This window comes from Providencia alcalifaciens (assembly GCF_020271745.1).
In the GTDB taxonomy this organism is placed as follows: Bacteria; Pseudomonadota; Gammaproteobacteria; order Enterobacterales; family Enterobacteriaceae; genus Providencia; species Providencia alcalifaciens_B.
Window position 1 is genome coordinate 2,247,647 of sequence record NZ_CP084296.1, and the last position, 461,373, is coordinate 2,709,019.

Below are 461,373 nucleotides of genomic sequence, written 5' to 3' on the forward strand. Positions count from 1 at the left end.
CCAGGACAGTGGGGTGATCATTTAGGTGTGGTTGATTTGGTGGTTAACAATGACAGCGGCGATTGGAAAGTGGTTGAAGCTCAAGCCCATGCCCGCCCTGTTTATGATAAAGCCAATAAAAAAGCACTGGTTGAGCGCGATGAATCACTTGTGAAAATCATCCAAGAGCAGCATCAAGGTACCCGTGATTTTGTGGGTAAACTGATTGGTAAAGCCTCTGAAAACATGTATAGCTACTTGGCATTAGTTCAAAGCGATCCAACGGTTCAGATTGTGAATGATGCTCAGATGGATTACACCCGTAACTTTATTCAAGGCGACCCAGACTTAGCTGACTTACCAGTATTAGCGGCAGCAGCACCATTCAAAGCCGGTGGACGTAAAAATGCGCCTTCTGAGTTTGTTGAAGTGGAGAAAGGGGATTTAACCTTCCGTAATGCGGCTGATTTATATCTCTATCCAAATACTTTAGTGGTAGTAAAAGCAACAGGTGCGGATGTGGTTGAATGGTTAGAGTGCTCTGCGGGTATGTTCAACCAAATCGATGCACAATCAACTAAGCCACAAAGTCTGATCAACTGGGATGGTTTTAGAACCTATAACTTTGACACCATTAGCGGTGTAAATTACCAGATTGACCTGACTCAGCCAGCTAAATATGACACCGATTGCCAAGTGGTCAATAAAGATGCAAATCGTATCAAAAATGTGACTTACCAAGGTAAACCAATCGATCCTAAAGCGGCATTCTTAATCGCGACCAATAACTATCGTGGTTACGGCGGTAAATTTGCAGGTACTGGTGACGCGCATATTGCGTTTGCTTCGCCAGATGAAAATCGCACAATTTTAGCGGCTTATATCGCTAAAGAGTCTAAAGAGAAAGGTGAAGTGGTTTCGAAGGCTGATAATAACTGGTCCTTCACGCCAATTAAAACCGATAAAAAACTCGATGTACGTTTTGAAACTTCTCCAAGTGAAAAAGCCGCTGAGTTTATTCAGCAACATGCTCAATATCCAATGAAAAAAGTGGGTACTGACGATATCGGTTTTGCTATTTACCAAGTTGATTTAACAGCTAAGTAATAACAGGAATAAGTCATAATAGTCATAACATATTGATAACCTAAAGCCTGTCACTTGTGTCAGGCTTTTTTTCATAAAAATGTATGTTTGATGATATTCATATGAAAAAAATAATTAGGGAAGATGCCATAGCGAAAATCAGCCGAGAGGTATAGAAAAATAGCTGACTGACAATGTGCCAGTAAAAGCGGATTAATACAGAAATAAATTTCGGGGAGTTTAAACTTGAGAGTAAATGGCAGCTCCCCGAAATATTATGTTTATTAGATCTTCAATTAACTTATTCATAAGTCACGTTTAGCATGGGTAATTTACTGTATTTATCATATTCGACTTTGACATATTCAGATTCAACTTTCTGACCATTTTGCAATGAACCTGAAGCGGTTACTGTTTTACCATTACGATAACAATCAATATTTACGTGAGTTTTTTTTGAAATATCTACTTCACACTGAGGTTCATAGATATAACCACCAAATGAAATTGTACCTCCTGAAGATGGGTTGATATTACTTGCAAAAGAACAACTCGAAATGAAGATTGTCACTACAGTAGTTAATAAAGATAAACGTTTCATAGTCCACCCCCTTAATAACACTGACCGCCATCCAATACTGCTTCTGTGCTCTTATTTTTAGTGTAGTTCAAATATCGATAATGCAAAAATAAAAGTTTAATTTATAGGTAAATACTATTACCCTGAGGATATAACATATTGATATCAATCAAATTAAGGTTATTTTTTTAGTTTCATATAAGTGATTAAAAATGCTGTTTTTTATAAAGTTTCGGTCAATATATAAAAATAAAATATTATATTTTGAATAAGTTTTGATTAAGTTTTGATTGATTTTGATTAACAACCCAGAGGTTGTTTTTTATTTTTAAAATTTCTGATAGTTGAGGGTTTTATCTTGATGGGGGTTTGATGAAATTTATATTTTTTATGTCAATAAAGACATAATGATTTAGATGGATAAATAAAATAAAGCCTCCGCAAACATTTGCAGAGGCTATGAAGATATAATGATCAGTGATGAATTATTTGAATACTTTGAAACGAACGTCGTCGTCCATAAAGTCTTTATCACCAGCAGGTTGTTCAATGGAACCAAATACCATTTGAGCACGTAAAATCCAATTTGCTGGGATATCCCACTCTTGTTGAACTTGATTATCAATTAATGGGTTGTAGTGCTGTAATGATGCGCCCACATTTTCCTGAGATAATGTTGTCCATACTGCCAGCTGCGCCATACCGCTCGCTTGTTCTGACCAGATAGGGAAATTATCCGCATAGAGTGGGAATTGTTCTTGTAAGCCAGTGACTACATTTTTATCTTCAAAGAAAAGAACGGTACCAGAACCGGCGATAAAGCTATTAATTTTTTGCTCAGTTCCCGCAAACGCTGCTTCTGGTACGATAGCGCGTAAAGCTTCTTTGGTAATATCCCACAGTTTTTTATGTTCTGCGCCAAATAACACCACAATACGTGAAGTTTGTGAGTTAAATGCTGATGGAGAGTGCTTAACAGCTTCTTTGATAAGTCCAGCCACTTTCTCTTCCGAGATTGGTAATGAATCGCCTAAGTTATAAATAGTGCGACGATTTTTAATCATTTCGATAAATGCGTTAGACATGTTTGTCCCCTTGCTTTTGTTTAGAGCACGGCAATTTATTGAACAACCTCAGAAGCCGTAACTTGTTTCGAAGTAAATTGTTTCGATGTGTATAACTATAAAGGTATCCCAACCAAATCATAGAAAAAAAATTTAACCTTAATGTTCAAATTTTTGCATGTTGTTATAAAAATATAATTAATTCATATGGTTGGGTTGGTTTTTAAGCCTATTGGGTCAACTAACACGATAGTGGCTTGGAAGTTCACTAAAGCCGAGTCCGTTAGTTTTTTTCACCGCAATTTGTACTGGAATTCGTTCTTTCATCGCTTCCACATGGCTAATCACACCAATGGTTTTTCCTGATGCATTTAGGCTCTCTAATGCATCTAGGGCAATATCTAAAGTTTCAGCGTCTAGCGTACCAAAACCTTCATCTAAAAAGAGTGATTCTAATTGCGTACGATGGCTCACCATGTCAGATAACGCAAGGGCTAGTGCGAGACTGACTAAGAAACTTTCACCCCCTGAGAGGGTCTTCGTATCGCGAATGCTATCTCCTTGCCAACCATCAATAACCTGTAATTCGAGGTTGGCTAAATGGCTACGCTGTAGCAAGTAACGACCGTGTAATTTATCGAGTTGTTGGTTAGCGAGCGAGACTAAACAGTCTAGGGTTAGCCCTTGAGCGTAGCGGCGAAATTTATCCCCTTCAGCGGAGCCGATTAAGGTATTGAGATAACTCCAATCATCGTAGCTTAATTGGCTCTGTTCAATTTTATTCAATAATTCACGTTGTTGGTGACGCTGTTGCTGATCACGCTCAAGCTGGTTAATGATTTGACCTTGTTGCTGGTTCAATATCTTGATTTGGCTTTCTAATTGTTCGAGAGCTTGCTGAATTTGCTCCACTGAAAACTCAGCGAATTCCGCTAAACGCTGTTGCTCATGATTTACCATAGCAGACAGGCTTTCTTGGTAGCGAGTTTCCGCTTCCAGCCGCTGTTGAGTCACTCGCTGTTTAAGCTGCTCCAGTTTAATTTTCTCTTCAGTAGGCAGTAAGGCATTAAGGAATTGCTCTTGAGTCTCGAAAGGGCTGCTGCTTAGTGCAGCAACAAACTGAGCGTGAGCGGCTAGCTGTCTTTGGCTCAGTTGCGTCAATTGGTAATTAAGTTCTTGGGCACTCCCATTGAGTGCGGCAATATTTTTATCTATTGCGCTAATTTGCTCTGAAAGCGTATCAACTTGATGCGTGTATTGAGCTTGTTTTTCTTGCATTTTTTGAATAAAAACAGCAACTGTTTGGCCTTCTAACAGATTCTGGCGTTGCGTGTTTTTTTGTTCAATTTGCTGATTTAATTGCTCTAATTGCTGCTGTTGAGCAGAAAGTTTCTGGGCTAGTTGCTGGGCATTAACTGTTTCTGCTGCAAGCGTTGCCGTATCAACTTCAATATTTTTGGTGAGTTGCAGGAAGGTTGCTTTTTGCGCTTCATAATATTGCCCGCGTTGCTCAATCTCTTGTAGCCAAGTGGTAAATTGCGCTTGGTTTGGCAGGGCGAGGTTAAATGGCGCCAGCGAGTCTGTAAGCTGCCGTGTTTGTTGTTCTAAGCGTTGTTGCAGAGATTGCTGCTCCGCTTGGTTTTCTTCTAATTGCTGGGACTGATGCTTAAGTTTCTCATCAAGGAGAGATAACTCAGAAAACAGCTGTTTGGCTTGGGTTTGCTGTTCATAATATTGATTTTTAGCCTCTTGGTGCTGATGCTCTAACTGTGCAAATTCGTTGATGACAGCTTGCTGAGCGGTAAGCTTTTCGTGCAATTCAACGATCAATTGTTCTACCGCTGACGCGGTTTTGGCTAGTTCAGGAGTACCTGCTTGCTCACATGCCTTTAGCCATTGATTGTTCAGGTTGTTGAACTGCTCTTGCAGTTGCTTTTGAGCCAATTCGTTATCTTGTTGGCGGCGTTTGTCTGCTTGCAATAAGGCTTGCTGCTCAGTGAGCTTTTGTTTTTCGGTCTCAATTTGAGTCATCAACGTAGCCAGTTGTTGCTGGGTCTCATTGGGCATAACGGCTTGATATGATGCTAAAGCGGGGTGCTCCAATGAGCCACAAAGAGGGCATGGAGTGCCTTCAATGAGCTGTTGGCGTTCATGTTCTAGGCTGACAATTTTTTGTTCTAGCTGAAGTTTTTGCTCTAAGATTTGTCGCTGAGGCTGGAGCTGAGTCACTCTATCTTGCGTAATGGCAACTTGTTGCACCAATTGGTTGATAGATTCATTTAGTTGGTTTTGTAACTGTGTTTGTGACTGTAATTGTTGCTGTTTTTCTTCATGTTGAGTCAGTAAAACTGGCAGTATTTTCGCATGCTGCAAACGCTCTTGTCGCTGTGAAATTGAGGCCTTAATTTCTTCGATATTGTACTTTTCTTTATATTCCTGAAACTGCTTTTCGAGCTGATTAAAGCGAGAATGCTGCTCTTCTAAATGGCTTTGAGCCTGTTGTGATTCTTTGGATTTTTGCTGCTGAACTTGCTGTAGGGTTTGCCATTCAAGGTTGATAGCTTGCTGCTTTTGCTGGTTTTGGGTTAGGCGTTCGGTAAGTTCATAAATAAATTTCCCTTGCTGTTGCCAGCTTCCTAGTTGCGCGACAATCTGGGCATCATGTTGATGTTCTTGTAGAAATAACTGGGTTGTATTCAACTCATTATTGGCATGAAGAATTTTCTGCTGAATGTTTTCTACAATCGATTTTTTCTGTAAATATTCGCCATTTAGCTGATTTAATTGCTGGTCCAATTGGACTTTTTGCTGGTTAAGTTGTGCGAGTAAATTGTCGAGTGGTCGCACTTCGTTATCGATCATTGTTGTGGTTTTTTGTACCCACTCTTTATATTGATTTTGTTCCGACTGAGCTTGAGTGTGCTGGGTGACTAATGGTAAGCGCTGCTTTTGAGCGTCTTCTAAAAGTAATGCGGTACGCTGCTGTTTTTGGGTCTGTTCATCGAGTTGAGTTTGCAAGCTTTGTACCGCTAACCAATCTGGGCGTAGAGCTTCTGCTGGCGCACTTTGTGCCAGCTTATGTAAGCTGGGTTCGGCGGCTTGATATTGCTGTAGAGCTTGCTGTTGTGCAATCTGTAATCGCTGGGTGTTTTGCAGCAATTGTTGATGTTGCTGGTGCCATGTTAGCGCGTGTTGATGGCGGTTTTTATTCTGGCTCAGTTGCTGTTCTTGCTCTGAATATTGTTGCTGTTTTTCAACAAGTTCTTGATGTTCAGCTTCAGTGAGCAAGTTAATGCTACTTGCTTGCGCCCGAAGAATATCGAGATCGGTTTTAGCTTGTTTATGTTGGTTAAAAATATACACCGAAATCTGGCTGTAAATTTCAGTGCCAGTGATCTCTTCCAGTAAATCGGCGCGTTCTTTTTCGGTGGCATTTAAAAAGGCGGCAAAATCCCCTTGAGAGAGCAAAATAGATTTAGTGAAACGCCCAAAATCGAGCCCGGTGATTTGCACAATTTTTTCACGAACTTCACTGATTTTTTCTGCGATGATCTGCCCATCAGCGACGGTTGCAAGCTCTGCTTTTGCATCTTGCAGGTTGCCATCGGGTTTATTATTTGCCCGGCGTTGACTCCAAAATGCGCGATAAGCGATGCCTTTAACTTCAAACTCCACTTCTGCTAAGCATTCGCCCGTGTGGCGGGTCATCAACTCATTTTTGCTTTTTGATATTGCGCCTAACCGTGGAGTTTGGTGATAAAGTGCAAGGCAGATAGCATCCAATAAAGTGGTTTTTCCCGCGCCAGTCGCGCCTGTGATGGCAAATAACCCATTACTGGCAAAAGGCTCCTCCGTGAAATCAATCTTCCATTCACCTTTTAAGGAGTTAATGTTTTTCAGGCGTAAGCTTAAGATTTTCACAGTTATTCTCCCTGCTCATTGCGCAAGTTGGCGTAGGATTGCTTGAACAGTTGCAATAAACGCTGCTCTAACGCTTTGTCTTCCAATGACTCTTCGGTAAGTCGTCGAGTAAAAACTTCTTCGGCAGTCAGTTCACTTAATGTTTCATTCTGCAAAGTGAGGTTTTGACCTGTTTGTGCCTGCCGAGCACGGCGTAGGCGAACAACTTCAACAGTGAGTTCTTGAGTGAGAGCCTCAATACGTTGCTGGATATCACCAAGATAGTCTTGAGTGGCGACTTCAATATCTAACCAAATTGGTTGCTCATTTTCTGGGACGGGTAAGTCCATTAATTGTTTTTGCAATTCTTTCAAAGAGCCTTTTAAGCTTAATAGCGGCTGGAAAACGGGAATTGGCAGTAAAGTAACATTGGCAAATTGGTGCTGATTAAATTCGACTAAGCAGACGCTTTTTTGTTGTTGTGATTCGTCAAAACTGAGGGCAATCGGAGAGCCGCTGTAGCGAATATGTGCTTGTCCACCAATCAGTTGAGGACGATGGATGTGTCCGAGTGCAATATAATCCGCAGGTGGGAATGCGCCAGAAGGAAAGGCGTCTAATGTGCCGATATAAATCTCACGCACGGAGTCTGTCAGTTCTGCACCGACGACAGTCAAATGCCCCGTGGCAATAATCGGGATATCTAAGCCCAGTTCAGTACGTTGCTCAACGGCTTTTTGGTAACAGCTTTGGTAGTGTTCATGAATGGCATTTTGTAGTGAAAGTTGTTTTTCTTCACTGCTTTGCCCTGCAATGCTGACTTGGATATCTCGTGGTCGCAAAAAGGGGATCGCGCACACCAATCCATTTGGATTCCCTTGCTTATCTTTTAATGTAATGACAGGGGATCCGCTGTTTGATGTGATGACGTGAGTATTTAGATAACGTAATAACGCGCTGGATTCATTCAAAACAGAGACGGAGTCATGGTTACCACTCAAGATAACTAATTGGCAGCCTGTTTTTTGCAAATCAACAATAAACTGGTTGTAGAGTTCACGCGCATAACTTGGTGGTGCGCCTGTATCAAAGATATCGCCAGCCACAATCAATGCATCCACTTGGTACTGTTTGACTTGCTCGATTAACCAACGCAAAAAGTGTTGGTGTTCAGCAGATCGATTTTTAGTAAAAAAATACTGACCTAAATGCCAGTCTGAAGTGTGGATGATGCGCATGAGCTAGCAGTTCCTATAATTATGACGCTTTTACTATATTAATATTCAGACGCTTTATACTAATATTCAAACCATTTGGTTTGCTGCATCACAGTATACCGTATAGAGACTAAGTGAAGGCAAAAGCATGACAAATTAAACAGTAAAAAAGAGAGAGTTGCGAAGCGCTTCGCAACGATAACCAGATGTGGCGTTAATATTTCACTTACATGACATTAAGCTGTTAATCTAATGATAGATCTTGATTGTGCGTTGAGATATTCATAATTCTGTCACAAAACTGACGCATAATGCGGTCACATTAAAAATCTCTTCTTATTTACAGGAACAATCATGGCAAGACGCATTCTAGTCGTTGAAGATGAAGCGCCCATCCGAGAAATGGTTTGTTTTGTATTGGAACAGAATGGTTTTCAGCCCACAGAGGCTGATGATTATGATTCTGCGATAGCGCAATTGGTTGATCCGCTACCTGATTTAGTGTTATTGGATTGGATGATCCCCGGCGGTTCCGGTATCCAAGTCATTAAACATATGAAGCGTGATAGTGCCACGCGTGATGTCCCCGTGATGATGCTAACCGCAAGGGGTGAAGAAGAAGATCGCGTGAAAGGATTAGAAGTGGGCGCGGATGATTATTTAATCAAACCGTTTTCACCAAAAGAATTGATAGCTCGAGTTAAAGCCATTTTACGACGTATCTCTCCAATGGCAACAGAAGACATTATTGAAATGAACGGGTTGGTTCTTGACCCTACCTCTCATCGCGTTACCAGCAAAGAAATTCCCATTGATATGGGGCCTACTGAATATAAATTACTCCACTTCTTCATGACCCATCCAGAGCGAGTCTATAGCCGCGAGCAGTTACTCAACTATGTTTGGGGCGCCAACGTGTATGTGGAAGACAGAACGGTGGATGTCCATATTCGTCGTTTAAGAAAAGCGTTAGAGCTAGATGGGCATGATAAGATGGTGCAAACGGTTCGTGGTACTGGCTACCGCTTCTCTGTTCGCTATTGAGAAACCATTAGGGAGAAACATGGGTGCTTGAACGCTTATCCTTAAAACAGCTGATTTGGGGGCTGTTTTTATTTATTTTACCCGCATTGATACTGTCTGTTTTTGTTGGGCATCTTCCATGGCTGCTAGTAATTTCGCTACTCGCGGCACTCATTTGGCACGGATATAACCTGATAAAACTCTCTGACTGGCTATGGTTGGACAGAAGTATGCTGCCGCCGGATGGCAAAGGGGGATGGGAGCCGATATTTTATGGTATCTATCAGATGCAGCAGCGTAACCGCAAGCGTCGCCGTGAACTAGGACAACTGATTAAGCGTTTTCGCAGTGGGGCTGAGTCTTTACCTGATGCTGTGGTAATAATGACTACCGAAGGCAATATTTTCTGGTGTAACCGCCACGCTCAACAGCTTCTTGGCTTTCGCTGGCCGGAGGATAACGGACAGCATATTTTTAACTTGTTACGTTACCCTGATTTTAGCCGTTATTTCACCGTAAAAAACTATGATCAAGCGCTAACTATTGAGCTTAACAGTGGTGAAATTGTTGAGTTTCGTATCTTGCCGTATGCGAGTGATCAACTCTTAATGGTGGCTCGAGATGTGACTGAGAAACGTCGTCTAGAAAAAGCACGTAGAGACTTTTTTGCTAACGTGAGCCATGAGTTACGTACGCCATTGACCGTTATCCAAGGTTATCTTGAAGTTATGGATGATCAAGAAGGTACTTCACCGATGAATAAAAAAGCCTTGTCGGTGATGCAGGAGCAGGCTCATCGAATGGATAACCTTGTGAAGCAATTACTGCAATTATCCCGTATTGAGGTTGCCCCTCAAATTAATCTTGATGAACAGATTAATATGCCGGTCGTTCTGAAGATGATTGAGCAAGAAGCGATTAGCTTAAGCCAAGGGCGGCACGAGTTTGAATTCAGTATTGATGAAAACCTTCGTGTTCATGGTAATGAAGAGCAGTTACGAAGCGCGGTTGCTAACTTAGTGTATAACGCCATAAACCACACGCCAGACGGTACGAAAATTAAGGTGAAATGGCAACGAACCAGTAATGGCGCGCAGTTTAGTGTGAGTGACAATGGCCCAGGAATTACAGCGGATCACCTTCCTCGCTTAACAGAGCGTTTTTATCGTGTAGATAAAGCGCGTTCTCGACAAGGTGGTGGTGGCACTGGGCTCGGCTTAGCGATTGTTAAGCATGCCGTTCAGCACCATAGTAGTCAGCTCTCAGTAACCAGTCAGGTTGGCAAGGGCAGTGAGTTTTCATTCACATTACCGCCAGTGTTTATTGTGTCAGACAAAAAACGAATACATTAAGCGATAAATAATCTAATAATCCAAGCCTTGTTAATAAAATCATTATGTTAGCAAGGTTTTTTATTTTGTTATTCATTCCGTATTCGCACTATTTCCAACACCTGCGCTATATTTTCAATTTTATCCTGCAATTTTCTTCATCTTATTCTGCCAAAATCTCCTCAGCGTGGTTAAAAAATGTTTTATTGATTATTTTTTAGCCTGAATATATACGGGATATTGCAATTTTACTGACAGTAATCACTAGTTCTTAAATTTAGTTTGGTGCATTGTTCTTGTTTTCGGGTTTGCTCTTGCCTTTTTTCCCTATAAAAGTTTTACTTGTCGCCAGTTATTGGCGATTTTTACTGTTTTTTGATGTTTAGTATTACAAAGCTAACCAAGACATGCATTTTGTATTGTTAATGCCATGTTAATCAGAATTCTATTTCGTCATATATGTTCCAATAGGTTACCAATTAAGTGATCTGTTTTTATTTCATAATTTACTAAAAATTAACATAATATGGCTCATCGTTTATCATCCAGAGATATCCTCGCCTTAGGTTTTATGACCTTTGCGCTGTTTGTTGGGGCTGGAAATATCATTTTCCCGCCAATGGTCGGTTTACAAGCCGGTGAACAAGTTTGGACTGCGGCACTTGGCTTCTTAGTCACTGGTGTCGGTCTTCCTGTTCTTACCGTCGTTGCATTGGCGAAAGTAGGGGGTGGTATTGAAGCACTCAGCACGCCAATTGGTAAAACTGCGGGTCTGCTACTCGCTATCGTTGCCTATTTATCAGTAGGGCCTCTTTTTGCGACCCCAAGAACGGCAACAGTTTCTTATAAAGTTGGTATTGCACCACTTCTGGGCGGCGAATCTGAAATATCGCTGCTGGTTTATAGCGCCATCTATTTTGTGCTAGTGATCGGTATTTCGTTATACCCAGGTAAATTGTTAGATAGCGTGGGGCATATTTTGGCGCCAGTCAAAATGTTGGCGCTGGCAATTTTAGGTGTTGCCGCTATTATGTGGCCTGCCGGACAACCGATTCTGGCCACCCCTGAATACCAAGATATGGCATTTTCCAATGGCTTTATTAATGGCTATTTAACAATGGATACATTAGGTGCCATGGTTTTTGGTATTGTCATTGTGAATGCGGCGCGTTCCCGCGGTATTGAAAACTCATCATTATTAACTCGCTATACCATGTGGGCAGGTTTAATTGCTGGGGTGTTATTAACACTGGTCTATTTATCGTTGTTTAAATTGGGCGAAAATAGCGGGTCATTGATTCCAAATCCAGCTGATGGCGCTGATATTCTTCATGAATATGTTCAATACACGTTCGGTAATTACGGTAGTTTCTTCTTAGCGGTGTTGATTTTTGTTGCCTGTATGGTGACAGCGGTAGGGCTAACCTGCGCATGTGCTGAGTTCTTCAGTCGCTATGTGCCAATTTCTTACCGTAAATTGGTATTGATTTTAGGTTTGTTCTCTATGGTGATTTCAAACCTAGGACTGAGTAAGCTGATTGCGTTCTCATTGCCGGTATTGGTTTCGATTTATCCACCTTGTATCGTTTTAATTTTAATGAGCTTTACGTTGAAATGGTGGCGTAACCCAACCATCGTGATTGCTCCAACGATGTTAACAAGCTTTGTGGTCGGTTTGATTGGAGCAGTGAAAGCATCTGATAACCTGAAGACTTATATCCCAGAGTGGATGACGTCTATTCCACTATATCAGCAAGATTTAGCGTGGTTATTACCATCGCTGGTTGTGTTAGTAGTTGCAGCGCTGTGTGACAGACTTATCGCGCCATCAAGTGAGCACCATAAACACGCTTGATCTACACAAATTAACTTAAATGAAAAGGCCGCATCAATTTGTTGTGGCCTTTTTTCTATCTAAAATTCAGAAAGACTCCATCGGTACCCTGTACTAATTTTTCTTTTAATTAGTACGGAGTACCAATATAATCAATGTGACTTTGAGAATGGAGGCTCTTATGAATTACTTAGAGTTTATGGAAACTACGGTTTTTAGTAAAAAACGTAAATTACTGATGGATGATACAGAGTTTCAATTATTCCAAACGTTCTTGTTAGAAAATTATGCATTAGGTGACACGATAAGCCATAGCGGCGGCTGTAGAAAGATTCGCTGGAACCGGACAGGTATGGGGAAAAGTAGTGGTTTAAGGATCATTTACTATGTTCGAGCAGTGAGTGGGCGGATATACCTACTTCTGATTTACCCTAAAAATGAGCAAGATGATTTGAGTGAGCAGCAAAAACTAATACTAAGAACTTTGAGTAAACAGTTCAGCTAATATTAAAACTGATGAGTTAAACCTCTACAAATGAGGAAAGATGATGGAAAAAACACTATTTAATGATCTGGTCAGTAGTATGGAGGAAATGATCGCTATTGAAAAAGGTGAGAAAATTCCTTCTTCTGAAAACATTCACCGACATGAATTACCGGATGTAAAAGCGATCCGCAAACAAGCTGGAATGAAACAGCAGGAATTCGCTGAGGCAATTGGACTTAGCGTAGATTTAGTTCGAAGCTGGGAACAAAAACGTAGAACACCTTCAGGTATTGCACTAAAAATGTTGTTTTTATTAGAAAAACAGCCCGGTATTATTAATTTTTTACGGACAATTCATATCTAGTTGATTAATTAAACCCCGTCAATGGACGGGGTCTGTTTATTATAAATTTTAATTCACACCCACTGCACTACCTGCCGGGCGACGAACATCGTTGGAGCCGTAAATAAAGCCTTCACGGACTTTGCCAGAAACAGCAGAGTCGTTGCCGGAAGATTTCGCACTCACACCCGCACCGTCAGGAATGCCGATCATAATTAGCTCAGCAGCGCCCCATGGGGTCTGCTCCACCATTTTATAACCCATCTTATCGAGTAGCGCTAAACTGTCTTTGGAGACGCCGCGTTGCTCATAATAAACCTCGTCAGGTAGCCATTGATGGTGAATGCGAGGGGCATTCACCGCTTCTTGTGGCGGCATACCGTGGTCAATAATATTTAATGCGGTTTGCAAGGTAATCGAAATAATCCTTGAGCCTCCCGGTGAGCCGAGTACTAAGAATACTTTGCCATCTTTAGTCACAATTGTCGGGCTCATTGATGATAGTGGGCGCTTACCGGGGGCGATAGAGTTTCTTTCTCCTTGCACTAACCCATATAGATTTTTCTCACCAACTTTGGTGGTGAAATCATCCATTTCGTCATTCAGGAAGAAACCTGTACCCGGTGGGATCACTACAGAGCCAAATCGACCATTAATGGTGTAAGTGGTTGAAACAGCATTGCCTTTGTCATCCACAACAGAATAGTGGGTGGTTTCCGGTTTTTCGTGTGGTCCCACTCCTGGTTGAACTTTAGTGGATGGCGTCGCTTTATTTGGCACAATCTCTTTGCGCAGGTCGGCGGCGTATTGTTTGCTGAGCAGTTTACCTGTCGGGTTATCTACAAATGCAGGGTCGCCTAAGAATGTATTGCGATCCATATAAGCGTGGCGCATCGCCTCTGTCAGCGTATGAATGTATTCAGCGGAGTTGAAGCCCATCTCTTTGAGGTCATAACCTTCTAAAATATTGAGGGTTTCACAGATAGTTACGCCGCCCGAACTTGGTGGTGGGGCAGAGATAAATTTGTAACCACGGTAGGTGCAGCTAACGGGAGTGGTATCTGAGATAGAGTAATCAGCAAAGTCTTGAGCTGTTAGGATCCCGCCATTTTTCTTCGATGCGACTTCTACGATTTTAGGAATATCCCCTTCATAGAATGCAATGGGACCTTTATTAGCGATATTTTCCAGTGTGTTTGCCAAATCGGTTTGTACAAGTAAGTCTCCCGGTTGGTAAGCACTTCCATCCGGTTTTAAAAAGATCCGAGCAACCTCAGGATCTTGTTTGAAGCGTTCGGTCGTGGTGTCGAGGACGTCGGTATCGCCACGGGTTAGAATAAAGCCTTCTCGAGCGAGTTTAATTGAGGGGGCCATCACTTGTTGACGGCTCATGGTTCCGTATTTTTCAAGGGCGTAATCTAAACCTTTTACTGTGCCCGGAACTCCTGAAGCAAGATATCCGTATAGGCTGGCATCTTTGATAAGTTTGCCGTCTTTATCTAAATACATATCGGCGCTGGCAGCTTTTGGGGCTGTTTCTCGAAAGTTAATAAAGATATCTTTGCCATCCGCAAGGTGCAGTGTCATAAAACCACCACCACCAATATTGCCACAGCAAGGGTTAACGACTGCTTGGGCGTAGCCAACGGCCACCGCTGCATCCACCGCATTTCCTCCGGCTTTTAAAATGTCAGCGCCAATTTGTGAAGCGAGGTGTTGAGAGGAGACAACCATCCCTTTTGTTGCTTCAACTGCGGGTTCGGAAGCTGCATAAAGTTGATGGGAAGCCAGCAAAGAAATTAGTAGTAAAGAAGGGCGCCATGCATTTTTTATCATTGGTATCTCCCGATTAAATGAGGAAGTAACGCGTAGATGTAATACAAATAAATAATTTGTTAAGTATTTGTATCATCCAGATATAACATGAATGGTTTGAGGGGTTGAATAACAAAAGTGAAAAAGTGTTAACGCGGTAGGAAAAAATTTTAGATAGGTATAGATACAAAAATGCCGGCATTAAGCCGGCACTTGAAAACTTAACAGGTCAAATTACAGACCAGTTGCGTTCTTAGTCAGGTAAGCAGCAACGCCTTTTGGAGATGCGTTCATGCCTTCTTTACCTTTTTCCCACTGAGCTGGGCAAACATCACCGTGCTCTTCGTGGAATTGCAGCGCGTCAACCATACGCAGCATTTCGTCGATGTTACGGCCTAATGGCAGGTCGTTAACCACTTGGTGACGAACAACACCGTTTTTGTCAACTAAGAAAGAACCACGCAGAGCAACGCCCGCTTCTGGGTGCTCGATGCCGTAAGCTTTCATGATGTCGCGTTTGATATCAGCAACCATCGGATATTTAACTTCACCGATACCGCCGTTATCAACAGGAGTTTTACGCCATGCGTTATGAACAAATTCTGAGTCGAAAGAAACACCAACGATCTCTACGCCGCGTTTTTTGAATTCTTCATAGCGATGGTCGAATGCAATCAGTTCTGAAGGGCAAACGAAAGTGAAGTCCATTGGCCAGAAGAAGATCACAGCTGGACGGCCGTTCAGATGTTTTTTCAGGTTGAAATTCTCAACGATTTCACCATTACCAAGAACAGCTGCAGCAGTAAAGTCAGGGGCTTGACGTGTAACCAGAACCATAATGTACTCCTATGAGTTTTTAAGGGTTTCTATCTCCGCAATCATAATGGGGCATGCGGATAAATATAACCTAAGGATAAGGTTTTATCCTTGGAGAATAAAGACATTAAAACCAATTAATATGATAGCTTTTACCTATCAATGGTATCAATTTTGAAGATTAATATCAATAAGATAGTTTTATTCCATTAAAGTGCAAGTTTTAATTTATTCGGATGCACGTAATGTGAACTCTTGGGCAAAAAGTTGCTGTTTTGCCGCTTCAATCATTTGTGGATAAAACTGAAAGAAAATATGTTCAAGCTCTAGATAATTAAGCAGAAAATCATCAAATGAGCCACTGAGAGCGGCGAGTTTTGGACGGCGCCTTGCCATGCCATTAAGTGACTTACCGATGTACTCTTTTTCTGCGTATCGTGTCAGCCATTGTTGAGACCAGAGATACTCATTTAACTCCTGAAATTTTTCAGGAGTATGACACAGATCGGGTTCAATGGTTTGCCTGGCAAAATGCACAAAATCAGAGAGTGAATGTGAGGGAACGAGACGCTCCCAATGCCGAGAAAGAAAATGATCCCAAACTAAATCTAGGGTGATAGGCGCCACTCGGCGGTATTCCTCGCGAAATAGATGGCGAGCTTGTTTCACCAACAGATGGGTATCTGTGATTCTATCTACGGCTCTGTGCATGCGGATCCCTGCAACAATTTCAGGAGAATAAGTCCCCGCAGGATTACCGCGTACATAGTCCGCCATCATGTTTCCCAATAGGGAGCTTTTGGCAAGATGGGCAAGATGAAGATGAGCAAGATAGTTCATGTTGGTACTATAAACGAAAAATGTCAGAAACGAAAAAATGAAAGAAAAAAGAGTGCTGACACATTCCGTGCGGTTTCAGAAAATATTTGCACAATATAGGTGTTTTTTTATACAAAATGGCGCTTATTTCTTGCGCCAAAGGCAGTGCAGCACTAGACTAGTCGCCTTATTTTTTTAGATTGATGCCAATACAATGCGTGTATCCGATTTTACTTTTGAATTACCAGAAGAACTTATTGCCCACTATCCTCAGGCTGAGCGTAGCTCATGTCGCTTACTTGGTCTTGATGGTGCCACGGGACAGCTCACGCATGGTGTGTTTACCGATATTCTTGAAAAATTGGAGCCAGGGGATTTACTGGTGTTTAACAACACTCGCGTGATCCCTGCTAGATTGTTCGGTCGTAAAGCTAGCGGCGGTAAAATTGAGGTTTTGATTGAGCGTATGCTCGATGAACATCGTGTTTTGGCTCATGTTAGAGCCTCTAAAGCACCGAAAGAAGGTGCAGCGCTGCTACTGGGTGAAGATGAAAGTGTGAATGCGACGATGGTCGCTCGTCACGGCGCATTGTTTGAGTTGCGCTTTGATGATGCACGCGATGTATTAAGCATTCTTAACCAAATTGGGCACATGCCATTACCTCCGTATATCGACCGTCCAGATGAAGAGTCAGATAAAGAGCTGTATCAAACCGTGTATAGCCAGCGTCCAGGCGCGGTTGCTGCACCCACAGCGGGTTTACACTTTGATGAGCCTTTATTAGAAGCATTACGCCAAAAAGGCGTTGAGATGGCATTTGTAACACTGCATGTAGGGGCGGGAACGTTCCAACCAGTGCGCGTTGATTCCATTGAAGACCATATTATGCACTCTGAATATGCAGAGGTTCCGCAAGAGGTGGTCGATGCAGTGCTGGCGTGTAAAGCGCGTGGAAATCGTGTGATTGCGGTGGGAACAACGTCTGTTCGTTCACTCGAAAGTGCGGCGAAAGCCACCGAAAATGCTTTAATTGCTCCATTTTTTGACGATACCCAGATATTTATTTATCCGGGTTATGAATATCAAGTGATTGATGCCTTAATCACTAACTTCCACTTACCAGAATCCACATTAATTATGCTGGTCTCTGCGTTTGCGGGATACCAAAACACCATGCAAGCCTATAAAGAAGCCGTTGAGCAAAAATACCGTTTCTTTAGTTATGGTGATGCCATGTTTATTACGCCAAATGCCAATGCTCGTTTTGAGCAAGTTGGCTCGGCAGAACAAGAATAAGTGGCGGCGTAGCTGCTCGCTTATACTCAGTAACCAATAGCACCAGACTGTTTTTCTGATGCTAGGAGATAAAACGTGAAATATGAATTACAGACAACCGACGGCAATGCGCGTCGTGGTCGCCTGATTTTTGAACGCGGTGTGGTAGAAACTCCGGCGTTCATGCCAGTAGGAACTTACGGCACGGTTAAGGGGATGACTCCTGAAGAAGTGAAAGAAACCGGTGCTCAAATTTTACTGGGTAACACCTTCCACTTATGGCTACGTCCGGGTCAAGAAATCATGAAATTACATGGTGACCTGCACGATTTTATGCAATGGCAAGGACCAATTCTGACGGACTCAGGCGGCTTTCAAGTCTTTAGTCTCGGCGCAATGCGTAAAATTAAAGAAGAAGGCGTTCATTTCCGTAATCCAATTAATGGTGAAAAAGTCTTCTTAAGCCCTGAAAAATCTATGGAAATTCAATACGATCTCGGTTCCGATATCGTGATGATTTTCGACGAATGTACACCGTACCCAGCAGATTGGGATTACGCAAAGACATCAATGGAAATGTCATTGCGTTGGGCTGCTCGTAGTCGTCAGCGCTTTGATGAATTGAACAATAAAAACGCACTGTTTGGGATTATCCAAGGCAGTGTTTACGAAGATTTACGCGATATCTCTGTGAAAGGGCTGGTGGAAATTGGCTTTGATGGTTACGCTGTAGGCGGCTTAGCAGTCGGCGAACCAAAAGAAGATATGCACCGTATTTTAGAGCATGTATGTCCACAAATTCCGGCAGAAAAACCACGTTACCTAATGGGCGTTGGTAAGCCGGAAGATTTAGTGGAAGGCGTACGTCGCGGTATCGATATGTTTGACTGCGTGATGCCAACGCGTAATGCACGTAATGGTCATCTATTTGTGACTAACGGCGTGGTGAAAATTCGTAATGCTAAGTATAAGTCTGATACATCAACTCTTGATGCGGATTGTGACTGTTATACTTGTCGCCACTATAGTCGAGCATATCTACACCATCTTGACCGTTGTAATGAAATTCTGGGTGCGCGCCTCAATACCATTCATAATTTACGTTACTATCAACGCTTAATGGCCGGTATTCGTGAAGCCATTGAAGCTGGAAATTTTGAACAGTTTGCCTCTGATTTTTATGAGAAGATTGGGAAACCTCAGCCTTCATTAAATAGAGAGTGAATTTAAGTGCGAAGTTAGCCCTTTCTGTGTAGCATATCGGGCTGTATCCTTTGTTCTTTGCGCTGTTTTTAAATTATTGGTATCAATAATTTGAATTATTTAGTGTAAATAATAGTTTTTATTTCTAGTTACAGAGCGGTTTGATGTATTTTATGTAACTAGAAGTAGTTAATATGTATGTTTGAAATTGCTTTCAATAACAATGAGGAAAGTTGAATGAGTTTTTTAATTTCTGAAGCTGCGGCATCTGCAGGCGCACCAGCACAAGGTAGCCCATATTCACTGATTATCATGCTGGTTGTTTTCGCACTGATTTTCTATTTCATGATCCTGCGTCCACAACAAAAACGTGCTAAAGACCACCGCAAGCTGATGGAATCCATTGCAAAAGGTGATGAAGTTTTAACCACTGGTGGTTTAATCGGTCGTGTGACTAAAGTGTCTGAAACAGGTTATGTTGTTCTTGAACTGAGTGAGAACACTGAAGTAACTATCAAACGTGATTTCGTTGCTGCTGTTCTACCTAAAGGCACAATGAAAGCAATCTAATTCTGAATTTTCCCGAAGGGAACTGCCGTGCTAAACCGTTATCCTTTATGGAAGTATCTGATGTTGATCACAGCGATCCTCATCGGTTTGCTGTATGCACTTCCAAACCTATATGGTGAGGATCCGGCTGTTCAGATCACTGGCGTGCGGGGAACCGCCGCCAATGAACAAACGCTGATCCAAGTCCAAAAAGCTTTAGAAACAGACAAAATTGAGAGTAAATCTGTTGCTCTCGAAAATGGGGCAATTTTAGCCCGTTTCAACAACTCTGACGTTCAGTTACGTGCTCGTGAAGTCATCATGAATGCACTGGGTGACCAGTATGTTGTTGCATTAAACCTTGCACCTGCTACACCAAAATGGCTTGAAGCTCTTGGTGGTGAACCGATGAAGCTGGGTCTGGATTTACGTGGTGGGGTTCACTTCCTGATGGAAGTTGATATGGACACTGCATTAGGTAAATTGCAGGAACAAAACATGGATGGTTTGCGTAATGACTTGCGCCAAGCTGGTATTGCGTACTCTTCTATTCGTAAAGGCAGTGATTACAGCGTCGAAGTTCGCTTCCGTAACGCTGACGATCGCAGTCTTGCTGAGAAAACACTGGCGCGTAAATACCCAGACTTAGTGTTTTCTGATGGCAGCGATAACACCATGATTGCTGTTATGACTGATGAGCGCTTACGTGAAGCGCGTAACTATGCCGTCTCTCAAAACATCACGATCATCCGTAACCGTGTTAACCAATTAGGTGTTGCTGAACCACTGGTTCAACGCCAAGGTGCGGACCGCATTGTTGTTGAATTACCAGGTATCCAAGATACTGCGCGTGCAAAAGAAATCTTAGGTGCAACTGCAACCTTAGAATTCCGCTTAGTAAATACTGGCGTAGATAGCGCAGCGGCAGAAAGTGGACGAATTCCAGGTGACTCAGAGCTTAAATCTGACCGTAATGGCGTGCCTTATGTTCTGTATAAGCGTGTTGTCTTAACAGGCGACCATATCACTGATTCTACATCTGAAACCGATGAAAATGGTTATCCTCAAGTGAGTATTAGCCTTGATAGTGCCGGTGGCTCAATCATGTCTGACTTTACTCGTGACAACCAAGACAAGCTGATGGCAACCCTGTTTGTTGAATACAAAGACAGCGGTAAAAAAGATGCAGCAGGTCGTGCGATTCTAGTTAAAGATGAAAAAGTGATTAACGCCGCGCGTATTCAAGCTCGTTTCGGTAGCAAATTCCGTATTACGGGAATTGATAACGCGAACGAAGCGCGTCAATTATCTTTACTGCTGCGTGCGGGTGCATTGATTGCGCCAATCCAAATTGTTGAAGAGCGAACTATCGGTCCAACATTGGGTATGCAAAACATTGAGCAAGGTCTGAAAGCATGTATTGCTGGCCTGTTAGCCTCTATCCTGTTTATGATTATTTACTATCGTAAATTTGGACTGATCGCGAGTAGCGCTCTGATGGCAAACTTGGTGATGATTGTTGGTGTTATGTCCCTATTACCGGGAGCAACATTAACCATGCCAGGTATTGCGGGTATTGTCTTAACCCTTGCAGTTGCTGTCGATGCTAACGTTCTGATAAACGAACGTATCAAAGAAGAACTACGCAATGGACGCTCTGTGCAACAAGCGATCCACGAAGGGTATAAAGGCGCCTTCTCAAGTATTACTGACGCAAACTTAACGACCTTAATCACCGCAATTATTCTGTATGCAGTGGGTACGGGTTCGATTAAAGGCTTTGCGATTACGACAGCGATTGGTGTCGCAACCTCTATGTTTACAGCTATTGTAGGTACACGTGCTATCGTGAACCTGCTATACGGTGGTAAACGTATTAACAAGCTGTCAATTTAAGGAGCACGTTGTGGCACAGGATTATACTGTTGAACAATTGAACTATGGTCGTAAAGTCTATGACTTTATGCGCTGGGACAACGTTGCCTTTAGTATTTCTATCGTTTTACTGATCGCTTCTTGCGTGATTATCGGTGTAAAAGGCTTTAACTGGGGACTTGATTTTACGGGCGGTACTGTCATTGAAATCAACCTTAGCCAGCCAGCTGATTTGGATAAAATTCGAGATAGCTTGTCTAACTCGAGCCATAAAGATCCATTAATCCAGAACTTTGGTAGCAGCCGTGACATCATGATCCGTTTACCGCCAGTTGAAGGCGTAGCGGGTCAAGAAGTCGGTAAAGAGATCATTACTATCATCAATGAAAACGTTGATGAGCAAGCAACAGTTAAGCGTATTGAATTCGTAGGACCAAGCGTAGGTGCTGAGTTAGCACAAACAGGGGCATTAGCGTTATTAACGGCGCTTATCTGTATCCTGATCTACGTTGGTTTCCGTTTTGAATGGCGTTTAGCGGCAGGTGCCGTATTGGCACTGGCTCACGACGTGGTAATCACCTTAGGTATTCTATCTCTATTCCATATTGAGATTGATATGACTATTGTGGCGTCATTGATGTCAGTTATCGGTTACTCCCTTAACGATAGTATCGTGGTATCTGACCGTATTCGTGAAAACTTCCGTAAGATCCGTCGCGGTACACCATACGAAATCATGAACGTCTCTTTGACCCAAACATTGAGCCGTACCATCATGACATCAGCAACAACGTTATTAGTGGTTCTGATGCTGTATTTATTTGGTGGAGCGATGTTAGAAGGTTTCTCACTGGTTATGTTAATCGGTGTGACAATTGGTACGGTTTCATCTATCTACGTAGCTTCTGCATTAGCACTGAAGATGGGGATGAAGCGTGAGCACTTAATTCAGGCGAAAGTCGAGAAAGAAGGCGCAGACCAAGATTCTTTATTACCATAACGAATATAGGCATTTGTGTCTTATAAACACCCTGAGGATAAATAATCCTCAGGGTGTTTTTCATTTCAGGTCTGAGTTACACTATCTACCCTATAAAATAGAATCAGGAATTCCTATGCATTGCCCATTTTGCTCAGCTGTAGATACGAAAGTGATTGACTCGCGTCTGGTTGGTGAAGGCTCACAAGTGCGCAGGCGCCGCCAGTGTTTGGTTTGCCATGAACGCTTCACCACTTTTGAAGTGGCGGAACTTGTTATGCCTCGGGTAATTAAAAGTGACGACATTCGCGAGCCTTTCGATGAAGAAAAGCTCAACAGAGGCATGTTGAAAGCCTTAGAAAAGCGCCCTGTCAGTTCTGATGCTATCGATCAAGCCATAATTTCTATTAAATCTCACCTACGAGCGACTGGCGAGCGTGAAGTTCCCTCTAAGTTGATTGGTAATTTGGTGATGGATGAACTCAAAAAACTCGATAAAGTGGCTTACATTCGCTTTGCCTCGGTCTATCGTAGTTTTGAAGATGTACGTGAATTTGGCGAAGAAATTGCCAAGTTACAGGATTAATACCAATGCTTGAACAAGACCGTATCTACATGGCCCGAGCCTTTGAGTTGGCAAAAAAAGGGCGTTTTACGACATCACCAAACCCGAATGTAGGCTGCGTGATTGTGCGCGAAGGTGAAATCGTTGGCGAAGGCTATCATCAAAAAGCGGGAGAGCCGCATGCAGAAGTCCATGCACTTCGAATGGCGGGTGATAAAGCCAAGGGCGCGACAGCTTACGTGACCCTTGAGCCTTGTAGCCATCATGGTCGCACCCCCCCTTGTGCAGAGGCATTAATTAATGCGGGGATCGCCCGTGTCGTCGCTGCAATGCAAGACCCTAACCCTCAAGTGGCTGGTCGCGGTTTATTTATGCTCTCTCAAGCTGGAATCGACACAGCCAGCAATATTCTGTTAGAAGAAGCTGAAGCTCTCAACCGTGGCTTTTTAAAGCGTATGCGTACCGCATTTCCTTATATTCAATTAAAACTTGCGGCATCATTAGATGGCAAAACCGCATTAGCGAATGGGGAAAGTAAGTGGATCACGAGCCCTGCGGCGCGTAAAGATGTTCAAGCACTGCGGGCTCAAGCCAGCGCTATTTTGAGTACCAGTAATACCGTGCTTGCGGATGATCCTGCTTTGACGGTGCGTTGGAATGAATTACCTGCGGATGTTCAAGCGCAATACCCAGAAGAAACATTACGCCAACCCATTCGTATCGTGTTAGACCGCCACAATCGCGTGAAACCCCAACATAAAGTGACGCAGTTAGAAGGTGAATGCTGGCTAATTCGCCCAACACCGGATATCACAGAAACATGGCAGGGGAATGTCGAACAACTCGCTATTCCTGCGGATGATAATGGCATCGATTTAGTGATTTTGATGATGCAATTAGCGAAACGTAATGTGAATAGTATCTGGGTAGAGGCGGGCGCTAAGCTTGCAGGTTCACTATTAAAGCTAGGTTTAGTCGACGAACTGATTGTCTATATTGCACCTAAATTACTTGGGGATACCGCTCGTGGATTAGTGAGTCTCCCTGAATTAAGCGCGTTATCAGATGCGCCTCAATTTGAATTTACTGACGTTGAAAAAGTCGGAAATGACCTTCGCGTCAGGTTACGCCCTGTATGGTAAATGTGTTTTTTTAGCGGTTTGCTGAAATTCACTCGTACGGTTACCTAAAGAATGTGATAAAATCCGCGCCCCGCGGGTTGTAATTAATATTTGAGGAAGATTATGAACGTAATCAAAGGTGTTGTTGCTGCGCCAAAAGCGCGTGTTGCTATCGCTATCGCTCGTTTTAACAACTTTATTAATGATAGCCTGCTGGACGGTGCTGTTGACGCGTTAGAGCGTATTGGCCAAGTTGCTCAAGATAACATCACCGTTGTTTGGGTACCAGGTGCTTATGAGTTACCACTGACTGTGAAAGCACTGGTTGAAACCAAAAAATATGATGCAGTTATCGCATTAGGTACTGTTATTCGTGGCGGTACTGCCCACTTTGAATTTGTTGCGGGTGAGTGCAGCTCAGGTCTGTCTCATGTTGCATTAAATAGCGAAGTTCCTGTGACTTTCGGTGTATTAACCACTGAAAATATCGAGCAAGCCATTGAGCGTGCAGGTACTAAAGCAGGTAACAAAGGTGCAGAAGCTGCACTGACCGCTCTCGAAATGATTAATGTGATTAAAGCTGTAAAAGGCAAATAATGCGCGCCATATCTCGGGCTCTATGAGTTCGGGGTATGTTGTGTAGTTTTTTTTATTTAAGGGGAATCTTGTGAAACCTGCTGCTCGTCGCCGCGCTCGTGAGTGTGCTGTACAGGCCATTTATTCATGGCAATTATCCGGTAATCCTATTGCCGACGTAGAATATGAGTTTATTGCTGAACAGGACATGTCTGACGTTGACGTAACCTATTTCCGTGAGCTGATTTCTGGTATTGCAAACAATGCTACAAAGCTGGATCAATTAATGTCACCTTACTTATCTCGTCAGTTAGAAGAGTTAGGCCAAGTTGAAAAAGCGATTTTACGTGTAGCAATGTATGAACTAAGCTATAGAGAAGATGTACCTTTCAAAGTTGCTATCAACGAAGGTATTGAATTAGCGAAAGTTTTTGGCGCTGAAGATAGCCATAAATTTGTCAACGGTGTGTTAGATAAAGCAGCGCCTGCGGTACGTCGTAAGAAATAAACATAATCAGGTTCCCTCCTGTAATACGTAAGTCATAATGGGTAGACTGGGTTCCGGTCTATCCTAGTACTTATGTCTGGCTTTTCAGTTTATGGTAAGCGAGACATAGCGAAAATGGAAAATCTACCATGTCATATGGCGAATTTGACCTCATCGCACGTTTTTTTAATCGCCAACCAGTAAACCGACGTGATGTTAATATCGGTATTGGCGATGATTGTGCGCTAATGACTATCCCTGAAAAACAGCAACTTGCTGTGAGTACCGACACCCTAGTTTCCGGTATTCATTTTCTACCCGATATCTCTCCCGCTGACCTTGCCTATAAATCCCTAGCTTCAAATTTAAGTGATCTTGCTGCGATGGGGGCCGATCCTGCTTGGGTTTCTCTCGCCATTACTTTACCAAGTGTAAATAGTGAGTGGCTGCAATCTTTTAGCGATATGTTGTTTGAACAACTGAATTACTACGGAATGCAGCTAATTGGGGGAGACACGACCCGTGGGCCAATGAGCTTAACCTATACCGTTCATGGTCTTGTACCGACTGGCAAAGCGTTATCTCGCTCTGGTGCACGTAATGGCGATTGGATTTACGTGACGGGCACTTTGGGAGATAGTGCTGCGGGGCTTGCGATACTGCAAAATCGGTTACATCCTGAAAGCCCTGAGCATAAACAGTGGCTGATTGAGCGCCATTTACGCCCACAACCGCGTATTTTGCAGGGGCAGGCATTACGTAATCTGGCTTCATCTGCGATTGATATCTCTGATGGGTTAGTTTCTGATCTCAATCATATATTAAAAGCGAGCGGTTGCGGGGCGCGGATCAATCTCGATGCCTTACCACAGTCTGATGCGTTGAAGCAGAATTGTTCTATTGAGCAAGCAAGGATTTGGTCGCTAAGTGGTGGGGAAGATTATGAGTTATGCTTTACGGTACCTGAAATGAATCGGGGTGCCTTAGAAGTCGCGCTTGCTCATACGGGGGCAGGTTTTACCTGTATTGGTCAAATTAAGCCCCAATCTGAAGGGATCAGTTATTTTTGTGATAACCAAGCTGTTGAGGTTGACCTCAAGGGCTTCGATCATTTTGTTTAGGGAGATGTCCATGGCGACAGCTCAAGAAAAAGCAGCAGCTAAAAAACGATTGAATATGCGTAATCCGTGGCACCTTCTAGCGACGGGTTTCGGAAGTGGTTTATCGCCAATTGTTCCCGGCACAATGGGCTCATTAGCCGCCATTCCATTTTGGTTGTTAATGGATAAACTCCCTGTTTGGAGCCTCTGGGTTATTATTGTCGTTGGATTTTGGTTTGGATGTTGGATATGCCAACGAACTTCCGATGATATGAGAATCCATGATCATGGCAGTATTGTTTGGGATGAGTTTATTGGCATGTGGATCACGTTAATGGCCATCCCTGTAGTGAACATCCCGTGGATTTTCACTGGTTTTTTGATTTTCCGTATTTTCGATATGTGGAAGCCTTGGCCAATCCGTATTTTTGATCGGCGAGTCAGTGGCGGGTTTGGCATTATGATTGATGACATTATTGCTGCCATATTTGCCTATGTGACCATTTGGCTATTAGTGCATTACCAAGTCATGCCTTTTTAATTTATTTTAGTCTCTCCTTTCTCGATAGAAAAAATATATTTTTCGATAAATAAAGTCCTAGTTAAATACTAGGACTTTATCCTTATCCTAAATTATTTTTTATTTTTAATTTCATTTAGTATGAATAAAGCTAAATTTATTTTTTTTGAAAAAAATAATATTTTATTATTTGTAAAAATTAATTTCATTGTAATTATCCTTTCATAATTATTTCTTATTTATTTATAAATGTAAAAAAATAAAGAATTAATATTAACTCGAAATTTGGGTGGTTATTTTATTTTGCTGTTTTGAGAAAAAATAGCTTAGTCAAATTCACGTATACGTGATGTTTGGTATACTTCCCTGATTATTTAATTGAGATGAATTCTCATTTTGTTGAATATGAAACTTGTAAATATGATTTATTTAGGTAATTTTTGTTGATTTGATGTAATGGAAGGTAGGGTAAAGTTAAAGTTTTCAATTAAATTTACTAACCATAGTAGTATTTTTAGGGTCTTATTATGAAATAACAATTTACAGATTGTTACTGATATGACTCTTAAGGTGCGTATACCGAGTAAGGATATTCAAGTAGTATGCTTGGAAAATAATAAGCAAGAATTAATTTTTATAAAGCGCACCTTAATCTATTTTTTTATTTTTCTTGTTATTTTTTAATAAAGTTATAATTGGTTTTATTTATATAAAAATATATTTATTTCAATTTTATATTGTCTATTAATAAGGATTTACTATGTTAATTAATAAAAAAAATTTGATCGTATTATCTATTGCTACTGGCTTAGGTTTTTCTGGTGTAGCAATGTCTGCAACTAACGCACAAGTGACTGTGACTGGTAATATTGCTGCTGCAACATGCGATTTAAGTGTCACGAATACCAATATCGATTTAGGAACGTTTATCTCTTCAGATATTCAAACGGTTGGAACTGTAGCGGGTAGTACTCATAATTTTGATATGAGTTTATCTAACTGTAGTAAAGATTTTGATGCAGAAGGCGGTACTAAATTCGTTCAAATGTATGCAAAAGGTACTGCTTTAGCAGCGAACACATCATTATTCAACAATATCGAGAAAGGTACTGTGGGTGTGGAAGTTAAAGCGGATGAACAACCGGTTAAGCCAAATTCAACCATTACGTTAAGCAGCATTGATTCACTGACCAAAGACGGTTCAGCAGTGATCCCAATGAGTGTTGCGTTGAACTCAACAGTCGCAACTCCAAATTCACAGCGCATCGAAGCACCGATTACTTTCTCAGTAAGCTACGAATAAGTTTGCCGTGAAATGGCAGGTTTCTGCCATTTCACTTTTTAACGCATCACGAGAAGGTAAAAAATGAAATTATTAACTTTACTCCGTACGCTTTCGGTTTTTGCAACACTGTTTTTTATTCAAATAGAAACGATTTCTGCAGCTGGAGTCGGTATCAATGCCACTCGAGTCATTTTCAACCAAGGAAATCAGTCAGTCCCTGTCACTCTGCGCAATAGTACAGAGAAGGAAGAATATTTGGTTCAGATTTATCTGACAAAAACCGCCAAAGATACGGTGCAAGACCAAACTTTAGATGTACTTCCTCCTATGTTCTATCTAGCTTCAAGCCAGCAGCGTGATGTTCGCTTAGTGGAAGGTGTTGGAGTATCTGTATTACCGAAAGATAGGGAATCTGTTTTTTATTTTCATGCTAGAGCCATTGCGGCAAGTGAAAAGAACGGCGCGCAGCAGAATGCAGCGATGAAAGGTGAAGTGAAAATTGCATTAGAGAGTGTGATTAAAGTTTTTTATCGCCCGAAAAACCTGACGTTAACAGTAGAACAAGCTCAAGGTAGCCTGACATTTGAAGAGACAGCGAGTGGAATCAAAGTGACTAATCCATCGCCCTATTACATCACATTGTCATCATTGAGTGTGGGGGGAAAAGCGGTAACGCTAAACCCTGAAATGAACAACACCATGATAGCGCCTTTTACCAGTGTGGATTACTCAACCTCAGTGAAAAAAGGCAAAAAAGTGTGGGCAGTCATCAATGATCTTGGGGGGCGAAGTGAGTATTCACAACCTTAAAATGGGTCAGTATAGATGGGCGCTTTTCGCTGGAATGCTTTCCATTGTGGCGATATCCGAAGTAAATGCAGCTAATACCTTAGAGTTGACCGCAGAAATCGACAATGCAGGAGAGTGCGATATTGCGGTTAGCCCTTCATTGATTGAATTCAAACGACGCCCTTCCGTGGGTGAATTTGTGGCGAATGATGCGGTAGATATCCAGCCATTAAATTTGTCGTATAAATGTACGGGTTATGAAACCAATGCTCGCCCTGAAATAAAAGTGACAGGGAATACGGCTACCGATACTAATTTGTTTTTAACCGCAGATCCAAAAGGCGCCAAAGGTGTTGGTTTTATGCTGAAAGATGGCACGGTGAAGGATCTTTCTGGTTATTACAATGCGGGTAAAACCGTGGTCAATGGTGATTCGGTGCTTCTATCCGCAGGGGCTAGAGATGGAGAAAAACCTTTTACGGTAGGTTTTATTCGCCAAGTCGGTAATAACACAGTCACAGCAGGTGCCGTGAAAGCCGCAATTTTATTTACTGTTGTGATGCCATAAATGAAGGTGATATGAACAGATATTCATATTTTCTCATGGCTTTATTGTTCGTTTATGTAGGGAAACTGTTTGCTGCCTCAAATTCGGTGAGCATTAACTTTGATGCGCATTTATATCAAAGAACGTGCGATGTTAACCTTTCCGAAAATGTGGTGGCTTATGGGAAAGTGAAACCACAAACCATTGTTGATAATGACTCTGGTATCAGTACTGCACTGAATCGTAATGTTATTTTAACCTTAGCAAACTGCTCCGGTCTGGGAACATTAAGTGGTAGTAAAGTCATTGTAACTGGTCCTAATCAAGTCATGAACGGGGAAACTTTATTTAAGGAAAGTGGTTCTTCAGGTGGTGTTGGTATTCGATTAAAAGCTGATGGGAAAAATAAAATCAGTGGAGATTCGGTTTGGGATTTATCCGCGACCAACAATCAAGGAAATCAAATTTCAGTGGTCACGGCGCTCTCATGTGGAAATTGCCAAAGTGTTCAAAAAATTCAATTAGGCACATTTAAAGCCACCATGATGTTTACCGTTTTAGCTTATTGAGCCGTTTATTGAGTGATGAGTCTATTAATAATAAAAATAACGGAATACGTTCAAAAATGTTTAAGAAAACAGGTGCATTACTTTTTATCTCCTATTTATTTGTGCTGTTAATTAGCATTAATGTTAATTCAGCACAAGCGGGATTGCGTCTAGAAAAAAGTCGTATTATTTGGAGCGATTCCGACACTCAGCAATCAGTGACATTAACCAATGACAGTGATGATATTTATTTAATTCAATCCGGTATATTTAATACGCCAACGGGCACTCAAGAATCGCCACTGTTTTCTGTTATTCCACCTTTATATCGTTTAGATGCGAATAAACAGCAAACCATGAAAGTTTTATTACAAAACTCTCCAGAATCATTGCCTCAAGATAGAGAGTCAGTTTTCTATTTTAGCGCGATTGCTATTCCAGGGATTTCTCCTGAATTAACGGAAAACACAGCGGTGCAATTATCTATCGGCACTCGCTTGGTTATTAAGCTATTTTATCGTCCCGTTAAATTTGTACAGTCACCAGATGCGGCCGTTGCTAATTTGCAATTCCACACATTGCCGAAAGGTTTATGTGTTACGAATCACTCGCCTTATTTTATTACGCTCAGCGAAATCAAATTGGGTAATCAAGTAGTTGCTCAGTTAGCAGGCACGATGGTGGCACCGTTTAGTCAGCAGATATTGGAGATTTCAGAATCCATTTCTGTACAAACTCCGATGCGTTGGCAAGCCATCAATGATTACGGTGGTGACACTGCACCTTACTCCGGTTCAGTGAAGGAGAATAAGGGATCGTTATGTCAGTGATGAAAGGGTTGTGTGGATTGGTTTTGATGATGACGCTAAGCCATACATTTGCTTCAAATATAAATGAAGGTTTTCATTTTTCACCTGAACGTTTGGTCTATTTAGAAAGTAATGCCAAAGGGATCTCTGCGGGTCTACAAAATGGCACCTCAAAAGCGGCATTGATTCAGGCACAAATTGTACCGACGGATCTTCAAACGGGCTTACCTTTGACGGAGCATCAAGGGGAAACCCATGAGGTTTTTTTGATTACGCCGCCATTACATAAATTAGATATCAATGAGCGTTTTAATTGGCGTATTCAGCGTGTTAATGATGGAAAACTTGCTACCGACAAAGAAACCGTTTTCTATGTTGCGCTGAAAGTGATCCCAGAATCTAATGCAAATAATAAGGCCTCATCACAATTTATTTTGGCGCCAACTATCTATTTAAAAATGTTGTATCGCCCTCAGCAAATTGAAGAATTGCGTTTAGATGCCCAAACCGCAAAGTTAGACATCACCGCGCAAGGCAGCAAAATTACGATTAACAATCCAACGCCACTCTCTATGACATTAGCCAGCCTGTCAGTGGGGAGTTATGACGTGCCAGTAGAGAAATTCACTCATGGAATCGCACCTTTTGGGCAACAAGTTATTTTTCTAGAAAAAAACGTATCAGGCACAATTAAATGGCGTGTGTTGAATGAATACAGCATACCGACAAAGGTTGAAGTGAGGGGGGGGGAATGGTAGCTAAAATGCGTGATGGCGCTTTTACCGTTTCCCCGATTGCGTTGGCGATTGCATGTTGTTTATCAATGGGAAATGTGGCGGCAGAACCTTATTTTGATCCAGCACTATTAAATCTACCGGAAGGATCTAGCGTAGATAGCATTGATTTATCTGCATTTACGCGCTCTGAATCGGTAACAGCGGGGCGTTATGTGGTTACGTTGAGAATCAATAAAGAAGATCAAGGGCAAAAAGAGATCTATTTTTCTGCAGATGCGGTGGGGAATATCGTGCCGGAAATTACGCCTGCGTTATTGGATGAATATGGGGTTAATATTGAGAGTATTCCAACATTAAGATCCTTACCAAAAGATGAACCGATCGCGTCTTTAGAGGCTGCTCTACCAGATTCTCAAGTTCAGTTTGATATATCCAAGTTGGATCTCAATATCAATATTCCTCAAGTTGCCATGCGTCATAAATCTCGTGGTGCGATAGAGCCGAGTTTATTGGATCAAGGGATCACCGCATTTTTGTTTAATTATCAAATCAATGGTAGTAAACAAAAGCACAGTAGCTCTAATGCAAGTGGTAAAACGACCAATGATTCATTGTATGCCAATATTAGCGGTGGTTTTAATTTAGCAGCATGGCGCTTGCGTTCAAACTTTCTGTATATGGAAAACAAATCCAAGAGCAATGGCTACAGTACCCGTCATCGGGAAAGTAAATTTTCGCGTACAACGGTTTCACGGGATATTCAACGCTTAGATTCTGAGTTAGTGCTCGGGGAAACCAGTACGCTCAGTGATGTTTTCGATAGCGTTCCATTTAAAGGTATCCGTTTGTTGTCGAATGAACAAATGCTGTCCAAAGGGGACCGTGGATTTGCCCCGGAAATTCGGGGTGTTGCAATATCTAACTCGCGGATCATCATCAGACAAAATGGCAACATAATTTATCAAACCTATGTGGCACCAGGGCCTTTTGTCATCAATGATATTTATCCAACGGGAACGGCTGGGGACTTAGAGGTTTCAGTTCAAGAAGAAGATGGAACAACCCGAGTATTCACTCAAGCATTCTCTTCATTGCCTGTCATGCAACGCGCTGGTGGATTTAAATATGAGGTTGCTGCGGGTAAATATGATGGGGGGATCACGGATGGCTCCAAAGAGCAGTCGTTTATTATGGGAACACTAATCTATGGTTTACCGAAGGCAATCACACTGTATACGGGATTACTTGGGGCAAATCATTATTGGAGCGGCATGGTTGGAACGGGGATTTCACTCGGTAGTTTTGGTGCACTTTCCATGGATATTACGCATGCACAAGCCTCTATTAATCATGAAAGCAAGCAAGGGCAATCTTTTCGTGTTCGCTATTCTAAAAACTTATCAGAAAGTGGCACATCGGTTGACTTAACCGCACTGCGCTACTCAACGAAAGAATATTACAGTTTTGCGGATTTCAACCAAGCGGGTTATCAGTTAAAAGAGAACGTTGCACCGTGGCTTAATGGTCGCCAGCGTAGCAGCTTACAAACCTATATTAACCAATCATTGGGCAAATGGGGTTCTATCTATTTACGTGGGATGCGCAGTGATTATTGGGGTAAATCTGACACAGTGACGACGCTGGGTGTGGGTTATAACGGTTTCTATCGTGGTATTAACTATGGCATTGATTACAGTATTAGCCGCACTGAAGGTAATGGAAATTGGCCTGAAAATAAGCAAGTTAGCGTGAATATGAGCATTCCATTCAGTATTTTTAGTGAGCACAAGAATATTGAAAATATGAATAGTACGTTCCAAGTAAGCCATGATAATTCAGGTCGTACTTACCAGCAGGTTGGTATTAATGGCCAGCTATTAGATAACAAACTCAGTTATCAGCTGACTGAAAGTGGCGATAATCGTGATCAAAAAATGGCAAGCTCAGTGAATGTGGGCTATCAAGGCAGTAAAGGGTATTACGGTGGTGGATATAGTTATGGCCATGAGAGCCAAATGATGTATGCCAATGCATCAGGTGGAATGGTTATCCATTCAGGTGGTATTTCTCTAAGCCAGTATTTAGGTAATTCGGCAGCAATCGTTTATGCACCGGATGCAGCGGGAACCAGGGTGAATAATGGCTCAACGGTTATCGATGCCAATGGTTACGGTATTATTCCGCATTTATCAGATTATACGCAAAATATTGCAAACTTGGATGTGAATACATTGCCTGAGAATGTTGAAAGTAAAGAGAATGCGCTGAACCTTTACCCAACTAAAGGGGCAATTGTGAGAGCTAACTTTAAAACCTTAAAAGGGTATCAAGCGATGGTTACCTTGCAGCAGCCTAATAATATTCCGATGGGTGCAATTGCATCGTTACATCAAGATGATAGTGCAGAAGAATCTGTTATTTCAGGCATTGTGAGTGATAACGGACGCGTTTATTTAAGTGGGTTACCAGAGTCAGGGCTGATAGTCATCAAGTGGGGAAAAAGTGGTTCAGAGCGCTGTGAAGTACCTTTTAATATGGATAAATCCACAGAAAATGCCTATTCATCATTGCGCCATTTAGCCTTGTCATGCCACTAATTGGGTAAATATTTTATGAAAATCGATGTAAAGAAAAAGACCTTAGTGGGATGGAAAAGCTTACTACTGAGCAGTTTGTTAGTTCTTATGGCGAGTTTACCCAGTTTTGCCAAAACAGTGACGGTTATGAATGGGCGTGGATTGATTGGTATTTATGGTGAATATAGTACTTCACTCGCTGGGATGACAAATGCACCATCATGGGGAGATACGGCCAATTTTTACTATGTTCAGTTTTATAATAACTTTAATGGGATCATAAATTACTGTGCTGAAGGTATGGGTTTAGTTACCAATATTGATGGCGTAAAAGGGGTGCCTATTGCGGGTGGTGAGATGATCATGGTACCGGAGTTTGTGTTTATTGATGAAAGAAAAAACTACTCAAATAATAGCTACTTAGATACCATCACTGGGCATTTTAATGGATGGGGATCAGGTACCAATGAACAACTAGGTACAGGGGATTGCCTCTGGTCTCCCAATCAAAGTACTCCAACACCAGTAATATACCATTCCGTGACAGCTACAGGGCGGATGTTGATTTACGGTACAGGTAATCAGCGCAGCGGAACCTATCGATTAACGGATGATATTGGGATTGTGCTCCAAAATCCTCGAAATGGAACGACGGTAAGGCAAATCGTCCCCAAAACAGAAAGTATTATCGTGACGGTTTCAGGACTAACTTGTACATTGAATACGCCATCGTATGTGAATTTTGGTTCTCACAGCGCGAGTAGCAAAAGTAATGAATTGCTTTCTACCATGCGAAACAACATGTCAGTACGTTGTGACCAATTGACCAATAACATCGCTGCGACGATTTCGCTGTCTGGTAATGTAAAGCCGCAATATTATGCGGGCAATAATCTGGAAGTAAACTTATTAAATAGCCAACAGAAATCTGGTGCGTATGTCAAAATGTACGTGATGGTCAATGGTAATAAAACACCGATTACCTTAGATCAACGTCCAATTGATTTAGCCAAAATTACCGCGCAGCAAACCAATATCAGTTTTAATAATGAACTAGTGTATGAGCTTTATTCTCGTGGTAATAATGTGGCGGGTAAGGTGAGTGGCAGTGCAGAATTGTCGATAATTATGCGTTGAAAATGGGGCAAATCAGTCAGTGAATTAAGGCGTTACTTTTGTGGTAACGCCTTAATTTTTATAATTACTTATTCTGGTAAGTATTGATGGCGTTCACGATCCCGGCAGCATCTAAACCAAGATCTGCTAATAACTCATCTTGGGTACCTTGAGGAATAAAGAAATCCGGTAGGCCCAAATTCAGAACTGGAAGGATTTTTTTCTCGCTCATCAGGAATTCATTCACACCACTGCCTGCGCCACCCATAATCGCATTTTCTTCCAGTGTCACGATCAGGTCGTGGGTACTTGCCATTTCTAAGATCAGCGCTTCATCTAATGGTTTTACAAAACGCATATCCACGACGGTAGCATTGATTTGTTCTGCGGCCTCTAAGGCACTGCTCAGTAATGTACCAAAGCTGAGGATTGTCACTTTTTCGCCTTGGCGGCGGACAATTCCTTTACCAATTTCAAGCGGCGCTAAAGGCATTAGCTCAGCACCAGTGCCTGCGCCACGAGGGTAGCGAACTGCGGTAGGGCCTTCTTGATAATGGTAGCCAGTATGCAGCATTTGTCGGCATTCATTTTCATCACTTGGTGTCATGATCACCATCGTTGGGATGCAACGTAAGAATGAAATATCGAATGATCCTTGGTGAGTTTGACCATCAGCTCCGACGATACCCGCACGGTCAATAGCAAACATTACAGGGAGTTTCTGGATAGCGACATCGTGGATCACTTGGTCGTAACCACGTTGTAAGAAAGTAGAGTAAATCGCTACGATTGGGTTATAACCCCCAATGGCAAGCCCTGCTGCGAAAGTGACAGCATGTTGCTCGGCAATTGCAACATCAAAATATTGGTCTGGATACTCTTTCGAAAAACGAACCATACCAGAACCTTCACGCATCGCGGGGGTGACGGCCATTAGTTTATCGTCGCCTTTCGCCTCTTCACACAGCCAATCTCCAAAGATTTTGGAGAATGTTGGCCGGGTATCTTTGCTTTTTGGTAACGTAAAAGTGGCTGGGTCAAACTTAGGTACGGCATGCCAGCTAATGGGGTCTTTCTCTGCTGGCTCATAGCCACGACCTTTTTTGGTCATAATGTGTAGGAATTGAGGACCTTTTAACTCGCGCATATTTTTTAACGTTTGGATCAGCGCAATCACATCGTGCCCATCAACAGGACCAATGTAGTTAAAGCCTAGCTCTTCAAACATGGTGCCAGGGACAACCATGCCTTTGATGTGTTCTTCGGTTTTCTTGAGTAACTCTTTGATTGGCGGGATATTCGAGAAAACTTTCTTTCCACCTTCACGCAGTGTGGTATACAGCTTGCCGGAAAGTAAATGGGCTAAATGGTTATTCAGTGCTCCAACGTTTTCTGAAATCGACATTTCATTGTCGTTGAGGATCACCAGCATATCGGGCGCAGCATCCCCAGCATGATTCATGGCTTCGAAAGCCATGCCCGCCGTAATGGCGCCATCACCGATGACACAAACCGTTTTACGGTTTTTATCTTCTTTCTCTGCGGCGATAGCCATACCTAAACCGGCACTAATGGAGGTTGAGGAATGACCAACACTAAGAATGTCGTACTCGCTTTCGGCACGCCATGGGAATGGATGTAACCCATTTTTTTGACGGATGGTGTCGATTCTGTCACGGCGTCCAGTCAAAATTTTGTGCGGGTACGCTTGGTGGCCTACATCCCAGACAAGATTATCAAATGGAGTTTTATAGACGTAATGCAGAGCTACCGTTAATTCAATGGTGCCCAACCCTGATGCAAAGTGACCGCTCGAGCGACTGACGCTATTTAGTAGAAACTGTCTCAGTTCATCACAAAGCTTTGGCAAGCTTTCTTTTGGCAGAAGGCGCAGTTCATCAGGCGTCTCTGCCAGTGCCAGCGTTGGATATTTCGCGGTATCTATACTCATTAGGTGCTCACTACTTAAATTAATTAGGGCGATGCCTGTTAACGTCGAGCGGTTGCTGACCGTGATTTTTTTTGCGTTGATCGTATTTTATAAGTCGTCACAACGGCTCTAAGTTACTCAGGTAATCAATGTTATAATTATCGGTCTTATCTATACCAAAAGGCAAAGCATATTGTCAGCTTTTGCGCTCAATAACAAAATTGGCTAAAGCTCTCAGCAGCTCTGTATTGTAACCTTGGGATTGCAATGATTCTAAAGCCGCGATCGCATCTTGATAGAGCTCTTTGGCTTTTTTGTGTGCAGCTTCAAGACCTAACAGTGATGGATAAGTGCTTTTTTCATGTTGTTCATCAGCACCTTGGCGTTTACCTGTCACTTCGCTGTCTCCGATGACGTCTAGAATATCGTCTTGAACTTGAAAGGCAAGCCCAATAGATTCAGCGTATTTATCTAAACTTGCTAATGCTTGGTGGCCTTTATTACCAGCAGCATAGGCGCCGAGACGAATAGCGGCTCGAATTAATGCCCCAGTTTTATGTTGGTGGATACGTTCGAGTGAAATCAGGTCAACGCGCTTGCCCTCAGCATCAAGATCTAATGCTTGCCCACCACACATACCCGCTAAACCACTGGCATAAGCCAGTTCTGCAATCATCGCAATGCGGTCTTTATCGGAAACATCAGGCATAGGAGCACTGGAGAGTAATTGGAATGCGAATGTTTGTAAGGCATCTCCGGCGAGTACGGCATTACCTTCACCAAACTTAATGTGGCAAGTTGGCTGCCCACGGCGCAGGTCATCGTCATCCATGGCAGGTAAATCATCATGGATCAGCGAATAAGCGTGAATGCATTCGACAGCGGCGGCTGGTGCATCTAAGTTATCCAGGCTAACGCCCAGCATTTCACCGACAGCATACGTTAAGAAAGGGCGTAAGCGTTTACCACCGAGTAAAGTACCGTATTTCATGGCTTGCGCTAATGGCAAATCAGCAAAAGGGAGCGCATCTAATGAGGTTAATAAGTATTGATTAACTCTATCGTGAGCTTGGCGTTGCTGGCGCACAAAGGTGTCTGGGTGTTGTTCGGACATAATTTATTCTGTATCAGGTGAGAAATCGTCGAGGGCTTTATTTTCGTCATCACTCAGCAAAATTTGTACACGTTGTTCTGCTTGCTGGAGGACTTTTTGACCTTGTTTAGCAATTTGGACGCCTCGCTCAAATTCATTTAAGGCATCTTCCAAAGGTAGCTCTCCGGATTCTAGGCGAGCGACAATTTGCTCAAGCTCTTGAAGGGAGTTTTCAAAACTAACAGTGGGAACTTGCTGAGATTTTTCTTTAGCCATAATCGTTAATCACTAATGTTAAATCACTTAAAAGTGGAGGAACTTTAATTATTGAGCAGACTAACTTAGTCTCGCAGCGGTTACAATTTATTATTGGTGTTTTTAGATTCAGTACGCAAGATAGTGCTATAATACGCTTCTTTATTGACAACTGGTAAAGTGCACGAGAGTCACTTTTTCGCAACGTCCGTTTGCCCCACTAACCAAGAACATGCCACGACTATGAAGTTTATTATTAAGTTATTCCCAGAAATCACTATCAAAAGCCAAACAGTTAGACTCCGTTTTATTAAAATTCTAACCAGTAATATCCGCAATGTATTGAAGAGTCTTGGCGAAGAGATCTCGGTTGTCCGTAATTGGGATAACATTGAAGTGCGTGTTAAAGGGGAATCAAAGCACGACGAAATTTGTGACATGCTGAGCCGCATTCCCGGTATCCACCATATTTTAGAAGTGGAAGAGAAGCCTTTCACCAGTTTACACCATATTTTTGAAATGACACTGGAAGCCTACGGGGCATCGGTTGAAAACAAAACGTTCTGTGTGCGTGTGAAGCGCCGTGGTAAACACGAATTTTCATCCATTGACGCAGAGCGTTATATCGGCGGCGGTTTGAATCAGCATATCGCCTCCGCAAAAGTGAAACTGAAAGACCCTGATACCACCGTGCATCTGGAAATTGAAGATGACAATTTGATCCTCGTGAAAGCGCGTATCGAAGGGATTGGCGGCTTCCCAATTGGTACACAAGAAGATGTACTGTCCCTGATTTCAGGTGGTTTTGACTCTGGGGTTTCCAGCTATATGTTAATGCGCCGTGGTTGCCGAGTGCATTACTGCTTCTTTAATCTTGGTGGCGCAGCCCATGAAATTGGCGTGAAGCAAATTGCTCACTATTTATGGAACCGTTTTGGCAGCTCCCATAAAGTGCGTTTTATTGCCGTTAACTTTGAGCCTGTTGTGGCTGAGATTTTAGAGAAAGTCGATGACGGTCAAATGGGTGTTGTATTAAAACGTATGATGGTACGTGCGGCTTCTAAAGTGGCAGAGCGTTATGGCGTTCAAGCTATCGTAACGGGTGAAGCACTTGGACAGGTATCTAGCCAAACACTGACTAACTTACGTTTAATTGATAATGCGTCAGACACCTTAGTGTTACGTCCGCTGATCTCTCACGATAAAGAACACATTATCAAATTAGCGCGACAAATTGGTACGGAAGATTTTGCGAAAACCATGCCGGAATATTGCGGTGTGATTTCGAAAAGCCCAACTGTGAAAGCGGTGAAAGCGCGTATTGAAGCGGAAGAAGAGAATTTTGATTTTGGTATTTTAGAGTCTGTGGTTGAGCAGGCGCAAAACATTGATATTCGCCAGATTGCGCAAGAAAGCCTCGAAAAAGTCCCTGAAGTTGAGATGGTTAGCCAGCTATCAGCGGATAATGAAGTTATCGTAGATATTCGCTCAATTGATGAGTTTGAAGATAAGCCATTGAAGGTGGAAGGAATTGAAATTAAGCATATTCCATTCTATAAGCTGAGTACGCAATTTGGGGATTTACCTAAAGAGAAAACGTACCTGCTGTATTGCGACCGTGGTGTGATGGGTCGTTTACAAGCCCTATATTTAAAAGAACAAGGCTTTGAGAATATTAAGGTTTATCGCCCGTAAGTTATCAGGTGATGTTGAATGAAAAAGCGAGCTCATTAGCTCGCTTTTTCAAAAGATCTTAAATATCAGGAAAGTTTATTTATTCATAATATTTAAGACACGTGAAAAACAGAAATTAAAGAAAATAGAAGTCAAAGCTTGTCGTTATTATTAATGGGTTGAGTTCCTAAAATCACAAAATTAGTCAGGCAAATTAACCAGCAAATCGCAAGAAATATCGCAGATTGTTTTTGCGCCGGTCAGGGTCATCGCCACTCGCATCTCTTTCTCAATAAGATCCAGCAGGTTTTCAACACCAACCTGCCCCTGTGCTGCCAGAGCATAAACAAACGCGCGTCCAAGTAGGACAGAATCAGCCCCCAGAGCAATCATCCGCACCACATCCAGTCCGTTACGGATACCGGAATCACTCAGAATAACGATATCCGATTTTACGGCATCAGCAATAGCCGGCAGGGCCCGGGCGGTGGATAAGACTCCGTCCAGTTGGCGTCCGCCGTGGTTTGAAACAATAATACCGTCTGCGCCAAACCGAACAGCGTCTTTTGCATCCTCCACATCCAAAATACCTTTAATGACCATCGGGCCATCCCAGAATTCACGGATCCATTCCAGATCTTTCCACGAAATGGACGGGTCGAAGTTGTCCCCCAACCAGCCGATATAATCTTCCAGTTTGATAGGCTTACCACGATAAGCTGAAATATTACCCAGATCATGCGGTTTCCCCTGCAGTCCGACATCCAATGCCCAGCGTGGATGCATTATGGCCTGTAATATCTGCCGCATAGCGGCATTCGGACCACTCATTCCGGAATGTGCATCACGGTAACGTGCTCCCGGTATTGGCATATCCACAGTAAATACCAGCGTTTTTACCCCGGCAGCTTTTGCTCGCTCCAGTACATTTTTCATAAAACCGCGATCACGCAGGACATAAAGCTGGAACCACATAGGGCGATCAATCGCCGAGGCGACCTCTTCGATAGGGCAGACTGAAACTGTGGAGAGAGTGAACGGAATACCTTTATTTGCCGCTGCTTTTGCCGCTTGCACCTCTCCACGTCGAGCATACATCCCAGTCAGGCCGACAGGTGCGAGAGCGATTGGCATTGCCAGTTTTTCACCGAATAATTCTGTTTCCAAATTAAGTGATGACATATCGCGCAGAACTCGCTGGCGTAGAGCAATATCTGCAAGATCAGTCGTATTGCGTTTTAAGGTATGCTCTGCATAAGCCCCTCCATCGATATAATGAAACAAAAAGGGGGGAAGCTTGGCTTTGGCTACCGACCGGTAATCCGTTGAAGCAGAAATAATCATCTTGAATATCTCTTTTGTACTCTGAATAATTCGACTTTTTATTGATTGTGAGTCTTTTTCTTTTTTAGTAATGAAATCAATAATGCGCAACCCACCGTAATCACTGAGAGGGTGACAATACCAGCAGTATTACTGTTTATTATTCTATCGGCTTCAACTCGAATAATGGGGGCAAGGAATGAACAAAATGCCCCCATCGTAGTACAAAAGCCAATACCTGCGGCTAATGCTCGGCCACTTAATAATTGAGGGGGGAATGTCCAAAAAATCGGCTGAACGGATAAAAAGCCAACCGCACTTAAACACAGGGCGAAAATAGCGAGTACAGGGCTTGCGAAAGCAGATATTGCAAGACCTAATGCAGCAAAAAGCATGCATATAATAGAGATTTCGATACGACGGTTTGGATAACGATCGGCGATTCGAGGAATAAAATAAACACCAAATGCTGAACATATCCAAGGAATAGCCGCAACTAAAGATTGTTTAAATCCTAGACTTTCTCCCATTAAAGAAGCGACTTGCGATGGTAGAAAAAAAATCAAGCCATATACAGATATTTGGATAGTTCCGTAAATTAATGCTAAGTGCCAGACCTTAAGGCTTTTTAATGCAGATAATACTGAGGTAGTTTCTGTTTTTTTACTTTCTTTCGCCAATTGTTCCATTAACGCTTTTTTCTCTTCATTTGTGAGAAAATGGGCTTTTTCAGGGGTATCATCAAGATGAAAATAAGCGAAAATACCAATAAAAATAGCCGGTAACCCTTCAATCACAAACATCCAGAACCAACCAGGACGACCTAGCCAACCATGTAATTCAAGGAGAGCACCTGATAGTGGCGATCCGAGTGTTAAGGCTAAAGGGACACTAAGAACAAAAACACCAATAACAGAAGCGCGGACATTATTAGGGAAATAGATCGAAGTTAATAATAACATTCCTGGATAAAAGCCGGCTTCACCCAGTCCGAGTAAAAAACGTAAAATGATAAATTGAGTTTCATTAGTCACAAAGCCAGTCATCATAGAGAGTAATCCCCAGATAACAGTCGTAATACTCAGCCATTTTTTTGCACCAATTTTGTTTAAAATTAAGTTGGCTGGAATAGCAAAAAGGGCATAAGAAGCGAAGAAAATACCCGCCCCAAAAGCAAATGCAGAGTCCGATAAGCCAATATCGACTTGCATAGAATCTTTAGCAAATCCAACATTTACTCGGTCAATAAATGCAAAAAAATACAGAATAAACATCAGAGGTATTAAATGATTCCTCGATTTTTTTATCGCAGAGTTTAAAACAGGATTGTTATTAGCTGCTAAAGTCGCCATAAGATTTTCCCCTGTTGGTAGGATGTTCTAGTTTCTATCGTCAGTTCGATTCGTATTTTTCAGACAGGACTAATCGCGTTTCTCTGTGCCTTCGCGAGCCAATTTTGAATTTTCAGCTCGCACAGACGAGCCTGTACCACCTTCACGCCGTGAAAACAGTGGTGCTGTAGCATGGTTTCAGACAAAAAACTGCCGAAACATCACCATTTTCTCGGTGATCTACGATAGCGTTGCCGATGGTACTGCCCGTTATGTGAATTCCCCCAGATGTGCAGTATCACTTGGTTCTCGTTTGACCACGGAATCGGTGCTGTTCTATTGAGGATGCATGCATCTCTATCGAATAACCGGGTGCGAGCGGAGGCATATAGGCCGCTCCTTTGATGTCACAAGGGTGAACAAAATGTTCATGCAAGTGATCGACATATTCGATTACTCTCCCTTCATGGGTTCCGGCAATACAGAGGTAGTCGATCATCGACAGATGCTGAACGTATTCGCACAGCCCGACACCACCAGCATGTGGGCACACTGGTAAGTTGTATTTAGCCGCCATCAGCATCACTGCGAGCACTTCATTGACCCCTCCAAGGCGGCAGGCGTCGATCTGCACTACGTCAATCGCTTCACGCATAATGAACTGCTTGAACATAATTCGGTTTTGGCACATTTCACCGGTGGCAACTTTGACTGGATGAATTTCCTCACGAATTCGGCGGTGACCTTCCACATCGTCCGGACTAGTGGGTTCTTCAATAAACCAAGGTTTAGCGAATGCTAAATGCTTAATCCAAGGAATTGCGTCGTTGACTTCCCATACTTGGTTGGCGTCGATCATGAGTTGGCGGTCGGGACCGATGACCTCTCGAGCGATACGCACACGGCGAATATCATCTTCCAAATCGTGTCCAACCTTCAGCTTCAGGTAAGAGAAACCAGCATCGACCGCTTCTTGGCACAGACGGCGCAGCTTATCATCTGGGTAACCCAACCAGCCGGCAGAGGTGGTATAGCAGGGATAGCCGTCCTGTAGCAGCTGTTCGAGACGCTGTTCCTTGCCTTGAGCTCGTTGTTTGAGCAGCGTGAGTGCTTCTTGCGGCGTAATGCAATCGGTGATGTAACGAAAATCAATACAGCGCACCAGTTCTTCAGGTGTCATCTCTGCCACCATCAGCCATACCGGCTTGCCTATGGCTTTGGCCCATAGGTCCCATACAGCATTGATCACCGCTCCGGTTGCTAAGTGGATAGCCCCTTTGTCTGGCCCGATCCAACGTAACTGGCTGTCACTGGTAAAGCGGCGCCAGAAGGCTCCCATATCGGCAGTAATTTCTTCAAGGGTGACGCCGACAATATGCTGCTCTAGCGCACGGATTGCCGCACAGCAAATCTCATTACCACGGCCAATGGTAAACGTCATTCCATGACCGCTGAGATCGGCATTATCGGTCTCCAATATTACATAGGCTGCGGAGTAGTCTGGATCTTGGTTCATTGCATCAGATCCATCCAATGTCAGTGACGTGGGGAAGCGAATATCTTCAACTCGCAGTGTGGTAATCGTTGTCATGGCAATCATCTCCATCAAGCTTGTACGGTTGTTTGGCGCTGTTCACCCAATCCTTCAATGCCTAGACTCATCTTCTGTCCGGCTTTGAGGTAAATTGGTGTAGGTTTCTGACCCATACCAACGCCTGGTGGTGTGCCAGTGGAGATGACATCACCCGATTGTAGGCTCATAAAACGGCTTAAGTAGCTGATAATTTTCGGTATGCGGAAGATCATTGTGTTGGTATTACCGTTCTGGTAGCGCTTTCCATCCACCTCCAGCCATAAACTTAGATTATGGGGATCGGCAATCTCGTCGGCGGTCACTAGCCAAGGACCAATGGGGCCAAAGGTGTCGCAGCCTTTGCCTTTGTCCCAAGTACCACCCCGTTCAATCTGGAACTCACGTTCCGAAATGTCGTTAATGACACAGTAGCCAGCGACGTGGAGCATCGCATCTTGCTCACTGATATAAGACCCACCCTGACCAATAACCACTCCCAGCTCAACTTCCCAATCTGTCTTGAGGGAATCGCGTGGGATGAGCACCTCATCGTTCGGTCCAACGACGGCACTGGTCCACTTGTTGAATACCACCGGTTCAGAGGGGATCTCCGCCCCAGTTTCTGCCGCATGATCAGCATAGTTCAGGCCAATACAGATAAACTTACCAATGTTTCCCACACATGCTCCTAGTCGCTGTTGACCCGTGACTCGCGGTAGTTGGTTAATATCCAGAGCTCGCAGTTTGTCGAGTGAAGGGGGGAGCAGCACTTCACCACTCAAATCTGTAATATGTTGTGAAAGGTCACGGATCTGACCGTCTGAATCCAATATCCCGGGACGTTCCTGACCGGGTACTCCATAACGTAAAAGTTTCATGTTGTCTCACTGTGGAAAAAGGGGGGGAAAAGCACTCAAAGCGGCGAGTATCAGTTACTCCAGCCGCCGTCAATAATTTGTACCGTGCCAGTGGTGTAGGAGCTGGCGTCGGAAGCTAGATACAGCGCTAATTGGGCGAGCTCGTCGGTAGTACCGATGCGGCCAATCGGTTGACGTGCAACAAATGCCTGATACACATCTTCTTCACTAAGCCCCTGTTCACGGGCTTGTTCAGCGATGCGCTGACGCAACGACGGTGATTCCACCGTGCCGGGGCAAATGGCGTTACAACGTATCCCTTGAGTGACATAATCCGCCGCGATTGAGCGTGTTAGCCCGATCACAGCTGCCTTGGTGGCACTATAGGCAAAGCGGTTCGGTACGCCTTTAACGCTGGAGGCGACCGAAGACATGTTGATAATCGAGCCATTTTTGCGAGCAAGCATGCCAGGTAAAAACGCGCGGATCATACGGAACATCGCCGTCACATTGATATCGAGGGCAAATGCCCACTGTTCCTCGCTGCACTCGAGGATAGAACCACTGTGTACCACGCCAGCACAGTTGAACAGCACGTCAATCGGACCGAGGCTTTTTGCCGCCATAGCGATAGCGGTGGGATCGGTTACGTTTAGTGTCATCGGCTGAATACCGGGTAACCCTTTCAATTGTTCGATGTTAATGTCGGTGGCTATGACCTCTGCACCAGCCTCGGCGAATAGTTTAGCGGTACTAAAGCCAATCCCTTGTCCGGCGGCGGTGATCAGTACGCGTTTGTTGGTTAAATTCATTTTCTCTCCACTATTTTGGTGGTCTAATGGTCAGGCCGCTCAGGGCGATTAAATATCAAAGCGTTAAGATGACAAAAAACACTTTGCGCGTTATGGTTGATGGTAATGTAAAAAGGCAGGCTTAAAATATCTTTTAATTAACATATTTTTTACATTGTATTGACGGTTTCTCAAGCAAATTGATCAATAAATGTGCACTCAATCACTTTTACTCGAATAGCCCAAGGTAACCTATGCCGATCACAAGACTGGAAAATCCTCGTATTTACAGACAGATAGCAGATCAGTTGAAACGACTTATTGATAACAGTGAATTTGCGCCTGGCAGCCGCTTGCCCTCCGAGAGGGAGTTGGCTCAACAATTACAGGTTAGCCGTGCTTCTGTACGAGAAGCGCTGATTGCGTTGGAAGTTATTGGCCTAGTGGATGTCAAAGTTGGTAAAGGAGTGATCGTCAGGGAGCAAACGAAGGCAATAGTGTCGCAGGAACAGGTGATGAAACAAGCTGGGGGCGAGCAATGGACGGAAATTGATGATGAACTGAATATCGCTCTGGATTTTAATACCGAGCTGCCACCATTCTCCTTGTTGCAAACTCGTTTGTTGATTGAACCAGAGACTGCCGCGCTGGCAGCGCGCCACGGTACAGCTCAGGAACTGAAGAGTATCCGCGAGGCATACGAACAAAATTGCCGAGATAATCTAGCGGGATCGACCTCCCACCCGGGAGACCGCTTATTCCATATCCGTATTGCTCAAGCCAGTGGCAACCCAACTTACGCGTTTATCATCGGTCACCTGTTAGGTCACCGCTACGGCAGTATGTTTCGTACGCTTCAGCGCCACTATACAACGGATGATATGCCACGCCGTTCCGAACAGGAACATCAGGATATTCTGGCTGCGATAGAAATGCGTGACGTGCGTGGCGCACGCAAGGCGATGAAAGCCCATTTGAACGAAGTGATCGCTATTTTTACCCGTGCACAGTAGGTTAATGGGCTCTTTCAGAGCTACGAAAAATTTTTTATCAAATGCTGTCGTTGGTGCATAGATGGCGGTTCTGTCGCCTATTGAGTATGAGTAAAATTTTTGAAGGAATTTTGAACATACTCAATGGGGGCAAATCACCGTTAGCCGTCTGAAGATTTTCTAAGTTATCAATGCCAATATTTATGACATCCACCCTCATTTTTCCGAGTCGGCTGTGGGTTTTTCAATAGCCAGTCGTGCTTTGAGCTACCAAAAAAATCGTTGAACAACAGCGTTATCCCGACAGCCTCTGACATCGTTCATACTGACTCGAAAACCATACCTGTCAGTAAGTAACGATAGTGATTACTTGTATATCGTGTTACCCAATCACGATGAAAAACCAAGGTTTTTTATTGGCTGGCGTGAGTATCATTCCATCACGATGGCCAAATACACCCAATGTTCACCTCCGTGTTTAATTGGCTAATTTTCCAAGTAATCATTTATTCCCGGAGGCAAGACGAGCTGTGAGGCGACATTGGCGGCGGTTTCTCGTCCTTGCAGTAATTCAATCAATTTTAGTGCAAAATCAAAGGCTGTCGCAGGACCTTGGCTAGTCAGTAAATTCACTCGCTCATCAAAATAGACGCGCTTATCGACCCATTTATGGGCTGGAATTTTATCCTGCATGCTTGGAAAACCGGTCATGTTTCCGAGAGGGAATAATTGGTGGTACTCCAAAACTAATGCAGGGGCGGCGCAAATGGCCGCTACAATTTTTCCATCTAAATGCATACGCCTGATTTTTTCAACGACCAGTGGGCTATCACGAAAAGCTTCTGCTCCTGCCAGCCCCCCGGGTAACACGATGGCGTCAAAAGGTTCGTCTGCAACGTGGATAATGGGTAGGTCAGCGACGAGTTTAATACCTCGAGATGCTGTTATCTCTAACACTCCGTCTTCCGTCACACTGGCTAATGTCACCTGTATTCCGGCACGAACCAGTAAATCGGCGGTAGTGACTGTTTCAATTTCTTCACTACCATTGGCGATGCATATCAGCACGGAGGTTGTCATAACTTTGTTCTCTATTTTTAATTAAGTGGTACAAACGGTCACTCTCAGGGGTGGCTAAGCCATGAGCTCGGGCTTTTTTGATTAAGAAGCCAGTGATGTAATCAATCTCAGTTCTGCGATGATGACGAACATCTTGCTGCATGGATGAATAGTTTTCTGATGTTTGATGAATAATGTCATAGACGCGTTCAGTCATTTCTTCTTTATCAGTATGCAATCCCTCGGCAACCATCACTTGGCAGCACTCATCTATGATCTGAGCAATCTGTTCTGGATAGTGAATGATTTGCCCATTGGTACAATTGTGTTCCGTGGAAAGCGGGTTTATCACGCAATTAATAACCATTTTTTGCCAAATGGTATTAAGGATTTGATTATGCCATGCCACATCCGGTAGAGCTTCATGCAGAATATTAGCGATAGGGTAATAGGCTTCTGCTTGAGGGTTGACTGCACCGATGTGAGTGATGCCGCTAGCAATATGAAAAACTTGGTTGTTATCTTGCCATGCCGCATGAGTTGTGACCCCGCTCAAAAATGGATGGTGCAATGTACCTAATTCTTCCAACGTGCCTAATCCGTTATGCAGTAAGAGAATAGGGCTAGTTTCAGGAATAATGGGCAGCAGGGGTAATAAGGCATCTGAAACTTGCCATGCTTTCAAACAGACGATCACTAATTCGCTTGTGTGTAAGTGCTGATGATTATTGCAAGGAATTAATTCGCGGAAAATTTTATCTTCAGGCCCATTAACATCAACGAATAAGTCGGATTGAGCAACTCGCAGCCATCCTTGAATATCGTGTCCTTGCGAAGTGAGGGCGGCTAGCCAAAGTTTACCAATAGCACCACAGCCAATCAGGGTTATTTTCATCAATTTTCCCTACTATCTGAGAGCGGTTGATTTGGATTAATAACTGTCATCATAGCGATTTTAATATGATATCCAAATAATTAGTTATGTTATACAAGTGAGCCAATCTGACAACATGGAGTGTCATGGGCAAATAAGCTATTATAAGCCGATTGATTATAGGAGAGCGTTAAAATGCCATCATTTGATATTGTATCTGAAGTTGAAATGAGTGAAGTCCGCAATGCGGTAGAAAATGCTCAGCGTGAACTTACTAGCCGTTGGGATTTTAAAAACATCACTGCAAGCTTTGAACTGAACGATAAGAATGAGTCTATCAAAGTGACCAGTGAATCCGATTTCCAAGTTTTACAGCTGCTTGATATTTTAAGAGAAAAAATGGCAAAACGGGGAATTGATGGCGCAGTACTGAATGTCCCTGAAGATATTGTACATAGTGGTAAAACTTACAGCGTGGAAGTGACTTTAAAACAAGGCATTGAAGCGAGCATGGCGAAGAAAGTCGTTAAGCTGATAAAAGACAGCAAGTTAAAGGTACAGGCGCAAATTCAAGGTGAACAAGTGCGTGTAACAGGTAAGGCGAGAGATGATTTACAAGCTGTTATGGCATTAGTCCGTGGCGGTAATTTAGGTCAACCATTCCAGTTTAATAACTTCCGCGACTAATTGATAAGCGTGTTTTAGTTATTGAAAATAGCCCGCGATGTTGCGGGCTATTTGTTATTTATAAGATTTACGTATGATTAAGCGTGAACAATGGCTTCAAGCTCTGCTCGACTAACCACTTTTTTATCAATCTTGATATAAATACTCATCTCTTCAGCAATCACAACCACATCAAGCACACCGTTTATGGCTTCTAACTGTTCCTGAAGCTTAGTGATGTTTTTAAAGCGATGCGGGAGAACCATACGAATACTGCTGACGTAAGGCGGTTGTTTCATGGTTAAGCTGATAACAAACCAGATAACACAAAGTAGTAATCCGCCGATAAATACGGTGCTGGCGCCTTCAAATTTATACAACCAACCTCCCAGAATTCCGCCTAATGCTACCCCTAGAAATTGACTGGTGGAGTAGACACCCATGGCTGTACCTTTGTATCCGGCAGGGGCTTCTTTACTGATCAGGGACGGCAAAATGGCTTCCATCACGTTAAATGCAATAAAGAACAGTTGGATCCCTAAGAAGATAATCCAAAGCTGATGACCTGATTGCCATAAAACAATTTCCGCCGCCGCTAAGAGTAAAATGCAGAACAGGAAAACCTGTTTCATTTTACGCTGTTTTTCTGCGTAAATAATAAAAGGAAGTACGCAAACAAAGGCAACTAACATGGTAACTAAGTAAGCTTTCCAGTGATCTTTTGCCAAGTAACCGGCATCAGCCATGATCAAGGGGAGGGCGACAAAGCTGGACATTAGCAGTGTATGTAGGCTTAAAATCCCTAGATTCAATTTGAGAAGTTGAGAGTTAAGCAAAACGGCTTTTAAATTGCTTTTAACAAAAGCAGATTCACGGTTTACAACATGGTGAGTGTTATTAGGTACCACAAAGAGAGTAACGAAAATAGCGCCAACGGCTAATAAAGTGATTCCCCAAAATAAACCGCTTAAACCAACGGCATGGGTCACAATCGGTCCTAAAACTAAGGCAATAGCAAACGTTATACCAAAGCTAATACCTAAAAATGCCATCGCTTTTGTACGATTTTGTTCGCGAGTCAAATCCGATAACAAAGCCATAACGGCAGCAGAGATAGCGCCAGCACCTTGTAAAGCTCGACCAATAATAATGCCCCAAATAGAATCGCTTAATGCGGCAATGGCACTGCCAACAATAAATATCAGCAATCCAAAAATAATCAGTGGCTTACGACCAATACGGTCAGACATTAAACCAAAAGGGATTTGAAAAATAGCTTGGCTAAGCCCATAAATACCAATAGCCAAACCAATCAAAAACTCGTTAGCACCCTGTAAGTGCATCCCATAACTGGTGAGGATCGGGAGCACCATAAACATGCCGAGCATGCGAAGGGAGAATACGGATCCTAGCCCCCAAGTGGCTCGGAGTTCTAGGTGGGTCATTTTATTATCGTTCATAAATACTCTTCATAAATACTCTTCATATTTCGAGCTGTAGCTGTGTTGGCCGCGCTCACTAACTCAGGTCACATACTAATGTATGCTCCCTGAGATTAGCTTCACTTGCCGCCTTGCTACAACACGAACTATTTTGAGTATTAACTTTCAATGAGCTTAAATTATTCTTTTTATTTCGGGTTGTAGCTATGCTGGTATTAATTTAAATTTAAATCAATGAGTTAAGTGAATTTGCTATATGACAATGTTGGTTTATTGATAGCAGGCGGCTATTTAACCATAAAAATCATCACAAAAATATTCGCAGACAAAGAAAAACGGCGGGAAGTTTGCACTCCCCGCCGTTTGAACGCATTTATTGTCAATGATGCAATAAATTATCGGACTAACGCTATAACAGTATCGCTTGTAACGGTTGGGTCAACTGACATCATCACACTTAGCGAGGTAATCGCTACGATGGAGAAGATGAACAGCTTACGAGCCCAAACTCGGTCGTCATTTTCGGTTTTGAAACCAGAAATTGCCATACCAAGCCACCATAAGCTAACCGCAGCGCCGACAACCAGATATTTATAGCCCGCGTATCCGCTAATCGCTAACATTAATGTTGCGACCATAAACGCAAGGATATACAAGAAGATATGCGTCTTAGCGACAGATATGCCCTTGATCACCGGTAACACAGGAATGTTCGCGGCTTTATAATCCTTAAAGCGGAAAATTGCGATGGCATATGAGTGCGGCATTTGCCACAAGCTGAATATTAACAGCAGGATTAAGGCTCCAGCGTCAAATTCATTTGTGACAGCACAGTAACCAATAACCGGTGGTGCTGCGCCAGATAGGCTGCCAATCAATGTGCCATATACTGACTTACGCTTCATGTACAGGCTGTATACGCCCACGTACACAATGAAACCAATAAGTGCAAGTAGCATTGCCAGTGCATTGGCTGCTACAAGTAGCAGCACCATACCAGCAATACCTAATGCAGCAGCGTAAATCAGGCTAACTTTCGGGTCAATCAGCCCTTTAACTAAAGGGCGATTCTTGGTTCTTTCCATGATACGGTCAATATCACGGTCGATGTAGTTGTTAAATACACAACCAGAGGCAACGACCAATGATACACCCAGCAAAGTCGCAATAAACAGCGGGTAATCAATTGACCCTTTAGAGGCCAGTAGAAAACCACCGATCACAGAAATCAAATTTCCGAATATAATTCCTGGTTTGGTCACTTGCAGGTATTGCTTAAACATATCGGCAACTCTTTAGTCGAGCATCATATTGATGTTCAGGTTGTACATAATCCACAGAGAGCCAATAACAACGATACCGACGATTAGCATAGTGAACAAGAATGCTACTAGGTTCCAGCGCTCATCTGATGATGTATTCATGTGCAAGAAACAGACTAAATGTACAAGGATTTGTACGACAGCCATTCCAACAACAGTTGCTAGAATAACACCTTGTGAAGCCGTTCCATTCATCACCATCCAGAAAGGGATTACCGTCAGGATAACTGACAGAATAAAGCCAATCAGGTATGTTTTAACGCTACCGTGGCTTGCTCCGGTATGAGCATCTTTTGCATGACTCATTTAAATTGCCCCCAGCAGATAAACAACGGTAAATACACAGATCCAAACCACATCTAAGAAGTGCCAGAATAAGCTCAGGCAGTTCAGACGCGTTTTGTTCACCTCAGTTAGACCACGGCGAGAAATTTGGATCATCATGATAATAATCCAAACTAAACCAGCAGTTACATGCAGACCGTGTGTTGCAACTAAAGCAAAGAAACCAGATAAAAAGCCACTGCGATCAGGACCGAAACCTTCAGCGATGAGTTCATGAAACTCATAAACTTCCATGATTACGAAGCCTAGACCTAATAGGAAAGTCGCAAACAACCATAGGTTGACTGATGCGATTTTACCTTTATGCATGGCAATCATTGCGAAACCATAGGTGATACTACTGACTAGTAGTAAGAAAGTTTCGCCTAATACGAACTTAAGACTGAAGATATCTTTACCTGCAGGGCCGCCAGCCGTTCCATCAGCAAGAACAACATAGGTAGCAAATAAACAAGCAAACAGAATTAAGTCGCTCATGATATACAGCCAGAAACCAAAGACTTTCGTTCCGCCTGCATCATGGTGCCCATGCTCAGCATGGGCTGTATTATGGTTAGTCATTGTATTAGTTGACATCGTTCACACCTGCCTTACGCAATTCTTCAAAGTGCTTATTCTCGATTTGCTCGATTTCAGCCACAGGTACGTAGTAATCAACATCTTCGTCGAAGCTTTTTGCAATCCAAGTCACGATCATTCCACCGAAACCAATAATTGCGAGCCACCAGATGTGCCAGATCATTGCGAAACCAAGAATCAAGCTAAATCCAGCGATAATAACGCCTGCGCCTGTATTTTTTGGCATATGAATTTCTTCATATGAAGTTGGTTTCTTGTAAGCGATACCTTTCTCTTTCATATCCCACCAAGCATCACGTGTTTGAACCGGTGGTTCAATAGCGAAGTTGTAGAATGGAGCCGGAGAAGAAGTTGACCACTCAAGTGTACGTCCACCCCATGGGTCACCGGTTAAATCACGGTTTTCATGACGATCACGGATACTGACAATAATTTGGATAACTTGGCAAGCAATACCCAGAGCAATCAGACCAGCACCACACGCAGCTGCCACTAACATACCGTGGTAAGCAGGGTCGATATTCTGGCTCAGACGACGGGTCATACCCATAAATCCAAGGATATATAACGGCATGAATGCTAAGAAGAAACCAATGATCCATAACCAGAAGGCACGAACACCCCATTTCTCATTTAGTGTGAAGCCGTAAGCTTTCGGGAACCAGTAAGTCATACCTGCGAAGCATCCGAATACCACACCACCGATAATAACGTTATGGAAGTGGGCAATCAGGAACAGGCTATTGTGCAGAACGAAGTTCGCACCTGGAACCGCTAACAGAACACCAGTCATACCACCAACAGAGAAAGTGATGATAAAACCGATAGTCCATAACATCGGTGATTTGAACTCGATACGACCTTGGTACATGGTGAACAGCCAGTTGAAAATCTTAACCCCTGTAGGGATTGCGATAATCATCGTAGCGATACCAAAGAAGGCGTTAACGTTCGCACCTGAACCCATCGTAAAGAAGTGGTGTAACCATACGATGAAGGACATAACGGTGATAACGATGGTTGCCCACACTAATGAGGTATAACCAAATAGACGCTTTTTCGAGAAGGTTGCTGCAATTTCTGAGAACACACCGAACACTGGCAGAACAAGGATATACACCTCAGGGTGACCCCAAGCCCAAATTAGGTTGATGTACATCATCATGTTGCCACCCATATCATTCGTGAAGAAATGGGTACCTAAATAACGGTCTAAAGTCAGCAGGGTGAGTGTTACAGTCAAGATTGGGAATGCTGCAACAATCAGAACGTTGGTACAAAGCGCAGTCCAGCTAAATACAGGCATTTTCATCATTGACATACCCGGCGCACGCATACGGATAATAGTCGCAATAAAGTTAACGCCAGTTAAGAGTGTCCCGATACCAGATATCTGGAGACTCCAAAGCCAGTAATCGACCCCAACCCCAGGGTTGTATTCCAAACCTGATAGTGGTGGATATGCTAACCAACCTGTTTGTGCGAATTCACCTACCCCTAATGAGATGTTGATTAATACAACACCCACTACGAAGAACCAGAAGCTCAGGGAGTTAAGGAATGGGAATGCAACGTCACGGGCACCAATTTGCAGAGGAACAACTAAGTTCATCAGACCAACAACAAATGGAGTTGCCATGAAGAAAATCATGATAACGCCGTGCGCTGTAAAGATCTGGTCATAGTGGTGAGGGTTTAAGAAACCTTCTTGACCCGCTGAAGCCAGCACTTGCTGACCACGCATCATGATAGCATCCGCGAATCCACGGAATAACATCACCATCGCAACGATGATGTACATAATACCAATTTTTTTATGGTCAACAGAGGTTAACCACTCTTTCCACAGCCATTTCCATTTTCCGAAATAGGAGATTGCACCGACTAAGCCAAGTCCACCGAGGACAATGGCAATCAGTGTAACAACGATAATCGGTTCATGAAGTGGAACTGCGTCCAGTGTTAATTTTCCAAACATGCCCTTATTCCTCAGCGCCTGCAGGAGCGTTATGGCTCATATGCATTGATTGACCTGTAGATTCTTGCGCTTGAGCAGTATTGCCCATCTGCATAGAATGATTTGCTTCATTATTAGTATCTACAGGAGCGTGACCTTTATGGTGCTCATGACCAAACTTCATAATGATGTCTTCATAAAGTTTAGGTTTCACGCTAGAGAAGTAGGTAACAGGAACGTTCATGCTAGGTTTAGCAACTTCGTCGAATGCCTGCATCGTATCCATAGTTTTAGGTGATGCTTTTACTTTCTGTACCCACTCATCGAAGCCTTGGCGATCTGCTGTTGCAATAGCATTGAACTTCATATCTGAGAACCCGTGACCGCTATAGCTGGCTGAGAAGCCTTTATAGGTACCTGGTTCGTTAGCGATTAAGTGAAGTTTTGTTTGCATGCCTGCCATCGCGTAGATCTGTCCACCTAAAGATGGGATGAAGAATGAGTTCATCACAGAATCAGACGTGATTTTGAAATTTACAGGAACACCAGTAGGGAATGCGATTTCATTGACTGTAGCAATACCTTGATCTGGATAGATAAAGATCCATTTCCAGTCAGCTGAAATAACTTGAATGGTAACAGGTTCCTGATCACTAACTAATGGCTGATACGGGTCCAGCTCATGAGTCGTCTTCCAAGTGATAGCACCCAGAATAATGATAATAATGATAGGAACTGTCCAGCAGACTAACTCAATTTTGTTAGAGTGAGCCCAGTTAGGACGATAAGTAGCTGACTTATTGGACTCACGATATTTTACAGCGAAGATAAACGCCATAAAAATAACAGGAATCACAACAAGGAGCATCAAGCCGATTGCAATAAGAATCAGCTCTTTTTGTTTTACGCCAACGGCGCCTTTAGGATCCATCAACACCATATCGCAACCACCTAATAATAAGGCTGCTGCAACAAGTGAGATTGCTCCAATGCTTTTTTTGTAGTTCATAAGTCTCATCCACGACCCCAAATGACAAGAATCTAATTGTCGTTTCATCAGTGCGGGCATTTTACGGTAAGGTTGTGCGAGTGTAAATGATTGTAAGGCAAAGAAACGGAAATGTTAGCTTTTTATGTTAATATGATCACATGTAAAGCTTTTGCTTCTAAAAGGTTAAAGTTGCTGCTAATTATAGGTATGTTTTGATAAAACAGTATGAATACTAAATTATCTTGGTAATTTTTCAAAGAAAAATATATACAAAATTGACAAAAAAATATGGAAACTGCTTGGATTGTTAAGAAAGTTAGTAGGGGAAATTACTGATTACATTGCCGATAAAGCCAAATTGATGACTTTACCGGCAAAATAATACAGAAAAATTGTTATATTTTTGAAACTAAAGGAAATATGTTAAAAAAATAAACAATATTTTCGTAGTTACTAGAAGTTATACTTTAATGTATAAATGATTGCATCTTGGTAGAAGTCATCACCTAATTTATTATCAGCATAACGATATTGAACACCCGCAGCTAAATGTGGCGTCGCGTTCCACCAGAAAGCTAATGCGCCGTTCACGCCATCACGACCACCGTTACCATAACGCTCATGACGTGCAAATTCCATTTCATGCCAGTTAGTGATCATGAAATCTTCTTGGAACATTTTGAAGTTGTAACCTGCAACCCAACCAACCACATAGCCGTTATTACCGGAATAATAGGTTTGGTCAACATAGTGCAAAGCCACGAAAGGTTTGAACCACAGATCACCAATCGAGGTGTTATAACCTATACCATACAGTGTGTTGACTTCATGGAAGTTGCCGCCATGTTTGTCACCTGGTAAAGACCAAGTACCATAAACGTGGCCGTATAAGTTGAATCCAGTATCTGCAATATAGACACGAGCTGTTGTTTTCAGCGTATAACGTTGGTTTTTGCCTGGATCTTCATGCTGTTTATTAAATGGGTTTTCAACATCAAAGAAACCATATAATTCACCCCAATTGAAATTAGCGCCACCTTCTAACTCGAAGTAAGCGAAATCTTCCTTATGGGTTGTATTTTTAGATTTATTTTCTGTATGACGGGACCAGTCGAGATAGTTCACGTTGATATCTGCGAAACCATTCTGATACCCAAGAAAATTTTCAGCATTTGCAGTTCCTGCCAATGATGCTAAAGCAGCAGCACAGAGTAGTGTTTTTTTCATAAGACATTATTTTCGTTTATGTATTAATAAAAATTAGTTGTTACGCAAATTTTTAGCTTGTCAACTAACCATCCTCAAACATGTGAGATATTAAGCTTTCATTTTGCAATTAAAAAATATCTTTCAGAGAATGAGTGATGCTGATCACGCTTTTGTCAATCTTTAAACGATATTTGCTAGAGAGATCTAATTTGCGGAAAAAGGAGTGATTCCCCAAATTAATTAGTTTAACTTGGGGCGTCGCGGGCTGGATAGAGAGAGAATCAATCAAAAATATCAGGAAGGTTTATGTTTTATGGTTTTGCGGACAGCGAGGAAGTCGAGGGTTCCACCGACAATAAGGCTGATGGTTCCAATGGCTATACCTATGTTAAATATGAGATTCTGATAAGAAGGGAGCGATAACCACAAGGAAATATGGGAAGTAAACAAGTAAACTTTCACCCCTGCAAATGATGTGATTAGTAAACTAATTAACCAAACCGCCAGTGTAAATACTGCTGCCATTAGTGCATAAACCGCAATTTTATATTCGCGAGGAAAAAACTCTCTGCGTTGAAACTCTCCCGTATCTTGGGTGTATAACAACGAAGTTCGGCAAGCGAGTAGTAATAAAACCCCCGGTACTGCAACGCCGATGGAGATTAAGTAGAACATTGGCCAGCCGTAGGTACTGACAAAAATACTTGCGACAGGACCGATATAAACACGACCGACAGCGGATAATGCTGAAAGCAAGGCAAATTGAGTCGCTGATAAAGACTTATTACATAAGGTCATTAATAAGGCGACAAATGCCGCGGTTCCCATTCCTGAAAAGATATTTTCGAGGAATATAATAGATCCCATGCTAATAATATTTGGTGGTGTTACTGCGAGGAACCAGTAGCCAATATTCGAGCCACCTTGGAGCACACCGAAGACGAATAATGCTTTAAATAGGCTCATATTTTTCATCAGATAACCCCCAAATAGGGCCCCGATGATTGTAGCCGCCATACCAACGGTTTTATTTACTGTACCCACTTCGCTTAAACTAAAGCCAAGAGCATTAAGTAAAAAGTTAGTATTTAGCGCCATAACGAAAGCATCACCCATTTTATAAAAGATGAGAAGCAACAAAATCAGCCATGCATTATTTCGGCTAAAAAATTCGGCAAGTGGCTCATAAATAGCATCTTTTAAAGACGTTGGTGGGGCGGTGTTTTCTTGAGGCTCTTTTGCGAATAAGGTAGCGAAGACCCCAATAAACATCAGACCAGCCATGACTAAGTAAAGCTGTTGCCACGTTAAGAATTTATCAGCAAGCCAAAGTGCTAATCCCCCAGAAACCAACATACTGATGCGATATCCCATGACAGATGTTGCTGCACCAATACCTCGCTCTTCTGCGCTTAGTAAATCTGTTTTATAGGCATCAAAGACAATATCTTGGGATGCGGAACAGAATGCTACAGTGACTGCTAACGCAGCTAACCACCAAAGATGTTCCGACGGGTTCATAAAACTCATGGCGGCAATGCTAATAACAAGCAAAATTTGCGTTGTTAATAACCACCCTCTGCGACGCCCTAAAAATGGGGGGGTATAACGATCCATCATAGGGGACCATAGAAATTTTAAAACGTAGGCTTGACCGACAAGAGAAAAGAAACCGATGGTTTTAATGTCAATTTTTTCAACGGTTAACCAAGCTTGTAATGTTCCCGCGGTTAATGCCAAGGGCAACCCTGAGACGAATCCCAGTAAAATTAAGGTAACATTATTGGGCAGTGTAAATTTGGGCAGTGTAAAACGTGGCATTATTCCCTCATCGCCTGATGCTGGTGTATTACGTTGCGCGAAGAATGGCGCAGTGGAAAGATAAAACAACCCAAGCTATTTGTATTAAAGAAATAACTTGGGTTAGTACTTGGGTTAGTAGGAGAAAGCAGGCTATTTTTTGCTAACCCCCTATGAACCAGAATGATACTAGTATGAAATCATTCTTGACGCGCGATTAATATCGTGAATTTTGTCTGATAAAATCGGCCAGTTCTTGGTCTTTCGCCATATCTGAAATTAAATCACTTAAAGCAAGGTTAATCGCCGCAGCTATTTTTTCATTGGTTGCGCCTAATGCACCTTGGGTATTGTAATTACGGCTATAACTCCGGCTTTTGGTTGAGCCATTTGGCGCGGTAGCATTCACGACAACGCTGGAATTAACCGTAATATTATGGCGTAAACTTCCTTCGCTCACTTGGGTGCTCAATTTGTTTAATTGAACCACTAAGTTGATATTGGCGGGAGAAGTCACCATGAAACCACGAGCGGCCATCTGCTTTTCTACTGCTTCTTGCATTAGATAACGGGGATCGCGAGAGGGATTGAGCACCTCTAAAGTACCATTTCGATTAATTTCAGCCAATGAGCGATTTGTACGGTTATCAACGCTACTTACACTAATTGAAGTCGCATTGAGCGTCGGGTTTTTGGCTGGTAATGCAATTTTAGGTTCGAGGGACAGCGTATTAGACGGCGCAGTACAGCCCGCTAATAGAAATAACGCAAAAAGTGGAAAACACAGTTTTCTTAACATAATTCTTCCCAGTTCATCTTTCCTAATTGAAAATGTTCCGTTATGGTTCGGGGTGCAACAACGCACACTATTAGACAACAGTTTGAGAAAAAAATTCGCATAATAAATGTGCAGTCGATGAACATTTTGCATTCTCAGACCATAGTTTCAACAATGTAGATGCTATTATCCGCTATTTCTATAATAAGAAGATAGTTGCCAGCAGAATGATTGAGTGATTTTTTTCAAATATGCTGTAGCGTTTTTTAATTAATTTAGGAGTCTTTATGGACGCCAATATGCCACAAACTATGCAGTCTCGCGTGAGTGAAAAGCTACAGTCTGCATTTGAACCTGAACACATGGAGGTGATTAATGAAAGTCATCAACATAATGTGTTACCTGGTTCAGAGAGCCATTTCAAAGTGGTTTTAGTCAGTGATAAATTTGAAAACAAACGTATGATTGGTCGTCACCGTGAAATCTATGCTATTTTGGCTGACGAGCTTGCAGGTGGGATCCATGCTTTAGCATTACACACTTATACGCCGAAAGAGTGGAATGAATTAGCGAGTACAGTGCTAAAATCACCTGCTTGTCGTGGTGTTGGTGGTGTGAATCGCTAATCAAACGCCTTGATGACATATGAATATCAATAGTATGTTTATAGAGGTGGCTGTAAGTGAGTGTTTTTCCCTCAATTTGAGAGAGGAAAATGAATTTTTAGTCAGAAAAGTCACAAATAAAGAGGAATGATCGCTTCTTTTATCGGCTTTTCTCGACTCAGGGCGCATGCATCGGTATAATGCTGCGTCTAATTTTCAGTAAGGTTTCGGGACGCTTCTGATATCAGGGATGACCGTTATGAAAGTAACGCCCCCGGTTCTGGAAGGGAGATTGCCATTATGATTTAATGGCATAACTCTGGAGTAGACCGATCACTAAGATTTATTTTGAGGTAAGAAGATGCAAGTTTCTGTTGAAACGACTCAAGGCCTTGGGCGTCGTGTAACAATCACCGTTCCTGCCACTGATATTGAAAAAGCGCTGAATAGCGAGCTGGTTAACGTTGCTAAGAAAGTCCGTGTTGATGGTTTCCGTAAAGGGAAAGTACCAATGCACATCGTTAAACAACGTTACGGTGCGTCTGTAATGCAAGACGTTCTGGGCGATGTTATGCAACGTAACTTTATCAATGCAATCATTGAACAAAAAATCAATCCAGCTGGCGCACCAAGCTACAAGCCAGAAATGTTCGAAGACGGTAAAGACTTCGTTTACGCGGTTGAGTTCGAAGTGTACCCAGAAATCGAATTAAAAGGTTTTGAAACTATCGAAGTTGAAAAACCAGCTGTAACTGTGAAAGACGAAGACCTCAACGACATGCTGGAAACTCTGCGTAAGCAACAAGCACAGTGGAAAGAAGTTGAAGATGCAGCGGCTGCGGATTCACGTATCACTATTAACTTCACAGGTTCTATCGACGGTGAAGAATTCGAAGGTGGTAAAGCTGAAGACTTCGCACTGGTTATGGGTGAAGGCCGTATGATCCCAGGCTTCGAAGAAGGCGTTGTTGGTCATAAAGCTGGTGAAGAATTCGATATCGAAGTTAACTTCCCAGAAGATTACCATGCAGAAAACCTGAAAGGTAAAGCGGCTAAATTCGCAATCGTTCTAAAGAAAGTTGAGCAGCGTGAACTGCCAGAATTTACTGAAGAGTTCGTTAAGCGTTTCGGTATTGCTGACGGTTCAGTAGACGGTCTGCGTGCAGAAGTTCGTAAAAACATGGAACGTGAGCTGAAAAATGCAGTTCGTAACCGTGTTAAAGCGCAAGTTCTGGAAGGTCTGGTTAACGCTAACGAAATCGAAGTCCCAGCAGCAGTTGTTGATGGTGAAATCGATGTTCTGCGTCGTCAAGCTGCACAGCGTTTTGGTGGCAACGAAAAACAAGCGATGGAATTACCACGTGAACTGTTCGAAGAACAAGCTAAACGTCGCGTAATTGTTGGTTTGCTGTTAGGCGAAGTTATCCGTACTAACGAGCTGAAAGCTGACGAAGATCGCGTTAAAGCGCTGATCGAAGACATGGCTTCTGCTTACGAAGATCCATCAGAAGTTATCGAATACTACAGCAAAAATGAAGAGCTGATGAACAGTGTTCGTAACTTAGCGTTAGAAGAGCAAGCTGTAGAAACTATTCTGGCAGCGGCTAAAGTAACTGAAAAAGAAACTAACTTTACTGAGCTGATGAACCAAGTTCAAGCTGGTTAATTTTTCTTTTTAGCAGTACAAAGTAAAACCCGTGGTGTTTCACTGCGGGTTTTTTGTCAATTAGCGTCGTAATATTTAGACTTTGTGCAAATCATCTTGAAAATTACATTTAAACCCTAATTATAATAAGAGTTATCAAGATATTGTTTGCTGGATGATAAGGGTATTTTTGTGTGGAGCGTGGTTTTCAACAGCATAAAACCGTGTAACGAGATAGACTTGTGTTAAACTCTTTAACAGAGCGTCTTGCCTATCGCAGTGTTTTCAACTGTATTCTGGCTTAATTCTTTAGCTGCTTTTTAACCAAAATTTAAAAAAGTGACTAAAATAATGAAGTAAGCGAAGAGCATAAGCAGGCAGACACAACTAACTTCGAAAGAGTGTTTTTTTAGAAATATTGTTTGTAGCACGATCCCTGCCCAAAATGGCGGACAGACAGCAAATTAGGCGCAAGCACCAGAAAGTTTTTAATAGGAGATTTCGATGTCACATTTTGGCGGTCAGGAGCAGTTAGCATCCCAAATGGCACTAGTGCCAATGGTTATCGAGCAAACCTCTCGAGGTGAGCGCTCATATGATATTTATTCACGTCTATTAAAAGAACGTATTATCTTCCTGACAGGTCAGGTGGAAGATCATATGGCGAACTTAATTGTCGCTCAAATGCTATTTCTTGAAGCAGAAAACCCAGAGAAAGATATTCAACTTTATATCAACTCACCTGGTGGAGTGATCACTGCAGGAATGTCAATCTATGACACCATGCAATTTATTAAACCTGATGTTAGCACTATCTGTATGGGGCAAGCGTGCTCAATGGGTGCGTTCTTATTAACCGCAGGTACAAAAGGTAAGCGTTTCTGCTTGCCAAACTCTCGTGTCATGATCCACCAACCATTAGGTGGCTATCAAGGACAAGCGACAGACATTGAAATTCACGCTCAAGAAATTTTGAAAGTGAAATCGCGTATGAATGAATTGATGGCTCAACATACAGGTAAAACCATCGAAGAAATTAGCCGCGACACAGAGCGTGACCGTTTCTTATCAGCAAATGAAGCCAAAGAATATGGTCTGGTTGATAATATTTATACCAGCCGTTAATTTGCGAATATTTTGATATAATTAATTTATATCCAAAAGGTTTTGAAAATTTCTTGCCTTGTTTTACTGCGGAAGTTAGATAAAACAAGGCATTATAAATATAAGTGAGGTCTACTGATGACAGATAAACGCAAAGAAGGGGCAGGTAAATTACTGTACTGTTCTTTCTGCGGAAAAAGTCAGCATGAAGTACGTAAGCTGATTGCCGGTCCGTCAGTCTATATTTGTGATGAATGCGTGGATTTATGCCTCGACATCATTCGTGAAGAGATAAAAGAACTTGCTCCGCATCGCGAGCGTAGTGAATTGCCAACTCCCCACGAAATCAGACAGCATCTTGACGACTACGTTATTGGTCAAGAAAAAGCGAAAAAAGTGTTAGCGGTTGCTGTTTATAACCACTACAAACGCCTACGCAATGGTGATAAAACCAGCGATGGTGTTGAATTAGGCAAAAGTAACATTCTGCTAATTGGCCCGACGGGTAGTGGTAAAACGTTATTAGCGGAAACGTTAGCTCGCTATTTAGATGTGCCATTCACTATGGCGGATGCGACCACATTAACTGAAGCGGGTTACGTGGGTGAAGACGTTGAAAATATCATCCAGAAGCTGCTACAAAAATGTGATTATGATGTTGAGAAAGCTCAACGTGGTATCGTCTATATCGATGAAATTGATAAAATTTCTCGTAAATCTGATAACCCATCCATCACCCGTGATGTATCAGGTGAGGGGGTGCAACAAGCATTACTGAAACTGATTGAAGGCACTGTAGCTGCGGTTCCGCCGCAAGGTGGTCGTAAGCATCCGCAACAAGAGTTCTTACAGGTTGATACCTCGAAAATTCTGTTTATCTGTGGTGGTGCATTTGCAGGGTTGGATAAGGTTATTGGCCAACGTCTGAATACTCGTTCAGGGATTGGCTTTGCTGCGCAAGTTAAAGGGGAATCTGAGAAGGCAACTGAAGGTGAATTACTCACTCAAGCGGAGCCTGAAGATCTCATTAAATTTGGTTTGATTCCTGAGTTTATCGGTCGTTTACCTGTGGTTGCCACATTGACTGAACTGAGTGAAGAAGCACTGATTCAGATCTTAAAAGAGCCGAAAAACGCATTGACTAAACAGTACCAAGCCCTGTTTAACCTCGAAGGTACTGAATTAGAGTTTCGTGAAGAGGCATTAACGGCGATAGCGAAAAAAGCGATGGCACGTAAAACAGGTGCTCGTGGCTTACGTTCAATCGTCGAAGCAGCTCTACTTAATACCATGTACGATCTACCTTCAATGAGTGATGTTGAAAAAGTAGTTGTAGATGAAAATGTGATTAATGAACAGTCAGAACCGCTGTTAATCTACAGCAAACCGGATGCCCAAGCTTCTGGCGATAATTAACTTCTCGTCTGTGTTCAATAAGTAATCAAACAAAATGAGGGGGAACCCTCATTTTGTTTTTTATGTTTAACTAACCATTGAATGCTAAAATCTTGTCCCCATATAGTTTATATTCTTAGTTGTGGTTTCCTTATTTTGAAAGAGCACTGTTTATATCGCAGTGTTTTACAAGAATTTTTTCTGTTATAAGCAGAAACCCTTAACTGGCGTGTGCTAAACGAAGAGAGAGCTTTATGAATCCAGAGCGTTCCGAACGCATTGAAATACCAGTATTGCCTCTGCGTGATGTAGTGGTGTACCCACATATGGTGATCCCACTGTTTGTTGGACGTGAAAAATCCATTCACAGTCTGGAAGCAGCAATGGATCATGATAAGCAAGTGATGCTGGTTGCGCAAAAAGAAGCCTCAACCGATGAGCCTGGGGTGAATGATTTATTTACTGTTGGGACAATTGCATCTGTGATCCAGATGCTGAAACTACCTGACGGTACCGTTAAAGTACTCGTTGAAGGACTACGTCGTGCCCGCATTACTAGCCTGACTGATAATGGCGAGTATTTCTTAGCACAAGCTGAATATTTAGCGAATGATAGTGCGAAAGAAGCTATCTACGATGACGAGTCAAAAGAGTCTAGCACTACGGAATTGGTTGACGAAAAAGAGCAAGAAGTTTTATATCGCACTATTGTTAGCCAGTTCGAAAGCTACATCAAACTGAACAAAAAAATTCCACCTGAAGTTTTGACTTCACTGCATGCTATTGAGCAAGACCAGCTAGATAAACTGGCTGATACGATTGCTTCACACATGCCGTTAAAACTGGCAGATAAGCAGCGCGTTTTAGAAATGGCAAACATTGCTGAGCGTGTTGAGTTCCTGATGGCAATGATGGAATCAGAAACTGAACTACTGCAAGTTGAAAAACGCATTCGCAACCGCGTGAAAAAACAGATGGAAAAAAGCCAGCGCGAGTACTATTTGAATGAGCAAATGAAAGCGATTCAAAAAGAACTTGGCGAAATGGATGATGCTCCAGATGAAAACGAATCGCTGAAACGCAAAATCGAAGAAGCGAAAATGCCAAAAGAGGCGCAAGAAAAAGCCGAAGCTGAATTGCAGAAGCTGAAAATGATGTCTCCAATGTCAGCGGAAGCGACTGTGGTTCGTAGCTACATTGATTGGATGGTTCAGGTTCCGTGGCATAAGCGCAGCAAAGTCAAAAAAGATTTAGTGAAAGCGCAAGAAGTGCTCGACACAGACCACTATGGTTTAGAGCGCGTTAAAGACCGTATCCTTGAATACCTCGCGGTTCAAAGCCGTGTCAGTAAAATCAAAGGGCCAATCTTATGCTTAGTTGGGCCTCCAGGGGTTGGTAAAACGTCACTGGGACAATCTATCGCGAAAGCAACAGGGCGTGAATATACCCGTATGGCTCTTGGTGGGGTTCGTGACGAAGCGGAAATTCGTGGTCACCGCCGTACTTATATTGGTTCAATGCCGGGTAAACTTATCCAGAAAATGGCGAAAGTTGGGGTTAAAAACCCACTGTTTTTACTGGATGAAATCGACAAAATGTCTTCAGATATGCGAGGGGACCCTGCATCAGCACTGTTAGAAGTGTTAGATCCAGAGCAAAACGTTGCATTCAACGACCATTATCTGGAAGTTGATTATGATCTGTCTGACGTAATGTTTGTGGCAACATCGAACTCGATGAATATTCCGGCTCCATTGTTAGACCGTATGGAAGTGATCCGTCTGTCTGGTTATACCGAAGACGAAAAACTGAATATTGCGAAGAGACATCTATTATCCAAGCAAATCGAGCGTAACGCCTTGAAAAAAGGTGAGTTATCTATCGATGATGGCGCAATTATGAGCATCATTCGTTACTACACTCGTGAAGCCGGCGTGCGTAGTTTAGAGCGTGAAATTTCTAAGCTGTGTCGTAAAGCGGTGAAAGCGCTGCTGATGGATAAAAAACTGAAGCATATTGAAATCACGGCAGATAATCTAAAAGACTACTTAGGTGTTCGTCGCTTTGATTATGGTCATGCGGATACGGAAAACCGTGTAGGGCAAGTCACTGGTTTAGCATGGACTGAAGTTGGTGGTGACTTACTTACCATCGAAACTGCCTGTGTACCGGGTAAAGGTAAGCTAACTTACACCGGTTCTCTGGGTGAAGTCATGCAAGAGTCAATTCAAACAGCATTGACTGTGGTACGTGCTCGTGCAGAAAAACTGGGTATTAACGGTGACTTCTATGAAAAACGTGATATCCACGTTCACGTACCAGAAGGCGCAACCCCGAAAGATGGCCCAAGTGCAGGTATCGCAATGTCAACGGCACTGGTTTCTTGCTTAACGGGCAACCCTGTCAAAGCGGATGTAGCGATGACCGGTGAAATTACATTACGTGGGTTAGTATTACCCATTGGCGGGCTGAAAGAAAAGTTACTGGCAGCTCATCGTGGTGGTATTAAAACGGTTCTTATCCCTGATGATAACAAACGTGATTTAGAAGAAATCCCTCAGAATGTGATTGCTGATTTGCAAATCCATCCTGTTAAGACAATTGAAGAAGTCCTCTCATTAGCATTAGTCAATCCTCCTTTTGGGGCTGAAGTGGTCCAAAAGAAAGCTAAAAGAGTGAGCTGAATCAAGAAGTTTGTATAAAATTAAGGCTGACAACTAATTTAGGGCTTGTCAGCCTTTTTTTTCGTCGCTACTTTAGCGAAGATTCTGATAATGGTTAGCGTGCTATCTGTTTTCTTGCCATTAATATTTAGGATTGATATAACGGCTGCATCGTTAATTAACTATACTTAGTAATGTTAACTATACTGTAGTTGGTTAATTAACCGATAAAGTCAAAACTAATATGGGGATGATAATAGTGAATAAGTCTCAACTGATTGAAAAAATCGCTGCAGAAGCAAATATTTCTAAAGCAGCAGCAGGTCGCGTAGTCGACGCTTTCGTTGCTTCTGTAACGAAGTCTCTGAGCAAAGGTGATGATGTTACTTTAGTTGGTTTTGGTACTTTTAATGTACGTCAACGCGCAGCACGTACAGGTCGTAACCCGCAGACAGGTAAAGAAATTAAAATTGCTGCGGCAAAAGTTCCTGCATTCCGTGCAGGTAAAGGTCTTAAAGACGCTGTTAACGGTTAATTGAGTTTAGTTTCGTCTTTCACGCATTTTTGCGAAAACTCAAACTGACGTAATGTCTTTAATCAGCTAATATATAAGCGCGCCATGGAAATGGTGCGCTTTTTTTTCTATCTGAGTTAAAATTAGCGTAATATTAAGAAATTCAACAAAGCAAAGCGGAGTTAAGCCTTTTTATGATGGAAGATCTACGCACGAAGGCGAACAGTCCTTTTATTAAAGTGTTGTTAGCTATTATTATCTTGTCATTCGTGCTGACAGGTGTTGCTGGCTATGTGATTGGTGGCTCAAATAATAATGCTGCTGAAGTCAATGGACAGCCAATAAGCAAGGAACAATTACAGCAAGCTTTCCAGCAAGAGCGCCAGTCATTACAAGATTACTTAGGAGATAAATTCTCTGAAGTTGCAAGTAATGACAACTACATGAAAGAGCTGCGTACCCAAGCTTTGAATAACTTAATCAATAATCAGTTGATTAATCAATACGCTAATGAGTTACAACTCTCTGCTAGCGACCAACAAATTGAGCAAGCTATTTTTGCTATGCAAATTTTCCAAACGAATGGGAATTTTGATAGTGAAAAATACCGCGAAATTTTAAAACGTTACAATATTAATGCAGATGATTTTGCGGCACAAATTCGCCAAGATTTAGTTCGCGCGCAATTAGGTAAATCGTTCACCGGAACAGAATTTGCACTGCCTTCAGAAGTAAAAGCGTATGCAGAACTGTTTATGCAAGAGCGTGAAGTCCGCACGGCAAGCTTGTCGTTAGCTGCGCTAGAAGCTAAACAAACTGTTTCTGAAGATGAATTAAAAGCGTATTACGCGGCAAATCAAAACAGCTTCATTTCACCTGAACAAGTTCAAGTAAGCTATGTAGAAATGGATGCGGCATCTATGCCAAAAGCATCCGTGACGGCTGAAGAAGTGAAAGCTTATTATGATGAAAATCTAAAGAATTTCACGAAAGCGGAACAAAAGCTGTATAGCATGATTCAAGTGGCATCAGAAAAAGATGCGCAAGCTATAGAAGCCGAGCTGAAAGGTGGTGCTGATTTCGCAACTTTAGCCACAGAAAAATCTACAGATAAATTCAGTGCAGGCAACAAAGGCGTGATTGGTTGGATGGAAGCAACTTCTACACCAAGCGAAATTATCAGTGCAAATTTAACCGAGAAGGGTCAAGTTTCAGCACCGATCAAAGTTCAAGATAATTATGTTTTATTCCGTTTAGATGACGTTAAGCCAGAAGCGATTAAGCCTTTTGATGATGTTAAATCGAGTCTTGAAACTAGCTTAATCCAAGATAAAAGCGTCAAACAATTTTACGATTTACAACAGAAAGTGAGTGAAGCTGCGACTAATGACAATGAATCATTAGCATCAGTAGAAAGCATTTCTGGCTTGAAAGTTGCAACTACTGGTTGGTTTGATCGTCAAAACCCACCAGCACAACTGAATTTCCCGAAAGTCATTAACGAAGTTTTCAGCGACCGTTTAGTCGATAAAAAAGGCGCAACAGGTATCAACTCTGACGTGATAAACGTTGAAGGGGATCGTGCATTTGTCCTGCGTGTGACAGATTATAAAGCGGAATCAACAGAGCCATTCGAAACAGTAAAAGCGGATATCGAAGCATTAGTTAAGCGTCAGAAAGCGTCTGCACAATTAAAAGCGAATGGTGAAAAATTACTGGCAGAGTTACAAGCAGGTAAAGGTGATGAAGCATTGAAAGCTGCAGACACTCAGTTTGGTGCTGTTCAAACAGTTTCATTCCTGGCACCTGCAACGGATGTGACTGACGTTGCGATGAAGATGACTCCGCCAACTGACGGTAAACCAACTTATGCAATCGCTTATGACCAAAAAGATAATTTGTTAATTGTTCAATTAGATAAAGTGACTTTAGGCCAGCCAACTGCTGATGAGCTGAGCCAGTTATCTAACGAATATCGTGGTGCAATGAGCTCAGCGGTGAATGAAGCATTAATGCTGAATTTACGCGCGAATGCAAAAATTGAAGTGCAAAGCTTAGAATAAGTTATTTGCATGGAATAATTGCGAAGCGCTTCGCAACTAAGATTGTAATATCTGTAATAAAAGGCCACCCATTGGGTGGCCTTTCGCATTGTATAAAGCGAAGAAAAGTTTTTGGAAAAATTCTCTGGCATTGTGATGTCTCAATACACATAGGAGAACAATGATGAAATGGAATAAAAGCATTAAACAAGGACTAGGGACAGCGTTAATGATGGCAATGTTATGCCCTTTATCTGCATTTGCAGCAGTCAAAAAAGCAGAAACTGAAAAACCAGTAGCAACGATAGTGCAGCCTCAAAATAGTGATGAAGTAAAAAATGTGGTGAGTTTAGCATCCCCAGACCAAGTGAATATTAATCAAGCCACTGCTGAGGAATTAGCGAGGAAACTCAATGGGATTGGTAAACAGAAAGCTCAGGCTATTGTGGAATATCGAGAAAAATACGGCACTTTTAATACCGTGGAAAATATCCTAGAAGTACAGGGAATTGGCCCTGCATTTTTAGAGAAAAATCGTAATAAACTCGTCCTATAAGTAAAAATAGCCCACTTTCAACGTGGGCTATTTTTTAGGAAATAGAAAGTGGCGTTATGAGATTAAAAACAAATTATGGGTAATACTTGTGCTATGAAATTTGATTTAACGCGCGAATATGAGAGCCAAGTCTGATTAGTGATATTTTTTAAGCAGCTCTTTCAAATATTTGTTATTTTTATGTTATCAAATAATTCAACTGGTCGGAGTAGTTATGGCGATACACATAAAAGTGCTCGGTTATCACATTGATGTCTTTCAGCATGTCAATAACGCTCGGTACTTAGAGTTTTATGAAGCGGATAGATGGGATTGGATGGGCAAAGATAATCTTATTGAATGGGCTATCCAGCATCGAATCGTTATGGCAGCGGTGAATATTAATGTTAACTATTTCCAAGCAGTCGGGTTGGGCGATGAGCTAACCGTTATTTCACGAATGGATAAAATTGGCGTGAAGAGTGCTGTTTGTTACCAACAAATTATTCGCCATCGTAATGGCATAGATGAAGTGGTATCTGATGCGTACGTCACGTTTGTCTTCATTGATGGTAAAGCCAATAAAGCCATGGTGATTGAGGATGAACTTCGCGAAAAAATTGAGTCACTGAAAAACAAAACAGATGCTTTTATCGAAGTATAGCCAACCAGGAAACACGAATCATGGCTGGCTTTTAGAATTACTTCATTGCATTGAGTTGTTTGAGTAATGAATCCATAACGGCATGTTTATTATTGAGGTAATAATTCAAGCCTTTACTGCGTAAATGGCATGCGGCGCATTCGGAACAGCCATCACCTGGAATACCATTGTAGCAAGTGAGAGTTTGAGTGCGGATAGTCTCAAGGTGCCCATAGTAGTCAGCAAGAGCCCATGTTTGTGCTTTGTCTAACCACATAAGTGGTGTTTCGAAGCGAATATCTTTTGCTAGGCCTAGGCTAACCGCATGATTGAGCGCTTTGACAAACTCATCACGGCAATCAGGGTAACCTGAAAAGTCGGTTTCACAGACACCGGTGATCACTGCTTCTGCTTGTACTTGGTATGCATAGATAGCGGCGAGTGTTAGGAATAGAATATTACGTCCGGGTACAAAAGTACTTGGTAACCCGCTGGCTTCGCTTTCTTCATAGTCAGGAACCGGAATGTTATCACGGGTTAAGCTACTAACCGCTAACTCATTGAGTAGGGTGACATCGAGAACTTTATGCGCTTTTGCCCCTAATTGTTGGCTAAGCTTTTGTGCAATATCGATTTCTAAGTGGTGGCGCTGACCATAATCAAAGGTGACACAATGAACCTCATCATAATGTTTGAGTGCTTGAATTAGGCAGGTTGTTGAGTCTTGTCCTCCGCTGAAGACAACAACAGCACGTTTCATGAGTCTCTCCTAAGATTAAATAATGAGGATATTAATTTAGCTCTATGTTAACGAGCCAAGAGGGGAATGAACAGTCTGTTTTTGTACCTCAGCCTCTAAATTAAGCAATTTATGCTATGTTTCGGTTATTTATGCAAATTTATTCTACAATACTAGCAATTCGTAACAGCTTTATTATTTCATCATGATAGAATTTTGCTGATAACAGGATTTGTTCAGGGGCTCAACATGCTGGATAAAATAGATAAAAAATTACTTGGCTTATTACAAAATGACAGCAGTTTATCATTAAACTCATTAGCAGAAGCCGTCAATTTAACCTCGACACCATGCTGGAAGCGACTCAAACGGTTAGAAGACGAAGGATATATTCGAGGACGAGTCACGCTATTAGATGGCGAAAAACTGGGATTGGGATTGACGGTGATTGTCATGATCAAAACCCAACAACATAATAGCGAATGGTATGCGCAATTTGTTTCATTTGTGGAAAAACTGCCGGAAGTTTTAGTGTTTTATCGCATGGCCGGTGAGTATGACTATCTGATGCAAGTCGAAGTTCATGATATGAAATCCTATGATCTATTTTATAAGAAATTGGTCAATGGCGTTCATGGTTTAATTGATGTAACCTCCAGTTTTGCAATGGAAAAAATTAAATATACAACCGTGTTGCCAATCCCTGACTAATCAACAAGTCATATATTAGCGGAAGAGCACAAAGTTTCTAATAATAAAGTAAGCAGTCTCTAACATCATTCAAGGCAGTAATACGTGCGATTATTTTCACAGTTACGTTGGTATTTTATAAGCGAATGGCGTCGCTATGTTGGCGCTATTTGTTTTCTTGTGGTCATTGCTATTTTACAAATTATCCCACCACGCTTTGTGGGTGTGATAGTGGATGGTATTAGTAAAGGATCGATGACTAATCAACAACTTGTGACGTACGTATTATCCATGCTCGGAATTGCTTTAACCGTTTATGGGTTACGCTATGTTTGGCGTTTATGGCTATTTGGCGCTTCCTACAAATTGGCCGTCCGGTTAAGACAACAAATTTATCAGCAGCTTAGCTTACAAAATCAGCCATTTTATTTGAAATATCGCACGGGAGACCTCATCGCTCGTACCACGAATGATGTGGATCGTGTGGTATTTGCCGCAGGCGAAGGCGTCTTAACTCTTGTTGACTCCTTAGTGATGGGATGTGCCGTCCTGATCATGATGAGTATCGAAATAAGTTGGCAGCTCACACTCCTGGCATTGATCCCTATGCCCATTATGGCACTAGTCATTAAACGTTATGGTGACCAGCTTCATCACCGCTTTAAACATGCTCAAGGTGCTTTCTCATCGTTAAATAACCATGCACAAGAGAGCCTAACCAGTATTAGAATGATCAAAGCATTTGGTCTTGAAGCCCATCAATCCAATCAATTTGAGCAAGTTGCTACTGAGGCTGGACGCAGGAATATGCATGTAGCGAAGATTGATGCTCGTTTTGACCCAACTATTTTTATGGCGATTGGAATGGCAAACTTATTAGCCATCGCGGGTGGAAGCTGGATGGTGTTGAATGACACATTAACCCTTGGAGAGCTCACCAGCTTTGTTATGTATTTAGGGCTGATGATCTGGCCGATGCTAGCCCTTGCATGGATGTTTAACATTGTTGAACGAGGAAGTGCAGCGTATAGCCGGATTTTAAGCTTATTAGACGAGCCATTAGCGATTAAAGATGGTAGCCAAAGTTTACTTGCGGAAAAAGGCGAGTTAAACGTCAATATCAGAACATTTTCGTATCCCGAAACTCAGCGCCATGCTTTGCATGATATCCAGTTCAACGTAAAACCAGGGAGCTTCCTTGGGTTATGTGGGCCAACGGGATCTGGGAAATCCACATTAATTACTGTGCTACAACGCCATTTTGATGTGAATGAAGGTGAGATTATTTATCAAAATAAATCACTGACAGATATTCGACTCGATGAGTGGCGGGCAAGGTTATCAATAGTGAATCAGTCTCCATTCCTATTTTCTGATTCGGTCGCAAACAATATCGCTCTTGGGCAGCCAAATGCAACAATGGAGCAAATAGAAGAAGCGGCTCGAGTTGCTTGTGTACATGAAGACATTTTACGTCTACCGGAAGGGTATCAAACCCAAGTGGGAGAGCGCGGTGTGATGCTCTCTGGTGGGCAAAAACAGCGAATTTCCATTGCACGGGCGATTTTACAAAATGCTGAAATTCTTGTTTTGGATGATGCGTTATCTGCAGTTGATGGGCAGACAGAGCACACCATATTGCAGAATTTGTCTCGTTGGAGACAGGGAAGAACGTTGATCATTAGCGCCCATCGTCTATCAGCTTTAGTGGATGCTGATAATATTCTTGTGCTATATCATGGTGGCATAGTTGCCAAAGGCACTCATAAAGTACTTTCCCAGCAATCTGGTTGGTACAGCGATATGTATCATTATCAGCAAATTGAAGCCGCTTTGGACGGTGATTTATGAGCCAGAGAAAGCCGCTTTGGCCTGCATTAAAACGCTTATTATCATACGGTAAACCTTACCGCGGTACCATGGGGGTGGCAATTGTTATGCTATGGTTGGCTGCTGCCGCAGAAGTTAGTGGGCCATTACTGATTAGCTACTTTATTGACAATATGGTGGCGAAAAAACAGATTATTATGCCACTGACGTTGTATATGGTGATTGGATTTATTGCGCTGCAAATCATTGCTGCGCTTCTTCACTACCATCAAAAAATTCTGTTTAATCAAGCCTCTGTTGGCGTGGTGCAAAATCTACGAACAGATGTGATGAATGCGGCTCTGCGCCAGCCATTAAGTGCTTTTGATAAGCAACCAGTTGGGCAAATTATTTCTCGTGTCACCAACGACACAGAAGTGATCAAAGATCTGTTTGTCATGGTTGTACCAACTATCTTTCGCAGTTTGGCATTAATTTGTGCCATGCTCGTCGCCATGTTTTCTTTAGAGTGGCGAATGGCATCCATTGCGGTGCTCATTTTCCCTGCGGTTTTGATCGTAATGCTGATTTATCAGCGGCTTAGTACACCAATTGTACGCCGTGTTCGGGCGTATTTGGCAGATATTAATAATGGTTTCAATGAAGTCATTAATGGTATGACGGTTATCCAGCAATTTTTACAGCAAGCCAGATTTGGCAAAAAAATGTTGGAAGCAAGTGAAGACCACTATCATTCCCGAATGAAAGCATTGAAGTTAGATGGGTTACTACTCAGGCCACTACTGAGTTTGTTCTCTGCCTGTGTGCTATGTGGGCTATTGTTACTATTTGGATTTGACGGTACCAGCACTGTTGGTGTCGGGGTTCTGTATGTTTTCATTAACTATTTAGGTCGTTTAAACGAGCCGTTAATCGAGCTGACATCTCAGCAGTCCATGTTGCAGCAAGCGGTTGTATCCGGTGAACGTGTTTTTGAGTTGATGGATAGTCCACAACAAGGCTATGGCGAAAATGTTGCGCCATTACAGGGCGGGGCAATTGAGATCAAACACCTCTCTTTTGCTTATCGAGATGATAAAAAAGTCCTTGATGATATTAATTTATCCGTTCCAGAACATCATTTCGTGGCACTCGTTGGGCACACAGGAAGTGGAAAAAGTACCATTGCAAACTTAGTCATGGGGTATTACCCATGGCAGGAAGGGGAAATTTTACTGGATGGACGGGATTTAAATTCACTTTCCCATCAAGTATTACGAAATGGTATTGCTATGGTTCAGCAGGATCCTGTGGTACTCGCTGCTTCATTCTTTGATAACGTGGCACTAGGACGCGATGTTTCTCAAGAAAAAGTGTGGGAAGTCCTTGAAACCGTACAATTAGCTCAGCATGTTCGTGAATTGCCAGATGGATTGGATTCATTGTTAGGTGAGCAAGGAAACACTTTATCCGTTGGGCAACGACAGTTATTGGCGATGGCGCGGGTGCTCGTCGTAACACCGAAAATTCTGATATTGGATGAAGCGACCGCGAATATAGACTCTGGCACTGAGCAGGCCATCCAAAAGGCGTTACGAGTTATTCGTCGAAACACTACGCTGGTGGTAATCGCTCATCGCTTATCAACGATTGTGGATGCTGATCAAGTTGTTGTTCTTCATAGAGGAATGATCGTTGAGCAAGGAAATCATGCTGAACTTCTCCAGCAGGAAGGACGCTATTACCAGATGTATCAATTACAACAAGTGGGCGAGTCATTGAATTCTCGTGATGAAGCCGTAGCGGAAGCATTATTAGATTAGTTAGTGCTTACTGACATATATGTTGAATTGACAAACGGATAAGGTTGCCCAGCAAGAAAAGCCTCACAATTAGGACCTCTATAAAGTTGAGGCTTTCTTACCTAAAAGTAAGTAATAACTTACTTTTTTTGGACTGATATAAATCAGGAAGTTATCGCGGTTTTCTCTTACGAATGACCCCTTCTTGTACCGTTGTTGCCACTAAATCCCCTTGCTGATTATAAATTTGCCCTTTCACAAAGCCACGCCCACCAGAAGCAGAAGGGCTTTCAATGGCATAAAGTAGCCATTCATCGAGGCGATAAGGGCGATGGAACCACATTGAATGGTCAATCGTTGCCACTTGTAAATCACGTTCCATGAACCCACGTCCATGAGGCTGTAATGCAGCAGGAAGGAAATTGTAATCCGATGCGTAGCCTAACAAGTAGTCATGCAACTCTGGTGTCTTGGGTAGCTCTCCTTTCGCCTTAAACCAAATATAGCGAAAGGGTTCTTGAGGTGCGCTATCAAACGGGCTATAGAATTGTATTGGGCGAAACTCGAAAGGATTAGGACGCAGTGCATATTTTTTGACAGCATCGGGGAGCTGGTCTGCGATGCGTTGAATAATTTCATCTTGTGAAATCAATTGCTCTGGTGCAGGGACATCGGGCATTAAATTTTGATGGTTAAATCCATCTTCTTGTTCTTGAAATGAGGCTGTCATGAAGAAGATCGGTTTACCATTTTGAATGGCGCTAATCCGACGTGTACTAAAGCTGCCGCCATCACGTAAAATTTCTACATCGTAGACAATCGGTTTTTGGCTGTCTCCTGGACGCAGAAAATAGCTATGAAATGAGGTTATGATGCGATCTTCTGGGGTGGTTTGTTTCGCTGCATACATGGCTTGTCCAACAACCTGCCCACCAAAAACTTGTGGCAAACCAAGATCTTCACTTTGTCCCCGAAAAATACCTTCTTCAATTTTTTCGAGTTTTATTAGGCTAATTAAGTTTTGTAATTCTGTGCTCATAGTTACCTTGAAGACGGTTAAAAAATATCAGATGCAGCTATTTTCCCATTAATTCACAAAAATAGGTAGGCAGTTTGTGTACGGATTAATTGACAGCCGTTTTTGGTTACAATTTGAAATATAATTTCATTATTTAATTTGTATTAGATATAATTTTCTAAGTTTAGATAAACTCTAATATATCAAGAATAATCATATTAAAATGTCTAATTAAATCAAAACATTACAGGTAATCATAATGACATTCTATCGCTACATGATTAGTTCGTTGATACTTATTTTCTTAGTAGGGTGTGAAGGGAACAACGCCAATCCCCCTGAAAAAAGGGTAAAAGGGAAAAGTAATCACGAAAATCAGCAGGTAGATATTGGTACGATCAGCGGAAATATCCTGATTGCTAAAAACAAAGGATTATCTGAAAACCTAGACATTACGGTCACCATGGTAGATAACTCATTTGTTGAGCTGCCAGCGCTGATATTATCTCAAAGGCACTATACTAACTTGAACAATCAAGTGACGCTCCCGTACCAGTTGACATACCACAAAAATGAAATAAGAAACCAAGCTAAAATCACGGTTAGTGCGACGTTACACGCCGATGGAAAATTAGTCTATATTACAGAATCGTCGACCGAAGTGATCAATAATGGCATGGTTGAAAATATTGATTTACTTCTGGTTCCTGCTAACTAGCGGTTGCTTCTTATTCATAAATATTAATTCCTGCCAATATTTTTTGTTCATACTAATCTGTATTAAATAGCCTTCAGATTTTTGTGTAATAAAACAGCACTTGATCGCCACTTTCTTGCTATTTAACTATCTATCAAGCATAATGCCCGTGCTTTGAAAGAAGCAATCAATGGGGGCTCTGTTGGTTCTCCCGCAACGCTAACTTGTTAACTAGGTCAGGTCCGGAAGGAAGCAGCCATAGCAGGGGTCGTGTGTGCCGGGATGTCGCTGGCAGGGCTCCCACCCAATATCAAGTTCCCTCTCAATCTTCATATCCTCATTTTCATCAATCAAATGCTCAGTAACAATAACTATTGTCTCTTGGCTATGCTTTCTTGTTATTATCGTGCTTGGCTTAATCTATTTTAATAATAAGAAATTGATTGCTATTCTTAATTGGTATTTACAATGGTTCAATTGATATTGAAATAGCTATTATCGCATGAAATGTTAAATTAATTGGGATTAGGGAAAGGTGAAAATAAAAGGATATAAAGAGGTTGTCAGTATTCGGTGAATACTAACTAAAATAAGTAAGGAATTTTCATTGAGCCGATAAAGTATTACCGGCTATAACCATTCACTATCTATGCGCGTAAATAAGTATTTATCTAACAAACTTCCAAACAGATGCTGGGATTTTATCGTAAAGTTTATTCATAGTGAGTTCGGCAAGACGATGATCTGCTGCAGAGTAAAATAACTCTAATTCATCATCAGATAACTCATACTTATTTTTTTCAATAACGCGCTCAAGTGTTTCAATAGTGGTGCATTTTCTTAAACGCATCAGATAATCGGATTTGGTCATAACGCCCTTTCTTTATGTGTCGATAACCTAAAATATACTATGGGATAGTGAAATTAAAGGTAAATGGTGATTCTATGTCTTACTTGTCAGGCATTTTAGATCATCATCGAGCACGGCGACAAGATTTTGATTCATACTTTCCCAGTCAATGATTTCGCTGAAAGTAATTACTGGGCTGCCAAATAAATTATATGTCTCGTCAAGATACTCTTCAACAAGAGAAATAACGAGATTTTCTTTTGGATACTTGATTTTGAATCGCCAGACAAAAGCTGCAATATGCTCAACGAGCTCATTGAGACTGATGCTTTGTGCCGAACTAAGATCATTTACCCAATGGGTGTTTGTTTTTAGTAAACTTGATATTGCGTCTCTATTCAAACTGTTACATAGATATTTTAATTCAGCTATATCATGTTTCTTGGGTGAGTATTCATCCATAATCACCTCCATGGGCGAATCTGACTTTTACTTTGCGTATTTTTGTATCAAAAATAATGCCATATCAACTAAATATAAGCATCTGTTTTCAATATAAAAAACATAGTTAGCATATTGATAAATATAAGATTATCACTAATTGAGAGAGTTTTTAGATTGTCACTAATATAAAAGTAATATTCAAATATAAACTGATTGCTCAGATTGCTTTCGCCACATCAATAATAATAGCACTTTTATTTCATAAGTCACCACCCAATAATGACTTTTTTAAGGTGGGAACCGTGAGGGGGGATTAGGAAAAATCGGGCTAATTATTTTTTCTATCACACTCTAATGAAGAATGTAAATGATATTGTGCGATTTCGGCTATTAAGTGTATTTAGATGTATGTTACCACTCAAATTGTGATCGAGACTAAGCCTAATTAAATAGCTTATTTCTAATCGTTGAATTTTATTTAATATAAAATCCCCTAAGGTTTAACCTTTATGAGGATTTTTGAAATATTTAATTTAAAGATATAAATTCAATGTAACACCTGGCTTTAAATCTGCCATTTTAACACCTGAGTTCCAACTCATCAGGTCGTTAAGTTTAATTCCATGGCGCTTAGCAATGCTGTAATAACTATCGCCTTTTCTGACTTTGTAGGTTCCACCTTTACGGTTATTGCTAGTGCTAGTCGGTGTCGTACCTGAAATTTTTAAAGTTTGTCCTGGAACGATATTAGCTTTCGCTGTTTTTAACCCATTTAGCTGTTGGATGTTCTTTGCCGTTGTATTGAATTTTTTAGCAATACTTGCGATAGATTCACCTTTGCGAACTTTATATCTAAAGGTTTTAGCTTGCTTTGAGTTCGCTTTTGCTGTCTGGATGTTACTGGCTGCGGCTTGAGCATAACGGTTTTGTGCTACGGCGTTACGAATATCATTTAATACGTCTTGATCCGTCAGTGAAACTTTTAGCTGCTCAGCTTTTGCAGTGGGCAACATAATATAATGCGGACCATTTGGCGACGTAACACCTCGGGTATAACCCGAATTATAGGTTTTAATGGATTCTTCCGTTAAACCTGTCAATTCAGCAGCTTGAGTCAATGTGATTTGTTGTCCCACATCAACTTGCGTTAACCCTCTACTCTTATTACTTTTCGGTAATCTGACTTGATAGCGTTCTGGTTGTCTTAAAACTTGGCTAAGCGCAAGGATCTTTGGAACATATTGTTTGGTTTCTTTCGGTAACTGAAGAGACCAAAAATCTGTTGGTAAGCCAGCAGCTTCATTCTTTTTAATCGCGTTTTGTACGCAACCTTCACCGCAGTTATAAGCAGCAAGTGTGAGCTCCCAATCGTGACCGAACATAATATTCAGATTTTCAAGGAGATCTAAAGCCGCTTTTGTGGATGTCACAACATCACGTCGCTCATCAACCCATTGTGTCTGTTTTAACCCATATGAGCGTGCAGTAATGGGAACGATTTGCCAAAGGCCCGCCGCTTGCGCAGGAGAAGTGGCTTTAGGATTATATGAACTTTCAATGACAGGAATTAAGGCTAATTCCATTGGTAAGCTACGATCATTGATTTCATCTACAATTAAGTACATGTAAGGCTCTGCTCTTACTGCCACATCATAGATAAAACTTTGTTTATTAGAGTAACTATTGGCCATTTCCCGAATTGTTGCGTTTTCGGGGATATCCATCTTCAGCTCACCACTAATATAACCCCAAAGGTCATGATCGACTTTAGAAACCTGTCTACTTGCTGCCTGGTTATGGGATGCAACAGAGTCAATTGAGTGGTTGGCTGAAGATTTTGGTTGCTTAACGGTGACTTTGGAAGTGCCTTGACAGCCCGCAAGCAAAACAATGGCGATGAGGGTCGCGATTATCTTCATTAGCTCAGTTTTTCTTTGTTTTTAATGTTTAAAAGTTGACCAGATAATACTGGCTTTAGCTGTTATTGACAATAATTATACATCAATATTCATCTTTTAATTGGCGTAATAATGTAAAAACTGCTCGTAATGATGGATTTGTCATATTAATGTTCAGTTTTTGTTGCAATTCAGGGTTATCGCACTGTAAAAAAATGTTGATGTTTTTCTCAGTTTTCAATGTACTAGGTACTGTTGCTTGCTGATTATTACGTAAAATTCTTACTTTTTCGGAATAATTTGTAATTGTCTCATTTTCAGGCCAAATATGATGAGCAAATTGTAAATTAGACTGCGTATATTCATGCGCACAGCAGATGAGAGTATCATCAGGAAGTGCTGCGATTTTTTGAATTGATTGATACATTTGCTCGGGAGTACCTTCGAAGATCCGTCCACAACCAGCTGAAAATAATGTATCACCACAAAATAGGTAAGGAGCTTGGTAAAAACCGATATGCCCAAGTGTATGGCCCGGGAGACCGATAACTTGAAAATTGAAGTCACCAATAGAGACGGAATCGCCATCACACACCAACTCTGTCGCACCTTTCACTAAGGTTTCTTGGGGACCAAATACGAGGAGTTTTGGATATTGAGCAATAATGTCTTTCACACCCTGAGTATGGTCGTTATGATGATGGGTGAGTAAAATTGCAACAGGGGTCAATTGGTTAGCCGTTAATATTGAGAGAACCGCCTCTGACTCAGCAGGGTCAACAATGATACATTGCTGGTTGTTTGCTAGTAGCCAAATGTAATTATCATTTAACGCTGGTACTCGAATTAACTCCATAATCAACCTCGATCCGATTTTTAAGGGGAATGTTATGAAACCTGCGCGTATTGAAGAAAAGATTCAAATGCCCGCCAGTTGGTCTGATATTCCTTTTGGTGAACACTATCGCCAAGCCTTGGAAGCCCAGTTAGCGCCTTGGTGGCAAAAAATTTTTGGTTTTCACCTGCTTAAATTAGGGCATTTGAGTACAGAAATCCACACTAAAGAGTGCATGATCCCTCATCAATTTACGCTAGGTGAAGATCCTCACGTATTTGATGTCGCGGCAAATCCGGAAGCTTTGCCTTTTGCGGATAAGACAATTGATGCTTGTTTAATGCCCCATTTGCTGGCCTATAGCCATGATCCGCATTGGATCTTGCGGGAAGTTGATCGGGTATTGCTCGATGATGGTTGGCTGATTTTATCGGGGTTTAACCCATTTAGCCTAGCAGGAATGGCCAAATTAGTGCCTATTTTGCGTAAGCAGCAGCCTTACTGTAGCCGCTTTTTCCCTTCTCTCCGGGTATTTGATTGGCTAGGGTTACTCAATTATGAGGTGCTATATCACCGAAATTGCCAAGTGCTTCCTTGGGCTTCATCGGAAAAACGGGTCAATAAACGTTGTGGTGGAATTGGTGTGATCAGCGTGATTGTTGCAAGAAAGCGGACATATCCATTAATGCCAACGCCCCTGAAATTTAAGCAGCCTAAGGTGAAAATTTCAACAGCGTTGGGTGCAACGAAAGAAATCAGTAAATCGAAGCAACTTCGTTAAATTTGAATCTGACTATTCTTGAGTAGGCTGGTAGCCTGTATCTTCTTTTGTTGGCGCATTGGCCGCGGCGCGAGCTAATTCATCACACTTTTCATTCTCCGCATGACCCGCATGACCTTTTACCCAGCGCCAATCGATGGTATGGCGCGTAATTGCTTGGTCGAGACGCTTCCAAAGATCCACATTGACCACTGGCGATTTATCCGCTTTTTTCCATTGGCGGCGTTTCCAATTGTGGATCCACTGAGTGATCCCTTGACGTACATATTGGCTATCGGTGGTCAGGATAATATCGCATGGTCGGGTAAGTGATTCTAAAGCAACGATTGCTGCGAGTAATTCCATACGATTATTGGTGGTGAGGAAAAAACCATCACTGAGTGTTTTCTCATGTTGCTGATAACGAAGTACGATACCGTATCCGCCGGGCCCTGGGTTGCCTAAACAAGACCCATCAGTGAAAATTTCTACCTGCTTTGTCATTTCTGTTACACTCTTCCTTATTCATCAACTTCTAGTTTGACACAAAAAAACATTATGAGCACGGCGATAACCCGACAAATTGTCCTCGATACTGAAACCACAGGTATGAACAAGCTTGGTGTTCATTATGAAGGGCACAATATCATTGAAATTGGTGCTGTAGAGGTGATTAATCGCCGCTTAACAGGACGCAATTTCCATGTGTACATCAAACCAGACCGTCTCGTTGACCCGGAAGCTTTCGAAGTCCACGGAATCAGTGATGAATTTTTGCAAGACAAACCAGTATTTGCTGATATAGCCGATGAGTTTATCGAATTTATTCGCGGTGCAGAACTCGTCATTCACAATGCGCCCTTCGATATCGGCTTTATGGACTACGAATTTCGTAAGCTTAACAGAGGAATTCCTCCAACTTCAGAATTCTGCACCATTACCGACAGCTTAGTATTAGCTCGCAAGATTTTCCCCGGTAAACGTAATAACTTAGATGCCTTATGTGATAGGTACCTTATCGATAACTCCAAGCGAACATTGCACGGAGCTTTACTCGATGCTGAGATCCTCTCTGACGTCTATTTAGCGATGACAGGGGGGCAAACCTCTCTTGCATTTTCAATGGACTCTGAATCCAGCAATACAGAGCAAGCCAATGAAATTCAACGTATTGAGCGCCCAGTCAGTGGATTAAAAATTATTTATGCTTCTGCAGAAGAAATTGCAGAGCATGAAGCCCGCTTAGATATCGTGGATAAAAAAGGGGGAAAGCCCTGTTTATGGCGGCAAACTGAGCAAGATGACGAAACGCTTCATTGAGGTCGACAATTTTGTAATCGGACAAGGCTAAAAACTGCTCAACTGTACGATTTTTCAAGAAAAAGAGTTGACTGTTATATCAAGTATTCGTAATATGCTTGGCGTTCCCAGTAGGGAACTTCGGAGCGGTAGTTCAGTTGGTTAGAATACCTGCCTGTCACGCAGGGGGTCGCGGGTTCGAGTCCCGTCCGTTCCGCCAATTTATTAAGCCCTGAGTCTTATGACTCGGGGCTTTTTTTTGCTTTAAAATCACCAACTACATGGTATTTCCTGCCTTTGGGTGCACATGCCTCGACTTGCACCCATTCTCACTCTTCCGAGGGCAGCTAGGTGGCTTATTACTGTCTATTCTGTTTACTGTACTCTTGCGATCATATTTATTTTCAAATGGTTTTTAGGAATGAGAATTAATCCTAAGAACGATAGATTGTTATTTTTTAATATTGAAATAGAAATTAGTAATGTATTTAAATTAATATTTATTTTTATTAACTAAGAATAATTCCTAGATAAATTAGGAATTATAAGAAAATATTCTTAGTTTTTATTCAAATTTGTTTTTTAAGCGAAATTATTAAAAATAATAGATGATATATATATCTAATTATGTGTTCTGACTATTTTGAAGGAGATTAAATGATAAGGGTGTTTAATTCGAATGCTATAAACCTATATTGTACACGCTGTGGGAGTATTCCATGATAATACGTTTTTTACTTGTATTAAGGTATTTTTGCCAGAATGTTAATAGATATTAATATGGTCTATAGACCCCTATTTTATAAAGGTTTTAACTCAGCTTTAAATCCTTTTCATTTATATATATATAGAATTTAAATTTTATTTTTATCAATTTTATGGTTTTTATTCTCACACACCATATGGGTTAGAAAAATAAATAATCTTTTAACATATCAATTTTATTAATAAAAACAATTCATTATGATTCAATTGGTAGAATAGCGACTAAAATTGATAGCATTTCTGCGGATTGGTAAAATCCAGAGGGGGGAAATTGACGCATATCAAATTTGAACGATATAATGCTGAAGTTTTCATCATGTAACAAAATGCTTCTGGTGCTCATTTTATGAGGTTGAATTGAAGCGAAAATAATTATGATTATTTTATTTTTAAGCTGGAAACTAAATGATTTCCAACTTTAGTATTTATTCAAATCACTTAAATATTTATTCTCTCTAATATTACATAGAGGGATTTTTCTTTGCATAAATTAAACACCATAGCGTTGAAAGGATTAATATGAAAAAGTTCACTGGCGTTGTAATGCTATTATGTATTGCAGCATTGACGGGTTGTGTTCGCAATGAAGGATTGCACGGATATAATAATGAAACATGGAAGAATAAGAATATTCTCAAAGAAAGCAAAGAAGTCGAAAGTAATAAAGCACTAGTTTCTTTCTATAGAATAGATAATCAAGTTGAAGGGAAAACAATTAATATATTTGTGAATAAACAGTACCTCACTTCATTAGAGCCTAATGCGACTAAACAAATTAAATTATGTTCAGGAAACAACAATTTTACTGCATATAAGACAGATGTTAGCGAGCGCTATAATACTAAGTTAAATGAAATCGATAATAAGCCACTAGAGCCTGGGAAATCTTATGCGTTCTTGGTCACTGAAAGCAATGGAACAGTATCATTAAAACCAATGACAGAAAAAGAAGTTAATGAATTTAAAGGAAATGTTAGTACTCAAGTTCATACTTTACCGCGCGTGGATGTAGCTCGAAGCTGCCAATAATTAATCCTATTTTAAACTAAATTTAATTCAATAAATAATTGTCCGATACGAGGCAATGGATAACTATGTCTATTAAAAAAATATCAATTAAAGTTAATAATAGCAAAGAGACGATTGAGCAATATTCTGTTACTGGTGGGGAAAACGGTGCAGGTAAATTAAAACAACCACTGCATATTAATGCACAAAAAGATGTAAACTATTTATTAATTGACGAGAGTACACAATTCGCACCAGAAAACATCGCGGTTAAGCGCGTTGATAAAAACCTTGTCATCGCATTTGAGGGCGGTGATGTAGAAAGCCCTGATTTAATTATTGAAAATTACTTTGCTGAGAATGGTGCCATTGGTTACCAAGAAGGCGATGCAAACCTCATTATTGGTCAATATGAAAATGGCCAATACTTCCCATATGTTCCTGAAAGTGCGGTAAAAGCAGATGCCATCAGCCAATTAGCGGACGGCCAAGCGGCTGGGCAAGCCATTGGTGGCGATGCATTACCACCATTGTGGGCATTTAACCCATGGTGGTTAGCTGCACTGGTTCCTCTTATCGGTATTCCGGCTGTTGCAATCAGTGGCGGCGGCGGTGGCGGCGGTCATTCTAAAGTTGTCGACCATGCACCTATTGCGGGTGATGATTCTGCACATGCAAAACATAATACGCCAGTTACGATCCATGTTACTGCGAACGACAGTGACGTTGATGGCGATTTAAATCCGAACTCTATCCGTATCGTCAAAGAAGGTTCTAAAGGAACCGTGACAATCGGTAAAGATGGAAACATTATTTACACCCCTAAAAAGGGTGAATATGGCGTAGATACCATCACTTACGTGGTAAAAGACCGCGCTGGCCACGAGTCGAATGTTGCGACCATCACCGTAAAAATTGATGCAGCACCAGAAGCGCAAGACGATTCTGCTGTGACCAAAGAATCTAAGCCTGTCACCATCGATATGGAAAACAACTACTCCGATAAAGACGGTGATGTTGACCATAACTCTTTAGCGATTAAAACCAATGGTGGCAAAGGTTTCGCGAAGTTTGTTAATGGCAAATTAGTGTACCAGCCGAATAAAGGCGAAGTGGGTACTGACACCATCACTTATACCGTGACAGATAAAAACGGTAACGTCTCTGAAGATGCGACAATCACCATCAACATCGATGCGCCGACGGTAGCAAACGACGATTCAGCCAAAGCCAACAAAGCCACGCCAGTTGAATTAGATGTTTTAGGTAATGATACCGATCTTGACGGTGATATTGACCCAACCACATTAGAAGTTGTGGGTGAACCAACCAAAGGCACCGTCAAAGTTGTTGATGGTAAGCTGGTGTACACCGCGAACCCAGATGCAACAGGCCAAGACACGATTACGTATTTAGTTAAAGATAAAAATGGCAACGTATCCAACAAAGCGACCGTGACCATTGATATCACTGAGCCGCCAGTCGCCAACGAAGATAAAGCCGATACTCGCCACAATACCCCAGTTGAAATTGATGTTACGGCGAACGACACCGATCTCGATGGCGATCTGGACAAAAACAGCGTGGTGATCACCCATCCGGGCACCAAAGGCACCGTGACCATCGGCGAAGATGGTAAGCTAATCTACACCCCGAATAAGGGTGAGCACGGCACGGACACCATCAAGTACACTATCAAAGACAAGAACGGCAACGTGTCGAATGAAGCGACCGTGACCATCACCATCGATGCACCGCCAGTAGCGGGCAATGATATTGCAGATACGCGTCATAATAAACCGGTGGAAATTGACATCACTGCGAACGACACCGATCTCGATGGCGATCTGGACAAAAACAACGTAGTGATCACCAATCCGGGCACCAAAGGTACCGTGACCATCGGCGAAGATGGCAAGCTGATCTACACTCCGAATAAGGGTGAGCACGGCACGGACACCATCAAGTACACTATCAAAGACAAGAACGGCAACGTTTCTGAAGAAGCGACGGTGACCGTCACCATCGATGCGCCGCCAGTAGCGGGCAATGATGTTGCAGATACGCGTCATAATAAACCGGTGGAAATTGATATCACTGCGAACGACACCGATCTCGATGGCGATCTGGACAAAAACAGCGTAGTGATCACCAATCCGGGTACCAAAGGCACCGTGACCATTGGTGAAGATGGCAAACTGACTTACATCCCGAATGAAGGGGCGCACGGCACGGATACCATTAAATACACCATTAAAGACAAGAACGGCAACGTTTCTGAAGAAGCGACGGTGACCGTCACCATCGATGCGCCGCCAATCGCCGAAAACGACAAAGGCAGCACCGTGCAAGGTAAGCCAGCGATTGTTGACTTGAGCGATAACATCAGCGATTTAGACGGTGACTACGATCTTTCCACCCTGAAAGTGGTCAGCAATGGCAAACAAGGTGTTGCGACTATTGATGCCGATGGCAAGCTGATCTACACCCCGAATGACGGCGCGCACGGCACGGACACCATCACGTACCAAGTATTTGATAAACAGGGTAATGTGTCGAACACGGCGACGGTAGTCATTACCATCGATGCGCCGCCAATCGCCGAAAACGACAAAGGCAGCACCGTGCAAGGTAAGCCAGCGATTGTTGACTTGAGCGATAACATCAGCGATTTAGACGGTGACTACGATCTTTCCACCCTGAAAGTGGTCAGCAATGGCAAACAAGGTGTTGCGACTATTGATGCCGATGGCAAGCTGATCTACACCCCGAATGACGGTGCGCACGGCACGGACACCATCACGTACCAAGTATTTGATAAACAGGGTAATGTGTCGAACACGGCGACGGTAGTCATTACCATCAAAGCGCCGCCAATCGCCGAAAACGACAAAGGCAGCACCGTGCAAGGTAAGCCAGCGATTGTTGACTTGAGCGATAACATCAGCGATTTAGACGGTGACTACGATCTTTCCACCCTGAAAGTGGTCAGCAATGGCAAACAAGGTGTTGCGACTATTGATGCCGATGGCAAGCTGATCTACACCCCGAATGACGGCGCGCACGGCACGGACACCATCACGTACCAAGTATTTGATAAACAGGGTAATGTGTCGAACACGGCGACGGTAGTCATTACCATCAAAGCGCCGCCAATCGCCGAAAACGACAAAGGCAGCACCGTGCAAGGTAAGCCAGCGATTGTTGACTTGAGCGATAACATCAGCGATTTAGACGGTGACTACGATCTTTCCACCCTGAAAGTGGTCAGCAATGGCAAACAAGGTGTTGCGACTATTGATGCCGATGGCAAGCTGATCTACACCCCGAATGACGGCGCGCACGGCACGGACACCATCACGTACCAAGTATTTGATAAACAGGGTAATGTGTCGAACACGGCGACGGTAGTCATTACCATCAAAGCGCCGCCAATCGCCGAAAACGACAAAGGCAGCACCGTGCAAGGTAAGCCAGCGATTGTTGACTTGAGCGATAACATCAGCGATTTAGACGGTGACTACGATCTTTCCACCCTGAAAGTGGTCAGCAATGGCAAACAAGGTGTTGCGACTATTGATGCCGATGGCAAGCTGATCTACACCCCGAATGACGGCGCGCACGGCACGGACACCATCACGTACCAAGTATTTGATAAACAGGGTAATGTGTCGAACACGGCGACGGTAGTCATTACCATCAAAGCGCCGCCAATCGCAGAAAACGACAAAGGCAGCACCGTGCAAGGTAAGCCAGCGATTGTTGACTTGAGCGATAACATCAGCGATTTAGACGGTGACTACGATCTTTCCACCCTGAAAGTGGTCAGCAATGGCAAACAAGGTGTTGCGACTATTGATGCCGATGGCAAGCTGATCTACACCCCGAATGACGGCGCGCACGGCACGGACACCATCACGTACCAAGTGTTTGATAAACAGGGTAATGTGTCGAACACGGCGACGGTGGTCATTACCATCGAAGCGCCGCCAATCGCCGAAAACGACAAAGGCAGCACCGTGCAAGGTAAGCCAGCGATTGTTGACTTGAGCGATAACATCAGCGATTTAGACGGTGACTACGATCTTTCCACCCTGAAAGTGGTCAGCAATGGCAAACAAGGTGTTGCGACTATTGATGCCGATGGCAAGCTGATCTACACCCCGAATGACGGCGCGCACGGTACGGACACCATCACGTACCAAGTCAAAGACAGTAACGGCAACGTCTCTAATATCGCTACCGTAACCATCGAAATCGACGCGGCGCCAGTAGCAACCAATGACAGCGGTATTACCTTAAAAGATACGCCAGTAACGGTAGATCTGCGTGATAACGTCAGTGACTTGGATAAGGATGCCGACCTGTCCACATTAGAAATCGTGTCTAATGGTAATAAAGGAAAGGCCACGATTGTGGACGGAAAACTGGTTTACACACCAAATTCGGGTGTGACAGGGACTGATACCATCACTTACCAAGTGTTTGATAAGAATGGTAACGTTTCAAATACAGCAACCGTCACTATCTCGATTAAAGAGAAAGGATCCGAAGCGGTTGATGTTTACGAAAAAGGTTTAAGAACGGATGGTACTGCGGGTGATTCTAAAATCCTTGTTGATGGAAAAGTCATTCTCGCAAACCCAAAAGATAAGCCAGTTGCTGAGCAAGATATTCAGATCACTAAACCAACAACGGAATTAACCTCCGGTGGTAAGCCTATCACTTGGGAAAGTACCGATAATGGTTTTGTAGGTAAAGACGCTGACGGTAAAGAAGTGATTACGTTGACAGCCAACAGCACAACCGATAATGGTCAAACGACGGTTGACTACAAAGTTAATCTCAAAGGTCTTGTCGATCACCCTGCAGGCAAAGACTCTCTGAATATTGAGTTTGGTGTCAAGAATGGCACCGATGAAGTGAAAACCCAAATCGTGGTGCATGATGATAAGCCAAGCGCTGCGGATGTGGAGTTGTCGGTAGAGCCGCCAGCAGAAAATACCTTCTATGCGAACGTCATTATTTCACTAGACTTCTCGACTAGTATGGATGCTGAGGATAGCGGTATAAAAGGTGACGATACTCGAACTGGAATTAAAACGCGATATGATGCGGCTTTAGATGCAATGCAGACGTTACTTGATAACTATGAAGAGCGCCTGAATAGTGCAGATAAAGGTGATGTGCGCATAAGTCTTAATGGATTTGCTGACAAGGCATCGGCTATTCATCCTGATTTTAAGTCTTCACATGATACGTCATATTGGTTCTCTATTGATGAAGCAAGAGAAATCATCGATGGAATGAAAAAGAAACAGTTTGAAGTATCTAAGAAGTTAGGGATCACGACTAACACTAACTATGATGATGCATTACAACAAATTGTAGATATATACCAAAATCCCAATAAGTTAGGTAAAGGTCCTATTACAGATCAAAATGTAGACAATACGTTTTTCTTTATTAGTGATGGAACTCCGAATATGGGTAATGAACCATATGGGGAAGGTATTAGTGCAAAATCTCCAGATAATTATAAACCAGGGGATTCTTACTCTGATATTGGTGAGGATAAATGGACTAAATTCTTAACTGAAAATGGGATTCGCTCTGTCGCGATTGGTATTGGTCCTGTCATGGTCGAAAAGGATCATAATGGTAAAACGGGAGAGGATTACTTAAAACCAGTCGCTTTTGATGGGAAAAAAGTTACAGATAATGATGGAAGTGACGTGATTGTATTAGAAGATATGAGCTCTTTAGGCAACATCCTGAGCAAATATGTTCCTAACGAAAACACCATCGAAAGTAGCTTCTCAAAAGCGAATGATGGCAAGGAAACCCTGAGCTTCGGCGCGGATGGCATGAAATCCATCAGCATTGAAGTCGATGGCCACACTTACAAATACGATCCTACAACTAAGGAAATAACGTCAGATAACCTTGATAAGAGCATGTGGGTTGATTTTGGTCAGGGTGAATTAGCCGTTAAAACCGATGCGGGCGGTTTACTCTCTATCTCTTTAGGTGAGAAAAACTTTGGTCACTTAACCTATCGTCCGGGGGCAACACGCCCAACAGGAATGGAAAAAGAGACCTTTACGCTGACGTTAACCGATAACGACGGAACCAGTGGTAAATCATCAATTTCAGTGGATATCAGTAAGTTAAAAGAGTCGGGCAATACGGGCTTAAACGATACTGATTTAACCGCCCTGAAACTGTTCTCACCAGAAAGTGCAATGGAGTTACATGGAGTAGATACCGATGTCAATGCAACATCAAGTCACTCTACTGGTTTCATGAATTCATCGTTAGATGCATTACAAGAAACTCAGAGCGCCATTATTTAAGGCTAATTATTGAGGGTTACCATGGGTAGCCCTCAATATTTTATTTTCGCCAACACCAGTTTTATTTACGTTGTGCCAACTTTATGAAATCTCTAATTAATAGCATTTTAGCGATATGCTTCGTGAAGATGCTTTCTCTTTCTGCTGTGGCAGATGTGGTTGAATTAAAAAACCTATTAAAAGATTCACTCGATAATGCCCCAGAAGTCCAAGAGGCTTATGCCAATTATCAAGCAGCGCAAAGTAATGTTAGTGCAGCGGAAGCTGGGCATTACCCTGTCGTCAGTTTAATGGGCACTCAGCCTCTTGCGCAGCAACATAAATACGAAAGTAACGCGATGGAATCGGGATTTCACCTCGGTACCAAAGCGACCATGAACATTTATGCTTGGGGCGGAATTGAAGCGGGTGTAGACCGTGAACAGTCCAAGCAAAGTTACTATGAAAACCAATATATTCTTTCTCAAGAAGATATCAGCGTGCGCATCAGCCAGCTTTATTTGCAGGTTTTACGTCACAAAGAAACCCTTGATGTGATTGATGAAAATCTCGTTCGCCATCACCAAATTGAAAAGCAACTGACCACGATTGTTCAGCATGACTCTGGTCGAATGAGTGAATTAACGCAAGTAAAAGCGCGCACTTTAAAAGTGGAAATGAGCCGCGCCGAAACAGAAAGAAACCTGAATTTAGCCCTGAGTCAATTATCGATTTTGACTCAGCGCCAGCTAACCGTTGACCAATTTGTTGACCCTTTCAGAGCAACGACCAGCGGTGCGATTTTAGCCAAATTTCAAGAAGATAATCTAGAAAATAACCCAAGCTATAAAGCCCAAGTGGCCGATGCCCAAAGCCTTGATGCTGACGTTAAAGTCGCCAGCGCCATGAGAAAGCCAGCATTGAATTTAGAAGTTAATGCGACGCCAGATAATAGCGAAGTTTTCTTACGTGTTTCTTGGAATATTTTCGACCAAGCAAGCTATTACAGCCAAGCGCAGAAAGAGTATGCCCTGTCCGCAGCCAATGAGCGTATTAAAAAGACATTCCGTGAAATCAAAGAGATGAGCCAATCTGCGGCGATCAATATGGCGCAAAGTGAAAAGCAAGGAAACATTGCCAAAGCCTATATTGCCGAGCAAAAAGTGGTGATCAGTAATTATGAAAAGCAATTCACCATCAACCGCCGCACGTTGATAGACCTGCTTGATGCGTATAACGAGCTGGCGAGCATTCAAACCAGCGCGGTTATCTTACAAAACGACTTCCGTGACGCGACACTCAATTACCTCAGTGTGCAGGCTAAAATGTCTGCATGGATGAACCAAGAATTGGCTTCCAGATAAATTATGAACATTATTAATAACCTATCTTTAGTTACCAAGCGTTTGGGTTATACCCTTTCACCGGAAATTTTATTAGCACAAACTAAACGCACAGAATCGAAATCTTTCGATTATGCGTCGCTGGTGAATGTGCTGAACTCCCATCAATTTGATAACCAGATCATTGAAATCGATCTGCATAAGATCCCGACGATTGCAGCGCCGTTTCTGGTGCTGTTGGCAAACAATGAATCGGTGGTGATCAGCAAAATTGAAGATAGCGAAAATGGACGCTATTTTGAGATCTTAACAGAAGAAGGCTTACGTCAAACATTAAGCGTGCAAGATCTGGCAGTGAACTACAGCGGCTACAGCTGGTTTATTAAACGTAATATTCGCTCAGAAACCCGTTCAGAAATTGATAAATACGAAACCAGTGGCTTCTGGAAAGTGATTTGGCGTTATAAAAAATATTACTACCAAGTGATCATTGCATCGTTTGTGATCAACTTATTAGCGTTAATCAGTTCCCTGTATGTGATGAACGTGTATGACCGCGTGATCCCAAATCAAGCTTACGAAACCTTATGGGTACTGACTATTGGTGTTGTGCTGGCAATTGGCTTTGAATTTCTGGCCAAAATGCTGCGATCTTACCTATTAGATATCGCAGGGAAAAAAGCAGACATCGTGATCAGTGCCATGCTATTCCACCGCGTGATGGGGATCCGCCTTGATAAACGCCCAGCGTCATCGGGATCGTATGCCAACAATTTACGTGACTTCGAATCCATTCGTGAGTTTATGACCAGCGCGAGTTTACTCGCTCTCGTCGATCTGCCGTTTATTTTGCTGTTTATCGGCGTGATCAGCATGATTGGTGGTTACCTAGCATTGGTGCCACTGACCATTATCCCGATTGTGGTGATCGCTGGCATTGTGATCCAAAAGCCACTGGCGAAAGGGATCAACGCCTCAATGAAAGAGACTTCTCAACGCCAAGGCTTAGCGGTGGAATCCATCGAAGGGATCGAAACCTTAAAGTTAAATAACGCGGTGAATTGGGCGCAACAACGTTGGGAAATACTCACAGAGAAAACGGCATTTTCATCCATTGCAGTGCGCAATCTAACTAACTTTATGGTCAACTTCAGTGCGGCGATGCAGCAGCTCAATACCGTGGGTTTAGTGTGTGTAGGGACTTACTTGATCCACGCAAACGATGTGAACTCGCGTATTACAATGGGGGCGCTGATCGCCAGCGTGATCTTATCCGGTCGTGCGCTAGCACCGCTTGGGCAAATTGCAGGGCTGGCAACACGTTTCCAATCAGCGCGTATGGCATTAGCTGGTGTGCGCAATATCTTTAGCCGTCCTATCGAACGCGAAGATCATAAAAAATACATTTCACCGACTGCAGTTCACGGGGCATTACGACTGGCGAATGTGACTTATCAATATAGTAAAGATGGGCAGCCTGCATTAAACAACATTAACTTAGAGATCAAAGCGGGGGAGAAAGTCGCGATCCTCGGAAAAATCGGTGGTGGGAAAAGTACATTACTGAAGCTACTGACAGGCTTGTATGAGCAACAGCAAGGGAATATCAGCTTAGATGACCTCGATATTCGCCAAATTGACCCGATTTTCCTCAGAAGCAAAGTCGGCATGCTGACGCAAAAGCCGCGTTTATTCTTCGGAACCCTGCGTGAAAACTTGGATTTAGCACGTCTTGATGGCTATTCCAGCGATGACGATTTAGTGCGCGCGCTCAAACGCTTCCAGCTTGATAAAATTATTCGTCAGCACCCTGCAGGGCTTGATATGCCCCTTGGTGAAGATGGTTTAGGGCTTTCAGGTGGACAAAAACAGATGGTGGCACTGGCACAGTTAACCTTGCATAACCCAAATGTGGTGTTACTGGATGAGCCAACCACGGGCATTGATGTGGATACCGAAAAATTGGTACTGGATGCGTTAGAAACGTGGACAAAAGATAAAACGCTGATTGTCGTCACTCACAAATTACCAATTTTACGTTTAGTTGACCGCATTATCGTGATGGATGAAGGCAAAATTTTAATTGATGGACCGAAGCAGAAAGTCTTAAAAGCGTTAGGACAAACGGAGCAAGCCACTGGCACAGTTACCACAGATAAACCCACTCCACAGCCTGCGCCACAAGTGCGAGTTGTTTCACAGGTTAGACACGTAATTAATAAAGAAGAAGGGGCGATTTAAAATGGAGAGTTATGGTAAAGCGCCAAAAGAGCATCGCACTTTTTCCAGTGACTTTTCTCATGATCTAGAATCCGTGATGAGAAAAGAGCGCAGTAACTTACTGTTTTTGCCTATTATCTTTCTGGCGTTGTTACTGACGATTTTTGTGGTCTGGGCCTATAACAGTCACTTAGAAGAGATCATTCGTGGGCAAGGAACCATCATTCCAAGTAGCCGTGAACAAGTGATCCAGAGTATTGACCCTGGCAATATCCAAGAAATGTATGTTAAAGAGGGCGATATTGTTGAAAAAGGGCAAATTTTGCTGAAGTTGGATGATGCGCGCAGTATGGCATTATTGCGTGAAAGCCAAGCGCGAGTGCAAAACCTTGAAGCTATTTCAGCGCGTTTGCAGGGAGAATCTCGCAACGAACTTCCTGATTTTTCAAAGATAGTTGATCAAGAATTAGTCGCGCGTGAAACCAACGCCTATAACGCGAAAAAAACGCAGCGTGACCAAGCTATTGCAGGCTTACGTCAAAGCAAAGGATTATTAGACAGAGAAATTGCTATCACCAAACCGCTGGCGAAAGAAGGGTTAGTCTCCAATGTGGAAATTCTGCGTATGGAAAGACAGTCCGTTGAATTAGCGACACAAATTAACGAACGCATAAATAACTACCTTGCGGAAGCAAACGCTGAATTGGTGAAAGTGGAATCGGAGCTGGATCAAGCAGAAGAGACAATGAGCATGCGTAAAGATCCAGTCACTCGCTCGGAGATCCGCGCACCCGTTCACGGCATCGTAAAAAACATTAAGATCAATACCATCGGTGGCGTGGTGAATACAGGGCAAGACATCCTTGAGATCATTCCCCTCGATGACAAATTGATGGTGGAAGCTTATATTCGTCCACAGGATGTGGCTTTCTTAAGACCGGGAATGCCAGTCGTGGTTAAAGTGACCGCCTATGATTACGCTATTTATGGTGGCCTAAATGGGGTTGTGAAATTAATCAGCCCAGACACCTTAAGCAATGATACTCGCCGCAGTGAGTTAAAGCTCAATCCCGATGAGACGTTCTACCGCATTCTTGTCGAAACGGATACCAATTACTTGTTAGACAAAAATAACCAGAAAATGGAAATTATACCGGGAATGGTGGCATCGGTAGATATCAAAACGGGTGAAAAAAGTGTGTTTGATTACCTAATTAAACCGATCACACGGATGAAACAGGCGATGACAGAGCGTTGATTAGCCTGTGGAATAACGCAGTGTGATAAATTATGTAATGAAGGGCGCGAATATAGGCGCCCTTGTTGTTTTGTGTGGGTTTTCCAACAAAAAATTTGCCAAATATCACTAATATTGAGGCTAATTACTCAAGAAGCATAAATCACCTTGATCCTAAGTGGTGAACTCAGGTTTAATAAGGTTAGGTAATTGCGCAAAGCGAAGAACTCAAAGGGATATTTTGCGCAATGGAAAGGATTCAGCTTGACGGTTGCGATAAAGATCCGCAGTCTGCTGTCATATTGTTTCAAATAATTGCTGTATGGATGAAATTGCGCTAGTTTCGTAGGGTCTCATCGCCAAACTTCAAGTTGTGGGTAGGTCTAATAAGCTTTTATGCACCTGCGGCTCGAATTATTGAGGCTAACTCTATAAACCGCAATAATTCCCTATTGCGTTGTGAATATTGGTTTAAGTACGTTCTATCCTACTTGGAGTATACTAATGACGACTCGTAAAACCCTTGCTAATGCTATCCGCTTTCTAAGTATGGATGCGGTTCAAAAAGCAAAATCAGGGCACCCTGGCGCACCAATGGGCATGGCTGACATTGCTGAAGTTCTTTGGCGCAACCATATGAATCATAACCCTGCAGATCCACATTGGGCTAACCGCGACCGCTTTGTACTGTCTAACGGTCACGGTTCCATGCTAATTTACAGCTTGCTGCACCTGACAGGTTATGACTTATCTATTGATGAGTTAAAGAACTTCCGTCAATTACATTCTAAAACCCCGGGTCACCCAGAATATGGTTATACGCCAGGCGTTGAAACCACCACGGGTCCTTTAGGCCAAGGTATTGCAAACGCAGTCGGTTTTGCGATTGCAGAACGTACTTTAGCGGCACAATTTAACCGCCCAGGTCATGACGTTGTCGACCACCACACCTATGTGTTCATGGGTGACGGTTGTATGATGGAAGGTATCTCCCACGAAGTGTGTTCATTAGCGGGTACCCTGAAATTAAATAAACTGGTCGCATTCTACGATGACAACGGCATCTCTATCGATGGTGAAGTTGAAGGCTGGTTTACTGATGATACCGCAGCGCGTTTCGAAGCATACGGCTGGCATGTTATCCGTGACATCGATGGTCACGATGCAGACCAAATCAACGCTGCAGTGAACGAAGCACACAAACAATCAGACAAACCAACGCTGATTATGTGCAAAACCGTTATCGGTTTTGGTTCACCAAATAAAGCAGGCACCGAAGCGGTTCACGGCGCACCTTTAGGTGATGCAGAAATCGCGGCAACTCGTGAAGCACTGGGCTGGAAATTCGGTCCATTCGAAATCCCAGCAGATATCTATCAAGCTTGGGATGCGCGCGAAGCGGGCAAAGAAAAACAGCATTCTTGGAATGAAAAATTTGCGGCATACGCAAAAGCACACCCAGAATTAGCGAAAGAATTCGAACGTCGTATGGCGGGTGAACTGCCAGCGAACTTTGATGCAGAAGCGAAAAAATTCGTTGAAAACCTGCAACAAAACCCAGCAAATATCGCAAGCCGTAAAGCATCTCAAAACGCGTTAGAAGCATTCGGTAAAGTATTACCAGAATTCATGGGCGGCTCTGCGGACTTAGCGCCAAGTAACTTAACCATGTGGTCTGGCTCCAAACCTCTGAATGAAGATAAAGCGGGTAACTACATCCATTACGGTGTTCGTGAATTCGGTATGTCCGCTATCATGAACGGTATCGCTCTGCACGGAGGTTTCGTTCCTTACGGCGCAACGTTCTTAATGTTCGTTGAATACGCGCGTAATGCAGTACGTATGGCAGCACTGATGAAAATTCGCAGCATCTTCGTTTACACTCATGACTCTATCGGTCTGGGTGAAGATGGTCCAACACACCAACCAGTAGAACAACTGGCAAGCCTGCGTGTGACACCAAACATGAGCACATGGCGTCCATGTGACCAAGTGGAATCTGCGGTTGCATGGAAATATGCAATTGAGCGTAAAGATGGCCCAAGCGCACTGATTTTCTCTCGTCAAAACCTGGAACAGCAACCTCGTACCGCTGAGCAATTAGCGAATATCGAGAAAGGGGCTTATATCCTGAAAGATTGCGCAGGCACGCCTGAGCTTATCTTTATTGCAACGGGTTCTGAAGTTGAATTAGCGGTGAAAGCGGCTGACCAACTGACTGCGGAAGGACGTAAAGTTCGCGTGGTTTCTATGCCTTCTACAGATGCATTCGACAAGCAAGATGCGGCTTACCGTGAAGCCGTTCTGCCTGCAAACGTAAGTGCTCGTGTGGCTATCGAAGCGGGTATCGCAGATTACTGGTTCAAATACACTGGTCTGAATGGTGCTATCATTGGTATGCACTCATTCGGTGAATCTGCACCAGCTGATGAGCTGTACAAAGAGTTCGGCATTACGGTTGAAAACGCGGTTAACGCGGCAAAATCTCTGCTGAAATAATTCATTTAATGCCTTGAGGTGTGTTCCGAATAAACGGTCGCACCTCTGAAAATAAAGTGAATTAACCTAATTTACGCCTCAATATCAAGTTTGGTATTGGGGCGTTGTTTTTTTGTGCACCGTTTCTTGTTTTTCTATTGCGTTCTCTAAATATATCCCTTAATCTAAAACCTAATAAGCTGAACCGTTTCAGTTTCATTTGGCATAATGTAAATAAATTTTAAAAATGTCGAGTGAAGCACACTTTTGATGTTTGACAGTTAAAATGAGCAGTAGAGTTGGTGGTAGTCAGTTATTCTTAGCAACCGTGTGATTTTGCTCAGATACAAGGTGTAGAATGGCAATCAGGGTAGCAATAAACGGCTTCGGTCGAATTGGTCGAAGTGTTCTCAGAGCGTTATATGAATCAGGTCGCCGGGCAGAAATTGTCGTCGTTGCGGTCAATGAATTAGCGGAACCAGAAGGTATCGCTCATTTGCTGAAGTATGATTCAAGTCACGGACGCTTTGCGTGGGATGTTCGCCTTAATGGCGACCAGCTACAAGTTGGAGATGACAGCATGCGTCTTTTCCATCAAGCGGATATCAGCAAGCTACCTTGGAAAGAGTTAGGTGTGGATGTGGTGTTAGATTGCACGGGGGTCTATGGCTCTCGCGAAGATGGAATAAAGCATCTGCAAGCTGGCGCGAAAAAAGTGCTCTTTTCCCATCCAGGAACCGATGATCTCGATGCGACCATTGTGTATGGCGTCAACCATAACAGCCTACAAATAAGCGATAACATTGTTTCCAATGCATCTTGTACCACCAACTGTATTATTCCAGTCATCAAAGTGTTGGATGATGCATTTGGTATCGAATCGGGCACAGTCACCACCATTCATGCATCCATGAATGACCAACCCGTGATTGATGCCTACCATAAAGATTTACGCAGAACGCGCGCAGCGAGCCAATCGATTATTCCTGTCGATACCAAATTGGCCGCGGGGATCACACGAATTTTTCCAAAATTCCAAGGTAGCTTTGAAGCGATTTCTGTACGCGTTCCAACCACCAATGTCACCGCCATTGACTTAAGCGTCACGGTGGATGCAGATGTTTGTGTTGATAAAGTCAACAAGCTATTACAGAGCGCCGCGCACGGGCATTTTCGTGGTATAGTAGACTATACTGAACTACCGTTAGTCTCGATGGATTTTAATCATGATCCGCACAGCGCGATTATTGATGGCACGCAAACACGAGTTAGCGGCAAAAATTTAATCAAAACCCTCGTTTGGTGTGATAACGAATGGGGGTTTGCTAACCGGATGCTAGATACAACCCTAGCGATGGCAGCAACAGGTTTAAACTAATTGGCGTCTGATAGACAGCGGGGCACAATAGATAAATACACTATTGACCACCTCGTACAGTCGCTAATGAAAACTTTATAGAGAATCAACAAGAGGATTCACCATGTCTGTAATTAAGATGACCGATTTGGACTTAGCGGGTAAACGCGTTTTCATTCGTTCGGACCTAAACGTTCCTGTTAAAGACGGTAAAGTTACTTCAGATGCACGTATCCGTGCTTCATTACCAACAATTGAATTAGCGCTGAAACAAGGTGCTAAAGTCATGGTTACTTCCCACCTCGGTCGTCCGACGGAAGGTGAGTACAACGAAGAGTTTTCACTGCAACCTGTTGTTGACTATCTGGCAGAAAAATTAGACAACCCAGTTCGTTTAGTTAAAGACTACCTGAACGGTGTTGATATCGCTGCTGGCGAATTAGTGGTTTTAGAAAACGTGCGCTTTAACAAAGGCGAGAAGAAAGACGACGAAACCCTGTCTAAACAGTATGCAGCACTGTGTGATGTCTACGTTATGGATGCATTCGGTACTGCTCACCGCGCTCAAGCGTCAACGCACGGTGTGGCTAAATTCTCGCCAGTTGCGTGTGCAGGCCCGCTGTTAAGTAATGAATTAGAAGCATTAGGCAAAGCGTTAGGTAATCCAGCGCGCCCAATGGTTGCTATCGTAGGCGGTTCTAAAGTTTCCACTAAACTGACTGTATTAGATTCTCTGTCTAAAATTGCTGACCAACTGATTGTGGGTGGTGGTATCGCGAATACTTTCATCGCAGCAGAAGGCAACAATGTGGGTCGTTCACTGTATGAAGCGGACTTGATCCCAGAAGCGAAAAAATTACTGGCTAACTGCCAAATCCCAGTGCCAACTGATGTTCGCGTGGCTACCGAGTTCTCAGAAACTGCTGAAGCAACACTGAAAGCAAGTAACGCTATCAAAGATGATGAGCAAATTCTGGACTTAGGCGATGAATCCGCAGAACGTCTTGCTGAAATTCTGAAAAATGCGAAAACCATTCTTTGGAACGGCCCTGTGGGCGTATTCGAATTCCCTAACTTCCGTAAGGGAACTGAAATCGTTGCTCGTGCTATCGCAGACAGCGACGCTTTCTCAATCGCTGGTGGTGGTGACACCCTAGCGGCGATCGATTTATTCGGTATCGCTGATAAGATTTCCTACATCTCTACCGGTGGCGGTGCTTTCCTTGAATTCGTTGAAGGTAAAAAGCTCCCAGCCGTTGTCATGCTAGAAGAACGTGCTAAAGCGTAATTAAATTGTTCATACACAACAGGCAGCGTAGGCTGCCTGTTCACCACAGGACCTTTTCACATGTCTAAAGTTTTTGATTTTGTTAAGCCTGGTGTTATCACCGGTGATGATGTACAGAAAGTTTTCGCGGTTGCCAAAGAAAATAACTTTGCATTGCCAGCTGTGAACTGTGTTGGTACTGATTCAATTAACGCTGTACTTGAAGCGGCAGCTAAAGTACGTGCTCCTGTTATTGTACAGTTCTCTAACGGTGGTGCTGCATTTATCGCGGGTAAAGGCCTGAAAGCAGAAGGGCAACAAGCGGCTATCTTAGGTGCTATTTCGGGTGCGTACCACGTACACCAAATGGCAGAGCATTACGGTGTGCCAGTGATTCTGCACACTGACCACTGTGCGAAGAAATTGCTGCCATGGATTGACGGTCTGTTAGATGCGGGTGAAAAACACTACGCGAAAACCGGTAAACCTCTGTTCTCTTCTCACATGATTGACCTGTCAGAAGAATCTCTGGAAGAAAACATTGCAATCTGTTCTAAATATTTAGAGCGCATGGCAAAAATTGACATGACTCTGGAAATCGAATTAGGTTGTACTGGTGGTGAAGAAGACGGTGTTGATAACACTGGCATGGACAGCTCAGAGCTGTACACCCAACCAGAAGACGTGGCTTACGCTTACGAAAAACTGAACGCTATCAGCCCTCGTTTCACTATCGCAGCTTCTTTTGGTAACGTACACGGTGTTTATAAGCCAGGTAACGTACAATTAACGCCAAAAATTTTGCGTAACTCCCAAGATTACGTATCTGAGAAATTTAACCTGCCACATAACAGCTTAGATTTCGTTTTCCACGGTGGTTCCGGTTCAAGCGCTGCTGAAATCAAAGAAGCGGTTAGCTACGGTGTTATTAAAATGAACATCGATACCGATACTCAGTGGGCAACATGGGATGGTATTTTACAGTATTACAAAGCGAAAGAAGGCTACCTGCAATCTCAGTTAGGTAACCCAGAAGGCGATGATAAGCCAAACAAAAAATACTACGATCCACGTGTGTGGTTGCGTAAAGCACAAGACTCAATGGTTGTTCGTTTAGAACAAGCATTTAAAGAACTGAACTGCGTAGACGTTCTGTAATTTACGAGTTTAGCTTGTGAATAAATCATCCCTCAGCAGGATAGCTTGCTGGGGGATTTTTTTATGCTTTCACGATGGTGTGTGCTCTCGCCTGTATTGATTGCGAGCGCCTTGCATTTCTTGTAACCTTCGCGTGCTTTGAACACTCTGAAATGCCCCATAAGGTAATCCAAATGACTGAACATAAATCTAAAGACCCGTTACATGGGGTTACGCTTGAAATGCAGGTAACAGAATTAGTTAACCATTATGGTTGGGCAAAATTAGGCAGCATGATTAAAATCAACTGCTTCAACAAAGATCCCAGTGTTAAATCAAGCTTAAAATTTCTACGAAGAACACCATGGGCACGGGCTGAAGTTGAAGCGCTGTATCTTGATATGCTAGAGGACGATTCAATGGATGATGCTAATTTGTCTGATGATCCGTGGGGCAATCACCGTATTTAATACCTCGACCAAAAGATACTCCCCGTCGCGCTATGATCTTTATCTATGGATCGTCACTACGAATGAAGAGTAAACCGCCATGCTTATTCGCCTAGCCACTTTGCAGGATATTGCCTCACTGATTGATATTGATACCTATGTCACGGTTGATCCTATTCGCGGGCAGCAAATTCAACATTGGGTTATAAATCAAAGCTGTTATCTTGCAGAAGAAGATGGCGAAGTGCTGGGGTATGGTGTATTAAATTACCATTTCTTTGGTTGCGGCTTTATTGAAATGGTAATGGTTGCAGAGCGGTTTCGCCACCGAGGTGTTGGTCTTGCATTGTTGAAGGCTTTACAGGAAATTTGCCATCACCCGAAATTATTTACATCGACAAATCAATCTAATTTGTTGATGCAAAAATTACTATTAAGAGTCGGTTTTATACCTAGCGGACAGATTGATAATCTTGATGACAATGACCCTGAAATCATTTTTTATCAAAATAAAAACGCTTAATATCAGTAAAATGAGAATGCCCTCTTAATATAGTAGAGGGCATGATTATGTTGCGATTAAATTAAGTTGTAGGTGGTACGTCATTACAGATTAATGGGCAGTGTCACCGAAGGATTTCTACGCTCCAAAAAGTAATTTAAATCACACTGAAGCACATTGGCAAAAATGCATAATCGGTGGATTGTAAAATTTTGAGTTCCACGCTCATAGCGAGAAATCTGTTGTTGGCTTAAGCCAGTTTTCTTACCAAGAATACTGGCGCTCCAGCCTAATAAGAGTCGGCGTTTACGAACTTTTGCACCAATATCGGTATTGGAGATTTGATTGTCGTAGAGAGTCATTATGCTGTCCTCGTTTATCTTTTAATTTTCTCATTATGCAAATGAGAAAATATTGGTGTGAAAGAAAGATTGACCATTAAACAAATTTAATCCAATAATAAAAACGCTGAGGCCAATAATGAAAGTGCTAAAGCTAAATAATAAAGACAAGTGCTTGTTAATATAAAAGCTGGATTGTTCTTTTAATGAAAATGATGCATCTGCAAATGATAGGAATAATATTATCATTCCCCAATGTAACACCGATTGTAAAAATGGGTGCTCTAGATTGCTATTAATAACCACAGGTGTTAATGCTAAAACCAAGGATATGGAATATCCGTTTCCATTCTTCTTATATTTAATGATTGACTGATAAATAACATATAACCCACCCGTTATTATTAGCGACATAAAAATAAGATTAATAAACCCACCAGTCATAATCCAACGCAATATTTCATTATAAACATGTGGTACAATATAATTTTCAGAACTTAAAAATGGGAGCTGGCTTTTCTCCATGCTCGCATTAAGTATTAACGGTTGTTCCCAAACTTCAGCTGACGGAGATATAAACAATGAAATTGAAAATCGTAACATTTGCTTAAGGTGAAAGCGGTTGATTATCTCACTGTCAATATACTTTGGGCATAGCTGAATAAGGTAAACGCCAATAAATACAGCAACGGCAATAATGAAATAACTAGCGCTCACCCTCACTTTATTTTTCTGATAAAACAAACAGATAAAAATAAATGCACACATTGCGAAACTCAATGTCGTCGTGATGGATTGAAGTACAATCAGTGTCACCGTGAACAAGAAAATACAGATACTTAATAGTGTTATGCGGCATTTTTCTTGAATGAGCGATGTGAGTTTAAATTGTGATAACACAAGGGTCATCAACGAAAACATGCAGCTCATCGCCATGTTAACCGACAAAATGGTAATTTGTTGTGTCAAACCATATGACCGCATATCGGTTGCAAAATAAAAAATAGTAGTTTCAAAAAAGTATTGATAAATAGTAAATAAGCACTGAATGACATTAATCGCGATAAAGCAATAAATACAGAAAGATTGAATTAACCACTTTTCTCGTATTTGCAATCCGACAATATACAGCATGACTCCAGTACTGACTCCAGACCAATACCAAAATATAATATTACGGCTCTCTTTTAGATAAAAAAGATTAATGCTTAATATCATTAAGGCTAAACAAAAACATAATGCCGGCGCTGTAATGAAAATTCGATTTTTTCTATAAAATACGGTAAATGCAATAATGGAAATAATTAATGCAATTGCTAACCAGCTAATAATATTTTGAGGCAGTGATTGCCTTAAGCTACCTAAATTATCAATATATATTATACTGGCGAGATTCCAAATAATAAAAATACTAATAAACACAGCACGAGAAAGCATAATCATAGTGTTTTACTGCATGTTAATTATAAAACAGCATGTTAATTATAAATAAGTCGCAATTAACCACGCATTGCCAGTGTATTTTCCGGGCTCAGCATCTTGTCCATAAATGTGGCTTTCGATTTCAATATTTTTCACTTTATCAATTGTGGTCATGATGGTTTTACCGCGTTCTTTACTCTCTGCATCGTACAGTAATAACTCAGAGTAAATCGTGTTAGTGCCCGATTTCATCGGCACACGCTTTTGCGGATCGTTATCCATAACATAATCTAAGGTGAACTTCACATTAACCCCTTGGCTTCTGTCACATTGGTAAGTCGCAGTGCGGGTTTGTTTACTATCAAACTCAATGGCGTTCAGTGTATTGTGGTTGATATTTAGATTATCAATATTGGCTTTACAGTTTGATGGGTAGTTAATCACCGACTGAGTTAAATCCAGTTTAACACTCGCTTTATCCGCTGGAACGAACACATCAGGTGTGCCCGGATATTGGAACATTCGGGTATAGCCTGCAATCATTGCTGGCGGAATAACAACTTTGCCATCTATCGGAATATCTTTCACATAAATACGGACTTCAAAAGGGAATTGAACAGTGAAGAACTCAGCGTTTAATGGCCCCATTTCTTCAGAAGAACATCCACGCCCAGAAATATTTTTCCAACCCTGAGTAATTCCATTATCTGAATACAGTGTGAAGTAAGTATTTGCATTAATTTTATAAGCGGTGAGCCCTTTAATGGTAAAGCCAGCTTCTGGCACATAAGAAAAGACGCGATGAAAGGCATAGTTCCACGACAGTCCATTTTGGTAGTTACCCTCTAAAAAATTCACTTTGCAATACACCATACCGTAAGGCTGTGATGAAGTTTCATCGATCACAATGCCCTCTTTATTTGGCGGAGCAACAGAATAGTATTTCTCGCCATTGCTTCCAATTGTCGGTGTACTCGCGATGACCGAGTTATTGGAGACAAGATTCATTTTATAGCCACCACCACTGGATGAGTAGCGAGTTAATCCATGGGAAACTTGGCTATAGAGAAACAGTGACATCAGCATGGTTACTAATGAAATTAGCGAAGTTTTAGTTGTTTTTTTCATTGTCGTTACCTAACTTTAAAGATAATCAATCATGACTGACAGTGCCGCACTAAACGGGCCGACTTTAAGTGTTTCAGGAACTTGATTCGTAACTAATTGTGACTGCAAGGTCAATGTGGCGGTATCACCACTCACTGATGGGAAGATAGGCTCCCATTTCAGTAGATTGATAGCGGTATTTCTATTGGCTTGGGAAAAACGGATCCCTAAGCCTTGGATTGTGGTGCTTAGTACGGTTTCGTTATTAATCGTGAGGGTCGAACCCTCTTTTGGGGACAAATAAACCCGTAAGTTTTTACGCAGATCGCATTGTTTAATTAGGATCCCAAAGTTGTATTTTTCTTCTGTTATGCGATCTAATGCGACATTTTGAAAATTCACATACAGCTCTTTATCGCCATTTTCATTGGTAATCACACAGGATGGACGCACTAATGTGGTTTCCAACGTAATTAAAATATCAGCCAGTGAAAAGCTGCTCATTAGCAGGCAAATTGCCCCTAAAAAACCGGATATTTTCATCTGCATTCTCCTACTGGTAGTCCAGATTGAAAGTGACTAAGGATGAGAAACTCCCTGTTTTGAGCCGTCCGTTAAAGGGTTTTTGCGCATATACCCCAAACTGCAGTGGGTTAATAGAGCCTTTTCCCGATTCCATGACGGTACTGATATCAATTGGGGTATTAAATTTTAAAGGTTGAGCATTCTTGCCATCAGTTAATGCGAGTAACACATTGGACTCGCCAGTCGTTTTCAAATAGGTGACGCCGTTATGGGTTTCAGTATCTTGAGTGTTTAGCGTAATTTTGATGGCTTTATTTAATGCCGCTGTTGAGCAATCGACGATATCCAACTGAAAAGGTTGAACATCAGAGCGCCCCAGATTTTCAAGTTCAGAAAAGCGCAGACCCGATAAGTAAACCGTTTTCTTCGTGTCATCGTCGGATAAGCGACAACCAATAGGCACTAGCGTCCCTTCGAAATAGACAGATAGACTATTTGCCAAGCTGTCGTAGCTGGTGAATAACAAGCTACTCATGCCAACCATAAGTGCGAATGTTTTAGTCATAAATCATCTCCAAACGGCGTGCTGAATTCTCGGCTGGAAGTAAAAAGGTCATATTTTTATTTGTCTGCGGCTTTGAAAAAACATATTGCTGACCCGCAAATTTCAACGTGAATGGCGCCCACGTTTGTTTATAAGTGCGGGTGGCACAATGGGCATAACTCACGGTAAATTGATAAACAGGCTCATTGACATGATTGACCGCTCTCGTCATTGTCACATTAGGCTGGCACGGCGTGATGAGAAAACGCGCATGAACATAAACAGTGCCTGTTGTTTCCAATAATGAGGGTTGCGATGGCGTTTCTGCCAATACAGGCATGGCGAACATGAGCGATAACCCAAAGTGATACAGTTTCATGTTGATATTCCTGTTTATCCGTTACGTCTAGGGTGTGACTGTGCACTGCGATGCTTGGCACTTAAACGCAAGTGAAGGTTTTCCACCATAATCATTGATATAAGTGAGATATGGCGTTGCGAACTTCGCTGACTTTAGGTTATGGGTTGATTTTGGTGGCACCATAACGGCATCAAAGTCACTCTGTTCAGACTGCTTTTGGCTGTTACCAATACCTATAACGGTCAGGTAAAAACTTGTTGGGTTATTCAGCTGATAACCATTGGCTGTCGGAGTTAATGTCACCTGTTTTGCCCACTCTTTTTTACTATCAGCCACAATCGCTTCTGGGCGATAAAACAGTTTTACACGGCTTTGTAGGGCGATTTGTAGAACACCTGCTTCTGTTGATTTTGGTGGAATTTCGCGCAAGTTATAGTAAAACAGAGACTCTCTATCCTGTGGTAATTTACTGATATCAGGAGCCGTACTTAAACGAACTAAGCTGGTGGATTTTGGCTCCATACGCTGAATCGGCGGTGTTGCGATAATCGGGCCTGCTTCCAGTTTTTTCTCTGACGCATCTTCTAACCATGACTGCGCTAAGTAAGGTAGTTCAGCGTTATCATTGCGAATAGTGATGTTAATAGACTGCTGATCACCATCAAAAATAATACGAGTACGATCAAGTGTAACTGCGGCGTAAGTGGCGCCCATTGCACCGATAGAGGTCAATAAGACACTGGTGCGAAGTAAATTAAAAAGATTTGATTTCATTTAAATTGTTTCCTAATGACAAATTAATACAGGGTAGCTTTCGGCACTGTTTTTAAACTCAGTGACTTGCGTGCTGCATTGCAATTTATTTCCCCAGTACAGGTTAAGCAGGTCATTTGGCATCACGCCGACAATCCATGTGATCCCTTGCTCACCTACAATGCCGAGCTCAATGTTATTTTTATTACGCACACTGGCACCAAACGGTGGATAAGTGCCGTCTGCCAGTTTTAAACGGGCAAAGGTTTTTTCCCCTTGAATAACATTCAGGCTGCGATAACCGATGGCTCCACGAGTTAGTGTGGCTTCGGTTACACTCTCTAACGCTTCGATATTGCTCGGTAATTTACTGGTATTAATTGATGCTGTTGTTTTGCGATAGCTACTCACGTTAGGGAGCACAGTTAAGCCAAAGCGGTTAGTTTTATAAACGCCACCGTTTAATGGCACGTTGCTTGCTCCCGGTGTTTCAACGACTAAGCGCGTTCCACCATAGGCTGCCTGATGCAGCGCAATTCCTTCTTTGACCAATGTGATCCCGCCGTTAATCGACCCACCAATGGTGTGGTACTCGTTAGGAACATAACTGGCATTGGCCGAGAGTGATGCCGTTGGGAAGTTCTGGCTCAAATAACCACTGAAACTAGTTTGTGAGTCCTGATCCTGCCCCGTTTGGTAACCCAAGTTCAGGTTATAACTACGCTGATCGCTGTAGCCGCTATAGCCCACGTTATGAGTTGAAGAGCGGCGTCCATTTTGGTCGCGTGTATAGCCTTCAGAGAAACTCATGCTGCTACCCATGGTGAGGGGTACAGTGACATACAGCGTAATGGCATCATCCTGATATCCCGCTCTTTTAGAACGTGTCGCAGATGCGGTTAAACTGATGTTTTTTAACCCTAAATAGGCAATATTGAAGGCGGTGTTGATATAGGCCCCAAATTGCTCTTCCGTTTGGCTATTCCAATACGTGTTGTACTGGTAATTTCCACCCAATGAGAACTCGTCAAAATATTTATTAATATTGACCTGATAGCTCTCTTTGTGTGCTTGGGTTTCAGTCCCCGTACGGCGTTCGTCCAACGTTTGTTGCAATGAACGATAGGTTTCATCCGAGAATCGATAGCCTGCGAAGGTAATGTCGGTTCGCGCCTCATCAAACGATTTCGAGTAACTTAAACGGTAACTGCGTCCTGTTAGGGTATCGTTCAGTAACTTTGCATGGGACTGTGTTATGTCAAATGACAAGCTCCCGAAGGTAAATAAATCACGTCCAAAACCGGCTGAAAATGCTTGGTAGTTTTTGGATAAAATCGACCCACCATAAATCGACCAAATATTATTAAGTCCATAAGAAAGTTCACCCGATGCGGTCATATCTCCTTCGAGGTGACGGCCATCGTAACGCGGTTTACCAACGGCAAACTTATAGCGAACTTGCCCTGGGCGCGTTAAATAAGGCAGCGCCGCAGTAGTAATGCTGAACTTTTGTTCTTCACCATTTTCTTCACGTACCGTGACATCTAAGGTTCCACGGATTGAGCTATCCAATGTTTGGATCTGGAATGGCCCTGCGGGAACTGTCGTCTCTAAAACAATTCGGTCATGGCTTTTGACGATGACTGTTGCGTTGGTTTGTGCAATCCCGATGATCTCAGGGGCATATCCCGTCAGTTTCGGCGGTAGCATATTTTCATCGGTCTCTAATGACAGACCCGTAAACTGCCAAGAATCAAAAATGGCGGAATAGAAATAGTTTTCCCCCAACGTTAGAACCGAGGCTATATTCGCTAATGAACGATAAGCGTATAAACGGCTGAATATGGCATCTCTATATTCATTGTTATAGTTACCCGATGATTTACGGTAGTTCGCTTGGTAATCCCCACGTAAACGCCACGCACCGAGGTTTAACCCTGTGGTTCCGTTTGCAGATAAATAGGATTCTTTCGTTCCGCTATCTCGGCGGCTAAATGAGCCCGTCAAGTTGTAGTCGAGTAAGAAACCGTTGACACCTTCTTCCCAGCGAGAAGGTGGTACCCAGCTAGGGTCGGTATATTCCAGATAACTTTGTGGGATTAAAATCGTCAGTGTTAACGTGGATAAATCCACGCTCATGGTACTGCCTTCAAGTGCTGACAAATCAATACACTGATCGTTATCGTGATATTTAATTAAGCGAATAGCTTCTGGTTTTAAGCCGAGTTGATCTGTAATGGTTGCCGGAACACAAACAACGCTAAATAATGAATCTTGAGCAGAAGTTGGCGCTCCCACAGTAATATCGCGGGCATTACCCAAACGTTCATTATTGACTTTAATCGTTAGATGATAATTTCCAGGCATAACAAATCCGGCCTGAGAAAACTGGCTAAAGTCAATATTCTGAGTATCTTTGGTATCAAGCATATCTGTATTAAATTCAACAGAAAAAGCGACAGTAGGAATACTGGATAAGCAAGATATAATAATTAACTGGTGAAAAATATTAAATTTAGCCATAGTGTTCTTATCATTTAAAATATTTATTAGTCGTAACTCACATTGAATTTAATCGTGGCAAAGTAATTTCCAGGTTCAATCTCATTATTAATGGTGTCAATTTCTGTTTCATATTTCAAAAAGCTGATTTTTGTTTTACTATCAAAGTAAATAGCACTATTTGAAATAGAATATGATTTATTCAAAGTGACTATATTGTTATTGGTGTCATAAATATAGACAATGACGCCATCCATGGGGCCTGATAGTTTTATTGCATTATTGTAGGGATCGCTATTGGCAAAGAATTTAATTTTTATGCCTTTTCTATTATCTTTGTCATACTCGCTAATGCAGTTGTTTAATTTAATGTTGAATGTTTTTCTATTATTATTTCTTGCTTCCTCTGTATCGATATTACTTTTAGATACGAGGTCATAATTAATATATTGATATTGGCTGTCTGTTTCTATTGAGCAGGGCGCAGCAACAATATATCCACGCATAACAGTTTCACCACGAATACCACCATCAACCGTATATTCCGCATTTGAAATAAAAGGAGCTAATAATAGCGTTGACCATAAGAAAGATAAATTTCGCATAATGAACCTTTTTATTGGGAGGGTTTCCCCTCCCATAAAAATTATTCGTAAGTGATTTTGAAGTCAGCGATAGAGTTGAATTCACCTTCAGTTACTGGAGTAGAAGCATCAACACGTTTTGCTAATGCAGTAAATTCCAGAACGTTTTCACCTTGTCTGTTACGAATTTGGTTCAGTACAGATTTAGCTTCATCAAATTTAAAATCTTTAATTTGAATACCAACGTTATTCGCAGTACCTGTTACGCCTAAGAATTCTTTATTAGTACCCACGTAGTTTTTACCACCGAAAGTGATTTTGATATCTTTAACTGCGATCCATTTACCTTCAGTATCCTTACTGAATTCGTCGAAGTTACACTCTTTTAATTTAATGGCGATATCTTTCTCTGCTGCATTACCTGCTTCTAAAGAAGCACGAGACAGTTGACCAAATGGAACTTCTTGTTTGGTGCTTTCAGATTCGATATTACATGGGGAGTTAACAACTTGACCGCTAAAATGTAATTCACCTGTGTTGCCGCTAGCTAAAACAGATGCAGACAGAGTAGAAGCTGCAAATAAAACAGCAACAGATAATTTATTTAATTTCATGTGATAGATCCTTAAAGATAAGTAATTTTTAGTCCCTAAAGTAAATGCAAATTGCCTAGTGCATCCATGCGTCGGCTTTTTGTGTAAGTCATTTCGACGAAAACAAGTTTATCCATCAGAGGGGTTTTTTGAAATAAAGTATTGATATTTTAATAAAGTAAAATATTTAATTCTTATATTAATATTTTTAACGTGGGTTTTAATGTTTTTATTTTGATGTGGTAATGCATGGGATTTTTAATCACTTTTGCTTTAAGGTAAATTAATAAGTAATTTTTAAAAAATAAAAAAAATAGAGCATCAAATGTCATAATTTGATGCTCTATTTTTGTCATGATGAAATGTTTGCTGATTGAAATTAAATTGTGCAAATAAAAAGAGGGGAGAAGTTCTCTTCAAAAATATAGTTTTTTTCACTCAAACGCTTTATGTTCACAAAATAAATTTGCCCTTCTTGTGGAATGCCCCGTATTTTTACTTTATTTTTAGCTTGGTCATTCGGGTCAATAACAACGCGTTCGACTTGTGAGAAAAAATGACCGCCTTGGTAAATATATTTCATATAAAACTTGCGAGCGATAACATAACTTTTACCATCATCGTTAATGGTTCCATTCATTAAAAAAGTATGATGTTCAGGGTCGTGCTCATTTGGAATAATACTCAGTAAGTAATAGCCTCTTAAGTCTGAGCGACTATCTGAAATGTTAATTTTTAATGTTGCTCGGCAGCTGGGGACAATGGCTGTGCTGTTTTTATAATAAACATAGCTACTAATGAAGACCAAGATGGTTGAAATAATCAGTAGCCAAAAAGCCCTGACAGATTTCTTATTTGACATAAAAATTCTCACAACTCACTGTTGTACTATCTTTGGGGGTGTTAGGACAATAAGATAAAAATAAAAAATTATCATAGAGATTTTTATCATTCGTGACGATCCCTACATTGTAATAAAATAATGTAGCCGGTTTTTTGCAATCAATATTTAATCGCGTTAACTGATTCTGCAAATCAGTAAAACTAATCGTCGTCATATCGGGTTTATGGTAGCTATTAATATAGCGTATACTGCACTGGTCAATGCGGCCAACCTCAGGATATTCTGTTCGCGTAGCAAAAAAATAGCTTTTAAAAAGATAAAGTAAGCAAAAAATGATAATCACAACTAAGGCTAGCTCAATAAAACGATTATTGAGAATGTAACTTTTTTTCTTTACTGTTTGTGCTTTTTCTTTTGGTGCATCTTCTATAATGAGTGCTTCCTGAGGTTCATTAAGTAATATTTCTTGAGGTTCTACTTGTTGGGCATCGTGATTTAATTCTGGTGATAACGACTGCAATTGTGCATTAAGCTTGATGCCTACTTTAGGTATAGTCGTAATTATTTCATCATCACAAAAAGAGGATAAATGGCGGCGTAAAACAGAAATACTACTGTTGAGGTTATTATCTGATGCCACTTGGTTGTGTTCATCCCACACTCGGTTTAATAATGTTTCACGATCTAAAACCTCACCATTATTTTGCACTAACACCAATAATAAGCGGTTCAGCGTGGTAGTCAGTTTAATTGCATCGTCGATATTATCGCGATATAACAACCCCTGATGGCTGTCATAAATAATATTATTAATAAGATATTTCATATTTTGTTTTATTTTATTTATTAGGATGTCATATAAGTATTTTTTCCAGTGTATACCTCTAATTTGGTCGGTGTCAATTAGACTAAAATTGCCTGATAATGAATTTGATTTAAGAAAGTTACATTAGATAGATATAATAAAAAAGCCCCTAAATGATGAATTTAGGGGCTTAGAATAACGTAATAAAAGGGAGGTTAAATTAGGCTGTGGGTTCTAGGATTTTGTGCATTACCGGATGAAACTTACGTTTAAAGTACACTAAGCCATGTCCATCATCGCTAACAACAATCTTTTTTATTTCAACCATATAGACTGAATGAGTACCAATATCTTGAACTTGGGTAATTTCACCCTCAAGGTTGGCAAGTGCATCTTTTAACAACGGCTGCTCTAAAATACCGCTATCCCATACATCCCAACCAAAGCGCTCATCCATCGTCGAGCCTTTCATACCCGCAAAGTGACAAGCTAAATCTTCTTGATCATGGTTGAGCACGTTAACACACAGGCGGCCATTCTTTTGAAAAACCGCATTCATAGCACTGTTGCGGTTAACGCATACCATCAAAGTCGGTGGCGTATCAGTCACAGAACAAACCGCAGTGGCAGTAATACCGCAACGGCCTTCTGGACCATCCGTGGTGACGATGTTAACAGCGGCACCGAGACTTGCCATCGCATCTCTGAAGCGTAAGCGATGTTCATTTTCTAAAGACATTTTGACCTCCTGCTGCCGATTACTTCAGCAGCGAATCTAACAGATTAATATCGTTGTTGTTGTGCAGGTGAGGGCGCTTCCAGCCGTGCTGATCATAGTCAGATAGGCAGCGGTCAACCATGTCAGTCATGGCTTTCATGTTGCCAGAACCGTATGCATGACGCAGACATTGCAGACGAATTTCGTCTTGGCTTCCCGCGTAGTTAATTTCATACAGCTCATGACGGCCACCGAATTCACTACCGATAGCATCCCACATTAATTTTAAAATTTTAATACGTTCAACGTGATCCATCCCATTTGAACCGCGAACATATTTCGCCAGATATTTATCAATTTCTGGGTTATTCATATCACGAACGCTAGACGGTAAATAAATTAAACCACTGGTGACGTTACTTTCAATGATATTTTTGATTTTGGTGTAGGCCATTGGTGCCATAACACGATAAGTTTGGATTGCTTGAGTGTCTGGCAGGAATGCGCCGCCCTCCCAAGCTTTTGCTTCTGAGCACATCGCGTCCGTTAATGACCAGAATAGGTTACGCCAAGCCACCACTTCACCAAGATCTGCTTGAACACCACGGAAATCAATAACACCCGTACATTCAAGGCTCTTTTGCAGAAGACCCGTAATGAAGTCCAGTTTGACCGCTAAACGTACACAAGCTTGTAATGGGAACAGGCGAGCAAAGCCACCTTGTACAGCCCAGTTACGAGCACGGTCGAAATCACGATAAATCAGCACGTTTTCCCATGGAATTAACACATGATCCATGACCAGAATGGCATCATTCTCATCAAAACGGCTAGATAAAGGATAATCAAATGGCGAGCCAGTTGCACCTGAAACTAATTCATAGGATGCGCGAGAAATTAACTTCACGCCGTCGGCATCCATCGGTGCGACAAACATCAATGCAAAATCAGGGTTATCACCCATCACTTGGGCAGAACCAAAACCAATAAAGTTGTAGTGCGTTAACGCAGAGTTAGTTGCAACAACTTTTGCACCGCTGACGATAATACCTGCATCAGTTTCTTTTTCTAGCTTTATATAAACATCTTTAACTTCATCGGCAGGCTTATGACGATCGATAGGTGGGTTAACAATTGCATGGTTGAAATATAAGCCACTTTCTTGAATACGCTTGTACCAGTTGCGCGCGTTATCGGCAAACTGACCGTAATATTCCGGATTAGCCCCTAAACAGCTGGCGAATGCCGCCTTATAGTCTGGAGTGCGTCCCATCCATCCGTAGCTTTGGCGTGACCAATCAGCGATGGCGTCGCGTTGCTGGCGTAAGTCATCTGCACTTTTTGCGAAGCGGAAGAATTTGTGTGTGTACCCGCCGTTGCCTGTATCTGTTCCCCAACAAAGCTGGTCATGAGTCGATTTATCATGAAGCGCATCATATAACTGTCCTATAGAAGCTGCTGAGTTACGAAAAGCAGGGTGCGTGGTGACATCTTTAACACGCTCACCATAGATATAAATCTCACGACCATCTTGCAAACTTTTTAGATATTCTTGGCTATTAAATGGGCGCTTAGCATCGGAACGAAAATCTTCTGGTTTCATGTCTACCTCGTTTTAGAACAAAGAGGGCTTGCGGGTTGTCGGCGTACAAAGGTTGCAAGCTTGAATAATGTTAATTTTATGTTTGTTTTGTGTTTGCTAATTGAATCGTTTTCTATGGGGTTTTAAAAGAGATTTTCCAAAGAAACGCTGGTACTTTTCGTTGGTTGGGTGGTTTTATGAAAGAAATGTGATCTTATCGATATTTTAATATTAATGCTATTTTATTTTTTATTAATAAATTCTTATTTATCATTAAATTACTTTTTATTAAAAACTTAATGATTTTTATTTTTTATTGTTTTTTATGGTTATTTTTTGAGCTTCATATTCACTTTTTGTTTTCTTCTAATAGTACAAGTTGCAACGTTAAAAATAAAAATGCAAGACATCAAAAATGTTTGCATTATGTAAAATAATTTAAGGGGAATACTAAAATTTTAACATCCACGATTTATTGGATATTTTGCTCGCGCCATTGGCTTGGAGAAGTACCTTCAGAGCGATTAAAAAAGCGGGCAAAATAGGCCGGATCTTTAAATCCAAGTTGATAGGCAATTTCAGAAACGGGGCTATCGCAAAATAGCAGCATGCGTTTGGCTTCCCGCAAAATCCTATCGAAAATGAGCTTCTTCGGTGGGCGGTTGGCAAATCGTCGGCACATATCTTTTAAGCGAGATTCAGTGACTCCGAGTTTATCTGCATAGTCAGGGACAGAGAGATGCTCGCGATAATGCATATCGATAAGCTGGTTAAAACGTTGGAATAATCGATGTTCACCACGAACGCCGCTAACATGGTGCTCGTCAAGGGGAACAGAGCGCAGTAAAAAGGTAAATAAGGCTTGTGCGAGTGAAGATAATACTTGGTCTCGACCAATATAGTTATTAGCAGATTCCCGCGCCATTAAATCCCAATAATGATTAAACGTTTCAATGTCTTGGGGTTTATCCGCGACAGATAAACAAATCGCCGGAATATCGACTCTGTCCAGATTGGCAGAATAAAGTGATTCCAACAGGGGCGAAATTAAATCTTGCCGCACAGTTAATACATGACCGTCAGTATCTTCTTGGGTAAAAAACGCATGGGCGACAGAAGGGGGCGTTAAAATAAATAGTGGTGCCTGCACAGAATAACGAGACTCATCCAGCTGGAGAGTAATATGCCCAGTGACTAAATAGTGTAATTGGAAATAGCCATCGTGACGATGAGCGGGCATGTCGCGGCCGAAGAAAGCGGCGAGTTTGCCGAAAGTTTGGTAGTGGACGTCGTCATTGCCCAGGACTTCATCATAATCCTTCCCAATATCTATGTTTGTAATGCCCGTCATATTTCGACCCGTAGCGTTGTTGGCTTCATGAGTCAACCCTAGTCACATACTCAAGTATGCTCCCCGAGATTCCCTCACTTGCCGCCTAGCTACAACTCGAATTGTTCTTCATTCTTCAAGCCGCAGCGTTGTTGGCTTCACAAGATAACCCTAGTCACATACTCGTGTATGCTCCTAGGGATTAGCTTGCTTGCCGCCTAGCTGCAACTTGAATTATTTTGAACAATATTTAGGGGGATATTAAATAAATTCAAATTTTCCAATCTGTTGCAGCATTCATTTTTTTAACTCTACCGTTTACGGTGTGGCTCTTGGTCTTGAGTTTTTCATTGGGATGGCGATGACCAGAAGGGCACCGACGACCAGCAAACCGGCTACAAAATAGAGACCGGAGTTGAAGCTACCGGTTTGATCTTTTAGCCAACCGATTAACAGTGGGCTGACCGCGGAGCCTATATTACCTGTTGCGTTGATTACGGCAATACCGATTGCGCGAGCGCGTAAACTGATAGACTGATCTGGCGTGGTCCAGAAAACTGCCATCGCAGTAAACGAACCGGTGGACGCCATAATGATCCCCAATAATTGGAGTATCGGCTGATGAGTCATCGCTGCGATGATCCAACCTGCCGCCGCAAACAAATACGGCAACGCCGTGTGCATCTTACGCTCTTGCAAGCGATCCGAACGGCGACTCCAATAAATCATCCCTAAAATCGTACAGAACTGAGGGATTGCAGTTAATAGCCCAATCATGGCGTTACTGCTGCCCTGATTAAAACTCTGCATGATTTGTGGCGTCCAAATATTAATAGCACTCAACGTATTAGTCAGACAAAAATACGCCACGGTATACATTAAGATCACAGGAGTGAAAATCTCTTTCCACAGGCTGCTATTTTGCAGTGCTGCCTGGCTTTTAGAACCGTGTGGCTGCACTAATTCTAACTGGTCTTTATCCATCATCTCTTGCAGGGTGTCTTTATCTTCCTGAGTCAGCCACTTCGCTTTCTTCGGTGAATCATCTAGATAGAACCACACTAAAATACCCAGCAGAACGGATGGGAAACCTTCCAGTAAGAACAACCACTGCCAGCCTTTCAGATTTAAAACACCATCCAGCCCCAAAATATAACCCGAAGCTAGAGAGCCAAATGCCATAGTCACTGGCATGGCAATCATAAATAGCGCGTTAGCACGTGCGCGGAAATAAGCTGGGAACCAGTAAGTTAAGTAAACTAACATTCCTGGTAAAAAGCCCGCTTCAGCAACACCCACTAGCATTCGTAAAATATATAAGCTGGTTGGCCCAGTCGCGAACATAGTCGCGGTGGAGGCAATCCCCCATAGCACCATGATAGTGGCAATCCAGCGGCGTGCGCCGACAATGCCAAGCATGATATTACTTGGAATACCGAAAATAATGTAGGTGGCGTAAAACAGGGTGGCAGCCAGACCAAACATAGTGGAAGTCAGGCCGATGTCTTTCCCCATTGTCAGCCCCGCAAAGCCGATATTAATCCGGTCTAAGAACGAGAAAACAAACAGAACGAACAGAAATACGATCAGTCGTTTAAAAAGCTTATTAATTACCCGCTGTTGCGGTTCGGTAAGATTCTTATGTTGCTCCGCAGGGTTGTTACTAGCAACATTCTGTGAATGACTCATTATAATGCCCTCTAATTACAATTTATTATAGGTACAAGGGTCTACTAGGCAGTCATTTGGGCTGCCTTGTTGTGGTTGCGATTTTATTGCTTACTATCTAGGTCGCTCATGAGCGTAGGGTAAAATTGAACGACCTAGAGGAGTTCAGATTGCTTTAGTACACGCTAGATGTGCTGTTATCCATATCGGAAACCGTTTTACCGAATTTCGCGGCAAGGGCTTCAGCGGTGCGCGCTAATAATGTGGTATCCACACCCACGGCGACAAACAGCGCGCCAAGCTTAATATAGTGTTCCGCGATATCTGGCGCTGCCATCAAAATTCCCGGCGCTAGACCTGCCGCACGAATTTGCTTAATGGCATCTTCGATGACGGCTTTGACTTCAGGGTGATTTGGATTGCCAGAAAAGCCCATATCCGCACTCAGATCCGCAGGACCGATAAAGACACCATCAACGCCTTCAACTTTGAGGATCTCAGGGAGGTTTTTGATAGCTTCGCGGGTTTCCACTTGGACAATCACGCACATTTCATCGTTAGCGCGTTTTAAATAATCAGGAATACGATTCCAGCGAGAGGCGCGCGCTAAGGCGCTACCGACACCGCGAATTCCCGCTGGTGGATAACGGGTGGAGCGAACGGCTTGTTCTGCTTGCTCGGCATTTTGCACCATTGGCAGTAACAGCGTTTGTGCGCCGATATCCAGCAATTGCTTGATAATCACTGGCTCATTCCACGCCGGACGAACTACCGGTTGTGATGGATAAGGGGCGATGGCTTGTAATTGCGCTAAGGTGGTTTGCACATTGTTTGGTGCATGTTCACCATCAATGAGCAGCCAATCAAATCCAGCACCAGCAACCAGCTCAGCGCTGTATGGGCTGCACAATCCTAGCCATAAACCAATTTGTGGTTTGCCTGTTTTCAGGGCTTTTTTGAATTTATTTTCTAACAGATCCACCGTGAACTCCTTATGCAAAGCGGCAGCTAATTGAGCCCATCACGCCGTAGTCAACGTGGAAAACATCCCCTTTACGAGCAGGAACTGGGCGAGTGAATGAACCACCAAGGATAATTTGTCCCGGTTGTAGCTCCACATTGTGTGGGGCTAATTTATTGGCTAACCATGCCACGCCATTGGCAGGGTGATTCAGAACCGCTGCCGCAACGCCAGACTCTTCAATGACGCCGTTACGATAAAGCAGAGCGCTTATCCAACGCAGGTCTAAATCGCGCGGTTTAATCGGACGTCCACCTAAGATCACCGCGCCGTTTGCCGCGTTATCTGAAATGGTATCGAACACTTTACGTGGACGGTTAGTTTCAGGGTCGAGATTGTGGCAACGGGCATCGATCAGCTCTAAAGCGGGGATCACATAGTCTGTGGCGTTATACACATCAAATAAGGTGCAGTTAGGGCCGCGCAGCGGTTTTGCTAACACGAATGCCAGTTCAACTTCGATACGCGGAACGATAAAGCGATCCGTTGGAATATCACAGCCATCATCAAAGAACATATCATCGAGCAGTGCGCCATAGTCAGGCTCATCAATCTGGGAACTGGCTTGCATCGCTTTGGATGTCAGACCGATTTTATGCCCTTTTAATACGCGCCCTTCCGCCAGTTTTAAGCCAACCCACTCTTTTTGAATGGCATAGGCATCTTCAATGGTCATCTCGGGGTGATCCAAAGAGATTTGACGGATTTGCTGGCGGCTTTTTTCCGCTTGGTTTAGGCGCTGAGCGACTTGCGAAATTATGTCTTTGTGTAGCATCAATTTTTCCTTTTTTATCTAAGCTCGTTATACTTCGAGCTATAACTGCGTTAGCTTCATTCGCTAACCCTAGTCACATACTCCTGTATGCTCCAAGGGATTAGCCTCATTTGCTGCCTTGTTCTAACTCGAATTATTTAGAGCTAAGATTTTAAAAGCGAAGACCGTTAGCTAATGTTTTTTTCTAATTAGAAAGCCCACCAAAGCAGAGATATTTCACTTCCAGATAATCTTCGATTCCGTAACGGGAGCCTTCACGACCAAGTCCTGACTGCTTAATACCACCAAACGGAGCCACTTCATTTGAAATAATGCCTTCGTTGATACCCACCATGCCGCTTTCTAATACTTCAGCTACACGGTAGATACGCCCGATATCCCGTGAATAGAAATAAGACGCCAGACCAAACTCAGTATCGTTGGCAAGGTCGATAGCTTCTTGTTCATCACGGAATTTAAATAATGGTGCTAATGGACCAAATGTTTCTTCTTTCGCGACTTTCATGGATTCAGTCACATTGACTAATACCGTCGGTTCGAAGAACAGACCACCAAGGCTGGCAGATTTGCCACCCGCTACGATGCTGGCGCCTTGAGCAACAGCATCTGCGATATGCTCAGACACTTTATCCACAGCAGCTTGGTTGATGAGTGGGCCTTGCTCTGAATCGGCTTGGGTCGCTGGACCAATTTTTAACGCACTCACGGCTTTCGCGAGGCGAGCCGCGAACTCATCGTAAACGCCTTCTTGAACTAAAATACGGTTTGCACACACGCAAGTTTGTCCGCTATTACGGAATTTAGCGGCTAAAGCCCCTTGAACCGCGGCGTCTAAATCGGCATCGTCAAATACGATAAACGGTGCATTACCGCCTAATTCCAATGACATTTTTTTCACGGTATCTGCGCACTGTTCCATCAGTAATTTACCCACGCGGGTAGAACCGGTGAAGGTCAGTTTGCGAACAATCGGGCTAGATGTCATGACCGCGCCAATCGCTTTGGCATCGGTACCTGGAACGATGTTGAATACGCCAGCAGGAATACCAGCTTCTTCACCTAATGCCGCTAATGCCAGCGCAGATAATGGGGTTTCAGCCGCAGGTTTTAATACCATGGTGCAACCCGCCGCGAGGGCAGGACCGACTTTGCGGGTGATCATCGCATTCGGGAAGTTCCAAGGAGTAATAGCGGCTACCACACCCACAGGCTGCTTGATGGTCACTAAGCGGCGACCTGGCAGTGGGGAGGGGATAGTTTCGCCGTAAGTACGTTTACCTTCTTCGGCAAACCACTCGATAAAGCTGGCGCCATAGGCAATTTCGCCCATGGATTCATTGATGGATTTACCTTGCTCAGTACTCAGGATCTGCGCGAGTTCTTGTTGGTTTTCCATCATTAAACGGAACCATTTGTTCAGAATTTGGCTACGTTCTTTAGCGCTTTTGGCACGCCATGCTGGCAATGCTTTTTCTGCGGCTTCAATAGCTTGTTGAGTTTCCGTGGCACCCACATTACTGACGCGAGCAATCACTTCTCCATTTGCTGGGTTAGTCACATCAAACTGGCTACTGTCTTGGGCATTTACCCATTGACCATTAATGTAAGCCTGCTGGCGGAATAATTTAGAATTGGTGTTTAAGCTCATTTTTCGTTGTTCTCCGAAGACACTGAATGAACGTGCGCGTGGACATTTTTAGCGGACAAGCGTTGGCTTGAAAAACTCAGTCCGGCACAAATCGCCATTACGAGTGCCATAGCAAATGGGGATTCATCTTGTAGTATGGACACTGCAACACTGGCAAGGGCTGCCAAGGCAAACTGAATTGAGATGGCGAGCGCACTGGCGCTGCCTGCGATTTTCCCGCGGTGTTGCAGTAACAGTGACAAACTGTTGGTGCCGATAGCATTAACCATCGATAGGAACAGAACCACTAGGATAACAATAATTGGTAGGCTTTGTTGATAGAAAATTAACAACAGAACACCAAAAATCAATTGGATACCGCTTTGCATGCCTAAAATGCGTGGCAGGCTATACACCTTGAGTAACCGGACGTTCAGCAGCAACATGGCAATCATGCCTAAAATATTGCAGCCAAACAGCAGCCCATAATACTGTTCAGAAACACCAAAATAATTGATATACACAAACGGTGAACCACTGATAAAGGCGAACATACCGGCAAAAGAGAATGCCATGGTGCCAATGATACTCAGTGCTTCTCGGTCTGTGAGCACCAACCGATAATTATGAAAGGCGACACCGACTAAATTGCGGGATTCACGCTGATGAGGCAAGGTTTCAGGTAGCAGTAAGAAAATGGCTAAAACAGAGCACAGCCCCACTACCGCGAGCACATAGAAAATCACTTGCCATTCAAAATGAATTAATAAAAACCCGCCCACTAGTGGTGCTAATAATGGGGCTATCATGGTGACTAATGTCATCAGTGATAGCACTTTAGGCAGTTCACTAGAAGGGTACACATCACGGGCAATGGCGCGCGCCATCACTATCGCTGCACCACTTCCAAACGCTTGCAACGCTCTAAAGGTAATTAAGGCTTCCGAGCTGGTGGCTTGGGCGCATAACAGGCTGGCGAGGGTGAAAATGACCAGCCCACTGAGCAACATTTTACGGCGCCCCAGCAGATCGCTTAGGGGACCATAAAACAGCATGCCGACGCAGAAACCCGCAAAAAATGCCCCGAGGGTGTACTGCATCTGTCCTTGAGTGGCATTCAGTGCCTGTGCCATTTGTGGCAAGGCTGGTAAGTACATATCAATCGATAGGGGACCGAACGCCACCAGTGAGCCCAGTAACGGGATCAACCAGCGCGGTATCGGTCTATTAGTAAATGAAATTGGCATATTGCCCCCTATCGATATCCATCAATGACAACTTAAACTTTCTATGACTTAAACAAGGCATGCACATTGTTCTGCTTGTAGTTCAGAACAGGATCGAGCTCTTCCATGGTGAAAGAGAGCGCCAAGTAACGCTTTGCCATTAAATCGGCAAAATGCACTTTGATCAGATCAAACAGCATTTCCCCCGTTTTTTGGCGATCTTCAAGGGAGCGACCCGCACCAATTTTTAAGGTCATATGCACAAACGCGTAATCGTGTTTGCCATCCGCCATTTGCCAAGTATCCAGCCAGATTGCGCGGCTACGAATACCCCCTAATGGGAAAATTCCTGTGCCAGCCAGCGCGCTGTTTACTTTAGCGAACAGCTCCGGTAGGGCGGCTTCTTCACGAATGTTATCTGTGCATTCAGCATAAAAATGAGGCATATCCGTTCCTTATGCGTTGGCCGCTTGTTTGTCAGTAATAAACTTTGGCAGTGGGAAAATCGCGTTGATTTGCCCAGTACCGGAACTGGCGAACAGGTCAGTTAATACTTCCACTTTCTCGTCATATTTATCCCAACCGAGTAGACCCAGTAACATCACGGTGTCATGCATGTGACCTTCGCCATAGCAGTAATCCGCGTATTCTGGCAGCATTTTGCAGAACTCAGCGAAACGACCTTCACGCCACAGTTTGACGACGCGTTTGTCCATTTGCTCATCGAATTCGCGGGTGTAGCTGTTCATACCGTCTTCTGCACGATGGTCATCGATAAAGCGATGAGATAAGGAGCCGCTTGCTAATACCGCCACGGTACCGTCATATTTTTCAATCGCAGTCAGTACGGCTTCGCCTAATTTGCGGCTAGTTTCAAAGCTGTGTGAGGTACAGAATGCTGAAATGGAGATCACTTTAAAGTGGCGATCGCTATTCATATAACGCATTGGAACCAGCGTTGCGTACTCCAAAGTTAGGCTTGGAATTTCATGGGCTTGAGCACGAACGCCGAGCTTGCGAGCTTCTTCTCCGATCATCTGGCCCAATACAGAGTTGCCGTCATACTCATATTCCATATCGCGGATGAAGTGTGGCAATTCATTACTGGTATAGATGCCTTTAAAGTGATCGGCACAATTAATGTGATACGCACTGTTAACTAACCAATGGGTATCAAAAACAATAATGGTGTCGACGCCGAGTTCACGGCAGCGACGACTGATTTCTTTGTGTCCATCAATGGCGGCTTGGCGACAACCGTGGTTTTTGCCCGGCAGTTCAGATAGGTACATTGATGGGACGTGTGTTATTTTTGCCGTTAGTGCCAACTTACCCATTTCCTTCCCCTTATTCGTCATACTTCACGTTGTAGCTGTGTTGGCTTTACTCTGTCACTCGGGTCACATACTTATGTATGCTCCCCGAGATGTCATCGTTTGCCGCCTTGCTACACCGCGAATTATTTAGAATAAGTAGCTGAATTAATTATCATTGATTCAAAATTACTTAAAATAAAAAATGGTGTAGCTTGCTACGGAGTAACTTTGCTTTTTACTATGTAACTTACACACCCCAGCGTGGGATGTTGTGGTCGCCGTAGGAGATACAAACGTTCTTCATTTCGGCGAAGACTTCGAAGCTATACTCGCCGCCTTCACGGCCCACGCCAGAGGCTTTTACGCCGCCGAATGGTTGACGTAAATCACGCACGTTTTGGGTGTTAACGAATACCATTCCTGCTTCGATATTACGGGAGAGACGTAGGATTTTGCTGACATCTTGCGTCCAAATATAGGAAGCCAGACCGTACTCCACATCGTTCGCCATACGCAGACCATCTTCTTCGGTCTTGAATGGAATTAAACAAGCGACGGGTCCGAAGATCTCTTCTTGAGCCACACGCATGCGGTTGTCCACATCCGCCAGAACTGTTGGACGTAGGAAATGGCCATTTTTCAGGTGAGCCGGCAGATCCGTTGGTTTGTCTGGACCGCCCGCTAACAGGGTTGCGCCTTCTTCCATACCAATGCGGATATAACCAGACACTTTATTCCAGTGTTGCTGGCTGATCAGAGCGCCCACTTGGGTTTTCGGATCCGTTGGGTCGCCGACGATCAGGCGATTTGCACGCTCAGCAAAGCGTTTTACAAATTCAGGGTAAATGCTTTCTTGGATGAAAATACGTGAACCCGCAGTACAACGCTCGCCATTGATAGAGAAAATGGTGAACAGCGCGGCATCCATTGCACGTTCAATGTCGGCATCTTCAAAAATCAGAACCGGAGATTTACCGCCTAATTCCATGGAATATTTTTTCAGACCCGCGTTTTGCATAATGGCGCGACCCGTTGCGGTGCCCCCTGTGAAGGAGACAGCGCGAACGTCATGGTGTTTTACCAGAGCGTCACCCGCGGTTGCACCATAACCTTGCACCACGTTCAGTACGCCCGCAGGAATTCCTGCTTCAAGGGCTAATTCACCTAAACGGTTTGCAGATAGCGGAGACAGTTCAGACATTTTCAGAACCGCGGTGTTACCCAGAGCTAAACACGGTGCTGTTTTCCATGTTGCGGTCATAAATGGCACGTTCCATGGCGAGATTAATCCGCACACACCCACTGGCTGGATCAGGGTGTAGTTCATCATTTTGTCGTCAACCGGATAGGTGCGACCGTTCATTTGCTGGCAAATTTCAGCAAAGAATTCAAAGTTGTGTGACGCGCGAGGGATCAGCACGTTTTTAGTTTGGTGGATAGGTAAACCGGTATCATTGGTTTCCATTTCAGCAATTTGAGGTACGTTTTCGTCGATCAGCTCACCTAAGCGGCGCATCAAGCGGGCGCGCTCTTTCATTGGGGTATTCGCCCACTTAGGGAAGGCTTCTTTTGCAGCCGCAACCGCTTGGTTGATCTCGTCTTGACCGCCTGATGCCACTTCCGCTAATACTTCACCCGTTGCTGGGTTAGTGGTTTCGAAATACTCTTTGCTTTCAACGTTTTTGCCGTTGATCCAATGGTTAATCTTAGTCATCACACTCGCTCCTCATACTCTTTTTCGCTGATAATGGTATTGATCAGCCTGCCCACACCTTCAACTTCAACGATCACTTCATCACCCGGAACCACATCAGACAGCCCTTTTGGCGTACCTGTTGCGATCATGTCCCCCGGTTGCAGTGTCATAAAGTCACTCAGGTAGGCAATTAAAAATGGGATATTAAAAATCAGATCCGCGGTGGTGCCTTTTTGACGCAATTCACCATTAACGTAGGTGTACAGTGCGAGGTTGTGTGGATCTTTAATATCTGCCTTGTCTACCATCCACGGGCCGATTGGCGTCAGCGTATCGCGGCTTTTTACGCGTAGGTTTGGACGGTAGTAATTCTCTAAATAGTCACGGATAGCATAGTCATTACACACGGTATAGCCGGCGACGTAATCCATGGCATCTTCTTGGGAAACTTTGTGAGCGGCTTTACCAATAATCACCACCAGCTCAGACTCATAGTGCATGTATTCAACATTGTCTGGGCGGACAGACACTTGGCGGTGGCCTGTTAAGCTGTTTTCTGCTTTGATAAAAATCAGTGGCTCTTCAGGTGGCTTAAATTCTAATTCAGTGGCGTGGTCGGCATAGTTCAGACCCAACGCGAATAAGGTACCTTGTGCAGGTGGTAGCCACTCAACATCTGCGCTATCACCAGAAATCACGTTGCCGTTTGGCAGCTTGATGGCTTCGTTGTCACCGACAGTGACGGAATATTCAGTGCCTTGATAACGAATTTTTGCGTGTTTCATGATTATTGTCCTCCTGCCGCAACAACGCTGTTCTTGAGGCTTGGGAAGCCAGTTGCTTGGATCTCAACCTGATCACCGGGTTTGATGGTGACGCGCTGATGAGGGGTGCCCAGTAAAATCACATCCCCTTGCTTTAGGGTTGCAAAGTCGCTCAGTGCAGCCACTAATTCGCTTGCGCTACGAACGAGATCCTTGGTTGACCATCTGTTAGCTTCTTGACCGTTAATCAGTGTCACGATCTCAACAGGTGAAGATAACGATGTTTTGACTAACTCGCCGATTGGGCAAAAAGTATCACGGCATTTTGCTTTAATCGCAGGGCGGTAGAAGGTGTCTTCTGGCAGGCTAACTTCATTCGCCAGTGCAAAGCCAGCAATGAATTCCAATGCATTTTGAGCGGTCACTTTGCGTGCATCTTTACCAATCACTAGCGCCAGTGTTGCGCCGCTTTGTACTTCTTCGCCAGCAGGATGCAGGATGTTATCCCCGGAATTAATGCGTGTATTACGCGGCTTAATAAACCACACAGGTGTTTTCGGTGGGGTTTTATAAGGGGCTTGCTGGAACGCCTCGAGCCAATGATCAAGCTGGCTTTGATGGTTGAGGGCAACGGCAAAAACAGTGCCTTTCATTGACAACTCCTTATTAAAAAAATCTATTCTGATTGATTATTAATATATTAATAAAGTATTATTTTGTAATAAGCAATAGCTTTATAGAAATGTTAATTTTAATTGTGATCTTATTAACATAATAACGAAGTGAATGTGTAACTTGCTGTATGTAATGGGTTTATTAAATTTTTAATTTTTAAAATTTCACAATATATTAACTTTAAATTTTTGATAAAATTTATTTACTCATTAATATTTTGGTGTTTTTCTTTGAGATTGTTAGTGCTGCATGCTACTCTTGCAGTTAAGATAATTGAGTGTGTTGCTGTTACCCCTATGATTTATTGCTAATCTTAAGTAGCGTTAAAAATGGTAACCAGCACGGAGGCTGACTAACCCCCTGCCGTGGGTGTTTAATAACTTTAAATAGCGTGGTGAGTTTTAAGCTTATGCATGAATCGTTGACAATTGCATTATTACAGGCGCGAGAGACCGCAATGGGCTTCTTTCGACCAATATTAAAGTCCTATAATTTGACCGAACAGCAATGGCGTATCATTCGCGTGCTAGCGGATAATCGCTCTATTGATTTTCATGAATTATCAGTACAAACCTGTATTTTGCGTCCAAGCTTAACGGGGATTTTGACTCGTATGGAACGCGAAGGGCTAATTTTCCGTTTAAAGCCATTGAATGACCAACGTAAACTGTATGTCTCACTGACCCCAACAGGGCAAGAGTTGTATGACAAGGCGCGTCAGGAAGTTGAAGAGGGTTATCAAAAGATTGAGCAGGCATTCTCCCAAGAGAAAATGCAGCAGCTGACGGCGTTATTGGAAGAGTTGATTGCGCTGGAAAGCCCAGATTACAGTAGTATTATGGATAGAAGCAAGATCGCATAAATACTCGTCATACTTTGAACCGCAGCGTTGTTGGTTGCGCTCAGCTACTCGGGTCATATACTTATATATGCTTCCCGAGATAGCTTCTCTTACCGCCTAAATACTCGTCATACTTTGAACCGCAGCGTTGTTGGCTGCGCTCAGCTACTCAGGTCACATACTTGTGTATGCTCCCCGAGATAGCTTCTCTTACCGCCTAGCTGCAATTCAAATTATTTAGAGTATTGCTTGTGGCATGCTTTGAACCGCAGCGTTGTTGGTTGCGCTCAGCTACTCGGGTCACATACTTGTGTATGCTTCCCGAGATAGCTTCGCTTGCCGCCTAACTGCAATTCAAATTATTTAGAGTATGCATTTGGGGCATATTTTTAGCGATTACTTGCCGAGCAAGTGCAAGAAGTGAATATGTTTTTCATATTGGTCGAGGATGTCATGAATGATTTGCTCTTTCGCCCAGCCCATCACGTCGTAATCCTGCCCACCTTCTTTTAAGTGGATTTCTGCGCGGTAGTATTTTTGCTCTTCACTACGCTCTTCATCATTGTCTGTGCCCATACCTGCTAGGGCAAAGGCCGGCTGAATATAGTAACGTAGACGAACTTCGTATAAAAAGTTCATATCTTCGCCTAAATCCACTTCAAACCCGATCCTATCGTCTTTATCTGTATGGATATGGCAAACCGTGCCTTGCTTGGAGAGTTCCTCAGAAACCATCTCCATGGATGGCTTCACGGACTCTTCCATAAAGCGTTTTACATGGGCACGTTTCGGGAAATAAACAATATTACGCAAGCGGCGCTGCCACGGAATCGGGTTACGGCTCGCAGTTGGGGCGATGGTAGCTAATTGCTGGCTATCGCGTTTATAGGCATCCACGCGTAATGCTTTGAATAACCCATAAATGGAGATAAGCAATACGATAGCAAATGGCAGAGCACTCGCGATGGTTAAGGTTTGCAGGGCTTGCAAGCCACCCGCCAACAGCATGGTGATAGCGACCACACCCATTAAGCCAGCCCAGAAAATACGTTGCCAGACAGGCGTATCGGAGTCACCACCCGAGGCGAGGGTATCGACCACCATGGCACCGGAATCTGCTGAGGTGACAAAGAACACCACCACCATTAGCATGGCGAAGAAAGATAATACCGTTGAGAACGGGAAGTAAGTTAGAAACTCAAATAGGGCGAGAGACACATCGGATTGCACGGTTTCTGCCAGTCGGGTTGCCCCTTGGTTTTTGATTAAATCAATGGCGGTATTACCAAAGAACGTCATCCACATCAGGGTAAAGCCCGCAGGGACAAACAGCACGCCAGTGACAAACTCACGAATGGTACGGCCGCGAGAGATGCGGGCGATAAACATCCCAACAAACGGTGACCATGATAACCACCAACCCCAATACAGCAGTGTCCAACCCCCTAACCAATCACTGGATTTGGGTTCGTAGGCATACAAGTTAAATGTTTTACTGACTATCTCTGAGAGATATCCCCCAGTATTTTCCACAAAGGATTTTAGCAATAAAACCGTGGGTCCTAAGATCACAATTAGCAGCAATAGGAGGAAGGCGAGACCGAGGTTCAACTCAGATAAAATTCGGATCCCTTTATCTAACCCTGAGACGACGGATAAGGTTGCGAGAGCGGTGAAGGCGATAATCAAACCGACTTGCACGGTCTCATTTACGGGTAAACCGAACAGGTGGTTCATTCCCGCGTTAACTTGCAGTACCCCAAAGCCTAGAGAGGTCGCGACACCAAACACGGTACCCACCACCGCAAACACATCTACAGCATGACCTAAAGGACCATAAATTCGGTCACCAATAATAGGGTATAGGGCTGAGCGTAGGGTGAGTGGTAAACCGTGGCGATAGCTGAAAAAGGCTAAAATCAAAGCGACAATGGCATAGATAGCCCAAGCGTGTAATCCCCAATGGAAGAATGTCAGGCGCATGGCTTCTTTGGCGGCTTCTACAGTTTGTGGATCCCCTACTGGTGGGTTGAGGTAGTGCATGACGGGCTCGGCAACGCCGAAGAACATCAAACCGATCCCCATTCCAGCAGAGAACAACATGGCAAACCAAGAGACATAGCTGAAATTGGGCTGTGCGTGATCAGGACCTAATTTTATCTGTCCATAACGCGAGAGTCCCAGATAAGTCACACTCAACAAAATGATGGCTACAGCGAGTATGTAGAACCAACTGGCGTTGTTAAATAAGTTCTTTTGAAGATGACTTAGATGAGATTCTGCCATTTCAGGCATTAAGGCGGCAAAACCGACGATAAGCAGAATAATGATAGCCGAACTGTAAAATACAGGAGGGCTGATTTTGGTACGTACTTTTTTGGTTTCAGTCACGTTTTGACTCATAACGACCTTCTTTACTTTTTATTTTATTTTTTGCATACCAATCTTAAGGGGGCATGCGGCGAGCTGTCCTTCTGAATAAAACAATAGGTTATTGCGAAAGGGTTTCCCTATAGGAACCAGAATAGAAAGAACAATAAAATGGATAAATTATGGGTGTTGATAACGATGATTTAAGACTGAATTATCAACAAAAATTGGTGAATGACGACCCCCTTTGAACCCTGTTATGAATAAAAAACGAAAAGGTATACTGCCACGGTAAACATCAATGATCAACCTAATGGGTAAAATGAAAATAAATAAATGGTGTAAATTTCATGTTATTTATCAATCTATTGTTTATTTATCTTACTGTATTTTGGCATTATTTATAGAAATAAAATCAAATGAACAAAAGAGATAATTATATTGCTAAAAATAGCCCGAAAGCGGGCTAAATAGCAAAATGAATTAATTTTAGTGTGCATAAAAAAAGCAGACAATATCTGCCTGCTTTGGTATGAAGAATGAGAGAAAATGCAATGATTTATTTCTTCTCATCATTCTGTGATTTTAACGCTTCAGTTTTGTTTTTAGCGTCAGTGGCAAGTTCGTCAGCTTTGTTGATGGCATCCGTTTTCATGTCTTGTGCTTTTTCTGAAAACTCACTGGATGCTTTGTCATACTGTTCTTTGAGCTTATCGGCGGAGTCGGATGCATTTTGTTTCAGCTCATCCGCTTTTTTCTCACCTTGGTCTGCTAACTCTTTGGCTTTGTCTGAGAGTTCAGATGTTTTGTCAGAGATATCGTTTTTCACATCTTGCGCGGTGGCTTTTGCACTATCAGATAACTCAGTGACTTTTTGCTCAGTCGCGTCTTTTAGCTGGGTGGCTTTTTCTTCGGCTTGCTGAACGGCGCTGTCTTTTTTTGATGAATCATCGCAACCAGCGACGAGGGTTAAAATGCCAGCAACAACAAGAGAAGAGATGATTTTCTGTTTCATTATTAATTCCTTAACAGGTCATGTTAGAAAAATACTAATTAAACGGTAAATTCATTTGGGGCTAAAATACCGACATAGAGAAATCAAAATGTAACACACGAAATGGCGAAAGATCCATGTGGTATCTGTAAAGATGCGTAGGAAACAGCGTATGAGGGAAGGAGCTTGTGTGGGAAGGAGAGAGAGCGCAAGTGAGTAAACACCCACTTGCGCTGATTGAGGATTATTTCTTTAAGTCGTCATACAGCATCATGGATGCTTTATTTTCTGGGTCACCAATCCAACGCGGTTGTGGTTGGTACTCATTGTTAATCAGACTTTTTTGTGGCTCAAATCCGGTGTAGTTCAGGCCTGCCAAATCAGACCATGTATAGATAAAATCCATATTGCTGTATGGGCGAGCGGTTTTATCTTTCAAGTCAAATTGATGAGTCTGTAACCATTCTGGTGACTGCCATACTAAGAATGGTACGTTGTACATTACTTTGCTTGGATTGCCTTCGCTACGGCCTAACATTTCATGCGGTGGTGTGTCGTAAACATCCTCACCGTGATCGGAGAAGAAAACTAAGAAGCCATTTTCTTTTGAAGAATCGAAATCTTTAATCAGCGAAGAGACCACATAGTCATTGTAATGCTGAGCATTATCATAAGCATTGTAGTCTTTTATTTGGTCACCCTTTAAGTTGGTTGGTACTGGGCTATTGCTATCGGTAAAGATGGCTTTATCTTCAGGATAACGGAACTCATAGCGCATATGGGTACCAAGCAGGTGCACCACAATAAATTTCTTCTCAGCAGGGTCAGCTAAGGCTTCTTTGAACGGTGAAAGCACCACGTCATCATAAATACGAGAACTTTGTGCCATGTCGTTGTTCAAATAATATTGCTTATCGGTTTGACGAGAGAACGCTGTTAACAGCGTATTTCGCTCAGTCATGGTTTGCTGATTGGTGATCCAGAAGGTTTTAAAACCTGCTTGCTTCATCATATTCATGATAGATGGGCGGGAATTAAACAGATCAGGCTCAGTTTCTGAAGCAAAGGTTAAAATTTGCTGTAATGCTTCGATGGTATAAGGGCGTGAAGTAATCACGTCATTAAAGACCGCCAAATTGTTTGGATACAGTGTTTTCAGTTGATCAAGCTCTGGCGTTGTTTGACGAGAATAGCCATACAAGCTCATTCTGTCGCGGCTGGTGGACTCACCAATCACCAACACAAACGTTCTTGGGGTATTGCCATTGGCATCGATAAAGTTTTCTAACGGTGGAATTTTGCTGTTATCGCGGATTAATTCTTCCATATTTGCCAGTTGGTTCTTATACAGGAAGTAACCACTTACAAACTGCCATGGTGCGGCATACGCTAATTTACTGTTAACGTAGGAAACAACGTTCTCAAAAGGACGCTGCTGTTTGATGGCTTTATTGTAGTAAGGCACACCAAATAGCACGATCAAAACTAGTGCAGACACAATCACGCGTCCAGTGACTGGCAACGTGACAGGTTTCAAACGTGTCCATAGGAAAATAGCACCGAGGGTGTAAGCCAAAATCACTGCAATTACTTTAAAACTCAGATATTGGCGTAAGAATTCCCCTGCTTCGTTGGTGTTGGTTTCGAACATCACAAACATCACGCTTTGGGATAATTGATGTCCATATACCACGAAATAAGCGAGAGCGACGACCGAGGATACCCATAAAACAATCCCGATTAAGCCAGCCACTAGTTTGATTTTTCGAGGGAAAAATAGTGCGGGAACTAGCCAAAGTGAGCTATAGAGTAAAGAATCTCTTAACCCGATGGTATTACTTTGCCCGGTAACAACCACATATAGCTGCAGTAAAGATGAAAAATACCAGAAAAATATTAACAGCCAGAACAAAGACATCCAGCTGAATTTTCCTGCTTTTATCGAATTAACCATAAATTTTTAGCTCTTAATTATTAGTTTAGTTAAGTAACAATCAAAACGTAGTCGAAAAATCGTTTTTTAGATAGAAAGTTACCGAGTAAGTTCAAATTATATTAATAATGTATTTATTGTAGATAAGGACTAATTTATTACATTGGTTATAAATGATTTTTAAATCATTTATAAACTTTTCCTTGGGGTGCTCATTTAATGATTAACTCATTAAGAAATGAGACTTTCCTTCATATTTTTCATTTATTGCATAAGCAATGGAATTGATATTATTCTTTGTTAATCTATTAGCTAGGAATACTGATGGCATTTACTTGATAGGGGATGCTTAATGCGAGGCATAAACGATGCTAGATAACGCCTTTGTGGCTTTTTTGAAATCCGCTTTAGCCGTGAGAATTTTGCTCTCCATTCTGATTATTGTTGATGGCGGACTCATTTTGAAGCCCGTCTTAAGCGCTTACACGGATTATATCGATTGGCGTCAAAGTGGATTTACCGAGTGGTTAAAATCTTTAGGGTTTATGAAACTGTTGGATATTCCCCGGTTCTTGCTGGGTATTTCGCTCATCTTTCTTTCGCTATTTATGATTAATGGCGCGCGCATCGCCTGGGTTTTCGCACTCTTATTATTGGCAATCATTGCCTTTGTTGACTTCAAAGTGGCAACGGAACATGTGCGACAAGGTTATTTCTCTTTTGGCTTGTTGGTCGCGTTAATACTCTTTTGGAAACTGTACCCTCGGCACAGTATCAGTAGCGCGGGGTTTGTGGCGCTCACTTGTATTATTTCATTATTGCTTTATTCCATTTTTGGAACGCTGTATATCGGTAACGAATTCTTACCGGTTGTGAAAGATGGCACCACGGCATTTTATTTTGCGCTGGTGTGTATGACGACCGTAGGATTTGGCGATATTGTTCCTGTCACCATGGATGCTCGAGTCTTTACGGTGACGGTGATTATTTTAGGGATCACCATTTTCACTACCTCTGTGGTGTATGTGGTGGGCGTATTAGCCAAAGGCACCAAAGAGATTGTTCGCAAGAGGTTTTCATATATGAAAAGTCATTATGTGGTGATTGGTAGTACACCGATGGCGGTCAACGTCTACCAAGCACTGAAAAAACGGGAGTTGCCTGTCGCCGTGATTTGCCAAGAAAGTCACCGCGGTCACTATCCCGAAAAAGATAATATCGTGACAGGCGACCCAACGGACTCTGCGTTATTGGCAGAAGCCAATGTGAAACAGGCAAAATGTGTGCTGATCATGACCGATAGCGATTCATTAAGCACCTTTGCCTTACTCGGTGTAAAAGCACAATCGGGCAGTAAAAGCGAAGCAAAAACCGTGGTGTTGGTTAACCAAGAGTCAAACATGGATAAAATTCGTTTGTTGAACCCAGATATGCTGTTTTCACTCTCTTCCCTTGGCTCGGAGGTTTTGATGCAAGTGCTTTGCGGTGAAACAATTTCTAATGACAGCATTAGTGATATGCTGCTGAACAAAATTACAAAAAGCTAGCAACCTCACGGATGTTAAAAGGAACTCAGCCCCATGTTAAGTGCGGATAAAATTACCTGCCATCGACAAAATAGAACGCTATTTCGGCAGCTCGATTTTTCGGTTTTGCCGAACCAAATTTTGCAGGTCGAAGGACCTAACGGGGCAGGGAAAACCACACTGTTACGCATGATGGCGGGGTTATTAAAGCCGGATGAAGGTGAAATTTTATGGCAGCAGCAATCCATTGAAAAACTTAAAGAAGAGTTTACTCGGCACTTGCTGTATCTGGGGCATAAACCAGCTGTAAAATCACTGCTAACCCCCTATGAAAATCTGAAATTTTATTACCAAATGCACCACCAAGAACCTGAAGGTGACAGAATCTGGTCTGCGCTTGAAGAGGTCTCCTTGATGGGGTATGAAGATATTCCTGTCGGACAGCTTTCAGCGGGGCAGCAGCGCCGCGTCAACCTTGCTCGCTTATGGCTAAGCGATGCGCCACTGTGGATTTTGGATGAACCATTCACAGCCATTGATGTGGCGGGTGTAAATCGTTTAACTGAACGTTTTCATCAACATGCAGAACAAGGTGGCATGATTTTATTTACATCGCACCAAGCGATGACAGGGCACTTTGGGACATTAAAACTGACAGGCGGGTACGAGTGATGTTTTGGCTATTAATAAAAAGAGAGCTCAAAATTGCCTTTCGCAGCTTCTCCGAATTGGTTAACCCACTGTGGTTTTTCTTAATCGTCATCACGCTTTTCCCATTGAGTATTGGGCCTGAGCCTCAACTATTGGCACGGATCTCTGTGGGGATTTTCTGGGTAGCCGCCATTTTATCGTCGCTATTATCGTTAGAGCGCTTATTTAAAGATGACTATCTGGATGGCTCGTTAGAGCAATTGTTGCTGGCACCACACCCTCTGTTTGTCACTGTTTTAGCTAAAGTGATTTCTCATTGGCTCGTGACAGGGTTGCCGCTGGTGCTGCTTTCCCCTGTTGCGGCGGTCATGTTATCCATTAATGGCGAGACATTATTGGTGCTGGCAGGCACGTTACTGCTAGGAACGCCAGTATTGAGCTTTATTGGTGCGATTGGGGCGGCGCTCACCGTATCATTAAAAAAAGGGGGCGTGCTGGTCAGTCTACTGGTACTACCGCTGTATATTCCGGTGTTAATTTATGCGACGGGTACTATGGAAGCGCACAGTTTTAATATGCCACTTGGCGGATATTTTGCGATCCTCGGCGCACTATTTGCGGCAAGCATAACCTTTTCTCCATTGGCGATTGCCGCTGCATTGAAGATCAACGTGAGTAACAGCTAGAGGAGATTTTTTCCAACTGAGCTGATACAGTCGGTGATGTGATGCTCAGTGCAAAAGGAAAAAACGTCATGCCCCCGGTTCCCCATATCAGTAGCGATAATTTTAGCCGGCTGTTATCTGACCCGATGCAGCCGAGCGGGCAATGGGCGTTAATCTATTTTTGTGCATCATGGTGCCAGCCTTGCAAAACCATGCAGCCTATCTATTTACAACTCACTGATTACTTTTCTGATGGCAATGTGAATTTTGGTGGCAGTATGAATTTTGGTGGCAACATAAATTTTGGAATAGTAGATATTGCCCAATCTCCGACAATAGCCCCTCAGTATGGAATTAAATCCGTGCCTTCCATTGCACTTTTCCACGATTCTCGTCTCGTGGATTTAATGGCCGGGGAATATCAACTTTCACCGCTAATTACCCAAATAGAAAATAGGCTGCTATGTTCACATTAATATTAGAAGGCTTGGTGATTGGCTGCCTATTAGGATTAACGGGCGCAGGTGGCGGTATTTTAGCGGTTCCTGCATTGATGACATCCCAAGGCTGGAGCGTCGCACTCGCCGCGCCAGTGGGATTATTGGCCATTACATTAGCGGCATTGGTTGGCGTTATTCAAGGGCTTATTCAGCAGAATATTCGTTATAAAGCGGCTATTTGGATTGCGTTAATTAGCATTCCTACCGCCAAATATGGTGTTTATTTAGCACACATTATTTCACCACAATGGCTGATTTTAGTATTTAGCCTTGTGATGCTAGTGGTTGCGTATCGTATTGTTTTTAATGGAGTAATTGAAGGTAATGATGCGCCGTGCAAAATAAATCAGCAAACAGGAAAATTTATTTGGAATGTCAAAACGGCATCTATATTAGGAGGAATTGGATTAATTGCCGGATTACTCACAGGTTTATTAGGCGTAGGTGGCGGGTTTATTATTGTTCCTGCGATGAAAAAGTTCACCAATTTACAGCTTAAAAGTATTATTGCTACCTCGCTGATGGTGATATTCCTTATTGGTAGTATTAGTATTTCAATCAATATATTGAATGGCTTTGAATATCCACTAGAGGTGAGTGCAACCTTTATTTTAGCCTGCGTTTTTGGATTGGTTGTTGGGCGGTTTTTGATTGGCTATATCCCTGTTAATATTGTTCAATCTATATTTTCATTGTTAGTTGTTTTTGTTTCATTTTATTTATTATATTCAATATTTGTTTTTATTAATAACAATGGTGTTCCTAGTTTATTAATACAATAAATTTATTTCTGTTTATTAATTATTAGTGAGTTTTTAGTTATTTCATTTTTAAAGAAATTTTTATATTTGGATTGAATCAAGTTAAGAATATTAGGCATAAGGTGCTATTGGTTTTATGTATAAGAAAGAAAACTGATTTATCTTCAATGATAAATAGGTATAATGGATTAATCGCAATTCTTATTCAGCAGCGACATCAACAGAATACGCTATACCCTACCAAATACAATAATCATTACAGGTTGACTAGCATAAATATGACTAAACAAGATAGTTCAACAACCATCATTGATATCGCCAAGCGCGCGAATGTGACGGATATTACGGTATCCCGAGCTTTTAATCACCCAGAATTGGTAAAAAAAGAGACGCGGGAAAAAATACTCGCTATCGCGCAAGAGCTAAATTATGTTCCCAATGTATTTGCACGGAATTTAAAGAATCAAAATAGCCGCATTATTGGGGTCGTCACGGACAGTACCTTTAACCCATTCTATGTGGTATTAATCCAGACGGTTTCCCGTTTAGCGAAAGAGAAAGGGTATCAGGTGATGATCTTTGATACCGATAGTGATGAAAAAGCCGAACAAACGGCCATTGAAACCTTAGTCAGCTATAAGGCTAGCGGTATTTTACTTTCGCCTGTTCGTGACGATAAAGACTATCAACCGAGTTATTTGTCACTGATTGATCAGCATAAAGTCCCACTGGTTTTTGTTGACCGTTCTATTTATGGTCAAGATTATCCAGGGTTGTTTTTGAAGAACTTTGAAATTGGGGCATTAACCGGTAAATATCTCAATCAGCAACGCAGTGAAAATACCTTAATTGTTTCAGGACCTGAACATTCTGAAATTAGTATTTCACGCTTAGCGGGTATTTATGACCAATTTACCAATCATAAAAATATTCATGTCCTATACAGCAGTTATATCTTTAATAAGAAAGATGAAGAATATTTAAGAGAAAAAATAAAAGAACTTTATACACCGAATATGTATATCGTGGGATTAAATGGAATTATTACTGCGGGGATGTACAAAATTATTTCTGAACTTGGATTATCTTGCCGCTATTTCTCGGTGGACTTACCTCCTTATGCTGATACTTATCATTTATCGATTTCAGGCGTTCACCATGACTCTGTTTATTTAGGTAAACGAACAGCAGAATTACTGTTTGCAGAGATAGAAGGTGGTTCCACTAAAGAAACGGGCTCCAAGCAAATTTTCGTCAATGGAAAACTAGTGACTTATGATTAAAAAAATAAGGATTTCATGATGAAATCCTTATTTGTTATTTTTCATAAAAGTGGGAAAATTAACGCTTCATTGAGCTAATTAAGGTTGCACCCCAGATAATTAAGCCTTTTACAATATATTGAACGTACGGTGAAATACCCAACAAGTTCAAGCCATTATTCAGGACGCCTAAAATCATTGCGCCGATCAACGTACCGATGATCATCCCGCGACCACCTGCGATAGATGCACCACCCAAAACCACCGCCGCAATGGCATCAAGCTCAAAACCTACACCGGCGTTAGGCTGACCGCTCATAACGCGAGAGGTAAAAATCAGCCCGGCAAATGCGGCAGTGAAACCACTGATAACGTACACCAACATTTTGTAGCGCTCAACGCGGATACCACTTAAACGCGCTGCTTCTTCGTTACCGCCAATGGCATAAATATAGCGACCGAATGGAATATGGTTAAGCACCACATAAAAAATCAGATACAGACCCAGCATTAATAGAATAGGTACCTGAATCCCCATCAATTCTTCACGTCCCCAAAAAGCAAACTCTTGAGGTAAGCCAGAAATAGGATAGCCACCGGTATAAATTAACGCTAAACCTTTCGCGATAATCATTGCGCCTAAAGTTACGATAATTGGTGGCATTTTACCGTAAGCAGTTAAAATTCCATTAATAAATCCAAATGCGATACCCGATAACAGACCCAGTGCAATGGCAACGGAAGGATCCATACCATAATATTTCATTAATCCAGCCATCAATGTACCGGATAGCGCCATAACCGCCCCAACGGAAAGATCGATACCTCCAGTTAAGATGGCGAATGTCATCCCGATAGCAATGATAGCGTTAATAGAAACTTGGCGGGCAATAGTGGATAAGTTATTTACTGTTAAAAAATGCTCATTAAAAATGGACATACAAGCAAATAAAATAATTAACCCAACGAGAGGTAAAAATGCCGGTATCTTAGTTAATTTGGCAAAATTAAATTTATTCTTCGCCAGTGGAATTGTACTTTGGTTAGACATAGTCATGATCCTATATAATATTGCCGGCCGCATGTAACATAATTTGGGTTGAGTTAATCTCGTCCCCACTTAATTCAGCAGCAACTTCACCATCTCGAAATACCAAAACACGATCGCTCACGCCAATAACTTCAGGTAGCTCTGAGGAGATCATAATAATTGAAATCCCTTTTTCGGTGAGTGAACGCATTAATTGATAAATTTCTGATTTTGCTCCGACGTCGATACCCCGTGTAGGCTCATCGAAAATAAGAATTTTGGCTTGTTTATTCAGCCAACGTGCAATCACCACTTTTTGCTGGTTTCCACCGCTAAGCGTTGAAACCGCTGTATCTGCTTCTGGTGTTTTAACTTTGACTTGCGTAATTAAATCAAGAGATAACAAATGTTCTTTTTTATTTTGAATTAAGAACAGTTTTTGAGCGTGGTTATTTAGCCAAATATTCTCTTTAACTGAGAATGGCAAAACCAAACCTTGGGTTTTACGGCTTTCAGGTAAAAGTCCAATGCCTAACTGGAGCGCTTGCGCCGCAGACTTCACTTTGACGTCTTTCCCCTCTAGAATCACTTTTTTCTTGTAGGCTTTATCTGCGCCTATCATGGCGAGAATATTTTCAGTGCGGCCAGAGCCGACCAAGCCTGCAAGACCAAGGATCTCGCCTTTTTTCAATTGAATGCGGTTGGTTGGGCTATAAGTAAACCGTTGAATTTGAGCGTCAAGAATGATCTCTTGCCCATCAAAATGACGTTTTGGCGGGTAGATATTTTCGACTTCACGACCCACCATCATTTCAATGATCACATCAAGGTCTGTATCATCCACCTTGCGGGAGCCAATATATTGGCCATCTCGCAATACGCTAATGGTGTCGCAAATTTCATAAATCTCTTCCAAGTGGTGAGAGATAAAGAACATACCGACGCCTTTCGCTTTCAGGTCTCGCATTACATCAAATAGGTGATTGGCTTCTTTGGGGGTTAATGTCGCCGTTGGCTCATCTAATACCAATATTTTGGCATCCAGAGAGAGCGCTTTGGCAATTTCCACAAATTGCTGTTCAGCAATACTTAAATGGCTAATGGGTTCGTCAATATCAATATTAACGCCCAACTCAGATAGGATTATCTGCGCTTTTTCACGCATGAGTTTTCTATCTAATAAGCCAAATTTATTTTTAATTTCCCGGTTTAAAAAGATATTTTCAAAAGCATTTAAATAAGGGATTAACGAAAACTCTTGGAAAATAATACCGACGCCCGCTTTAATGGCATCACGATAATTATGGAAGGTGTGCTCTTCGCCTTCGATAAGTATTTTCCCGCTATCTGGTTTATGAATTCCACACAGCACTTTCATTAGCGTTGATTTACCCGCACCATTTTCACCCAGCAGTGCGTGTACCTCTCCTTTTTCTAAAGAGAGATTAATATTATCTAGCGCCTTAACCCCAGGGAAAGTTTTACTGACATCTTTTAATGCTAACAATTGCATCATGTTGCTTCCCTTATTTTCTTTACCGCTTAAAAATGGGTAACAAAGCGAGTTGGAAAGATAAATGTTTTCCAATAAACATAGTGTCATTCATTTTTATTAAGAGTATTGCGCCAGGAAATAATTCGCAGGCGCAATACCGAGTTCGACTTATTTACTTATTACCAATGGAAATCTTTAGCATTGGTTTTGTCGATTAACTTAACATCCAGAGGAACTTCTTTAGGCACGTTAGCTCCCCAGTGTTTTGCTAAGCCCATGGCTAAACCAATACGTACTTGGTCACGTGGGAATTGTGCTGAGGTAGCGATAAACGGTGAGTTACCTTTGGCAATTTCAGCGACGGCTTCAGGGGAACCATCAACACTCACCAATTTAACATCACGACCCGTAGATTCGATTGCTGCTAAGGCACCTAAAGAACCTACATCGTTCACACTGAAGATACCATTCAAGCCAGGGTTAGCTTGCAGCATGTTTTCAGTGACGTTCATCGCAGTATCACGTTCTTGTTTGCCGTTTAATTTGGTCACAATCTTGATATTTGGATACTCTTTCATGGCGTCTTCAAAACCACGAACACGCTCAAGAATTGGCACGACAGGGATACCATCAAGGATAGCGACTTCGCCTTTGCCACCTAATGATTCACCTAAACGTTTACCCGCCATTAGACCCGCTTCGTAGTTTTTAGAACCAACAAATGAGTCGATTGGCCCGTTAGCTTGCGCATCGATTGCAATTACCACGACACCCGCTTTTTTCGCAGCTAATACAGCCGTTTCTGCACCCACGCTATCTGCTGGGTTAATCAGCAGGATATCGATTTTCTTCTGTAACATATCTTCGATGTCACTAGTCTGCTTTGAGACATCGTGAGCCGCATCAGCGATGTAAAGCTGAGCGCCCATTTCACCCGTCGCGCTTTCTAAAGCCTCTTTCATGGTCACGAAATATTCGTTATTCAGTTCTTGAAACGACATTCCGACGGAAACAGGTTTCGCTGTCGCGTTAAAAGCCATGCCCAGTGTTAAAACGCTTGCTGCAACAGCTAATTTTTTAAATTTACTCAACATAAGATGTTCTCCTAAAGAGCCTTTAGTGTTATAGGGTACTGTTAATTTTATGATTATTAATGACTTACTTTAACTATGCTGATATTACATTTTCACTTCATGCACGACACAATGATTGAATTACACAATCATTGCACGACAACAACCTACGGCTTGATAACGACCTTGATAGAGTCAGCTGATTTCGCCATAACAAACGCCTCTTCCCAATCATCGATTGAGTAGAAGTGGGTAACGATATCGTCAGCACATACTAATCCACGGCTAAATAGGTCAATGGCGACCTCGTAGCTGTATGGACCTAAGTGAGCACCTCTGATATCTAACTCTTTACGGTCACCGATAATTGACCAGTCTACGGTGGTTTCTTTACCGAAAACGCTGAATTCGACGAAGCGCCCCAGTTTACGGATCATTTCTAACCCCTGAGTCACACCGATTGGAGCGCCAGTCGCTTCGATATAGACATCGCAACCGTAACCTTCGGTCATCTCTTTAACCAGCTTGATGGCGTCTTCTTTCAGTGGGTTGATTACCACGTCAGCGCCAAATTTCTTCGCTAGTTCAAGGCGCTCATCGATAGCATCGATAACGACTAATTTTTTCGGGGTTTTGAGTTTCGCGACTTGGATCATGCACAGACCTAGTGGACCCGCACCTGCGATAACGACAACGTCATTTAAATCGATATCACCGCGGCGAACGGTATGGATAGCGCAGGCCATTGGCTCGATTAATGCGGCATCTTTTTCTGAAAGCTCATCAGGGATTTTGTGAATAATTGCACGCTCGGAGAAACGCATATATTCCGCCATTCCACCATCGGCAACTTCTTTTTGGAAGCCATAAATATCGTGAGTTTCACACATCCAATATTTGCCTGATTTACAGAAACGGCACTCCCAGCACGGCACGATTTGTTCCGCTAAAATACGATCACCCACTTTCAGGCCATACTTTTCACCAGAACCTTCGCCCAGCTCTGCAACACGCCCGTAAAATTCGTGTCCCGGTACGACAGGGGCTTTGATCCATGGGTTTTCACCCCAGAACATTTGAGCGCCATCATTGGCTTTGCAGTCACCTGCGCAGATACCGCATCCATCGACTTTGATGACCACTTCACGAAACCCTGGTGTTGGTCTTTTAATCGCTTCAAAACGGTAATCATGGGGGCCATGACATACAACAGCTTTCATTTTTTCAGGTAGGGTACTCATATTCTCATAACCTCATTCTGGATGTTGTCTATAATGTTGACGTCAACATTAAACGTCGCCTTTGTAAGTAAACCGTTATCTTTGTAACGCTTGATGGCTAAAAATAATAATCGTGTGAAAAAAGTGATGCTCTATTGTTATAAATAAATTGTTTGGTTTTTAATATGACGACGTCGTCATTTTTAAGAGATGCTAAATAAAAAAGTGATAATTGTGATTCAAATCCTATTTTTTATTTAAGAACTCTTTTGTTTGTGAGGTTTTTTTTGCCAGACAAAATGCAAACTATAGCGGGTACGATGATTTCCAAAAGAGTATAATTAGTTTCGTTATTTTCAGAAGTGAAGAATCTTTGAAAAAACATTTCAGCTAACATTTTAAAGTGAAACTTAAATTAATTTGCGTAATTAATGTGATCATGATCGATTTGGTATGGCGCATAAATCTCTATTAATCCTTTTCTTTGCTATTTTTCCGATTGAATAAAAAGTGTTATATCGATAACTTAAATTAAATATCTCAGTATTAATTATTTTTTTATTAAAAAGGCATAAAAATGGCAACGACAATGATTGTTCTAGTGGTTTTACTGCTTATTTTTGTGGGATGGGGAATTTCTATTTATAACCGTTTGGTGAGTACTCGAAATCAAGTTAGCAATCAATTTGCCAATATTGATGTGATTTTAAAACAGCGTGCTGATCAAATTCCCCAATTAGTGACGATAGTTGAGAAAGCTATGGAGCATGAAAAAGCGATATTTACCTCATTGAGTGATGCTCGCCAAAATTATTTTAGCGCTAAAAATGTGAATGAAAAAATTGCGGCATCGAATGAAATGGATCAGGCATTAAAAAGTCTCATCGCGGTTGCTGAAAACTACCCAACGCTAATATCGGGTGAGCAATTTACCCAATTACAAATCGCACTAAGCGAAGTGGAAGATAAAATTGCTCAGCGTCGCGAAGGTTTTAATGATGCAACAACGGAATACAATACAGCGATCCAAATGTTTCCAGATAGTATTTTTGCCAATATTTTTGGTTTTACTGCGTTGCCTTTATTGGAAATACCCGAGACTGAGAAAAAATATGATGGTATTCAATTCAAATCATAATCACCGTTAAAGGTATCATCTGTGAATATCTACTATTTTCTAGGCGCCGCATTAGGCGGCATTCTATTTTATATTGACAGCAAATATTCAAAAAAGCGCAAACTGAATTGGGGTGCGATTCCTTTTTTTGCGGTTCTATTTGGGGCATGGGTAACCATTTCACCGGAACCTGATGAGTATATAAAATATTTCTTTTATGCGGCATCCGTCGGGGCTGCATTTGCTGCTAGTCGAATTATTGTTGGAATAACCAGCAGTGCATATATTCGCTATCAGCGCTTGCAAAATGAAGGATCTTCAAAATTTACGGCCTTATTAAAGACGCTAGTGGGAACGGCATTAGCCATCTGTTTAGGCGTAGGCTTTTTTATTGATATTCGCATCTTTTTTGTGGCTTTTGTCTTAGTGTTTGTATTCAATTTTATTGAAAATACGCCTCAGAAACGTTTTCTAAAGTTTCAAAAGAACCTTGCAACATCAAAAATTCGCTCGATTGCGATGGGATTGGTGGAGGTTGAGGGCAAAATTACCTCCGGAACAGAAGTCAAAAGTCAGTTGGGTAATCGCAGTTGCTATGGTTCGTTCTATTACGAGTATTCTATTTCGAAAGATAAAGAGGGTAAAAAGAGTTATACCCTGCAAGATAGCAAAACCCAGTTACATGATTTCACCATTACAGATGATACGGGCTCAGTGAAAGTTATTTGTGAGCCTGACTATTTTGTCCACATCGGATTAATACCCCATCAGGATTTTGAGAGTGGTAACCGGCGCTATAAAGAGTATTTGCTAGAAAGCGGGAAGAGTTATTTATTGATTGGCTCAGCGGACAGTGAAAATGGCAAAATGGTGATCACCCGTAAAGCGCCGCACATGTTATTAGGTGTTTCGCCATCAGATTATGTGACTCGCTGGAATAAATCCGCACCTATGCGTAGGAATATCGGGGTGACGGCAATGATTGCAGCTATTCTGATTGCGCTAATATTAATGACACCAGTGAGTTATCGAGATGGATATTTAACGCTCTATTTTAACCAAATTTCGTTTTCTGACAGTGAATGATATGAATCAGATTATCTTTTGGATCTTTGTTGCCGTGGTAGGTACCATTTTGGTTCGTTATATTGTGGGGATCTACAATAATATTATTTTCTTGAAAAATAATTGCGAAAAAGCGTTTGCCAATATTGATGTGCTCCTAAAAAAGCAGGCAGATTTAATGCCTCAATTAACGGTTGTGGCAGAAGGGGCGATGGTCCATGAAAAACGTTTAATTAGCGAATTACTGCAAAGTCGTCAGCACTATTTATCTACGGAACAGCTTGATGTTAAAGTGGATTCTGCAAACCAATTTCGCTCACATTTAAAACCGATTTTTTTACTGGCAGAAAAATACCCTAAGCTGATTAGCCAGCCTGCACTATTAGCATTGCAAACGTCAGCAAAAGGGCTTGAAGATCAAATTGCGGATCGCCGAGAATTTTTTAATCAAACGGTCACGTTATACAATACGAATATTCGCCTTTTCCCTAATCTCATTTTTACTCTCTTATTCCGTTTTAAAGATATTCCCTTACTGTATGTTCAACAGGAGTCTACATCATGATCACAATTCCTTTTTCGTGGTTTGGTTTCACCGATTGGTTGGTGAATAAAGGGGAACCGGGATTGATTGTGATGTTTGCCACGTTTGGAATGATCCCAGCCTGTATAGTTTTCACGTTGGTGATGAGAATGGTTGGGATGAAGAAATTCATTGCCCCGGTGGCATTGGGGATGATTAGCTCGATGTTTATCAGCATGATGGTGCTTATACCACTATTATTAATCTTCCGCTTCGATAACATTCCAAAAGCGATGTTAGTTTGGATGGTCGTTCTGGGAAGCTGTATTGCCTTTTTCCTAACGAATATGCATTACATTGAGATTTGGTCATCAAGCCGAGAAGAGAAAAAGAAAAATAGTGTGACGGCGAGAAAGAAACAGAAAAAATAAAAGACGTTTTTTTACTATTTCTGACATTATATCTGACTGTTTTATGGCTTAGATCAAAAAACAAATTATTAAGCTATAAGACAATGGTTTCATAATTCACCAAATAAAAATGGAATACTAGGATAAAACACGATAGGTAAGTAGATCAAATCACATTTAGATTGTCTAAATATGATCAAAAAAAAGAATGGCTAGATAAAGATTCCATTATTACTCCTCATTAGAGTAACAAATTGGCTATGATTTTGGTATAACTTCACAAGTTTGTATAGTTTCTTTAGTTTATTGTTTATATGTGTGAATGATTTACTAGGTTATTTGTTTCTATTTTGTTGATTTATATTTAAATAAAATTATCTCTGTCTTTTTTTGTCAATTATCGATCTTTCATCCCTACTCCGTACGTGTGTAAAATTGTAATTTTTCACTAATCAGAACAAATAAAAAGTATATTTGATATAAAAAACTATATTTCCATTCTTTTTATGACCATTCTAGGTTTAAATATATTCAATTGGTAATCTTAAAGTGAGTAATTAAGTTTACTCATTTGTTTTTTATGGTGAAATATATTGAAATACTTTGTAATGAATCAAAGCTAAATAATTTCCTGTATTTTGGTTAATTTAAATTCTAAAAATATATGCTTATAATAGCTCCATCGAATTAATTAGTCTGATAGAGTTTATTAGCATTAAATCGATATTGAAAATAAATAAGCTCAGCTAAATACCTCAATTTTCCTCTTGGAATTTTAAACTTATAAAATTCCAAGAGGAATAATTTTGTTTTTTTTAATATTTTTATTTTATAGGATTTATTTCATGTATAAGAAAGCCATAATTGCATTATCTTTAATTACAGTGTCCGGAGCTACATTAGCTTCAGCTCCAGTTGCAAATTTAAAAGTAACAGGATCAATTACGCCACCAACCTGTACAATTAAAGGTCAAAATGAAGTTGACTTAGAATATGTATTTGATGTATCTCCAGGTATGTTCCCTGTATCAGGTAACTTATTACTAGATGCAAAAACAAATAGTATCGAAGTTGTTTGTGATGCCTCGACCTATTTAACATTCTCTTCAACAGATAACCGTGCGAGTTCTGTATTAGGCACGAGTGTATATAACTTTGGTTTAGGTCTATATGATACCGACCAAAAAGTTGGGTTCTATACCATCACCATGAAGAATCTGACAGTCAAAGCGGATTCTTCAAGCGCGGCTCAAGCTGTTGGTGCATCGAATGGAACATCATATTTATCATCATTAACTATTGATAAAACGAAAAAAATGGCTTGGGCAACAGCAGTTAGTACATTGAAAGCTGGGCAAATTTTCTCTGCTGATTTGGATGTAAGACCAACTCTGAGCTCTACGCTGAAAACAAGTTCAGGTGATGCAAAATTAGATGGCGATGCAACATTAACCTTTGCTTTCTCGCTCTAATTTTTTGATTGAAGTGAATAGATATAAATTTATATCTATATCTATTCACTATGGAATGGAACTATGATTAAAAAAATAACACTATTAATATTATCGATAATATTAATATCTCCAGCTGTATCTGCAAGTACAACAGCAAATGTAAAAGTATCAGGTGAAATTAAAATGCCAACCTGTTTAATTAATGGAAATGAACAGTCTGATTTTATTTTCGAACTGATAAATATATCTACAAATCAGTTGCATAAAACATCTTATATGACATTTAGCTCACCAAGGAAAAATAAATTAACTGTGACTTGTGATGCAGAAACATATTTAGCATATAGTGCAACTGACACGTATGAAAATACGCCATGGAATACATTGGATACTGCACGACGTTTTTCCATGGTACTTTCAGATGATACAGATAAATCTATTGGTGCAGTTATGTTTACTGTTTCTGATGTCACTATTGATTCTAAAGAGGCTGTAATTTCAACACGTGGCTACGGTGGGAATTATTCTAAATACCTACCGAAAAGCGTACTTAATAGTTTTTCTACTGAATACAGCTCTGATCTTAGTAACAAATTTACCTCTGGTCAGGTTTTTTCTGTGAGTTTTTCGACTGATACATTTTATATTGGCTCAACTGACGAATTAACAGACACTGGTATTGATTTAGCTTCTAGTGTTGATTATCAAGCCGAAGCTGTGCTGGCGTTTAACTTTGGTATTTAATTAAGCTTTAATTAGAAGTCATTTGGGGACGTATGCGTTTATTTATTATGCCAGTAGTTAAAGCGACATTGTTATTCACATACTGTAGTCTATTTTTTAGTGACATAGCCTATTCGTATACGTTTCAAAACAGAAATATTATTGAACAGATTGAGTCACCCCCTACGTGTGAAGTAATTATCCCTGATGGCGGGAAGTATCAATTTAATCAATTGCATGCTAGCCAGTTTAATGCAGTTAAAGCAACAGAAATACCCGAGATAACCAAAACATGGCAAGTATCATGTAATACGCCAATTCAATTGCTTGTTCAATTCTCGGATAACCGAAGTGATTCATCAAAGTTGGGAAGTGAAGATTACTTTGGATTAGGGAAAGTGAATAGCCAAGGGCGGTTAGGGAATTACCAATTGATACTTAACCAACCTAAAGTTGATGGTCAATCGGTTGGGATTGGTGCAGTGGAAGGTGTAGGGTCATTTCAGCGCATTCAAGGGGCTGCATTAAAAGGGAAAAAATACGGATGGTTTGCAAATGAAAACGTGTTATCCAGTGGAAAAACTTTTACCGTTAATATAGCCGTTAAGCCTATATTAAATAACCTTACAGAAACCAATGGTCCTATTATTGAGGCTGTGGAATTAGATGGTAGTGCAGATGTTATATTTTCCTTTGGAATATAGTTTTAATTCTTAGTAATTTATATTGGAAATAATAATAATGAATAAGGAAAATAAATTTTCTTATTGCCAGCTGTTTTTAATTTTTATCGTACTGCATGTAAATAATTCCGATGCGTCTGAATCAATAAAGGGTGGAGCAGGAGCATCAATTAATTTTGATATCGACTCTTTAAAATCATTAGGGTATGGGGCAGAGGTCGCTGAATTTTTTATGAAGGGTAATCAGTTTTTACCCGGAAATCATGATGTCACTATAAAATTAAATGGCAGTAATGAATATACTGCGAATATTGAAATCAATGAAAACGGTGAGCTTTGCCTGACTGAAGGGTTAATGAGTAAGCTGAGGTTAAAAAAAGTTAACTTAGCTGACGGATGTAATACATTCGAACAAATTTACCCTGACGCAAAAATTGTATTACATCCTAGCTCCTTCCAAATTGATATGGTAGTTGCCGAAGAAAATTTAGACCCAAAACTACAAGGCAATGAGTTAACTTACGGTGGGTTTGGTGTTGTTAGTAACTATCAATTATATGGTATGCATATTAACAGTAATTACAGCCAACGTTTCTATCAAGGAGAGTTTGAAACAGGTATTAACTGGCACAATTGGGTTTTACGAAATAACAGTAGCCTCTCTGCTGGAGGTTCAAAATCACAATATCAATTTAATGAAACTGTACTGTCAAAAAGCATCGAGCCTTTGCAGTCTTTATTAGATATTGGACAACTTAATACGCAAGGGGCATTTTTTGGGGGAACACCGCTTGATGGTGTGCAAATTTACTCAGATAGCTCTTTGCAAGGTTCGAATATTTTAGTTGTTCCGGTGACTGGGTTTGCAAGTACACCATCAACGGTTGAAGTTCAGCAAAATGGACGGCTGCTATACCGAACGATGGTACCAGCAGGACCTTTTGAGTTAAATCGTATTAATAATGTGGTGATTGGCTCGCCTTTGGACGTCACTGTTTTCCAAGATAACGGGGAAAAACAGCAGTTTCAGGTGGTGACAGCCAACCAGCAAACTGCGATTTCGCCCATGAGTTATCAATTTTCAGTGGGGCGTCATCGTAGCCAAAGTGATCTACGAATGGATAAACCCATTATTGGCAGTGCAGAAATAAGTCAGCAATATGGCATGTCAAATTATGGCGCAGGCGTACTTTATTCAAATCAATTTCAAGCGGTGAGTGGACGATTTAACTCTTACTTTGATTTCTCAACGCCGATTTCTACGGGGATAGGTGTTCAAAGTGCGAAAAATAATGAAAATCGCGGGGAGCAGATCGACTTCAATAGCAATATTGCATTTGAAAAAACGACATTCGGGGCATCTGTTTTATATCGCACGAATAAATTTCCAACTTTGGATAGCTCATTATTAAAAAAACAACCCGATCAGGATGAGCAAGAAAATACCAATGGATGGTTTAGTGGAGAACTGCAAACTACCTCCTCATTATATGCAAGTTGGGGTGATGTTACATGGGGGCGCTTTAGTACTAACGTAAACCATAATCATTTTTATGGCGATACATCTGATACCGTTTTTTATTCAGCGAGTTATGGTAGAAAAATTGCAGATGTGTTTTTGAATGTGAATTATCAAACCGGTGATGACCAAGATAGCCGAATTTTTGTTAATGCATCAATGCCATTAGGTAAGAAAAAGAATATCAGTATGCAAAGCCAGCACTACCAAGATAAAAACATGGTAATGGCGAATTACAACCAGCAAGTTAGTGATAATTTAAGGTATTCAGTTGGGGCTGGCCGTAATGACAAGGTTAATGTCGTTAATGGAAGTATTAATAATGCCAATGCGTATAGCAATATTTCGCTGAGTGGTTCGATGTCTCAGGAGAATACGCACTCAGTCATGGTCTCTGCATCAGGTGGAATGGCGTATTCTGATGGGTTATTTGCAACGTCATCCGTGCCTTTAGGAGATACCTTTGGCATCGTGTATGTACCGGGTGCACCGGGAATTAGAGTCAACACGATGGGCAGTGGCACGACAATAACGAATCATTTTGGTACGGCAGCTATTTCATCGTTACCAAAAAACCAAAAGTCTACAGTGCAGTTAAATACAGAGAAACTGCCCCTAAATGTTCGTTTGGATACGACTTCGTTTGATGTTGCGGCAGCGAGAGGCACTGTAATGACGAAGCGCATTCAGGCAACGACAATGCGGCAATTATTGTTGAGCATTAAAATGGCCAATGGCGATGACGTTCCATTTGGTGCCAGTGTGCTCAATAAAAAAGGTAATTATATGGGCGCCATCATGGGGGACGGTAATTTATTACTCAGTAATGAGCAAATTGGTGATGACATTATTTTACGCTCACTTAACTCTGATGATTGCATTATTAAATATAACGTACCGGAAGTCTTTTCCGCTGAATCAATTTATGAAGAGGCAGATGCTATCTGCCTATAATCTTAAGATTATTTGAATACAAGTTTGAGGTTTCAATGAAAAAATTAATTTATATCACATTTTTAAGTTTAATAGGCTTAATGAGTGTATCTGCAAAAGCAAGTTTCCAATTAGAAACGATGACCGTTATTTTAGATGCTGATGAAGAGCGTAAAGTATTTAGTGTAAAAAACACATCGAAAGAACCTATTTTATTATCAATAAAAGTCTCTGATTTAGAAGGGGCGAAACCTATGGCTAAAGATATTATGGTATCTCCACCAATTGTTAGAATTGAACCAAATGAAAGCCAGCAAATTAATTTTGTTTTAAAGAAAGGATTAGATTTAAAACAAGAAGAGATTTTACGTGTTTCTTTCCAAAGCATCGGTGCCGTTAAGCAAAACTCTGCAAAGATGCCTATTCGCCAAGATGTAGCCATGCTGATTACGCCTACAAATGGGGGATTAAGTAAAACACCTTGGAAAAATATTACCGTTAATCAAAAAAATAACCAACTGACGTTGACGAATACAGGGAATCAAGTTGTTCGTTTATCACCTTCAGTGACGACATTACCAAGTAATGAAGATTATACCATTGACCAATTTTATTTAAGACCGAATGAAAGCAAAACGATCAATGTGAAAAATACTGTACAGGAGTTAGTGATTTCACCATTAAGTCGTTACGGTTTTAAAAACCAAAACAATGACACCATCAAAGTAACACATAACGAATAATTTGTATCTATTAGCAGGGGGGAGATTAAATATTTAATTTTATCTTTCCCACACAGGAAAATATATAAAATATGAAAATTGTAGATGAAGAAAGTAAACCTGAAAATTATGTTTACTCTATAATAACTGGCAAAGAACTAAAACGAATTCGTAAAATAAAAGGTTTCTCAGGTTCCAAGGTCGCTAGCCAGTTAGGCATTTCACAGCAGCATTATTCGCGATATGAGTGTGGGAAATGCCGTATTTCTGTTGATACATTATTAAGTGTTCTCTTTATTTTGGATTTTGATTTCGAAGTTTTTTTTAGCGAATTAAGGTTCCAGTTGAAGAATGATTATCAGGATAAAATTCCGAGTGTGAATTTAAGTGATACTCACAAGGATATTGAAAGCTATTTTGAAAGGAAAAAGTAGGGTTACATCTAATAACTTCTCTTTATTTATTGTTTTCTATATTTATTTTAATTGAAAGTCTGACGTCGGTCAGGTTTTTATATTAATGAGTTGCTAATGGAATGCAAAACCAAGTTTACCGAATAGTCGAAATTATCTTGATACTGAATTTATCTCAAGGGATGTTTAAGATACTTAATGATGACATTTCAATTTAATATTGTAATGTTCATTATTGGCTGATTGATATTAATTTCACTGGTTTTTAGATGACTTTTTATTTATTTGTTTTCATTTTTTTTGAATGATTAAATAATGATGAAAGTGCTAAAAATATGATGAAGCATAATAGGTCACTCAAGGTAAATTAAAGGGCTCAAATATCGATAATTAAAGTATTATTATTTTTTTTGTTTAGTGAATGAAAGAATTTTTAATAATGACGTTATTGATAAATAAAATCCACCTGCTAGTTATGGAATAAAATAAAGGCATATAATATTTTTTATTTTTCGCTTCTAATTACTGTGAGGTTTTTTATGATGCGCCAGATTGAAATAGAGTATGCTTCCATAAAAAATAAGTTATTTAAATATTAACTAATACAATCCATTGGCTGAAAATTAATAATTAAAAGTAAGTATTGATAAATGATTTTTTAAAAAATCCCCACGATTAAATAATTTAGAGTGGGGATTTATTTTATTATGATACTTAATAATGAATGAGGTGCATTAATTGTTGTTGAGCTTTGGCGAGTCCAGCCTCATAACCTTCGGGTTTCATATCTAAACCTTCTGCATAGATAAACTGAACATCGTTAATACCCATTAACCCTAATACAGAGTTTAAATAAGGGGTAATTGCATCGGTTTCTTGCCCGTAATGAATACCGCCTCGAGCACTAAATACCAGCGCTTTGACATTTTCCACTAACCCCAGTGGGTAGGTTGCGGTATAGCGAAAAGTTTCTCTAGCACGAACCACTAAATCAAACCAATTTTTCAATTCAGTTGGTACATTGAGATTGTACATTGGCGCACCAAGGAGCAGTAAGTCACTCTCTTTAAGCTCTGCAAGAGCACTGTTATTTACCAACCAGTAAATTGATGATGGATGATATGCAAACAATTATGTTGGCGACAATAAAAGGGGCGGGAATTGCGTATTTACCACAGTGGCTGGTGCAAGAAAAAATAAACTCGGGGCGGCTTGTCGAGGTTTTATCTGATTATCAAAGTGTCCGTTACCCAATTTCTGTCGTGTGGGTTGCAACTTCCTTTTTACCACTAAAAATAAGAGTGGTTATCGATGCTATTCGTGAAAAATTAGCCTTAAGTCTAAGGTCAGAATAGTTTTTATTGAATACACCTTGCTCTTGGTGAGATTTTAATTCCATTATTTTAAATCAGTTATGAAATGTAATTTTTTAGAAATCATAACGATTCCGTCAAATAGCCTTTATCCGGTGGTAGCCTTAAGCAGTTTATAAAGGGACCACGGGTTCTTTCACACTTTTTCACGTTGTTGTTGTGAGACCAGTCACGTAAATCATCATCAGTGAACAATTTGTCATGATTAAATTTGAAATTAAAATTCATAAATAGTATTTTTTAATGAAATATAGTTTCATTTGGGGTGTGCCATGTCAGTAACCGAAAATACGCTTAGGGATTGTTTGAACAATGAACTTAATCAGGACACATTGCAGTTTTCTCGCTTAGAGACTTTATCCATGTTAACGGTAATTAATCAGGCAGATAGCACGGTAGCGACGGCATTACAGTCCGTATTGCCTGAACTCGCCAATGTGGTGGATGTGATTTCAGAGCAGTTAAAACAAGGAGGGCGGATCTTTTATGTGGGTGCTGGCACCAGCGGGCGACTGGCGGTATTAGACAGTGCAGAGTGCCCGCCAACATTTGGTACATCACCAGAAATGGTGCAATCGATTATTGCGGGCGGTCATTCAGCCATGCTGAAAGCCGTTGAAAATATTGAGGATTCAACGCAAGCTTCGGTGGAAGAGCTGCGAGCACGCGGCGCAACAGAGAAAGATGTGATTATCGGAATAGCGGCAAGCGGACGAACACCATTTACCGTAGCGGCGATTGAATATGGTAATCAAATCGGGGCATTAACCGTGGGGATAACCACCCGTGGGCGCGGTTTACTGAGTGATTTAGCGCAGTATGCCATTGCACCGGATGTAGGGGCGGAAGTGCTTTCTGGCTCCACGCGTATGAAAAGCGGGACTGCACAGAAAATGATTTTAGGCATGCTAAGCACCTGTGTCATGGGGCGTTTAGGACGAATTCATACCAATTTAATGGTCGATGTGATGGCGAGCAATATTAAATTACTGCGTCGTGCTGAACGCATTGTTGGGGAAGTGTGCGGGATTGATGTGGACACAGCGGCAGCACTATTGAAGCAGGTGGATTACCACCCGCGTCGCGCCATTTTGATGTATGAATTGAATATTTCCGCACAACAAGCGACAGAGATTGTTCAGCGTAACCCGAATACCAGTTTGGATTCGATGCTAAATAGTCACAGTGAATAGCGTAAAACATAACATAAACAGAGTCATAACGCAGTCGACACCGGGGAAATCCTATGGCTAATAAGATAGAACATCTGGACGTGCTCGCCAGAGAAATAGAAAAATACGCGGGCGGGTTTGAAAACGTGGGTACCTTAACTCACTGCATGACGCGTATCCGTCTGGTTTTAAAAGATAATAGTAAATTTGATGCGGATGCACTCAAACAAGTGGAAGGTGTGAAGGGTGTTATTTTTAATGGTGAACAACAGCAAGTGATTGTGGGCATGGGGACGGCGGCAAAAGTCTTCTCTGTGATGAATAAAAGAATGCAAAACAGCGGCGTAGCGAGTGATGAAAGTACCTCATCAGTACCAGAGAAAAAATCGTTCTCTATCCGCCGCATGCTCAATACGTTAGCCGCAATTTTCGTCCCAACCATTCCTGCGTTAATTGGTTGTGGTCTGATTATGGGGTTGATAAATATTGTGCGCTTAGTCGCGCCGGGCGTGGTTGAGCAGTTCCCGGAGCTGTTTAAATTATTAAAACTAATCGGCAGTGCCGTGTTTACTTATTTATCCATTATGATTGGGGTAAATACCGCGAAAGAGTTAGGCGCATCCACGTCGATTGGTGCGGTAATGGCGGGGCTTTTAGCGATGCCGGGATTAGCTGATATCACCTTATTTGGTGAAAAGCTCCAGCCGAATAGCGGTGGAATTTTCGCGGTGCTGATGGTGGTGGTGTTCTCCTCTAAATTTGAAGTGTGGTTTAGAAGCATCATCAAAGAGAGTTTGGATCTGATTGTGACGCCGTTTGTGACGATTTTAGTCTCTGCAATGGTGGCGCTTGTGGTCTTCCAACCAGCGGGCCATTATCTGAATCAAGTGTTGGCGCAAGGAGTTTCTGTAGCGCTACTGAGTAGTGGCGGTGGCGCGGTGGCAACGGGCGGTATCTTAGGTGGTAGCTTCTTGTTCTTATTGCTCACAGGTTTGCACCAAGGCTTGATCCCAATTCACGCGGAAATTCTACAAACTTTTGGTTTGAACTATTTATTCCCAATCTTAGCCATGGGCGGAATGGGGCAAGTGGGTTCATGTTTCTGGGTATTCCTAAAAACCAAAAACCAACGCTTAAAGAAAACCTTAGTGGGGGCATTACCCGTCGGCATCTTCGGCGTGGGTGAGCCATTATTGTTTGGGGTTTCATTACCATTGGGTAAACCGTTTATTGCAGGCTGTATCGGTGGTGCCGCGGGCGGTGCGCTGATGGCGTTCTTCCATGTGGGGATTATTATTCCATTTGGCACCGCAGGCTTATCCTTAATTCCGTTGGTGGGTGATGGGCAAATTCTGGATTTTCTGATTGCGGTAGCAGGTGCATGGATTGTCGGTTTCATTGCCAGTATGATAATAGGCTTCAACGATCCAGAAAAATAATAAGAAGGTGTAGCCATGTCAGCACTGACAGTAAAATTGGAAAGCTTATTGACGAGAGGCAAAGGCACAGAGCAGCGTATAGCGAGGTTTTTGCTGGAATATCGCGATAGCCTTGTGGCAATGAATGCCGCTGAATTGGCTCGTGAGGCTGGTGTGAGCAGTGCATCTGTTATTCGTTTTGCTAGGCAAATGGGCTACCGTGGCTATCCTGAATTCAAAGTCGATTATTTATCTGACGAGAAGCAACAAAAAGCGGAAAGTTTGTATGGCAACTTGAGTCGTAACGATGATACGGCTCAGATTATTGCTAAATCTGGGCAGTTATTTATTCGCGCGATTGAAAAATCCTTAGAACTGTTAGAGCCCTCCGCGGTTGACGCCGTCGCGCAAAAATTGGTTGAAGCCAAGCGCATTGTGCTATTTGGTATTGGCTCGTCAGCGATTGTGGCGAATGATATTTTTCATAAACTTATTCGCGTTAATAAATCGGCGTTATTTAGCCCTGATTTACATGTGCAACTGAGCTATTCGGCAAATTTAGGTGAAGGGGATCTCGCCATCGCCGTAACGGCAAGGGGCAATACGCCAGAAGTTAACCGAATGCTGCACTCAGCGCATGAAAATGGTTGCACGACGATTGCTTTAACGCGCTTTGGGCAAGATGACGCGGCGCGTCTCGCGGATTTAACGCTGCCATATTACTATGATGAACAACACTCTCAGTTGGGGGTGATCACCCCTCAAGTGTTGCAGATGGTGATATTCGATACGCTATTTTTCAAATATTTAACCCTTACCAATGAAGATGCTGACATCGCATTGCAAAAAGGTCGACAAGCCGTTACTCAGGCAGGATAAACTACCATGATTGTCACAGAGTTAGCCATCGGCGCACTGATTGGCTTGATAATAAGCACAACCGGTGTAGGCGGCGGTGTGATTGTTTTACCTATATTGACCTATTTTTTTGGGCTTAACGCCTTAGCCGCAGTGGCAACCGCTAACTTTCTCTCTATGTTGATGAAGGTCTCTTCGTCATACATGCATTTTCGATTAGGTAATATTCCTTTAAAAGGGGCGATGATTGTCTTGGCGATTATGTTGCCAAGTACGTTTTTATCCAGCCTGTTGGTGACGTGGATAGGCAGTATCCCTGCCTATGAAAAACAGGTGGAGTGGGGCATTAATGTTTTAGTCTCCGCCGCCATTATTTTTTCGTTGTATTTATTTATTCAACGGATGTTTTTTGCCAATCCGCGTAAAAAAATTGCTGTGAAAGAAAACCAATTGAAAGCGATGGTGATCCCTGCGGTGTTGGCGGGGATAGTATTAGGCGCAACTGGGGTTGGCGGTGGAGTAGTCGTTCTGCCGATGTTATTGCGTTATATGGATTTAAATATCAAGCAAGCCATTGGTACATCAATTGTGGTGACGACCGTGTTATCCGGCTCTTCGGCGCTGGCCTATGCGCAAGATGGTCATACGGATTTAAAACTGGCACTCATTTTATGTGCGGGGGCGCTGTTAGTGATGCCTCTGGCAAAATATTTGCTGGTTAAATTGTCTGAACGAACTTTCCAATATATTACATTATTGCTGATTTTATGCAGTGCGGTGATGATGACTTGGAAAGTGATTATGCCGTAAAGATAAAATAATTGTTTTCTTGCTTGCTTTTTTTCATCTATCTTAAGTTGATAGTTTAAATATAAACTTCTGGATGAGGTTTTACGCTGTATCAAAATTAGTTATAAATTAAGATAGTTTTCTATTTAATACATACCTAAAAAGAAACTCAAGTTTTGAAAAGACAAATATAATTGATTTTTTGTTTGTTTAATTGAAAATAATATTATCATTAATAAAATACTTAACTATAATAAATTCTTGTTCATTAAAAATAAATCTATTTTTGATTTTTATAGAGCGATTTTTATTGTTAGATTTTAATTTATGATGCTATCTTTTTTGTATGTGTAATAATTGATATTGTTTTTTAAATAATTGATATTGAAGTAGATGCTCTTATAAAGATAGAGTTTTTAATTGATTTAAAATTGCGATTTATATTTTTTGGAAATAGGCTTTTTATTTTCCATAAGTATTGAAATGCATCAATCTAAAATGATCCTATTATGAGATATCAATTAACATATGCGTATAGCCAATCAGCACAGTTTTATGGTGTTGAAACAAACTTAAGCCTAGAGCAATTTCAACAAGCTTGTGCTTATATTCAGTTAATTAGAGATAAGCTGCCTAGTTTTTCGTCTTCGGATGATTGTTTAGTTGAATGTGAAACTCTTTTTCTTCTTCAGATGTTTTATGGCTTTACGCCATTATATGAAAATAGAGAAATAGATGCGATTGTTGATGTTCATCATAACTGGGAATGTTATGTCATTGGTGGAAATTTGGCATCAATAAACCAATATGCAATATGTAATGCAAGCATTATTATGCTGGAATTTCTTCGCTATAAATTACAGGCAAAACTCAATACTTATACTAATGAGAGCGTAAAAGTTGATTTAGCTCGGTTAGATTACTTATTAAGTGGCCATTTTTTAAAAAGAGAATGGGCACTGAGAGATGTTTATGGAAATGATCTTACGGGTATGCAATTTTTAAGAAGTGATAAAGTTGAATTAATATCTAAAGAACCTGTAGAAGCTGAAATGTAGCCAGATGAATTTTTTAATTTACAGAAAGCAAAAAACCATCACTAGGTGGAGTGACCCCCAATAGTTGGACAACTAATTGCTGGGGGGCTTTTTATGTCAAAATACAATCCTGATGTAAAAATTATCATTGCATATAGATGCTTATCAGAGATTCTGAGTATTTACCCTGTTGAGGTAAGCTTTATCTCAAAGAGTTAAAATACGCTCTGCAATTAAAGACATCAGTTTCGATGTATCGACATCGGTAATGATTTTACAATTCATCGTTTCCGAGCCGTGATGAGTAGCATTAGATGTGGTAGCAAAACTATGACCAAATAATTTCTTGGATTCATATTCAATAGTCATTGAGCCATCAACACCTGAAAAAATTTCAGGTTGAATGAGGTAGGCTATAACGCAGGGGTCATGAAGAAAAGGATCAAATTCGGCATATCTTCGGCACATTTCTGCCACGTTCTGAGCAATAACACCCCCTTTTTCCAAAGCAGTGCACAAACCCACTCTTATATCAGCTTTACTCGTTACATCCAAACCAAGCATAGTAATATGTCGTGCGCTATCAAAAACAATATGAGCCGCATGGGGGTCTACATAAAAATTAAACTCAGCGGCTGGCGTTATATTTCCCTGTGTAAATGCAGCTCCCCCCATGACGACAATATCTTTTACATTATCAACTAATTTTGGTTCTTTAATGATAGCGATTGCAATATTAGTGAGAGAGGCTATTGCGCATAATGTTATTTCACCAGGATTTGACATGACAGAATCAATAATAAAGTCTACCGCATGACCAGAATCATTTTGATGCTCAGAATCCGGTAGAAGTACCCCAGCTAGCCCATCTGTACCATGAACATTAGTTTTATTTCCAGTTTTGCTCATTAATGGACGTTCACAGCCTTTTGCTAGAGGAATATCCAGCCTATTCGCTAATGTAAGTAGTTTTTTTGTATTATTGTGAACCTTTTCTAACTCTACATTCCCAGCGACTGTCGTTATCCCGATTAACTCGATTTCTGGTGATGCTATAGCGAGAAAAATAGCTACCGCATCATCAACGCCAGGATCACAATCTATTATTATTTTATGCATTTTTACTCCTTGGTTTATATTTTGTTAATTAAGGATTTAAAGGTATTAAGAATTAAAACTAAAATTCATATATTATTTAAATAATCTGGATTTAGAGCATGTGAAAGCTAAAGATAGAAGAAGTGTAACAATAACCATAAAGATGGTTTATTATTTATATTGCCAAAAAATATCTTTATTAGAATATTTAATTATGAATATCTGGGACTATGTCATCAAGAGTGGTTAGTCCAATTCTGATGATTAAAATAATAAGAGTACCAATGATTTTTTTTTAGAAAAATATTTTTATCGATAGGTTGTTCCGTTTTATGTGTCTTTTTTGAAAATTAAGAAAACATATAGTGAAAATAAAAATATGATATAAGTATCATGATGTTAATAGATCTTAATCTTGAAGAGTGGATTTAATTTCTCCTTATGAAATTAAAAATAAAAAATTATGATAAAGTTAATTTGGTTAAAATTGCGATTTTAATAAGTTATATCGGTTATCAAAAATTGAATTTTAGAATTAATTTTTCATTGTATAAATAATTCAAAGTTAGAACTATGGAAATATAATAATCTAAAAAATGCTATTTTGTTGATTATTTTTTAAAAGATAACCCTAGAAATGTGAATTTCATCGCATTTATAAACTATTTATCAAGTAGAATCGCTTTTTTCATGAAAAAACAAAATTTAAATCAAGCGGAATTAAATAGGATTATATTTTGTTTTCAATGAAAATTTCAATTAATCAGTTAGGTATTTTTCATACAAGCTAGAGTGTCGTTACGTATTTTCTAAGTTTTTACAAAGAATACTCTTTTTACATTCGCGTTCGTTTGTCGATGAATATAAATTATGCAGTAGCCTAATGAGCGTTATTTTATAATGACTGTGTTTACCATTTATTGGGAGGGTTTAGTTTTTAGTGAACGTTTAAGCTTACTTTTCCGAGGGGTTAAGTTCGGTAGGTACTACCGTGAAGCGATTATGCTGATGAGGGAAAGTGATATTCACTGATAAACCAATAAGTTAATGGTATAGAAAGCAAAGCCGTCGCTAGGGCGGGTTCTTTAAATTATGGTGCCCTGGCTCAAAATGAAACTCGCAGTATAGTTGATATATATATCTATAATTATCGAAAATCAAAAATAAAAGAGCCCTCGTTAGGGCCCCTAGATGTTTTGCTCGCCATATAGTTAGTGGCAGAGAAATTGATCCGAGAGTAACAGTATTTCATTCCCCATAGGGGCGGTGGTTGTTATAAGACCGCCCCATATTTCAGATCAAAGTAATGATGTGATATTTTATACGTCGGATGATATTAATGCATTACCAGTTACTGTGATTTGAACCCCAGCATCTTTTAGCAGGTTTCCAATCATGCATGATTTATCTGCACCCACTATCAGGGTTTGAGCACTAGATAACTGTTCTGGCGTAGCATCTTCAGATAGTGCAATATCAACCATATGTTTGATCTTCAGATTGGATTTCTGCGTACCTGCCAATTCTGAGCGCAACGAAATGCTCGTTGCCGGAATTTTGTTGCCCTGCAGCATGGCAGCAAGTGTCATTAAATAGCATGACGCTGCAGATGCCGCGAGCAGTTGCTTGGGATTTGTCATTTTACCTATACGCGCCTTATTTTATTGTCTTTTAAGTATCAAGGCATCATGTTGTAACTCCAGATTTTGATCCTGAGTCGAGACTCGTGCATAGCCAATCAACATGTTTTTTCTCCCGCCTCTAAAGTTCTGAGGCTGTCGAGCATGACTTCTGAGACACGCAGCACTTCTTTTTCAATCTGTGTTGTGAGCAGATCTGCATTTGTGAAATCGGGTAACTCGACAAGTATCGCCTCCAGAACGCAGTACTGAGGCATTTCGGTACGTTTTGCATTCCACGGACTGTTCTTTAATGTGTCCCAATACGCTTTCTGGAACGCTGCATTTTGCCCCATTAGCCACAATTCGAAGCGTAAGGCTTTATGGTTCAAAACAATGCCGTTAGGATGCCCCTCTAAAAGGCACCTCAACCGCTGGATTAGATTATTATGGGAGGCGTGGAAGTATAATCAAAAATATGCGTCGTAAGCCCCGTTACACAGAGGTTCAATAGCAGATTGCTGTCGGCCACTATACGGATATTAAAAACATGCTTATTTATTATTTGTAACAACCTCGTTTATACCCTCATTCTTCTCCAGCGGTAGGAAAATAAGTAATTTCCGTCAGGGTGAAAGTACAATTTAGCTTGACGTTGCTTTTCGTTCTATTCCAAGAGTGTCCCCATTTGAAAGGATACATACATTTACAGGTTGCTGTGTCAAATATGCAACTTTAAGTATATCATACATAAAGTTAATACCTTGTATGGCTGAGGGTTGTATATAATACCAGACTGAGCCTTTTCCACTTACCCTGTAATTTATATAACCTATATTGGTTGCATTATATTCAAGAACAGTTCTCTTTGCTAAATAAGTCCCTTTCTCTATTCTACAGATGTTTTCTAAATTGTTACCATTTGCATAACTAAAAAAAGGTATAAATAAAGCCAATAATAATTTTTTCATGTTAAAACCTCCGGTAAACTCAATTAATAGGAATTAAGGTTTCATATAAAATGCTCTTAATTAAAGTTTTGAATAATTTCTCCCGTTCTTTTCCTTTTATTACAATTTTATGAATCGCTGGGCAAATCGGCGATGTCAATGAAGCGTAACGCGGATTTATGCATCCGTCCGGAGAATAACTTGCGGGAACCAATGTATTAACCATTTCATTAAGATCCTCGACCCAAAGATTATTAATTTCCGCTATATAATTTATCTCAACATTCTCTGGATTATAAATAGATGCATCAAGGAAACCCAAGTTGGGATTACTTGGCTGTCGATCCCATGAAGGATTCGGAATAGTACCCAAACGAGTAAAGTTACGAAAAGTCCTAATGGAACCATCGGTATTAAATATTCCCTGCGCCGCGATCAGTGTAGCACTGACTACCCTGTTATTAGGAATGAAACCCCTTGCAGCCCACTCTCTTTGGTCTTCGTAACGGTCTCTTACATCAATCAAAAGCTGCGCTTCAATAAGATTTCGGTTGGGGTCACGGAATCCATTCATCCAGCTTGTACTAATAAGATGATTGAGCGATGCGGGAATTGAATAGAAGTTTTGTTCGGGCACTATCTGGTAAACCCAGTAAGGCTCGCTATACCCTGGATTTAAGGGGTCCTCTTCTGCATGAACAGAACCTAGCGCGGCAGCAATAAACTCGTTCTCAGAGGTTGATACATAACCTGAATTATTTCCACCGCGGTTTCCACCAATAAGATGTTGTATGATATTAAAGTTTGTCCCTCTTGATACAAAGCCATTAGCAAAAATATAATCAGGGTTTCGCATATCTCCTCTATAAACAAATGGAAGGTCTACAGCAAATGCATTCCCTATAGTTATAATAAAAATACTAAGTGTGTATATTATACATTTCATACAGCGACTCCTGTAATGACTTCATCACTCCGTCCGCAGCAAAACTATACCCGGTTTAGATTGCATGTATTCTATAAACAACGTGTTATACTGGATACACTAATCCGTTTAACGATTAAGAGCTTCATGATGTGCTGAATTGATAATGTGATAACGTTGTAATCATTAAATTACATGACGCAGAATTATGAACGCTTTTCTTTTGGGTCGCGTGAAAAACTACCCCTAACCATTTGGTTTTTTATCTTATTTTATATAAGGTTAAACTCACTAACTTGGAAATTATTAGGGGAACCAATGGCTTTGGGCTCATATATAATTTATATTCTAGAAATAAAAATAAATATCGTTGTAAATGTTAAAAATAATTATTAGTTTTTATGTGGTTATAGGTATTTAATTTTAATTAAAATAGCTTTTCATTAATAATAAATTCAATTTACCATGGCTGATTTATGTTATTATTGGTGAATGTATAAAATATAGATAATTGAAACTTAAAAATCAAACTTAAAAAATAAAAATAAATTTATGAGGGTTATACGCTGGAAGTGCCGAAATTCTCATTACCCTAATTTTAGCTCTATAACTCAAAAATCCAAATCAATAATTTAATTGCTATTTTGGAAGGTATAATGGCCATTCAGCAATATGGAGTTCTACACCGGAAACCTAGATATTTCCACTACTAGTAATGTAGGGGTTGCTATATAAACAACTGATTGATTTATTGATTGATTGATAGCCATTAAAACTGTAATGGTCAGCAAATTCTGTAAAAGATCTAATCGGTATTTTTAAGTTCATGATATTTTTGATGGTGTGTTAAATAACCAATCGTTGAATGGCATCAATAATAATTGTAAAACTGAATATAATGTTCAACTTCACAGATGGTCGTGTATTCAATATAGAGATCATCACAATAGGTAGTATTCACGCTCTATGAATGTACCGATGATTTTGTCATGCATTTCAGGTGACTTCGAGTAACCTAGCGTTTTACGGTTAAGTCGCTTTAAGCGATTTCTTAAGTTCAAATTCTCTCTTTCTATTCGTTTTCGTTGTGTATAATTTCTCCTATAATTTACCCTATATTATAGGTTAATCACTGGGTTGAATACATAATCCAAAATATCCACATTGAATTTATGACCAGAAACTAAAAAACACCCACGCTAATTTTTATTTTTCATAATTATTTATTTTAAATAATTATGACTATACTCATAGAGCAGTTATATTCTTTATATCCTAATGAAGGAGATTTAAAATGAAACGTTCAATTAAAAATCTTGCTCAGTTTGGTTGTGCCTTAGTGATATTGGTAGCGTTGCCTTCTTACGCTGCTAAATATTATTGTAATGGGGGCTATGGTGATGCTACCGATGCGGGTCTATGGGATTCTTTTTTTAATGCTAACAGCGAATCTGATGCTGCTAATCAAGCAAAAAAGAAATACATGGGAACCACGCCTGGCTCTTATGTCACCGTTCAGCAGTGTAAAAAAATAAGCGATTAATTTACTTGTATTTTTATACTCTGTTGCAAAGCTTGGTTATTATAAAATAAGTATCACTCAGAAAATACACAAAAATAGAGTTAAATTAAGCTTTGCAACAATTTTATTGGATATCTTTTCATATCTGTCCATCATAATTAATGATTCAAATAAAAAATAATGCCATTCCTCATTTATCTTTATTTAAAAACAATCGTTTGATTACTGAAAATAAACATAATGAATATATAAAAAATTAGAATGTGAATTTCCCTTATATTACCAGCAACATAGTTAAATTACGCCAAATAGGTGTTAAGTTTTATACAAAATGATTTGTTATATTCCGAAAAATATAATAATACTCATTATTCATTTATTGATTTAATTGTTCCAGAGCGAGAATCATTTTGATGATAATAAGAAAACTAATGACAATGTTATCACTAGGGCTTTCAATAATATCCTGCAGCTCTCAACAACCAACGTATCCTATCGTCATGACCGATAATACTAAAGAAAGAATTAATCAGATTATTGAGTCTGAAATAATTCCCAATCCATCACTCTCTCAAAGAGATTTAATTGGCCCGATCTCTGCAAAATTTTTAGGGACGCCTTATCTTGCGGATACGCTAATTGGTGGGCCAAAACAACAAGAATCTCTTGTCGTCAATTTTGAAGGGGTGGATTGTTTTACTTACCTTGATTATGTGCTTGCGTTGACTCAATCACAGGATGAGGCTTCTTTTTTAAATGCATTAGTCAAAGTGCGCTACAAAAATGCAGAGGTAAGTTATTATCATCGAAAACATTTCTTTACGGATTGGTTCGCAGAGTTACCCAAAAATGCAATTGATATCACATCCACACTCACACCAAATACCATCACACTAACCAAACAATTGAATCAAAAATCCGATGGCAGTGAATATATTAAAGGCTTGGGCGTAACGTCACGTAGCGTGACTTATATCCCAGGAAGTTTAATTACGCAACAAATCCTCAACAATTTACAGCAAGGCGATTTTATTGGGGTGTACTCGCCAATTGATGGGTTAGATGTTTCTCATACAGGATTAGTGATTAAAAAGAATGGGAACGTTTTTTATCGCAATGCTTCATCATTATCAAAAAATAACAAAGTCGTTGATACTCCCTTTATTGAGTACATGCAATCTAAACCCGGCATCATTGTGTTAAGAGCATTAAAGCAATAAAAAAGGAAATAGAGATGACCAATTGATTAATTCATTACATTTCTCCTTGTTGTTTATTTTTCATTTAATAAATTCGCAATTTGCCATTGTCCTATAACTGATACAAACAAAATGACAGGTTGCCCTGAGGCTTTGGGGATATCTTTTCTCCTGTCATTAACTGGTCTTTAAAAAGGAGATTTACTGTGAATATTAAACAGAAAGTAAAAAACATGACGTTGGAAGAGAAAATCGGGCAAAAAATCATGCTGGATTTTCGCTACTGGGGTAAGAACGGTAGCAGAAATCAGGATATGACCGTTCCCGATGAAGTCATTGGCAAGCTGATCACGGATAACCACGTGGGTGGCGTGATCCTGTTTGCCAATAACCTTAAAGATAAGCAGCAGATCAAAATGTTGACGGACTGGTATGCTGCAATGAAAACCCACGCTGGCATTCGCCTATTTATTGGCACGGATAACGAGGGCGGTAACGTTTTCCGGTTGCCGCGTGGCGACTATGTCTCCTTTCCCGGCAATATGGCACTCGCAGCGGCGATAGAAGGGGGCGCAGATAAACAGCTCGCCGTTGAGCAAGGCAAACTGATGGCCGAGGATATGCGTGTTTTGCATATCAATACCAACTTTGCACCAGTCGTGGATGTTAACACCAACCCGTTCAACCCGGTCATTAACGTTCGTGCATTCAGCGATGATAAAAACATCGTTTCCCGCTTGGCGGAAAAAATGGTGGTGGGGATGAAACAGCGAGGACTTATCACCGCTTATAAACACTTTCCCGGCCATGGTAGCACGTCCACCGATTCACATACCGGTTTGCCTCGCGTCGATCGCCCGCGAGAAGAGGCCTTTGCCATTGATATCGCGCCTTACAAGCAGGCTATTGATAACCAGGCGGCTCCGGATATGGTCATGACAGCCCATATTCAGTACCCGGCACTGGATAGCAGTCAGGTTATCACCCGTAATGGTGAAAAAATTACAGTACCTGCAACAATGTCGCGGGAAATTCAGACCAAAATCCTACGTGGTGATCTGGGTTATACTGGCGTGACGATTTCAGATGCGTTGGATATGGGGGCGATTGCGGACCATTTCAGCCAGGAAGGGGCTGTTGAAAACGTATTCTCCGCGGGTGTGGATATTGCCCTGATGCCTGTCAAAATTTCATCACCTTCTCATGCAAGTCTCCTGCCTGACCTTATCCGCTACATCGTGGAAATAGTTAAAAAAGGTCGCATCAGCGAAGCTGATATCGATGCATCGGTCGAACGTATTTTAAACCTCAAGAAACGGTATAACCTGCTGAGTGAAGGCGAAAAGCTCACCGTCGGGGCTTCGCTGTCAGGACATGAACTGGAAAAAGGTATCGCCGATCGTTCCATTACTGCGGTTATAAACAGGCAATCGCTGTTGCCTTTAAAGGACAAAACCCTGCGCTATTTTATCCTGACACCTTGGGGGGAGCAGGCCAATGGCATTGCGACCGTTATGGCTCTGGATGGGTACCAGAACGTCGTTGCCGCAAAGGAGACAGAGCTTAACGACGAGCAGGTCAGAGAGCATATTGTCGACTGTGACGTATTTTTGCTCGGGACACTGTCAAACAGTTTTACACCGGTTGAACAGGATAGCGTCGTTACCGACGGAACAAAAGACAATAATCCTTATCTTGGTTGGTTGAGATCTGCGGCCTGTCTGGGGAAAAAACGCGTTCACCTCTCACTGCGCGCACCATACGATATCGTTAGCTATGCTGGGTATGTAGACGCGGCTGTAGCCACCTATTCTTATTACGGATATGACAACGGTATCTGGCGTGGCCACTCGATGATATCTCTGGCGGAAGTGCTGACGGGAAAACTCACTCCGCAGGGAAAACTGCCAGTCAATATTTGGCATGATTATGATGTAAAGACAAATACGGGTACGGTAGCGTTCCCCCGAGGGTTTGGGTTGAGCTGGTAATTTGATAAGGGTAAGTAATTCATAGCGAAGGTTATTTCTGATACAGAAGTCGCCTGAAAGGGGTGACTCCAATTTTTAAATGGAGCTTAAAATCATGCAACACGTCCTATTTTTACCTTATTCAGTGATGATTAAGAAAGTGATGATGGCAGCTATTTTTGCGGTAGTGTTGTCAGGTTGTACAATACGTCCGGCTGAAACTGAAACGCGTGACGGTTATTTTGCCAGTTATGCTTTTAAGGCTAAAGGCCAGAATGAAAGGGTACGGTTTCTTGTCATGCACCATACTGCACTGGATGACAATCAATCACTGAAAACGCTGACCGAAGACTCGGTAAGCGCCCATTATCTGGTTCCCAAAAAGTTGGAGTCAAAGCAGGGTAAACCTGTTGTTCTGAAACTGGTTGACGAAAATAAGCGGGCGTGGCACGCCGGTGTCAGTAGTTGGAACGGTAGGGCCAACCTGAATGACACCTCCATCGGAATAGAAATCGTCAACCCGGGATATACTGATAATATGCTGGGGCAGCGTACTTGGTATCCCTACAATGAAAAACAAATTGCTGCCATTACTGTACTGGCAAAAGACATCATTTATCGCTACCAGATAACGCCTGATAACGTAATCGGACATAGTGATATAGCTTCTCTCCGGAAGCAGGACCCAGGAAAACTGTTCCCATGGGAACGCCTTGCTGCAATGGGTATAGGTGCTTGGCCAGACAGAGCAGCAGTAAATAAATACCTTGCCGACCGTTCCCCACATGCTCCAGCAGAAGTCGGTGCCATTCAGGCATTACTGAAACAATACGGGTATGACCATATCCCTCAGAATGGTATTCTGGATGAGAATACGCGGAAAACGCTCAGCGCGTTCCAGATGCACTTCCGGCCAGAAGATATCAGTGGTAATGCTGATGCAGAAACTGAAGCCATTGCTCGAGCACTGATCGAAAAATATCGCAGCACTCCGGCCCAGACGTAACCGAAAGGGAAAAGCCGGGGCTGATAGACACAAACAGATAATAGAGTGGAATACTTGTAAACTCGCTGGAAAATGGGGCAATAGCACCTGACGCTTACTTCCTTACAATGTTATTTTCAGTTATTGTGAGCCCGGTGGAATGGGTAAATGCGAGTTCATTATCACTTTATGTGAATCGATGCTGTTTTTCATTTGCAGTTAATGTGAGCCGAAATTTACGCTGATTGCAAGTCGGAGGGATTTTGATTACGAGCCGCTACAGCTATCGAGGAATTGGCTCTACCAGAAAGTATTAGTACTGTTGCAAATAAAATGGTGGGACTGAGTCTTTGGCTCCTCATTATATTACAAACCAAAATTTTTCTCTTTACCAGTGAATGGATATTTCATACGCCAGTAACGGGAGCCATTAGGTTTGATGAGAAGGTAAAGCCCACGCTCATCAGAGAGCTTATACTCTTTGTCTTTAGGGGGAGTAGTCGGTATCTGGCGGGCGCTAAGTGCCATAATGGGGACTAAATAACATTGAGAACGAAGAGCCACAAAAAAGCCCAACAGACATTTGATTTGGATTGATTTATGCTGAGATAGATGATTGATAACGCAAGGTAATTTAATGAATATAAGGGAATTTACTTAACTTGAAGGGACCACTAACTATAGAAGTAAAAGTGGTGCCGGACTCGGAATCGACTTTTCATTATAACTGGTTGTATTTAAATCTATTAATTGAATTTGATTTTATTTATACCCTCTTTTGTACCCTCGGTCCGTTTGGTGGGTTTTGTTGAGCACGGTTGGGGCGATAGAGCGCAGCAAATAGATTGGTTTTTTGCACAGATGACAGGTGTAATTATAACGTATTCGAATCCTTTTTAAGTATACATTTAATGGGGATCATGTTCATGTTAATTGTTTCTAGTATGAATCATGGTATTGCCAATTTGACATGTTTAATGATGTCTTATTGTGTCATTTTTGTTTAATTCCTCAATGCCTAATTCAGTTAAGAGCCAACGGTTTGATATGTGCCATTGAATACTAATCAAAGTGGAAGTAGGCTTAATTTATCCATCCAATATAGGATAAACTCAAAGTGATCAGTACTTATTCAATTCAATGTCACACACATGACACACGCATAAGGGCCATCTCTGTCTTGGCGACGTTCAACATAAACAGCTAACACGCCACGACAATCTGGCACCTCCTTACCAATATAATGCTCGCTATTACCAACCCATTTATACTTTCCCCTACAATAACGAGCAAGGCGAGAGCCTAAATGTTGCTGATGGATCTTCATTGCTGCGGATTTACGGATGATATTCATGGTTCACCTCATACTAAGCCATGCTCAGCGAAAGAGAAGATTTGCTGACCACCGATGATCAGATGGTCAAGTACTCGAACTTCAATTAGCTGCAATGCTTTTATTAATTGTTGCGTGATAGATTTATCCGCTTGGCTTGGCGTGATATCGCCTGACGGATGGTTGTGTGCAAAGATAACGGCAGCAGCATTAAAATGAAGTGCTCGTTTGACGACTTCACGAGGATAAACCTGTGTGCTGCTAATCGAGCCAGCAAACAGGGTTTCACTGCTTATCAACTGATTTTGTTGATTCAAGTAGAGCACAATAAACGCTTCACGCTCTAATGCTGACATTTTTAGCCGTAACCAATCCCTCACATTTTGCGTTGATGTAAAAGCAATACCCGGTTCACGCAGATACTTATCCAGTATGCTCAACGCACGTTTGATAGTACGTTGTTCATTAGGAAGCAGTGTTAAGGTATTCGTATAAGTATTGATACTCTCCATCGTTAATATCTCCATCATTACGAGGCTAGTTGAAGCATATTTTCAGCCATCACCCACAAGGCTCGGTTAAGCTTCACATCACCATCAATCCCATTCACTGAACGCGTGCGAGCGCGTTTACCTTTCGCATTTCTGCCTGATAATCCCCCTTTAATTAAATTTTCTTGCAAACGTTGGTACACCGTCCAAAGATCGTCCTTCTTATCTTCTACACGGCGTGGTTGTAATACTTGCGCTTCGGTCACAGGTTGATGCGCTTCACCATAACGATATGTGAGAGCAGATTGAGCAAAGATGTGTTGGGCTGGTGGCGGTAATAATAGGGATTGCATGGCATCACGTTGCTCATCCATGCGTTCAAATAGCCCTAACACTTCATAAGCCCCTTCAATCACTTTTTCCACCACATCGCCCTTGTGCGGTACACGCACCTCACCAAAGGTTTGTCCGCAAATTAAGCCATTCTGACAAACGAATCGGAACATCTCCGGTAACATCTGATAACTCGATGAGCCATCATGACTATTGAGTAAGATGATTTCAGGCACTAGGCTGCCCGTAATTTGGTCATGGCGTCTCAGCCGTAACAGATGCTTAGTATGATCACGACGGCTGTCATCTCGCACACGCGTTTGGCAAGCAAAGAACGGATAGAAGCCTTCTTTCTGTAAACTCTCCAGTAACGTAATGGTCGGGATATAGGTATATCGTTCACTGCGGGATCCGTGTTTGTTTTCACCAAAAACACTGGGTACAGTACGATACAGCTCTTCGGTAGTTAGCGGGCGGTCACGACGAATAGAGCAAGCATTGCCAAAACGGGAAGCTAAACGAGACATAGGGGTTCTCCTCAATAATTAAACTGATAAATAATTCGATAAATGGATTAAATGAAGATTGCTGGTGGGAGAAAGATAAAACCGTGACTGATAAATCAGTCTATAAGGCGAAAGATTTGTGCTTGCTCCGGATGCTGTATAGCGTAATCACGCAACAGGTAAAAATATTCCACCAGCACAGGGCTTTCGGTTTTAAATGACCAGATGCTATACACCAGTAAACAGACAGCAATACCGGCTGCTTCAGGGCTTAACTCAGCTTCATTTCCGTTATGCGGGTTAAACATATGCAGGGAGGTTTCGAGCATATCAGGCCAGATAAATGCGCCGCCATTAGACAGCATACTGAACTCCCAAAAAGCACCTTGATAGCGATTACAAAGCTTCGCCATCATGTTAAAGATATCGCCTTCAATACGTTGCCAGTCTGGCACAGTGCCAAAGTAAAAACGCCAGAAGGTATCACGACCACGAGGGTGAACAAGGTTAGTTTTGATAACGGCAGATGCTTGCTGTTGTAAGGTAAACATAATAAAACTCCAATTCAGTGTATTTTGTCGCAATAAACAAAAAGCCCTGCACCGTAAGGCGCAGGGCTAGTTCACTCATTAATCGCCATTAAGGCTTAGGTTTCATTGAAGTAATATATACCTGAGAAAAATTACAGATTAAATTTGTAAATCATCTGGGTTTTCCTGATATTTTTTGTATTGTTTATTGATAAGAGCTTCTAAAAAATTGTTTTGATTCATACGGTAATGCTTTGCCATTTCTTTTAATCGCTCTTTTTCACTGTTCCCAATGACGCTATTTATTGCGACTCTTCCATCTAGATTTTTACGAGTATGCCATTGTTTATATGAGTTTTTTAATTTTGTGATAAAATGTTTTCTTTCATATACTTGATCACCTGCATCCCATAGTCGGAGAGCAGATGTAACAGCAATTAATTTATCCGATTGAGAGCTTTGTGGGTAAAGTGATAAATAGTATAATAAGTCAGGTTGATTCAATCGATTCCATAGATTCATTCTTCTAGGCGCTAGCCCTAAGCTATCCTCTATGTTACGTTCATTTTTATATTTTTTAAAATAATCTAATAACCAGTTGATAGACGGCTCATCCATATTTTTTATAAATGAGAATGAGTTAAAATCATTACTTGCTTTAAGCCATAGCTCTTTTAATAAATCCAAAGTGCGTTGTTTTTCACCACCCTGTTTAAAAAAAACACCATCAAATAAGTTTAAAATAACCTTGTATCGTTCTTCGTGACTCATTGCTTGCTTACTTAAATTTAAAAAGTCAAACCAAGATGTATTTTTGTTCCTGTGCCTATCCAAATAGAAAGTATCAAATGGTGCATCTCTAAATATATCACTTTCTCTTGTTGTAATCACTCCCCAGCAATATGCACACGCATATTCATCATCTTTTATCCAAGAAAATCCTTCTAAAGAGAGAATATTTAAATTCCCAAGAGTAATAGCATTTTCTAAATCCTCTAAGTGAGGATCTAATTCATAAAGGATATTTCTAAGAGTACTGTTAATAGACTTATAGTCATCATTATTTGAATGGAAGTTATATATATCACCATGACGGTGACGATCATTAAACCAATCGATATTGGATAGATAATTGACATAAAAATTAGCTAAACGATTATCATTTGTTTTTAGCTTATCTAACCCTTCTTTAACAATATCATCTGATCTGCTCATAAAACGACCTCTACTATGTACCATTATTGTATCTATATTGACAGTTTTGAGGCATTTTTAATGTGACCGATGTATAAATAACGTCAGAAACAGATATAAAGTAGATAAAAAGTAAATATGAAGATAATAAAAGATAGTCACTCTTTTTCTAGCATTATCTAGTATTTGATCCTCCCCTTATGAACCTCTTAATCGGTATTAGCATAAAAAAGTATAGAGGATTATGATTAATATGAACTAGAATGACAGATCAATAATTGGATAGTATCTATATTAGTGATTAGCCTTTATTATCACTCATCATATCCACGGCAAAAAATGAACAATGTTGATACTACCTTAAAAAGATAGTTTTGTCTCTATTATTAGCAGATAACATGAATGAGATATGTTAATCTAACAATGCCTAGTTAACTCTCACTATGATCTCGAGAATACATAAAACGAAACCTTTAGGTTATTAATGTTATTATCAAGATATCCATTATCAAGATATCCATTATCATATCACTCTTACCTAACCTCAATATCTATGATTCATCATTACATCATTAATCAATAAACCACGCCGACTAAAAACAACATTAACCCTCCACCCCTCTGGGTTAAATAGAAAATATCCGAGTGGCGTGGTTATCCATTACCTAAAATAAAAACGACCATTTTCTTTTGTACGTTAGAAAATAATTTACAGTCTCCTGTTATCCGTTGAGTTAATTTCTACTTAACGGAGTTATTACCATGAGCTTTGCTATCCCTCAATTACAAAATTTACTCTATCAACAACAAACCAAACTCTTTGAACACTACTCGAAGATATTGATGATAAGAACGGATTTCCATTGGCGTGAAGACAGTGAGCGATACATTTACGAAGATGAACATCAATTTAGTCGGGATATGAGTATCCTGATGTTACGTCTCTCAAAATATCCCGGAGTAATAGGTTATGCTTGGGTATTGGAAGAAGCTCCTGATAGGGGCTTACATGCTCATGCTGTCATCTATGTGGATGGTCAACGACATCGTAAGAAATGGGACTTTAATCAGCGAATGGATATGCTCTGGGAAACCATTACGGAAGGCGAAGGTTATCTTTATCATTGTACCGACAATAAACAATATCGTGCAGATATCAGTAAACCGATCCACTTTGATGATAAACGGGGTAAAAGAGCGATGCGGTATGTCGTCAATTACTTGGCTAAATACGAACAAAAAGGCGTTAAACCTATCTACCATCTCTCGACTCCGCCTACGGAAAAGCGAATCGGTCGTCCTCGTAAGTCCTCTTCGTCTTAAATACGTCTATTCGCTTCACCAGAGCGTTTTTTATACCGTAGTCATCCCATCATAGCACTTAGCTGATTAAATCGCTCAGAATGGATCTGAGCGTGTTTATGTTAGTTCATTGCTGGTGCTAGTTGAAGCGGTTGATTCTGAGGGGAGGCGTTGGATCATCACATCTTGTCGATTGAGATATTCAACCAAAGGGTCGAAGCCTTTGTCATTAGAGATAATCACAAAATTGGCTTGTTTATCTTCAGTCGATAGCTTTCCAATAAAATAAGCGATATGAAAATCGAGGCTGTTACGACCTCCTTGATTCATTTTGATGTACTGAACTTTCTTCCCTAATGGCTGCAAAGACGCAGCCAATTCATAGCTAATACGACTCTGGTGGCTTCCTACGAAGATAATGAAGTGGGTTTTATCTGACTCGATATGTTGACTCAAAACTGGCTGAACATTCTCATAATCGACCAAGATATATGACTTTTTCGTTAAACTCTGCTCAACCATTATCTTCTCATCTTCTTTAGCACTGATGCTTCTGATGTGACTGATGACTATAACACATTCCAAATTACACTCAAGATAATCATGGTGTTATACCGATAGAGCCTAAAAGCTCTTTACGATTAACTCCAGCGATTGAACCTGAGTTGAGTGAGGACGACGAATAAAAAAATACAGCTCCGCGTTATTGTTTGAAGGATTCACACCGCATTTCATTAACCCTTTCGGATCCTTCTCCTTTTCACATTTAGGAGAAACAAACGATGACCAATACAACCAATTACCCCTTACTGAATGACCAGTTTGTTGATATGAAATTTATCACTCATCTGACAGGATTAACGGATAAGTGGTTTTATAAACTCATTCAAGACGGTGAGTTTCCCAAACCAATAAAGTTAGGACGTAGCTCACGTTGGTTAAAGAGTGAAGTCGAACACTGGCTGAATGAACGTATCACCGCTTCTAGAGGCTAAGTATTATTAATTTAGTCAGTTACAGCGATTTTTTACAACTCACTAGTGAAATATTATATGAACGTCAAAAGAAGACGATCTTTAGGGTACTAAGGAAGGTGCCGATTGATGGTTTTTTGTACAGTAACCATGAAAAGCATAACGAGATCTGCTATCATTAATAATGCCATAGGCGCCAGTCAGTGCGGGAATATTAAAAGACTTTGATGCTGATGTGAACAGTGCATAGGACTCACGGGAAATACTTGACCAAGGAATATGCGGGTCATTACCCCAACAAGTAGACGAACAGCCTGACATGAAAATAAATTACAGGCCGCGATTATCGATACGCTATACGCCGTCCGGTACACTTTGATGATTATGCTGGTCGTAAGGCAGGTGAACTATTTAGCCAAAGCCGAGCAGAAACCTTTTGACCCGATTTACCATATCTCCCGTCTACCTGATGTGAATGATAAGCCGATAGGTCGTCCTCGTTCCCGTCATCGTTAAGTCAGCCATAGGGAATGCTGTAGCAGCAAGGGGCTGTATGACGATCTCTATGGCCCTTATAGCCGTTTATTGTGGCGACACCGTGCAAGTTTAACCCTTGCCTTAATAAAACGCTCAGAATGGCGCTGAGCGCGTTATTCACACCCATTACTCCTCTTCAGCCGTCACTTTGCAGTTGCTGTAGACCGTAGCGTGGTCGGTGCCGACAACATAGGCAATGACAATTGGGCTGTTGTTACTGGGATCGACTTCCTGACGCAGATTAACCCGTCCATCCTCCGACGTATGGTAATACCCGATACCGTCATATTCCGCTTCGCCATAACGGGTTTCAGACCCATTATTACTGTCCTGCTCAAACACACAACACACCGGAGAGAAACAATGAACATTTACAATCTGAATGAACTGGAGCTCGGTATCGCTGAATTACCTGATGGCCGCCTGACAAATGCCTTTAAAGAGCAGGAGCGCTGGCAACCGGCACTACCCATTCCCTTTTACTGTCCACACTGTCACTTACCGGTGTATCTGGACCGCCGTAAACGGCATTTTTTCTTTGCACACCCCGTTGATAAGAAATACCTCGATTGTCCTGAGGTAAACGCGGCTATCAGTTATCTGACGCGACAATCTCAACAAGCTGAACAGTTCTCCGAGCTTCATCCCATAAAGCCCATCACGGAATGGTATTGCGTCTGGTGTCGACGGTTTTACACCAGCCAGCAGCGACCAGTCAGAAAGTGCTGTCCGAAGTGCAGAGAGGGGATTTACAGCATACCTGCTTCTCAGGTCACCGAAAACCACAGCTATTTTCATTACGCGCTGAATAATCAGGGTATTGAATCGTTGGTACGCACTCCATTGCTGCGGTTGACGAACCTCACTGAACCGAATGTTATCGATGAGGCGCAATAAAAAAATACAGCAGTCCGTTATTGTCTGAAGGACGACTGACACCACGCATTCCCCACCTCAGTCGCCTTCTCCTTTTCATACTCAGGAGACAAGACAATGACGATTCAAACAACCCCAACCACCAGCCTGCTGAATGACCAGTTTGTTGATATGAAATTTATCACTCAGTTTACCGGGCTTACGGATAAATGGTTCTACAAGCTCATACAGGACGGTGAGTTTCCCAAACCGATTAAACTGGGACGCAGCTCAAGATGGCTGAAAAGTGAAGTAGAACAGTGGTTACAAGCGCGCATTGATGAATCGAGAGGGGGCAACTCCGCCCTTGGATCCTAAGGCACTAGCGCGAGTCGCCGTGCATTTTCCATAGCATACCCACCCAATTACCCACCAACTCAATTTTAACCACACCTGGTGCGATTGAATGCGCTCTAGGCAAAGCGACGCCCTAAACATACGAACCTGGCTCGATACGCATGCAGGCACAGCTCAGTGGTCTTCTAAGTTTCAAGGTGGGTTGCCGAGTGTGGATCATGAATGTTGGGTACTCAGAACGTTTAGTTTAAATTTTACAGAAGGAGCACACCCATGCTTAAATTACATGAAGTCAAAATGTCGCTAGCCTTAACGCAGAACAATCGATTCGCTGGAGCCACCCAAGAACCGAGTTATTCACGAGAAAACTATTACTGTGCTCACTGCGGTGAGCCCGTCACACTGCACAAGACGCCAACGGAGTCATGGTTTACCCATTCTGATCCTCAGAGCGCAGAGCACTGTCCGCGGGTCATCAGTAAGATCAAGAACTTAGAAGACAAGGCACGACTGAGCACACAGGTTCGATCAGTTTCACCAATATTAAAGGTCACGAATTGGTTTTGCGTGCAGTGTCGTGAGTATTTTACAAACAATCAAAAATGTTGCCCGAAGTGCCATGAGGGGATTTGGTGTATTCCTGCCCAGAATGTAACAGAGGAACATCAGCCTAAAACAGAAAAATCGTTTCCATTATGACCTTTTAATGCTCATGGTGTTAGGTTAATCAATCACGCTTTCGCTAAATGTGACCACGGTACTGCCACCAAAATTAAGTGAACTATATCTAGCGTATTGTAAAACCTGACCTTAAAGGGGGGGGGGGCCCTCAGAAACACAGTGGCATAAAGTATGTGACACCTCAACAGAGATACTGCGGCAAGGATAATGAAATTCTCCGACAGCGTATGCAAGCCTATCGTCGCACTCAATTGAACCATCCAGGCAGATGGAGTCGGCAGACAAGAGACTGGAGTTATATCGATGAAGTATACTTGAACCCTGAAAAGTGCGCAGCGTAACCATTAACGTTGCCAAATTGTAAAAAAGACGACAACTTGCTTGAAAAACAGCGTTATTGGGTGATCTCCATTCATGAAAATACGCAGAATACCAGTTCTACCATGCTAGGTACCAGTTCGTACTATGCTGAAGAAGCTCGTTCATAGTTTCTCACAGATAGCAATATTAAGACGAACAAACTCATCCCACGAAAGAACATCAGCTAGTTTCGCTCGGTAATACTCTTCAACCCGGCAAACCAGCGGACGGGTTGTATAGATTGCGCACAGATGGGGCCCTTCAACGAAATGGTGGCAAACTCCATCCCCGCGATCAAGGAATGCAGTTTCAGTGCTAGCGCTCACCCTGCGGCAACACTTGCCGCAGGCATTGCACGGAAAAGGCGTGAGTAGTGGCTCACTCATGCAACATCACTCAATTGTAATAATAAACGCTGCGCTTCAAGTTGTGCGTCTCCTATGGACTGGTCTTGACTGCTAGCGATACGGGAAACTTATCCACGTTCTCAGAAGGTCTGTCTCATTCTGGATGGGAGCCTTACCACACTCACTCGCAAAGCGACGAATGGAGTTTTTACCCATTAAGGTATTGAGTCTGTCCTTAAAACCTGTGATACCTAAAGATGAATCGGGATTCTTCCACTGGGACATTGGGCGAGATGGTTGAGTCATTATTGAACTCCTTGCCGAGAAGTAAAGTTTGCACTGCATTGATATAATAGTTTGTTATGTGTTTGTATTCTAGTCACAATAATTTTTAAATTTGATATTAATAGCGTTTATTGGCTTGGTTTAGCTTCGCTTTGTGTGCATATTGCGTATTATTATTTGAATTTAGTGCGCGCTAGGTATGTTAAGAGTTTGGGCTCTTATGCTAATACTGGTATTGGGGGATTCAAAATAGATTTAAGGTGTTTAGGTGGATTTTTGCGCTTCTAAGGCTGCCAGTCATAGTGAATTTTCAACAGGATTTTATGATAAGATAATGTCATGATATTTTGTGTCCACAGGACCTCTCACGCCCTACTACTAATACCATGGTGATGGTGAGCGTTCTTTTGGATGTATACGAAGTTGTCCATTTGCCTAGTGTCATTCACTGATTCAAAATAACCATCATTTGATAGTGTCGTATATTCGTTTTTCGAGTCATGAAGCCTGCCAAGTGGCGGTTGTTCCAGCTTGTCCCTATCGAATGGTGTATGGCAAAGCCTACCCTGATAAGCTCACCGAAGAAGAGGATTTAAGCCTGAGTTTTCATATTGATGAACGCCTGTTACTCTTCTACACTATGCTGGAAGGTACACTGCTCAGTGAATGTGTGCATCTTAACCAGCACTCCTTTGCTAACAAGTTAATCAGTTTATTTCAGCAATTTAATGATCCGGAAATAACGCCGAAATTGGTCTGGTTATGTTGGTCTAATTTGCTGTTGGGGTCACCGTTAGACGATTGGAACCATACACTTAAGTTGAAATCCAAAGAGCAACTCGTGGAATGGGAGATTGATAGGCAAGCCGAAAATTGGGGATTAACAACTATCATGAATGAATATGTATTGTTCAGCCGATAAGCATGGTAAAGCAATTTGGAGAGCAACATGGACAATATCATTAATGTACTGCTATCTAAGGTATGCTGATGTTCTTTCTCATGATAAATCTCATATCTGATAACGCTATGCGCTCACTTCAGACTGTATTTGACCCTATATTTCCAGACACTTATGTAATTACCTTGCGGATGGCAATCAATCAGGCAAACTGATGTCACTGCTATATGTACAACCGTCCTCTGAGGCTTAAGTCATGCTGTTGTCGAGGGTGATGAATCCACTGAGATGCCCCTGAGTTGCGTAATACCCACCTTTTATCTATTATTGACAGGGGGCATAACTCTATATGTGAGTATTCATATTTATTTAAAATAAATAGATAAAAAATATTGTTGGATTGTCTCACTCTACCTATAATTAAAACCATTTATTTAAGATAAGTTACTTATATTGTTTATTGTTTGATGTGAAAGCGAGTTTTTCGTTGTCTTTAATGGTCTCAGAGGACGGATTTGCTTTCGAATAATTTACCGTTTTACCTTACGAGCCTTGGTTTACGGCTAAGGGCGGTAGCATATCAAAATATCAATAATGCTTTACTTTCTAAATTTGAATACAGCACCTTACTTCTGTGTTGTTTAGGAAAAAAGGGGCAGAATGCCAATTGCTTTTGCTTAAATGAAAGGATCATTGAATGAAAATTTACCTCCCATTATGAATGAAGGCGCATTGTTCTCTCCGCAATAATTTCAACAACAAGCTCAGTGGGAGGCATTTACAAATCAAGGTGTTTCCGGTTTATCTTCTCCTTTTACCTGGGGGAGTGGAAAAAGTTGAACTTGATGAATCACTTTTATCGTCAGGTCGCTTGCAAGTTCACCAATTACGGGCGTGGTTGTCAAATTAACTATGCCATTTCAATAATCACTAATTTAAGTGATATCAACTTTTTGGAGATCTAAGAGGCCAACATATATCAGCTGTTAACTGAAAATAATGAGAGATCAAAAGGGTGAGGAACTAAAGTGGGGGGGAGGGGATCACAGTAAGATTTATCTGTAAGTATATCTTATTTATAGATAGTTTAGTTAACAACTATCTCACTCGAGCTTATTTGTGTATAATAGCCAAAATTAGTTGAGTAAATTAAGAATTATCAGTGAACAGGTAGCTGTAAGCCCGGGGCGGTAGCGTGCCAAAATCATGAGATAACTTCTTTTAGCACTCTGTTTTTCACAATCAAAATACGACTTATTATTCCAAGATGAAAATATTAGTTACTGGTGGTGCAGGCTTTATTGGTTCTGCGGTTGTTCGTCATATTATTAATAATACCAATGACGCTATTATTAATGTCGATAAACTAACTTATGCAGGAAATTTAGAGTCGCTTAACTCTGTTTGTGAAAATAATCGCTATACATTTATCCAAGCAGATATTTGTGATGCAAAATTAATTACGGATATATTTAAGCAACATCAACCCGATGCCATAATGCACTTAGCAGCCGAATCACATGTTGACCGTTCTATTGATGGCCCAAGTGAGTTTATCCAAACCAATATCATTGGTACTTACACATTATTAGAAGCCGCGCGCCAATATTGGAATCAACTCCCAACAGATAAAAAAGCCGCCTTCCGCTTTCACCATATATCCACTGATGAAGTCTATGGCGACCTTGAATCAACAACGGATCTTTTCACTGAAACAACACCATATGCGCCAAGTAGCCCTTACTCTGCGTCAAAAGCGTCTAGTGATCATTTAGTCAGAGCGTGGCAACGTACCTATGGTTTACCAACCATCGTAACAAACTGCTCAAATAACTATGGTCCATTCCACTACCCTGAGAAACTGATCCCTCTAATCATCTTAAATGCATTAGAAGGAAAAGCTCTGCCTGTTTACGGTAACGGACAACAGATCAGAGATTGGTTATATGTAGAAGACCACGCACGAGCGCTCTATAAAATAGTTACTGAAGGTAAGATTGGTGAAACTTACAATATTGGTGGTCACAATGAAAAAGCCAACATTGATGTAGTGAAAACAATTTGCAGCATTCTTGAGGAGCTCGTACCAAATAAACCGAATAATATTGAGAATTATAGCGAGCTAATTACTTATGTGACTGATAGGCCAGGCCACGACTTACGTTATGCCATTGATGCTACAAAAATTAAAAATGAACTGAACTGGGTACCGGACGAAACATTTGAAACGGGTCTACGTAAAACGGTTGAATGGTATTTAAAGAACTCAGAATGGTGTGAATCAGTTCAAAATAATAAATATAATAGAGAAAGACTAGGGGCTTAAAAGTGAAAGGTATTATTTTAGCGGGTGGTTCTGGTACAAGGTTATATCCAATAACTATGGGAGTATCTAAACAGTTACTTCCTATTTACGATAAACCTATGATTTATTATCCGCTGTCAGTACTTATGTTAGCAGGGATCCGTGAAATACTTATTATTACAACACCTGAAGATCAAAGCAGCTTCGAACGTTTATTAGGTGACGGTTCTCAGTTTGGTATTTCATTACAATATGCAATACAACCAAAACCGGAAGGTTTGGCGCAAGCTTTTATTATCGGCGAAGAGTTTATTGGTTCGGATAGTGTGTGTTTGGTGTTAGGGGATAATATATTTTACGGGCAAGCATTTACACCAAAATTAAAAGAAGCTGCATCACGTCCCGAAGGCGCAACTGTTTTTGGCTATCAAGTCAAAGATCCTGAACGTTTTGGTGTTGTTGAATTTGATAAAAATAAAAAAGTACTCTCTATCGAGGAGAAACCTAAAAATCCTAAATCAACTTATGCAGTAACAGGATTATATTTTTATGATAATCACGTTGTTGAGCTCGCTAAACAAGTTAAACCTTCTAATCGAGGTGAGTTAGAAATTACAACCCTTAATGAAATGTATTTAAAGCGTAACTCATTGAATGTTGAAATGCTAGGTCGTGGTTTTGCTTGGTTAGATACTGGAACTTATGAAAGCCTACTTGCAGCGGCACAATTTGTAGAAACAATAGAAAAGAGGCAAGGCTACAAAGTTGCCTGCTTAGAAGAAATTGCATATAACAACAGTTGGATATCTAATCAAGATCTCATAGCAAGAGCTGAATTGATGGCTAAAAATAGCTATGGTGAATATTTATTATCACTCGTGAAATAATCTTGTGAATAATAATTTAAAACAAAAAGCAACTTCAGGACTTAAATGGAGCGCAATTGAGCGGCTTGCAACACAAGTCGTTCAATTAGCAGTAATGCTGGTTTTAGCCCGAATGTTAGGTCCCCAAGCATTTGGACTAATTGGAATGCTAGCAGTGTTCATTGCTGTCAGCCAAGTCTTTGTTGATAGTGGATTAAGTTCAGCTCTAATAAGAAAACTTGATCGTACAGAAGAAGATTACTCGACAGCATTCTATTTTAATATTGTTATCGCTTTAATTTGTTATGCGATACTATACTTTAGCGCGCCTTATATTGCCGACTTTTATAAACAACCAGAATTAACGTCATTAACGCGTGTATTATCATTGGTCGTAATAATTAATGCATTAGCTATTATACAACGTACTAAATTGTCCATAAATATGGACTTTAAAACCCAAGCAAAAGCATCATTAGCCGCAGTAATCATAAGTAGCTTAGTCGCATTTTCAATGGCATATTTTGGTTTTGGTGTATGGTCACTAGTAGGTCAAACATTAAGTTATGCTGCTTTTAATGCTCTTTTTTTGAATATATTACATCGTTGGCTGCCAATATTAAGTTTTAATACTGAATCATTCCGTCAATTATTTGATTTCGGCTCAAAACTGATGCTATCAGGGGTAATTGACAGTATTTATCAAAATATTTACCAAATAGTGATTGGTAAAAAATTTAACGTATTAGATGTTGGGTATTTTACGCAAGCAAACCAGTTAGTAAGAACACCTGCAATGACAATGACCTCTATTATTCAGCGTGTTACTTATCCTATGTTGAGTAGTATCCAAAATGATGAACAGCGATTGAATAATGCCTATCTGCTAACATTACGCTTATCAGCAGCCGTTATTTTCCCGTTACTTTTTGGATTTGCTGTTGTTGCTGACCCACTTATTCCTGAATTATTAGGTCATGAATGGCAACCAGCTGCTTTATTTGCCAGCATATTAGCAATTGGTTTACTCCTTTACCCTATCCATGCCATCAATTTAAATTATTTACAAGTTAAAGGTAGGTCTGATTTATTTTTAAAATTAGAAATTCTAAAGAAAATTATTACCACTATTATTCTTGTGATCACCATTCCTTATGGAATTAAAGTTATTTGTATTGGGATAGTTATTCAATCTTATCTCGCATTATTTATCAATACTTACTATAACGGAAAAATAGGCAAGCTATCAGGTTATATTCAGTTAAAAGCTTTATTCCCTATCTGGCTAATAGCACTAATAACATGTTCTGCTGCATTATTTATCACTAAACTAATCGCAATACCACATTGGTTTTCAATAGCATTAATTATTTTGATTGCCTGTGTTTTTTATATATTCAGCATACGTTTATTGCAAAAAGACTTATACCAATACCTTATCTTAAATATTTTGCCAAAGAAATTAATAAAAAAATCATGAATAATATCACTGTAACGTCTCCATTATTACCACCATTAGAAGAGTTAACTCCATATTTAGAAGATATCTGGTCAAGAAAGTGGCTAACCAATAATGGGCACTATCATCAATTACTCGAAAAAGAACTATGTGATTATCTCAAAGTTGATTATATCTCACTATTTTCAAATGGCACATTAGCTTTAATCACCGCATTACAATCTCTAGAGCTAAAAGGTGAGGTTATTACAACGCCTTATAGTTTTGTAGCAACCAGCCATGCTATTTTGCTAAATAATTTAAAACCCGTATTTGTTGATATCGACCCAAACACCTTTAACCTAGATCCTAAAAAAATCGAAGAAGCAATCACTGAGCATACATCAGCCATACTTCCAGTACATGTTTATGGTAATCCTTGTGATCATGATGCGATTCAAAAAATTGCAGACAAACATGGATTAAAAGTAATTTATGATGCTGCGCATGCCTTTGGTGTTACTAAAGATGGAATATCCGTTCTTAATTGGGGCGATCTTTCAATTCTCAGTTTTCATGCTACTAAGGCATATTCCACTATTGAAGGTGGTGCTATTATCTGTCATACCAAAGCAATGAAAGAAAAATTAGATAGGTTAAAAAACTTTGGTTATGAATCAGGAATTGAAATATCAATGCTAGGCTCAAATGCAAAAATGAATGAAGTGCAGGCCGCATTTGGATTAGCAACACTTAAGCATATTGATAATGCAATAAGCATAAGAAATAATATCGCTAAAATATATCGGGAAGAAATTAGCAAGATAAAAGGATTAACTTTTTTATCTCCATCTGAAGATGTTAAATTCAATGATTCTTATTTTCCTATTTTTGTTGATGAAAAAAAATTTGGTATGAGTAGAGATGAACTTTATTTTAAACTTAAAGAAAATAATATTTTATCTAGAAGGTATTTTTACCCGTTGATAACAGATTTTTCTTTTTATAAAAACCATCCAAATATCGTAAAATATGATTTAAAAACATCAAAACAAGTATCGGATAATGTTATTTGTTTGCCAATACATCATAATGTAGATAGAGATGATATAACAAAAATATTAAACTTACTAGTCAACAAATAATTTGCATAAAATGAATGTATCTAATGATATCAGTTTGCTTAATAAAGACAGTTTTATTGATTTTTTAAATAATGTTAACTCGGATTTCACCCCCTCTCTTGATAAAAAAATAAACTTTAGTGAATACTATTATAAAGTAATAAATAATGCCAAGGTGATATTTATCATTGAAAAAAAAACAATAATTTCTCTAATGGTATATTATGATAATTTAGATGAGGCCCAAATAACATTAGTTGCTGTAAGAAATTCATATAGAGGAAAAAGAATATCATATTTATTGTTCGAGTCCCTTTTTAAACTAATTAATAAACCCATAAATATCATTACATGGGATGATAATACCGTATCAAAAAGATTATACATGAAATTAGGGTTTATAATAAAAAATAGATATATTAACAAATATGGCATAAGTGAAGTTTTAATGGTGAAAAAATGAACATATTATTAACATCTGTTGGTAGGCGTACATACCTAGTTGATTATTTTAAAGATGCATTAATAGAATCACAGGGTAAAGTTTTCGCTGCAAATAGTACCTTTACTTATGCTATGACTCATGCTGATTCATACATAATAACACCTGAGATATATTCAAATAATTATATTGATTTTTTATTACAATATTGTAAAGAAAACAATATAAATGTCATTATCTCGTTATTTGATATTGATTTGCCTATATTGGCTAAAAATAAGCAAAAGTTTTTAGATATTGGTATAAATATTATCGTATCTTCTCCAAATGTCATTGATACATGTAATGACAAATGGAAAACATATCTTTTTTTAGTTGAAAAAAATATTCCAACCCCAAAAACTTTTTTATCATTATCAGAAGTACATAATGCTATTGAAAATAATACATTAGAGCTACCTTTAATAATCAAACCTCGTTGGGGAATGGGCTCAATTGGTATTTATAAAGCAGAAACAATAGATGAGCTAAATATTTTTTATAAAAAAGTAAAAAATGAAATTCAATCAACATATCTTAAGTATGAGTCAGCCTTAGATATTGAAAAATCAGTTCTTATACAGCAGTATATTTCTGGTAATGAATATGGTTTAGAAATTATTAATGATTTAAATAGTAATTATATCACCACATTTTGTAAGCAAAAAGTTGCTATGCGTTCTGGAGAAACAGATCAAGCTCTAACTATTAATAATCCAGCTCTTCATAAAATTGGTGAGTTCTTATCAAAAGAATTAGGCCATATTTCTATTTTAGATACTGATTGTTTAGAACAAAATGGTGAGTTCTATATATTAGAAATGAATGCTCGATTTGGAGGACAATATCCATTCTCTCATTTAGCGGGAGCAAATATTCCTAAGCAGATAATTGAGTGGATTTCGAATGGTCAAACTAAAAATGAGTATGTTACCATTAAAGAAAACGTTCTCTGCTGTAAAGATATCAAACCAACTATTATTAAAAATGAATATTAATCCTTTAAAAGCCCCCGGAAATGAAGCTTCAATCATGAAGCATTGGAAATATACAGATAAAGTATATGTTAGCTGTGTTTGCATTACATTTAATCAAGAAGGTTATATTAGAGATGCAATTAATGGAATGTTAGCACAGGTTACAGATTATAGGTTTGAAGTGATAATTCATGATGATGTTTCTAACGATAACACTCGAAAAATCCTTTTAGAGTATAAAAATAAGTACCCTAATATCATTAAGTTAGTTTTACAAACTGAAAATCAATATCAACAAGGAAAAAAGATAACTCCATTAGCTATAGCTCACGCTGATGGCGAATATATCGCTTTATGTGAAGGTGATGATTATTGGATTGATGAGTATAAACTTCAAAAACAAATCAAAGAATTAATTTCAAATCCTAACGTAAATCTTGTTATAACTCAGGCACTATCTTTATATCCAGATGAAACAACAAAAAAATTTTGTAATTTAGGAAGCACTAAAAGATATATTTCTTTTGCTGATTGCATACTTGGACCTAAAAAAGACTTTTATCCAACAGCAACCTTTTTCTTTAAAAGAAGTATTATTTTATCATTACCGGATTGGTTCTATACTATCGCGCCAGTTGGTGATTATTATATACAACTATTTGCTTCATATAATAATGGCTGTATATATCTACCTGACGTGACGTCAACATATCGTAGAGATTCTATTGGAAGTTGGAGCCAATCATTAAACTTCAATAAATTTATTTCTGATCGTAAAAATAGAATCAATTGTAATAAACTCATCTCCGAAGAATTACAGTTGAATAAACTAGAAAAATTAGCTTTAAATAGAAGCTTATTTATATATAAAAAAGACATTACCCTTTCTTATCTACGGCATAAAAAATATTTTATTTTCATCCTTAACATAATTATTAATTTCTTTAGTAGTCCCATTGATTATTCAAAAATCATGTTTATATCTTTAGTAAGGAAAATAGGGACATATATTCAATCTGGTGATTAACCTGTAATAGAGGGTAATTTACTTGAGAATGTTAATGGCTAAAGCCAATATAAAGTGTCTATTTTGTCAACAAACCCACACAGTGAAAAAAATAAATTAGGGAGTAGTAACCATCAACGTTATCATTGCCAAGATTGCCGCCGAATCTTTTAACTTGGTTATTAATATAGTACCTGCAAGCCGGCCCCAAAGATGAAATTATCGTTCCCGCGATGAATAACTCCAGTATTTGTGATACCGTTATAGTTCTTCTTATTAGTATTAATACTATTGTTTACACTTTAATACTCTTACCACAACAGGTGACGTCTTTACCTCTTTATAATTTGCATATTGTGTTGCTTTGCAAAGTCAATGAGCAATAGTCTTTTGTTCCTAACAAGAAGAAACAGTGTATTCATATTTATTCAAAATAAATAAAAAATATTGCTGGGTTGTCTCATTCTACCTATAATTGAAACCATTTATTTAAGATAAGTTGCTTAAAGAACAACTATTTCCCATATCTAGTACAACGAGGCAAGCAAATTCATTTATTTTTCAAAAAAATAATAAAGCCGCAATATCATTATGTTATAAATTTATGATGAAATTTCCATTGAAATCATCCAGCTATAAATTACTATTCAAAATGTTGATGAAAATATCGTTCCAAAATATATTAAACTATAGGATGTAATAGTGTGTCTTTATTAAGCTATATTTTCCGATTTTTAATTTTAACGCCATGTATATATTTTCTATATTACCCATTTAAATATAACCCTGACTATATAGCGTATTTTCATGATTACGAAAATAGTTCATTTTCATATGAGTTCTTATATGAATGGCTGTCTTATTTAATAAAGGTATTGTTTGATTTGAACTTTAATGATTATTGGCTGTTGTTGATGTTTTTTCAAATTGCTCTAATGGCTATCGTATATAATCGTTTTGTGTTATTATTACTTGCTTATCCAATGATAATTTCCTTAAGCCAATTTTTATATGGAACACAAGTAAGATATTCAATATCCATATTGTTTTTATTAATTTCAATCAGATTAATAAATAGAACTTTTAAGGCATTTCCTACTATTTTAATACCTATACTATTTCATTATGGCATGGCTATTCTTGCACTACTTTTTATTTTCACAAGGAAATTAAACTATCACTATTTAATTATTAATAAAGCAAAAGGATTCTTATTATTAATATCATCGATTATGCTAATAAATTTAGTAGTATTAAATATAGAAAGTATAATTCAATTTACCCGATTTAAATATTATATTGGCTCAGACTCCTATCTTGGAAACAAATCATGGTCTTCAATTCTATTTATATTCCTTTTTTTAGCATTATTACTTTATGGAATAAAAGTAAATGTTAGTTATAGAATACCTATAGTCAAATTATCTATTATTATTCTTGTTTTTTGTTTATCTACATCTTCAATTGCAATCTTATCTGGCCGAGTTTTACTTGTCTTCTTAGTTATTTCTCCCATATTGATATATGAATTATTTAGAATATCAAAATTGAATTTATATACTGCTCTACTGCTAATCTTATACATTATAACGAACATATCCTTTTATATTAAAAATGACTATTACTTTTATTAAATGAAACTATTACACTTATACCATAAAACATATAATGCCGGTGATGGTATTACTAATGTTGTATCTAATTTATCTAAATATCAGAATAAAATACCACATATAGAAAGTTTCCACCTTGCTTTTTCCTCTGATGATAAGTTAAAGCAAAAGGCTGAATTTAAAACAATTTCTTTTTTTAAATTACTCTTTCAGATAAAGTCTTACTCTCCAGATTTTATCTATGTGCACGGTATTTTTAAAATAAAATCACCTATTTTAATTACATCACTGAAACTGATGGGGTTCAAAATAATACTTGTCCCTCATTGTTCTTTAATGAAAAGAACTATACTTCATAAAAAAATAAAGAAGTCAATTTACCTTTCTATATTTAAAAAAATATCATTTCAACATGTTGACTTCATACAATACTTAAATAAAGAAGAAAAAAATGATTCTATTTTTATTTCTAATAAAATAAAAACATATATTTTACCTAATGGAGTGAGTGTGAATGCTCCCATAAAGCAAAAAAACTTTAAAGAAATAAAACCTTTCTATTTAGGTAGGTGTGATATTTACCACAAAGGATTGGATCTATTAATAAACAGTCTTAACATTTTTTATAAAAAAACACAAAGTAATATTTTATTTAATATCTACGGTGCTGATAAAAAACAAACTCTTGAATTAATAAATCTAAAGCCCAATAAAAACATTATAATTAGGCCACCTATATTTGGACTTAAAAAAGAAGAAGTTTTAGAAAGTAATAATATATTTATTATGACCTCTCGTTACGAAGGCCTGCCAGTATCAGTATTAGAAGCACTAGCGTATGGAAACATTTGCTTACTAACTGAAGGAACTAATATGGCGAAAATTATAAAAAAATATAACTGTGGCTTTGTTATAAAAAATATCAACGATATTTATTATACTTTCAACAAAATAAAAAATATGCCTGAGAACGAATTAATAGAAATGTCAACTAATGCAAAAAATTTAGTAAATGAAAGTTATAATTGGCAGTCAATTGCTAATTTATCTATAAAAAAAATAATTAGTTAATTTATATTCTATACTATTGAGGTAACTACTTTCAACGAAATTAAAACAACTATAGCATAATGCGACCCTAATTCTAAATGAAGTAAAAATTTAATATTTTTTATGAAAAAGATTAGTGTGTATTAACCTTTCCGGTATAAAAAATAGGTGGCAGATGGATCTATTATAATGGTTTCGCCAAAAATAAAAAATGCCTCCAAATACTGAGCAATGACGGCTCGGTATGAAAAATGAGCCAAAAAATCAAAAAAGACTATAATGACCTGCATGTTTTAGGTATAGAATATACTATGTCAAACTCAGAGTGTTAAAATCGGGTCACGTATCCAAAGGGTTGATGGCATTTCAAACGTAATACTCTCGCTCAATGAAAGTCCCAATGATCTTGTCATGCATGCCGGATGATTTTGAATACCCTAACGTCTTGCGATTAAGTCGTTTCAATCGGTTACGCAACGTCAGATTTTCACGCTCAATTCGCTGTGTATATAGCTTTCCTAAAATAGGTTTTTCGCTAGGGAGTGTCTCTTTGTACGCCCTGTAACCATCCGTACACCAAAAAGCGATACGGAACCCAGACAGCAGTTTTAACAATTTCCCCAGTGTTTTCTTGCTTCGGGAACCAAATACATGAGCGAATACCCGCATTATTCATGGCAAGCTCAACCACTTGCTCTTTGATGCCGGGCTGACAAGCGTTGTAGGTATAATCGAGTTGAAAAGTGCGGCAACAGGCCTGACAGCGATAACGGGGATGACCTCCATTGCCGGTGCCATGTTTTTTAACAGGGTCGGTTAATCCACAGAATCGGCATTTTACTGAAATGGTAGCCATACTAAGCCTCAACAGAAAAGCTCAGTTTACCCCATTATCAACTTATTGAATACTCGACCATTGTCTGGAATAAAATCCTTTTGGGATAGGTTCTTAATTTTATGATATTTTCAATAATTAATAGGATATAAATTTGGAAACCGCAGTTTTAATTCAAACCCATAATAATGCTAAATACATTTCCACTTTAGCTAAACGAAATCCCTCAGTCCGTTTTTATGTTCATGTTGATAATAAAACTCCATTGACCTATAAAGAAATAGAAAAAAACAATATTAGTAACTTGTATCTAATAAAAAATAGAGTAGATGTATATTGGGGAGGAAGTAGTCAGTTAATTGCAACTTTAAGATTAATGATGGAAGCTATAAAAGATAGCAATAATAAGTACTTTCATTTAATTAGTGGTGAATGTTTACCTCTTAAGTCTTTCGCTGATATAGAAGCAGAATGGAAATCAACTCCAGATATAAACTATATAGAGAGTCATAGGGATCCAACCTATGATTGGAGATTAAAGGCACTGTACTTTCATACTGATACTAAGTATTTAAGAACACCCTTGGGAAGAGTAATAACAAAAATGTTAAAATTTAGTACTATTTTTTTCACCACTTCAAAAATAGACAAAAATTATTATTTTGTAGGTTCTCAATGGTTTTCTGTTACACGGTCTACAATTAATAAATTCATTTCAATTTACACTTCAACATCTTTTTTTTCTCATTTTAAGTATACTACATGTGCCGATGAGCATGCATTTCAAATTTTAGTTAGAATGTATGGCATTGATAATATAGCAGATAATAATAAGAGGCTAATTATGTTTACTGATAAATCTAGCCCCATATATTTATCTGAAAAGATATTACAAAAAAATATTGAGGCATCAAACTTTTGGTTTGCTAGAAAAGTTAATGAAGATTTAGCCATAAGTTTCCTATTATAATAGTTAACACAAACTAACCTTATTAGATTATTTATTAAATTTATATTTACCACGTATAATTGGTATTGTCATTATGAATTTCTCCGTACTGCTTTCTATTTATAAAAATGAAAACTCTGATTTTTTAAACCAATCTTTACTCAGTATTATGGTTGAGCAAAGTTATATTCCTACCGAAGTTATTCTCGTTAAAGATGGTCCTTTAACACCTGAGTTAGATAATGAAATTATTTATTGGAAAAAAAAATTCCCTCATATTTTAAAGGTGATACCTTTAAAAGAAAATGTTGGTTTAGGCAATGCACTCAATGAAGGATTAAAACATTGTACTTATGATTGGGTTTTTCGTATGGATACAGATGATTACTGTGATCAAGAGCGCTTCCAAAAGCAAATAACGTTTATTCAATCTCATTCTGATATAGTGTTATTAGGTACATGTACCGAGGAGTTTGATATTTCCATGTCAAAGTCTATCGGTTTTAGAATAGTTCCTAGTTCACATCAAGAGATATGTAATTATATAAAGAGAAGAAATCCATTCAATCATATGACTGTTGCATTTAATAAAGAAATTATTCAACATGTTGGTGGTTACCAGCATCATTTATACATGGAAGATTATAACTTGTGGATTAGAGTTATTTCCGCTGGTTACAAAGTTGCTAACTTACAAGATTGCTTAGTTAGAGTAAGAGGTGGCGATTCTATGGTCAAACGACGCAAAGGTATAACTTATATAAAAAGTGAATTTCAACTAGCTAAATTGAAAATTGAAAAAAAAATTGATACTCCACTTAATTCATACTTAAACTTTACACTACGTAGTATCCCTAGATTATTACCGACTTCAATACTTTCAAAGATTTATAAAAAACTAAGAAAATAAAGGTTTATTATGTTAACTATCATCGGTGGATCCGGTTTTATTGGAACCCGTCTCTCCAATCAATTAAAATCTCAAAATATCGACTTTAAAATTGTTGATATCCAAAAAAGTGAAGCTCATCCTGAAAAATGGGAATTTGGTGATGTCACTAAACCAGAAACGCTTATCGAACCACTAAAAGGGGCTGACGTCATTATCAATTTATCTGCTCAACATAAAGATAATGTTCACCCTATTAGCCTTTATTATGAAGTAAACGTTGATGGAGCTAAAAATGTTTGTGATGTCGCTGAACAACTTGGTATTAAACATATAGTATTTACCTCTTCCGTAGCTGTTTATGGCTTTGTCGAAAAAGAAACTGGCGAAGATGGTGAGTATCATCCGTTTAATGATTATGGTAAATCAAAGTTAGAAGCCGAATATGTGTATGATGCTTGGCAGGCTAAATCAGCGAATCACACTCTTGTTACGATACGACCAACAGTGGTTTTTGGCGAAAATAACCGAGGTAATGTCTATAACCTATTCCGCCAAATTGCATCAGGTCGTTTTTTGATGATTGGTAGTGGTAACAACCAAAAATCGATGGCGTATGTTGAAAATGTTGCTGCATTTATCCATTTTGCAACTACCTTCACTGAAGGTAAGCACGTATTCAATTATATTGATAAACCTGACTTCACCATGAATGAGCTCACTACCGTTATCTGTAACGCATTAGATAAACCTAAATCAAATATTCGTATTCCTTATCCTATTGGGATCATGGGTGGATATTGTTTTGATATTTTATCTAAAATTACTGGTAAAGAATTTCCGGTAAGCAGCATCAGGGTGAAAAAATTTTGTGCTAGAACGCAGTTTAAATCAAATTATATTGCAGATACCTCTTTCAAGGCACCAGTGACACTTGAAAAAGGTATTGCTAATACTGTTCAATATGAATTTAAATAAATTAAATATTTTCTTTTATCATCATCTTGCTAAAGGGATCGCAAGTGTTTATGAAACGCCTTTCTATTGCTGCACTAATGCTTACAGCATTAACCGGCTGTACCGTTACTCCTGGTGTCTATATGTCCACATCAGGCAAAAATGTCGTCGACACTGGCGATCGTGATATCTCTAAATTTGTGGATATCTACCCGATTTCACCAAAACTGTTAGATGAGATGTACGTGGCTCCAGTGATCGCCAAGCCAAACCCGACACTTGAAAAGCAACTTTCAACTTATGAATATCGTGTGGGTGTGGGGGATGTGTTAACCATCACTGTGTGGGATCACCCTGAATTAACTATTCCAGCGGGTTCTTATCGTAGCGCTGCCGACGCAGGTAACTGGGTTCATTCCAATGGCACCATTTACTACCCTTATATCGGTAACGTGAAAGTTGTTGGTAAAACACTGTCGGAGATCCGTAATTTAGTCAGCAGTAAACTGGCTACCTATATTGAATCCCCACAAGTGGATGTCAGTATTGCGGCATTCCGCTCACAAAAAATGTATGTTTCTGGTGAGGTCGCAAAACCAGGTACATTGCCAATTACCAATATCCCTCTGACCGTTCTGGAAGCCTTTAATAACGCGGGCGGTCTCACCGAAAAAGCCGATTGGGACAATGTCGTACTCACCCGAAATGGTAAAGAAATTAAAATCTCACTGCAAGCATTAGTCCAGTATGGCGACCTAACCCAAAACCATCTGATGCTACCGGGTGATGCACTATATGTACCACGTAATGACGGGCAAAAAGTGTTTGTGATGGGTGAAGTGGGTCAACCAAATACCCTAACTATTGACCGTGCAGGTATGAGTATCACTGAAGCACTGAGTAAAGCCGGGGGTACCGATCAAACAACCGCTAATGCAACCGGTGTGTTTGTTATCCGTCCAATTAAAAACCAAACCTCTGGCGATAAAGAACTTGATGCGTTGCTACCGAAAAAAATGGCAGCGGTGTATCAGTTAGATTTATCGGATGCCACGGCAATGGTGATGGGTACAGAGTTTAAACTACAACCATACGATCTGGTCTATGTTACCGCCGCGCCTGTAGTACGTTGGAACCGTCTGATCACTCAATTACTACCAACCATCGCGACCTATAATCAGTTAACTGAAGGTACAAAACGTATTCACGACTGGTAATCGTCATGTTTAACAATATCCTAGTTGTTTGTATGGGTAATATTTGTCGCTCCCCCACAGGGGAGCGTTTATTACAGGCCCATTTTCCCAATAAAAAAGTACACTCTGCTGGCATTATTGCCAAAGACGATCGCCCCGCTTATGACAGTGCCATCCGTATCGCACAGCAACATGATCTCTGTTTAGACAATCATCAATCACGACGTTTAACCAGCGAATTATGTAAAGAAGCAGACTTAATCCTAGTGATGGAAAACGATCATATTGATAGGATCCATCAACAGTTTCCCGAAACTCGTGGCAAAGTCATGTTATTCGGGCAGTGGCTTAATAAAACCGAGATCCCAGATCCACATAAACGCAGTGATGAAATGTTCGAGCATGTTTATCAACTGATGGAAAAAGCCGTTATACAGTGGCAAGGGAAAATTTAATTTTACTATTTTAAAGGCTTAACGTTAATTGATTATGAACACGACAAAAACCAGCTCCGCTGCCTCGGACGAAATCGATCTGCTGGCGCTATTTAAGATACTCAAATCCAGCTACCTTAAAATCGGCTTTTTTACCCTCTTTTTTATTGTGATTGGTGCCGCTTATAGTTTTCTAGCGACACCAATCTATCAAGCCAATGCGACACTGCAATACGATAAAATGAGCCAAGTCTCATTGTTAGATCAAATGAGCGATGTGATGCCATTTGCTAATAGTAATAGTCAAGTGGATTCCGAAATCGAGGTCATTAAGTCTCGGATGGTGCTCGGTAAAACGGTTGCAGACCTTAATTTAGATACCCAAGTAGCACCCGCTGGTTTTTTCGATAGGCTTTGGGGAGACAAAGCTTCCGTCGCCATTTCCCTCTATTCTTTACCTGAACATCTTATTGGTGAGCCCGCTATTTTGACCTATTTAGGCGAAAACCGTTATACTCTTCATATTGATAACCAAACCGTTGAAGGCAAAGTGGGCGAACTCCTAAAACAAGATGAAATCAGCTTGCTGGTATCCTCAATCAATGCTGAAGTCGGACAAGAATTTACCTTAGTTAAAAATGCGCGTTATTCAACCATTGAAAACCTACTTAACACTTTAACTATTGCCGAAGTGGGTAAAGGAACCGGTATTATCAATATGGCCATTAAAAGCGCCGATAAAACCGAAAACGTGCAAATCTTAAACAGCATTATTCAAAATTACGTCGACCAAAATACCGAGCGTAAAAAAGAAGTCACAAATAACACCTTATTATTCTTAGATGAATATCTGCCTAAGATTAAAACCAAGCTGGATAACTATGAAAACCAGCTAAACACCTTCCGTAAAAAGAATGAATCTATCGACTTATCATTAGAAGCCAAATCCGCCCTTGATAGTGCTTTGCAAGTCGAAGAAAAGTTAAATGAACTCACTTTTAAAGAAGTTGAAATTCAGCAATTATATACACGTAACCACCCAGCTTACCAATCACTGCTTGATAAGCGCCAGCAGCTGTTACGTGAGAAAGAGAAAATCAGTAAAGCGATTCAAAAACTGCCGAATACTCAACAACAAATTGTTCGTTTAACCCGTGATGTAGAGTCTGAGCAAGCTATCTACAATCAATTAGTGGCAAAACAGCAGGAACTGAGTGTATTAAACTCAGGGATCACCGCTGATGTGCGTATTATTGACTCTGCTGAGTCTCAACCGAATGCCGTAGCACCTAAGAAAGCATTAATCTTAGTATTAGCTGCAATACTGGGCTTTATTGTGGGTTGTGCATATGTGATTGCTCGTGAGTTCTTTAATAATAAGATTAAAGGTACTGAGGATATCGATGCATTGGGTGTTAACGTCTATGCCACTATCCCGTTCTCTAATTATGAGAAAAAATTAATCGCAGCGGGGAATAAGCGCCCACTTGCATTAGAAAACCCAGCCGACACGGCAGTAGAGGCAATCCGTTCCCTACGTACCAGCGTTTACTTCTCGGTGATGAACCAAGGTAATAATCTGGTTATGGTCACCAGTGCTTCACCGGGTGTAGGTAAAAGCTTTATTACCTACAATATGGCGGTGGTGTTAGCAACTGCAGGCAAAAAAGTATTGTTAATCGATACTGACTTACGTAAAGGCCGTATCCATAAAGCCTTTGGATTAAGCAATAAATTAGGTCTATCCGATTATCTCTCACAATCAGATACTAGCCAGCCAAATATTCATAACAGTGTGATTGAAAACCTCGACGTGATTTGTCGCGGTAAGAATGTCACTCACTCTTCTGAATTGCTGATGAGCGAGCGCTTTAAACGTTTACTTGATACGGTGAAAGGTCAATACGATATCGTCGTGATTGATACTGCGCCAATACTGGCAATCACCGACTCAGCTATTATTGGTAAGTACGTTGGGACCTCATTGCTTATCGCCTATTATGGTGTGAACACGGTGAAAGATATTGAGCTATCGCTCAAACGCTTTAAGCAAAACGATATCGAAATTACGGGTGTGGTCTTAAATGGTATCGATGCCAAGTCAGACGATTATAATTATGTTTATGAGTACTAGGAAAGTACAATGAAAAACGCAAAAGTATTAGTCACTGGTGGTCTTGGCTACATTGGTAGCCATACCTGTGTACAGATGATCGAACAAGGCATGCAGCCAATTATTTTAGATAATCTCTGCAATGCTAATCCTGAAGTACTAAATCGCATTGAAACCATTACTGGCACTAAACCTATTTTCTACGTCGGTGATGTACGTGATAGCAAAATTTTAGATACCATTTTTGCTGAACATAAAATTGCATCGGTGATTCACTTTGCAGGGCTAAAAGCCGTGGGTGAATCCGTTCAAAAACCGATTGAGTACTATGACAATAATGTTAATGGTACTTTGGTTTTAATCACATCAATGCAAAAAGCGGGTGTAAAAAGCCTCATTTTTAGTTCTTCCGCGACGGTGTATGGTGATCCTGAAGAAGTACCGTTAACTGAAGAATCGAAAGTAGGTGGTACAACCAACCCATATGGTACTAGCAAATATATGGTTGAACGCATTCTTACCGATTTACATATTGCGCATGATGAATGGTCACTGACTTTATTACGTTATTTTAACCCTGTCGGAGCTCATACTTCAGGTTTAATGGGGGAAGACCCTCAAGGTATTCCAAATAATTTGACCCCTTATATTGCTCAAGTTGCTGTTGGTCGTCATAAAGAAGTGATGGTATTTGGCGCTGACTACCCAACACCAGATGGTACTGGTGTTCGTGATTATATCCATGTTATGGATTTAGCGAGTGGACACATTGCTGCCTTGAATGGTGTTAGTCAAAAAGCAGGGCTCCATATTTATAATTTAGGCACCGGTAAAGGCACTAGTGTATTAGAAATGATCGCTGCTTTCGAAAAGGCATCAAGCAAACAGATCCAATACAAAATAGTTGCTCGCCGCCCCGGTGATATTGCTGAGTGCTGGTCTAGCCCTAATAAAGCCTTTACTGATTTAGGCTGGCAAGCTCAGTACTCCGTGCAAGATATGGTGAACGATAGTTGGCGTTGGCAATCGCAAAACCCTAATGGCTATAAATAGATTTATTTTATTTAGGTTAACATATGAATATTGATATAGATTCCTTTGCCCTATATATTGGCGTTAAGGCGGAATATTTAGCTATGCTATATAGAACTACATGTGAATTAGAAGGGTTGCCTTTACCTAAAAGAAATAGGCACGGTAAGGTAAAAATGAGTGAGGTTTTAATTTTTAAACAACACGTTGAAGATAAAACAAAGAATATTAATGAGAATAAAACATTAAGTTAAATTATCACTAAAGCTCAAAGAGCTTTTTGTTTTAAAAGCTAGCGCTCGGTTGCTGGCGATCAAGTGTCTTGCCCAAAATGTAAAGGCGTCTACGCGATTGTAGAGGGCTCTACCACAATCAAATACAATGGAAAAAATCTTGCTCTAGCGGGAATGAAAACTCCCTGTGGCGTTGCTTTGATTGCATCACAGAGTTCAATTACAGGTAAATAATTTCATTTGTATTTAGATATAAATACTATGTGTTGTTATTCTGTTTCTAATAGTGTAATTGTCACCATAGTAAAATTAGCGCCTAGTTAATAGGTTGAATTAAATAAAAAATAATACCATAATAGCCTTCTTTACGGATATCCGTAAGGAAGGCTTGAAATAGAGTTTAGTTTTATTTGCGTTTTAGCCTATGGATGTCATTGGGATACCAATGCATCATTTATTCTCCCCTCTAAGGGAGGAAAGCGGCTTTACCCTTATTCTGTTGCCTTATCTACCCACACGTATGATAAACATATCCTCCACTGTGAAAAATTCCCCCTTGTTCAAGGCAAACATCACGTCCATAGCGTTCATAATCAAAGTAGTGTGATAAGTGACCAAGTTGTGCTAAATCATAACAACCACTTTCTTCAATCCAGTAATAACCTAAATCATATTCATTATTGACTCCCGCTAATTGCTGGAAAGAATCTAAATTATCCGCTAAATGAATTAAATCATGAATTGAACTCACTGAAGCTCCGATTTCAATTGCCGCCTGATAAAGGTCAATTTCATCAGGCGATAACATGGCTAATTGCGTGGCTAACTCGTTCAACTCATCTAAAAGACTGTATTCTGAAATGTAAGAAGAAAGGCCATCAATTGAAGATTCATAGTCCGTCAAGAAATACTCTTCATACTGAATACCATCAATGCCAATCCGCATTAAACAGTGTTCGATCTCTTTTGAGGTTGCCGGAAGCTCAAGCCACTCACCAACCAGTTCACCTTCGTTATATTTACCTAAATTCGTAATAAAAACAGAAATCATCCCCGATTTTAGGCATGGGGAAGCCGTCGCAGTTATACGCATATTCGTGTCCTATTATTGATGTATTGTGATCCAATTAATGGCGATATTTTGATAAAGGGAGCTATTTCCCTTTAGAAGATGATATTGATATAAAAAGCCAATCAGCTGAAAAACAGGCAACTCGCTTTAAAAATGATTAATGACGTTTTAGATCAGGATAATGAGCAGACTGACAGATCCGATAATGTGTTAAGTTTTCTATCATGATTTATTTTTGCGCGGGTTAAAACGAAAAAAGCCCCTGTCCAATAAACTAGGGTCAGTTCAGACTCACAGACTCCTAAGAGATGAAACCCCATCAGGGGTTTCCGTTAACTTATGGCTATCAATCAAACGTGTATTCACACTCGATACATTCATAACGATCAAATACCACGCCATCTAAAGCTGAACCACTCACAGCCCCAGCAGTAGCTCCAGCTACTAAACGTCCAAATAAAGCGCCTACCGCAGCACCAGCAATCGTCCCTACAACAGGAACAGCAGAGCCGATAGACGCTCCAGCTAGTGCGCCTGATACGCCACCAGCAACAGCTCCGGTCTTTTTCCCGATATGACGTTCACGAATGCGAGTTGAATCGCAGGCCGGGCAACGAATGTAATTTTCCATGATAATTTCCTTTTAGGTTGATTTACAAGCAAAAAAGCCCCTGTCCGTGAGGACAGAGGCTTTCAGTGATAAAGCTTCTTTATTGAATGAGATGTATTACGATAAATCGTGGTTAGTTATCATGCGTTTTGACGATGAAAATTCCCATGAACAATATTGCCACCATTTCTCAATGAATCGATATAGTCGGCATACCACTGCATCATTTCTCGTCTACCTTCTAAATATTGCGCATGGTTATAGGTTCCACGTATCGCATTTTTATTGCTATGCGCCATCTGTGTTTCAATACAAGCGCTGTTAAAGTCTTTTTCATGTAAGATCGTACTCATAGTCAAATCGTAGAAATAGATGCAATTTGTTGATTAATCTTGATTAACATTTTAATTTATAGTGCTTTTTAGACTGTTTGGGGGCTCTTGTCTATATCGAATACAGAGGCCCCCAAATAGGCCCCCAGATGAGAGAATTAAACTGTTTTTTATTTGATTTTTAACCGCCGGTATTAATCATTGGGTTATTCAATTTGGCAAAGTCGAATGGCGAAATAGTTTGTTCCCGATTAGCATCCAAATAATCAGCCCACCATTGCACCATTAATCGGCGTTGGTCTATATGTTCTGCCTTATGAATATAAGCAGCCCTCACTGAGTTACGTTCTTGGTGGCTCATTTGCCTTTCTACTGCATCTTTCGACCATAAACCTGATTCAACTAATGAACTACACGCCATCGTTCTAAAACCGTGTCCACAAATTTCAGTCTTCGTATCATAGCCCATGACGCGTAAGGCTTTATTGACTGTATTTTCACTCATGGGTTTAAAGGGATTATGAGCGCCCGTTAGGATCAATTCATGTTCACCCGTCCATGCCCAAATTTCTTTCAGTATAGTGATGGCTTGGTGGCTAAGGGGAACTAAATGCGGAGTGCGCATTTTAGCGCCTCTGTGTGAGAATTTAACGCCGGGTATAGGCTTTCGCTGAGCAGGAATCGTCCATAAGGCTTTATCGAAGTCAATTTCAGACCAACGCGCATAACGAAGTTCGCTTGACCTAATAAACACTAATAAATTTAACATCACGGCTAGGCGAGTGACGGGCTGCCCTTTATAAGCATCGATACGGGCAATGAGTTCAGGTAGACGGTCAAGATTAAGAGCTGGACGGTGTTGGCGTTGTACCGTCGTTACAGCCCCTGCGGTATCAATAGCAGGGTTATAGCCAATAATACCGGATTGCACCGCATAACGCATGACAGCAGAAATACGTTGCTGTAAACGCGCAGCGATCTCATAAATCTCTTTACTTTCTGCTGCACGGATAGGAATAAGCAAGTCAGGGGTTTTGAGGGTAGTGATATCGCGTAATCCAATATAAGGAAAGACATGCGACTCCAAACTCTTTAAAACCTTTTCACTGTGTGATTCAGACCATTTTTTATTGCTGGCATGCCATTGTCTTGCGATGGTTTCAAAAGAGAGATTAGCATCAGAAGCTGCTTTAGCCACACGTTTTTGTTCGCACGGGTCAATACCGTCAGCAATCAATTTTCTTGCTTCATCACGTTTTAAACGCGCCTCTGATAAAGAGACATCAGGGTATAAACCCAATGCTAAGGTTTTCTCTTTACCTAAGTGGCGATAGCGTAATCGCCAGTACTTAGAACCATTAGTGTGAACCAATAAGTGCAGACCTGCACCATCGGTTAATTTATAGGATTTCACATCGGGTTTAGCCGCCCGAATTTTAGCGTCAGTCAGTGCCATAGTGAGCTTCCTGAGAGATAAAGTGGGTACAAAATTCTATCGAACTAGTGTATACCCGCAATTATACCCGCACAATGGGGTTGATGTGGGTAGAATCGAGTAGAATTCAGTGGAGTTGAAACTTTGGGAGAGTGTTGATTTTAGCGGGCTTTACAAACAAAAACAGACGTCGGTTGACGTCTGTTGATAATAAGGTGGTGCCCGGACTCGGAATCGAACCAAGGACACGGGGATTTTCAATCCCCTGCTCTACCGACTGAGCTATCCGGGCAACGGAGCGTATTAAACCTGATTTAAGAGAGTGAGTCAAGGCGGTTTCTAAAAACTTTTGATTGAATGCGTTTTTTTTCAGCGTTTCAATTAATTTTTAAGCAAATCAATGCAAAAACTCACAAAAAGTGAAAAAAATGCCAGCAACCGAGATGGTCTGCTGGCATTTTTTTTTCACTATTTTAAGGATTTATTAGCGTAGATATTTTTTCTGCGCCTTATTCACTTTAATAAGATAGTTACGAGATTCCGCCGCAGGGTGCTTGGTGGAAAGCGTTTCGTAAACTTCGCCAGGCTCAAGTTTGTTAATACGCTGAGCTGCTTGTTTTTTATCGCTATGGAATACACGTAGTACGCTACCTGCGCCGCCGTTATAAGCGGTAATGACCGCATAGCGACGTGAAGTTGGGTTACTGATATCCCCCAAATAGCTATTTTGTAAGATAGCTAGGTATGCCGTACCTGTATCAATATTTTGCTCAGGGTCAAACAGATAACTACGGCTTGGTACCCCAGATTTACCTTGAGAGCGGAATACATCTTTACCGGCGGTATTTGGCATGATTTGCATCAAGCCTAGCGCATCAGAACGACTTACCGCGTATGGGTTGAAGCTCGATTCAATCTGCATGATGGCCAGTATTAATGATTCATCCACGCCGTATTTTGCGGAGGATTTCTTAATAAATGGCAGATATTTATGGGCACGTTTATCTAAGTGGTTTGGTACCAATTGCATGGTCACCGACCAAACAATATTCATACCGGACTGTCTGCGCTGCATTTTATTGCTGACCAGATAATCTGCAAATTTAGTGGCTCGCCACTCCCAGCGAATCGGTTCGCCCGTATTATCCATGACCTGACCAAACAGGAATGGTTCTTTACTGTAGGGAATGTCGTTAATATCAGAATAGAGGTCGATGGAATTCGGGTCATCGCCCATCAATAAAGTGGTGACAATCGCTTTTTTCAGGTGCTCTGATGGCTCTACAGCAGAGATGGTCTCAACTGTGATTGTCCCTGCATCAAAGTTAATGTGGCTACGGGTACGATACTCATCAGTATATTTCACATAATCTTTTGGCCCTGCAATGAGAACTTCTTTAATTCCCCATATATTTTCGATGTTATGAGCAAATTGCCCCATCAAAATATTAAAGCCATTGGTATCTTTGACGTAGTCAGGATTAAAGTCGGATTTCTGATTACTGGAACAAGAAATAATCAGGGGAACCAACAATGTGAGAGCAAATAATTTTTTCATACGATCCACAATATTAATGCAAGCTAGCTACTTATTTGGTCGTTTACTCTAAAACATTCAAGTTGCAGGAGGTGAGTAAACCGAGCCATGCAACTTGAGGTTCGATAGGTATAGACCTAAAAACTATTTTTCTGGGGTATAGCCATCAATTTGAATATCGTGACCTTCAAATAAGAATTTCACCATTTCTTGTTCCAGCATTTTGCGATCGTCTGGGTTCATGGTGTTTAATTTCTTTTCATTGATCAGCATGGTCTGTTTTGTCATCCATTGACTCCATGCTTCTTTCGAAATCTCATTAAAAATACGCTTTCCTAATTCACCTGGGTAAAGCTGGAAATCTTGCCCATCAGCGTCACGTTGTAAGAAAGTGCAAAAAATGGTTCTACTCATTTATTTTTTCCTCGAATATCAGGTAGTAAGGCAAGTTGTTTTAGTAAACTTTCAACCGGGGCAGCGAGCCCAACAGTTGCGCCTAGGTGTAAGTTATACCAGAGTCCGTTGTCTTCATCCATGGCAGAGTTAAATGCCTGAATATTAACTTTTACAGGGATAATATCTAAATGGAAATGGCTAAACGTGTGGCGAAAAGCAATTAATTGTTCAGGCGTGTCATGTTGTAGACCTGAATCAGCCAGCCATTGAGCCAGTTGCTCATGGCTCTCAAACTGTGGGAATGCGAATAAACCGCCCCAAATGCCAGATGGTGGGCGCTGTTCTAACCAGACATTATCTTGATGCTGAAGGATCAAAAACCATGCGCTTTTTTCCGGAATTTTCTGCTTAGGTTTTTTCCCCGGATATTCTTGCCAAGTGTGGTTAGCGTAAGCAACACAGCCAGTATTGAGTGGGCATAGCTCACATTTCGGTTTACTGCGAGTACACACCATTGCCCCAAGATCCATCATGGCTTGGTTAAAATATTCCACTTCCACTTTGGGCGTCACGTTGGTGCTAATTTCCCATAAGCGATTTTCGACCTCTTTTTTTCCCGGCCAACCCGCGACAGCATAGCAGCGAGCCAGCACGCGTTTTACGTTACCGTCCAAAATTGGGTAATGCTGCTTTTGAGAAAGGGAGAGAATGGCGCCTGCCGTTGAACGTCCCACCCCAGGAAGCGCATTTACTTCCTCAAATGTGGTAGGAAATTGACCATTATATTGGGTGGCAATCACCTGCGCTGCTTTATGCAGATTGCGAGCTCGCGCATAATAACCGAGTCCTGTCCACAAATGCAGAACCTCATCAAGGGGCGCATTCGCCAGTGCGGTCACATCCGCAAAGCGTTGGGTGAATTTTTCAAAATAGGGAATGACTGTGCTGACTTGGGTCTGCTGCAACATGACTTCAGAGAGCCAAACATGATAGGAGGATTTTTCCTGCTGCCATGGCAACGTTTTACGACCGTATTTGTGATACCACTTGAGCACTGCACTTGAGAATTGTTGAGCTTCCATTATTTATAATATTTTTATCGCGATTTCAGTGATGGAGAGGATTGCAACATAGACGGTGATAGCTGTAAACCGCTTCTTGTGTAAAGTTATCCAATTATCAACTGCAAGATCCTTGAAGTTTTGCTAAACTCCCTTTCCCACCATACTTAGATATTAATTAATTAGGTATGTTTGGTTTTTTTTATACTCTTGTTGGCACATTATCTAACTGGACAACGAATTTTTTAGAACTTTATTATGATCAATAACGTTATCTCCCCCGAATATAATGAAGAAGGGCGGGTTATGCGCCGTGTCCGTAGTTTTGTCCGCCGTCAAGGGCGTCTGACAAAACGTCAGGAAGAGGCATTAGAAAGCGAATGGGCAGAAATGGGGATCGATTTTGTCAATGAACCCTTTGATTTCGCAAAACTATTTAATAATTCAAATCCAGTCACTCTGGAAATTGGATTTGGAATGGGCACCTCATTAGTGACGATGGCAGCACAAAACCCAGATCAAAACTTTTTGGGTATTGAAGTGCATGCACCGGGCGTTGGGGCTTGTTTGGCATCAGCAAAAGAAGAAAACATCACCAACCTACGCGTGATGTGCCACGATGCCATTGAAGTTTTAGACTTCATGATCCCGAACGGTAGCTTAGCAATGGTTCAGTTATTCTTCCCTGACCCTTGGCATAAAGCGAAACACAATAAACGTCGTATTGTGCAGGTGCCTTTCGCAGAAAAAATTCGCAGTAAATTAATTGATGGTGGTGTATTCCACATGGCGACAGATTGGGAACCTTATGCAGAACATATGCTTGAGGTAATGACCAGCGTGGCTGGGTATGAAAACGTATCCACGTCAGGGGACTACGTTCCTCGTCCTGAATCAAGACCAGAAACAAAGTTTGAAAAGCGCGGCCAGCGGTTAGGGCACGGTGTATGGGATTTAATGTTTAAGAGGGTTTAATCATGGCTAAACAACAACGTAGTCGCCGTTTACGTAAAAAAATGCGTTTGGACGAGTTCCAAGAATTAGGTTTCATTGTTAAATGGAACTTTAAAGAAGGCACGCCAATCGAAGAAGTGGACAGCGTCGTTGACCAACTGATTGCTGAAGCTATCGAGCCAAACGGTCTAGCATTTGAAGCTAGCGGCTACATGAACTGGGAAGGAATTGTTTGCCTGCAAAAAATTGGTAAATGTACCGAAGAACACCGTCAAATCGTTGAAAACTGGCTAAATTCAAAAGGGATGAACGACGTTGTTGTTTCTGAACTGTTTGATGTTTGGTGGGAATAATAACTAGTTTGATTATTAATAAAGGCATCCAATCGGATGCCTTTATTTTCTAGAGTAATTCATTCTGGAGCAAAACACTTGAGTACCCAGTTTTCTGACCAATTACTGCATGATATTTTGGATCAAGTTCGCCCCCTGATAGGTCAAGGAAAGGTGGCAGACTACATACCGGCGCTTGGCGGTATTCCTTCTCATCATTTGGGGATAGCGGTTCATACCGTAAATGGCGACGTATTTACCGCTGGAGACGCACGAAAACGTTTTTCAGTTCAATCCATTTCTAAGGTTCTGAGTTTAACCTTGGCAATGACGCGCTACGAAGAGCAAGAAATTTGGAGTCGTGTTGGCAAAGAGCCATCAGGGCTGCCGTTCAACTCATTGATTCAAATCGAAATGGAAAAGGGCATTCCTCGTAATCCCTTTATCAATGCTGGTGCGATTGTGATTGCCGACATGCTGCAATCTCGTTTGAGCGCACCAAAACAGCGCATGCTGGAGTTTGTCCGAAAACTCGCTTGCGAACCCGACATTAGCTACGACATAAATGTCGCTCGCTCAGAATTGGAACATGCGAGCCGTAATGCAGCTATCGGATATTTAATGAAATCTTTTGGCAATTTTGATAATGATGTTTTAACGGTTTTAGAAACTTATTTTCATTATTGTTCTCTAAGTATGAATTGTGTCGAACTGGCTAGGTGTTTTACCTATTTAATGAATCAAGGTGAATCCCCTTGTTCGATAGACCCAATTATCACACCGCTACAATCTCGACAAATCAATGCGTTGATGATGACTTGTGGTATGTATGATGGTTCCGGTGAATTTGCATTTCGTATTGGAATGCCCGGTAAATCAGGCGTCGGTGGCGGTATTGTATGTGTGGTTCCTAACCAATTTACAGTTGCAGTGTGGTCACCGGAATTAGACCCAGCCGGAAACTCTTTGGTTGGTTGTGCCGCCTTAGAACTTTTATCGAAGCGAATTGGACGTTCTGTTTTCTAATTACCTCTCAACAAATATAGAGGTAATCGACGAGGAGATTTTATGTTACGCCGTACTTTAATTGCGTTTTCATTACTGGCCTGCGCCACTAGCCAAGCAGCGGATTATAACTGCGCAGTAACCCCTAAAGACGACATTTTTATGACGCCTGAACATGTTCAAGTGCTCGGTCGTAGCGGTGATTTAACCATTACACCAAACGGTGATGTAACCCTGAATGGTCAAAAAGTTGCGCTAACCTCTGAGCAGCAGCAACAAGCATTGCGTTATCAATCGGCTGTTCGTCAGGATTTGCCGTGGATAAAAAAAGAATCTGAAGAGAAATTAGCGGCATCGCGTAAATCCCTCGATAAAGTGGTGGTTAAGGTGATTGGTAGCGATAGCAACATTCGCAATCGCTTGACTAAACTTGAAAAAGATTTAAACGGCCAAATTAACCAAATCATTGAAACTCGTTCAAACGGCTACGCTTTCCACCATGAAGGTATCAATAAAGTGGAAACTTCAGGTCGTGAATTAGTCAATGAAAGCTTAGGTGGCATTTTACAAGACAGTATTAATGAAATGGGGCGCAAACAGTTACTTGCTGGTGGTGATACCAACAAAATGCTGCAAGGTATGCTAGGTAGCCTTGGTGGGTTACAGCAAGAAATTGAGAGTGAATGGAAAAACCAAGAAAATAGTTTTCAGCAGTTTGGTCAGCAAGTCTGTTCTAAAGTCACCTCATTAGAGCAGCAACGCATTAGCTTACTGAATTCAATTGACGGTAAATAATTCAGATAGTTTGCAAAGTCCTTAACGTTATCATCGGTAATGAAAGGCAGTAATAGGGAAACGTATTACTGCCTTTTGTATTAAAAAGTACCATCAAACTATGACGGTTATAGCATAAATAAAAACAATACTAATAATCATTATCATTTAATTGACTTATGAGTAACTCTCCTTAGAATGCTGCTTTGACTTAACGACTAAATGGGTGTTATTCATATGAAAAAGTTTATTCCCGCGGTACTGGTTTCCATCCTATCATTCTCCGCACCTTACGCACTGAGTGCTGAATCAGCTGCATTTACACCAAATGCAATCACTGCACAAGGTGCTGAAAAAGTCACAGTTAAACACCTTTCCGGCGAAACGGAAGTAGTGAAAAAACCACAGAAAGTGGTTCTGTTTGACTTCGGTATTTATGACTCAATGCAAAAACTTGGGTTAGGGGACAAGGTTGTCGCTCTGCCGACGGGGAATGCGCCAGCGTATGTGAAAGCGGGCATCCCTGCGACAGCCAAAAATGCAGGTAGCATGAAGGAGCCAAACTTAGCTGAGATCGCTGCATTGAAACCCGATTTAATCGTGATCACGGGTCGCCAAGGTAAATCTTATGACGCGTTATCAAAAATTGCTCCAACGCTGAATTTAGGCTCTGACAGCAAAAATTATATTGAGTCAGTAAAAGCCAACATTCGTTTAATTGGTGATTTATACGGTGACCAAAAAGCGGTGGATGAGCAACTGGCTCAGTTGGATAAAACCATTGCAGAAGCTCAGAAAAAAGCAGCTGCATCTAATAAAAAAGTGCTGGTCTTACTGCACAATGACGGCAAATTAATCCCAAATAACCAAGCGGTTGTTTACGATGTGGTAAAAGCACAACGTGCTGAATTACCTGTTCAAGCGGATGCTGATAAATCCAAACGCCGTGTGGTGGACACCAAAACTATCGCTCAAGCGAACCCTGATGTGATTTTGATTGTGGATCGCAGTGAAGCGATTGGCGCAGGTAAATTGGAAAAAACGGTATTTGAAGACCAAAACATCCAAGAAACCAAAGCGTATAAAGATGGCAAAATCACCTATTTGCAATCTGACTTGTGGTATCTCTCTGGTGGCGGTTTAGTCAGCCTCACCGAGCAAATCGATGCAGTCACCAAAGCACTGTAATCGGTAGATTATTATTTTCGTTTATTACCCTTGTTTATTACCTTTAGTAAAAGCAAAAGCCAGCATTAAGCTGGCTTTTTTATGGAGCAATAGAAATTACTCTTCCCCTAAAAATAGCTCCAGTAGGGAGTTTAAGAATAACTTTCCATGTTCGGTAATTTGCCATTCATCAGTGGTTTCTGAGATATAGCCTTTGGCTAAGGCTTCATCGATAGCGGGGCGAACCACAGACTCTGCCAGGCCAGTATAATCAGTAAATTCACGGCGAGGCATCGCTTCAAGTAACCGGAAACGGTTCATAAAATACTCGAATGGGCGGTCTTCGTTCTCGACATTATATTGATTATCAAGATAACGGCCTTCCATATAACCTCGTGGATGCTTGGTTTTTACGGTTCGTAAAATCTGTCCATTGGTTGAGGTGATTTTGCCGTGTGCGCCACAGCCGATACCCAGATAATCCCCAAACCGCCAATAGTTAAGGTTATGTTCGCACTGATAACCCGCTTTGGCATAGGCGGAGGTTTCATATTGCTGATAGCCTGCCGCTGTCAGTAATTTATGCCCTTCGGTGTAGATATCCCACAGGGTATCGTCATCCGGCAAACGCGGCGGGCGAGAACCAAACTGCGTATTCGGCTCAATGGTTAGCTGGTACCAAGAAAGATGCGGCGGAGCGAGTTCGATAGCTTGGCGTAAATCTGATAACCCTTCGTCGCGAGTTTGTGACGGTAAGCCGTGCATTAAATCCAAATTAAAACTGCGTAGATTTAAGCTGGTGGCTAGTTGCGCGGCACGCTTGGCTTCGTTGGGGCCATGAATACGTCCCAACATGATCAGTTTGTCGTCCCCGAAGCTTTGTACGCCGATGGAGATGCGGTTGATCCCCGCGGCTTGGTAGCCAGCAAAACGGTCAGCTTCCACGGTGCCGGGGTTAGCTTCCATAGTGACTTCCGCATCAGGGGCTAAATTGACTCGCTGACGAACGCCATCCATCAACATTTGCATGGATTCAGCGGTTAATAAGCTCGGAGTACCACCACCAATAAAGATGGTTTTAACCGGACGGGCGCCAATCAGCGCCGCATCCTTATCAAGATCGCTAAGCAAATGTTCAACATACTCAGTTTGGGGAATTTCTCCTTTAAGAGTATGTGAGTTGAAATCACAATACGGGCACTTTTGTACACACCAAGGAATATGGATATACAAGCTTAATGGAGGAAGCTTAAGCATTTTTCAGAGCATCCAACATCATCGCAAGGGCTTTACCGCGGTGTGAAACTGCCTGTTTTTCAGCTTTAGTCAGTTCAGCAGAAGTACAGCCTAATTCAGGTACGTAGAAAATCGGGTCGTAGCCAAAGCCACCTTGCCCCTTAGCTTCACGGGTTAATAGCCCATGCCAGCGGCCATGGAACACTAACGGTGTCGGGTCTTCTGCATGGCGCAGATACACTAACACGCAGTTAAATTGTGCTTGTCGTTGGTCATCAGGCACATCTTTCATGGCATCGAGAAGCTTATCGAGGTTTTGCTGGTCGGTCGCATCTTCACCCGCATAGCGCGCAGAGTAAATTCCCGGTGCGCCACCTAAAGCATCAACTGAAATACCGGAATCATCGGCAATAGCGGGTAAGCCTGTTTGTGCGGCAGCATGGCGGGCTTTTAAAATTGCGTTCTCGATAAAGGTTAATCCGGTTTCTTCCGCGGATTCAACGCCAAGGCTGGTTTGAGCGACGATATCCATGCCGAACTCGCGAAGTAAATCCGCTAATTCATTAACTTTTCCCGGGTTACCTGTGGCTAATACAACTTTTTGCATCGTTTCTATTTCCCTTATTTCCCTTACATAATGCCGACAGAGAACAGCATGGCGGTTAACGCAGGGTCAATCATTAAAGAGACATCGACGCGTAAGTAGTTCAGGGCGATCAAAATAAACATCACAATCATCGCAGAGAAATCTAACCCGCCCATGGCAGGAATAATGCGACGAATCGGTGCCATTAACGGTTCAGTTAATTGGAACAGTAAATAATCAACAGGATTACGGCCTTGGCTGACCCAGCTTAAAATGGCGCGAATTAAGATCATCCAGAAAATTAATTTACCGATATAAGTCAGTAAGAGAATTAATCCCATAGGCAGTAAGGTTAGGCCGATGGCTGGCAGCATATTGGTCGCCCACATACCAAAGATAATGTCAGCAATCGCCAGTACAAATGCCACCAGCAGGGTTGCGGTATCAATGGAGCCAACGGAGGGAATGAGGCGGCGTAAAGGCCCCACGATAGGTTGGGTTGCTTTAACCACAAACTGCGAGAATGGGTTATAGAAATCTGCACGAACGCACTGCATCCATACTCTGAGCAGAAGCACAAAGATGTACAGTTGAATCAGGGTGGTAACAACAAAAACGATAGTCTGCATGGCTTATCCCAAAAAATAAATTAAAAAAGTTTTTCCATCTCTTCCGCTCGGTCAATCGCGCTTTGCATAGCATTGGCGACGGTTTGCGGCAGATGGCCTTGGTAAAATTGCTCTAAAGCCATTGCGGTGGTACCGCCTTTAGAGGTGACTTGCTCACGCAAGGTTGAAAACGGGGTATCCCCTTGTGATTTCGCTAACGCCACGGAACCTTCAATAGCATTAAGAACCAATTCGCGGGCTTGTTTTTCATCATAGCCAAGCTGCTCGGCTTTTTGCTGCATGGATTCCATGAACAAGAAAAAGTAAGCGGGGGAGCTACCGGTTAACGCAATGATATTGTTGATTTCACTCTCTTTGGCACACCAGGTTGTTGAACCGACGCTTTCCATCAATTGTTGAGTAAATTGCTTATCATCTTCAGAAACATTCGATTGGGCAAACAAGCCGCTAACGCCTTTGCCAACCAGTGATGGGGTGTTTGGCATAATGCGTACTAAACGCAGCGAATGGGCAAAATAGTCATTATAACGAGCCGCAGGAATACCCGCTGCGATGGTTAATATCAGTTTGTTTTCTAAGTTTGTGAGTTGTTGAAGAGGTTCACAAACGTCTTTCATCATTTGCGGTTTGACGGCCAGAACAATCACGTCCGCTTGCTGGGCAGCGGTGAAATTATCATTGGTGCTAATGATACCGTAGTCCTGTGCCATTTTATCGCGGCGTACTGGGGTAGGTGAACAGACGGTGATCATCGATGCAGGATAGCCATGAGCCACAAGACCCGCAATAATGGCATTCGCCATATTTCCCGCACCAATAAAGGCAATTTTGCGATGTTGCATGTTGTTCTCCTAAAGATTAATTATGGTACTGACGGGCGCCAAAAATGGCAGTACCGATGCGCACAAGTGTCGATCCGCAGTGGATCGCGGCGCGCATATCGTCGGTCATCCCCATGGATAAGGTATCCACAGTAGGATAGTTGGCTTTCAATTGCTCGAATGCCTGTTCCATTTGGCGAAACGCCGCGCATTGGCGCTCATAATCGGTTTCTGGGGCTGGAATGGTCATTAACCCACGCAGTACTAAATTGGGTAATTGGGCGACTTGGGCAGCAAGTTCATTCACTTCCTCGAGGAGTATTCCCGATTTGCTGTTTTCATCGCTAATATTAATTTGAATCAGCACATTTAGTGGCGCTTTATCTTGAGGGCGCTGCTCATTTAAACGTTGAGCGATTTTGGCGCGATCTAAAGTATGGAACCAATCAAAATGTTCTGCCACTAAGCGGCTTTTATTGGACTGCAGTGGACCAATAAAGTGCCAAACTAAGTCGGTTCTTTCTGCAAAGTGCTGGATTTTCTCCACGCCTTCTTGCACATAGTTTTCACCAAATTGGCGTTGACCCGCCTCAATGGCTTCTAGAATGGCTTCACAGGGCTTGGTTTTACTCACAGCTAACAGGGTAATATCTTGAGGAGAGCGCTGACACTCGGTTGCAGCAAGATGAATACGCTCAGTGACATCAGATAGGTTTTTTTGAATGGTCATGTTATTCAATACCGTTTTTCAGTGACATTCGGTGAATAGTGAGAATTAGCCCTAGTGTAAAACATATTAAGGGCGAACGGCACCTTTGCAGCAACTGAATGGGGAAAATAAACGTAAAGATGTGCTTTTTAGTAATTTTGTTCAAACCAACTTTCTAAAATCACTACCGCAGAGGCGGAATCTACTTTGCCTTTGCTCAATGCGCGATAGCCACCTTGCTCAAACAGCCCCGCTTTGGCTTCTACAGTAGACAGTCTTTCATCGTGTAGCTTGACTTGCACACCAAAGCGCCCGTGAATGCGATTGGCAAAATTACGTGCTTGGCTAGTGACGAGCTGCTCAGTGCCATCCATATTTAAAGGAAGCCCGACGATCACCAGCTGCGGCTGCCACTCTTTGAGCAATTTTTCAATTTGTGACCAATCAGGCCTGCCATCGCTGGCTTTTAATGAGGCTAAAGCGCGGGCGGTACCGGTGATCCCTTGACCGACAGCGACGCCTATACTTTTCGTCCCAAAATCAAACGCTAATAAAGTTCTAGCTGACATTAAGCGTGCCCCGCTTGCATGGAGATATTATGGATGTCGATGCCTAAAAGGTTACCTGCGGCTTTCCAGCGTTCGTTTAATGGCGTATCAAAAATCAGTTTAGGATCGGCTTTAACGGTCAACCAGCTATTTTCCATGATTTCATTTTCTAACTGCCCCGGCTCCCAGCTTGAATAACCGAGCGTCACTAAAGAATTCATGGGATGTTGGTCGCTGCCTAATGTTTCTAAAATATCTTTAGAGGTCGTTACCATGACATGGTCATTGAGGCGCAAACTTGCTGCATAACCCGCAACAGGGGTATGGATAATAAACCCGTGCTCTTCAGAAACAGGTCCACCCGCAATCACCATTTTTTCAAGATTTCGCGCGTTGGTGTTGTCAGACACGTCAATTTCCAGCTTTTTCAGCATGGTTGCGACAGAAAAATCTTCAATAGGCTTGTTGATCACGAGGCCCATCGCGCCATTTTCATTATGTTCGCAGATATACACCACGGAATGATCAAAATAGGGATCCGTCAGTGAAGGCATGGCAATTAAAAAATGATTCTGTAAGTTCATAAATGGCAAGCTCAGGGGTTATGTTCCTATTCGTTATGATAAAGATAGCTTGTTACTGTGATGGTAAATAACACCAAAAGCAACCTCGAAAGGCTGCCTTTTGAATGATGTGTTTTTATTTACACACGATCCTTCATAAAAATTATTTTTTCAGGCGGCGTTCAATCGCATCCATCAACATACCGGTGATGGAGATATCAAATGCAGCTTCAATTTCACGGGCGCAAGTCGGGCTAGTGACGTTAATTTCAGTTAAGCGGTCACCGATAATATCCAGACCCACGAAAATCAGTCCTTTTTCTTTTAAGGTCGGAGCAACAGCGCGAGCAATTGCCCAGTCACTTTCTGTTAATGGACGGGCTTCACCGCGACCACCAGCAGCAAGGTTTCCACGGGTTTCCCCTTGTGCTGGAATACGTGCAAGGCAATATGGCACAGGTTCACCGTCAACCACCAGCACACGTTTGTCACCTTCTTTAATGGCTGGTAAGAAGTTTTGCGCCATGCAATAACGGGAATTGTGCTCCGTTAACGTTTCAATAATAACGCCAACGTTCGGGTCTTCTTTCTTCAAACGGAAAATCGACGCACCGCCCATACCGTCTAGCGGTTTAAAAATCACGTCACCGTGTTTTTTATGGAATTCACGCAGTTTTTCAGAGCTACGAGTCACTAAGGTATCTGGTGTTAACTCAGGGAACCATGCTGTAAACAGCTTTTCGTTACAGTCACGTAGGCTTTGTGGCTTGTTGACAATTAAGCTACCCGCTTGTTCTGCGCGCTCAAGAATGTAAGTCGCGTAAATATATTCAGTATCAAATGGCGGGTCTTTACGCATTAAAATGGCATCAAGGTCGCTCAGGGCGATGTCTTGTTCTGAGTGGAACTCATACCATTTGGTTGGGTTCTCTTCGACCGTCACAATTTTTGTGGTTGCACGGGCTTCGCCTTGGTGCAGGTACAGGTCGTTCATCTCCATATAATGGATTTCATAACCGCGGCGTGCAGCTTCCAGCATCATTGCAAAACTGGTGTCTTTTTTGATTTTAATGGATGAAATAGGATCCATTACTATGCCGAGCTTGATCATTTTATCTCCTTAACCCAAGTCACCTAAACGCACTTGTAATGCCGTTATAGCGGTTAGCGCGGTCGTTTCTGTTCGTAATACTCGTGGCCCTAACAGGATATCAGTAAATTGATAATTGGCTGTCATGGCAATTTCGTCAGCAGATAAGCCACCTTCTGGGCCTATCAGCAACCTTACATGCTTTAAATCAGCGGGAAGCGTGTTGATGCTCTCGCTTGCCCGTGGGTGTAAATTAATTTTAAACGCACCGTCATTTTCTGCGCACCATGCTTCAAGGGATTGAACGGGGCGAATTACAGGGACGCGGTTGCGACCACTTTGCTCACAGGCGGCAATGGCAATTTTTTGCCACTGCTGCAATTTTTTCTCTAAACGCTCGCCATCAAGGCGTATGCCACAACGTTCTGAAAGTAGTGGCGTGATTGTGTTGACACCAAGTTCAACGGATTTTTGAATGGTGAATTCCATTTTTTCACCGCGGGACATCACTTGCCCAAGGTGGATATCTAATGGGGATTCACGGTCATCCAATGTGCTGTCTTGGATAGTCACAAACACATTTTTTTTCGTTGCCTCGGTAATTTCAGCGTGGAATGTGTGATTGCTTCCATCAAACAATTCTAGCTGCTGTCCGGCTGTCATGCGAAGAACTCGACCCACATGGTTGGCTGCATCATCACAAAGCGAAATGGTGGTATTAATTTGGAGTGGCTCTGGGTGATAAATGCGTGGAACGCGCATGATTTTTCCTTAGTCCATAGTTTAGATAATAGATGCAAGATAACTGATGCTGGATATGGGGGCAAAATCTCGAAAAACAAGAGGACGGACTGAGTTTATAACTAAAAAGAGGGATTTTTTAGCTCGTCTGTGCCTTGCATTTCACACTCTCATATCGACGCTAAATTTGTCGATAAAACCGACCCAAAACCACGAAATTATAGTGTTGGTTTCTGCATCCAGCGCCGTATAGTAAGCCCTGTCTTTATCCAGTAAACCCATCTTTACCACTCATGGAAAAGGAGAACACCATGATTGATGCCGTAAATGGATTTTTAATACCTATATTGCTAATCACACTATTGTCCCTCTTGTCAGCGTGGCTGACAACTCAGTTACTGAGACAAATTCCTGAACGCTATTTTGATTTTCCAAGCATAGTTATCGGTTTCCACTGGACATGGGCGGGATATTGGGTGTTAGGAACGGTGATTGCGCTCTTTGGTTATGCTCCTTCCGTTCTCGCTTTATTATTTCTGTTTTTTAATTTGGTTATTCCGTTAGGTTTAATCGATCTCAAAACAGGCTATTTACCAAATGTCCTCAATTATCCTTTACTAGTTTTTGGTCTGCTATTTCAGTGGATAATGCCAGCGGGAAATCTGTTATCCGCCATTTACGCACTGATATTTAGCTATGTTGGGCTGGTAGTTATTACTACGTTGGTGGAAAAAATTCGTCGGCGGCCGCAAATGGGGGGAGGGGATCTTAAACTGATCGCGGCTTGTGCAACTTGGCTCGGTGTTTTTTATCTTCCCTATTTTTTGGTGCTTGCAGCAAGTTTAGGTTTACTGCATTTTCTTTGGCGCGCATGGGGAGAAAAACAGAAATGGCGAGGCAAACAGAAATTAATGCAGAGTATTCCGTTTGGTCCCGCCATTATTTGCAGTGCCAGTTTTTGGCTGCTGCTTAGCTTGCATTCTAATTAGCGGCTTTCACCAGTGAGTCTAAAAATTGCTGCCATTTTTCTGGCTCGCCAAGGTAGTTTTGCAGTGGGACTCGTAACCATTTTCCTTGCTGTTCGATTAACAAGGTTGGAAAGCCAGATGCACCGGATTGGCCGAGCAATTGTTTACTTTGGGCAATGTGTGAGTCCGTTTCAGTTTGTGCACATTCGGCATAATCTTTTTGGAATTGATCGATATTTAAGCCAATTTCTTGCGCCACTTCCGTTAAGATTTCGGGCTGCTTAATCTGGCGACCTGAAACGTAGTGGGCTTTTTGCAACGCTTTGAGCATTTCAACGCCTTTGCCCTGTTTTGTTGCGGCCAAAATGGCGGTTTGTGGCGGCGCAGAATCCATCACCACATTGGGTTGGTGCAGCATGGTGATGTAGTCATCACCAAAAACTTGACCCGTCATTGCGGCAATGCGTTTATCTGATTGCAAAATATATTGACGGAATTGGTCATCAAGATGCAGGCGTGCATTGCCGGCTAACATTCCACCACCATGTAATTCTAGGTGAATATTTGAGTGATTAGCAGCGATGGCGATTAACGGTGCAGCGGCATAACACCAGCCACAGTAAGGGTCATAAATATAATGTAGGGTAATTGTGTTCATGGTTTTTATTCTCTCGAATTATTTGTTTTATCATTCTATTCAATTTACTGAAAAGCAAGCTAATGAAAAACAGGGAACTGACGGAAAATAGCGAGCTAATAAACGCTATCTCCGTCACAATTGGTCTTAGCTGATTAGTGACTTATTGCGGCCACTGCATTTCGCCTTTTACCACTTTAGCGCCTAATTCTAAGCTGGATTTGTCATCCAAGCTTGGGTAGCGAGCTTCCATTTTCTTGATAAGTTCTGCGGAATCTTTACTTTGGCTGTTAGCTTTTTCAAAGTCCGTTAAATATTTTTGGGTAAAAGTCACACTCGCCAGATCCATTTTTGATTTCCCCGTAAAGTGCCCCGGAACAACCACGCTTGGTTTCAGTGCTTTGATGCTTTCTAACGTTTGTTGCCAACCTTGGCGGGATTGCTTGGTTTGTGTGTCGGCAACCCAAACGTGGATATTGTCAGAAACAACAACACCCCCGACAACCGCTTTGAGTGAAGGCACCCAAACGTAGCTTCTGTCAGGTGATGCGCCATCTAACCCTTTAATTTCTAAGATTTCACCATCCACAGTGAAGTGATTGGTTTTGATAACTTCAGGCACCACAATTTTGCTTGGTGCTTCATTTTTTAAGATGCCACCCCAGTAAGCCAGTTTGCCATCTTTAGTGGCGTTAATCGCATCAACGGTTTGTTGAGTCGCAACCACTTTGGCATCAGGGAAAGCTTTAGTCAGCGTTTCTAAACCAAAATAGTAGTCTGGGTCTGAGTGACTGATATAAATGGTGGTCAGCTTTTTATCCAGCTTTTTGATTTTATTGACCAGCTGCTGGGCATCATTGTTTTGGAACTGTGCATCAATCAAAACCACTTCTTTATCGCCGCTGATAATTTCAGAAGAGACTGGAAACACGCTGTTATTGCCTGGATTATAGACATCTAAGGTTAAGTCAGCTGCCTGAGCAAAGTGAGTGACAGTCGCAAACGCGGTCGCAGTGAATACAGTCGATAATTTCATTTTTCTATCCTAATGTTAAGTCATGTTGTGTGCCTGATTTGGCTTGGTATGTATATTAAATTGCAATTAAGGTGAGAAAAACGTCATAATCAGGTCTTGTTTGTTGCATAAATCGGTCAAATGATATGGATAGACTCAAAGCGGTGCAGGTGTTTATTACTATTGTTGAGCAAGGGAGTTTGAGCGGAGCCGCGGATAAACTGGATATGTCCCGTGCGATGGTGACGCGTTATTTGGCAGAAATGGAACAGTGGGCAGGAGTACGCTTGCTTAACCGTACCACGCGGCGCTTAAGTTTAACGTCAGCGGGGGAAGGGGTTTATCAGCAATCATTACAGTTGAACGCACTCTCTTTAAGCGTTCCGGTTGAGCAAAAACATGATACGAAAGAGTTAGCTGGCTTGGTACGCATTAGTTGCTCCCAATCCATCGCCCAAAGTGCATTGTCTCTAGCGATTTCTGAATTCTTGCAAACTTATCCTAATATGATGATTGATATGCAGATCTCGAATAAATCGGTGAATTTAATTGAAGAACGCATCGATCTGGCTATCCGTATCACCAATCAGTTAGAACCGAATTTAATTGCCAAGCCGCTATCAACCTGTCATTCCGTGATTTGCGCTTCACCGAAGTATCTAAAAGGCAAAAATTTGCCTACCAAACCCGAAGATTTGGCGCTGATGGAGTGCCTAACTTACAGCTTTTTTGGGCGTAGCATGTGGAGTTTTGAAAAAGCAGGGGAAACTTCGACGGTGCTGGTGGATGGGCGTTTGAGTGCCAATGAATCTGTATTTTTAATGGAAGCGACATTAAATGGTGCGGGCATTGCCATGCAGCCTTACTATTCGGTGGCGAGCTATTTGCAATCGGGGGAATTGATTCAGTTGCTACCGGATTACACGCCGATGCCCCTTGGCATTTATGGGGTCTATACCAGTCGGCAGCATATGCCAATGCCACTACGTGCCGTGATCGACTTCCTTGCCAACTGGTTTAAAACCTCCCCTTACTGGCTCTCATTGATGTCGCAGCGCTAAAGCGAGGTCATGCTCAATTTGTGTAAAGGTACGTTGCAAATGCTCAGTGAAAATATGGGTAATCTGAGATGATGGGCGATGATTCGGCGTAATTAAGCTGACGGTAAATGGGATAGAAAAACTGAGTGGGCGGATCACCAGTTTACCTGCTGATTGCTGATAAAAATCCAATGCAGTCAGCGGGTTGACGATAGAAACACCAATTCCTTTCAAGGTCATGGCGCAAATAGAAGAAGCGGAGTGGGTTTCCATCACCATTTTTCGCGCCACTTGATGTTCGGCAAAGGTGGTATCAATGAGTTGCCGATAACTATCCGTGAGAGAGAGGCTAATAAAACGTTGTTGATGAAAATCTTGTGGAGTGAGGACCTTTTTCTGCTCGAAAGGGTGCCCAACCGGCAGCACACACACCTCATTTAAGGAGCCTAAAGTCAGTTGTTCTGTGCCCGGCGGGGTTTGTAAGTGCTCAGTTAGCCCCACATCATAACGCTGGGCGGATAGCCACTCTTCTAACACGGGGGACTCTTGCGGGATCACCGTTAAGTTCACCTCGGGGTAATTTTCCATAAAAGCTTGGCAAACTTGGGGCAGCAAAGATTGTGCGAAAGCAGGTAAGCAGGCAATGGAAATTTGAGCGTGTTCAAAGCGGCGAATAGTTTCTGCTGAATTGCGAATACGCTCTAAACCATAGTAGGAGTGCTCTACTTCTTCATGAAAGCGCAAGCCTTGGGCTGTTGGGTGTAGGCGACCTTTGACTCTATCAAATAATTTAAACTGCAATAAATGTTCGAGTCGTGCAAGTTCTCGGCTAATGGTTGGTTGGGAGGTATTTAGCAATGCTGCCGCTTCTGTGAGGTTGGGGGTGGTCATTACTGCACGAAAAATTTCGATATGTCGCCAAGAAATTGCCTGCATGATTACTCCTTTCGTATTTATATATCAAATATGAATAAACTCTAGCAAAAAGGATATTTTTTTTCCCGTCTTATTCGTCTAATAATCGAACTGACTATAATAAAACTTGCCAACGAGGTTTTGATGACTACATTCGCCAGCACCACCAGCCAGTATTTAACTCCTGAACATTTGCGTGCACTACCTGCGCAGTTTGGTACGCCAGTTTGGGTTTATGATAGTGAAGTGATTATTGACCGTATTGGACAACTGAAAGTGTTCGATACGGTTCGTTTTGCTCAAAAAGCCTGTTCCAATATTCATATTTTGCGTTTGATGCGTGAGCAGGGCGTGAAAGTGGATTCCGTGTCATTGGGTGAAATTGAGCGTGCGTTAGTGGCAGGTTTTCAGCCGGGTCGTGAAAAATCGGAAATCGTGTTTACGGCGGATGTATTAGATCCCGCCACGTTGAGTAAAGTGACTGAACTGGATATTCCTGTGAATGCTGGCTCCATCGATATGCTGCAACAGATTGGTGAGCATAAGGCTGGTCATCCAGTTTGGCTGCGTATTAATCCGGGCTTTGGTCATGGTCATAGCCAAAAAACCAATACGGGCGGAGAGAACAGCAAGCACGGGATTTGGCACCAAGATTTACCTGAAGCATTAGCGAAAATCCAACAGTACAATCTGAAGTTAGTGGGTATCCACATGCATATTGGCTCCGGTGTTGACTATCAGCATCTTGCCAATGTATGTGATTCCATGGTGGAACTGGTGATGTCTGCGGGGGTGGATATTGAGGCTATTTCTGCGGGTGGCGGTTTATCAACACCTTATCGCGAACAGGATGAACTTATTGATGTTCAACACTATTACAGCCTGTGGGATAACGCGCGTCAGCGTATCGCACAGCACTTAGGTCACTCTATTGAATTAGAAATTGAGCCGGGCCGCTATTTAGTGGCGGAGTCGGGGGTGTTACTGGCACAAGTGCGTGCAGTTAAAGATATGGGCAGCCGCCATTATGTGCTGGTGGATAGCGGTTTTAATGATTTAATGCGCCCTGCGATGTATGGTAGTTATCACCATATTTCGGTATTGCCAGCAGACGGTAGCAATGTTGACAATCAGCCATTAAAAGAGACCATTGTGGCGGGGCCATTGTGTGAATCCGGGGATGTGTTTACCCAGCTAGAAGGCGGGATGGTGGAAACCCGCTTGCTGCCTGCGATGAATGTTGGGGATTATTTAGTTTTCCATGACACAGGAGCCTACGGCGCTTCAATGTCATCAAACTATAATAGCCGTCCATTGCTGCCTGAAGTGTTGTTTATTGCAGGTCAACCAACGCTTATTCGCCGCCGTCAAACTATCCAAGAGTTATTAGCCTTAGAACTGTAAATTAATTTTGATTATTTAATGTTGGCTATTGAATATCGATAAAAGACTCTGCTAGCAGGGTCTTTTATATTAATAGGTAATGATTAATTGAAACGGCACCCCCGTAAAAATTTACGGAGGATCTAAATGTGACATTAATAGAAACAACTTATGAATACGTTATCGTTGATTTTATAAATATATGAGCGAAAATAATGTTAAAAATAGTAGCTCTATGTATTAAAGATCAGCTTCAACATCATCAATTAATTGCCTCCACGATTTATCAAGAACACACAGAAGATCATCAAGTTGTTCTAAATTTAAATTCGACCTCGCTGTTTCGTAGCGAGATATTTGTTGTTGGCTAATATTCATTAACTCAGCGAGTTGTGCGCCAGTTAAACCCATTTCCGTTCTTGATTTACGAATGAAACGTCCAACTCTGAGTGTTAAGCTATCATTGTTTTCCATGGTAACCTCATTAATTTATATAATATATTTAAAGTGATTAAATCATTTAAAAAATAATTAATTCACTCCTCTTTTTTATGGTGATTTTTATTTTATTTGAGTAAAGGTATTGCGATTTTTATTATTTTATTTTCAATAATTTCATTGGTTTTTTATTTTAAAATTTATCTTTCTTATATAATTAGCCCGTTTTTAAACTAAGATTAATTCCAGTAAATATTCAGTGTGGCGGTTGCCTCTGCAATGCCTAAGGTATAAGCACCCGCGGAACATAATGTGAAATTATAGGGAATGGTATTACTTCCCGGCCTTAATTTTCCGGCGGCAATATTTTGGTCTTTATTGGTAAATTGAATCCATCCGAGATGGCTGCTATTTCCATCACAAACACCGGTTTGTACAATTCCGGGACCAATCAACCCTCTAATTTCTGCAGGTGCCGCTGCGGTTGAATCGACCATGTTCATTTTTAAGGTATTTGTGTAACGAGCTTGCGTACCTGTGACTGACATTGTGGCATCAAGTTCTGCATCGGCATCCCCAGAGCAGTTAACCGTGACGTTTCCTGTCTCATTCGCCAGTATGGTGCCGTCCGTTTCATTACCCGATAGTTTTATGTTTCGAAAATCCACAATAGGTGGCGCCAAAACGGTGCAAGCCAGTTGCCCTACGACCACATATTCAACACCTGTGCCGATAATTTGCCCTGCACTGTCGGGGGTTTCTGAGGGAGTTCCTCGGTTGATATATAAGCTTTCCAGTGTTCCAGTAGTACCTAGTGGGGTGCTTTCTGGAACATAAATGCCGACTTTGACGCTTCCTGTTGTACTGCCACCACTCCCTGATAAGTTAACAGTACCTAATCCTTGTTGCGTTGTTCTTGGGTCTGCGCACCACTCCGCTTCGGTGTAAGTTGGGGGGGACAATACTCCCGTGGGTGAAAAGGTATAACTGTAAGGTAACGGTTTTAGCATACCTAATAACCCCCAGTTAAAATCGCGGGTACCTGAAATGGTTCCTGAATATAAAACGAATAACAACCCAGGGGTAAACTGGTATCCGGTATAGGCATCCAAGGTGGTCAGTTTGATATCCTGATTAGGGGATTGGCAGCGTGAACTTGCATTGCTTCTACTGACGTTAAAGGCTAAACCATCCCAATCAAGCTTTGAGAGTGATAACCCATTGCTTCCTTTGATATTGGCTGAGGCAGTGCCTAGCTCATTAAATCCTCGGTGTAATTCAACAGCAGCTTGAGCATGACCGAGGAGCCATAAAGGGCTACATAGAATAAATGTCAGTAATAGTGGTGACTTTGTCATCATGTTGTTCCTAGAAAATTTTATTTAATTTATTGAAACAATAAGTTATTGGCACGTTGCATGTAGCTGGCGAATTGGCATATCGGTGTTAACGGTGATATCCGTTAAGTTAAACGCCACTTGACACTGTCTATCGGGGGTGTCACCCCATTTAACCCAAAGGGTGCCTTGCTCTGGTAATCCCGATAGATACACTTGTCCCATATCACTGACAATGCCGCTGGCCTCTTCTTGCTCGGATTTGCTTATCAGCGTCGCAATTGCCCCGAAAGGTACCGGTTGTTGGTTACTCTGGGTCAACGTCATTAAGGCTTGATAGCCAATACGTGTGGCTATTTTGGCATTCACAACTGCCCCTTTGGTTGGGTACACGTTAACATTCGAGTTTTTCACATCGACACCTTCAGGCAGGGTTGTCGGGTCGATACCGATGCTGTTTTTCATGTAATCCGATAAATAAGGGGCAACGGCATAACCTTGCCAATCAACCACGGTATTTCCGTTGGTAATGCTGGTGCCTGATGCGTTTGGTGCGCTGACGAGTGCCACGGAATCCCCCATAACGGGGGATAATGTAATGCCGCCGCTGTGTACCAACACGCCACCACTCGCATTCATATTCACTGAACGTGAATCATGACCGTAGCTGTAGGCTAAACTGAGGTTGCCTTTATTTCCTTGGTAGCCGAGGTTGGCATTACTCATCGCGGGTATGTCTTGATTTCCCCAGCTTTGAGACAGGTTGTAGGACAGGCTATTGTTTAGAGTGCTACCGCTGATCCCGACTTGGTTTTGGGTTCGGCCATGATTATCGTGAGTGAGGCTCGTCGTGGCATAAATTGACTGTAAATTCTCCCCGTATCCGAAAATACGAAATGGGATATTAATATTGAGGCTGATTTGTCGGTTTTCAGGCCATTGACCCGCCGCGTCTTTGACTCGGTCAATGTTATAGTTCACACCAAAGTTAACTCCTTGAATATTGCCGCTGTAACCCAGAGACATACCTGTAAGGGTTTTGCTGTTCCCCCAATAATCATCTCGGTTGGCTTGTAACCGTACGGTACCAAAATCGCCTAATTGCTGGCTAAGCTGTGTTTTAAAGCTGCTTCGGCGGCGCTGTAATGTCCACGGATTCAAGTCATCCTCAAGGCGATAGCCCTGGCTGTTGTACTCGTTAAAGTTATAGAAATTCTCGGTGGAATATCGCAACGCCGTGAGATCCACCGAGGTTCCGGTGGACATCAAGCTTTTTGAATAACGAATTCGGTAAGATTGCCCCGTCAGTCGTTCGGATTGATCATTTTGCGAGGCAAATTTGGCGACAGACTGGGTGACGTCCGCAGAAATAGCGCCCACATTTCCGAGTGATATGCCGGAGCCTGCGGTGACAGCCTGATAATCCTCAGCAGCTAAAACGCCACCGAACAGAGTTACGCCATTTTGTAAACCGTACACGCCTGTCACGAGAACAAAATCTGCTTGGCGGGAGCCTTGGGTTAGGTAACCGTTATAGCGTCCAGCGGTGATTTCATATTTCCATCCGCCGGGTCTTAGCATCATCGGTAGTGCAGAGTAGGGGACAATAAAACGGCGCAGAGTGCCATCCGCTTCGGTGACAGTGACATCATAGTCACCCGACAACCCCGCTTGCTGGATGTCATTGATATAGAAAGCCCCAGGTGCAATGTAGGTTTCATAAACAATGTTGCCATTTTGTCGAACGGTCACTCTCGCATTCGTATTGGCGATACCACTAATTGCGGGTGCATAGCCTCGAAGTTGGCTCGGCAGCATTTGTTCGTTGGATTTTAATTGCAGCCCCTGAAAAGGAACGCTGTCAAAAATATCGCCGCCAGTTGTTGACTCACCGATTAAGAGATTTGAACGTAACGCACGAATATCCCGCGAAAGATATGTGTTTGAAAAACGCGTCTGATTTTGTGTTTGGTTAGCTTGATTTTTCTGTCCGCGAAATTCACTTCGCGTATGAGTCAGCATGCTACGTAAACGCCACGCACCCAGATTCATTCCCCCCATAATTGAGGCGAATAGGTTATTCACTTCTGAGCTTCCGCTCTCTTCAGTGCTATTTTTATTTTGGCCTGCGCTTAGGTTGTAATTAAAAAGCAGTGCAGGTATTCCATCATCCCATAATGTAGGATCGGCATAATTGGCGTATTTCGCCGTCATTGCCACTTGCGGAATGCTGATGTTTAAACGTAAGCTTGCTAAGTCTAACTGTGTGACTGCATGCGGAATATAAGTTGCTAAATTATCAATCGGCTCTTGAAATGGTAGCGAGTTTAGCTCAGGCATATTGGGGACGTTAACCCCCCACGCTTGCAGTAATTCAGGGGTCAATTGGGGCTGAACTTTGCCTTGCTTATCTTTTTTAAATGCTAATGTTAATTGACCTTCATCGCGTTTATTCACATAAATGGCAACGGTATATTCCCCTTCAGCAACGCCACCTTTTTCACTGAATGCAGACAAGTCAACGTGTTCGGACTCTCCACTTAACGAAAGAAAGCTTGGGTCAAAATAATCATCTGCAATTGCTTTAGGAAATAAATTGAGTATTCCAATCGTCAGCAAACTTAGGCGAAAAAATGCGGGTAATACCGCAAGATGATCTGTTTTTTGTTTTTGTTGAGTACAGTACATACATCGATTCTCAATTCGTCTATCCATCACAGTGAAATATTCGAAAACGTCTCACATTAATTTTTCAGTCTTAATGGGGGGCATTTAAGCGCTGGGTTTGCTCTGCGGTTTTTCGCCCTAAGTCATCAATAATTTTCCAACGAATTTCAGCCTTGTCTGTTGTTTTTATAGAGTGAAGAACATGGCTGTAAGGCGCTACCATTGGAATTGAGGACTGCGAAATAACGCGACCATCAATAGAAAGCTCCCCAAATGTTGTGTAATACGGTGTTGGGTTGTTGATCTCTAACTGCCCGTCTCGAGACGCAAACTGCAATTTCTTCGCACGAACATTGGCATCCATGTGTGGAAGACCTTCGGGGCGATAAAACATTTTCATGTTATTTTGCAAAGCTAATACCATCTTTGCGCCTTCACCTTTGGCTATTTCAGGAACGGGTTGCCCAGGGATTGCTTTTAACGCCAAGGTGAAAGCGGATTCCCTATCAATGGGTAAGCGGTTTTCTGTTAAACGAATACGCAAGGTGACAGTTTCATTTTCAGAAAAACGGACTAACGGCGGTAAAACCATAAATGGCGTTAATTTTTTGTCATGGTTTTGCGTAATAGCAGACTCTGTATTTTGAGTTTTCCAAGGTAAAACCCGTGATTGCAAAAGATAAACTTGTGCCGAGTTATTGGTGACATTGAACGTCACACCATTTTTCGCCTTCGCAGCATAAATGAGCCGAGTTCCTTGCATCGTAATGCCTTCTTCCGGCATGTTTGCTTGTGCAGTGACGCTCAGTAGCGCAGCTATTCCACCCCACAATAATGCGTTTAATGTTGTCATATTTTCACCTTCATCATGGTTTCCACTGGAATGTTTCACTGATGCCACCGTAGTCATTAATAACGTTCCAATAGATTGTTTTCGCTGGTGTTTGAACGTGATAAGTCTGGCTAGAAAATGGGGCTATCATGGCACCTTGTTCGCGGACATTGATAATGTGTTCATCCAGCTTTAATTGGGCGAATGTCAGGTAATAAGGCGTTGGATTTTCAACGAATAATTGTTTTCCTTGCTGTGAAAAGCGCAGGTTTTTAGGTGCGGCAGAGACGGGCATGCCTAAATCACCTGGGCGATAAAACAGTTTGATTAACATACGAAGCCCAAGAGAGACTTGTGTGGCGGTCATATCGTCATCACTTGCAGCGCTACTTTTTTGAACTGATGGAATAGCCAAAAAGCTTAAATAGAAAACAGATTCTCGGTCAGTGGGCAGTGGCGATGTGTTATGACGAGAAATCAGTACGGTATTTTGGCTATTTTTTTCTAAGCGAAATAAAGGTGGCGTCACCATAAATGGCAGAGCTTGAGCCCCTTTCTCTTGGTCATTAGGTGTTTTTAAAACACGACTATTGATTAAGTACACGCGTTCACTGTTATTGTTGATGGCGATTTTGCTGCTTTTCATTTTTCCATCAAAGACAACACGGGTCTGGCTTAAGCTTAAGCCACCATTAGCTTGGCTTTGTTTGACGATACCTAGTGAAAATCCCACAAAGAGCAATGTGCAAAGTGGCAAAAGATATTTTGTTAGTTTCATTGTTATTGTTTCCTTTGCGTTGGCATTATTCGTACAAAAAATCAAAAGTCACAGTGGAAATAAATACGCCCCCATAGCGATCGGTTGAGTCACAATATTCACAGGTTAATATCGCCTTGATGGGGATGGTGGTTGCTAGCGTACTCAGCTGTTGCGTGGAAGCCCAATTAATGGGTTGAATCACGCCATTACGGGCTAAATTGGTGTTGGGGCCAAAATCCGCAGAGCCTATTGTTGAGAGCCAAAGCCCATAACCTTTTACATCAGATTGCCCTTCGGCATCTCGGAATACGGGCTCTCCCAGCTCCGTTGTTATCGTGCCACTAACATGAATTGAAGGCGTCAATCCCCAACCTGCACACTGGCTGAGAGTCAATTCAAATTCGTGTTTTGCGCTATCTAAACCATTTTTAATATCGTCGGGCATTAATAGGTTGCCATTATTAAATGTCACACTCGATGGTGCTGTGATTTGGCAACTGCCGCCGACAAAGGTGGCTGCAAAGGTAAATGTGTTACTGGCGCTGTTGATGGCAAAGGCGTAAATGCTCCATGTAAATCCACCAACAGACAGGCATAACAAAAGAGTCACCGTCCGAAACAAATTCCTTTTTTTCACAATGAGTTGCATTTCATTTTCCCTTATTCAAAAGCCACATTGACCGTTAATGCGGCTTGAAAGCGTCCTGATGTAATCTCAGGTTGTAAAGGCCCCACAACACCCACCCACAGCAAAGTGTTAGAGTGATATTGATTGCTGATATCCAATATTTGGATTGGGACGCCATCACCGTGATTCCTTATTGCCAAATCAGGGCGATAAAAATCAGCCAGTGAAATAGCTTGGTTATCAACGGATTGTCGAACCATAAAACCGATGCCATTAGGAGCCCCATCTAAAAATACAGTCTGTAATGTGTCATTGGGATAGGGAGTGCTTCCTTGCAATGACAAGATGGGCTGAAACACTTCTGTTTCATCCACACAGGAAATTTGCAGTGTTAATGGTTTAATTTGATACGCTTGAATTGCCCCAACTAACTTGCTTGCCTGTAAGGCTTTAAACTCCAAGACACGTTCGAGCAGGTTGATTTCACATCCAATACCTCTGCTAGCAATGACGGCTTTCAATGTCATGGGCTCTGCGTATGCAACGCGCAAGCTTCCAAAACAGAGGAATATCAAAAAAATAAGCATGCTTAAGCTGCATGAAACAGAGAGAGCTTGTTTCATTTCTTGTCCTCCTTATTAATCGTATTGAAAATCAAACGTCACATTCGCTTTAAGTTCGCCACCGACCCTCTCTTCTTTGCTGCAATTACCGCAGCTTAGAATGGCTTTAATGGGTAATGTGCCATTGAGGAGGGATAATGGAGTTTTGATATCCCAATTTTCGATAACTAAAATTTCTCTGTTCGCTGCCAGATCTTCGTTTGGCTGAAAATACTCATTTCCCTGAAATTTTAATAAAATGCCGTAACCCATTGCAGTCGAACCTATAGAGTCAAAAAACATGGCATCCCCATAAGCGGCGGTAGATTCGCCGATTAGGGTTATTCTGGGGGTAAAACCGAACCCTTGGCACTTGGTTAACGTCAAGTTAAAAGCTTCTGTTGTCACGGGAAGCTGAGCCTCGATCTCCGTGGGCAAAATCGGTTTCCCATGGTTGAAAACCACTTCATTGGGAAATGAAATTTCGCATGCGCCCGCATAAGCAATATCAGCACGAAACTCCACCGTTGTGCCGTAAAGAGCAGCGCTATGACTACTTAAAACGATCCCAAGACAACTTAATTTGATGATCTGTCGAGTTAATTTATTGAACCACGCCATGAAAAACCTCAACTACGCCATAATCATTGATGGCTCCCCAAGTGACTTTCCCAGATGTTGGTGCCGCTTGATAAGTTAAATAGCTAAAAGGAGCGATCATTGTATTTTGTTGGCTTTGACTCATTGCAATGCGCTTTCCTCCAACCGTTAACGATGAGAGGGAGATGTAATAAGGCGTAGAGTTTGAAACCTTAATTTGCTGACCTTGTTGAGAAAAAGATAATGTTTCCATGGCCTTTTGTTGTGTCATCGCCAGCCCGTCAGGACGGTAAAATAATTTAATCACGCTACCTGAAGAGACCGTTATTGAGCCTCCAACATTGCTGCTTTTTGTGTTTTCACTGCGTGCTTGCGAGGGCAGAGCAATAACGCGTAAGTAAAAAATAGATTCTCTATCTTGAGCAAAAGAGGCGTTACCTGTTTGTAATATCCGTAATTGATTACTGCTATCTGGTTCTAAACGGAATAAAGATGGCGTAACTGAGAAAATATTTTGTGTCTTTGTGCCTTGTACATCGCCTAAAATTTGGGCCTTCACTAAATACGGCACTGTTGATTGGCTACTGCTTGTCACGCCAATAGCTTGACCTTGTTCTCGGTCTGTAGCGTGAAAAACAATTCGTGAGCTGTCCAAGGAAATGCCTGCCATTGCACTGACAGTAAAAAAAAGCCCTAATGAACCAGTCAACAGTGAACGATAAAATGTCATGTTTATGTACTCCGCTATCTCAGTAAGCTCATCATTAATATGAACTTACTGAGCATTTTATGGATTAGTTAACGATATAAGCGACTAAAACGGGAGCACTGTAAGCACCTGGTTTAGGTTGCATATCGGTTGTTGCCATACCCACTTTGAAAGCGTAATCACCGCTAGTCGCATCCGTTGCGATAGCGACTGTGGTACCTTCATTGGCGCTTAAAATCGTGGTGTTATCTGATTTCGCCACCATAAAACCGACAGTATCTGTGTCACTGTTAACAAAAATATTTTTGTTATTATTTGCAATAGAGGTAATACCTTGAATGATTAATTCACCAGTCTCATCAGGATTACAGTCTGTTAAAGTGACTGGCATGTCGATTGAACCCACTTTTGTATCAGCTGTGAATTCACTTGATTTAAATGTACCAATATTAAGCACTGATTTTCCGCCATTAACGGTAAGTACACAGTTTGAATTGGTGATCACACCTTGTAATGTCACTTCAGCGGAAGGCTCTGCTGCATTTGCATAAAAACTAACACCTGAAATTCCCGCACATAATGTGGTCGCTAAAGCGATTTTTTTTAACATGATTATATTTTTCATTATATTTTTCCTATAGATATAGATTTAAAAGAGATAAAGAATTATCTGAACTAAACGGTAAGTTTTCGGTAATAAAAGCCATAAGCTTGCTACTGTATAATTGGACAATACACAGTAATAAACTCATAATCTTGAATTTAATGTAAATGTAGTTTTATTAATAATTAAGGGGAATAAAAATATATCCTATTAAATGTTATTTGAAATTTTGTTGCTAATATTAATCTAGATAAGCTGGTTTTTTTAATGTTATGAAATCTAATTGCTAAATAGTTTAATAATAAAAAAACGCAAAAACAACACCCGAAAAATGAGTAAGCCGGTAAATGCAAATTACACTAAATATAAGTATAATAACGCAATGGTGATTAACCATATAAATCATACTGTTAATATAAGCCCCCTTGCCTTTTGGTTTGATTTATTTGGAGTTATAATCTGAAAATGCAAATTATAAGAATAATATTCAGAGTAATATTTTGCTTTTAACAAATTTTAATAATTATAAATTCAAAAAAGCATTGAAATAGTTGTGATTTTCATAAAATCATTAACTTTCAATTGGTTGTGTTGGTTTTTTGTTGAAATGAATTGAAACAAATAAAAACAATCTGTAATGATGTGAAATAAATGTGAATTTCATTTAAATATATACTCATTATATTAGTTTGTTTCTTTGTGTTATTATATCTTTAAACTTTTATTGAGAATGGTTTTTGTTTATTTTATTTTTGGTATTTCCTTTGTATAAAGGGATGCATATCGAAAACTCTGAAGTATTCATTATGTTAGTTATCTTTTTTATTTAGCTTTAAGGTCTGTTTTTTTCTCTGTAATCAATGAGTGATATTAATTTTTAATTGATAGCTAATGTTATATTCTTATTTTTAACAATTAATTGGTTTAATTCACTTTAATATTTTTGTTTTTATTTTTGATCATGTTTTATTTATGTGTGATTTTTTTGCTTTAATAACAATCGAATTGACCCCTATCAATATATCTATTTCCAGTAGCGATAGATTTTAATAGCAAAATAACTATTAAGAGCAATGTGACTATGGAAATGAATATAAAGACAATGCTGGCTCATTCATTGAGTCGACGTGCATTAGTGAAAAATACAACGAAGTTAAGTGCAACACTCGCAATCACGAGCACTATCCCATTACCTTTTAATGCATTAGCGGATAATTCGAACCAGGAAGTAAAACTCACCGACCCTCAGGTGCAAATAAAACACAGTGCATGTTTGGTTAACTGTGGTAGTCGATGCCCATTAAAAGTCATTGTTAAAGATGATGTTATCCAACGTATAGAACCGGAAACGGCTAAAAATGAAGATGTTTTTGGGCAGCATCAAATTCGACCTTGCTTAAGAGGGCGCTCAAGCCGTTGGCGTGTATATAGCCCTGACAGATTAAAATATCCATTAAAGCGGGTAGGTAAGCGCGGTGAAGGCAAGTTTGAGCGTATTAGTTGGGATGAAGCAAATCAATATATTGCCCAAGAGCTACAACGGATTATTGAAAAGTATGGTAACGAGTCTGTTTATTATAATTATCAATCGGGAGCTTATTACCATAATCAAGGCACAACGGCATGGAAGCGTTTGCTTAATTTAGCGGGTGGCTATTTACGTTATTACAATACTTATTCAACGGCGCAAATCTCAGTGGCGACACCTTATACGTACGGTGAATACGCCGCAAGCCATTTTGATCAAATCAGGCATTCAGATTTAGTGGTTTTCTTTGGGATGAATTTATCTGAAACACGTATGTCTGGCGGAGGACAAGTTGAGGAGCTAAGACGAGCCCTTGAAGATTCTCAAGCACAGGTTGTGATTATCGACCCTCGATATACAGACTCCGTAGTGACTGAACATGCCCAATGGATCCCGATTCGCCCAACAACCGACGCGGCATTGGTTTCGGGTATTGCTTGGACATTAATGAATGAGAATTTGATTGATGAATCTATGGTGAATCAGTATTGCGTGGGTTTTGATGAGAGTACATTGCCAGCATCAGCAGCACCGAATAGCAGCTATAAAGATTATATTTTAGGTAGTGGCGCTGACCAAACGGCGAAAACCCCTGAATGGGCGGAAGCGGTTACAGGAATTCCGGCAATTCAAATTCGTCAATTAGCAAGACAGATTGCCAATGCAAAAGCCTGTTATATCGCGCAGGGATGGGGGCCTCAACGGCATGCTAATGGCGAACAATCTGTTCGAGCCATAAACACATTACCGCTTTTAACTGGGCACTTTGGGCTTGCTGGAACGAATACCGGAAACTGGCCATATGCAACGAAGTATGGTGTACCGAGTCTACCGGATGGCGACAATCCAATAAAAACGGCGATCCCTTGCTACTTATGGACGGATGCGATTGTTAATCCTGACATTATTACCGATAAAACTCATGGTTTACGCGGTAAAGAAAAATTGGATGTTGGCATTAAATGTATCATCAATCAGGCGGGTAATACCCTGATCAACCAGCACGGTGATATTAACCGTACCGCTAAAATCCTTGCTGATGATAAGCAGTGTGAATTTATTGTGGTTATTGATAACCACATGACTCCAAGCGCCAAATATGCCGATATTTTGCTTCCAGAAACCAGCTATCTAGAGGCGCAAGATTTAGTGGATAACTCCTATGCGTCAGGATCTAACCATTACATGATCGCGATGAAACCGGTCGTTAAGCCGATGTGGGAAGTCCGCAGCACTTATGATATTTGTGCAGATATCGCAGAACATATGGGGTTTAGAGAGGCGTACACAGAAGGTCGTACCCAAAGCCAATGGATTGAAAAACATTACAACGAAGTGAAAGCGAAGCGTGACTATTTACCTGATTGGTCGATTGCACAAGATATGGGCATTGTTGATCAGCAAAAAGCAACAGAAAAACAAAGCATTGCTTTAGCAGAATTCCGTCGAGATCCTATCGCGAACCCACTTAAAACCCCATCAGGTAAAGCCGAGATCTATTCGGAAGCATTAGATAAGTTAGCTAAAACGTGGATTTTGCCCGAAGGGGATAAAATTACACCATTACCTGAGTTCTGCATTGCTAAAGAGTCGCATCTAGACACAGCGTTAAATAGTAAATATCCACTTCAGCTCAGTGGGTTTCATACCAAAGGCCATACCCACTCAACTTACTCAAATGTCCCTCAGCTACAAGAAGCGGTTCCTGATGAAATCTGGATGAACCCAATTGATGCAATGGAAAGGGGGATCGTCAATGGAATGCCTGTGCAGGTATTTAATGACAGAGGCGTTGTTGAAATCCAATGTAAAGTGACAAACCGTATTATTCCAGGTGTGGTGGCAATGCCGGAGGGTGGATGGACGAAACAAAATTCAAATGGCGTTGATATTGGTGGCTGCATTAACACGCTGACCTCTCACAGCGTATCACCATTAGCAAAAGGCAATCCACAACACACTAACCTTGTTCAAGTTCGCAAGGCTTAAGGAGTAAAACGTCATGACACAATATGGTTTTTATGTAGATTCGTCCCGCTGCTCGGGTTGCAAAACATGCCAAGTGAGCTGTAAAGATAAAAATGAACTTGATGTGGGACCCAAATTTCGCCGTGTGTATGAATATGGTGGTGGTTCGTGGATAAAATCAGGTAATGGGTGGATGAATAATACTTACAGTTATTATTTGTCGATTTCATGTAATCACTGTGATGAGCCAACATGCGTGCAAGGTTGCCCAACGGGGGCGATGCATAAGCGTGAAAAAGATGGGTTAGTGGTCGTCAATCAGGATGTGTGTGTAGGGTGTCGTTATTGTGAATTACGTTGTCCATATGGTGCGCCACAATATGATGAACATAAACAGCTTATGACAAAATGCGATGGCTGCTTTGACCGCGTTGAGCAAGGTTTACTGCCAACATGTGTTGAGTCATGTCCTCAACGAGCGTTGGATTTTGGGCCGATAGATGAGCTACGTCAGCGTTATGGAACTGAAAATGCTGTTGCACCATTACCAGACCCAAGTCTTACTCGTCCGAATCTGATTGTGAAACCGCATCCAGCTGCGCGTCCTTCTGGGGATAAGAATGGTGCCATTATGAACCCTAAGGAGATCTAATCATGCATGAATTACCTCTTGTTTTCTTTACGGTTTTTGGGCAAAGCGCCGTTGGTGCATTTATTTTTCTACTGCTGTTTTCTCCCTTTGAAGGTAAACAGCTAGGTGGGCGCTTATTTCTATCCCTCTGTATTTTTGGTGTGGGGTTAGTGATTGGTGTATTCCATATGGGACAACTGCTGCGAGCGATGAATCTGCTCCTTGGGGTTGGTCGTTCACCAATGAGTAATGAGATTATCTTATCCGCGCTCTTTGGTTCTGTGGCGGCAATATCGGCTCTTGGGCTATTGAGCGGTAAAGGTTCTCCATCTTTATTTAAAGGAATTGGGTGGTTAGCAGCAATAGTGGGGATTGGGTTTGTCGTATCGATCCCTGCGGTATATCAACTTGATACGATTGTTGGATGGAAAACGGAATACACTTGGGTTGTTATGCTGTTGACGGTGTTAACTTGCGGCGGATTAATTGCGGCAACGTTAGGCGCAAATCAGAAAGCTATCTGGGTTTCAGTTATCGGGATAATCGTCAGTTTGCTAATTAGACCAAGTTACTTATCGGTATTATGGAATGCCAATAGTCAGTTAACCTCAGCTCAAACATTGTGGTTTGGTTTTCAGGTCTTACTGATGTTAGCCGTTTTAATTATTTCACTATTTGTTTTAGTAAAACGCTTACCGCATCGTTGGATTTATATTTCTACGATTCTGATTATTGTCTCAGAGTTATTAGGGCGAGTTGCATTTTATAATATGTGGAGTATTCCTATGTAATCTTAGTATTTTTTACATGAGACTCCGGTCTCAATTTAGACCGGAGTTGTAATATAATTTATGGATATTATCTCAGGTTAGAGTTAATAGCCTTTTAATATTGTTTAAATGTAAATAAATTGGTTTTAATGAGTGAGGGCTAAAATTTGTTCTCAATAAAATCAATTAACTCACTCCATGAACGACCTAATACATTTAATAACTCATCTAGCTGATCGAGATTAAGCTTGGATCGTCCTGTTTCATAACGAGAGACTTGCTGCTGGCTCATATTGATTAAATCTGCTAATTGTGCGCCAGTTAAACCCATGCGAATTCGTGACTTACGAATGAAATAACCTGCGATATAGTTAAAGCTATACTGTGTTTCCATGATTCCCTCGTTACTGTTAACGGTTTTATTTAAGTAATTGTTTTCATTGAGTAATGTGGTTTACCGTCAATTGGGTGGTCATTATATTTTTTGTATTTATGGACGTAGATTATGCTCTACATTTAAATGGCATGATCTCGAATAATAAAAAACGATAATCAGCCGAAATATTAATTCCAGATGGAATATTTATATATTAATTTTCTTTCATTTGAATGCTGGTTTTCATTTAAAATAAAATTTGAAATTAGATATTGTTTTATATCGCTATCTTTACTATCGGATAAATTCAAATAAATTTATTTTTATTTTTCAATCCGTTAGACTAATTAATTGTATTTTCATTTTCAATTAAGTTAAAAAAATTAACAATCCAATAAAAATTAAATTAAAAATATTAACGTGATTGTTATTTTAGGAACGGATTTTGAACTGATTAAAATTTGGGTTTTTGAATCTCCTTTTTAATTTAAGTTAAATATGTATTTTAAGGATTGTTTGTATTCATTTCTAAATGTTTTAAGTTAAATTAGTGATCAGTCTAATAATAAAAAAAAACAAAAACAATACCCCTTGAAGGCGTAAAGAATAAAATATTATCACTATAGGGACTATCACGTAGAAGAAAATAAAAGAGGAAAACAAAAACAATAGTTTAATGGAATATAAAAAATCAGAAATCAATCAATGGCAAATTTAAATATTAACCTAAATGGAATTAAGGTTAAATTTCAGAGTATTTCGCCAACTAAATTGTACCTCAATGAATTTATTAAGAATAAAAAAATTATTATTTATTAAATAAAATCATGTGGATAGATTATTCCGGCAAGAAGGCGGAAATACGTATAAATCTCGTATACATTATCTTTAATACCGAAAGAGATAGATAATATATTGATGATGATCAAAAAATCAAGGGAGCCATTGGCTCCCTTGTTGTTTTTAGCGTGACGACAGTTTTTAGCGCGTTAGCTTAATTATGCCGCTTTTTTCTTTTTCGACTGAGATTCATCCTCTGACTCAGTGTGTGGCTTTTTTGATGGAACCACACCTAAATCATCGAAATCAAACTCGTCGACATTAATCGTACGTAAGCGGCTGGCTTCGGCTTTACGTAAAATATCGGCTTCTTCTTGGGTGATAATGTTTTCTGGCAACATTTGGTCAGCTAACTTATCCAAACGCGTGAAGCTGAATTTACGCTCTTTTAAGCGGCAAATACGTTCGAAAATTGGCTCTGCGGCAATGATGTCATACAGTGCTTGGTTCACTAAGCCGTGTGGGTTGTTCTCTACAGGGGTTAGGAATTGACCACGTCCAATTCTGTCGCGTGTTTCCGATGGCTCCATCATCAGCTGTGCCAGCTTGTGATCCAGTCGGTCAGATGGCATCGACATTGCACGACCTGTCGGGAACAGAACAATGCGTAATGCGCCAGCAACAAAGCGATTTGGGAAGTTTTTCAGTAAATCGTCCATCGCTTTTTCTGATTGATACAGACAATCTTCTACTGCCCATTTTACCAACGGTAAATCCGCTTTTTGACGACCTTCATCTTCATAACGTTTTAAGGTTGCAGAAGCAAGGTATAGATGACTCAGAATATCCCCAAGACGAGCGGAGATACGCTCACGACGTTTTAAGCTACCACCTAGCACCCCCATAGATACATCAGAGAGCAGGGCTAAGTTAGCACTTTGGCGGTTAAGCATTTGGTAATAACGGCGTGTTTCATCTTTAGTTGGTGCGCTGCTACCGCGTCCATTGGTTAAACCTAACCAGAAACTACGGCATTGATTACTGATCACATGACCAATATGACCGAATACGGCTTTATCAAATTTATGCAGATCATTATCTTGAGCTGCTGCCATCTCTTCGAGAACATATGGATGGCAACGGATAGCGCCTTGTCCAAAGATAATCATGCTACGAGTCAGAATATTGGCACCTTCAACGGTAATGGCGATAGGTGCGCCTTGGTAGGATCTGGCAACGAAGTTGGAACTTCCTAAACAGATGCCTTTACCACCCGTGATATCCATCGCATCAATAATTGAACGTTGGCCACGATGGGTACAGTGATATTTCACAATGGCGGAGAGCACAGCTGGCTTTTCACCCAGCATAATACCGGAGGTAATTAAGGTTGCAGCGGCATCCATTAAATAGGCGTTACCCGCAATACGGGCTAGAGGTTCTTCAATACCTTCCATTTTTCCGATAGGAAGTTTGAACTGACGACGGATATAAGCATAAGCACCCGTTGCCATTGCGACACTCTTTAAGCTACCTGTTGAGTTAGATGGCAAGGTGATCCCGCGTCCAACAGATAGGCATTCCACCAGCATTCTCCAGCCTTGTCCTGCCATTTGTGGACCACCGATGATGTAATCGATAGGTACGAAAATATCTTTCCCGCGGGTTGGACCATTCATAAATGGTATGTTCAATGGGAAGTGGCGATGACCAATTTCAACACCCGGGGTATTCGTTGGGATCAGGGCGCAGGTAATACCGAGGTTTTTCTCGCCGCCCAGTAGTTTATCTGGGTCAGTTAATTTAAAGGCTAAGCCTAATACAGTCGCGATTGGCGCAAGGGTGATATAGCGTTTGTTCCAAGTTAAGCGCATACCTAAAACTTGTTCACCTTGCCATTCGCCCATACAGACAACACCAGCATCAGGGATTGCTCCTGCATCGGAACCCGCCTCAGGGCTAGTTAATGCAAAACATGGGATCTCTTCACCAGTCGCTAAGCCTGGTAAATAACGATTTTTTTGCTCATCCGTACCGTAATGTTGCAGTAATTCACCTGGGCCTAATGAGTTTGGAACACCCACAGTGATAGCGAGGATACCGGAAACCCCCGCTAACTTTTGCAGAACTTGAGATTGGGCGTACGCTGAAAATTCTAATCCGCCATACTCTTTTTTGATGATCATGGCAAAGAAGCGGTGATCTCGTAAGTATTGCCAGACTTCTGGTGGTAAATCTGCGAGTTCATGGCTGACTTCAAAGTCGTTCACCATGCCACAAACAGTTTCTACTGGGCCATCAATAAAAGCTTGTTCTTCAGCGGTGAGTTGTGGTTTTGGGTAATTGTGAAGTTTGTTCCAATTTGGTGCTCCACGGAACAGGTCACCTTCCCACCAAGTGGTTCCAGCATCAATCGCTTCTTTTTCTGTGCTAGACATCGGTGGCATCACTTTCTGGAACATTGTCATCGCTTTTGATGAAAGCAGAGATTGGCGAATTGGCGTGATGACAAATGGCAGTAAAACCAGAGCGACGGGTAACAGCATCCAGTAGCTCCAGACATTGGCGGCTCCCATTGCTGCGGTATAAGCCAGTAATATAATAGTGCTAAGAATGAGTGAGCTTTTGTGGTAGCTCAGCACACCGATTAACGCAATAAATAAAACAATACTGAGAAGGATCATAGTTGAAACTCCTGTCTACTTGTAAGAGGTCTGACCTGTTTGTTTTATTAATCTATATCCGGTAATAAACAATTAGCAAGATATTTACATCTTAATTACAACTTGGCTCACAAAATCATCAGTTTCCTTTGTAACGGCTAGGTGGATGAAAAATAGACTACGTTTAGCTAGTCGTAGAGTGGGAGCGTGCTGTTGGAGATTTCGCCAACCATACCCCATACGGTACAATCAGAAGTAGAAACAAAATGTACCCTGTGCAACAATCGAGAAATCAAAGATAAATTACCTATAAAGACGTAATTATCTCCATCAAGCATTCGTGAAAATTAAGGGGAAACTCATGTACCAAGACTTGATCCGTGGTGAGCTGACTGAAGCGGCAGATACGCTATCAAAATTTTTAAGTGATGATGCAAATCTGCAAGCGATTGAGAAGGCGGCAGTATTGCTGGCGGACTCTTTTAAAGCGGGTGGTAAAGTTCTCTCTTGCGGCAATGGTGGCTCTCACTGTGATGCCATGCACTTTGCGGAAGAATTAACGGGACGCTATCGTGAAAACCGTCCTGGCTACCCAGCGATTGCTATCTCCGATGTTAGCCACATCTCTTGCGTGAGTAATGATTTTGGTTATGAATTTGTTTTCTCTCGCTTTGTGGAAGCGGTAGGGCAAAAAGGTGATGTGCTGCTTGGCATTTCGACTTCAGGTAATTCTGGCAATATTATTAACGCTATTGAAGCGGCACGTGCGAAAGGCATGAAAGTGATCACCCTGACCGGGAAAGATGGCGGGAAAATGGCGGGTAGCGCTGATGTTGAAATTCGCGTTCCGCATTTTGGTTACGCAGATCGTATCCAAGAGATCCACATCAAAGTGATCCACATTTTGATCCAATTAATTGAAAAAGAGATGGTTAAGTAACCATTTTAAGTAGCAGGAGACTTTAAATGTGTGAGCTGCTTGGCATGAGTGCCAATGTACCAACAGATATTACGTTTAGCCTGAGTGGGCTGATTTCCCGAGGTGGGCAGACTGGCCCACATAAAGATGGGTGGGGGATCACTTTTTATGAAGGTCTAGGCTGCCGCACATTTAAAGATCCTCAACCCAGTTTTGTCTCCCCTGTAGCGCGTTTTGTGCAGGAATATCCCATCAAATCAGAAAGCATTGTGGCGCACATTCGTCAGGCAAACCGAGGGGATGTTTCACTGGTGAATACCCACCCGTTTACGCGGGAGCTATGGGGACGGAACTGGACTTATGCACATAATGGGCAATTGAAAGGATTTCGTTCATTAAAGACGGGGCACTATCGGCCCATTGGTGAAACGGATAGCGAGTGGGCGTTTTGCTGGATTTTGCATCAGCTGAATCAAAAATACCCAAGAAAGCCAACAAATTGGAAAGCTGTTTTCCGTTTTATTGGCACACTTGCGCAGCAACTGCGTGAAAAAGGGGTATTTAATATGTTGTTATCCGATGGACAATATTTGATGGCATTTAGCTCAACAAAGCTGCATTGGATCACTCGTAGAGCCCCGTTTGGTAAAGCAAAACTACTGGATCAGGATATCGAGATTGACTTTCAACAGTGCACAACGCCAAGTGATATTGTTTCTGTCATTGCCACGGCGCCTTTAACAGGCAACGAGACGTGGCAAAAAATCGAACCCGGTGAATTTGTGCTATTCCACTGTGGTCAACGCATACTGTGATTTAGATCCCAATAATTTAGTGGGAGTTTCTGGCATGCTATTAACATGATATTTACCTAATGTTACTGATATTTCAGCAGGTTTGCCGGTTCGCTCAAAATAATCATAAGCAGGTTGAAGCTGTTTCCAAAAAGCATAGTGTGTTGAATTGCGATAACGCAGCATATTCATTTTAGTCATACGAAATGGATAAATACTCACATCAACGGCAGGTTGACCATTTTGAAGTGCTTGTTCAACGGTTTGATAAATTTCACCCATGGATTTATCTGTCATCGCATAACACCCGACAGACACACAGCTACCATGAATCATCAGATAGTTACCCGAGTATCCTTGCGTCTTATCAAATTCATTAGGAAATCCAAGATTGATAGATCGATAATATCGACTATTTGGATTGAGTTGCGAACGCGTGATCTGATAAAACCCCTCAGGGCTTTTTAAGTCGCCTTCCACCTTTTTGGGGCCTAGTCCACCAGAAAACTTACAGATAGGGTAAGTTTTGACTAATTTATACTTTCCTACAGCTGTTTTTTGGTAGAGTTCAAGTATCCCCTCTTGCTTAAATATTTGAATAAATATCGATGAGTCAGGCTGAGAAATTGGCTTATTATTAAGGAAAAATAATGTGTTTTTTTCTTGAGCAAATGAAGATGCTGCAAATGTGAAGAGTAAATAAACACCGACGGTTTTACTTATATGCATAATTAAGCCAAATATTGAAAAATAAGCTGATTAAAAATGGACCAAATTCAATATATTTTAGACGAATGGAACAAAATTTAATATATCAAGTTAATAATTTTCTAATGAATCATTATTGACTACAAATTAATCGACACTCGATAAATGTGAGCCAACATGTAGGTATTTACGAGTTGTTGCAACATAATTTTAAATTTTATTGCGATTTGCTTGAACTAGGTCACTTCTATAACCGGACAGAGGACGAGGGAACTGATAAAATTGACCTCGGCAGAAGAAGAGAAAGTGTAACAATATTGTTAGATTTACTTACTCGAGTGGCGAAAGTAACTTGAGTTATTTTTATTATTGAGTCGCTATCATTCATTGCTGAATCGTTAGCTTAGGGTTTAACTGATAAACTTGTGCAGATCTTATGATTAAAATTAAAAAAGGCCTTAACCTTCCAATAGCAGGTGAGCCAGCCCAAGTGATAGAAGACGGCCCGAAAATTCAACACGTAGCGGTGCTAGGTGAAGAATATGTCGGAATGCGTCCTTCGATGCTGGTTAAAGAAGGTGAGCGTGTAAAAAAAGGGCAGGTTCTTTTTGAAGATAAAAAGAACCCTGGCGTAGTATTTACTAGCCCAGCCTGCGGTAAAATTATTGCTATTCATCGCGGTGAGCGTCGTGTACTTCAGTCCGTTGTTATCGAAATCGATGGTGACGAACAAGAGACTTTCGAGTCTTATTCTACCGACCAACTCCCATCACTGACGAAAGAGCAGGTTGAACAAAATCTTTTAAGATCCGGTTTATGGACTGCTTTAAGAACGCGTCCATTTAGTCGTTCTCCAGAGCCAGGTTCATTCCCCACAGCGATTTTTGTGACTGCAATTGACACCAATCCTCTTGCTGCTGATCCTTCGATTATTATTGGCGAAAATGCGCAAGCCTTTACTGACGGCCTTATCGTTCTGAGCCGACTGACTGAAGGCAAGGTGCATGTTTGTCATGGTGCGGGCGAGCTTCCAAAACAAGCTGCTAATGCGCAAATCACATACACACAATTCTCAGGGCCACATCCAGCAGGCTTAGCAGGGACTCATATTCATTTCCTTGAGCCTGTTAGTATTCGTAAAAAAGTGTGGAGCCTCAATTATCAAGATGTAATTGCCATCGGTAAATTATTTACCACAGGTCATCTTTATACTGATCGCGTTGTCTCTGTGGCAGGACCGCAAGTTGAGAAGCCTCGCTTGTTGCGCACTCGCCTTGGCGCGGATATCTATGAATTAACCAAAGGTCAGCTCAAAGCAGGTGAGAACCGCATTATTTCTGGTTCTGTGCTGTGGGGTGTGACTTGTGATGATGCTCATCATTATCTTGGTCGTTTCCATAACCAAGTTTCCGTATTAGCAGAAGGTCGTGAAAAAGAGTTGTTTGGATGGATTATGCCTGGCGTGAACAAATTCACTATCACGCGTACCACCATCGGGCATTTCTTGAAAAACAAACGCTTCGATTTTACCACGACGATGAACGGTGGTGAGCGTTCAATGGTACCAATTGGTAACTATGAGCGTGTCATGCCTCTCGATATTATGATCACTCACTTACTGCGTGATCTGCTTGCAGGGGACACCGATACTTCTCAGGAACTGGGTTGTCTGGAACTCGATGAAGAAGACTTGGGACTGTGCACCTATGTGTGTCCAGCTAAGTATGAATATGGTCCAGTGCTGCGTGATGTCCTGACCAAGATTGAGCTAGAAGGGTAATTCCATGGGTCTGAAAAATTTATTTGAAAAATATGAGCACCAATTTGAACCCGGTGGAAAATTAGCAAAATTCTATCCATTGTATGAAGCTGTTGCGACAGTCTTCTATACACCGGGCACGGTAACAAAAGGTCGTTCACACGTACGTGATACTATCGACCTCAAGCGCATGATGATTTTAGTCTGGCTTGCGGTTTTCCCTGCGATGTTCTGGGGGATGTATAACGTCGGTAACCAAGCTATTCCTGCACTGCATCATTTATACAGTGGCGCTGAACTGCAACAAATTTTAGCGAGTGATTGGCACTATTCTCTGGCTCAGTTATTAGGCGCTTCTTTAGCACCAGATGCTGGTTGGGGCAGCAAAATGCTGCTAGGTGCAATTTACTTCCTGCCAATTTACTTGGTGGTATTCTTGGTCGGCGGTTTCTGGGAAGTGTTGTTTGCCATGATCCGTGGTCATGAAATCAACGAAGGCTTCTTTATCTCCTCTATTTTATTTGCGCTGATTGTTCCGCCTACCATTCCATTATGGCAAGCGGCGCTCGGTATCACCTTCGGTGTGGTTGTCGCAAAAGAAATTTTCGGTGGTACAGGTCGTAACTTCCTTAACCCTGCATTAGCGGGTCGTGCTTTCCTTTTCTTTGCTTACCCTGCACAAATTTCAGGTGACTTAGTTTGGGCTGCTGCTGATGGATTCTCTGGTGCAACGCCTCTATCCCAATGGGCGACGGGTGGTGTGAGTTCACTGGTAAATACAGTAACTGGCGAGCCAATCACTTGGATGCAAGCCTTCCTAGGTAATATGCCGGGTTCAATTGGTGAAGTTTCTACCTTGATGATCTTCATCGGTGGCGCATTTATCATCTTCTTCCGTATCGCCTCTTGGCGCATCGTGGCGGGTGTAATGCTAGGTATGATTGCCATGTCTTACCTGTTCAACTTTATCGGTTCAGACACCAACCCACTGTTTGCTATGCCATGGTGGTGGCACATGGTCTTAGGCGGATTTGCCTTCGGTATGATCTTTATGGCGACAGACCCTGTATCAGCTTCTTTTACCGATAAAGGTAAGTGGGCATACGGGATTTTGATCGGCGTAATGTGCGTACTTGTTCGGGTTGTGAACCCTGCATACCCAGAAGGGATGATGCTCGCAATCCTGTTCGCCAACCTGTTTGCTCCTCTGTTTGACTATATGGTCGTTCAAGCAAATATTAAACGGAGAAAAGCCCGTGGCTAATGATAAACCAGTAAATAAAGATGGCGTCGGCAGAACATTTATCGTTGTTTTCATTCTCTGCTTAGTTTGTTCCGTCGTTGTTGCCGGTGCTGCGGTTGGTCTGAAACCTCAGCAACAAGAACAAATGATGTTAGATACTCAACGTAATATTTTAAGTGTTGCAGGTCTATTGCAACCTAAAATGAGCGCGGAAGAAATTCAAAAAGTGTATGGCGAGCGTATCGAGCCTAAGCTGCTGAACTTTAAAACCAATGAGCTATCTAACAGCGTAAGTCGTTTTGACTTAAACAGCGAACTGCGTAGCGAAGAGACCAGCATCGCGTTATCCCCAGAAGAAGACATTGCGAAAATTCGCCGTCGTGCCAATAGCGCTGAAATTTATTTGGTTAAAGATGAACAAGGGAAAGTGACCCAAGTGATTCTGCCAGTTTATGGTTCAGGTTTATGGTCAGTGATGTATGCCTTCATCGCGGTAGATATTGATGGTGTAACCTCTCGCGGTATTACCTACTATGCGCATGGTGAAACGCCAGGTCTGGGTGGTGAAGTTGACAACCCACAATGGAAAGCACAATGGCCAGGTAAAAAACTGTTCAATGAGCAGGGTATCCCTGCAATCAAAATCGTACGTGGTGGTGCCACCGATAACCCATTTGGTATCGATGGTCTTTCAGGTGCAACGCTGACTTCAAATGGTATTCAACATATGTTTGATTTCTGGCTAGGCGATAACGGTTTTGGTCCGTTCCTGAAAAAAGTTCGTGAAGGAGCGCTGAATAATGGCTGATTCTAAAGAAGTAAAACGCGTCCTACTTGGGCCGTTGTTAGATAATAACCCGATTGCATTGCAAGTTTTGGGGGTGTGTTCCGCATTGGCGGTGACCACTAAACTTGAAACTGCATTGGTTATGACCATCGCCGTAACGTTAGTTACCGCGTTTTCTAACTTTTTTATCTCATTAATTAGAAATTACATTCCAAGCAGTGTTCGTATTATTGTTCAAATGGCAATTATTGCATCATTGGTAATTGTGGTTGACCAAATTTTACGTGCCTATGCCTATGAAATTTCGAAACAACTTTCCGTATTCGTTGGTTTGATTATCACCAACTGTATCGTGATGGGGCGTGCTGAAGCGTATGCGATGAAAGCACCACCAATCGAAAGTTTTATGGATGGTATCGGTAACGGTCTTGGTTATGGTGTGATTCTGGTACTGGTTGGCTTCCTGCGTGAGCTATTTGGTTCCGGTAAATTGTTTGGGATTACGGTATTTGAATCACTGCAAAATGGTGGTTGGTACATGCCAAACGGCTTATTCCTGTTAGCGCCAAGTGCATTCTTTATCATCGGTATGCTGATTTGGGGTCTACGTACTCTGAAACCAGCTCAGATAGAGAAGGATTAAGAGCATGGAACATTATATTAGCTTGTTTGTAAAAGCCATTTTCATCGAAAACATGGCGTTAGCTTTCTTCTTAGGGATGTGTACATTCCTCGCGGTATCGAAGAACGTAAAAACTGCTTTTGGACTGGGTATTGCAGTAACGGTGGTGCTTGGGATCTCCGTCCCTGCGAATAACTTAGTGTACAACTTAGTGTTACGTGACGGCGCGTTAGTTGAAGGCGTGGATCTCTCATTCCTGAACTTCATTACCTTTATCGGTGTCATTGCGGCATTGGTTCAAATTCTGGAAATGATTTTAGATCGTTACTTCCCATCACTGTACAACGCATTAGGGATCTTCTTACCGTTGATCACCGTAAACTGCGCAATCTTTGGTGGTGTATCTTTCATGGCTCAGCGTGACTACAACTTCACTGAATCCATTGTTTATGGCTTTGGTTCCGGTATTGGTTGGATGTTAGCGATTGTCTTAATGGCCGCTATTCGTGAAAAGATGAAGTATTCAGACATTCCAGCGGGTCTAAAAGGGTTAGGAATCACCTTTGTTACGACCGGTTTGATGGCATTGGGCTTTATGTCCTTCTCCGGTGTGCAGCTATAAAGGCGAGAAGAATTCATGGATATTATTATTCTAGGCGTAGTTATGTTTACCCTGATTGTCTTGGCGCTGACAGGTCTGATCCTGTTTGCAAAGTCCAAGTTGGTCAATACAGGGAACATTAAAGTTGAAGTCAACGGCGATCCTGATAAGAGCTTTGATGCTCCAGCAGGCGACAAGCTGTTAGGCATGTTAGCAAACCAAGGTATCTTTGTTTCTTCTGCCTGTGGTGGCGGCGGTTCATGTGGTCAGTGCCGTGTGAAAATCAAAGAGGGCGGTGGTGACATCCTGCCAACTGAGCTTTCTCACATCAATAAACGTGAAGCAAAAGAAGGTTGCCGTCTGGCGTGTCAGGTTAACGTAAAACAAGATCTTAAGATTGAATTACCTGAAGAAATTTTCGGCGTGAAAAAATGGGAATGCGAAGTTATCTCTAATGATAACAAAGCAACGTTCATTAAAGAGCTGAAGTTAAAAATTCCTGAGGGGGAAGTGGTTCCATTCCGTGCAGGTGGTTTTATTCAGATTGAATGCCCGCCTCATGTGGTGAAGTACTCAGACTTTGATGTACCTGAGGAATACCGTGAAGATTGGGATAAATTCAATCTGTTCCGCTATGTTTCTGATGTCAAAGAAGAAACGGTGCGGGCATACTCAATGGCAAACTATCCAGAAGAGCGCGGTATTATTATGCTGAACGTGCGTATTGCAACGCCACCTCCGCGTAATCCAGATGTGCCACCGGGAATTATGTCATCGTATATTTGGTCACTAAAACCAGGTGATAAAGTCACAATCTCTGGACCATTTGGTGAGTTCTTCGCGAAAGAAACTGATGCGGAAATGATTTTTATCGGTGGTGGCGCAGGTATGGCCCCGATGCGTTCCCACATTTTCGACCAATTACGTCGTTTAGATTCTAAGCGTAAGATCAGTTTCTGGTATGGTGCGCGTTCGAAACGTGAAATGTTCTACACTGAAGATTTCGATCAATTAGCCGCAGAACATGACAACTTTACATGGAATGTTGCACTTTCTGACGCTTTGCCAGAAGATAATTGGGACGGTTACACTGGATTTATTCATAATGTCCTGTATGAAAACTACCTCAAGAATCACCCTGCGCCAGAAGATTGTGAGTTCTACATGTGTGGACCTCCTGTTATGAACGCCGCAGTCATTAAGATGTTAAAAGACCTCGGTGTTGAGGACGAGAACATCTTACTGGATGATTTTGGTGGTTGATTAGTTGCTGTAAATTATCTATTAAGCGCTCAGGAAACTGGGCGCTTGTTGATTAAAAAGAGGAAAAAATGGGTTTTTTTCCTCTTTTTGGTTGTAAACTGTGAGTCGCCAAATAGGCACTTCAATTTTTAAATGTGAGTATTCTCTAGATTTGTGAATGTTGAGTTTGTTAGACGTCTCAGCACCTACTCTTTCTCTAGTGGGCGCTTACAATTAACGCTGAGAAAATTTATGCTAAACAGAAAATTATTTGCGCCTGTGCTGCTATTCGCAGCCACTCTCCTTCTTGCCGCATGTGGTGGACCTGAACAAAAAAACCTTCAGGGACAAACCATGGGAACCTATTATTCTGTTAAGTTCGTGACAGGCTCTTCAGAGCCTTCATCGGAAGCTATCCAAGCCGAAATCGACAAGCGTTTGGAAGAAGTGAACGACCAAATGTCGACTTATCGCCCAGGTTCTGAATTAAGTCGTTTCAATCAATCCAATGAAGTTAATATGCTATTCCCTGTTTCTGCTGCGACGGCAAAAGTGGTTAGCAAAGCCATTGAGATTAATAAATTAACGGATGGTGGTCTGGATGTCACCGTTGGTCCACTGGTTAATCTGTGGGGATTTGGTCCAGAGGGCAGAGTCACAAAAGCACCAACAGATGAGGAGCTTGAAAAACGCCGCGCATGGGTGGGTATCGATAAGCTCTCTGTACAAGACAATAACTTAATCAAAACCATTCCTGAGCTGTATGTTGATTTATCTTCTATCGCTAAAGGTTATGGTGTTGATGTGGTAGCTGAATATTTAGAGTCCATCGATATCAATGATTATATGGTTGATATTGGTGGTGAAGTCCGTACAAAAGGCAAAAATGGCAAAGAGATACCATGGCGTATTGCGATTGAAAAGCCTGCAACGGATGGCGTGAGTCAAACGGCACAGGAAATCATCGAGCCGGGAGATTTATCTATCGCCACTTCAGGAGATTATCGTAACTATTTTGAACAAAATGGTGTGCATTTCTCACACACCATTGACCCAAAAACAGGGAAGCCAATATCCCACAATTTAGTCTCAATTACGGTATTAGCCGACGATTGCATGAGTGCGGATGGTTTATCAACAGGCTTCAATGTGATGGGACCCGAAGCGGGTCTCGCACTTGCTGAAAAAATGAATATTCCTGTTTTTATGATTGTGAAGACAGATAAAGGTTTCGAAGAGCGTTACACTAAAGCATTCGAGCCATTTTTACAGAAAAAACAGTAAAAGGAGGAAAGCAGAATGTTGAATGTTTTTCTTGCAGCCTTTGCCTTATTTTTGTTGGCATTTCTAGGCATGTCCCTTGGTTATATTATCAAGCGTAAAAGTATCCAAGGCAGTTGTGGCGGTTTAAGTAGCATTGGGGTAGAGAAAGTTTGTGACTGTCCTGAACCTTGTGATGCGCGTAAAAAACGTATGGCTCGCGAAGAAGCGCGCAAAAAAATGCTAGAGAAAAACCGCATTTTGTAATTTCTACTCTGTTACGAATATCAACCCTAGTTGTTTTAATGAGCGGCTAGGGTTTTTTATTTTAAGGTTATCTTGATAAAAATAGCGATGTACTTCATTGGAAACTAAATTTTAAGTAATGGAGCTGAACATGATGTGGAAACTGGGTAGTGTAAAAACATGTGCCGCGAATTCCTATTGAAGCTGAGAGTTACTTTGCCATTATCTTTCTCATTGAGTTTGCATGCTAAGTAATCGATGCTGCTCCATATTTCTCCAGACTTTGTCGTGATTATTCCCATCCAATAACTCTGTTCGGTTGAAGAAAAAGTGAGTTCAGTGATATCACTCAATTTTTTTCCATTCATAAGGTTATAAAAGATAAAAATATTTTCATGTTCATTCGCATTATTTTTGAAAGAAATCTCTACTTTCTTTAAGTCTTCATTCCACAGATTCTCGATAGAGAGCAAACCTTTTGATATCGCCATGTTAAATTCCTTATAAATGAGAGTTTAGATGTATTTACTTATTTTGGCATCGATGATTTATTAAGTAATTAATATTGAATATCATTAACTATTAAAAAAGGAGGAAAAATAAAATAGAAAAATGTGTAGATAGGAAAGAAGAATAATAAAAATAAGCTACTTAAATTGAATGGAAGGTTATCCCTAAAGTAGCTTACGAATTAAAGATTAAGGATTATTTTTTGAAAGCTTTGGGCGAATCTACCATAACGGCATCAGCGCCAATTTCTTTAGCAAGTTGATAATCACTGTCGCTATTTACACCAAATACAATGATGTAAGCGCTGCCATTTTTTCTAAAGCAATCGATGGCTTCTTTATCCCATGAAAGTGTTGCTGGGGAGCGGGCTTCACCGAGGGTATACTTCTCGACAACTTCAACTTTACGATGCAGCTCGAAGCCATACCAGCGAGTCGCAGATTTATCATTATCCAGTGTACATTGATGGCTCATCACACTGCTTGCAAGCATGGAGCGAGTTTCATCACGGCTTTCAAATAATTGTAACTGAGCAGAAAGAGGCTTAAGAGCTTTTAAAAATACATCGTTAGTGGAATAAAAACGAACTTGGTTAAATGCGTTGGTTTTATTCAACAATGCTAAAATAGCTTGAGCTTGAACATTAGGATCTGCATCTGGGGATTTTAAGTCGATATAAAAAATCGTATCGGGGTATTTTTTTAAAACGTCTTCTAGTGTGGTAATCGTAGTTTGTGCAGTGGGTAATTGTTGATTATTTTTCTGATTAAATTTATATGCCGCATTTATCTGGCTTAATTGCTTGGCGGAATAATCAGAAACAGCGCCGCTTTTATCGGTTAATGCATTTAAATCACTTGGGCGATAAAGAACGAGTTGATTATCTTTGCTGAGCTGAACAGTTAACCAAATTGCATCAGCTTTATTGCTTTTGGCTTGTTCGATTGCATAAAGGGTATTTTCAGGGGCATCTGCGGTACCCGCGCGGTGTGCCACAATGTGTGGCGTTAATGCGAAAGCGGATTGGCTAACCAAAAGCAGTAAGCCTATCGCGGCGGATTTTTTGAACACTGACGTTGATATAATTTGCATTTGTATAATCCATAATAATAGAAAATTCAATGAGCTAACATGGGATTGACCGAAAGGTTGTTGTAATATGTTCCATCAGCTTTGTAAGTAATAAACCTATAAATTAGGAGTAACTTTTTACTTTTTCGGTCATTTACAGTATTTCAGTAATACATTTCAAACAGATGAATAAGTTGCATGGCTAATAAAACAACTGTATATTTATTCAGTGATTATTGGTTGGGGTGGCTATCATGCGTAAAATTATTCATATTGATATGGATTGCTTTTTTGCAGCGATAGAGATGCGTGATGACCCCAAATTACGCAATATTCCACTGGCTGTCGGGGGAAGTGCAGACCGACGTGGCGTATTGAGCACCGCAAATTATGAAGCGAGACGCTATGGTGTTCACAGCGCAATGTCGACGGCATTGGCGTTGAAATTATGCCCTCACCTGAAAGTTGTACCCGGACGTATGGCGGTCTATAAAGAAGTTTCCCATCATATTCGCCAAATATTTGCCCGTTTCACCGATCTTATTGAGCCGTTATCTTTGGACGAGGCGTATTTGGATGTGTCGGATTGCCAGCAGCTCCACGGCTCGGCTACACTTATTGCGGAGGCTATCCGCCAGCAAATTTTTGACGAACTGCAACTCACTGCTTCTGCGGGAATTGCTCCGATTAAATTCCTCGCCAAAATTGCATCTGATATGAATAAACCCAATGGGCAATTTGTGATCACTCCACAAGAATTGCCAGCGTTTGTCGCTACACTGCCATTAAAAAAGATCCCCGGCGTTGGAAAAGTAACAGCGCAAAAACTTGCGGACATGGGGTTATTAACCTGTGCGGATGTTCAGCGCTATGACATGTTGGCATTGGTAAAGAGCATGGGTAAATTTGGACAATCGTTGTGGGAGCGCTGTCATGGCATTGATGAGCGGGCGGTGAATCCTGAACGTTTACGTAAATCTGTTGGGGTAGAGCGCACCCTCGCCAAAGATATTCATCAGTGGGAAGAGTGTTTGCCTTTACTCGATACCTTATATGATGAACTGCATTTTCGCTTAGAGAAAGTGAAGCCAGATCTGCGAATTGCTCGCCAAGGCGTGAAATTAAAATTTGATGATTTTCAGCAAACTACGCAAGAGCATGTTTACCCCATTATTGATAAACAGGATCTCATTCAGTTAGCAAAACAGGCTTGGGAAAATCGACGAGCAGGGCGAGGCGTCAGGTTAGTTGGCTTGCATGTGACATTGCAAAATCCACAAATCGAAAGGCAACTTTCACTACTTTTATAGAATATATAAATAAAAATAGGGTCATAAACTATCATTTATGACCCTGATATAGATAGCTTAAAGTCGACTTAGTTTTTCACTGGGATAGCTTTTAAGATAGCAGTTAACAGTGTCCAGTATTGACCTACGCTCTCAATGTGAACGCGCTCATCTGGTGAGTGTGCACCACGGATGGTTGGTCCAATAGAGACCATATCCATTAATGGATAAGGCTTTTTGAACAGACCACACTCAAGACCTGCATGGATAACCATGATATTAGGGATTTTACCAAACAGTTTTTGGTAAGTGTCGCTAACAATATGCATGACTGGTGAGTCTGCATCTGGTTGCCAACCTGGGTATCCACCTTCTGCACGGTGCTGAGCTTTCGCCAGTTTTGTCAGTGATGTCAGCATATTAACGACGTAATTTTTACCTGAGTCGATCAGTGAACGGATTAAGAAGATCACTTCCGCTTTGTCTTCAGTCATTTTCACAACGCCTTCGTTCAGCGAAGTTTCAACAACTCCTTTCACAACATCACTCATACGGATAACACCGCTTGGCGCAGAGTTTAGGAAGAAAACTAAACGTTGTTGGCAATCATCAGTCAGTGCTTTTAAGTCACTCGTCGTTTCATCTAACAGTAAAACTAAGTTAGGTTCTACAGCGGCTAATTCATTTTGCAGAATACCTTCATAGCGCGTTCTTAGTGCAGTTAATTCAGCCACTTTATCAGCAGGTACCGCAATGATTGCATGGCCTTCGCGTGGAATTGCGTTACGCAGTGTGCCACCAGTGAATTCCAGCAGTTTTAAGCTTAAGTCTTCAGCATGACCCGCTAAGAAACGGGCTAACAGTTTATTTGCATTGCCTAAACCTAAGTGAATATCCCCACCAGAGTGGCCGCCTTTAAGGCCTTTTAAGGTCATAGTGAAGGTTTTATAACCTTGCGGTAATGCTTCACGGGTTAAATCAAATGTGGCAGTAAAATCAACGCCGCCAGCGCAACCCATATAAATTTCGCCTTCTTCTTCTGAATCGGTGTTGATCAGAATATCAGCTTGTAACCAATTTGGTTGTAAACCAAAAGCGCCGTCCATGCCCGTTTCTTCGGTCATGGTCAGTAATACTTCCAGTGGACCGTGTTCAACGCTGTCATCCGCTAATACTGCTAATGCGGATGCCATTCCAATGCCGTTATCTGCGCCTAATGTTGTGCCTTCTGCAGTGACCCATTCGCCATTAATATAAGGGCGGATAGGATCTTTAGTGAAATCGTGCTCTGTATCGTTATTTTTTTGCGGCACCATGTCTAAGTGAGCTTGCAGTACAACAGGTTTACGGTTTTCGTAGCCTTTAGTCGCCGGTTTACGGATTAAGATATTACCAACTTGGTCACGCTCAACGTGAAATCCTTTCCCTTTAGACCATTCCATTATATGGGCGGCTAAAGCTTCTTCATGTTTTGATGGGTGAGGGATGGAGCAGATTTTAGCGAAAATATCCCACAGTGGTTGTGGTTTTAGCGTTGATAATTGTGACACGTTCTTCTCCTTGGTGCTTTGATCGTAATCTTCCCGTCATATTTCAAGCTGGGGATTGGCTGACACCCAAAACAATCGACTGACGGCGTTCACCACTTAATTCTGGATTAAGCTTAAGTGTAATAACTCAAGTGTTAAGCGGTTTTATGTATTGATTCAGCATAACACTTTCTATCGAATAATGGAGAGCGTTAATAAGAATAATTCATTTAGTAGGATGGTTTCACTGGTTTTTTCTGCGTCAAATCACTATAATCTCGCGCAACCTTTTTTCCGCAAGACACATTTCTGTTTTACTCACCGTCGGGACCCGAATTTTATGAGCGAAAAATATGTCGTAACGTGGGATATGTTGCAAATACATGCCCGTAAACTCGCACAACGTTTATTACCAGCAAAACAATGGACTGGTATCATCGCAGTTAGCCGTGGTGGTTTAGTCCCAGGCGCACTGTTAGCGCGTGAGCTGGGTATTCGTCATGTTGATACCGTTTGTATCTCTAGCTATGACCATAACAACCAACGCGAAATGCAAGTCATTAAACGCGCAGAAGGTGATGGTGAAGGCTTTATCGTGATTGATGATTTAGTGGATACTGGCGGCACAGCGAAAGCCATCCGCGACATGTATCCAAAAGCACACTTCGTGACTATCTTTGCAAAACCAGCTGGTCGCCCATTAGTGGATGACTATGTGGTTGATATCCCTCAAAACACTTGGATTGAACAGCCTTGGGATATGGGCGTTGTGTTTATCGATCCTTTGTGTGAACAAGATAAGTAGTCTGAACTAAATAATTTAAATCTGTTTAGCTGTGATAGGTTACGGTTGTTTGATAAAAACAACACATTATTACCTAAGCGATTTGAGCTAAACACGATATGATAGAGGGGAGTGCAAAATGCACTCCCTTTTTGTTTATGTGACAGATTTAATAGGTAAAAGTAGGGAACCCACATGACTCAGCAAAATTTATCCGAAAAACTTTTTAAACCTCGCGTTAGACAAGTTGAAACATCAACGTTGGTTTCTTATTCCTCCCATACCCTGTCCCAATTAGAGAACCACAGTGTAATAAGTGGCTCTTCCCATAATCATTGGTATCGTACTATTAACCGTTTAATGTGGATTTGGCGTGGTATTGATGCGATTGAAATTGAAGAAGTTTTAAGCCGCATAGCTATTTCAGATGCTAAACGTAGCCGTGAAGAATGGCTTGATACTGTCATTGGTAATCGTCGCGGTAATTGGTGCTTTGAATGGTCCCATCAAGCCATGCACTGGCAGCAAAAAGCTTTAGAATTTGAAAAAGGTCAGGAGGCGTGTGACGCATGGTTACGTGCTGCTAACTTATACAGTATTGCGGCATACCCGTTTATTAAAGGGGATGAGCTGGCGGATCAAGCGATTGTGTTAGCTTGTAAAGCTTATGATAGCGCAGCAAAATTCTCACAGTATCAATTGAAAAAAATCCCATTTAAAGTTGATGGTGGCAAAGAAGTCTGTGGCTTTTTACATATTCCATCAAATGTCCAAGGTCCTTATCCAACGGTGATGGTCTGTGGCATGCTTGATAGCCTACAGACAGATTACAGCCGCTACTTTCGAGAATATTTAGGGCCTCGCGGTATTGCGATGTTAACCTTGGATATGCCATCCATCGGTTATTCCGGAAAATACAGCCTTTCGCAAGAAACCAGCACATTGCATGAACAGATAGTTCGTCAACTCGACACGATCCCATGGATTGACCACACACGATTTGCAATCACAGGGATCCGTTTTGGTGCAAACATCGCCGTTCGTTTAGCGTATATGTGCCCGGATAAAATCAAAGCCGTTGCGGTGATTGGCCCTATCGTTCATAGCCTATTACATGAAGAAAAATATCAGAAAGATATCCCCCGTATGGTGTTAGATGTTTTTGCTAGCCGCTTAGGGGTTTATCAAGTTGATGGTCAATCGTTACGACATGAACTTAGCTGTTATTCATTGCGTAATCAAGGTCTGTTGGGACGCCGTAACCAAGTTCCGATGATGTCAGTGTGTTTTAAAAATGATCCCTACAGTCCGAAAGCTGATTCAGATTTAATAGCGCGTTCATCTATGGATAGTCATTTATTAATGTTGCCAAGTAGCCCTATTTTAGAGGCTTTCGAGCGTTCAATGTCAGATACAACCAAATGGTTAGAAAGTAAAATATTATAATTTTATTGAATAGCTTGCTTATTTTTTAACATTTGCTAAAAAGGGATCTTCCCAAGAAGGAGATCCTTAATATGGCGTTACCGACTGATTACACAAATGGAAAGTTTTTAAAGAAATTTGCTGCGATAGGGCCTTATTTACGTGAGCAACAATCTATCAAAAACTGCTACTTTTTTGATAGCTTGGTTGTCTGTGTTAATGCGAATATCGTGCCTGAAAAACGTGAGTTTTGGGGATGGTGGTTAGAATTATCCTCCACGGATGAAGGGTTCCAATTTGCTTACAAGTTAGGGATCTACAACAATCAGGGAAATTGGCAAGCAAAAGCCTTGAAGGATGCAGCAACCACGGATGCCGTCGAAAAGAACCTGCATGCTTTTCATCAACGCCTTTCTCAGCAATTATCCGATCTAGAATTAAGCTTGTTCCCCTCACCCTTAATGACAGAATTAAAGCTGGAATTAAGCGCATAAAATTGTTTTAAACCAACTTTTGTTTAATTTTGCGTTATGCCTGTTGGCATAACGCGCATCTCCTGATAAAACTGATACCCACTTTGTATTTATTAATCCTAATGGCAGAAAAATGATGAAAAATAGCCAAACACTCGTGGTCAAACTTGGCACAAGTGTCTTAACAGGGGGCTCACGTCGTTTAAATCAAGCTCACATCGTTGAGTTGGTTCGACAATGTGCGCAGCAATATGAAAAAGGTCACCGGATTATTATTGTCACATCTGGCGCAATTGCCGCAGGACGTGAACATCTCAATTACCCCGAACTGCCTGCCACCATTGCATCTAAACAGCTGCTGGCGGCGGTCGGTCAAAGTCGCTTAATCCAATTATGGGAAAGACTTTTTTCCATCTACGGTATTCACATTGGTCAAATGCTATTAACGCGAGCGGATCTTGAAGATCGAGAACGTTTTTTAAATGCGCGAGACACACTGCAAGCGCTGTTAGACAACGGTATTATTCCGGTGATTAACGAAAATGATGCGGTGGCGACAGCAGAAATCAAAGTCGGGGATAATGATAACTTATCCGCACTTGCTGCCATCCTTGGTGATGCAGATAAATTACTGTTATTAACCGATATTGAAGGCCTATACGATGCGGATCCACGCAGTAATCCGAACGCAAAATTAATCCCTGAAGTTCACGGTATTAATGATGATTTACGCCGTATGGCAGGGGATAGCGTAACGGGCTTAGGTACTGGTGGAATGGCAACAAAATTACAGGCGGCTGATGTTGCTGGCCGTGCTGGGATTGATGTGTTCATTGCAGCTGGCAATAAACCAGATGTGATCAATTCAGTGATTGAAAATATCCCTGTGGGAACCCGTTTTTACGGGCAGAAAAACCCAATGGAAAACCGTAAACGCTGGATTTTTGGCGCGCCAGCGGCGGGAGATGTTTATATTGATGATGGCGCGCAACTGGCTATCACCGAAAAAGGCAGCTCGTTATTGCCAAAAGGTATTAAGAAAATTGAAGGGGATTTCTCCCGTGGCGCAGTGATCCGTATTCGCAATATGGCAGGTAAAGATTTGGCGCATGGCGTGAGCCACTATAATAGTGATGCGCTCAGAATGATTGCCGGTCATCATTCCCAAGATATTGGTAAAATCCTTGGCTATGAACATGGCTCAGTAGCCGTTCATCGCGACGATATGATAGTGAGTTAATTATGTTAGAACAAATGGGTAAAGCGGCGCGCGAAGCGTCATGGCAGTTGGCTCAATTCAATACCAAACAAAAAAATAGTGCGCTTGAGCAAATTGCTTCTCTCTTAGAGCAAAAGAGCGCCAGTATTTTAGCGGCTAACCAGCTGGATATGGCTCAAGCAGAGCAAAGTGGTATGAGCGAAGCATTACAAGACCGTTTATTACTGACCCAAGCGCGCTTAAAAAGCATCGCGGATGACGTTAGAAAAGTTTGCCAATTGGCTGATCCGGTAGGACAAGTTCTTGATGGTAGCGAATTAGATAGCGGGTTGAATCTACAACGTCGTCGTGTTCCGTTAGGGGTTATTGGGGTTATCTATGAAGCTCGCCCTAATGTCACTGTAGATGTCGCTTCTTTATGTTTAAAAACGGGAAATGCGGTCATTCTGCGTGGCGGAAAAGAGACGCATAATACTAACCTTGCTGTGGTAGAGGTTATTCAGCAAGCGCTGAAAAATAGCGGATTACCAACCAATGCGGTACAAGCAATCAATAATCCAGATCGCGAATTAGTGACTCAATTATTAAAATTGGATCGCTATGTGGATATGCTGATCCCTCGCGGCGGCGCGGGTTTGCATAAATTATGTCGTGAGCAATCTACGATCCCAGTGATCACTGGCGGAATTGGTGTCTGCCATACTTTTGTCGATGATTCAGTGGATTTTGATAAGGCTCTGAGTGTCATTACGAATGCTAAAGTCCAGCGCCCAAGTGCATGTAATTCATTGGAAACACTGTTAGTTCATGAAGATATTGCGGAGAGTTTCTTACCGCGTTTGAGTGAAAAAATGGCTCATCAGCAAGTGACATTACATGCCAGCGAAAAAGCTATGGCGTTCTTGAAAGATGGTGCGGCGAAAGTGGTTCCTGTTCAAGCGGAAAACTTAGTTGATGAATGGTTATCTTTGGACTTGAACGTTGAGATTGTTTCAGGAATTGATGCAGCTATCGAACATATTCGCCATTATGGTACCGCGCACTCTGATGCCATCTTAACGGAGTCAATTCGCCAAGCGGATTACTTTGTGCAGCGTGTGGATTCGGCTGCGGTATATGTTAATGCCAGTACCCGTTTTACCGATGGTGGGCAGTTTGGATTAGGTGCTGAAGTGGCAGTGAGCACCCAAAAGCTCCATTCTCGTGGACCGATGGGGTTAGATGCTCTGACCACCTATAAATGGATTGGTTATGGTGACTTTTTAAGTCGCCCATAATTTAATCATAATAATATTGAGCCGCACTGAGTTGTGGCTTAAATTGCAGACAAAGAGGGAGAAAAGCGTGGTTTTCTCTCTTTGTGTTATCAGACGAAAATCAATAAATTGATTTTCGTGGTTTATTTTTACAACCATAAAGCACCATTTCCAAACCAGATAGGTTTTAAAATGGTTCGAGCCACACTGCGTGTGGCTTTATTTTTTTAGACTATTTTCGCCATTTTGGCTAACCGGCTAGAAGCATGTGCATGGCAAATTTATGATAGCAATCATGATGATGGGATGAATATAGATGTTCTACATTATTGGACCTAGAGGCTCAGGAAAAACGACGATTGGTAAAAAACTCGCAGAAAAAACGGGTTACCAGTTTATTGACACCGACAAACTTATTTTTGAACATGCGGGAATGAGCATCGCTGATATTGTCCAGCAACAAGGCTGGGACTATTTTCGTCAGCTTGAAAGCCAAATTCTTGCATCAATCGAACCACAAAAAGCCATTGTTTCAACAGGAGGGGGAATTATATTAGCCCCTGAAAATCAGAAAGTTATGCGAGATAATGGGACGGTAATTTATTTACGATCCACTGCTGAAACTCTCGCACAGCGGCTGGCGGCCGAGCCTCAAGCAGAGCAGCGGCCGAGCTTAACAGGAAAATCTCTGATAGAAGAAATTGCAGAGGTAATGGAGCAGCGTGATCCTATCTATTTATCGACTGCGCACCACGTTATTGATGCCAATCAATCCATTGATGCTATCATTAACCAGATCGCAAATTTAAGATAAATATTAGGTATACCAGTGCCTTTAGGAATAAACCTCTTAATGAGGTGCATTGGTAACGAGATAATTATTGTGGTATCTAATTGTTAATCAATAGATAAAATTATCACCATAAGAAAGGGAATCATTATGTTGGCAAAGATAATAAAAAAAGTACTGAAATTTTTGTTTCGTGTCGAAGTCATTGGCAATCCAAATGAGTTCAATCAAGACAAATGTATCATTACGCCAAACCATGTCTCTTTTCTTGATGGTGTGTTGATTGCGTTATTCTTACCAGTAAAACCGGTATTTGCCATGTACAGCACAGTGGCAACGCCTAAAATGATCAAGCGTCTTAAGCCTTATGCCGATGTTGTTGCATTAGATCCAAAGAACCCATTAGGCCTCAGGCACCTTGTTCGTGAAGTGGACAAAGGTCGCCCCGTTGTTATTTTTCCAGAAGGTCGCATTTCTGTTCATGGCTCTTTAATGAAAATCTATGAAGGCGCTGCTTTCGTCGCTGCCAAATCAGGGGCAAAAATTGTTCCTATTCGTATTGATGGTGCTGAGCGAAGTTACTTTGGGCGCCTAAAAGGGGTTATTCCGTTAAAGTGGTTCCCAAAAATCAAGTTACATATCCTACCTGCTGAGGCCATTCCTATGCCGGATGCGCCTCGTGCTATTGAACGCCGCGCATTAGCAGGTGAACACCTTTACCAAATCATGAAAGCGGCACGTATGGCAAGCCGCCCGCAAATGACGTTAGTCGAAGCCTTTATTGATAGTATTGAGCGTTACGGGCGTCGTTCTCGTTGCATTGAAGATATCGCTTTTAAAGAAGATAACTATCAAGGGTTGCTGAAAAAATCTCTTGGTGTTGGGCGAATTATCGAACGCTATACCCATGAAAATGAACGTGTAGGGTTATTGCTACCCAATGCGACAGTGACAGCGGCTGCAATTTTTGGTTGTTTAATGCGTGGGCGAGTGCCTGCGATGCTGAACTACACTGCAGGGAGTCATGGGATCAGTAATGCACTGAAAGCGTCGACGGCGAAAGTGGTTTTCACCTCAAGACAATTTTTGGAAAAAGGGAAACTCACTCATATTCCTGAGCAAGTGCCTGAAGCCACTTGGATTTATCTTGAGGATTTAAAAGACACAGTCACCTTGCAAGATAAGTGGTGGATTGTTAAGCATTTATTCTCACCGCGTAACGCTATTATTCCTCGTAACGTGGATGATGAAGCCATTGTGTTATTCACCTCCGGCTCAGAAGGAACACCTAAAGGTGTAGTACATAGCCATCGTAGCTTAATGGCGAACGTTGAACAGATCAAAACCATTGCTGATTTTACGCCGCGTGACCGTTTTATGTCATCACTGCCGCTATTCCACGCATTTGGATTAACGGTTGGGTTATTTATTCCGCTGTTTTCGGGTAGCCGTGTTTTCCTATACCCAAGCCCACTACATTACCGAATTATTCCTGAGTTAGTGTATGACCGAAATTGTACTGTTCTGTTTGGAACCTCAACGTTCTTAGGTAATTACGCACGTTTTGCCCACCCTTATGATTTTGCAAGAGTACGCTATGTTGTGGCTGGCGCAGAAAAACTGTCGGATAAAACCAAGAAAATTTGGTACGAAAAATTTGGTATTCGTATTCTTGAAGGCTATGGGGTGACTGAGTGTGCGCCAATTGTTTCTATTAATGTACCTATGGCGGCGAAAGAAGGTTCTGTAGGGCAAATTTTACCCAGTATGGAAGCCCGTATTATCCCATTACCGGGTATTGAACATGGTGGGAAACTTCAGCTGAAAGGCCCGAATATTATGAAGGGCTATTTACGTGTAGAAGCGCCTGGCGTGTTAGAAGAGCCAAAAGCGGAGAATGCTCAGGGCGAGTTAGAGCCTGGCTGGTATGATACAGGGGATATTGTTGAGTTAGACAATAAAAACTTCTGTACCATTAAAGGACGAGTAAAGCGCTTTGCTAAACTCGCTGGCGAAATGGTTTCTCTTGAAAGTATTGAGCAAATGGTGGCTGAGATATCTCCAAGTTGCGACCACGGTGTTGTGACTAAGCCCGACAGTAGCAAAGGAGAAGCATTGGTGTTATTTACCACGGATAAGGATCTTGACCGTGGTGCATTATCTGCCGCCGCGAAAGGTAAAGGTTTAACAGAATTAGCAGTTCCACGGGATATCCGCTGGGTTAAAGCCTTACCTGTATTAGGTAGCGGAAAAACGGATTTCGTGACATTAAAACAGATGGCGTTAACAGGGGAATAATATGCAGGAGAGCACACCAAACACGCCACTGTTGAGTACAGGGATGAAGGCCGTTCTGGCATCTCAGTTTCTTTCTGCATTTGCTGATAACGCGTTATTATTTGCGATATTAGCGCAGCTAAAAGCTGAGTTTTATCCAGAATGGAGTCATCCAATTCTACAAATGGTGTTTGTCTTCACTTATATTGTACTGGCGCCATTTGTGGGGCAAATTGCGGATAGATTCTCTAAAGGCCGCGTGATGCTGTTTTCCAATATATTTAAATTTGTTGGAGCATTGGGGATCTGCTTAGGGGTTAATCCATTCCTATGCTATGGGTTAGTCGGTGTGGGCGCTGCGGCGTATTCCCCGGCCAAATACGGTATTTTGGGTGAGCTTACTGGTGGCGATAATTTAGTCAAAGCTAACGGTTTAATGGAAGCCTCAACGATCGCAGCGATTTTAGTGGGTTCTGTGGTAGGCGGTATGCTTTCTGACATTAACCTATTACTGGCATTAGGAACCTGCTCTTTACTGTATGCGTTAGCGATTATTGTTAACTTCTTTATTCCACATTTAGCGGCAGCAAGACCAGGAACGGGATGGAATTTCAAACTGTTGCTGACAGATTTTTTCTCCGCCTGTCGTATTTTATGGGCTAATCAAGAAAGCCGCTTTTCCCTTGTGGGTACCAGCATGTTCTGGGGCGCTGGGGTGACATTGCGTTTCTTACTGGTAGCATGGGTACCTGTAGCTCTCGGCTTGCAAGATAATACAACCCCGACCATTTTGAATGCGATGGTTGCAGTCGGTATTGTGGTAGGGGCAGGGTTAGCGGCGAAATTTATCACCTTAAAAACGGTCTATCGCTGTATTCCTGCTGGGGTCGTGATTGGGGTTATGGTGGTTTTCCTTTCACTGCAAACCAATATTATTCCTTCATATTTTATTTTGATGGTATTAGGGATTTTCGGGGGGCTATTCGTGGTTCCTCTGAATGCTTTACTCCAAGAGAAAGGTAAAGAAACGGTCGGAGCAGGTAATGCTATCGCAGTACAAAATCTCGGTGAAAATAGTGCGATGCTATTAATGCTAGGGTTATATTCTCTGGCGATAAAGGTCGGATTCTCAGTCGTGAGTGTGGGTGTCGGTTTTGGTGTAGTGTTTGCGATCGCGATTGCAGGGTTGTGGATTTGGGATCGCGCTCGTAAAAAAACAGCATAATGGTGAATAGCCAAATGATAAATGAGAAGCAACTCGAGACATTAAGTATTCAGTTAGGACAGCGTTTACTGCAACTTGATAAAACAGTGACGGCGGCAGAATCCTGTACTGGTGGATGGATTGCCAAAGTGTTGACGGATATCTCTGGTAGCTCAGCTTACTTTAACCGTGGGTTTGTGACTTACAGTAATGAAGCCAAACATCAAATGATTGGGGTAACGAACGACTCATTAACGCGCTTTGGTGCAGTGAGCCAGCAAGTTGTTCAGGAAATGGCACTTGGTGCATTAAATGAAGCTCAGGCAGACTTTGCGATATCAGTCAGTGGAATTGCCGGCCCGGGTGGCGGAAGCAAAGACAAACCAGTCGGGACAGTTTGGTTTGGTTTTGCATTAAAGCAGGTAAATGGCACTGTGGATGTTGTGACTCGTCATCAGAGATTCGAAGGTGATAGGTATCAAGTTCGTTTGCAATCAACAGGTTATTCGCTGGAAACACTTTTACAGTTAATCTCTGAAAAATTTTCTTGATACTGTATGATTATACAGTATACTTAGTTCCATCAAATCGAATTCAATCGTTTTATTCGCAATGGTTGTCACCATTGCCTTAGGGAGTAAACATGGCTATTGATGAAAACAAACAAAAAGCACTTGCTGCGGCATTAGGTCAAATCGAAAAGCAATTCGGTAAAGGTTCTATTATGCGTCTTGGTGAAGACCGCACAATGGATGTTGAAACCATTTCAACAGGCTCTTTATCTCTTGATGTTGCTTTAGGTGCGGGTGGTTTGCCATTAGGGCGTATTGTTGAAATCTACGGTCCTGAATCTTCAGGTAAAACGACATTAACTCTGCAAGTTATTGCTGCAGCACAACGTAGTGGTAAAACTTGTGCATTTATTGATGCTGAGCACGCGCTTGACCCTATCTACGCAAAAAAATTAGGCGTTGATATTGATAACCTGCTGTGTTCCCAACCAGATACGGGTGAGCAAGCGTTAGAGATCTGTGATGCATTAACTCGCTCTGGTGCGGTAGACGTTATCATCGTTGACTCCGTTGCAGCATTAACACCAAAAGCTGAAATTGAAGGCGAAATCGGTGATTCTCATATGGGTCTTGCGGCGCGTATGATGAGCCAAGCAATGCGTAAATTAGCGGGTAACCTGAAAAACTCAAATACCTTGCTAATTTTCATCAACCAGATCCGTATGAAGATTGGTGTGATGTTTGGTAACCCAGAAACCACGACAGGTGGTAACGCGCTGAAATTCTACGCTTCTGTCCGTTTAGATATCCGCCGTATTGGTGCTGTGAAAAACGGCGAAGAAATTGTTGGTAGCGAAACTCGCGTTAAAGTGGTGAAAAACAAAGTTGCAGCGCCATTTAAACAAGCTGAATTTCAAATCCTTTATGGTGAAGGTATCAATACCTTCGGTGAGCTGATTGACTTAGGTGTTAAACATAAGCTAATTGAAAAAGCAGGCGCTTGGTACAGCTATAACGGCGATAAAATTGGTCAAGGTAAAGCGAACTCGACAACTTACCTGAAAGAACATCCTGAAGTTGCACAGGAAATTGATAAAAAGCTGCGTGATTTATTATTAAATCACACTGGTGAATTTAATAGTGCAGCGACTGATTTCATCAGTGATTCTGATGAAGAAGAAGTTCCTGAAGAATTTTAATTCAACGCTAACTTTTTGAAATAAAATGATATCAAAAGCGCCGATCTTAATTGATTGGCGCTTTTTTGCTTCTACCTATCACAATAATAGTTTATTGAACAGTTTTTCTGTGGAAAAATACCCTAGCCAGAGGTATAAACATACTTTCAGAAAATATTCAGACGCTTTACAATGAAAGCCACGAATGGATGTATCTATATTTTACTTCTATACAAAGAGACTTTATCTTATCAGTCACTTTTTAATCGGAGAGTTGATTAGAGGTGATGTTACATTCCATCTCAACAATTCGTAATTCTGTTTCCAGCTTGATATCGGGATAAATATGAGTAAAAGCACCGCTGAGATCCGTCAAGCGTTTCTCGACTTTTTCCATACGAAAGGTCATCAGGTGGTAGCCAGCAGTTCGCTAGTGCCAAATAATGACCCTACACTATTGTTCACTAACGCAGGGATGAACCAGTTCAAAGATGTATTTCTTGGACTGGATAAACGAGCATATTCCCGAGCGACAACCGCACAACGTTGTGTACGTGCAGGTGGTAAACATAACGACTTAGAAAACGTGGGCTATACCGCTCGCCACCACACATTCTTTGAAATGTTAGGTAACTTTAGCTTCGGTGATTACTTTAAACACGATGCTATTCGCTTTGCATGGGAACTTTTAACCAGCGAACAGTGGTTTAACCTGCCAAAAGAAAGGCTGTGGGTGACTGTATACGCGACTGACGATGAAGCTTACGATATTTGGAACAAAGAAATTGGTGTTCCTGTCGAGCGTATTATTCGTATTGGTGATAATAAAGGTGCTCCTTACGCGTCTGATAACTTCTGGCAGATGGGTGACACAGGGCCTTGCGGACCTTGTACCGAAATTTTCTTTGACCACGGCGATCATATCTGGGGTGGTCCTCCAGGAAGCCCAGAAGAAGACGGCGACCGCTATATTGAAATCTGGAACCTCGTCTTTATGCAGTTCAACCGTCAATCTGACGGTACCATGGAACCATTGCCAAAACCTTCTGTAGATACAGGTATGGGGCTGGAACGTATTTCTGCGGTTCTGCAACACGTGAATTCTAACTATGAAATCGATATTTTCCGCGAACTGATAGCAGCAGCAGCAGAAGCGACAGGTGCAACTGATTTGTCCAACAAATCTTTGCGCGTCATTGCTGACCATATTCGTTCATGTGCGTTCTTGGTTAGTGATGGTGTTATTCCATCAAATGAAGGTCGTGGTTACGTTTTACGTCGTATTATTCGCCGTGCGGTACGTCATGGTTACATGCTGGGTGCGAAAGAAACGTTCTTCTATAAATTAGTTTCTACTCTAATTAAAGTGATGGGGCCCGCAGCGGAAGAGCTACAGCGCCAACAAGCTTTAGTTGAGAAAGTCTTAAAAACTGAAGAAGAACAGTTTGCACGTACTCTAGAACGCGGTCTGCAATTATTAGATGAAGAGCTGGCATCATTGAAAGGCGATACGCTAGATGGTGAAACGGCATTCCGCCTCTATGATACTTATGGATTCCCGTTAGATTTAACAGCTGACGTTTGCCGTGAGCGCAATCTCAAAGTAGATGAAGAAGGCTTTGAGCGTGCAATGGAAGATCAGCGTCGTCGTGCGAGAGAATCAAGCGGCTTCGGTGCAGACTATAATGCCCTGATCAAAGTTGACAAACACAGTGAATTCTCAGGCTATCAGCATGATGAACAGCAAGCGACTATCACTGCATTATATAAAGATGGTCAACCGGTTGATTCCCTGCAAGCGGGGGATGAAGGTTTAGTCATCCTCGATAAAACTGCATTCTACGCAGAATCAGGCGGTCAAGTTGGTGATACTGGTGTTCTCAAAAATGACAGTGCTAGCTTTACTGTTACAGATACCCAAAAATATGGTCAAGCAATTGGTCATGTGGGTAAAGTTGAATCGGGCTCATTAGTTGTTAACCATCGAATTGCAGCTATAGTCAATAGTGAAAGACGTAATGCTATTCGTCTAAACCACTCGGCGACTCACTTATTACATGCAGCATTACGCCAAGTTTTAGGCGAGCACGTTTCTCAAAAAGGCTCGTTGGTGAATGATAAATATCTCCGTTTTGACTTCTCTCATTTTGAAGCGATGACACAACAGCAACTGCGTCAAGTGGAAGATATTGTCAACGCGCAGATCCGTCAAAACTCAGAAATTGAAACTGAGTTGATGGATTTAGAGGGTGCTAAAGCGAAAGGGGCTATGGCATTATTCGGTGAAAAATATGAAGAGCGCGTACGTGTTCTGAGTATGGGGGATTTCTCCATCGAATTATGTGGTGGTACACATGCTAGCCGCACAGGAGATATTGGCCTATTCAGTATCTTAAATGAGTCTGGTACCGCTGCTGGGGTTCGTCGCATCGAAGCGACAACTGGCGCAGCTGCGATGGAACATTTACATGCCCAGTCAGAACAACTTTCTGCGATTGCTCACCTGTTAAAAGGTGACGTAAATAGCCTCGTAGAGAAAGTTAAAGCTGCATTAGATAAATCACGAAATCTTGAAAAAGAGATTTTGCAATTAAAAGATCAGCAAGCCTCTCAAGAAAGTGCTTCACTAGGCAGTAAAGCGAAAGATATTAAAGGTATCAAACTATTAGTTAGTCAATTAACCGATACAGATCCTAAACTATTGAGAACAATGGTCGATGATCTAAAAAATCAACTGAAATCGGCGATTATCGTGCTTTCAACCACAAGTGGTGATAAAGTCAGTATAATTGTTGGTGTGACTAATGATTTGACTGCTAAAATTAAAGCAGGTGATTTGGTATCCTATGTTGCAGGGCAAGTAGGCGGTAAAGGTGGCGGTCGACCAGACATGGCGATGGCTGGAGGTACTGACGTAAGCGCATTACCAACAGCGATGGAAAGTGTTGAACAATGGGTTGATTCTAAACTGTAATTGCTGTGAAGTTACCCCATTTTAGTGGGGTAACTTTAATCTGTTGCAGCATTGTTAATATGTTGCCGGTAGTGTTATATTTTGCTTGTAAATAATTAGAATTATTGCCTTGACGGCATCAATGCTTTAGGTGAATGTCATTGCTTTACGTTTTCACGGTGTGTGATGGACAATAGCGGGGAATACCTAGAGACCCGACTCTTTTAATATTTCAAGGAGCAAAGAATGCTTATTCTGACTCGTCGAGTTGGTGAAACACTCATGATAGGCGATGAGGTAACAGTGACCGTATTGGGCGTAAAAGGCAACCAAGTACGTATTGGTGTTAATGCCCCAAAAGAAGTTTCTGTTCACCGTGAAGAAATTTATCAACGGATCCAGGCCGAAAAGACTCAACCAGACAATCAATAATAATAAATAAGCGTCCAGTGAGTTATCACACAGCAATAATGGGCGCTTGTCTTTCTCTTTTTTATCTTTAGTGGCTCCCTAATTTTTCTATTCTTTAATTGGCTTAACACATTATGTTGGTGTTGAGCGCTATCTCTTTGAATGAATCCACCTTTCTTTCTGTGTTGTTTTTATACTGCGAAGCTACGCGCTATCAACTTTCTCTATTTTTTTCTGAATTTTTTATAATGAGGGCGAAGATAATAAAGGGGCAAAAAAGCACGGAAACATCGCTTTTTCGGTGTTAAACTAATCATCTTGCTTGTGAAATGTGCAAACGATCGTTGGAATGCAAAAAGTTTGGAAAAATTGTTTGACTTCTAAGTCTAGGAAAGTAATATGTGCGCCACACAGAGACGAGATGTTTAAACAAAAACAAATCGCATGTGACTAAAATATGGTGAGGTGGCCGAGAGGCTGAAGGCGCTCCCCTGCTAAGGGAGTATGCGGTCAAAAGCTGCATCGAGGGTTCGAATCCCTCCCTCACCGCCATTTTAGGCTCTGCATCCGTAGCTCAGCTGGATAGAGTACTCGGCTACGAACCGAGCGGTCGGAGGTTCGAATCCTCCCGGATGCACCATTTTTACCTTATGAGTAATGCTGATAGGGTGATGTTTTGGTTTATAGCGAACTAAAACAAAAGTAGTTTAGATTTCATATGGTCTTAAAGCTAATAAGATTTATAACCATAAATATTGAAGTAGATTTTGATTAAGCAGTATTGAGAGAGAAGTACGTATTGCACTAAAATGCATCCGTAGCTCAGCTGGATAGAGTACTCGGCTACGAACCGAGCGGTCGGAGGTTCGAATCCTCCCGGATGCACCATCTCTTAAACATTTCTGTCAGTATCAACAATTCTGTCATCAATTTAATAAATCCAAACTACAGCTGTAGTCATACAGCATCGATTGATAATCGACAAATTTTGCATCCGTAGCTCAGCTGGATAGAGTACTCGGCTACGAACCGAGCGGTCGGAGGTTCGAATCCTCCCGGATGCACCATCATTAAGAAACTCCTCAAATTGAGGAGTTTTTTTTTGCCTAAAAATCATTAACAATTTTATTCTCTCCTTTTTCTTTTTCTTTTTCTTTTTCTTTTTCCTGTTTTCTCTTTGGGTAAACCACACATCTAGACAGCGACAATTTATGTGATTTACGCTAAAGTAATCACCTTATTAAAATAAAACTAAATCACAGGCGGGAGGTCGATTTGATCCCGGACGTATCAAAAGCGCTCTCATGGTTAGAAGCGCACCCGGAAATTCTCAATGGCATTCAACGCGGTATTGAGCGTGAAACATTACGCGTGACACCCCAAGGCGCGTTAGCCGAGACATCACATCCAGATGAACTGGGGAAAGCACTCACCCATAAATGGATCACTACGGATTTTGCGGAATCCTTACTCGAATTTATTACACCTGTAGATAAAAGCATTAGCCACAACTTGGCTTTTTTGCGAGATCTGCATCGTTATACGGCACGTCATTTACACGATGAAAGAATGTGGCCGTTAAGTATGCCTTGTTTTATTGCAAGTGAAGATAAGATCACACTGGCGCAATACGGTAGCTCCAATGTGGGGCAGTTTAAAACACTGTATCGTGAAGGGTTAAAAAACCGCTATGGAGCATTAATGCAAACCATCGCGGGGGTGCACTATAACTTCTCATTCCCAATCGAGTTTTGGAAAGCGTGGGCAGGTGTTGAAGACGCAGAAAGCGGGAAGGAAAAAATTTCTGAAGGCTATTTACGTCTAATCAGAAACTACTATCGCTTTGGTTGGGTGATCCCATATTTATTTGGCGCATCTCCAGCTATCTGTGGCTCTTTCTTAAAAAACAGAGAGACCTCACTGAATTTTAATAAAACTGAGTGTGGTACTTATTATCTGCCTTATGCAACCTCATTGAGAATGAGTGATTTAGGTTACACTAATAAATCTCAGAGTGATTTAAATATTACGTTTAATCACCTTGACGAATATGTGGAAAATCTGAAGAAAGCTATTCATAAGCCTTCCGCTGAATTTGAAAAGCTGGGCGTGAAAAAAGATGGCAAATACGTTCAGTTGAACACCAATGTGCTACAGATCGAGAACGAGCTGTATGCACCAATTCGTCCGAAGCGTGTACCTCAAGGCAACGAATCACCTTCTGATGCATTATTACGTGGCGGTATCGAATATATTGAAGTTCGCTCCCTAGATATTAATCCATTTAGTCCGATTGGTGTTAATGAAACCCAAGCTCGCTTTGTGGATTTATTCCTCATCTGGTGTGTGCTTGCCGATGCCCCGGAAATGAATGTTCAAGAGTTGGATTGCTGTCGCAAAAACTGGAACCGCGTGATCCTTGAAGGTCGTAAGCCGGAGCAGGTCATTGGCTTTGGTTGTGGTAGCGAGCTTAAACCATTGGTTGAAGTGGGACAAACGCTGTTTAAAGATCTGATCCGTGTGGCTGAAGTCTTAGATACCTGCTGTGATGCCAAATACAAAGACGTGTGTCATCAGTTTGTCGCCATGTTTGAAGATCCAAATTTGACCTATTCAGCGTTGGTGATGGATGAAATGCTGGAAAAAGGTATTGGTGGTTATGGGTTAGAATTAGCTGAAAAATATTATCAGCAGTTAATTAATGAACCTTATGAAGTCATCACAGAAGAACAGTTTGAACAGGCACGTTTGGCTTCAATTGAGAAGCAGAAGCGAATGGAGCAAGGTCAGGCCGAAAACTTTGAAGAGTATCTTAAGACCCACGCAGGACGCTAAAAGAAAATGGCCACAACGAGGTGGCCAAATAAAAATCTTTTAAAGAATTAGGGATGATAACAATTTGTGCGTCTTTCATATATTAGGACTCTGCATTTTTGGATTAGTTTCATTTTTTTCAAAATTATTTTTTTTATTTTTATGGAGGTCATGAAATGCCGTTATTAGACAGTTTTACTGTGGATCATACGCGTATGGCTGCTCCTGCTGTTCGTGTAGCGAAAACGATGACAACGCCTCATGGAGACAATATCACCGTATTCGATTTACGCTTTACAGTTCCAAATAAAGAAGCAATGACAGAAAAAGGAACGCATACCCTAGAGCACCTTTTTGCTGGCTTTATGCGAGATCATCTTAATGGTAATGGTGTTGAAATCATCGACATTTCGCCAATGGGATGCCGTACAGGCTTCTATATGAGCTTAATTGGTCAACCGGATGAACAACGTGTTGCAAAAGCCTGGAAGGCTGCTATGCAGGATGTGCTACATGTGCAAGACCAAAATAAGATCCCAGAGCTTAATGTGTACCAATGTGGTACTTACATGATGCACTCTCTTGAAGAGGCTCAGCAAATTGCACGGAATGTGCTTGCGAAGGATATTCTCGTCAATAAAAACGATGAACTTGCATTGCCAGAAGAAAAGCTTGCCCAGCTTCACGTTTAATTGTTGAAAAAATAGACTGAAAAGCCTTAAAATCACTGTCAATTGATCAGGATTTTAAGGCTTTTTCTTTGAAATGAATCATTAAAATTCAGGAGTTTGTGAGTCAAAACCGAGTGGGGTAATTTTTACTTGCTTGATAATATTATCGCTGATCACTAAAACTTCGATAGCATAGTGACCAACAACAATTTGTTCTTCTAGCTGTGGAATATCACCTAATACTTCTAAGACCATCCCATTAACGGTTCTAGGACCATCAATAGGGAGGTTCCAATCAAATGCTTTATTCAGGTCACGAATGTTTGCTGTTCCATCCACAAGGACGCTACCGTCGCTCTGAGGCATGACTTCTTCAGCTAAAGAAGGAGACATTGACGTTGTGAAATCACCAACAATTTCTTCCAAAATATCTTCTACGGTGGTCAAACCTTGAATCTCGCCATATTCATCAACGATGATGCCAAGCTTCTCTTTTTTATGCTGGAAATTAACCAACTGAACGTTGAGTGGCGTACTATTGGGAATGAAATAGATATTATCGGCAGCTTTGATTAAATTCTGTTTGTTGAACTCGCGTTTTTCTACCATCAATCGATAAGCTTCTCGTACACGCAAAATACCAATCAAATCATCAAGAGAATCGCGATACAGGACAATACGCCCATGAGGGGAGTGGGTGAGCTGCCTAACAATCGACTTCCAATCATCATTAATATCGATTCCCACAATTTCATTACGTGGCAGCATAATATCGCCAACGGTCACTTTGTCTAAATCAAGAATCGAAATCAGCATATCTTGATTACGGCGACTGATCTTGTTTTTGGACTCATGAACAATGGTACGCAACTCTTCTTTGTTGACCGCATCATTACGAGTGTTTGAGACTTTTATCCCACAGCAACTCATAAAAAGGGTGGAAATAGTATTAAGTGCCCACACAACAGGTAGCATGATTTTTTGCAGTGGGCTAAGAATAAAGCTACTGGGGAAGGCAATACGTTCTGGGTACAGTGCAGCGATGGTTTTTGGTATCACTTCTGCAAATAACAAAATAATAAATGTGAGTGCACCTGTTGCAATGGCGACACCCATATTGCCATATAAGCGTATCCCGATAATAGTTGCGAGAGCAGAGGCAACAATGTTGATGAGGTTGTTACCTATCAATACTAAGCCCAGCAAGCGATCGGGATGGCGTAGTAGTTTCTCAACACGGATAGCGGAGCGATTACCTTGTTTCGCTAAATGTTTTAACCGATAGTGGTTCAACGTCATCATGCTGGTTTCTGACGCTGAAAAATAAGCGGATAAAAAAATTAAAACAATCAGTATGATGATTAGAGTACCAGTAGATACTTCATCCAAAACAAGGTTCCTTATTTATAACGGTCGTTTGAGACCAAAATGACTTTACACCATGGTTAATTGCTGAATTAATCGATTACCAAAAAACGCTAAGGTAAGGATAAGTGAGCCGCCCACATGGAAAAAGAGGACGCGTTTGCCTCGCCATCCACCATGAAAATGCCCCCACAGCAAAATAACGTAAACAAACCAAGCAACGACGGAAAGTACGGATTTGTGGATATTCTCTTTATCAAAGATGTTATCCATATAAATAAAGCCCGTGCACAGCGTTAATGTTAAGAGAATGACACCAACCTGAGTAACGTGAAACATTTTACGCTCAATGACCATCATTGGCGGCATATCGGGGCTAAATTTCAGAATTTTATTTTTAAGTTGGTAATCAATAATGGCGACTTGAAACGCATATAATGCCGCGATAAGCAACGTAGCATAGCTCAATAACGCTAAGCCAATATGGATAAATAATGGGGTGCTTGCCTCTAAATGAGTAATAAACTCACCAGGCATAATCGTAGATAAAATCAGGTTAATAATCGCGAAACTATACACAATAGGGGTTAAGTACCACGCACGCCCTAAATAGGAAACCACTGTCATAATCAAACACATTAAGAGACTGACAGAGGAGCCTAAATTTAAGAGGGTGAGATTTTGCCCGCTGGCTTCACTAAAAATTTGTAATTTCAACGTGATTGCGTGAGTAACCATCGCCACGATAGCTAATAAAATAGCCAATCGACGATAAAGAGCTTGCTTGCGCACTTGTCCAGGAACGATCAGCAGCAGACTGACCATGTATGTACAAACTGCTATGACTGCAAATACGGGCATAGTATAGTGTCGTTATTCATTTTAAGTGGATAGTAATTATCTAGTATAACCCGTGCAAGTGTAGGCTCCAACCATTGGTATGACGTATCGCTGTATATTCTTTACTAATCGCTCATTTAGGCTAACTAAACGAAGCAGCGAAACCCCATCAAGTGTGATACAATCGGCGACCAACACAGCGTTGAATTGTGCCGTGGCTATCTTGAGTTTGCCCTTGAAATACAGCGCGCGAGTAACCAAATAAGGCTACACATAGGCCCATAACAGAATTGAGCTAAGACACATGTTTGATAATTTAACTGACAGACTATCGCGCTCTTTGCGCAATATCAGCGGGCGTGGACGTCTGACTGATGACAATATTAAAGATACATTACGCGAAGTTCGCATGGCGTTACTGGAAGCCGACGTTGCTTTGCCAGTCGTCCGTGAATTTATTCAAAAAGTCAAAGAAAGTGCTGTTGGTCAAGACGTTAATAAAAGCCTAACACCGGGCCAAGAGTTCATTAAAATTGTTCAAAATGAACTGACCCGCGCAATGGGTGAAGAAAATCATCAGCTGAATTTATCTGCTCAGCCTCCGGCTGTTGTGTTGATGGCAGGTTTGCAAGGGGCGGGTAAAACAACCAGCGTTGCAAAACTGGGTAAACTGTTAAAAGAAAAGCAAAAGAAAAAAGTTTTAGTGGTCTCTGCCGACGTTTATCGCCCTGCGGCGATCAAACAGTTAGAAACTTTAGCACAAGCGGTTGGGGTTGATTTCTTCCCATCTGAAGTGCAAGAAAAACCAGCGGCAATTGTTCAAAAAGCCTTAAAACACGCACAATTACAATTCTACGATGTGTTGTTAGTGGATACCGCTGGTCGCTTACACGTTGATGAAGCGATGATGGAAGAGATCCAAGAAGTCCATCGTATTATCAATCCGGTCGAAACCTTGTTTGTGGTCGATGCCATGACGGGGCAAGATGCGGCAAACACAGCGAAAGCCTTTAACGAAGCGTTACCATTAACTGGGGTTGTTTTAACCAAAGTTGACGGTGATGCGCGTGGTGGTGCTGCATTATCCATCCGCTCCATTACCGGTAAGCCAATCAAATTCTTAGGGGTTGGTGAAAAAACTGATGCCCTTGAGCCATTCCATCCAGAGCGTGTGGCTTCACGTATTTTAGGCATGGGGGATGTGTTATCTCTGATTGAAGAGATTGAACACAAGGTTGACCGTGATGAAGCAGAGAAATTAGCGAAGAAGCTGAAAACAGGGGATACCTTTGATTTCAATGACTTCTTAAACCAGCTAAAACAGATGCGTAATATGGGCGGAATGACTAGCATGCTGAGTAAGATGCCAGGTATGTCCCAGTTACCGGATGCAGTTAAATCACAAATGGATGACAAAATTACCATCCGTATGGAAGCGATGATCCAATCCATGACGCGTAAAGAACGCGAAAAACCAGAGATTATCAAAGGATCGCGTAAACGTCGTATTGCTGCGGGTTCTGGAACCACAGTACAAGAGGTTAATAAACTCTTAAAACAGTTTGATGATATGCAGCGCATGATGAAAAAGATGAAAAAAGGCGGTCTCGCCAAGATGATGCGCGGTATGAAGGGTATGATGCCTCCGGGGTTCCCGGGGCGTTAAGCAATAAAGCCTGAAACAAAAGTGTACTTTTGATTGATTTTTGCGTCAAAGTGAGTAAACTTTTCGGGCTTTTTATATGACAGCCGGACTCTATCCCTCGATGGAGTCTGGTTGTTTTGTTAACTAATGAGGATGTTATGGTAACAATTCGTTTATCTCGTGGCGGCGCTAAAAAACGTCCGTTCTACCAAATCGTTGTAACCGATAGCCGCAATGCGCGTGACGGTCGTTTCATTGAGCGTATCGGTTTCTTCAACCCGATCGCTGCAGGTCAAGCAGAAGAACTGCGTTTAGACCTGGACCGTATTGAGCATTGGGTTGGCTTAGGCGCAACTGTTTCTGACCGTGTTGCACAACTGGTCAAACAAGCTAAGAAAGTAGCTTAATCTGTCACGGTGGTAACAATGAGCAAGCAAACTAAACTACTGCCTCCTGCAAACCCAATTGTATTGGGCAAATTAGGCGCGGCATACGGTATTCGTGGTTGGCTCAAAGTTTTTTCCTCCACCGAACATGCTGAAAGTATTTTTGATTATCAACCTTGGTTTATCCAACGCTCTGGTCAATGGCAACATATTGAAATAGAAGATTGGAAACATCATAACAAAGATATCATCGTCAAGCTCAAAGGGGTCGAAGACCGCGATGCAGCTGCTCTCTTGACCAATTTCGAAATTGCGGTTGATTCAACCCAACTTCCTGATTTGGACAACGACGAATACTACTGGAAAGACCTTATGGGCTGCCATGTAGTGACGTCTGAGGGTTACGACCTTGGTACTGTCATTGATATGATGGAAACGGGATCGAACGACGTTCTCGTGATCAAGGCAAATTTAAAAGATGCATTTGGCATCAAGGAGCGGTTGGTTCCGTTTCTTGATGGGCAGGTTATCAAGAAAGTCGATCTCTCCACCAAAACTATTGAAGTGGAGTGGGATCCTGGTTTTTAAATCTCCGGTTTACCGGTTTTTATGAGTGGGATAAATCATGTGGATTGGGGTAATTAGCCTGTTTCCCGAAATGTTCCGCGCAATAACCGAGTACGGGGTAACTGGTCGGGCAGTGAAAAATAGCCTGCTAACGGTTGAGTGTTGGAATCCGCGAGATTTTACTCACGATAGACACAAAACCGTTGATGATCGCCCCTATGGTGGTGGTCCGGGCATGCTGATGATGGTGCAACCGTTAAAAGATGCAATCCACGCAGCAAAAGCTGAGGCCGGTGATGGTGCAAAAGTGATTTATCTTTCGCCTCAAGGTCGCAAACTCGGTCAAGACGGAGTTTGTGAACTGGCAACAAATGAGAAGATAATTCTTGTTTGTGGTCGTTATGAAGGTATTGATGAGCGGATCATTCAAACCGAAATTGATGAAGAATGGTCAATCGGTGATTACGTTCTCAGTGGCGGGGAGCTCCCTGCTATGGTGTTGATAGACTCAGTATCTCGGTTTATTCCTGGAGTACTCGGTCATCAAGCTTCAGCTCAAGAAGATTCTTTTGCGGATGGCTTGTTAGATTGTCCTCACTATACCCGACCAGAGGTGTTAGACGGTATGCAAGTTCCTGATATATTACTGTCAGGAAACCATGCCAAGATCGATAGCTGGCGCATGAAGCAGTCACTCGGTCGTACCTGGCTTAGAAGACCTGAGCTTCTAGAAAGCCTAGCTCTGACTGACGAGCAGAGGATGTTGCTAGCTGAGTTCCAACGGGAATTTCAGGCTGAGCAACCAGTGAATCCAGACAATTAATTGTCTAAACATATCAGTTTACCTAGGGTAAGAGAGTTATTATGAGCAACATTATTAAACAACTTGAACAAGAGCAGATGAAGCAGGACGTACCTTCATTCCGTCCGGGTGACACCGTGGAAGTTAAGGTATGGGTCGTAGAAGGCTCTAAAAAACGTCTGCAGGCATTTGAGGGCGTGGTTATCGCTATCCGTAGCCGCGGTCTGCATTCTGCATTCACTGTTCGTAAAATTTCTAACGGCGAAGGTGTTGAGCGTGTATTCCAAACTCACTCTCCAGTCGTAGATAGCATTGCTGTTAAACGCCGTGGTGCTGTTCGCAGAGCTAAACTGTACTACCTGCGTGAGCGTTCTGGTAAGGCAGCTCGTATCAAAGAGCGTCTGAACGCCAAGTAATACGCTTTCGCTACATCCGAAAGTTAAAGGGCCCGCATTTGCGGGCCTTTTTTATATTCGTCATATTTCGCGCTGTGGCGGTGTTGGCTTCATTCAGCCACACAGGTCACATACTTATGTATGCTCCCTGCGCTGTCTTCATTTTGCCGCCTAGCCACAACTCGAACTATTTAGAATAAATAGAGTTAATAAGTCATATTTCGCGCTGTGGCGGTGTTGGCTACGTTCATTCGCACTAGTCACATACTTCGTATGCTCCCTGCGCTGTCTTCATTTTGCCGCCTAGCGACAACTCGAACTATTTAGAATAAATAGAGTTAGTAAGTCACACTTCAAGCCGCAGCTATATTGACTGCACTTACTCGAATTAGTCACATACTTGAGTATGCTCCCTGCGCTGTCTTCATTTTGCCGCCTAGCCACAACCCGAACTATTTAGAATATACCATCCAAAAAATCATTGATTGTAAACTTATCTTTACTTATTTTATTTCATACTTTGCTATTCAATGTTATTTTTCTCTATTATTTTTATTTTAGTTATTAAAATTCAAAAAGATAAATAAATGTAATTTTTTATGTACACTTAATTGAATTATTTTACAGTTTTGGATTGAAATCTTTACGATGCATGATATGTTATCTCTCACGCACCAAACACAAGATCGATAAATAACATCACTAATAAATAATAAGCTAAATAGGTAATCAAATGATCATGCAAAAAGATGTACTCAATAACGTGAATATTCAAGACGAGCAGGTTCTTATCACCCCTGAAAGTCTGAAGCAAAAATATCCATTGAGTCACAGCAACCTGCATGCCATTGCGACATCGCGTAAAGTGATTGCTGATATTATTCATCAGCGTGACCCGCGCTTACTCGTGGTATGTGGTCCTTGTTCAATCCATGATGTAGATGCTGCCATCGAATACGGTGAGCGTTTACAGAAACTTGCCGCTGAGTTAAGTGATAGCTTATATATTGTGATGCGTGTGTACTTTGAAAAACCACGTACCACCGTGGGTTGGAAAGGCTTAATTAGCGATCCATTTATGGATGGTAGCTTTGAAATGGAAAAAGGGCTGCATATCGCTCGCGATTTATTGACCAACTTAGTGAATATGGGATTACCACTGGCGACAGAAGCGTTAGATCCTAATAACCCACAATACTTAGGTGATTTATTCAGTTGGTCAGCAATCGGAGCGAGAACTACGGAATCCCAAACTCACCGTGAAATGGCATCCGGCTTATCAATGCCAGTCGGTTTTAAAAACGGCACAGATGGAAGTTTATCTACTGCCATCAATGCGTTAAAAGCCGCTGCAATGCCGCACCGCTTTATGGGAATCAACCAATCAGGTCAAGTTTGCTTGCTGCACACCAGCGGTAATAAAAATGGTCATGTGATCCTACGTGGTGGTAAAACGCCAAACTATGATGAGCAAAGCATTGCAGCTTGTGAAGCTGAAATGAAAAAAGCGGGGCTAGAACCATCATTAATGGTGGATTGCAGTCACGGTAACTCAAATAAAGATTTTCGTCGTCAGCCACTGGTGGTTGATTCAATTATCGAGCAAATTGTTAATGGTAATGAATCAATTACAGGTATTATGCTTGAAAGCCATATTAATGAAGGCAATCAGTCATCCGAACAACCACGTGAAAATATGAAATACGGGGTTTCGGTAACAGATGCATGCATTAACTGGGAAGAAACTGAGTCTGTGTTGCGTAAATTACACCAAGCATTATCACCAATGCTTGAGCAGCGCGGGCAAAAATTAAGCAAAGTGAGCTGAGCAAGGGATTGGTATGTCTGCTGAATTATCCCATTTACGGGAACAGATTGATGAAGTTGATAAGTCACTATTAGATTTGTTAGCCAAACGACTTCAGCTAGTGGCTGAAGTCGGTGAAGTCAAAAGCCAACACGGCTTACCTATTTATGTGCCTGAGCGTGAATCCAGCATGTTGGCGGCTCGCCGAGCAGAAGCGGAACGAATGGGGATCCCCCCTGATCTGATTGAAGATATTCTTCGACGAATTATGCGTGAGTCTTATGCTCGCGAAAATGATAAAGGATTTAAAACGCTGAACCCTGCGGCTGGTCCGATTGTGATCGTCGGTGGAAATGGGAAAATGGGGAGGTTATTTCACCGTTTACTTTCCTTGTCGGGTTATCAGGTTAAATTGCTGGGTGAGCAGGATTGGGATAATGCGGCATCAATAGTCTCTGGTGCGAGCGTGGTGATGGTCAGTGTGCCTATCCACCTCACTGTTGATGTCATTAAACGTTTGCCTGCTTTAGATCCAGAAACAATTTTAGTGGATATTGCTTCTGTGAAGCAAAAGCCACTTGAGGCTATGCTGTCTGTACATCAAGGCCCAGTATTAGGATTACATCCGATGTTTGGTCCTGATATTGGCAGTGTTGCCAAGCAAGTTTTTGCATTCTGTGATGGGCGAAAGGCGGAGTCTTACCAATGGCTGCTGGAGCAGCTGCAAGTTTGGGGTGCACGCTTGAAAGCGATTAAGCCTGAAGAGCATGATCGCAATATGAGTTTTATTCAGGCATTACGTCACTTTACGACGTTTACTTATGGGCAAAATTTAGCGAAAGAGCAGGTTGATCTACAGCAGTTGTTGGATCTCTCTTCTCCCATTTATCGTCTTGAATTGGCAATGGTAGGACGCTTGTTTGCACAAGATCCACAATTGTATGCGGATATCATCATGTCTTCGGACGATAATGTTGAATTGATCCGCCGTTATTACCTACTTTTGGGTCAATCCATTGAAATGCTGGAGCGTAAAGATAAAGCCGAATTTATTCGACAATTCGAGCAAGTCAGTCAGTGGTTTGGTGAAGATGCTCATCATTTCATGAAAGAAAGCCAGTCTCTATTACAACGGGCGAACGATAACCGTAAATAGCCTCTTTAGCCATTACTCTATAACTCTGTGAAAAAGGGTAATGGCTATCTTTATGCTAAAAGTGCCAAATGCATTTCCATTATTAATATTTATAATAAATAAGTAATTGTACTTATTTCTGTAGTTTATCCTAAACTTACAATTCAGCCTCTTCCTTGGGTGGGTTTATCCACTAATTAATTAGAAATTAATCAATTTATAATATCAATATTTATAAATTAAACGATTTATCTAATAAAGATCCCTTGTCTTTGACCGATAACACTAATCATTAAATGATGATAAGTGTGGTAAACCTATGTCTTTTAAGCACCTCAAAATTAGTTTGAAATTAACTATCGCGTTTGGCGTTTTCATCACGCTAATTGTTTTAAGTTCCCTGTTTTCATTAGTGAATATGAATCGTGCCAATGAAAGCATTCAGAACGTCATTTTTAAAAGTTACCCAATAACCGCTAATGCAAACTCGGTAATGGATAATTTTTATTCTTATATTGGTATTCAAGAATTGATTTTATTGGATGACCGAGGGAGTGAAAAACGCAAGGAAGAGCTGGTTAAAATTAGCCAAAACATTTCTGATCTGCTGGATGAGTTAGACCGAAGCATAACCGATAGCCGTTCTCGTGAAGTGCTTGATAATATCCAAGAGGTGAGAGCTAAATTTATTAATACTCAGCAACAGATGATGGAGTTTATGAATCAGGGCAACCGCCAAGCTGCGATTGAAATGATGATGACAAAAACATCAGCCATTCAGCGGGAATATCGTGAACAAGTCCAAAACCTGATTGCCATCCAAAATATGTTGATGCAAGAAACGGGCTATCAGGTAGAAGATGACTATAAAGCAAATCGTGTTTTATTAGCATTTTTATCCATCATTAGCATTGTTGCGGGCTGCGTTATGGGATGGTACATCACGCGCATTATCACTAGACCTTTAGAGCAAGCAGTTGATTTTGCTAAATCGATTGCCAGTGGTGATTTGACTCAAAATATTCAAGCACAATCTAAAGATGAAACAGGGGTCTTGCTTGAGTCGCTCAGTGAAATGAAAGGCCATCTACTTGAGATTGTCCAAGAGGTTCAAAATAGATCCGAGAGTATTTCTGCGGCAGCAGGGCAAATTGTTGCGGGTAATCAGAACTTAGCGGCTAGAACGGAAGAGCAAGCGGCTTCTGTTGAGCAAACGGCGAGTTCGATGGAGCAAATTACATCAACGGTACAGAACACCACTGAACATACCCACGAAGCGACAATGTTAGCCGACAATACAGCGGTAATAGTCAAAAATAATGGACAGATGATGATTCAGCTCACAGACAAAATGCGGGCAATTAATGGCTCATCCTTACAAATGACTGATATTATTAATCTAATTGATTCCATTGCTTTTCAAACCAATATTTTAGCACTGAATGCTTCAGTGGAAGCGGCAAGGGCCGGAGAACATGGCAGAGGATTTGCAGTGGTAGCTGGTGAAGTGAGATTACTGGCACAAAAAAGTGCTGCCTCAGCCAGTGATATTCGTTCATTAATTGAAAATTCGTCTTCGCAAACTCAAGAGGGATTGGAGTTAGTTGAGCAAGCTAGCCAGCAAATTCATGGTATGGTTGCTAGCGTTGAAGAGATGAATGCATTGCTGCGTGAAATTGGGCAAGCTAGCCGTGAACAGAGTGATGGAATATCGCAGATTAACAGTGCGGTAGGGCAATTGGATTTAACAACGCAACAAAATGCAGGGCTAGTTGAGGAATCGGTAGTGGCAGCAGATTCGCTTAATGAACAAGCCTACCATCTACAACAGTTGGTCAGTTACTTTAAATTGAGTGCGGTAGTGCAAAAGTTGTAATTGATTGAATCAGTTTATTAAGTTGGAAATAACACAGGCTAATGACCTGTGTTATTTTTATCATGAAAAGCAAGTTATGGAGCTACCTTCTCAGGTTCTACAGGAACGATATTTTCTGATGGATAGCAGCCAAGAATTTTAATTGAACGAGTGATCTCCGCTAACTCTTTCAGGGCTTGTTGCATATTATCTGAACGTAAGTTAGCGTGAACATCCACATAAAACATCTCTTCCCACGGCTTACCATTAATTGGGCGAGACTCCAATTTACTCATCACTATCTTATTATTTTTTAAGATAATTAAAGCATCCACTAATGCACCAGCTTGTTGACCTGTTGTGATCAGTAATGTGGTTTTTGCGGGAACTTGTTCAGTCACTTCAATCGCACGTGGAGCCACAACAATAAAGCGAGTCATATTAATTTGCTGATTCGCTAAGTTATGTTCTAGCACATTTAAACCATACAATGCTCCGCCGGCTTCACTACCTAATGCAGCTATATTAGGGGAATTATGTTCTACTACTTTTTGCATTGCTGTAGATGTGCTGTCGCAATATTCAATTTTCCAATGAGGGAATTGAGATAAATATTGGCTACATTGCTGGAAGGGCTGAGGATGGCTATAAACCGTATCAATCTTACTTAATTCACTGCCTGACACGGTCAACAAGCAATGGTTAATTGGTAAACGTATTTCACCGACAATGGATAATGATGTATTTTGCAGTAAATCGTAAACATCATTAATTGCCCCTGAGCTGGTATTCTCGATAGGTAAAATACCGTAATCTGCTTGACCACTTTCAACGAGTGAAAAGATATCTTGGAACTTATGGCAGCTGCATTCAACAAGTTGGTCAAAATGACGAGCTGAATATTGGCGGGCGGCAACATGGGAATAAGAACCTTTCGGCCCTAAAAATGCAAATCTTGCGGTATCGCTAGGTGTTAGGTTTAAATGTTTCTGTAGGATAGCTTGCTGGGTAAGGACAGAATCCTCAATGATCATCTGAAACAAGCGTGTAATATAAAAACCATCAAGACCAAGAGGTGTGCCTTTATTAATTAATACATCGAGTAATTGGCGTTCGCGTTCTTTGTCACGGATTGGGCGGTTATCATCGATTTTCGTTTCAGCAACTTCAATTGCATAGCCACGACGTTTTGCTAAAAGACCGAGTAATTCACTATCCAGTTGGCTTATTTTTTCTCTTACTTTCAATAGATTAGTGCTATTTTTCATTCTGTTCGCCCTGTAAATATCGTGATATAAAAAAAGCCCCCTAATCGGGGGCTTTCTAATCTTGTCTTCTTTTTCTCGAACGACAAAGCCCCTTAATTAAGAGTAGCTAAAAAAGAAGAAAAAAAAGACAAAATTGAAATTCATACGTAACACCTATTATTAGACCTGTATTAAATAGACCCGATAGCTAATAAGAAGTCAATAAAAAAGGCAAATTAACACAAAAAACGCGCCCATGATGAGCGCGTTTGGAAGGTTTCAAGATAAGTGGATTGATAATATAAAAATATAACGTAACTACTTAAACGCAACTGATTACAACGTTTCTAGATTCGCTTCTTTTACACTATTAGTTGCCCTTCTTGATTCTCCTTTATGTTGCACTTTGTTTAACTGTCTTTCGAGTTTGTTGATAAGGTCATTTATTGCAACGTACATATCTTCATGCTTAGCACTTGCTACCAACTGTCCGGTAGCGGTTTTTATGTTGGCATCAACCATAAAACCTTGAGGCTCTTTCGATAGCACCACATGGGGGCTAATCAAGGAAACTTGCCATTTATCGAGTTTTGCTAGACGGCTTTCAATGTGTTCACGAATTGCGGGTGTGATGTCCATTTGTTTGCTAGTAATGTTAACTATCATATAGTTACCTCTCATTGTTTCCGTCTTTGATGAATTCAGAATACCGATATCCAAGAATAAAAAAATGATCTAGATCACACTTAAATTAGGGGGGAGGAAGGACCCACTTGAAGTGTGATTTTGGCTAAAAAAGGCAGGTAAAAGGATTGCCAAAATAACTATATTGAGGGAGACTGAAAGAGTTGGCTATCGACACGGTAAATAGCCGGTACTTTTTTTGGTAAAATTTTAGGCTATGAATTTTAAAAGAAAAAAATTTAAAATGATCCCTCACTCGCTTTAATCTTCAACTCACAGCATTTCAAATCACGATTAAAATTATAAAAAAAAACAGCAACCTAAGCTGCCGTTCTTATTTTAATCGAGAGCATTAAAAAGCAATTTATTGGTTTGCTGCAATAATGCTGCCGACTTTATTTGCTTCTTTGTCTAAGCCCATCTCTTTATACGCAATTTCCATATATCCGAGCGCTTGACGCGTTGCTTCTGTATCTGGATAGTCACGTAACATTTGTTGGACACGATTAACAACCGCGACATAGGCCCCACGTTTGTTGTAATATTCAACGACGGAGAGATCAAATTTTGCCAAACGATCTTTTAAGTAAACTAAACGCTTACTTGCATCGTTGGAATATGGGCTGTTCGGATAGTAACGAACTAACTGGCTCAAGTCTTTGAACGCAACCAATGCGTGTTGTGGGTCTCTGTCAGAGCGATCGATACCAAAGAAACCTTGTAACATGCTGTCATCTAACGCCATTGCCGTTAAGCCACGCATGTAAAGTACGTAGTCAATATTTGGATGAGTTGGGTTTAAACGCATGAAACGGTCAATCGAAGCTATCGCCAGTGGTAGCTCAGCTGATTTATAATAGGCGTAAATCAGGTCTAACTGTACTTGCTGCGCATATGGACCAAACGGGTAGCGGTTATCCAACGCTTCAAACTGTTTAATTGCCGCGTTATAGTTACCGTCCTGTAATTTTTGCTGACCTGTACTATAAATCTCAGCTGGGGAACTATCGGGGCTGACTTCGTTATTGCTGGAGCATCCGGCGAGAGCCAGGCTCAACGTGGCAGCTGCCACCAGATATTTCATACGTATCATCACGTGTTGGTTATCCTCTGACTGTATCGAGGGAGTCTATCCGTAAGGCTCCCGGCAAAATTCGAGTTACAATAGCATACATTTTAAATGAAACGGCAGCGCCGTCAAAACACAAACACCAAAAAGTAGATTAATTTATGGCTCAACAAGTACAATTAAGTGCAACTATCGCTGAATCACAGCTTGGTCAACGTTTAGATCAAGCTTTGGCTGAATTGTTCCCTGATTATTCACGTTCTCGAATAAAAGAATGGATTTTAGACGATAGAGTGCAGGTTAACGGCAAAGTTATCAATAAGGCAAAAGAAAAAGTTTTAGGTGGTGAACAAATTTCCATCGATGCCTTAATTGAAGAAGATAGCCGTTGGGAACCTCAAGATATTCCACTTGACGTTGTTTATGAAGATGAAGATATCCTAATTATTAATAAACCGCGTGATTTAGTTGTTCATCCGGGGGCGGGTAATCCGGATGGAACTATTTTAAACGCATTATTATATCGTTATCCTGAAATTGCTGATGTACCAAGAGCGGGTATTGTCCACCGTTTAGACAAAGACACAACTGGGTTGATGGTTGTCGCTAAAACGGTTCCAGCACAAACTCACTTAGTGGAAGCGTTACAACGCCGTGAAATTACGCGTGAATATGAAGCGGTCGCTGTTGGTCGTATGACAGCTGGCGGTATGGTCGAAGAACCAGTTTCTCGCCATCCAACCAAAAGAACGCACATGGCAGTGCATCCAATGGGTAAGCCTGCGGTAACTCACTATCGAGTCATGGAGCATTTCCGCGCTCATACGCGCTTACGTCTACGCTTAGAAACCGGAAGAACGCATCAAATCCGTGTTCATATGGCGCATATCAACCATCCATTAATCGGTGATCCATTATACGGCGGTCGACCACGTCCACTGAAAGGCGCAACAGAAGAGTTCCTCGAAGTGATGCGTAGTTTTGATAGACAAGCGCTACATGCAACAATGCTGCGTCTTTATCACCCAATTACCGGCATTCAAATGGAATGGCATGCGCCATTACCTGATGATATGGTGAAATTGATTGAAGCACTGAAAGCTGATACTGAACTTCATAAAGACGATATGGACTGGTAATGAATACGTTGATTTTCCCTGATTGGCCGCAACCTAAAAATATTTCAACATGCAGTACAACTCGTGATGGTGGAGTGAGCCTTCCACCTTTTGATAGCCTAAATTTAGGTGACCATGTTGAGGATTTGCCTGAGTCTGTCAGTGAAAATCGCCATCGTCTTGAAAAGCTTGCTCAATTGCCACAGCAACCCGTGTGGCTTGAGCAAGTACATGGTACTCATGTTCTGCATTTAACGGGAAGCGAGATTAAAAATCGCCAAGCGGATGCCGTGTATACCAATCAAGTTGGTCAAGTGTGTGCCATCATGACGGCAGATTGCTTGCCAGTATTGTTTTGCAGCCGCGATGGGAAAGAAGTGGCAGCGGCTCATGCCGGGTGGCGAGGCCTCTGTAATGGCGTATTGGAAAATACGCTAGCGGCATTTAATGCACAACCGAGCGATATTATGGCGTGGATGGGACCTGCTATTGGCCCTGAACAATTTGAAGTCGGCGCAGAGGTTAAACAAGCATTTACTTGCCAATCTGCTGGTCTTGCGGATGCGTTTACCCCCCACAATGACAAATTTCTGGCAAACATCTATTTACTCGCGCGTAAAAAGCTACAAGCTGTGGGCGTTTCAGCCATTTATGGCGGTGAATTTTGTACCGTAAGTGATGAAAACAGATTTTTTTCCTACCGACGCGAGGGGCGAACGGGAAGAATGGCATCCCTTATATGGATAAATAACTAGTTCGCAGAATAATATTCCAAATTAAAAGATATTGAAAAAATAATCCCACATAAAACTTGAATATCTAAAAACAGACCGCATCTTATCTCCAGTAGCAATTTTAATCATATTCTATTGGAGGTGTTATGCGTCTGGATCGTTTAACTAATAAATTCCAGCAAGCTCTCGCTGACGCCCAGTCATTAGCCCTTGGGCGCGAAAATCAGTTTATTGAACCAATTCATTTACTCAGTGCTTTGTTTAATCAAGAAAGTGGTACCGTGCGTCCATTATTGACGACGCTCGGCGTGAACGCAGTTGCGTTCGAAAACAAAATTGAAGATGCATTGGCTAGACTCCCTCAAGTGCAAGGTGTAGCTGGGGATGTGCAACCATCAAGTGATTTAATGCGTCATTTGAACTTATGTGATCAGCTTGCTCAAAAAAATGGGGATGACTTTATCTCCTCAGAATTATTTCTGCTCGCTGCTTTAGAAGCCAATACAACCCTCGCTGATATGTTAAAAGCGGCGGGTGTTAATAAAGACAATTTGAAAAAGGCAATAGAACAGATGCGTGGTGGCGAAAAAGTGAATGACCAAAGCGCTGAAGACCAGCGCCAAGCTTTGAAAAAATTTACCGTTGATTTAACCGAACGTGCAGAACAAGGGAAATTAGACCCTGTGATTGGCCGTGATGAAGAAATTCGTCGTACCATCCAAGTATTACAACGTCGTACTAAAAATAACCCAGTATTAATTGGTGAGCCTGGTGTAGGTAAAACGGCGATTGTTGAAGGACTTGCACAGCGTATTGTGAATGGTGAAGTTCCTGAAGGATTAAAAAATAAGCGTGTTTTATCACTGGATATGGGCGCACTGATTGCAGGGGCGAAATATCGTGGTGAATTTGAAGAGCGTTTGAAAGGCGTTCTGAATGACCTTGCTAAACAAGAAGGTAACGTCATTCTGTTTATCGATGAATTGCATACTATGGTGGGTGCGGGTAAAGCCGACGGTGCGATGGATGCGGGTAACATGTTAAAACCTGCACTGGCTCGTGGTGAACTGCATTGTGTGGGGGCAACAACTCTTGATGAATATCGTCAATATATAGAGAAAGACCCTGCGTTAGAGCGTCGTTTCCAAAAAGTATATGTTGCAGAACCATCAGTCGAAGACACCATTGCTATCTTGCGTGGTTTGAAAGAACGTTACGAATTGCACCATCATGTGCAAATTACTGACCCTGCGATTGTGGCGGCAGCGACGTTATCGCACCGTTACATTACTGACCGTATGCTGCCAGACAAAGCTATCGACTTAATCGATGAAGCGGGCGCTAGCTTACGTATGCAGATGGATTCAAAACCAGAATCTTTAGATAGATTGGAAAGACGTATTATCCAATTAAAACTGGAACAACAGGCACTGAAAAAAGAGTCTGATGATGCCAGTAAAAAACGTCTGGAAATGTTAGAAGAAGAGCTGGCGGAAAAAGAGCGTGAATATTCTGCATTAGAAGAAGAGTGGAAAGCAGAAAAAGCATCATTAACTGGCACTCAACATATTAAAGCTGAATTAGAAAATACGCGTATTGAGATGGAAAAAGCGCGTCGTAATGGTGATTTAGCAAAAATGTCTGAGCTTCAGTATGGACGTATTCCTGAATTAGAAAAACAGTTAGAAGCGGCGACAAAAGCAGAAGGTAAAAGCATGAAGCTTTTACGTAATAAAGTTACTGATGTCGAAATCGCAGAAATACTGGCTCGTTGGACAGGTATTCCAGTATCAAGAATGCTTGAAAGCGAAAGAGAAAAACTGTTACGGATGGAACAACAGCTGCATCAACGTGTGATTGGTCAAGATGAAGCGGTTGTGGCCGTGTCGAATGCTATCCGTCGTAGTCGTGCAGGGTTATCGGATCCTAACCGCCCAATTGGTTCATTTATGTTCTTAGGCCCTACTGGGGTAGGTAAAACTGAATTATGTAAGGCACTGGCAAACTTTATGTTTGATAGTGATGATGCCATGGTTCGTATCGATATGTCCGAGTTTATGGAAAAACACTCTGTATCTCGTTTAGTCGGTGCACCTCCAGGATATGTGGGCTATGAAGAAGGTGGTTATTTAACTGAAGCAGTAAGACGCCGTCCATATTCAGTGATCCTGCTGGACGAAGTTGAAAAAGCGCATCCGGATGTATTTAACATCTTGCTGCAAGTATTAGATGACGGTCGTTTAACTGATGGGCAAGGTAGAACGGTAGATTTCCGTAATACCGTGATCATCATGACTTCAAACTTAGGTTCCGATCTTATCCAAGAACGTTTTGGCATGATCGGTTATTCAGAAATGAAAGATATGGTGATGGAAGTTGTCGCTCATAACTTCAGACCTGAATTTATTAACCGTATTGATGAAGTTGTTGTATTCCATCCATTAGGTAAAGAGCAAATTACGAATATTGCGAATATTCAGTTAGCTCGTTTATATAAACGTTTGGAAGAACATGGTTATGAAGTCACTGCAACGGCGGCGGCATTAGAGAAAATTGGTGAAGCTGGTTTTGACCCAATCTTTGGTGCTCGTCCGTTGAAACGTGCAATTCAGCAAGAAATTGAAAACCCACTGGCGCAAGAAATTCTGTCAGGCAGATTAATCCCGGGTAAACCAATTACTCTGGATGTTGAAAATGATGAAATCGTAGCAAAGCAGTAAGTCAGCGCTAGGTTATTATCGAAATGTAAGTTAAAAGGCGACCATAAGGTCGCCTTTTTCATATAAATATCGCCCAAAATGGCATTTTTTGTTGAAAAAATAAACGTGAAGTATAAAGGATAATCAGTTGGAAATTATTTTGCAAAAAACACTTGCCAGATTTTTCTGACTCCCTATAATGCGCATCCACTGACCGGGAACAAGCCAACGCAAAGCGCGATGGACACTGAAACGGCAGCGAGAGAATCTGAAAAGATTAAGTAAAAAAATACTTGACTCTCACTGAGGAAAGCGTAATATACGCCACCTCGCGACAACGACCTAAGTTGATAAAAACTGAGTCGAATTTCCAAAAGAAATGTCGCACCGCTCTTTAACAATTTATCAGACAATCTGTGTGGGCACTCACAGGACACTATCAAAAAAATATTTGATTTTAAGTCTTGAAGAGTGACTAACACGTTAATTCATATATATGAACTAATAGGTAATTTGGTTTCTTCGGAAATCAAACGACAGTAACATTCTTTGAGCATCAAGCTTTTTAATTGAAGAGTTTGATCATGGCTCAGATTGAACGCTGGCGGCAGGCCTAACACATGCAAGTCGAGCGGTAACAGGGGAAGCTTGCTTCTCGCTGACGAGCGGCGGACGGGTGAGTAATGTATGGGGATCTGCCCGATAGAGGGGGATAACTACTGGAAACGGTAGCTAATACCGCATAATCTCTTAGGAGCAAAGCAGGGGAACTTCGGTCCTTGCGCTATCGGATGAACCCATATGGGATTAGCTAGTTGGTGAGGTAATGGCTCACCAAGGCGACGATCCCTAGCTGGTCTGAGAGGATGATCAGCCACACTGGGACTGAGACACGGCCCAGACTCCTACGGGAGGCAGCAGTGGGGAATATTGCACAATGGGCGCAAGCCTGATGCAGCCATGCCGCGTGTATGAAGAAGGCCTTAGGGTTGTAAAGTACTTTCAGTTGGGAGGAAGGCGTTGATGCTAATATCATCAACGATTGACGTTACCAACAGAAGAAGCACCGGCTAACTCCGTGCCAGCAGCCGCGGTAATACGGAGGGTGCAAGCGTTAATCGGAATTACTGGGCGTAAAGCGCACGCAGGCGGTTGATTAAGTTAGATGTGAAATCCCCGGGCTTAACCTGGGAATGGCATCTAAGACTGGTCAGCTAGAGTCTTGTAGAGGGGGGTAGAATTCCATGTGTAGCGGTGAAATGCGTAGAGATGTGGAGGAATACCGGTGGCGAAGGCGGCCCCCTGGACAAAGACTGACGCTCAGGTGCGAAAGCGTGGGGAGCAAACAGGATTAGATACCCTGGTAGTCCACGCTGTAAACGATGTCGATTTGGAGGTTGTTCCCTTGAGGAGTGGCTTCCGGAGCTAACGCGTTAAATCGACCGCCTGGGGAGTACGGCCGCAAGGTTAAAACTCAAATGAATTGACGGGGGCCCGCACAAGCGGTGGAGCATGTGGTTTAATTCGATGCAACGCGAAGAACCTTACCTACTCTTGACATCCAGAGAATTTAGCAGAGATGCTTTAGTGCCTTCGGGAACTCTGAGACAGGTGCTGCATGGCTGTCGTCAGCTCGTGTTGTGAAATGTTGGGTTAAGTCCCGCAACGAGCGCAACCCTTATCCTTTGTTGCCAGCACGTGATGGTGGGAACTCAAAGGAGACTGCCGGTGATAAACCGGAGGAAGGTGGGGATGACGTCAAGTCATCATGGCCCTTACGAGTAGGGCTACACACGTGCTACAATGGCGTATACAAAGAGAAGCGACCTCGCGAGAGCAAGCGGAACTCATAAAGTACGTCGTAGTCCGGATTGGAGTCTGCAACTCGACTCCATGAAGTCGGAATCGCTAGTAATCGTAGATCAGAATGCTACGGTGAATACGTTCCCGGGCCTTGTACACACCGCCCGTCACACCATGGGAGTGGGTTGCAAAAGAAGTAGGTAGCTTAACCTTCGGGAGGGCGCTTACCACTTTGTGATTCATGACTGGGGTGAAGTCGTAACAAGGTAACCGTAGGGGAACCTGCGGTTGGATCACCTCCTTACCATTGAAGTGTACTTGTGAAGTGCTCACACAGATTGTCTGATGAAATAGAGTAACGGTATCGATAGGCTTGTAGCTCAGGTGGTTAGAGCGCACCCCTGATAAGGGTGAGGTCGGTGGTTCAAGTCCACTCAGGCCTACCACTTTTCTCTTATGCTGTGTTGTGGCTCAGCTCGTTTACTTATGTAAACTTCGCTAACCCACGCCTTGCCTAAGAAAAAAGACTTTATAATGAGAAATCATATAAAGGATAATCGATACTGGAATTACCTTTATGGGGCTATAGCTCAGCTGGGAGAGCGCCTGCCTTGCACGCAGGAGGTCAGCGGTTCGATCCCGCTTAGCTCCACCATAAACTTTCTGATTATTCAGAATAGATTAGAAATAGTCTATTGCGAATAATTATGCTCTTTAACAATCTGGAACAAGCTGAAAATTGAAAACAACGCACATTGTTTATCGCTTAAACAATGTGAGAGTCTCTCAAAAATCTCAACTTGAATAGTGTACTTTGAACTATCGAGTCGACGAGCGAAATGAGTTCAAGGCAGCCCGCGCACAGCAAGCGCAGCATACAATAGTATGTGAGCATTGCGCGCACGGACTAACGCCGAAATCATGAAGCACAGTCACTCGTTGTAAAAAGACACCTTCGGGTTGTGAGGTTAAGCGACTAAGCGTACACGGTGGATGCCTAGGCAATCAGAGGCGATGAAGGACGTGCTAATCTGCGAAAAGCGTCGGTAAGGTGATATGAACCGTTATAACCGACGATATCCGAATGGGGAAACCCAGTGCAATTCGTTGCACTATCGTTTGATGAATACATAGTCAAACGAGGCGAACCGAGGGAACTGAAACATCTCAGTACCTCGAGGAAAAGAAATCAACCGAGATTCCCCTAGTAGCGGCGAGCGAACGGGGAGCAGCCCAGAGTCTTAATCAGCATTAGCATCAGGAGAACGGTCTGGAAAGGCCGGCAGTAAAGGGTGATAGCCCCGTATCCGAAGGTGTTAGTGTTGTGAACTCGACGAGTAGGGCGGGACACGTGTTATCCTGTCTGAATATGGGGGGACCATCCTCCAAGGCTAAATACTCCTGATTGACCGATAGTGAACCAGTACCGTGAGGGAAAGGCGAAAAGAACCCCGGCGAGGGGAGTGAAATAGAACCTGAAACCGTGTACGTACAAGCAGTGGGAGCCCCACCACCAAAGCATTTTCTGGTGTTGAGGATAACTTTGAAGTGGCATTCAACACGCGTTGACGGAGCGCTTTTTGCGACGTCCAACACACAAAACAAGCAGTGAATGTGCTTTGGGGTGGGGTGACTGCGTACCTTTTGTATAATGGGTCAGCGACTTATATTCTGTAGCAAGGTTAACCGTATAGGGGAGCCGTAGGGAAACCGAGTCTTAACTGGGCGAATAAGTTGCAGGGTATAGACCCGAAACCCGGTGATCTAGCCATGGGCAGGTTGAAGGTTGGGTAACACTAACTGGAGGACCGAACCGACTAATGTTGAAAAATTAGCGGATGACTTGTGGCTGGGGGTGAAAGGCCAATCAAACCGGGAGATAGCTGGTTCTCCCCGAAAGCTATTTAGGTAGCGCCTCGTGAACTCATCTTCGGGGGTAGAGCACTGTTTCGACTAGGGGGTCATCCCGACTTACCAACTCGATGCAAACTACGAATACCGAAGAATGTTATCACGGGAGACACACGGCGGGTGCTAACGTTCGTCGTGAAGAGGGAAACAACCCAGACCGCCAGCTAAGGTCCCAAAGTCATAGTTAAGTGGGAAACGAAGTGGGAAGGCTCAGACAGCCAGGATGTTGGCTTAGAAGCAGCCATCATTTAAAGAAAGCGTAATAGCTCACTGGTCGAGTCGGCCTGCGCGGAAGATGTAACGGGGCTAAACTATGCACCGAAGCTGCGGCAGCGATATGTAAATATTGTTGGGTAGGGGAGCGTTCTGTAAGCCTGTGAAGGTGTGCTGTGAGGCATGCTGGAGGTATCAGAAGTGCGAATGCTGACATAAGTAACGATAATGCGGGTGAAAAACCCGCACGCCGGAAGACCAAGGGTTCCTGTCCAACGTTAATCGGGGCAGGGTGAGTCGACCCCTAAGGCGAGGCAGAAATGCGTAGTCGATGGGAAACGGGTTAATATTCCCGTACTGGTGATAATTGCGATGGGGGGACGGAGAAGGTTAGGCTGGCCGGGCGACGGTTGTCCCGGTTTAAGGATGTAGGCAGGTGAATTAGGCAAATCCGGTTCACTATATGCTGAGGTCTGATGACGAGTCACTACGGTGGCGAAGTAGCTTATACCCCGCTTCCAGGAAAAGCCTCTAAGCTCTAGATTATCATTAATCGTACCCCAAACCGACACAGGTGGTCAGGTAGAGAATACTCAGGCGCTTGAGAGAACTCGGGTGAAGGAACTAGGCAAAATGGTGCCGTAACTTCGGGAGAAGGCACGCTGGCATTAGGTGAAGTGGTTTACCCATGGAGCTGAAGCCAGTCGCAGATACCAGCTGGCTGCAACTGTTTATTAAAAACACAGCACTGTGCAAACACGAAAGTGGACGTATACGGTGTGACGCCTGCCCGGTGCTGGAAGGTTAATTGATGGGGTTATCCGTAAGGAGAAGCTCTTGATCGAAGCCCCAGTAAACGGCGGCCGTAACTATAACGGTCCTAAGGTAGCGAAATTCCTTGTCGGGTAAGTTCCGACCTGCACGAATGGCGTAATGATGGCCAGGCTGTCTCCACCCGAGACTCAGTGAAATTGAACTCGCTGTGAAGATGCAGTGTACCCGCGGCAAGACGGAAAGACCCCGTGAACCTTTACTATAGCTTGACACTGAACATTGAGCCTTGATGTGTAGGATAGGTGGGAGGCTTTGAAGCGTGGACGCCAGTCTGCGTGGAGCCAACCTTGAAATACCACCCTTTAATGTTTGATGTTCTAACGTTGCCCCATTATCTGGGGTGCGGACAGTGTCTGGTGGGTAGTTTGACTGGGGCGGTCTCCTCCCAAAGAGTAACGGAGGAGCACGAAGGTTGGCTAAGCATGGTCGGACATCATGCGGTTAGTGCAAAGGCATAAGCCAGCTTGACTGCGAGAGTGACGGCTCGAGCAGGTACGAAAGTAGGTCTTAGTGATCCGGTGGTTCTGTATGGAAGGGCCATCGCTCAACGGATAAAAGGTACTCCGGGGATAACAGGCTGATACCGCCCAAGAGTTCATATCGACGGCGGTGTTTGGCACCTCGATGTCGGCTCATCACATCCTGGGGCTGAAGTAGGTCCCAAGGGTACGGCTGTTCGCCGTTTAAAGTGGTACGCGAGCTGGGTTTAGAACGTCGTGAGACAGTTCGGTCCCTATCTGCCGTGGGCGTTGGAAGATTGAAAGGGGCTGCTCCTAGTACGAGAGGACCGGAGTGGACGCACCACTGGTGTTCGGGTTGTCATGCCAATGGCATTGCCCGGTAGCTAAGTGCGGAAGAGATAACCGCTGAAAGCATCTAAGCGGGAAACTTGCCTTGAGATGAGTCTTCCCTGACCCTTTAAGGGTCCTAAAGGAACGTTTAAGACTAAGACGTTGATAGGTTGGGTGTGTAAGCGTAGCGATACGTTGAGCTAACCAATACTAATGAACCGTGAGGCTTAACCTGACAACACCGAAGGTGTTTTAGAGAGATGAAAGTTGATTCAATGAAGTGGAAGCCGAAAGGTAGACACTCAGCTTGTTCAGGATTGATATTCTGGTTTAAGAAAAGACTTAAACGGGAATAAACAGAATTTGTCTGGCGGCAATAGCGCGGTGGTCCCACCTGACCCCATGCCGAACTCAGTAGTGAAACGCCGTAGCGCCGATGGTAGTGTGGGGTCTCCCCATGTGAGAGTAGGGAACTGCCAGACATTAAATTAAAACTTATTGCAAAGCGATAAGTTGCCGAAAGGCAAAAAGAATAAGTGGAGCGGTAGTTCAGTTGGTTAGAATACCTGCCTGTCACGCAGGGGGTCGCGGGTTCGAGTCCCGTCCGTTCCGCCACTTATAGCAAGCCCCGTGATGAAAATCACGGGGTTTTTGTTTTTCTATGACACAGTAATTCCTAACGATATTTTCTCCCTATCGTCACACAGTCCACTCTGCTATAGCTACCCTTCTAGATTTTTTATTATGAACTAACAAATACTATTTAAAGTTTTGGTATAGAGTATAACCTGCCACTGAACCCGCTACATCATAAACAAAATCATGCCAACTCCATCCAGTACCTGCTGGCCTGCTATCATAAAGTTCTTTTACAGCACCTAAAGAAATTGAAAATAACATACCGACTTGTGCCGCTTGCCGATGTTGCATGTTCTGTCTATCTGCATACGCGTTACCTGCCGCAGCCATTGTGGCAGAGAAGACAAAGTGCTGTGCCTTATCTTTTCCCTGCCAATTATCATTTGACCAATGGAAGCCTGAACAGCCTGTCATGACTATTAACGAGCAACTTAAAGCTAATATTTTATAAGAGAGATTTGGCATGTATCTTGAGCTTCTATAGCAACCGATAGGTTAGAGTTCACTAGATAATAAAAAGCGCCACATGAGCGGCGCTTTAGAGAGTCAATAATTAAAGTATTCGACTAATGAGACGATCAACTCGGATTCGTCGCAATCGACGGATCAGTTTTTTGACTTTAACAGGGTAGGTTTGAATGCTATCTAGCTCACGATAGTGATGAACAACGTTGGTATGGACTCGAATGCAATCCAGTTCGTGTTGGCGTTGTTCTTGGAGCTGCTGTTTTGGATCGTGGATCAGCACCGCATTTTCCAAGTCTAATCCCCAAGCTCGTGGATTCAGGTTATTACCTGTAATCAGCTGCCATTGATTATCAACCCACATTCCTTTCAGGTGATAGGTGTTGTCACTATCTTTCCATAAACGAACTGTCAGTTGTTCGCTATCAATAAAGCGCTGCAAACGGCTAACAAACTTACGTAAGTTTATTTCATAGAGATAAGGCAAAGCGCCGATGATTTTAAAAGGTTCTTCAGGTGGAATATAGAAGTCGTTAGCAGTTTTATCACCAATAATGATTTCAACTTTTTTTCCATCACGCAGTAACTTGCTGATAATTCTAACCAAAACAGCAGGTAAATTAAAATATGGCGTACAGATAGTTAGCTTTTCAGCGGTTGAGCTCATCAAATGGGTGATAGTACGATTTAACTCGTTCTTCTTACCTAGGCCAACAAATGGAGTCACGGCGAGTTCATCATTGGAAGCATTACCGACAAATTGGTAATTAACGCCTCTTAATGACAAACGAAATTGCTTGATTAACCCTTTAAATTCGGCTGTTTTTGGTCTTTCAGGCGTATTGAGTAGATGGATTGCATCCGATGATAACAGAGAATCATCAATGAACTTTTTCATTGTCGCCGTGAGCTGGCTATTTTTGATGAGATGATATCTATCGTAGCGGTATTTTTCATGGCGATGCAGATAGACATCATTGATGCTTGCCCCGCTATACAGGAGCGTATCATCAAATAAGAAACCTTTTAAGTGCAGTACCCCTAATGCTTCTCGCGTGTTGACGGGGATCCCGAAAACAGGGATCTGAACATCAGGGTATTGCTGAGAAACTTCATAATACCAATCGGCATTAGTCAGATTAGCAGCTGCGCCAATTCGGCCGCGTTGAGCTCGGTGCCAATCAACTAGAATTTTAATATCTAGATTAGGATTTGTTTGTTTAGCAGCATACAGAGCATGAAGGATGTCTTTACCCGCATCATCTTTTTCTAAATACAGAGCCGTAATGTAGACTGTATTTTTAGCTTGCGAGATCTGTTCAAGCAGAGCACCACGAAAATCTTCCGTCTTATAGAGCGTTTTAACATCATCAACCGACTGAGACAATTTAGGCATGTTTGCCAAGTGTTGTTGATGTTTTGCTTGTTTTAGTTTTGACAACATCACAGTGTGAATTTTCTCTTGTTAGTCTAATAGCAAATCGCTTTATACAAATATTTAAGCGAATGATCTATCGATGATATCATATTTACATCATTCATTAGGAATAAATTGACCATTGGTTTATTTACTATACAGATTTCAGTTTTATTCCTAACGCTAATTATAGATGTAGGGTGAGATTTACGACACCATCCTCAAATTGAACATCAATTTGAAATCCTAATTTTTTTGCCAAGCTGATCATATTGCGGTTTTCGGGCATGGTGATCGCTGTCAGCTTCTTAATACCATGTCCGCGGGTGTAGTTGAGCAGTTTTTGCATTAATTGATAACCGAGTGTTTGCCCTTTCATATCTGAACGAACTAAAACGGCAAACTCGGCTTCTTGGTTATCAGGATCCGCCATTGCGCGAGTTACGCCAATAATTTCAGGTTGTGTATCACTATTTTTAACAGCGACAAACGCCATTTCTCGGTCGTAATCGATTTGCGTCATATTCGCAAGATCATCATGAGTAAATTCACTGATCTCACTGAAGTAGCGATAATAAAGGTCTTCTTTAGTAACTTGCTCAATAAAGGATTTTAAGAGTGGTTCATCTTCAGGAAGAATCGGTCTTAACAAGCAAGTTAGGTCATCTTTTAGGTTAATGGTCTCTTCAAGTTCATTAGGATAAGGACGGATGGCAAGCCGAGTATTTGGATTGTCATCAGCTGGGTTCAATGTCATTGAAACATCAAGTAATGTGAATTCATCACCAGCGGCGAGCAGTGGGTGTATGTCCAATCGGCTGATGTTAGGACAATCAATGATTAAGTTAGAGACACGAACCAATAAGCTGGCAAGCCCCGGAATGTCCAATGGTTCTAGAGCACTACGGGCTTTAATTTTATGTCCTTTGATAGCATTAATGACCAAGTAACGTGCTAGTGCTAAATTTAGTGGGGGAAGGGCTACAGCTGATTGACTCTCTTGTTGCCACTCTACGCCCCCTTCGCCAAGCATGATCAATAAACCAAAAACAGGATCAAGCTCAACAGCAATTCGTAATTCCTGAGCACCAGCGCGATTCGCCATACTTTGTACTAATAAGCCTTCGATTCGTGCTTGTGGGTAGTTGGTTGAGACTCGCTCAATAATGGCACTGGCGGCTTCAGCGACTTCTTTGGCATTCCTTAAATAGAGCATAACGCCCTGAACTTCTGATTTATGCACAATATCAGGAGAACGTAATTTTAGTGCAACGGGATAACCAATCTTTTCTGCAATTTCAACGGCTTGTTCGCTGGAATGAGCAATCCATGTCGGTAAACTGTTTAAGCCATAAGCTTTTAAGATCGGTTGAACTTCATGGGTATCTAAATGCAGCTTGTTATTTTCAATGGCTTGCATGATACAGGTATGTGCTTGTTGAGTATTAGCGGTTATCCCAACAGGGAGCGCAGGAGTTTCTTTTAATTGTTTTTGGTTACGACGATATTCCACCATATGCATATAGGCGGTGATTGCACCTTCAGGCGTCCGATAAGTTGGGATCCCAGCTTCGCTGAAGAGCCTTCTCGATTCTTGAGATGAATATTCCCCGCACCAGTTTGTGAGGATGGTTAACCATTTACCTCGAGGATGTTGCTTAATGGTTTTGATCACTTTTTCTGCCATGGATTTACTTTGTGTAATGGCACTTGGCGTGTGGATCAAAAGCAGTGCATCATGATCGTGGCTATCGAGCATTTTGTTTAATACGTTGAGATACCTATCCACGGTGGAATCATCGCCGAGATCAATCGGATTTTGGGTAGATAAATCTAATGGTAATAGAGAGCTTAGTTCGTTTTCAGTCTCTACACTGAGTTTTGCCAGCTTCCCATTACGTAGCAGTAGCTCATCGAGCGCCATTGCGGCAGGTGCTGAGCCATTACTCATAATCGATAAACGTTCACCTCGTAGCGGAGTCATATAGCTTAGAGTTTCTACCGCGGAAAACATTTCGTGAGTATCTTGGACGCGGAGTAAACCCGCCCGTTGAATCGCAGCATCATAAGCGGCATCTAAACTTGGTTTTTCACCGAGAAGCTCTTGTGCTTTGCGTGTTCGTCCACTTTTGATAACAAGGATCGGTTTGTTACGAGATGCACTACGAGAAGATGATAAAAAGCGCCTAGCATCACTAATATTTTCCAAATAAAGCAAGATAGCGCTGGTTTTGCTGTCTCGAGCAAGATAGTCCAGTAGGTCATCAATATCGATATCAATGCTATCGCCAAGGGCAATAAAATAGGAAAAACCGATATCGCGATGGCGTGCCCAATCGAGGACTGTATTTGAGACTGCGGCAGATTGTGAAATAAATGCCAGTTTACCTTTCAAAATAGGGATTGGGGAAAAGCTGGCATTTAACCCTTGCCATGGAGCAAAGAAACCTAAACTGTTAGGACCCAATAAACGAATTTGGTATTGCTGAGCCACCTTTTTCAGTTCATTAAATTGAATAGAAGGGGACGATAGGATAATGACGACATTACAGCCAGCCTCCCCAAGCTGCCGGAGACATTCAACATTACGAGAATAGTGAGTGCAGATCACAGCAAGATCAGGTTTGAGTGGGAGTTTATCAATTGAGGGATAAGCAAGGACGCCAAGGACGGAGCTTCTGTTCGGGTTAACGGGCAGAATAGGGCCTTTGAAACCGCTGCTGAGTAAGTTTTTCATCATCACTGAGCCTGCTCGGCTAGGATCTTCTGAAGCGCCTACGACAACGATAGATTTTGGTCTAAACAATGACTCTAGCTGACTCACTAACCCCATGGCGGTAAACCTTTTCTGTGGTGAGCGAAAACCCGCTCAATTGATTTTGAGTTCGTAAGCAACGCTATACGATACAGCAATACTATACGTTGCTGGAATACCATGTCGTATATTGTGCCGTATATTGTGGGAAGCGCCAGTTTATCGGGGGAATTTTATTGAATATTACAAGCACCCTCACGTTTTGTTGTGAAGGTGATTTTCAAAATAGAAATTGCTGGAAAGCGAGACATATAAATAACGTTAAAAATGCCTATAAGGAGTTACTCTTTGGGCTGGGATAAGAGCATTTGAGCCGTTGGATGATGGGGTTTTCCCTCTAAGTATTTATGGCGAAATAGATTGAAATGCGTAAATAACGCTTGGGACGCATCAATATCGCCAGCTTGCTCTAGCACAGTGGCTGCCACTTCCGCGGTGCAGTGTTGCTCTTCCCTTGATGGGATACGTAGCAGATAATCGGTTCTCGCTTTCGTATTGATAGACAACATTGGAATGTGATCCAAATAAGGGCTTTTGCGGAACATTTTACGAGCTTCTGGCCAAGTGCCATCTAACAGAATAAATAATGCAGGTTTGTCAGAAAGCGTCGGCTCATTGACGACAACACGATCAGTTTGCGCGTAGCTTTCTGGGAAAATCAGATAAGGTTGTCTAGTCTTATCTTGTAGTGCAGCTAATAGCTGGTTGTCAGGATCTGTTCTTGACCATTGATATGCTTGAGTATCAGGAAGCACATCGGCAATGAGTTTTCCAGTATTACTCGGTTTAAAGACTTCACCATCAAACATAATCAGACAAAATTGGCTTTTTGCTTGTGCAGAAACCGTTTCTTCGCAGAGACACTGTGGAATGGGAAGCAGGCAATATTGGCAGCGTTTTACCCGGCAACCTCTTGCTTTGAAAGGTTTCGTAGAAAGGGCTAAGCGTTGTTGACGCAGATGATAGACAGCGTTCTGACTCATGGTTGATAGGGCACTTTTCGTTGCGATAAAAATAAGGGGCATATTGTACGCAAAACGATTTGCCTACGATAGAAGTATATTCAATAACTTTTCGGTGAGATAATAGCGCGGATCGGTAGCGTAGCTTTGCAACTTCATGTAATCTTCGCGCCATAGCTTAGTAGGGGATAGCGATGAACGACACGAATGATTTTAGTGGTAAAAACGGCAAAGTAAAAGTGATGTATGTCCGTAGCGAAGAGCAGGACAACAATAAAGGAAATGATAAACGCCGTGGCGGTCGTGATGATAAGCGCGATGATAGACGCGGTGATAAACGTTCAGGTGGACGTAATGATCGTAATGATCGTAATGATCGTTCAGGACGCTCTGGTCGTCCAGAAGGTGGTCGCTCAGAACGCCGTTCTGACAACGACAGACGCTCAAATAATCGCGATAGCGCACCACGCGGTGAGCAATCACCATGGCGTACCGTTTCAAAACCAGGTAGTGATGAATTAGAGAACGATCATGGTGGTATTTCAGGAAAAAGCCAAATTGATCCTGAGCAATTGCGTAAACAGCGCCAAGAAGAGACCCGTATTTACGGTGAGAATGCTTGCCAAGCGATGTTTAAAAACCGTCCAGATGGTATTGTTCGTGCGTGGTTTTTACAGTCAGTCACTCCTCGTTTTCGTGATGCATTAAAATGGATGGCGGCAAACCGCAAAGCGTACCATGTTGTTGATGAAGAAGAGTTAACAAAAGCGTCTGGTACTGAACACCATGGTGGCGTGTGCTTTATCATCAAAAAACGCGGTGGTATGGCAGCAGAAACCTATTTAGAAAATGCGGTCGATACCGATTGTGTTTTAGCGCTGGAAGATGTTGGTAACCCGCATAACCTGGGTGGGATCATGCGTAGTTGCGCTCACTTTGGTGTGAAAGGTGTGATTTTACAAGATGCAGGAATGTTGGAATCAGGTGCGGCAATTCGTACCGCTGAAGGCGGCGCAGAGCACATTAAAGCCATTGATGCGGATGGTTTCACGCCAACACTGAATAAATTCCGTGAAGCGGGCTATACTATCGTCACGACATCCAGCCATAAAGGCAGCCAAGACATTGCTAAGGTTCAATTACCGAAGAAAATGGTGTTGGTGTTAGGTCAAGAGAGTGATGGTTTAAGTGACAGCACGTGGGATCAGGGGGATATGAGCCTGTACATTGGCGGAACAGGTAAAGTTGAAAGCCTGAACGTCTCTGTAGCAACAGGGATTATGCTTTCTCAGTGGTGGTCGCAAAATAAAGTTAAGTAATGATTTACTGATTTGAGCTAGTCTAAAAAAACCATACGCAAAATTGTGTATGGTTTTTTTTTGTCTGAATGATATGTCGGTTAGTGAGCTCCACCACCGTCTTTTGAACCGGCTCCGAATGGGGGTTTGGCAAACCATACAATCACCATTAACAGAATAAACACGCCTGCGGACATCCAGAAAATTTCATTAGCAGAAATAATTAACCCTTGCTCAGTAATTGAACGCGCAATATACGCGGCGCTTTGCTGCTCATTCATTCCTATTTGCGCTAACTCACTGTACATATGCTGAGCGTTTGGATTGTATGGGTTAACAAACTCAGTCAGATTTTCATGGTGCATGGCTTCGCGCTGCGTCCACATAGTGGTGGTGATGGAGGTACCAATTGCGCCCGCTAAGGTTCGCGTGAAGTTAGATAAGCTGGACGCGGATGCCATTCTTTCCGGTGGTAAACCCGATAATGTAATAGTCGTGAGCGGCATAAAGAAGCAGGCTATCGCTAAACCTTGAACGAACTGAGGCCACGCTGCCGCGGCAAATCCCATCCCAGGTTCAAAGGTGTAAGCTCGCCAGTAATAGCACACGGCATACATAATAAAACTGAATGTCACTAAATAACGCATATCAATACGATTACCAAAACGACCAATAATCGGCGTGATCAGCAGTGGTAAGAGACCGACGGGGGCAGAAGCTAGCCCTGCCCATGTTGCTGTGTAGCCGTACACTTCTTGCAGCAATTGAGGCAATAGGACAATGGTACCGAAATAGAGCATATACGCCAAACTGAGTGCCAAACAACCGATAGTAAAATTACGTTCTTTAAACAGGGAAAGGTCGATGACGGGATGCTCATCAGTCAGTTCCCAAACAATTAAGAAGGCTATCGCGACAACGGCGACAACGGTTAGAACGATGATTTCAGTCGAGTTAAACCAATCGAGTTCTTTTCCTTGGTCGAGCATAATTTGTAATGCACCAATTCCGACAACCAGTAACACAAGCCCCACGGTATCAATCGGCTTGATCGCGATTTGAGTTTCACGTCCTTTAAGCGTTCGCATAATGGCAAAAATAATCGCGATACTAAACGGAACGTTGATAAAGAAAATCCAGCCCCAGTGGTAGTTATCACTAATATAGCCACCAAGAATAGGCCCACAAATCGGCGCAACCACAATGGTCATCGACCACAATGCAAGCGCCATACTGCGTTTGGCTGGTGGATAGTTATTGAGTAATAGACTCTGAGATAACGGAATGAGCGGACCTGCAACCAAACCTTGCAGAACGCGGAATAAAATCAGCATTTCTAAGCTGTTGGAGATCCCACACAACCATGAGGTAAGGGCGAAAAGTCCGGTAGACCATAAAAAGAGGCGAACTTCACCAATACGACGAGCTAACCAGCCAGTGACCGGAATGGAGATTGCATTCGCTACCCCAAACGATGTGATCACCCATGTGCCTTGTGAGTTAGATGCACCCAAGTTACCCGCAATTGTGGGGATAGCGACGTTAGCAATGGTCGAATCCAAAACTTGCATGAAAGTCGCCAAAGATAACGCAATGGTCATCCAAGCCAGTTTTGAACCTGTTAACGGTGCATTTGTCACGTTAATGTCTCCGTTTACTTATTTGCCAGAGTTATTCTGAATAATCTCAGCAACAATTTTGTCAGCAGGAGACATATCAACCGCTAAAGCGGTTGTGTGATAAGCCGGCGTATCGCGCAGGCCTTTGGATAACACTTTGCCATCTTTATTGGCCGTATCCACTTCGACTTCCGTGGAAAGCCCGATGCGCAATGGGTATTCATCCAACTGAGCTTCATCGAGGGCGATACGTACCGGGAGGCGTTGAACCACTTTTATCCAGTTGCCGCTCGCATTTTGAGCGGGCAATAAGGAGAACGCGCTTCCTGTTCCCATATCAAGTCCAATCACGGTACCGTTGAAGATGACATCTTTGCCGTAAAAATCGGTGGTCACTTTGGCCGGTTGGCCAATGCGCATGCTAGCTAATTGGGTCTCTTTAAAGTTGGCATCAATCCACATTCCGCTAGATGGCACAATTGCCATTAATGGGGTATTTGGTGTGATTTGTGAACCAACTTGCACACTACGGCGAGAAACATAACCATCTACAGGGCTAACAATCTTAGTGCGCTGAAGGGCAAGCCATGCATTTCGTACCTGCGTTGCCGCCTGTTCAACAAGTGGCTGCTTTTCTAAAGCCGTATTGAGCACAATAGCTTGATTGGCGTTGTACTGTTCAATCGCCACATCGAGCGCCCCTTTCGCACTGACGACCGCTTCTCTCGCGTGTTGGAGCTCTTCTTTACCGATTAAATTGCTGCTACCTAAGACTTCGCGGCGTTTTAAATCATTTTGTAAGCGGGATAATTCAGAGCGTTTAACGTCAATATTCGCTTGAAATTGTCGGCTATTGATAATGTGCTGTTGGGATTGTCTAACGCTGTTAGCAAGTTCAGTTTTGGCTTTTTCAAGCGCCAGCTCGGCATCTCGCGGATCGAGTTCTACCAGTACCGTTCCACTTTTCACAAAATCGGTATTATCGACATTGACTGTCATGACGCTACCGGATATTTGTGCTTGAATTTGAACTTGATTTCCAGCAACGTAAGCGTTGTCTGTCGATTCGTAATGGCGTAAGACGAGATACCAGTATGCGGTCCAACCGATGCCAATTGCGATAAAAATAACGGTTAGGAACATTAGGGCATTTCTGCGCTGTCTTTTTTTGTTTAATGGCGGCGTTTGCGTTTCAGGCAGATCCTCGCGGGCGCTCATACTGGTGGTTCCCCATATTCAATGGATAAAATAACGACTGTTTCCAGCAGTTAATGTTAACTACTGGAAACTAAGACGACAATTGATTTTGTTGCTCGATGGGATGTAGCAATATATAGCTGAAAGGATAATGAAATATAAGGGAGTGAAAAGTGTTTTTTTCTTTTCAAGGGCTAGAATGCCTCAAATACATTAACCTTTATAAATGTATGGTTTTATTAGCCAGCTTTGATTTCGTCTAACTTTATGAGCAATGTACGTAGTAATTTTTCGAACTGTTTTTTACCCTCATCATCAAAAGACGACCATATCTGTGTAATCGCGTGATGTTGAGGTGGCAGAAGCTCATTTAAAAATTCAGAACCTTTTTCAGTTAAATGCAGATGTAAACAGCGTCTGTCATTGTGGCTTTCTTTGCGTTCAATCCACCCGTGTTTTTCTAATTCATCAGCGATTCGTGTTGCATTAGTACGAGATGAGCCTAGTGCTGCGCTTAATTCTGATGGTTGTATACTGCGGGATTCTTTAGTATCAAGGATCATTAATGCCATAAACAGTGTTTCATTTACGCCTTGAGCTCTTAGCATGCTATTACGCGATTCCAATAATTTTCCATGAACATGCATAGACAGCCGCGTTAATAAAATTTCGTGATAAGGAATCGTTTTTCCCTTGGCGTTTTGTTGCTCATTGCGAGCGTTAAGTAATTCTTCTGTCGGTGTAAATGAACTTTCCATTATTTGGATACCTTATTAGTTTCAGTTGGTAAGATTTCAACTGTAATCAACCATGTGAATGGTATATTAAAAGATAGAATTAGCAATTATACTTAATTAATTTCATCCATTTTATTTTGATAATGATACACCATTCATAAATTTTATGAATGTGTTTTAACGCATTTAGTATAGTTCAATTAACAATCACTGCTTTCTTACTATCATGTAGGTAAATAGATGAAAATATAATTGCGTTTTATACGACAAATAAAATCATATAAAACAATATATAATCACATCGCATTAACTCAATACCATTTTTTTTATTACTCAATAATTACAAGATAGAAGGTTCTTTCTGTTTTTTGAGGTAAATACCCTAAAAAGGTACCTACATTATTGAGTAATATCGAATTAATATTTTATGGGTAAGAAGTATACCATTTGATAAAGATATACTTTTTGCTTAACTGTGTCACTTATTAACTTTTTCTAGGTAAATTATACCTTGAGCCAATTATTCATCATTGTTAGCTATTCAACATGATGATTATTATCACAGTGGCATAATAATAGGCTAAATAATGGACGCAATGAATAATAGGTAAGATATTAAATTAACGGAGAGTGCTATAGCAGCCAAATAGATGGCCGCTATAGATATAAATGAATGAAGGGATTACTGTTCAGAGGTAATTGTTGGGTCGAATCGAGCGCCGATTGCCCAAATGATTAAACTGATACCCGTGATAACAACGCCTGAAATCGCCACGCCCATCCAACCTGCATGTTCATAGGCATAACCTGAAAGTAATGAACCTAGTGCTCCACCAATAAAATAACTGGTCATATAGCCAGCGGTTAAGCGATTTCGTGCTTCAGGCATAATACGATAAAGCGTGCTTTGGTTAGTAACGTGAACGCCTTGGATGGCCAGATCAAGCACTAAGATACCGATAATAAAAGCGATGAGTGAATATTTTGCTAGACCAATCGGGATCCACGAGAGCAATAATAGAATTAGCCCAAGGGTGGTAACTAATTTGCCTTTACCTTTATCCACTAAGCGTCCGGCTTGGGTTGCCATTAATGCGCCTGCGGCACCAACTAGACCAAATAACCCGATAGTCCCCTCTGAATAATTAAAAGGTGGGCTGGCTAATAAGAATGCCATCGCCGTCCATAATAGCGCAAAGTTAGCGAAAGTGAGGGCGCCAAGCAGTGCGCGAGTCGCTAAGACTGGCGTAGTAAAAAACAGGCGTCCAATAGAGCCAATGAGTTGAAAATAGTTAAGCTCTGTTTTTTGGTGGTAACGCGGTAATTTAAGCGCCAAAATTAGGATCAGCAGCATCATTAATCCAAAGGCAACCCAGTAAATCGCTCGCCAACCGCCTACCATTGCCACGCCACCGGAGATAGTTCGAGCGAGTAAGATCCCAAGAAGTAACCCACTCATAATGGTACCGACCGCTTTACCTCGCTGGTGAGGCTTTGCGATGGATGCGGCCATAGGAACAAGAACTTGGGCGACAACGGAGAATAGCCCTGTGAGGGCAGTACCGAGGAGAATTTGCCAAATATTGTCAGAAAGCGCGGTGATCAATAAACCACTGGCTGACAATGTAGTCATCACGATGATCAATTTTTTGCGTTCAAAAAGGTCACCAAGAGGAACAAGGAAGAGTAACCCAACGGCATAACCTAATTGGGCGGCGGTCACAATAAAGCCTGCCATATTGGTCGTTAGGCTGAATTGGAGTGCGATAGTATCTAACAGAGGCTGTGCGTAATAGTTACTGGCAACGACAAGCCCAGTGGCGATGGCCATTAAGAGCGTTAAGCCCGTAGTCAGTTCCGCTTGTGGTGTTTTCATGCTCATTATGCTTCGGATATAAATGTTATTTTATGATCTGTGGGTAGGCATTAAGCCTATCCCACTATGACCGTTTATAGTATTAATGATTTAAGTGATTTTATTATTTTTTTCACAAGATTGATGCGAGATATTTTTGTTGATGTTATTCAAAAAAGCCAATCATCATCTTCAGTACTGACTGCTTTACCAATCACATAGGATGAACCTGAACCTGAGAAAAAGTCATGGTTTTCGTTGGCATCAGGGGAAAGTGCCGACAAAATCTCTGGGCTAACTTGGGTTATTGAGTCAGGGAAAAGTGCTTCATAGCCCAAATTCATTAAAGCTTTATTCGCATTATAGTGAAGGAAGCTTTTCACATCTTCACTCCAGCCCACTGCATCATACAGCTCTTGGGTGTATTTGATTTCATTTTCATATAAATCAAACAATAGCGAAAAAGTGAATTCCTTAATTTCATTGCGTTCTTGTTCAGAATACTGGACAAGGGCTTTTTGAAATTTATAGCCAATATAGTAACCATGAATAGCTTCATCACGGATGATCAGGCGAATTAAATCGGCGGTATTGGTGAGCTTTCCACGGCTTGACCAGTACATGGGTAAGTAAAAACCTGAGTAAAACAAAAATGACTCTAAAAAGACGCTGGCGACTTTTTTCTTCAGAGGGTGTTCATCGCAGTAGTAAGAGAGAATAATTTTGGCTTTATTTTGCAACGCACTGTTTTCTTCACTCCAACGATAGGCTTCATCGACGTCGGCAGTGGAACACAGAGTTGAAAAAATAGAGCTGTAAGAGCGTGCATGTACAGCTTCCATAAAGCTGATATTGGAGAGAACCGCTTCTTCATGAGGCGTTTGAGCATCTCCCATCAAACACGGTGCACCAACGGTATTTTGGATGGTATCCAGCAATGTTAGCCCCGTAAAAACGCGAATGGTGAGTTTTTGTTCGGCAGGCGTCAATGTGTTCCAAGAAACCGTGTCATTGGACAGTGGGATTTTTTCGGGTAGCCAAAAGTTACTGGTCAATCGGTTCCACACTTCGAGATCTTTATCATCTTGGATGCGGTTCCAGTTTATTGCTTGAACAGGGCGATTGAGCGTGCTGGTGGTCATTATCTTTTTCCTTTTACAGTGAGCAGGAGACGCAGCCTTCGACTTCGGTGCCTTCCAGTGCTGTCTGACGTAATCGAATGTAATACAAGGTTTTGATCCCTTTTCGCCATGCGTATATTTGGGCTTTATTGATATCGCGGGTGGTGGCATTGCCATCGAAAAATAGGGTTAGTGATAAGCCTTGGTCGACGTGTTGGGTGGCTTCGGCATAGGTATCAATAATTTTCTCAGGACCAATCTGATAAGCATCTTGGTAGTATTTGAGATTCTCATTGGTCATATAAGGGGCAGGGTAGTAAACACGCCCAATTTTGCCTTCTTTACGAATTTCGATAGGCGCTACCACGGGATGGATGCTGGAGGTGGCATTATTGATATAAGAGATAGACCCCGTTGGTGGAATGGCTTGCAAGTTCTGATTGTAAATTCCGTGAGTTATCACGGACTGTTTTAATGCCTGCCAGTCCGCTTGTGTCGGTATTTCGATGCCCGAGCGTCGGAATAATTCCTGAACGGTTTGAGTCTTTGGTGACCATGTTTTGTTGGTATATTTATCAAAATACTCGCCATTGGCGTAGGTGGACATTTCAAAACCATCAAAAGTTTGTTGGCGTTCGATAGCCAATTGGTTCGAGGTTTTTAAGGCATGGTATGCCACGGTGTAAAAGTAGATATTGGTAAAGTCTAACCCTTCTTCAGAACCATAATGAATATGTTCACGAGCTAAGAAGCCATGCAAATTCATCTGTCCTAAACCAATGGCGTGGGATTGTTGGTTACCTTTGGCAATAGACGGAACGGAACGAATATTGCTCATATCAGAAACGGCGGTTAGTGCTCGGATGGCGGTATCAATCGAACGTGCAAAATCAGGGGAGTCCATAGTCTTGGCAATGTTCATGGAGCCTAAATTGCAGCTAATATCTTTACCGATATGTTGGTAACTTAGGTCATCTTCATAAAGGCTCGGCTGGTTTATCTGCAAAATCTCAGAGCATAAATTACTCATATTGATCCGGCCTGCAATCGGGTTGGCGCGGTTAGCGGTATCCTCGAACAAAATGTAGGGATAGCCAGATTCAAATTGAATTTCGGCAATGGTTTGGAAAAATTCCCGCGCATTGATTTTGAATTTTTTGATAGCTTTGTTGTTCACCATCTCACGGTATTTTTCAGTAATGCTGATTTCCGACATCGGTACCCCATAGACTTTTTGAATGTCATAAGGGGAAAACAGATACATGTCTTCATTGTTTTTTGCCAGTTGAAAAGTGATATCGGGGATCACAACCCCAAGCGAAAGCGTTTTAATGCGAATTTTTTCATCCGCATTTTCCCGTTTTGTATCTAAAAATCGCAAGATATCGGGGTGGTGAGCATGAAGATATACCGCGCCTGCACCTTGTCTTGCTCCTAGCTGATTGGCATAGGAAAAGGCATCTTCCAGCATTTTCATCACCGGAACCACGCCAGACGATTGGTTTTCTATCTGTTTTATCGGCGCGCCTTGCTCGCGTAGATTACTCATCAAGAACGCGACTCCACCTCCGCGCTTGGACAGTTGCAGGGCAGAGTTCACGGAGCGCCCGATAGATTCCATATTGTCTTCTATACGCAGTAAAAAGCAGGAAATAAGCTCGCCTCGTTGTTTTTTACCGCCGTTAAGGAATGTAGGAGTGGCAGGTTGAAAACGCCCGCTAATGATTTCATCCACTAAGAGGGTTGCTAGGGGTTTTGAGCCTTGTGCTAGAGCCAATGCAACCATACAAACTCGGTCTTCATAACGTTCAAGATAGCGCTCGCCATCGAAGGTTTTTAGGGTATAGCTGGTGTAGTACTTAAAGGCGCCCAAGAATGTTTGGAAGCGAAATTTGTGGGCGTAGGCTTGCTTGAAAAGCTGTTTAATAAATGGGAAATCGTATTGTGCGAGCACCTCTTCTTCGTAGTAATTTTCATTGACTAAGAAATCGAGTTTTTCTTTTAAATCGTGAAAAAAAACTGTGTTTTGATTCACATGCTGGCGGAAATAAAGGTGTGCGGCTTGTTTGTCTTTATCCAGCTGTAAGCGGCCTTCACTATCATAAAGGTTCAGCATCGCATTGAGCGCATGGTAGTCCGCATTATTATTATGATTGTGATTATTATTGTGCTGTGGGTTATCCATTGATCTGCTCCTTTGTGTGAGCCCAGAATGTTTTTAATCCTTGTTTTACAGATTGCACATCGCGCTCTGTGCCTAATAATTCGAACCGATAGAGGAAGGGAATTGCGCATTTTTGAGCGACAATGTTGCCAGCAATGGCATAAGCCTCGCCAAAGTTGGTATTACCTGCTGCGATAACACCGCGAATTAACGCCCGGTTTGCCGCGATATTGAGAAAGTGCACCACTTCTTTAGGCACGGCACCATGAGCGGTTCCACCACCATAAGTCGGCAGCAACAGTACATAGGGCTGTGAAGCGAGAAGGGCATTTTCAGGTAGATGACCGATAGGAATGCGAGTGGCAGGCAATTGCAATTTTTCGATGAATCGATGGCAATTACCAGAACGACTCGAAAAGTAAATTAGCGGCTGAGTGATCATTTCAATCTCACTTACTCAATCAGTGAGTTGATTTTATCGGGGCGGAAGCCAGACCAATGTTGCTCTCCTACAATCACGACGGGAAGCTGCTGATATCCTAGTTTTTTTATAAATTCAATAGCTTGGTTATCTTCAGAAAGGTCGATAATAGTGTACGGTAATTGCTTGCGCTCGAACGCTTGGTAGGTGGCATTACATTGGACACAGTTGGGCTTACTATAAATGGTAATCTCAGTCATTTTTTTTCACCTTAACATTTTCAGAACGTGGTAATTACGTAATGGTGGTGTGTAGAAGATGAGCGGATCCTATATATTGATAAAAAATATTTCAACCACACAATATATAGTGATTTCCTAATTTGAATGATAATCATTCAAATTATTGGCTATGCTGTTATTAACATTGGAAATAAAAAAATTCAGGGGGAGATGATTCAGTTAGCTACACTGAGAAAAAATATCATTGCAAAGTAGAAATAATTTACCTTATAACTGTATATACAATCAGGTAAGTGAATCCTTTTGAGGAGATGTTATGTACCATCAATATTTAGTAGCCCCAGAAAACTTTCCGAAACCGTGGATCCATATTACGGCTGATGATGAAGGTGTGACGAGTATCTATTTTGTTGATGAAAAAACGGAGAAGGAGTCGAAAAACGAATTCTCAAAGCAGTGTGCGAAAGAACTAAAAGAATATTTTAATCATAAGCGGAAAGTGTTTTCGGTTACATTGAATCCGCAAGGTACTGAATTTCAGAAAAAAGTCTGGAAGCATTTGTGCGAAATTCCTTATGGTGAGCGCTGGAGTTATAAAGATCTCGCCTTAAAACTGGGCTCGGTTAACTATTGTCGAGCGGTCGGTATGGCCAATTCTCGTAACCCTATATCCTTGATTGTGCCGTGCCATCGTGTCTTAGGACATGATGGGAAACTGGTAGGCTATACGGGAGGGTTGGATATTAAAGATTGGTTACTTATTCATGAGAAGTAAACGCTAAAAAATTAACCATGAGTAATACTTACCTTTGCATTAATTACTATTATTAAGAATTATCCCCGTATTTAAGGCGAAAGCGGTGGATAAATAATATTTTTTTATCATTTAAATCAATTTTCGTGATCTAGGTTGTAGACAAGCCAGTTATATATTTGATGTACTGAGCTTGATACAGATGGTGTGTCTATTTTATTTTAAAGGTAATATTTGATGTCTAAAGTTAAAGGTAACGTTAAGTGGTTCAATGAGTCCAAAGGTTTTGGTTTTATCACTCCAGAAGATGGTAGCAAAGATGTTTTTGTTCACTTCTCTGCGATTTCTGGCGACGGTTTTAAAACCTTAGCAGAAGGCCAAAAAGTTGAATTTGAAATCACTGAAGGCGCGAAAGGTCCATCAGCTGCTAACGTTGTCTCTTTGTAATTAAATACTTAGAAACGAACAGCACTGAACTCGCACTAGCTTTGCTAGCGCGAGTTTTTTTATGGTTAAAATTGACCTAGTGATAGTGTCTATTGGTAATAAATTAGGTAACTAATAAAAAACCCCAATGTGTAATAATTCACAATTGGGGCTTGGCTTAATCACTATTTTGACGAAAAGATTAATATTATTTAACTTCTTCGCCTTTTGCTTGTAGGTCGGCATGATAGGAAGAGCGTACAAACGGGCCACAGGCTGCGTGAGTAAAGCCCATATCCATCGCAGCCTCTTTCATTTCATCGAACTCAGCAGGGCTTACATAGCGTTTAACGGGTAAGTGATGGCGGCTTGGCTGCAAGTATTGCCCCAACGTTAACATGGTAACGCCATGACGACGCAGATCACGCATCACTTCAATGATCTCTTCGTTGGTTTCCCCTAAGCCTACCATTAAACCGGATTTTGTTGGGATTTCAGGGTGTGCTTCTTTGAATTTTTCCAGTAATTTCAGTGACCATTCGTAGTTAGCGCCTGGGCGAACTTGGCGATAAATACGAGGTACGTTTTCAAGGTTGTGGTTAAACACATCCGGTGGTGTCGCGGTGAGAATTTCTAATGCGCGATCCATACGTCCTCGGAAGTCAGGGACGAGGGTTTCAATTTTAATCGTTGGGCTTTTTTCTCGGATGGCACTGATACAATCAGCGAAGTGCTGAGCACCACCATCACGTAAATCATCGCGGTCAACGGAAGTAATAACCACATAACGCAATGCCATATCTTTGATAGTTTGCGCTAATTTTTCAGGTTCATTCGCATCAGGGGCATTTGGGCGACCATGTGCAACGTCACAGAATGGACAACGGCGAGTACAGATCGCACCTAAAATCATAAAGGTGGCGGTTCCGTGGTTAAAACATTCAGAGAGGTTAGGACAGGAAGCTTCTTCGCAGACTGAGTGCAGGCCATTTTTACGCATTGCGGCTTTAATGCCTTGAATTCGCGTAGAATCAGCTGGCAATCTGATTTTCATCCAGTCAGGTTTACGTAGAATTTCTTCACGTTCCGTCACCACGTTTTTAACAGGGATCAGTGCCATTTTATCGGCGTCACGGTATTTAATTCCACGCTCGATCTGAATTGGTTTACTCATAATGTGCCGGTTCCAGTTATCTGTTTGCCATTAAAATTTTTTTGAAAAATGTTAAAAAATTATAGCATTATTATTGAACAATATGAAATCCAAGTGTGTCACAGAACTGACTAATAAGCACTGGCTGAACATCGTTTAATGTAATGTTTGGCGACAGTGCTCTCACTTGTGTCATTTTCAATTCACTATAACCACAAGGGTTAATGCGATTAAAAGGCTCAAGATCCATATCCACATTCAGTGCTAGTCCATGGAATGAACAGCCTTTTCGAATACGTAAGCCAAGGGAGCAAATTTTGTCTCCGTTGACATAAACGCCGGGTGCATCAGGGCGAGGATACGCACTGATATTAAAATGGGCGAGGGTATTGACCACGCAAGTTTCTAGGGCGCTAACAAGTTCACGGACACCAATGTGGCTGCGTTTTAGATCTATCATCACATACATGACTTGTTGACCGGGACCATGGTAAGTCACTTGTCCACCACGATCACTTTGGATCACGGGAATATTTCCCGGCGCGAGAAGGTGTTCGGCTTTACCAGCTTGCCCTTGGGTAAATACCGAAGGGTGCTGCACCAGCCAAATTTCGTCGCAGGTATCAGGTGTACGGGATTCAGTAAATTGGTGCATTGCCTCAGATGTGCTCTCGTAGGGAGCCAGACCTAAGTCGCGGATGATGATGCTATTCTTTGACAAAATTCGGTGTCCACAGGCTGTAAAGATGAATGGCAGTATAACGCTGTGAACGCATTACCACCAGTTTGTCTTGTTATTAGCTTGTTATTTTTCAGCTGATATTGCGGATAATAAAAAACCGAGCCGGAGGCTCGGCTAGACCATCGACAAACCCACAGGTTTGGAAATGGCTCTTTTGGGTTGTAAAACTAACAAGGAAAATCAATTTATTGATTTTCGCCTGATAACACAAAGAGGGAAAAATCACGCTTTTATCCCTCTTTGTCATCAACTTACTGAGCCGAAGGCTCGGTTTTCTTGTTGCTAATTACAGCACAACTTTGACTAATTCTAATGCGCCTAACTCAGTGTAGAGCGTTTCAACTTGCTCAATATGAGTCGCGTTAATTGTAATAGACACAGAATGGTAGTTGCCTTTGCTGCTCGGTTTAACGTCTGGTGCATAATCACCTGGAGCATGGCGCTGAACCACTTCAATGACTTGGTCAACTAATTCTGGCTGCGCTAGGCCCATCACTTTGTAGGTCAATGGACATGGGAACTCAAGCAGTTCACCTAATTTTGTTTTCATGGGCACTCCTAAAATATTGATTAGCGCCTGCATAAAAATTGGCTGGAAGAAAATAGATTTCGCCAGCCAATTCACTATCCCATTAGGGTTTGTATTTCACTACAGGCTTTCAGATACAAACTATATGGGGTTAACTGATTTCAATTTCAAGTATTAACCAAACCAACGATGGAATAATAGTTTGATGTAGTCGATTAAACGGCTGAAGAATCCACCTTCTTCCACATCTTTTAATACCGCTAAAGGACGCTGCTCGATGGTTTTACCATCTAATTGGAAGCTAATGGTTCCGACTTGTTGACCTTTTTTCAGTGGCGCTTCGATTTCAGTGGTGATTAATTCGTAGCTTGCTTTTAAGTCTTTTAAACGACCGCGAGGGATCGTGAGGTATAGGTCTTCAACCACGCCTAGTTTAATTTCGCTGTCATCACCAAACCAAACTGGAGCCGTGGCAAATTCGACGCCTGCTTGCAGCGGTTTTACTGTTTCATAGAAGCGGAAGCCGTAAGTCAGCAATTTTTTGCTTTCGGCATCACGACCTTTGCTGCTCTTTCCACCCATAACGACGGAAATAAGACGCATATCACCATCTTTTGCGGAGGCAACTAAGTTATAACCTGCGGCGTCAGTGTGACCAGTTTTGATCCCATCAACCGCAAGGCTCTTATCCCATAGCAGACCATTACGGTTAGTTTGACGGATATTGTTAAACGTGAATTCTTTTTCTTTATAAATTTCGTATTCTTCCGGCACATCACGGATCAGCGCTTGGCCAATCAACGCCATATCACGAGCAGAACTGTACTGACCCGCTGCATCGAGACCATGTACTGTTTGGAAGTGCGTATTTTGCAGACCCAGTTTATTCACGTAGGTATTCATCAAGTTAACAAAGTTAGCTTGGTCACCCGCGACATAGTCAGCCATCGCAACACAGGCATCATTACCGGACTGTAAGTTAATACCACGGGTTAGCTGAGAGACACTCACGCGATCCCCGGGTTTTAAGAACATTAATGAAGAGCCTTTGAAAATTGGGTTACCTGTCGCCCATGCATCTTCACCCACGGTGACCATGTCATTCGCGCCAATTTTACCTGATTTAATGGCTTGGCCGATGACATAGCTCGTCATCATTTTGGTCAAGCTAGCAGGGTCACGGCGCTGATCTGCATTACTTTGTGCAAGTACTTTACCTGAATTGTAATCAATCAAGATATACGCTTCAGCATCGATAGCTGGAGCCGCAGGAACTGAAGTATTTGGAAACGCTTCGTTTGCATTTGCAAAAGTGACAGTAGAAACGATCAGAGCAGAAGCCAGCGCAGTCTGACGCACGATTTGTGGCAGAAAGACATTGCGTGATGAGGAGACATTTTTCATGGTTGTATCATTACATCCAACATTCGGTTAACACAAGAAAGCGCAGTGTAGCAAAAGTTCAAAGGCAGATAAAAGAAGCTCTTGCGCTGTGCTGGTAAATTCACGTTAGTTTATACCCGTTGTACTTTAAGTTGCAGGGGGAGCTATCAATAATTCCCCCCAGAAACGTAAATTATTCGGTTATTGAGTGATTAAGGGGCAACAACCATGGATTGTTGATTGCGCTCAGACTGTAAACGAGATTGTATCTCTACGGCTTGTTGTCTCGTTGCAAAAGGTCCTAATTGAACGCGGTAGATGCCATTGTAAGGCTGTAGACGACCCGGTACGTTAAATTGGTTTTTTAAGTTATCCAACATACTTTGTGCATTCGCTTTGCTACTGATAGCGCCAGCTTGAACTAAGAAACCACGTTCAGGAACGGATTCTGTCGCAGTGGCTTTCGGTGCAACTTCGGGTTCTGGCTGCTTGATATTCATATCCGGCATCGTTGGTTGCATAGGTTCCGCAGGCTGTTTCACAGGCAATGTATTGGTTGGTGCTGGGGATTCTTGCATCACCGGTGTACCTAAGGGGCCGGAGCCTAATTGTGGACGATCCGGCAGGGCATAACTTTGTTTAACAAAGTTTGAACCAACAGTTCCTGGCCCTGATAAGCTTCCATCAGGTGCAACTTGGATAGCGTCAATCTTAATTTTTGTGGTCGTCATCAGATTTAAGCGATCGGCAACTGCACGGGATACGGCAATACTTTTACCGGGAGTGTAGGGACCACGATCATTGATGCGAACCACCATCATGCGTCCGTTCATCATGTTGGTGATACGGGCATAACTTGGAATAGGCAGTGTTGGGTGAGCTGCGGTTAACTCTACTGGATTAGCACGTTCTCCAATGGCAGTTAGTTGGCCGGAAGCTTCTTGACCATAGATTGAAGCATAACCCACTTGGGAAAACTGTGCGGGGTCACGGACAATTTGGTATTGCTTGCCATTACGCTGGTAATCATTATTCGCCGTTGGGTGATAAGGCTCATAATGTGGCTCAGCACCCAACACATCTTGTGTAGGAACATTGGTTGGTACTGTTGGCTGCCGCTTAACGTCTTCGTTAATACATCCACTGAGTAATGTGGTTGCCATAGCGAGCATAATCCATTGTAAACGCATACTAAGCCTCATTTTATAAACTCTTAGATAAAAATTTTCTGTGAGTATGGATAGACATGATAATACCGAATCCAGCCATTAAAACAATTAAGGCGGAGCCCCCATAACTTACTAAGGGGAGGGGAACGCCTACGACAGGTAAAATACCACTCACCATACCAATATTAACAAACACATACACAAATAGGATTAGGATTAATCCGCCGACCATGACTCGCCCGAAGGTGTTTTGTGCATTTGCTGCAATATATAGCCCACGAATAATCAATAGGAGATAAAGAGCCAATAAGACCAAGACACCAATCAATCCAAGTTCTTCAGCTAATACAGCGAAAATAAAGTCTGTGTGACGTTCAGGCAGGAATTCAAGCTGAGACTGAGTACCTTCCAACCAGCCTTTACCCATTAAACCGCCAGAACCAATCGCAATTTTAGATTGGATGATGTGATAACCTTTACCTAGCGGATCACTTTCTGGGTCAAGTAGCATCATGATTCGCGCTCTCTGGTAGTCATGCATTAAGAAGAACCAGAGCATCGGTATAAAGGCGGCAACGGCGACGGCAGCAACAGCAATTAAACGCCAGCTCATTCCCGCTAAAAATAGGACAAATAGCCCTGAAGCCGCGACGAGGATCGAGGTGCCTAAGTCTGGCTGAGCAGCGACCAGCAATGTTGGGACAAAAATAAACACGAGGGCAATACAGGTATTTTTAAAGGATGGCGGGCATGAGTCGCGGTTCATAAAGCGAGCAACCATGAGCGGTACCGCGATTTTCGCAATCTCTGATGGCTGGAACCGTATAAAGCCCAAATCTAACCAGCGCTGAGCCCCTTTACTGATTTGCCCAAACACGTCAACGAAGACTAATAAAATCACGCAGAAAATAAACAGGTGTGGTGCGAGACTTTCATACATGCGAGGTGGAATTTGGGCCATCACGATCATCACGACAAAACCAGAAAAAATTTGCCCCAGTTTTCGCTCCATCATTTCATGATCTAACCCGCTAGCACTCCACATAATAAAGGCGCTATAAGCGAGTAATGCGATGATGATTAATAACATAGGCACATCAATGTGCAGACGTGTTGATAGTGATAATTTTCTCTTATCGTCAGTCATGATTAACGATCTTCCTCTGCACTGGCACCCGTACTCTCAACTTGGGTTTTGTTATCACCTAACAGGACATGGTCAAAGATTTGGCGAACAATATCACCAACTGCAGGGCCTGCCCCCCCGTTTTCTAAAATAATGGCAACGGAAATAGTGGGGTTATCATAAGGTGCATAAGCAATCATTAGTTTATGGTCACGCAAATGCTCGGCTAATTTACTGGCGTTATAGGTTTCATAACTAAACACCTGTGCCGTTCCTGATTTTGCAGCAACTTTATAAGGTGTCCCTACGAAACTACGCTTACCGGTACCATTTGGCGCATTGGCCACGCCGTACATACCCGTTTTGGCGAGCTCCCAATATCCAGAATGGATATCGCCAATTTGTCGGGTCTCTTTGTCTTCATAAGGTACCATGGCATCACCAAGTTTGGTTCCATATAGCAAATGAGGCGTTTTGACTTTTCCGTCATTAATCAATGTCATCAATGCTTTAGACATTTGGATTGGCGTTGATGTCCAATAACCTTGACCAATCCCGACAGGGATTGTGTCCCCTTGATACCATGGCTTTTTATAGCGTTTTTGTTTCCATTCACGGGTTGGCATGATCCCTTGACGCTCTTCGGAAAGGTCAATACCAGTATATTCCCCATAACCAAAGCGGGTCATCCATTCGGAAAGACGGTCAATTCCCATGTCATAAGCGACTTGGTAGAAGAAGGTATCCGCAGATTCAATGATCGATTTGACAACATTCAGCTTACCATGTCCCCAGCGTTTCCAGTCTCGGTAACGTTTTTCAGAGCCGGGGAGTTGCCACCAACCGGGATCGTAAATTGTCGTGTTCGGGGTAATTACTTTTTCGCTTAATGCCGCGACAGAGATAAAGGGTTTTACCGTGGATGCTGGTGGATATAAGCCCTGAGTCGCGCGGTTGATCAACGGTCTGTTAGGGTTATTTAACAGCTCTTGGTAATCTTTGTTGGAAATTCCGTTCACAAACAAGTTTGAATCGTAACTTGGCGTGGAAACCAATGCGAGGATCTCACCATTACGTGGGTCTGTGACGACGACTGCGGCACGGCTGGTGGTGAGGATTTTCTCAATATAAGTCTGTAATTCGAGATCGATAGTGAGATAGACATCGCGACCTGCTTGCGGTGGCTGCTCGTGTAATTGGCGGATCACGCGGCCACGGCTATTCACTTCAACTTCTTCGTAGCCCGTTTTACCATGTAAGACATCTTCATAGTAACGCTCAATACCTAATTTACCGATATCATGGCTGGCGGCGTAGTTTGGTAATAATCCTTCTTTATCAAGGCGTTCAACGTCTTTATCGTTAATTTTCGCGACGTAGCCAATGACGTGAGTTAATGCGGAACCATATGGGTATGAGCGGCGCTGATAACTTTTTACTTCTAAGCCGGGAAAGCGATATTGATTAACAGCAAAGCGTGCAACTTGGACTTCATTCAACTGCGTTTTCAGTGCGATAGAGGTAAAGCGGCGAGAGCGTTTACGCTCTTTTTCAAAGTTGGTGATATCTTCGTCAGTAAGGTCAACAACATCCCGCAGCTTATTAAGTGTTTCCTGTAAGTTATCGACTTTTTCAGGAACAATTTCTAGCTGATAAAAGGTACTATTGAGGGCTAACTGAGTGCCTTTTCGGTCATAAATAATGCCGCGGCTAGGCGCAATAGGCACCAATTTAATACGGTTATCATTTGAGCGTGTTTGGTAATCGTCATGACGGACTACTTGTAGATGATACAAATTGGTCACGAGGATTGAAGTAAGTATGACAATGACGCCGAAAGCAATTAATGCCCGGCGAATAAATAAAACTGATTCTGCGGTATGGTCGCGAAAAGGGGTGCGTTGTTGTTTCATCCCATTGCCATTGTGTACAAATTAATTCCTAACTATTCCCGATGATATGGATGATTAGTTGTAATACTCCATGCCCGATAAAGACTTTCGGCAACAAGGACTCGAACTAGCGGATGGGGTAGTGTTAGTGGTGATAGAGACCAACTTTGTTCTGCGGCATCTTTACACGCCGGAGCAAGTCCTTCTGGTCCACCAATTAACAGGCTGACATTACGACCATCTTGTTTCCACTTGTCTAACTGTACGGCTAATTTTGGTGTATCCCAACGATCCCCTGGAATATCCAGCGTGACGATACGATTGCCTTTGCCGACAGCAGCAAGCATCAATTCACCTTCTTTTTCGAGAATACGTTTGATGTCTGCATTTTTTCCACGTTTTCCTGCGGGGACTTCGGTTAATTCGAAAGGCATATCTTTGGGAAAACGGTGAAGGTAATCCATAAAGCCGGTCTGTACCCAGTCCGGCATTTTAGTTCCGACAGCGATGAGTTGTAATTTCAAACTCAGCTCCAGAGCTTTTCAAGTTCGTACATGCGGCGGCTTTCATCTTGCATGATATGGACGATGGCATCACCAAGGTCGACAACAATCCAGTCTGAAATGCCTTGACCTTCAACACCGAGAGGCATTAAACCGTTTTTACGGCACGCATCAATTAAACGATCAGCAACAGACATCAGATGACGAGTTGACGTTCCTGTGCAGATGATCATTTGGTCAGTAACACTTGATTTTTCATGGACATCGATCGAAATGATATCTTCAGCTTTCGCATCTTCAAGTTGATCGATAATAAATTGTTGGAGTTCAGTTCCTTGCAAAAGGTTCACCTTTTATTCAAATTGAGAGAATCTCTTGTTAAACACTATTCTTGTTAAAGACTGTTCATCATTGTGTTTTCTAGGGGGATTACCCTAGTAAAGTGCCGCCATTTTACCCTAGATTTTCACAAAAATCGGCTAAATTATTTTTTATTGGCATAGGAGGGCAATTTATAGGGATATATCGTCCATTGAGCAACAAATTTGTAGTAACTTTACAAAGTTAGTCATCTTCACTACTCCAGAAGTATTTTAGGATAAGAGAGATAATGTGCAATTAATTAAGCCAAAAGTTTTAATGCTAGATGGAATCGCTTATCCATCTAGCGAAATACAGCCATTAACCGATTCCATTGTGACGTGTTTTTCGCCAGAAGAATTTAATCAGACGGACAATGAAAGTGTAGGAATTATTTTTCCAAAACACCATGCACAAAGATTACTGGCATTTTTTCCTGCAAGTTTACCGGTTATTACTGACACTGAATGGCAAAATGTGCAGCAACTTGACCATTTTTTTACGCAATTGTATCTCTTACAACGGATTGAAATATTGGCCCAGCAGTTAACGCATCATGGGATTATTCTATTTCATAGTCAGCATAAGTATCTCATCATGGCGTATTCACCAACTGGCTATCAATTGACCGGTAAGCTAGTTGCAGGGATTAAGAAAGGCGATGACTTGAAATTGTTTTTTGCACAATATAAGGCGAGCTTAATGGAGATCTTTGCATTAATGCCACCCAAAAATATTCAAGTTAATGCGCTTAGTCACATGCAAGGATATTTTAAACGTAGGGCGACGAGAGATGAGAAAAAACATTTATTGGCGTTAATTAATGATTACCGTGACGGGAGAATACCGATAAACCAGCCATTATTGATGATGCGGCAGTTACTTATTCAATATCCTGATAGCTATTTAAGTGAACAATATTATTTTGAACCATATCCTCATTGTGAGCAGATTAGGGTATTACCTTATTCTTGATAAAGGTGATGAGCCTGAATATATTCTAAAACGGCATGAGGAATTAAATCATTACATGAATCCCCTGAGCTTAATTTTTGGCGAATTTCAGTGGCTGAAATATTCACTAGAGGAGTGTCAGCAATAAAGATAAGCCCCTTTGCTTGCAGGCTTAATTGACGAGGATTATCCGTTTGATGTTGATTGAGCCACTGTTGCATTTGTGGGTTAGAAAAGTGAGTAGAATATCCTGGTCTAGCACAAACTAATAAATGACATTTTTCTAAAAGTTGCTCCCACCCATACCAAGTATTGATGGATAACAGTGAATCCTGCCCAATAATAAAGGCCAGTGGTTGAGTGCTTCCCAACTCTTCACGTAGTTCACTTAAAGTTTCAAGGGTATATGAGGGCGTGCTCTTTTGCAGTTCTCGAGTATCAACAGTAAATAAAGGATTATTTTGAACTGCGAGTTGTACCATCTCCAAACGTTGCATTGGTGAGGCTTGAGGTTGTGGGCGATGGGGGGGAACATGATTAGGTAATAGAATGACTCTTTGTAAGCCAACTTGTTTGGCAAGGGCTTCGACTGGGCGCAAGTGCCCATAATGAATCGGATCGAAAGTACCGCCAAATAATGCCTGAAGGCCTTGAGGTTTACAGGTCATACTCTTACCTATGTTGAATAAAATGTTCTGCGTCTTTTTTACCGCACAATAGCATGGATAAAGATTGTAGATCTGACCAAGAGGAGTTAGCAAAATCTTGTTTGGTATGAATCTCGGCTTGAGTCAGTAACATCAATGCTGATTGTAATTGATGTAGACTTAAACGCTGTATTGCATCCCCTAATAGACCACGACGGTTTTGCCAAACTTTATGTTGGTCAAATAGCGTTTTTAATGAAGTGGTCGCAGATTGACGCTTTAACGTGATCAGCAACATTAATTCCCGTTGGATAGCACGTAGTAAAATGACAGGTTCAACATCTTCTTGCTTGAGCTGCTCAAGGATATGCCATGAACGGCGCGGCTTACCGGCTAGAATCGCATCCACCCAATGGTAGGGTGTAAAATGGGCGGAATCATTCACTGCACTTTCGACGCGAGGGTAAGTGAGCTTCCCATCAGGATAGAGCAGGGCAAGTCTCTCCAGCGCTTGCGCTAATCCCAATAAATTACCTTCATAGCAATAGCAAAGTAATTGGTTTGCTTCTGTTTCTAATGAGAGTCGCATCTGGCTAGCACGTTTAGAGACCCACTGCGGTAAACGTTGATATTCAGGCGTTAGGCAACTGACATAGATACCATCTTGGCTGATGGCTTTGAACCAAGCACTGTTTTCTTGCGCTTTGGTAAGTTTATGCCCGCGCAGAACTAATAGCAGGTCGGGATGAAGTAAACCGGCGAGCTGAGTTAGCTTGTCTGCCATCGCGGCATTAGGTCCATTTTCAGGCAAAAATAGGGTAAGCATTTGGCGACTGGCAAACAGACTCAGTGCTTGGCAGAGGCTAAAAATTTCATCCCAATCAGTATGTTGCTCTAAAGAGAAAGTGAAATGCTCTTCAAAACCTTGCTGGCGTGCAACTTGGCGGATAGCATCTTGGCTTTCTTGAATAAGAAGGGGCTCTGAGCCCCAAATGAGATAGCGGCCTCTTAGAGACTCTTGTAACGAAGAGGCCAGCTGTTCAGGATAAATGCGTATCATTATTCGGCAACAGGTTTCTCAGCCGCTTGCGCTTTCGCTTTTTCTAACTCAGCACTGTGAACCAGAAGCAGTTTGCGCACGATGTTACGTGCCGCTTGTTGTTGCATCTCTTGCTTCACAATCTCGTTCTCAGCATCTTTTGCGAGCGCTTCTAACGGGTTATCAAAGAAAGTCCGCACAACTTTTGTTTCCAGCGGATAAATAGCACCATCAGGCATTAACACTTGCGCCTTCATGACCAATGTCAGTTGTTTCTCTGCCGCTTTACCATCTTGATAAATCGAAACGGTATCGGTGCTTTCTGTTGAACCTACAATTTTCAAAATAGGCACATCAGCGCGGCCTGAATCTAGCAGAGTCACGTTATTGAGTCGCAGTTGTTCCCTAACCGCACGAGTTTGGTAACTGTACGGGTCGCCAGAACTTAACTGTAACGTTTTCAGTTCTTCGGGAAGTTGCGTGGTTCCTTGAAGACGAAAACCGCAACCTGCGGTGACTAGCACCGACAGGCTGAGAAATAAAGTTATCAGATAGCGCACTTGGGCTCCTTATCAGCCAACAACTAAGTTCAGTAATTTACCAGGTACGTAAATGACTTTACGGATGCTAACGCCTTCGAGGTATTTCGCGACGCTGCCTTCTTGTGATGCCATTTCCAGAACGAATTCTTGGTTAGCATCAGCAGGTACCGTAATACGACCGCGTACTTTACCGTTAACTTGGACAACAACCAGTTTAGTATCGTCGATCATGGCTTGTTCGTCAGCTACAGGCCAGCTTGCAAAATCGATATCGTCATTGTGACCTAATGCTTTCCACATTTCGAAACAAGCGTGTGGAATGATTGGCGATAACATCAGCGTGATAGCATCTAAAGATTCTTGAACTAAAGCGCGGTCTTGCTCAGTTTCTTGCGGAGCGCGAACTAACTTGTTCATAAATTCCATGACCGCAGCGATAGCGGTGTTGAATGCGTAACGACGACCCACATCGTCAGTCACTTTCGCGATGGTTTTATGTAAGTCGCGACGTAAATCTTTTTGTTCTGGAGTTAATGCGCTGATGTCTAATGGCTGAGTTGCACCTTTTTGTGCGTGTTCATGAACTAAACGCCATACACGACGAACGAAACGGTTAGCCCCTTCAACGCTAGACTCTTGCCACTCCAGAGTTAATTCTGGTGGCGCGGCAAACATCATGAACAGACGGACGGTATCAGCACCGTATTTTTCGACCATTAATTGCGGGTCAATACCGTTGTTCTTAGATTTAGACATCTTGCTCATGCCAGTATAAACCAGTTCATGACCTTCGCTGTCTACTGCTTTAGTAATACGGTTTTTGTCATCACGTTCAACAATCGCATCAGCAGGAGAAACCCATACACGATGACCATCGCTACCGGTGTAGTAGAAGGCGTCAGCCAGAACCATACCTTGGCACAGTAAACGTTTTGCTGGCTCATCAGAGTTCACCAGTCCTGCATCACGCATTAATTTGTGGAAGAAGCGGAAATACATTAAGTGCATGATGGCGTGTTCAATACCACCGATGTATTGATCCACTGGCAGCCAGTAGTTCGCCGCTTCAGGGTTCAACATGCCATCATCGTATTGTGGGCAAGTGTAACGTGCGTAGTACCAAGATGATTCCATAAAGGTATCGAACGTATCGGTTTCACGCAGCGCTGGCTGACCGTTGATGGTAGTTTTTGCCCACTCAGGATCCGCTTTAATTGGGCTAGTGATGCCGTTCATGGTGACATCTTCCGGTAAAATAACCGGTAACTGGTCTTCAGGAACAGGAACCACGGTACCATCTTCTAAGGTTGCCATTGGAATTGGCGCGCCCCAGTAACGTTGACGGGAAACACCCCAGTCACGTAAGCGATAATTGACTTTGCGTTGGCCTGCCCCAAGCGAAACCAGTTTATCTGCGATAGCGTTGAAGCCAGCTTCGTTGCTTAAACCAGTAAATTCACCTGAATTGATCAGGGCGTTTTTCTCAGTCATCGCTTCTTGAGATAAATCAGGCGTATTGCCTTCGGCATCTGCAATTACCGCTTTGATTGGCAGATTGTATTTGTGGGCAAATTCCCAGTCACGTTGGTCGTGAGCTGGAACTGCCATCACTGCACCTGTGCCGTATTCCATCAGAACAAAGTTCGCGACCCAAATTGGTAATTTTTCTTGGGTTAATGGATGAACGACATACAGACCTGTCGCCAGACCTTTTTTCTCCATGGTCGCCATATCCGCTTCCGCGGTTTTGGTATTACGGCATTCATCGATAAAGTCGGCTAATTCACTATTCGCTTTGGCAGCTTCTTGCGCTAATGGGTGACCTGCTGCAACCGCCACATAGGTTGCACCCATAAATGTATCTGGACGGGTGGTGTAGACAGTTAATTTCTCTGCGCGATCAGCAACATCAAAAGTGATTTCCACACCTTCAGAGCGACCAATCCAGTTGCGCTGCATGGTTTTAACTTGTTCTGGCCAATCTTCCAGTTTGTCCAAGTCATTGAGCAGTTCTTCTGCGTAGTCGGTGATTTTGATAAACCACTGAGGGATCTCTTTACGCTCAACTTGGCTATCACAGCGCCAGCAGCAGCCATCGATAACTTGTTCGTTTGCGAGAACGGTTAAGTCGTGTGGACACCAGTTTACTGCGGAGGTTTTTTTGTAGACTAAGCCTTTTTCATACAGCTTAGTGAAGAACCACTGTTCCCAACGGTAATATTCTGGCGTACAGGTGGTCACTTCGCGGTTCCAATCGTAACCGAAGCCCAGCATTTTCAGCTGACCTTTCATGTAATCGATATTGGCGTAAGTCCATGGTGCTGGCGCGGTGTTATTTTTAACTGCGGCACCTTCAGCGGGTAGACCAAACGCATCCCAACCGATTGGTTGCAGAACGTTTTTGCCCAGCATACGCTGGTAGCGGGAGATCACGTCACCAATGGTGTAGTTACGAACGTGGCCCATGTGTAGTCGACCAGAAGGGTAAGGTAGCATGGACAGGCAGTAGTATTTCTCTTTGCTGTTGTCTTCTGTCACTTTGAACGTTTGGTGTTCATCCCAGTGACGCTGTACTTTAGGCTCTATATCTTCTGGACGATATTGTTCTTGCATGGCACCGATAATCCTATGGTGAATAATCGCTACAGTTTAGTCTGTAGCAGGTGAATGTCTTTTCTATAAAATGGATCCGCATAGCATAGCGGATCACACATGAAAACAACAATGCCGAAAGCCATTGTGTCTGTAAAAAACGATGAATCGTCGATTAGATGAATTTACAGGGACTTGGTCTTGCTGTTTCAGCTGTTTGTTATATTTTGTGCTACATAGTGGTTGGCGATACGTTGATATTGCCATACGTTGATGAAACTAAGAACGCGCACAAAATAATAAGCGTATCGCCTATCATAATTCAATTTACTACCTAAAACTTGAACTATTTCAGGGGGAATTTGCTTTGTTCACAATTTTATTTGAACTTAGAACACGTTAGAGAATTTTTTAAGAGATTTCAAGCGCAGAAAAGTGACAATCAAGAAAACGAGGTGAATTTTGTGTGGGTAAGAAAAGTTGAGGGAAAAGTTGCAAAAAGCCCTGTCGGACTTTCTGCAACCTAAAGCGAGATTAATGTAAGATTTTTGCCAGAAAATCTTTCGCGCGGTCTGACTTCGGATTGGCGAAGAAATCCTCTTTTTTACTGTCTTCGATGATTTTACCTTCATCCATAAAGATAACGCGGTTGGCCACTTTTTTCGCAAAGCCCATTTCGTGGGTCACCACCATCATAGTCATGCCTTCATTCGCTAACTCCACCATAACATCCAGCACTTCATTGATCATTTCTGGGTCGAGGGCGGAAGTGGGTTCATCAAACAGCATGGCAATCGGGTCCATACACAGCGCGCGGGCGATGGCGACACGTTGCTGTTGACCACCAGAGAGCTGTGCAGGGAATTTATTGGCATGGCTTGCCAATCCAACCCGCTCCAGTAATTTTAAGCCTTTAGCTTCAGCGGTTTTTTTGTCGCGATTTAAGACTTTAACTTGCGCTAACGTCAGGTTCTCAATAATGGAAAGGTGAGGAAACAGTTCAAAGTGTTGGAACACCATGCCGACTTTTGAGCGTAGCTTCGCAAGGTCAGTTTTTTTGCTATTAACTTGGATATCGTTAACGAAAATTTCACCCTGTTGAATTGGCTCCAACCCATTTACTGTTTTTATTAATGTGGATTTACCAGAACCAGACGGCCCGCATACAACCACAACTTCGCCTTTTTTGACCTCAGTTGTGCAATCTGTGAGCACCTGAAATTGGCCATACCATTTAGATACATTTTTCAGGGTAATCATGAAACAGTCCTTTTCTTAAGATAATTCACCAGCATTGAAGCGCCGAAACTGAAAATAAAGTAGATGAGTCCCGCAAAGAGTATCATTTCGACTTGCGTACCGTCACGTTCACCAATATTGGTGGCGGTTCTGAAGAAGTCGGTTAACCCAAGAACATACACTAAAGAGGTATCTTGGAATAATACAATACCTTGGGTCAGTAATAATGGCACCATCGCTCTAAACGCTTGTGGTAATACGACTAAACGCATGGTTTGCATTTGGGTCATACCTAACGCGAGGGAAGCACTTGCTTGACCTTTCGAGATACTTTGAATACCTGCACGGATAATTTCAGAGTAGTAAGCCGCTTCAAAAAGACAGAAGGCTACCACTGCTGATATTAAACGAATATCATTTTTTGGTGATAAGCCTAGAACATTTTGTAATATGTTAGGCACAACTAAATAGAACCAAAACAGTACCATAACTAACGGGACTGAGCGGAAGGTATTGACGTAAAAGGCCGCCAGCCAACGCAATGGCTTAATACTGGATAAACGCATAACAGCCAGTACGGTTCCCCATAAAATCCCAACCACAATGGCCGCTGCCGTAATTTTGGCTGTGATAATAAAGCCATCCACTAAGAATGGGATGCTTGGCTCAATGGAACTCCAATCAAATTGATAAGCCATCTTAGCGTCCTCCTAGTGTGCCGGGTAAGCGCACTTTGCGTTCAAGCAAACTCATCAACAACATAATAATCAAGTTGATACCAACATATGCCAGTGTGATTGCGGTAAAAGACTCCCAAGCATGGGCTGAGTAATCGAGTAATTTTCCTGCTTGTGCCGCCATATCGACTAACCCGATGGTGGATGCGATAGCGGAGTTTTTCACCAAGTTCAGCATTTCTGAGGTCATCGGCGGTAAAATGACGCGATAAGCATTCGGTAGCAGTACATAGCGATAGGTTTGTGGCAAAGTTAGCCCCATCGCGAGCCCTGCATTACGTTGCCCTCTTGGCAGAGATTGAATAGCAGCACGAACTTGCTCAGTCATTCGGGCAGCAGTAAACAAGCCAAGGCATAGCATGGAGGAGAGGAAAAACTGGTAGTTAGGATCTAACTCCATTTTAAACCAGTCGCCGATGGATTGTGGCAGTAGTTCAGGGATCACTAAATACCAAGTGAAGAACTGAACAATCAGCGGAACGTTACGGAATAATTCAACGTAAGCAGTACCTAAAAAGGCTAAAAAGCGGTTAGGTACTGTGCGTAAAATACCGAAAAATGAGCCAACCAGAAAGGCGATGATCCAAGCGCAGATGGATAGCGTGACAGTGACTTCTAAGCCAGATATTAACCACCCTAAATAGGTGGTATTCCCAAATGGGGCATTCTCAAGGAATATCCCCCAATTCCAATTAATTGACATAATATGACTTCCTGTGGGCAATTTGATTGTCCCGAATACTGCGATAAGAGAAAGCAAGGCGGGAACGACCGCCTTGCGACTCCTACTTCAGTAACACCCTGTTTGTCTTTTTTATTAGTTTAATGCTTTATCGTTTGGTGATTTGAACAGCGCTTTCATTTCATCAGATAACGTAAACTTCAGATTCAGGTTCTTCGGTGGGATTGGTTGATTGAACCAGCGTTCAAATGATTTCTCTGCTGTACCAGATTTTTGTGCCGTTGAAATAGTTTCATCGACCAGTGCTTTAAATTGTGGGTCATCTTTACGCAGCATACAGCCGTAAGCTTCTTCAGTTTGCGGTTTTGCTACGATTTCCCAGATATCCGGTTGTTTCGCTTTTGCGCGCTCACCGGCTAATAGGGCATCGTCCATCATAAAGGCAACCGCACGACCAGATTCTAAAGTACGGAATGAGTCACCGTGGTCTTTTGCACTGATAATGCGCATCTTCATGTTTTTCTCGTCATTTAACTTATTCAGGAGCACTTCAGATGTTGTGCCTGAAGTCACAACCACATTTTTACCTGCTAAGTCGGCAAAATCTTTAACGCCGGAATCTTTTTTGGCTAGCAGTCGAGTACCGACAACGAAAATAGTATTAGAGAATGCAGCTTGTTTTTGTCTCTCTACGTTATTGGTTGTGGAGCCACATTCGAAATCAAATGTGCCATTTTGCAGCAATGGAATACGGTTTTGCGAAGTGATAGGGATCAATTTCACCTGTAAATCAGGCATATTGAGTTTCTTTTTCACTGAATCAACAATGAGATTGGAATAGTCTTGTGAGTAGCCAACAACTTTCTGGTTATTATCATAGTAAGAGAATGGCACTGACGATTCGCGGTGACCCACGACTATCACACCATTATCTTTGATCTTTTTCAGAGTACCGTTTAATTCTTCTGCTTGAACTGCGCAGGTTGCACCCAAAAGCATCATTGTTAAAACAAGCTTGCTGATACGCATAATTACAGCTCCTTTAGAACATCGGTGTCAATCCGCCATATTTCGAGGTATGTACTTTAGCGATACATTGCTCGATTTATTTTGGTTTTGTGGTGTTGTGTTTGCAGATGTTTCGTGAGGTTTTTATCATGACACGATCATCGGCTGTATGTTTTATTATTGTTAAAAAGTAATTAAAAAATATGAGTTTTGAAAACGAATTGTTTTAAATTCGGGAGCTATCTCCCATATTATTTAGGCAGTTGTGAACTGCAACACCAATAAAGAGACAAACCGCCGAAACTCGACTATCGCGCACCGAAAGTGTGCAAAATAGTTTCGTTTTGCTATTCATGTAAGTAGGTAGCAAGTTCCGTGCCGCTTTTCGGATAAAATGCAAAAAATAGTTAATTTTATAAATGAAAACTGTTTGTAAAGTTAGATGATGGTGCTTGTGTTGCTTATTTGCCTGTGTAAGATGTAACCTATTATTAACTTAATTAGCTAATTATTGTGAATTCAGGAAGATGATCTGAGGCAGACATGACGAGGTCGATGAAGCTAGGTAAAGGATTAGTGCTGTTTGCCTGTCTGATGGTGTTGATTTGTATGAATCAAAGAGCCGTCGGAGAGCGCTTATTCGCCTCAATGTTGACATCGACTCCAATACAGATTTCTGCGGTAGCGAATCAAATCCAACTTTCCTCAGCGCATTATCTTTCGGATATAAATGAACAAAATAGCAAGCCTGTGAAGCTTTCAACGTGTGAGTTAAGTTCCAAATCACTCTTCACTCTTGTTCCTGCTGTGATAGAGCCTCTCTTTTTTATATTTCTTTCTTTAGCGGCATTCGCTATCTTTTGCACTAGGCTATTTATATATAGAGCAAACCGTGAAGAGAGCCATTCCCCACCTGGCGTTCGGCGTCATCTACAATTCTGTAATCTTCGGGATTAGAAAGCCGCGGCTTATTGTTCGTCGCTGTTATTTATTCTGGAGGAATCATGCGTTTTTTTATTAATGCGTTAATTGTTTTATTGACTGTATTTTCTAGCAGCATACAAGCTGCGGATACAGGCTGGTTGCAACCTGCTAACACGGGGTTTATGACCGCAAACACACCGAGCCATGTACAGGTTCGCTTGCTGAGCTCTGCACAAAAAGAGGGCAAGGTCGATATTTTACTGGATGTAAAACTCGATGATGGCTGGAAGACCTATTGGCGCTCACCGGGAGAAGGGGGCGTAGCACCGGAAATAAACTGGTCTTCACCTGTCAAAACGGTGGAGTGGCTATGGCCAACGCCGGGGCGCTTTGATGTCGCGGGTGTGTCGACACAAGGTTATATGGGAGACGTGGTTTTCCCTATTACAGTCACCAGCAGTGAGCATCTCGATAAATTGTCAGGCACACTGACATTATCAACGTGCAGTAATGTTTGTATTTTAACTGACTACCCCTTTGAATTGGATCTCACTGAACCGGCTCCTGCGGATTTTAGCTGGGCATTTAATCAAGCAAAAGGTAGCGTGCCTGCGGTTAGTGGGCTTGTTGAACAAGCACAATTTGGCTTTGCTGGCAATAAATTGACGGTAGAGTTACAAAAAGCCGCCGATAATACATGGATTGACCCGCATCTGTTTACCGATGTTGTGGATGGCGCGAGCCTTGGGGTTCCATCCTTAAAATATTCTGGCAACAAGTTAACTGCCACCATTGATGTTAGCGATGACTGGGGCGGCGAAGCGCCTAATCTTGTGGGTAAAACGGTTTCATTTGTCGTGTCGGATGGTGAGTTATCTCAACAAATTCATGGCAATGTGGTGCCTTATACAGGTTCTACGTCTGGAGATGACAGTGGGCACGCGCTGGGTTTATGGCAGATAGTTTTATTTGCGCTACTTGGCGGTCTGATCCTGAACTTAATGCCGTGTGTTTTGCCTGTACTGGCGATGAAACTCGGCTCTGTCTTATTGGTTCCTCAAGGTGAACAAAAAATCATTCGTCGGCAATTCTTGCTCTCTTCATCGGGGATTTTAGTCTCATTCTGGTTATTAGCTTTGTTGATGACATTCTTGAGATGGGGACAGCAGGTTGTTGGTTGGGGAATTCAGTTCCAAAGCCCATGGTTTATCGGTTTTATGGTGCTAATTACGGCGCTGTTTACTGCGAATTTATTTGGGTTGTTTGAAATTAACCTAGGCAGTAAAGCGAATACGCGTTTAGCCACCGCTGGTGGGCAGGGTAATAGTGGGCATTTCTGGCAAGGGGTCTTCGCGACACTCTTAGCAACACCCTGTTCTGCACCATTTTTGGGCACGGCTGTCGCCTTTGCATTGGCGGCACCTATGTCGCAATTGTGGCTGATTTTCACTGCATTAGGTATCGGGATGAGCCTCCCGTGGTTATTGATTGCAGCATTCCCTATGATTGCGAAAGCGTTACCAAAACCGGGAACATGGATGCTGAAATTACGCGCTGTACTGGGCTTAATGATGTTGGTTTCCTGCTTATGGTTAATCAGCTTATTAATTCCCCATTTTGGTGCAATGACTGCTACCGTTATCGCTGTACTGTTTTTATTAATCTTAGTGTTATTTATTCTTAAGAACCGCGGGGTACGCGCGGCAGTTTTTCCATTCCTATTATTCTCGGCGCTGGGTGCTGGGTTTACTTGGATGGCGATAGACCAACAACAAGGTCACCAAACGCTAGCTGCCGATAAAGTACAATGGCAAACACTGTCTGAAAACGCAATCACACAAGCGCTGGCGGATAATAAACGTGTGTTTATTGATGTGACAGCCGACTGGTGTGTGACGTGTAAGGCGAATAAATATAACGTCTTACTTAATGACGAAGTCCAGCACTTACTGAGTGAGCCGGATGTCGTAGCACTGCGAGGGGATTGGACAAAACCTTCACCGGAAATCTCGGCATTTTTGCAACGTCGAGGGCAAGTGGCTGTGCCGTTTAACCAGATTTATGGCCCTAATCTGACAGAGGGGAAAATACTGTCAACAATACTTGATCGTGAAACTTTATTATCAATTATGACTGAGGCCAAAGGAGCCGAAAAATGAAAAAGACGATATTAGCTGTTTTATTTTCCTCACTAGTATTAGGGACAGCAGCGCATGCAGCGCCACTGACTGCTGACCAAGAAGCGCAAGTCCGTAAACTGGTACGCGATACATTAGTTGAGAACCCAGAGATCCTTGAAGAAGCGATTGTGGCTTTACAAGCGAAGCAAGGCGAAAAACAACAAGCGCAAATGAAACAGGTATTAAAAGATCAGCATGATGCCTTGTTTAATGACCCGACTAGCCCGCGCATTGGCTCGAAAGACGCCAAATTAGTCTTGGTGAACTTTACTGACTTTAACTGCCCATACTGCAAACGTTTTGACCCACTGTTAGAAGATATTGTGAAGAAAAACCCGGATGTTGCAGTCGTCATCAAGTACCTGCCATTTAAAGGGGAAACCTCGCTGGAATCTTCACAATTAGCGATGACGTTATGGCAAGAAAATCCAAAAGCGTTCTTAGCACTGCACCAAAAACTGATGGCGAAACAGGGGATGTTATCTGATTCAAACATCAAAGAAGCGCTGCAAGCAACAGGTAACGGTCAGTTAAAAGCGAGTGATAAGAGCCGTGCAGCTATCCGTAAAAACCTTGAGCTAGCTAACATGCTGGGTGTGAACGGCACACCGGCAACGTTAGTGGGTGATGAAATGATCCCAGGGGCTGTTGATGCACAAGAATTTGAACGCATCGTGAAAGAACAGCTCAGCAAAGCGAAATAATGGCGTGATGGGGAGACTCAAAAAGTGGTCAAAAGAGCTTATCGTATTAGCGGTGATTTTGGTGATCGCTTTTACGGTGATGGACTTTTGGCGTAAACCGCAAAGCCTTGCCCCCGTGTTATTAGAGCCACTTACCCTTGCAACGGGTGAAGTGGTTTCTATTGCTGAACTTAGCCAAAAACAGCCTGTATTAGTCTATTTCTGGGCCACATGGTGCGGTGTTTGTCGCTTCACATCGCCAACCGTTTCTGATTTAGCAAAATCAGGGGTTCCTGTGGTGACGGTAGCACTACGTTCGGGGGAGTCTTCTCGACTGTTAGCCGGAATGGAAAATAAGGAATTAGATTTTCCTGTAGTGAATGATACTAACGGTCAGTTGGCTGCGCAGGTTGGCGTGACAGCAACACCGACCTTTATGATTATCGATAAAGGCGAAATGGTGAGTTTTACTTCTGGCTGGACGAGTTATCTGGGGCTGAAAAGCCGTTTATGGCTCGCTTCGTTTTAATTAAATGCCCTTGGTATCAGCATCAAGGGCATTTTTCTTATCAAACTCTAATCTCAAACTCTCTCATCAAAATTCGAGATTGCGAATAAACCGATAGTCAGCCGATTGGGACTTTAAGCGATAAAGATTGGCTGGACGCCCGCGTTCTTGACGTTTTTCCCCGGTATCAATCAATAAATCCGCTTGGTCTAAGCGGCGGCGGAAGGATTTATTTTGTATGGGTTTGCCAATCAAAACCTCATGAACATGTTGCAGCTCGGCTAAGGTGAATACCTCTGGTAGCGCAAATCCCGGGACAATGGAATAAAGGGATTTCTGGCGTAAACGTTCACGGGCTTGTAAATAAAGCTGATAGTGATCGAAAGCCAGTGTCATGCCCTCAATTTCTTCAATTGAAACCCATTTAACAGAATGCACACTTTCAATGTGCGCTTCGCAGGCTTGGTGAGCAATGAGTGCGGTATAGCAGACCGTCACAGACCAGCCACGAGGGTCTCGCTCTGAATTTCCTACGGTACATAACTGCTCGATATAAGGAGGAACAACCCCCGTTTTCTCTTTTAACTTGCGATATACCGTATCGTCTAACGTGGCATCACAATTTTCATCAACGAACCCACCTGGTAATCCCCATTGACCTTTCTGCGGATAATTAGCGCGTTCCACGAGCAGCACTTTTAAGGTGTTTTCATGATAAGTAAATAATATGGTATCCACAGAGAGCAAAGGAGTTAAATAATCTCGTCGATCATAATTAGATAAAAACTCTTTTTCTGTCATGTGATTAAGATCCTTTCCCCTGTTTTTAGTCTTGCGTTAAATCATACGCGAAAATTTATTTAGTGTCATTAAGACATTTAATTGTTGACTTATTTGTGTCTATAGGACAATAATTAATTAAGGTCATAAGGACACTAATTGATTTCACAAAGAACTAAGTGGGGTAGAACATGTTAAATTTCAAATATTTCAAATCAGATTCATCGACATTCATTATTCAATCCATCAATGGGTCAGTACGTAAGCAAGGTAAAGGATTAAGTTTTTGGTATAACGCAGATAAAACGTCCATTGCGGCATTACCTTTGAATGCCCAAGAAGCGCCATTTATTTTTAATCTACAGACAGCAGATTTCCAAAGCTTGCGCATTCAAGGGCAAATTTCATTTCAAGTGAAATACCCAGAAAAAACAGCGGATGTCTTGAATTTTAACCTTGCCCAAGATGGTAAATCCTATGCGTCAGAAGATCCGTTAAAACTAAGTGATAGAGTGGTTCGTAGTGCCCAAACCGTCATCCAAGCAAAAACACAAAGTACCGATTTACGAGATGCATTACTTATGGGGCAACCATTGGTGATGTTGGTTTCTGAGCAATTGTCTGAGCATCCTGCTCTTGAATCTTTAGGTATAGAAATTTTGGATGTGGCGATTTCAGCTATTACACCGTCCCCTGAAACGCTCAAAGCGCTGGAAGCTCAAGCACGGGAATCGATTTTGAAAGAGGCTGACGATGCGATTTATGCGAGACGCAAATTTTCGGTAGAGCAGGAAAGAACTATCAAAGAAGCGGAATTAGAAACGGATTTATCAGTACAAGCCAAGCAGCAGCAAATTGAAGAAGCTCGGTTGGATAATGAGCGTACATTGCTGCGTGAACGGGCTGAAATCGAACAAGAAGAATTAATTGCACAGGTGAATCTGGAAGCGAAACGTAATGAACTGGTGGCGTTGAGTGTCGAAAATCAACGTACTCAATCAGAGGCGGATGCTTATGCCATCGAAGCTAAAATGAAAGCCTATAGTCAGTTGCCTGTAGAGAATTTGAAAGCGATGGCATTGGCGAAAATGAACCCAGAGCAGTTGATGGCAATGGCGTTTGAATCCTTGGCTCAAAACGCAGGCAAAATTGGTGAAATTAACCTCTCGCCAGATTTATTTGGTCAATTAATGAAAAGAGGAGCGAAACAATGAGCCAGCATGATGATGTCCGCTTTGTGTTAGTGATGCGAAAAACCCGTCTGCAGGAGTTAATTGAGCGTTTTAATACCTGGTCGCAAGCGAAGTTTTATCTTGAACATAATGATGTTGAAGTGAGTGATTACCTACTCGAACATGATGTGTATCAGCGGCAGTTAATCCAAGCAGAGTCGATTCTCAAAACGATGGGGCGCTTTCAATTACTGGAAAGAAAATTATTGCCTAGCTACCAATTTTCAGCGCGGGATATTGTGATAGTGATAGGTCAAGACGGCTTAGTGGCGAACACTCTCAAATACCTTAATGGGCAGCCGGTGATCGCCATTAACCCGGAACCGACGCGCTGGGATGGTAAATTACTGCCTTTTGAAATTGGGCAGTTACTCGACGTGGTGACGCGCACACTAACTGGAAAAGTGCATCAAAAATCCGTGACCTTTGCACAAGCAATAACTAACGATGGGCAAACGCTATTAGCTGTTAACGACCTATTTATAGGCCCTAAAAGCCATACATCTGCACGTTATCGAGTCAAATGGCAAGGGCAGCAAGAATTCCAATCATCATCAGGAATTATTGTCTCGACAGGGTTGGGGTCAACGGGATGGTTCCAATCTATTATTGCGGGGGCTCAGGCGATAGCAGGGACTCACTCTCATCCATTATCACAGGGATTTGGTTGGGATGAAAAACGGTTGCAGTTCAGCGTAAGAGAACCTTTTCGCAGTCGAACGACAGGAACAGAATTAGTGTTTGGCACCATTGAGCAAACTACGCCATTACAGTTAGAGTCTTTAATGCCTGAAAATGGCGTAATTTTTTCCGATGGTATTGAAGATGATTACTTAAATTTTAATGCAGGTTGCATCGTATCAATTGGGATTGCAGAAACGCAGGGATTATTAATTGGTTAGGTTAAAAAAATCCCCGAATCATCGAAAGAGATTTCGGGGATTTTAATCGGTTTAAAGCGTCAATTAGCGACGTTTTTGACGGCGGTTAAGGGTAAATCCGACAATGCCGAATATAGCGACCACACCCCACATCGGCCAGTTACTCCAACGAGCATAAGGGGTTAATCCCGTTGTTGGTGTGACTTTTTCAGCCAGTACCGCATCTTGGAACTGTGGCAGAATACCTTGAATGGAACCATCCGCACTGATGACTGCCGTTACGCCATTGTTGGTGGCGCGTAATAGCGGGCGACCGAGTTCTAATGAGCGCATTCTTGCCATTTGGAAATGCTGCCAAGGACCAATCGATTCACCAAACCAAGCATCATTTGAAATTGTCAGTAAGTAGTCACTGTCTGGTTTGAAGTTATCTCTAACTTGAGTACCCAGGATAATTTCATAGCAAATGGTTGCTGTCAGATGAATATTACCAATCGCTAATTGAGACTGTTGATAATCTCCACGACTAAAGCCCGACATGGGTAAATTAAAGAATGGCGCAATTGGACGCAGTAAATCTTCCAACGGGACGAACTCACCAAATGGGACTAAGTGATGTTTGTTATAACGATTCTTAGTCGGGTAGAGGTAAGGCTTTCTATCGCCCAGTACAATAATAGAGTTATAGAAGACCGAATCACCATTGACGGGTTTTGCATCGACAGTTCCGGTAATTAACCGCGTTTTGGTTTCATTCAGTAAAGTGTCCAGCGCTTTGAGCCACGGCTGATTTTCCAATTCCACTACGGGAATGGCTGACTCAGGCCAAATAATCATATCGGCTTTGCCAATGTAAGGGCTGGAAAGCTTGATATAGCGATCTTTGGTTTGTTGCAAAAAGCCTGCTTCCCATTTCATCGATTGAGGAATATTTCCCTGTACCAATGCCACTTCCATGGTTTTATCATTCAGAGGCGTGAACCACTGGACGTTTTTGGCTAACAGTGGAATCAGCAACAGCGCAGCTGCACAAGCCAGAGGAATAAAACTGCGACGAATGACGGTCAGAACGAGCAAGCCGCTGATGCTAAATAGCAGCAAGGTTATCATCTCAACACCAAAAATTGGCGCTAATGATTTCATCGGTCCATCAATCTGGGTATAACCAAATTGCAGCCATGGGAAGCCAGTCAGTACCCAGCCACGCAGAAACTCAGTCACTTGCCATAGCGCAGGAGCCATCAACACTAGGCGCCAAACATTGGCCTTGGGGGTGAATTTATTGAGCAGTAGACCAAATAGACCGGGATACAGTGACAGATAGGCTGCCAGCAAGATAACGATAAATACGTTAACCGCATCCGGCATTCCACCAAAATCGGCGATACTGACATACACCCAGTTGACGCCGCTGCCAAATAAGCCAAATCCCCACGCGAACGCGATAGCAAAAGCTTGCTTGGCGGTTCTGTGTAGGGTTAATAGCTGAAGAAAGAAAATAGAAAGGAGTGCGGCAGGCCAGAAGTCAAAAGGTGAAAAAGCCAGTGTACCACTGGCTCCGAATAGTAAAGCCAGCAGCAGGCGTAGCCACTGGCTTTGATAAGTAGAGGATAAGTTCATTAACTCTGTTCTTCATCCAAAGTAGGCACTGGGGCATCGTCAGGAATTTTCACTTGGAGTAGTAAAATTCGACGGCTATCCGCCATGGAAACTTTAAACTGGTAGTTATCGATGATAATGGTTTCACCACGGGATGGTAAGTGACCAAAGGCTTGCATCACTAAGCCTCCAACGGTATCCACCTCATCATCACTAAAATGTGTCCCAAAGGCGTCATTAAAGTCTTCGATTTGAGTCAAGGCACGAACAGAGTACGAATGACGGCTCAGTTGGCGGATATCCACATCATCCTGGTCGTCATACTCATCTTCAATTTCACCGACGATCAGTTCTAAAATATCTTCAATAGTCACTAAACCAGAGACACCACCAAACTCATCAATAACGATGGCCATGTGGTAACGCTGGGAACGGAATTCTTTGAGTAGGCGGTCTACTCGTTTACTTTCAGGAACAACAACGGCCTGACGTAACACTTTATCAATACTGAATGGTTCTGCATCGGTACGCATAAATGGCAGTAAATCTTTTGCCATTAATAACCCTTCAATATGATCTTTATCTTCGCTGATAACAGGGAAGCGAGAGTGGGCAGAATCGATGATGACATCGAGGCACTCATCAAGGGTTTGGTTACGTTTTAAGGTAACAATTTGAGAGCGAGGGATCATGATGTCACGTACCCGCTGATCGGCAATATCCATGACGCCTTCCAGCATTTCACGGGTATCCGGGTCAATTAAATCGTTTTGTTCAGAATCACGAATTAATTCGACCAAATCATCACGGTTTTTGGGTTCACCATGGAAAAGTTGATTTAACAGGGCAAAAAAACCTTTCTTAGGTCCAGGGGTGTCACTACTCGAAGAGTTATCGTCGCTCATGGCGTTTAATTTATTATTCCTCAGTTAATTAGAAAAATCGCTAACCCATAGAGTTAGGTATGAATTGTTTAGCTTAAAACATTTTGTTTAACGAAACAATTTATGGGTTAGCCTCGATGCATATTCTTTACGTTAACAGACATCGTTTTACGATGAAACACTCGTGTTAACGTAAAAATACTTATTAACGTTAAAAATTATAGAGAGCTCACTCTTTTTCCGCAAGATACGGATCGGCATAACCCATTTCTGCGAGGATTTCGGTTTCTAATCCTTCCATTTCTTCAGCTTCATCATCTTCAATATGATCATAACCGAGTAAATGTAGGCAACCGTGAACTACCATGTGCGCCCAATGTTCTTCTTCGCTTTTTTGCTGCTCGGCGGCTTCTTGCTCCACAACTTGGCGGCAAATAATTAAATCCCCTAACAGCGGAAGCTCCACTTCTGGTGGTGCTTCAAATGGGAATGACAGCACGTTAGTCGGCTTATCTTTTCCACGATAAGTTAGATTTAATTCATGGCTTTCGGCTTCATCAACAATACGAACAGTGACTTCGCTTTCAGCTTGAAACTTGGGTAATACCGCATTAACCCAGCGCTGGAACATCGCTTCAGAGGGTAAACCGTCAGTATTTTCGCTCGCTATTTGTAAATCGAGAATAACATCGCTCATTTAGTGATTTTCCTGCTTTTCAAGCTCACGTTGTTGCTCTTTTTCTTCTTTCAATTGCTGGCGACGTTTGCTGTCTTGCTCTTCCCATGCTTCATAAGCCATGACAACTTTCGCCACGACAGGGTGACGCACCACGTCTTCACTATGGAAGAAATTAAAGCTTAAATCATCCACGTTCGACAATACTTCGATGGCGTGTCTTAAACCGGATTTGCTGCCTCTTGGCAAGTCGACCTGAGTGATATCCCCAGTGACGACAGCTTTAGAGTTAAAACCAATACGGGTTAAAAACATTTTCATCTGTTCGATGGTGGTGTTTTGGCTCTCATCTAAAATGATAAACGCATCGTTCAGTGTACGACCACGCATGTAGGCCAGCGGAGCCACTTCAATCACATTACGTTCAATCAGTTTTTCAACTTTTTCAAAACCGAGCATTTCAAACAGCGCGTCGTATAGAGGACGTAAATAAGGATCCACTTTCTGGCTTAAATCACCCGGCAAGAAACCCAGTTTTTCACCTGCTTCAACCGCAGGGCGGGTGAGCAGAATTCGGCGCACTTCTTGGCGCTCTAATGCATCGACGGCTGCCGCAACAGCAAGGTAAGTTTTACCCGTTCCCGCAGGACCAATCCCAAATGTAATATCATGATCTAAGATATTGGCAATGTATTGTGCCTGATTTGGGGTGCGAGGTTTGATAACCCCGCGTTTGGTCTTGATATTCACGGCTTTACCATAGTCAGGCACGCTTTCTGCGGATTGTTCAAGCACTCGGCTATCGACAATCGCAAGGTGAATATTTTCAGGATCAATATCAGGGATCACACCGCGAATTGGTGCGGTATCAACATATAGCTGACGTAAAATCTTACTGGCTGCTTGAATATTAAGCGCTTTACCGGAAAGCTTAAAACGGTTGTCTCGGCGGTTGATTTCAATACCAAGACGACGCTCTAATTGCTTAATATTGTCGTCAAATGGCCCGCAAAGGCTCATTAAACGCTGATTATCTGCGGGCTCTAAAAAAATCTCTTGTGTTGCGATTTGCAAAGGTTTGTTATCGGTCACTGAGTATCCTATCTTTAGGGTTGGAAGTTACCAACGCCAAGTTCATCTTCTTTACGGGTACGTGCAATCACGGATTCTGGGGATTCATGAACACGCAGATCCATTTGATCTTCGGTACGAATCACTTTACCGCGTAAAGAGTTGGTATAAACATCGACGATCTCGACATCAACAAATTTACCGATCATGTCCGGAGTGCCTTCAAAGTTCACTACGCGGTTATTTTCGGTACGACCTGAAAGTTCCATCACATTTTTACGTGAGGTACCTTCCACTAAAATACGTTGTACTGTTCCCAGCATGGCACGGCTGAAGCTCATTGCTTGCTGATTAATGCGCTGTTGCAGTAGATACAGACGCTCTTTTTTCTCGTCTTCGCTAACATCATCCGGTAAATCAGCGGCTGGTGTACCCGGACGTGCGGAGTAGACGAAGCTGTAGCTCATATCAAAATTCACATCAGCAATCAGCTTCATGGTTTTTTCAAAATCATCGGTGGTTTCCCCAGGGAAGCCAACAATAAAGTCGGAGCTGATCAGAATACCTGGGCGCGCTTCGCGTAATTTACGGATAATTGCCTTATATTCTAATGCGGTGTGTGCACGTTTCATCATGGTGAGTACACGGTCAGAGCCACTTTGTACTGGTAAGTGTAAGAAACTCACTAGTTCAGGAGTATCGCGATACACTTCGATGATGTCATCGGTAAATTCGATTGGGTGGCTGGTGGTGAAGCGTACGCGGTCAATACCGTCGATAGCGGCCACTAAACGTAATAATTCGGCGAATGAACAGATTTCACCGTCGAACGTCTCACCACGGTAGGCGTTAACGTTTTGACCCAGCAAGTTAACTTCACGCACACCTTGGGCAGCTAACTGTGCAATTTCAAACAGAATATCATCACAAGGGCGGCTAACTTCTTCGCCGCGAGTGTATGGTACAACGCAGAAAGTACAGTATTTGTTACAGCCTTCCATGATAGAAACGAACGCAGTTGGGCCTTCAGCCCGTGGCTCAGGTAAGCGGTCGAATTTTTCAATTTCAGGGAAGCTGATATCAATAATTGGGCTACGATTGCCTTGAATTTGGTTAATCATTTCCGGTAAACGGTGCAGAGTTTGCGGGCCGAAAACGATATCAACGCAAGGTGCGCGCTGGCGAATAAAATCGCCTTCTTGTGATGCGACACAGCCACCGACACCAATGATGATATCAGGATTTTTGTCTTTGAAGAATTTCCAACGACCAAGCTGGTGAAATACCTTTTCTTGGGCTTTTTCGCGGATAGAACAAGTGTTTAATAACAACAGATCTGCTTCTTCAGCAATGTCAGTCAGTTGATAGCCGTGGGTGCTTTCTAGTAAAGAGACCATTTTAGATGAATCATATTCGTTCATCTGGCAGCCCCAAGTTTTCATATATAACTTTTTATTTGTCGACATGTCGTGTATCCGGTGTTTTCGAGGCCTAAATAGGGACTTCGAAACGCGTTGTAAATCCAAAGTCCTACCCTATGATGATGGGGAGATTCACCGCATTTTGATTAAGAACAGCGTTCTGTATTGGATTAAATGCAAAAATCACCCAGTAATAACATGCTAAAATAATATCATCACCAAATACTTAAGGGCAGGCTATTTGCCTATTGTTTTAAAGATTGACGAGTATTGTATTCATTTGAGGCATCAGTGACCAGAGCCCGAGCGTAGATATTGCCTGCGGGGGTGAGAATTTTTCGGTATACTAAATAAATCAAACAGTTAATAGTAGCTATCATGATGAATAAACTAACTGAATTTTATGATGTTGTTGTGGTTGGTGCGGGAATGACCGGCGCTGCGGCAGCATTAGGCTTCGCCCAAGAAGGGATGAAAGTAGCTTTACTTGAGAAAGCCCAGCCTACCGAGTTTAATGCGAGCAGTACGCCAGATGTACGTATCTCCGCTATCAGTAGTGCCTCTATTGAATTGCTAAAGCAATTAGGGGCATGGAAACATGTAGAAGCGATGCGCAGCGCGCCTTATCGCGAATTAGAAACCTGGGAAGAGCCAGGCAGCAATGTGATTTTTGATGCTAAAAGTTTAGGCTTACCAGAGCTGGGCTTTATGGTGGAAAACCGTGTTTTACAACTGGCATTGTGGCGTGAATGTGAGCAGTACAGCAACCTCGAATTAGTTTGCCCAGCTACGTTGGTGAATTTACACCAACCTCATGGGCAAAAACATTGGATGGTTGAGTTGGAAGATGGGCGCGTTCTGGAAACTAAACTGGTGGTTGGTGCGGATGGCGCTAATTCTCAAGTGCGTAAAATGGCGGGTATTGGAAGCCGAGGCTGGCAATATCGTCAATCTTGCATGTTGATCACTATCCAAACGGATACGCCGCAGCAAGACCGTACATGGCAACAGTTTTTCCCTTCAGGCCCAAGGGCATTTTTACCGCTGTATGATAACTGGGCGTCCCTCGTGTGGTATGACAGCCCTGCCAAAATTCGCCGTTTGCAAAGTATGTCTATGGAGCAACTCACGGGCGCTATCTCGGAAGCGTTCCCTGAGCGACTTGGTGCAGTAAAAGCCATCGCATCGGGCGCATTTCCGTTAACTCGTCACCATGCAAGCCGCTATGTGATGGATGGATTGGTGCTGATTGGTGATGCGGCGCATACTATCAATCCGTTAGCAGGGCAGGGAGTAAACCTTGGTTATCGCGATGTGGATGTGTTATTGAAGGTCATTTACCAAGCGCGTGAGTGTGTTGAGGCATGGGAGTCTTTGGATGTGCTTAAGCGCTATCAACGCCGCCGTTTACCAGACAACCTTGTGATGCAGGCGGGAATGGATATTTTCTATATGGCTTTCAGCGAGAATTTACCGGGCTTGAAAATGCTGAGAAACTTTGGCTTGATGACTGCACAACGTGCGGGTGAGGCGAAAAAATTAGCGCTAAAATATGCGCTAGGGCTGTAATCTAATCCATCAATGCTATTGAACCAATTTATCGTTATGTGTTACCCAGATAAGTTTCTGGGTAACTTCCTCATGATGACTCTTCTGTATTTGCATCTTGCTCTTGCATATTTAATAGCGGGATCCCATATTTTTCTCCCCACTCTTGCAGAGCATTAATCACTGTGCTTAAAGATTCCCCAGCGGGGGTCATTGAATACTCGACTTTGGGCGGCACTTCAGGATAGACATATCGAGTAATTAGTCCATCGCTTTCGAGTTCTCGTAATTGCTTGGTTAGCATGCGCGGCGTAATGAAAACTAATTTCCTTTTTATTTCATTAAATCGCAGTGTTTTTCCCTGTAAATGATACAGGATCACGCCTTTTCCTTTACCGCCCATTAGCTCTAATGAGGCTTCAACAGGGCATCCGTCATAGGTGTAGTTTGTGTAACGTCTTTTTTTGATAGTATCCATTTGTATAGTATGTGCCATTAATGTGCGTACTTGTTAGTTTGTACTTTTAACATTAGGATGTTCAAAATTCAATACAGTTTATTTAACTTAGGGGATCTAATGAACTTAACTCATGTTCTAAATACTCGTTATGCAACAAAAAGCTTTGACCCAAATAAAACGATTTCTGATGAAACACTGGCTGAGATAAAAGCGTTACTCCAATTAAGCCCTTCGAGTGTCAATGTGCAACCTTGGCATTTCTTGATGGTAAGTAGCCCTGAAGCAAAACAAAAAATTATCAATGCAACGGCAGGTGGGTACTCATTCAATGAGGAAAAAATTCGCAATGCATCCCATGTGATTGTGATGTGTGGAAAAACAGAATTGTCTGAGGATTATTTACTGCATCTTTTAGAGCTCGAAGATGAAGAAGGGCGATATCTGAAAAGTGAGTTTAAAGAGCAGAATCATATGGCTCGTTCATTTTTTGTGAACTTACACAAGAATGAATTGAAGGATTTACCGCATTGGATAGAAAAACAAGTTTACTTGAATATGGGGGCATTATTATTGGGCGCAGCAGTTTTAGGGGTTGATGCGTTACCAATGGAAGGTCTCGATTTTTCAATTCTTAATGACGAATTCGATTTAAATGAGAAAGGACTAAGTGCGGTGACGGTAGTTGCGCTTGGTTATAAAACCGAAGATGATTTTAATTCTGCATTACCGAAAGCTCGTCTCCCATTGAATGAAGTCGTGACTGAGCTTTAATTTTTTGGATAAAAAAATAAGCCGCGATTGCGGCTTATTTTCGTTATATCGGTAATAAATTATTTATTATTTGCGATGTCGACAGAAGTCGTTGGTTGTACTGCATCTTCATCGATGATGATCGAATCTAAAGACTCACCTTTAGATGAGAATGCATGAGCCAGTTTTTCTGTATCTAACTCTTTTTCCCAACGTGCAACCACGATACATGCACAAGCGTTACCGACTAAGTTGGTCAGCGCACGGCACTCAGACATAAAGCGGTCGATACCTAGGATCAGCGCCATACCTGCAACTGGAATGCTTGGTACCACCATTAACGTTGCCGCTAAAGTAATGAAACCTGCACCTGTTACACCTGCTGCACCTTTAGAGCTGATCATTGCGACTAACAACAGGGAAATTTGCTGCCAGAGAGTCAGTTCAATATTGGTTGCTTGAGCAATAAACAGCGCCGCCATCGTCATGTAGATGTTGGTGCCATCGAGGTTAAATGAATAACCAGTAGGGATAACTAATCCCACGACGGATTTTTCACACCCCGCGTGCTCCATTTTTCTCATTAAGCTTGGTAATGCTGCTTCAGAAGAAGAGGTACCCAGCACTAACCATAATTCATCTTTGATGTATTTGATAAGCTCAATAATCGAGAAGCCGTTATATTTAGCCACTGCACCCAGTACGACCAGAACAAACAGTAGAGAGGTGATGTAGAACGTCATGATCAGCATCATTAAGTTGCCGATAGACGAAATACCGTATTTACCAATGGTAAACGCCATCGCACCGAATGCGCCGATAGGTGCCAGTTTCATTAACATAGCAACCATTTTGAACACAGGCTCAGAGAAGTTTTGCAGCAGTTTGACGATTGGCTCACCGTGTTTACCTGTTGCTGCCAGCGCTAAACCAAAGATCACCGAAATAAACAGAACCTGTAAAATGTTTCCGTTCACTAATGGGCTAATAACGGTGTCTGGAATAATATTCATGAAGAAGCCAACGATGGAAGATTCGTGTGCTTTTTCGACATAGCCTGCCACTTTGGCATTATCTAAGGTTGCTGGGTCGATATTCAGTCCAGAACCAGGTTGGATGACGTTAGCGACGATTAAACCAATAATCAGTGCGATGGTTGAGAACGTGATGAAGTACAGCATTGCTTTACCTGCAACGCTACCGACCGCTCTCATGTTGGTCATGCCTGAAATCCCGGTCACAACCGTTAAGAAAATGACTGGGGCAATAATCATTTTCACGATTTTAATAAACGCATCACCCAACGGTTTTAATGACTCTCCGATGTCTGGAAAAAAATGCCCAAGGGCAATACCTAAAGTGATGGCGACGATGACCTGCACATATAAAATTTTATATAGTGGTTGTTTTATTATGTTTCGCATAAGTTTTCTCTGTAAAAATATTGTGTTAGCGCAATTATAATTATTGGTTTTTTACTACATTGTTTTTTACAACACGGGTTTTCATCACATTGCTTTCAAAACATTGTTGTTTTTAGAACATTGTTTTTTTGTAACTAAGCAGAGATGGATTGGAAAGTTGGACTGATAATTTAAGACGAAAGGGGGCTTACGTATTACTAATCTAATCTAACTGCAATTCATTGCAAGACTATCACTTTATTTAGTTATGTGAAAATGACTGATATCACAATTTCGATATAAAAGTTGCGTAAAGGTAAATGGGATGTGTTAAGTATTTTTTAAAAGGTTAAAGGAAAATTTAAAGCTAGGAAGATAGTTTTAAAAAGCATTAAATAAATAACGCATTAAGTTTATTTACTTAATTTTTTAAATTGTTTTGAGAGTGATTTTTTATGATGAACACAGAAGAGAATGGCTGGGGTACCAGGATTCGAACCTGGGGATGCCAGGATCAAAACCTGGTGCCTTACCGCTTGGCGATACCCCAACAAAAAAGAAATGGTGGCTATGACGGGATTCGAACCTGTGACCCCAACATTATGAGTGTTGTGCTCTAACCAGCTGAGCTACATAGCCATCGAAATTTCTTTACTGTGTGATTTTACTGCTTGGAAGGATAATAGATGGCTGGGGTACCAGGATTCGAACCTGGGGATGCCAGGATCAAAACCTGGTGCCTTACCGCTTGGCGATACCCCATCCGAGAATATCTATTATTTATTTTCACTAAGAAAATTAATTGTCTTTAAGATGGCTGGGGTACCAGGATTCGAACCTGGGAATGCCAGGATCAAAACCTGGTGCCTTACCGCTTGGCGATACCCCAATCTTAAATTCAATTTTAACCGAGAAGGAAAATGGTGCGGGAGACAAGACTTGAACTTGCACACCTTGCGGCGCCAGAACCTAAATCTGGTGCGTCTACCAATTTCGCCACTCCCGCAAATAAATGGTGGCTATGACGGGATTCGAACCTGTGACCCCAACATTATGAGTGTTGTGCTCTAACCAGCTGAGCTACATAGCCATCTTTTTTTGCTTAACCTTCATCGGCGTTGCGGGGCGCATTATGCTAATTACAGGCAAGACAGTCAACAGCTTTTTGCACTATTTTTTAGAAAATGCGTCTGTTTGTTTGATGAATAATCATTTTGTCGATAAAGCCAGCAAAAAACAACCCCGAATTTGAAAAAATGTGATTTGTTATTATTAAGATGGTTAAAAATCACACTGAAATTTATTGTGCTATTTTGCTGTTTACCGATAAAAAGAGCGCAAAGTTAACTTTCTAATAATCTTTGGAGTAATTCGCCGTTTAACATGGCCCGTTTTGTCAGCGCAAATGCGCCAATAGCTGAATTATGAACCAGTTGTGAGGTGACGATCGGTAAGTTTTCACGGAAACCTTTTAAGGCTTGGGTATCAATGCAGCTTTGAATGGCGGGTAATAGAACCTGCTCAGCTTCAATGATGTCTCCGGCGATCACCACTTTTTCAGGATTAAACAAGTTAATAGTGATGGCGATAGCTTTACCAATTTGGCGTCCGACGTGTTGGATAACCTCGGTTGCCAGTGGGTCACCTTTATTTGCGGCTTGGCAAATATGGGAAATTGAACTGGTTTCAGAGGTTAATTGGCTCGCATATCCCTGCTCTAAGCGCTGTTTTACTCGAGCTTCAATGGCTTGGTTGGAGGCGATGGTTTCTAAACAACCAAAATTACCGCAATGGCAAAGGTCGCCCAGTGGGTCTACTTGGATATGCCCAATCTCACCAAGATTACCTCGATGATTGAGCAGTATCTCTTTATTCACAACTAAACCCGCCCCAGCCCCCCTGTGAATGCGTACAAGAAGTGAATCTTCACAATCTTGGGTGGCACCGAAATAGCTCTCAGCGAGGGCTAGGCTGCGAATATCGTGTCCAACATAACAGGTGAGATTGAAATGTTGTTGTAGGTTATCAATCAACCGCCAGTTATCCACTTTAATGTGTGGCATATAGTGGACAATGCCTGAATGGGGATTGACCAGACCTGGCAATATCACCGAAATCGCAATCAGCTCACGGATGCGTCGTTGGTGCAGCGAGATAAAATCTTCAAGTGCAGCAATCAACTTCTGTTCGACGATTTGCTGGGTGGGTTCTGTAATAGGGTAGTGACCATCTGCCAGCATTTTACCGCTAAGATCATAAAGAGCGATAGTGGCATCGTAACGCCCCAAGCGCACGCCGATGGTGTGGAAATGTTTGTATTCGGAGACGATGGAGATAGCGCGACGGCCTCCGGTGGAGGCCTGCTGGTCTACTTCTTTGATTAAACCGCGTTCGAGTAATTGGCGGGTGATCTTAGTGACACTCGCTGGCGCAAGTTGGCTCTGTTCCGCTATCTGAATTCTAGATATCGGTCCTTGTTGATCAATCAGGCTGTAGACAACAGCACTGTTGAGTTGTTTTACGAGATCAATATTACCAATTTGCTTTAGCGAGTGGCTTTGATTCATCAGCTAGTTACTCATTTTTATAGACTTCCTCTCCGTTTACATAAGTTGAAAGGACGTGGAAGTCTTGGTTAAAGGCAGTCAAGTTAGCCGTTTTGCCGGCTTCGATGGAACCTAATGTTGCCTCTACCCCAATAGCTCTCGCTGGGTAAAGGGTGGCCATTCTTAATGTTTCATCAAGAGGAATGCCAACATGTTCAACACTGTTTTTCACCGCATTAATCATGGTCAGGGAAGAGCCGCTCAGAGTGCCATTTTCATCGACACATAATCCATTGCGGTAGTATATGGTTTTACCTGCGAAGATAAAATGATCCATTTCACCTGTTTGGGGATCAATTCCCGCAGGGGCTGTCGCATCGGTAACTAAAACCAGTTTATCCCCTTTGAGTTGTTTACTATTGCGGATATTGGCCCATTGGACATGTAAACCATCTGCGATAATGCCTGCATAAACTTCAGGGGTATCGTAAATTGCACCAACCAGTCCTGGACCGCGACCAGAAATATACGGCATTGCGTTGAATAGGTGGGTTGATGCACGAATACCTGAGCGGAAACCTTGACGCGCTTCTTCATAGGTCGCATTGGAGTGACCAGCAGAGACCACAATACCGGCTTCGGTGAGCTGGTGGATAAAGCGTTGCTCAACAATTTCAGGGGCGAGCGTGATCATGCTAATCGCATCAGCATGTGCTGCTAAGTAATCCATCATTTCAACAGATGGCTTACGGATAAATTCTGGGTTATGAGTCCCTTTTTTAATCAAATTAATGTAAGGGCCTTCAATATGTAAACCAAGCGCTTGGTTTTTATTGCGTTTCAGATATTCAGTCATGACTTCAACGCCATGCTTCATCAGTTCATCTGAACAGGTAATCAGTGTTGGCAGAAAGCTAGTACACCCCGCACGTTCATTGGCTTTTTGCATGATTTCGAGGTTTTTCAATGTGACGTTTTCTTCGTTGTCATTGAATTGCACGCCGCCACAGCCATTCACTTGGAGATCGATAAAGCCAGCCGACAGAATGGCACCTTTTAAATCTCTACGTTCGATATCGTGAGGGAGTTCGGATTCTGGGCACACGGTTTTGATGATTTCGCCATCAATAATGACTGCGTGGTTATCCAGTCTTTCGTGACCTGTAAAAATAATGCAATTAGTTAATGCGTACATAGCGTAAAACTCCTGACCGCGAGTAAAATGGGTCACCGACCCGCATCAGTATGGCGGGTCGGGTGTTCGATACTCTATTTATTTTAGGCGTTTTTAGAGACGCTAAAATAAGGTTGAGCATAAATTAATTAAATTGCTCAATATTCGAACATTCTAATTGTTTGAAATATTTGAGCGTTTTGACTTTCAATTCTAATGTTGCTGGTTCATCACAGACAATCAATGCTTTTGGATGTAGCTGCACGCAGCTGATTGTCCATAAGTGGTTAACAGAACCTTCTACCGCAGCGTGAACGGCATCAGCTTTGTTTGCACCCGTCGCTAATACCATCAGTTCTTTTGCATCTAATAAAGTCGCAACACCCACGGTTAATGCATATTTAGGGACTTGATTAATGTCGTTATCAAAGAAACGAGAATTAGCTTGGCGAGTTTCTGGTGTCAGTGTTTTGATGCGCGTTCTAGAACTTAAAGAAGAACCCGGTTCATTAAACGCGATATGACCATCATTACCTACGCCACCCATGAACAGGTTGATTTGACCGTAGGATTTGATTTTGTCTTCATAGCGTTGACATTCCGCATCGACATCAGGGGCATTACCATTGAGTAAATTGATGTTTTCGGCTTGGATATCAATATGATTGAAAAAGTTTTGGTGCATAAACGTGTGGTAACTTTGTGGATGATCTTTGGGAATACCAATGTATTCATCCATATTAAATGTCACGACATGCTTAAAGCTGACTTTACCTGCTTTATATAAGGCAATTAATTCTTTGTAGGTGGCAAGCGGAGTTCCACCAGTTGGTAAGCCTAGAACGAAAGGGCGTTCAGCTGTCGGATTAAATGCGTTGATTTTATCAGCGATGTACTGTGCAGACCACACGCCAACATCATGAGCATTATTTAATGGGATAAGCCTCATGTACTTTTACCTCTAGTGTTTCTTTAAATTTATACTTATAGGACCCCAAATCTTAATTGTGTTGAATATTTTCAACATGTTCTTATGACTGAGGTACTTGGAGTATATACAGCAAATCAGATAAAAAACTTATTTTTAATCATAAAATAAGTTTTCGAGAATAGCTACTAATTTAGTCAATATTAGGTTTCTTTCGTTGACATTTATCACAGTTTCCAGCTATTTATTTTGTATCGCGAAAGAATTCATCTAGACTATGAATTGCTATAATTAAGCGACGTCGGTTATATTGCTGATGCGTGAAAATAAGATCCCAAAATGGGACAAAAATAGAGCGATACAAAGGGGGAGTTTGTGAATATTCTTAGCTACTTACAGCGGATTGGTAGGGCGCTTATGGTGCCTGTCGCCGTATTGCCAGCCGCCGCAATCCTAATGGGGATTGGTTATTGGATTGACCCAGATGGTTGGGGCGCCAATAGCGCAATCGCTGCGTTACTGATCAAATCCGGTGCTGCCATCATCGATAACATGTCCGTGTTATTTGCGATTGGTGTTGCGTACGGAATGTCTAAAGATAAAGATGGTGCTGCTGCATTAACCGGTTTTGTTGGCTTTTTGGTGGTGACAACACTGTGTTCACCTGCATCCTACTCAATGATTATGGGTGTGCCAGTGGAATCCGTCCCTGCTGCATTCAACAAAATCAATAACCAGTTCGTGGGTATCCTCGTTGGGGTTCTCTCTGCTGAACTTTACAACCGCTACAGTGGCGTCGAGCTACCAAAAGCGTTGTCATTCTTCAGTGGTCGTCGCCTCGTCCCGATTTTAACCTCATTCCTGATGATCATCCTGGCATTCATTCTGATGTATGTTTGGCCGGTTGTGTATAACGGATTAGTTTCTTTCGGTGAAAGCATCAAAGATATGGGATCGGTGGGGGCAGGTATCTATGCCTTCTTTAACCGTTTATTAATTCCTGTTGGGTTACACCACGCACTGAACTCAGTATTCTGGTTCGATGTGGCGGGAATCAACGATATTCCTAACTTCTTAGGTGGCGCGAAGTCCATCGAAGCAGGTCTGGCAACGGTTGGGGTAACCGGTCGCTACCAAGCAGGCTTCTTCCCTATTATGATGTTTGGTCTGCCGGGGGCTGCGCTGGCAATTTACCACTGCGCGCGTCCAGAAAATAAAGCCAAAGTGGCTGGTATCATGATTGCAGGTGCGTTTGCTGCATTCTTTACGGGGATTACTGAACCGCTTGAATTTTCATTTATGTTCGTTGCGCCAGTACTGTATGTGATCCACGCATTATTGACTGGTATCTCTGTCTATATCGCGGCAACAATGGAATGGATTTCAGGCTTCGGCTTCAGTGCGGGGCTGGTGGATATGTTCTTACAAACCCGTAACCCACTCGCCGTAAATTGGTACATGCTGATTGTTCAAGGCTTAGTTTTCTTCTGTATCTACTACGTGATTTTCCGGTTCATGATCCGCAAATTCAACCTGTTAACGCCAGGTCGTGAAGTCAGTGCGGGTGATGAAACTGTCGATGGCTATAACGAAAATGTAAGCGATGCACACAGCGATGAAAGCGAGATCCAAAAAGAAGCTCGTCAATATATTGCAGCGGTAGGTGGTAGCGACAACATCGTTAACATCGACGCTTGTATCACGCGTTTACGTTTAGGCGTAAAAGATTCAGCGGTGGTCAACGATCCTCTTGCTAAACGTATTGGTGCATCCGGCGTGATCCGCCTGAACAAGCAAAACGTGCAAGTGATTGTGGGAACTCGCGCTGAATTAATCGCTAAAGCGATGACAGAAGTGATGGCAAAAGGCCCTATTGCGGCATCTGCGCCAGCGGTTGCTCCAGAGAAAAGCCAGCAAGCAGCACCAGAAAAAGCAAAAGGTAACGTGGTACTGTCGTTAATCGCACCAGTTAGTGGTGAAGTTTACTCACTGGATCAGGTTCCGGATGAAGCGTTCTCTAGCCGCATCGTCGGTGATGGTATTGCCATCAAACCAACCAGCAGTGAAGTGGTGGCACCAGCCGCAGGGACAATTGTGAAAATTTTCCCAACTAACCATGCATTCTGCCTCGAAACCACGAATGGTGTTGAACTGATTGTGCATATGGGGATTGATACCGTTGCATTAAATGGCGAAGGCTGTGAGCGTTTAGTTGAAGAGGGTGCGGAAGTTGAAGCGGGCACTCCTGTCCTGAAACTCGACCTGCCATTCCTTGAAGCGAATGCAAAATCAATGATTAGCCCTGTTATCATCAGTAACATTGATGACTTTGCTGGCGTTGAAATTTTAGCAAAAGGTCAGGTTACTGCTGGTGAAACCGTTATTTATCACGTATTAAAATAATCTACGTATAGATAGAAAATACCGAGCAGTGCCTAGGAAATGCCAGCTTAATCAGCTGGCATTTTTTTATCTAAATTATGTCGTTATTAATATTCAAAGTATTAATCCGCCAAGTATTAACTTTCAAAGCATTAATTTCTATATTAATCAATCATTTATTCGGTATAACCGAATTTAACTTTTTGCCTCTTATTACTATTTTATTTCTCTTATGGCTTATTTTCCTTGGAGTTGATTTCCCTTGTTGGTGAGGCGAAAAATAATTCAAGGAAATCGGTTGGTTAAAGGAAGCTGTTTTTAAAGGAATAAAAAGATGATGTCAAAAATAACGCTAGTGAGTGAAGCAAGTGAATATGTGCTTCAAAAAATGAATCATTTTTTTCAATGTTCAGGGAATGCGATTCGCATTCGCAGAATGAATAAAGAAAATTTAAAGTATTGCAATATCAGTTCGTTAGCAACGGAAGAGCCGTTAGATTGGCTTGAGTATCAAGAAATTGTCATGACCAAAGAGAGCTTTAGTTTCTGTTTTAAACTCATTAGCCGTAATCGCATCTTAGTCAGAATACCGGATAAAGCAGCGGGAGGTTGTGTTTGTAGCTATGACCCTCACAGCCGTCGAGCGACAATCGAAATACTGCAAAATTTTGAAGAAAATAATAAAGCATTAGATGGAAAAATGATGGTTTACTCATTGCTGAGTATTTTATTTTTCCTAATAAAGGTAGGGGGAGAAGGGGTCTATATTAACAACCCGGCTAACGAAGATCTTCTTGACTATTATATTGATGAACTAGGCTTTCAGGATGTATTTAAAGATGGCAGCCTACTGTATAGCACCAAGCAACAACTTTTTACTCTCTTTGATGCGTTAAGGGAGCAGTGGAAACCCAAAACAGGTCTAAATATAACAGAAATGCCTAATGAGAGCGAAGAGCGACTCGCTGATGAATTTATGCGTTTGATTATCAGTGTAGCTCAAGCTATTAAGCAGATGCCTAAGGCGCCGAAAGGGGAATCCGTTGGCAAATTTGCAGATGATTTTGATGTATGGAGAAAAAACTAATTAATTGAATATACTGAAATTTGTAAGCAAATGGTTATATTTTTAATCAATTTGGCAAAATTTCAAAGCAAGTTGTCAAATCTGCATAAGCGCAGGAAGGTTCTCAAGGATAAGATAGAAACTCAACTATCTTTGAGGATCGTCCTGTGGATTTACTACTTTGCTTATTTGGTTTTATTTCGGGGATCACAACGGCGCTGTTCGGCTTCGGGGGCGGCTTTATTACGGTTCCACTTTTATACGCATTAATTACCCTTGTTTGGGGACCTCGCTATGAAGCCAGTGAAGTCGCGATGCAAATCGCCGTAGCCACGTCTACATTTGTGATGATTTTTTCATCAAGCTTATCGAGCCGAGCACACTACCTAAAAGGTAATCTCAATTGGCAAATTATTAAGCCTTTTATGCTGCCTATTTCGATTGGTGGAATTTTAGGCGCCCTCATCGCGTTATCGGTAGACAGTGAATGGATCCGCTGGATATTTATCGGTTACCTTATAATCACTATTCTCGATTGCTTTATTCGCCCGGGATTTATGCAAACCCAGTCAGAAAGTAATACTCTAATAAGAGGAAAATGTATTGAAGATACCGTCATCGGTACAGCGATCGGTACAATCGCGGCATTTTTAGGCGTGGGAGGGAGTGTGATGACGGTACCTTTGATGCGTCGTCGCGGGGCAAGCATGTTGCAAGCGGCGGCATTTGCTAATCCGCTGACGTTACCGATGGCAATCACGGGTTCTTTGATTTACTTTTATTTTGCTATGGAAAAGCACCTTGAATTAGGCTCCGGCTTCTTAGGGATGATTTATATTAAAGGTGCCTTAGTTTTGATTGCTACCTCGTGGCTAGGCATTCGTTTTGCTTCGTTTTTGATGCCCTACTTGAGTGACAAACGCCATGCCCAAAGCTATCCCATTTTATTGATGGTGGTTCTTGGGGTCATGCTACTCGTATAAATAGCCTATTTTTTGATAAAAATACCCCTTTGCCATTGCTTTTGCTGACTAACCTTAATCAAACGGTTGTTTCTGGACGTATTATGGTAGAATATATTCGGTTACTATACGAATTTAGCGCGCTTTTGGCACTGAGGAACGATGACAATGAATGAGGCAGATGCTCGCCCAACTAACTTTATCCGTCAGATCATAGATGAAGATCTGGCGACTGGGAAACACACATCAGTACATACCCGTTTTCCACCTGAACCGAATGGCTACTTACACATTGGCCATGCGAAATCAATTTGCTTGAACTTTGGTATCGCGAAGGATTATCAAGGCCAGTGTAACTTACGCTTTGATGATACTAACCCGGTCAAAGAAGATGTTGAGTATGTGAACTCCATTCAAAACGACGTCCAATGGTTAGGTTTCCAGTGGAGCGGCAACATTCGCTACTCATCGGATTATTTTGATATTTTATATCAATACGCGATTGAGCTTATCAAAAAGGGCCTTGCCTACGTTGATGAATTAAGTGCGGATGAAATTCGTGAATACCGTGGCACATTAAAAGAGCCAGGTAAAAACAGCCCTTACCGTGAGCGCCTGATTGAAGACAACTTAGCGTTATTTGAAAAAATGCGCGAGGGTGGATTCGAAGAAGGTAAAGCGTGTCTGCGTGCGAAAATCGATATGGCATCGCCATTTATGGTGATGCGCGACCCAGTGTTATACCGCATTAAATTTGCGGAACATCACCAATCCGGTAACAAGTGGTGCATCTACCCGATGTACGACTTCACTCACTGCATTTCTGATGCGCTGGAAGGCATCACACACTCACTGTGTACATTAGAATTCCAAGACAACCGCCGTTTGTATGACTGGGTACTGGACAATATCACGATTGACTGCCACCCACGTCAGTACGAGTTCTCTCGTCTGAATCTCGAATACACGGTGATGTCAAAACGTAAACTGAACCAATTAGTGACTGAAAAACACGTTGCTGGTTGGGATGACCCACGCATGCTGACCATCTCTGGTTTACGTCGTCGTGGTTATACTGCTGCATCAATTCGCGAATTCTGCCGTCGTATCGGTGTCACGAAACAAGATAACAACGTCGAAATGGCAGCGTTAGAATCTTGCATCCGTGATGACCTGAATGACTCAGCACCACGCGCAATGGCGGTTATCGACCCAGTTCGCTTAGTGATTGAAAACATGCCAGCAGGCGAAGAAATTCTGAAGGCACCAAATCACCCGAATAACCCAGAAATGGGAACTCGTGAAGTGCCATTTAGCAATGAGCTGTATATTGACCGTGCAGACTTCCGTGAAGAAGCTAATCGCCAATATAAGCGCTTGGTATTAGGTAAAGAAGTGCGCCTGCGTAATGCTTACATCATCAAAGCAGAGCGCGTAGAAAAAGATGCAGAAGGCAACATTACCACTATCTTTTGTACCTACGATGCAGGTACATTAAACAAAGATCCAGCTGATGGTCGTAAAGTCAAAGGCGTTATTCACTGGGTAAGCGCAGCACATGCACTGCCAGCGGAAATTCGTCTGTATGACCGCTTGTTTACTGTACCAAACCCAGCAGCCGAAGATGATTTCTTATCAGTGCTGAACCCAGAATCTCTTGTCATTCGCCAAGGTTTCGTCGAACCAAGCCTGCGCGATGCGCCAGCAGAAAAAGCGTATCAGTTTGAGCGTGAAGGTTACTTCTGCGCAGATAACAAGCTGAGCAGTGCGGATAAGCTGGTGTTTAACCGTACGGTTGGGTTGCGTGATACGTGGGCTAAGATTGAGTCTAACTAAATCCTCGTCATACTTCGCGCTGTAGCGGTGTTGGCTGCATTCACTCACCCTAGTCACATAACTTATGTATGTTCCTAGGGATTAGCTGAATCCTCGTCATACTTCGCGCTGTAGCGGTGTTGGCTGCATTCGCTAACCCTAGTCACATACTTGTGTATGCTCCTAGGGATTAGCTCACTTGCCGCCTTGCTACAACGTGAATTATTTAGAGGATTGCTGAGATAGGTTTAAAAACAGCCTAAAAAAAGACCTCCAATTACTGGAGGTCTTTTTATATCAAAATACTGTTGTAGATGCGGCGGATCACTCGTAGAAGATTCAGTGTTGGCTCGTGAAGTCTTTCAACCCATAGACCAATGCTTCTACCCAAGCAGCATAATCATGACCACTTGACCATGAATGGAAGCTGGTTTTGTAGTGTTTATCTCGCAAAACATGTTCAAGCTCTTGGCTATTAAGCCAAATGCCGCCATCAGCACCTTGGTTTTCAAATAATCCGGCTTGTATCCAGAAATTAATTGGATAATGTGGCGATTGCTGATATTGGCGAGTTAACCACCCAGGCTTTTCACCTTCAGGCGCCCACCAGTACGAGCCAGATAGGCTCAACACATGACTAAATTGGTTTGGATATCGCAATGCGACCCAGGACGATGCTAATCCTCCATAACTTGCGCCAGCCACAATCGTCTTTTTATTATTGATTTCAATACCATTTTTGCTCACCCAAGGTAGCAGTTCCAGTGCCATAAAATCAGCAAAAGCTTGATTTGGAGGGAGTTCCTTGGAACGACGTTGACTATCTAGACTATCTATAAAGACAATGTTAATCGGGGGTAATTGATGATTAGCAATCAAACCATCAAGTACATTGGCGGTGTGGTATTTATCCTGCCAAATTTGCCCATCAAACAAAAACAATGTCCAACTAACCAGTGTTGTCGCTTTTGGACGATAAAGAATGATTTCCCGACTATTTCCAAGGAATTCACTTTTTAATGTATGTCGAGTCAAAGAGCCATGGCGTATAGGCTGTTTCATTGTATCGCGGGTAAAATACCGTGAGGGTTTTAAATCAAGTAAAGATGATGTGTTCCACTTATCATCATTTTCCATACTCATAGTCGTGGGATTTAAAGGGTCTGCTTGTGCACTGACCAAAATTGCACGGCGTTGTTCACGCGCATTGCCATCTATTTTAGGAACGTCAGGCGCCAATTGATATTGCATACGCGTATCTGCGGGTACCACGTAGCTGCGAAACCAGACATCGGAGTTACCAAGTTTAAACATGGGATCATGATCGCCTGCCGGAGACCCTAAAATAAACACGTTACCGCGCGCTGCACGCCACAAAAAAGTGACTCGTTTATGAGATGTATCTACGGGTTCAACTAAAGGCGTACCGATGAGCTGTTGCTTTTCCCAAAATGCATCTGTCGTTCCTCCTGCTGCCAGCTCCTTTGCGAGTTGCTGTAAAGTAGGACTGACTGGAGCAAGTTTTCGCATGCGATTGAGTGGCTGAGTTTCTGTCATTTGCCAGTTAAATTGCCATTCACTACCGCTATTTCCATATAACATTAATGATGAAACTTGCCCTGCCGGGGATGAAAAAAGTAGCGATTTTTCTCCATCAGCAGGCCCTGCTTCCAATAACGTACGTAAATGATGGTTTTGCTGATCGAGCAATTGTGCTCCTGTTGCCCCTTTTAGTGTGGCAGCAATATAGTTTTCATTTAGCACTGGAAGCACAAAGCAAACCTTACCCTCGGTGTCAAATATGCCTTCTTGAACCCCTTGGAGAGGCAGTTCGTTACAAGGCGCGGCTATTGCTGATGCTGCACTCAAGGCGACCATTGCGCAAAGTAAAACAGACTTCATGAGCCCTCACTTTCAAGTTAATCGTTATTATTAATGAGATAACAAAGACTGCATCTCAATTTGATATAGTCTTTGTTCTTACTCTTTGTTCTTACTCTTTGTTTTACCAAGCGTAATCAAACGTGACAGTGCCAGTACGACCTATGCCATAAAAGCAGGCATCACTCATACCACAGGATGAAACATAATGTTTATCCATTAAGTTATTCACGTTTAACTGTATCGTTGCGCCTTTCAAAGATGGCGAAATATTGGCAAGTTCATAGCCAATCATCGCATCGTAAAGAGTTACCCCAGGCACAGAAAAACTATTATCCGCCCCTGCTTTGCTGGAACCTATATAGCGCACTCCCGCTCCTGCTTTCAGTCCATTCAGCATCCCTGAGTTTTCTTCATATTGTCCCCAGACGGAGGCCATATTTTTAGGGATTCGAGGAAATTCTTTTCCTTTTTCAGCACTGTTTGACGTTTCAAGTACTTTGGTTTTGGTATATGAATATGCTGCGGTAACGGCAAATTTGTCGGTAAGCTTACTGTTTATCTGGGCTTCCACACCTTTACTTTCACCCTTGCCGATTAGCGTCATATAACCTAATTCAGAGTCGTATTTAGGAATATTTTTTTGCTCGATATGATAGAGAGATAAGGTCGCCAGCGTTTTTTGGTCAGGAGTAAGGTACTTGATACCAACTTCTGTTTGTTTTGCTGTTTTAGGATCAAACGGCTTACTTTCTGGCTTTCTGTTAGTTGCAAGATTTGGCTCAAAAGAGGTGCTGTAGCTAATATAAGGGGAAATACCGTTATCAAATGAGTATAACAATCCAACTAAGCCTGTTAATTTGCCATCATTTTGTTGTGAGCTGTCACTGATCGTTCTGTCTATCGTTTTGACTTCAATCCAGTCATATCGGGTACTAGCTAATAAGTTCCAGTTATTCCATTCAATTTGATCTTGAATATAAATACCGATTTGATCGCTTTTTTGCAGCTGGTCGGTGAATAGTGTCTGCTTGGATTCATCAATTTTCTGGTATTGGGGGTTACGCCAATCAATATCATAATTGCCGCTTCTGTCACGCCAAAACTGTTTATCCTCTTTAGTCCATTTGTAATCGACGCCGACTAATAGTGTTTGATAAAGCCCCCCATTATTAATGTCGAAATTTAAATGGGTATCAACGCCAAATGTATTGAGTTTCGTTTTTTCGCGCTGAGCCATTCGTTTTAGTACATAAGGATAGTTTTTAGCTTCACTTGCTAAGGTGTTAAATACTAAGTAATTATATTTTTCATCAATCTCTGCGTAGCGTGCCTTTTGGACCAGTGAAATTTTATCACTAAAATTGTGTTCAAATTCATACCCGATACTATGTTGTTTTTGTTTGGAAATATTATAGTCAGGATTGCTTATGTTGAAGTCTTGCGGAATTTTTCCTTCAGGAGTTGATTCAAGCGTGCCAACTTTAGGAAGAAAGTTTCGATAACCATTTTTCGGTGAGTTTTGTAAGTAAGCCAGAAGAGTGAAAGTTGTGTCTTCATTTAGGAATGATATGGCAGGAGCGATGGCATATTTTTCTTCTTCATAGTCTCGTACCTGAGTATCTTTCTTTTTTGCTAAGCCATTTAAACGGTAGAGGATATTTCCATCATCCGTTAGCTTGCCACCCAGATCAAAAAATCCTTCTGTTTTATTTCGATTACCGACTCGTAACTGAATTTTATTGATGCTCTGCGCGGTTGGTTTTTTGCTTGTCATGGCAATAACCCCACCTGGGCTTATTTGTCCATATTGCACAGATGCCGGTCCTTTAATCATCTCAATTCTATCCAGAAACCAAGGCTCGGTTGTGCCCATTGACGAGGACGCATTTCCGCCAAAAGGAATGCCATCTAGAATTTTGTTCGCATAATCAAAACCGCGACTGAATACCTCATCATTACGATTTGAATCACCACGGTATTCGGTAACCACACCTGGTGTATACCTCAGTGCATCCACAACGGTTTCTGCCGCTCTGTTTTCTATTTGGGTTTTGGTCACCACATTCACCGTCTGTGGTATTTTCATTATCTGAGTTTCATTCTTCGTTGCAGAAGAAGTTGTTGTTGCAGTATATGAATCACTTGAGCTTGGTGTAGTCACAACCAGAACATCAGTTGCTGAAGCCGCGAATGGCGAAACTATTAACAGTGATAGCGCTGATAGCTTATTTTTATTTAACATAGCAATACCTGTTCATCCCTATTTTCAACGTGAAATTTAAGACAGAGCGGAAACCTCGCAGTACAAGTTTTCACACGATGGATATTTTTTTGATTTGGTCAGGAGGGTATAAAAGTGAATTTCTTTTTACCGTTCATACTTACACCGATGTATTCTTCGATATTTCTGGCATAAATATATCTGAATTAAACCAATGTGCTCTCAATGTGAAAATGTAAAATTTTTAGATTTAAAACATATAGATATACGAATTTATGCATTGAGGCTCTATTGTTTTCCAAACTTAATTTTCATATTATATATGATAATAATAATCATTTGAATAATATATGATAATAATAATCATTAAGAATAACATATAGCAATTAATCAGTTTTTTATGTTTTAGAAAGTCAGCATTTCAATCAAATTGCTCTTTGCTCCATGAGGCAACTATCAACTCATTTTCATCAGCGCGTCTAATGCTTTGGTCTGCATAGGGTTATAATATTTGGCTTATAATTCTGATTGGCGGATATATTGGGTCAGGGAAATGGGGTTTCTCGATCGTGAAAAGGGCGCTTTCATTATTAGAGGTGTAAGGCGGGTCATGAAAAAAACTGACAAGTGAAGCGCCCGCTAGCTTTCGGGGGCGCTTTATTAATCGGGGGGATAAAACAGGTTATTTGGCTTGTTTATCAACGTTATTTTTCAGTAAATCATGCAGATATTGATTGGCGCTGGTGACTTTACCTTGAGCATCGGTGACTTGATACTCTTCTCCGGTGATAGAGGATTTGGATGCCACCTTGTCAATAAACTGTTCTGTCGTCTGCAAACGCTTTTCGGTTTTACCCAGCTTTAAACGCAAATGGGATTCAGCTTCTGGTGCAGAATGACCAGAACCATTACGCGTGAAGGTTAAATTCTGCTGTTTGCCCAACTCCGTTAACAACGCTTCAGTCCGCGTTTTCTCTTCTGGGCTTAGCGCAAGGGCTTTGGTGGTGACGAAAATAGTTAAAAAAATCACTAAGATGGAAGCAAAACGGCGAGAAGCTTGAGTCAGTAACGATTGCACAGGAAACGCTCCAATAAGTTAAGATTGGAGAGATTATAGGCAGCCGAGATGAATAAACTATCAGTAATAGTCTGAGAATCACGCTTTAAGACAAACTTAGGTTTTAAGGTATCAATTAAGGCATAAAACGGTAGCCAATTCCCGTTTCAGTTAAAAGATGTGCGGGGCGAGCAGGGTCATTTTCCAACTTCTGGCGTAAATGCCCCATATAAATGCGTAGATAATGATTATGTTCGACGTAACTCGGCCCCCAGACTTGCAGCAACAAATGGCGCTGAGTGAGCACTTTTCCGCTATTGGCGACGAGTTCGCTAAGTAACCGAAACTCAATGGGGGTGAGGTGCAGCTCTTCGTTGCCTTTAGTGACGATACGGTTGATAAAATCCACGGTGACATCGCCAAATTGAAAAGTAGGGCTTTCTTGACCCGCTTTACCAAAGCGACGTAAAGCGACTCGGACACGGGCGAGCAACTCGCTAATACCAAAAGGTTTCGTCAAATAATCATCGGCACCCGCATCGAGAGCCGCCACTTTTTGGGACTCTTCTTCGCGAGCAGACAGTACGATCAACGGAATACTGCTCCATTGGCGCAAATCACGGATCAAATCCAATCCATCACCATCAGGTAATCCGAGATCTAAAATCACTAAATCAGGCTGACGAGTGCCTGCTTCTATGAGCCCTCGCTGGTAATTTTCAGCTTCAAAAATTTTCCAGCCTTCACCCTCCAACGCTAATCGAACAAAGCGGCGGATCTCTTTTTCATCTTCAATGATCAGGATTTGATGGGAACTCACAGTCTGCTAGATGCTCCTAAATTTCGTTTTCGCTTTCGTTTTCAATCTCGGGTAACGGCTTTAATGGCAAAATAAAATGGAAGCTGGCGCCACCTTTTTCATTATTTTGTGCCCAAATTTCCCCTTCATGGAGATGGATAATAGCACGACAAATAGCTAAACCTAAGCCAACTCCCGGAATGGCCGATTCTTTTTGTGCGCGGGAAAATTTATCGAAAATGGTTTTTTCTTGCCCATCGGGAATTGCATTGCTGGCATCCCACACTTCGATATGGGCTTTTTGTGATTCGATAGACGCACGAATACCAATCGGAGTATCGCTATCACTGTATTTTATGGCATTTTCGAGCAAGTTAATGATGACGCGTTCAATTAAGTTACCGTCGCAATACAAGAGTAAATCGGCTGGAATATCAATATCAAGTGGGTGACTATCTAAAGTGTAGTCCAAGATGCGAACGGCACTGCTCGTAATTTCTTGCAGAGATTCCCATTCCAAATTTGGGTGGATCCCCCCAGATTGTAAGCGAGCCATATCCAGTAAATTATTCACTAATCTCGAGGTGCTTAACACTTGTTGGCGCATCTGGCTGACTTGTGCGGTGAGTGGTGAGTTTTCGGCAGATAGCTCCAGCATCAAGATTTCACTTTGACCAAATAAAACTGTCAGTGGCGTTTTGAGGTCATGGGATAAGGCTGCCAGCAGTGAATTTCGTAATTGCTCCCGTTCAATATCCAATTTAGCTCTCTCTGCTTGTTTGGTCAGTTGTAAGCGGGAAAGGCTACTGGCGATTAAACCCGTAAAGGTTTGCAGCATACGTTGCTGCTCGGGGATCAATAACTGGCGAATATTACGCGGCTCAATGGCAAGCACGGCAAGGGTTTCATCCGCCGTCGTGATGGGCTGTAATTGGTATGGCACGCTGGGAAGTGTATCCGTTCCGGCACCTGCAGGCTGGCGCTTATCGAAGCTCCACTTAGCGATAGCTTTGTCGATTTGCAATGGGCTATAACCTTCGCACTGCAATGGTGTTAGTTGGTTGTTTTCATCGGGGAGCAGCAAACAGGTTTTTGCCTGAAAGGCGTTGTTTAAAAAGTGGTAGCCTGTTTTACCGATATCTTCGGTATTGAGGGCTTGACCTAGCTCTTTGGTCATTTCATATAAATGGCGTGTGCGTTGTTCTCGATATCGCGCAATTCTTGCCTGATAGCGCATGCCCGCGGTGAGATTACCGACAACTACCCCCACAATCAGCATCACCGTAAAGGTAACCAGGTACTGCATATCCATAATCGCTAACGAAAAATGGGGCTGAACGAAAAATAAATCGAAACTGATCACGTTGATTAACGCGGCGAAAACTGAAGGGCGGCGACCGTAAAATAACGCGACTAATACTACGCCCAATAAGTAGAGGGTAACTAAGTTGGCTTTATCCAGCGCCAATAAAAAGGTTCGAGAGAATAGAGTGATTGCCGCACACATGGCGATCGCCATTAAATAGCCATTGACATCAGAGCGCCACTTTTCGGTAAACGGCTTTCTTTCAGGTTCTTTATCCCAATCGCTTTTTTCTTCAAGGGCGACAATGATCAAATCTAAATCAGGGCCGAGTTTACCGAGCCTATCGGCAAAACCTTGGCGTAAATTGAATTTATACCATTTGCGATGCTTATCGCGTCGGCCGATCAAAATTTTACCGAGGTTATGTTCCCGTGCGTAACGTAAAATGGCTTTTTCTTCATTAGGATCAGAAAGCGTAGTGGTTTCTGCGCCTAAATCTTGAGCTAGCCTCAAGGCTTTTAAAATGGCGCGGCGCTGATTTTCAGGAAGTTGGTGTAAGGTTGGGGTTTCCACATACACCGCATGCCAAACACTGCCAAACTTAGCGGCAAGGCGAGCGGCGGCTCGTACCAGCTTTTCATTGCCCGTATTATGCCCGATACACAGGAGCAACCCATCTCGGGTATGCCAAACGGGGGTTTCACCTTTACCATCGCGAAATTCACGCATTTGGTCATCAACACGGTCTGCGGTGCGGCGTAAGGCTAATTCCCGTAAAGCAATTAAGTTACCTTTACGGAAGAAATGCTCGATAGCTCGTTCAGCCTGTCCCGGAATATACACTTTGCCTTCTTTTAATCGTTGGCGCAGGTCATCTGGGGGTAAATCCACTAAAACCACTTCATTGGCGGCATCAAAAATATGGTCAGGCACCGTTTCACGCACGCGGATACCGGTAATGCTGCCGACAATATCATTTAAGCTTTCAATATGTTGAACATTAACCGTGGTGAGAACATCAATGCCCGCATCCAGTAATTCTTCGACATCTTGCCAGCGTTTAGGGTGGCGACTGCCATTTGGATTACTGAAGGCAAGTTCATCCATTAAGATAATGGCGGGATGTCTTGCCAATGCTGCATCAATATCGAAGGCGTGCAGACGACGCCCTCGATGGCTGATTTTTAATGGCGGAAGTTGTGGGAGCCCATCCAGCAACGCGGCGGTTTCTTCTCGTTCATGAGTTTCTACCACGCCAATCAGCACGTCTAACCCTTGTGCTCGAAGACGTTGTGCTTCTTGCAACATGGCGTAAGTTTTCCCAACACCGGCGCAAGCACCGAAAAAAATCTTAAGCTTGCCACGCCCACTTTCGTTTGCCTTTACCAACAGGTCATCTGGGTTTGGGCGGATAGGCTCCTGATTATTCATAACTAACCTCAATGACTTTGACTATTGGCTTCCCATGGATACTGGTCAAGGGCAATGTTGAGTTCTAACACATTGACGACGGGCTCACCTAGAAATCGAAATAGGGGAGTTTGGGTATTATCAGCAATCAGGGATTTTACCTTGTCCAAAGGTAGCTGTCTGTTTTTTGCAATTCTTGGAGCTTGATACAGTGCCGCGGCTACTGAAATATGGGGATCTAACCCACTGGAGGAGGCGGTCAGTAAATCCACAGGCAAGGTATCACCGCCATCGGGTTCATATTGTTTCAATGCCGCTGAGCGCTCAGTCAATTCTTTGGTTAACAGTGGATTACTGATAGCAAGGTTACTGCCACCTGAAGCCAGTGCGTTATAGGGCATTTCTGCTGTCACTGACGGGCGACCATAAAAGTAATTGTCATTTTGGTAAGACTGCCCAATCAACGATGAACCGATAATGCGATTATCTTGTAGGATCAGTGAACCCATGGATTGAGTTGGAAAAATAACATTAGCAAGTCCCGTCACGAGTAGCGGATAAGCAATCCCTGTCACCAGTGTTAACAGAACTAAAATCATCAATGATGAGCGAAACATGTGCATAATAGGCTCCTTAAATACCAAATAAGCTGATAAACATATCGATAAGCTTGATCCCCACAAATGGGACAATCAAGCCGCCTAACCCATACAGGCCCAAGTTACGCTGTAAAAGTGATTGAGAACTCATTGGGCGATAATTCACCCCTTTTAATGCCAGTGGAATTAAGAACACGATAATCAAGGCATTAAAAATAACCGCCGACAGCAATGCCGAAGCAGGTGAGTGCAAATGCATAATATTCAAGGCATTGAGTTGTGGCCATGTGACCGCAAAACAGGCCGGGATAATGGCAAAGTATTTGGCGATATCGTTGGCAATACTGAATGTGGTCAATGATCCGCGAGTCATCAGCATCTGTTTACCAATATGCACCACTTCAATTAGCTTGGTAGGGTTGGAATCTAAATCCACCATGTTACCGGCTTCTTTAGCAGCTTGCGTGCCCGAGTTCATGGCAACCGCCACATCCGCTTGTGCTAATGCGGGGGCATCGTTGGTGCCGTCTCCGGTCATGGCCACTAAGCGACCTTCCGATTGATATTGGCGGATTAACGCAAGTTTTGCTTCTGGGGTGGCTTCAGCAAGGAAATCATCCACCCCTGCTTCTGCCGCGATTGCCGCGGCGGTTAGGTGGTTATCTCCCGTGATCATCACGGTTTTGATGCCCATGGCGCGCATTTGTGTAAAACGCTCTTTCATGCCACCTTTGACGATGTCTTTGAGTGCCACCACGCCGAGCACCGTTTGGCTATCCACCACCACTAACGGTGTTCCCCCTGTCTGTGCCACTTGTTCAACCAATTTGTCGGCTTCGACAGGGAATTTGCCGTGGTTGGCTTCGACATAACGGCGAATAGCATCCGCAGAACCTTTGCGGATCATGCGTTCGCCAACGTTCACACCGCTCATGCGCGTCATCGCAGAGAAGGGAACAAAGGTGGCGTTCATGGCATGAATATCGCGCTCGCGTAAATTGAATTTCTGTTTTGCAAGCACCACAATACTGCGTCCCTCAGGGGTTTCATCCGCCAGAGAGGAGAGCTGAGCCGCATCTGCCAATTGCTGCTCGGTGACGCCATTCAAGGGTAAAAACTCAGAGGCTTGGCGGTTTCCGAGGGTGATGGTGCCCGTTTTGTCCAGTAACAGGACGTCAACGTCTCCCGCTGCTTCCACGGCGCGTCCGCTGGTGGCAATCACGTTGGCACCCAGCATACGGCTCATGCCGGCAACCCCAATGGAAGAGAGTAGTCCGCCAATGGTGGTAGGAATAAGACAGATAAGCAGCGCAATCAATACAATGATAGACACGGCGCCACCTGCACCTGCGTATTCCGTAGCAAACAAGGTGAATGGATATAACGTTGCACAGACTAAAACAAAGATAATGGTCAGTGCGGTTAATAAGATAGTGAGCGCGATTTCATTGGGTGTTTTACGGCGTTGTGCGCCTTCCACCATGGAGATCATGCGGTCTAAGAATGTTTCGCCCGGGTTAACCGTACATTCGACGATCAGCCAGTCAGAAAGTACGCGAGTTCCTCCCGTAACTGATGAAAAGTCTCCACCGGATTCACGGATCACGGGGGCTGATTCACCCGTGATCGCACTTTCATCTACGGAGGCGCCACCTTCAATCACTTCGCCATCACAAGGGATGGTTTCCCCTGCGCGGATCAGGACGATATCGCCTTTGCGTAGTTGGTCTGAACTGACCATTTCTTGTGGCGCATCGAGAGAGGCGGTCGCCAGTTTGGTTGCTCGGCTTTGCTGTTTGACGCCTTTTAAACTCTGAGCTTGCGCCTTACTACGACCTTCCGCTAAAGCTTCTGCAAAGTTGGCAAATAGCACCGTAAACCATAACCATAAAGTGACCATGCCACTAAACCAAGCGTTGCCTTCACTATAGCCAGCGACCATCGCTATCCATAATAACGTTGTAATAATACTGCCGATATAAACCACGAACATAACTGGGTTATGCCATTGTGCTTGTGGTGTCAGTTTTTTAATGGCATCAATTGTCGATTGGCGAACCAGTTTGCTATCAAATAATTGTGTTTTTTGATTTTTCATTTTTTCACCCTCATTATGCCGCTAACCAAATTTGCAGATGTTCCGCGATTGGCCCTAATGCAAGCGCAGGGACAAAAGTCAGCGCACCAATGAGAAGAACAGTCATGATTAATAAACCGATAAACAGTGGGCCGTGTGTCGGTAATGTTGCAAGGCTGGCGGCTTGTGGTTTTTTCACTGCCATAGAGCCTGCTATCGCTAATACAGGGAAAATTACACCGAAACGACCAAGGAACATGGCTAACGCCAGCATCACGTTGTAATACGGCGTGTTCGCGCTTAACCCTGCAAATGCACTACCGTTGTTATTGGCTGCGGATGAGAAAGCGTATAACACTTCGCTAAATCCGTGAGCGCCAGGGTTAAGAATGCCGGCGCGTCCTGCTTCGGTCATCAGTGAAATAGTGGTGCCGAGTAGCACTAAAGTTGGCGTAACAAGGATTGCCAGTGCCACCATTTTCATTTCACGCACTTCGATTTTTTTACCGAGGTATTCAGGAGTACGGCCAATCATCAATCCAGCTAAGAACACAGCAAGTAAAACAAACAGCAACATGCCGTATAAACCTGAACCGACGCCGCCAAAGACAACTTCACCAATTTGCATCAGCCACATAGGAACCATGCCACCTAATGCGGTGTAAGAATCGTGCATTGAATTCACAGCACCGCAAGATGCAGCGGTGGTGACGACGGCGTATAACGCAGATCCTAATATGCCAAAGCGATTTTCTTTCCCTTCAAGGTTAGCGCTGCTGCTAGCGTGTAGATCCCCTAAGAATGGGTTGCCGACATATTCTTCATGGATCACAACGGCGGCGGCAATCACGAAAATAATCGCCATTGCCCATAATAGGGCGTGACCTTGTTTGTTATCACTGACGGTACGACCAAAAGCAAAGCAAAGTGCTGTTGGAATAAGGAAGATTGCCAGCATTTGAACAAAGTTGCTTAATGCCGTTGGGTTTTCAAATGGATGGGATGAGTTAGCCCCAAAGAATCCGCCACCATTGGTCCCCAATAATTTGATGGCTTCTTGAGATGCAACCGGACCCATTGGTAACAGTTGCGGCGCACTATCAAGGTTATGACTCAAAATATAAGGGGAGAAGTTTTGAATAACCCCTTGACTGACAAAGAATAAAGCAAAAATAATGGCAAATGGCAGCAGGAGATACAGCGTGATACGCGCTAAATCGACCCAAGCATTACCAATAGTTTTGCTACCGTGGCGTGAAAATGCACGAATAAGTGCAAACACGACGGCGATCCCTGTGGCTGCTGAAAGGAAGTTTTGTACGGTTAACCCGACCATTTGGCTCAGATAACTTAGAGTATTTTCCCCGCTATAAGATTGCCAGTTGGTATTGGAAACAAAGCTAATTGCTGTGTTGAAAGCCAAGTCCCAGCTCATTCCCGGATAATGCTGAGGGTTGAGAGGTAAGGAGCCTTGGCACATTAAAATAACGAAAAGTAAGCCAAAACCTAGCAGGTTAAATAGTAAAATGGCGATGGTATATTGCCAGTAATTCATTTCAGGGAGATCGCGCCCCACTTGTTTGATTCCGCTTAATCGCCAGAATACCGATTCACTTTTGGCAATCGTACGTGGCATATCGCCATCGATAAGATATGCAATAAAATTGCCGAGTGGTTTTGCTAACAGCATAAGAGCCAGTAAAAAACTGGCGATCAATAAAAACGCATTGGCGGCCATATCAGAAATTCTCCGCGTTGAGCAGGGCATAAATCAGATAAACCAGCAGTACAACAACAAGAACTGCCCCAGAAATGGAAAGTAGCGACATTGTTATCTCCTTATTATTTCCATAGCGCTAGGTTAGGCATTTGCTTGTAAAGAAGCTGATAAAAAAACAAGGCGGGGTGTAAAAATAGTATAAAAATGCCCAATTAAAATTGCTTTGTGATGATAAAGGGATTCTCTAAGCGGAGTTTGTTAATGGAATGTGATTTATTTGTTTGTTTTATACAATGTATTGCTACATTTCGTAATAAAACAACAAAATTGGCCAAAAAAATGAATTTATTTTAATCTAAAGTGGTCAGATGAGTAGTTTAATTACACGGATTGCGTTATTATAGGTTCAGTTAATGAAGATTAACGTTGGTGTTCGATTTTGGTGCCTCTTTTGTGACTTAGGTTGATGGGAGTAAAGAGCAATACTGGAATCGGCAAAAATTGAGTGGCTACTGAAGGAGGGTATCGATGTCCACATATCAAGAATATTCCCGTAATCAGGTACTTTTACGCCGCACTGCTGCTGTAACAGCTGGCATTATTGCGTTTCCGGTTATGGTTTTTTACCCAAAAAGAGCGCGATTTTATAGCTATTTGCATAAAGTCTGGGCGAAAACGAGCGACAAACCCGTGTGGTTAGCAAGCTCTGAAGTGGCGATGGAAAGTCATCGTTAATCAGTGATTCAACCCACTAGAATGATATCCCTGCAATAATTTAATTGTGGGGATTTTTTTATATAAAAATCATAATAATTAATTCCTATACTTCAATGTTATTTAAATTAAATTCATGTTATTTAATTTGAAATTTAAATAAATTAACTTATTTGACACTGAGAAGTGAATCACGGTAATTATCTTTACCTCATTGCTAATATCCATTTTCAATAAAATTAGATTTTATTTTATTAAAATTCAAAAGATATTTAATTATAAATAGCAAATGAGGAATATCATGATTCTATTTAAAAAATGTGTTATCGCATTGTCAATTAATATCGCATTAATATCATCGGGGTTGGCTTGTACTACACTACTTGCAGGCAGTGAAGCCACGAATGATGGCTCGTTAATTATCGCGAGAAGCGCTGACAGCAGTGCATTAAAGGCTCAGCATTTTGTAATACATCCCGCAAAGAAAAATCAATCCGGAATATACAGTACAAAAGAACATAATGGTGCTAATAATTTCACCTACCCATTACCAAAAAATTCATTACGATATACAACTGTGCCAAATTGGAAAACACAATTACATGGTGCAACTGGATTTAATGAATTAGGTGTAGGAGTCAGTGGTACTGAATCTATATTTGCGTCTCCTAAAGCATTAGCGTTTGATCCTTATGTTGAAGAAACTGGAATTACCGAAGATGATATTCCAGATGTACTTCTTTCCCGCGCAAAAACAGCCCGTGAAGCGGTGGAGCTTTTAGGTAATATTATTGAAACTCAAGGTGCTGGTGAAGGCTTTGGTGTTGCTATCGTCGATAAAAATGAACTGTGGTATTTAGAAACTGGAACGGGTCATCAATGGATGGCTCAAAAAATTGCAAAAGATAAATATTTTGCAACCGGTAATCAGGGGCGTTTACAAGCATTTGAGGCGAATAATCCCGATATGCTCGGTTCTAAAAATCTTGTTGAATTTGCAGTAGAAAAGGGTTTATACAACCCAGCTAAAGATGGCGCATTCAATTTTTCTAAAGCCTATACGCGCGATGATGAGCGCGATCGTGATTATAACGATCCACGAGTTTGGATCATTCAGCAGCAGTTTAATCCGTCGTTAAAACAAGATATTGCAGATGGTAGAAATTTTGCGCCTTTCTTAACGCCAGAGAAAAAAGTTTCTGTAGAAGACGCGAAAGCCATGTTACGTAATCACTTTGAAGGCACGGAACATGACCCGTATACCAACGGCTTAAACGGAAAAGAGCCATGGCGACCAATCAGCGTGTTTAGAACCTACGAAGCTCATGTGATGCAAGTACGTCCAGAGCTACCGCAAGAAATTGGTGAAGTGACATATGTTGGACTAGGAATGGCAGATTTGACCGCGTTTGTTCCTTATTATAGTGGGCTAGAAGCGTATCCAAAACATTACGGTGTTGGGACTGACAAGGCAGACAGCGATTCTATTTATTGGAAATACCGTAAGTTACAAACATTAGTGATGACGGACTACCCTAAACTTGCACCTATTGTTAAAAAAGCCTATCAAGAGTGGGAAGCAAAAACGGCGTTAGAGCAAAAAGCCATGGAAGTGAATTACTTAAAAATGGCGAAAACAGATAAAGCCGCGGCCAATAAAATGCTTAACAAGTTTAATCTGGATGTGATGGCAAGCGCCGAGAAGTTAACTGAGGATTTAACCAACCAACTTTTCACTATTCGAACTGAAGATATTCAATCTGATATTTTCTTTGCGAATAAATCTAAGAAAGACTAAAAATAGTCGCAATTCTGTAAACTAAAAAAGGTTCTCAATGGGGGGAGCCTTTTAGTTTAATTCTCTCTCTTTCAAATTTAACTGAATTCTTAGCTTGTGTGAGTTTGCCGATAAATACAGCAGAAAAAAATATCATTTACGTTTATGCTAATTGAATACGAATATGTAGGAATTCAGTAGGTAAAGGATACGATTATGCATAATTTTAAGTTAGAAGAGCTGATTAACGACGAGCTGAAAGTCAGTGAAATCCAAGACTATGCACCAAATGGTCTACAAGTAGAAGGTCGTCCTCACGTTAAAAAGATTGTGACAGGTGTGACAGCTTGCCAAGCATTATTGGACGAAGCGGTCAGACTCAATGCCGATGCGGTGATTGTGCATCATGGCTATTTTTGGAAAAATGAACCTGCCGTCATCAAAGGCATGAAAAGAAATCGCCTAAAAACATTGCTGGCGAATGACATTAACCTGTACGGTTATCATCTACCATTAGATGCCCACCCAGTATTAGGCAACAATGCGCAACTGGCTCACATTATGGGCGTGCAAGTCAATGGCAACATTGAGCCACTGATGCCATTTGGCTTTTTCGACCAACCCATTACCCCTGCGGAATTAACCCAACGCTTAGAAAATCGCTTAGGGCGTAAAGTATTGCATTGTGGCGACAACGCCAAAGAAGAAATTCGTCAAATTGCATGGTGCACAGGTGGTGGTCAGGGCTTTATTATGCAAGCGGCAGAATTTGGTGTAGATGCCTTTGTGACAGGGGAAGTGTCAGAACAAACCATTCATATCGCAAGAGAAATGGGGATCCATTTCTACAGCGCAGGGCATCACGCAACAGAGCGTTATGGGATTAAGGCGTTGACGGAGTGGTTGAATAATAATCATGAGGTGGATGCTATATTCATCGATATAGACAACCCCGCTTAAATTTTCGTCATATTTCGCGCTGTAGCGTTGTTGGCTTCACTCACTAACCCTAGTCACATACTTTTGTATGCTCCTAGGGATTAGCTCATTTGCCGCCTAGCTACAACGCGAACTATTTAGAAAATACATATTTTCTTTGTCTTTCAAACCACAACGTTGTTGGCTGCATTCGTGAACCCTAGTCACATACTTATGTATGCTCCTAGGGATTAGCTCATTTGCCGCCTAGCTACAACGCGAACTATTTAGAAAATACATATTTTCTTTGTCTTTCAAACCACAACGTTGTTGGCTGCATTCGTGAACCCTAGTCACATACTTATGTATGCTCCTAGGGATTAGCTCATTTTCCGCCTAGCTACAACGCGAACTATTTAGAAAATACATATTTTCTTTGTCTTTCAAACCACAACGTTGTTGGCTGCATTCGTGAACCCTAGTCACATACTTTTGTATGCTCCTAGGGATTAGCTCATTTGCCGCCTAGCTACAACGCGAACTATTTAGAAAATACATATTTTCTTTGTCTTTCAAACCACAACGTTGTTGGCTGCATTCGTGAACCCTAGTCACATACTTATGTATGCTCCTAGGGCTTCACTCTTTTGCCGCCTAGTTGTGGCTCGAAATCCTTAGAAAATAACTATGCAATAGAAAATATTTCAGACTAAAAATATTTCGTGCTAGAAAATATTCGTGTTGTGCTTGATGAAAGAAATAGGTCAAGCCCGGTATTTTAATGCGGTAAGGAGCAGAATTAGGCTTGAAGTGATAAGCACTAATCCTAGGTTTTGAACCTCGCCAGCGGTCATTAATCCGAGCGCTAATCCTAAATAGTAAAACAAACCTAAAATTGCCCCAGCAGTGCCTTTTCTGTCTTGATAATGATCCAGAGCGTGCGCCAAAATATTCGGAATTGCGATCCCATATCCCACCACAATACCCATTATTGGCAGCACAAACCCAATATCACCTTGTAGCAGATAAACTAAACCGCTACTGACAATAGAGAGCCCACTTGCTAATTTGACGAGTCTCTCTAGTGACCACTTTTTCGCCAATAATGCGTGGTTAATCAGCGAGCCAAATCCAACACCTAATGCTAGTAAAATACCAGTCAGGCCAAATTGTTGTTGGTTGAACGTTAATTGTTCAAAAATAAAGGGTCCAAGCTGGTAATAACTGAATAAATTAATGTTGAAAAATGAGATAAGAATCACATTTTGTAAAATTTGTTTATCCCTCAACATATGCAAAAACGTGGTTAAAAATGGGGTTTTGATCACGTTCTGTGGTTTGGTCTCAGGAAGCTTATAACATGACCATAACAAAAGTATGGCGGCTAACAACGCTAAACCCATAAAAACGGCTCGGTAATTACCTAGCCAAACTAAGCTAGCGCCGAAAATCATGCCAAGTGCGGGACTTATCGCTAAGGCAATGCCCATCATCGAGAAAACTTTGGCTAATGTATGACCTTGAAAACTGTCACGCATCATAGTTTGTGTGCCAATAGAGCCTACTGCTGCACCAAACGCAGATAACATACGTAATAGTAGTAACCCATAGAAATGCGAGACAAAAAGTGCGCTTACAGAGGCAATAGCATATAGAAATAACCCTAGCAAAATGGTGGGACGACGCCCAATCACATCACACATTCTGCCCCAAAATATGACACCAAAAGCGAAAGCAAAGAAATACAGCGAAAGCGTTTGAGAGGCTTGTTCGGCATTTACCTGAAATGCAGCAGCAATATCAGTTAAGGCTGGGCTATATAGGGTTTCGACAATTTGCGGAAACATCATTAACGCTATTGCTAAGGATAATGAAAGTGCGCGTTCCATACTAATTTACCTATTTATTTTCAACGTGTGTGGAATGGCGCAAAGTTTAGTGGCTTTTTGTTTGTCTTATTACAATAATAAAGACAATAAATATCAAAAAAGAGACGTTTATGGCGTGGCTATTACAGACGGATGAGTTTCAAACTCACTGGTATGATGCTCCCGTACTGGGGATTGCAGCCCAAATGGGACAACATGATTCTGGGGCGCATACCCATGAAATGGGGCAATTGTTATTTACACAGCAAGGCTGCATTCGTATTAGTTTACAGAATGAAATTTCGTTATTACCGCCGGGAAGGGTCGCGTGGATCCCGCCATTTGTCGGTCATCGAGTACAAATGCGCGCTTCGATAGGGTATCGGTCTGTTTACCTAAGCCAAGAATATGCTCAGCAAATATCGGCTCAAGTGTGTATTTTAAGTACCTCTCCTTTGCTTCGAGAGTTGTTGGAACGTATCGCGGTAGCCCCCTTTGAGAGTGACTGGCGAGAGGGGCGATTAGCAAGATTACTTCCTGTTTTTATTGATGAATTACAGTGTGCAGCTGAGGAACCCACGCTGCTTTCTTTACCTCAAGACAGACGTTTTAAGTCCCTTAACCTAGAACGGCTTCCTCCACCTTTGAACCAATTAGCTCAAACGGTTGGTGCCAGTGAGAAGACCATTACCCGGATCTTTCTAAAAGAGACAGGAATGAGCTACCAAGCGTGGCGGCAACAATGGCGGTTTATCAAAGGGATAGAGTTATTAGCGCAGGAGAAAACCTACGGATTTATTACTCAAGAGTTAGGTTTGACCAGCGACAGCGCATTTATTAGCTTTTTTCGCAAAATGAGTGGGATGACACCTCGGGAATACAGTAGTGAATCAAGACTAAAAAATAGAATAAAAATAGAATGTTAGAAATTTAAAAGCCCCGAATGTTCGAGGCTTTACTTATGAGTGAGTTAAATTATTTCTTGTCTAACTCAGAGTTGAATTCACGTTTATCGTAGCCAGTATACAGTTGGCGAGGACGCGCAATTTTCAGACCGTCATCGTGCATTTCGTTCCAGTGTGCAATCCAGCCAATGGTACGTGCAATCGCGAAGATAACGGTAAACATTGAAGATGGAATACCCATTGCTTTCAGGATGATACCTGAGTAGAAGTCAACGTTAGGGTACAGTTTCTTCTCAATGAAGTACGGGTCGTTCAGTGCGATACGTTCTAATTCCATGGCCACTTCGAGCAGGCTGTCATTTAGACCCAGCTCGTTCAGTACTTCATGGCAAGTTTCACGCATAACGGTAGCGCGTGGGTCATGGTTTTTATAAACACGGTGACCGAAGCCCATTAAGCGGAAAGAGTCGTTTTTATCTTTCGCACGTTCGATAAATGCGGGAATGTGCTCAACAGATTGAATTTCTTCAAGCATGCGTAAGCAGGCTTCGTTAGCCCCACCATGAGCAGGTCCCCACAGAGACGCGATACCTGCCGCAATACACGCAAATGGGTTAGCGCCGGAAGAACCTGCGGTACGGACTGTTGAGGTTGATGCGTTTTGTTCGTGGTCAGCGTGCAGGATCAAAATTCTGTCCATTGCGCGCTCAAGTACTGGGTTAACCACATATTCTTCACATGGTGTAGAGAACATCATGTGCAAGAAATTACCCGCGTAAGATAAATTATTACGAGGATAAACAAAAGGTTGTCCGATAGAGTATTTGTAACACATCGCTGCAACGGTCGGCATTTTAGACAGCAGACGGTAAGCGGTGATTTCACGGTGGCGAGGGTTATTAACGTCTAGTGCATCGTGGTAGAACGCCGCTAGAGCACCCGTTACCCCACACAGAACAGCCATTGGATGAGAGTCACGACGGAAACCATTAAGCATGCGAGTGATTTGCTCATGGATCATAGTGTGGCGAGTCACCGTATTTTTAAAGGTATTGTACTGTTCTTGGGTTGGTGCTTCGCCGTATAACAGGATATAACAGACTTCAAGGTATGAGGCTTGAGTGGCGAGTTGATCGATTGGGAAACCACGGTGGAGTAGAACGCCTTTATCACCATCGATATAGGTAATTTTTGACTCACAGGATGCGGTAGAAGTAAAACCGGGATCGTATGTGAAAAACCCTTTAGAACCTAAAGCTCGTACATCGATAACATCTTGGCCAATGGTCGGGCTTAGGATGTCTAGTTCGAATTCACCTTTACTTCCAGTCATTATCTTAGCTTTGTTATCAGCCATTTACGGTCTCCTTAGCGCTTGATAATCTACACTCAACAACCCAGAACTCAGCGTTATACTGTGTCTTTGAGCATTGTTCTATCGGTGTGTTGAGAAAATCAGCGGGATATCACATAAAACCTTGAAATCCGGCAACCAATATCAATACCGATAACAATGTGGTTAGGTTGTTTACAAGTGTATAGGGCGTTATGTTCTTTTTTTGTTGTTTTCTCTACAATATCATTATTTGTGGTAAGGGAAACAACTTTCATAACTTTTGTTTATACTTGCATACTCATTCACATTACTACACGACTCTGGGTCATCCGTAACGTATTCAGATAAATCTGTCAGGCATATATGTAAGATAAATGTTGAATCATTGTCAAATAAGATAAGCACATTTATATAAAATGTTTAAATCGTGATCCCTCTCACTGTTCGGGCTAAATGTCTCCAAACCTTTTGTGTGGGAATTGTAATAGCAATGTGAAGACTTTATACTGGCGCCAGGTCTCCGGATTACCCTGAGTAGGAGTTCCCAGCGTGATCAGTATGCAACTTTATTCAAACATGATGGATTAAAGTTTGTGTTAAGTTGCATTTTGTACCCCTGTCGCTGTCTGATTTCCACCCCAGGTCCGGAGGATGGAAAATAATAAAGAGCTGTGTGGGCAAAATTGTGAAAAAACAAAGACCTGTCAACCTTGATTTGCAGACGATTCACTTTCCGATTACTGCAATATCGTCTATCTTGCACCGTGTCTCTGGCGTCATTACTCTCATCGCAGTTGGTATTCTGCTTTGGTTGCTAGGGACTTCTCTCTCCTCTCCAGAAGGTTTTCAATACGCATCTGAAATAATGACTGGCTTTTTTGTTAAGTTCATTCTTTGGGGGATCTTAACAGCGCTGGCTTACCACATTTGTGGTGGTATTCGTCATATGCTGATGGATTTCGGTTGTGTTGATGAAACCCTTGCTGCGGGTAACTCATCCGCAAAAATTACATTTGTAATTACTGTAATTCTGGCAATTCTGGCGGGGATCTTAGTATGGTAAGTAATGCTTCAGCTTTAGGCCGTACTGGTATCCAGGACTGGCTGTTAATCCGTGGTTCGGCGATCGTTATCGTCCTCTACGTACTCTACATTGTTGGCTTCGTAGCGATTAATGATATTACCTATGAAGTATGGCGTGGCTTCTTTGCCTCCTCTGTGACCAAAGTATTCACCATCCTCACCTTGTTCTCGATTCTTGTGCATGCCTGGATTGGTATGTGGCAAGTGCTGACTGACTATGTTAAGCCACTGGCGATCCGCTTGGTGTTACAACTGGCAATTGTTGTCGGTTTGTTGGCTTACTTAATTTACGGAACAATTGTTGTGTGGGGTGCATAAAATGAATCTGCCAATCAGAGAGTTTGACGCTATCGTTATCGGTGCGGGCGGTGCAGGTATGCGCGCAGCACTACAAATTTCTCAACAAGGCCTATCTTGTGCTTTGTTATCTAAAGTATTTCCAACGCGTTCTCATACTGTGTCAGCGCAAGGTGGTATCACTGTTGCACTTGGTAACACACACCCTGACAACTGGGAATGGCATATGTACGATACTGTTAAAGGTTCCGATTATATCGGTGACCAAGACGCTATCGAATACATGTGTAAAACAGGACCGGAAGCTATCCTTGAATTAGAACATATGGGATTGCCTTTCTCTCGCCTTGATGATGGTCGTATTTATCAGCGTCCATTCGGTGGTCAGTCTAAGAATTTCGGTGGCGAGCAAGCAGCACGTACAGCTGCGGCAGCTGACCGTACTGGTCACGCGCTGTTACATACTCTGTATCAACAAAACTTAAAAAATCACACGACAATTTTCTCCGAATGGTATGCACTGGATTTAGTGAAAAACCAGGATGGCGATATTGTAGGTTGTACTGCAATCTGCATGGAAACGGGCGAGCTGGTTTACTTCAAAGCGAAAGCAACCATCTTAGCCACGGGCGGTGCGGGGCGTATTTACCAATCTACCACTAACGCACACATCAATACGGGTGACGGTGTTGGTATGGCAGTGCGTGCAGGCGTTCCATTACAAGATATGGAAATGTGGCAATTCCACCCAACGGGTATCGCTGGCGCGGGTGTTCTGGTTACAGAAGGCTGCCGTGGTGAAGGTGGCTACTTGCTGAATAAAGATGGCGAGCGCTTCATGGAGCGTTATGCACCAAACGCGAAAGACCTTGCAGGTCGCGACGTTGTTGCACGCTCAATCATGATTGAAATCCGTGAAGGTCGTGGTTGTGATGGTCCATGGGGTCCACACGCAAAACTGAAACTGGACCACTTAGGAAAAGATGTTCTGGAATCTCGCTTACCAGGTATCCTTGAATTATCTCGTACCTTTGCCCACGTTGATCCAGTTAAAGAGCCAATCCCAGTTATCCCAACGTGTCACTATATGATGGGTGGTATTCCAACTAAAGTGACGGGTCAAGCGATTCGCTATAACGAAAAAGGCGAAGACGAAGTGATTCCGGGTCTGTTTGCTGTGGGTGAGATTGCTTGTGTATCTGTACACGGTGCTAACCGCTTAGGCGGTAACTCCCTGCTTGATCTCGTAGTATTTGGTCGTTCTGCTGGTTTACACTTGAATGAATCCATCATGGAACAAGGCCCAATGCGCGATGCGTCTGAATCAGACATCGATGCAGCAATGGCTCGTTTCAATCGTTGGGAAAATGCGCGTACGGGTGAGGATCCAACTGATATCCGTAAAGCACTGCAATCTTGTATGCAGAACAACTTCTCCGTATTCCGTGAAGGGGATGCAATGGCGAAGGGCTTAGAAGAGCTGAAAGAAATCCGTGAACGTTTGAAAAATGCGCGTCTGGATGACACTTCAACTGAGTTCAATACCCAACGTATCGAATGTTTAGAGCTGGATAACCTGATGGAAACTGCTTATGCAACTGCACAAGCTGCAAACTTCCGTACAGAGAGCCGTGGTGCTCACAGCCGCTTTGACTTCCCAGATCGTGATGATGCAAATTGGTTATGTCACTCATTATATCTACCGCAATCTGAAACGATGACTCGTCGTGAAGTGAACATGCAACCTAAGTTGCGTGAAGCCTTCCCACCGAAGATTCGTACCTATTAATGCGTGGTGTTAATCCAGTTGCGGAGAAATAAACTATGAAACTAGAATTTTCGATTTATCGCTACAATCCTGATGTAGACAATGCGCCACGCATGCAAGATTACACCCTTGAAGTGAAAGAAGGGCGTGACATGATGCTGCTGGATGCGTTAATTCAGTTAAAAGAACAAGATCCAACACTCTCATTCCGTCGTTCTTGCCGTGAAGGCGTGTGTGGTTCTGATGGTTTGAACATGAACGGTAAAAACGGACTGGCTTGTATTACGCCATTGTCTGCTTTAATCCGGAGTGGCAAGAAAATTGTGATCCGTCCATTACCCGGTCTGCCAGTTATTCGTGACCTGATCATCGATATGACGCAATTTTATACTCAATACGAAAAAATTCGTCCGTATCTTCTTAATGATAATAAGAATCCGCCGGCGCGTGAAAATTTACAGCTACCAGAACAACGTGAAAAACTTGATGGTCTTTACGAGTGTATTCTGTGTGCATGCTGTTCAACTTCATGTCCATCTTTCTGGTGGAATCCGGACAAATTTATCGGTCCTGCAGGTTTGCTAGCTGCGTATAGATTCTTAATTGATAGTCGTGATACTGAAACAGATTCACGATTAGATGATCTGAACGACGCTTTTAGTGTTTTCCGCTGTCATAGCATCATGAATTGTGTCAATGTATGCCCTAAAGGACTAAATCCAACGAAAGCTATCGGTCACATTAAGTCTATGTTGTTGAAACATAGCGCCTAAATCGATACAGCCTGCGGCGCTTAGGTGCCGTAGGCTCAATTTGGATAGCACAAAATACGTACTTAAACTAAAAAATAAGAGTAAAGTAAGTATAAAGTCTTAAATTGAATCACTGAAACGTAAAGTAAAAAGTCAAAAAGTGAAAGTAAAAAGCCAACTGCAAAACAAGATGAAGACACTTGCGAAAGCAAGGAACCTTTAAAAACCGTAGACAGTTTTTAAAGGTTCCTTAAAAGGGAAACCCTTAATTGATAAGAGGGACTCCCAAAGTGAGAACATGCAAAAAGCACGTCCAAGAGAACCTTTATCGAGGTCGCTTAAATGCGGCGATTAGTTAACCACGGCGAAAACTAAAGCTTATAAAGCTTAAGGGATCACAATGCAGAACGGCGTAATGAAGGACTGGCTGGATTCAAGCTTTCTGGCAGGCGCGAACCAGTCTTATATAGAACAGCTCTATGAAGATTATCTGACTGACCCTAATTCCGTAGATGTCGAATGGAGAGAAATCTTTCAACAACTACCTGGAGCGGGTAATAACGGTGAGCAATTACATTCGCAAGCACGAGACTACTTTCGGCGCTTAGCAAAAGATTCTACCCGTTACCATACCTCTGTTAGCGATCCAACGATCGACGCAAAACAAGTTAAAGTTTTGCAACTTATCAATGCCTTCCGCTTTCGCGGACATCAAAATGCAAATCTCGACCCGTTAGGACTTTGGAAGCGCGAAGCCGTTCCAGATCTGGACCCTACATTCCATAACCTAACCAAAGAAGATTTCGACGAGACTTTCAACGTGGGTTCATTTGCAATTGGCAAAGAAACCATGAAACTCAGTGAGCTATATGACCACCTGAAACGAATCTATTGCGGTTCCATTGGTGCGGAATATATGCACATCACTAACACAGAAGAAAAACGTTGGATCCAACAACGTTTAGAGTCTGTGAATGTTGCGCAGCAATTTTCTAAAGAAGAAAAACGTCGCTTCTTAGCTGAATTAACAGCAGCGGAAGGTCTTGAACGTTATCTTGGTGCAAAATTCCCAGGTGCAAAACGTTTCTCTTTAGAAGGTGGGGATGCACTGATCCCAATGCTGAAGGATCTTATCCATCATGCAGGCAAACAAGACACTCGTGAAGTGGTGCTTGGTATGGCGCACCGTGGTCGCCTAAACGTCCTGATCAACATTCTGGGTAAAAAACCAGCTGAATTATTTGATGAATTTGCTGGTAAGCATAAAGACCATTCAAGCGCAGGTGACGTTAAATATCACCAAGGTTTCTCTTCTGATTTCGAAACTGCGGGTTCCCGTGTTCACTTAGCACTGGCATTTAACCCATCACACTTAGAAATCGTGAGCCCAGTGGTTATCGGTTCGGTACGTGCTCGCCGTGACCGTCTGGACGAAGGTCGTAGCAACATGGTTCTGCCAATCACCATTCACGGTGACTCAGCAGTAACCGGTCAAGGTGTTGTACAAGAAACCTTGAACATGTCTCAGGCTCGTGGTTATGAAGTTGGCGGTACCATGCGTATCGTTATCAACAACCAAGTTGGTTTCACAACTTCCAACCCGAAAGACACACGTTCAACAGAATACTGTACTGATATCGTGAAAATGGTGCAGGCACCTATTTTCCACGTTAACGCTGATGACCCTGAAGCAGTCGCATTCGTGACTCGCTTAGCCTTAGATTTCCGTAACACCTTTAAGCGCGATGTGATGATCGACTTAGTGTGTTATCGCCGTCATGGTCATAACGAAGCTGATGAGCCAAGTGCAACTCAGCCAATCATGTACCAAAAAATTAAACAGCATCCAACTCCACGTAAAATCTACGCAGATCGTTTAATCGAAGCTGGTGTGGTTTCTGCGAATGAAGTCACTGAAATGGTTAACCTGTATCGTGACGCGTTAGACCGTGGTGATTGTGTTGTTGAAGAATATCGTGAAATGGGTCTGCATTCTTACACATGGGAACCGTACTTAAACCATGAATGGAATGAGCAATATAAATCTGGCTACGATATTAAACGTTTAACAGAGTTAGCGACTAAGCTGAGCACGATCCCTGAAGGTATCGTTGCACAATCTCGTGTTGAGAAAATTTATGCTGACCGCGCTGAAATGGCGAAAGGCCAAAAATTACTCGACTGGGGTGCCGCAGAAACTCTGGCCTACGGTACGTTAGTTGATGAAGGTATTCCAATTCGCTTATCTGGTGAAGATGCGGGTCGTGGTACGTTCTTCCATCGTCATGCAGTCGTTCACAACCAAACTAATGGTTCTGTGTACGTACCTCTGCAAAATATTCATAGCGGTCAAGGCGTATTTAACGTTTGGGACTCTGTTCTGACTGAAAACGCAGTATTGGCATTTGAATATGGCTATGCAACAACTGAGCCGCGCGCGCTGACTATCTGGGAAGCTCAGTTCGGTGACTTTGCTAACTGTGCGCAAGTTGTTATCGACCAATTTATTAGCTCTGGTGAGCAAAAATGGGGTCGTATGTGTGGTCTGGTCATGTTACTGCCTCATGGTTATGAAGGCCAGGGCCCAGAACACTCATCTGCTCGTTTAGAGCGTTACCTGCAACTGTGTGCGGATCAAAACATGCAAGTGTGTGTGCCATCAACACCAGCTCAGGTTTACCACATGTTACGCCGTCAAGCACTGCGCGATATGCGTCGTCCTCTGATTGTTATGTCACCTAAGTCACTGTTACGTCATCCATTAGCGGTTTCAAGCATGGATGAGCTGGCGAATGGTTCATTCCAACCAGTTATCGGTGAAATTGACGAAATTAATCCGAAAGATGTGAAACGCGTCGTTATGTGTTCCGGTAAAGTTTATTACGATTTATTAGAACAACGTCGTAAGAAAGAGCAAAAAGATGTGGCTATCGTACGTATTGAACAGCTGTATCCGTTCCCACGCGAAGATATCCAAAAAGTACTCGCTCAATACACTCATGTGAAAGATTTCGTTTGGTGCCAAGAAGAGCCTCTGAACCAAGGTGCTTGGTATTGCAGCCAGCATAATTTCCATGAAGCTATCCCAGCAGGCGCAACTTTACGCTATGCGGGTCGAGCAGCTTCTTCTTCTCCAGCAGTTGGTTATACCTCCGTTCACCAGGAACAACAAGCAGCCCTGGTTAATGACGCTTTGAACATTGCATAATTAAAGGATAGAAAATGAGTAGCGTAGAAATTCTTGTTCCCGATCTTCCTGAATCCGTGGCAGACGCAGCGGTTGCCACATGGCATAAAAAACCAGGTGACAGTGTTCAGCGTGACGAAGTTCTGGTTGAGATCGAAACAGACAAAGTTGTTCTTGAAGTTCCTGCAAGCGAAGCAGGTGTTCTAGAAGCCATTATTGAAGAAGAAGGCGCAACTGTTTTATCTAAACAGTTACTGGGTCGCATTCGTTTAGGCGATAGCACAGGTATCCCAGCTGAAGTTAAAGAAGCAGAGCCTGCACCAGCAGCACGCCAAACTGCAAGTTTAGAAGAAGAAAGCAACGATGCGCTGAGCCCAGCAATTCGTCGTCTGGTCGCTGAGCACAACCTGAACCCTGCTGATATCAAAGGGACTGGTGTTGGTGGTCGTCTGACTCGTGAAGATGTTGAAAAACATTTAGCAGCTAAACCAGCTGCGGCACCTGTGGCTCAAGCACCAGCTGCAGCTCAAGCACCATTAGCTCACCGTAGTGAAAAACGTGTTCCGATGACTCGCCTGCGTAAACGTATTGCAGAGCGTCTGTTGGAAGCGAAAAATAGCACGGCGATGTTAACAACCTTCAACGAAATCAACATGCAGCCTATCAAAGACCTGCGTGCACAGTACGGTGAAGCATTCGAAAAACGTCACGGTGTACGTTTAGGCTTTATGTCTTTCTACATTAAGGCGGCGGTTGAAGCACTGAAACGCTATCCAGAAGTGAACGCTTCTATTGATGGCTCTGACGTGGTTTACCATAACTATTTTGACATCAGTATTGCGGTATCAACACCGCGTGGTCTGGTAACGCCAGTTCTGCGTGATGTGGATGCAATGAGCATGGCTGATATCGAGAAAAATATTAAAGAGCTGGCTGTCAAAGGTCGCGACGGTAAATTAACTGTTGAAGATTTAAGTGGCGGTAACTTCACTATCACTAACGGTGGTGTGTTCGGTTCTCTGATGTCTACTCCAATCATTAACCCACCACAAAGCGCAATCTTAGGGATGCATGCCATCAAAGACCGCCCAATGGCAGTTAATGGTAAGGTAGAAATTCTTCCAATGATGTATTTAGCGCTGTCTTATGACCACCGTTTAATCGATGGTCGTGAATCAGTTGGCTTCTTAGTGGCTATCAAAGATATGTTGGAAGATCCAACTCGTTTACTGCTAGACGTATAGAAACATAACAGGGCAGGGAACAACCTGTCCGGTCTGAGGTAACCGATGCAGCCAGTTCGCTGGCTGCTAAATCTGTAACAATTGCAAGGGGCGATAAACGCTCCTCCAGACTCAATTATGGATAGAACATCATGAATTTACACGAGTATCAGGCAAAACAGCTTTTTACACGCTATGGTTTACCAGCACCAACTGGTTATGCCTGTTCATCAGTAGAAGAAGCAGTAGCTGCGGCGAAAAAAATCGGTAATGGTCCATGGGTTATCAAATGCCAAGTTCACGCAGGTGGACGTGGTAAAGCTGGTGGCGTAAAAGTTACAAAAGATATCAATGATATCCGTGAATTTGCTGAAAAATGGTTAGGTAAGAATCTGGTTACTTATCAAACTGATGCAAATGGTCAGCCAGTTAACCAAATTTTGGTTGAAAGCGCGACTGATATCGCTAAAGAACTGTATTTAGGTGCAGTCGTTGACCGTGGTACACGTCGTGTTGTATTCATGGCTTCAACTGAAGGCGGCGTCGAAATTGAAAAAGTTGCTGAAGAAACACCAGAGCTGATCCACAAAGCGGTTATCGATCCACTGACTGGCCCAATGCCATATCAAGGTCGTGAACTGGCATTCAAATTAGGCTTAACGGGTAAACAAGTTAGCCAATTCGCTAAAATCTTTATGGGCTTAGCGACCATGTTCTTAGAGCGCGATTTAGCGTTGATCGAAGTTAACCCATTGGTTATCAATACTGAAGGTGATTTAGTTTGTTTAGACGGTAAATTAGGCGTGGATAGTAACGCTCTGTATCGTCAAGCTGAAATGCGTGAAATGCACGACCCATCTCAAGAAGATGCGCGTGAAGCTCAAGCAGCTAAATGGGAACTTAACTACGTTGCTCTGGATGGTAATATCGGCTGTATGGTTAACGGTGCGGGCCTTGCAATGGGTACCATGGATATCGTTAAACTGCACGGCGGTGCGCCAGCTAACTTCCTTGACGTTGGTGGCGGTGCAACCAAAGAGCGCGTAACTGAAGCGTTTAAAATCATTCTTTCGGATAAGAGCGTTAAAGCTGTATTCGTAAATATTTTTGGTGGTATCGTTCGCTGTGACCTGATTGCAGACGGCATCATTGGTGCAGTAGAAGAAGTTGGCGTGAATGTACCAGTAGTTGTACGTTTAGAAGGTAACAATGCAGAGTTAGGTGCGAAAAAACTGGCAGACAGCGGCTTAAATATTATCGCTGCAAACAGCCTGACAGATGCAGCTAAGAAAGCAGTAGCAGCGGCGGAGGCTAAATAATGTCTATTTTAATCGATAAAAACACCAAAGTAATTTGCCAAGGATTCACTGGCGGTCAAGGTACTTTCCACTCCGAACAAGCTATTGCTTACGGTACAAAAATGGTTGGCGGTGTTACGCCAGGTAAAGGTGGTACAACTCACCTAGGTTTACCGGTATTTAATACTGTACGTGAAGCGGTAGAAGCAACGGGTGCAACTGCCTCTGTTATCTACGTGCCAGCACCATTTTGTAAGGATTCTATCCTTGAAGCGATTGATGCAGGTATCAAACTGATCATCACTATCACTGAAGGTATCCCTACATTGGATATGCTGACTGTTAAAGTGAAATTAGACGAAGCTGGCGTTCGTATGATTGGTCCTAACTGCCCAGGTGTTATCACTCCGGGCGAGTGCAAAATCGGTATCCAACCTGGCCACATTCATATGCCAGGTAAAGTTGGTATCGTTTCACGTTCAGGTACACTGACTTATGAAGCGGTAAAACAAACAACGGATGCAGGTTTAGGTCAATCAACTTGCGTTGGTATCGGTGGTGACCCAATTCCTGGTTCAAACTTTATCGATATCCTGAAATTATTCCAAGAAGACCCACAAACTGAAGCGATCGTAATGATCGGCGAAATCGGTGGTAACGCGGAAGAAGAAGCGGCGGCATACATCAAAGAGCACGTCACTAAGCCTGTTGTTGGCTATATCGCGGGTGTGACTGCACCTAAAGGTAAGCGTATGGGACATGCTGGTGCAATTATCGCAGGCGGTAAAGGTACTGCTGACGAGAAATTTGCAGCTTTAGAAGCGGCTGGTGTGAAAACTGTACGTAGCTTGGCTGATATCGGCGATGCAGTGAAGTCTATGCTAAACAAATAAGCGCAATATGAGCTTATAGCTCGTATAACGTAAGAGACGAAGCCCGTGCTTTCTAAGAAGCGCGGGTTTTTTTATGGCTAATGACTGTGCTTATTTCATGTAATTCCTACTAAAAGCATAAAATTTAGGATTTTTAGTGATTAATACTAAAATAAATCAGCATAAATAGTAAGTTTTGGGTAAGTTTATTATTGAATATGAAATAGCACAAAATGGGAAATAGTCTAATTTGATATTAGATCAATTTTTTTATTTTTAGATTATTTTGATTAACTGAATATAGGGCTTTTTCTACGATAATTATCTTTATTAATAAATAAAGTAATAATTTAGAAATAGACTGCTATTATAAATAAATAATCTTTTTTAGATTGAGAAAAACAAAAGTTATCATTTTGTTTTAATCTTATTAAAAAAGTAAAAAAACCCATATCAATTAAAATAACAGATAGTTAACAACTGGCTAACTATTATTTGAACCGGGACGAAATCAATTAACAAGTAAGGAAAAATTGACGTAAATCAATTTATTACTACTAGCTTTATTTGCCCAAATTGCTTAAATTGGTCCTCGATCAAATACTCATTTTTCTATTAAAGGGTATAATTATTGATATAACTTCAGAATTCAAATCTGAATCACGTAAAAGAAGTTTATTGTATGTGAAGATAGGCGTACTATTATTATGGTAGGTTTTTTCTTTTACTTTTGTTAATTATTTGTTGTTTTGAGGCATTTTTTGCTGGTAGTTAAGAGGCTTTCCTGTTTAACACTGGAAGCTGGGTTGCCGCAAGTCGGTGTCTTCCTGCTAGGAGCAAGGAGTCAAGATGTTTGATATTGTCGAACTGTCACGATTACAGTTTGCCTTAACTGCGATGTATCACTTCCTGTTCGTACCATTAACGCTCGGTATGGCGTTTTTGCTTGCGATTATGGAGACGGTATATGTGCTGTCTGGTAAACAAATTTATAAAGATATGACTAAGTTCTGGGGCAAGTTGTTTGGTATTAACTTCGCTCTGGGTGTTGCGACTGGTCTGACTATGGAGTTCCAATTTGGGACTAACTGGTCATACTACGCCCACTATGTTGGAGATATCTTCGGTGCGCCTCTGGCAATCGAAGGTCTGATGGCATTCTTCTTAGAATCTACCTTTGTTGGTTTATTCTTCTTTGGTTGGGATCGTTTAAGCAAAACTCAGCACCTTGCGGTGACTTGGTTAGTAGCTTTAGGTTCTAACTTCTCTGCGCTGTGGATTCTGGTTGCGAACGGTTGGATGCAAAACCCTATCGCAGCAGATTTCAACTACGAAACAATGCGTATGGAAATGGTTAGCTTCTCTGAGCTAGTCCTGAACCCGGTTGCGCAAGTTAAATTCGTTCACACAGTTGCTGCTGGTTATTGTACTGGTGCCATGTTCATTCTGGGTATCAGCTCTTACTATATGCTCAAAGGTCGTGACTTGGCATTCGCTAAGCGCTCTTTCGCGATTGCTGCAAGCTTTGGTATGGCTGCCGTTCTCTCTGTTATCGTTCTTGGTGATGAATCAGGTTACGAAATGGGCGACGTGCAGAAAACGAAGCTGGCCGCTGTTGAAGCAGAGTGGGAAACCCATGCGCCTCCAGCTGCATTTAACCTAATCGCATTCCCAAGCAATGAGAAACAAGAGAATACGTTCGCTATCTCGATTCCATGGGCGATGGGTATTATTGCAACGCGTTCTATCGATACACCAGTATTAGGTCTGAAAGATCTGATGAAGCAACACGAAGTCCGTATCCGTAACGGTATGGTTTCTTATGGTCAATTACAACAGCTGTTAGCTGGTGATAAGAGCCCAGAACTGCGTGCTGCGTTCGAAGCAAGTAAAAAAGATCTTGGCTATGGCCTTCTGTTAAAACAATACACACCAAACGTTGTTGATGCGACAGAAGAACAAATTCAGAAAGCGGTTAAAGACAGTATTCCTAATGTTGCACCACTATTCTGGGCATTCCGTATCATGGTTGCAGTTGGCTTCGCGTTACTGTTAATCATCGGTTGGGCATTCCTGTCAGTTGTTCGTAACCGTATTGGTAAGAGCAAACTGCTGCTTCGTCTGGCTCTGTTTGGTATTCCATTACCATGGATTGCTATTGAATCAGGCTGGTTTGTGGCTGAGTATGGTCGTCAACCGTGGGCAATTGGTGAAGTGTTACCGGTTTCGGTTGCACACTCTAACTTAACCCCACAAGACCTGATCTTCTCTATGGCTCTGATCTGTGGTCTGTATACACTGTTCTTGATTGCCGAAATGTTCTTAATGTTCAAATTCGCTCGTAAAGGGCCTAGCAGCCTGAAAACCGGTCGTTACCATTTTGAACAGAAAAATAGTTCAGCACACGACGTTCAGTAAACAGGAGTCCACTTATGTTTGATTATGAAGTTCTTCGATTTGTGTGGTGGATCCTTATCGGCGTACTGCTGATTGGATTTGCCGTCACGGATGGCTTTGACATGGGCGTAGGCTTCTTATTACCTATCTTAGGTAAAACAGATACTGAACGCCGCGTTATGATTAATGCTATTGCACCTCACTGGGATGGTAACCAAGTTTGGTTAATCACTGCGGGTGGTGCAATGTTCGCTGCATGGCCTCAGGTTTATGCTGCTGCATTCTCTGGCTTCTATGTTGCTATGATTTTGGTATTAGCTGCATTGTTCTTCCGTCCGGTTGGTTTCGACTACCGTTCTAAACTGGAGAACCCAAAATGGCGTAGCATGTGGGACTGGGGTCTGTTTATCGGTGGTTTCGTTCCTCCGTTAGTTATCGGTGTTGCGTTTGGTAACCTGTTACTGGGTGTTCCACTGCAAATCGATAACCAGCAGTATCTGACTTATACAGGTAACCTGTTTGGTCTGCTGAACCCATACGGTCTGTTGGCTGGTGTTGTCGGTTTAATGATGATTGTTACCCAAGGTGCAACTTATCTGCAAATGCGTACAACGGGTGAACTGCACTTACGTGTTCGTAAAGCAACTTATATCTGTGCGTTTATCACTCTAGCTGCTTTTGCTGGTGCTGGCGTATGGTTAGTGATGGGCATCGATGGTTATGTGGTAACTTCAACTATTGATACATTAAGCCCGTCTAACCCACTGAACAAAACTGTAGAAGTTGTTTCTGGTGCATGGTTAACTAACTTTAATACGTACCCAATCCTGTGGGCACTGCCTGGTCTGGGTCTGGCGCTACCACTGTTAACGATGATTGCTACTAAAGCAGATAAAAATGGTTGGGCGTTCCTGTTCTCATCATTGACTATCGCTTGCATTATCCTGACATGTGGTGTTGCGATGTTCCCATTCATCATGCCTTCAAGCATCATGCCAAATGCAAGCTTGACCATGTGGGATGCGACATCTAGCCTGTTCACCCTGCAAGTTATGACTGTTGTTGCTATCATTTTTGTTCCAATCGTTCTGGCTTACACCATTTGGTGTTACTACAAAATGTTTGGTCGTTTGGACAAAAATTTCATCGAAAGCAACAAGCATTCACTGTATTAAGGAGCATAACATATGTGGTATTTCGCCTGGATCCTCGGCACTCTGTTAGCTTGTAGTTTTGCAGTGATTGCAGCATTAGCTCTTGAGCACTCAGAAAGTGCAAAAGAAGCTAAAACAGCTAAAGATGGTGAGTAAATAGTATGCTGATGGATAAATCCTATCAGCTATTAGGAAAGGGCCCGATAAGGGCCCTTATCCTTATATTAGCTTTAGTAACCGCTGGTGCAGTAATGTGGGATCCTTCCCTTTTTGCAGCCAATACCAGTGCATTTCCTATCTGGCAAGGTCTTCTCATGATATGGGCAACTTGCAGCGCCATCATTTTTGGAGTGGGCTTCCTACCCAATAAATTGACGTGGCGAGTGCTGTTCCATCCATTACCTGCCGCCATCATTCTTATCTGGGGACTTGCAAAAGTCTTTAGTTAATCTAAATTCAGATTGTGGGTCATGCGACCCGCAATTATTTTTGATATCTTTACCTGCAAAGTGATTCCAAAGCGGCACTGTCTTGCGTATAGTGACACCGTTAATTAATTTAACCTAAGACGGAGTGGTTTTTTTATGTTATTTCGCTGGCCTGTTCGCGTGTATTATGAAGATACAGATGCGGGCGGAGTTGTATATCATGCACGTTATCTGGCTTTTTTTGAGCGGGCAAGAACGGAAATGTTGCGGAATAAAGGTATTAACCAACAAAGTTTACTCGCTGAGAACCTTGGTTTTGTCGTCCGTAGTATGACAATCGACTTTATTAAGGGGGCTCGGTTAGATGACCTGCTGGAAGTGGAAACGGAAGTCGTTGAAATAAAACGTGCGTCTTTACTTTTTCAGCAAAGGTTAGTTGATTTGCAAGGTAACTTGCTTTGTGGGGCGACAGCCCTAATTGCTTGTGTGGACACATCTAAAATGAAGCCGAAAGCGCTTCCTAAGTCTATTGTCGCGGAGTTTAAGCAGTGACTGACATGAATATCTTGGATTTATTCCTAAAAGCGAGCCTATTGGTTCAGCTGATTATGTTCGTTTTGATCGGTTTTTCTATTGCATCGTGGGCGATTATTATCCAGAGAACAAAAGTTTTAAATGCCGCCACGCGCGAAGCGGAAGCATTTGAAGATAAATTCTGGTCAGGTATCGAGCTGTCCCGCTTATATAAAGAAAGCCAAGCTCGCCGTGATGCATTAGGTGGTGCAGAGCAAATTTTTTACTCTGGCTTCAAAGAGTTTGTTCGCTTACATCAAGCTAATATTCATGCGCCAGATGCTGTAGTCACTGGTGCATCTCGTGCTATGCGCATTTCCATGAATCGTGAGTTGGAATCCGTTGAATCGCATATCCCATTTTTAGGTACCGTAGGGTCAATTAGCCCTTATATTGGTCTGTTTGGTACCGTTTGGGGGATCATGCACGCTTTCATCGCGCTGGGTGCGGTAAAACAAGCCACATTACAAATGGTTGCTCCGGGTATTGCGGAAGCACTGATCGCAACAGCAATCGGTCTATTTGCCGCAATTCCTGCTGTTATGGCGTATAACCGTTTAAACTTACGTGTGAATAAACTTGAGCAAAGCTACGATAACTTTATGGAAGAATTCCTCGCTATCTTGCATCGTCAAGCATTCTCGGCTGATAAGAAATAAGACGAGGGAGAAAAGCGAATGGCGCGCAATAGTAGACGCAAACGTGAGCTGAAATCCGAAATCAACATCGTTCCATTACTGGACGTATTGTTGGTGCTGTTGCTGATTTTCATGGCAACTGCACCCATTATTTCTCAGAGCGTGGAAGTTGATTTACCGGATGCAACAGATACCCAAACCGTCTCATCCAATGATAATCCACCGGTCATTTTAGAAGTGGCAGGGGTTGATCAATATAATTTATTGGTTGATGGTGAGCGCATGGAATTACTGCCACCTGAACAAATTTCAGCGGTCGCAAAAGAACAGTTAGAAAAAAATCCAAAAACGATTTTCCTAATTGGTGGTGCGAAAGAAGTTCCTTATGACGAAGTTATTAAGGCGCTGAATATGTTACACGGTGCCGGGATCAAATCTGTTGGTTTGATGACTCAACCTCTTTAATTTGCTGACGCCACTTTGCGAGTGGCGCGGATATAGTTGAAAAGAATCGATTCTTTTTTTGGAAACCAGAGTGGGAAAGACAAAAGAGAAACAGGATGACTTGAAGCGCTCATTAATGATGTCAATTGGATTGCACATCTTACTGGTCGCTTTAATTGTTATAGGCTCTTTAGTGACTGTCGTCCAACTTGGCGGCGGTGGGGAAGAGGGGACTGTCATTGATGCAGTGATGGTCGATCCAGGTGCAGTTGTTGAGCAATATAATCAATCTCAACAACAGCAAAAAAGCGCCCAACAAGCAGCTAAAGAGCGTAAAGAACAGCAACAAAAACAAGATGCTGAGCTAAGAGAAAAGCAAGAGCAGGAACAAAAACGTCTGCAAAAACTTGAAGAAGAGCGAATTCAAACTCAGCGAGAAACTGAACAACAGCAGAAACAAGCTGAAGAGCAGAAAAAACAAGCCTTAGACGCGGCTAAAAAAGCGAAGGAAGAGCAAAAAATAGCGGAAGAAGCCGCTGCTCAAGCCAAAGCTGAAAAAGAAAAACTCGTGAAAGAACAAGCGGCTGCGAAAGAAAAAGCTGACGCCCAAGCTAAGAAAGAAGCTGAAGCTGCTAAGGCTAAGGCAGAAAAAGAAGCTAAAGAAAAAGCGGAAGCCGACGCTAAAGCTAAAGCAGATAAAGAGGCTAAAGCAAAAGCTGAAAAAGAAGCTAAAGCTAAGGCAGATAAAGAAGCTAAAGAAAAAGCGGATAAAGAAGCTAAAGCAAAAGCAGCGAAAGCCAAAGCTGAAGCTGCGAAAAGCGCATCATCTGTTGATGATTTGCTGGGTGATTTAACTGCATCAGGGCCAAGCAAGCAAGGTGGACAAACAGCTGCGGGTAGCGGTGGTGGTAAAAAATCAGGCGCATCGAATGCTGATGTAGATAGCTATGCCGGTAAAATTAAGGCTGCTGTTCAAAGTAAATTCTATGATTCAGAAAGTTATCGTGGACGTACTTGTGAATTGCAATTGAAGTTAGCACCAGATGGATTATTGGTGAATATTTCACCGAAAAATAATCCAGCAAATGATCCCGCGTTATGTGAGGCGGCAATGAGAGCAGCAAAACTTGCGACTATGCCAAAACCACCTAGCAGAGAGGTCTATGATACGTTTAATAAATCGGGTAGCACATTGGTGTTTAAGCCTTGATTTTCAACAACTCAGAGCAGTCTGTATTGTAAATATTGAGGTGATGTAATAAATAGTTTGTGTGCTATCTAGTTTTGTTAGTATACCTTTGTTAAAATTCAGCGAATTATTGCGGTGATGAATATCGCAGTAAGGGAGATCAGGATGAAGCAGGCGTTTAAAATAGTTCTCGGGTTCTTAATGCTATGGGCTACTGTTGCTCAGGCAGAGATCCGTATTGAGATTACTGAAGGTGTTAACTCAGCTCAGCCAATCGGTGTTGTCCCATTTAAATGGGCTGGCGCGGGTGCGCCACCACAAGAAGTGGGCGGAATTGTCGGTGCTGATTTACGCAATAGTGGTAAATTTAACCCTATTGAACCAAGCCGCATGCCTCAGCAACCTGGCACGGCTTCTGAAGTGACGCCAGAAGCTTGGACTGCGTTAGGTATTAACGCGGTTGTTGTTGGTCAAGTTCAACCAGCAGCTGATGGTAGCTTTGTTGTTAGCTATCAGTTAGTGGATGTTGCCGCTAACCCAGGTGCAGTTTTAGCGCAAAACCAATTTAAAGTGACCAAAGATTGGTTACGCTATGCAGCGCATACTGCAAGTGATGAAGTATTTGAGAAATTGACTGGTATCCGTGGTGCTTTCCGTACGCGTATTGCTTACGTGGTGAAGACCAACGGCGGTCAATATCCGTTTGAATTACGAGTTTCTGATTATGACGGTTTTAACCAATTTACGGTTCACCGTTCGCCAGAACCTTTAATGTCGCCAGCTTGGTCACCAGATGGCCAAAAGATTGCGTACGTAACGTTTGAAAGTGGTAGTTCTGCGCTAGTTATCCAGACTCTATCAAGTGGTGCTGTTCGTCAGGTCGCATCATTCCCACGTCATAATGGGGCACCTGCATTCTCACCAGATGGGACTAAACTAGCTTTTGCTCTGTCTAAGACAGGCAGCCTGAATTTATATGTGATGGACTTAGGTAGTGGTCAAATTCGTCAAGTAACAGATGGTCGTAGTAACAATACTGAACCAAGCTGGATGCCGGATAGCCAAACTTTAGTTTATACCTCTGATCAGGCAGGACGTCCGCAGATTTATAAAATGAATATTAATGGTGGTAGTCCTGTTCGTGTCTCCTATGAAGGATCACAAAATCAGGATGCTGATGTAAGCCCGGATGGAACTTTCTTAGCGATGGTCAGCTCCGGGGGCGGTCAGCAGCATATCGCCAAACAGGATCTGGCAACGGGTAACGTTGAATATTTAACGTCAACGTTTCTAGATGAAACGCCGAGTATCGCACCTAACGGCACTATGGTAATTTATAGCTCCTCTCAAGGCTTGGGGACTATATTGCAGCTAGTTTCGACCGACGGGCGTTTCAAAGCGCGTCTTCCGGCAACCGATGGACAGGTTAAATTCCCTGCCTGGTCGCCGTATCTGTGATGCATAATAATAATGTGTGGCAAAATATTAAGGATCAAAACGATGCAACTGAATAAAGTGCTTAAAGGGCTGATGATCGCATTACCAATCATGGCAGTCGCAGCTTGTAGCTCTAACAAAAACAACGACCAAACTGGTGACGATTCTTCTATGAATCAAACTAACACTGGTCTGTCTGCGGAAGAGCTGGCACGTCAGCAAATGGAACAACTGCAACAGAACAACACTGTTTACTTTGGTTTCGATAAATACAACGTATCTCCAGAGTACGCTGAAATGTTAGATGCACACGCAGCATTCCTGCGTAGCAACCCATCTGTACGTGTTGTTGTTGAAGGCCATGCGGATGAGCGCGGTACTCCAGAATACAACATCGCACTGGGCGAGCGTCGTGCTAACGCAGTTAAAATGTATCTGCAAAGCAAAGGCGTTTCAGGTGACCAAGTTTCACTGGTTTCTTACGGTAAAGAAAAACCAGCTGTGTTAGGTCACACTGAAGCAGACTACGCGAAAAACCGTCGTGCAGTCATTGCATACTAATAGATAAGCGAAATTATCTATTATGAACAGTAACTTCAGACAATTACTAGTTGGTCTGTCGTTATTGGTTGGCGTAGCGACCCCTTGGGTCGCTATTGCCCAAGCGCCAATCAACAATGTCGGATCGGGTTCTTCCGCAGACCGCCTCACTCAACTTGAGACAGCTGTTAGCTCTCAAGGTCAAATCATTTATCAAATCCAGCAGCAATTAGCTGATAACCAACGTGATATTGATATGTTACGTGGACAGATTCAAGAAAGTGAATACAAATTGAATCAGGTTGTTGAACGCCAAAAAGATTTGTACATGCAATTAGACAAAGCGAGTGGTGGTGATTCTTCAAGCTCTTCAGATGCAACTGATACTAGTGCATCAAATGCGCAATCATCTTCTTCAGATACGCCAGCTGCAAGTTCCGGTGGTAATGAAAAAGATGATTACAACGCAGCTGTTAAGTTGGCGATGGAAAGTAAGTCCAAAGCACAGATTGACGAAGCGATTGGTGCATTGCAAGGATTTATCAAAGCATATCCAAAATCTGGATATCAATCGAATGCCAACTATTGGCTAGGACAGTTAAACTACAACAAAGGTAGCAAGGATGACGCCGCATTCTACTTTGCCACTGTAGTTAAGCAGTATCCAAAGTCTCAAAAAAGCAGTGAAGCCTTATTTAAAGTGGGCTTGATCATGCAAGATAAGGGACAGAAAGATAAAGCGAAGGCTGTTTATCAGCAGGTATTACAACAATACCCAAATAGTTCTGGTGCAAAACTTGCAGAGAAGAAACTCAGTACACTGTAATTGATAGCCCCGAAGCGATGTAGCCGAATATTTCGGGGTTATCCGTATGTTTAGTGTGCACTTAATCTTTTTTTTTAAAAAAACCATTGCACCCTCGTCAGAAATCAGTAATATAAGCCGCCGTTGATACGAGAATACGTTCAGTTAGAAAACTAACAAAATTTAGTTTTGTAGCAGTATCAATGAGATTGAATATTTTAGATGGGTCGTTAGCTCAGTTGGTAGAGCAGTTGACTTTTAATCAATTGGTCGCAGGTTCGAATCCTGCACGACCCACCATCTAAAAGCAGTAAACAATTCAAGCAGTACAGATAGTTTAAGATGGGGCGTTAGCTCAGTTGGTAGAATTGTTAACTGTTAATAAGATGGTTGCAGGTTCAACCCGCAGGGTGAGACCGAAGGTTGAAGAATCCTGTACGTTCTCGGCATTTTATTAGTACAGAAAATCAAGAAATTAGATGGGTCGTTAGCTCAGTTGGTAGAGCAGTTGACTTTTAATCAATTGGTCGCAGGTTCGAATCCTGCACGACCCACCATCTAAAAGTAATAAACAATTCAAGTAGTTAGATTTCCAAAGATGGGTCGTTAGCTCAGTTGGTAGAGCAGTTGACTTTTAATCAATTGGTCGCAGGTTCGAATCCTGCACGACCCACCATCTCAAGTAACCCCCCCAATCCCAAACAACTCTGTCATTTGCATATTGTACGTTGAGTGCAGGTGAGAAGCTGCGTTCAGGTTCGAGCCGAGCGAAGCGAGACAGCGTTGCGCTTGCCGCAACGACCCGAAGGGCGAGGGCAAAGCCCGAGTAATCCTGCACGACCCACCATCTCAAGTAACCCCCCCAATCCCAAACAACTCTGTCGTTTGCATATTGTACGTTGAGTGCAGGTGAGAAGCTGCGTTCAGGTTCGAGCCGAGCGAAGCGAGACAGCGTTGCGCTTGTCGCAACGACCCGAAGGGCGAGGGCAAAGCCCGAGTAATCCTGCACGACCCACCATCTCAAGTAAATCCCCAATCCCAAACAACTCTGTCATTTGCATATTGTACGTTGAGTGCAGGTGAGAAGCTGCGTTCAGGTTCGAGCCGAGCGAAGCGAGACAGCGTTGCGCTTATCGCAACGACCCGAAGGGCGAGGGCAAAGCCCGAGTAATCCTGCACGACCCACCATCTCAAGTAAATTTCTCAATCCCAAACAACTCTGTCATTTGCATATTGTACGTTGAGTGCAGGTGAGAAGCTGCGTTCAGGTTCGAGCCGAGCGAAGCGAGACAGCGTTGCGCTTGTCGCAACGACCCGAAGGGCGAGGGCAAAGCCCAAGTAATCCTGCACGACCCACCATCTTAAGTACCCCTAAAAAACTAGCATTCCCTCGCCAGCCTAATACCATTTATTCCAGATTTTCAGGAATTAACCCATTATCCTTTAAGATCCCGATAACGATTTCTTGTACTTTTAAGCCCATTGCTCGGTTATCTTGATAACCAAACAGTTTACTGGCCTTAATCATCGCTTCCATAAAATGATCCATCAAGGAATGCAGAGATAATGCAGCTTTTTTCGCAGTACCGCAGTCAAAAATCGTTTCAGTTGCTTGAATAACACGTTCAGGCATCCATTGTTGGTAATGTTTACCATTATACCAAACATCATGTTGTGTATTTCCATGAGCAACAGTTTGCTCAAGTAAACTGAGAAAGAAGCGTTTCATGTCATTACTTCTTGACCAAGCGCTCCATAGTTCATTACGTGTTAATGCAATTGCCACTTGGTGAGCTTCAAACCAAAAATCCGTAACCAGTTCATTAAACTGATGCTCACTTAACGGTGCAGGTTTTAATACGCTAGGATTAGGCGACGGTAGTGCATCCGTGATCCCGGTTTTATCTAACAGCACCATAAAACCACGAGAGTAAGTGCGATCTAACCCATGTTGCTGCATTTTGAGTAATCGAGAAGGTTCTGCAAATGTAAAATCAACTTTGCGCCCTTCTTCATAAATCACTAAGCAGGTGGGGTTTTCTGGCTCATTTTCACCACCATTTTCTAAATGTAATGCGATTAATGGATTGGCAATAAGGCTAACCCATTGCTTATCATTGAAAAGCGCAGTCACACCATGACCAATGAGCTCAATATCAATGTCTGAATAGCCATCGATGTCAAATTCTCGCCCTCTAGAGCCGGTCAGTATGACAGCTTCGATTCTAGGTTCGAGTAATGAAATAGAAATTATTTTATTTAATAGCGTTGCAGGTGATTCCATAACTAACCTATTGGAGTTAACAGGAGCCGCTAAGATACCGACAAATGAGGATAAAAGCGAAAAACAAATAGTGAAAAAGGGCGCTACTGTAAAATCATTCGATCATTAGGTGAAAAGGTTGGAGACATCTTAGCCAAACAAGGGTATCTTGTTTAGTATATAAAACAAAAATATGCAGAATTAGGGTTTTTATGAATATTTTTGCGCATAAAATAACTTTCTGCTAAACAGAGGCGAGAAATGAGCGAGTTTATCGATTTTGACCATGCTGTTTATCCTTTTCCTCCTAAGCCAGCACGGTTAACTCCCGATCAAAAAGCATTTTATCGTGAGCATATTAAGCAATTATTGGTCGAAAGAAATGCGGTGATTGTAGCCCATTACTACACTGATCCTGAAATACAAGCATTAGCTGAAGAAACAGGTGGCTGTGTTGCTGACTCCCTTGAAATGGCGCGTTTTGGCGCTCGACATGATGCATCAACCCTTGTTGTTGCGGGCGTACGATTTATGGGGGAAACAGCCAAAATCCTAAGCCCAGAAAAAAATGTCTTGATGCCAACACTCGACGCACAATGCTCGCTGGATATTGGCTGCCCAGATGAAGAATTTGCCCGCTTTTGTGATGCTCATCCAGACAGAACCGTGGTGGTGTATGCGAACACGTCAGCGGCTGTAAAAGCCCGTGCAGACTGGGTCGTGACCTCCAGTATTGCAGTGGAGCTGATTGAACACTTAGACAGCCTTGGAGAAAAGATCATTTGGGCGCCGGATAAGCACTTAGGGCGTTATGTGCAACAACAAACGGGCGCGGATATTTTGTGTTGGCAAGGGGCCTGTATCGTTCACGATGAATTTAAGACCCAATCATTAGAGAAAATGAAAGCCATGTATCCTGAAGCGGCGGTACTGGTTCATCCTGAGTCGCCTCAAGCCATTGTAGATTTAGCGGATGCTGTCGGTTCAACTAGTCAACTGATTAAAGCTGCACAAACTTTGTCTAATCCATCCATGATAGTGGCAACCGATAAGGGCATTTTTTATAAAATGCAGCAAGCATGCCCAGATAAGTCACTGTATATCGCTCCAACGGCAGGTGAGGGTGCAACATGCCGTACTTGTGCTCATTGTCCTTGGATGGCGATGAATGGCTTACAGGCAATTACAGCGGCTTTAGAAGGTAATGGTCTCGAACATCAAATTCATGTAGATACACAGCTGCGTGAAAAAGCCCTATTACCACTAGATAAAATGCTAAAGTTTGCAGAAAGTCTAAAATAATAACGAAGAGTGAGTGGTTTAATTTTAAATAAGTTAACCGTGTGATATTGATGAGCAATGCTATTTTAACGATGAATGATAAATAGGATTTAAAAATGGAGTTTTTTAGCACCGCAAATACGTTAGTGCAGATCCCTGTATGGGGAACGGTTTATGACCTTTCGTATATTGAAGCTGTTGGCACAATAGCGGGTTTATTGTGCATTCTATTGGCAAGCTTTGAAAAAACCATTAACTACTTGTTTGGTCTCATTAACGTGACCTTATTTGCAGTGATTTTTTTTCAAATTCAGTTATATGCTAATTTGCTTTTACAGGTATTTTTCTTCGGAGCCAATATTTATGGTTGGTATGCGTGGAGTCGAGTATCAAACTCCCAAGAAGCAGAATTGAAAATCCGCTGGCTAAGCCTTCCTAAAGCGTTAGTAACGCTGGTCATTTCAGTTTTAGCTATTATTTTCCTCACCTTTAATATTGATGCTGTATTTGGACGTCTTGCTGCTTGGGCGGTTGAATTATTAAACCTCTTTGGTGCTAATTTAACTTTACCAACATTAGACCCAGATGCTTTCCCATTCTGGGATTCCACAATGACAGTGTTATCTGTAGTTGCGATGATTTTAATGACCCGCAAGTATGTCGAAAACTGGCTACTTTGGGTGGTAATTAACGTTATTAGCATTGTGATTTTCTTTATCCAAGGCGTTTATGCAATGTCGCTGGAATATTTAATTCTACTTGGCATCGCATTGAATGGTTCTCGGTTGTGGATCAAATCTGCAAAAGAAAATGGTTCAACGGCGCTATCTCGTGATTAAGCATTTTATTGAGACTGTGCTTGTTGAAGCTATAGCTCAATAGGAAAAAATGCAAAAAACGGCTAAAGTAACATCATCGTTATTTAGCCGTTTCTTTATATTTTTACTCTGCATTATCCCTCAACTGTTTAGCTATTGTGCTAGATATCACTGTTTCACCTCATTTTATAATCAGAAGCGGAATAATGAGTGATTATCTCGCTATTTTGGCTGTTTACAGATGGCTAGGGAACAGTTAGATTGAAAATTCGATACCTGTCGCATTTTAAGTTAATTGTTAGCTATTGAGACTCAAAAAGGTATGTAATTCAACTTTAGGAAAAATAATAAACATTGGATATACCAGTATGAACTATCAGAACGATGACGTCAGAGTAAAACAAATCAAAGAATTATTACCCCCTATTGCACTGCTTGAAAAATTTCCAGCAACCGATAAAGCGGCGTTTACCGTTCATGAAGCTCGTCATGCTATTCATAATATCCTAGTAGGGAAAGATGACCGTCTAGTCGTTGTCATTGGTCCATGTTCTATTCATGATACAAAAGCGGCTTTGGAATATGCTGAGCGCTTGAAAAAACTTCGTGAAGAGTTAAAAGATTCTTTAGAAATTGTGATGCGTGTTTATTTTGAAAAACCACGTACGACGGTTGGTTGGAAAGGGTTAATTAACGATCCTCATATGGATCACAGTTTTGATATTAACGAAGGCTTACGTATTGCGCGTGAACTGTTGCTAACGATTAATGACCAAGGCTTACCAACAGCAGGTGAATTCCTCGATGTGATCAGCCCACAATATGTGGCTGATCTAATGAGCTGGGGTGCTATTGGTGCGCGTACCACTGAATCACAAATCCACCGTGAATTAGCATCCGGTTTATCTTGCCCTGTTGGGTTTAAAAACGGAACCGATGGCACGATTAAAATTGCGATTGATGCCATTAACTCAGCACGCTCGGCACACAGTTTCTTATCTGTCACTAAATGGGGGCACTCAGCGATTGTGAATACAAGTGGAAATCCTGATTGCCATATTATTTTACGTGGCGGTAAAACGCCAAATTACAGCGCTGAACATGTTAAAGATGTACGTGAAGGGCTGACCAATGCAGGGCTTATCCCAAGTATTATGATCGACTTTAGCCATGCTAACAGCAGCAAGAAGTTTGAAAAACAGATGGAAGTTGCAACGGATGTCAGCGCACAGCTGAGCAATGGCGACCGCTCAATTACGGGCGTGATGATCGAAAGCCACTTAGTTGAAGGTAACCAGAATTTAGAATCAGGCGAGCTTTTGGTTTACGGTAAGAGTGTCACGGATGCGTGTATTGGTTGGGATGATACCGAAAAAGTATTGCGTCAGTTATCGGATGCGGTGATTGCTCGTCGTCAAAAGTAATCCATAAAATACAAATTTGATAGCATGAATGAAAGCCAGTTCGTTGTTCTAGGAACTGGCTTTTTTGTGACTATTTTTGCACTCTGCTTAATAATTTTTCAATATTTGCCTGATCTTCAGAAGTCATATTGGCAGGATTGGCTGAGAGCTGAATGTCTGAACCTTCCACTTTAGCGGTGAAAAATAATTTTCCTTTTTCACTTTTTACGTAGAACACATCTTTGAGTGGAATACGGTAACAATAAGCAAAGATATTTGGGCGAATATAGAAATGTGCATCTTTGATAGCCAAGTAGGTCGTGGTACTGGCTTTTTTACCAAAGAAACCTAAGAGAATTGCCAGTACGAATAAAAACATGCCTAGGCTTTGGCTTAAGACAATCAATACAATACCTAAAATCGCAATCGGGAATACCATCATTGTATTGCTGCGTTTATTCATCGGGATACTGACGTCGAAAGGCACATTAATGGTGGTATCAAATGGCGTGAGTTGGTGGTAACGCCAGCGAATGGCAGAAAAAACCATACCCATCGCAAACACAATAGTAATTGGCATGAGCGCGACACTGCTGACTATCGCAAGAACAATAGCGAATGTAGGTTTATAATTGAGAACCATCATGCTGACGATTTGCAGTGGGAAGCTGACACACGCAATAATCATCAATGTTCTCATCAAATCAGGGTTGGAACTACCCGCAGGTCCTTCAAGAGTCATTTCCCCGGTTTGTAGCATATACAGTAGCGCACCTAAAATACTGGCGCTGAGGATTAGCCCCACCCAGACATAAAGATTAAACTTATTCATTTTTTGGATTTATCAACCTTTCAGTGAATTTTTCCCTATGATAATCGGTTATCGGTATTTTCGACACTCCGAGGTAATGGATTTTATAATCAAATATGAAAAAGAGAGAAAAATACCAATAAAAAAGGGCTAAGCCATCGGCTTAACCCTCAATTCAATCCGTTAGGTATAGAGAGAAGTCAGTAATTACTTCGCTTTACCTTGGTTTGCAACCGCGGCTTGTTTTGCTGCGATTTCGTCTTGGTTACCCAGATAGTAGCGTTTGATTGGTTTCATGTTCTCATCGAACTCATAAACCAGCGGCACTGCTGTTGGGATGTTCAGGTTCAGAATCTCTTCTTCACCCATGTTGTCCAAGTATTTAACCAGAGCACGCAGTGAGTTACCGTGAGCGGCAATGATCACTTTCTCACCTTTTTCAACACGTGGCTTAATCACTTCTTCCCAGTAAGGAACAACGCGATCGATAGTGGTTGCTAAGCTTTCAGTCACTGGTAATTCAGATGGTTTTAAGTTTGCGTAACGTGGGTCGTGACCAGGGAAACGCTCATCATCTTTAGTCAGGTCTGGTGGCGTAATTGCAAAACCGCGACGCCACAGTTTCACTTGCTCATCACCGTATTTTGCAGCGGTTTCTGATTTGTCTAGGCCTTGTAGTGCACCGTAGTGACGCTCGTTCAATTTCCAGCTTTTTTCAACTGGCAGCCATTGCTGTTCAACTTGATCCAGAATGTTCCATAAGGTGTGGATGGCACGTTTTAGAACAGAGGTATAAGCGAAATCAAAAACAAAACCTTCTTTTTTCAGCAGTTGACCTGCATTTTTGGCTTCTTCACGACCTTTCTCTGACAGTTCTACATCAGTCCAACCGGTGAAGCGGTTTTCTTTGTTCCACTCACTCTCACCGTGTCTTACTAAAACCAGTTTAGTTACAGCCATAGCTAAAACTCCTATCAGTACATTCAAATTAGAAATGAATTATTGCTGACCTACATTATAGGGATAGTCGTCCCGAACGCTAGTGACAACATGACGTTTTCTCAGTTTCAAATCAAAAAAATCAATAATATCTAGGGATTAGTTATTTTAATTTAACTTAAGATTAGGCGAAACGATTTAGTCTGTTAGATGTTTTAACACCGTGTCACTGGCTTAGTAAATCAGAAGGTATGGCATAGATTTAACCCTAAGTGAATCGATACAGCAAGTGAAAAATTCAATATTAATATGTGCTGGATTAATTTATTGGAAAATTGGGTAAGCGGTAATAAATGATGCTGGTAAGTAAATACTTACCAGCAAGATAATAGGATTATAATTCTGAGACGATTTCAATATCGTACCGGTATTTATCCCCATCAGGGACAAATTTTAGTCGATGGGTAATGCATGATGGGGCATCTTCTTGGTGATGTGACACAAATAACAACTGGGTATTTCCTCGGCTAAGCATGATATCGATAAAACGCAGTACCAGCAGGCGATTTAGCCCATCAAGCCCTTGAAGAGGTTCATCCAAAATAAGCATGGTAGGGTGTTTAACCAAAGCGCGAGCAATTAGAATTAATCGTTGTTGGCCCCATGATAAGCTATGAAATGGTTGTTGGGCCGTTTGTGGTGCAAATCCAAGTAATGCTAGCCATTCATAAGCTAATTGAACTTGGCGGTCTGAAGGGGTTTGGTACAGACCAATGGAGTCATGGAAACCGGAAATAATCACGTTAATCACACTAGTTGCCACGCGATACTCTTGATGAATGCTGTTACTGACATAGCCAATGTGACGTTTAATATCCCAAATAGTTTCTCCACTACCTCGGCGGCGTCCAAATAGCGTTAAATCATTGCTATAACCTTGAGGGTGGTCTCCGGTGATTAAGCTTAATAATGTGGATTTACCTGCACCGTTTTCACCGATAATTTGCCAATGCTCACCAGGGTTAACCTGCCAGTTTAGCCCATGCAAAATGGGCTTATCGTTGTAGCTCACGATCCCATTATTTAAAACAATACGTGGTGTCTCTGTGTCTAGAGCCTCTTCAACCGTGGGGTCTTCTTGTTCAGGAATCGTAAGTTGCTTGATTTTTTCACTGTGTTGTAGCTGGTGGATTAAGGTGTTAGCAAGCACTGACTCTCTATCTCCACTTAGAGTGAGTTTACAGTCAGCGACAACGCCAAGGTGTTCAACAAAATCAGGGATCTCATCAAATCGATTGAGAACTAACACCAAAGTGAGACCTTTATCATGCAGGCTAAATAGTAGTTCGCTAAGGTTGCTTCGTGAATAGATATCTAAGCCATCAAAGGGTTCATCGAGGATCAGTAAGTCTGGAGAGCTCATCAAAGTTTGGCACAGTAAGACTTTGCGAGTTTCCCCAGTAGACAGATATTTAAAGCGGCGTGATAGCAAGTCGCTGATACCAAATTTAGCCGCAAGTTCTAAGCACAATTCATTATCTTTATGATGAAGTTGAATAATTTCCGCAGCAGTAAAGCCAGTATCTTCTTCATCATCACTGAGTAAGTCGGTGTTATTACGTTGCCACTCTTGTGCGATAATTTTTTGTAGTTGCTCAAAAGAGAGGCGAATAGGGGACTTAAAGCCACTTTGGGTGATACCTGAAAGGGATTGCAACTCCCCAGAGAGTACGCGTGCTAGCGATGATTTTCCGCTACCATTGGCACCAATAAAAGCCCAGCTTTCACCCGAATGAATTTCGAGATGAGGAATATCGAGCGTTTGGGTCTCGCTCAGCTTAAAGCACCCATTTTGTATTTTTATCGAGCTCATTTAGCTTCCTTATCATTGATGTGCCTGCTACCACAAATAATCAGGTTTACAAGTAAAGTCAATAAGTCGACATGCAGGGGAAGCTAAAAAATAGTAAATCAGGAGCAATATTAGGGGCGTTAACCCCTAAAAATCTAACAAAGTGTAGCGATAATCACTTGATCAGCATTAAATAGTGCGGTGATCGGGTCGTTAATTGCCAATTTTAACGCATCAACCTCTTGATTTGATAAGGTGGAGCAGAGTGTTTCTCCACCCGCTAAAGTGACAAGGATTTCGCTGTTTTCAGGACCTCTTTCGAGGGTTGAAACGGTACCAGCCAGTTGATTATCAAAATGGGTCTCGCTTGGTTGTTTGGTCAGTTTGACCCACGGCGCTTTAATCAGGGCGAGGACTTCTTTTCCTTCAACTAAGCCAAGGCGGTTAGCGCTAGATTCGGTGAGTGCGGCGTTAATGACAGTTTTCTTGTCGGCCAGTTTCACTTGAACATGCTGTAAAACATGGTTGTGATCTCGTGCAATCAGAGTACCGAAAAATTGGTTGCGGGCACTGGTTTGCAATGAAAAGCGAGAAATTGCAGCGAGCAAGCTATCAAGGGGCAGGCTATCATCTTTGAGCACATCAAAGGCTTTTTGTTGAATTTGCCCCAGCAAATCATAGAGCTGGATTAATCTTTCCCCATACTGGGTGAGTGTGGTTCCGCCGCCACCTTTGCCTCCGGTTGATCTATCTAACAGAATGTCATCGGTGAGTTGGTTCATTTCATTGATGGCATCCCACGCACTTTTATAACTGATCCCTGCAAGTTTAGCGCCTTGGCTAATCGATCCTGTTGCTTTTATCTGCTTTAATAGCGCAATTCGGCGAGGGTCGGCAAATAAACTTCCCTGTAGCTTCAATGTAAGTAAGATTTCGGCCTGCATTGTTAAGATCTCCCTGCTAGGATTGTGGCGGCAAAGGCAAAAAGCACGTTTAGTATGTTGCTAGTATAATAATTTGTCTAAAATAGTATGCAATATAATGCTATTGTGCGTTATTATTTTCGTTGTATAGATTTTTTCCTCGTCAGCGTATCAGAATGCTGGTGAGCACAGTATCACTGAAGAGGCTTAGATGTTAGAACTTATCAAAAGTTTGGGCTTTGCCCTGTTAATGGTTCCTGTTGTAATGGTAATGATCATGGGTCTGATCTATGGCTTAGGTTCATTCTTTAACCTATTGTCTAAAGCGCACGTCCCACATCACCATCATGAAGAAAGAAAATAACCGTTTATAGGTTTATTTTTCGTGCTAATTGTTGCCCTCTGGCTATTCCATAGTCGGGGGGCAAGTCATTTTTATCCCTTAAAAACCTGTCCGTTAACACCTTGTTATGCCAACCAATTTAAAACACTAATGTTGTCTATCCTCCTGTCGATATTATTGTTATGAGTTCGTAAATTCATCAATTATTGAGCTAGCACACCTTTATGCATTGTTTAACTTTAAGTTAACGCTATATCTTGGTATATATAGCGAGTTAAATAATACAATGGTGGATTAACATGAAAAAAGGTTTGATATCTCTGATTGCGGGTGCCACGTTAACACTGACTATGGCGGGTAATAGCTTCGCGGCTGACAAAATTACCGTATTTGCGGCGGCATCACTGACTAACGCACTGAATGAAATTTCAGAGCAATATAAGAAAGAAACGAATGTTGAAGTGGTGGCTTCTTATGCTTCTTCTTCAACGCTGGCTCGCCAGATTGAGCAAGGCGCACCAGCAAACATGTTTATCTCGGCTGACCAGCAGTGGATGGACTTTGCGATTGATAAAAATCTGATGGTTAAAGACACCCGCTATACTTTATTAGGTAACGAGTTAGTGTTGATTGCACCGAAAGACTCAAAAATCGATAAAGTGGAAATTAACAAACAGACAGATTGGAAAAAACTGTTAGATGGCGGGCGATTAGCAGTCGGCGACCCTGATCACGTTCCTGTTGGGATCTATGCAAAAGAAGCATTGACCTATTTAGGGGCTTGGGAAACAGTTGACCCATTATTAGCGCGGACTAACAACGTACGTAGCGGAATGGCGCTAGTTGAGCGTCAAGAAGCACCATTAGGGATTGTGTACGGCTCTGATGCTGTTGCCAGCCAAAAAGTAAAAGTAGTGGGTATTTTCCCTGCTGATACTCATAAACCTGTTGAATATCCAATGGGAATTGTGAAAGATCAGGATAATAAAGCGACCCGTGATTACTATGAATACCTGAAAACCCCAGTGGCTTCAGAAATATTCAAGCGTTACGGCTTCACTCCAAATCAAAAATAATTAAGAGATCATATCGTTGCAGATGTTAAGTCCTTATGAATGGGAAGCGATTTACCTCAGTTTAAAAGTTTCCAGCGTGGCGGTGCTAGTTAGCTTACCGTTTGGTATTTTGATGGCTTGGGTATTAGTCCGCTGCCATTTTCCGGGTAAAACACTGCTCGACAGTATTATCCACTTACCACTGGTGCTACCGCCAGTGGTAGTGGGGTATTTGCTGCTAGTGAGTATGGGGAAACGTGGTTTTATTGGCGAATGGCTGTATGACTGGTTTGGTTTCAGTTTTACATTCAGTTGGCGAGGGGCTGCATTAGCATCGGCGGTGGTTGCATTTCCATTAATGGTGAGAGCGATACGCTTAGCGCTAGAAGCTGTAGATAAAAAGCTGGAACAAGCCGCACGAACCCTTGGCGCGAGCCCATTAAGAGTTTTTTTCACGATTACCATCCCATTATCGTTACCGGGAATTATCGTCGGAACGGTTTTAGCTTTTGCGCGTTCTCTTGGCGAATTTGGGGCAACCATTACGTTTGTGTCTAATATTCCAGGAGAAACTCAGACAATCCCACTTGCTATGTATACGTTGATAGAAACGCCGGGAGCAGAAACCGATGCGGCGCGCCTGTGTATTATTGCGGTTGTCTTAGCCTTAATTTCGTTGTTAATTTCAGAATGGCTGACCCGTTGGGGCAAAAAGCGTCTGGGGGTAGCCTAATATGTTAGAACTAAATTTCGCTCAAAAATTGGGCGATTTACAAATGGAAGTGAATACCCAGTTACCCACGGAAAGCATCACGGCAGTTTTTGGGTTATCTGGTGCGGGAAAAACATCACTAATCAATGTGATAGGTGGGTTAACTAAGCCAAATAAAGGCCGAATCGTTCTCAATGGACGCACGCTGGTGGATATCGAAAAAGGGATCTGTTTGCCTCCTGAAAAGCGTCATATTGGCTATGTTTTCCAAGACGCTCGGCTATTTCCCCACTACCGCGTAAAAAGTAATTTACGCTACGGTATGGCGCCGCAAATGAAAGATCGATTCGACGATATCGTTGAATTGTTGGGGATTGAAAAATTACTAAATCGCTTCCCAATGACCCTCTCCGGTGGGGAAAAACAGCGGGTGGCGATTGGGCGCGCATTATTGACCGCGCCTGAAATTTTGTTGATGGACGAGCCATTAGCCTCCCTTGATCTCCCACGTAAGCGTGAATTATTGCCTTACTTAGAAAAGCTTTCCCAAGACGTTAAAATCCCCATTTTGTATGTCAGTCATAGCCTCGATGAAATCCTGCGTTTGGCTGATAAAGTTATCGTCATGGCGCAAGGTAAAGTGAAGGCATTTGGTCCTCTTGAGGAAGTCTGGGCAAGCAGTGCTCTACGACCTTGGTTACAGCAAGAAACCTTAAGTAGTGTATTGAGTGTGGAAGTGCATAGCCAGCATCCTGACTATCAAATGACGGCGGTGATGGTTGGCAATCAAAAATTGTGGATCCCCCGCGTAGATGTAGATAAAAACAGTGCGTTGCGATTACGTATTGATGCATCAGATGTCTCTTTAGTGCTTGAAAAGCCCTCAGTGAGCAGTATTCGTAATATTCTGTCTGCGGAAGTGGTGGAATGGATAGAAGATGGCGAGCAAGTGGATGTGAAGTTAGATTTGGGCGATGAACACTATTTGTGGGCGCGGATCACACGCTGGGCTAGAGATGAACTTTCTATCCGTAAGGGGAGGAAGGTGTTTGCGCAGGTTAAGTCGGCATCTCTTTCTAAAACGTTCTAAAGGCTCGTTGTTCTTCACACCGCAGTGTTGTTGACTTCATTAGCTAGTAAATGTATCTATGATTTAGACTTGCAGCTTGTTGGTAAGCTCTATAGATAAAAAATAAAAAACCTCGCTTGGCGTTGCGAGGTTTTTATGCAGAATCACTTGCCAGCGATTCTGTGTGATGCTTCAAATTTAAACAGACCAAGTATAACGAAACTGAGAATCAATTGCAAATTCCTGCCTACTAAGTATACTCCACATACTCCGAATTAGATTGATAAATTTGTGATATCACCATAGAGAAAGTTATTTACTTTTTCCTTTAAATGTAAGTATTTCAGTTGGTTAGGTTATGGATTATGAATTTGTATAACTATAACTAGTCCCTCGAGTTTGGCGACCTGAAAGCCTTAATTCTATGTGTGATGCTTCAAATTTAAACAGGATGAATTCTGTAGGGGCTAGTTGTATAGGTAAGCAGATTAGTCGCACATCTTTGATGTCGAAAGATATCTAAGGTGATTGAACATGTTGAAATTAATTACATTAATTCTCGATCTAATGCGTTCAATTCTAGAATTGGTCGGATACTTCCTTTAGGGAGGGAGAAAAACCGCGTAAGCGGTTTTTCTTTTTATACGGATATAGACATCTTTAAGTTAGCCAGAATGATGTTTTACAAAACATATTTACGGATCACTTCGGCGATACCCGGTTCGGTATTCACGCGAGTGACTAGCTTCGCTTGCTGCTTGATTTCATCAACAGCATTACCCATAGCAACGCCTAGGCCTGCGGTTGTTAACATACTTAAATCATTGAAATTATCGCCGAAAGCAACCACATCATTCATGCTCATGCCTTGGGATTCAACCCACTCTTTCAGGCGCTGACCTTTACTATTACCTTTGCGGCCCACATCCACTTGATCTTCCCACGACCATTCGCAATCCAAGTCTAATTCTGACTCAATTTCACGAACAACATCGTGCAGGCGTTGATGGTCTGGTGAGGTGACAGCGAATTTCCAAATGTACTCATATTGGTTGAGCGCATGAGCGAAGTCTTCGATAAATTCGAAAGTTGGACGCTGGTGTTGAGGTAAAGATTGCGCCCAATTTAAGGTACGCGTCACACCTTCAGTTTTGGTGTGATACAGCATCGCGTTATCGACATACATTAAATGTTGGATATCCGAGCCGCGCAGTTTATCAATCAGTAATGCGGCGGAATCGACTGTCATTGGGTTGGATTCTAAGACTTTTTTACCTAAATAGTCATACAGATAGGTACCGTTACAGCAAATTGCGGGGGTATCTAAGTCAAGTGTCTGATAAAACGGATGAATGGCCACATGGTGACGACCTGTAACAATGATGACTTTAACCCCTTGTCGACGGGCTTCATTCAGGGCTTCTAAAGATTCGGGCAGAATTTTTTTCTGGTGATCAAGTAGCGTTCCATCGAGATCAAGGGCAATAACACGGTATGACATAAACGACTCCATAGGATTTTTTCGGATTCATTTTAGGGCTTTATGATAACTGAAGTTGATTAGTGTTTATACACTAAACTGTGCGGCACTGGTTTTTAGTCGTAATTGGATTTTGAGTGATAATTTGATTTTTAGCGGCAATTTGATTTTTTTTCGGTATAGTCAGTCAATCATTTCATTCGATGATTTTACTATATTCAAGGAGTCAGGATGGATCAGGTTGTTTATGTTGCCAGCCCAGAAACCCAACAAATTCACGTTTGGGCGATGAATAAAGTGGGTGAACTTTCACTGCTGCAAACTGTGAGTACACCGGGGCAAGTGCAGCCAATGGTGGTGAGCCACGATAAAAAGTATCTGTATATCGGGGTCGGCCCTCACCTGAGTGTTGTGACCTATGATATTGAGCCTCAAGGCACATTACGTTTTAAAGCGCAAACCAGCGTACCAGGAAAACCTGTGCATTTATCGCTGGATAACAGCGGTAAATACCTATTTGTCCCTTCTTACCACCAGCACAATTTAGCAGTATTACCGATTGGGTGTGATGGCGTTGCAGGGGCACCCATTCAAGTTATCGAAGGATTACGCCATCCACATTCATCCCATATGGACGCTGATAATCAGCAGCTGTGGGTGCCATGTTTAGGCGAAGATCATATCCGCCTGTTTGATCTGACAGAAAATGGCTATTTAACTGAAGCCACTGCAGATCAAATCACAACAGCACCGAAAGCGGGCCCTCGTCATTTAGCGCTGCATCCTCAAGAAAAAGTGATTTACTGCTTGAATGAACTGGATTCCACGGTCAACGTTTATCATAAATTTACGCGTTATCGTGAAATGCAGAATGTGGCGTTGTATCCTGAAGGTAATCAGAGTCAGCGCTGGGCGGCGGATATTCATATCACGCCAAATGGTCGTCATTTATATGCAAGTGAACGTTCAGAAAGTTACTTAGCACACTATCAAGTGTCTGAGAATGGGCGCGAGTTAAGTTTAGTCGGACGCTACCCGACGCAAGCGCAGCCTCGTGGTTTTAATATTGACCCATCAGGGCGTTTCTTGGTGTCGAGCGGACAAAAATCCGAGCATATTTCAGTGTCAGAGATTGATTCTATCACTGGAAAATTGACTGAATTAGCGCGTTATAAAGCCTCTGCGGGTTGTATGTGGGTGACATTCCGTTAACGGTTGAGCAAATATCGCTGAGTGAATAGCTCAGCGATATTTTACGTTAAGCGGCGAGCACTTTTTCCATTGCTTGAGTTATTTTACTCAGTTGTTCAGGGGTAATAATATACGGCGGCATCACATAAATAAGCTTACCAAATGGGCGGATCCATACCCCTTCAGCCACAAAAACTTTCTGCAATTCGGCCGTATTGACCGGATGCTTCATTTCAATCACCCCAATAGTGCCTAGCACCCGAACATCTTGAACACTTGAATAACGGGCAAGGGGAAGTAACTCCGTTCTCAGTTGCTGTTCAATATTGGCAACAGTCTCTTGCCATGGGCTTTCTAGCAATAATTTTAAACTGGCATTGGCAACGGCGCAGGCCAATGGGTTTCCCATAAAGGTCGGTCCGTGCATAAAGCAGCCTGCTTCTCCATTACTGATGGTTTCTGCGACATGGCGAGTAGTAATGGTGGCAGAGAGCGTCATATATCCACCCGTCAAACCTTTACCTAAGCACATGATATCAGGTGAAATTCCTGCATGCTGGCAAGCAAATAACTTTCCGGTACGACCAAACCCTGTGGCGATTTCATCCGCAATGAGCAGTAATCCGTAATGGTCGCAAAGCTCACGAACGCCTTTGAGGTAATTAGGATGATAAAAACGCATTCCTCCCGCACCTTGAACGATGGGTTCGAGGATGATCGCGGCAATGTCTTGATGATTTTCGGCAAGTTGATGCTTGAGTGTCTGAAGGTCAGTTTCATTCCACTCATCATGGAAACTACATTGAGGCGCGTCGACAAAAATATGGGGCGGCAAATAACCTTTGTATAAACCGTGCATGGAGTTGTCAGGATCGCACACCGCCATCGCACCAAAAGTATCGCCATGATAACCATGACGTAAGGTGAGAATTCGTTGGCGCTTTTCACCGCGAGCTTGCCAGTATTGGAGTGCCATTTTTAAGGAAACTTCCACGGCAACCGAGCCAGAATCCGCAAGAAAAACACACTCTAATGGCTCTGGGGTGATGGCAACCAGTTGTTTGCATAATGCAATGGCGGGTGGATGGGTAATGCCCCCGAACATCACGTGAGACATTTTCGCCAGTTGGCTGGTGACTGCTTGATTGAGTACCGGATGATTGTAGCCATGAATGGCTGCCCACCATGATGACATTCCATCCACCAGCCTTCTTCCATCTTCCATAATCAGCTCCACACCTTCTGCGGCAACGATTGGGTAGGCAGGAATAGGGTGGCTCATTGAGGTGTAAGGATGCCAAATGTGCTTGGCATCAAAAGCAATATCGCAACTGTCCATGATTATATGTCAACTTTTTTTAGATCATTTAGTTGACATGATAATCGCAATATTTAAACTGGCAACAACTTTTTCAACTGGAGAGATCCTGTGAGCAAATTAAAACAATGTTCAGTAAAAAACTGGACAATAAAACAAGCTAATGAACTGTTTTCAATGCCATTTTTTGAATTATTATTTCAAGCACAGCAAGTACATCGCCAACATTTTGACCCGCAACAAGTGCAAGTGAGCACCTTGCTGTCTATCAAAACCGGGGCATGTCCTGAAGATTGTAAGTATTGCGCTCAGAGTGCGCGGTATAAAACAGGTTTAGAAACTGAACGCTTGATGGAAGTCCAGCAAGTGGTTGAATCAGCGAAGAAAGCAAAAAATGCCGGTTCCACACGTTTTTGTATGGGGGCTGCGTGGCGTAACCCAAAAGAGCGCGATATGCCTTATCTTGAAATGATGGTCAAGGAAGTGAAAGCGTTAGGTATGGAAACGTGCATGACGCTGGGGATGATTGATGATTCACAAGCAGGTCGCTTAGCAGATGCGGGCTTGGATTACTATAACCATAACCTTGATACCTCACCGGAATATTACGGCAATATTATTACCACGCGAACTTACCAAGACCGTTTAGATACGCTGGATAATGTACGCAATGCGGGCATTAAAGTTTGCTCGGGTGGGATTTTGGGCTTAGGTGAAAAAGTCAGTGACCGTGCGGCATTACTCGTGCAGTTGGCGAACTTACCAAAACCACCAGAAAGTGTGCCGATCAATATGTTGATGAAGGTTGAAGGCACGCCGATGGCTGATAATGACGATGTGGATCCATTTGATTTTATCCGTACCATTGCAGTGGCGCGGATCATGATGCCAAGCTCCTATGTGCGTTTATCCGCAGGGCGTGAGCATATGAACGAGCAAACTCAGGCACTGTGTTTTATGGCGGGTGCGAACTCTGTTTTCTATGGCTGCAAATTGTTAACTACGCCAAACCCTGACGAAAACAAAGATATTGCGCTGTTTAAAAAGCTGAATATCAACCCTGAGCGCATTGAAATGGAAGACGGGGAAGACCTACAAGCCGCAAAACTGGCAGAAACCCTGTTAACCGCTGACAATGCACAATTTTATAACGCGGCAGTCTGATGGGCTGGTCATCGTTTATCGATAGCCAATTGCAGAAGCGTAAAGACGCTTCTGCATGGCGTGAGCGCCGATGTATTGAAAAAAGCGCTGGTCGGGAACTCCATTTTCAAGGCAAAAGCTACCTGAATTTTTCGTCGAATGATTATTTAGGGCTTAGCCAACATCCCGAAATTATCCGTGCTTGGCAGCAAGGTGCGCAAGAGTATGGGGTTGGAAGTGGTGGTTCAGGACATATCACGGGATTTACCAAAGCCCATCAAGAGGCGGAGCAGAAACTGGCAGATTGGTTGGGGTATCCACGGGCCATTTTGTTTATCTCTGGCTTTGCGGCTAACCATGCATTGATCACTGCGTTAATGACGGCGGAAGATCGTATTCTGGCAGACAAACTCAGTCATGCTTCTTTGTTAGAAGGGGCGATGCATTCCCAAGCTCAGTTACGGCGCTTTAGCCATAATAGCGTTGATTCTCTGGAAAAATTAATCAACAAACCTCATGAATCGAAAACGTTAGTGGTAACCGAAGGGGTGTTCAGCATGGATGGGGACAGTGCGCCACTTGATAAACTGCAAACACTGGCTCACGCCCACGATGCATGGTTAATGGTGGATGATGCTCATGGACTTGGGATCTGGGGTCAGCAAGGGCGTGGGAGCTGTGATGAGTATGGTATTCAGCCCGACATTCTCGTGGCCACGTTTGGTAAAGCCGTTGGCGTTAGTGGGGCCGCGGTGTTGTGTGATGAACGCACGGCGGATTTTTTAATTCAAGCGGCTCGCCATCTTATTTACAGCACCTCAATGCCTCCTGCTCAAGCTGTCGCTATCTCGGCGGCGGTAGAGAAAATTCAACAAGCGGACGAGCAGAGGGCTCAGTTACAGCGCAATATTCGCTATTTTAGGCGCCAGCTTAATTTACCAGATATGCAGCTGGTGGATTCCAATACGGCTATTCAGCCGCTGATTGTCGGGGATAACGAAAAGAGTTTGCAGTTATCCCAATTTTTACACGAGAAAGGTATTTGGGTTCAAGCCATTAGACCACCAACGGTTCCACCAGGTGGTGCCAGATTACGCATGACATTAAGTGCCGCTCATCAGCAAAATGATATCGACAAATTATTGGAGGCACTCAATGAGTTTGTCTTTGTGTCATGATAAGGCGAGCTTATCGCGAAATACTCGAGAAAAAGCCAAGCGAGAAAAAGCCAAGATAGCCTCGGCATTTGGGCGTGCGGCTTCGCGCTATGATTCTCTGGCTAGCTATCAACAAAACAGCGGTAAGCAGCTGCTTAACCTGCTAGAAAATCACGGGGGAATAGAGATTCCCATGTTTCCTCAACAGGTATTAGATGCGGGTTGTGGGACTGGATTTTTTAGCCAAATTATCAAACAGAGGGGAGCGCATGTGACGGCGCTTGACCTCTCTGTCGGCATGCTAGATGTCGCGCGAAACAAACAATCGGCGCATCGTTATGTGTGTGGGGATATGGACACGCTTCCCTTTGAGGATGCCAGTTTTGATTGGGTATTTTCCAATTTGGCCATTCAGTGGTGCGATGATTTATCTCATGCGCTAAGCGAGTTATACCGTGTGACGAGGCCGGGTGGGATTATCGGTTTCACCACGTTAGCGGAGCACTCTCTTGGCGAGCTCTCGGAGGCTTGGAAAGCATTGGATGATTCCCCGCATGTGAACCGCTTTTTACCCTACTCAAAGATTGTTAAGAGCTGTCAGGTGTGGCGTAGCCAACTTTATCAACAAGCGGATACGCTCTATTTTTCTAACCTCATTGAATTGCTTAATTCAGTGAAAGGGATCGGCGCAACTCACTTAACTGCGGGCCGCCAAGCGGGGCTGATGACACGTCAGCGTTTGCAGCAACTCAGCTCAGTATATCCAAGTACTGAGAAAGGGCTGCCATTAACCTATCAAACTGTATTTGGAATTATTTATCGTGACTAAAACATATTTTGTAACCGGAACGGATACTGAAATCGGCAAAACTATGTCGAGCTGTGCATTGTTACAAGCGGCTAATCTGCAAGGGCTGAAAACCGTAGGGTATAAGCCGGTCGCTTCAGGTAGCGAAATGACTGAACAAGGTTTGCGTAATAGCGATGCATTACAACTTCAAGCGAATAGCCGCGTCGTAGTGCCTTACGAGCAAATCAACCCCATTATTTTTGAAGCACCGACGTCACCGCACATTGTCAGTGAAAAAACCGGACAGGCCATTGAGTTTTCTGTGATGACTCAAGGTTTAAGACAGCTACAGAAGCAGGCTGAATGGGTATTAGTGGAAGGTGCCGGCGGCTGGTATACCCCATTATCTGCCGAGCAAACCTACGCAGATTGGGTGGTTGAACAGCAGTTACCCGTAATTTTAGTGGTTGGCGTGAAGCTTGGGTGTATTAACCATGCAGTATTAACGGCGCAAGCCGTGAAAGCTTCAGGGGTATCTTTAGTTGGCTGGATTGCGAATGAAGTGGAACCCGCGGGCACTTATCAACAAGAGTATCTCACTGCATTGAAGCGGATGATCGATGCGCCATGTCTAGGGATCATCCCGCATATCGAAAACCAATCTACAGATTCTTTAGGGCAATATTTAGACCTTTCCTCCCTTTAAGATCTTTTAAAAACCACGGTAAAGCCGTTATACAATTGGGTATGGCGGCAGTACGCCTTTTACTTGTTTTTGCCGATCTTTTTTAACGTTAATGATCTATTTTTTGTCAAGTTTCATGGGGAAATTACTAAGTAGCCTCCGTAAAAAAACAGAATATTTCTCTTTTGTCACGAATGGAGAGTAAAAATACTTTCACCATTTCGCCATATTTTTGTCATTTTATCACCAAGCCATAAAATGAGCATGTTACGGGAGTGCATGAGGCGGAAGGGCTTCCAGAGTTATCCACTATTTCTGTGGATAACCTTGTGAATTAACATTCAAAAACCATTCTGATGCTAGGTGACAAGCGGCTTTGCCTTTATTTGATGTGATTCTGGGCTTTTATGTAATTTTGTTTAAATACAATTAGTTAAATAAAAGCAAGCGTTCTATTTAGATTTGCGTTAAGGCCAAAAAGTCTAAAAGCATAAAATATCTACTTTCAAAAAGGTCAAGTTTTATTTTGGGGATAACATTTTCGTAAACAGATTTCAACCTCATAAAAAGGAAATTTATCACCAGTACTTGAAGCTGGTTTTTTATCCAGTATCATAGGCGGGAGATTATTAAAGAGGCATAACTATGAGCAAGGATTTTAAACTGTATTCTGATTTTCAGCCGGGGGGTGATCAGCCTGAGGCGATTCGTAAATTAAGAGAAGGGTTAGAAGATGGTCTTGCTCATCAAACTTTACTCGGGGTTACTGGGTCGGGTAAAACCTTTACTATTGCGAACGTGATTGCTCAAGAAAATCGCCCAACGATGTTGATGGCGCATAACAAAACCTTGGCTGCGCAATTATACAGCGAAATGAAAGCCTTCTTTCCTGAGAATGCAGTAGAGTATTTCGTTTCTTATTACGATTATTATCAGCCTGAAGCGTATGTTCCCAGTTCAGATACCTTTATTGAGAAAGATGCCTCGGTAAACGAACATATTGAACAGATGCGTTTGTCTGCAACCAAAGCGTTACTTGAGCGCCGTGATGTTATTGTAGTGGCATCCGTCTCTGCAATTTATGGGTTAGGCGATCCTGACAGCTATTTGAAAATGATGCTGCATTTGACGGACGGCATGATTATTGACCAGCGCTCTATTTTACGCCGTCTTGCGGACTTGCAGTATACCCGTAATGACCAAGCGTTTACGCGAGGAACTTTCCGTGTTCGTGGTGAAGTGATTGATATCTTCCCAGCAGAATCCGATGAATATGCATTAAGAGTTGAACTTTTTGATGACGAAGTGGAGCGCTTATCATTGTTCGACCCGTTAACCGGAGCTATTCAACATCGGGTACCACGCTTTACCGTTTACCCTAAAACTCACTACGTGACGCCAAGAGAACGAATTCTTGAGGCGATGGAAAATATCAAAGTCGAGTTAGCCGATAGGCGTAAGGTACTGTTAGAGAATCATAAGCTACTGGAAGAGCAGCGAATTACTCAGCGCACACAATTTGACTTAGAAATGATGAACGAGCTGGGCTACTGCTCAGGAATTGAGAACTATTCTCGTTATCTTTCCGGGCGCGCACCGGGCGAGCCGCCTCCAACACTGTTTGATTATCTCCCCGCAGATGGATTGTTGGTTGTGGATGAGTCTCACGTAACAATCCCACAAATTGGCGCGATGTATAAAGGTGACCGTTCCCGTAAAGAGACCCTCGTAGAGTATGGTTTCCGACTACCTTCCGCTCTCGATAACCGCCCAATGCGTTTTGAAGAGTTTGAAGCTTTAGCACCTCAAACTATCTATGTCTCTGCGACACCGGGTAATTATGAGCTGGATAAGTCGGGGCAGGAAGTGATTGAGCAGGTGGTTAGACCGACAGGACTGCTCGATCCGCTAATTGAAGTGCGTCCAGTGGCAACGCAGGTGGATGATTTGCTATCTGAAATTCGTATTCGCGTTCAGAAGCAGGAGCGTGTGCTGGTCACCACTTTAACCAAACGCATGGCGGAAGACCTCACCGAATATTTAGAAGAGCATGGGGAGCGTGTTCGCTATCTACACTCAGATATCGACACGGTAGAACGAGTTGAAATCATTCGTGATTTACGTCTCGGTGAATTTGATGTACTGGTTGGGATCAACTTATTGCGAGAAGGTTTGGATATGCCAGAAGTTTCGCTGGTGGCTATCCTTGATGCTGATAAGGAGGGTTTCTTACGTTCAGAACGTTCACTGATCCAAACCATCGGCCGTGCAGCACGTAACTTGAACGGTAAAGCAATTTTGTATGGAGATAGAATTACTAACTCCATGGCGAAAGCAATCGCAGAAACCGAACGACGCCGAGCAAAACAGATAGAATTTAACGAAGCTCATGGCATTACACCGCAAGGTCTGAATAAGAAAGTTGGCGATATCTTACAGATTGGCCATAAAGTCGGTGGTAAAGGGAAAGGGCGCGGCAAAGAGAGCATCAAAGATGAATCTCTGCTTAATGTTCAATCTATGTCAACGAAAGAGCTGGAGCAGCGCATTTCTCAATTGGAAACGCAGATGTATAAACATGCTCAAGATCTGGAGTTTGAAGCCGCTGCACGGGTTCGCGATGAGTTACAAACGCTACGAAACCAATTTATCGCCAATTCGTAATTTTTAATAATCGCTAAAAAATACGCTAATTTATTAAGAGCCTCTTAGCGCTGCAATATGCGGGTTAAGGGGCTTTTTTATGAATGGAATAAGTTAGTAAAGTTATTTATAACAACAGGTTAGCCTGTCAAGTAATTTGCAGTAATTAGGACTAACTTTTTCTCACTCTCCCGAAAATATTGGTTAGTATCTCGTCATCTTATGAACCAAGACGAGGCCGAGATGGCGACCCAATCAATTGTAGCTCCTCATGATTCAACCTTTAAAGGCTTTATGAGCAAAGTGGATAATGCGCGGGATTTTTTTGAAGTCCATCTTCCTAATCGCATTAAGCACCTCTGCAATTTTGATACCTTGAAGTTGGCCAGTGCTTCATTTGTAGATAAAACATTGCGCTCTCGTTTCTCGGACATGCTCTATTCCGTTCAAACACTCAAGGGTAAGGGGTATTTTTACTTCTTGGTGGAGCACCAATCTTCCCCCGATAAGCTGATGGGCTGGCGGCTGATGCATTACGCATTCTGCGCGATGAATCAGCATTTGCAGCAGGGGTACCAAACCTTGCCGTTGGTGGTTCCCATCCTGTTTTATCATGGGAATCAATCCCCTTATCCTTATTCCCAATCATGGACGGATTGCTTTGAGTGGTCTGATTTAGCGCATGATTTGTATTGTAATCCCCTGCCGTTAGTGGATGTAACAGTGGCAAGTGACGATGAACTTGTGAATCACCGAAAAGTTGCCGCGTTGGAGTTAGTTCTCAAACACTCATCCCTGAAAGATGACCTTATGGTGCTGTCAAAGCGCTTAGCGCAGGTGATCAAGGAGAACGAAAACCATCGCGACGACGTTATTTTAATCATCAACTATCTGTTTAGTGTGATGGATACGCCGACATACAAGAAGATAGTCAAAACATTAATAGAAAAAACCGAAGGATATCAGGAGACTGTTATGACCATTGCGGATCGTTTAAGAATTGAAGGGTTAAAAAAAGGGTTTAGGCAAGGAAGAAGAGAAGGCAGAGAAGAGGGAAGAGAAGAAGGAAGAGAAGAAGGAAGAGAAGAAGCTCGACAAGAAGAGCAGGAGAAAGCCAAACAACGTACCTATACCCAAGTTTTGACCAGCTTAAGTTTAGGTTTAAACATTGATGTTATTAGTCAAATTACAGGCTTATCCCCGACAGAAATCGAAGCAATTCATTAATACATAACGTATTAATATATAAAGAAAACTGAGTTCAGTGAGAAACTGAACTCAGTTATATTTTTAGTCGAATTTTTTTAGAGAGGTTAAGCGTTAGCTAACTGACCTTTTGCTATTATCGATTGACGGTTACGCTCAAGTTCTAATGCACCTAAGTGGGACAGCACACAGAAGATAATGCAGCAAACAATACCTCCTAAGAGCAGATAGAAACCTGCATGCCAGCCCATACGGTCAACCACGAAACCAAATAAGCTAGTACCTAACGTTGCGCCAAGGATATAGCTCATAAAACCGCGCAGACCAACCGCTGAACCGACTGCGAAGCTTGGCACGATTTCCATTGTTTGTACTGACGCTAAGAACTGAGGTACATAGATTAAGCAACCGACTACTGCGGCAAAGAAGGTGACGACAGCTAATGATTGGCTCTGCCAGTAACCGATAAGGCAGAAGAAAATCAGTGTCATACAGACAATAGCTAATGGCATTCTACGACCTTTAAACAGTTTGTCTGTTAACCAACCCGCTAATAAAGTGGATGGGATAGCTGCCCATTCGAAGAATAAAAATGCCACGCTCATTTGATCTTTAGAGAAGTTTTTCTCTGTCAGCAGGTAGATTGGTAGCCAGCTGATCACGCCGAAACGCACCATATACACAAAGACATCAACAAAAGAGATATACCACGCATTTTTGTTTTTCAGCACATAGGTACAGAAAATTTGGAAGGCGCTCATGTTCTCTGGTGATTGTTCTTTTTGCGCCGAAGTCAGGATCACTTTTTCTTCTGGCATCATTTGGTCAAGTGCAGGTAACCCCTCTTGTTTTGGGGAACCTTTACCTAATACCAACACAACCCCTGCAAATAAAATCGCAATACAAGCGGGAACCATGTAACTGGCACTTTGCCAGTGCTCAGTACCTAATACGGCGAAAGCGGCACCAACGATTGGGGCAACAATACCCCCACCCACGTTATGAGAAATATTCCAGAATGCGCCGATACGACCACGTTCACGACGCGGAAACCAGTTTGCAATGGTAATAAATGATGGGCCCACGCCCATACCTTGGAATAGACCATTTAGCACAACAAAACCAACAAATAACCAGAATGCGTTACTAAATCCCATTCCGAAGTTGACGATGGCACACAGGATCAAACCAAATGCCATAAATGCTTTTGGGCTGGCTTTATCGGCAAGGCTACTCATCACGCCTTTGCTGATCCCGTAAGCAATCAGCATACAGCTGGTTAATAGACCAATTTGGGTGGTACTTAAATCTAAGTTTTCTTTCAAATACGGGGTAGAGAGCGTGAAGTTGTTACGAACAATATAGTAAGCCAAATAACCTAAGAAAACGCTGAGCAGTGCTTGAACACGATAGCGTTTATAGGCGGCAGGAACTTTTTCTGGTGCAATTTGTTTTTTTGCCGTGGCTGGCGTTAAAAATGACAGCATAGGTTCACCTGTGAAATAGAGTAAAAAGAAATTCCCTGATGTTTTTTGTCGTTTTATTTCTGACAGGCTCATCATGTTCTTGTTAAAAAAATATCGCAATATTAAGGATTTGGGTCAAGATTGACTCAATTTTGCATAGTAACGAGTCAAATTGACCCATTCATAAATTAACGGGAATGGATTTCAAAAAATGAGCAACTAAGGGTTGATTTAATCGCGTAACAATGAGAATAAAGCGGGTGAGTTTTGTCGTGTGTGCATAAATCCAAAAAGGGTAAAATTTGTCTCAAATGCACTTTTTGACAAACTCACACTATTGTTACTTTCTTTGATATGAATCACATCTACCCAGGGGATGATTGCGCTCATGAGACTAATAACACCAATTCGTCCACTGATAATGCAGCTCTGTTTTTTTATCATCTTGTTAAACAGCATGGGAAATAGCCATGCGAAAAATGATGAATTAGTAATAGCGACAACATTTTCACCCGAAGCGACACAAGCGATAGTCATGAATTGGAATGCGCGAGTGGATGCGATACCGATCCGTACTATTAACCGAACCAGTGCGTCATTAGAGCGTTTGTTAGATACCGATGCTTTGGAAAATGTGGATCTGATCCTGACCTCCTCGCCGATGTTAATGTATCACTTGCAGCAGCATAATCGGTTGAGTGCATTGCCGGATATTCCTGAATATTCCCAGCGCTTAATTCCAGAATCCTTAAAAGGTTCCGTTGCTGCGGTGGCGTTCTCGGGGTATGGCATTTTGACTAACCGAAAATGGATGGAGCAAAATAAATTATCTATTCCCAAGACATGGGATGACCTGACAAATAGCCAGTATCAAGGTTCGTTATTGATAAGCAGCCCATCTCGTTCTGATACTTATCATTTAATGATAGAGTCGTTATTACAGCAGCGAGGATGGGAAAATGGATGGCGTATTTTACTGGGAATGTCGGGGAATTTAGCCACTGTTTCATCCCGCAGCTTTGGGGTTGCCGATAAAATCAAAGTGGGGCTTGGCGGGGCTGCACCGATTATCGATAATTACGCAAATGTGCTATTAGCTGATCCTGAACTCGAGTTTCACTATCTTCCTGATTCAGCCACATCACCGACGTTTATTGCGATAACTCGCCACAGTTTAGCGCCAGAAAAAGCACGAAAACTGATTGATTTTTTACTCAGTGAACAAGGACAAAAAGTGTTTGCGGACAGCAGCACAGGAAAATACCCAGTTACCCCTCTTGAAGATGATAACCCTCGAAAAGCGCAACAAAGCCAACTATTGGATTCCCCTAAGCCGCTAGATGTCCATTTGGTATTACAGCGTCAGCGATTAGTTCAGCAACTGTTTGATGCGGCGATCACGTTTCGTTTAACGGAATCGAAAGATGCTTGGCGTGCGGTGTATATGGCGGAGGCTAAGTTAAAACATTCTTTACCAGAGGTTCGAGCGCTACTGACGGCGATGCCAGTCAGTGCGAAAGAAAGTGAAGATCCTGCTTACTATTCTCGTTTTGAAGATAATCGCAAAGCGGAAGAGGAATATATGCGCTGGCAGCATTTTTTTCAGGAGCAGCAACGCCAAGCTATCAGTGTATTGGAAGCGATTAAATGAAAACATCGATAGCTAAATTGATGGGGCGCTTCAGCATTACGGCTATTTTACGTGGGGCATTTATCGCGGGTGCATTGATGACACTGATCGTCAGCTGCGTCAGCTTGTATGCATGGCAAGAGCAAAATAAGCAAATCCGCTACGCACTTGGGGACTATTTTCCCAAAATGCAGGCTTCATTTTTGATTGAAGGGCAGCTAAATACCTTAGTCAATGAATTGAACGAATTTTTAAAGGCGCCAAATACAGCGACAAGATTGCAATTACGTAACCAAATCACGGCACATTTAGCGCAAATAGCCGCATTTAATCAACAGTTGAATGGGCAAGATCAGCAGCAAATTTCTGTCATTTTAATACAAAGTCAGGATCTTTTGCAGCGATTGGACAAGGCACTATATGCCCTGTTTTTAGCTCGGGAAAAAATTAATACATTATCTTCTCGGATCAACTGGCTACATGACGACTTTAGTACGGAGCTCAACTCGTTATCGCAAGATATTAGCCTACAACAAGGCTCTTTACTGGACAAAATTGAGCAAGACCCTCTTCAAGCTAAAGGGCTACAAAGTCGGTTACGTAACGTGCAAGGAGAGTTGCAGTTAATTTATACACTGGCGCGTTTGGAAGAGCAGATCACCAATATTTTGACGGGACGCTTGAAGGATATTCAAGGAGGTAATGCTTTTGATGATCCCATCGATATTGGCGGTTATGCCCGTTATTTAGGGTACTTAAAAACAAATTTTGCCGCCAATGAAGAGGCGTTGAATTTATATCCAAGTTCAGTGACGCTAAGGCAAACTATCGATGAGTTATTAGATATTGGTCTTTCTGATAACCAAATGCTCGAAGTCCTGCAAAATTATCAAATAGCGAAAAGAGCCTTAAATGATGCAACGACTGAAAAGGAGCGAATTTTGGCTGATTTTCGCTCTCAGCTTGATTTGCAACTTGGGAGTAGCCACTTTCAGCTACAAACACTAAATCAGCGTTTAGCGAATATTATGTCATGGAGTGGCACAATTATTATTATTACCGCAGGGTTGGCATTACTGCTGGTATTGCTGTTCAATATGCTGTTTATTCGTCCTCGTTTGGTCAAACGCTTTACCGCATTAAACCAAGCAGTGGCTCGGATCAGTATTGGGGATTTGACGACCCATATTCCTGTCGAAGGTCGCGATGAGTTAGGGCGAATTGGTACACTGCTACAGCGCAGTATCGCTCAAATTAATCAACAAAAAACTCAGCTAGAACAGGAGATTACAGAGCGTAAGGCAATAGAAGAAAACTTACGAACCACGCAAAATGAATTGATCCAAACGGCAAAACTCGCCGTAGTGGGGCAGACGATGACCTCCTTAGCCCATGAAATTAACCAACCACTAAATGCGCTCTCAATGCACCTATTTATGGCGAAAAAAGGGTTGCCAGAGCAAGACAGTGACACCTCGTTGATGGCGATAAATAAGTCAGAGCAGCTTGTGGCTCGAATGGATGGCATTGTGCGTTCACTACGCCAATTTGCTCGTAAGCGTGATGATAATGAGCAATTACAACCTGTGAATTTGCGCCAATCAATTCAAAGCGCTTGGGATGTTTTGAAGCTTCAACATAAAACCCGCAAAGTGATATTAAGTTATCCAGATATATTGCCTAAGGTACTGGGGGATGAAATTGGTATTCAGCAAGTGTTGGTTAACTTGCTCTCTAACGCGCTTGATGCCAGCCCCACAGAGGCAGAAATCACCGTTGATTACAGCGAAACCCCCGATAAGTTGCTATTGACCTTGTGTGATAACGGGACAGGTTGGCCACTGCATTTAGCGGATACATTAATGAAACCCTTCACGACAAGCAAAGAGATTGGGCTGGGGGTTGGATTATCCATTAGCCAATCGATTATGCAGCAAATTGGGGGTGAGTTGAGAATCGCTTCTACGTTGCGTGGAAATGGGTGTGTAATTTTAGAATTTAAAAAGGTCCTTGAAGATGCTTGATGACAACCATGACATATTGCTGATTGATGATGATAAAGATGTATTGGAAGCGTATTGTCTATTACTCGAACAAGCGGGGTACCGAGTTTATGCGTGTGATAACCCATTGACAGCCAAAGAGTTAATTCACCGCGATTGGAGTGGTATTGTTCTTAGCGATGTGTGTATGCCGGAATGTTCGGGTATCGATCTGATGGCACTATTTTTGGCCAAAGACAAACATCTCCCTGTGGTATTGATCACTGGACATGGGGATGTGCCAATGGCGGTGGAAGCGGTCAAAATGGGGGCATGGGATTTTTTACAAAAACCCATTAACCCAGAATATCTTTTAGAGCAAGTTGCCAAAGCGTTGGCGGCACGGAAACAGCGTGTATTGCAGCGCCGGTGGGGCAAAAACCAATTGATGCTCAATTTTGTGGGGAGCAGTGAATGGTCACAGCACGTTCGCGGGCAGCTTCAAGGGTTATCGGAAACCCTTGCCGCCGTGTTCTTACAAGGGGAGTTAGGTAGCGGTCGCACTTATTTAGCTCGTTATCTGCATCAAATCAGTACACCGCAGCAAGCGCCATTGGTGATCAAAACATTATTAAATGAGCAAGAGGTTCCTGTTGAAACATGGGTCTCGGAGGCACTCTCAGGAACGTTGGTGATTAAGAATATTGAGCTACTCCCTGTGAATCAACAGCGTTATTTGGTTCAGCATTTACAACAAGACCAACGGGGATTTCGCTTGATTGGAATTTCGGATAAGCCGCTGCTCACGTTGACTAAACAGCAGCAAATTATCGCGGAACTTTATTATTATTTCTCATTAACCCAAGTGAATTGCTTGCCGTTATCTCAGCGTAAGGCGGATATTCCGGTTTTATTTCAACACTATTTAGAGCTGGCTTGTACTCGATTGAATCAAACATTGCCTGAACTGGATGAGTCTTTTGTCAAAAAACTGAGTCGTCGTCATTGGCCTGGAAATGTAACGGAGTTAGCCAACGCAGCGGAGCTGTATGCGGTTGGAATCATGCCGATGGGGGAAACTGCGAATCCGTTATTAACGTCGGTAGCGCCAACGGCATTAGATCAGCAAATTGAAAATTATGAACGACAGATTATTACGGAAGCGCTGAATATTCATCAAGGACGAATTAACGATGTGTCAGAATATCTGCAAATGCCACGGAAAAAACTTTATTTACGTATGAAAAAGTATGGATTAGACAAACACCATTATCGGACTTAAATAGAGGAAGTTGCAGGGATTGACCTGCAACTTGAAATTTCAGTGAATTACAGAAGGGGAATGGTCTCTTCGATGGCTTTTAATAGTAAGTTTCTATCATGGCGATAAGGGATATCATCCGCCTCTAATACTCGCTGAGTCACTTTGCGTTCTTGGCGGATTGTCGTAACATCGGTACGTGGTCCTACAATCACTGCATCGATTTTTTTGCGCCCAATATAATGCTCCATCATCACTAATTTTTCAGGGAGTGTGAGACTGGCAGCGGAGGTGCTAATTTCCTTCCCTAAATTACCGATATACACCATCGGGGCTTGGCTCTCTTTCAGGGCACAGGCGATATCATCGAGTAATAATAGGGGCATTAAGCTGGTAAAAAAACTACCGGGGCCGATTAAAATCAAATCTGCTTGATGAATAGCATCAAGGGCTTCGCTAGTGGCTTTAACGGGAGGGTATAAACGCAACTCTTGCGGTAACTCCAACAAAGCATCGACGTTAACTTCACCGTAGACTTCATTACCCATATCATCGATCGCCATCAGATCTACTGGCGATTCAGACATCGGGATTAATTGCGCATCCACTTTCAGCATATTGCGGATTAAATTAATTGCTTCAAGTGGGCGAACACTTAAATGATCAAGGGATTTCAGCATTAGGTTACCGAGATTATGCCCTGATAATTCCCCTGTACCTGCAAATCGGTATTCAAACATCTTAGAGGCAATGGATGGTTCAGTAATCAACTGATTCAAGCAATTACGCATATCACCCCAAGCAATTCCTCCTTCAGAACGACGAATTCGCCCTGTAGAGCCACCATTATCCGTGGTGGTGACAATGCCAGTTAAACGGGAGCCTAAAGATGAAAGAGAAGACATCACTCGACCAAGTCCATGTCCGCCCCCAAGGGCGACGACGTGATTAAGATTTGTCAGACTACGGTTTGGCATAGTGTTCCTATTTAAACAATCAATCTATTTAAACTGTCAATCTAGCTAAATTATCGATCTAGAATCAGTGCTAAAACAAAATTGGCGCTAATCTATCATAAAACACCATTCGAAGTTTACTTGCTGTGATAAAAAACAATAAAAGAGAATATTCTCGATCGGTATCACAAATTTCTTGATTATGTTCTGAATAAAAGTACGGGATAAAACTGATCTACAACAAACAATGTGCACAGAGTTAACCTCATTTTGACGAGATTTTGACAGATAGCTGCTTGTCATTGCATTGAAATAGCAAAAAATTATCCATAATAATAAGGGCTTCTGAATCTAGCGGTTATTTCCCGTAACACGCTGTATATTAAGGTATATATCGCTTTTGGGTTCGCTTTTTTATTTGTAATGGGCTAAAATCCTTACAGAAAATAAGTGAACCCAGTGATGATCGTCCTAACTCTCTAGGCTTAATCAACTCACAGGGTTCTAGATAAAACTCCTAGCCTTTGTGTCTAAGTTCTCCTGAATATGATGCTCTGGCCGTGACCTTGAGTCACCAGGGTGCAAGATAGAAATGTCTGCATCTCCCGTATTTGGAAAGGTGTGAATATGCAGCAACTTGTCGATCAATTTGACCGAAAATTTTACTATCTTCGTTTATCTATCACTGATGTTTGCAATTTCCGTTGCACATATTGCCTGCCTGATGGTTACAAACCGAGTGGTCGCCATGAATTTCTAACGCTTGATGAAATCCGTCGAGTGAGCCGCGCTTTTGCTGAGTTAGGGACTGAAAAAGTCCGTATCACTGGCGGTGAGCCAACAATGCGTAAAGATTTCACCGATATCATCGCCGCTATCAAAGAAAATAACGCCATAAAAAAAATCGCCGTAACAACCAATGGTTATCGTATGGCTCGTGATGTGCAAGCATGGCGAGATGCGGGTTTGAATGCCGTGAACGTGAGTGTGGATAGCCTTGACCCTCGCCAGTTTGCGGCTATCACTGGGCAAGATAAATTTTTCCAAGTCATGAAAGGGATTGATGCTGCATTTGATGCTGGCTTTGAAAAAGTCAAAGTCAACGCAGTCTTGATGAAAAACGTCAATGATATCGCCCTCAAATCTTTCCTCAATTGGATCAAACATCGTCCAATTCAACTGCGCTTTATTGAACTCATGGAAACAGGGGAAGGCAGCAACCTATTCCAACGTTACCATGTGTCTGGTGAAACCGTTCGTGATCGCCTCATCGCAGAAGGCTGGTATATGCAGCCACGTTCTCGTAGCGATGGTCCGGCCCAAGTCTTTAGTCACCCTGATTACCAAGGGGAAATTGGGCTGATCATGCCGTATGAGAAGGACTTTTGCCAAAGCTGCAACCGTCTCAGGGTGTCTTCTTTAGGCAATCTGCATTTGTGTTTATTTGGTGAAAATGGCATTCCACTGCGTGATTTACTGGGTGATGAAAACCAGAATGAAGCCTTAAAAGCACGTATCCAAAGTGGCTTAATGTCTAAACGTGAAACCCATTTCCTTCACCAAGGCGACAGCGGGATCACCCCGAATCTTTCCGTTATCGGCGGTTAATAACTTTTTGATTTTCAGGAGTAATTATGTCCCAACTGACCCACCTCAATGCGTCGGGCGAGGCGCACATGGTTGATGTATCAGCCAAAGCGGAAACTGTCCGTGAAGCACGCGCAGAAGCGTTTGTGACGATGAATCCAGATACCTTAGCGATGATAGTAGATGGCAGTCACCATAAAGGGGATGTCTTTGCGACAGCACGTATCGCAGGGATCCAAGCTGCAAAAAATACGTGGCAGTTGATCCCGCTATGCCATCCTTTACTACTGACCAAAGTGGAAGTCACTCTTGAAGCTGAGCAAGCCCATAACCGTGTTCGTATTGAAACGTGTTGCCGATTAACAGGGAAAACGGGCGTCGAAATGGAAGCGTTAACGGCAGCCTCTGTCGCGGCATTAACTATCTACGACATGTGCAAAGCGGTACAAAAAGATATGGTTATTGGTCCTGTGCGTTTATTAGAAAAAACGGGTGGAAAGTCCGGTCATTTTAAGGTGGAAGCATGATCACAGTCCTCTTTTTTGCTCAAGTTCGTGAATTAGTTGGTACTGACCGTTTAGAGTTAGCGGCGGAGTATCCAACAGTAGGATCTCTGCGCCAAGCATTAACTCAAAAAGGTGATCGCTGGGCGCTGGCTTTGGAAGATGGCAAATTATTAGCGGCAGTTAATCAATCGTTTGTTTCTGCTGACCATCCCCTGAATGCGGGTGATGAAGTGGCTTTCTTCCCACCCGTCACGGGGGGGTGACCATGGACAATACCCATATTGCGGTACAAACCGAGAATTTCAGTGTCGGCGAGCAGTATGCGTGGCTCGCTGAATGTGACAGTGATGGCGCTGTGGTGACATTCACAGGTAAAGTCCGTAATCATAATTTAGGGGACAGCGTAGCGGCGCTGACCCTTGAACACTACCCAGGAATGACGGAAAAAGCCTTAGCGGACATTGTGATGCAATCTCGAGAGCGTTGGCCACTGCAACGCGTGAGTGTGATCCACCGTATCGGTACTTTACAACCCGGTGAAGAGATTGTGTTCGTGGGCGTGACCAGTGCACATCGTAATGCCGCATTTCAAGCGGCTGAATTTATAATGGATTACCTGAAAACCAAAGCACCATTCTGGAAAAAAGAGTCTCTCCCTGATAATGAACGTTGGGTGGAAGCCAAAGAGAGTGATGAAGCTTCTGCAAACCGTTGGTAGTCTTAAATAGTTACGCAGAAAATGCGAATAAGCCGAATGGTAATGTCAAAATATTGTGATAAACTTTGGAACAAATTTGTCCGATCACAGTAAGGATTACTCTGTTGGTGGTTTTGCTGGGTCGATTTTTCTTAAAATGGAAGGGTAACCATCATGGGTCAATTTGATCAACGTAATGATTCTCTTGTTCAGAATGCCAGCACTGGCGTTCAGGCATTTATGTCGCAAGTCTACGGTTGGATGACTGTCGGGTTATTGTTGACAGCTTTTGTTGCTTGGTACTCTTTAAGCAGCGGTTTATTTGTCACTATCGCAACCAACAAAGTATTATTTTTCGGAATGATCATTGCTGAACTTGGTTTAGTGATGGGTCTGTCATTCTTGCTGCCGAAAATGAGCGGTGCGATTGCAACGGGTATGTTTATGCTGTACGCGTTGTTAACGGGCTTAACCATCTCCGTGATCCTCGCGGTTTATACCGGTGAGTCTGTTGTTGGAACGTTCATCATTACTGCAGTGATGTTCGGTGCGTTAAGCTTCTACGGTTACACGACTAAGCGTAGCTTAACAGGGATGGGTAACTTCCTGTTTATGGCGCTGATTGGTCTGGTTGTCGCTTCTTTGGTTAACATCTGGCTGCAAAGTTCTATGATGTACTGGGTGATCACTTACGGTGGTGTGTTACTGTTCGCTGCATTAACCGCGTATGACACTCAAAAACTCAAAGAGATGGGTGAGCAAATCAATCAAGATGACAGAGAAAATATGCGTAAATACTCCATTATGGGCGCGTTATCTCTGTATTTAGATTTCATCAACCTGTTCCTGATGTTACTGCGTATCTTTGGTGATCGCCGTTAATTGCTCATCAAGCAGATTGAAAAGTAAGATTTATTAAGTTTAAAACTGCACTTCAAACGTTGAATACCAACGGATTAGGGTGCAGTTTTTTATTGTTTATTTTTTTCCTTCCTATGTTTCCTTTTTATCTTTCCCTTCTATAGACTCATTTAACTCAAGAAAACGGCTTTAATTTCTCAATATAGCGCCCAATCCACAGCCCAATAAACAGAATACTGGTCGCAATGAAAAAGGTGCTACCGAGCAGGAGCCAGGTGTTCTTATAAACATAAGGCTGAATAATGCCATAGGTAAATATCAACAATGGAAAATGCAGAATATAGATAGTGTAAGAGCTTGGCGTGAGCTGCTTGCCCGGTAGATAAAAACGAACTCGGTGAAAGCTCATTAAATAAAACAGATAACAAAAACTGATCCCGCATAGGGTGCCATAGAGCGCTAATAAATATTTTTGTTTATCAAAAGTGACTGGAAAATAGAGATATCCAACGATAGCAAGTAACATCAATAATCCGGATATCAGACTAAAGCTAAGAATTAACTGGCTACGTTTAATGTTGTATTGATGATTATGTAGCAACGCCGCAATGACGCCACTACACCAAATCAAGGCATACAGAAAAAAAGTATAATTCAGCAAGCTGAGTAGGATGAGTAATGTGACTCCAATCATACAGCTGATACGATTACCAGGCAGCATCAATAAACCAAATAGCGCATAGAACCAAACTTCGAAGGGCAATGACCAAAATGCAAAGTTACTCGGCGGCGTCTCAGTAATAAACCCGTTAATAAATAGCAATACGCCCACGAGCCCTTCAACACTTAGCGCCATTTTTGCTTGAGTCATGGTATTGCTAATAATTGTTATTTCACGGGTTCCATTGGCAAAAAAGTAAGGTGCAATCAGATAGAGGATTATCAGCACCACGCACCCAAGGTAGAAAGGCGGTAAAATACGATTTGAGCGAGAAATGAGATAAGGTTTTATTTTAAATGTTTGATTTTTATTAATATTATAACTAACTGATTTGCAAATCAGAAAGCCGCTCAGAGCAAAAAAAGCCATCACACATGAATGACCAAATAGGTACAGAGGCAGCATCACGGCAGGCCAGATTGGATATAAAAAGACTAAATATGCATGTCCAAACAGCACCACTGCGGTGCAAAACCCTCGTAACATATCTAGCTGTTCGGAAACCGCAGGTTCAATTGGCGCAAATCGTTGAAATAAGGTATTGGAAATCATTGATTTACCTGCCTTGAATTGGTCTCAGGAATAAAATTTAGGGTTTTATTGCCATACCACTGGGTTTTCCCTTCCTCACTAAAAGGTAAGTTTTGGTAATCACCGTTTATCCAGGCAGGAATATTGTCGGCATAGTGTGGACTGGCCGGGTTCGCTGATTGCCCTGCATTATTCATCACCCAGACAGGATCTTTTTGGCTAAAGTCCACGATTAAGCGCAACGAAGGGATCAGCATGGTGTCAAAACTCTCACCGATGTGATAACTGGCAATATTTATGGTATTCAAATTACCGCCAGCAGGATAAGGACCACGGTTTAAATAACCATCAAGGCTCTCTATTTTTTTGCGTTGAGATTCAGGGAGATACTCAGCCATTTGGGATGACAGGCTATTCCACTTATATCGATGAAGTTTTCCCCATTGCCATTGTTTGTAGTCTAAGCCCAATTGATTTTCACCTTGCTGATATGCCATCGCCAATGAATACGCTACGATATTGGCTTTACCGCTGCGTTCGGGCGTTGATTTTTGCCAAAATGGACTGACACCCAAACCTCTATCCGGTTGTCCAAAGAGGTGCTCAGCCTGCGCAGAATATGACTTAGAGCTCTCGATAAAGGCCTTCCATGCTTGTGGGGAATGGGTAAATTTGTCACGAAAAAGTTGCTGACTGAAATTGGCGAGAAACAGATTGTACAGCGCAGCATCGGGACTAGATGTGTTTAGTTCACCATCAAAACCAAGTAAATGCTGTTTGGCTTGAACAGCTTTCGTTTGTTCCTGTTGAGGAAGTCGCAAAATCGCCGCGTGTAACTCGGGGGATAATAAATAGCGCTGTAGCTTTCCAACCATTGGGTCGAGTTGATCGAACTGCATTTTTTGCATCGTTGCAAAATTATGTTGCTGGGTCGCATTTAGCAAGACCGAAATGCGCTCAAAGCGTTCGGGGTGCGCCCATGTTTGAGAAAAATTCACAGGATAATCTTTTTCAACTATGCGCTGATTAGCCGTTGCTAGCCAGCTATTGTGGCTTTTAATGGATGACGGGTAATCTTGATTCGATACTGAGCCTACCCAGTCATATTCACCGTTCCAAGCGGGAGAGGGAAAAAGCCCTAAACCTTTTTTGCGTAGAGGGTAGCTGCCGGTGAGCTGCCAGCCAATTTGCTGTTTATCTGCAAACAACATATTCACGGAAATCGCGTTAATCTGTTTGGCGAGCGCAATTGCGTGAGGAACCTGTTTTTGCTTTGGAAGCTCCATTAATGCATTGAGGCTAATATCGTGTTTATCAGGCATTAATGTACTCAAAACGATACCGTATTGAGATTGAACTTCAAGAGGTTGCAGTAAGTAACTTTGCGTCTTTAATGAGGCATTCAACAAGACGCCATGGGGAGTATGATAAATACTTTCGACAACATCAGGCTGACCTCTGACATGAAATACTGCCTGGCTCTGTTCTACAGGGTGCCATTGTTGCTGGTAAAGGTATTCATATCCGTACTCACTTTTCCTGATTTTCTCCAAAAAGAGATCCTGATTATCCGCCATGACCATGGTGTAGCCCCATGCTAAATTTGGCGTTGCTCCTACTACGATGGCGGGAATTCCCGGAATAGACGCTCCTGCCATTTGCAATTGCGGAGTATCAACCTGAATAAAACTCCACAATGACGGCAAACCTATAGGTAGATGGGTATCGTTCGCCAGCAAGGAGCCGTGATTTTGGGTTAAATCGGGAGTAATGGCCCAGTTATTGGATGCCATCACGTCATGAAAATGAATATTTTTCAGTGACTGACTGGCGAGCGTGATTTGGTCGATATCTTGGGCTGAGGGATGTAAATCTAAACCAGAAAGTTTTTGGGCTTCCTCATGAGGCAAAGGCTCATCAGGGTAAGTTGGGAATAGCCATGGAAGTGAGCCTGCCCCGAGCTGTTGGGCGACAATTAAGCTATCAATTTCTTCATGAAGGTTGCCCGCAAGCCCAAAATTCGCTAAAGATAAAATTAAAATTGCATCATCAGGGCGCCAAGGGGGCACAACATAATCAGCGGCTGAAAGATCCATCGGTAATTTATTTTGGTGATCTGCCAGCCAAAGGTTCACGCCATCAGCATAAGCTTGCAGGTAACGGCGATTTTGTAGTGAAACATTACGGTATAGGATATTAGAGGCTTCTCGAAACTGCATTTTACGCATAAAACTGTCAATATTGAGAGCCGGCTCACCAAGATATTCACTTAGACGGCCTTCAGCGGTGAGGCGCATCAGCTCCATGTGGCTAATTCGTTCTGAAGCGTGAAGGTAGCCCCACACTAAATAGATGTCATCAAGATTTTCCCCTTTCAACAAGGGGATCCCCATAGCATTAAAGCGAACTTGCACAGGGGATTGCAAACCGGCTAGGGGGATTTGTCCCTCGGTTTTAGGTAATGTATCGGCATAGTAGGCATTGATTAGGCTATGGCAACCAGACGTTAAAAATATTCCACTCAAAAGAATAAATAAAAACAGCCTATTTAACCTCATTACGCATCCTCTCGTTTTATGGATCTCATCATCATAGAGTGACCCATCATTCCGTTGATATAAGTAAACTCTGAACTCAGTCATTATTTGAGCCTTTACCATAACACCTATTTAATGAAATTAACTGCGAGGGTTATACGGATATTGGAGCGATGCTGGCGTTTGAGAAACTCGTAGAATTGCATGATGTTCACCATCCACTTGAAACCGATGATGATCTGGCTACATTTTTTACATGGCGAGAGCTGCGCCGTGTTTCAAAATCCTTGACGATGCAGTATGACAAAGTGCTCTATTTGATTGGAGAGAATAAGCTAAACCGCAAGGCTATTGGGAAATACATTGAAGTCGGGCACTATCAGGATGGCCTATTTTCAGATTTAACTGGCATGCTTTCTTCTTAGGGGGTAATGGAGTAGGTACTTACCGGAAGTAGCGGGAGGGGGTGGTACCGAACATAGTCCGAAAGGAGGCAATAAAACTGGAAGAAGATTCATAACCAGTTTCAAGTGCAACGCGGGTTACATTATGTCCGTAAGCCAGTCGTTCAATTGCGAACAGCATACGATGGCGGTGTCGCCATGCACCGAAGGATAAATATGTCTCACGGGAAAAAAGACGTTCAATTGTGCGCGCGCTGGCACCCACTTCCTGGGCCAGTTCATTGAGCGATTTTCGGGTGCCTGGATTCTTTTTTAGAAGTTCCACTACCCTCAGGGCTCGTTCATCCTTCGGCAGGTTTAAATCTAGTGGCGCGAGATCGAGTCGCTTTATTTGATCAATTAAAACCTCAGAAAGCCTGGAGTCAGGTGTGCCGGGCTCATAATTCCATGTCAGTAACGTGCAGGCAGAGATCAGTTCTCGCACTAGGGGAGTGACTTCAACCACACAACATCGGGTGAAACTTTTGAAGGGATAGATGTTCGGATCGATATAGAGAATATTGATTTCAGCCGGTCGTTTGACCGTCAGGGTATGTTGTGTGCCTCCACTTATCCACAAAGCCCGGCAGGGGGGAAGGATCCATTCCCCGGCTGCCGTAGCCATATGCACCACCCCACGGGTAGCATAGATCAGCTGATGCCGCTCATGGTTGTGCTGGACCGTGGTATACGGGCCACATATTTCCGTCTGCCCTACGACTCTGGCGCTGGCCAGATCTGGATTATTTGTGGAATGGCGGTTAATCGACATATTTTGTCTTAATATATTAATTTCACCAAGCTTACTACAGGTAGAATCTGTCCTCAATCGAAATGATTATCAGGAACAGAATGATTATGAGTCAGAAAGAAAAAAAAGATACTTTCTTTGGCGACGCCTTGAATGAAACAAAACTGAGTCCGGCCAAATGGTCGACACGTATCTCATTTTTTATTGCAGGCTTTAGCCTATCTTGCTGGGCGCCTCTGGTTCCCTATGCGCAGCAGCGTATCCACGCTGATTCTGCAATGCTGGGGACAATTCTTCTTTGTCTGGGCCTCGGCGCGGTAATCGGGATGCCGACAGCTGGTAGCCTTGCGGGAAAGGTCGGGAGCAAAAACATCATTCTTGCAGGTGTCTGCGGGTTATTCATCGCATTGCCACTGCTTGCGATAGTATCGACGCCGGTGGCCCTGGGGTTGACGTTACTTCTGTTCGGCGCGTCCATAGGGGCGACTGATGTGGCCGCGAATATTCATGGCACGGAAGTACAGAACACGGCAGGCACCCCATTGATGTCAGGATTTCACGGTTTTTACAGTATTGGTGGCCTGGCTGGTGCGAGCTTTGTCACCTTGCTGATCGTATCTGGGCTGGATATTAGAATTGCTGCTGGCGCGGCCGCACTGCTTGTTTTAATCAGTATTTCTCTGGTGGTAAACGGATTTTTAAGTACCCGTTCAACCGAAGAACACCCCCTTTTTGTGGTGCCGAAAGGAAAAGTTATCGGTATTGGCGTCCTCGCCATGATCATCTTTCTTGCTGAGGGGGCCATGCTTGATTGGGGTGCTATCTTCTTGATTCAGGTAAAAAATGTTTCGGAAGGGGTTGCTGGTACAGGATACGTGGTATTTGCCATCGCAATGGCCTTGAGCCGTTTCATTGGCGATAGAGTTGTCACCATCATGGGCGAAAAAGCCATGATACTCTGCGGCGTGATCCTGACGGCTATGGGGATTTTCCTGATGACGGCGTTCAGTTCCTTTGAATGGGTGCTTACCGCGATGGCCCTGGCCGGTTTAGCCGCGGGCAATGTCGTTCCGGTGTTGTTTTCACTGGCTGGGCGCCAGAAATCAATGCCTGCGACACTGGCTATCTCTGCAGCCAGTATTCTTGGCTATCTTGGCGTATTAATGGGACCAGCCCTGATAGGTTATGCAGCCCATTTTATCGGGTTAACAGCGGCCTTTATCTCGCTCGGCGTAGTAGTGGCATTGTCGGCATCCATCGTCATGATGGTTATGTCGAAGAAAGTAAACAGCTGAGAAATGATACTCTCTGTTAATCAATACCTTGTGTATAGGGCTTAGCCAAGTTGAATATTGCGTAATCTAGCGAAATATTCACCGGTAATTGATTGTATTTTGAGTCTCTTCAGGCGAAAAGAAAAGTCGCCCCAACGAACCCTTTTGACTCGAAACGGATATTTTAACTTAGCCTTGGTACTTTAAGCGATTTTTTTGCGAAATAAGTAATAAGCCAGAGAGCTAGTTATCAGGAAGATAATCAAAAGAGGCCATAAGCTGTGAAATACCACAGAAAAGTCGGCATCTTTAAGGTAAATCTGCTTAGTGATATCCGTAAAGTGGCGGATGGGATTAACCCACGTAATATCTTGTAGCCAAACAGGCATATTCTCGACGGGAGAGATATAACCGGATAGCAACACCGCGGGCATCATAAACACAAACACGCCAATAAACGCTTGCTGCTGAGTTGAGCACAATGCGGAGATAAGCAAACCAAATCCCACGAGTGATAAACCATAAAAAATCATCGTGCCATAGAACAGCAATAGTGAACCGGCGAATGGGATTTTGTAGCAAAAAATCCCAATCACTAACACCAATGTGGCTTGTGCAGTGGCGACGACTAAGGCAGGAATCGCTTTGCCAATAAAGATTTGCCATGTGGTCAGTGGCGAAACTAACAGTTGGTCGAGGGTTCCTTGCTCACGCTCTCTGGCAATAGACAACGAGGTGACGATCAGTACCCCAATCGTTGTAATCAATGCCACTAATGACGGCACAATAAACCATTTATAGTCTAAGTTTGGGTTGTACCAGTTGCGGACAATCAATTCGCTGTTATTGGGCGGTACTTGGGTTTGTGTGAGCTCCTGCTGGTATTGCATGACTATCTGCTCAATGTAATTAGCCGCTATTTGGGAACTGTTTGAGTTTCGTCCATCCAATAGCAACATCATATTCGCGGGATGATGGCTGGCGATATCAGCACTGAAATTTTGATTAAAGCGGACAACTAACAAGGCTTTGCGGTTATCTAACGTTTTTCGAATCTCTGATTCATTTTTCAGTAATAGAACATGGGAAAATGCGCTGGCTTTTGCTAAGCGTTGAGTGAGTTCAATGGAATGCTCGCCATTATCTTGGTCAAAAATGGCAATGGTGGTGTTAGTGACTTCTAAGGTCGCCGCCAGTGGGAAAAGGATCATTTGGAAAATGACAGGCATGATCAAAATAATTCGCGTCTGTTTTTCCTGCAATAATGACTGTAATTCTTTCATAATTAAGGTGTAAAGACGATAAAACATATTTCACCTCAATCCAAACGACGACGCGTTTTCAGCGCCGTTAAGCCAATGAATAATATCGCTGAGGCAATCAGCAATAAGAAATCGGTGAGTAACACCAAATAGATATCTCCCGCCAAAAACAAGGTCTGTAAGCTGCTGACAAAGTAGCGAGCGGGGATGAAGTAAGTCACTACTTGAATAAATACTGGCATGCTATCAATTTCAAAAATAAATCCTGAAAGCATAATGGCTGGCAAAAAGGCCGCATTCAGTGCCACCATCGCCGCATTGAACTGGTTGCGGGTAATGGTTGAAATCAGTAATCCCATTCCTAATGCGGTGGCTAAATAGAGGCTGGTTATGACAAATAAAATCAACAAAGAGCCACGATAAGGAATATCGAGCACCAATGTCGTCACTAACATACACAGCACCATGACGAACGAGCCAAGAATTTGATAAGGCAATAATTTGGAAAGCAGTAGTTCAGTGCGAGTGATTTGGGTGGAAAGTAGTGCTTCCATGGTGCCTCGCTCCCATTCTCGGGCTATCACCAGTGAAGTTAAAATGGCACCCACGACAGTCATAATGATGCTAATGGCGCCCGGAATAATAAAATGTTGGCTCAGCGCTGCTTCGTTAAACCAGTATCGCATATTAAGTTCGATTAGCGGGTCGGTGGGATAACCTTGGTTTTCACCTTGTTGGATAAGCCATGTATGCCAAACCCCTTTGGTGTAGGCTTGCACAAAATTGGCGGTATTGGGTTCACTTCCATCGGTGATCACTTGGATTGCAGCATGTCCATTAGGGCGAGAAAGTTGCTCAGCAAAATTAACGGGGATCACCACAATGCCGCGAATTTCTCCCGCTTGCATTTTATTAATCAATAAATTGCGATTATCGCTAATGGTGGCATCAATAAAGGGAGAGCCAGTAAATGTATCGACCAATTCACGAGCCGGTTGGCTTTGTTGATCCATTAGGATGCCGACCCGCAATTTACTGGAGTCCAGATTGATCCCATAACCGAAAATAAACAACAGCATCAGCGGGATGACAATAGCAATTAAGGCACTGCTGGGGTCACGAACTATCTGCTTACTTTCTTTCCAACAGAGGGCTTTAAGCCTGCGCCATGAAAAACCAGAGGCGGTTGTCTTCATTGTGCCTCCTGCTGTTTATCGTAGTTGAAAATCAATTCAATAAAGGCATCTTCCATCGATGGATTTGGATTTTTTGTGCTGGCTACCTGTTTTTTTAACTCGTCAGGCGTACCTGCGGCAATAATTTTTCCGTGGTAAACCAGCCCGATACGATCGCAATATTCAGCTTCATCCATAAAGTGGGTGGTGACCATGACGGTGACCCCCTTATCTACCATACCATTAATATGTAACCAGAATTCTCGCCGAGTTAGCGGGTCAACTCCTGAAGTGGGTTCATCCAAAAACAGGATATCCGGTTCATGCATCAGTGAGCAGGCGAGGGCAAGGCGCTGCTTATAACCCAGCGGGAGCGAATCAGTAATCTGGCTGATAATGGGCGTAAAATTAAAGGCGTTAATCATCTCCTGCATTTTGGTGGCTTGCTGTTTATGATGTAAACCGTATACACCGGAGAAAAATTTTAAGTTTTGCCCAACTTTGAGGTTGCCATAGAGGGAAAATTTTTGCGCCATATACCCAAGGTGCTGACGGGCTTTGTTTGAACTGGTTTTTAAATCCATACCAAGTACTAGTGCCTGCCCATCAGTTGGTTTCATTAATCCACACATCATTTTAAACGTGGTGGATTTCCCCGCGCCATTAGGTCCCAATAATCCAAAAATTTCACCACGTTTTACTTGAAAGTTGACGGTATCCGTTGCGGCAAAATCCCCGAATTTTTTGGTCAGGTTGCGGGCTTCAATGACGGTTTCATTGGGGGCCGGTGGAATTTGTGGCACGATAGCGGCGAGTTCAGAACGATGGGATGGTCCGCCACCTAAAAGGTCGATAAACGCATCTTCAAAGCGCGGCTGGGCTTCAATCAGCGTTTGATCTCCCATATTTAAGGCATTGAGTAAGTTCTCTTGGGATGCGTGAGGCTTTAAAATTAAGCGAATATAGCGGCCTTGGATCACGCCATCGGTGGTTTCAGGTAACACTAAGGCATTTTGCAAAATGGTGCGTTTTTGCGTTGCAGGTACATCGAGTAAAAATGAGCGTCCAGCCATCTTTTGGGTGAGCTGCTCGGGTTTGCCGCTGTACAGTAGCTTGCCTTCATTGAGTAACAGCACTTCTTTGCACTGCTCAGCTTCATCCAGATACGATGTGCTCCAGAGGATCAACATGCCATCGTCAGCAAGGGTGTGCACCATTTGCCACAGTTCTCGTCTGGCAATAGGATCTACGCCGACACCCGGTTCATCCAGCAGTAAAACTTTCGGTTTACCTAATAGGGTGCAGGCAAGTCCCAATTTCTGTTTCATTCCCCCAGAAAGCTTACCGGCAAGGCGAGCAGTAAATGGGGCTAGGCTAGTAAATGCGAGGAGTTGTTTATAGGTCTGTTGGCGCTCTTCACCAATAACACCGCGCAGATCGGCATATAAATCAAGATTTTCTTGAACCGTTAAATCTTCATATAGACCGAATTTTTGTGGCATATAACCGAGGTTTGCCCGCACTTCGATACTGTCTTTAATCGGGTCTAATCCCATTAAGCGGATTTGCCCTGAATCCGGTTTGAGTAGCCCAGCCAGCATGCGCATCAGCGTTGTTTTCCCTGCGCCATCGGGACCGACTAACCCCGTCACGGAGCCGCCGTGAATTTCGGTAGTTAGGCTTTCAACCGCAGGGTTATCCAGTCCAATAAAGCGTTTTTCGACGCTGTTTAACGAAATAACGCTGTTTAATGAGTGAGTATCTTGCTGAGCCATCATGCGCCCTATTGCTGAGGTGCCGCAAACTGAACGGTGACGGGCATTCCTTGACGCAGCTTATCATTAGGATCATCGACAATAATTCGTAGTCGATAGACTAAGTCGGTACGTAAATCCGGTGTTTGTACACTTTTTGGGGTAAATTCGGCGGTGGGGGAGACAAAACCAATTGTACCATGGTAAGGGGTATTAGGCTGGCTATCCGTAAAGAGTAAGACTTTACGACCAGGAACCGCATCACCTAAGTGAGCCTCACTCACATAGGCACGTACCCAAACAGGATGCGTTAATGTCACACTAAAAACGGTATTGCCCATGCCAATAATGGTGCCGGGTTCGATAGCGCGAGTCAGGATTGTGCCATCAGATGGGGCGATAAGCTGTGTGTCTGAAAGATCAAGCTCAGCTTGGGCAACAGCCGCTTCTGCTTGCAACCATTCGCCTCGGGCTGCTGCTATCTCTTCTTGGCGAAATCCACTCTGATATTGATTGAGTTTATCTTGGGATGCTTTTAGCGCGGCAAGCGTTTGATTGCGATTATTTTTTGCATTATCTAAATCATTGGCAGAAATCAGTTTTTGAGCTGCTAAACCTTGCTGACGTTTATAAAAATTATCCGCATATTGCCAAGCGGCTTGACGTTGAGCGACTTCAGACTCGACTTGAGCAATTTCTTGTGTCCGGTAGCCTTTCTCTTTGAGAGCTAACTGGGCTTTGGCGCTATCACGCAGCCCTTTGGCTTTATTTAATGCGTTGATGTAGGGCGCATCATCCAATTTTCCGAGTAATTGTCCAGCAGTGACTTTCGCCCCTTCATCAACATCTAAAGAGACGAGCTTACCATTGACTCGAAAACTAAGGTTAACGGTGCGCACATCCACATTCCCGTATAAGGTGAATGTTTTATCCTTAAGAGACTGATAATAGTAGCCCCCAGCAATAGCGCTAATCAGAATAATAATCAGTAAAATAACCAGTGCACGGCGTTTTGTGTTCATAGCTAACCTTAGTGACGGATAAAAACATTACTCAGGATTATGATTTGATTTTATCCATATATCATATCACTTTTCTGCGTGTTGGCGATGACGTAACCCCAATAATAAGATGTCGATATGCTCAATAAGAACCTGATTAATAATTTTAAATTCGTTTTCGTTGATGTGTTTCCAACCAGTTTGTCTGAGTAAGGTTTCTCGCGCAATACGGAAAGAGAGGGTTTCACCCAAAATGGCGTGCGTGTGGATCAAGGTCGCTAGATTATTGGGATCGGCGCCAATGTAGATAGAAATTAAGCGATTAAGCCGTGAGTGAATGGGTCCCAACGCTTGTTCGTGGATCAGTCCATATGCTTCGGTTGGGTTAAGTTGTTCGCGAGCTAGAATGCGTGAAAAGCTTAAGTTTTCTTTTTTAAGCTGGAAAAAATTGTACGAAATAATGGTTTTTTTCAGCAATTCGAGCGCTTCTTCAGGAATTTGTAATTCTGCGGGCTGACTAATAAAGCTATCTATTTGAGTGACACTTTCAGCGAAACTCTCTTTGATATTGTTAGCAATTTGCTGAGCAACGGCGAGATATAACCCTTCTTTAGACCCGAAATAATAGGAGATGGCGGCGATGTTTTGCCCGGATGCTTGGGCAATTTGGCGGGTGGTTGCCCCGTCGATACCTTGTTCTCCATAAACATCGGCGGCGGCGAGAAGAAGTTGGAGTTTGGCGTTCTCTCCACGTAATGTTGGCGATGAATTTGTGTTCATAAACATTCCTTTTGATTCAGAATTAAATAATTTTCGGCATGCTCTTAGTTGGCATTTATTCATTGTGTAGGATGAAAATGGATACATCTTTAGTTATGTATACGTATATATACTATATAAAGCAGATTTTGTATTAGTTTATTCATCAATCTAAATTAATATATTTATCACGCTCAAATGATGGTAGAATTTTTGCGTATCGCATGGCAGTTTGCGCTTTTCTTCTATTGAATATCGAATCTTCCCCCCTAGAGCTGCCCAGTAAATTGAAGCGGTGGAGCCCGGAGTAATTAATTTGACTAGTTTTTCTGACCTCGCGTTAAACGAGGAAATCTTGCGTGCCATTAATGAATTAGGCTATGAAAGCCCTACGCCTATTCAACAACAAGCTATTCCTGCTGTTTTAGCGGGTAAAGACCTATTGGCCAGTGCTCAAACAGGTACAGGTAAAACCGCTGGTTTTACTTTACCTATTTTGCAAAAGCTGGTGGACAATCCACGCGGCAATAACCGTCGTCCTATTCGCGCATTGATTTTAACCCCGACTCGTGAACTTGCGGCTCAAGTGGCTGAAAATGTAAAAGAATATAGTCGTCATTTGAGAATTCGCTCATGTGTTGTGTTTGGTGGTGTCAGTATCAACCCGCAAATGATGAAACTGCGCGGTGGTGTAGATGTGTTGATCGCAACACCGGGTCGTTTACTGGACTTGGAACATCAAAACGCGGTGGATTTATCGCAGGTTGAAGTTTTCGTCTTGGATGAAGCTGACCGTATGTTAGACATGGGCTTTATTCACGATATTCGCCGTGTAATCACTAAATTACCTAAAAAGCGCCAAAATCTTCTGTTCTCAGCGACGTTCTCTGATGAGATCAAACAGTTGGCGAGCAAGTTATTGAACAATCCAGTTTCTATTGAAGTGGCTCCGCGCAACTCAGCTTCTGAGCAAGTAACGCAGTATGTTCATTTAGTGGATAAAAAACGTAAAGCTGAGTTACTCTCGTTTATGATTGGGCGTGAAAACTGGCAGCAAGTACTGGTGTTTACACGTACCAAACATGGCGCTAACCGCTTAGCTGAGCACTTAAACAAAGATGGTGTCAAAGCGGCGGCGATTCATGGTAATAAGAGCCAAGGCGCTCGTACCCGTGCTTTAGCTGATTTTAAATCCGGGGATATCCGTGTCTTAGTGGCGACAGATATTGCGGCTCGCGGCTTAGATATCGAACAACTGCCTTATGTGGTTAACTTTGAGCTACCGAATGTGGCGGAAGATTACGTTCACCGTATTGGTCGTACAGGACGAGCTGAAGCGACGGGTATGGCGGTATCTTTAGTGTGTATCGATGAAGCGAAACTGCTTAAAGATATTGAGAAATTATTGAAGAAATCCATCCCACAGATGGAGATTGAAGGCTACGAGCCAGACCCATCAATCAAAGCTGAGCCGATCCAAAAGCCTTCTCAGCGTAATGATCGTCGAGGTTCTGATAGCCGCCGCGGGTCTGATAACCGTCGTGGTTCTGATAATAGCCGCAATGAGCGTAGTCATAGTAGCAATAAAGGTCCGAGCCGTCCTCGCCGTCAAAATGCGAATTCCGAGAAAGGTCAATCTGAATCCACTTCAGGCTCACCGTGGAAAAATGCACAGAAGCGCGTTAGACAAGGGCGTAGTGACAGCTAATGCGTGTACTACTCGCCCCGATGGAAGGGGTACTCGATTCTCTGGTTCGCCGATTATTGAGTGAGGTGAACGACTACGACTTGTGCATTACTGAGTTTGTGCGAGTTGTCGATACCTTGTTGCCGGCAAAAACGTTTTATCGGTTATGCCCGGAATTGCAACAGGGCAGCCGAACGCCATCGGGGACGTTAGTGCGGGTGCAGCTATTAGGGCAACATCCTGAGTGGTTGGCTGAAAATGCCAACCGCGCGATTGAATTAGGCTCTTGGGGCGTCGATCTCAATTGCGGTTGTCCATCAAAAACGGTGAATGGCAGCGGTGGTGGTGCGACGTTATTGAAGCAGCCGGATCTTATCTATCACGCCGCTAAAGCTATGCGGGCGGCGGTACCCAAAGAATTACCCGTTTCAGTGAAAGTTCGTTTGGGGTGGGATAGCAGCCAGTTTGCTCACGAAATTGCGGATGCTGTACAGCAAGCAGGAGCGACCGAATTGACAGTTCACGGGCGCACAAAGGAAGATGGCTATAAAGCGGAATGCATTAACTGGCAGGCGATTGGTGAACTTCGCCAGAAACTGTCGATTCCGGTCATTGCCAATGGCGAAATCTGGGATTATGAAAGTGCTAAACGCTGTATGGAAATCACCGGGTGTGATTCGATTATGATCGGCCGAGGCGCATTAAATACGCCGAATTTGAGTCGAGTGATCAAACATAATGTCGCGAAGATGCCTTGGGAACAGGTCGGGAAAATCCTCTTTAAATATACGGAATTAGAAAAACTGGGGGATACAGGGCATTACCATGCGGCTCGTATCAAACAGTGGCTGAGTTATTTACGTAAAGAGTATCAGCAGGCGGATGAACTGTTTTCTCAAGTGAGAGCGTTGAAAACGGCAGAGCAAATAGCGGATGTTATTGCGCTGCATGTGGATCAACTTTCTGTCACATCATCTTAACATGATGAAATTTGCCAAAATTTGAGATTAGGTCTTTAATTACAATGTACGGTGGTGATTAATTCAAAATACTGTCATCACCGTATGAAATGATTAAAGAGTCTATATCGTGTAACAAAGTTAGTGTGCTAGGAAATTTAAAGCAACAGAGATATTGGAGGCCTCAAATGGGCATTATTGCTTGGATTATCTTTGGTTTAATCGCAGGTGTTTTAGCTAAATGGCTGATGCCAGGAACCTATCAAATGGGTTTTATCATGACGACTGTATTGGGGATCGTCGGGGCGGTTGTCGGGGGATACATCAGCACATTCTTTGGTAAAGGCAAGGTGGATGGCTTTAACTTCGGGAGTTTTGTTGTTGCTGTGATCGGCGCCATTGCCGTGTTATTCCTTGCGGGAATGTTTATTAAGTAGCATTTCTCAGGCTACTATCATTAAGGGTAGTTTTTTCGCTACCACACAATTTACTATTTATTAAAGCCACTTATTATGACGTCCGCTAAATAATGAGTGGCTTTAATTTTTTAATTTTTACATGGCTCATGTACCATAAATTTATGAATAGATGACACTTGAGATGTCATTAGCTCAAGTAGCTTCTGAATAAAGAAACCATTTTTTGAGTAACTCCACGTAATATAGTTATTTTCGACTAAAGATAATTCGATTTTATCGATGTTAATATGGTAGTTAAATATAGGGTCTAAATCTAAAGCTCGATAAGTGTATAAATAAAAAGTCATGTCTTCTAAATTGGTTGTATTAAAGCAACTTATAATAAATTTATCCGACTCTTTATGAATAACAGGGTGTATTTCATGTGTTTGTTGCCACAATATTTTTTTATGTAAGCTTTTCATTAGAATATTACAGATTATTCTATTTTCATTAAATTCCATAATAAACCTCATATTTTTCTTTCAGATATACTAAGTGTGTTGTTTATATAATCGAGTAAGATAATTGTCTCATTAAGAAAATGAAAGTAATGATTATAACTTAGATCATCATAGTTATTAATGGCAAGAATCTTCTTTGTATTAATTATGTACTTATTTATATATGTGGTGAATTTTTTGTCTTTTAACTCCATAAACAAAAAGTAATTATGTAGGGGTAGCATCTTTCTTTGCAATAGAATTTTATCTTTACTACTCATGTTTACACTGGGTATTTCTGATATGTGTATGTAATAGTTGTTAAAAAGAGCATTTAACTTCTCTTTATGAAAATAAATGGATGCCTTACGATTAAATTTAATCGTCAATCTTGATGTTTGTAATAGAACCCATAAAGTTGCTGCGGTACCTACAAAGGTAGATAGCGTCCCTAGGTTTATTACCCAGAGTTCCCATAATGTATTCATTAGTTATTAGCTCCATAAAAATAGAGTAATAAAAAGCGTAATTAATTTAATTAATTTTTTATAATATTAGATTTAAATAGAATAAATAAATTCCCTCATAATTAACGCTTATTTATGAGGGAATAAAAAATGATTAAGGTTCGATTGGTAACCCGTTGTCTTGCCCCCATTGCGCCCATGAACCATCATAGAGGCGCACATGTGGATTACCTAATAAGACCAATGCTAGTAAAACAACGGCAGCAGTCATGCCTGAGCCACAGGTTGTGACTGTTGGTGCGGTAATATCAACACCTTGCTGAGCAAAAATAGTTTTTAACTGTTCGGGGGATTTATATTCCCCATTATCCACTAATAAATCCCAAGGCACATTTTTACTGCCCGGAATATGCCCCATTCTTAAACCGGGGCGAGGTTCAGGGGCTTGAGCGAGAAAACGGGCAGCCGCACGCGCATCAATAATTTGAATTTTACCTTCAGTGGCAATCTCTAACATTTGTTGTTGATTCAGTGCATTGGCATCTTGTCTATCTGCAATAAAGGTTTGTGCAGCTGGTGGAGTGACTTTACCCGATTGGGTTGTGAAACCGGCTGCTTTCCATGCGTTAATTCCGCCCGCTAAAATTTTAACCTGTTTACAGCCTAAAGTGCGGAAAGTCCACCATGCACGTGGGGATGAAAATAAGTTATTTTGAGCGTAAATAATGACTTGGGTTTGATTATTAATCCCCATCGCTCCAACAGCTTGGCTAAATGTGGCGGCATCAGGGAGCATATGGGGTAAGTCGCAACTCTTATCGGCGACTTCATCTTGATTAAAAAATTGAGCTTGGGGAATGTGCTCATCCAGGTAGCTTTGGTAGCAATCATAAGGGGCGGTAGGTGGTGGTGTAGAGACATCAAGCACAATAATATTACTGTCTGAAAGATGCGAATTTAACCACTCTGGTGTTACAAAATAATCGTTGTACATCATAACTCACCGTCCCGTTTGATTAATAGTGGATGATTACTGGATCTGATTAGGCGCAGGAAATATCGATGGCGATTGTGCCTGATTTTGCTCTATAGGTGTTGTGGAGCGGGTATAAATATTCATCCCGGCAAGCACAATACCCCCAATAGAACTCAACGCGCATAATGCGCACAGTGCGATGACGACTTTTTTCATTTTTATTAGCCTGATTTGACACGAAGATGCCAAAGTATAACTGGATGGTGATAGCAAACAAGTTCTACGGGGTATTTTCTTGGCTCGATTTTGTGTTTTGCGAAAGGCTTTCCAGAATTTGTGTATAATGGAAATTAATACAGTAGTTTTGCGAAGGGTTTCGCAAAAGAGAAACAGGGGCTTTTCGGCCTCTTTTTTGATTGGTTATCATCTCCTTTTTACTTGGTTTTCTGCGTATCTATGTCTCTGTCAAATAAAATCAAAGAACAAATAACTCAATGGTATAAGGGGTTATCTCATCAAATCGACGGGTTTGTCTCTCGGGCGCCTCAGCGACAGATGATTGCTGAAGTGGCGAAAAATTTGTCAGATGCAGAGGGGCGTCATTTAGTCATTGAAGCACCAACTGGGGTGGGAAAAACCTTATCCTATTTGATACCTGGTATTGCAGTTGGGCGCGAAGAAGGCAAAACGTTGGTCGTGAGTACCGCCAACGTTGCCCTACAAGATCAAATATTCAGTAAGGATTTGCCATTACTGGGCAAAATTATTCCTGACTTAAAATATACAGGCGCATTTGGGCGAGCACGTTATGTATGCCCTCGAAATTTAGAAGCTATTTGTGCTGCGGAAGGGGAACAAATTGATTTAATGCTGTTGGTGGAAGACAAAACTGAAATTGCCAACAGCGAAGAGAGAGCGCAGTGCCAGCAATTACGCAATGATTTTCATAGCTTCGCTTGGGATGGGCTGCGTGACCACCATAAAAAGGCATTTAGTGATAGTTTATGGCGTAAAGTCAGCACCGATAAAATGAACTGCCTTGGACGCAATTGCCAGTTCTATCAACGATGCCCTTTTTTTATTGCACGTCGTGAAATTGAAGATGCAGATGTGGTCGTGGCTAACCACGCTTTAGTGATGGCGGCAATGGAAACAGAATCGGTACTGCCGGATCCCAAAAAATTATTGTTAGTTCTTGATGAAGGGCATCACGTTCCTGATGTGGCGAGAGACGCCTTAGAAGTGGAAGGGGAAATTACGCTAGTTCAGCTTACTGCACAGGTGGATAATTTTATTCATCATGTCGGGCAGTACGTTGCGCAGTTTCGCCCTGCAAAGCCACCTAAGTTGACCAATCCTGAGAAGCTACAGCAACACGCCGAAAAATTACGTGAGTATTTCCGTGATTTTTCACTGTTAGCGAACGGGCTATTACCTGAAACATCCAAAGAGTCAGAATATTTGTTCCCTATGGGGATCTTGCCCGAGGTAATGCAGCAATGCTGCCAAGAGCTATTTAAGCTGACGGATGCATTACGTGGGCTATCAGAGGCGATTCTCAGTGACTTAACGGAACAAACAGCAAAGCAAGATATTGTGCGTTTACATCGCTCCATCTTAGTGACAAGCCGAGCTATGGGTTATTTTGAAAATATGACTAAATTGTGGCGCTTAGCCTCGCTTGATCAAAGCTCGGGTGCGCCCGTTTCGAAATGGCTTAGCCGCCGTTATGAGAAAAATCAATCTCGGATTTTTATGCATTGCGCGGGGATCCGCGTGAGTGAACAGCTACAACATTTGTTATGGAAAAATGTGCCTCATATTGTGGTGACATCGGCAACACTTCGCTCTTTGAACAGCTATTCGCGTTTTATGGAATTGACGGGATTATCGGAAAAGAGCGATGACCGTTTCGTGACGCTTACCTCGCCGTTTAATCATGTTGAACAGGGGAAGTTGGTGATCCCCAAAATGCAGCATGAGCCAACTATGGCAAATGAAGCTGAACATTTGAAAGAGATGGCAACCTATTTTCGTCATCAATTTACGCATAGTGATCACCATGGGGTATTGATCCTATTTAGTAGCCAGCGAGCGATGGACGGGTTTCTGGAGCATGTGAAGGATTTACGTCTACAGCTCCTAGTGCAGGGTGATCAGCCACGTTATCGGTTAGTGGAGACGCACTGTGAACGTATTAAACAAGGGCAAAAAAGCGCGTTAATCGGTTTACAATCATTTGCGGAAGGGTTGGATTTAAAGGGGGAATTTTTAACCCAGGTGCATATTCATAAGATTGCATTTCCACCTGTGACAAACCCGGTGATTATTACGGAAGGGGACTGGCTGAAATCATTAAAGCGTTATCCATTCGAGGTACAAAGTTTACCTAGCGCTTCATTTAATTTGATCCAGCAAGCGGGACGTTTGATTCGCAGTCATGAATGTTATGGCGAAATTATCATTTATGATAAACGCTTATTAACCAAAAACTATGGTAAACGTTTATTAAATTCGTTACCCATTTTCCCGATTGAACAACCTGAAATGCCAACATCAGATAAGTAGTACGACAAATTAAGTAGGGTGATAAATAATTGAGACCACCGAAGTGGTCTCATGGTCAATATATTGACTCTGTTTTTACGACACTACTCAATATTGGCTTCTAATAACCATAGAAATTTATCTAGATCGCGAGAGGCGGCGGTAAACATATCTGCAGTATTTTCATCTTCAACTTCATCGATAGCCTTACGAATATCATTCGCAACAACGGCATATCGTTCTGCTAACGCTTTTAAATGGTCTTGTACAGAATGAATATCCAGAGGATAAGCTTCTAATGACGTGAATTTATTGACTTGTTGTGATGTTCCAGTGGCAACGCCACCCAGTTGAACTGCACGCTCAGCGAATTCATCCAAGTGCCCAACGATACTATCTCTAAAGCCATCTAACATCTCATGTACAGCGATAAAGTTACGACCGCGCATGTTCCAATGTGCTTGTTTAGTGATTAAAGAGAGATCGGTGAAATGGATAAGCATCATGTTTAAGATACCAATAGTTTCTAATTTAATACTATCTTCAATATCATTACGGGTATATAAAAGTTCAATTGAAGAGGTTTTAAATAATTTTGCAGTACTCATGGGGTTTCCTCTCTTAAATATAAATTCATTCAATTATCTTGTCTGTTTATAAATATAGAGTGTAAAGCTAAGAATGTCATAAAGTAATAATCTATTACTTTAATAGGCAGGATGATGATATTTTTTAGAATGTTTGTTTATTTAGGTTTTACCAATTGAATCTATCGATGCGATATTTC

Annotated in this window: 408 protein-coding genes, 18 tRNA genes, 3 rRNA genes, 5 other RNA genes, 8 pseudogenes, 1 riboswitch and 1 other annotated feature (1 of these 444 running past the window's edge); of the genes and pseudogenes, 239 read left to right on the top strand and 203 right to left on the bottom strand. The window is 42.2% G+C overall.

Features of this window, described 5'->3' with window-relative positions; genetic code table 11:
- Positions 1-1,086: the 3' portion of a bifunctional 2',3'-cyclic-nucleotide 2'-phosphodiesterase/3'-nucleotidase gene (locus tag LDO51_RS10270; RefSeq protein WP_225574489.1), read on the top strand. Its footprint begins 864 nt before the window's first position; only the last 1,086 of its 1,950 coding nucleotides appear in the window; the start codon falls outside the window, past its left edge; the stop codon is at positions 1,084-1,086.
- Positions 1,087-1,366: 280 nt separating this feature from the next.
- On the opposite strand, the gene LDO51_RS10275 is transcribed toward LDO51_RS10270, so the two are convergent.
- From LDO51_RS10275 to sbcD, 4 genes are all read right to left on the bottom strand, one after another.
- Positions 1,367-1,666, bottom strand: a complete 300-nt coding sequence (locus LDO51_RS10275) for a hypothetical protein (protein WP_225574490.1) — start codon at positions 1,664-1,666, stop codon at positions 1,367-1,369.
- A 464-nt stretch (positions 1,667-2,130) separates the two neighbouring features.
- The gene (locus LDO51_RS10280; RefSeq protein ID WP_225574491.1) at positions 2,131-2,730 is read right to left on the bottom strand and encodes a nitroreductase family protein; all 600 of its coding nucleotides are present in this window, start codon (positions 2,728-2,730) and stop codon (positions 2,131-2,133) included.
- Between the two features lie 216 nt (positions 2,731-2,946).
- Positions 2,947-6,630, bottom strand: a complete 3,684-nt coding sequence (locus LDO51_RS10285; protein ID WP_225574492.1) for an AAA family ATPase — start codon at positions 6,628-6,630, stop codon at positions 2,947-2,949.
- A 2-nt stretch (positions 6,631-6,632) separates the two neighbouring features.
- On the bottom strand, positions 6,633-7,847 hold the full coding sequence (gene sbcD, locus LDO51_RS10290) for an exonuclease subunit SbcD (protein ID WP_225574493.1): 1,215 nt from the start codon (positions 7,845-7,847) through the stop codon (positions 6,633-6,635).
- Between the two features lie 333 nt (positions 7,848-8,180).
- Here sbcD and phoB point away from each other — a divergent pair, with 333 nt between their 5' ends.
- The 5 genes from phoB to nadS all read left to right on the top strand — a co-directional run bounded on the left by phoB (position 8,181) and on the right by nadS (position 12,865).
- A complete protein-coding gene (phoB, locus tag LDO51_RS10295; protein ID WP_036953802.1) occupies positions 8,181-8,870 on the top strand; it encodes a phosphate regulon transcriptional regulator PhoB in 690 nt (229 codons plus the stop codon).
- Between the two features lie 23 nt (positions 8,871-8,893).
- Positions 8,894-10,201: a phosphate regulon sensor histidine kinase PhoR gene (phoR, locus tag LDO51_RS10300; RefSeq protein WP_225574494.1), complete on the top strand. Its 1,308-nt coding sequence runs from the start codon at positions 8,894-8,896 to the stop codon at positions 10,199-10,201.
- A gap of 505 nt (positions 10,202-10,706) precedes the next feature.
- Positions 10,707-12,035, top strand: a complete 1,329-nt coding sequence (gene brnQ, locus LDO51_RS10305; RefSeq protein WP_225574495.1) for a branched-chain amino acid transport system II carrier protein — start codon at positions 10,707-10,709, stop codon at positions 12,033-12,035.
- Positions 12,036-12,195: 160 nt separating this feature from the next.
- Positions 12,196-12,519, top strand: a complete 324-nt coding sequence (locus tag LDO51_RS10310; RefSeq protein ID WP_225574496.1) for a type II toxin-antitoxin system RelE/ParE family toxin — start codon at positions 12,196-12,198, stop codon at positions 12,517-12,519.
- A 43-nt stretch (positions 12,520-12,562) separates the two neighbouring features.
- Positions 12,563-12,865, top strand: a complete 303-nt coding sequence (gene nadS / locus LDO51_RS10315; RefSeq protein ID WP_225577255.1) for a NadS family protein — start codon at positions 12,563-12,565, stop codon at positions 12,863-12,865.
- Positions 12,866-12,913: 48 nt separating this feature from the next.
- Here the strand turns inward: nadS and ggt are convergent, their stop codons facing one another.
- The 3 genes from ggt to LDO51_RS10330 form a co-directional block, all read right to left on the bottom strand.
- Complete coding sequence (gene ggt, locus LDO51_RS10320; RefSeq protein ID WP_225574497.1) at positions 12,914-14,680, bottom strand: gamma-glutamyltransferase; 1,767 nt, start codon at positions 14,678-14,680, stop codon at positions 12,914-12,916.
- Between the two features lie 213 nt (positions 14,681-14,893).
- Complete coding sequence (locus LDO51_RS10325) at positions 14,894-15,496, bottom strand: peroxiredoxin C (RefSeq protein ID WP_036953813.1); 603 nt, start codon at positions 15,494-15,496, stop codon at positions 14,894-14,896.
- A 207-nt stretch (positions 15,497-15,703) separates the two neighbouring features.
- Positions 15,704-16,315: an ACP phosphodiesterase gene (locus LDO51_RS10330; protein WP_225574498.1), complete on the bottom strand. Its 612-nt coding sequence runs from the start codon at positions 16,313-16,315 to the stop codon at positions 15,704-15,706.
- Between the two features lie 193 nt (positions 16,316-16,508).
- Between LDO51_RS10330 and queA the strand changes: the two genes are divergently transcribed.
- From queA to LDO51_RS10425, 19 genes are all read left to right on the top strand, one after another.
- Positions 16,509-17,591: a tRNA preQ1(34) S-adenosylmethionine ribosyltransferase-isomerase QueA gene (gene queA / locus LDO51_RS10335; protein ID WP_225574499.1), complete on the top strand. Its 1,083-nt coding sequence runs from the start codon at positions 16,509-16,511 to the stop codon at positions 17,589-17,591.
- Positions 17,592-17,666: 75 nt separating this feature from the next.
- Positions 17,667-18,794, top strand: a complete 1,128-nt coding sequence (tgt, locus tag LDO51_RS10340; RefSeq protein ID WP_225574500.1) for a tRNA guanosine(34) transglycosylase Tgt — start codon at positions 17,667-17,669, stop codon at positions 18,792-18,794.
- Positions 18,795-19,010: 216 nt separating this feature from the next.
- Entirely contained in the window at positions 19,011-19,343 is a 333-nt protein-coding gene (gene yajC, locus LDO51_RS10345) for a preprotein translocase subunit YajC (protein WP_225574501.1), read from the top strand.
- A 27-nt stretch (positions 19,344-19,370) separates the two neighbouring features.
- A complete protein-coding gene (gene secD, locus LDO51_RS10350; protein ID WP_225574502.1) occupies positions 19,371-21,218 on the top strand; it encodes a protein translocase subunit SecD in 1,848 nt (615 codons plus the stop codon).
- Between the two features lie 10 nt (positions 21,219-21,228).
- Positions 21,229-22,197: a protein translocase subunit SecF gene (gene secF, locus LDO51_RS10355; protein ID WP_225574503.1), complete on the top strand. Its 969-nt coding sequence runs from the start codon at positions 21,229-21,231 to the stop codon at positions 22,195-22,197.
- A 115-nt stretch (positions 22,198-22,312) separates the two neighbouring features.
- Positions 22,313-22,762 (top strand): transcriptional regulator NrdR, encoded by a 450-nt coding sequence (nrdR, locus tag LDO51_RS10360; protein WP_006662792.1) that lies wholly within the window; start codon positions 22,313-22,315, stop codon positions 22,760-22,762.
- A gap of 5 nt (positions 22,763-22,767) precedes the next feature.
- Positions 22,768-23,883, top strand: coding sequence for a bifunctional diaminohydroxyphosphoribosylaminopyrimidine deaminase/5-amino-6-(5-phosphoribosylamino)uracil reductase RibD (gene ribD / locus LDO51_RS10365; RefSeq protein WP_225574504.1), 1,116 nt, complete (start codon positions 22,768-22,770; stop codon positions 23,881-23,883).
- Positions 23,884-23,985: 102 nt separating this feature from the next.
- The gene (gene ribE / locus LDO51_RS10370) at positions 23,986-24,459 is read left to right on the top strand and encodes a 6,7-dimethyl-8-ribityllumazine synthase (protein WP_036953837.1); all 474 of its coding nucleotides are present in this window, start codon (positions 23,986-23,988) and stop codon (positions 24,457-24,459) included.
- Between the two features lie 70 nt (positions 24,460-24,529).
- Positions 24,530-24,946: a transcription antitermination factor NusB gene (gene nusB, locus LDO51_RS10375; RefSeq protein ID WP_036953841.1), complete on the top strand. Its 417-nt coding sequence runs from the start codon at positions 24,530-24,532 to the stop codon at positions 24,944-24,946.
- 128 nt (positions 24,947-25,074) lie between these two features.
- Positions 25,075-26,046, top strand: a complete 972-nt coding sequence (gene thiL / locus LDO51_RS10380; RefSeq protein WP_225574505.1) for a thiamine-phosphate kinase — start codon at positions 25,075-25,077, stop codon at positions 26,044-26,046.
- 10 nt (positions 26,047-26,056) lie between these two features.
- Positions 26,057-26,566 (top strand): phosphatidylglycerophosphatase A, encoded by a 510-nt coding sequence (gene pgpA, locus LDO51_RS10385; protein ID WP_225574506.1) that lies wholly within the window; start codon positions 26,057-26,059, stop codon positions 26,564-26,566.
- A gap of 739 nt (positions 26,567-27,305) precedes the next feature.
- Positions 27,306-27,848 carry a fimbrial protein gene (locus LDO51_RS10390; RefSeq protein WP_225574507.1) on the top strand — a complete coding sequence of 181 codons (543 nt, stop codon included), beginning with the start codon at positions 27,306-27,308 and terminating at the stop codon, positions 27,846-27,848.
- Between the two features lie 63 nt (positions 27,849-27,911).
- Entirely contained in the window at positions 27,912-28,640 is a 729-nt protein-coding gene (locus tag LDO51_RS10395; protein ID WP_225574508.1) for a fimbrial biogenesis chaperone, read from the top strand.
- A complete protein-coding gene (locus LDO51_RS10400; RefSeq protein WP_225574509.1) occupies positions 28,621-29,187 on the top strand; it encodes a fimbrial protein in 567 nt (188 codons plus the stop codon). Before LDO51_RS10395 ends, LDO51_RS10400 begins: the two co-directional genes overlap by 20 nt.
- Positions 29,188-29,198: 11 nt before the next feature.
- The gene (locus LDO51_RS10405; RefSeq protein WP_225574510.1) at positions 29,199-29,735 is read left to right on the top strand and encodes a fimbrial protein; all 537 of its coding nucleotides are present in this window, start codon (positions 29,199-29,201) and stop codon (positions 29,733-29,735) included.
- A 56-nt stretch (positions 29,736-29,791) separates the two neighbouring features.
- A complete protein-coding gene (locus LDO51_RS10410; protein WP_225574511.1) occupies positions 29,792-30,544 on the top strand; it encodes a fimbrial biogenesis chaperone in 753 nt (250 codons plus the stop codon).
- Positions 30,535-31,281, top strand: a complete 747-nt coding sequence (locus LDO51_RS10415) for a fimbrial biogenesis chaperone (protein WP_225574512.1) — start codon at positions 30,535-30,537, stop codon at positions 31,279-31,281. The genes LDO51_RS10410 and LDO51_RS10415 overlap by 10 nt, the downstream gene beginning before the upstream one ends.
- The gene (locus LDO51_RS10420) at positions 31,275-33,857 is read left to right on the top strand and encodes a fimbria/pilus outer membrane usher protein (protein WP_225574513.1); all 2,583 of its coding nucleotides are present in this window, start codon (positions 31,275-31,277) and stop codon (positions 33,855-33,857) included. The genes LDO51_RS10415 and LDO51_RS10420 overlap by 7 nt, the downstream gene beginning before the upstream one ends.
- Positions 33,858-33,872: 15 nt before the next feature.
- Positions 33,873-34,973 carry a hypothetical protein gene (locus LDO51_RS10425; protein ID WP_225574514.1) on the top strand — a complete coding sequence of 367 codons (1,101 nt, stop codon included), beginning with the start codon at positions 33,873-33,875 and terminating at the stop codon, positions 34,971-34,973.
- Between the two features lie 64 nt (positions 34,974-35,037).
- Here LDO51_RS10425 and dxs read toward each other — a convergent pair whose 3' ends face one another.
- The 3 genes from dxs to xseB all read right to left on the bottom strand — a co-directional run bounded on the left by dxs (position 35,038) and on the right by xseB (position 38,251).
- Positions 35,038-36,903, bottom strand: a complete 1,866-nt coding sequence (gene dxs, locus LDO51_RS10430; RefSeq protein ID WP_225574515.1) for a 1-deoxy-D-xylulose-5-phosphate synthase — start codon at positions 36,901-36,903, stop codon at positions 35,038-35,040.
- 175 nt (positions 36,904-37,078) lie between these two features.
- Positions 37,079-37,996 (bottom strand): (2E,6E)-farnesyl diphosphate synthase, encoded by a 918-nt coding sequence (ispA, locus tag LDO51_RS10435; RefSeq protein WP_225574516.1) that lies wholly within the window; start codon positions 37,994-37,996, stop codon positions 37,079-37,081.
- Between the two features lie 3 nt (positions 37,997-37,999).
- Positions 38,000-38,251 carry an exodeoxyribonuclease VII small subunit gene (gene xseB, locus LDO51_RS10440; protein ID WP_036953869.1) on the bottom strand — a complete coding sequence of 84 codons (252 nt, stop codon included), beginning with the start codon at positions 38,249-38,251 and terminating at the stop codon, positions 38,000-38,002.
- A gap of 222 nt (positions 38,252-38,473) precedes the next feature.
- On the opposite strand from xseB, the gene thiI reads away from it, so the two are divergent.
- Positions 38,474-39,925, top strand: coding sequence for a tRNA uracil 4-sulfurtransferase ThiI (gene thiI / locus LDO51_RS10445; protein ID WP_225574517.1), 1,452 nt, complete (start codon positions 38,474-38,476; stop codon positions 39,923-39,925).
- A gap of 180 nt (positions 39,926-40,105) precedes the next feature.
- On the opposite strand, the gene lldD is transcribed toward thiI, so the two are convergent.
- From lldD to LDO51_RS10470, 5 genes are all read right to left on the bottom strand, one after another.
- A complete protein-coding gene (gene lldD, locus LDO51_RS10450) occupies positions 40,106-41,248 on the bottom strand; it encodes an FMN-dependent L-lactate dehydrogenase LldD (RefSeq protein ID WP_225577256.1) in 1,143 nt (380 codons plus the stop codon).
- 38 nt (positions 41,249-41,286) lie between these two features.
- Entirely contained in the window at positions 41,287-42,579 is a 1,293-nt protein-coding gene (locus LDO51_RS10455; RefSeq protein ID WP_225574518.1) for an MFS transporter, read from the bottom strand.
- Positions 42,580-42,856: 277 nt separating this feature from the next.
- Positions 42,857-44,149 (bottom strand): L-fuconate dehydratase, encoded by a 1,293-nt coding sequence (locus LDO51_RS10460; RefSeq protein WP_225574519.1) that lies wholly within the window; start codon positions 44,147-44,149, stop codon positions 42,857-42,859.
- A 14-nt stretch (positions 44,150-44,163) separates the two neighbouring features.
- A complete protein-coding gene (locus LDO51_RS10465) occupies positions 44,164-45,009 on the bottom strand; it encodes a fumarylacetoacetate hydrolase family protein (RefSeq protein WP_225574520.1) in 846 nt (281 codons plus the stop codon).
- Between the two features lie 50 nt (positions 45,010-45,059).
- Positions 45,060-45,800: an SDR family oxidoreductase gene (locus LDO51_RS10470; protein WP_225574521.1), complete on the bottom strand. Its 741-nt coding sequence runs from the start codon at positions 45,798-45,800 to the stop codon at positions 45,060-45,062.
- A gap of 233 nt (positions 45,801-46,033) precedes the next feature.
- Here LDO51_RS10470 and LDO51_RS10475 point away from each other — a divergent pair, with 233 nt between their 5' ends.
- Positions 46,034-46,792 carry a FadR/GntR family transcriptional regulator gene (locus tag LDO51_RS10475; RefSeq protein ID WP_225574522.1) on the top strand — a complete coding sequence of 253 codons (759 nt, stop codon included), beginning with the start codon at positions 46,034-46,036 and terminating at the stop codon, positions 46,790-46,792.
- Positions 46,793-47,257: 465 nt separating this feature from the next.
- On the opposite strand, the gene yajL is transcribed toward LDO51_RS10475, so the two are convergent.
- Both yajL and panE read right to left on the bottom strand, forming a co-directional pair.
- Complete coding sequence (gene yajL / locus LDO51_RS10480) at positions 47,258-47,851, bottom strand: protein deglycase YajL (RefSeq protein ID WP_225574523.1); 594 nt, start codon at positions 47,849-47,851, stop codon at positions 47,258-47,260.
- On the bottom strand, positions 47,814-48,725 hold the full coding sequence (panE, locus tag LDO51_RS10485; RefSeq protein WP_225574524.1) for a 2-dehydropantoate 2-reductase: 912 nt from the start codon (positions 48,723-48,725) through the stop codon (positions 47,814-47,816). The genes yajL and panE overlap by 38 nt, the downstream gene beginning before the upstream one ends.
- Positions 48,726-48,899: 174 nt before the next feature.
- Here panE and LDO51_RS10490 point away from each other — a divergent pair, with 174 nt between their 5' ends.
- Positions 48,900-49,391 (top strand): YajQ family cyclic di-GMP-binding protein, encoded by a 492-nt coding sequence (locus LDO51_RS10490; protein WP_036953882.1) that lies wholly within the window; start codon positions 48,900-48,902, stop codon positions 49,389-49,391.
- A 77-nt stretch (positions 49,392-49,468) separates the two neighbouring features.
- Here the strand turns inward: LDO51_RS10490 and LDO51_RS10495 are convergent, their stop codons facing one another.
- The 9 genes from LDO51_RS10495 to LDO51_RS10535 form a co-directional block, all read right to left on the bottom strand.
- Positions 49,469-50,830 (bottom strand): MFS transporter, encoded by a 1,362-nt coding sequence (locus LDO51_RS10495; RefSeq protein ID WP_225574525.1) that lies wholly within the window; start codon positions 50,828-50,830, stop codon positions 49,469-49,471.
- Positions 50,831-51,207: 377 nt separating this feature from the next.
- Positions 51,208-52,095, bottom strand: a complete 888-nt coding sequence (gene cyoE / locus LDO51_RS10500; RefSeq protein WP_036953887.1) for a heme o synthase — start codon at positions 52,093-52,095, stop codon at positions 51,208-51,210.
- 12 nt (positions 52,096-52,107) lie between these two features.
- A complete protein-coding gene (locus LDO51_RS10505) occupies positions 52,108-52,440 on the bottom strand; it encodes a cytochrome o ubiquinol oxidase subunit IV (protein WP_225574526.1) in 333 nt (110 codons plus the stop codon).
- Positions 52,441-53,055 (bottom strand): cytochrome o ubiquinol oxidase subunit III, encoded by a 615-nt coding sequence (locus LDO51_RS10510; RefSeq protein ID WP_225574527.1) that lies wholly within the window; start codon positions 53,053-53,055, stop codon positions 52,441-52,443.
- Positions 53,045-55,036: a cytochrome o ubiquinol oxidase subunit I gene (gene cyoB, locus LDO51_RS10515; protein ID WP_225574528.1), complete on the bottom strand. Its 1,992-nt coding sequence runs from the start codon at positions 55,034-55,036 to the stop codon at positions 53,045-53,047. The genes LDO51_RS10510 and cyoB overlap by 11 nt, the downstream gene beginning before the upstream one ends.
- 4 nt (positions 55,037-55,040) lie before the next feature.
- A complete protein-coding gene (cyoA, locus tag LDO51_RS10520) occupies positions 55,041-56,033 on the bottom strand; it encodes a cytochrome o ubiquinol oxidase subunit II (RefSeq protein WP_225574529.1) in 993 nt (330 codons plus the stop codon).
- Between the two features lie 426 nt (positions 56,034-56,459).
- The gene (locus LDO51_RS10525) at positions 56,460-57,233 is read right to left on the bottom strand and encodes an outer membrane protein OmpK (protein WP_225574530.1); all 774 of its coding nucleotides are present in this window, start codon (positions 57,231-57,233) and stop codon (positions 56,460-56,462) included.
- Positions 57,234-57,509: 276 nt separating this feature from the next.
- Positions 57,510-59,036 (bottom strand): muropeptide MFS transporter AmpG, encoded by a 1,527-nt coding sequence (gene ampG, locus LDO51_RS10530; protein ID WP_225574531.1) that lies wholly within the window; start codon positions 59,034-59,036, stop codon positions 57,510-57,512.
- 196 nt (positions 59,037-59,232) lie between these two features.
- Complete coding sequence (locus tag LDO51_RS10535; RefSeq protein ID WP_225574532.1) at positions 59,233-59,814, bottom strand: YajG family lipoprotein; 582 nt, start codon at positions 59,812-59,814, stop codon at positions 59,233-59,235.
- A gap of 266 nt (positions 59,815-60,080) precedes the next feature.
- Between LDO51_RS10535 and bolA the strand changes: the two genes are divergently transcribed.
- From bolA to LDO51_RS10580, 9 genes are all read left to right on the top strand, one after another.
- Positions 60,081-60,419 carry a transcriptional regulator BolA gene (bolA, locus tag LDO51_RS10540; protein ID WP_225574533.1) on the top strand — a complete coding sequence of 113 codons (339 nt, stop codon included), beginning with the start codon at positions 60,081-60,083 and terminating at the stop codon, positions 60,417-60,419.
- 340 nt (positions 60,420-60,759) lie between these two features.
- Positions 60,760-62,064 (top strand): trigger factor, encoded by a 1,305-nt coding sequence (gene tig, locus LDO51_RS10545; RefSeq protein WP_225574534.1) that lies wholly within the window; start codon positions 60,760-60,762, stop codon positions 62,062-62,064.
- Positions 62,065-62,547: 483 nt separating this feature from the next.
- Positions 62,548-63,168, top strand: coding sequence for an ATP-dependent Clp endopeptidase proteolytic subunit ClpP (gene clpP / locus LDO51_RS10550; RefSeq protein ID WP_225574535.1), 621 nt, complete (start codon positions 62,548-62,550; stop codon positions 63,166-63,168).
- 117 nt (positions 63,169-63,285) lie between these two features.
- Entirely contained in the window at positions 63,286-64,563 is a 1,278-nt protein-coding gene (gene clpX, locus LDO51_RS10555; protein WP_006657220.1) for an ATP-dependent protease ATP-binding subunit ClpX, read from the top strand.
- A 233-nt stretch (positions 64,564-64,796) separates the two neighbouring features.
- Positions 64,797-67,226, top strand: a complete 2,430-nt coding sequence (lon, locus tag LDO51_RS10560) for an endopeptidase La (protein ID WP_225574536.1) — start codon at positions 64,797-64,799, stop codon at positions 67,224-67,226.
- Positions 67,227-67,464: 238 nt separating this feature from the next.
- Positions 67,465-67,740 (top strand): nucleoid-associated protein HU-beta, encoded by a 276-nt coding sequence (gene hupB, locus LDO51_RS10565; protein ID WP_181478026.1) that lies wholly within the window; start codon positions 67,465-67,467, stop codon positions 67,738-67,740.
- Between the two features lie 173 nt (positions 67,741-67,913).
- Positions 67,914-69,782: a peptidylprolyl isomerase gene (gene ppiD, locus LDO51_RS10570; RefSeq protein WP_225574537.1), complete on the top strand. Its 1,869-nt coding sequence runs from the start codon at positions 67,914-67,916 to the stop codon at positions 69,780-69,782.
- 163 nt (positions 69,783-69,945) lie between these two features.
- Positions 69,946-70,317, top strand: coding sequence for a ComEA family DNA-binding protein (locus LDO51_RS10575; protein ID WP_225574538.1), 372 nt, complete (start codon positions 69,946-69,948; stop codon positions 70,315-70,317).
- Between the two features lie 214 nt (positions 70,318-70,531).
- The gene (locus tag LDO51_RS10580; protein ID WP_225574539.1) at positions 70,532-70,960 is read left to right on the top strand and encodes an acyl-CoA thioesterase; all 429 of its coding nucleotides are present in this window, start codon (positions 70,532-70,534) and stop codon (positions 70,958-70,960) included.
- Positions 70,961-70,997: 37 nt separating this feature from the next.
- On the opposite strand, the gene queC is transcribed toward LDO51_RS10580, so the two are convergent.
- The gene (gene queC, locus LDO51_RS10585; protein WP_225574541.1) at positions 70,998-71,699 is read right to left on the bottom strand and encodes a 7-cyano-7-deazaguanine synthase QueC; all 702 of its coding nucleotides are present in this window, start codon (positions 71,697-71,699) and stop codon (positions 70,998-71,000) included.
- Positions 71,700-71,927: 228 nt separating this feature from the next.
- Here queC and LDO51_RS10590 point away from each other — a divergent pair, with 228 nt between their 5' ends.
- The 3 genes from LDO51_RS10590 (at position 71,928) to LDO51_RS10600 (ending at position 76,000) form a co-directional block, all read left to right on the top strand.
- A complete protein-coding gene (locus LDO51_RS10590) occupies positions 71,928-72,389 on the top strand; it encodes an Lrp/AsnC family transcriptional regulator (RefSeq protein WP_006657227.1) in 462 nt (153 codons plus the stop codon).
- Positions 72,390-72,473: 84 nt separating this feature from the next.
- On the top strand, positions 72,474-74,219 hold the full coding sequence (locus tag LDO51_RS10595) for a SmdA family multidrug ABC transporter permease/ATP-binding protein (RefSeq protein WP_225574542.1): 1,746 nt from the start codon (positions 72,474-72,476) through the stop codon (positions 74,217-74,219).
- The gene (locus LDO51_RS10600) at positions 74,216-76,000 is read left to right on the top strand and encodes a SmdB family multidrug efflux ABC transporter permease/ATP-binding protein (RefSeq protein ID WP_225574543.1); all 1,785 of its coding nucleotides are present in this window, start codon (positions 74,216-74,218) and stop codon (positions 75,998-76,000) included. The genes LDO51_RS10595 and LDO51_RS10600 overlap by 4 nt, the downstream gene beginning before the upstream one ends.
- A 151-nt stretch (positions 76,001-76,151) precedes the next feature.
- Here the strand turns inward: LDO51_RS10600 and tesB are convergent, their stop codons facing one another.
- Positions 76,152-77,018 carry an acyl-CoA thioesterase II gene (tesB, locus tag LDO51_RS10605; RefSeq protein ID WP_225574544.1) on the bottom strand — a complete coding sequence of 289 codons (867 nt, stop codon included), beginning with the start codon at positions 77,016-77,018 and terminating at the stop codon, positions 76,152-76,154.
- Positions 77,019-77,256: 238 nt separating this feature from the next.
- Here tesB and LDO51_RS10610 point away from each other — a divergent pair, with 238 nt between their 5' ends.
- Positions 77,257-77,715: a YbaY family lipoprotein gene (locus LDO51_RS10610; RefSeq protein WP_225574545.1), complete on the top strand. Its 459-nt coding sequence runs from the start codon at positions 77,257-77,259 to the stop codon at positions 77,713-77,715.
- 179 nt (positions 77,716-77,894) lie between these two features.
- An RNA gene (ffs, locus tag LDO51_RS10615) (signal recognition particle sRNA small type) lies at positions 77,895-77,991 on the top strand.
- Between the two features lie 370 nt (positions 77,992-78,361).
- Here ffs and LDO51_RS10620 read toward each other — a convergent pair.
- The 4 genes from LDO51_RS10620 to gloB form a co-directional block, all read right to left on the bottom strand.
- Complete coding sequence (locus LDO51_RS10620; RefSeq protein WP_004905417.1) at positions 78,362-78,565, bottom strand: HHA domain-containing protein; 204 nt, start codon at positions 78,563-78,565, stop codon at positions 78,362-78,364.
- 72 nt (positions 78,566-78,637) lie between these two features.
- Positions 78,638-79,006 (bottom strand): Hha toxicity modulator TomB, encoded by a 369-nt coding sequence (gene tomB, locus LDO51_RS10625; RefSeq protein WP_225574546.1) that lies wholly within the window; start codon positions 79,004-79,006, stop codon positions 78,638-78,640.
- A gap of 515 nt (positions 79,007-79,521) precedes the next feature.
- A complete protein-coding gene (mltD, locus tag LDO51_RS10630) occupies positions 79,522-80,907 on the bottom strand; it encodes a murein transglycosylase D (protein WP_225574547.1) in 1,386 nt (461 codons plus the stop codon).
- An 82-nt stretch (positions 80,908-80,989) separates the two neighbouring features.
- A complete protein-coding gene (gene gloB / locus LDO51_RS10635) occupies positions 80,990-81,742 on the bottom strand; it encodes a hydroxyacylglutathione hydrolase (RefSeq protein ID WP_225574548.1) in 753 nt (250 codons plus the stop codon).
- A gap of 34 nt (positions 81,743-81,776) precedes the next feature.
- Here gloB and LDO51_RS10640 point away from each other — a divergent pair, with 34 nt between their 5' ends.
- Complete coding sequence (locus tag LDO51_RS10640; RefSeq protein ID WP_225574549.1) at positions 81,777-82,502, top strand: class I SAM-dependent methyltransferase; 726 nt, start codon at positions 81,777-81,779, stop codon at positions 82,500-82,502.
- A 12-nt stretch (positions 82,503-82,514) separates the two neighbouring features.
- Here the strand turns inward: LDO51_RS10640 and rnhA are convergent, their stop codons facing one another.
- Positions 82,515-82,985, bottom strand: coding sequence for a ribonuclease HI (gene rnhA, locus LDO51_RS10645; RefSeq protein WP_036953952.1), 471 nt, complete (start codon positions 82,983-82,985; stop codon positions 82,515-82,517).
- A 54-nt stretch (positions 82,986-83,039) separates the two neighbouring features.
- On the opposite strand from rnhA, the gene dnaQ reads away from it, so the two are divergent.
- The 13 genes from dnaQ to LDO51_RS10710 all read left to right on the top strand — a co-directional run bounded on the left by dnaQ (position 83,040) and on the right by LDO51_RS10710 (position 103,899).
- Entirely contained in the window at positions 83,040-83,801 is a 762-nt protein-coding gene (dnaQ, locus tag LDO51_RS10650; protein ID WP_225574550.1) for a DNA polymerase III subunit epsilon, read from the top strand.
- A gap of 122 nt (positions 83,802-83,923) precedes the next feature.
- Positions 83,924-84,000: transfer RNA gene (locus LDO51_RS10655), tRNA-Asp, on the top strand.
- 1,064 nt (positions 84,001-85,064) lie between these two features.
- Positions 85,065-85,574, top strand: a complete 510-nt coding sequence (locus LDO51_RS10660; RefSeq protein WP_225574551.1) for a cell envelope biogenesis protein OmpA — start codon at positions 85,065-85,067, stop codon at positions 85,572-85,574.
- 65 nt (positions 85,575-85,639) lie between these two features.
- A complete protein-coding gene (locus LDO51_RS10665; RefSeq protein WP_225574552.1) occupies positions 85,640-91,909 on the top strand; it encodes an Ig-like domain-containing protein in 6,270 nt (2,089 codons plus the stop codon).
- Positions 91,910-91,992: 83 nt separating this feature from the next.
- On the top strand, positions 91,993-93,252 hold the full coding sequence (locus LDO51_RS10670; RefSeq protein WP_225574553.1) for a TolC family protein: 1,260 nt from the start codon (positions 91,993-91,995) through the stop codon (positions 93,250-93,252).
- 3 nt (positions 93,253-93,255) lie between these two features.
- Positions 93,256-95,472, top strand: coding sequence for a type I secretion system permease/ATPase (locus LDO51_RS10675; RefSeq protein ID WP_225574554.1), 2,217 nt, complete (start codon positions 93,256-93,258; stop codon positions 95,470-95,472).
- Between the two features lies 1 nt (position 95,473).
- A complete protein-coding gene (locus tag LDO51_RS10680) occupies positions 95,474-96,709 on the top strand; it encodes an HlyD family efflux transporter periplasmic adaptor subunit (protein ID WP_225574555.1) in 1,236 nt (411 codons plus the stop codon).
- Positions 96,710-97,192: 483 nt separating this feature from the next.
- Complete coding sequence (gene tkt / locus LDO51_RS10685; RefSeq protein WP_225574556.1) at positions 97,193-99,187, top strand: transketolase; 1,995 nt, start codon at positions 97,193-97,195, stop codon at positions 99,185-99,187.
- Between the two features lie 337 nt (positions 99,188-99,524).
- Positions 99,525-100,544 (top strand): erythrose-4-phosphate dehydrogenase, encoded by a 1,020-nt coding sequence (gene epd, locus LDO51_RS10690; protein ID WP_225574557.1) that lies wholly within the window; start codon positions 99,525-99,527, stop codon positions 100,542-100,544.
- A 103-nt stretch (positions 100,545-100,647) separates the two neighbouring features.
- Entirely contained in the window at positions 100,648-101,811 is a 1,164-nt protein-coding gene (gene pgk / locus LDO51_RS10695) for a phosphoglycerate kinase (protein WP_036953968.1), read from the top strand.
- Between the two features lie 60 nt (positions 101,812-101,871).
- Complete coding sequence (gene fbaA, locus LDO51_RS10700; RefSeq protein WP_225574558.1) at positions 101,872-102,948, top strand: class II fructose-bisphosphate aldolase; 1,077 nt, start codon at positions 101,872-101,874, stop codon at positions 102,946-102,948.
- A gap of 173 nt (positions 102,949-103,121) precedes the next feature.
- Entirely contained in the window at positions 103,122-103,397 is a 276-nt protein-coding gene (locus LDO51_RS10705) for a VF530 family DNA-binding protein (RefSeq protein WP_225574559.1), read from the top strand.
- 79 nt (positions 103,398-103,476) lie between these two features.
- Complete coding sequence (locus LDO51_RS10710) at positions 103,477-103,899, top strand: GNAT family N-acetyltransferase (RefSeq protein WP_225574560.1); 423 nt, start codon at positions 103,477-103,479, stop codon at positions 103,897-103,899.
- An 83-nt stretch (positions 103,900-103,982) separates the two neighbouring features.
- On the opposite strand, the gene LDO51_RS10715 is transcribed toward LDO51_RS10710, so the two are convergent.
- The 25 genes from LDO51_RS10715 to LDO51_RS10835 form a co-directional block, all read right to left on the bottom strand.
- Entirely contained in the window at positions 103,983-104,240 is a 258-nt protein-coding gene (locus LDO51_RS10715) for a helix-turn-helix domain-containing protein (protein WP_225574561.1), read from the bottom strand.
- 33 nt (positions 104,241-104,273) lie between these two features.
- On the bottom strand, positions 104,274-105,662 hold the full coding sequence (locus LDO51_RS10720; protein WP_225574562.1) for an O-antigen ligase domain-containing protein: 1,389 nt from the start codon (positions 105,660-105,662) through the stop codon (positions 104,274-104,276).
- 39 nt (positions 105,663-105,701) lie between these two features.
- Positions 105,702-106,769 carry an adhesin gene (locus LDO51_RS10725; RefSeq protein WP_225574563.1) on the bottom strand — a complete coding sequence of 356 codons (1,068 nt, stop codon included), beginning with the start codon at positions 106,767-106,769 and terminating at the stop codon, positions 105,702-105,704.
- Positions 106,770-106,784: 15 nt separating this feature from the next.
- On the bottom strand, positions 106,785-107,291 hold the full coding sequence (locus LDO51_RS10730) for a fimbrial protein (RefSeq protein ID WP_225574564.1): 507 nt from the start codon (positions 107,289-107,291) through the stop codon (positions 106,785-106,787).
- A gap of 10 nt (positions 107,292-107,301) precedes the next feature.
- Entirely contained in the window at positions 107,302-107,838 is a 537-nt protein-coding gene (locus tag LDO51_RS10735; RefSeq protein ID WP_225574565.1) for a fimbrial protein, read from the bottom strand.
- Positions 107,831-108,196 (bottom strand): hypothetical protein, encoded by a 366-nt coding sequence (locus LDO51_RS10740; protein WP_225574566.1) that lies wholly within the window; start codon positions 108,194-108,196, stop codon positions 107,831-107,833. The genes LDO51_RS10735 and LDO51_RS10740 overlap by 8 nt, the downstream gene beginning before the upstream one ends.
- Positions 108,197-108,223: 27 nt before the next feature.
- The gene (locus LDO51_RS10745; protein ID WP_225574567.1) at positions 108,224-108,952 is read right to left on the bottom strand and encodes a fimbria/pilus periplasmic chaperone; all 729 of its coding nucleotides are present in this window, start codon (positions 108,950-108,952) and stop codon (positions 108,224-108,226) included.
- 12 nt (positions 108,953-108,964) lie between these two features.
- The gene (locus LDO51_RS10750; protein ID WP_225574568.1) at positions 108,965-111,454 is read right to left on the bottom strand and encodes a fimbria/pilus outer membrane usher protein; all 2,490 of its coding nucleotides are present in this window, start codon (positions 111,452-111,454) and stop codon (positions 108,965-108,967) included.
- A gap of 26 nt (positions 111,455-111,480) precedes the next feature.
- Entirely contained in the window at positions 111,481-112,038 is a 558-nt protein-coding gene (locus LDO51_RS10755; protein ID WP_225574569.1) for a fimbrial protein, read from the bottom strand.
- Positions 112,039-112,079: 41 nt separating this feature from the next.
- Complete coding sequence (locus LDO51_RS10760; RefSeq protein WP_225574570.1) at positions 112,080-112,631, bottom strand: fimbrial protein; 552 nt, start codon at positions 112,629-112,631, stop codon at positions 112,080-112,082.
- A gap of 358 nt (positions 112,632-112,989) precedes the next feature.
- Positions 112,990-113,472: a FidL-like protein gene (locus tag LDO51_RS10765; protein ID WP_225574571.1), complete on the bottom strand. Its 483-nt coding sequence runs from the start codon at positions 113,470-113,472 to the stop codon at positions 112,990-112,992.
- Positions 113,462-114,280, bottom strand: a complete 819-nt coding sequence (locus LDO51_RS10770) for a winged helix-turn-helix domain-containing protein (protein ID WP_225574572.1) — start codon at positions 114,278-114,280, stop codon at positions 113,462-113,464. The genes LDO51_RS10765 and LDO51_RS10770 overlap by 11 nt, the downstream gene beginning before the upstream one ends.
- A gap of 199 nt (positions 114,281-114,479) precedes the next feature.
- Positions 114,480-114,998 carry a 4-hydroxyphenylacetate 3-monooxygenase, reductase component gene (hpaC, locus tag LDO51_RS10775; protein ID WP_225574573.1) on the bottom strand — a complete coding sequence of 173 codons (519 nt, stop codon included), beginning with the start codon at positions 114,996-114,998 and terminating at the stop codon, positions 114,480-114,482.
- A 19-nt stretch (positions 114,999-115,017) separates the two neighbouring features.
- Positions 115,018-116,580 (bottom strand): 4-hydroxyphenylacetate 3-monooxygenase, oxygenase component, encoded by a 1,563-nt coding sequence (gene hpaB / locus LDO51_RS10780; RefSeq protein WP_225574574.1) that lies wholly within the window; start codon positions 116,578-116,580, stop codon positions 115,018-115,020.
- 451 nt (positions 116,581-117,031) lie between these two features.
- Complete coding sequence (hpaA, locus tag LDO51_RS10785; protein WP_225574575.1) at positions 117,032-117,910, bottom strand: 4-hydroxyphenylacetate catabolism regulatory protein HpaA; 879 nt, start codon at positions 117,908-117,910, stop codon at positions 117,032-117,034.
- Positions 117,911-118,207: 297 nt separating this feature from the next.
- Positions 118,208-119,578 carry a 4-hydroxyphenylacetate permease gene (hpaX, locus tag LDO51_RS10790; protein ID WP_225574576.1) on the bottom strand — a complete coding sequence of 457 codons (1,371 nt, stop codon included), beginning with the start codon at positions 119,576-119,578 and terminating at the stop codon, positions 118,208-118,210.
- Positions 119,579-119,732: 154 nt separating this feature from the next.
- On the bottom strand, positions 119,733-120,539 hold the full coding sequence (gene hpaI, locus LDO51_RS10795; protein WP_211886588.1) for a 4-hydroxy-2-oxoheptanedioate aldolase: 807 nt from the start codon (positions 120,537-120,539) through the stop codon (positions 119,733-119,735).
- A gap of 10 nt (positions 120,540-120,549) precedes the next feature.
- Positions 120,550-121,353, bottom strand: a complete 804-nt coding sequence (gene hpaH / locus LDO51_RS10800) for a 2-oxo-hept-4-ene-1,7-dioate hydratase (RefSeq protein WP_225574577.1) — start codon at positions 121,351-121,353, stop codon at positions 120,550-120,552.
- A 184-nt stretch (positions 121,354-121,537) separates the two neighbouring features.
- Positions 121,538-123,001, bottom strand: a complete 1,464-nt coding sequence (locus tag LDO51_RS10805; RefSeq protein ID WP_225574578.1) for an NAD-dependent succinate-semialdehyde dehydrogenase — start codon at positions 122,999-123,001, stop codon at positions 121,538-121,540.
- Positions 122,998-124,227, bottom strand: coding sequence for a Bcr/CflA family multidrug efflux MFS transporter (locus LDO51_RS10810; RefSeq protein WP_225574579.1), 1,230 nt, complete (start codon positions 124,225-124,227; stop codon positions 122,998-123,000). Before LDO51_RS10810 ends, LDO51_RS10805 begins: the two co-directional genes overlap by 4 nt.
- 41 nt (positions 124,228-124,268) lie before the next feature.
- Positions 124,269-124,652, bottom strand: coding sequence for a 5-carboxymethyl-2-hydroxymuconate Delta-isomerase (locus tag LDO51_RS10815; protein WP_006657317.1), 384 nt, complete (start codon positions 124,650-124,652; stop codon positions 124,269-124,271).
- A 9-nt stretch (positions 124,653-124,661) separates the two neighbouring features.
- Positions 124,662-125,543 (bottom strand): 3,4-dihydroxyphenylacetate 2,3-dioxygenase, encoded by an 882-nt coding sequence (gene hpaD, locus LDO51_RS10820; protein ID WP_036962703.1) that lies wholly within the window; start codon positions 125,541-125,543, stop codon positions 124,662-124,664.
- Positions 125,544-125,769: 226 nt separating this feature from the next.
- Entirely contained in the window at positions 125,770-127,236 is a 1,467-nt protein-coding gene (hpaE, locus tag LDO51_RS10825; RefSeq protein ID WP_006657319.1) for a 5-carboxymethyl-2-hydroxymuconate semialdehyde dehydrogenase, read from the bottom strand.
- Complete coding sequence (locus LDO51_RS10830; RefSeq protein ID WP_225574580.1) at positions 127,236-128,003, bottom strand: fumarylacetoacetate hydrolase family protein; 768 nt, start codon at positions 128,001-128,003, stop codon at positions 127,236-127,238. The genes hpaE and LDO51_RS10830 overlap by 1 nt, the downstream gene beginning before the upstream one ends.
- Positions 128,004-128,005: 2 nt before the next feature.
- The gene (locus LDO51_RS10835; RefSeq protein ID WP_225574581.1) at positions 128,006-128,635 is read right to left on the bottom strand and encodes a fumarylacetoacetate hydrolase family protein; all 630 of its coding nucleotides are present in this window, start codon (positions 128,633-128,635) and stop codon (positions 128,006-128,008) included.
- Between the two features lie 431 nt (positions 128,636-129,066).
- On the opposite strand from LDO51_RS10835, the gene hpaR reads away from it, so the two are divergent.
- Complete coding sequence (gene hpaR, locus LDO51_RS10840; RefSeq protein ID WP_154604484.1) at positions 129,067-129,519, top strand: homoprotocatechuate degradation operon regulator HpaR; 453 nt, start codon at positions 129,067-129,069, stop codon at positions 129,517-129,519.
- A 375-nt stretch (positions 129,520-129,894) separates the two neighbouring features.
- Here the strand turns inward: hpaR and LDO51_RS10845 are convergent, their stop codons facing one another.
- From LDO51_RS10845 to cptA, 3 genes are all read right to left on the bottom strand, one after another.
- On the bottom strand, positions 129,895-131,901 hold the full coding sequence (locus LDO51_RS10845; RefSeq protein ID WP_225574582.1) for a BCCT family transporter: 2,007 nt from the start codon (positions 131,899-131,901) through the stop codon (positions 129,895-129,897).
- A gap of 526 nt (positions 131,902-132,427) precedes the next feature.
- The gene (locus LDO51_RS10850; RefSeq protein ID WP_225574583.1) at positions 132,428-132,883 is read right to left on the bottom strand and encodes a hypothetical protein; all 456 of its coding nucleotides are present in this window, start codon (positions 132,881-132,883) and stop codon (positions 132,428-132,430) included.
- 223 nt (positions 132,884-133,106) lie between these two features.
- Entirely contained in the window at positions 133,107-134,816 is a 1,710-nt protein-coding gene (gene cptA, locus LDO51_RS10855; RefSeq protein ID WP_225574584.1) for a phosphoethanolamine transferase CptA, read from the bottom strand.
- 347 nt (positions 134,817-135,163) lie between these two features.
- Between cptA and LDO51_RS10860 the strand changes: the two genes are divergently transcribed.
- From LDO51_RS10860 to LDO51_RS10885, 6 genes are all read left to right on the top strand, one after another.
- Positions 135,164-136,342: an ion channel gene (locus tag LDO51_RS10860; RefSeq protein ID WP_225574585.1), complete on the top strand. Its 1,179-nt coding sequence runs from the start codon at positions 135,164-135,166 to the stop codon at positions 136,340-136,342.
- Positions 136,343-136,375: 33 nt separating this feature from the next.
- Positions 136,376-136,993, top strand: coding sequence for a cytochrome c biogenesis heme-transporting ATPase CcmA (ccmA, locus tag LDO51_RS10865; RefSeq protein WP_225574586.1), 618 nt, complete (start codon positions 136,376-136,378; stop codon positions 136,991-136,993).
- Positions 136,993-137,658 carry a heme exporter protein CcmB gene (gene ccmB / locus LDO51_RS10870; RefSeq protein ID WP_225577257.1) on the top strand — a complete coding sequence of 222 codons (666 nt, stop codon included), beginning with the start codon at positions 136,993-136,995 and terminating at the stop codon, positions 137,656-137,658. Before ccmA ends, ccmB begins: the two co-directional genes overlap by 1 nt.
- A 68-nt stretch (positions 137,659-137,726) precedes the next feature.
- A complete protein-coding gene (locus tag LDO51_RS10875) occupies positions 137,727-138,113 on the top strand; it encodes a thioredoxin family protein (protein WP_225574587.1) in 387 nt (128 codons plus the stop codon).
- Entirely contained in the window at positions 138,101-138,919 is an 819-nt protein-coding gene (locus LDO51_RS10880) for a sulfite exporter TauE/SafE family protein (RefSeq protein ID WP_225574588.1), read from the top strand. The genes LDO51_RS10875 and LDO51_RS10880 overlap by 13 nt, the downstream gene beginning before the upstream one ends.
- A gap of 257 nt (positions 138,920-139,176) precedes the next feature.
- Positions 139,177-140,181, top strand: coding sequence for a LacI family DNA-binding transcriptional regulator (locus tag LDO51_RS10885; protein ID WP_225574589.1), 1,005 nt, complete (start codon positions 139,177-139,179; stop codon positions 140,179-140,181).
- Positions 140,182-140,239: 58 nt separating this feature from the next.
- Here LDO51_RS10885 and LDO51_RS10890 read toward each other — a convergent pair whose 3' ends face one another.
- The 4 genes from LDO51_RS10890 to LDO51_RS10905 form a co-directional block, all read right to left on the bottom strand.
- The gene (locus tag LDO51_RS10890) at positions 140,240-141,211 is read right to left on the bottom strand and encodes an ABC transporter permease (RefSeq protein ID WP_225574590.1); all 972 of its coding nucleotides are present in this window, start codon (positions 141,209-141,211) and stop codon (positions 140,240-140,242) included.
- A 10-nt stretch (positions 141,212-141,221) separates the two neighbouring features.
- Entirely contained in the window at positions 141,222-142,706 is a 1,485-nt protein-coding gene (locus LDO51_RS10895; protein WP_225574591.1) for a sugar ABC transporter ATP-binding protein, read from the bottom strand.
- 158 nt (positions 142,707-142,864) lie between these two features.
- Positions 142,865-143,725, bottom strand: coding sequence for an ABC transporter substrate-binding protein (locus LDO51_RS10900; protein ID WP_423810977.1), 861 nt, complete (start codon positions 143,723-143,725; stop codon positions 142,865-142,867).
- Positions 143,726-143,925: 200 nt separating this feature from the next.
- A complete protein-coding gene (locus LDO51_RS10905; protein ID WP_036954051.1) occupies positions 143,926-144,999 on the bottom strand; it encodes a zinc-binding dehydrogenase in 1,074 nt (357 codons plus the stop codon).
- A 556-nt stretch (positions 145,000-145,555) separates the two neighbouring features.
- On the opposite strand from LDO51_RS10905, the gene LDO51_RS10910 reads away from it, so the two are divergent.
- The 10 genes from LDO51_RS10910 to LDO51_RS10955 all read left to right on the top strand — a co-directional run bounded on the left by LDO51_RS10910 (position 145,556) and on the right by LDO51_RS10955 (position 154,561).
- Complete coding sequence (locus LDO51_RS10910; protein ID WP_225574593.1) at positions 145,556-146,116, top strand: LemA family protein; 561 nt, start codon at positions 145,556-145,558, stop codon at positions 146,114-146,116.
- A 21-nt stretch (positions 146,117-146,137) separates the two neighbouring features.
- Entirely contained in the window at positions 146,138-147,181 is a 1,044-nt protein-coding gene (locus LDO51_RS10915) for a hypothetical protein (RefSeq protein WP_225574594.1), read from the top strand.
- A gap of 1 nt (position 147,182) precedes the next feature.
- Positions 147,183-147,725 (top strand): LemA family protein, encoded by a 543-nt coding sequence (locus LDO51_RS10920; RefSeq protein ID WP_225574595.1) that lies wholly within the window; start codon positions 147,183-147,185, stop codon positions 147,723-147,725.
- Entirely contained in the window at positions 147,722-148,114 is a 393-nt protein-coding gene (locus tag LDO51_RS19705) for a hypothetical protein (protein ID WP_225574596.1), read from the top strand. Before LDO51_RS10920 ends, LDO51_RS19705 begins: the two co-directional genes overlap by 4 nt.
- Positions 148,115-148,938: 824 nt before the next feature.
- Positions 148,939-149,565: a fimbrial protein gene (locus LDO51_RS10930; protein WP_225574598.1), complete on the top strand. Its 627-nt coding sequence runs from the start codon at positions 148,939-148,941 to the stop codon at positions 149,563-149,565.
- A 63-nt stretch (positions 149,566-149,628) separates the two neighbouring features.
- A complete protein-coding gene (locus LDO51_RS10935; protein ID WP_225574599.1) occupies positions 149,629-150,291 on the top strand; it encodes a fimbrial protein in 663 nt (220 codons plus the stop codon).
- Between the two features lie 32 nt (positions 150,292-150,323).
- Positions 150,324-150,974, top strand: a complete 651-nt coding sequence (locus LDO51_RS10940; protein WP_225574600.1) for a hypothetical protein — start codon at positions 150,324-150,326, stop codon at positions 150,972-150,974.
- Between the two features lie 37 nt (positions 150,975-151,011).
- Entirely contained in the window at positions 151,012-153,426 is a 2,415-nt protein-coding gene (locus LDO51_RS10945) for a fimbria/pilus outer membrane usher protein (RefSeq protein ID WP_225574601.1), read from the top strand.
- A gap of 35 nt (positions 153,427-153,461) precedes the next feature.
- Positions 153,462-154,148 (top strand): fimbria/pilus chaperone family protein, encoded by a 687-nt coding sequence (locus tag LDO51_RS10950; RefSeq protein WP_225574602.1) that lies wholly within the window; start codon positions 153,462-153,464, stop codon positions 154,146-154,148.
- A gap of 71 nt (positions 154,149-154,219) precedes the next feature.
- The gene (locus LDO51_RS10955; protein ID WP_225574603.1) at positions 154,220-154,561 is read left to right on the top strand and encodes a helix-turn-helix domain-containing protein; all 342 of its coding nucleotides are present in this window, start codon (positions 154,220-154,222) and stop codon (positions 154,559-154,561) included.
- A 693-nt stretch (positions 154,562-155,254) separates the two neighbouring features.
- Here LDO51_RS10955 and LDO51_RS10960 read toward each other — a convergent pair.
- Positions 155,255-155,620, bottom strand: a pseudogene (locus LDO51_RS10960) (FMN-dependent NADH-azoreductase); the annotation flags it as partial.
- A 41-nt stretch (positions 155,621-155,661) separates the two neighbouring features.
- On the opposite strand from LDO51_RS10960, the gene LDO51_RS10965 reads away from it, so the two are divergent.
- The 6 genes from LDO51_RS10965 (at position 155,662) to LDO51_RS10990 (ending at position 161,208) form a co-directional block, all read left to right on the top strand.
- Positions 155,662-155,895, top strand: coding sequence for a LysR substrate-binding domain-containing protein (locus tag LDO51_RS10965; RefSeq protein WP_263869876.1), 234 nt, complete (start codon positions 155,662-155,664; stop codon positions 155,893-155,895).
- Positions 155,896-156,185: 290 nt separating this feature from the next.
- On the top strand, positions 156,186-157,106 hold the full coding sequence (murQ, locus tag LDO51_RS10970) for an N-acetylmuramic acid 6-phosphate etherase (RefSeq protein WP_225574604.1): 921 nt from the start codon (positions 156,186-156,188) through the stop codon (positions 157,104-157,106).
- Positions 157,107-157,159: 53 nt separating this feature from the next.
- Positions 157,160-158,524 carry a PTS transporter subunit EIIC gene (locus LDO51_RS10975; protein ID WP_225574605.1) on the top strand — a complete coding sequence of 455 codons (1,365 nt, stop codon included), beginning with the start codon at positions 157,160-157,162 and terminating at the stop codon, positions 158,522-158,524.
- A 15-nt stretch (positions 158,525-158,539) separates the two neighbouring features.
- Entirely contained in the window at positions 158,540-159,382 is an 843-nt protein-coding gene (locus LDO51_RS10980) for a MurR/RpiR family transcriptional regulator (RefSeq protein WP_225574606.1), read from the top strand.
- A 6-nt stretch (positions 159,383-159,388) separates the two neighbouring features.
- Positions 159,389-160,171: a sulfite exporter TauE/SafE family protein gene (locus LDO51_RS10985; RefSeq protein ID WP_225574607.1), complete on the top strand. Its 783-nt coding sequence runs from the start codon at positions 159,389-159,391 to the stop codon at positions 160,169-160,171.
- A gap of 488 nt (positions 160,172-160,659) precedes the next feature.
- Positions 160,660-161,208, top strand: coding sequence for a hypothetical protein (locus tag LDO51_RS10990; protein ID WP_225574609.1), 549 nt, complete (start codon positions 160,660-160,662; stop codon positions 161,206-161,208).
- Positions 161,209-161,394: 186 nt separating this feature from the next.
- Here the strand turns inward: LDO51_RS10990 and LDO51_RS10995 are convergent, their stop codons facing one another.
- From LDO51_RS10995 to LDO51_RS11025, 7 genes and pseudogenes are all read right to left on the bottom strand, one after another.
- Positions 161,395-162,306, bottom strand: coding sequence for a nucleoside hydrolase (locus LDO51_RS10995; RefSeq protein WP_225574610.1), 912 nt, complete (start codon positions 162,304-162,306; stop codon positions 161,395-161,397).
- A 1,298-nt stretch (positions 162,307-163,604) separates the two neighbouring features.
- On the bottom strand, positions 163,605-163,925 hold the full coding sequence (locus LDO51_RS11000; protein ID WP_225574611.1) for an OsmC family protein: 321 nt from the start codon (positions 163,923-163,925) through the stop codon (positions 163,605-163,607).
- 39 nt (positions 163,926-163,964) lie between these two features.
- Positions 163,965-164,030 (bottom strand): annotated as a pseudogene (locus tag LDO51_RS11005) (recombinase family protein); the annotation flags it as partial.
- Complete coding sequence (locus LDO51_RS19710; protein WP_225574612.1) at positions 164,024-164,296, bottom strand: DUF7000 family protein; 273 nt, start codon at positions 164,294-164,296, stop codon at positions 164,024-164,026. The pseudogene LDO51_RS11005 and the gene LDO51_RS19710, both read right to left, overlap by 7 nt.
- A gap of 252 nt (positions 164,297-164,548) precedes the next feature.
- On the bottom strand, positions 164,549-164,875 hold the full coding sequence (locus LDO51_RS11015) for a hypothetical protein (protein ID WP_225574613.1): 327 nt from the start codon (positions 164,873-164,875) through the stop codon (positions 164,549-164,551).
- Between the two features lie 19 nt (positions 164,876-164,894).
- A complete protein-coding gene (locus tag LDO51_RS11020; protein WP_225574614.1) occupies positions 164,895-165,800 on the bottom strand; it encodes an enterotoxin A family protein in 906 nt (301 codons plus the stop codon).
- 920 nt (positions 165,801-166,720) lie between these two features.
- Positions 166,721-166,873 (bottom strand): annotated as a pseudogene (locus LDO51_RS11025) (IS1 family transposase); the annotation flags it as partial.
- Between the two features lie 200 nt (positions 166,874-167,073).
- On the opposite strand from LDO51_RS11025, the gene LDO51_RS11030 reads away from it, so the two are divergent.
- The 4 genes from LDO51_RS11030 (at position 167,074) to LDO51_RS11045 (ending at position 171,476) form a co-directional block, all read left to right on the top strand.
- Positions 167,074-167,322, top strand: a complete 249-nt coding sequence (locus LDO51_RS11030) for a hypothetical protein (protein WP_225574615.1) — start codon at positions 167,074-167,076, stop codon at positions 167,320-167,322.
- A gap of 410 nt (positions 167,323-167,732) precedes the next feature.
- Positions 167,733-168,521: a DUF1460 domain-containing protein gene (locus tag LDO51_RS11035; protein ID WP_225574616.1), complete on the top strand. Its 789-nt coding sequence runs from the start codon at positions 167,733-167,735 to the stop codon at positions 168,519-168,521.
- Between the two features lie 185 nt (positions 168,522-168,706).
- Positions 168,707-170,491: a glycoside hydrolase family 3 protein gene (locus tag LDO51_RS11040; protein WP_225574617.1), complete on the top strand. Its 1,785-nt coding sequence runs from the start codon at positions 168,707-168,709 to the stop codon at positions 170,489-170,491.
- 127 nt (positions 170,492-170,618) lie between these two features.
- On the top strand, positions 170,619-171,476 hold the full coding sequence (locus LDO51_RS11045; protein ID WP_423810978.1) for an N-acetylmuramoyl-L-alanine amidase: 858 nt from the start codon (positions 170,619-170,621) through the stop codon (positions 171,474-171,476).
- Between the two features lie 348 nt (positions 171,477-171,824).
- Here the strand turns inward: LDO51_RS11045 and LDO51_RS11050 are convergent.
- The 6 genes and pseudogenes from LDO51_RS11050 to LDO51_RS11075 form a co-directional block, all read right to left on the bottom strand.
- Positions 171,825-171,983: pseudogene (locus tag LDO51_RS11050) on the bottom strand (Arm DNA-binding domain-containing protein); the annotation flags it as partial.
- A gap of 604 nt (positions 171,984-172,587) precedes the next feature.
- Positions 172,588-172,809, bottom strand: a complete 222-nt coding sequence (locus tag LDO51_RS11055; RefSeq protein ID WP_004917300.1) for a DUF987 family protein — start codon at positions 172,807-172,809, stop codon at positions 172,588-172,590.
- A gap of 8 nt (positions 172,810-172,817) precedes the next feature.
- On the bottom strand, positions 172,818-173,300 hold the full coding sequence (locus LDO51_RS11060) for a JAB domain-containing protein (protein ID WP_101495227.1): 483 nt from the start codon (positions 173,298-173,300) through the stop codon (positions 172,818-172,820).
- Between the two features lie 17 nt (positions 173,301-173,317).
- A complete protein-coding gene (locus LDO51_RS11065; RefSeq protein ID WP_225574619.1) occupies positions 173,318-174,139 on the bottom strand; it encodes a DUF932 domain-containing protein in 822 nt (273 codons plus the stop codon).
- 95 nt (positions 174,140-174,234) lie between these two features.
- A complete protein-coding gene (locus LDO51_RS11070) occupies positions 174,235-174,669 on the bottom strand; it encodes an antirestriction protein (RefSeq protein WP_225574620.1) in 435 nt (144 codons plus the stop codon).
- A 138-nt stretch (positions 174,670-174,807) separates the two neighbouring features.
- A complete protein-coding gene (locus tag LDO51_RS11075) occupies positions 174,808-175,863 on the bottom strand; it encodes a hypothetical protein (protein WP_181468797.1) in 1,056 nt (351 codons plus the stop codon).
- An 819-nt stretch (positions 175,864-176,682) separates the two neighbouring features.
- On the opposite strand from LDO51_RS11075, the gene LDO51_RS11080 reads away from it, so the two are divergent.
- A complete protein-coding gene (locus tag LDO51_RS11080; protein WP_336432169.1) occupies positions 176,683-177,165 on the top strand; it encodes a hypothetical protein in 483 nt (160 codons plus the stop codon).
- A 96-nt stretch (positions 177,166-177,261) separates the two neighbouring features.
- On the opposite strand, the gene LDO51_RS11085 is transcribed toward LDO51_RS11080, so the two are convergent.
- Positions 177,262-177,666, bottom strand: a complete 405-nt coding sequence (locus LDO51_RS11085; RefSeq protein WP_095530576.1) for a PIN domain-containing protein — start codon at positions 177,664-177,666, stop codon at positions 177,262-177,264.
- A gap of 260 nt (positions 177,667-177,926) precedes the next feature.
- Here LDO51_RS11085 and LDO51_RS11090 point away from each other — a divergent pair, with 260 nt between their 5' ends.
- The gene (locus tag LDO51_RS11090) at positions 177,927-178,139 is read left to right on the top strand and encodes a helix-turn-helix transcriptional regulator (RefSeq protein WP_219379713.1); all 213 of its coding nucleotides are present in this window, start codon (positions 177,927-177,929) and stop codon (positions 178,137-178,139) included.
- A 132-nt stretch (positions 178,140-178,271) separates the two neighbouring features.
- Here the strand turns inward: LDO51_RS11090 and LDO51_RS19895 are convergent.
- A pseudogene (locus LDO51_RS19895) lies at positions 178,272-178,415 on the bottom strand (transcriptional regulator); the annotation flags it as partial.
- 81 nt (positions 178,416-178,496) lie between these two features.
- Between LDO51_RS19895 and LDO51_RS19715 the strand changes: the two are divergent.
- Positions 178,497-178,634 (top strand): hypothetical protein, encoded by a 138-nt coding sequence (locus LDO51_RS19715; protein WP_181468800.1) that lies wholly within the window; start codon positions 178,497-178,499, stop codon positions 178,632-178,634.
- 147 nt (positions 178,635-178,781) lie between these two features.
- Here the strand turns inward: LDO51_RS19715 and LDO51_RS11100 are convergent, their stop codons facing one another.
- A complete protein-coding gene (locus tag LDO51_RS11100; protein ID WP_080025647.1) occupies positions 178,782-178,997 on the bottom strand; it encodes a hypothetical protein in 216 nt (71 codons plus the stop codon).
- Between the two features lie 21 nt (positions 178,998-179,018).
- Here LDO51_RS11100 and LDO51_RS11105 point away from each other — a divergent pair, with 21 nt between their 5' ends.
- From LDO51_RS11105 to LDO51_RS19900, 3 genes are all read left to right on the top strand, one after another.
- Positions 179,019-179,552: a hypothetical protein gene (locus LDO51_RS11105; RefSeq protein WP_152914953.1), complete on the top strand. Its 534-nt coding sequence runs from the start codon at positions 179,019-179,021 to the stop codon at positions 179,550-179,552.
- Positions 179,553-179,648: 96 nt separating this feature from the next.
- Positions 179,649-179,888, top strand: coding sequence for a helix-turn-helix transcriptional regulator (locus LDO51_RS11110; RefSeq protein WP_072749371.1), 240 nt, complete (start codon positions 179,649-179,651; stop codon positions 179,886-179,888).
- 276 nt (positions 179,889-180,164) lie between these two features.
- Complete coding sequence (locus LDO51_RS19900) at positions 180,165-180,566, top strand: zinc-ribbon domain-containing protein (RefSeq protein ID WP_225577259.1); 402 nt, start codon at positions 180,165-180,167, stop codon at positions 180,564-180,566.
- Between the two features lie 464 nt (positions 180,567-181,030).
- Here LDO51_RS19900 and LDO51_RS19720 read toward each other — a convergent pair whose 3' ends face one another.
- A complete protein-coding gene (locus LDO51_RS19720; protein WP_225574622.1) occupies positions 181,031-181,294 on the bottom strand; it encodes a YkgJ family cysteine cluster protein in 264 nt (87 codons plus the stop codon).
- 72 nt (positions 181,295-181,366) lie between these two features.
- Positions 181,367-181,561 carry a hypothetical protein gene (locus tag LDO51_RS11125; RefSeq protein WP_225574624.1) on the bottom strand — a complete coding sequence of 65 codons (195 nt, stop codon included), beginning with the start codon at positions 181,559-181,561 and terminating at the stop codon, positions 181,367-181,369.
- 454 nt (positions 181,562-182,015) lie between these two features.
- Between LDO51_RS11125 and LDO51_RS11130 the strand changes: the two genes are divergently transcribed.
- The 10 genes from LDO51_RS11130 (at position 182,016) to LDO51_RS11175 (ending at position 193,322) form a co-directional block, all read left to right on the top strand.
- Complete coding sequence (locus LDO51_RS11130; RefSeq protein ID WP_225574625.1) at positions 182,016-182,462, top strand: hypothetical protein; 447 nt, start codon at positions 182,016-182,018, stop codon at positions 182,460-182,462.
- Between the two features lie 1,246 nt (positions 182,463-183,708).
- Entirely contained in the window at positions 183,709-184,767 is a 1,059-nt protein-coding gene (gene rfbB, locus LDO51_RS11135) for a dTDP-glucose 4,6-dehydratase (protein ID WP_225574626.1), read from the top strand.
- 2 nt (positions 184,768-184,769) lie between these two features.
- A complete protein-coding gene (gene rfbA / locus LDO51_RS11140) occupies positions 184,770-185,633 on the top strand; it encodes a glucose-1-phosphate thymidylyltransferase RfbA (RefSeq protein WP_225574627.1) in 864 nt (287 codons plus the stop codon).
- Between the two features lie 4 nt (positions 185,634-185,637).
- Complete coding sequence (locus LDO51_RS11145; protein ID WP_225574628.1) at positions 185,638-187,092, top strand: lipopolysaccharide biosynthesis protein; 1,455 nt, start codon at positions 185,638-185,640, stop codon at positions 187,090-187,092.
- Positions 187,089-188,195: a DegT/DnrJ/EryC1/StrS family aminotransferase gene (locus LDO51_RS11150; RefSeq protein ID WP_282560236.1), complete on the top strand. Its 1,107-nt coding sequence runs from the start codon at positions 187,089-187,091 to the stop codon at positions 188,193-188,195. The genes LDO51_RS11145 and LDO51_RS11150 overlap by 4 nt, the downstream gene beginning before the upstream one ends.
- 34 nt (positions 188,196-188,229) lie before the next feature.
- A complete protein-coding gene (locus LDO51_RS19725) occupies positions 188,230-188,637 on the top strand; it encodes a GNAT family N-acetyltransferase (protein ID WP_225574629.1) in 408 nt (135 codons plus the stop codon).
- Positions 188,634-189,653, top strand: a complete 1,020-nt coding sequence (locus tag LDO51_RS11160; RefSeq protein ID WP_210799494.1) for an ATP-grasp domain-containing protein — start codon at positions 188,634-188,636, stop codon at positions 189,651-189,653. The genes LDO51_RS19725 and LDO51_RS11160 overlap by 4 nt, the downstream gene beginning before the upstream one ends.
- Complete coding sequence (locus LDO51_RS11165; RefSeq protein WP_225574630.1) at positions 189,562-190,659, top strand: glycosyltransferase; 1,098 nt, start codon at positions 189,562-189,564, stop codon at positions 190,657-190,659. The genes LDO51_RS11160 and LDO51_RS11165 overlap by 92 nt, the downstream gene beginning before the upstream one ends.
- 683 nt (positions 190,660-191,342) lie before the next feature.
- Positions 191,343-192,272, top strand: a complete 930-nt coding sequence (locus LDO51_RS19905; protein WP_225574631.1) for an EpsG family protein — start codon at positions 191,343-191,345, stop codon at positions 192,270-192,272.
- Positions 192,273-193,322, top strand: coding sequence for a glycosyltransferase family 4 protein (locus tag LDO51_RS11175; protein WP_225574632.1), 1,050 nt, complete (start codon positions 192,273-192,275; stop codon positions 193,320-193,322). It abuts the gene before it with no gap.
- 345 nt (positions 193,323-193,667) lie between these two features.
- On the opposite strand, the pseudogene LDO51_RS11180 reads toward LDO51_RS11175, so the two are convergent.
- Positions 193,668-194,157, bottom strand: a pseudogene (locus LDO51_RS11180) (IS1 family transposase).
- Between the two features lie 133 nt (positions 194,158-194,290).
- Between LDO51_RS11180 and LDO51_RS11185 the strand changes: the two are divergent.
- The 9 genes from LDO51_RS11185 to LDO51_RS11225 all read left to right on the top strand — a co-directional run bounded on the left by LDO51_RS11185 (position 194,291) and on the right by LDO51_RS11225 (position 202,173).
- The gene (locus tag LDO51_RS11185; protein ID WP_225574633.1) at positions 194,291-195,106 is read left to right on the top strand and encodes a beta-1,6-N-acetylglucosaminyltransferase; all 816 of its coding nucleotides are present in this window, start codon (positions 194,291-194,293) and stop codon (positions 195,104-195,106) included.
- Between the two features lie 73 nt (positions 195,107-195,179).
- Positions 195,180-195,995: a glycosyltransferase gene (locus tag LDO51_RS11190; RefSeq protein WP_225574634.1), complete on the top strand. Its 816-nt coding sequence runs from the start codon at positions 195,180-195,182 to the stop codon at positions 195,993-195,995.
- A gap of 9 nt (positions 195,996-196,004) precedes the next feature.
- Positions 196,005-196,952: an NAD-dependent epimerase/dehydratase family protein gene (locus LDO51_RS11195; protein ID WP_225574635.1), complete on the top strand. Its 948-nt coding sequence runs from the start codon at positions 196,005-196,007 to the stop codon at positions 196,950-196,952.
- Between the two features lie 44 nt (positions 196,953-196,996).
- On the top strand, positions 196,997-198,148 hold the full coding sequence (locus LDO51_RS11200) for a polysaccharide export protein (protein WP_282560237.1): 1,152 nt from the start codon (positions 196,997-196,999) through the stop codon (positions 198,146-198,148).
- Between the two features lie 5 nt (positions 198,149-198,153).
- Entirely contained in the window at positions 198,154-198,582 is a 429-nt protein-coding gene (locus LDO51_RS11205) for a protein-tyrosine-phosphatase (protein ID WP_014656697.1), read from the top strand.
- 34 nt (positions 198,583-198,616) lie between these two features.
- Positions 198,617-200,695, top strand: a complete 2,079-nt coding sequence (locus LDO51_RS11210; protein ID WP_225574636.1) for a polysaccharide biosynthesis tyrosine autokinase — start codon at positions 198,617-198,619, stop codon at positions 200,693-200,695.
- 9 nt (positions 200,696-200,704) lie between these two features.
- Positions 200,705-201,727, top strand: coding sequence for a UDP-glucose 4-epimerase GalE (gene galE, locus LDO51_RS11215; protein WP_159242411.1), 1,023 nt, complete (start codon positions 200,705-200,707; stop codon positions 201,725-201,727).
- A gap of 23 nt (positions 201,728-201,750) precedes the next feature.
- Positions 201,751-201,960, top strand: coding sequence for a hypothetical protein (locus LDO51_RS11220; RefSeq protein ID WP_225574637.1), 210 nt, complete (start codon positions 201,751-201,753; stop codon positions 201,958-201,960).
- A gap of 63 nt (positions 201,961-202,023) precedes the next feature.
- On the top strand, positions 202,024-202,173 hold the full coding sequence (locus LDO51_RS11225) for a PAAR domain-containing protein (protein WP_195697750.1): 150 nt from the start codon (positions 202,024-202,026) through the stop codon (positions 202,171-202,173).
- A gap of 274 nt (positions 202,174-202,447) precedes the next feature.
- Here the strand turns inward: LDO51_RS11225 and LDO51_RS11230 are convergent, their stop codons facing one another.
- The 8 genes and pseudogenes from LDO51_RS11230 to mutY all read right to left on the bottom strand — a co-directional run bounded on the left by LDO51_RS11230 (position 202,448) and on the right by mutY (position 208,403).
- Entirely contained in the window at positions 202,448-203,032 is a 585-nt protein-coding gene (locus LDO51_RS11230) for an antirestriction protein ArdA (protein ID WP_225574638.1), read from the bottom strand.
- A gap of 325 nt (positions 203,033-203,357) precedes the next feature.
- The gene (locus LDO51_RS11235; protein WP_008913927.1) at positions 203,358-203,642 is read right to left on the bottom strand and encodes a hypothetical protein; all 285 of its coding nucleotides are present in this window, start codon (positions 203,640-203,642) and stop codon (positions 203,358-203,360) included.
- 119 nt (positions 203,643-203,761) lie between these two features.
- Positions 203,762-203,977 (bottom strand): annotated as a pseudogene (locus tag LDO51_RS11240) (tyrosine-type recombinase/integrase); the annotation flags it as partial.
- 157 nt (positions 203,978-204,134) lie between these two features.
- On the bottom strand, positions 204,135-205,409 hold the full coding sequence (locus LDO51_RS11245; protein ID WP_225574639.1) for a tyrosine-type recombinase/integrase: 1,275 nt from the start codon (positions 205,407-205,409) through the stop codon (positions 204,135-204,137).
- A gap of 195 nt (positions 205,410-205,604) precedes the next feature.
- Positions 205,605-205,680 (bottom strand) — tRNA-Phe (locus tag LDO51_RS11250).
- Between the two features lie 192 nt (positions 205,681-205,872).
- Complete coding sequence (gene mltC / locus LDO51_RS11255; RefSeq protein WP_225574640.1) at positions 205,873-206,946, bottom strand: membrane-bound lytic murein transglycosylase MltC; 1,074 nt, start codon at positions 206,944-206,946, stop codon at positions 205,873-205,875.
- Positions 206,947-207,069: 123 nt separating this feature from the next.
- Positions 207,070-207,339 (bottom strand): oxidative damage protection protein, encoded by a 270-nt coding sequence (locus LDO51_RS11260; protein WP_006657365.1) that lies wholly within the window; start codon positions 207,337-207,339, stop codon positions 207,070-207,072.
- Positions 207,336-208,403: an A/G-specific adenine glycosylase gene (gene mutY, locus LDO51_RS11265; protein WP_225574641.1), complete on the bottom strand. Its 1,068-nt coding sequence runs from the start codon at positions 208,401-208,403 to the stop codon at positions 207,336-207,338. The genes LDO51_RS11260 and mutY overlap by 4 nt, the downstream gene beginning before the upstream one ends.
- A 237-nt stretch (positions 208,404-208,640) precedes the next feature.
- On the opposite strand from mutY, the gene trmB reads away from it, so the two are divergent.
- The 5 genes from trmB (at position 208,641) to LDO51_RS11290 (ending at position 212,635) form a co-directional block, all read left to right on the top strand.
- Entirely contained in the window at positions 208,641-209,357 is a 717-nt protein-coding gene (gene trmB / locus LDO51_RS11270) for a tRNA (guanosine(46)-N7)-methyltransferase TrmB (RefSeq protein WP_154604527.1), read from the top strand.
- Positions 209,358-209,359: 2 nt separating this feature from the next.
- On the top strand, positions 209,360-209,689 hold the full coding sequence (locus LDO51_RS11275) for a YggL family protein (RefSeq protein ID WP_225574642.1): 330 nt from the start codon (positions 209,360-209,362) through the stop codon (positions 209,687-209,689).
- Between the two features lie 78 nt (positions 209,690-209,767).
- Positions 209,768-210,694: a glutaminase B gene (gene glsB, locus LDO51_RS11280; RefSeq protein WP_225574643.1), complete on the top strand. Its 927-nt coding sequence runs from the start codon at positions 209,768-209,770 to the stop codon at positions 210,692-210,694.
- Positions 210,695-210,736: 42 nt separating this feature from the next.
- Entirely contained in the window at positions 210,737-211,468 is a 732-nt protein-coding gene (locus LDO51_RS11285) for a DUF2884 domain-containing protein (RefSeq protein WP_225574644.1), read from the top strand.
- Positions 211,469-211,684: 216 nt separating this feature from the next.
- On the top strand, positions 211,685-212,635 hold the full coding sequence (locus tag LDO51_RS11290; RefSeq protein ID WP_225574645.1) for a siderophore ABC transporter substrate-binding protein: 951 nt from the start codon (positions 211,685-211,687) through the stop codon (positions 212,633-212,635).
- Between the two features lie 96 nt (positions 212,636-212,731).
- On the opposite strand, the gene hemW is transcribed toward LDO51_RS11290, so the two are convergent.
- The 9 genes from hemW to rsmE form a co-directional block, all read right to left on the bottom strand.
- Positions 212,732-213,871: a radical SAM family heme chaperone HemW gene (gene hemW / locus LDO51_RS11295; RefSeq protein WP_225574646.1), complete on the bottom strand. Its 1,140-nt coding sequence runs from the start codon at positions 213,869-213,871 to the stop codon at positions 212,732-212,734.
- Entirely contained in the window at positions 213,864-214,457 is a 594-nt protein-coding gene (gene rdgB, locus LDO51_RS11300) for an RdgB/HAM1 family non-canonical purine NTP pyrophosphatase (protein WP_225574647.1), read from the bottom strand. Before rdgB ends, hemW begins: the two co-directional genes overlap by 8 nt.
- Positions 214,458-214,480: 23 nt before the next feature.
- Positions 214,481-215,065, bottom strand: coding sequence for a YggT family protein (locus LDO51_RS11305; RefSeq protein ID WP_132496256.1), 585 nt, complete (start codon positions 215,063-215,065; stop codon positions 214,481-214,483).
- Positions 215,066-215,085: 20 nt separating this feature from the next.
- Positions 215,086-215,907 (bottom strand): pyrroline-5-carboxylate reductase, encoded by an 822-nt coding sequence (gene proC / locus LDO51_RS11310; protein WP_225574648.1) that lies wholly within the window; start codon positions 215,905-215,907, stop codon positions 215,086-215,088.
- Between the two features lie 16 nt (positions 215,908-215,923).
- Positions 215,924-216,616, bottom strand: a complete 693-nt coding sequence (locus LDO51_RS11315; RefSeq protein WP_282560238.1) for a YggS family pyridoxal phosphate-dependent enzyme — start codon at positions 216,614-216,616, stop codon at positions 215,924-215,926.
- Positions 216,617-216,744: 128 nt separating this feature from the next.
- Entirely contained in the window at positions 216,745-217,164 is a 420-nt protein-coding gene (ruvX, locus tag LDO51_RS11320; RefSeq protein ID WP_225574650.1) for a Holliday junction resolvase RuvX, read from the bottom strand.
- Positions 217,164-217,727, bottom strand: a complete 564-nt coding sequence (locus LDO51_RS11325; RefSeq protein ID WP_225574651.1) for a YqgE/AlgH family protein — start codon at positions 217,725-217,727, stop codon at positions 217,164-217,166. The genes ruvX and LDO51_RS11325 overlap by 1 nt, the downstream gene beginning before the upstream one ends.
- Before the next feature lie 142 nt (positions 217,728-217,869).
- Positions 217,870-218,817, bottom strand: coding sequence for a glutathione synthase (gene gshB / locus LDO51_RS11330; RefSeq protein ID WP_036954166.1), 948 nt, complete (start codon positions 218,815-218,817; stop codon positions 217,870-217,872).
- A gap of 9 nt (positions 218,818-218,826) precedes the next feature.
- Complete coding sequence (rsmE, locus tag LDO51_RS11335) at positions 218,827-219,558, bottom strand: 16S rRNA (uracil(1498)-N(3))-methyltransferase (RefSeq protein ID WP_225574652.1); 732 nt, start codon at positions 219,556-219,558, stop codon at positions 218,827-218,829.
- A 290-nt stretch (positions 219,559-219,848) separates the two neighbouring features.
- On the opposite strand from rsmE, the gene LDO51_RS11340 reads away from it, so the two are divergent.
- Complete coding sequence (locus tag LDO51_RS11340; protein WP_225574653.1) at positions 219,849-220,526, top strand: prepilin peptidase; 678 nt, start codon at positions 219,849-219,851, stop codon at positions 220,524-220,526.
- Here LDO51_RS11340 and LDO51_RS11345 read toward each other — a convergent pair.
- On the bottom strand, positions 220,519-221,163 hold the full coding sequence (locus LDO51_RS11345; protein ID WP_225574654.1) for a DsbA family protein: 645 nt from the start codon (positions 221,161-221,163) through the stop codon (positions 220,519-220,521). The two genes, LDO51_RS11340 and LDO51_RS11345, sit on opposite strands and share 8 nt — an antisense overlap.
- 142 nt (positions 221,164-221,305) lie before the next feature.
- Positions 221,306-222,178, bottom strand: coding sequence for an MBL fold metallo-hydrolase (locus LDO51_RS11350; RefSeq protein ID WP_225574655.1), 873 nt, complete (start codon positions 222,176-222,178; stop codon positions 221,306-221,308).
- Between the two features lie 125 nt (positions 222,179-222,303).
- Between LDO51_RS11350 and LDO51_RS11355 the strand changes: the two genes are divergently transcribed.
- Positions 222,304-223,218 (top strand): LysR family transcriptional regulator, encoded by a 915-nt coding sequence (locus tag LDO51_RS11355; protein ID WP_225574656.1) that lies wholly within the window; start codon positions 222,304-222,306, stop codon positions 223,216-223,218.
- On the opposite strand, the gene LDO51_RS11360 is transcribed toward LDO51_RS11355, so the two are convergent.
- Positions 223,198-224,133: a LysR family transcriptional regulator gene (locus LDO51_RS11360; RefSeq protein ID WP_225574657.1), complete on the bottom strand. Its 936-nt coding sequence runs from the start codon at positions 224,131-224,133 to the stop codon at positions 223,198-223,200. The genes LDO51_RS11355 and LDO51_RS11360 overlap by 21 nt on opposite strands.
- A 123-nt stretch (positions 224,134-224,256) precedes the next feature.
- On the opposite strand from LDO51_RS11360, the gene lysA reads away from it, so the two are divergent.
- Positions 224,257-225,516 (top strand): diaminopimelate decarboxylase, encoded by a 1,260-nt coding sequence (gene lysA / locus LDO51_RS11365; protein ID WP_225574658.1) that lies wholly within the window; start codon positions 224,257-224,259, stop codon positions 225,514-225,516.
- A gap of 219 nt (positions 225,517-225,735) precedes the next feature.
- On the opposite strand, the gene LDO51_RS11370 is transcribed toward lysA, so the two are convergent.
- The 10 genes from LDO51_RS11370 to LDO51_RS11415 form a co-directional block, all read right to left on the bottom strand.
- Positions 225,736-225,969, bottom strand: a complete 234-nt coding sequence (locus tag LDO51_RS11370) for a helix-turn-helix domain-containing protein (protein ID WP_225574659.1) — start codon at positions 225,967-225,969, stop codon at positions 225,736-225,738.
- 203 nt (positions 225,970-226,172) lie between these two features.
- A complete protein-coding gene (locus LDO51_RS11375; protein ID WP_225574660.1) occupies positions 226,173-227,294 on the bottom strand; it encodes a hypothetical protein in 1,122 nt (373 codons plus the stop codon).
- A 42-nt stretch (positions 227,295-227,336) separates the two neighbouring features.
- Positions 227,337-229,958: a fimbria/pilus outer membrane usher protein gene (locus tag LDO51_RS11380; RefSeq protein ID WP_225574661.1), complete on the bottom strand. Its 2,622-nt coding sequence runs from the start codon at positions 229,956-229,958 to the stop codon at positions 227,337-227,339.
- Positions 229,959-230,028: 70 nt separating this feature from the next.
- Positions 230,029-230,847: a fimbrial biogenesis chaperone gene (locus LDO51_RS11385; RefSeq protein WP_225574662.1), complete on the bottom strand. Its 819-nt coding sequence runs from the start codon at positions 230,845-230,847 to the stop codon at positions 230,029-230,031.
- The gene (locus tag LDO51_RS11390) at positions 230,804-231,547 is read right to left on the bottom strand and encodes a fimbrial biogenesis chaperone (protein WP_225574663.1); all 744 of its coding nucleotides are present in this window, start codon (positions 231,545-231,547) and stop codon (positions 230,804-230,806) included. The genes LDO51_RS11385 and LDO51_RS11390 overlap by 44 nt, the downstream gene beginning before the upstream one ends.
- 25 nt (positions 231,548-231,572) lie before the next feature.
- Positions 231,573-232,139, bottom strand: a complete 567-nt coding sequence (locus LDO51_RS11395) for a fimbrial-like protein (protein WP_225574664.1) — start codon at positions 232,137-232,139, stop codon at positions 231,573-231,575.
- 50 nt (positions 232,140-232,189) lie between these two features.
- Complete coding sequence (locus LDO51_RS11400; RefSeq protein WP_225574665.1) at positions 232,190-232,780, bottom strand: fimbrial protein; 591 nt, start codon at positions 232,778-232,780, stop codon at positions 232,190-232,192.
- Positions 232,781-232,795: 15 nt separating this feature from the next.
- A complete protein-coding gene (locus LDO51_RS11405) occupies positions 232,796-233,380 on the bottom strand; it encodes a hypothetical protein (protein WP_225574666.1) in 585 nt (194 codons plus the stop codon).
- Complete coding sequence (locus LDO51_RS11410) at positions 233,364-234,089, bottom strand: fimbrial biogenesis chaperone (protein ID WP_225574667.1); 726 nt, start codon at positions 234,087-234,089, stop codon at positions 233,364-233,366. Before LDO51_RS11410 ends, LDO51_RS11405 begins: the two co-directional genes overlap by 17 nt.
- A gap of 64 nt (positions 234,090-234,153) precedes the next feature.
- Entirely contained in the window at positions 234,154-234,693 is a 540-nt protein-coding gene (locus LDO51_RS11415; protein WP_225574668.1) for a fimbrial protein, read from the bottom strand.
- Between the two features lie 1,066 nt (positions 234,694-235,759).
- On the opposite strand from LDO51_RS11415, the gene LDO51_RS11420 reads away from it, so the two are divergent.
- The 3 genes from LDO51_RS11420 to LDO51_RS11430 are packed head-to-tail and all read left to right on the top strand — an operon-like array spanning position 235,760 to position 239,590.
- The gene (locus LDO51_RS11420) at positions 235,760-238,189 is read left to right on the top strand and encodes a DMSO/selenate family reductase complex A subunit (protein WP_225574669.1); all 2,430 of its coding nucleotides are present in this window, start codon (positions 235,760-235,762) and stop codon (positions 238,187-238,189) included.
- Positions 238,190-238,202: 13 nt separating this feature from the next.
- Entirely contained in the window at positions 238,203-238,820 is a 618-nt protein-coding gene (locus LDO51_RS11425) for a DMSO/selenate family reductase complex B subunit (RefSeq protein WP_225574670.1), read from the top strand.
- Between the two features lie 2 nt (positions 238,821-238,822).
- Positions 238,823-239,590: a dimethyl sulfoxide reductase anchor subunit family protein gene (locus tag LDO51_RS11430; RefSeq protein ID WP_225574671.1), complete on the top strand. Its 768-nt coding sequence runs from the start codon at positions 238,823-238,825 to the stop codon at positions 239,588-239,590.
- A 139-nt stretch (positions 239,591-239,729) separates the two neighbouring features.
- Here LDO51_RS11430 and LDO51_RS11435 read toward each other — a convergent pair whose 3' ends face one another.
- The gene (locus LDO51_RS11435; protein ID WP_225574672.1) at positions 239,730-239,963 is read right to left on the bottom strand and encodes a helix-turn-helix domain-containing protein; all 234 of its coding nucleotides are present in this window, start codon (positions 239,961-239,963) and stop codon (positions 239,730-239,732) included.
- Between the two features lie 980 nt (positions 239,964-240,943).
- Complete coding sequence (gene fadE / locus LDO51_RS11440) at positions 240,944-243,409, bottom strand: acyl-CoA dehydrogenase FadE (RefSeq protein ID WP_225574673.1); 2,466 nt, start codon at positions 243,407-243,409, stop codon at positions 240,944-240,946.
- Positions 243,410-243,749: 340 nt separating this feature from the next.
- Here fadE and lpcA point away from each other — a divergent pair, with 340 nt between their 5' ends.
- Positions 243,750-244,328, top strand: coding sequence for a D-sedoheptulose 7-phosphate isomerase (lpcA, locus tag LDO51_RS11445; protein WP_225574674.1), 579 nt, complete (start codon positions 243,750-243,752; stop codon positions 244,326-244,328).
- 26 nt (positions 244,329-244,354) lie between these two features.
- Positions 244,355-245,122 carry a class II glutamine amidotransferase gene (locus LDO51_RS11450; protein ID WP_225574675.1) on the top strand — a complete coding sequence of 256 codons (768 nt, stop codon included), beginning with the start codon at positions 244,355-244,357 and terminating at the stop codon, positions 245,120-245,122.
- Here LDO51_RS11450 and LDO51_RS11455 read toward each other — a convergent pair.
- Positions 245,093-245,830, bottom strand: a complete 738-nt coding sequence (locus tag LDO51_RS11455; protein ID WP_225574676.1) for a L,D-transpeptidase family protein — start codon at positions 245,828-245,830, stop codon at positions 245,093-245,095. The genes LDO51_RS11450 and LDO51_RS11455 overlap by 30 nt on opposite strands.
- Before the next feature lie 415 nt (positions 245,831-246,245).
- On the opposite strand from LDO51_RS11455, the gene LDO51_RS11460 reads away from it, so the two are divergent.
- From LDO51_RS11460 to nqrM, 8 genes are all read left to right on the top strand, one after another.
- Entirely contained in the window at positions 246,246-247,589 is a 1,344-nt protein-coding gene (locus LDO51_RS11460; RefSeq protein WP_225574677.1) for a Na(+)-translocating NADH-quinone reductase subunit A, read from the top strand.
- Between the two features lie 4 nt (positions 247,590-247,593).
- A complete protein-coding gene (locus tag LDO51_RS11465) occupies positions 247,594-248,832 on the top strand; it encodes an NADH:ubiquinone reductase (Na(+)-transporting) subunit B (protein ID WP_225574678.1) in 1,239 nt (412 codons plus the stop codon).
- Entirely contained in the window at positions 248,825-249,619 is a 795-nt protein-coding gene (locus LDO51_RS11470) for a Na(+)-translocating NADH-quinone reductase subunit C (RefSeq protein WP_036954191.1), read from the top strand. Before LDO51_RS11465 ends, LDO51_RS11470 begins: the two co-directional genes overlap by 8 nt.
- Positions 249,612-250,241 (top strand): NADH:ubiquinone reductase (Na(+)-transporting) subunit D, encoded by a 630-nt coding sequence (locus LDO51_RS11475; protein ID WP_154604565.1) that lies wholly within the window; start codon positions 249,612-249,614, stop codon positions 250,239-250,241. The genes LDO51_RS11470 and LDO51_RS11475 overlap by 8 nt, the downstream gene beginning before the upstream one ends.
- 4 nt (positions 250,242-250,245) lie before the next feature.
- The gene (nqrE, locus tag LDO51_RS11480; RefSeq protein ID WP_006657396.1) at positions 250,246-250,842 is read left to right on the top strand and encodes an NADH:ubiquinone reductase (Na(+)-transporting) subunit E; all 597 of its coding nucleotides are present in this window, start codon (positions 250,246-250,248) and stop codon (positions 250,840-250,842) included.
- A 15-nt stretch (positions 250,843-250,857) separates the two neighbouring features.
- The gene (nqrF, locus tag LDO51_RS11485) at positions 250,858-252,084 is read left to right on the top strand and encodes an NADH:ubiquinone reductase (Na(+)-transporting) subunit F (RefSeq protein ID WP_154604566.1); all 1,227 of its coding nucleotides are present in this window, start codon (positions 250,858-250,860) and stop codon (positions 252,082-252,084) included.
- A 231-nt stretch (positions 252,085-252,315) separates the two neighbouring features.
- Positions 252,316-253,347: an FAD:protein FMN transferase gene (locus LDO51_RS11490; protein WP_225574679.1), complete on the top strand. Its 1,032-nt coding sequence runs from the start codon at positions 252,316-252,318 to the stop codon at positions 253,345-253,347.
- A gap of 15 nt (positions 253,348-253,362) precedes the next feature.
- On the top strand, positions 253,363-253,590 hold the full coding sequence (nqrM, locus tag LDO51_RS11495) for a (Na+)-NQR maturation NqrM (protein ID WP_006657399.1): 228 nt from the start codon (positions 253,363-253,365) through the stop codon (positions 253,588-253,590).
- A gap of 104 nt (positions 253,591-253,694) precedes the next feature.
- Here nqrM and LDO51_RS11500 read toward each other — a convergent pair whose 3' ends face one another.
- Positions 253,695-254,060: a hypothetical protein gene (locus tag LDO51_RS11500; RefSeq protein ID WP_225574680.1), complete on the bottom strand. Its 366-nt coding sequence runs from the start codon at positions 254,058-254,060 to the stop codon at positions 253,695-253,697.
- A 214-nt stretch (positions 254,061-254,274) separates the two neighbouring features.
- Positions 254,275-255,171 carry a glycerophosphodiester phosphodiesterase family protein gene (locus LDO51_RS11505; protein ID WP_225574681.1) on the bottom strand — a complete coding sequence of 299 codons (897 nt, stop codon included), beginning with the start codon at positions 255,169-255,171 and terminating at the stop codon, positions 254,275-254,277.
- 233 nt (positions 255,172-255,404) lie between these two features.
- On the opposite strand from LDO51_RS11505, the gene dinB reads away from it, so the two are divergent.
- Complete coding sequence (gene dinB, locus LDO51_RS11510) at positions 255,405-256,460, top strand: DNA polymerase IV (RefSeq protein ID WP_225574682.1); 1,056 nt, start codon at positions 255,405-255,407, stop codon at positions 256,458-256,460.
- A gap of 68 nt (positions 256,461-256,528) precedes the next feature.
- On the opposite strand, the gene pepD is transcribed toward dinB, so the two are convergent.
- Positions 256,529-257,989, bottom strand: a complete 1,461-nt coding sequence (gene pepD / locus LDO51_RS11515; protein ID WP_225574683.1) for a beta-Ala-His dipeptidase — start codon at positions 257,987-257,989, stop codon at positions 256,529-256,531.
- A 319-nt stretch (positions 257,990-258,308) separates the two neighbouring features.
- On the opposite strand from pepD, the gene gpt reads away from it, so the two are divergent.
- The 18 genes from gpt to luxS all read left to right on the top strand — a co-directional run bounded on the left by gpt (position 258,309) and on the right by luxS (position 275,956).
- Positions 258,309-258,773 carry a xanthine phosphoribosyltransferase gene (gpt, locus tag LDO51_RS11520; RefSeq protein ID WP_225574684.1) on the top strand — a complete coding sequence of 155 codons (465 nt, stop codon included), beginning with the start codon at positions 258,309-258,311 and terminating at the stop codon, positions 258,771-258,773.
- A gap of 174 nt (positions 258,774-258,947) precedes the next feature.
- The gene (gene frsA, locus LDO51_RS11525; RefSeq protein ID WP_225574685.1) at positions 258,948-260,198 is read left to right on the top strand and encodes an esterase FrsA; all 1,251 of its coding nucleotides are present in this window, start codon (positions 258,948-258,950) and stop codon (positions 260,196-260,198) included.
- Between the two features lie 71 nt (positions 260,199-260,269).
- Positions 260,270-260,671, top strand: coding sequence for a sigma factor-binding protein Crl (crl, locus tag LDO51_RS11530; RefSeq protein WP_225574686.1), 402 nt, complete (start codon positions 260,270-260,272; stop codon positions 260,669-260,671).
- A 115-nt stretch (positions 260,672-260,786) separates the two neighbouring features.
- Entirely contained in the window at positions 260,787-261,890 is a 1,104-nt protein-coding gene (gene proB, locus LDO51_RS11535; protein ID WP_036954225.1) for a glutamate 5-kinase, read from the top strand.
- A 2-nt stretch (positions 261,891-261,892) separates the two neighbouring features.
- Positions 261,893-263,146: a glutamate-5-semialdehyde dehydrogenase gene (gene proA, locus LDO51_RS11540; RefSeq protein WP_225574687.1), complete on the top strand. Its 1,254-nt coding sequence runs from the start codon at positions 261,893-261,895 to the stop codon at positions 263,144-263,146.
- A gap of 295 nt (positions 263,147-263,441) precedes the next feature.
- The gene (gene aroL / locus LDO51_RS11545) at positions 263,442-263,939 is read left to right on the top strand and encodes a shikimate kinase AroL (RefSeq protein ID WP_225574688.1); all 498 of its coding nucleotides are present in this window, start codon (positions 263,442-263,444) and stop codon (positions 263,937-263,939) included.
- Positions 263,940-264,065: 126 nt separating this feature from the next.
- A complete protein-coding gene (gene aas / locus LDO51_RS11550) occupies positions 264,066-266,213 on the top strand; it encodes a bifunctional acyl-ACP--phospholipid O-acyltransferase/long-chain-fatty-acid--ACP ligase (RefSeq protein WP_225574689.1) in 2,148 nt (715 codons plus the stop codon).
- A 1-nt stretch (position 266,214) separates the two neighbouring features.
- Positions 266,215-267,417: a lysophospholipid transporter LplT gene (gene lplT, locus LDO51_RS11555; RefSeq protein ID WP_225574690.1), complete on the top strand. Its 1,203-nt coding sequence runs from the start codon at positions 266,215-266,217 to the stop codon at positions 267,415-267,417.
- Positions 267,418-267,431: 14 nt separating this feature from the next.
- Complete coding sequence (pncC, locus tag LDO51_RS11560) at positions 267,432-267,947, top strand: nicotinamide-nucleotide amidase (protein WP_225574691.1); 516 nt, start codon at positions 267,432-267,434, stop codon at positions 267,945-267,947.
- Between the two features lie 92 nt (positions 267,948-268,039).
- Entirely contained in the window at positions 268,040-269,107 is a 1,068-nt protein-coding gene (gene recA, locus LDO51_RS11565) for a recombinase RecA (RefSeq protein ID WP_036954212.1), read from the top strand.
- A gap of 325 nt (positions 269,108-269,432) precedes the next feature.
- On the top strand, positions 269,433-272,060 hold the full coding sequence (gene alaS / locus LDO51_RS11570; protein ID WP_225574692.1) for an alanine--tRNA ligase: 2,628 nt from the start codon (positions 269,433-269,435) through the stop codon (positions 272,058-272,060).
- 225 nt (positions 272,061-272,285) lie between these two features.
- Complete coding sequence (csrA, locus tag LDO51_RS11575) at positions 272,286-272,471, top strand: carbon storage regulator CsrA (protein ID WP_004264815.1); 186 nt, start codon at positions 272,286-272,288, stop codon at positions 272,469-272,471.
- Between the two features lie 438 nt (positions 272,472-272,909).
- Positions 272,910-273,002 (top strand) — tRNA-Ser (locus LDO51_RS11580).
- A gap of 11 nt (positions 273,003-273,013) precedes the next feature.
- Positions 273,014-273,090, top strand: a tRNA-Arg gene (locus tag LDO51_RS11585).
- A gap of 171 nt (positions 273,091-273,261) precedes the next feature.
- Positions 273,262-273,338, top strand: a tRNA-Arg gene (locus LDO51_RS11590).
- Positions 273,339-273,440: 102 nt separating this feature from the next.
- Positions 273,441-273,517, top strand: a tRNA-Arg gene (locus tag LDO51_RS11595).
- A 208-nt stretch (positions 273,518-273,725) separates the two neighbouring features.
- Complete coding sequence (gene gshA / locus LDO51_RS11600; RefSeq protein WP_225574693.1) at positions 273,726-275,285, top strand: glutamate--cysteine ligase; 1,560 nt, start codon at positions 273,726-273,728, stop codon at positions 275,283-275,285.
- A 155-nt stretch (positions 275,286-275,440) separates the two neighbouring features.
- Positions 275,441-275,956 carry an S-ribosylhomocysteine lyase gene (gene luxS, locus LDO51_RS11605; RefSeq protein WP_225574694.1) on the top strand — a complete coding sequence of 172 codons (516 nt, stop codon included), beginning with the start codon at positions 275,441-275,443 and terminating at the stop codon, positions 275,954-275,956.
- An 81-nt stretch (positions 275,957-276,037) separates the two neighbouring features.
- Here the strand turns inward: luxS and LDO51_RS11610 are convergent, their stop codons facing one another.
- Together LDO51_RS11610 and LDO51_RS11615 are read right to left on the bottom strand one after the other, a co-directional pair.
- Entirely contained in the window at positions 276,038-277,324 is a 1,287-nt protein-coding gene (locus LDO51_RS11610; protein WP_225574695.1) for a CNNM domain-containing protein, read from the bottom strand.
- Positions 277,325-277,369: 45 nt separating this feature from the next.
- Positions 277,370-278,161, bottom strand: a complete 792-nt coding sequence (locus LDO51_RS11615) for a cytochrome C assembly family protein (protein ID WP_225574696.1) — start codon at positions 278,159-278,161, stop codon at positions 277,370-277,372.
- Between the two features lie 283 nt (positions 278,162-278,444).
- On the opposite strand from LDO51_RS11615, the gene ffh reads away from it, so the two are divergent.
- The 8 genes from ffh to LDO51_RS11655 all read left to right on the top strand — a co-directional run bounded on the left by ffh (position 278,445) and on the right by LDO51_RS11655 (position 286,753).
- Positions 278,445-279,806, top strand: a complete 1,362-nt coding sequence (gene ffh / locus LDO51_RS11620) for a signal recognition particle protein (protein WP_225574697.1) — start codon at positions 278,445-278,447, stop codon at positions 279,804-279,806.
- Positions 279,807-279,943: 137 nt separating this feature from the next.
- A complete protein-coding gene (gene rpsP, locus LDO51_RS11625) occupies positions 279,944-280,192 on the top strand; it encodes a 30S ribosomal protein S16 (protein ID WP_036949828.1) in 249 nt (82 codons plus the stop codon).
- An 18-nt stretch (positions 280,193-280,210) separates the two neighbouring features.
- Positions 280,211-280,759, top strand: coding sequence for a ribosome maturation factor RimM (rimM, locus tag LDO51_RS11630; protein WP_036949830.1), 549 nt, complete (start codon positions 280,211-280,213; stop codon positions 280,757-280,759).
- A gap of 37 nt (positions 280,760-280,796) precedes the next feature.
- Positions 280,797-281,561 carry a tRNA (guanosine(37)-N1)-methyltransferase TrmD gene (trmD, locus tag LDO51_RS11635; RefSeq protein ID WP_036949832.1) on the top strand — a complete coding sequence of 255 codons (765 nt, stop codon included), beginning with the start codon at positions 280,797-280,799 and terminating at the stop codon, positions 281,559-281,561.
- Positions 281,562-281,602: 41 nt separating this feature from the next.
- Positions 281,603-281,956, top strand: a complete 354-nt coding sequence (rplS, locus tag LDO51_RS11640; protein WP_036949834.1) for a 50S ribosomal protein L19 — start codon at positions 281,603-281,605, stop codon at positions 281,954-281,956.
- 712 nt (positions 281,957-282,668) lie between these two features.
- Complete coding sequence (locus tag LDO51_RS11645; protein WP_282560341.1) at positions 282,669-283,763, top strand: 3-deoxy-7-phosphoheptulonate synthase; 1,095 nt, start codon at positions 282,669-282,671, stop codon at positions 283,761-283,763.
- A gap of 13 nt (positions 283,764-283,776) precedes the next feature.
- Positions 283,777-284,898 carry a bifunctional chorismate mutase/prephenate dehydrogenase gene (gene tyrA / locus LDO51_RS11650; RefSeq protein ID WP_225574698.1) on the top strand — a complete coding sequence of 374 codons (1,122 nt, stop codon included), beginning with the start codon at positions 283,777-283,779 and terminating at the stop codon, positions 284,896-284,898.
- 298 nt (positions 284,899-285,196) lie between these two features.
- Positions 285,197-286,753 (top strand): methyl-accepting chemotaxis protein, encoded by a 1,557-nt coding sequence (locus LDO51_RS11655; RefSeq protein ID WP_225574699.1) that lies wholly within the window; start codon positions 285,197-285,199, stop codon positions 286,751-286,753.
- Positions 286,754-286,827: 74 nt separating this feature from the next.
- On the opposite strand, the gene pheA is transcribed toward LDO51_RS11655, so the two are convergent.
- The 3 genes from pheA to bamD form a co-directional block, all read right to left on the bottom strand.
- On the bottom strand, positions 286,828-288,000 hold the full coding sequence (gene pheA / locus LDO51_RS11660) for a bifunctional chorismate mutase/prephenate dehydratase (RefSeq protein ID WP_225574700.1): 1,173 nt from the start codon (positions 287,998-288,000) through the stop codon (positions 286,828-286,830).
- Positions 288,001-288,026: 26 nt separating this feature from the next.
- Positions 288,027-288,145, bottom strand: a sequence feature (Phe leader region).
- Positions 288,146-288,315: 170 nt separating this feature from the next.
- Positions 288,316-288,645: a ribosome-associated translation inhibitor RaiA gene (gene raiA / locus LDO51_RS11665; RefSeq protein WP_036949847.1), complete on the bottom strand. Its 330-nt coding sequence runs from the start codon at positions 288,643-288,645 to the stop codon at positions 288,316-288,318.
- 382 nt (positions 288,646-289,027) lie between these two features.
- Positions 289,028-289,756: an outer membrane protein assembly factor BamD gene (gene bamD, locus LDO51_RS11670; protein WP_225577263.1), complete on the bottom strand. Its 729-nt coding sequence runs from the start codon at positions 289,754-289,756 to the stop codon at positions 289,028-289,030.
- A 137-nt stretch (positions 289,757-289,893) separates the two neighbouring features.
- Here bamD and rluD point away from each other — a divergent pair, with 137 nt between their 5' ends.
- From rluD to LDO51_RS11715, 9 genes are all read left to right on the top strand, one after another.
- Positions 289,894-290,871, top strand: a complete 978-nt coding sequence (gene rluD / locus LDO51_RS11675) for a 23S rRNA pseudouridine(1911/1915/1917) synthase RluD (RefSeq protein WP_225574701.1) — start codon at positions 289,894-289,896, stop codon at positions 290,869-290,871.
- Positions 290,871-291,605, top strand: coding sequence for a purine nucleoside phosphorylase YfiH (gene yfiH / locus LDO51_RS11680; RefSeq protein WP_225574702.1), 735 nt, complete (start codon positions 290,871-290,873; stop codon positions 291,603-291,605). Before rluD ends, yfiH begins: the two co-directional genes overlap by 1 nt.
- A 125-nt stretch (positions 291,606-291,730) precedes the next feature.
- The gene (gene clpB, locus LDO51_RS11685; RefSeq protein ID WP_154604591.1) at positions 291,731-294,304 is read left to right on the top strand and encodes an ATP-dependent chaperone ClpB; all 2,574 of its coding nucleotides are present in this window, start codon (positions 291,731-291,733) and stop codon (positions 294,302-294,304) included.
- Between the two features lie 545 nt (positions 294,305-294,849).
- Positions 294,850-296,390 (top strand): 16S ribosomal RNA (locus LDO51_RS11690).
- A 65-nt stretch (positions 296,391-296,455) separates the two neighbouring features.
- Positions 296,456-296,532: transfer RNA gene (locus LDO51_RS11695), tRNA-Ile, on the top strand.
- A gap of 133 nt (positions 296,533-296,665) precedes the next feature.
- A tRNA-Ala gene (locus LDO51_RS11700) sits at positions 296,666-296,741 on the top strand.
- Between the two features lie 311 nt (positions 296,742-297,052).
- Positions 297,053-300,070, top strand: a 23S ribosomal RNA gene (locus tag LDO51_RS11705).
- A gap of 131 nt (positions 300,071-300,201) precedes the next feature.
- Positions 300,202-300,317, top strand: a 5S ribosomal RNA gene (gene rrf / locus LDO51_RS11710).
- Together the 16S, 23S and 5S rRNA genes with 3 tRNA genes alongside form the textbook arrangement of a ribosomal RNA operon.
- 56 nt (positions 300,318-300,373) lie before the next feature.
- Positions 300,374-300,450, top strand: a tRNA-Asp gene (locus tag LDO51_RS11715).
- A gap of 144 nt (positions 300,451-300,594) precedes the next feature.
- Here the strand turns inward: LDO51_RS11715 and LDO51_RS11720 are convergent.
- The 4 genes from LDO51_RS11720 to LDO51_RS11735 all read right to left on the bottom strand — a co-directional run bounded on the left by LDO51_RS11720 (position 300,595) and on the right by LDO51_RS11735 (position 306,154).
- Positions 300,595-300,939 carry a YfiM family lipoprotein gene (locus LDO51_RS11720; RefSeq protein WP_225574703.1) on the bottom strand — a complete coding sequence of 115 codons (345 nt, stop codon included), beginning with the start codon at positions 300,937-300,939 and terminating at the stop codon, positions 300,595-300,597.
- A gap of 88 nt (positions 300,940-301,027) precedes the next feature.
- Positions 301,028-302,383, bottom strand: a complete 1,356-nt coding sequence (gene pssA, locus LDO51_RS11725) for a CDP-diacylglycerol--serine O-phosphatidyltransferase (RefSeq protein ID WP_225574704.1) — start codon at positions 302,381-302,383, stop codon at positions 301,028-301,030.
- A gap of 160 nt (positions 302,384-302,543) precedes the next feature.
- A complete protein-coding gene (locus LDO51_RS11730; RefSeq protein WP_282560240.1) occupies positions 302,544-305,189 on the bottom strand; it encodes a bifunctional acetate--CoA ligase family protein/GNAT family N-acetyltransferase in 2,646 nt (881 codons plus the stop codon).
- 263 nt (positions 305,190-305,452) lie between these two features.
- Complete coding sequence (locus LDO51_RS11735) at positions 305,453-306,154, bottom strand: tRNA-uridine aminocarboxypropyltransferase (RefSeq protein WP_225574705.1); 702 nt, start codon at positions 306,152-306,154, stop codon at positions 305,453-305,455.
- Between the two features lie 173 nt (positions 306,155-306,327).
- Between LDO51_RS11735 and LDO51_RS11740 the strand changes: the two genes are divergently transcribed.
- Positions 306,328-307,452, top strand: coding sequence for a tRNA/rRNA methyltransferase (locus LDO51_RS11740; RefSeq protein ID WP_225574706.1), 1,125 nt, complete (start codon positions 306,328-306,330; stop codon positions 307,450-307,452).
- A gap of 80 nt (positions 307,453-307,532) precedes the next feature.
- Here the strand turns inward: LDO51_RS11740 and emrB are convergent, their stop codons facing one another.
- The 8 genes from emrB to nrdH form a co-directional block, all read right to left on the bottom strand.
- Entirely contained in the window at positions 307,533-309,032 is a 1,500-nt protein-coding gene (gene emrB / locus LDO51_RS11745; protein ID WP_423810979.1) for a multidrug efflux MFS transporter permease subunit EmrB, read from the bottom strand.
- Between the two features lie 57 nt (positions 309,033-309,089).
- A complete protein-coding gene (gene emrA, locus LDO51_RS11750; protein ID WP_225574708.1) occupies positions 309,090-310,268 on the bottom strand; it encodes a multidrug efflux MFS transporter periplasmic adaptor subunit EmrA in 1,179 nt (392 codons plus the stop codon).
- A 218-nt stretch (positions 310,269-310,486) separates the two neighbouring features.
- Positions 310,487-311,005, bottom strand: a complete 519-nt coding sequence (mprA, locus tag LDO51_RS11755) for a transcriptional repressor MprA (RefSeq protein WP_225574709.1) — start codon at positions 311,003-311,005, stop codon at positions 310,487-310,489.
- Between the two features lie 661 nt (positions 311,006-311,666).
- Complete coding sequence (locus tag LDO51_RS11760) at positions 311,667-312,866, bottom strand: MFS transporter (protein WP_225574710.1); 1,200 nt, start codon at positions 312,864-312,866, stop codon at positions 311,667-311,669.
- Positions 312,867-313,009: 143 nt separating this feature from the next.
- Positions 313,010-313,981 carry a class 1b ribonucleoside-diphosphate reductase subunit beta gene (gene nrdF, locus LDO51_RS11765; protein ID WP_225574711.1) on the bottom strand — a complete coding sequence of 324 codons (972 nt, stop codon included), beginning with the start codon at positions 313,979-313,981 and terminating at the stop codon, positions 313,010-313,012.
- A 13-nt stretch (positions 313,982-313,994) separates the two neighbouring features.
- A complete protein-coding gene (gene nrdE / locus LDO51_RS11770; RefSeq protein WP_225574712.1) occupies positions 313,995-316,145 on the bottom strand; it encodes a class 1b ribonucleoside-diphosphate reductase subunit alpha in 2,151 nt (716 codons plus the stop codon).
- Positions 316,138-316,566: a class Ib ribonucleoside-diphosphate reductase assembly flavoprotein NrdI gene (gene nrdI, locus LDO51_RS11775; RefSeq protein ID WP_225574713.1), complete on the bottom strand. Its 429-nt coding sequence runs from the start codon at positions 316,564-316,566 to the stop codon at positions 316,138-316,140. Before nrdI ends, nrdE begins: the two co-directional genes overlap by 8 nt.
- Before the next feature lie 11 nt (positions 316,567-316,577).
- Complete coding sequence (nrdH, locus tag LDO51_RS11780) at positions 316,578-316,805, bottom strand: glutaredoxin-like protein NrdH (protein WP_225574714.1); 228 nt, start codon at positions 316,803-316,805, stop codon at positions 316,578-316,580.
- A 298-nt stretch (positions 316,806-317,103) separates the two neighbouring features.
- On the opposite strand from nrdH, the gene LDO51_RS11785 reads away from it, so the two are divergent.
- Both LDO51_RS11785 and cspE read left to right on the top strand, forming a co-directional pair.
- Positions 317,104-317,562: a methylated-DNA--[protein]-cysteine S-methyltransferase gene (locus LDO51_RS11785; protein ID WP_225574715.1), complete on the top strand. Its 459-nt coding sequence runs from the start codon at positions 317,104-317,106 to the stop codon at positions 317,560-317,562.
- A gap of 216 nt (positions 317,563-317,778) precedes the next feature.
- Positions 317,779-317,988, top strand: a complete 210-nt coding sequence (gene cspE, locus LDO51_RS11790; protein WP_006662336.1) for a transcription antiterminator/RNA stability regulator CspE — start codon at positions 317,779-317,781, stop codon at positions 317,986-317,988.
- A gap of 187 nt (positions 317,989-318,175) precedes the next feature.
- On the opposite strand, the gene lipA is transcribed toward cspE, so the two are convergent.
- From lipA to rsfS, 9 genes are all read right to left on the bottom strand, one after another.
- Positions 318,176-319,141, bottom strand: coding sequence for a lipoyl synthase (gene lipA / locus LDO51_RS11795; RefSeq protein WP_036947707.1), 966 nt, complete (start codon positions 319,139-319,141; stop codon positions 318,176-318,178).
- 70 nt (positions 319,142-319,211) lie between these two features.
- Positions 319,212-319,775 carry a lipoyl(octanoyl) transferase LipB gene (lipB, locus tag LDO51_RS11800; protein WP_230082517.1) on the bottom strand — a complete coding sequence of 188 codons (564 nt, stop codon included), beginning with the start codon at positions 319,773-319,775 and terminating at the stop codon, positions 319,212-319,214.
- 373 nt (positions 319,776-320,148) lie between these two features.
- Positions 320,149-320,412, bottom strand: coding sequence for a DUF493 family protein YbeD (gene ybeD, locus LDO51_RS11805; RefSeq protein WP_006662335.1), 264 nt, complete (start codon positions 320,410-320,412; stop codon positions 320,149-320,151).
- Positions 320,413-320,565: 153 nt separating this feature from the next.
- Positions 320,566-321,795, bottom strand: coding sequence for a D-alanyl-D-alanine carboxypeptidase DacA (gene dacA, locus LDO51_RS11810; RefSeq protein WP_225574716.1), 1,230 nt, complete (start codon positions 321,793-321,795; stop codon positions 320,566-320,568).
- Between the two features lie 191 nt (positions 321,796-321,986).
- On the bottom strand, positions 321,987-322,964 hold the full coding sequence (rlpA, locus tag LDO51_RS11815; RefSeq protein ID WP_225574717.1) for an endolytic peptidoglycan transglycosylase RlpA: 978 nt from the start codon (positions 322,962-322,964) through the stop codon (positions 321,987-321,989).
- Positions 322,965-322,977: 13 nt separating this feature from the next.
- The gene (gene mrdB / locus LDO51_RS11820) at positions 322,978-324,090 is read right to left on the bottom strand and encodes a peptidoglycan glycosyltransferase MrdB (protein WP_225574718.1); all 1,113 of its coding nucleotides are present in this window, start codon (positions 324,088-324,090) and stop codon (positions 322,978-322,980) included.
- A gap of 2 nt (positions 324,091-324,092) precedes the next feature.
- Positions 324,093-325,982: a peptidoglycan DD-transpeptidase MrdA gene (gene mrdA, locus LDO51_RS11825; RefSeq protein WP_225574719.1), complete on the bottom strand. Its 1,890-nt coding sequence runs from the start codon at positions 325,980-325,982 to the stop codon at positions 324,093-324,095.
- A 32-nt stretch (positions 325,983-326,014) separates the two neighbouring features.
- A complete protein-coding gene (gene rlmH, locus LDO51_RS11830) occupies positions 326,015-326,485 on the bottom strand; it encodes a 23S rRNA (pseudouridine(1915)-N(3))-methyltransferase RlmH (RefSeq protein ID WP_225574720.1) in 471 nt (156 codons plus the stop codon).
- A 2-nt stretch (positions 326,486-326,487) separates the two neighbouring features.
- Positions 326,488-326,814, bottom strand: coding sequence for a ribosome silencing factor (gene rsfS / locus LDO51_RS11835; protein ID WP_225574721.1), 327 nt, complete (start codon positions 326,812-326,814; stop codon positions 326,488-326,490).
- A gap of 262 nt (positions 326,815-327,076) precedes the next feature.
- On the opposite strand from rsfS, the gene LDO51_RS19730 reads away from it, so the two are divergent.
- Positions 327,077-327,799, top strand: coding sequence for a YbgA family protein (locus tag LDO51_RS19730; protein ID WP_225574722.1), 723 nt, complete (start codon positions 327,077-327,079; stop codon positions 327,797-327,799).
- On the opposite strand, the gene nadD is transcribed toward LDO51_RS19730, so the two are convergent.
- The 8 genes from nadD to LDO51_RS11880 form a co-directional block, all read right to left on the bottom strand.
- Positions 327,790-328,446, bottom strand: coding sequence for a nicotinate-nucleotide adenylyltransferase (gene nadD / locus LDO51_RS11845; protein WP_225574723.1), 657 nt, complete (start codon positions 328,444-328,446; stop codon positions 327,790-327,792). The genes LDO51_RS19730 and nadD overlap by 10 nt on opposite strands.
- 4 nt (positions 328,447-328,450) lie before the next feature.
- The gene (gene holA, locus LDO51_RS11850; RefSeq protein WP_225574724.1) at positions 328,451-329,485 is read right to left on the bottom strand and encodes a DNA polymerase III subunit delta; all 1,035 of its coding nucleotides are present in this window, start codon (positions 329,483-329,485) and stop codon (positions 328,451-328,453) included.
- Positions 329,485-330,024, bottom strand: a complete 540-nt coding sequence (gene lptE / locus LDO51_RS11855) for an LPS assembly lipoprotein LptE (protein WP_036947677.1) — start codon at positions 330,022-330,024, stop codon at positions 329,485-329,487. Before lptE ends, holA begins: the two co-directional genes overlap by 1 nt.
- Positions 330,025-330,036: 12 nt before the next feature.
- A complete protein-coding gene (leuS, locus tag LDO51_RS11860) occupies positions 330,037-332,619 on the bottom strand; it encodes a leucine--tRNA ligase (protein WP_225574725.1) in 2,583 nt (860 codons plus the stop codon).
- Positions 332,620-333,132: 513 nt separating this feature from the next.
- Positions 333,133-333,858, bottom strand: a complete 726-nt coding sequence (locus tag LDO51_RS11865; RefSeq protein WP_225574726.1) for an amino acid ABC transporter ATP-binding protein — start codon at positions 333,856-333,858, stop codon at positions 333,133-333,135.
- Entirely contained in the window at positions 333,855-334,535 is a 681-nt protein-coding gene (gene gltK, locus LDO51_RS11870) for a glutamate/aspartate ABC transporter permease GltK (protein ID WP_006660949.1), read from the bottom strand. Before gltK ends, LDO51_RS11865 begins: the two co-directional genes overlap by 4 nt.
- Before the next feature lies 1 nt (position 334,536).
- On the bottom strand, positions 334,537-335,277 hold the full coding sequence (locus LDO51_RS11875) for an amino acid ABC transporter permease (RefSeq protein ID WP_225574727.1): 741 nt from the start codon (positions 335,275-335,277) through the stop codon (positions 334,537-334,539).
- A gap of 114 nt (positions 335,278-335,391) precedes the next feature.
- Positions 335,392-336,285 (bottom strand): glutamate/aspartate ABC transporter substrate-binding protein, encoded by an 894-nt coding sequence (locus tag LDO51_RS11880; protein ID WP_225574728.1) that lies wholly within the window; start codon positions 336,283-336,285, stop codon positions 335,392-335,394.
- A 522-nt stretch (positions 336,286-336,807) separates the two neighbouring features.
- Between LDO51_RS11880 and LDO51_RS19910 the strand changes: the two genes are divergently transcribed.
- The 4 genes from LDO51_RS19910 to LDO51_RS11895 are packed head-to-tail and all read left to right on the top strand — an operon-like array spanning position 336,808 to position 340,580.
- The gene (locus LDO51_RS19910; RefSeq protein ID WP_423810933.1) at positions 336,808-337,221 is read left to right on the top strand and encodes a metal resistance protein; all 414 of its coding nucleotides are present in this window, start codon (positions 336,808-336,810) and stop codon (positions 337,219-337,221) included.
- 47 nt (positions 337,222-337,268) lie between these two features.
- Positions 337,269-339,347 carry a protein-disulfide reductase DsbD family protein gene (locus tag LDO51_RS11885; RefSeq protein ID WP_225574729.1) on the top strand — a complete coding sequence of 693 codons (2,079 nt, stop codon included), beginning with the start codon at positions 337,269-337,271 and terminating at the stop codon, positions 339,345-339,347.
- Positions 339,344-340,072 (top strand): DsbA family protein, encoded by a 729-nt coding sequence (locus tag LDO51_RS11890; RefSeq protein WP_225574730.1) that lies wholly within the window; start codon positions 339,344-339,346, stop codon positions 340,070-340,072. The genes LDO51_RS11885 and LDO51_RS11890 overlap by 4 nt, the downstream gene beginning before the upstream one ends.
- 7 nt (positions 340,073-340,079) lie before the next feature.
- A complete protein-coding gene (locus LDO51_RS11895) occupies positions 340,080-340,580 on the top strand; it encodes a protein disulfide oxidoreductase (protein WP_225574731.1) in 501 nt (166 codons plus the stop codon).
- Positions 340,581-340,646: 66 nt separating this feature from the next.
- On the opposite strand, the gene LDO51_RS11900 is transcribed toward LDO51_RS11895, so the two are convergent.
- On the bottom strand, positions 340,647-341,360 hold the full coding sequence (locus LDO51_RS11900; RefSeq protein WP_225574732.1) for an NUDIX hydrolase: 714 nt from the start codon (positions 341,358-341,360) through the stop codon (positions 340,647-340,649).
- 170 nt (positions 341,361-341,530) lie between these two features.
- Here LDO51_RS11900 and LDO51_RS11905 point away from each other — a divergent pair, with 170 nt between their 5' ends.
- Complete coding sequence (locus tag LDO51_RS11905; RefSeq protein ID WP_225574733.1) at positions 341,531-342,553, top strand: SPFH domain-containing protein; 1,023 nt, start codon at positions 341,531-341,533, stop codon at positions 342,551-342,553.
- Positions 342,550-343,473, top strand: a complete 924-nt coding sequence (locus LDO51_RS11910) for a sugar kinase (RefSeq protein WP_225574734.1) — start codon at positions 342,550-342,552, stop codon at positions 343,471-343,473. Before LDO51_RS11905 ends, LDO51_RS11910 begins: the two co-directional genes overlap by 4 nt.
- A gap of 63 nt (positions 343,474-343,536) precedes the next feature.
- Here LDO51_RS11910 and lnt read toward each other — a convergent pair whose 3' ends face one another.
- The 5 genes from lnt to miaB all read right to left on the bottom strand — a co-directional run bounded on the left by lnt (position 343,537) and on the right by miaB (position 349,148).
- Positions 343,537-345,072, bottom strand: a complete 1,536-nt coding sequence (gene lnt, locus LDO51_RS11915) for an apolipoprotein N-acyltransferase (protein WP_225574735.1) — start codon at positions 345,070-345,072, stop codon at positions 343,537-343,539.
- The gene (gene corC, locus LDO51_RS11920; protein WP_225574736.1) at positions 345,072-345,956 is read right to left on the bottom strand and encodes a CNNM family magnesium/cobalt transport protein CorC; all 885 of its coding nucleotides are present in this window, start codon (positions 345,954-345,956) and stop codon (positions 345,072-345,074) included. The genes lnt and corC overlap by 1 nt, the downstream gene beginning before the upstream one ends.
- 208 nt (positions 345,957-346,164) lie before the next feature.
- Positions 346,165-346,632 carry an rRNA maturation RNase YbeY gene (ybeY, locus tag LDO51_RS11925; RefSeq protein WP_225574737.1) on the bottom strand — a complete coding sequence of 156 codons (468 nt, stop codon included), beginning with the start codon at positions 346,630-346,632 and terminating at the stop codon, positions 346,165-346,167.
- On the bottom strand, positions 346,633-347,631 hold the full coding sequence (locus LDO51_RS11930; RefSeq protein ID WP_225577265.1) for a PhoH family protein: 999 nt from the start codon (positions 347,629-347,631) through the stop codon (positions 346,633-346,635).
- An 86-nt stretch (positions 347,632-347,717) separates the two neighbouring features.
- Positions 347,718-349,148: a tRNA (N6-isopentenyl adenosine(37)-C2)-methylthiotransferase MiaB gene (gene miaB / locus LDO51_RS11935; RefSeq protein WP_225574738.1), complete on the bottom strand. Its 1,431-nt coding sequence runs from the start codon at positions 349,146-349,148 to the stop codon at positions 347,718-347,720.
- A gap of 336 nt (positions 349,149-349,484) precedes the next feature.
- Between miaB and ubiF the strand changes: the two genes are divergently transcribed.
- Entirely contained in the window at positions 349,485-350,672 is a 1,188-nt protein-coding gene (gene ubiF / locus LDO51_RS11940; protein WP_225577266.1) for a 3-demethoxyubiquinol 3-hydroxylase, read from the top strand.
- A gap of 70 nt (positions 350,673-350,742) precedes the next feature.
- Here ubiF and LDO51_RS11945 read toward each other — a convergent pair whose 3' ends face one another.
- Positions 350,743-351,129, bottom strand: coding sequence for a winged helix-turn-helix transcriptional regulator (locus tag LDO51_RS11945; RefSeq protein WP_225574739.1), 387 nt, complete (start codon positions 351,127-351,129; stop codon positions 350,743-350,745).
- A gap of 99 nt (positions 351,130-351,228) precedes the next feature.
- On the opposite strand from LDO51_RS11945, the gene nfsB reads away from it, so the two are divergent.
- Positions 351,229-351,882 (top strand): oxygen-insensitive NAD(P)H nitroreductase, encoded by a 654-nt coding sequence (gene nfsB / locus LDO51_RS11950; RefSeq protein WP_225574740.1) that lies wholly within the window; start codon positions 351,229-351,231, stop codon positions 351,880-351,882.
- Between the two features lie 59 nt (positions 351,883-351,941).
- Here nfsB and LDO51_RS11955 read toward each other — a convergent pair whose 3' ends face one another.
- The 10 genes from LDO51_RS11955 to nagB all read right to left on the bottom strand — a co-directional run bounded on the left by LDO51_RS11955 (position 351,942) and on the right by nagB (position 357,933).
- Positions 351,942-353,285: a dicarboxylate/amino acid:cation symporter gene (locus tag LDO51_RS11955; RefSeq protein WP_225574741.1), complete on the bottom strand. Its 1,344-nt coding sequence runs from the start codon at positions 353,283-353,285 to the stop codon at positions 351,942-351,944.
- A gap of 454 nt (positions 353,286-353,739) precedes the next feature.
- A tRNA-Gln gene (locus tag LDO51_RS11960) sits at positions 353,740-353,814 on the bottom strand.
- Positions 353,815-353,826: 12 nt separating this feature from the next.
- Positions 353,827-353,903 (bottom strand) — tRNA-Met (locus LDO51_RS11965).
- Between the two features lie 48 nt (positions 353,904-353,951).
- A tRNA-Gln gene (locus tag LDO51_RS11970) sits at positions 353,952-354,026 on the bottom strand.
- A gap of 52 nt (positions 354,027-354,078) precedes the next feature.
- Positions 354,079-354,153 (bottom strand) — tRNA-Gln (locus tag LDO51_RS11975).
- 32 nt (positions 354,154-354,185) lie between these two features.
- A tRNA-Leu gene (locus LDO51_RS11980) sits at positions 354,186-354,270 on the bottom strand.
- Positions 354,271-354,277: 7 nt separating this feature from the next.
- Positions 354,278-354,354 (bottom strand) — tRNA-Met (locus LDO51_RS11985).
- A 253-nt stretch (positions 354,355-354,607) separates the two neighbouring features.
- Positions 354,608-355,831 (bottom strand): DNA-binding transcriptional regulator NagC, encoded by a 1,224-nt coding sequence (gene nagC, locus LDO51_RS11990; protein ID WP_225574742.1) that lies wholly within the window; start codon positions 355,829-355,831, stop codon positions 354,608-354,610.
- A 7-nt stretch (positions 355,832-355,838) separates the two neighbouring features.
- Complete coding sequence (gene nagA / locus LDO51_RS11995) at positions 355,839-357,005, bottom strand: N-acetylglucosamine-6-phosphate deacetylase (RefSeq protein WP_225574743.1); 1,167 nt, start codon at positions 357,003-357,005, stop codon at positions 355,839-355,841.
- 124 nt (positions 357,006-357,129) lie between these two features.
- Positions 357,130-357,933 (bottom strand): glucosamine-6-phosphate deaminase, encoded by an 804-nt coding sequence (gene nagB, locus LDO51_RS12000; protein ID WP_225574744.1) that lies wholly within the window; start codon positions 357,931-357,933, stop codon positions 357,130-357,132.
- A gap of 354 nt (positions 357,934-358,287) precedes the next feature.
- On the opposite strand from nagB, the gene nagE reads away from it, so the two are divergent.
- The 4 genes from nagE (at position 358,288) to glnS (ending at position 364,158) form a co-directional block, all read left to right on the top strand.
- Positions 358,288-360,315: an N-acetylglucosamine-specific PTS transporter subunit IIBC gene (nagE, locus tag LDO51_RS12005; protein WP_225574745.1), complete on the top strand. Its 2,028-nt coding sequence runs from the start codon at positions 358,288-358,290 to the stop codon at positions 360,313-360,315.
- A 313-nt stretch (positions 360,316-360,628) separates the two neighbouring features.
- The gene (locus tag LDO51_RS12010; protein ID WP_225574746.1) at positions 360,629-361,381 is read left to right on the top strand and encodes a hypothetical protein; all 753 of its coding nucleotides are present in this window, start codon (positions 360,629-360,631) and stop codon (positions 361,379-361,381) included.
- A 146-nt stretch (positions 361,382-361,527) separates the two neighbouring features.
- Positions 361,528-362,343: a sulfite exporter TauE/SafE family protein gene (locus tag LDO51_RS12015; RefSeq protein WP_225574747.1), complete on the top strand. Its 816-nt coding sequence runs from the start codon at positions 361,528-361,530 to the stop codon at positions 362,341-362,343.
- A gap of 147 nt (positions 362,344-362,490) precedes the next feature.
- Positions 362,491-364,158, top strand: a complete 1,668-nt coding sequence (glnS, locus tag LDO51_RS12020; protein ID WP_108479374.1) for a glutamine--tRNA ligase — start codon at positions 362,491-362,493, stop codon at positions 364,156-364,158.
- A 318-nt stretch (positions 364,159-364,476) separates the two neighbouring features.
- On the opposite strand, the gene LDO51_RS12025 is transcribed toward glnS, so the two are convergent.
- The 9 genes from LDO51_RS12025 to kdpF form a co-directional block, all read right to left on the bottom strand.
- The gene (locus LDO51_RS12025; protein ID WP_225574748.1) at positions 364,477-366,039 is read right to left on the bottom strand and encodes an esterase family protein; all 1,563 of its coding nucleotides are present in this window, start codon (positions 366,037-366,039) and stop codon (positions 364,477-364,479) included.
- A gap of 103 nt (positions 366,040-366,142) precedes the next feature.
- A complete protein-coding gene (locus tag LDO51_RS12030) occupies positions 366,143-368,263 on the bottom strand; it encodes a TonB-dependent siderophore receptor (RefSeq protein ID WP_225574749.1) in 2,121 nt (706 codons plus the stop codon).
- Between the two features lie 661 nt (positions 368,264-368,924).
- Positions 368,925-369,320 carry a DUF5329 family protein gene (locus LDO51_RS12035; protein WP_225574750.1) on the bottom strand — a complete coding sequence of 132 codons (396 nt, stop codon included), beginning with the start codon at positions 369,318-369,320 and terminating at the stop codon, positions 368,925-368,927.
- A gap of 115 nt (positions 369,321-369,435) precedes the next feature.
- A complete protein-coding gene (gene kdpE / locus LDO51_RS12040; protein ID WP_225574751.1) occupies positions 369,436-370,119 on the bottom strand; it encodes a two-component system response regulator KdpE in 684 nt (227 codons plus the stop codon).
- Positions 370,120-370,135: 16 nt separating this feature from the next.
- Positions 370,136-372,835, bottom strand: a complete 2,700-nt coding sequence (gene kdpD / locus LDO51_RS12045; RefSeq protein ID WP_225574752.1) for a two-component system sensor histidine kinase KdpD — start codon at positions 372,833-372,835, stop codon at positions 370,136-370,138.
- Positions 372,836-372,843: 8 nt separating this feature from the next.
- Entirely contained in the window at positions 372,844-373,437 is a 594-nt protein-coding gene (gene kdpC, locus LDO51_RS12050; protein ID WP_225574753.1) for a potassium-transporting ATPase subunit KdpC, read from the bottom strand.
- Positions 373,438-373,447: 10 nt separating this feature from the next.
- Positions 373,448-375,511 carry a potassium-transporting ATPase subunit KdpB gene (gene kdpB, locus LDO51_RS12055; RefSeq protein WP_225574754.1) on the bottom strand — a complete coding sequence of 688 codons (2,064 nt, stop codon included), beginning with the start codon at positions 375,509-375,511 and terminating at the stop codon, positions 373,448-373,450.
- A 13-nt stretch (positions 375,512-375,524) separates the two neighbouring features.
- Complete coding sequence (gene kdpA, locus LDO51_RS12060) at positions 375,525-377,228, bottom strand: potassium-transporting ATPase subunit KdpA (protein ID WP_225574755.1); 1,704 nt, start codon at positions 377,226-377,228, stop codon at positions 375,525-375,527.
- Position 377,229: 1 nt separating this feature from the next.
- Positions 377,230-377,319: a K(+)-transporting ATPase subunit F gene (kdpF, locus tag LDO51_RS19735; RefSeq protein WP_071524944.1), complete on the bottom strand. Its 90-nt coding sequence runs from the start codon at positions 377,317-377,319 to the stop codon at positions 377,230-377,232.
- Positions 377,320-377,738: 419 nt separating this feature from the next.
- Here kdpF and LDO51_RS12070 point away from each other — a divergent pair, with 419 nt between their 5' ends.
- The 3 genes from LDO51_RS12070 to LDO51_RS12080 all read left to right on the top strand — a co-directional run bounded on the left by LDO51_RS12070 (position 377,739) and on the right by LDO51_RS12080 (position 380,661).
- Positions 377,739-377,945 (top strand): YbfA family protein, encoded by a 207-nt coding sequence (locus LDO51_RS12070; protein WP_225574756.1) that lies wholly within the window; start codon positions 377,739-377,741, stop codon positions 377,943-377,945.
- 280 nt (positions 377,946-378,225) lie between these two features.
- The gene (locus LDO51_RS12075) at positions 378,226-379,722 is read left to right on the top strand and encodes a C69 family dipeptidase (RefSeq protein ID WP_225574757.1); all 1,497 of its coding nucleotides are present in this window, start codon (positions 378,226-378,228) and stop codon (positions 379,720-379,722) included.
- A gap of 195 nt (positions 379,723-379,917) precedes the next feature.
- Positions 379,918-380,661 (top strand): type 2 GTP cyclohydrolase I, encoded by a 744-nt coding sequence (locus tag LDO51_RS12080; RefSeq protein WP_225574758.1) that lies wholly within the window; start codon positions 379,918-379,920, stop codon positions 380,659-380,661.
- A gap of 722 nt (positions 380,662-381,383) precedes the next feature.
- Here LDO51_RS12080 and LDO51_RS12085 read toward each other — a convergent pair.
- Positions 381,384-382,508, bottom strand: coding sequence for a multidrug effflux MFS transporter (locus LDO51_RS12085; protein ID WP_225574759.1), 1,125 nt, complete (start codon positions 382,506-382,508; stop codon positions 381,384-381,386).
- A gap of 110 nt (positions 382,509-382,618) precedes the next feature.
- On the opposite strand from LDO51_RS12085, the gene LDO51_RS12090 reads away from it, so the two are divergent.
- On the top strand, positions 382,619-383,413 hold the full coding sequence (locus LDO51_RS12090) for an AraC family transcriptional regulator (RefSeq protein WP_225574760.1): 795 nt from the start codon (positions 382,619-382,621) through the stop codon (positions 383,411-383,413).
- Positions 383,414-383,462: 49 nt separating this feature from the next.
- Here the strand turns inward: LDO51_RS12090 and LDO51_RS12095 are convergent, their stop codons facing one another.
- Complete coding sequence (locus LDO51_RS12095; protein ID WP_225574761.1) at positions 383,463-384,749, bottom strand: citrate synthase; 1,287 nt, start codon at positions 384,747-384,749, stop codon at positions 383,463-383,465.
- A gap of 652 nt (positions 384,750-385,401) precedes the next feature.
- Here LDO51_RS12095 and sdhC point away from each other — a divergent pair.
- From sdhC to LDO51_RS12225, 26 genes are all read left to right on the top strand, one after another.
- Positions 385,402-385,791: a succinate dehydrogenase cytochrome b556 subunit gene (gene sdhC, locus LDO51_RS12100; RefSeq protein ID WP_225574762.1), complete on the top strand. Its 390-nt coding sequence runs from the start codon at positions 385,402-385,404 to the stop codon at positions 385,789-385,791.
- Positions 385,785-386,129, top strand: coding sequence for a succinate dehydrogenase membrane anchor subunit (gene sdhD / locus LDO51_RS12105; RefSeq protein ID WP_036947812.1), 345 nt, complete (start codon positions 385,785-385,787; stop codon positions 386,127-386,129). Before sdhC ends, sdhD begins: the two co-directional genes overlap by 7 nt.
- A 1-nt stretch (position 386,130) precedes the next feature.
- Positions 386,131-387,897, top strand: a complete 1,767-nt coding sequence (gene sdhA, locus LDO51_RS12110) for a succinate dehydrogenase flavoprotein subunit (protein ID WP_108479381.1) — start codon at positions 386,131-386,133, stop codon at positions 387,895-387,897.
- A 35-nt stretch (positions 387,898-387,932) separates the two neighbouring features.
- A complete protein-coding gene (locus tag LDO51_RS12115) occupies positions 387,933-388,649 on the top strand; it encodes a succinate dehydrogenase iron-sulfur subunit (RefSeq protein WP_225574763.1) in 717 nt (238 codons plus the stop codon).
- A 379-nt stretch (positions 388,650-389,028) separates the two neighbouring features.
- On the top strand, positions 389,029-391,836 hold the full coding sequence (gene sucA / locus LDO51_RS12120; protein WP_225574764.1) for a 2-oxoglutarate dehydrogenase E1 component: 2,808 nt from the start codon (positions 389,029-389,031) through the stop codon (positions 391,834-391,836).
- A gap of 14 nt (positions 391,837-391,850) precedes the next feature.
- Positions 391,851-393,059, top strand: a complete 1,209-nt coding sequence (gene odhB, locus LDO51_RS12125; RefSeq protein ID WP_225574765.1) for a 2-oxoglutarate dehydrogenase complex dihydrolipoyllysine-residue succinyltransferase — start codon at positions 391,851-391,853, stop codon at positions 393,057-393,059.
- Positions 393,060-393,190: 131 nt separating this feature from the next.
- Positions 393,191-394,357, top strand: a complete 1,167-nt coding sequence (sucC, locus tag LDO51_RS12130; protein ID WP_006660449.1) for an ADP-forming succinate--CoA ligase subunit beta — start codon at positions 393,191-393,193, stop codon at positions 394,355-394,357.
- Complete coding sequence (gene sucD, locus LDO51_RS12135; RefSeq protein ID WP_036947794.1) at positions 394,357-395,229, top strand: succinate--CoA ligase subunit alpha; 873 nt, start codon at positions 394,357-394,359, stop codon at positions 395,227-395,229. Before sucC ends, sucD begins: the two co-directional genes overlap by 1 nt.
- Before the next feature lie 828 nt (positions 395,230-396,057).
- Entirely contained in the window at positions 396,058-397,626 is a 1,569-nt protein-coding gene (gene cydA, locus LDO51_RS12140) for a cytochrome ubiquinol oxidase subunit I (RefSeq protein ID WP_225574766.1), read from the top strand.
- 14 nt (positions 397,627-397,640) lie between these two features.
- Complete coding sequence (gene cydB / locus LDO51_RS12145) at positions 397,641-398,780, top strand: cytochrome d ubiquinol oxidase subunit II (RefSeq protein ID WP_225574767.1); 1,140 nt, start codon at positions 397,641-397,643, stop codon at positions 398,778-398,780.
- Between the two features lie 12 nt (positions 398,781-398,792).
- The gene (cydX, locus tag LDO51_RS12150) at positions 398,793-398,915 is read left to right on the top strand and encodes a cytochrome bd-I oxidase subunit CydX (protein ID WP_006660445.1); all 123 of its coding nucleotides are present in this window, start codon (positions 398,793-398,795) and stop codon (positions 398,913-398,915) included.
- Between the two features lie 5 nt (positions 398,916-398,920).
- The gene (ybgE, locus tag LDO51_RS12155) at positions 398,921-399,208 is read left to right on the top strand and encodes a cyd operon protein YbgE (RefSeq protein WP_224060457.1); all 288 of its coding nucleotides are present in this window, start codon (positions 398,921-398,923) and stop codon (positions 399,206-399,208) included.
- 135 nt (positions 399,209-399,343) lie between these two features.
- Positions 399,344-399,739: a tol-pal system-associated acyl-CoA thioesterase gene (ybgC, locus tag LDO51_RS12160; RefSeq protein ID WP_036947785.1), complete on the top strand. Its 396-nt coding sequence runs from the start codon at positions 399,344-399,346 to the stop codon at positions 399,737-399,739.
- Positions 399,736-400,419 carry a Tol-Pal system protein TolQ gene (tolQ, locus tag LDO51_RS12165; RefSeq protein ID WP_036947783.1) on the top strand — a complete coding sequence of 228 codons (684 nt, stop codon included), beginning with the start codon at positions 399,736-399,738 and terminating at the stop codon, positions 400,417-400,419. The genes ybgC and tolQ overlap by 4 nt, the downstream gene beginning before the upstream one ends.
- An 18-nt stretch (positions 400,420-400,437) precedes the next feature.
- Positions 400,438-400,863, top strand: coding sequence for a colicin uptake protein TolR (gene tolR / locus LDO51_RS12170; protein WP_224060459.1), 426 nt, complete (start codon positions 400,438-400,440; stop codon positions 400,861-400,863).
- A 70-nt stretch (positions 400,864-400,933) separates the two neighbouring features.
- Complete coding sequence (gene tolA, locus LDO51_RS12175; protein ID WP_225574768.1) at positions 400,934-402,052, top strand: cell envelope integrity protein TolA; 1,119 nt, start codon at positions 400,934-400,936, stop codon at positions 402,050-402,052.
- A 144-nt stretch (positions 402,053-402,196) separates the two neighbouring features.
- Positions 402,197-403,489: a Tol-Pal system beta propeller repeat protein TolB gene (gene tolB / locus LDO51_RS12180; protein WP_224060461.1), complete on the top strand. Its 1,293-nt coding sequence runs from the start codon at positions 402,197-402,199 to the stop codon at positions 403,487-403,489.
- Between the two features lie 42 nt (positions 403,490-403,531).
- A complete protein-coding gene (gene pal / locus LDO51_RS12185) occupies positions 403,532-404,029 on the top strand; it encodes a peptidoglycan-associated lipoprotein Pal (RefSeq protein ID WP_006660438.1) in 498 nt (165 codons plus the stop codon).
- Positions 404,030-404,051: 22 nt separating this feature from the next.
- Positions 404,052-404,834 carry a cell division protein CpoB gene (gene cpoB, locus LDO51_RS12190; RefSeq protein WP_225574769.1) on the top strand — a complete coding sequence of 261 codons (783 nt, stop codon included), beginning with the start codon at positions 404,052-404,054 and terminating at the stop codon, positions 404,832-404,834.
- Between the two features lie 203 nt (positions 404,835-405,037).
- A tRNA-Lys gene (locus LDO51_RS12195) sits at positions 405,038-405,113 on the top strand.
- Between the two features lie 181 nt (positions 405,114-405,294).
- Positions 405,295-405,370, top strand: a tRNA-Lys gene (locus tag LDO51_RS12200).
- Positions 405,371-405,413: 43 nt separating this feature from the next.
- Positions 405,414-405,489: transfer RNA gene (locus LDO51_RS12205), tRNA-Lys, on the top strand.
- 42 nt (positions 405,490-405,531) lie between these two features.
- A non-coding RNA gene (locus LDO51_RS12210) (RtT sRNA) lies at positions 405,532-405,660 on the top strand.
- A gap of 42 nt (positions 405,661-405,702) precedes the next feature.
- Positions 405,703-405,831, top strand: a non-coding RNA gene (locus LDO51_RS12215) — RtT sRNA.
- 41 nt (positions 405,832-405,872) lie between these two features.
- Positions 405,873-406,001, top strand: a non-coding RNA gene (locus LDO51_RS12220) — RtT sRNA.
- A gap of 42 nt (positions 406,002-406,043) precedes the next feature.
- Positions 406,044-406,172: non-coding RNA, RtT sRNA (locus tag LDO51_RS12225), on the top strand.
- 49 nt (positions 406,173-406,221) lie between these two features.
- On the opposite strand, the gene LDO51_RS12230 is transcribed toward LDO51_RS12225, so the two are convergent.
- Positions 406,222-407,097, bottom strand: coding sequence for an aminoglycoside 6-adenylyltransferase (locus LDO51_RS12230; RefSeq protein WP_225574770.1), 876 nt, complete (start codon positions 407,095-407,097; stop codon positions 406,222-406,224).
- A 240-nt stretch (positions 407,098-407,337) separates the two neighbouring features.
- On the opposite strand from LDO51_RS12230, the gene nadA reads away from it, so the two are divergent.
- The 3 genes from nadA (at position 407,338) to aroG (ending at position 410,599) form a co-directional block, all read left to right on the top strand.
- The gene (gene nadA, locus LDO51_RS12235) at positions 407,338-408,378 is read left to right on the top strand and encodes a quinolinate synthase NadA (protein ID WP_225574771.1); all 1,041 of its coding nucleotides are present in this window, start codon (positions 407,338-407,340) and stop codon (positions 408,376-408,378) included.
- 95 nt (positions 408,379-408,473) lie between these two features.
- Complete coding sequence (gene pnuC, locus LDO51_RS12240; protein WP_225574772.1) at positions 408,474-409,196, top strand: nicotinamide riboside transporter PnuC; 723 nt, start codon at positions 408,474-408,476, stop codon at positions 409,194-409,196.
- Between the two features lie 347 nt (positions 409,197-409,543).
- Positions 409,544-410,599 (top strand): 3-deoxy-7-phosphoheptulonate synthase AroG, encoded by a 1,056-nt coding sequence (aroG, locus tag LDO51_RS12245; RefSeq protein ID WP_225574773.1) that lies wholly within the window; start codon positions 409,544-409,546, stop codon positions 410,597-410,599.
- A 70-nt stretch (positions 410,600-410,669) separates the two neighbouring features.
- On the opposite strand, the gene LDO51_RS12250 is transcribed toward aroG, so the two are convergent.
- The 4 genes from LDO51_RS12250 to modE form a co-directional block, all read right to left on the bottom strand.
- Positions 410,670-411,410 (bottom strand): hypothetical protein, encoded by a 741-nt coding sequence (locus tag LDO51_RS12250; protein ID WP_225574774.1) that lies wholly within the window; start codon positions 411,408-411,410, stop codon positions 410,670-410,672.
- Positions 411,411-411,596: 186 nt separating this feature from the next.
- On the bottom strand, positions 411,597-412,349 hold the full coding sequence (gene gpmA / locus LDO51_RS12255; RefSeq protein WP_036950561.1) for a 2,3-diphosphoglycerate-dependent phosphoglycerate mutase: 753 nt from the start codon (positions 412,347-412,349) through the stop codon (positions 411,597-411,599).
- A gap of 373 nt (positions 412,350-412,722) precedes the next feature.
- The gene (modF, locus tag LDO51_RS12260; RefSeq protein ID WP_225574775.1) at positions 412,723-414,201 is read right to left on the bottom strand and encodes a molybdate ABC transporter ATP-binding protein ModF; all 1,479 of its coding nucleotides are present in this window, start codon (positions 414,199-414,201) and stop codon (positions 412,723-412,725) included.
- A 134-nt stretch (positions 414,202-414,335) separates the two neighbouring features.
- Complete coding sequence (modE, locus tag LDO51_RS12265) at positions 414,336-415,124, bottom strand: molybdenum-dependent transcriptional regulator (protein WP_225574776.1); 789 nt, start codon at positions 415,122-415,124, stop codon at positions 414,336-414,338.
- A 190-nt stretch (positions 415,125-415,314) separates the two neighbouring features.
- Between modE and LDO51_RS12270 the strand changes: the two genes are divergently transcribed.
- From LDO51_RS12270 to modC, 4 genes are all read left to right on the top strand, one after another.
- Positions 415,315-415,467: an AcrZ family multidrug efflux pump-associated protein gene (locus LDO51_RS12270; RefSeq protein WP_154604654.1), complete on the top strand. Its 153-nt coding sequence runs from the start codon at positions 415,315-415,317 to the stop codon at positions 415,465-415,467.
- A 278-nt stretch (positions 415,468-415,745) separates the two neighbouring features.
- The gene (modA, locus tag LDO51_RS12275; RefSeq protein WP_423810934.1) at positions 415,746-416,522 is read left to right on the top strand and encodes a molybdate ABC transporter substrate-binding protein; all 777 of its coding nucleotides are present in this window, start codon (positions 415,746-415,748) and stop codon (positions 416,520-416,522) included.
- A 22-nt stretch (positions 416,523-416,544) separates the two neighbouring features.
- Positions 416,545-417,234, top strand: a complete 690-nt coding sequence (modB, locus tag LDO51_RS12280) for a molybdate ABC transporter permease subunit (protein ID WP_225577268.1) — start codon at positions 416,545-416,547, stop codon at positions 417,232-417,234.
- A gap of 1 nt (position 417,235) precedes the next feature.
- Positions 417,236-418,303, top strand: coding sequence for a molybdenum ABC transporter ATP-binding protein ModC (gene modC / locus LDO51_RS12285; RefSeq protein WP_225574777.1), 1,068 nt, complete (start codon positions 417,236-417,238; stop codon positions 418,301-418,303).
- A 661-nt stretch (positions 418,304-418,964) separates the two neighbouring features.
- On the opposite strand, the gene LDO51_RS12290 is transcribed toward modC, so the two are convergent.
- On the bottom strand, positions 418,965-419,783 hold the full coding sequence (locus LDO51_RS12290) for a pyridoxal phosphatase (protein WP_132494306.1): 819 nt from the start codon (positions 419,781-419,783) through the stop codon (positions 418,965-418,967).
- 210 nt (positions 419,784-419,993) lie between these two features.
- On the opposite strand from LDO51_RS12290, the gene pgl reads away from it, so the two are divergent.
- Positions 419,994-420,974, top strand: a complete 981-nt coding sequence (gene pgl, locus LDO51_RS12295) for a 6-phosphogluconolactonase (protein ID WP_225574778.1) — start codon at positions 419,994-419,996, stop codon at positions 420,972-420,974.
- A 46-nt stretch (positions 420,975-421,020) separates the two neighbouring features.
- On the opposite strand, the gene bioA is transcribed toward pgl, so the two are convergent.
- On the bottom strand, positions 421,021-422,292 hold the full coding sequence (gene bioA / locus LDO51_RS12300; protein WP_225574779.1) for an adenosylmethionine--8-amino-7-oxononanoate transaminase: 1,272 nt from the start codon (positions 422,290-422,292) through the stop codon (positions 421,021-421,023).
- Between the two features lie 156 nt (positions 422,293-422,448).
- On the opposite strand from bioA, the gene bioB reads away from it, so the two are divergent.
- From bioB to LDO51_RS12330, 6 genes are all read left to right on the top strand, one after another.
- A complete protein-coding gene (bioB, locus tag LDO51_RS12305) occupies positions 422,449-423,435 on the top strand; it encodes a biotin synthase BioB (protein WP_230086706.1) in 987 nt (328 codons plus the stop codon).
- The gene (gene bioF / locus LDO51_RS12310) at positions 423,435-424,592 is read left to right on the top strand and encodes an 8-amino-7-oxononanoate synthase (protein WP_225574781.1); all 1,158 of its coding nucleotides are present in this window, start codon (positions 423,435-423,437) and stop codon (positions 424,590-424,592) included. Before bioB ends, bioF begins: the two co-directional genes overlap by 1 nt.
- Positions 424,570-425,400: a malonyl-ACP O-methyltransferase BioC gene (gene bioC / locus LDO51_RS12315; RefSeq protein ID WP_225574782.1), complete on the top strand. Its 831-nt coding sequence runs from the start codon at positions 424,570-424,572 to the stop codon at positions 425,398-425,400. The genes bioF and bioC overlap by 23 nt, the downstream gene beginning before the upstream one ends.
- Entirely contained in the window at positions 425,393-426,067 is a 675-nt protein-coding gene (bioD, locus tag LDO51_RS12320) for a dethiobiotin synthase (protein ID WP_225574783.1), read from the top strand. The genes bioC and bioD overlap by 8 nt, the downstream gene beginning before the upstream one ends.
- 624 nt (positions 426,068-426,691) lie before the next feature.
- The gene (gene uvrB / locus LDO51_RS12325) at positions 426,692-428,710 is read left to right on the top strand and encodes an excinuclease ABC subunit UvrB (protein ID WP_225574784.1); all 2,019 of its coding nucleotides are present in this window, start codon (positions 426,692-426,694) and stop codon (positions 428,708-428,710) included.
- 222 nt (positions 428,711-428,932) lie between these two features.
- A complete protein-coding gene (locus LDO51_RS12330; protein ID WP_225574785.1) occupies positions 428,933-429,916 on the top strand; it encodes an Rpn family recombination-promoting nuclease/putative transposase in 984 nt (327 codons plus the stop codon).
- Between the two features lie 86 nt (positions 429,917-430,002).
- Here LDO51_RS12330 and pgtP read toward each other — a convergent pair whose 3' ends face one another.
- Positions 430,003-431,382 carry a phosphoglycerate transporter PgtP gene (gene pgtP, locus LDO51_RS12335; protein ID WP_225574786.1) on the bottom strand — a complete coding sequence of 460 codons (1,380 nt, stop codon included), beginning with the start codon at positions 431,380-431,382 and terminating at the stop codon, positions 430,003-430,005.
- A 367-nt stretch (positions 431,383-431,749) separates the two neighbouring features.
- Here pgtP and LDO51_RS12340 point away from each other — a divergent pair, with 367 nt between their 5' ends.
- Genes LDO51_RS12340 through pgtA form a run of 3 tightly spaced genes read left to right on the top strand, consistent with a single transcriptional unit; the run spans position 431,750 to position 436,255 of the window.
- A complete protein-coding gene (locus tag LDO51_RS12340; RefSeq protein WP_336432170.1) occupies positions 431,750-433,012 on the top strand; it encodes an ABC transporter substrate-binding protein in 1,263 nt (420 codons plus the stop codon).
- Complete coding sequence (gene pgtB, locus LDO51_RS12345; RefSeq protein ID WP_225574787.1) at positions 433,009-435,015, top strand: two-component system sensor histidine kinase PgtB; 2,007 nt, start codon at positions 433,009-433,011, stop codon at positions 435,013-435,015. The genes LDO51_RS12340 and pgtB overlap by 4 nt, the downstream gene beginning before the upstream one ends.
- Positions 435,008-436,255: a two-component system response regulator PgtA gene (gene pgtA / locus LDO51_RS12350; RefSeq protein ID WP_225574788.1), complete on the top strand. Its 1,248-nt coding sequence runs from the start codon at positions 435,008-435,010 to the stop codon at positions 436,253-436,255. Before pgtB ends, pgtA begins: the two co-directional genes overlap by 8 nt.
- Positions 436,256-436,302: 47 nt before the next feature.
- Here the strand turns inward: pgtA and LDO51_RS12355 are convergent, their stop codons facing one another.
- The gene (locus tag LDO51_RS12355; protein ID WP_225574789.1) at positions 436,303-437,211 is read right to left on the bottom strand and encodes a gluconeogenesis factor YvcK family protein; all 909 of its coding nucleotides are present in this window, start codon (positions 437,209-437,211) and stop codon (positions 436,303-436,305) included.
- A 481-nt stretch (positions 437,212-437,692) separates the two neighbouring features.
- A riboswitch (molybdenum cofactor riboswitch) is annotated at positions 437,693-437,829 on the top strand.
- On the opposite strand from LDO51_RS12355, the gene moaA reads away from it, so the two are divergent.
- The 5 genes from moaA (at position 437,818) to LDO51_RS12380 (ending at position 440,862) form a co-directional block, all read left to right on the top strand.
- A complete protein-coding gene (gene moaA, locus LDO51_RS12360) occupies positions 437,818-438,798 on the top strand; it encodes a GTP 3',8-cyclase MoaA (protein ID WP_225574790.1) in 981 nt (326 codons plus the stop codon). (Overlaps the previous riboswitch by 12 nt.)
- Before the next feature lie 26 nt (positions 438,799-438,824).
- Complete coding sequence (gene moaC / locus LDO51_RS12365; protein WP_225574791.1) at positions 438,825-439,304, top strand: cyclic pyranopterin monophosphate synthase MoaC; 480 nt, start codon at positions 438,825-438,827, stop codon at positions 439,302-439,304.
- Entirely contained in the window at positions 439,301-439,546 is a 246-nt protein-coding gene (gene moaD, locus LDO51_RS12370; RefSeq protein ID WP_225574792.1) for a molybdopterin synthase sulfur carrier subunit, read from the top strand. Before moaC ends, moaD begins: the two co-directional genes overlap by 4 nt.
- Before the next feature lie 2 nt (positions 439,547-439,548).
- Positions 439,549-440,001: a molybdopterin synthase catalytic subunit MoaE gene (gene moaE, locus LDO51_RS12375; RefSeq protein ID WP_036949766.1), complete on the top strand. Its 453-nt coding sequence runs from the start codon at positions 439,549-439,551 to the stop codon at positions 439,999-440,001.
- A 153-nt stretch (positions 440,002-440,154) separates the two neighbouring features.
- Entirely contained in the window at positions 440,155-440,862 is a 708-nt protein-coding gene (locus LDO51_RS12380; RefSeq protein WP_006812719.1) for a Bax inhibitor-1/YccA family protein, read from the top strand.
- Positions 440,863-441,016: 154 nt separating this feature from the next.
- On the opposite strand, the gene LDO51_RS12385 is transcribed toward LDO51_RS12380, so the two are convergent.
- Positions 441,017-442,114 carry an acyltransferase family protein gene (locus LDO51_RS12385; protein WP_225574793.1) on the bottom strand — a complete coding sequence of 366 codons (1,098 nt, stop codon included), beginning with the start codon at positions 442,112-442,114 and terminating at the stop codon, positions 441,017-441,019.
- Positions 442,111-444,651, bottom strand: a complete 2,541-nt coding sequence (locus LDO51_RS12390; protein ID WP_225574794.1) for a penicillin acylase family protein — start codon at positions 444,649-444,651, stop codon at positions 442,111-442,113. Before LDO51_RS12390 ends, LDO51_RS12385 begins: the two co-directional genes overlap by 4 nt.
- 185 nt (positions 444,652-444,836) lie before the next feature.
- On the opposite strand from LDO51_RS12390, the pseudogene LDO51_RS12395 reads away from it, so the two are divergent.
- Positions 444,837-445,019: pseudogene (locus tag LDO51_RS12395) on the top strand (ISNCY family transposase); the annotation flags it as partial.
- A 55-nt stretch (positions 445,020-445,074) separates the two neighbouring features.
- On the opposite strand, the gene LDO51_RS12400 reads toward LDO51_RS12395, so the two are convergent.
- Entirely contained in the window at positions 445,075-445,698 is a 624-nt protein-coding gene (locus tag LDO51_RS12400) for an AraC family transcriptional regulator (RefSeq protein ID WP_225574795.1), read from the bottom strand.
- 233 nt (positions 445,699-445,931) lie between these two features.
- Here LDO51_RS12400 and LDO51_RS12405 point away from each other — a divergent pair, with 233 nt between their 5' ends.
- The gene (locus tag LDO51_RS12405; RefSeq protein ID WP_225574796.1) at positions 445,932-447,119 is read left to right on the top strand and encodes an MFS transporter; all 1,188 of its coding nucleotides are present in this window, start codon (positions 445,932-445,934) and stop codon (positions 447,117-447,119) included.
- A gap of 182 nt (positions 447,120-447,301) precedes the next feature.
- Here LDO51_RS12405 and LDO51_RS12410 read toward each other — a convergent pair whose 3' ends face one another.
- From LDO51_RS12410 to cecR, 5 genes are all read right to left on the bottom strand, one after another.
- Positions 447,302-448,408 carry an ABC transporter permease gene (locus LDO51_RS12410; protein ID WP_225574797.1) on the bottom strand — a complete coding sequence of 369 codons (1,107 nt, stop codon included), beginning with the start codon at positions 448,406-448,408 and terminating at the stop codon, positions 447,302-447,304.
- 8 nt (positions 448,409-448,416) lie between these two features.
- Positions 448,417-449,556 carry an ABC transporter permease gene (locus LDO51_RS12415; protein WP_225574798.1) on the bottom strand — a complete coding sequence of 380 codons (1,140 nt, stop codon included), beginning with the start codon at positions 449,554-449,556 and terminating at the stop codon, positions 448,417-448,419.
- Positions 449,553-451,310 (bottom strand): ATP-binding cassette domain-containing protein, encoded by a 1,758-nt coding sequence (locus LDO51_RS12420; protein WP_225574799.1) that lies wholly within the window; start codon positions 451,308-451,310, stop codon positions 449,553-449,555. Before LDO51_RS12420 ends, LDO51_RS12415 begins: the two co-directional genes overlap by 4 nt.
- Positions 451,311-451,318: 8 nt before the next feature.
- Positions 451,319-452,311, bottom strand: coding sequence for a secretion protein HlyD (hlyD, locus tag LDO51_RS12425; RefSeq protein WP_225574800.1), 993 nt, complete (start codon positions 452,309-452,311; stop codon positions 451,319-451,321).
- Between the two features lie 66 nt (positions 452,312-452,377).
- A complete protein-coding gene (cecR, locus tag LDO51_RS12430) occupies positions 452,378-453,076 on the bottom strand; it encodes a transcriptional regulator CecR (protein ID WP_225574801.1) in 699 nt (232 codons plus the stop codon).
- A 289-nt stretch (positions 453,077-453,365) separates the two neighbouring features.
- Here cecR and rhlE point away from each other — a divergent pair, with 289 nt between their 5' ends.
- The 3 genes from rhlE (at position 453,366) to LDO51_RS12445 (ending at position 456,132) form a co-directional block, all read left to right on the top strand.
- The gene (rhlE, locus tag LDO51_RS12435; protein WP_225574802.1) at positions 453,366-454,757 is read left to right on the top strand and encodes an ATP-dependent RNA helicase RhlE; all 1,392 of its coding nucleotides are present in this window, start codon (positions 453,366-453,368) and stop codon (positions 454,755-454,757) included.
- Positions 454,757-455,716 carry a tRNA dihydrouridine(16) synthase DusC gene (dusC, locus tag LDO51_RS12440; protein WP_225574803.1) on the top strand — a complete coding sequence of 320 codons (960 nt, stop codon included), beginning with the start codon at positions 454,757-454,759 and terminating at the stop codon, positions 455,714-455,716. Before rhlE ends, dusC begins: the two co-directional genes overlap by 1 nt.
- A gap of 167 nt (positions 455,717-455,883) precedes the next feature.
- Complete coding sequence (locus tag LDO51_RS12445) at positions 455,884-456,132, top strand: GlsB/YeaQ/YmgE family stress response membrane protein (protein ID WP_225574804.1); 249 nt, start codon at positions 455,884-455,886, stop codon at positions 456,130-456,132.
- 1,085 nt (positions 456,133-457,217) lie between these two features.
- Here the strand turns inward: LDO51_RS12445 and sseA are convergent.
- Together sseA and LDO51_RS12455 are read right to left on the bottom strand one after the other, a co-directional pair.
- On the bottom strand, positions 457,218-458,057 hold the full coding sequence (gene sseA, locus LDO51_RS12450; RefSeq protein WP_225577270.1) for a 3-mercaptopyruvate sulfurtransferase: 840 nt from the start codon (positions 458,055-458,057) through the stop codon (positions 457,218-457,220).
- Between the two features lie 36 nt (positions 458,058-458,093).
- On the bottom strand, positions 458,094-458,255 hold the full coding sequence (locus tag LDO51_RS12455) for a hypothetical protein (protein ID WP_225574805.1): 162 nt from the start codon (positions 458,253-458,255) through the stop codon (positions 458,094-458,096).
- A gap of 240 nt (positions 458,256-458,495) precedes the next feature.
- Here LDO51_RS12455 and dinG point away from each other — a divergent pair, with 240 nt between their 5' ends.
- Positions 458,496-460,607: an ATP-dependent DNA helicase DinG gene (gene dinG, locus LDO51_RS12460; protein WP_225574806.1), complete on the top strand. Its 2,112-nt coding sequence runs from the start codon at positions 458,496-458,498 to the stop codon at positions 460,605-460,607.
- Positions 460,608-460,690: 83 nt separating this feature from the next.
- On the opposite strand, the gene dps is transcribed toward dinG, so the two are convergent.
- Positions 460,691-461,194, bottom strand: coding sequence for a DNA starvation/stationary phase protection protein Dps (gene dps / locus LDO51_RS12465; RefSeq protein WP_225574807.1), 504 nt, complete (start codon positions 461,192-461,194; stop codon positions 460,691-460,693).
- Positions 461,195-461,373: the final 179 nt, after the last annotated feature.

Excerpts from the sequence above, each read along its gene's own strand:
- LDO51_RS10995 (WP_225574610.1), bottom strand. The coding sequence starts at position 162,306 with ATGCATAAAATAATAATAGATTGTGATCCTGGCGTTGATGATGCGGTA.
- LDO51_RS10405 (WP_225574510.1), top strand. The coding sequence starts at position 29,199 with ATGAACAGATATTCATATTTTCTCATGGCTTTATTGTTCGTTTATGTA.
- clpX (WP_006657220.1), top strand. The coding sequence starts at position 63,286 with ATGACAGATAAACGCAAAGAAGGGGCAGGTAAATTACTGTACTGTTCT.
- hpaE (WP_006657319.1), bottom strand. The coding sequence starts at position 127,236 with ATGACTAAGATTAACCATTGGATCAACGGCAAAAACGTTGAAAGCAAA.
- LDO51_RS11375 (WP_225574660.1), bottom strand. The coding sequence starts at position 227,294 with ATGATGACAAAGTCACCACTATTACTGACATTTATTCTATGTAGCCCT.
- LDO51_RS10965 (WP_263869876.1), top strand. The coding sequence starts at position 155,662 with ATGCAAACAATTATGTTGGCGACAATAAAAGGGGCGGGAATTGCGTAT.
- LDO51_RS10905 (WP_036954051.1), bottom strand. The coding sequence starts at position 144,999 with ATGAGTACCCTACCTGAAAAAATGAAAGCTGTTGTATGTCATGGCCCC.
- hlyD (WP_225574800.1), bottom strand. The coding sequence starts at position 452,311 with ATGAACACAAAACGCCGTGCACTGGTTATTTTACTGATTATTATTCTG.
- miaB (WP_225574738.1), bottom strand. The coding sequence starts at position 349,148 with ATGTCGACAAATAAAAAGTTATATATGAAAACTTGGGGCTGCCAGATG.
- LDO51_RS11075 (WP_181468797.1), bottom strand. The coding sequence starts at position 175,863 with ATGAGCAGATCAGATGATATTGTTAAAGAAGGGTTAGATAAGCTAAAA.
- LDO51_RS12340 (WP_336432170.1), top strand. The coding sequence starts at position 431,750 with ATGAGACTAATAACACCAATTCGTCCACTGATAATGCAGCTCTGTTTT.
- LDO51_RS10990 (WP_225574609.1), top strand. The coding sequence starts at position 160,660 with ATGAGATATCAATTAACATATGCGTATAGCCAATCAGCACAGTTTTAT.
- sseA (WP_225577270.1), bottom strand. The coding sequence starts at position 458,057 with ATGTACAACGATTATTTTGTAACACCAGAGTGGTTAAATTCGCATCTT.
- lysA (WP_225574658.1), top strand. The coding sequence starts at position 224,257 with ATGACTACATTCGCCAGCACCACCAGCCAGTATTTAACTCCTGAACAT.
- kdpF (WP_071524944.1), bottom strand. The coding sequence starts at position 377,319 with ATGTCGCTACTTTCCATTTCTGGGGCAGTTCTTGTTGTTGTACTGCTG.
- LDO51_RS10835 (WP_225574581.1), bottom strand. The coding sequence starts at position 128,635 with ATGAAAGGCACTGTTTTTGCCGTTGCCCTCAACCATCAAAGCCAGCTT.
- trmD (WP_036949832.1), top strand. The coding sequence starts at position 280,797 with ATGTGGATTGGGGTAATTAGCCTGTTTCCCGAAATGTTCCGCGCAATA.
- LDO51_RS10455 (WP_225574518.1), bottom strand. The coding sequence starts at position 42,579 with ATGGCGACTTTAGCAGCTAATAACAATCCTGTTTTAAACTCTGCGATA.
- LDO51_RS19900 (WP_225577259.1), top strand. The coding sequence starts at position 180,165 with ATGTCGCTAGCCTTAACGCAGAACAATCGATTCGCTGGAGCCACCCAA.
- queA (WP_225574499.1), top strand. The coding sequence starts at position 16,509 with ATGCGTGTATCCGATTTTACTTTTGAATTACCAGAAGAACTTATTGCC.
- LDO51_RS11910 (WP_225574734.1), top strand. The coding sequence starts at position 342,550 with ATGAGCCAGCATGATGATGTCCGCTTTGTGTTAGTGATGCGAAAAACC.
- LDO51_RS10410 (WP_225574511.1), top strand. The coding sequence starts at position 29,792 with ATGTTTAAGAAAACAGGTGCATTACTTTTTATCTCCTATTTATTTGTG.
- LDO51_RS11885 (WP_225574729.1), top strand. The coding sequence starts at position 337,269 with ATGCGTTTTTTTATTAATGCGTTAATTGTTTTATTGACTGTATTTTCT.
- LDO51_RS11955 (WP_225574741.1), bottom strand. The coding sequence starts at position 353,285 with ATGCGAAACATAATAAAACAACCACTATATAAAATTTTATATGTGCAG.
- hpaD (WP_036962703.1), bottom strand. The coding sequence starts at position 125,543 with ATGGGTAAGTTGGCACTAACGGCAAAAATAACACACGTCCCATCAATG.
- LDO51_RS10810 (WP_225574579.1), bottom strand. The coding sequence starts at position 124,227 with ATGCCAATTTCATTTACTAATAGACCGATACCGCGCTGGTTGATCCCG.
- LDO51_RS12420 (WP_225574799.1), bottom strand. The coding sequence starts at position 451,310 with ATGGCTCAGCAAGATACTCACTCATTAAACAGCGTTATTTCGTTAAAC.
- lpcA (WP_225574674.1), top strand. The coding sequence starts at position 243,750 with ATGTACCAAGACTTGATCCGTGGTGAGCTGACTGAAGCGGCAGATACG.
- uvrB (WP_225574784.1), top strand. The coding sequence starts at position 426,692 with ATGAGCAAGGATTTTAAACTGTATTCTGATTTTCAGCCGGGGGGTGAT.
- LDO51_RS10495 (WP_225574525.1), bottom strand. The coding sequence starts at position 50,830 with ATGAACGATAATAAAATGACCCACCTAGAACTCCGAGCCACTTGGGGG.
- gloB (WP_225574548.1), bottom strand. The coding sequence starts at position 81,742 with ATGGAGTTAATTCGAGTACCAGCGTTAAATGATAATTACATTTGGCTA.
- LDO51_RS11875 (WP_225574727.1), bottom strand. The coding sequence starts at position 335,277 with ATGTCAATTAATTGGAATTGGGGGATATTCCTTGAGAATGCCCCATTT.
- LDO51_RS11385 (WP_225574662.1), bottom strand. The coding sequence starts at position 230,847 with ATGACTACGGTGGCATCAGTGAAACATTCCAGTGGAAACCATGATGAA.
- nfsB (WP_225574740.1), top strand. The coding sequence starts at position 351,229 with ATGAACTTAACTCATGTTCTAAATACTCGTTATGCAACAAAAAGCTTT.
- rlpA (WP_225574717.1), bottom strand. The coding sequence starts at position 322,964 with ATGCGTTTACAATGGATTATGCTCGCTATGGCAACCACATTACTCAGT.
- LDO51_RS11245 (WP_225574639.1), bottom strand. The coding sequence starts at position 205,409 with ATGGCACTGACTGACGCTAAAATTCGGGCGGCTAAACCCGATGTGAAA.
- LDO51_RS11150 (WP_282560236.1), top strand. The coding sequence starts at position 187,089 with ATGAATAATATCACTGTAACGTCTCCATTATTACCACCATTAGAAGAG.
- dusC (WP_225574803.1), top strand. The coding sequence starts at position 454,757 with ATGCGTGTACTACTCGCCCCGATGGAAGGGGTACTCGATTCTCTGGTT.
- LDO51_RS10325 (WP_036953813.1), bottom strand. The coding sequence starts at position 15,496 with ATGGTTCTGGTTACACGTCAAGCCCCTGACTTTACTGCTGCAGCTGTT.
- LDO51_RS11390 (WP_225574663.1), bottom strand. The coding sequence starts at position 231,547 with ATGAAACTAACAAAATATCTTTTGCCACTTTGCACATTGCTCTTTGTG.
- LDO51_RS10420 (WP_225574513.1), top strand. The coding sequence starts at position 31,275 with ATGGTAGCTAAAATGCGTGATGGCGCTTTTACCGTTTCCCCGATTGCG.
- modB (WP_225577268.1), top strand. The coding sequence starts at position 416,545 with ATGTTAAGTCCTTATGAATGGGAAGCGATTTACCTCAGTTTAAAAGTT.
- LDO51_RS10580 (WP_225574539.1), top strand. The coding sequence starts at position 70,532 with ATGGCGATACACATAAAAGTGCTCGGTTATCACATTGATGTCTTTCAG.
- LDO51_RS12090 (WP_225574760.1), top strand. The coding sequence starts at position 382,619 with ATGGCGTGGCTATTACAGACGGATGAGTTTCAAACTCACTGGTATGAT.
- nadA (WP_225574771.1), top strand. The coding sequence starts at position 407,338 with ATGAGCGAGTTTATCGATTTTGACCATGCTGTTTATCCTTTTCCTCCT.
- dinB (WP_225574682.1), top strand. The coding sequence starts at position 255,405 with ATGCGTAAAATTATTCATATTGATATGGATTGCTTTTTTGCAGCGATA.
- holA (WP_225574724.1), bottom strand. The coding sequence starts at position 329,485 with ATGATACGCATTTATCCTGAACAGCTGGCCTCTTCGTTACAAGAGTCT.
- gltK (WP_006660949.1), bottom strand. The coding sequence starts at position 334,535 with ATGGCTTATCAATTTGATTGGAGTTCCATTGAGCCAAGCATCCCATTC.
- LDO51_RS11435 (WP_225574672.1), bottom strand. The coding sequence starts at position 239,963 with ATGGAAACACAGTATAGCTTTAACTATATCGCAGGTTATTTCATTCGT.
- LDO51_RS12270 (WP_154604654.1), top strand. The coding sequence starts at position 415,315 with ATGTTAGAACTTATCAAAAGTTTGGGCTTTGCCCTGTTAATGGTTCCT.
- LDO51_RS19715 (WP_181468800.1), top strand. The coding sequence starts at position 178,497 with ATGATTATGCTGGTCGTAAGGCAGGTGAACTATTTAGCCAAAGCCGAG.
- cydB (WP_225574767.1), top strand. The coding sequence starts at position 397,641 with ATGTTTGATTATGAAGTTCTTCGATTTGTGTGGTGGATCCTTATCGGC.
- LDO51_RS10765 (WP_225574571.1), bottom strand. The coding sequence starts at position 113,472 with ATGTCAAATAAGAAATCTGTCAGGGCTTTTTGGCTACTGATTATTTCA.
- ribE (WP_036953837.1), top strand. The coding sequence starts at position 23,986 with ATGAACGTAATCAAAGGTGTTGTTGCTGCGCCAAAAGCGCGTGTTGCT.
- LDO51_RS10475 (WP_225574522.1), top strand. The coding sequence starts at position 46,034 with ATGCCGATCACAAGACTGGAAAATCCTCGTATTTACAGACAGATAGCA.
- LDO51_RS10610 (WP_225574545.1), top strand. The coding sequence starts at position 77,257 with ATGACATTCTATCGCTACATGATTAGTTCGTTGATACTTATTTTCTTA.
- emrB (WP_423810979.1), bottom strand. The coding sequence starts at position 309,032 with ATGACCATTGCGTTATCTTTGGCGACTTTCATGCAAGTTTTGGATTCG.
- LDO51_RS11895 (WP_225574731.1), top strand. The coding sequence starts at position 340,080 with ATGGGGAGACTCAAAAAGTGGTCAAAAGAGCTTATCGTATTAGCGGTG.
- LDO51_RS11165 (WP_225574630.1), top strand. The coding sequence starts at position 189,562 with ATGGTCAAACTAAAAATGAGTATGTTACCATTAAAGAAAACGTTCTCT.
- alaS (WP_225574692.1), top strand. The coding sequence starts at position 269,433 with ATGAGTAAAAGCACCGCTGAGATCCGTCAAGCGTTTCTCGACTTTTTC.
- LDO51_RS11505 (WP_225574681.1), bottom strand. The coding sequence starts at position 255,171 with ATGCAAATTATATCAACGTCAGTGTTCAAAAAATCCGCCGCGATAGGC.
- fbaA (WP_225574558.1), top strand. The coding sequence starts at position 101,872 with ATGTCTAAAGTTTTTGATTTTGTTAAGCCTGGTGTTATCACCGGTGAT.
- LDO51_RS10390 (WP_225574507.1), top strand. The coding sequence starts at position 27,306 with ATGTTAATTAATAAAAAAAATTTGATCGTATTATCTATTGCTACTGGC.
- pncC (WP_225574691.1), top strand. The coding sequence starts at position 267,432 with ATGATAAATGAGAAGCAACTCGAGACATTAAGTATTCAGTTAGGACAG.
- LDO51_RS11000 (WP_225574611.1), bottom strand. The coding sequence starts at position 163,925 with ATGACAAATCCCAAGCAACTGCTCGCGGCATCTGCAGCGTCATGCTAT.
- yajC (WP_225574501.1), top strand. The coding sequence starts at position 19,011 with ATGAGTTTTTTAATTTCTGAAGCTGCGGCATCTGCAGGCGCACCAGCA.
- LDO51_RS10845 (WP_225574582.1), bottom strand. The coding sequence starts at position 131,901 with ATGAGTCAAAACGTGACTGAAACCAAAAAAGTACGTACCAAAATCAGC.
- ccmA (WP_225574586.1), top strand. The coding sequence starts at position 136,376 with ATGTTAAGTGCGGATAAAATTACCTGCCATCGACAAAATAGAACGCTA.
- ybgE (WP_224060457.1), top strand. The coding sequence starts at position 398,921 with ATGCTGATGGATAAATCCTATCAGCTATTAGGAAAGGGCCCGATAAGG.
- bioA (WP_225574779.1), bottom strand. The coding sequence starts at position 422,292 with ATGGACAGTTGCGATATTGCTTTTGATGCCAAGCACATTTGGCATCCT.
- nqrM (WP_006657399.1), top strand. The coding sequence starts at position 253,363 with ATGTTGAATGTTTTTCTTGCAGCCTTTGCCTTATTTTTGTTGGCATTT.
- LDO51_RS11205 (WP_014656697.1), top strand. The coding sequence starts at position 198,154 with ATGTTTAACAATATCCTAGTTGTTTGTATGGGTAATATTTGTCGCTCC.
- LDO51_RS11735 (WP_225574705.1), bottom strand. The coding sequence starts at position 306,154 with ATGAGTCAGAACGCTGTCTATCATCTGCGTCAACAACGCTTAGCCCTT.
- LDO51_RS10760 (WP_225574570.1), bottom strand. The coding sequence starts at position 112,631 with ATGAAATTAAATAAATTATCTGTTGCTGTTTTATTTGCAGCTTCTACT.
- LDO51_RS11060 (WP_101495227.1), bottom strand. The coding sequence starts at position 173,300 with ATGGAGAGTATCAATACTTATACGAATACCTTAACACTGCTTCCTAAT.
- LDO51_RS11175 (WP_225574632.1), top strand. The coding sequence starts at position 192,273 with ATGAAACTATTACACTTATACCATAAAACATATAATGCCGGTGATGGT.
- lldD (WP_225577256.1), bottom strand. The coding sequence starts at position 41,248 with ATGATTATTTCTGCTTCAACGGATTACCGGTCGGTAGCCAAAGCCAAG.
- cpoB (WP_225574769.1), top strand. The coding sequence starts at position 404,052 with ATGAACAGTAACTTCAGACAATTACTAGTTGGTCTGTCGTTATTGGTT.
- LDO51_RS11475 (WP_154604565.1), top strand. The coding sequence starts at position 249,612 with ATGGCTGATTCTAAAGAAGTAAAACGCGTCCTACTTGGGCCGTTGTTA.
- pgpA (WP_225574506.1), top strand. The coding sequence starts at position 26,057 with ATGGCGACAGCTCAAGAAAAAGCAGCAGCTAAAAAACGATTGAATATG.
- cyoB (WP_225574528.1), bottom strand. The coding sequence starts at position 55,036 with ATGTTTGGAAAATTAACACTGGACGCAGTTCCACTTCATGAACCGATT.
- LDO51_RS11420 (WP_225574669.1), top strand. The coding sequence starts at position 235,760 with ATGAATATAAAGACAATGCTGGCTCATTCATTGAGTCGACGTGCATTA.
- rdgB (WP_225574647.1), bottom strand. The coding sequence starts at position 214,457 with ATGCAAAAAGTTGTATTAGCCACAGGTAACCCGGGAAAAGTTAATGAA.
- LDO51_RS11490 (WP_225574679.1), top strand. The coding sequence starts at position 252,316 with ATGCTAAACAGAAAATTATTTGCGCCTGTGCTGCTATTCGCAGCCACT.
- LDO51_RS11905 (WP_225574733.1), top strand. The coding sequence starts at position 341,531 with ATGTTAAATTTCAAATATTTCAAATCAGATTCATCGACATTCATTATT.
- LDO51_RS11160 (WP_210799494.1), top strand. The coding sequence starts at position 188,634 with ATGAACATATTATTAACATCTGTTGGTAGGCGTACATACCTAGTTGAT.
- nrdH (WP_225574714.1), bottom strand. The coding sequence starts at position 316,805 with ATGACTGAGATTACCATTTATAGTAAGCCCAACTGTGTCCAATGTAAT.
- LDO51_RS10890 (WP_225574590.1), bottom strand. The coding sequence starts at position 141,211 with ATGTCTAACCAAAGTACAATTCCACTGGCGAAGAATAAATTTAATTTT.
- leuS (WP_225574725.1), bottom strand. The coding sequence starts at position 332,619 with ATGCAAGAACAATATCGTCCAGAAGATATAGAGCCTAAAGTACAGCGT.
- sucA (WP_225574764.1), top strand. The coding sequence starts at position 389,029 with ATGCAGAACGGCGTAATGAAGGACTGGCTGGATTCAAGCTTTCTGGCA.
- LDO51_RS11345 (WP_225574654.1), bottom strand. The coding sequence starts at position 221,163 with ATGAACACAATTACCCTACATTATATTTATGACCCTTACTGTGGCTGG.
- LDO51_RS11305 (WP_132496256.1), bottom strand. The coding sequence starts at position 215,065 with ATGCAGACTATCGTTTTTGTTGTTACCACCCTGATTCAACTGTACATC.
- LDO51_RS10675 (WP_225574554.1), top strand. The coding sequence starts at position 93,256 with ATGAACATTATTAATAACCTATCTTTAGTTACCAAGCGTTTGGGTTAT.
- LDO51_RS12025 (WP_225574748.1), bottom strand. The coding sequence starts at position 366,039 with ATGAAGTCTGTTTTACTTTGCGCAATGGTCGCCTTGAGTGCAGCATCA.
- yajL (WP_225574523.1), bottom strand. The coding sequence starts at position 47,851 with ATGACAACCTCCGTGCTGATATGCATCGCCAATGGTAGTGAAGAAATT.
- dinG (WP_225574806.1), top strand. The coding sequence starts at position 458,496 with ATGTCTCTGTCAAATAAAATCAAAGAACAAATAACTCAATGGTATAAG.
- lipB (WP_230082517.1), bottom strand. The coding sequence starts at position 319,775 with ATGCACCAATTTACTGAATCCCGTACACCTGATACCTGCGACGAAATT.
- lipA (WP_036947707.1), bottom strand. The coding sequence starts at position 319,141 with ATGAGTAAACCAATTCAGATCGAGCGTGGAATTAAATACCGTGACGCC.
- LDO51_RS12385 (WP_225574793.1), bottom strand. The coding sequence starts at position 442,114 with ATGATTTCCAATACCTTATTTCAACGATTTGCGCCAATTGAACCTGCG.
- pnuC (WP_225574772.1), top strand. The coding sequence starts at position 408,474 with ATGGAGTTTTTTAGCACCGCAAATACGTTAGTGCAGATCCCTGTATGG.
- bioF (WP_225574781.1), top strand. The coding sequence starts at position 423,435 with ATGGGCTGGTCATCGTTTATCGATAGCCAATTGCAGAAGCGTAAAGAC.
- LDO51_RS11045 (WP_423810978.1), top strand. The coding sequence starts at position 170,619 with ATGATTAAGAAAGTGATGATGGCAGCTATTTTTGCGGTAGTGTTGTCA.
- rpsP (WP_036949828.1), top strand. The coding sequence starts at position 279,944 with ATGGTAACAATTCGTTTATCTCGTGGCGGCGCTAAAAAACGTCCGTTC.
- LDO51_RS11275 (WP_225574642.1), top strand. The coding sequence starts at position 209,360 with ATGGCTAAACAACAACGTAGTCGCCGTTTACGTAAAAAAATGCGTTTG.
- LDO51_RS11070 (WP_225574620.1), bottom strand. The coding sequence starts at position 174,669 with ATGTTTACCTTACAACAGCAAGCATCTGCCGTTATCAAAACTAACCTT.
- luxS (WP_225574694.1), top strand. The coding sequence starts at position 275,441 with ATGCCGTTATTAGACAGTTTTACTGTGGATCATACGCGTATGGCTGCT.
- ccmB (WP_225577257.1), top strand. The coding sequence starts at position 136,993 with ATGTTTTGGCTATTAATAAAAAGAGAGCTCAAAATTGCCTTTCGCAGC.
- LDO51_RS10940 (WP_225574600.1), top strand. The coding sequence starts at position 150,324 with ATGCGTTTATTTATTATGCCAGTAGTTAAAGCGACATTGTTATTCACA.
- LDO51_RS11645 (WP_282560341.1), top strand. The coding sequence starts at position 282,669 with ATGATCATGCAAAAAGATGTACTCAATAACGTGAATATTCAAGACGAG.
- LDO51_RS12415 (WP_225574798.1), bottom strand. The coding sequence starts at position 449,556 with ATGAAGACAACCGCCTCTGGTTTTTCATGGCGCAGGCTTAAAGCCCTC.
- corC (WP_225574736.1), bottom strand. The coding sequence starts at position 345,956 with ATGAGCGACGATAACTCTTCGAGTAGTGACACCCCTGGACCTAAGAAA.
- LDO51_RS11220 (WP_225574637.1), top strand. The coding sequence starts at position 201,751 with ATGAATATTGATATAGATTCCTTTGCCCTATATATTGGCGTTAAGGCG.
- LDO51_RS10875 (WP_225574587.1), top strand. The coding sequence starts at position 137,727 with ATGCCCCCGGTTCCCCATATCAGTAGCGATAATTTTAGCCGGCTGTTA.
- LDO51_RS11105 (WP_152914953.1), top strand. The coding sequence starts at position 179,019 with ATGAACATTTACAATCTGAATGAACTGGAGCTCGGTATCGCTGAATTA.
- LDO51_RS11355 (WP_225574656.1), top strand. The coding sequence starts at position 222,304 with ATGGATAGACTCAAAGCGGTGCAGGTGTTTATTACTATTGTTGAGCAA.
- thiI (WP_225574517.1), top strand. The coding sequence starts at position 38,474 with ATGAAGTTTATTATTAAGTTATTCCCAGAAATCACTATCAAAAGCCAA.
- ppiD (WP_225574537.1), top strand. The coding sequence starts at position 67,914 with ATGATGGAAGATCTACGCACGAAGGCGAACAGTCCTTTTATTAAAGTG.
- hpaR (WP_154604484.1), top strand. The coding sequence starts at position 129,067 with ATGCATGAATCGTTGACAATTGCATTATTACAGGCGCGAGAGACCGCA.
- LDO51_RS11500 (WP_225574680.1), bottom strand. The coding sequence starts at position 254,060 with ATGGCGATATCAAAAGGTTTGCTCTCTATCGAGAATCTGTGGAATGAA.
- LDO51_RS11370 (WP_225574659.1), bottom strand. The coding sequence starts at position 225,969 with ATGGAAAACAATGATAGCTTAACACTCAGAGTTGGACGTTTCATTCGT.
- nqrE (WP_006657396.1), top strand. The coding sequence starts at position 250,246 with ATGGAACATTATATTAGCTTGTTTGTAAAAGCCATTTTCATCGAAAAC.
- trmB (WP_154604527.1), top strand. The coding sequence starts at position 208,641 with ATGATCAATAACGTTATCTCCCCCGAATATAATGAAGAAGGGCGGGTT.
- nqrF (WP_154604566.1), top strand. The coding sequence starts at position 250,858 with ATGGATATTATTATTCTAGGCGTAGTTATGTTTACCCTGATTGTCTTG.
- cecR (WP_225574801.1), bottom strand. The coding sequence starts at position 453,076 with ATGTTTATGAACACAAATTCATCGCCAACATTACGTGGAGAGAACGCC.
- LDO51_RS11945 (WP_225574739.1), bottom strand. The coding sequence starts at position 351,129 with ATGGATACTATCAAAAAAAGACGTTACACAAACTACACCTATGACGGA.
- tyrA (WP_225574698.1), top strand. The coding sequence starts at position 283,777 with ATGTCTGCTGAATTATCCCATTTACGGGAACAGATTGATGAAGTTGAT.
- ispA (WP_225574516.1), bottom strand. The coding sequence starts at position 37,996 with ATGTCCGAACAACACCCAGACACCTTTGTGCGCCAGCAACGCCAAGCT.
- LDO51_RS10460 (WP_225574519.1), bottom strand. The coding sequence starts at position 44,149 with ATGACAACGATTACCACACTGCGAGTTGAAGATATTCGCTTCCCCACG.
- raiA (WP_036949847.1), bottom strand. The coding sequence starts at position 288,645 with ATGATAGTTAACATTACTAGCAAACAAATGGACATCACACCCGCAATT.
- aroG (WP_225574773.1), top strand. The coding sequence starts at position 409,544 with ATGAACTATCAGAACGATGACGTCAGAGTAAAACAAATCAAAGAATTA.
- LDO51_RS10620 (WP_004905417.1), bottom strand. The coding sequence starts at position 78,565 with ATGACCAAATCCGATTATCTGATGCGTTTAAGAAAATGCACCACTATT.
- LDO51_RS11195 (WP_225574635.1), top strand. The coding sequence starts at position 196,005 with ATGTTAACTATCATCGGTGGATCCGGTTTTATTGGAACCCGTCTCTCC.
- LDO51_RS11785 (WP_225574715.1), top strand. The coding sequence starts at position 317,104 with ATGTACCATCAATATTTAGTAGCCCCAGAAAACTTTCCGAAACCGTGG.
- moaC (WP_225574791.1), top strand. The coding sequence starts at position 438,825 with ATGTCCCAACTGACCCACCTCAATGCGTCGGGCGAGGCGCACATGGTT.
- LDO51_RS11730 (WP_282560240.1), bottom strand. The coding sequence starts at position 305,189 with ATGGGGTTAGTGAGTCAGCTAGAGTCATTGTTTAGACCAAAATCTATC.
- mutY (WP_225574641.1), bottom strand. The coding sequence starts at position 208,403 with ATGGAAGCTCAACAATTCTCAAGTGCAGTGCTCAAGTGGTATCACAAA.
- LDO51_RS12405 (WP_225574796.1), top strand. The coding sequence starts at position 445,932 with ATGAGTCAGAAAGAAAAAAAAGATACTTTCTTTGGCGACGCCTTGAAT.
- LDO51_RS10745 (WP_225574567.1), bottom strand. The coding sequence starts at position 108,952 with ATGAAATCAAATCTTTTTAATTTACTTCGCACCAGTGTCTTATTGACC.
- LDO51_RS10805 (WP_225574578.1), bottom strand. The coding sequence starts at position 123,001 with ATGAGCTTAAACACCAATTCTAAATTATTCCGCCAGCAGGCTTACATT.
- pssA (WP_225574704.1), bottom strand. The coding sequence starts at position 302,383 with ATGTTGTCAAAACTAAAACAAGCAAAACATCAACAACACTTGGCAAAC.
- LDO51_RS10600 (WP_225574543.1), top strand. The coding sequence starts at position 74,216 with ATGAGCCAGAGAAAGCCGCTTTGGCCTGCATTAAAACGCTTATTATCA.
- LDO51_RS11460 (WP_225574677.1), top strand. The coding sequence starts at position 246,246 with ATGATTAAAATTAAAAAAGGCCTTAACCTTCCAATAGCAGGTGAGCCA.
- fadE (WP_225574673.1), bottom strand. The coding sequence starts at position 243,409 with ATGATCCTTCTCAGTATTGTTTTATTTATTGCGTTAATCGGTGTGCTG.
- pgk (WP_036953968.1), top strand. The coding sequence starts at position 100,648 with ATGTCTGTAATTAAGATGACCGATTTGGACTTAGCGGGTAAACGCGTT.
- lnt (WP_225574735.1), bottom strand. The coding sequence starts at position 345,072 with ATGAACTTATCCTCTACTTATCAAAGCCAGTGGCTACGCCTGCTGCTG.
- sdhA (WP_108479381.1), top strand. The coding sequence starts at position 386,131 with ATGAATCTGCCAATCAGAGAGTTTGACGCTATCGTTATCGGTGCGGGC.
- LDO51_RS10955 (WP_225574603.1), top strand. The coding sequence starts at position 154,220 with ATGAAAATTGTAGATGAAGAAAGTAAACCTGAAAATTATGTTTACTCT.
- LDO51_RS10885 (WP_225574589.1), top strand. The coding sequence starts at position 139,177 with ATGACTAAACAAGATAGTTCAACAACCATCATTGATATCGCCAAGCGC.
- nrdI (WP_225574713.1), bottom strand. The coding sequence starts at position 316,566 with ATGATCACTCAGCCGCTAATTTACTTTTCGAGTCGTTCTGGTAATTGC.
- LDO51_RS10525 (WP_225574530.1), bottom strand. The coding sequence starts at position 57,233 with ATGAAAAAAACACTACTCTGTGCTGCTGCTTTAGCATCATTGGCAGGA.
- LDO51_RS11085 (WP_095530576.1), bottom strand. The coding sequence starts at position 177,666 with ATGGTTGAGCAGAGTTTAACGAAAAAGTCATATATCTTGGTCGATTAT.
- crl (WP_225574686.1), top strand. The coding sequence starts at position 260,270 with ATGGCGTTACCGACTGATTACACAAATGGAAAGTTTTTAAAGAAATTT.
- pgtB (WP_225574787.1), top strand. The coding sequence starts at position 433,009 with ATGAAAACATCGATAGCTAAATTGATGGGGCGCTTCAGCATTACGGCT.
- phoB (WP_036953802.1), top strand. The coding sequence starts at position 8,181 with ATGGCAAGACGCATTCTAGTCGTTGAAGATGAAGCGCCCATCCGAGAA.
- LDO51_RS12250 (WP_225574774.1), bottom strand. The coding sequence starts at position 411,410 with ATGAATAAGTTTAATCTTTATGTCTGGGTGGGGCTAATCCTCAGCGCC.
- LDO51_RS12075 (WP_225574757.1), top strand. The coding sequence starts at position 378,226 with ATGATTCTATTTAAAAAATGTGTTATCGCATTGTCAATTAATATCGCA.
- LDO51_RS10850 (WP_225574583.1), bottom strand. The coding sequence starts at position 132,883 with ATGAAACAGAAAATCATCTCTTCTCTTGTTGTTGCTGGCATTTTAACC.
- thiL (WP_225574505.1), top strand. The coding sequence starts at position 25,075 with ATGTCATATGGCGAATTTGACCTCATCGCACGTTTTTTTAATCGCCAA.
- nagC (WP_225574742.1), bottom strand. The coding sequence starts at position 355,831 with ATGAATCAAAGCCACTCGCTAAAGCAAATTGGTAATATTGATCTCGTA.
- LDO51_RS10725 (WP_225574563.1), bottom strand. The coding sequence starts at position 106,769 with ATGAAAAAAACAACTAAAACTTCGCTAATTTCATTAGTAACCATGCTG.
- LDO51_RS11450 (WP_225574675.1), top strand. The coding sequence starts at position 244,355 with ATGTGTGAGCTGCTTGGCATGAGTGCCAATGTACCAACAGATATTACG.
- nadD (WP_225574723.1), bottom strand. The coding sequence starts at position 328,446 with ATGACCTGTAAACCTCAAGGCCTTCAGGCATTATTTGGCGGTACTTTC.
- LDO51_RS10395 (WP_225574508.1), top strand. The coding sequence starts at position 27,912 with ATGAAATTATTAACTTTACTCCGTACGCTTTCGGTTTTTGCAACACTG.
- hpaA (WP_225574575.1), bottom strand. The coding sequence starts at position 117,910 with ATGACGGGCATTACAAACATAGATATTGGGAAGGATTATGATGAAGTC.
- pal (WP_006660438.1), top strand. The coding sequence starts at position 403,532 with ATGCAACTGAATAAAGTGCTTAAAGGGCTGATGATCGCATTACCAATC.
- csrA (WP_004264815.1), top strand. The coding sequence starts at position 272,286 with ATGCTTATTCTGACTCGTCGAGTTGGTGAAACACTCATGATAGGCGAT.
- hpaH (WP_225574577.1), bottom strand. The coding sequence starts at position 121,353 with ATGCTACACAAAGACATAATTTCGCAAGTCGCTCAGCGCCTAAACCAA.
- moaA (WP_225574790.1), top strand. The coding sequence starts at position 437,818 with ATGCAGCAACTTGTCGATCAATTTGACCGAAAATTTTACTATCTTCGT.
- LDO51_RS10880 (WP_225574588.1), top strand. The coding sequence starts at position 138,101 with ATGTTCACATTAATATTAGAAGGCTTGGTGATTGGCTGCCTATTAGGA.
- dxs (WP_225574515.1), bottom strand. The coding sequence starts at position 36,903 with ATGAGTATAGATACCGCGAAATATCCAACGCTGGCACTGGCAGAGACG.
- mltD (WP_225574547.1), bottom strand. The coding sequence starts at position 80,907 with ATGAAGATAATCGCGACCCTCATCGCCATTGTTTTGCTTGCGGGCTGT.
- LDO51_RS12400 (WP_225574795.1), bottom strand. The coding sequence starts at position 445,698 with ATGGCTACGGCAGCCGGGGAATGGATCCTTCCCCCCTGCCGGGCTTTG.
- clpP (WP_225574535.1), top strand. The coding sequence starts at position 62,548 with ATGTCACATTTTGGCGGTCAGGAGCAGTTAGCATCCCAAATGGCACTA.
- cptA (WP_225574584.1), bottom strand. The coding sequence starts at position 134,816 with ATGGTTAATTCGATAAAAGCAGGAAAATTCAGCTGGATGTCTTTGTTC.
- LDO51_RS11090 (WP_219379713.1), top strand. The coding sequence starts at position 177,927 with ATGACCAATACAACCAATTACCCCTTACTGAATGACCAGTTTGTTGAT.
- dnaQ (WP_225574550.1), top strand. The coding sequence starts at position 83,040 with ATGAGCACGGCGATAACCCGACAAATTGTCCTCGATACTGAAACCACA.
- LDO51_RS11865 (WP_225574726.1), bottom strand. The coding sequence starts at position 333,858 with ATGATTACCCTGAAAAATGTATCTAAATGGTATGGCCAATTTCAGGTG.
- LDO51_RS11410 (WP_225574667.1), bottom strand. The coding sequence starts at position 234,089 with ATGACATTTTATCGTTCACTGTTGACTGGTTCATTAGGGCTTTTTTTT.
- glnS (WP_108479374.1), top strand. The coding sequence starts at position 362,491 with ATGAATGAGGCAGATGCTCGCCCAACTAACTTTATCCGTCAGATCATA.
- kdpB (WP_225574754.1), bottom strand. The coding sequence starts at position 375,511 with ATGAAAAATCAAAAAACACAATTATTTGATAGCAAACTGGTTCGCCAA.
- LDO51_RS11400 (WP_225574665.1), bottom strand. The coding sequence starts at position 232,780 with ATGAAACAAGCTCTCTCTGTTTCATGCAGCTTAAGCATGCTTATTTTT.
- LDO51_RS10680 (WP_225574555.1), top strand. The coding sequence starts at position 95,474 with ATGGAGAGTTATGGTAAAGCGCCAAAAGAGCATCGCACTTTTTCCAGT.
- LDO51_RS12230 (WP_225574770.1), bottom strand. The coding sequence starts at position 407,097 with ATGGAATCACCTGCAACGCTATTAAATAAAATAATTTCTATTTCATTA.
- LDO51_RS10535 (WP_225574532.1), bottom strand. The coding sequence starts at position 59,814 with ATGTTAAGAAAACTGTGTTTTCCACTTTTTGCGTTATTTCTATTAGCG.
- yfiH (WP_225574702.1), top strand. The coding sequence starts at position 290,871 with ATGAATACGTTGATTTTCCCTGATTGGCCGCAACCTAAAAATATTTCA.
- LDO51_RS11350 (WP_225574655.1), bottom strand. The coding sequence starts at position 222,178 with ATGAAATTATCGACTGTATTCACTGCGACCGCGTTTGCGACTGTCACT.
- LDO51_RS11315 (WP_282560238.1), bottom strand. The coding sequence starts at position 216,616 with ATGACCATTCAAAAAAACCTATCTGATGTCACTGAGCGTATTCATCTT.
- mltC (WP_225574640.1), bottom strand. The coding sequence starts at position 206,946 with ATGAAAAAATTATTTGCTCTCACATTGTTGGTTCCCCTGATTATTTCT.
- LDO51_RS12380 (WP_006812719.1), top strand. The coding sequence starts at position 440,155 with ATGGGTCAATTTGATCAACGTAATGATTCTCTTGTTCAGAATGCCAGC.
- kdpC (WP_225574753.1), bottom strand. The coding sequence starts at position 373,437 with ATGCACATGTTTCGCTCATCATTGATGATTTTAGTTCTGTTAACACTG.
- LDO51_RS10750 (WP_225574568.1), bottom strand. The coding sequence starts at position 111,454 with ATGGCTAAATTTAATATTTTTCACCAGTTAATTATTATATCTTGCTTA.
- recA (WP_036954212.1), top strand. The coding sequence starts at position 268,040 with ATGGCTATTGATGAAAACAAACAAAAAGCACTTGCTGCGGCATTAGGT.
- LDO51_RS19910 (WP_423810933.1), top strand. The coding sequence starts at position 336,808 with ATGACGAGGTCGATGAAGCTAGGTAAAGGATTAGTGCTGTTTGCCTGT.
- LDO51_RS10705 (WP_225574559.1), top strand. The coding sequence starts at position 103,122 with ATGACTGAACATAAATCTAAAGACCCGTTACATGGGGTTACGCTTGAA.
- tomB (WP_225574546.1), bottom strand. The coding sequence starts at position 79,006 with ATGGATGAATACTCACCCAAGAAACATGATATAGCTGAATTAAAATAT.
- LDO51_RS12455 (WP_225574805.1), bottom strand. The coding sequence starts at position 458,255 with ATGAAAAAAGTCGTCATCGCACTGTGCGCATTATGCGCGTTGAGTTCT.
- rnhA (WP_036953952.1), bottom strand. The coding sequence starts at position 82,985 with ATGACAAAGCAGGTAGAAATTTTCACTGATGGGTCTTGTTTAGGCAAC.
- LDO51_RS10920 (WP_225574595.1), top strand. The coding sequence starts at position 147,183 with ATGAATCAGATTATCTTTTGGATCTTTGTTGCCGTGGTAGGTACCATT.
- LDO51_RS10755 (WP_225574569.1), bottom strand. The coding sequence starts at position 112,038 with ATGCGAAATTTATCTTTCTTATGGTCAACGCTATTATTAGCTCCTTTT.
- ribD (WP_225574504.1), top strand. The coding sequence starts at position 22,768 with ATGCTTGAACAAGACCGTATCTACATGGCCCGAGCCTTTGAGTTGGCA.
- LDO51_RS12070 (WP_225574756.1), top strand. The coding sequence starts at position 377,739 with ATGTCCACATATCAAGAATATTCCCGTAATCAGGTACTTTTACGCCGC.
- LDO51_RS11290 (WP_225574645.1), top strand. The coding sequence starts at position 211,685 with ATGAAAAAGTTTATTCCCGCGGTACTGGTTTCCATCCTATCATTCTCC.
- bolA (WP_225574533.1), top strand. The coding sequence starts at position 60,081 with ATGGACGCCAATATGCCACAAACTATGCAGTCTCGCGTGAGTGAAAAG.
- LDO51_RS11360 (WP_225574657.1), bottom strand. The coding sequence starts at position 224,133 with ATGCAGGCAATTTCTTGGCGACATATCGAAATTTTTCGTGCAGTAATG.
- LDO51_RS11425 (WP_225574670.1), top strand. The coding sequence starts at position 238,203 with ATGACACAATATGGTTTTTATGTAGATTCGTCCCGCTGCTCGGGTTGC.
- nagA (WP_225574743.1), bottom strand. The coding sequence starts at position 357,005 with ATGTACGCATTAACTAATTGCATTATTTTTACAGGTCACGAAAGACTG.
- murQ (WP_225574604.1), top strand. The coding sequence starts at position 156,186 with ATGTCAGTAACCGAAAATACGCTTAGGGATTGTTTGAACAATGAACTT.
- LDO51_RS11065 (WP_225574619.1), bottom strand. The coding sequence starts at position 174,139 with ATGTCTCGTTTAGCTTCCCGTTTTGGCAATGCTTGCTCTATTCGTCGT.
- bamD (WP_225577263.1), bottom strand. The coding sequence starts at position 289,756 with ATGATACGTATGAAATATCTGGTGGCAGCTGCCACGTTGAGCCTGGCT.
- LDO51_RS10670 (WP_225574553.1), top strand. The coding sequence starts at position 91,993 with ATGAAATCTCTAATTAATAGCATTTTAGCGATATGCTTCGTGAAGATG.
- LDO51_RS11900 (WP_225574732.1), bottom strand. The coding sequence starts at position 341,360 with ATGACAGAAAAAGAGTTTTTATCTAATTATGATCGACGAGATTATTTA.
- LDO51_RS10945 (WP_225574601.1), top strand. The coding sequence starts at position 151,012 with ATGAATAAGGAAAATAAATTTTCTTATTGCCAGCTGTTTTTAATTTTT.
- LDO51_RS11325 (WP_225574651.1), bottom strand. The coding sequence starts at position 217,727 with ATGAACTTACAGAATCATTTTTTAATTGCCATGCCTTCACTGACGGAT.
- cyoE (WP_036953887.1), bottom strand. The coding sequence starts at position 52,095 with ATGTTTAAGCAATACCTGCAAGTGACCAAACCAGGAATTATATTCGGA.
- LDO51_RS10280 (WP_225574491.1), bottom strand. The coding sequence starts at position 2,730 with ATGTCTAACGCATTTATCGAAATGATTAAAAATCGTCGCACTATTTAT.
- nagB (WP_225574744.1), bottom strand. The coding sequence starts at position 357,933 with ATGAGGCTTATCCCATTAAATAATGCTCATGATGTTGGCGTGTGGTCT.
- cydX (WP_006660445.1), top strand. The coding sequence starts at position 398,793 with ATGTGGTATTTCGCCTGGATCCTCGGCACTCTGTTAGCTTGTAGTTTT.
- LDO51_RS11930 (WP_225577265.1), bottom strand. The coding sequence starts at position 347,631 with ATGAGCCTTTGCGGGCCATTTGACGACAATATTAAGCAATTAGAGCGT.
- LDO51_RS10740 (WP_225574566.1), bottom strand. The coding sequence starts at position 108,196 with ATGAAACTGTATCACTTTGGGTTATCGCTCATGTTCGCCATGCCTGTA.
- LDO51_RS10710 (WP_225574560.1), top strand. The coding sequence starts at position 103,477 with ATGCTTATTCGCCTAGCCACTTTGCAGGATATTGCCTCACTGATTGAT.
- LDO51_RS10415 (WP_225574512.1), top strand. The coding sequence starts at position 30,535 with ATGTCAGTGATGAAAGGGTTGTGTGGATTGGTTTTGATGATGACGCTA.
- ubiF (WP_225577266.1), top strand. The coding sequence starts at position 349,485 with ATGAATAAACTAACTGAATTTTATGATGTTGTTGTGGTTGGTGCGGGA.
- ggt (WP_225574497.1), bottom strand. The coding sequence starts at position 14,680 with ATGATAAAAAATGCATGGCGCCCTTCTTTACTACTAATTTCTTTGCTG.
- tkt (WP_225574556.1), top strand. The coding sequence starts at position 97,193 with ATGACGACTCGTAAAACCCTTGCTAATGCTATCCGCTTTCTAAGTATG.
- LDO51_RS10935 (WP_225574599.1), top strand. The coding sequence starts at position 149,629 with ATGATTAAAAAAATAACACTATTAATATTATCGATAATATTAATATCT.
- nrdF (WP_225574711.1), bottom strand. The coding sequence starts at position 313,981 with ATGACCACCAGCACGCTCAATCGCCCTGTTCAAGCAATAAACTGGAAC.
- LDO51_RS11740 (WP_225574706.1), top strand. The coding sequence starts at position 306,328 with ATGAACGACACGAATGATTTTAGTGGTAAAAACGGCAAAGTAAAAGTG.
- sdhD (WP_036947812.1), top strand. The coding sequence starts at position 385,785 with ATGGTAAGTAATGCTTCAGCTTTAGGCCGTACTGGTATCCAGGACTGG.
- frsA (WP_225574685.1), top strand. The coding sequence starts at position 258,948 with ATGACTCAGCAAAATTTATCCGAAAAACTTTTTAAACCTCGCGTTAGA.
- LDO51_RS12410 (WP_225574797.1), bottom strand. The coding sequence starts at position 448,408 with ATGTTTTATCGTCTTTACACCTTAATTATGAAAGAATTACAGTCATTA.
- LDO51_RS11020 (WP_225574614.1), bottom strand. The coding sequence starts at position 165,800 with ATGAAATGTATAATATACACACTTAGTATTTTTATTATAACTATAGGG.
- LDO51_RS10985 (WP_225574607.1), top strand. The coding sequence starts at position 159,389 with ATGATTGTCACAGAGTTAGCCATCGGCGCACTGATTGGCTTGATAATA.
- brnQ (WP_225574495.1), top strand. The coding sequence starts at position 10,707 with ATGGCTCATCGTTTATCATCCAGAGATATCCTCGCCTTAGGTTTTATG.
- emrA (WP_225574708.1), bottom strand. The coding sequence starts at position 310,268 with ATGAGCGCCCGCGAGGATCTGCCTGAAACGCAAACGCCGCCATTAAAC.
- LDO51_RS12010 (WP_225574746.1), top strand. The coding sequence starts at position 360,629 with ATGATGTCAAAAATAACGCTAGTGAGTGAAGCAAGTGAATATGTGCTT.
- LDO51_RS10830 (WP_225574580.1), bottom strand. The coding sequence starts at position 128,003 with ATGAAACACGCAAAAATTCGTTATCAAGGCACTGAATATTCCGTCACT.
- nrdR (WP_006662792.1), top strand. The coding sequence starts at position 22,313 with ATGCATTGCCCATTTTGCTCAGCTGTAGATACGAAAGTGATTGACTCG.
- LDO51_RS12355 (WP_225574789.1), bottom strand. The coding sequence starts at position 437,211 with ATGCCAAACCGTAGTCTGACAAATCTTAATCACGTCGTCGCCCTTGGG.
- LDO51_RS11655 (WP_225574699.1), top strand. The coding sequence starts at position 285,197 with ATGTCTTTTAAGCACCTCAAAATTAGTTTGAAATTAACTATCGCGTTT.
- tesB (WP_225574544.1), bottom strand. The coding sequence starts at position 77,018 with ATGAGCACAGAATTACAAAACTTAATTAGCCTAATAAAACTCGAAAAA.
- LDO51_RS10510 (WP_225574527.1), bottom strand. The coding sequence starts at position 53,055 with ATGTCAACTAATACAATGACTAACCATAATACAGCCCATGCTGAGCAT.
- tolB (WP_224060461.1), top strand. The coding sequence starts at position 402,197 with ATGAAGCAGGCGTTTAAAATAGTTCTCGGGTTCTTAATGCTATGGGCT.
- proA (WP_225574687.1), top strand. The coding sequence starts at position 261,893 with ATGTTAGAACAAATGGGTAAAGCGGCGCGCGAAGCGTCATGGCAGTTG.
- LDO51_RS11230 (WP_225574638.1), bottom strand. The coding sequence starts at position 203,032 with ATGCGTATAACTGCGACGGCTTCCCCATGCCTAAAATCGGGGATGATT.
- bioB (WP_230086706.1), top strand. The coding sequence starts at position 422,449 with ATGCCATTTTTTGAATTATTATTTCAAGCACAGCAAGTACATCGCCAA.
- pgtA (WP_225574788.1), top strand. The coding sequence starts at position 435,008 with ATGCTTGATGACAACCATGACATATTGCTGATTGATGATGATAAAGAT.
- LDO51_RS10895 (WP_225574591.1), bottom strand. The coding sequence starts at position 142,706 with ATGATGCAATTGTTAGCATTAAAAGATGTCAGTAAAACTTTCCCTGGG.
- pheA (WP_225574700.1), bottom strand. The coding sequence starts at position 288,000 with ATGAAAAATAGCACTAATCTATTGAAAGTAAGAGAAAAAATAAGCCAA.
- LDO51_RS10660 (WP_225574551.1), top strand. The coding sequence starts at position 85,065 with ATGAAAAAGTTCACTGGCGTTGTAATGCTATTATGTATTGCAGCATTG.
- LDO51_RS12095 (WP_225574761.1), bottom strand. The coding sequence starts at position 384,749 with ATGGCTGATAACAAAGCTAAGATAATGACTGGAAGTAAAGGTGAATTC.
- modC (WP_225574777.1), top strand. The coding sequence starts at position 417,236 with ATGTTAGAACTAAATTTCGCTCAAAAATTGGGCGATTTACAAATGGAA.
- epd (WP_225574557.1), top strand. The coding sequence starts at position 99,525 with ATGGCAATCAGGGTAGCAATAAACGGCTTCGGTCGAATTGGTCGAAGT.
- LDO51_RS11015 (WP_225574613.1), bottom strand. The coding sequence starts at position 164,875 with ATGAAAAAATTATTATTGGCTTTATTTATACCTTTTTTTAGTTATGCA.
- panE (WP_225574524.1), bottom strand. The coding sequence starts at position 48,725 with ATGAAAATAACCCTGATTGGCTGTGGTGCTATTGGTAAACTTTGGCTA.
- LDO51_RS12330 (WP_225574785.1), top strand. The coding sequence starts at position 428,933 with ATGGCGACCCAATCAATTGTAGCTCCTCATGATTCAACCTTTAAAGGC.
- LDO51_RS10950 (WP_225574602.1), top strand. The coding sequence starts at position 153,462 with ATGAAAAAATTAATTTATATCACATTTTTAAGTTTAATAGGCTTAATG.
- sbcD (WP_225574493.1), bottom strand. The coding sequence starts at position 7,847 with ATGCGCATCATCCACACTTCAGACTGGCATTTAGGTCAGTATTTTTTT.
- moaE (WP_036949766.1), top strand. The coding sequence starts at position 439,549 with ATGGACAATACCCATATTGCGGTACAAACCGAGAATTTCAGTGTCGGC.
- LDO51_RS10330 (WP_225574498.1), bottom strand. The coding sequence starts at position 16,315 with ATGAACTATCTTGCTCATCTTCATCTTGCCCATCTTGCCAAAAGCTCC.
- hpaX (WP_225574576.1), bottom strand. The coding sequence starts at position 119,578 with ATGAGTCATTCACAGAATGTTGCTAGTAACAACCCTGCGGAGCAACAT.
- rimM (WP_036949830.1), top strand. The coding sequence starts at position 280,211 with ATGAGCAAGCAAACTAAACTACTGCCTCCTGCAAACCCAATTGTATTG.
- cyoA (WP_225574529.1), bottom strand. The coding sequence starts at position 56,033 with ATGAGACTTATGAACTACAAAAAAAGCATTGGAGCAATCTCACTTGTT.
- LDO51_RS11035 (WP_225574616.1), top strand. The coding sequence starts at position 167,733 with ATGACAATGTTATCACTAGGGCTTTCAATAATATCCTGCAGCTCTCAA.
- xseB (WP_036953869.1), bottom strand. The coding sequence starts at position 38,251 with ATGGCTAAAGAAAAATCTCAGCAAGTTCCCACTGTTAGTTTTGAAAAC.
- LDO51_RS12085 (WP_225574759.1), bottom strand. The coding sequence starts at position 382,508 with ATGGAACGCGCACTTTCATTATCCTTAGCAATAGCGTTAATGATGTTT.
- ybgC (WP_036947785.1), top strand. The coding sequence starts at position 399,344 with ATGTTATTTCGCTGGCCTGTTCGCGTGTATTATGAAGATACAGATGCG.
- sucD (WP_036947794.1), top strand. The coding sequence starts at position 394,357 with ATGTCTATTTTAATCGATAAAAACACCAAAGTAATTTGCCAAGGATTC.
- LDO51_RS10720 (WP_225574562.1), bottom strand. The coding sequence starts at position 105,662 with ATGATTATGCTTTCTCGTGCTGTGTTTATTAGTATTTTTATTATTTGG.
- tolR (WP_224060459.1), top strand. The coding sequence starts at position 400,438 with ATGGCGCGCAATAGTAGACGCAAACGTGAGCTGAAATCCGAAATCAAC.
- LDO51_RS11285 (WP_225574644.1), top strand. The coding sequence starts at position 210,737 with ATGTTACGCCGTACTTTAATTGCGTTTTCATTACTGGCCTGCGCCACT.
- LDO51_RS10730 (WP_225574564.1), bottom strand. The coding sequence starts at position 107,291 with ATGAAAATATCCGGTTTTTTAGGGGCAATTTGCCTGCTAATGAGCAGC.
- LDO51_RS10735 (WP_225574565.1), bottom strand. The coding sequence starts at position 107,838 with ATGACTAAAACATTCGCACTTATGGTTGGCATGAGTAGCTTGTTATTC.
- LDO51_RS11190 (WP_225574634.1), top strand. The coding sequence starts at position 195,180 with ATGAATTTCTCCGTACTGCTTTCTATTTATAAAAATGAAAACTCTGAT.
- LDO51_RS11455 (WP_225574676.1), bottom strand. The coding sequence starts at position 245,830 with ATGCATATAAGTAAAACCGTCGGTGTTTATTTACTCTTCACATTTGCA.
- LDO51_RS11430 (WP_225574671.1), top strand. The coding sequence starts at position 238,823 with ATGCATGAATTACCTCTTGTTTTCTTTACGGTTTTTGGGCAAAGCGCC.
- LDO51_RS12030 (WP_225574749.1), bottom strand. The coding sequence starts at position 368,263 with ATGTTAAATAAAAATAAGCTATCAGCGCTATCACTGTTAATAGTTTCG.
- nrdE (WP_225574712.1), bottom strand. The coding sequence starts at position 316,145 with ATGGATAACCCACAGCACAATAATAATCACAATCATAATAATAATGCG.
- LDO51_RS11405 (WP_225574666.1), bottom strand. The coding sequence starts at position 233,380 with ATGGCGTGGTTCAATAAATTAACTCGACAGATCATCAAATTAAGTTGT.
- LDO51_RS10310 (WP_225574496.1), top strand. The coding sequence starts at position 12,196 with ATGAATTACTTAGAGTTTATGGAAACTACGGTTTTTAGTAAAAAACGT.
- LDO51_RS11880 (WP_225574728.1), bottom strand. The coding sequence starts at position 336,285 with ATGCGTATCAGCAAGCTTGTTTTAACAATGATGCTTTTGGGTGCAACC.
- rfbB (WP_225574626.1), top strand. The coding sequence starts at position 183,709 with ATGAAAATATTAGTTACTGGTGGTGCAGGCTTTATTGGTTCTGCGGTT.
- LDO51_RS10665 (WP_225574552.1), top strand. The coding sequence starts at position 85,640 with ATGTCTATTAAAAAAATATCAATTAAAGTTAATAATAGCAAAGAGACG.
- LDO51_RS11615 (WP_225574696.1), bottom strand. The coding sequence starts at position 278,161 with ATGCCCGTATTTGCAGTCATAGCAGTTTGTACATACATGGTCAGTCTG.
- dacA (WP_225574716.1), bottom strand. The coding sequence starts at position 321,795 with ATGAAAAATGTCTCCTCATCACGCAATGTCTTTCTGCCACAAATCGTG.
- aas (WP_225574689.1), top strand. The coding sequence starts at position 264,066 with ATGTTGGCAAAGATAATAAAAAAAGTACTGAAATTTTTGTTTCGTGTC.
- ybeD (WP_006662335.1), bottom strand. The coding sequence starts at position 320,412 with ATGAAAACAAAATTAGGTGAACTGCTTGAGTTCCCATGTCCATTGACC.
- LDO51_RS10860 (WP_225574585.1), top strand. The coding sequence starts at position 135,164 with ATGCTAGATAACGCCTTTGTGGCTTTTTTGAAATCCGCTTTAGCCGTG.
- LDO51_RS10470 (WP_225574521.1), bottom strand. The coding sequence starts at position 45,800 with ATGAATTTAACCAACAAACGCGTACTGATCACCGCCGCCGGACAAGGG.
- kdpD (WP_225574752.1), bottom strand. The coding sequence starts at position 372,835 with ATGAATAATCAGGAGCCTATCCGCCCAAACCCAGATGACCTGTTGGTA.
- clpB (WP_154604591.1), top strand. The coding sequence starts at position 291,731 with ATGCGTCTGGATCGTTTAACTAATAAATTCCAGCAAGCTCTCGCTGAC.
- LDO51_RS10640 (WP_225574549.1), top strand. The coding sequence starts at position 81,777 with ATGAAACCTGCGCGTATTGAAGAAAAGATTCAAATGCCCGCCAGTTGG.
- kdpA (WP_225574755.1), bottom strand. The coding sequence starts at position 377,228 with ATGGCCGCCAATGCGTTTTTATTGATCGCCAGTTTTTTACTGGCTCTT.
- LDO51_RS19720 (WP_225574622.1), bottom strand. The coding sequence starts at position 181,294 with ATGAGTGAGCCACTACTCACGCCTTTTCCGTGCAATGCCTGCGGCAAG.
- LDO51_RS11210 (WP_225574636.1), top strand. The coding sequence starts at position 198,617 with ATGAACACGACAAAAACCAGCTCCGCTGCCTCGGACGAAATCGATCTG.
- LDO51_RS11055 (WP_004917300.1), bottom strand. The coding sequence starts at position 172,809 with ATGAATATCATCCGTAAATCCGCAGCAATGAAGATCCATCAGCAACAT.
- LDO51_RS11465 (WP_225574678.1), top strand. The coding sequence starts at position 247,594 with ATGGGTCTGAAAAATTTATTTGAAAAATATGAGCACCAATTTGAACCC.
- LDO51_RS11340 (WP_225574653.1), top strand. The coding sequence starts at position 219,849 with ATGATTGATGCCGTAAATGGATTTTTAATACCTATATTGCTAATCACA.
- modE (WP_225574776.1), bottom strand. The coding sequence starts at position 415,124 with ATGCAGGCCGAAATCTTACTTACATTGAAGCTACAGGGAAGTTTATTT.
- hemW (WP_225574646.1), bottom strand. The coding sequence starts at position 213,871 with ATGCTTAAGCTTCCTCCATTAAGCTTGTATATCCATATTCCTTGGTGT.
- bioC (WP_225574782.1), top strand. The coding sequence starts at position 424,570 with ATGAGTTTGTCTTTGTGTCATGATAAGGCGAGCTTATCGCGAAATACT.
- queC (WP_225574541.1), bottom strand. The coding sequence starts at position 71,699 with ATGAAACGTGCTGTTGTTGTCTTCAGCGGAGGACAAGACTCAACAACC.
- LDO51_RS10275 (WP_225574490.1), bottom strand. The coding sequence starts at position 1,666 with ATGAAACGTTTATCTTTATTAACTACTGTAGTGACAATCTTCATTTCG.
- LDO51_RS10490 (WP_036953882.1), top strand. The coding sequence starts at position 48,900 with ATGCCATCATTTGATATTGTATCTGAAGTTGAAATGAGTGAAGTCCGC.
- LDO51_RS12115 (WP_225574763.1), top strand. The coding sequence starts at position 387,933 with ATGAAACTAGAATTTTCGATTTATCGCTACAATCCTGATGTAGACAAT.
- pgl (WP_225574778.1), top strand. The coding sequence starts at position 419,994 with ATGGATCAGGTTGTTTATGTTGCCAGCCCAGAAACCCAACAAATTCAC.
- ruvX (WP_225574650.1), bottom strand. The coding sequence starts at position 217,164 with ATGTCAGCTAGAACTTTATTAGCGTTTGATTTTGGGACGAAAAGTATA.
- mrdA (WP_225574719.1), bottom strand. The coding sequence starts at position 325,982 with ATGAAACAACAACGCACCCCTTTTCGCGACCATACCGCAGAATCAGTT.
- mprA (WP_225574709.1), bottom strand. The coding sequence starts at position 311,005 with ATGGAAAGTTCATTTACACCGACAGAAGAATTACTTAACGCTCGCAAT.
- LDO51_RS12290 (WP_132494306.1), bottom strand. The coding sequence starts at position 419,783 with ATGTCATACCGTGTTATTGCCCTTGATCTCGATGGAACGCTACTTGAT.
- pgtP (WP_225574786.1), bottom strand. The coding sequence starts at position 431,382 with ATGCTGTCATTTTTAACGCCAGCCACGGCAAAAAAACAAATTGCACCA.
- LDO51_RS10975 (WP_225574605.1), top strand. The coding sequence starts at position 157,160 with ATGGCTAATAAGATAGAACATCTGGACGTGCTCGCCAGAGAAATAGAA.
- LDO51_RS11380 (WP_225574661.1), bottom strand. The coding sequence starts at position 229,958 with ATGTACTGTACTCAACAAAAACAAAAAACAGATCATCTTGCGGTATTA.
- dps (WP_225574807.1), bottom strand. The coding sequence starts at position 461,194 with ATGAGTACTGCAAAATTATTTAAAACCTCTTCAATTGAACTTTTATAT.
- LDO51_RS19705 (WP_225574596.1), top strand. The coding sequence starts at position 147,722 with ATGATCACAATTCCTTTTTCGTGGTTTGGTTTCACCGATTGGTTGGTG.
- LDO51_RS10980 (WP_225574606.1), top strand. The coding sequence starts at position 158,540 with ATGTCAGCACTGACAGTAAAATTGGAAAGCTTATTGACGAGAGGCAAA.
- LDO51_RS12390 (WP_225574794.1), bottom strand. The coding sequence starts at position 444,651 with ATGAGGTTAAATAGGCTGTTTTTATTTATTCTTTTGAGTGGAATATTT.
- ampG (WP_225574531.1), bottom strand. The coding sequence starts at position 59,036 with ATGCCACGTTTTACACTGCCCAAATTTACACTGCCCAATAATGTTACC.
- hpaB (WP_225574574.1), bottom strand. The coding sequence starts at position 116,580 with ATGAAACCAGAAGATTTTCGTTCCGATGCTAAGCGCCCATTTAATAGC.
- ybeY (WP_225574737.1), bottom strand. The coding sequence starts at position 346,632 with ATGAGCGATGTTATTCTCGATTTACAAATAGCGAGCGAAAATACTGAC.
- proC (WP_225574648.1), bottom strand. The coding sequence starts at position 215,907 with ATGCAACATCGCAAAATTGCCTTTATTGGTGCGGGAAATATGGCGAAT.
- modA (WP_423810934.1), top strand. The coding sequence starts at position 415,746 with ATGAAAAAAGGTTTGATATCTCTGATTGCGGGTGCCACGTTAACACTG.
- odhB (WP_225574765.1), top strand. The coding sequence starts at position 391,851 with ATGAGTAGCGTAGAAATTCTTGTTCCCGATCTTCCTGAATCCGTGGCA.
- LDO51_RS11110 (WP_072749371.1), top strand. The coding sequence starts at position 179,649 with ATGACGATTCAAACAACCCCAACCACCAGCCTGCTGAATGACCAGTTT.
- proB (WP_036954225.1), top strand. The coding sequence starts at position 260,787 with ATGAAAAATAGCCAAACACTCGTGGTCAAACTTGGCACAAGTGTCTTA.
- LDO51_RS11415 (WP_225574668.1), bottom strand. The coding sequence starts at position 234,693 with ATGAAAAATATAATCATGTTAAAAAAAATCGCTTTAGCGACCACATTA.
- rsmE (WP_225574652.1), bottom strand. The coding sequence starts at position 219,558 with ATGCGCGTTCCACGCATTTATCACCCAGAGCCACTCCAAATTAATACC.
- lplT (WP_225574690.1), top strand. The coding sequence starts at position 266,215 with ATGCAGGAGAGCACACCAAACACGCCACTGTTGAGTACAGGGATGAAG.
- gpt (WP_225574684.1), top strand. The coding sequence starts at position 258,309 with ATGAGCGAAAAATATGTCGTAACGTGGGATATGTTGCAAATACATGCC.
- LDO51_RS11760 (WP_225574710.1), bottom strand. The coding sequence starts at position 312,866 with ATGAGCATGAAAACACCACAAGCGGAACTGACTACGGGCTTAACGCTC.
- cydA (WP_225574766.1), top strand. The coding sequence starts at position 396,058 with ATGTTTGATATTGTCGAACTGTCACGATTACAGTTTGCCTTAACTGCG.
- mrdB (WP_225574718.1), bottom strand. The coding sequence starts at position 324,090 with ATGACTGACGATAAGAGAAAATTATCACTATCAACACGTCTGCACATT.
- LDO51_RS11890 (WP_225574730.1), top strand. The coding sequence starts at position 339,344 with ATGAAAAAGACGATATTAGCTGTTTTATTTTCCTCACTAGTATTAGGG.
- hpaC (WP_225574573.1), bottom strand. The coding sequence starts at position 114,998 with ATGTCTTTAGAAAATGAACATCGCTTACGCTTCAGAGATGCGATGGCA.
- LDO51_RS10910 (WP_225574593.1), top strand. The coding sequence starts at position 145,556 with ATGGCAACGACAATGATTGTTCTAGTGGTTTTACTGCTTATTTTTGTG.
- rluD (WP_225574701.1), top strand. The coding sequence starts at position 289,894 with ATGGCTCAACAAGTACAATTAAGTGCAACTATCGCTGAATCACAGCTT.
- LDO51_RS11235 (WP_008913927.1), bottom strand. The coding sequence starts at position 203,642 with ATGGAAAATTACATTCGTTGCCCGGCCTGCGATTCAACTCGCATTCGT.
- LDO51_RS10575 (WP_225574538.1), top strand. The coding sequence starts at position 69,946 with ATGAAATGGAATAAAAGCATTAAACAAGGACTAGGGACAGCGTTAATG.
- LDO51_RS10505 (WP_225574526.1), bottom strand. The coding sequence starts at position 52,440 with ATGAGTCATGCAAAAGATGCTCATACCGGAGCAAGCCACGGTAGCGTT.
- LDO51_RS11720 (WP_225574703.1), bottom strand. The coding sequence starts at position 300,939 with ATGCCAAATCTCTCTTATAAAATATTAGCTTTAAGTTGCTCGTTAATA.
- LDO51_RS10590 (WP_006657227.1), top strand. The coding sequence starts at position 71,928 with ATGCTGGATAAAATAGATAAAAAATTACTTGGCTTATTACAAAATGAC.
- LDO51_RS10715 (WP_225574561.1), bottom strand. The coding sequence starts at position 104,240 with ATGACTCTCTACGACAATCAAATCTCCAATACCGATATTGGTGCAAAA.
- LDO51_RS10425 (WP_225574514.1), top strand. The coding sequence starts at position 33,873 with ATGAAAATCGATGTAAAGAAAAAGACCTTAGTGGGATGGAAAAGCTTA.
- gshB (WP_036954166.1), bottom strand. The coding sequence starts at position 218,817 with ATGATCAAGCTCGGCATAGTAATGGATCCTATTTCATCCATTAAAATC.
- LDO51_RS11260 (WP_006657365.1), bottom strand. The coding sequence starts at position 207,339 with ATGAGTAGAACCATTTTTTGCACTTTCTTACAACGTGACGCTGATGGG.
- aroL (WP_225574688.1), top strand. The coding sequence starts at position 263,442 with ATGTTCTACATTATTGGACCTAGAGGCTCAGGAAAAACGACGATTGGT.
- LDO51_RS10770 (WP_225574572.1), bottom strand. The coding sequence starts at position 114,280 with ATGAAATATCTTATTAATAATATTATTTATGACAGCCATCAGGGGTTG.
- modF (WP_225574775.1), bottom strand. The coding sequence starts at position 414,201 with ATGAGCTCGATAAAAATACAAAATGGGTGCTTTAAGCTGAGCGAGACC.
- LDO51_RS10815 (WP_006657317.1), bottom strand. The coding sequence starts at position 124,652 with ATGCCTCATTTTTATGCTGAATGCACAGATAACATTCGTGAAGAAGCC.
- LDO51_RS12080 (WP_225574758.1), top strand. The coding sequence starts at position 379,918 with ATGCATAATTTTAAGTTAGAAGAGCTGATTAACGACGAGCTGAAAGTC.
- sucC (WP_006660449.1), top strand. The coding sequence starts at position 393,191 with ATGAATTTACACGAGTATCAGGCAAAACAGCTTTTTACACGCTATGGT.
- nadS (WP_225577255.1), top strand. The coding sequence starts at position 12,563 with ATGGAAAAAACACTATTTAATGATCTGGTCAGTAGTATGGAGGAAATG.
- moaD (WP_225574792.1), top strand. The coding sequence starts at position 439,301 with ATGATCACAGTCCTCTTTTTTGCTCAAGTTCGTGAATTAGTTGGTACT.
- galE (WP_159242411.1), top strand. The coding sequence starts at position 200,705 with ATGAAAAACGCAAAAGTATTAGTCACTGGTGGTCTTGGCTACATTGGT.
- LDO51_RS11125 (WP_225574624.1), bottom strand. The coding sequence starts at position 181,561 with ATGACTCAACCATCTCGCCCAATGTCCCAGTGGAAGAATCCCGATTCA.
- lon (WP_225574536.1), top strand. The coding sequence starts at position 64,797 with ATGAATCCAGAGCGTTCCGAACGCATTGAAATACCAGTATTGCCTCTG.
- LDO51_RS10930 (WP_225574598.1), top strand. The coding sequence starts at position 148,939 with ATGTATAAGAAAGCCATAATTGCATTATCTTTAATTACAGTGTCCGGA.
- LDO51_RS10900 (WP_423810977.1), bottom strand. The coding sequence starts at position 143,725 with ATGGCTTTTAACGCGACAGCGAAACCTGTTTCCGTCGGAATGTCGTTT.
- cspE (WP_006662336.1), top strand. The coding sequence starts at position 317,779 with ATGTCTAAAGTTAAAGGTAACGTTAAGTGGTTCAATGAGTCCAAAGGT.
- LDO51_RS11030 (WP_225574615.1), top strand. The coding sequence starts at position 167,074 with ATGAAACGTTCAATTAAAAATCTTGCTCAGTTTGGTTGTGCCTTAGTG.
- gpmA (WP_036950561.1), bottom strand. The coding sequence starts at position 412,349 with ATGGCTGTAACTAAACTGGTTTTAGTAAGACACGGTGAGAGTGAGTGG.
- ffh (WP_225574697.1), top strand. The coding sequence starts at position 278,445 with ATGTTTGATAATTTAACTGACAGACTATCGCGCTCTTTGCGCAATATC.
- LDO51_RS10465 (WP_225574520.1), bottom strand. The coding sequence starts at position 45,009 with ATGAAACTTTTACGTTATGGAGTACCCGGTCAGGAACGTCCCGGGATA.
- LDO51_RS12445 (WP_225574804.1), top strand. The coding sequence starts at position 455,884 with ATGGGCATTATTGCTTGGATTATCTTTGGTTTAATCGCAGGTGTTTTA.
- tig (WP_225574534.1), top strand. The coding sequence starts at position 60,760 with ATGCAAGTTTCTGTTGAAACGACTCAAGGCCTTGGGCGTCGTGTAACA.
- rplS (WP_036949834.1), top strand. The coding sequence starts at position 281,603 with ATGAGCAACATTATTAAACAACTTGAACAAGAGCAGATGAAGCAGGAC.